Here is a 327,208-nt window from a genome sequence, read left to right on the forward strand (position 1 = left end):
CATATTAAAATGAAAAATATCATTCTTGTAATTTTGATTGCAAACATTTTATCGGCTTGTGTATTAGCACCAAAGCTCAAACAGCCCAATGATAGGAACCGTGTGCCTATTAATAAAACAATCCCTGCCGAAATTAAGCGAGGAGACAGATGAAAACAAAACAAGTAAAACCAGTGAAAGCCGAACAACTTAGCAGTTATTATGAAGAAAGCCGTGGCTTAGAACGTGATCTTATTAATGAATTTATAAGATCGCGCAGAACGGCATGGCGTGTAGCGAGTACTGTTGGTCTTTTTGGCTTATTCGGTATGATATGTGGAGTCGTTGGGTTTTCTCAACCAGCTCCAACTCCCTTAGTATTGCGCGTTGATAACACGACGGGTGCAGTTGATGTTATCTCAGTCATGCGTGAACACAAAGAAAGCTATGGTGAAGTTGTAGATAGATATTGGCTAAACCAATATGTGCTTAACCGCGAAAATTACGACTACGATACGATTCAACTGAACTATGACACAACAGCACTTTTAAGTGCGGCATCTGTTCAACAAGAATATTATAAAATCTATGATGGAGAAAATGCACGGGACAAAGTGCTTTCCAATAAAGCACGTATCACAGTCAAAGTACGATCAATCCAGCTTAATGGACTCGGTCAAGCAACTGTACGTTTTACGACTCAGCAACTTGACAGCAGCGGTGCTACTACCGGACCAAAACAGCACCAGATTGCAACAATTGGTTACACCTATGTCAGTGCACCCATGAAATCATCTGATCGATTGCTTAACCCCCTTGGTTTTCAAATAACAAGTTACCGTTCTGACCCAGAAATACTGTTAAATGATTAAGGAATTGATTGTTATGAAAAAACTTGCGTTCGTTGTTCTATTGTCTTCGTTTTCTTCTCTTTATACGGTACCTGTGCAGGCGCTCAAAAGTCCATCAAATTCACAATATGATCACCGCATTCGCTATATAACATATAACGAAGCCGATGTGGTTCAAATTGAAACAGTTCTTGGTGTGGCAACACATATTATTCTTGAAGAAGGTGAACAGTATATCACTCATGCCTTTGGCGATTCAGAAGCCTATGCCTTTGCTCATAAAGGGCGGCATATTTTTATTAAACCAAAAGCAGAACTTGCCAATACCAATCTCATCGTTGTAACTGACAAACGGAGTTACAAATTCCGACTACAGTTTCGAAATGACCGTGCAGGATCAACATATGAATTAGCTTTCCATTATCCCGATTCAAATGATGAAAAGTCAGAAGAAAACAACCGACGCCTTGCGATTGAACGTGGTTTTCACCAAAGCGTCAAAGGCTATAATCTCAGTTATACTATGAGCGGTCATCAAGATATTGCTCCGATAAATGCTTGGGACAATGGGCGTATTACTTACTTCAAATTTCCCGCTAACATGGATATGCCATCGATTTATGTCGTAGATGCTGAAGGCAATGAAAGCTTAATACCACGCACCGTTATCGGCAGTTCTAATGATATTATCGCCGTTCATAAGGTCAATCCTAAATGGCTCATACGACTTGGTAAACGCGCTCTAGCTGTTTTTAATGAAGCCTATGACCCCAATGGCGTACCAAACACAACAGGGACAGTATCTTCGGTGGTTTATCGTATCAATAAAGGAGGAAAATGATGTTTGATAATAAGGAAGGAGAGGGAAAAGGTACAAAACTGGATAACGTCGAGCAAAAACATATTGAAGGTACTTATGGAGGGTCGGAACTAGGTTCTGAACGTCGTCCGACAATTCCAGGTACCCGTGCATTGTTAGTGGTAGGACTTATTGTCATAGTAACGATACCGATTGCCTTGACTTGGAAAGCTTTTAAAATGCGTAATACCGTGGAAGTTGAGGAAGAAAAACCACAACAAATAGTACAGCAAATTATACCAAACTATGTCCCTCGGATTATAGAAGAGCCGAAGATTGTAGAAGAAGCAGAAAAATCAGCACAAATAGAAGATTCAAACCTGGATATTCCACCGGCTTTGAGTAAGCTTCTTCAAACAGCCATTCCTCCACATATGCTCCAAGATTCTGAAGAATTAGCACGCAAACGTATGCTCAGTTCTAGCCTTAACAGCGGTGGTAGCGAAGGATCTACAGATACAAATAATAAAGCATCGAATAATGATAGAGGTAGTGGCGTATTATTTGATAACCTTCAGCCCGTACGTTTAGGTCAATCACATGCGGTGCAACTTCGTAACCGTGACTTTTTGATTACGCAAGGAACACAAATAGATTGCACGTTAGAAACAAAGATCATTACATCACAACCCGGAATGACGACCTGTCATTTAACACGCGATATTTATTCCACAAGTGGTCGTGTTGTTTTGCTTGACCGTGGTTCTAAAGTCGTTGGTTTTTACCAAAGTGGCATACAACAAGGACAAACGCGTGTGTTTGTGCAATGGTTACGCATCGAAACGCCTTCTGGTGTTGTTGTCAATCTTGACTCACCCGGCACAGGTCCTCTGGGTGAAGCGGGTATTGGTGGCTGGGTTGATAGACACTTTTGGGAGAGATTTGGTGGTGCAATTATGGTAAGCATAATCGGTGATTTAGGAGAATGGGTAAAAGGAAATGTTAGTAAAATCAGCAAAAAAAATAAAGAAAACTCACAAAATAAAGGTGCTCAGGATCCTGAATCTATAGCAATCGATGTTCTTCAAAATTCCATCAATATCACACCAACACTTTACAAAAACCAAGGCGAACGAGTAAATATTTTTGTTGCTCGTGATCTGGATTTCAGCGATGTCTACAGTCTTGTCACACGTTAACCCAATACAGAAAGATCAAGCAGTTTTTCAGCTTCTACAACCGCTTGATTGTTTCTTAGAAGATCCCTCGATCACTGAATTATCGATTTGCCGCCCCTGTGAAGTATGGACGAAAAGCTTTAAGGGTTGGCAAGTACATAGCGTACCAGAGTTAACAACCACTTTTTTGCAAACGCTCATTACAGCTATTATCGTTTATAACGGTATGGCTCCCAAAAGTATTAATTATGTGCTATTGCCTGGTGGACAACGTGGTACAATTATACAAACGCCAGCTGTCGTTGATGGTGCTCTTTCCTTTGTAATTCGTAAACATTCTCTTATAGTTAAGACGTTAGAAGAACTCAAAGAAGAAGGTGCATTTGATGATTTCTCCGACGTAAGTTTTAACAAACCTTCGCAAAAAGAAGCAAATAACTTGTTATCGAAGCAGGACTTCACACGGTTGGAGCCATTTGAAGTTCAACTTTTGCAACATAAACGTGATGGAAAAATTCTTGACTTTTTACAAGAATGCGTCTTTCACAAACGCAACATTATTATTGCAGGTAAGACAGGATCTGGTAAAACAACATTTGCTCGCTCTTTAATTGAAAAGGTCCCTGTAGAGGAGCGTATTATCACAATTGAAGATGTTCATGAGCTTTTTCTACCCAATCATCCCAATCATGTACATATGATTTATGGTAATAATGTAGGCCGTGTTTCAGCTGAAGAATGCCTAGATGCGTGTATGCGTCAGTCGCCCGACCGAATTTTTCTCGCTGAATTGCGAGGTAATGAAGCATGGGAATATCTCAATTCACTCAACACTGGTCATCCCGGATCGATTACAACAACGCATGCCAACAGCGCTTTGCAGACATTTGAACGATGTGCCACCTTGATTAAAAGATCAGAAGTTGGCCGGCAACTCGAGTTAGAAATGATAAAAATCGTTCTCTATACAACAGTTGACGTAGTGTTGTTCTTTAGAGATAGAAAACTCTCTGAAGTCTTTTACGACCCGATTTTTGCTAAATCAAAAATTGCTTAAGGGGAGCTTCCTCTCTCGGTAATATGATGCAAACAAAAAATAGCCGTAACTAATTGTTACGGCTATTTTTTAACTTTCCCTATTTTCTTTGCTTCTCCAATGCATTTTCTACACTCTTCATGAATAAAAGAAGAAAAAAGTTAATAGACAACAACTTTATGAGAAAACCAAATTATACATAAGGCTCTCTCTATTTTCTTACCTTTGATCATTTTTTCCATTTATCTTTTGAAACGATATGTTTGATGCAAAAAGAAATAGCTATAAAATAAATATTTCAACAAAAGAAAAGAATAAATTTTGATTCACCTATCAATGAAAGCTTCGTAAAATGGGTACTTTCGATCATCACAAATAATTATCGTCATCAAGACCAAAACTTATCGTTTAAAATTCTAAGTGCTATTTTCAAGTGATTAATAAATATGTTTTTTAACCAAACAATCTCCAGATACGGAAAACCTCATACGAAATAAACTATCATTTCGATTTAGCATCTATAAACCACATTCTATTTGGTAATAAAAAGTATAGTGGCATATCAACGTCTTCTTCGGACGAAGAAAGATTCTTAACCTCCGACTGTTCGTAAACAACCAAATTTCTCTTAAGCAAGCTTTGCTAACCATATCACGTGTCTTATGTCCCCATCCTAAAGACGATATCCATAGATTACACAAGGTAAGCTCTACTCTGAATATTCCTGCTCTCTTCTCTGCGCCTCAAAAAACGAAAATTCCTAAAAGCACAGATCTAAAATCCCACTTCTTAAGATGCATCACATTGATTTATAAAGGGTGTTCATTATTTTGCATGTTGGATAAAAGATCTTAGTACCGTAGGATTCTCTCATTTCATGTCTCTTGCACATTACAAGCGAATAAAGCCGTGTAGAATGAAACTGTATAAAAAAGCACTAAAAATGCCTCTTATAAACCGTCCCAAATGCCAAAAACTGTCGCAACATTGGGAGTTGGAAAAGTGTCTAATGGCACCCAGCTTGCTCTTTTATGAAGTGTAAAGATGGAGATGCTCTATAAATTTTATATTATTCATCGGAACTTTACCATTATACCATCCACGAGCACTATCGCGAAATGAGCTTGGGAACCTTAAAGAAAGGTTTCTTTAAAACAAGCGTGTAAATTGACAAGCCAAGCGTATTTGGTTTGAGGCGTTCTGTTTTGCATAAGGGTTGTGATCTTTTTAAAGAACGAGAGAAACAAAAGCGTAAAGCAATGCGTAATCTCTATCATTTAAAAGACATTACTCTAGGCGCTTTTGAAAGTCATAAAACTGAACTAAAAATGACTGAAAAAAGGAAACTGGTTTGCACCTTTACAGCTTCATATTCCCCCTAAATTAGGAGACTGTGTACCGGTTTCAGAGATTACGCCAACAGAGAGATAAGTAATACTCTCAACTCCCATCTGATAGGTAAAAGCTACAACAGCAAAAGCTCTTTTAGAAAAACAACGCCATAAAGTCATTAATAAACCGGCAATGAATTGGAAAAATATTCCAGATTTTTATCAAACACTCTGCAAAGCAACAATAATGATACAACTGGCTTTGCGTCTGCTTATTCTTACAGGTACTCGTACCCATCTCTTGCATCAATTCGTGAAGATCAGATTGAAGAGGATATATGGACAATTCTTGGCTCGAGAATATGAAAGGTCTGCGTGATACTACAGGAGATTTCGCGTGCCCTTATGATCAGACGCATTAAAAATTTTAAAACAAGCACGCTTGTTTTTTCGCAATGATTTCTTTTTTCTGTAACCGGTCGTGCTCCTTATTAAAATGAATTTTCTATCACAATATATAAGAGAGATTAGGTTAAAAACCTGTCCACGTAGATTTCGCTCTAGTTTACGTAATTGGCTAACAGACTCCACCTACCACACCTTAAAGGACGAAGCCTCTTAACACGCAACTAACCTGCAAACAATCCACCCCTCGCCTAGCAGATTTCACCTTCTAACTACTTTAATTACCACATACTAAACACGATAGTGTTTTATGGCACAACAGAATAAATACCAAAAAAATGACTGATTATACCGTTAATTCTTGGAAACCTCTCTTTCATGTTAAGAAATATCTTTTATGCTGAAAAATAAAATAAAAAACACTTTTACTGCTTAAACAACTTTCTTAAGCATACATACAAGAAAAAATGAAATATAAATAAAACCTAAACCTAGAAATCTCTATTTTTATAGATAAAAACATATAAAATCAAAACCTACGAAACTCATCAAAATACAACATGTTTTCTTTGATGATTGAATTCATTCAACTCAAACAAACCTATAAAGATTCCTTATTCCACATTAGCAACACGTGTTCTTAAAATTCTTACTACCGTTTTCTAAATTTTTAGAAAAACCTGTAAATTTGCTATTTTTTTCAAACGTCTTATCTGCTCTTTAATGAATTTAAATCTATGACGTTACAATAGTTTTAAATTACTTCCCCCTTAACTGTATGATCTATCTCTACAATAGATAGGGATTTTACGTTCTCGATTTTTTGAAAACTATAAATTTTGTTTTTTAATGCGATTAACAATCCAATCTTTAAAATAAAAAATATGACCTTTAAATATATATAATGATATTATCAAAAATTCCTAATCCCTGAATATTAGCAATGTTTTCAATATTATAATAAACGTATCGTAAAATGACGAACTGTCATAATGATCACTCCTTTGTATTTCATATGAATAATTTACATGCGTTATAATATCTGTATCAGCATTTATTTTTTGTGCTATGTTTATACAGAGTTATCTTTTTTATAAAAAATGATTAATTGAATCTGTATTAAAGTGCAAATTCTGATACGAATTTAATAAAAATAAAAACACATGGCATATTGATTTTATTGTTTTTACATAGAACACTATTTAAAATATAGTTTACCCGAAAGACTAATGACTTTTTAAAGGCAATAATAACTGTGGTAACCGCCTCATAAAAGCCAATAAATTTTTAGAGATCAAACCTCAATAGGCGCAAAAAACACGTACAATTTTCTGTTTTTCTTTTTACTGTTCGTTAATCTGTCAATTTTCAAAGTAATATTCAACTATGAGTTTTCTGCTCAGCGATTGCAAGGATTGCTTCTACAAGGATTGCTCAATTTTTAGAGATTACTTCGCTTTTAGAATGATTATAGCTACTACGTCTTCATAAGCAGCCGACCCTCTTTTGGAGATTTAATTGCTAAAAGGAGATACAATTTTCTACCTTGCTCTTTATTTTCATCAATCAGTAAATTTTCAAATGCGGCGTTCAACCATGAGTTTTTTAATTTCAGCAATCGCTTTCGCTGGATTTAATCCCTTTGGACAAGTTTGCGCACAATTCATAATCGTATGGCAACGATAAAGGCGGAAAGGATCTTCTAAATTATCAAGACGTTCACCACACATCTCATCACGTGAATCCGCAATCCAGCGATAAGCTTGAAGCAAAACAGCGGGGCCCAAATAACGATCACCGTTCCACCAATAACTTGGACATGAAGTCTGACAACACGCACACAAAATACACTCATAAAGGCCATCGATTTTTTGGCGATCGGAGTGACTTTGTAACCATTCTTTCGCAGGTTCAGGAGAAACTGTTTGCAACCAAGGCTCAATGACTCGATGTTGCGCATAAAAGCGCTTCAAGTCAGGAACCAAATCTTTAACAACCGGCATGGAAGGCAAAGGATAGACTTTAATGGGGTGTTTTACATCATCCATCCCTTTGGTACAAGCCAATGTATTGATTCCATCAATATTCATCGCACATGAACCACAGATGCCTTCACGGCAAGATCGACGAAGTGTCAAAGTTGGATCAATATGGTTTTTAATAAACAAAAGCCCATCAAGAATCATTGGACCACAAGCAGAACGATCTACGTAATAAGTATCCAGACGAGGATTATTCTCATCATCTGGTGACCAACGGTAAACATGAAATTCTGTCAGCTCTGTCGCACCTTCAGGTTTAGGCCAAACCTTCCCCGGTTTGACTTGAGAGTTTTTGGGAAGCTTAATTTGTACCATAATTCGTGTCTCCCCTTAATAAACCCGTTTTTTAGGTGCAATGCGCTTTAAATCGATCCCACCATCAGCTTCAGATGTTAACGGGTCCACATGGACAGGTCGATATGATAACGTCACCTTACCCTCTTTTGACAAATGTGAAAGCGTATGTTTACGCCAGTTTTTATCATCACGCTCTGGATAATCTTCACGAGCATGAGCGCCACGGCTTTCTAAACGAGCTTGTGCAGAATGAACAGTCACAATTGCATTCGCCATGAGATTTTCAAGCTCTAATGTTTCAACCAAATCAGAATTCCATATCAGAGAACGATCTGTAACTTTGAGGTCAGACAATTCCCCCCAGATTTTATTCATCCGTTGACATCCTTGTTGCAAAGAATCTTCTGTACGGAATACTGCCGCATCTTCTTGCATTGTGCGTTGCATTTTTTCACGCAATAGAGCTGTTGGTATCGCCCCTTGTGCAAAACGTAAACGATCAAAACGCGCTATAATTTCGTCAACAGCTTCTTCATTGATGGGTGGAATTTCTGCATTCCGATCAATAACTTCGCCCGCGCGAATGGCAGCAGCACGACCAAACACCACAAGATCAATTAATGAATTTGACCCCAAGCGATTAGCCCCATGAACAGAAGCACATCCTGCTTCTCCTACCGCCATCAGCCCTGGTTGAATACGATCAGGCGAATCAGCCGTCGGATTGAGAACTTCTCCGTAGTAATTGGTAGGAATCCCACCCATATTATAATGAACCGTTGGCAAGATGGGGATAGGCTCTTTTGTTACATCTACACCTGCAAAAATCCGTGCTGATTCCGAAATTCCCGGTAAACGCTCGTGCAAGATTGCAGGATCAATATGGTTGAGAACCAAATGAATATGGTCCTTCTTAGGTCCAACGCCACGTCCTTCACGAATTTCAAGTGTGATACAACGCGAAACCAAGTCACGTGAAGCTAAATCCTTAAAGGAAGGTGCATAGCGCTCCATAAAGCGTTCACCTTCAGAATTGATTAAATAGCCTCCTTCACCACGAGCTCCTTCTGTAATTAAGCAGCCAGAACCGTAAATCCCTGTCGGATGGAATTGCACAAATTCCATATCCTGAAGTGGCAATCCAGCGCGTGCGACCATTCCACCACCATCACCCGTACAGGTATGCGCCGATGTCGCAGAAAAATAAGCCCGTCCATAACCACCGGTTGCAAGAACAACCATTTTGGCAGAAAAACGATGTATTGTACCATCATCGAGATCCCATGCCACAACCCCCGTACAAACCCCATCCGTCATGATAAGATCGAGTGCAAAATATTCAATAAAAAATTGCGCATTATGCTTTAAGCTTTGTCCATAAAGCGTATGCAAAATGGCATGGCCTGTACGGTCAGCTGCTGCACAAGTACGCTGAACAGGTGGACCTTCACCAAATTGTGTCGTATGTCCACCAAAAGGACGTTGATAAATTTTGCCTTCTTGCGTCCGCGAAAAAGGAACGCCATAATGTTCTAATTCGTAGACAGCAGCAGGTGCATTACGCACCAAATACTCCATTGCATCGGTATCACCCAACCAATCAGAACCTTTCACGGTATCATATAAATGCCACTGCCAATTGTCAGGTCCCATATTTGAAAGCGATGCAGCAATCCCCCCTTGTGCGGCAACCGTGTGTGAGCGAGTTGGAAAAACCTTCGTAATACAAGCTGTCTTTAATCCTTGTTCCGCCATACCAAGTGTTGCACGTAATCCTGCACCACCTGCCCCAACAACAACAACATCAAATTTATGATCTACAGTGCGATAAGGGGCGTTACCTGCTCTAGCGCCCAGAGATGATCCTGTACCCGCCATACTTGTTTAACCCCCTAATGCAATTTTCAAAAGAGAAAAAATAATGACACCACCTACGAGAAAACAAAATGAAATATTCAACGTCAAAAAGAATATCCGGAAACCTTCACGTGGAATATAATCTTCAATCACCACCTGCATACCAAGTTTCATATGATAAAGGACTGAAAAAGTCATTAATCCCATCAAAATAGCCACAACAGGATGTGCAAGCCGTGCACGCACAATACTATAATCCTTGCCTACAAGCGAAAGAATAAGAACAATAAAAAATATCAAAAGCGGCAGATTGACAAGCCCAGTCAAACGCTGTAGCCAAAAATGCTCTGTTCCTTCATGAGCACTCCCATGCCCCCGTACTTTTCCAAGTTCCGTTCGAAAATCTTTTTTCATATCTCTTTTCACCCCCAGCTAAACAACGCTATATCCAATAATCCAAATTACAAAAGTAACAATAAGAGAGATAAACACTGTCGCCCAAGCAGTAACTGTTGCCTTTTCTTTTGCCAAAAGGCAAGGCATCATATCCCAAACAATGTGGCGAATACCACCAACCATGTGATGAACCCCTGCCAAAGTATAAAGAAACAAGATACACAATCCAAACCAAGAACTATAAATCTCGTGAACCGTTCTGAATGTCTCCTCCCCACAAGCAATAGCAATTAACCAAACAGCAAGAAAGACCATTCCAACATAAAGTGCCATACCTGTAACGCGATGCGCAATGGACATAGCCATAGTAATTGTCCAACGATAAATACTTATATGAGGGGAACGAGGGCGCTCTTTTATCCTAGTTGTTTCTGTCATAAAATATCCTGACCTGGTTTTTACTTCAACCGCAATGAACGAGAAAGTCCGCATAAAACGACTAAATATATTATCTCGTTTTTACTTGTTTGGCATCTCAAGATACCAATATTACAGGTCGGTTGTCTCAAATAACGGATTAAAGGTCACGCATAAAAAAAACCGATTACTCCACGGATATAATCCGCAAAACTCGCCTTAATCTAATACAATTTTATCTTCACGTCAAAGGTCTAACATCTTTTCTCAAATATAAATAGGCATTTTTTCAGATTAAACTTATCTTTTTGAGTATCCACGATATATGCAATGATATCTAAATTCACCCGTTATTAAGAATAAAAAGAGGCAAAAATTGATAGATTAAACATTTTTATGTCCCCTCCAAGCCTTTTAAAAGACAAAACGAATCACAAAAGACACAAAAAGCGACTTTTATGCCGCTTTTGCATAAAGTTTAGCCTATATAATCTTTACTCAGCAACTTGCTTTTCAACATCTGTGCTTACAGCTGCTGCTTCTACTTTCTCAACAACCTTTTCAGCTTTTTTCCGATAATCTCTCTTTTCAGCGATACGCGCAGCTTTACCTCTCAAACCACGAAGATAATAGAGTTTTGCACGGCGCACTTTACCACGGCGCACCAGCTCAACACCTTCAATCAACGGAGAATAAACAGGAAACACCCGTTCCACCCCTTCACCATAAGAAATCTTGCGTACTGTAAAGGTCTCATTCAACCCACCGCCTGAACGCGCAATACAAACACCTTCGTAAGCCTGAACACGCGTCCGCGTACCTTCCGTCACACGCACCATGACACGGACTGTATCTCCTGGCTGAAAGGCTGGAAATTGGCGCTTTTCTTCAATTTTTGCACATTGTTCAGCTTCAAGTTGTGCGATAATATTCATTTCTTTTATCCTTCATGTTCTTTATCGAACAGTCAGAGCGCTCAACTCTTACCAAAAAAGCCTTTATTAAGAATAAGGAGCTCTTTAGGCTATGCCTTACACAGGAGCGAATACACCATTCCTTCATTTAATTTTGGAACTACAGAAAACCTTTTATAAAAAAACTCTCTAAAAAGAGAGCCATGCAATACACCACCTTATCATATGAATCAAGTTTTCTGATGATTTTTATCATAACGCGCATAAAGATCAGGACGACGTTGACGTGTTAACAATTCGGCTTGACTTTGACGCCAATCTGCGATCGCTTTGTGATGACCTGAGAGCAACACAGGCGGAATACCCCGCCCTTCGAAAAGGGAAGGACGTGTATATTGCGGATGTTCCAGCAAGCCATTTTCAAAACTTTCACTCTTCGCAGAAGCTGCATTCCCCATCACTCCAGGCAAAAGACGTATAATAGCATCTAAGATAACCAATGCAGCTGTTTCACCCCCTGAAAGAATATAATCACCTATAGAGACTTCTTCTAATTCTCGTGCTTCTATGACTCGCTCATCAACCCCTTCAAAACGTCCACAAACTAACGTTACACCCGTATCACGAGCCAAGCTATGCGCATAAGCTTGGTCAAAAGGGCGCCCACGTGGACTCATCAACAATCTTGGCGAATCCTGTGGACAAAAATCAAGAGCAGACGCCAATACATCCGCCCGCATTACCATACCAGCCCCCCCACCAGCAGGTGTATCATCAACGCTATGGTGTTTGTCCAAAGCAAAATCCCTAATCTGTACCGTCTCCAGTGACCAAATTCCGCGCTCCAAAGCTTGCCCTGCTAAAGAATACCCTAAAAAACCAGGAAACATTTCAGGATAAAGGGTTAAAACGCGCGCCTGAAACTTCATTTTATTTCTCATCCTTATTTTCTTAAACAGACTCTTAATAGCAAAAATAGCACAAACAAGACTTTTAACGCTATAGCGTTAATCTGAATCTCCTTGATCTGCATCATATTCAATACGATCCTTCTAAATACTTGCACTAAAAAAAGACTCTAAAAACTCAGAACTATCTCAAGATAAAGTGTTTACAATATCTACTCAAAAGTGCATTTTTAATATTTTCACACTCTCCACTTTTCATTGACGAAATTCATCGGTTATTTTTACCTTCATCTTTATTTTTAGATTCAAGCTATTTCCTTTTTATCATTGTCTCCCCCATCACTTAAACCAGCTGCCATGGGATCAACAACAAGAAAACCAGAATCCATACAAATTTCTGGTACCGCCACCTTACTAAAGGGAATAAGAACTCTTTTACCCGTATTCAAACGTATTTCAAGCAAATCACCAGCCCCGAAATTAAAGAAACCACACACTTCACCCACGACTTTTCCCCCAAAATCTTGAACACGCAAGCCTATTAAATCAACTTGATAAAACTCATCCTCATCCAGATCATCAATTAATTGATCACGCATCACATAAAGGCGAATACCTTTTAAAGACTCAGCAACATTACGATTTTCTACCCCTCTAAAACGTACAATCGCCTTATTTTTTTGTATACGAAGAGTTACAATTTCATAAGAACGCCCCATATCATCATAAAGAGTGCTGTAGGACTTGAAACGCTGTGGCTCAGCACTTAGAATTTTAACAAAAACATCTCCTTTTATACCATGAGGCATACCAATAATGGCAAGATAGACTTTATTTTTAAGCTTTTCTTTATTATACTTCATGCGAAAATATTATCTCTCAAAAATGAACCCTTCAATCTTATAGTTTTCTATTCAATCTTGTTGCCATATGAGACAATCTTCTAAAAGACCTTTCTTGGTAACAAAAAACAAATTAATAAAGGAGAAAGTCTTATGGCAAATATTATGCTATTTTACAAAGATATCACACCAATCAACAAAGTTTCCCATAAAAATCTAAAATTTGCTCCTCCAAGTGATATGTCTTTTGCCAAGGATACTCACTGGGTTCCTTTAGCAAGTACTGAATATTTTCAAGCAGCACTAGACTATCCCATTTTATTTATGTGCGCCGAAGATGAACAAAAAAAACGGCACTACACATCCGCGGCTCTTGTAGGTCTTTCTAATGACGAAAATGACTATATCGCTTCTGATAAAAGTTGGAAAACCAATACTTATGTCCCTGCTTTTGTCCGTCGCTATCCTTTTGTTCTAGCACAAATTAGCAATGAAAAAGAACTTTCTGTTTGCTTTGATCAACAGTCAGGTATGTTTAATGAAGTTGCAGGAACAGAACTTTTTAATTCCGACGGCTCTATTTCTCCTTTTATGGAAGAACGTATTCGTTTTCTTGAAAGTTTTAAAATCGCTATGGAGAAAACCTCTGAGTTTATTGATGCTCTTGTGGAAATGGATCTTCTAAGCCAGAAATCTATCAATGTGAAAAACGATAAAGGACTCTCAGCGCAATTGGAACATTTTTGGGTTGTTGATGAAGAAAAATTGAATAAATTATCAGCAAGCCAACTTGCCAAGCTTCATAAAAATGGCTTTTTAGGATTAATTTTTGCGCATTTGATGTCAACGCACAATCTCTTAAAAATACTCTCTCTCAAAGGTGAAAAGCAACTTATCAATCGTGAAGAGCAACCCCAAAACAAGAATGGTCATTCTAACGATGAAAAATCTAAAAAGAAAGAAACTCTCAACTAGATAATGCCTATCAAAAACGACAAGAGAAAAGATAAAAATATTCCTCTCATTCCAGCAGACCATGCAATTTTAAACGCAAGGAAAAATTGGTTAGAGTGTCTCGTCCAAGCACGTCGTATGTCAGCACAAACAGTGCAAGCCTATGAACGTGATACGCGGCAATTTTTGTCTTTTCTCTGTCAACACTTAAGCCATACACCAACCCTTACAGATCTTGCTCATTTACGCATCAGTGACTTGCGTGCTTATCTTGCTTATCGGCGTACAAACAATGTAAGTGCTCGCTCTTTAAGCCGCGGAGTGGCAGGCATACGTTCTTTTTTCAAGTACCTATCACGTGAAGGAATCGTCAATGTTCCCGCGGCTCAACTTATCCGAAGCCCCAAACACCCAAAATCACTCCCAAAACCTTTAGCGATCAAATCAGCACTTCACATAGTCAAACAAGAAAACCAGCTAGAAAATGAACCTTGGATTAGCGCTCGTAATGCGGCTGTCCTCATGCTTCTCTATGGCTGTGGAATGCGAATATCAGAAGCCTTAAGCCTCACACCAGAACAATTTTCTGATCCTGAAAAAACAAGTTTATTTATAACAGGAAAAGGCGGCAAAACACGCCTTGTTCCTCTCATCAAAATTGTTTACGAAGCTGTACAAAATTATCTCAAATGTTGCCCATATCCTTTAGTGGATAACCAACCCATATTTCGCGGGGCACGAGGCGGACCCCTACAGCCCGCCATTATTCAGAAAACTGTACGCAACTTACGAGCAAGCCTTGGTTTACCAGAAACTGCAACGCCTCACACACTGCGCCATTCTTTTGCCACCCATCTTTTATCACGGGGAGGAGATTTACGCACGATTCAAGAACTTCTTGGGCACGCTAGTCTTTCCACCACACAAATCTATACCCATGTCGATACAGACCATTTGTTAGAAATTTATCAAAAGGCCCATCCCCGTTCCTAAAAAACGTCTCATCAAAAAAATTAGAGTGTTTCAACCTCAAGTGCCAAGGCATGGACACAAGTAGCTAACTCTTTTTGTAAAACTTTATAAATCGCTCGATGTATTTCTACGCGTGTCATATTGGAAAAAGAAGAAGATAAAATTTTCACTCGAAAATGTGTTTCTCCTTTACCATCAAAAGCATGTTCATTGTGAGGATGCCCCTCATGAAGATGACTTTCGTTAATCACTTCAAGCTTTTGCGGATGAAAAGCATCCTGAAGCTTTCTCTTGATTATTGTTTCTATAAACATTTTTCATTCCTCAAACAAAATGAACGTGCAAAAATACACCTTTTTCATAATAAAATAAGTGTGAAAACAAATTTTTCAAAAGTCAATTCTTGTAAAATTAATCAATTTTGCATAAACCAAGAGTATGACAATAACATCTAAATTATTCGATTCAATTCGCATAAGCTCAAATAAAAAACAAAAAGCTGAGCCAGAAGCGCAGCAGTGTCAGTGGGAAGGTTGTGAAAAAACAGGGTCCCATAAAGCACCAGCAGGTCGAAATCACGAAGGACAATATTTATATTTTTGTATTGAACACGTACGCGCCTATAATAAAAATTTTAATTACTTCTCTGGTCTTAGCAATAAAGATATCGCAAAATTTCAAAAGGATGCTCTCACAGGACATCGTCCGACATGGCCTACAGATCTGAGCAATGGTACATCGAAAAAAACAGCCGCTAATTATGCAAAGATTCGCTCTGGAACAGCTGCCTATCAAAATCGCATGCGCGATCCCTTCACGCTTTTTACTGAGCGGCATTCAACCAATAATTTCTCACGAAAATTAAAGCCCTTAGAAGCAAAAGCTTTTGATACACTGGGACTACAGGCAAACGCTTCAGCAGAAGACATCAAAATGAAATATAAAGAGTTGGTAAAAAAGCACCATCCTGATTCCAATGGTGGTAATCGTGCTTCAGAAGAGCGCTTTCGTGATGTTTTACATGCTTATAATTTGCTAAAAAAATCTGGTTTGTGCTAAAAACATGTACTTATATGAGCCTATTTTCATTTAGACCATCATTATTTGCGCAAGATATTATTTTTTTGCAAAACATTATAGAATACGTAAAAATCTTCCTTCACATCTAAGGCTTTCATTATAGAGCATTGCATAAATGCTCTAACTCTTGTATCGTTTTCTAATGAATAAATAGCGTCCCTCCCTTCTAAAAACACAATGACAAATCTTACCGTTGAAAATTTGCCCGATATTACACTTTGTGCTCGCGATCTATTTCATATTGAAACAGATATGGAAATCCCTGCTTTTAGCAAAAAAAGTTCCCATGTTCCTGATATCGATCCTGATTATCTTTTTGATCAGCAAACAACTTTAGCGATTCTCGCAGGTTTTACCTTTAACCGTCGTGTAATGGTTTCTGGCTATCACGGTACAGGGAAATCAACGCATATTGAACAAATTGCCGCACGTCTCAACTGGCCTTGTCTTCGCATTAATCTCGATAGTCATGTAAGTCGTATCGATCTTGTAGGAAAAGACGCTATCGTTTTAAAAGATGGTTTACAAATCACTGAATTTAAAGAAGGCATTTTGCCATGGGCTTATCAAAATAATATTGCTCTTGTTTTCGACGAATATGACGCGGGGCGTCCCGATGTTATGTTTGTCATCCAACGCGTTCTTGAAACTTCTGGAAAACTAAGCTTACTTGATCAAAGCCGTGTCATCTCTCCACATCCAGCCTTTCGTCTTTTTGCAACAGCAAACACCATTGGTCTTGGTGATACAACCGGTCTCTATCATGGTACCCAACAGATCAATCAAGCTCAAATGGACCGCTGGTCTATTGTTACGATACTCAATTATTTACCCCATGATAAAGAGGTTGATATCATTTGTTCAAAGGTCAAATCTTTTCAAACGGCTGAGGGGAAAAAGACAATTTCACAAATGGTTTATGTTGCTGATATGGTACGCCAATCTTTTATCAATGGAGATCTTTCAACTGTCATGAGTCCACGTACCGTTATTACTTGGGCAGAAAATACAACAATTTTTCAAGATGTCGGCTTTGCCTTCCGATTAACCTTTCTCAATAAATGTGATGAACTCGAACGTGCCACTGTTGCAGAATTTTATCAACGCGCCTTTGGACAAGAGCTTCCCGAATCACTCATTCATGGTGTTTCGCCTTAAGGAATTTGTCACTCATGGCTACCAATATTGGCGACAACAAAAATCCGGTAAAGGACTCTTCCAACAACACTCTTAATGCTGAAGCTTTTAAAAAAGCACTTTCCACCTGTATGCGTGCAATTGCAGGCACAAACAACCTTGAAGTTTCCTTCAGTCATAACCGACCATCTTTAAGCGAAAGTTGTGCACGTTTACCAGAATTACCTCAATACGCAACGAATAAAGACATCACCATTACTCGCGGATTAGGTGATTCCATGGCTCTACGCAAAGCATGGCATGATAACCGTATTCACATGCAATTTGCTCCACTAGAATCAGAAGCACGTGCTGTCTTTGATGCCCTCGAACAAACACGTGTTGAAGCAATTGGCACTTTAGCCATGGAGGGACTTGCAAAAAATCTTGATATCATGCTCGCCGATAAATACAAAAGAGCCCATTATCATAAAATTAGCAACCAAAGTGAAGCCCCCATCCAAGAAGCGATTGCACTTTTATTACGTGAAAAAGTAACAAAGCGCACAGCTCCAAGAGAAGCAGGTCCTGTCTTAGAATTGTGGCGTCAAGAACTCGAACAAAAAGCAGCGGCAGAACTCAATGAGCTCCCACATCATATTTACAACCAACAAGCTTTTGCACAGATTGTTCGCCAAATGCTTGTTACACTCAAAATGACAGTGCAACAAGCTGAAGCTTCTAACAGTAAAAACAATAAAAAATTAAAAAACGAATGTGCACCTCAAGACCAAGCAGAAGAAGAGAGTAAAAACAAAAAACACGCTCAAAGTGAAGAACAAACCAGCACTGAACAAGAAAGTGATGTGCAAGACGACGGAAAAACACAAGCGACACAATCAAACAACAATGATCAAGCTGACGGCGAGCAAAAAAATGGACCTTGGCAAGAAAAGCCGAGCAGACCCAAACACCTTTTTTCCGATTCGGAACAAATGGAAAGACTTGGCAATTATAAAATCTTCACCCATCAATTTGATGAAATTTTGGAAGCAACAGATTTTTGTTCTGAAAACGAGTTAGATCACTTACGCCGTTATCTTGATAAGCAAATCAATCATCTTCAAAACATCGTTGGACGTTTAGCAAACCGTCTCCAGCGCCGCTTGATGGCGCAACAAAATCGCAACTGGAACTTTGACCTTGAAGAAGGATATCTTGATACAGCACGGCTTCCACGTCTAATTATTGACCCCATGCAACCCCTTTCTTTTAAAATGGAAAGCAACACCCAATTTCGGGACACGGTTGTTTCACTCCTCATTGATAATTCGGGCTCAATGCGCGGACGCCCCATTAGCGTTGCCGCAAGTTGTGCTGATATTTTGGCACAAACTCTTGAACGTTGTGGTGTCAAAGTTGAAATTTTAGGTTTTACCACTAAAACTTGGAAAGGAGGAAAATCGCGCGAACAATGGCTTACCCAAAACAAACTCCATAATCCTGGACGCCTTAATGATTTATGCCATATCATCTATAAAAGTGCTGATACCCCATGGCGTCGCGCACGACGCAATTTAGGTTTGATGATGCAAGAAGGATTATTAAAAGAAAATATCGACGGAGAAGCTTTAATTTGGGCTCATCAACGCCTTTTATCACGGCGTGAACAACGTCGCATCCTCATGGTCATTTCTGATGGTGCTCCTGTTGATGATTCGACACTATCGGTCAACGCCAGCAATTATCTAGAAAAACACTTACGCGCAGTGATTCAAGAAATTCAAACACATTCCCCCATCGAACTCATTGCCATTGGAATTGGTCATGATGTCACACGTTATTATCAGCGTGCTGTAACAATTATGAATGCTGAAGAACTTGCCGACGCCATAACAAAACAATTAGAAATACTTTTTAGTGATAAAATGCCTCATATTTATAAGAAATAAACCTGCCTTGAAACAGCCAACAATTACATTTTAAAAAGTTATCTCTATCATTAAACCATCGGAATTTGATGACTAACAACCTGAGAAGATAATCCCACAAATTGAATATCGAACTTTAAGGAAGCTTCTACTTTACTGGATGCATTATGAATCCTAAAAGAAATGCTCCAACCATCTTCAAAAATTATAATGAGTTTGTTTTTACTTTCTGGTTTTATTGCAACTGATAAAACTTTGCTTGGAATTTTCCATTTACGACCATATCCCAGAGTGCCATTCAAATTAAAAGACTGAATAATAACCCGTTTTTGTTTAGATCTTGTATCTATCATAATCTTATAAAAATCATAAGAACCTATAACATACTGAAACAATAGCTTCACAAATTTATCTTGATAATCTAAACAAAGCCTTTGAAGTTCTTTAGAAAAAGCTTCTAGGATTGGAAGATAAACTCTGCTGTCTTTATCCTCTATATCTCTAAAGAACGTCTTCTTATCTCTGAGCTCTGCTAAATAATCAAAAATAGGCCTAACTTCATTGAAATAAACGCTGCTACACGGGGTAACCTGTCTATTCTTTACCAAAATCTATTTTACCGGAAAGGTGAGGATGTTTGATAGCGCTATGATTATGTTTTGCAGAAATACCAATGTGATTTTCAGGAACTTTTAAAATAATATCACGGACATCTCCTTTGATCCCAACAAAATCTTCCTGAAGAACAATAGTTTTCGTGTTTCTAATATTTTTATCATGTAACTGTAAGAAAACAACTGCTTCAATAGAAGCAAGATTTAAAAGCTTTTTTCAGTATCATTAAATAAATTATAAAAAGACTCCGCTATTTGAAAGGACGAGTTAAACTCTATAGAAGCCTTTGTTGCTTTTTTAAAACCCATAGCAAAGCATATTCAAAGGCTTTTCCATTTTCTACCTGTTTCATGCAATTTCCTAAAGATCCTTACTCAAAATTACGAGTTCATTTGATTTTTTATTGTTTCCCATACCGTAAATCCATTCAGGATTAAGTATTATATGTCCTTTATAAGGTTCTCTAACTTCCAACACAATCATTATAAGATAAAACCCATCTGTGATGCTTTCTTAAAAGTTCAGCAAGAGATTGATGATCAAAAGAATTATGTTTATCGCCTTTTTGACCATAAAGTTTTTGATTAATAAGATATGGAGGATCACAATAAAGAAAATCGTTAAAGTGTTTAGGAATACTTTCTGTAAAATCTCTGTGTTCCACTGTGAAATTTTCAATCTTAAAATCTTTAAGCCGTTCAATAGAACGATACTTGAATCGAAGATGTCCTGGAGACATCCCGCCAGAAAGTGTTGTTCCTGAAAAAGAAGAGCGATTAAGAGTAAGAAAAAACGGCAGCAATTTCTAATTGATTTTTAATATTCCCAAAAGTTTTTTGGAGATTATAAAACATTACGGGAGTCATATCTTCATATTCTCTCACTTTTTCTGCAAGAGCTAAAGCATCTCTCTAAAGCATCTGCCAAAAAATAACAAGCGGCTTAAAAGCATCAGAAGCATAAACCTTTGTTCCTCTTTTTGCTAAGGTTAATTCAATTGAACCTCATCCTACAAAAGGAGAGCATAAAGTTTTTTGTTTCCTTATATAGTTATTAATAATCATAGGAACAGCACGACTTTTCCCTCCCAGATAACGAAGAGGTGATTTTACAATAGGCAACTCCCTAGTCTCTCTCTGTTTTTTCGAGGAAGTTAATACCAAATTATCCAATAAAGCCTTTGTATGATCTCTTTGATTTATCATTTTGTTCATATTATCAGCTCCAAGTATCACATTTTCTAACCTACAATTATCTAAAATAAATACTCGAAGCGTTTGCCAAATTCTACAGAGATCGCATTATAACGAATTGTAAATTCATTAACATATCTGCACAAACATTTGTTACTAAAATAATGATAAATAGCAGTATAGCCAAATTTTAAAACTGTCAAAAAGGACTTGATACCATTGGTATTTATTTTTCTATTTATATACTACCCAAATGTATATCGAAATGTTTTTTCCTATATAAGAACCAAGTTTCTTATAGCTCAAATAATCATAAGTAAGACATCAAAATTCTTAACAAGACATTTTTTGGCCTTTATAAGAGCTTTATTACCTGTTTTTAATACTGATAAGATGCTCTTATCTCATACTGAATCAGTCAAAAATATCTCCTTACACATCATAAGCATAGATGATGTATGGATAAATACAACTTGAGAAAAGAAGCAAAATCCCTTTTTTGAATCCACTCAAATTCTATTCTTAGAAGACATAACGCACAACCTTTTCTTCTTTAGCAAAACAAAAGGACAAAGATCATTATTTGTTACAAACAAAAGAAGAATCATCCTTTGAATGACTTTGATAAAGAGGAAGCTTTACAATATTAAGAATTGTTCCATAGGGAATCAACATAAACAGGCTCATAACAATTTTTACCGAAAAATCACCAAAAGCAAGCGAGAGCCAAACTGGCATGCCTACCCCTCCCAAAACAGTACTCTCCACCAGTGAACTATCAGCATAGCCTGTTATCTTATCAAGAACAGCAAAAGAGCTAGAAAAAGCAAGAGCAAAAAACAGTACTGTATCCAAAGCCGAACCAACCAACGCTGCTGCTAAAGGTGCTTTCCACCATGTTTTACGTCGCAAAGGAGTAAAAACAACAATATCAATGAGTTGCCCAAATAAAAATGCAAAACTAGAAGCAAGTGCAAGCCGTGGTGTCGCCAATATCCAAGAAACAAAGACACCCGCAAAAAAACCAGCGTAAACCACACGCCGCGCAGCAGATGGACCATAAAAACGATTGGTCAAATCATTGATCAGAAAAGCAAATGGATAGGTAAAAGCCCCATAAGTCAACAGCTCATTTAAATCAAACCAGTAGACAGGATATTGAACAAAAATATTAGAAGCAGTGACAGCAAGGCACATTGCTAAAATAGAAAAAACAATGTACCTCTTCTTTTGCTGTTCTCGTAAAGGACTGCTTGAGGGCATTTTTTTAACCTATGATACGGAACCAATAAAATTAAACGATCAACCTAAAAAAACTTAACTTCTAGAACAGAAAACCGGAATAAAAGCGTCAATAAACCAAAAAGAATGGCGCTAACAATTACGCTGCTTGTTCAGCCTTTTGCTCACCTTCTTGCTCAGCTTTTTTCTTAATGATTTGTCGTTTTAGCAAACGCGCACGTTGCGACAACTCTTTATCATCTGCTTTGACCAAAAAAGCATCAAGGCCACCACGATGCTCAACAGAACGCAATGCACTTGCTGAAATGCGCAAGCGATAACTTTGCTGTAACACTTCTGAAATCAATGTCACATTGCAAAGATTTGGTAAAAAACGACGCCGAGTCTTATTATTCGCATGGCTAACATTATTACCATACAGAACCGTCTTCCCTGTCAATTCACATGCACGAGACATAAACTTCACCCTTAAACTCTAAGAAACTTTCAAATCCCCACACCCAAAGGACACAATGAACGCAAAACACGCACAATGCAACCTTGAACGGGCATCATTAGGAAGTCTCTTTCTAATAGGGGGTCGACAACAAAAGGTCAAGTCTTTTATAAAACCTTTTTCATATCTTACTAGCTCATTCTTCATCTTTTTCCTCAACAAGGCGTGCAAATTCCACCAAAAAGCGTACAAAATGTTTTTTTTAAATACATACCATGTTAGAATGAAAACTTATTGTCCCGAAAGGAAGCATAAATCATGAGCAAAAAAGAGCCCCCCATGACAAAGCTTCAAGAAGATTCTTGCCGTTTTTCTTCTTTTTTGTTTGGGACTTTATGTATTTGTTTTTTTCTTCTCTTCAGTGCATTAGGTATATGGCAAGTACAACGGTTAAACTGGAAAACAAATCTCATCACCAGTGCCAATCAGCGCATTCATTTGCCCCCCATAAAAGCCCCCCCAAAAAATCAATGGTCAGATGTTACTTTTGAAAAAAACGAATATCAACCTGTTGTTACCACAGGAAAATTTTTAACAGATAAAAATATTTTAGTCACTGCTGCCGCTCAAAATACTACAGGCTATTGGGTTTTGACTCCTTTACAAACTGCTGATAATACACTGATCTTTATCAACCGTGGCTTTATCCCTATGGATGAACGTAACAATTTTCGAAACTCAGAGCAATCGCATACCAATGCCTCATCTCAGCGAAATTCTACCACGGACACAGAACAAACAACGATTATAGGTTTATTACGCATGAGTGAAAAAAATGGATTTTTCCCGCGTAAAAATAATCCTGATAAAAATTTATGGTATACACGCGATCTCCCCGCTATGGCACAAAAACTTGGCTTGTCCACTGTTGCCCCTTATTTCATTGATGCCAGCAAAACATCTCCACAAGCAAACCTTCCTGTCGTTGGTCTTACGATTGTACATTTTCGAAATAATCATCTCGTTTATGCAATCACGTGGTTTATTTTAGCTGCTGGTGTGTTAGGAGCTTTTCTTTTTCTGCTACGGCAAAAAAACTAAAAAAAGACCTCTTCCATCTCAAGTAACAAAAATTTTTAGAATCTTGGAAACTGATGAAGATAACAGAATCTACTAACTTGCGCCTTTGTTAAATAAAGATCATAGGCATACAATGGACTTTATACCATCCACAAAGGATTTACGCGATACTCTTCAAAAAACCATCATAAAACGAGGGCTTTAACAGGTTAATTCATTAAAAATTGTAATGCACAAAAATGTGAAGCAATGCATTATCTCCACTCTTAAAAAAATTCACTCTAAAACATTATCATAAACGCTTTTGAAAAACATACAGCCAAATTTAAAAATGATAGGAAAGATGAGCACTCATTGTTTGCCTTTATAATTTTATATTCTTGCTTCGTTAGGTTGTTTCCCATTTCAGAGATTACTCCAATTGATATACGCAATACTTTCGCCTTCATCTAGCATAAAAGCTAATATAGCAGAGAACATACGGATGCGTTTTTTGTTTCAAAACTGCTATGAAGATGAAATATTGAGTTATAAGCAACAAAAAAACATTTAATGTCTCAATGAGACTTTATACACCCACCACCACACCCCAAATGAGAGTATTTTTACAGGATAATAGAAAAAGGTGAGGCATCCCATATTCTAAAAAGACAGTTTATCCTTTCAGTGTATTTTGCTAAAGGCTTATGCTATAAATCTATAAGCGTGTTTTACTAGAATTTTAACTCTTTCATTTTTAAGGCTTCTGTTATGGGTGTTGTTGCCAAAAATTTTCCCATACCTGATCTTCATCGGGTTCGTCGTGTTCTCTTTTCTGTGTCTGATAAAACGGGTGTGGTTGCTTTTGCACAAGCCCTTCATGCTACTTACAATGTTGAATTGATTTCAACAGGGGGAACAGCCAAAACCCTCATAGCAGCTGGTTTACCCGTAAAAGATGTTGCTGAAGTTACCGGATTTCCTGAGATAATGGATGGGCGTGTAAAAACACTCCATCCTTTGATTCATGGTGCTTTGTTAGGGGTAAGAGAAGATCCTAGCCATAGGGAAGCTATGGAAAAGAACAGCATTCATGGAATTGATCTTTTGGTGGTGAATCTTTATCCGTTTGAAGAGACGATCTTATCGGGAGCCGATGGGCAAACGATTCTTGAAAATATTGATATTGGTGGACCTGCGATGATTCGCGCCGCGGCAAAAAATTATGCTTATACTGGTGTTGTAACAGCGATAAAAGATTATGATTCGATTCTAGCTGAATTAAAACAGCATAATGGATGTTTAAGCTTATCTATGCGTCATCAGCTAGCAATGCGCGCTTATGCACACACCGCCGCTTATGATACGGCAATAGCATCGTGGTTTGCACGGGATTTAAAAATTGAAATTCCATCGTGGCAGAGTTTTTCTGGTCATCTTGAGAGTGTTATGCGCTATGGGGAAAATCCACATCAACAGGCAGCATTTTATCGCAATAATGAAAAACGTTTTGGTATTGCAACAGCAAAACTTTTACAAGGCAAAGCGCTTTCTTATAACAATCTGAATGATACAGATGCAGCCTTTGAGCTTGTGGCAGAATTTGATCCGCAAAAAACCGCTGCTGTCGCTCTTATTAAACATGCCAATCCTTGTGGTGTTGCGGAAGGAGAAAATTTGAAAGAAGCTTATTTGAAAGCTCTTATGTGTGATAATGTATCGGCATTTGGTGGAATTGTTGCTTTAAATCAAACCCTTGATGAGGAATGTGCTGAAGAGATTGTTAAAATTTTCACAGAAGTGATTATTGCTCCTGATGCCACAATGGCGGCACGTGAAATTATTGCCAAGAAAAAAAATCTTCGTTTGCTCATTACAGGTGGAGTTCCTGATCCACGCTGTGGAGGACTTCTTGCGAAAACACTTGCAGGAGGCATTTTAGTGCAATCGCGTGATAACGTGGTGGTTGATGATCTTAAATTGCAAGTAGTGACAAAGCGGGCACCAACTCAAGATGAAATGCGTGATCTTCAGTTTGCTTTTCGTGTAGCAAAACACGTTAAATCAAATGCTATTGTATACGCGAAAAATAGCGCAACAGTTGGAATTGGAGCCGGACAAATGAGCCGCATCGATTCAGCAAAAATTGCTGCAAGTAAAGCAGCAGAAAGTGCGCAAAGAGCAGGCTTAACAGAAACTCTCACAAAAGGATCGGTTGTTGCATCAGATGCATTTTTTCCTTTTGCAGATGGTTTATTAGCAGCAGCTGAAGCAGGAGCAACAGCAGTTATTCAACCAGGAGGCTCCATGCGTGATGAAGAAGTTATCACGGCTGCTGATGCGCAGGGTTTAGCGATGGTTTTCACAGGAACACGACACTTCCGCCATTAATAATTTTGCTGATTCTCTCTATTATATGAGACAAATGTTTCAAGGAATTTTTCATAATCATCGTATGACTATTGATCACTATTGAAATGGAAGCAGTTATTCAATCCAAAGAATCTACTCGTGAAGACGTTTATCACCACAGAAAATGCACATAATTTAACCATTATTTAGGGATAAGATATTGTTGTTGTTAATACTTTAATGGCTTCCCTTTCACATGAGCAAAATGTTAAAGGGATATTATCTTGTATGTAGATGCATACCTGTTATGATATTATAACACAACTCTTTTTAGTAATATGCTCTATTCTTAAACCAAAGAGTGAAATGAAAAGTTTGAGTAGAGGATATGAATATTCTACGTTTTTATAGTAATTGGCGCCGTTATCGTCGAACCGTTAATGCATTAAGGTGTCTTTCAACATATGAACTCAGCGATCTTGGAATTTGTCGCGGTGATATTAATTTGATTGCACGACGTTATTCGCGTAAATCTTTATAAACGTTGTTTGAAGCATTTGAGAGAGTGCTTTGCTGTGAAAAAACGTGCATTTTGTGGCTTGTTATTATGACTTCATTTATAATAACAAAGAGCAGAAGGGTTGTTTTTCTCGGGCGTTGCTATGTGTTGTTTCTTGAATTCTCAGTGCTTCTATGATGTAAAACATTTGATTTATAATGATAATTTAGCGTTATTCATATTGAATTAGAACCCCGAATACCGTAAGATTCTCCCATTTAAAATCTATGTATGTTGAATACAAAAACCATTCGCTTGCACGTTACAAACGGGGGATCCTGTGTGGATAAAAACTATTAAGAAAAGGCTAAAAATGCCTCTTATGAATCATCTCTAGTGCCAAGAGCTGTTACAAAAATTGGGCACTAATAAATAGTGTGATGGTGCTAAATTGCTCCTTGCGTAAAGATGGGGTGCTTCATGGATTTACCGTTATACCCATCACAGACATCATCACGAAATAGGCTTGGAAGTATTAAGGGATTTTTCTTTAATATACGTCCGTGAATATGCAATAAATAGCGCTCTGTTTTTCGTGAGGGAGCGTAACCCTATTAATGCAACTCTCTCAGAGATAAATATTAATCCCAACAGCACACTTAAGAACTTATAGAAGATAAGCAACAGCTTTATTTTCTCTCCACATCTTTAAAGAATGAAGATCCTTAACCAGTACTCATCTGTCAACAATGGTCTATCAAAAACTCTTTTTTCGAGAGCCAATCCCTCTTAGCATCACCTCATGAGATTCTATGAGCAAACCTTGCCTAAAAACATCCAACCTATACTCTAATAAAATGCTTCATGTATAAAATTTATATGATCTTCAAATTTTGAGAATATTACCACAATAAACGATGATGTTTTGCGACACGAAGATAAAACGCAATATACTATGGGTTGGAATAATGTTCTGATTTTTTATCAAACGCTTTACGGATAAAACGCCAACGAACTTTTTCCTGAAATGCAGGACGAAAATATAAAACAATCTGTTGTGTCCGCTGTGGACCTGTTAATTCTGCAAAATCAATCGAATCTTCAAGACAAATATCTGCGTCAGGCGATACAAAATACCATACTTGTTCGCTCTTCACGTTCTCGTTCTTTACAGCTAAACACACACGTTTGCCATCATAGTTAACTTCAACTTGTGGATGAAGATGAAACCGAACAGCAACATGATCTTGTTCATTTTGCACACTCTTGTGTCTCTTTCCCCCTTTATTTGGCATAAAAAAGCGATCAAAACCTTCGATCATATCTCCATTTGTTGCCAAAATAAGACCACGCTCATGAATAAAATTAAAGGGTCGCACATAACCATTATGACTCGCAATAAAACCCGTCTTCTCTGAATCCTCTATACGGCGCACTTGAACATCCGTTGGTCCATCAAACAAAAATGGCGCGCCATTTTTCTTTTTCTGATAAAAAGCACCCACTGAACAATCATTAAGCGTAGCTGTTGAATGTGCTGCAGTAACACGCCCTAAATGTCGATAATCTTCCCGCCCATCAGGATTAACACCGGTATTGATAATAAAACGGTGCCCTTGTGAAGACATTTCAAAAGACAAACACCCCGAACAAGCCTGCTGTGCTACAAAGCGGGGTGGAAACTTTCCTGTATCTGCAAGCACTGTTGTTTGATTGGCTTTTAAGCGCTGAAATCCTGAATAACGGGCATAACTAAAAGGATGCCCTCCTGTTTCATCAAGCTCCAAAAGGGACGATAACCGTTCCGACACAAGGGGACCAACCCCATTAAAATGAGCCAACGTTTGATCCTCATGGATAAAGAATCGTAAAGCCGGCAACATACGCTCAACAGAATCAATCAAAATACGTGGTGCTGTTTCATTGCTACGCATAAAAAGATGCCGTAACGACAATAAATCCGATAACAAATTCAGCAAAATAACAGGACTACGAGAAATATGCCCACCATCAACTAGGATTTGACGGGAAAGCTCTTTTATAAGTGTGGTTTGTACCTTTTTTTTCACTGCCACAGAAACAGGCAAAGCAAGAGATGCGAACGTCAAAGCCGCTGCTGCTTGTAAACGTCGGTCATCATGCTCCATACTGCAAATTGTTACGCGCAAATAACGAAATTGCAAACCAAGCGCACGTAAAAAGCGTTTTTCAAACCGCTCACTTGCTCCTTCTAACAACATTTTCGAATGACAAATCCATGAAATCAAGCGCCGCGCCACAACAGGACCACTCCAAGCAAGCCCTTTTACCTTCTTGCCAGCATGGTCAAACCAATCTTCTAAAAGAGAGCGTGCATGTGCAGAAGCTAAATCACTTCCTGCTGCCTCCATATGGCGCAACCAATGAAAATCATGTAGAGCTGCTTCCCATTCTAGCGTTGGTGGAACCAATGCAAACGGCGAAACAGCACCAGAATGAACAATGTGACCAGCAAAAGCAAAACGACCATGATAAAATTCATGCGCCATCATAGGATCAGCCACATGCAAATCCATGGGATGCGCTAAAATTTTATGAGGACGAAACCCTGAAAACCGCCAACGAAACAATGGTCCAACCCATAAACGCCGCATAACATTCTGTATCGTATCGATACAGGCTGCCACTTTTACCTGAGGAGCTTTTACCGCAACCGCCAAAATTTCATCTCCATTTATGCTGATTCAAATACAATTTCGACCATTTTTGTAAATGAAGCGTTAATTAAGCAATTTTTCGTAAGCGCGCAGCGAAAAAACCATCCATTCCTAAAAATGCGGTTTTCTCAGCATCAAAATTTTTATGACAAAAATCCGCAGGCGTTGTACGTAACATCCCCCCACAAAGCAAATGTGCCAGTGCTCCCATTTCCTCTGGATAAATAGGTTCTAAAACAATGTCATTGCGTGTCGATAAAATTTTTTCAATAAGATCTTCACCTTCTTCTCTTGCCAATGAACAATTGGAAAAAACAATCCGTCCCCCCACCTTTACCAAAGAAATTGCTGCGACAAGCAAATCATGTTGCAACGCCGCTAACTTGACGATATCATCCCTCGATTTCGTCCATAAAATATCTGGATGACGACGGATCGTTCCAGTAGAAGAACAAGGAGCATCGAGAAGAACCGCATCAAAAAGCTGTGTGGGATGGAAATTTCTCACATCGCCCTGCCAAATGTGAACTGAAAAATGAAGCCGTTCCATATTTTCTTTTAAACGCTTTACGCGGTTAGCAGAAAGCTCAATTGCTGTCACCTGCGCTCCTTGCAAAGCCAATTGTGCTGTTTTTCCCCCAGGGCTTGCACAAAGGTCAGCAACTCGCTTACCCCGAAGTGTTCCTAGTAAACAAGCAGGCAACGCTGCAGCAAAATCTTGAACCCACCAAGTTCCTTCACTATAGCCTGGTAAATCAGAAACAGAACACTCCAGACGATTCAATCGAACAGAACCATTGGGCAACACCAAACCGCCAAGCCTTTCAGCCCATCCAACACTATCAGATTTCACTGTCAAATCAAAAGGGGGTTCTACACTTTGAATTGCTATAATCTGATGCGCCTTTTCTGTTCCATAAGCTGACATTAAAAGCTGTCCAAACCACGCTGGCACACCTTCAATGGAAGGAATTTGTTGGCGTAAAGACACCGCCTCACGTGCAATATTGCGTAAAAGAGCATTCACCACCCCTGAAAAACGGCGCATTCGAGGGTCAAGTTTCGTCACACGCACAGCTAAATCAATAGCCGCATGATCTGGAATATCAAGATAAAGAATTTGTGCAACACTGATATGCAAAAGATGCTGGAGTGAAAGTGCTTGTGAAGGCAAAGGACGCGCTAAAAGGCGTGAGAGAGCTGCCGTAATCTGCCCTCGATGACGCAATGAAGCTGTTAAAATAGCCCGACATAACAAACGATCTCGTTGTGAAAGCTTTAAATATTGTGGATGTCCGTGTTCATTATCCGTCAAACCAGACAGAGGCGTGTGCTTATCAACTACCGCCCCCAAAAGACGCACACACACCTGTCGAACAGCTAATCCTGGAACATTTTTTTCAGACACATGCCCCGCTTTTTTGTGTTTCAAAACACCACCTTTATATCACTGTTTCCTTAAAAACTCCCTCAGTAACTCTATGAACGAGATCTTTTTGAATTTTCATAACGAAGCCAAGAAGGACGTTTTGTAACACGCTGAAAAGAACTGTTTTCTTGCTCACCTAATGCATGAGCCCGACCACTATGAAAATCTCCATAGTTCATCCCGTTGCTTTTTTCATGTATAGTATCTTCTTTATTCCATCCCACACTTTTGGCAAGAGCCCCTTTCATCTCTTCTGCTTGCTGATAAAGAGCAGCAATACGGTTTGCAGTTGCTGGATGTGTAGAAAAAAGACTATCCGCTCCCTCACCGCTCAAAGGATTAATAATAAACAGATGCGCGGTTGCTGGATTATGCTCTGCTTCTTCATTATATACCCCACGTCCCCCATCAGCAATCTTACGCAATGCCGAAGCCAACCATAAAGGATTACCACATATTTCAGCCCCTCTCCGATCCGCAGCATATTCCCGCGTACGACTAATCGCCATTTGCACCAGCATTGCTGCAAAAGGTGCCACGAGCAGTGCAATAAATCCTCCAATTGCCCCAGCGCCATGAGAATCTTCTGAAGAGTTACGCGGTCCTCCCATAAAGAAAGCAAAATTACCAAGCATTGAAATTGCCCCTGCAATCGTTGCGGTTAGAGTCATTGTTAAGGTATCACGATGCTCAATGTGTGCGAGCTCATGCGCCATAACACCGGCAATTTCCTCTGAACTCAACCGCTCTAACAACCCAGTACTTGCAGCAACAGCAGCATTTTGCGGATTACGTCCCGTCGCAAAAGCATTTGGCTGTGCATTCTCAATAACATAAACCTTTGGTTGAGGAAGAGAAGCCCTTTGTGCTAAATCGCTTACAATCTTATAATAAACTGGTGCTGAATGCTGATCAACTTCACGCGCCCCGTACATGCGTAAAACGATTTTATCCGAATTCCAATAAGAAAAAAAGTTTAAACCACTTGCCATCAAAAGAGCAATGACCATGCCACCACCCCCTCCAACAAGATAACCAACTCCCATAAAGAGAGCAGTTAAAAAAGCCAAAAGCATGGCTGTACGCATTATATTCATTACTCAAAAAACTCCATGATAAAAGCCAATCAATATTATATGATGGTGTTTTCTTTCTGCTTCTTCAATGGAATAGGTGTAAAATGAATAAAAAAGATGAGAAAACAAGCAAAAAAAATGCAACTGTTGTTAAACAGCAATCTCTTTCTCCCGCAGCACAACGCGCCCTTAAAGAAGCTGAAGAAAGGCGAAAAAACGCAGCCAAAAAAGAACAACCTTTAGAAAACGGCGGACGCGGCGGCAAAGACCCTTCCCGCTATGGAGACTGGGAAATTAAAGGCCGCGCTATTGACTTTTAAAACCATTGATTTTTATAAAACCAGCGCTGTTTAAACAAGCAGCTTTTTAAAGAAAATCCGTTTTTGATAGACAAAAACGGATAATATTTATTTTTCTAAAGCTTTTAAAGACACGTTGATTAAACAATCATGCTTCTCATGCTGAAGCAGATTCTGCTTCAGCCGCTGCCGCTGCTTCTTCTGCCGCTTGCTTTGCTGCTGCTATACGTTCTTGTGCTTTTTTACCCGGTTCACCTTTATGTGGATTATTACGGGTTGGACGCTTTTTCAAGCCAGCTGCATCTAAAAACCGTAAAACGCGATCTGTTGGTTGAGCCCCTTGTCCAAGCCAATATTGGATACGTTCTTCATTAAGTTTTACCCTCGGTCCATCTTTAGGCAACATTGGATCCCATGCACCAACACGTTCAAGAAACCGCCCATCGCGCGGACTACGAACATCTGCAACGACGATATGATAGTAAGGACGTTTTTTTGAACCTCCACGGGACAAACGAATTTTCAATGCCATATTTTATCTCCTATTGTCAGCTCTGGCTTTCGTTTAAATTAACTTTTTTTGTTTTTTGCTCTTCAGCAATAACTTCATGATGACGCACAACTTCTTTAATAATAAATTTTAAAAATCTTTCAGCAAAATCAGGATCAAGATGACTATCTATAGCCAATTGCCGCAAACGCTCTACCTGATATTGCTCACGCAGAGGATCTACTTTAGGCAAATCATAACGCGCTTTTAAGCGCCCAACAGCTTTCGTACAACGAAAACGCTCTGCTAAGATATGAATCAAAGTTGCATCAAAATTATCAATAGATGCTCGTAAATGTGCCAATTCGTTTAATACTGTTTCCTGCATCATATTCCTTTCCCTCTTTACATCTTATTTTTTCTTAGGATGCTGAGGAAATTTTCCCCTATCAGCAATGTCATTGGAAAAACCAGGAAATGTAGGTCCACGCTTGGGAAGTCCGGGCAAGAGCTTCCCTCCATTACCATTTTCAATTTGCTTTTGAAGTGTTGAGAATTGCTTTAGATCCAATCCCGACAAATCAGGCATAGCTGGAGAATCCCCCCCCAAATTTCCCATACCACCAAAACCCATTTTGGAACCAAGTCCTCCCAACATTTTTCCCATAAAACCACTTTTTCCTTTACCACCCATAGCTTTCATCATATCAGCCATTTGGCGATACATTTTCAAAAGTTTATTAATATCAGCTGCCGTTGTACCAGATCCCTTAGCAATTCGTTGTTTGCGGCTATGTTTTAAAAGCTCTGGATTCGCCCGCTCTTGCGGTGTCATAGATGAAATAATGGCCAATTGACGATCAAACAAACGATCATCAAGCCCCGCGGCCGCAATCTGCTCTTTGACCTTCCCCATTCCTGGCAACATGCCCATAATACCGCCCATTCCACCCAGTTTTTTCATTTTCTGCAACTGTTCTGCAAGATCATTCAGATCAAATTTTCCGGCTTGCATTTTTTTTGCAAAAGCAGCAGCTTTCTCATGATCCATTGTTTCAGCAGCTTTTTCAACCAAAGAAACAATATCCCCCATTCCGAGAATACGATCAGCAATACGGCTGGGATGAAACTCTTCTAAAGCATCTATTTTTTCACCAGTTCCAATTGCTTTAATTGGTTTACCTGTAACCGCACGCATAGAAAGAGCAGCACCACCACGCCCATCACTATCCATACGTGTTAAAATAATCCCTGTAATCCCTACACGCTCATCAAAAGAACGAGCAAGATGAACGGCATCTTGCCCTGTCAAACTATCAGCCACCAACATAATTTCATGAGGAAGGGAACATGCTTTAATTTCAGCCAATTCGAGCATCAAAGCTTCATCAATATGATTACGTCCTGCTGTGTCAAGAAGAAGCACGTCATAACCACCCAATTTAGCAGCCTGCACGGCACGTGATGCAATATCAACGGGCAGCTGTCCCGCAATAATAGGCAAGCTTGCAAGTTTCGCCTGTTCTCCCAATTGGCGCAACTGCTCCTGTGCAGCGGGACGACGTGTATCTAATGACGCCATAAGAACTTTTTTATTGTGCTTATCAGTGAACCGTTTCGCAAGCTTTGCTGTTGTAGTTGTTTTTCCGGAACCTTGCAAACCAATCATCATGACAACAACTGGAGCTGGTGCATTTAAATCACTCAGAACGCTTTCATTTCCAAGAATATGAACCAATTCATCATGAACAATTTTAACCACCATCTGGCCTGGTTTAATTGATTTAACGATTTCGGCCCCAACGGCTTTTTCCCGAACCCTATCGGTAAAAGAGCGTACAACATCAAGAGCAACATCAGCTTCCAATAAAGCGCGACGAATTTCACGCAGCGCCTCTACAACATCCTGATCCGATAAAGCGCCACGTCCCGTCAAATGAGACAGGATAGAACCAAGTCGCTCTTGCAAGGATTCAAACATCATTTACCTCATTGTTGCATAACAAACAAACCAAAATAGCATCCGAGAACGCATCGCGCCGTCGGATGTTGACCTCTGAGATCTCTTTATACCCTTAAACTGGGGTCTCAGTCGGTGGCTCCAAGTTAATTTTGTCACTGAAAGCTTGCTCCTTCAAACAATAAAACCCCAGCTTTGTCAAGTTTTATCATAAAATGTCTTTTTATACGAAGAAATAAAAACAGCAAATACTATACTTCAAAACTTTCAACTTCAACACGCATAAAACAACCTGTTTCCTGTTCCATACTCCATAATTTCCCGCTAGAGATATCAAACCAAACCCCGTGCAATGTCAAAAAACCTTGATCTTTGCGAAGCTTTATCCACGGAAACGTCTCTAAATTTCTCAACGAATGGCGAATAGAAAGCTGCTCTAATGCCGTCTGTTTTTCTGGCCAAGACAGCGACTTATTATTCAAAACGATTTCTGCTGCTGGTGCTAAGAGACTTATCCATTGACCAATAAAATCATTTGATGATAAAGATTTACATGTCTCCTTAAGAGCAGTACGAATGCCTCCACAATGGGCATGACCAAAAACGACAATATGTTTCACCTCGAGCAATTGCACAGCATATTCAAGAGCTGCTGATGTTGCGTGATATTGATCATCAGGAGAAAAAGGAGGAACCACATTTGCCACGTTGCGCAAAGTGAAGATTTCCCCTGGCTTAGCATCAAAAATCATTTCTGGCACTGCACGCGAATCACAACAAGCAATGACCAAAACTTCAGGTTTCTGCCCTTCAATCGCCAATTGCTGATAATGTGCTATTTTATATAAAAAATGATTGTTTATAAAATTTTGGTAACCACTTAAAAGTCTTGCTGGTAAACGCGCCATTCTCTCTTTACTTCTGCTTCTTTTTTTACTTTACATTTTGTATATTTAAAAAAACAAACTATTAACATACAAAAATACTAAAAATGCCCTTTCTCTGACGCAAAATATTTCTTTAAAGTACAAACTATTACTAAAAAATAGCAAAAACAAACTCATTCTTTCCAAATAAAGAGCTGTTTTCTTCAGGAAGAAGGTGTTACAGTATACGAAAATATGATGGTCAGCTTTCAATAAAGAGAAGAGAAGACCCCTAAGAGCAAAAAGGGAGAGTGGATGTGTTGCAACCAAAAAAAACAGAAACAAAAAACACCCAAGATAAAATAGAACAAATCCTTTTTGCTCAAACCGATGAAGAAGATATTGTTTATTACGAAAATAAAGAACTTCAAAAAGCCGCAGCCGTCGCAGTAAAAGCTTTTAATCTCCATCAGACGGGAAAAAATACTATCTACTTTGAACAAAATTTGACCCGTAATAACAAGCCTATAACCGCTATCACGCTTGTCAATGATAACAAACCCTTCCTTCTCGATTCTATTTTAAATGTTTTCAATCAACACAAAAACCATATCTATTTGATTGCGCATCCTATTCTTGATTGTGCTTCTGGAAAACGCATCAGTCTGATGCAAATTCACATCGAGTCATTAAACAAACAGCAAATACAAAAACTTGAAAATGAACTCACCTTAGTTCTTGAACAGGTGAATGCTGCTGTACAAGACTGGAAGCCTATGCTTGAAGAAGTTAAAAAGCATATTCATGCCTACCAAATAAGTCTTCCCCCGCACTACAAACAAGAAGGCGAAAAAGCTATTGAATTTCTTCACTGGCTAATGGACGATAATTTCATTTTCCTTGGTATGCGCACCTACAACTTCATCAAAGACCAAAAACCCCTAAAATCCTTTACAGCGAGTAATATTGAACTTGGTATACTCACGGATGCTTCTATTCATATTGTTGACGATGAAAGTATGAAAGAACCTCCTCAAGAAGTTTTATCCTTCATGGAAAGCGATAATCTGTTTATCGTGACAAAAGCTAACAGCCGCTCCAAAATTCACCGTTCTGTCTGGCTCGATTATATTGGTCTTAAAATCTTTGATAAAAAAAACCAACTCTGTGGAGAATTACGCATTGTAGGGCTTTTTACCTCCTCAGCTTATACACGTTCTATTTTGCAAATTCCTTTCTTAAAAGAAAAAGCCCAAACTATTATTCAACGTCTTGGACACAATCACGCCGATTATTCAGGAAAAGCACTTATCAGTGCTTTAGAAACCTATCCAAGAGATGAAATGTTTCGCTCTGATGTTGATACATTGACAGAAAACACCAAACTTATTCTACAATTAGATGAGCGCCCACGTTTACGGGTTCTTGCCCACACTGATTCTTTTGGACGCTTTGTTTCTATCCTTGTCTACGTACCGCGTGACCAATATAGCAGCAGCCTGCGTGAAAAAGTTGGCGAACATTTTGTTGAGCTCTATAAAGGCGACTTTTTTGAATCTTATCCGCTATTTTTGGAAAGCACCCTTATACGTGTCTATTATATCATCCATCGCAAAGGAAACGAAACTGTTCCCCTTCACGAGCGCTCCACACTTGAACAACATGTACGTTCGATTGCACGAAGTTGGGAAGACAGCGTTCAAGCCATCGCTCTTGCTCAGAAAACAACAGAGCAACAAACACGTCTAGCCAGCGAATTCCCCAACAGCTATCGTGATTTATTTTCAGCTGAAGACGCTATTAACGATGCCGGACATATTTTAAATCTTCATGATGAGAAGCCCCTTTTCGTGAACTTTTATCACGCACAAAACAAAGAAAAACGTACCATTTCTCTTCGGCTTTTTCACCGCCATGAAGCTCTTGCCCTTTCCAAACGTGTACCACTCCTTGAAAATATGGGATTTCGCGTTATTGCTGAACAAACCCTTGAATTACCAGATGGCTATGGGCACTCTGTGTATCTTCATGATATGCAGCTAGAAAGCACTTTCCAACTCTGTATCGATTTTGAAAAAAACGGTCAAAAACACGCCGAAACCTTTGAGGCCATTTGGGCACAAAATGCTGATAATGACGCTTTTAACGCGCTCACCCAAACAGCTGAACTTGATTGGTATGAAATTGTTATTTTGCGCCATTATGGGCGCTATCTCCAGCAAGCTGGTATTCCTTATTCGCAAGATCGCGTTGCCCAAACTTTAAATGCTTATCCTGACATTACCCAAGATCTTTATACTTTATTTCATTTAAAATTTCACCAAAGCCATACAGAAAAAGAACGGGAAAAAAGCCAACAGGTTATTCAAAAGCGTATTGGAGAAAAATTACGGAAAGTATCTGGTTTAGATGATGATCTCATCTTACGCCGTTATTGCAACCTTATCGATGCGAGTTTACGAACAAATGCCTTTACGCCTCTTGACGATGGAAGTCCACGGCGTATTTTAGCCACCAAATTAAATCCGCGCCAAATTGAGGGTTTGCCTGAACCACGCCCTTACCGAGAAATTTTTGTTTATGGACCGGAAGTTGAAGGGGTGCATTTGCGTTTTGGACCTATCGCTCGTGGCGGAATCCGTTGGTCTGACCGTGCATTAGATTATCGCACCGAAGTCCTCAGCTTAGTCAAAGCCCAACAAGTTAAAAATGCGGTTATCGTTCCTGCAGGTGCAAAAGGTGGTTTCTATCCCCATCGGCTTCCCCAAACAAATGACCGTGCTCTCATCGTAGAAGCAGCACGACAAGCTTATACAGACTTTATCACAGCTTTGCTCTCCATTACAGACAATCTGATTAACGGCAAAATAAGTTCTCCCCCCAATGTCATCTGTCATGATGACCCTGACCCCTATTTTGTTGTCGCAGCAGACAAAGGAACAGCAACTTTTTCTGATACCGCCAACGCCATCAGCCAAGCAAATCACTTTTGGCTCGATGATGCTTTTGCCTCTGGAGGCTCAGCAGGTTACGACCACAAAGCCATTGGTATTACAGCCAAAGGTGCATGGGAAGCTGTCAAAAGACATTTTAGAGAAACATTTGATCAGGATATTCAAACAACGTCCTTCACCTGTGTCGGTGTTGGAGACATGTCTGGCGATGTCTTTGGTAATGGGATGCTGCTTTCCAAACAAACAAAATTGATTGCCGCTTTTGATCACCGCGATATCTTTATTGATCCAGATCCAAGCATAGACGAAAGCTATGCAGAGCGTATGCGCCTTTTTAAACTTCCTCGCTCCAGCTGGCAAGATTACGATCAAAGCAAATTATCAAAGGGCGGTGGCATCTTCTCACGAAAAGAAAAAACCATTACTCTCTCACCTGAAGCAGCACAAGCCATTGGTTTTGAAAAACAAACAGGAACACCCTTTGAAATTATTTCTGCTCTTCTCAAAGCCCCTGTTGATCTTTTATGGTTCGGCGGCATTGGTACTTATATCCGCGCAGCAACAGAAAATGATGCCCAAGTAGGTGATCGTGCAAATGATGCGATACGCATTACCGGAGAGCAAGTGCGTGCAAAAATTATTGGCGAAGGGGCTAATCTTGGTGTTACACAACGTGGACGGATTGAATATGTCTTAAATGGTGGTCGATGCAATACGGATGCCATTGATAATTCTGCTGGTGTGAATTGTTCTGATATTGAGGTCAATCTCAAAATTGTTCTTGCATCAGCACTACGCGCCAAAACATTAACCCGCGAAGAACGCAATAAGCTCTTGAAAAAAATGACACCTCAAGTCGAGCAACTCGTCTTGCGCAACAATTATCTACAACCCCTTGCTCTTTCTTTGGCGGAAAATCAAAGCACTACTGATTTGCCCTATCAAATACGCTTTATGCACGATTTAGAACAAAAAAAGCTTCTAGATCGTAGAGTTGAAATACTCCCTGATGAGCAAATTTTACGACAAAGAACAACCCAAGGCAAAGGTCTTCTCCGTCCAGAACTCGCTGTTATTTTTGCGTATGCTAAATTAACCTTAAAAGAAGAAATTGCTAATAGCCCCATTGTTGATAATCACTATTTCAATACAACCTTGCTGAACTATTTTCCAACACAAATTCAAGAAAATTTTAAGAAGGAAGTCATTAACCATCAATTGCGTCGTAATATTATAGCAACGCTGATTGCCAACGATATCGTAAATCGTGGAGGCCCCACTTTTGTTAATAGACTACACGATGCAACAGAACAAAAAGCTGAAAATATTATTCGCGTTTTCATTGCCATTCGCGATGGTTTTGAAATTCCTCAATTGTCTGAGCAAATTGATAAGCTTGATAATAAAATACCCGGTCTTGTCCAAAACAAATTCTACGCAGCAATGACCCCAATGCTCTTTGAAACAACCAATTGGGGTTTACACAACATAGATCTCTCACGTCCATTAGAAGAAATTGTAAAAACAATAAAGCAAGCCCGTAGCGTTATTGAACAAGAGCTTATGCATTCTCACGACAACGATATTAAGCAAAAAATTGAAGAAAAAGCATTACACTACAGCGAAGAGGGAGCACCAAAAGCATTAGCGAAACAATTAGCTCTCTTAGAAGCAGCTTCAACAATCTGTGATATTTCTTTAATTGCAAAAAAAAGCAACAGTGATCTTATTAAAACCGCAGAGATCTATTTTTCACTTGCGCAAATCATTCGTATAAACCGCATTAACGAAGCAAGTCGTATAATTCCTGTAGTAGATTATTATGATAGTATGGCTTTAAGCCAAGCAAAAGAAAATGTTTCTGAAAGCTTACGGCAAATCGTTATGAAAATCCTCAAAAATTATGGAAAGAAAAAAGATCCTTTTGACACTTGGAAAAAAACAGAAGAAGATCATATTCACAAAATTACAAACCACATTAGTGCCCTTATTGAAAATGATCTCAATATTTCTCGTTTTACTTTTGCAGCAGGATTGATTTCTCAACTACAAAATACCGGCTTTCAAACCTAAAGCAAATACAAAACGACCCACTCAATCTCCCGTTCTATCCATCCATGACTAATCAGTAAGGAAAGAACGGAAGCGCTATCCCGCATTTTTAGACAAAGCACTTAAAATAAAAAATAAATTCAAATTTTACTGTCAAACATCCTTCAACATAAAAATATAATATATTGATTTACAATCATAATTTTATTATTTTTATGTTGAAGGAGAAGCTGATATTCTAAGTTTGTCTCATTTCAAATCTGTTTATATTCAATCAACTAAACGCATTTCCCCTTGCATATTGCAAATGGGAAAACCGTATAGATAAAAAATATTAAAGAAAGAACTAAATGCCCCTCATAAACCACCTCAAATGCCAAAAGCTGTATAAACATTAGGAGTGGGAAAATATAAATATGATGGTGCCCCCCTTAGCTTCTTACTCCATAAATGAAAAGATGGACGTCCATTTTCCCCTTTACAACTTCATATTCTCATCCAACTAGGCTGTTTTACCTATTTCAAAGGTCACCCTAAACAGACATATGCAATATACTCAAATTCCATACATAAAGAAAAAAGGTTCCTAACACGGCACCACACTACCTGTATAAAAAGGCAATTCAGCATACTTTAAAATGCCACTTTTTCCACACAAACACTGTTGCTATATGTAAGTTTGACATAAGATTTTGTACTAAGTGAAAAGAGGTGGAATTAGTTAGGAGTAAGTGGTAATTCTTTATTTTTACAGCTATTTTTTTACCATTAAATACGCATTTTGTTAAAATAGATTTTGACACTCTAAAATTGCAAAAAAGTGTGAAAATCAGAAAAAATCGAAATTTGGTGGTAAAAATGAAAAAAGGCTTGGGTATAAAACCTAAAGTGGAGCGAGACGACCAAGTTTTAAAAAACCTAATTTTACCCACCCATTGTTAATGAGCAAGGGGAGAACGGGAGCGCCATCGGCATTTTTAGGCAGTGCACCCAAAATAAAAAATAACGCTTGAAGATTATTGTCCTGCGCGGGAAATAAGCGCTGCAAAGTGTTAAGAAGCTTCATGGGCTGAATATGGACAAGTTCGAATTCTGCTGTCAAATATCCTTCTTCATCAAAAGAAAAAGGTCCACTAATACGTAACCCACCGCCTGTATGAAAAGTCAATTCACCTTGCTTTAAAAGCCCACTTTTTCCATACAGTCGCTGTTGCCAATTTTTTCCTTCATCTTCAGACAAAAAAGAGATGTCATTTAAAATCACTTTCAAGTTACCATCAATTTTTGGGACATCAACAAAAGAAGATGTAAAAACCAGAGAAACATCAAAACCGTCAAAAGTTATATTTCCCAATAAATCATTATTTTCATGTTTCAGATCAAAGCGCAAAAATTCTGCCGTTATTTTTTGAGGCGTATCTTTTGTCTCTAACGGCTGAGTAATCATGTCATGCGTATTTTGCAAAGATGCCTGATCTTCTACATTTTCCTGTGTCGTTTTTTTATCTGTTGTTTGTGCTCCTAATGCTTCTTGAGGTTTTTTATCTTCAAGGGAAGAGGAAAGTGGTGAAATTTCAAGCCCTTCAGCTATAAACTTCAATGTTTTACCCGTTTTCCAATAAGGTTCTGTTTCAATAACCAAATTGCGCCAACGCGATACTATAGAAGTTTGTCCGGAAAAAACAATGGATGCAGGAGAATGAACATTAAACTCGACCAAATGAGGTGCATAAATTGGTGCACCAGCCGTCAAGCGCCCCGTCGATAAAGAAACCCCATGTAAAGGCCAAGAAAATTGAAAATTGTCGCAAACAACACCGATACGTAAAGGATAACCATCCTTGCGCACATTCTCACATACCGCCGCCATATTATAGGAAGACGCTTTTGCAAATATATCAGAAACTTGCTCTTCTATTTTACGTGAAAAAAAAACCAGAGTGCGCTATAAATAAATATCAGAGCAAGACAAACGAGCCCACAAATTAAATAGCTCAAAGAAAATCTCTTTTGTGATGACGGTATTTGAAAGGATTTAGACAACATTAAAACTTTCTTTATCTCTTAACTTCCTCCCCACCCTAAAAAGGACAAAGATTCTTAACCACAGTCAGTTTATAAACAATCCAACTTCTTAATCGACCGGATTTTATCTACTGATCACTTCAAGGAGTTCCTATACATCGTTCTAAAGTACAGTATCTCATAAGTCCACCCACCAAGATCTTTTTAAGAAAATCCGTTACACTTTCTAACAAAAAATACCTCATGTGTAAAGTTTTACATGAGTTTTCTATCTCTACCTTAAACGATACTGTTTTACAGCACAACAAGAACGATAATGAATAGTGTTTCTAACACTCACACAAATGCGGGCGGTACACAAAAAATCTGTCGTAATGCACCTTCAAACCATTGGCTTAAAGCTTGATCATAAATTAAACGACCTTTCAAATGTGCACAAGCAAGTTGAGCACCTTTTTCAGTCAATTTATGTGCCGAACGCACGACCAAACGCCGCATCATAGCACGTGTAAACTCAGCATGAAATTGCAAACCCCATGCATTGTTTCCATAACGAAAAGCTTGTGTAGGATATGTATGCCCTGTTGCCAAAAGCATTGCCTCTTTCGGTAAATCATAAATACCTTCCTCATGGAAATGGTAGACCATTTCTGGCCAATTCATCAATTCCTTCCCTTGAGGGGTTGCTTCTAGTGGATACCAGCCGACTTCAACAGTCCCATCACTTCTTGTACCAACGCGCCCCCCTAGATTTCGCGCTAACATTTGTGCTCCAAGACAAATACCCAAAAAAGGCTTATTTTCCTTTAGTGATAACGAAATCCAATCAATTTCCTCACCAATATAGGCTTCGCTGTCATTCACACTCATCGGTCCCCCTAAAATAACAACACCGGCATAATGCTCTAATGTATCAGGGAGTTTTTGTCCAAAAATAGGACGATAAATATCAAGAACAAAACCATTTTGTTGTAAAAATTTTCCTAAACGACCAGTATAGGTAGACCGCCGATGAATAACAACAGCAATCCTTGGTTTGTTATTTTTTTGTTTTTTATCAAGACATCTCTGATTTAAAAACATTTTTTAACCAATCACCTCTGCAACTAAGCAAAACTTCATTTTTAAAGCATAAGAGAATAATTTTATTGGACAAGACTAATGATGTTTTTTCTTCTAGGTTAATTATTTCTTCTGAGAAAACACTCATATATCACATTGGCGCAATTTAAAATAAACGAAATTTTTTCCTCGATAAAGATGTTTCTTCTTCTGTTTTCACCCCTGGATCATCAACATTTAAGTGAGTTTGACTGAACATTTTTACATCTTGTTCTTTTATATCTTGTTTCTCCACCTGCACATTATGCAAAAGAGAATCGTCTATGGGTGTTAATTTTTCAAGCTTCTTATCTTCAACACCATCACTTTTTCCCATAACATACTCTTTGCCTTGCTTTTTCGGCACAATATTGTCCGCCTCTAATGTGAGAGAAGGCATACAGGGAGGCGCCTTCCATTCAAAACCGCCCAAACGTCCACTGATTGGAGAAACCGCTAACCAAGAAGAAAAAATGGACCCATCACACATCCATACTGGATCACGTTCAGCACGAAGTGCTAAAGAAAGCCATTGACGCACAGCACCTTGATTGTTTCCCTGTGCCTCTTCAATATCTGCCAACAATAAATAAACACTTTCCCGTGGATGACATTGTAATGCTTTTTTTGCCTGCTCTCTCGCTAATGCTGTTTCACCAGCATCTAAAGCTGCTTTAGCAATAAGGAAAGCCGATTCAAATGCATCTTTATTATAAGAAGCAAGTGTCCTAGCCCTTTTCAATCGCCCAATAGCTCCTTCTTCTCTTTCGAGATAAAGCGCCGCCAAATCAGGATGAGGATCCTTTTGCCAAGCCGCTATAATCATTTTATCCGCTTTACGCGTTTCATTTAACTTATAAAGAATATCAGCAGCAATAACTATTATTGGAACAAAATCAGGTGCCAATTTATGGGCTTTCAAAATGGCTTCACGTGCGTGTACAGGATGTGTATCAAACAAAGAAAGTGCCTGCCCACTTAATAGTAAAACCTGTATATGCTGCCGCTCTGGAGTCGCGCGAACAGAACGCGGAAGAGCTTTTTGCGCTCTTTCAAAAATAGTAAGTGCCTTATCCCATTTACCCTCAGTACTTAACCGATCAAGCACCGCCTGATGCGCCCATAAAAGTGCTGGCGATAAAGTCAGCGCCTCTTCGGCATATTGTTGCGCTGCCTCATAAGCTTTACTCTTCATCGCTTCACGAAACAAACCATAAAGTCCAACCAATTTTGTCGAATCTTCCTTTCTCATCCCCTCATAAAGACCGATGGCGCGAACAGAGTTATTTTGTAAAGACAAGGTTTGCGCTTGTAAGAGTTTTACCAATGGCTCTTGTTTTCCTGCAAGATATTTAGCAACCTGTGCTTCCATTTTTTGCGCAACCATACTATCACCAGCAAAAGTTGCAAGAATCCCCTTTGAAAGAGCTTCATAACCGCGCTTTTGATTGCGTTTATACAAATAATTGGAAAGAGCACTCGGTAAGGAAAAAAAGAAAGACAATAACCACCATAAAAGCACCAGCGTTACAAAAAGCAAAATAAGCACACTTAACACTGTAAGCAATGAAGCAGAAAATCTGAAATGCAAAAATGTAAGAACAAAAATACCATTGTGATTAGCAACCCACGCGAAAGCTAAACCGAGGATACAAACAACAAAAATATAAATAAAAACACGTATCATCTTGGGCCTATTTACATCTTTGTTGCCTTAAAAGATCCTTGTTGCACAGACAATAACAATTGCTGCAACAACTGTTGAATAGCAATATGTCTTTCAAGCTGCTTAACAAAATCCATTGAAACATCTTTTGCACTTTGAGGCAATGATTGCCATTCGCTCAAAGCCTTTTCGTAATCACCAGCTTGAATGGCAACTTCCATGCGTGCCGCAATAGCCCCCAGCGTCGTCCCTTCAACATTGCCAATCGGTCGCGAAACAATGAGCCCTTTTATCCACGCTAAAATTCGGTCAAAAAAACCAGCATCTGACGCAACAATATTTTGCGTACCAACAATTGCATCGGCAACATGAGAAAAATCAACAGAAAGTTGTGCTGAACTTGGAAGACCCACAGTAGCTGTTTTTTGCAACACATCAAGTCTATCAATCGAAGGCGATAATTGCTGTAACAGCTTTAATTCATTATTATAAGATCCACCACGCTCTATAGCATTTTTTAATGAACTAATTGCAGTAAAGAGCGCGGTATCTATTTCTTTTTTCTCACTATTTTTAACAGCAGTTTCTTCCTGTATAGCTTCTAACTGTTGTTTTAACGCAGCAAGATCATTTGCATTGCTCTGCCCAACAGACAAAGCCGTCTCTATCTCTTTCGACTCTCTAACAAAAGTTTGTACAGTTTCTTCAAGAGCTTTTACTTTTTCCTCTAAAATCGCAAAAGCTTTTTTGATTTCTTCTTTCGATAATTCATCGTTTTTCGTTGTTTTAAACTGTTGTGATGAAAAAGAAGAAAACTCTGTTTTTAACGCATCGATTTCTTGAAACACCCGTCTCAATTGTTCCTTTGTGTCTTCACCTTGACTTTTTGCGGCTTCAGCAATCTGCAAAGCTTTTTCCCCTCCAGCAGAATTTTCCACAAAAGAAGAAGGAAAAAAACCAGCCCATTGAAGCCCCATAAAAATTCCCAAAGCAATGAATCCCCCCAAAATCCCAGAAAAGGACAAGAAAAGCCAAGTTGTACGAGAGCTACTTTTATCCTGACCTTGCATATTCTGTTTTTCTCGCGCATGAGACTCTACAGAATTGTGGATTTTTTCCTCTGAATCATGGGGAACAGCTTCATGTTCAATAACTGGTTTCTTACGGCGCGTACCAGCATAATGTGTTTTAACTTTTGGTTTTGAAGAATCGACCATCTCTGTCACTTTTTGTGCACACTTTTTTTAATGATAAAATAATAAAATGAAAAAAGTTTTAAAAATGAAGCTTTTCTCAAATATCTTCGTTTGTTTTACATTCTTTTTATAAAGAGTATAACTTTATAGAGATTTTCCAAATCTCATTTTTTTCAATAATATTTACAATTATAGACTTTAATAGACAAGTTTTAAAAAACACATTTGCATTTTATACTCAAAAATACAGCTTTATTTTTTAATCAACAATATCATGAAATTCAAAGAAAATGCCAAAACACATATTTTTTCATAGAAAAATCAATTCTGAGAGAAATACTTTGCATCTTTTTCTGTTCATGGTACGCACGCAGGAAAGAAGCTTCAATATAAGGTTTTGTTTAAAATGCGTCTGCTGGGAATAGAAACAAGTTGTGATGAAACGGCAGCGGCTGTCATTGAATATAACAATGAATCAAACAGCCGAATTCTTTCCAATGTTGTTTGGAGCCAAATTGATCACCATGCACCTTACGGCGGTGTTGTTCCTGAAATTGCTGCTCGTGCCCATGTTGAAGTTCTTGATCATTTAATTCTGCAAGCACTAACAGAAGCAAACACAAAATTAAAAGATATTGATGGCATTGCAGCCACCAGTGGACCAGGCTTGATAGGAGGATTGTTGGTAGGCGTTATGAGCGCAAAAGCACTCTCTCTTGCCACTGGCAAACCATTTATTGCGGTAAATCACTTAGAGGGACATGCTTTAACAGCTGTGTTAACGCACAACGTCAGCTTTCCTTATTTATTACTTTTAGTTTCAGGGGGTCATACACAAACAATCATTGTTCATGGAGTAGGTAACTACCAACGTTTAGGAACCACCATTGATGATGCATTAGGAGAAGCCTTTGATAAAACTGCAAAACTTTTAGGTCTTCCTTATCCTGGTGGACCAGCACTTGAAAAAGCAGCTTTATTTGGTGATAAAAATCGCATCCCCCTTCCACGCCCTTTAAAAGGTGAAAAACGGTTAGATTTTTCTTTTTCAGGACTCAAAACTGCTGTTCGACAAGCCGCAACAGCCATAGCTCCTCTTACAGAAAATGATATTGCTGACATTGCCGCAAGTTTTCAAGCCGCCGTGACCGATACAGTACATGATCGTATTCACCTAGCCCTACAACACTTTACCCACCAATATCCTCTCTCTCATAATCAAGGAAAGCGTTCTCCTGCTTTGGTTGTCGCAGGCGGTGTTGCCGCAAACCAAGCCATTCGTTCTACGTTGCAAGAACTTGCCCATCAACATGGTTTTGAATTTATAGCCCCTCCTCTTTCCTTGTGTACCGATAATGCTGCAATGATTGCTTTTGCCGGTGCACAAAAACTCGCACGAGGAGAAACAAGCTCTCTTGACATTGCACCCCGTTCACGCTGGCCATTAGATGAAAAAGCCACGCCCTTGATCGGGATGGGACGCCGTGGAACAAAAGCATAATAAAACTGACGCCCCCCACACACATCTTAAAGAACGAAGATTTCTACTCAATCCGGTCTGTAGATAGTCCGAATTCCCTATCGAGCGGATTCCACCTGCTTCCCACTCACACAATTCACTTAACCCAAAGCTCGACACGCAAACCTAAATATGCACCACACATTCTAAAAAATTTCATGTTTCAAAAAACTGCCTTATATCATTACACTTCAAGTGACGGTATTTTATGGCATAATAAGATCTATTCTATCCCACGAAGTATAGATATGAAAGCCATTCTTTGACCTCATCATCTTTGATCATCTATTTGTTTCATTGCCGTTGTAATCTTGAAGCTTTTTAGAATCAATTTTCTTAATTTTCTCCAAAAAACTCTTATAGTGACCGCATTTCAAACCATAGCTGAAAAGATAAGCAAAAAGCAAAATACCTTTATACAACATGAAATATCAATGAATCGCGTTTCTCTGCTACACGTTATTTTGAAACAAGAAAAAACAGATAATGCCCGTTCTTTACCCCATTTTAAAAATCATCGTTGATGGTGTTACAAAGATGCTTATAAAAATGCACATGATGAATGCATAACAGTCTATGAAAAAGGAGAACTCATGGCTTATTGGCTTTTTAAATCTGAACCCCATAAATGGTCATGGGAGATGCAAAAGAAAAAAGGAGCTGATGGCGAACAATGGGATGGTGTACGCAATTATCAAGCCCGTAATAATATGCGCGCCATGAAATATGGCGATAAAGGTTTTTTTTATCACTCAAATAAAGGTTTAGAAATTGTAGGCATTGTAGAAATATGTGCTGAAGCACACCCTGATTCTACAAGCTCTGATCCACGCTGGGAATGTGTGGATATCCGCGCACTTTGTGACATGCCAACACCTGTTTCATTAAAACAAATTAAAGCCAATCCCAAGCTAGCAAATATGGTACTGGTTAATGCCAGCCGCTTATCAGTGCAACCCGTGACAGAAGATGAATGGAAAGAAGTTTGTTTGATGGGCAACCTTAAGATGGAAATGCTTTTATCTTAAAACAATAATTTTTATTCATTAGCTCATATAAAAAGATGCTTCATAGCATTGCATAAAAAACCTCTTTATGATGCATCTTTTCGGCATTGCTAAAGACAAAGCTTACTCAACGATTATAATAAGCAACACCACGAACATCACACACAGACCCCTTCGCACACAAATGCAACGAAAAAACAAAACTGAACGTGGATAAAAAACAATAAAAATAACCGTGAAATTCTCCTAAACAGTGCATATGTGTAAGGTGTTGCACAGTTATCTTCACGCTTAAAAAACGCATCATATTGAGTGTTCATTGTTTTACATGTTGGATGAGAGCCCCTCATACCGCAGGATTCTCTCATTCCCAACCTGTTTATATTAAATCAATCAAAAGCTATTTTCTTTCACATTACAAGCAGGAAAAGTCCCGTATGGATAAAAAACGTAAAAGAAAGGACTAAAAATTCCTCTTATGAAGAGTCTCAAGTGCCAAGGACTATCCGCAACACCCACGAGCTGGCAAAGTGTATGATAGTGCCGGCTTTATTTCTCCATAAGCGTAAAGATGATAACACTCAATAGCTAAAACACGTTCTAGAGCATAAACAAATGCTTCCAACCAATACGTAAAATACTCTGCAGACGGAAATACCTTCTTTTCGGCAAGCAACCATAGAAATTATAAAAGTTTATTTTTTAGAAACGCTCTTTTTTAATTTTCCTGTTTTAATTTTTCTTGCATGAAATCTCATTTTTCATGAAACTACTCTTTACCAATCAGTGCCTCAACATGCCTATAAGGAAAAACATGAACCACTATACTCTTTTAATTGTTGAAGACGATAATCTACGCCCCATTTTAGTAGAACAATTGCAAATGCATCAAGAGTTTGAAATTTTCCAAGCAAAAACAGCAGAAGAGGGAATGAAAATAATCCAAGAAGAAAATATTGATCTCGCTATTTTGGGACTTGAACTTCCTGATCTTGATGGTTTCAAAGCCGTGAAAAAATTACGCATCCAAGGATTTCGTGCCCCCATTATCATGATAACAAATCATGATACAGACTGCGATAATATTTTAGATCTTGAAACAGGCGCCAATGATTATGTGACAAAACCCTTTCGCTTTGCGGTGTTATTAGCGAGAATTCGAGCACAGTTGCGCCAATATGAACAAAATGAAGACGCAACCTTTCATATTGGCCCCTATACTTTTAAACTAAGACAAAAACTTCTTCTTGATCAATGCAACAATAAAATCTGTCTCACAGAAAAAGAAGCAGCAATTCTTAAATGTCTCTATTATGCTAATGATAAAATTGTCAGCCGTGAAACATTGTTAGAACAAGTTTGGGGTTATAATGAAAATATTGTTACCCATACTTTAGAAACCCATATCTATCGTTTGCGACAAAAAATCGAAAAAGATCCCTCCAATGCACAAATTCTCATGACAGATCAAAATGGTTATCGTTTAAATCTTTAATTCGAGATTTACTATTTCAAAAACAATTTTAATATCTTAAATGAAAACAAAAACGAGATGAAAAAACCTTCACATATAATGTGCAAAAATTGAAATAAGGGAAGCCTTCTATATTTGCGATTCTTATGCCAATGGCAAAATGATTAATTATCTTTATAAATTAAAATATTTCGCACTTGTGGTGATAAAGCAGGAATAAAAACACGTCGCGATTGACGACGCTGTACCAGCAAACCTTGATAAACACGTTTTTGTGCCTGACACATTAAGAGTCCACCAAAATAAGGCAAAAGATAGCGTGCAAATGGCTCATAAAAAAATGAGAACAACCGCGAAACATAACCCGTAGAGGGCATATAATGTACAATTTCTTGTATTGGCCCAGAAACAAAATTTGTTTTTTCGAACAAACGTGTAATTTGTTGCCGACTATAAGGCTCGCCATAACCAAAGGGCGTAGCAATACTGCGCGCCCAAAAGCCAGAGCGATTAGGTACAATAACGATCAAGTGGCCATTGGGTGCTAAAACACGCCATATTTCATTCAACGTTTCAAATGAATTTTCTGTATATTCTAATGCATGTACCAATAAAATACAATCAACTGACGCATCAGGAAGCGGCAAATCTTCTTCAAAAACAAGCGCTGTAGCAACTTGCTCAGCACAAGGCCAAGGCGAAGCACCCTGGGAAGCTGGCATAAAAGCAAAACATTGTTGGGCACGTTCACGCAATGTAGAAAGATAAGGAAGTGCATAACCCAACCCCATAATCCGTTTATCCGTGAGATTAGGCCACCATAAATTCAATTGGTCACACAGCGTCTTTTGCACACGCAGCCCAAGTGCAGAAGCATAAAAATCTTTCAGCGTAACGATATCCAATTCAACATACCATGTAGAAACAAATTCCAAACATTACAGATTTTCATATACCCAAATTATATGGACTTCTGCTCTTTTTCCGCAATAGCGAATATTTCAATATTTCATATTTTAAACTTAAATGATTAAAAAATCAGTACAGCAGGATGATTATTGCGTTACAAGCGCTTTAATCATTTTCTTGGAGATGAACCCCATAGAGGTTCTTCATACACTGTTTCTGACATCAATTAAGAAAAAAGCCAACACTGGTTAATTAAAATGAAGCAATCTTTCAAGATAGTTTTTTTCTTCTTCTGGAATATGCTCTTTACCAAGACGTTTGCGAATTTCATCCAAAATCTGCCGCGTACGCATTTGATCACTTTTTTGTGGTAGTGCCTCACCTTCTTGTCCTTCATCTGTTTTTGAAGAAAGTGGACGTCCTAACGGATCTTTAGGACCAGAATCAGCATTTTGATCATTTCCCGTTTCTTTGAGTGTCTCGCGCATTTTTTTCAAAACATTTTGTGCACCTTGCCTCAAAGATTCCAAAGCGTCAGACTGATTTTGTATAGATACCTGATGATTTCCATTATCAAGAGCATTTTCCGCAGAATTCATTTTTTCTTCTGCCCTTTTCAATGCGCCTCCTGTTTCAAATCCTTGTTCTGATAATTCTTTTTCTAATGTTGATAATTCAGACTGCAATTCAGCTTGACGTTTTTTTAAAGATTTTTTCTGTGTTTCCGGCACATTTTCTCCGCGTTTTTGTTCCATCTCTAACTGATGTGTTTCATTGAGAATTTCTTGCTGACGACGCATTAAATCTCCAAGCTGGTCCATCTTTTCTTTCATTTGTGCAGATTGGCTTTTTTCTCCCTCATTTTGATTGCCTTTTTGCACATGCAAATGATCAAGCGTCTGTTCAACTTCCGCCAAGAGTTGTTCAGCTGCTAAAGAAGAGCCCGTTTTAGCCATTTCCTCAATTAAATTTAGCTTTTCTTGTAGTGTAGCTTCAGAAAGATTGGTGCTTTTTGAGCTTTTAGAATTTTTAGAAACTTGAGTATCTGGTGCTTTTTCAGCCAAAGCACGAATATACTCATCCATAGCTTGACGTAAATCTGCCATAAGGCGTTCAATTTCTGCCGCTGAAGCACCGTAACGCAATGCATCACGTAAAGCAGCTTGTGCTTGTTTTAAATTTTTTTGCACGGATTCAAGCTGATTGTCTTCAATACCCAAAGCAATTTGCCATAAATAATCCACCACACCACGCAAATCCTCTTCTGTTTGTGCTAAAGAAAGTCTTGTCCACGCACTTTGTAGAACAAGAAAATGCATTACATTTTGCACCCCCCTTTCTGGACGCACAAGCAAAGCAGAAAGCATATCCAATACACGCTCTCTCGCAGAAGCATCAAGCGCTAATAAACGACGCGTTTCACTCACCGCACGCGCGACAGGATTTGAAAAAACGTGTTGCGGTAATGTCATAACAAAAGTTTTGCTACGCCCTTTCTGCCCCGCACCATCTTCTGCCACCAAAGTAATTTTGACTTGCGAACCCGCCCATGGATGCGCTGATATATCTTGCACCATCCGCATTTTCCCCTTTCCACCACGCGGAAGAAGAAGCTCTATTTCCGGAGCATTATAAAGAGAAGAAGCACTTTTATTCTGAGGAAGAAAAGGCTCTATTTCAACAAAAGCCTTTGTCACACCATAATCATCATCCACCACATATCGTAACTCTAACGATCCCGTTAAAATCCGCCCTGGTTTTTCCAGCCAATGAATTGTCGGAAGCGTGTCCTTGATCATCTGCAAATGCCACTGCTGTTTTTTACGACGTGATGATACAAATAAATTCATTGAATGATTTAAATGTGTTTCAAAATGAGCGATTGGATCATTCAAAGCTGTTTGTTCCGTTTTCTCTGAAAACGAAATTTCCCTCCCATCTTCTACAGACTTTGCTTTTACTGTAACGCCAGCCCCATTGACAACACGCACAACAACATTACTCCCTTCAGGGATTTCTAGTTGTGTTTTCTCATCTTTTGTCAAATAAATCGGTGCCACACCGGTATAAGCAGGTGGTGTTACCCAAGCATCAATCCGCATGAATTTTTCATCAACAACAGGACGAAAATCAAAGGCATCAGCCAAACGCCCCCCTTGTGAACCAAAAGAAAAACTAAAAGCGCAAACAAAAAGAAGAACACACAAAGCCCTCAAAGCCAAAGGATCATAATCCGCACTATTAAGAGAGATAAATCCAGTTTTTAAATGGTATAATTGTTTTGCCATTCGGCGTTGATGTTCACGCCAAATAACAGCACTAAAATCTTCATCATTTTCAGAACATAAACGATCTGTCTGAATATTCAAAGGCTGATGTCTAAGGTCATTGACGCGTTCAAGACGGCAATTCACTTCCCGTATTGTGGGAAACCGAAAACGAACAAGAAAAAATAAACTCGCTCCAGCACAAACAAGTATAACCCCAAGTAAGAGCAAATGTGACCAATAGCCCAAAATGCCAAAAAGTCCCAACCAGCTAAACGAACAAAAGAGACTAACAACGAGGAAAAATGGCAACAACCGTACCCACATCCGTTCAAATGAAAGGATTCCCCACATCAAAATGCGCACACACAAAAGCTTCATTGCAAAGCCTTTGATGTTTTTATTTTTCATAAACAAGCATTTATCCCCTTTTATCGTGGTGCATTAAGATCATAAACCCCATACAAGACAATTTCTAGAAAATAAATTGTTTCATCAAAGTTTAGTAAAAATAAGACCAAAAACACTTAAGAATTCTCAACCCAATCAGGAATATGATCACATCCCATCAATTGAGCATAATCAAGACGTGGACGAATAACCGCATAACACGTATCTTGAACGAGAACTTCTGGGACCAAAAGTCGGCTATTATAAGTACTCGCCATCACAGCACCATAAGCTCCAGCTTGCGTAATTGCTAAAAGATCACCGGGTGCCAAAATCGGCAAGTAACGATCTAATGCTAAATAATCGCCAGTCTCACAAACAGAACCAACAATATCTGCACGAATAAGGGGAGCGTCTTTTGCTGCTTTTTTCACAAGGACGACATTTTGCCAAGCATCATAAAGCGTTGGACGCATCAGATCATTCATCGCCGCATCTACAATAACAAAATTCCGCCCTTGTCCCCTTTTTAAATAGAGAACAGATGTCATCAGTACACCAGCTTGACCCACAATGCTCCGCCCCGGCTCCACAACAATATTAATCCCTAAAGGAGCAATATATTTCTTTACCAGCGCAGCATAATCAAAAGGAGAAGGTACAGTATGTTGTTCACAACCATAGGCAATACCAAGCCCACCACCGATATCTATATGCGTTATTGCATAGCCATCGCTCCACAATTGACGCACACAATCTGCAATAAGAAGGAATGCCTCTTCAAATGGCTTTAAGTCACAAATCTGACTGCCAATATGCATATCAATACCGCAAACCTGCAATCCAGGTAAAGAGTCCGCTTTTTTATAAGCCTCTCTTGCCAACAACAATGGAATACCAAATTTATTTTCAGATTTTCCTGTTGTAATTTTCTTATGGGTCTTCGCATCAACATCTGGATTAATGCGCAATGAAACACGTGCTATCTTTGAAAGCGCAACAGCACGTTGAGATAACTGTTCAAGTTCCGGCTCTGATTCAACGTTAAAACAATAAATATCCTGAGCAAGAGCAAAATCTATCTCTCTCATGGTTTTACCAACACCAGAATAAACAATACGATGTGCCGGAATACCAACAGCAAGGGCGCGCCGTAATTCCCCTTCTGAAACCACATCAGCTCCCGCTCCATTGTTCGCTAAAAGCCGTAAAACTGCTTGATTAGAATTGGCTTTAACCGCATAAGCAAGCAGACTAGGCATCCCTTGAAATGCCTTTTTATAGTCTTTAAAACGTGTAACCAATGCATTGGCGGAATAACAATAAAAAGGAGTCCCCACCTCCTGCGCAAGAACAGCAAGTGAACAACCCTCAGCATGAAGCATACCTTGATGGTAAGAGAAAAAATCCACACTTTCCTCCTACTTTATCAAACGATCAAGAATAAAAGGTTTATCACCTTCACTTTGAATAACAGATGTTCCTTGCACAGACTTTTCCACACTTGTAAGAGGCATTTCCAATGACCCTTTACGCCCACACCCAGCGACACAAACGCCTCCTAAAAGGACAATCATTAACCCCTTTAATATAATTTTCATCTGTCCTCTTTCCTCATCTCGATCTCTTTTTTACCTTTAAAATACAATCACTCAAGCGCTCACAAGACGCTTTTTCCAATACGTAATTTGCCGAAGAACCTCTGAAGGTGCTGTTCCCCCAAAGCTTTTGCGACTTTCAACAGATTTTTCAACGGTCAAAACATCAAAAAGTGTCGCATTGATATTAGGACAAATTGCTTGAAGTTCATCCAATGATAAATCCTGAAGGCGACACTGTTTTTTTTCTGCTAATGCCACAGCACGCCCTGTAATATGATGTGCTTCGCGAAAAGGAATCCCTGATTCGCGTACAAGCCAATCAGCAAAATCGGTTGCAGTTGCATAGCCAGAATCAGCGGCTTGTTTCATAGCTTCTTTATTAACTTTCAAATCAGCAATCATCCCTGTCATTGCTGCTAGTGATAATTCCAAACTCAAAGCCCCATCAAAGACATATTCCTTATCTTCTTGCATATCCTTCGAATAAGCAAGGGGTAACCCTTTCATCACCGTTAACAGCCCCATTAATGCGCCATTCAACCGTCCTACTTTAGCCCGCACAAGTTCGGCAGCATCAGGATTTCGCTTTTGCGGCATAATAGACGAACCAGTTGAAAAAGCATCTGATAAACGAATAAAATAAAACTGTTCACTTGACCAAAGAATTATTTCTTCTGCTAAACGTGAAAGATGTGTTGCACAAAGAGCGCCAGCGCTTAAAAATTCCAATGCAAAATCACGATCTGAAACACTATCAATCGAATTGCGTGTTGGTTCTCGAAAGCCTAGCGCTTTTGCTGTCATAAAACGGTCAATTGGAAAGCCTGTCCCTGCTAAAGCAGCCGCCCCTAAAGGCGATTCATTCATTCGCTCAAGAGCATCACGCATCCGCGATAAATCTCGACCAAACATTTCAACATAAGCCATCATATAATGGCCAAATGTTACCGGTTGTGCTGATTGTAAATGCGTAAAGCCTGGCATAAAGGTATCAACATGTTGTTCTGCTCGAATAAGCAATTGCTCTATCAATCCTTTTAAAGCTTGTGCTATCTTTTGCGTTGCTTCACGCACCCACAAGCGAAAATCAACAGCAACTTGATCATTGCGTGAACGCGCCGTATGCAAATGCCCTGCTACAGGACCAATCAATTCGTTCAGCCGCGCTTCAATATTCATATGAATATCTTCAAGCTTTCGTGAAAAAACAAATTTACCGTCTTCAATTTCTTGGCGAATAAGTTTCAAACCATGAACAATTTTTTTATAATCTGATTGTGAAATGATTTTCGTTTGCGCTAACATAGCCGCATGAGAAAGGGAACCTTCAATATCTTGTCGATAAAGTTTTTGATCAAAATCAATTGAGGCATTAATTTCTTCCATAATTGCAGAAGGACCTGCCGCAAACCGACCACCCCACATTTGGTTCTTTAACATCTCATCTGTCATATTCTGAAAACACCCATACAAAGGACAAAATTATGATTTCTCAAATTTTCATCAGCGAAAAAAACAATAAAAAAAGGCAATTCTCCCTTGCATTCTTTATCATTGCATTGAGTTTATACGCAACCACAAACTACGATAACAAAAGAGAGTCTTTCCTTTTCAATTTCATTTCAGCAGCAAAAGCACAAAAAATAAACATTGATAAAACACGAGAAGAAAAAATGATGGCAATCCGAAAAGCAGCAAAAGGCTTTTTTAGCCACATACGATTTGCTGATACGCCCTCAGATATGAAGAAACTCTCTTTCAAGGATATTCAAGGAAAAGAGCACACACTCAGCGAATTTATTGGAAAACCGATGCTGATCAATCTATGGGCTATTTGGTGTGCACCTTGCCGCACAGAAATGCCCGAACTTGCGCAATTAAAACATGAATTAGGCGGAGAAACCTTTGATGTCATAGCTATTAATATCGATAAAACTACTTCTCCTGAAAAAATTCAGCAATTTTTACAGAATATTCATGCGGATAATTTGCTTTACTATCGCGATGAAACAATGGATATTTTCAACAATGTTAGAAAACAGGGGCTTGCTTTAGGACTCCCCATTACATTTCTCATCGATAAAGAGGGATATCTCATTGCTTCCTTCAATGGTGCAGCTCCATGGGCCAATGACGATGCCAAAGCACTTATAAAAGCTGTTATAAAAGAAGCCCTATAACCTAATAACCGCGTCTTTTTAAACGTTGTATAACGAGATCCAGTGCTGATAAAAAAGCAGAACGGTCTTTACGACAAAAAGGACGGAGACCACCCGTTATACTGCCCTGTCCCCGCAAATCTTCCATCAAATTGCGCATCGCCAAAGCCTGACCAATTGAATTTACATCAAAAATACGCCCCGTTGGCGAAAGACAAAAACCCCCAGCTTGCACAACCCGTGCTGCTAAAGGAATATCACTGGTAATAACAATACTTGCCTCATGCACATGTTCTACGATCCAATCATCAGCACCATTGAATTCACCAGCAACGACCACTCTTTCAATGAGTGCTTCATCCGGAAGGGACAAAAAACGATTTGCCACAACAAATGTCTTAAGCTGATAACGATTCATCACACGATAAACTTCATCTTTTACAGGACAAGCATCCGCATCAATCAACAAAGTGATAGCAGGTTTTATTGGGATATTCATACCTTGGCTTTCACGCAATAGTTAGGTTCTTTCATTCATCTGAATGTTGCAAATGCTTGCGATAAAACATTATCGCCGCGTTTATTTCTCCTCCCAAAATAAAAATTGCACTCAATATGTAAAGAAAAATAATAGCAACCATAATAGATGCTAACCCTGCATAGGTAGAAATATAATCAAACATTGTTAAATATTGAGCAAAAGCAATTGAAGCCATAAACCATACAAACATTGTCAGTACAATTCCTGGTAAAATATCTATAAACTTCCGCCGCTCTGCTGGTAGCCATTTATGAACAATCAAAAGGCTTACCAAGAGAACAACCGCTGCGATTATGTAACGCCATAGACGAATGATACCGATATATTCTGTAATGAAAAAAGAATGATTTTGCATAATCTTGATCAGCAGAGGTGTTAAAATCAACAAAACGCTGATCACAATAAGACCAACAGCTCCAAGAATCACAAAAAACAAACTTTGAAAACGACAAAACAACAAGCTACGCCGATCAACAACACGATAAGCTCTATTTAAAGCTGTACGTAACGCCTCTATCCCATTAGAGGCAAAATAAGCCGCTCCAATGACAGAAACTGTCAACACTCCTCCCCGCTGTATGGTTAAAACATTGATAATTTCCTGAGATAAAGGCTCTGCAATGACATCTGGTAATAACTGCACAAGTGCTTTGATTTTTTGCGGTGTATATGTAAAAGCACCAAGAAAACTGGCAAGAGAAGTTCCAAAAATAAAAAAAGGGAAAAATGCTAAAAGCCCAGAGAGCGCGACATGGCTTGCAAAAGCACTCCCATTATCACGCCAATAATGGCTTACTGCGTCAACAAGGATACGATAGCTATACCAAAAGATATTTCTTAACAAATCTCAATACTTTCTGGTAAAACTCTTCCTCTGTCTATTTCAAGCTTTATAAAAATCATCAAAACCCTGCAAACAAACATTTCCCAATGTTGCAATATAAAGGGCAATAATCAATACGGTCAAGCCTGACTTTATACTAAAACAAAAACAACAACCCACTATATGAAATTCTACAACGACTTCATTTTTTTGTCTCTTCTATAGATCCGTAACCTCTTCTGTACATCATATGCCCTATAGATAGTTAAGCACGATAATCTTGCGCACATAAAACCTTTTGAAGTCACGGTTATCTGTATCGAAGCAATCGCCACTCTTTTTTATTGCAATCTATGACTGAATAGAGAGAAAACTTCTTATCGATTTCTAGAAAAAACCAATGAAATTCAACAAAAAACCCTTGCTTTTACTCACCCTTTTTTAGAAACACTCTGACGTCCAAAATCAGGAGCATCAATTTCTTGTCCAGCATCAATAATATTGCGACGTACAGCACGCGTACGTGTAAAAAAGTTAAACAATGTCTCACCATCTCCTAAACGAATTGCCTGCTCTAAAAAAGCAAGCCCCTCACTAAAACGGCTCAACATTTCTAAAATAGCATCCTTATTATGCAAACAAATATCGCGCCACATAACGGGATCAGAAGATGCCAAACGCGTAAAATCACGAAAACCGGAAGCAGAATAAGCAATCACTTCTGAATTTGTCACCTTTTCTAAATCACTCGCTGTCCCAACAGTATTATAAGCAATCAAATGCGGCAAATGCGAAACAATAGCCAAAACAAGATCATGATGTTTAGGTTCCATCTTTTCGACACGCGCACCACAAGCTTCCCAAAACGCTGTCAATTGTGCGACAGCAGCAGCATCACTCTCAGCAAAAGGCGTTAAAATACACCAACGATTCATAAATAAATCAGCGAAACCAGCATCCGGTCCTGAATATTCCGTTCCAGCAATAGGATGCCCTGGAATAAAATGAACCGTTTTGGGCAATAAAGGCGCCATTTCCGCAATAACCAACGCTTTCGTAGAACCAACATCACTCACAATCGCTCCAGGTTTTAAATGATCATGAATATTTTTTGCCACCTCTGCACTCGCCCCAACAGGAACAGAAACAATAACCAAATCCGCTCCTTCAACAGCTTTTGCATTATCTGTCGTATAAAAGTCCCCAAGCTCCAATTCACGCGCTCTTTTCAGGGTTTCTGAACGACGCGTTGCAATAGAAATCTGAGCCGCAAGATTTTTCTTTTTAATCACCCTTGCTAAAGAAGATCCAATCAGACCGATCCCAATGAGCGCTATTTTTTCAAATTGAATATGGGGCATCTTTCACCTTCAAAGATTCTTTGCAAATGGCAATAAAGACAATTGTAAAATCATAATTTTCCTGTCTGTTTGTTCAAGAATTATGCGTAAAACATTAAAAAACGACAACTAGAGAATAAAGAATAACGCAGTTTACCAATCATCACCTGCGCAAGCTGACAACAGATCATTTTACCTAGAAAACACATAAAAAATAAATGACGAGAAATCTAACATCACGCTCTAAAACTCCCACTTAATTACTGATCAAAGCACATCACTGAAACAAAAATTAAATGCACTCTCAATTAAGATAACAACGACTCTACATAAAATCTCATCAGTTTACTTTATCTTACTAATTTACTCACAAAAAACGCATCAAAAGCGTAAGCAGACACCAACTCTTTCCCAATTATCCCAATACGTTCATTAATTTGTACATCAGACCTATATAAGAATGTATTACGCCTCCACCTACAACATCAACACAAGTTTTATGAATATTGAAAACACCGTAAAATAACGCATACAAAAAATACCATTAAAAACATTTTCCTCTCCCAATTCCTGATACCGTAAATCAAACAAATACGAGAAAAACACGCTCTCTCAATAAAGAAAAAGTTTGATAACAAAAACACCAAACATCCCTTTAATGGAGCCATACCCCTCACGTAAAACAAAGCGCCCTAAACAGGATAGGTTTGGATTACAAATTCATGCGTTTGTTTTAAAAAGACATCTCTCTCCCCAGCCTATCTCACGACAGTGTTTGTAAATTGTTATAACTATAAATCCATTAAGCACGACCATCTTTACACTTAATAAAACACTATCATTATATTTGCCTACCCCCCAATGTTGCGAAAATCCTTGGAATTTGAGAGCATTCATTGCTAAGATAATCATCTCTGTCTCAAACATAAAAGTCTCCCCATAGGTACTGTTGTTTTCATCATAATCTATTTTGACTTTCTCCTCATCCCACGAAGATTCTTAATTCATACCGATCTGCAAACAATTCATTTTCTTATCTAAAAGATTCCACTGGTTCACTATTTTAAGTGATTCTATTAATCTATAATATATTGATTTATAAATATAATAATTGTTTTTCAATTTGAATCATAACTTCAAATACGGTAAAATTCTTCCATCACAAATCCTCTTATCAATTAAAATCTCTTGTCTGCACGTCACAAGAAGGCATGTGAGAAAAAAATGATGAAAAACGCTCTCTAATGCCAAAAACTGTAGCAAATTAGAGACTAGGCAAATATATGATAGTGCTCTGGCTTGCACTTTTATTAAGCGTAAAGATAGAGATGCTCTATGGATTTTATATTCTTCACGGAGAACTTTACCGTTATACCATTCACAAACGCCGTCGCGAAATAGATATGACGCGCATTGAAAAATATTTCTAAGAAAGCGTATGAATTTACCATACAAGTGTCTTCTGTTGTTTGAGATGCTCTGTTTTGCATGAGGGGTGTTACCCCAATTAAGGCGCTATGAACCAGCCTAATATTCACCACATACTCACACAAAAACACCGAATGCGTAAAATTTTACCTGAGCTCTATATCACGAACCAACAGTGTTTTACGGCACAACAAGATAATAAAACGGTGTAAAAACTGCCTTTCGAAGATAAATAATTTTTCTGAAGAAAAATTTCTATAAAACTTTCAAGCTCTTCAAAACTACAACTAACCTCTACTTGTTAACACAAAAGTTTTAATTGCTGAAAATACCTCTGTGGCGTACTAAAAATAAAAAATCATCATATTTTTAAACTGTTAAGCTGCCATCTGGCGTCGTGCAATAATTGTGAGCCCTAACAAAACTTGACGAATGATAGCTTCACCCAAAAGTGGATTTTTACGACTGTCTAAAACAGCACCCTGAATTCTTTCCATTGCGTAGGAAATCTGTTCTAACTTCCAATATTTTAAAGCTTGTTCAACTGTCTTTTTCCGTTGAAAAAAAATGGGAGGCCGTGCTTGAGAAACCACCGTAAAAGGCGATTTTCCTTCAACCTCTACCTGATAACGCAATAGCTGTAATTGCTGAAAATGCCTTTGTGCTGTACTCAAAATAAAAAAAAGCGCCCCATGCAATGCTGCATGTCGATTAAAATGCACTTCAAAGCCTGATATATCACCTAATAAAAGAGCATCTATGACTTCATCTTGAGAAAGAGCACTGACATCGCTTACAACAGCTTTCACATCTTCAAGAGTAATATGAACATTTGCAGCATAAAGACAAAGCTTTTCTAATTCACCTCGTGATACAAGGCGATCCGCCCCTAAACTTTCATGCAACCATCTACGTGCATCCAAAGAAAGAGTCTTTTTAAACTGCTCTAAAACCTCATCAATCAAACCGTCAAGAGAACGCATATCATCCGCAAAACAGGGCAAAGCCATTGCTTTTGATGACGTTTCAACAGCATTGCGCAACCCTGTTCCTTTTTTTAAGTCCCCTGATTCAATGAGAATAAAACAGGCTTCTGGTGGCTTCTCAATTAAAATTTTCAAGGCAGCAAGAAAACCTTTTTGGTTAGCAGCATTAGAGATCCATATCAAACGATCTCCCCCAAAAAGCGATAACGTACGCGCTTCATTTTCCAAACGTGCAGGATCTTTATCAATTTCAGCAGCATCCAAACGAACTGTCGAAAATGGATCTTCTATTGCTACCTGTGTAAGTTTTGCAAAACATTGTGCACGCTCACAAATAAGACCACGATCTGGCCCATAAATGAGAACAATAGGAAAAGCACGTGAAAAACGCGTTAAAAACTGATCAACTTCATGTGCTTTTTTCTGAGCCACATTATTAATCCATTAACAGTTCATCATCATCAAGAACTTCCCCGCGAACTTTCTGAAACATGCCAATTAAATCATTGACATCCAAGCCCTTACGCTCTTCATGACAGACATCCAAAATCACTTTTCCACCATGCAACATCAAGGTGCGATCGCCATAATCAAGAGCCTGACGCATAGAATGAGTCACCATGATAGTCGTTAGTTTTTTCTCTTCAACGATTTTTTCAGTCAACCGCATCACAAAATCAGCCATTCCAGGATCAAGCGCTGAGGTATGTTCATCAAGCAATAAAACATCCGCATGGGCTAATGTTGCCATCACAAGGCAAACAGCTTGGCGTTGCCCACCTGATAAACTGTCCATAGGATTATGAATATATGCTTCAAGACCAATGCCTAATTGAGCAATTTTTTCTCGAAAAAATTGCCGTTTCTCATGGTTTAAAGCCGAACGCAAACCACGACGACTTCCTCGAAGAGCAGCAAGAGCCAAATTTTCTTCAATTGTTAAAGAACCGCAACTGCCTATCAAAGAATCTTGAAAAACACAAGCAACCTTTCCAGCGCGTTCACTGACTGATTGTCTAGAAACATTTTGCCCATTGATAACCACTTTCCCTGTTGAGGGAAGCGTTGCACCTGCTAAAACACTGAGCAAGGTTGATTTACCAGCGCCATTTGAACCGATAACCGTAACAAAACTACCCTGATCAATTTTAAGGTTAATATCAATCAAAGCCTGTTTTTCCAAAGGTGTTTGCGGTTTAAATGTAACCCCAACATGAGAAAACTCAATCACGTTTACGCCTCCTCCAATAGCGTGGCACAATAAGGGTTAAAATAACCAACAGTGAAGTAATCAACTGAAGATCTGTCGACGTATCAATACCAATTCCATTTGCCTCAAATGCAAATTGCACCGCCACACGATAAAGCACAGACCCCACAATACAGCTGATTATAATCCAAAAAATATTACGCGTACGAAACAAAGTTTCACCGATAATCACAGCTGCCAATCCAAAAACAATTGTTCCAATTCCACCGGTAATATCCGTTGCAATTGCAGTTTGAATATAAAGAGAACCACCAAGTGCAACACAGGCATTTGAAAGCCCCATACCAAAATAAATTAGCGCCGACGTATGAACCCCTTGAGCTGTAGCCATCCGTGGATTAGCTCCCATTGCACGCATAGCAAGACCTATTTCACTTTCCAAAAAACGCCAAATCAAAAACGCTACAACTAGCAATACAGTACCAATGAAAAGAGGACGCACAAAAATATCAGACAAACCAAACAGATTATAAAAGGGCGTTAACGCCGTATCAGCAAGCGCTAAATTAATATTAGATCCTCCCATAATTCCCATAATACGAAGATTAACCGTATAGAGCGCTGACATTGTTAAAATGGAAGCCAAAAGATTCAAAATACCAAAACGCAAATTCAACATAGCTGTTAATAAACCAGCTACCATGCCTGCACAAAAAGCACATGCCATAGCTGTCCATGCATTAAAACCTAAAAGAATCAAGACGCCACAGACACAAGACCCAAGAAGAAATGAGCCATCAACTGTTAAATCAGGAAAGTCCAAAACGCGAAAAGAGAGATAAACCCCTATAGCCACAAACGCATAAATAAGACCCAATTCCACAGCGCCAGAAAACGCAAATATATTCATGTAAAGACAATCCCCATGAAAACTTAACGTATTTTATTGTATCAACATCCTATCAAAGTTATTGAATCACTTTTGTCGCACGATCAATAACTGCCTGCGGAATAACAATCCCCGCTTTTTCTGCTGCTTTCATATCAATTCGAATGTCATTACTAGCCGCCTGCACAACATCAATATCACCAGGCTTTTCACCCTTTAGAATACGCACAACCAATTTCCCAGCTTCAACCCCTACATCATAGAAATTTACGCCCTGCGTCATAAAAGGACCGCGTCCAATAGAATTAGAATCGACAGTAAATACAGGAACATTTGCTTCCTGTGTAACTTTTGCTGCTCCTTCTAAAACAGAAAGAACCGTATTATCAGCGGGAATAAAAATAACATCCACTTTACCAATTAAAGCCCGCGTTGCCGCCTGAACATCAGAAGGTTTTGGTGCCGATGAAGGAATGACTTCAATTCCAACTTTTTTTGCCACATTCTTTAACACCTTAAGTGTTGAAACAGAATTTGCTTCAGAAGCATTATAAAGATAACCGAGTTTTTTCAAATCTGGTTTTACTTCTTGTAAAAGTTTAACACTTTCTGCAACATCTATACGATCAGAACTTCCCGTCATATTACCGCCAGGTTTGGTAAGCGAAGAAACGATTTTAGCTCCAATAGGATCAGAAATCGCAGCAAAGACGATAGGAATTGTTTTTGTCGCCGCAAGCATTGTTTGTGCTGAAGGCGTGGTAATCGCTACAATAACATCAGGTTTATCACCAACAAATTTACGTGCAATTTGCGTTGCTGTTGAAATATTGCCTTGCGCTGATAAAAAGGTAAGTTGAAAATTTTCACCTTGCTTATAGCCATTTTCTGCAAGAACATCTTCCACACCTTTACGAACGGTATCCGCAGCAGGATGGACCATAATCTGTGTAATTGCAACTTTAACTTGGTCATCCGCTTTTGCAACACTGTTCATCATAAAAACAGCTGCAATGATAATCCCTAATATTTTTATTCTCTTCAACATTATACTCCACCCCTCTCTATGCAAAATTAAAAAAGGAATAATCTATTACTGAAGAATCTTCTAAAATCAATCTTTATTTCAATTTATTAAAACATGTACAAAATAAATCAAACTAAAATGATATTTTTTTGTTGCAATTCGTAGAAGCCTACGCCATACAGGCAAGACATATATCGAATCGGTCAGCGGGTGTAGCTCAGGGGTAGAGCACAACCTTGCCAAGGTTGGGGTCGTGGGTTCGAATCCCATCGCCCGCTCCATTGAATTTTGTATTTATTCGCTCTTGCGTGTGTAGCTTGCCAGCGGGTTTTGTATATTTTGCCACTAGGTTTTGTGCCAATTTATTTTTTCTCAAAGAGTTTTAAGATTCGTAATTTCTTGTGAAGCATCTATTGGATTGGGGCTTAGATCATAAGATAACAATTTTTAACTTAGACGGATTTTTTCTGGAAGGTTACCGTTGTCTATTAGGTCGTTAAATCCGTGTAAAATAAGCTTGAAAAGCGAGATGGACAATTCCCATTGGTTCATGACGTTATTTGGCAACAATAACTTTATTTCTTGCAATCCCGAGAATAGTTTTTTCAGTATTCGCGGCAGATCTTTTACGACCTTGGCAGGTTATAGAGGCGTATTTAAAAGAATTTGGGATTACTTTTGAGCTAACGGATTTTCTTACAGCCCCAATATTAAAAGATTAATTAGAAATGATGAGCCATGACAAGAAAAACAAATGTTAAACAAATCAAAAATTGACTTATCATTAGAGAATAATTTTTGCTCAAAGGTACGTTTTTTTACCAAAATCATGCCCTAAAATGAAGGTTGTTGATTTTCCAAATGGAGTATCTTCTGTTAATTCAACATTTGCTTCAGACACATTCAATATTGTCTCTGCTAAAAGTTTACAAGAAATTATACCTACAAACCAAGCAAAATCCATAATCCATTCCTTTAATGCACAAAAACTACCTTTAGCTTGGTGGGTTGGACCTCATTCGTCTCATTATAAAGTTGATGAAGTTCTCTTATCTATTGGTTTAGAGCATGTTGAAACAGAGGTAGGAATGGCAGCTTTAGCACAAAATATAGACTCACATGTTACTTCTACGCCAGATAATTTCAAAATCAAGGAAGTTGAATCACTTCAAGATTTTAGAGATTACGGAAATGTTACGGCATCAATCTTCGAGCCTTTTGATGAAGAAGCGGTTATATTTTATGAAACAATAGGCCGTTGTTATAAAAAAGGTCCCGATGTAGAGATGTTCGTTGGTTACATAAATAATAATCCTGTAGCAATATGTTTTTGTATTAAAGCAGATGGAGTTGGTGGAGTGTATGATATTGTCACCAATCCAGATTTTCAGAAAAGAGGTGTTGGGACATTCATGACAAAAATTGCTATTGAGCATTTAAAAAGAAAGAAATGTCATGTTATTGGTATGCAAGCATCTCACGAGGGAATTGGCATTTATAAAAAATTGGGTTTTATAAACTTTGGTGAATTTAAAGTTTATTCCAATAAACACATGATCATTGAGCGATGAATTCTTTTCATCGATAAGCGAACTTATTATTTTCAGCAAAACTCAAATACAGAAAACCAATCTATACAACCAAGAAAGTTTAGCCAATCTCCTTTAATACTGATAGTGAAAAGCTAAAAAAGTTATTACAAATATAATTGTTTCAAATGACTCACTCAAATTTTCTTACTTTTATAATTTTCAGGATCATTGTCTTAAAAAAGATATCTATCACAGATCTAAGTTGAACAAGTGAAAATTTTATTTGATATGATTGATAATTTACTGTCTGTTACTGATAATTATAAAAAACTCGAAAAAGCAAATATTTAAAACTACAGTTATATCATAGTTTATTAGATGGTTAGTCTGTTAGTCAATTAATAGAAAAAATCTTCGCTTTATACAATAACCAAAGGAGCTTCAAAACCCTTTTAAAGGTCCTTTATGTATATTGTTTCTTTTTTTAGATTACAGTTGATGATGAGAAATCTCTTTAAAATAAACATGTTAATTAATAATATAAGTGCACTCTACTTGAAGCATACTATTTTATATGAGGAACAAAACTTCAATCAACGTAAAATAAGGTGTTGAACAGTCATAGTGCACAATAAAATCAAATCATTTTAAATACTTAATGGTGAAATCCATTAAATGACAGAATAAAAATTCAAGTTTGAAAAGATTAAACCACACGCTACAAGTCTATTGAAACTCCGATTGTGCGATCGACTACCTTCTCGCTAAAACTTAATCACTATAAATATAAAAACCTTAAAGCCGCTCTAAATCCATAAAAGTTTCTAGATCTGCTGTATTAAATGTTGAAACTCCTCACGGCTGCTCATCTGAAACGCCAACAATTCCATAAAGCAGTTCCATAAAAAGAGGATAATGACGTTGTAATATCCGAAAAAATTCACCACATCACCTGAAAGATCATTGATAATTCCATCAGGACGTATCAATTGCCATTTAGAAAACCCTACCCATGCCGACAAAAAATTCTGTAAATATTAGATATATTCAATAATTTTTATAACGACTTCGGCTCATCCTGTTTTGCCACCAATGTAAGAAACAGCAAATATGGCGGGATCATCCAGCTTTAATATCGCCTTGTAAAAGGTCTTTCCCTCTACTCTTTTTGCTATCAAATCCTGATTTTACAATTCCTTGCTCTCTTTTTATACTCAAAATTGCCTCTGAAACAGGATAGATTAATCGTAAAAAATATATAAAAGAAATAGATTATAACATTTTTTTCTCATTCTTCTTAATACAAAATAACTGTTAATCTACAATGCGCTAACACTTATCAGTCATAAGTCCAAAACAGCATATAATGACGAAACAAATTCATAGAGTGAAGATTTTTCACAATCAATTATTGTATTAATCTTTCCATAATGCATAAAAATGATGAAGCGGCCCTCGCCCTTTCCCTACTTTTAAAGCATTTGAGGCAGTTAAAGCGCCATGCAAATAATCTTTTGCTTGTTTAACAGCGCAATCCAAAGGTTGGGTAGGTAACAGAGCTGCAATGGCGGCAGAAATGGTACACCCTGTCCCATGATCATGAGTGGTTGAAAGACGAGAAGCCTCAAGTATAACAAGGTTTTCACAATCACAATAAAGATCTGGACTAGAATAATCGTAATTTTCTGTACTATTCTTGGTAAGCGTATTCAAATGTCCCCCTTTTAACAAAACTGCATGACACCCTAGCGCCAAGAGTCGTGGAGCATATTGATACATAGTCTCTAAAGACCATTGCACTTCACCTCCCAATAACAGTGCAGCTTCAGGCAAATTTGGCGTGATCAAAGTTGACATCGGCACAAGAACATCACGCATAATTTCAATTGCATCAGACTTTAAAAGAACATCACCACTTTTTGCAACCATAACCGGATCAAAAACAATAAAACGTGCTTTATGATAAGCAAGACGTTCTGCAATAACCTGTGCAATCTGAGCATTTGCAACCATACCAATTTTAACGGCATCAACATGGATATCCTCAAAAACAGAATCAATTTGATCTGCAACAAAAGAAGCATCTAATGCCTGAAAAGAACGCACACCCTGAGTATTTTGTGCAACAACAGCTGTAACCACACTCATACCATAAGTTTTCATAGCTGAAAAAACCTTCAAATCCGCCTGCATTCCAGCGCCACCAGAAGGATCTGTTCCCGCAATAGATAAAATCCGTGGAATAAAAAGTTTATCTTTTTGTAATTCCATCAACCTCTTTCCTTCTGTTTTTAAATATCGGAAAATGAGTTACCGAAAAAATAGATGCTTGAAAAAACATAAAGAAGATGTTTTCTCATGTGAATTATATTATATACGAAGTCTTCTTATAGATATAAAATGGAAAATGTAGTGCTTACCCTTCGTTCTATTCTTTTTACGTTCGCTTTTTATACAACAACTTTCATACAAATGATCCTTTACGCTCCCGTTTATTTTTTAATGCCCCGCAAAAAGGCATGGATTGTCCCTAAAACATGGGCGCGCGTTACACTCTTTTTGCAAAAATACATCGCAGGTACAAGTTATGAGATTGAAGGTTTAGAAAATCTTCCCAAAGGAGCTTATATCATTGCTCCAAAGCATCAATCGGCTTGGGAAACTTTCAGTCTTGTTCCCTATTTAGATGATCCTACTCTCATTTTAAAACGTGAATTGATGTGGATTCCATTGTTTGGCTGGTATATGGCAAAAACACAAATTATCCCCATTAACCGTACAACGCCCATCAAAGCCTTAAAAATGGTTATACAAAAAGCAAAAGAGAAAGTAAAACAAGGGCGCCAAATCTTGATTTTTCCCGAAGGAACACGCCGACAACCCGGTCAAGAACCAGATTATAAGTCAGGAATTGTCGCGCTCTATAATGAATTAGGGCTTCAAGTTGTGCCTATTGCACACAATGCGGGTTTATACTGGCCACGCAATAATTTTCGCCGCTATCCCGGAACAATTCGTGTCCGTATTCTTCCCCCGATAGAAGCTGGTTTAAGCAAACGTGATTTTCTAGATCAACTTGTCCAAAAAACTGAAAAAGCGTGTGATGAACTGCTTCTCTTAGCAGCTCAAGATCCTACCCCTCCTCCTATGCCACCATACGCTGTTCAGAAACTTCAAAAACTAAATCATTCATCATGAAACAATGTATTGATTGATCAGAATAACGCATCACTTTGTATATTGAGCGGCGTATATGGAACAAAAATATAAGAAAGATACTTCAAACTTTCTAATTCAAAATTATAAAACACATGTACATTATAAGAAATGACCAATGTATGAATTTTTTTTGAGAAAGAATTCTTCCTCTCTTTAAAATCGTTTAAATAACATACATAATATTGATTTATAAGGATATTTTATCGTTATTCAACTTGAATGAGACCTCGAAATACCGTAAGATTCTCTCATTTCAAATCTATTCCATATTGAATCAATTAGAATCATTTGCTTGCACATTACAAGCAGGGATATCTGTGTGAATAAAACGATACAAGAAAAGATTAAATGCTTTTTACGACCCCTCTCAAGTGCCAAGGGCTGTCCTAACAGGAGGACAAGAAAAATGTATGATTATGCCGATTCGTTCCTTCCTAAGAAACATCAATCCCCCAAGAACCTGAAATCTTGTACAATCTTCATTATTTAAAAAGTATTTCTTAAGATACTGTAAGTCATCAAACCAAATTCAAGGGGAAAATAAAAATGAGTATTGGTTTTTATCTCCGAGACACAACGGATACAGCAATTAACCATCTTTCCTTCCTAACCTAGACTTAAAAGCTTTGTGTGCTACATTAAAACAATTCTAAATAACGAATAAGAAGGAACTCGATTTAAATTAATGCAACGTCTCTTCTATAATTTATTTTTTTCTGTGATTTTGAGTTTATTCAGCGCTGTTGCTCTAGCGCAGCCTTTTATTTCTGTTGATGTTACAACGGGGCATATCTTAAAACATAATCAAGCTTTTGAGCGTTGGTACCCTGCTTCCTTGACAAAATTAATGACCGCTTATGTTATTTTTCGTGCCATGAGCCGAGGGGAAATTTCACCAGACAAACATATCACCATCAGCGAATACGCCGCAAAAGCTCCCTCATATCGTTCAGGCTATAAAGCTGGTTCTGTACTCACACTTGATACAGCCTTAAGTATCACCATGGTTAAATCTACCAATGATTTAGCCATTGCCATGAGTGAAGCTGTTGCAGGTTCACAGAAAAATTTTGTACGTAAAATGAATAGAGAAGCTAAACGTTTAGGCATGTTTGGAACGCATTTTGCGAACGCAAGTGGTTTACCAGACCCTCAAAACTACTCCACGGCACGCGACATTGCTCTTTTAGCCGTTCAAATACGTCGAGAATTTCCACAATATGCTCATTATTTTTCTATTCCAGCCATTGATTTTGGTAACAATCGAAAAGTCCAGCATAACTCAAACAACCTCATTGGCCGTTTTTATGGAATAGACGGTATGAAAACAGGCTTTATTTGTGCCTCGGGTTTTAATCTTGTTGCCTCAGCCACACGCAATAAACGTACAATTATTACTGTCATTCTAGGTGCTAACAACATAACGGAAAGAGAAGAAAAAGCTGCACAACTTCTTGAAACAGGATTTTTGCACCAAGGAAGACCCCAATTAACACTAGCAACATTAAAACCTTATGGGAGAAATATAACACAAGCCAACAATATGAGACAACAAACATGCACACCTGAAGCCATAAAAATGCATGCAAATTCATATGATGATCAAGGAAATATTATTCTCACCTCACCTTTTATCACTGCTCCACCTCCTTTTTCTCATCCTTTACCAGTACACCTCATTCGTACGCCAAAAACACCTAAAATAACAGTAAAGCCACTAAGAAAGCCCTATAGTTCATATAAAAGACGCGCAAACCATTCTATAAAAAAGCCATAAATCATAATCTACGATTAATTATAATACTTTGATTTATAATGATAATTAATTATTTTGTATCTTATGTTAGAACCACAAATGTTGTAAGATTCTCTCATTTCAAATCTGTATTTGTTGAATCAATAAAAACCAGTCTCTTGCACGTCACGAGGTAGATGAACATGTAGATAAAATAATTAAAACAAGGAATAAAAATTCCTCCTATAAATTCTTTCAAGAACCAAGAATTATCATAACATTGACGCTAAAAAAGTGTATGATATACCCTGCATACACCTACCTTTATAAGCGTAAAGATAGTGGTACAATGGATTTCATAGGGTGTTAACCATTATATCCCTCACGGACACCATTATAAATTGGTTAGACGTACGGAAATATGTTTTTTTAAAACAAAACCACGGTTGATGATTAACATGAAAATAAAGCGCATCCCTCTCACGCTTATTACTGGTTTTTTAGGCTCTGGCAAAACAACTTTGCTCAACCGTATGCTACAAGACCCTATTTTAACAGAATGTGCTGTTATCATCAATGAATTCGGCGAAATCAGTATTGATCACCTTCTAGTTGAAAAAACGACAGAAGGAATTATTGAGCTTGCCAATGGTTGCTTATGCTGCAATTTACGCAGTGATCTCATCGATACATTAATTGATTTAATAAATCGCGTTCAAACAGGACAGATCAAACAACTCAATCATATTATCATTGAAACCACAGGGATGGCTGATCCCGCCCCTATTTTACAAATACTTTTAAGCCACCCGTTATTTATTCAAACATTATCCATAAATGCTGTTCTTGCAACATTTGATACATTAAGCACACTTTCCATATGTGAGCGCTACCCTGAAATATATAAACAATTAATATTTTCTGATAAAATTATTCTCACCAAAACAGATCTTAGAGACCCACAAACGCTTTCAGATACGCTCCTTAACACACTTAAAACGATTAATCCTACAGCACAAATCATTGACGCCCATTCTGAAGATTTTTGTTCAAATCTGTTAATAAATAACACATTATGGGATGAAAAAGTAGAAAATACAAAACTTAAACAAAATCTTACGACTACCCCACATGATCATCCCCCCCATAAAACCATTCGTACCTTTTCACTCAACTGTGAGGGTCCTGTTGATTACGCCACAATTGAAGCTTTTTTAGATCTCCTACAAGAGCGTTATGGTACAAAACTATTACGTATTAAAGCAATTATCGCACTGCATGATGACCCTTATCGCCCACTTGTATTACATGGCGTACAAACATTTTTTCATCCTCCCATAAGATTGCCAGCATGGCCAAAAGGAATAAAACAAACACGTTTTGTCATCATTGCCGATGGTGTTGAAAAAGAAGCAATACAAAAGCTCCTCAATGCTTTCTTTAATAAACCAGCAATAGATACTGCAGACAAAACAGCTCTCTTAGAAAATCCTCTGATCATTCCAGGAATAAAATTTTAATTTTTTCTCACCCTCAATGATATAACATTAAATTCATTGGCACCACCATCTTTATGCTTTTAAAGGAGCAAACTGATAGCCTCATACTCTTGCCAGTTAAAAATGTTTTAGAAAACTTGGCACTTTAGAGTACTCATGAAAACTATCTGTGCTCTTTTCTTTAAGAGTTTTATTCACATGCTAATCCAATTTTATGGTGTGCAAAAAATGGTTTCGATTGATTCATTATAAACAGATTTTAAGATAAAAGGATCTTATGATATTGAGTCCCTCAATTCAAACTAAAAATAATAAACTGTCATTGTAAATCAAATTGTTATGATAAAAATTTTAATATCCATAAATCTGTAATCGGATTGTTTTCTCTCTAAATGCACTTCATCTGCGAACCACTTCATGCGATTCATTTCACAGACCGATTGGACAAATTCTTGGTTCTAAAATATTCTGCTCAACTCTATATTTACTCCAGCTAAGTGAAATCAAAATCCCTGTTAAGAAAAAAACAAAATCAGACAGAGGCAATATCGCATTTTAAAATGTGTGAATGTATCTTATATAATAGCACGACAAGATAATATTTTACAGCATGAAAGAATAAAACTCTTTGAAAGAAATAAAAAGAGAAGTACATTTTATATTAACTTACTCTTCACTAAAAATGAAGATTGACCGATGTGCAAACAATCCAACTTCTTTGAGAAAATTCCTCTTGGCTTCCCACTTCATCTGATTTACTTACATAAGACTCTATGAAAAAACTCTAGGCTTTAAAAGACTGACTACTCACTTAAACACCTTATGCGTAAAGTTTTTGCATATCCTGTATCGCCATTTATAAGTGATAGTGTCTACTACGGTCCATCAGGATACAATAACACTCACTGCAATAGAGAAACTGAAGTTTTATCAATATCGCGATTAAAAACGTAACGTTTTCCATAAACTTCAACAGTTGGAGGCTGACGATTTTTTTCAAAAAAATCATAACCTTTCTTAAGCATAACCCAGAATTGATAATGAGGATCATTGCTATGACGTAACATATTATCCTCGGTCATGCGGAAAGGAAAGGCCTGCAACTGAAACTCTCTTTGTCCTCCTTTAAAAGCATCCCGTGCAAACGCATAAATTTGAGCCATGTTCTTATCACTCATAGAATAACAACCTGCGGAAAAGCAAGAACCGTGCACCATAAGATTGCTTCCTGTACGACCATTTTCCTGATCATAAAGGTTAGGAAATCCTATATTAAAAGAAAGATAATATTTTGAATAAGGATTCATTTGGTTTGCGCTAATAGTATAAAAACCCTCTGGTGTCTGAAGATCCCCTTCTTTATATTTAGGTCCAAGCTTACCAGACCATTTGCAAATGCCATAGCGAGCAACCAAGATAAAAAGCCCTGAACGAGATTGCTTCCAAACTTCAGCAAGATTTTCTTCCTTGAAAAATCGCATTACAATTGGTGCATAAGGATCAATATCGTACAAAGCCATTCTGTTCTGGATTTCTTGTGGCAACGGCTGCTCAACTTTGGCACGAATAGAAGCTGGCAATCTTCCCCCACATGCCGCCAATATTCCCATTACAAACAACACACACACAGCGAGGAATCTGCTAAATGTCATCGAATAAAACTCCAATCCAACACCCCTCACAAAAAATAACCTATGTTAGAGATCGACCAATTTGAAGGTATTTTTCCCTTCGCTCTTGTTTAAGAACTTCACCATCTTTTCCAGCCATAACTTTTAAAGCCTCTGAAATAACATCACCCGTTGCATCAATGACAATCTCTTTGCCACGATGCGCTCCCCCTAAAGGTTCCGAAATAATGCCATCAATAATCTTTAAGCGATATAAATCTTGAGCGGTAATACGCATATTCATTGCAGCATCTTTTGCACGAGCTGGATCACGCCATAAAATAGAAGCTGCTCCTTCTGGTGAAATAACAGAGTAAATTGCGTGCTCCAACATATAAACTTTGTTGGCAGCCGCGATTGCTATCGCCCCTCCAGAACCGCCTTCTCCAATAACAACGGAAACCACAGGAACTTTCAAACGCAAAGTTGCAGCTGTTGATTGAGCAATTGCTTCCGCTTGCCCACGTTCTTCAGCACTCACACCAGGATAAGCACCTGCTGTATCAATAAAAGTGAGAAGTGGCAAACCAAAGCGGTCAGCCATTTCCATAATACGTACAGCTTTACGATAGCCTTCTGGACGTGCAGAACCAAAATTATAACGCAAACGTGTTTGCGTATCGTGACCTTTCTCTTGACCGATATAAGCAACTGCTTCTCCCCTAAAGCGTGCAAACCCAGCTTGAATAGCCTCATCTTCAGCAAACTTGCGATCTCCTGCCAAAGGTGTAACATCACTCAATAAGCGTTTAGAATAGTCCATAAAATGGGGACGATCAGGATGACGAGCGACTTGTGTTTTTTGCCACGGCGATAATTTTTTATAAATATCGCGCAACGCTGTTTGGGAACGCGTTTCAAGACGAGCAATCTCGTCACTCATATCAAGACTGCCTTTTTCCTGAGAAATTTTTTTTAATTCAAGAATTTTCCCATCAAGATCAGCAACTGGTTTTTCAAAATCAAGATAATTATACATTTGTACCAACTCATTCAGTGTCACTTATACACTTATAATTTGCTTTATAAAGTCTTTTTCAAAAACATCACCTTTTCTTTAACGAGCCTTTTGCTCATCGGCAAGTGGATGATGCTCATTAACTAAACGATAAAGTCCCTCTTCCAACACATGGGTATAAATCTGAGTGGTAGCAATATCAGAGTGACCTAACAAATGTTGAACGGCACGCAAATCAGCACCATTTTGCAAAAGATGGCTAGCAAAAGCATGGCGCAACACATGGGGAGAAAAGTGTTTACTTTCAATTCCTGCCCTTGTGGCGAGATTTTTCAACTCCCGTGCAACAACTTGACGCGCAATATACCCTGTTTCTGAATGCGCTGGAAAAAGATAAGAACTTGCGGCATCCTTTCCCTGATCACGCAAATTTAACCACTGCAAAAGAACTTGATATGCTTTTTTTGATAACAGCACCATTCGTTCTTTTTTGCCTTTACCACGAACCAAAATGCTGTATGCTTTCCCCCGAACAGCCTGCACAGGCAGACTCACCAATTCACTAATGCGTAATCCTGTTGCATAAAGCATTTCACTCAATAGCTGAAGACGCAATGCACGCAGATAATCCTTAGATCCATAATGAGCTTGATTAACTTCTAACTGTGCTAAATCAAGCAATTTTATCACTGCATCTTCACTCATGATTTTTGGCAAAGGACGCCCTTGGCGAGGCGCGTCAATATCATGAGAGGGATCATCTGCTCTCAACCCTTCAGCATAAAGGAATTGATAAAACTGACGCAAAGTCGATAAACGGCGCGCTTGCGACGATGCCGCAAAACCAAAAGTATGCATAAGCGATAAAAGAGTAATTAAATCTTCTTTTTTTGCTGAAAAAAGCGAAACAGAGTGTGAAGACAATTCGTCTTGTGCCCACTGCAAATCATGCTGATAAGCCGCAAGCGTATGAGGTGAAGCCCCCCTCTCCGCGCTCATCATCTCAAGAAAATGATCTATCACAGCACCACTTTTCATTTCATTGATTCGCTTCCGTAGAAAGATTCCATGAATCCAAGGGGACATCAATGTACATATCCACAGTTACTGGTTCAACCCAAACCACAAGAGCACCCATTATAATGAAAAGAACAGAAAGCAAAATGAAAAGAATCATCAAAAATCTGGTCAATGTTGGCATAAGATAATAACCTACCAAAAATATTCTATCTCGTATTATGCCTCACAAAGATTAACAGGAATTGACTTTAAGATGGATAAATGCCGAAATAAAGTTATGAAAAGCAATCGACCAAAACGCGTCCCCATAACACAAATAAAGAATCAGCTCTTATCGTCCCTTGATAAAAGAGTACTTGTCCTTGTTGGTCTTATGGGGGCAGGAAAATCAGTGATCGGAAAACGCGTCGCCACCATGCTCCGTTTACCCTTTTATGATTCTGACCAAGAAATTGAAAAAGCTGCGCAAATGACAATCACTGAACTCTTTGAAATTTATGGTGAATCAGAATTTCGTGCTCTTGAACAGCGTGTTATTCTAAACCTCATAAAAAAAAGTCCCCTTGTTTTAGCAACAGGTGGTGGTGCCTACATAAATGAAAATATCCGAAAAGCCATTCACCAAAATGGTATATCCATATGGCTAAAAGTCGATCTTGATATCCTCATGAAACGTGTCTCAAAACACCCAGCACGCCCCCTGCTTCAAACAGCCAACCCTAAAGAAACCATGCAAAAGCTCATGGAACAGCGTTATCCTATCTATGCAAAGGCAAACTTAACAATTAACAGTCATAAAGAAAGCCGTCATACCGTAGCACAAAATGTTATACGATCTGTACAGCACTACCTATACACAGAAATTAACAATAGGGACAACCAGCATGCAAACAAAGACCGTCACTGTTAAACTGGACAAACACTGTTACGATATCATCATTGGTCCGAATCTGATTGCACAAGCTGCTTCACAGATTAAACATGCTCTTAACAAAAAAGATCCTCATCCAACGCGCTTGGCACTTGTTACAGATACAAATGTTGCTTCTCTTCATTTGGAAATATTACAAGCAGAGTTAATAAAAAATAAAATTCATACTGTCCCTATTATTGTAGAAGCAGGAGAACAATCAAAATCATTTTCAACCCTGCAAATTGTCATCGGTCAAATTCTTGCTGCGCGTTTAGAAAGAGGCGATTGTGTTATTGCTTTTGGTGGTGGTGTCATTGGCGATCTAGCAGGATTTGCGGCAAGTATAATCCGCCGTGGTATGAACTTTATTCAAATGCCCACAACGCTTCTTGCACAAATTGATTCCTCCGTTGGTGGAAAAACTGGAATCAATAGCCAATATGGTAAAAATCTTATTGGTACTTTTTATCAACCGCAATGCGTTATTGCTGACACATGTCTTCTTGATACCCTACCACCGCGCGAATTTCGTGCTGGTTACGCAGAAATGGTTAAATATGGACTCATTAACCAGCCTGATTTTTTTGAGTGGCTTGAAAAAAATGGGAAAGAAATTTTTTCCAATGGCCCAATACGAACAGAAGCTATTGTCCGCTCATGCCAATTTAAAGCTGCCATTGTAGCACGTGACGAACACGAAGCAGGAGAGCGCGCGCTCTTAAATCTCGGCCATACATTTGGACACATGCTTGAAACAGCAACCGCCTATGACTCAGACCGCTTAATCCATGGCGAAGCTGTAGCAATTGGAATGATTCTAGCGCATCAATTCTCTGCTCAACTAAATTTGATAAGTCCCACACTTACACAACGTATTGAAGCACACTTCAAATCTATAGGGTTGCCTACACAATTAAAGGATATCCCAGGGAAGTTACCAGATTCTGACACTTTAATGACTCTCATTGCCCAAGATAAAAAAGTTTCGCAAAACAATTTGACCTTCATCTTAACACGCGGACTTGGTCAATCATTTATTGCAAAAAATGTCTCTCCGGAAGCAGTTTTGACTTTTCTGGAACAAAAATTAGCAGAAATTCGTTAATTCATATTGAATATAATTGATTCGTTTTTATACTTCTATTAAAGGAATAAGTATGATGATGTCTGCGTAGCTCAGTAGGATAGAGCACAGGATTCCTAAAGAAATTGGGCGCTTTAAGGAGAAATCCTCAAAGTGGATCTGCTCAAATTCGGGGAAAGCTTCATGGGAGACTATATGCCAATCCCGAGCCAAGTCTCTCCTCAAATGAGAGAAAGGTGTAGAGACTGAACGGGCAGCACCTAAAGAGCTAAAAGCTTCAAGGTGAAGAGACAGTCCAGACCACAAACAGCCATGAAAAGCTGGCGGTGAAAATCGAAGTGGTATGAATCCTGGGGTCGCAGGTTCGAATCCTGCCGTAGACACCATTGTATCAATCAAATTATTCTTTGTGAACAATATAGGAATATAGGGAAGCATCATGAAAAAAACTTTACATTTTTTAGGATTTTTCACCGCTTTAAGTTTATCAATCTTCAGCTCAAACAATAGCTTAGCTGGTTCTTTTATCATTGAGGTACCAGACAACCCAGAGCCAAAAACAGAGACCATTACCTATCAGTGTGATACTGGAACAGGTAAAGAACGCGTTGAAGCGGTCTATCTCAATGCTGATAATATTTCGTTGGTTGATTTCAAATGGAAAGGAGAGCGCGTCGTTGCTGCAAATGTAGTCGCAGACACAGGGGAAAAATACGAAGGAAGCTGGTATATTTGGTGGAAAAAGAACAACGAAGTCACACTTTACGATCATCTTCGTGATCCAGAAAGAAAAACCCCCATCCACTGTAAAGATGAATCAACATTGTTGTTCTAAATAACGAAGGAATCATTATGAAAAAAACTCTTTTTAATTTACGGTTTCTAGCCGTTTTAAGTCTATCGCTTTTTAGCTCAACGAGTGCCTTTGCCGGCTCTTTAGTCATTGAGGTACCAGACGATTCAGAACCAAAAAAAGAAACCGCTGTCTATCAATGCAGCAATGAAACAAAAAAAGAACGTGTTGAAGCAACCTACTACACTACCAATGATATTGCATTAGTTGATCTCAAATGGAATGGAAAGCGCATCATCGCTTCCAATGTCGTTTCTGCTTCTGGAGCAAAATATGTAGGGGGTGAATATGTTTGGTGGACAAAAGGAAACGAGGCCTCATTCTACAATACCCTTACTGAAGACCACGCAACGTCCCTCACGTGTGTAGAAGAAAAAAGCACAGAATAAAGAAGCTTCTTGTATTTCAAGAACCGCGCTGGCTCTCATCGCTTGATGTTCCTTCTGACGTGGGTAACTTTTCCTCCGTCTGGTCTAATAAAAGAGCCAGCGGTTTTTCTGACTGTTCTTCTGAATGATGTCGATAAGCTGCTGTATGTGAGAGCAACATAGAAGCTACCGGTGCTGTTAAAAATAAAAAAAACATCAGCAACACTTCATGAAAAACAAAATAATGGTCCACAAATATTGAATAGAGAAATGAAGAAATAAGAATGCTACCAACACCCCAACTCGTACACACTGAAAGCATATGCAAACGCTCATAAAAACTGGAAAAGCGCACCAAACCTATCGTTGCGATCAGTGTCAATCCAGACCCTAATATTAAGAAAACCGTGATAGCAATAGCCACCACAAGCGATACGTCATCTTTCATTCAATAACCTCCCCCCGCATAAGAAACTTCGCTAAAGCGATGCTTGAAACAGACCCCAACAACCCAATAATGAGGGCAGCAACAAAATAAATGGTTGTTCCTGAACGGATATCGAATGTAAGAAACAAAAGAACAGTGGTTATATAAAGAGCATCCAAACCAACAATTCTATCCTGTGCCCGTGGACCACGAATCAACCGAAACAATGCGAAGACCACCGCCAAACTTAAAAAAAACTGTGAAAAGAAAAGCCCCCAATAAAGGATCACCATACTCATAAGAAAATCTCCAAAAGTAATTGCTCATACCGTTGTTTTATCAATCGTTGATAATTATATCCTTTTTTTAAATTTAAGACATGGAGCAAAAGCTCACCCTTTTTACTATTATAGGCAACCCAAGCCGTTCCAGGAGTTGCCGAAAGGATGCACGCTAAAATAGCCAAAGCAGTGCGATTATGAAGCAGAAGAGGCACTACAATAAAGCCAGATCGCTGTTTTCGAGACCTTTTTGTTAAAACAAACCAAGCCACCGAGATATTTGAGGATATAGAATCTATCAAGACTCGAAAAATAAGACGAAAAACCGCACTCCAGTTTTTAATAGCAACCTTCTCCGGCTCAAGAAGCCGTATCATCCAACCACAAAACAAAGCGGTTATAATACCTAAAAACAATTGCCCTAAACTAAAACCATTTAAAATAAGCCACATAAGGACAATGACACCACTGAAAAAAGGAGAAGGACAAAAACGATTCATTTATTCATCTCCCTCTTTTCGAGAGAAAAATCCGTTAAAACGCTCCCAATATAATTCTGAGGTTCATACAAAGTCTTAGCAGTTTCAGACATATAATGACTAACAGGACCGGCTACAATTGTTATAAGAAAACACAAGGCAAGAAGAACAGCAATAGGCGCAAATTCTATCACCTGCACACGGGGAACGCGACCTTCAAGAGAAACCCAAAAAGTTCGAATCCCCGTTCGTGTCAGTGCAATCAAAGCTGCAAAACCTGAGAGGGTGACAAAAACCACAAAAAGCCAATCATGATAAACCGGAAGAGAGGCAAAAAAATCCTCTCTACTATGGTTTAAAACTGCCATGAACATCATAAGTTTAGCAACAAAACCAGAAAAAGGTGGCAATCCAATAATCAAAATGGCACAGATACCAAAACAAGCCCCAAGAATTGCCAAGGTTACAGGGAGATATGTGCCAACTTCATCTTCTTCCTCCTCTTCATCATCACCATAAACCTCCATTGTGACAGCCAGAACATTAGCAGCCACATCTTGACAGCGTTCAACCAACTCTACCAAAAGAAAAAAAGCTCCCAGTGCTAAAGTTGAAGAAACAATATAAAAAAGTGCACCTGCTGTCAGTGCTGCATTGCCAATCCCTATTGCTGCCAACAATGTACCAGAAGAGACAAGGACACTATAAGCTGCCAAACGCACCAAAACTTGGCTCGCCAATACCCCAATAAAACCAAAAATCAAAGTGGCAAGCCCACCATAAAACAAAACCGTATGACCAAAATGGTTAAAATATTCACTTTCAGGACCAAACCACAGCAGCGTTAAACGTAAAATAATATAAATACCCACCTTGCTCAAAAGTGCAAAAGAAGCTCCAACGGGCGCTACTGCCGCGCTGTAAGTTGGCACCAACCAAAAATTAAGCGGCCACATACCAGCCTTAAGCAAAAAAGCAATACCTAGAAGTGCAACACCTATTTCGAACAAAACAATATCTGTAGAAGATATATATTTTATTTTAACAGCCAAATCGGCCATATTAAGAGTACCAGCGACTCCATAAATAAGTGCTGTACCAACTAAAAAAAGTAATGAAGCAACAAGATTAACCACAACATAATGCAACCCTGCACGCACGCGTGTCTGACCAGAACCATGCAAAGCAAGCCCATAGGAAGCCGTTAACATAACTTCAAAAAATACAAATAAATTAAATAAATCACCGGTCAAAAAAGCGCCGTTTATTCCAACCATGAAAAATTGCATCAATGACTGAAAATGAGAACCCGCTTTGTACCAATGAGCCCGCGCAAAAACCAGTACGCTAGTCACCAATAAGCTTGAAAGTAAAAGCATCATGGCGCTTAAACGATCAAGGACCAAAACAATTCCGAAGGGAGAGAGCCAATTGCCAAGCCGATAAACATCGCAAGCCGGCGCTATTTCAAGAGTACGTATAATCAGTAAAACAGCAATAACGACCGACAATCCCGCCGAAAAAAGACTAATCAATGATTTAAATTTCGAACGCCGTTCATCATAAAAAAGAAGAAGTGCTCCAGTGATTAACGGCAAAAGAATAGGCAAAATAAGGAGATGGTGCACCCCTACTTCCATCACTGCACCTCACGTCCATCAACGTGATCTGAACCCGTTAAACCGCGTGAAACCAAGAGAATAACTAAAAATAAAGCTGTCGTTGCAAAACCAATCACAATCGCAGTTAAAACCAAGGCTTGAGGAAGAGGATCGACATAATTAGCTGGATTAATAACAGTAGTAGGATCAACAATTGGAGCGGCATTACTACGCGGTCTACTCATTGAAAACATAAAAAGATTGACACCATAGGAAATCAAAGACAAACCAAGAATGACTTGAAAAGTGCGTGGACGTAAAATAAGCCAAATTCCTGATCCAACAAGAATACCAATACCTAAAGAAAGAACAATTTCCATTAATTTTCCTTCTCTTTCAAAACAGGTTTCTTACCGATTCGGTAACTCCGAATTGACTGGTGTGCAAGTGCAATTAAAATGAGAACAGTTGCTCCTAACACAAGAGAAAGCACACCAAAATCAAACAAAAAAGCAGATGCCATGGGAACTTTTCCAATTAACGGAAAATGAATATATCGAAAAAAGGATGTTAAAAAAGGATATCCAAAAAACCAAGAGCCCATCCCCGTTACGACTGACAACAATAAACCAAAGCCCATCCAACGCAAAGGTAAAACTCTCAAATGCGTTTCCACCCACCGAATATCGCGTGCAAGATATTGTAAAATAAATCCTATTGCCAAAGTAACACCACCGACAAATCCACCTCCTGGCAGATCATGCCCTCGCATAAATAAATAAATAGCAAAAGCGATAATAATCGGAAAGAGCCAACCCATAATAACAGCAGGAACAGCTAAATAATTCAACACTGTATCTCCCACATTTCGATTAGGCTGTGCCATATCAAAGGCTTTCTGGACACGTTGCTGAAAAGGTGCATCAATACTTTCAGGGGCAGGACGAAACCGCCGTAAAAGGGCAAAAACAGTGAGTGATACAACACCCAAAACGACAATTTCTCCCATAGTATCAAAACCACGGAAATCAACCAACAACACATTCACAACATTGCGACCACCAGCATCAGAGTAAGCCTTGGTGAGAAAAAAATCAGAAATCGTCGTACCTTGAGGACGTGTCATCACTGCAAAAGAGAGCCATGCTACACCAGCACCTCCCACAAGGGCTATGATAAAATCACGGATACGACGCAAGCGCACGAAAAAACGAACAGGCGTTGGTGTAGGATTATGCAAACGTTTAGGCAACCACCGTAAACCAAGCAATAATAAGACGACTGTAACAACCTCAACAACTAATTGTGTTATTGCTAAATCAGGAGCAGAAAGCCATAAAAAGGTTGCACAAGTCATCAAACCAGCTCCCCCCAACAACATGAGTGATGCAAGACGATGAAACTTCGCTTGCCAAGCAACTAAAAGCGCACATAATCCGCCGACTAACCAAAGAGCGAGAAAAGGAATATCAACTGGAAAAAGCGGTAACGCCCCCGCTGAAATGAAACCATCGCACCAAAGTAAAAGACCAACAAATGCAAAACACACCCAAAAAATCCAGTGCAACTGTATCTGCAAACGGCGTGTTGATAAAATAGATTCCACCGCACGTGCCCATTTCCAAGAAATAATCACGAGAATGCGTTCAAAAATACGCGGTCCATTTAAGTGACGAAAAAAAGGTGCTCCATCATCACAGGATAAAAAATAACGGTGCCCGACAGCGTAGAGCAATCCGCCTCCTAATAACGCAACAAAACTCATCACTAATGGAGTATTGAACCCATGCCAAACAGCTAAACTATAAGGGATTGTCATTGATCCTAAAACAGACACAACCGCGTTATCTAAAATAGGTCCTATTGTTAAATTAGGAAAAATACCAACTGCTAAACAAATAAACACCAAAAGCTCCATTGGTAAACGCATGAAATGCGGTGGTTCATGGGGAGTTTTGGGTAAATTGACAGGTTTTGGTCCCAAAAAAACGCCATGAATAAAGCGTATAGAATAGGTTACACTAAACAGACTAGCCAGCGTTGCTACATAAGGTGCAATCCAATCGAGCCATGATTCCATATGCGTTTCAACAGCTTCAGCAAAAAACATCTCTTTCGATAAAAAACCATTCAACAAAGGAACTCCAGCCATCGCTGCGCTTGCAACTAAAGCGAGAGTTGCTGTAATAGGCATAGAGCGATAAAGCCCTGACAATTTACGCATATCACGTGTTCCCGTCTCGTGATCAATAATACCAGCAGCCATAAATAAAGAAGCTTTAAAAGTAGCATGATTAGCCATATGGAAGATCGCTGCAACACAAGCAAGTGGACTACCAAGGCTTAAAAGCGTGGTAATCAATCCAAGATGACTAATAGTTGAGTAAGCAAGCAGCCCTTTCAAGTCTTGCTGAAACATGGAAAAATAGGCACCAAGCAGCAATGTAGAGAGTCCTGAAAAGCCAACCAGCCAAAACCAAGATTCTGTCCCAGAAAGCACAGGCCATAAACGAACAAGCAAAAACAATCCCGCTTTTACCATGGTTGCTGAATGCAAATAAGCCGATACAGGGGTTGGAGCAGCCATCGCATTGGGCAGCCAAAAATGAAAGGGAAACTGCGCACTTTTTGTTAATCCCCCCAATAAAATACAAATAAGGACAGGACTATAAAGAGAACTTGACCGGATCATATCTCCAGACTGCAGCACTTTATCCAAATCAAAACTGCCAACAATATACCCAATCAATAAAACCCCAATAAAAAGTGCAAAACCGCCAAAACCTGTGATCGTTAGAGCCATACGCGCACCCTCACGCGCACTTGCATTATGATACCAATAGCCGATCAACAAAAAAGAAAAAATGCTGGTGAGTTCCCAAAAAATAACCAAAAAGACGAGATTACCTGATAAGACTATTCCCGTCATTGATCCCATAAAGGCCAAAAAAAAGGAAAAAAATCGCGGTACAGAATCTGCTGGATCCATGTAATAACGTGAATAAATGACAACAAGCAACCCAATTCCTGTAATGAGCAAGCAAAAAAGCCACGACAAACCATCTATACGGAGAATCAAATCGCTCCCCCATTCTGGAAGCCAAGAAATATCTAAACGCACTACGTGGTTTCCGCGAACTTCCGGATAAAGCATTATTGTAAAAATAAGACAGAAAAGTGCAACAATCCCAGCAAACCATGCTTCATTATTTTTTGCTGTCGAGCGAAAAAAGCCAATGATAGCACTTCCACCAAAGGGAAGCAAAACGAGCAATATCAACATTGCTTCCCGTGTTGTCATTCTTTCAACTCCATCCTGTCCTTAATATTTTGTCATCGACAAAACAAAAACTTATATCCTCACCCCCCATTCCACACTTAATGATAATAAGATTTAATAAAACTTAAAAGTATTTAAATTTTTCAAAAAAAACGCTTTCATGAAAATGCTGCGCACCACGCAAGTTTTCTCTTTATTGTAAGAACAATAACGCCCACGACAAGAAGCAATTAAAAATTTATTTAATAATTTCTATCCTTTAAAAAAGCGTGATAAACACTGTTTACGCCCCCCATGAAAAGGCTGAAAACTATTATCATTTTTATTATAAGAGCGATAACGCGCACGGCAAGATTCAATATGTTGTTTAAGCATCCATGGCTCTTTTTTTTCTAATTTTTCCGAAGAAGACGTTAAAAACACTTTTTTAGCATCTGGTACAGCTTTTAATGATGCGCTTTTTGTGCTTAAGTGCGGTGACGTAACAAATGCCACTTCAGGATACCACCAATTATCACTATATTTACGATAACCACGCCGATAATGACGATAACCTTTAAAACCATTAAGTTCTCTACGCCCCGTAAAAATCAAAGGCACCGAACTATCTTGGACAGAAGTCTGAGTAACCAGTTTGGCTTTAGCATCACTCCTATTTTGCCCCCAATTAACAAGAGTAGTTGTTATAATGAAAAAACTGCTAACCAATACAAAAGCTAAAGCATAATATAATTTTTTTTTCATACTCATAACGCAAAACTCAAAATAATAAACAACAGTAATTACAGAAAGCCTTTCTCTTTCTAGACAGAAACAGATTCTTTTCTTAAGACTCTTTTTTCTTGAGACATTCTGTTACTCTTTGTACTAAACGTTGATCTTGGTAATAAGATCCTTCAAAGAAGAATGAATAAATGATGATAAAAACCCCCTACTACCTTATAGACAAATCGAAACTCATCAAAAACATGCAAACAATTTCTCGTTTACGGGAAATGTCTGGAGCTAAAATTTTACTTGCTTTGAAATGTTTTGCCACATGGAGTGTTTTTGATTTAATGTCTGAGTTCATGGATGGAACCACATCATCATCCCTTTATGAGCTGCGTTTAGGAAGAGAAAAATTTGGCAAAGAAACACATGCTTATTCGGTTGCTTGGGCCGATCATGAAATTGATGAAGCCTGTAGCTATGCAGACAAAATTATCTTTAACTCAATCCAACAACTTCAACGTTTTTCTAAAGCTAGCAAAACCATCCAACGGGGTTTGAGGTTAAATCCAGGAATCAGCGCATCCAATTTTGATCTTGCCAATCCCTCCCGCCCTTTTAGCCGCTTAGGCGAAACCAATCAAAGCGCTATAAAAGAAGTTCTACCCCTCATAAATGGCCTAATGATCCACAACAATTGCGAAAATGCTGATTTTAATCTTTTTAACCAAATGCTGAATCACATGGAAGAAAAATTTGCAGAACTTTTCGCTGCGGTTGACTGGATAAGCCTTGGTGGCGGAATCCATTTTACAGCTGAAAATTATCCTTTAGAATCTTTCGCAAAACGTTTAAAACAATTTTCTAAAACCCATGGTGTTACTCTTTTTCTAGAACCAGGAGAAGCTGCTATCACCAAAAGCACCACATTAGAAGTCAGTGTTCTTGACACATTGTATAATGAAAAGAATCTTGCCATCGTTGACAGCTCAATTGAAGCACATATGCTTGATCTTCTCATTTATCGTGAAAATGCCAAATTAGAACCCAATCAAGGACCACACGAAATTATGATTTGTGGAAAATCTTGTCTTGCCGGCGATATTTTTGGAACATTTCAATTTCAAAAACCTCTTAAAATAGGCGATCGGCTGTCTTTTCAGGATGCAGCAGGTTATACAATGGTCAAGAAAAACTGGTTTAATGGCGTTACAATGCCTGCTATTGTTCTCAAAGAGTGCGATGGTACACTAACACTTCAACGCCAATTCAGCTATAACGACTATCAGGAAAGTCTTTCATAAAGATCAACCATAAAAACGTCATACAACAGTATTAAAAAGGAGATGAACCTACAATGAAAAAAAATGTTCTCATTATTGGTGCTGGAGGTGTTGCACAAGTTGTTGCACACAAATGTGCTCAAAACAACGATATTCTTGGTGAAATTCATATTGCTTCACGAACACTCAAAAAATGTGAAGCCATCATTGCTTCTATTAAAGAAAAAAACACTATGAAAGAACAGGGTGTTCTCAAAAGCCATTCGCTCAATGCCATGAATGTAGAAGAAGCTATAAAGCTCATCCAAAAGACCAAATGCGAAATTGTCATTAATGTTGGTTCTGCCTTTCTTAATATGTCTGTTCTTTCAGCTTGTATTGAAACCAAATGCGCTTATATCGATACAGCGATCCATGAAGACCCCTTGAAAATTTGTGAAACACCTCCTTGGTATGGCAATTATGAATGGCCTCGGCGTCAAGAATGTGAAAAAGCTGGTATAACCGCTATTTTAGGAGCAGGTTTTGACCCAGGTGTAGTGAATGCTTATGCAGCATTAGCGCGCGATGATTATTTTGATAAAATCACAGATATTGATATTATTGATATTAATGCCGGAAATCATGGGCGTTGGTTTGCTACAAATTTTGATCCAGAAATTAACTTCCGTGAATTTACAGGACAAGTATGGTCATGGCAAAATAAAAAATGGACTTCCAATAAAATGTTTGAAATCAGCCATGAATGGGATCTCCCCGTTGTTGGAAAACAAAAAGCCTATATGACAGGACATGATGAAATTCATTCATTATCGAAAAATCTCGATGTGGAGAATGTCCGTTTCTGGATGGGATTTGGTGAACGTTATATCACTGTTTTTACGGTTCTAAAAAACCTCGGACTCTTATCCGAACAACCGATTAAAACGGCGGAAGGTCAAGAAGTCGTGCCCTTGAAAGTCGTGAAAGCCGTCTTACCCGACCCTTCCTCTCTCGCCCCAGACTACACAGGAAAAACCTGTATCGGAGATCTTATTAAAGGCGAAAAAGATGGACACCTGCGAGAAATTTTTATCTATAATATAGCCGATCATAAACAAGCTTTTCATGAAACTGGAGCACAAGGCATTTCCTATACCGCTGGCGTACCAGCTGCTGCTACAGCCCTTCTCATTGCTACAGGCGAATGGGATGTTAAGACTATGGTCAATGTAGAGGAATTACCACCCCGCCCTTTCCTTAAATATCTTGATCGTATGGGGCTTCCCACTTTTATAAGAGAACAACAAGAGGATAAAAAATTAGAATTTTAAATTTATACCTATAGAAAGCATATGCTTGATTTTTTAAGTTATCAGAAAACTGCCCAATGAAAACAAACTTAATATTCTCATGTAATTATGGTTTTCAAAAAAATTTTAGCTATTCGTTATATTTTGGCAACATTACGATTTCTTAACAACCTTAAAGAAGAGATATATCATCTTTTTAAGACATAGCAAGCAATGATCAAGAAAAACAGAGAAGCAAAAACTAATTTAATCACACTGTATAACTTGTCATTATCATCAAAAAGATAGTGTCATAAACAAAAGATATAAAAATACCGCTCTTTTAAAAGAGCGGTATTTTGTAGAATATTCACCCCCTCCCCTCTTCATCTTAAATGACAAATATCCTTAACCCACACCAATCATTAAACAATTCAATTTCTTTGAGCGAATTCCTCTTGGCTTCTCTCTTCATATGATTCATTATCATATATAACACATTGATTTATAACAACAAATATCATTTTCAACTTGATTCATAACGCTGAATATTATAAGATTCTCTTATCACAAACTCTCTCACATTGAATCAATTAATATCTTTTTCCTGCACATCACAAACAGAGCGAGCGTGTGAGTAAAAATGATAAAAGAAAAGAATAAAAATCTCTCTTATAAAAATTCTCAAATAATAAAGAGCTTTAGCAATATTGAGAACTGAAAAAGTGCATTATAATGTCAGCGTGTACTTTTACTAAACATAAAGATGATGATGCACAAATAGGTCTTATAACAATTTGAATGAATTTTATATATTTCAAGAGGAACTTTACAGCTATACCATTCATGAGCACCATCGCGAAGTAAGTTTGCACATTTTGAGAGATGTGTTCTTAAAACAAAGCACGCAAATAGGCTCATAACCCTATCCTAAATATTTTATAACAGTATAAAAACCACCCCATATGTAAAACTTTACATAAACCAAACACCACCGCTCTAAACGATAGTGCACAACAAGATAATCAATAAAAACTACACAACTGAATTTTAAAACAATAATTATCGAAAAGCATACAACAAACGGAATATTTCAATACAATTGGTTGTATTCCTTTTTAAAGTTTTAAAATGTTGTTGTATGCTTCACAAATATTTTCTGCCTCCTATGACCTTTAAAATGTACTTTTTAAAAGCTTTTTAAATATGAAGTGGTTTAGCAAATGTTGCCAAAGCTGCCTCACGCACGGCTTCTGATAAGGTAGGATGTGCGTGGCAACAACGCCCCAGATCTTCTGATGAACCACCAAATTCCATTAAAACTGCAATTTCATGGATCATTTCACCAGCACCAAATCCAAGAATATGCCCCCCTAATACCCGATCTGTTTTTTTATCAGAAAGGATTTTAACGAACCCATCACTCTTTTGCATTGCACGAGCACGACCATTAGCCATAAAAGGAAATTTGCCAACATTATATTCAATACCAGCAGTTTTTAGCTCTTCTTCTGTCCTTCCTACACTAGCAATTTCCGGCTGTGTATAAACAACACTAGGAATAACATCAAAATTAACATGCCCTTTTTGACCTGCCAAAATTTCTGCCACAGCAACGCCTTCTTCCTCTGCTTTATGCGCTAACATTGGCCCTTTTACGACATCACCAATCGCATAAATTCCTGGAACATTCGTCTGCCAATGGGCATCAATTGCAATAAATCCGCGTTCATCTAACTGAACACCAGCCTCCCCTAAGCCAAGCCCCTCGGTATACGGAGAACGTCCAGTAGCAATAAGCACAACATCAGCCTCTAAAGTTTCAGCTGCACCACCTTTGACGGCTTCAAAAGTCACCTGAGCAGTTGAGCCAGATTGTGTAACAGCTGTCACCTTTGTTCCCGTCTTATATTCTATCCCCTGTTTTTCCATTAATTTCTGAAATTGCCGTGAAACTTCACCATCCATTGAGCCCAAAATTTTATTAAGATACTCAATAATGGTAACTTTAGCACCTAAACGGCTCCAAACTGATCCAAGTTCTGAACCAATAACACCAGCACCCACTACAATCATATGCTCTGGTACTTTTTCAAGTGAAAGGGCTCCCGTAGAAGAAACAATAGTCTTTTCATCAATTTCAACATTCACGCCTGGAATGCCTGAACTCTCTGAGCCCGTAGCAATAATAATATTTTTTGTTTCAATTGTTTGTTTATTACCATCTCTGGCAACAACTTCCACATGACCCGCACTCAAAATTTTAGCTGTTCCAAAAAAAGTATCAACTTTATTTTTTTTCATCAAAAAAGAAACGCCACTTGTATTGGCTGTCACCACAGCTTTCTTATGAACCATCATTTGTTCAAGATTAAGCTTAGATTTACCAATAGAAATACCAAGCGTTTCAAAACCATGCTGGGTTTCAGAAAACACTTCTGAAGCATGCAACAACGCTTTAGAAGGAATACAACCAACGTTGAGACATGTTCCTCCTAATGTTGTACGCTTTTCAATAATCGCTACTTTAAGTCCTAGTTGTGCAGCCTTTATTGCTGCTACATAACCACCTGGACCCGCTCCGATCACAGCCACATCATAAGACATCCGTTTCTCCTTTCATCCTGAAAACTGTATTTTACAAATCAAGAACAAGGCGTTCCGGATCTTCTAAGCTTTCCTTAACACGCACAAGGAAAGTTACAGCTTCTTGCCCATCCACAATACGGTGATCATAAGAAAGCGCTAAATACATCATGGGGCGGATCACAACTTGGCCCTCAACAACCATTGCTCGCTCTTTAATCGCATGCATTCCCAAAATACCAGATTGTGGTGCATTCAAAATCGGTGTTGACATCAACGATCCATACACACCACCATTGGTAATGGTAAAAGTTCCCCCTTGCATATCAGAAACGGCTAATTTTCCATCACGCGCAAGACGCCCCAAACGACCAATCTCTTTTTCAATCTCTGCCAATGACATTTGATCTGCATCTCGCACTACTGGAACAACAAGCCCTTTATCCGTTCCAACAGCAATTCCAACATTGACATAGTTTTTGTAAACAATATCTGTCCCATCAATCTCGGCATTAACAGCAGGAAGTTCTTTTAATGCATGACAAACAGCTTTGGTAAAAAAGCCCATAAAACCAAGTTTAACACCATGTTTCTTTTCAAAAAGGTCCTTATAACGCTTGCGCAAATCCATCACCGCTGACATATCAACCTCATTAAATGTGGTTAACATTGCTGCTACATTTTGTGCATCTTTAAGACGGCGAGCAATTGTTTGACGCAATTTCGTCATACGAACCCGCTCTTCACGTGTTTCTTGGACAGGAGCTGCCGAAGAACTCGTCGCAGAAGAAGAGGGTGTAGAGGCATTTGTACTTTGTTTTAATCCACCAAGAACATCTTCTTTAAGAATTTGTCCACGTTTTCCAGAACCTGAAATATCGCTTTTTGCAACATTATTTTCAGCCATCAATTTTGCTGCTGAAGGAGAAGGAGGCATTGTACTGCTCGAAGCAGGCTTCTCTGATTCAGATGAAGCCGCTGGAACAAGTGTAGCAGAAGGTGAAGATGATTGGGAGACACCAGCTTCTCCAGCTTCCACCACTCCTAAAAGAGCATTTACTTCAACCGTATCGCCTTCTTTTGCAATGATTTCAGATAATTTTCCCGCAACAGGAGAAGGAACTTCAACGGTCACCTTATCAGTTTCTAATTCAACCAAAGGCTCATCCATAGCGACAGCTTCGCCAAGTTTTTTAAACCATTTGCCAATCGTTGCTTCGGTAACCGATTCGCCCAAAGTAGGAACACGAATTTCAGTAGTCATAATATTTTTCCATACATCAGAGTAGTAATAAATTAAGAACCTAACGCGTCTTTAAGAAACGCAGCCAGTTGTTCAAGGTGTTTCACCATTAACCCAGAGGCCGGTGACGCACTCGCAGGACGTCCTGCATAACGAGCACGTGAATATTGCGCATTAATATGCGTCAAAACCCATTCCAAATAAGGCTCAATAAATGACCAAGCCCCCATGTTTTTTGGTTCTTCTTGGCACCAAAAAACTTCCGCCTGCAAAAAGCGCGACAACACATTCACCAAAACTTTAGCAGGGAAAGGATAAAGTTGTTCAACACGAAGGAGGTAAACATCATCAATACCCTTTTTTTCACGTTCTTCATAAAGGTCGTAATAAACCTTACCAGTACAAAGAACGACACGGCGAATTTTATTATCTTTCTGCAACTTAATGACAGAATCTTTGAGACATTCTGCATCATCAAGCAACACACGACAGAAACTTGTTTCTGGCCCCATTTCATTGAGAAGAGAAACAGCGCGCTTATGACGTAAAAGTGATTTCGGTGTCATCAAAATCAATGGCTTACGGAAGTCACGCTTAATTTGTCGACGCAAAATATGAAAATAATTTGCAGGGGTTGTACAATTAGCAACCTGCATATTATCTTCCGCACAAAGTTGAAGAAACCGTTCTAAACGTGCAGAAGAATGCTCCGGCCCTTGCCCTTCAAAACCATGAGGCAATAAACACACAAGACCAGACATACGAAGCCACTTACGCTCTGCGGATGAAATAAATTGATCAAAAATGACCTGTGCACCATTAGAGAAATCACCAAATTGTGCTTCCCAAAGTGTTAATCCTCGTGGTTCAGCAAGAGAATATCCATATTCAAAACCAAGAACAGCTTCTTCAGAAAGCATAGAATTAACAACTTCATAAAGCGCTTGCCCCTTTTGTAAATGATTCAAAGGAATATAACGCGCCTCATTTTCTTGGTCATAAAGAACTGAATGACGTTGTGAAAAAGTTCCCCGTTCAACATCCTCACCGGAAAGACGAACCGGTGCTCCTTCCAAACAAAGAGAACCAAAAGCTAGAGCTTCAGCGGTTGCCCAGTCAACACCCTCACCGGTTTCAAAAATTTTAGCACGATTATTTAAAAAACGTTGAATGGTTTTGTGAACGTGAAAATCTGCCGGAATTTCGACAATTTTCTGACCAATTTCCTTTAAAATTTTTAATTCAACACCGGTTGTTCTAGAATGTTGTTCATCAGAACTACTAAAAGCTTTGAGTCCCGTCCAGCTTCCATCAAGCCAATCAGCTTTATTAGGCTTATAAGAAGCACTTGCTTCAAATTCACCTTCAAGCTTATCGCGCCATATTTTTTTTTGTTGCTCAATCTCTTCTAAAGAAATCACCCCTTCTGCTACCAATTGGTCACTATAAAGTTGAAGTGTTGTTTTATGATTACGAATTGCTTTATACATAAGCGGTTGCGTAAAGGAAGGCTCATCACCTTCATTATGCCCATAACGGCGATAACAAAACATATCAATAACCACCGGTTTATGGAAAATTTGGCGAAACTCTGTTGCTATTTTGGCAACAAAAACAACTGCCTCAGGATCATCACCATTCACATGGAAAATTGGTGCATCAATCATTTTTGCAACATCTGATGGATAAGGCGAAGAACGTAAAAAACGTGGAGATGTTGTAAAACCAATCTGATTATTGATAATAACATGAAGTGAGCCTGCAACACGATAACCTTTAAGACCTGAAAGACCAAAAGTTTCTTGGATAACGCCTTGTCCCGCAAAAGCAGCATCACCATGAATAAGCAATGGCATCACTTTTGAACGCTCACTTAATGAGAGTAAATCAGTATGTGCAAGTCCCATAAGTTGATCTTGTTTAGCACGTGCTTTTCCCATAACAACCGGATCAACAATCTCAAGATGAGATGGATTGGCCAACAGCGATAAATGAACTTTTTTACCATCAAATTCAAGATCAGCTGAAGTTCCCAAATGATATTTGACATCACCGGATCCCTCCACATCATCAGGCTTATAAGATCCCCCTTTGAATTCATGAAAGATAGCCCTATGCGGCTTGGCAAGAACTTGTGAAAGAACATTTAAACGACCACGATGTGCCATTCCTAAAATAACTTCCTGCACCCCTAAAGCACTACCACATTTGATAATCTGTTCAAGAGCGGGAATCAGCGCCTCACCACCATCGAGTCCAAAACGCTTTGTACCTTTATATTTAGTGTCTAAAAACTGTTCGAATCCTTCTGCCTGAATAAGCTTTTTCAGGATAGCTTTCTTGTCTTGTTGTGTGAAAGAAATTTTTTCATCTCGCCCTTCAATGCGTTCTTGAAGCCATGCTTTCTGAACCGGATCAGAAACATGCATATATTCCACACCGATTGTTGAACAATATGTACGGTTGAGAATTTCAAGCATTTGTGGAATAGTTGCATATTCCAACCCTAAAACATTATCAATAAAAATGGGACGCTCGTAATCAGCTGGAGTAAAACCATAAGCTTCTGGAGAAAGTTCCTTATAATCTTCTTGTTTTTCGGCCAATTGAAGAGGGTCAAGCCGCGCACGAAGATGCCCCCGTGCTCGAAACGCACGAATCATCATAATTGCATGAACGGAATCACGTGTTGCACGAATAATATCTTGCTCACTGGAAGTTTTTCCCTTTTGTGCAGCACCTGTTATTGCTTTTTCCTTTAATTTATCACCAAGATATTTTTCAAGAGAAGACCAATCACCATCAAGAGCAGAAACCAATTCTCCATTTGCCTTTACTGGCCAATGATCACTTTGCCATGTTGCCCCTTCAGCATTTCTGAGAACATCTTCTTTATTATCATGAAGTCCTTCAAAAAAAGCACGCCACTGTGAATCAACACTGGTAGGATCTTTTTCATATTGAGCATAAAGTTGATCTATATAATCCGCATTGCCACCATAAAGAAATGATGTCTGTGCAAAAAGGCTATTTATTTCGTCCTGCCTTGCCATATACCTCTCCGGAACATCTATTCCGTCTCCTTATATCTCTTTTCGACCTTTAAATGCTTACAAAACAAGCAATGATTCAAACATTCAAAAAAGTTTTACCTTTTTATACTCAAGTTTTTTCACCTGAATCTAAGAACTTTTTCTTATTCAGGTGAAATTTTCTTTTAGCCCTTCAAAACTGACATCAAAGTCTTACCTATCTGTGATGGTGAAGGAGACACTCGAATCCCTGCTGATTCCATTGCCGCAATTTTATCTTCTGCTCCACCTTTACCACCAGAAATAACAGCACCAGCATGTCCCATTGTACGTCCTGGAGGAGCTGTACGGCCAGCAATAAAGCCAACAACTGGTTTTTTACGACCTTTTTTTGCTTCATCTTGCAGAAACTGTGCTGCTTCTTCTTCAGCAGAACCACCAATCTCCCCAATCATAACAATAGACTGAGTTTCATCATCCGCTAAAAACATTTCCAACACATCAATAAATTCAGTGCCCTTAACAGGGTCGCCACCAATCCCTATCGCAGTTGTTTGCCCGAGACCTTCCTGACTCGTTTGAAAAACGGCTTCATAAGTTAAAGTTCCCGACCTCGAAACAACCCCAACAGAACCTTTTCTAAAAATAGAACCAGGCATAATACCAATTTTACATTCATTTGGTGTAAGAATACCAGGACAATTAGGACCAATAAGACGAGACTTTGAGTTTTCTAATCGCGCCTTCACTTTAACCATATCCATAACGGGAATACCTTCCGTAATACAGATAATTAAACGAACTTCAGCTTCAATAGCCTCTATAATAGCTGCCGCAGCCCCTGCAGGAGGAACATAAATAACAGAAGCATCCGCGCCTGTTTTTTCCTTTGCTTCTGCAACATTAGCAAAGATAGGAAGAGTTTCGCCTTTTGAACCTTCCCATGTTTCTCCACCCTTTTTAGGATTAACACCCCCAACCATTTGCGTACCATGATAAGCAAGCGCCTGTTCTGTATGAAATGTTCCTGTTTTTCCTGTAAGCCCTTGAACTAGAACTTTTGTCTCTTTATTCACAAGAATCGACATAGCTTAAGCTCCCTTCACGGCTGCAACAATTTTTTGGGCAGCATCATCTAAATCATCAGCAGGAATAACATTCAAACCACTTTCATTAATAATTGCTTTACCCTGCTCAACATTAGTGCCTTCAAGACGAACAACTAAGGGAACCTTTAAACCAACCTCACGAACAGCAGCAACCACACCTTCAGCAATGACATCACAACGCATAATACCACCAAAAATGTTAACCAAAATGCCCTTAACATTTGGATCGGCCGTAATAATTTTAAAAGCAGCTGTCACCTTTTCTTTTGACGCTCCACCACCAACGTCAAGAAAATTTGCAGGCTCAGCTCCATAGAGTTTGATAATATCCATTGTTGCCATAGCAAGACCCGCACCATTAACCATGCAACCAATCGTACCCTCAAGAGCAACATAAGCAAGATCATGCTTTGATGCTTCAATTTCTTTTGGATCCTCTTCTGAAAGATCGCGTAATTCTAAAATATCTGGATGACGAAACAGAGCATTATTATCAAAAGAAACTTTTGCATCAAGAACACGTAAACGACCATCTTTCATCACAATAAGCGGATTGATTTCTAAAAGGCTCATATCTTTTTTACAAAATGCCTTATAGAGAATCGGAAAAAGCTTTTCACCATCTTCTCGCGCACTACTTTGTAGTTTCAATGCATCACAAAGTCTTGCACAATCAACCGAAGTAACACCCTCTACAGCATCAATGGGAAGCGTGAATATTTTTTCTGGTGTCTCTTCAGCAACCGTTTCAATATCCATTCCACCTTCTGTTGAAACAACAAAAGCAATTCGACCAACGCTACGATCAACCAAAAGTGAAAGATAAAGCTCCCTTTCAATATCAGCACCATCCTCAATGTAAAGACGATTGACCTGCTTACCCTCTGGACCCGTTTGTTTGGTTACCAAAGTTTTACCAAGCATTTCTTGAACATTTGCAACAACTTCTTCAACAGATTTTGCAAGCCGAACACCACCCTTTGCATCAGGACCAAGTTCTTTAAACTTACCCTTACCACGACCACCAGCGTGTATCTGACTTTTAACCACATAGAGAGGTCCGGGCAATTTTTCCGCCCATTTTTCAGCTTGCTCAACAGAATAAACAGCAACACCATTTGCAATTGGTGCTCCATATTCATGAAGCAGACGTTTGGCCTGATACTCATGGATATTCATGCATTTGTCCTTTTCTTTTATGGATCATTATTAATCCTAAAGTTTTAATATTCTAAATACTTAGTTTTAATGAATTAAATCTTGTTCAATTTACTTGAGACTAGGCACAAGAGCAATACAAGCTTCACAAAGCTTTTTAACTGCATTTACTGAATGATCAAAAGCACCTCTTTCTTCTTTATCAAGATCAATTTCAATGACTCGTTCAACACCACCTGCACCAATTACAACAGGAACACCAACGTAGGTATCATTAACCCCATATTCTCCTGAAAGATAAGCTGCAACAGGCACAACACGCTTAGTGTCCTTTAAATAGGCCTCAGCCATAGAAACAGCAGAAGCTGCTGGTGCATAATAAGCAGAACCTGTTTTTAACAAACCAACAATTTCTGCACCGCCATCACGGGTACGCTGGATAATTTGATCAATTCTTTCCTGTGTTGTCCAGCCCATCTTTATAAGATCAGGCAAAGAAATACCACCAACTGTTGAATAACGCACGAGAGGAACCATTGTATCACCGTGCCCCCCTAAAACAAACGCTGTCACATCTTTAATAGAGACCTTAAATTCCTCAGATAAGAAATGACGAAAACGCGCTGAATCAAGAACACCAGCCATACCAACCACTTTATGTGTAGGGAGACCTGAAAATTTCTGCAATGCCCACACCATTGCATCAAGGGGATTGGTAATACAAATAACAAATGCTGAAGAAGCGTATTTTTTAATTCCAGCTCCAACTTGTTCCATAACCTTTAAATTAATGCCCAAAAGTTCATCACGGCTCATACCAGGTTTTCGCGCAACGCCTGCTGTTACAATAACAACATCAGCACCTTCAATTGCTTCATAAGCATTAGCACCTTTTAGACTGATATCAAAACCATCAACGGGAGAAGATTCGGCGATATCTAGAGCCTTACCTTGTGGCACACCTTCTGCAATATCAAATAAGACCACATCAGCAAGCTCTTTAAGCCCAATAATATGTGCTAAAGTACCACCAATCATACCTGAACCAATGAGAGCTATTTTTTTCCGTGCCATTTTATTTTTTCCTAACTTTTAGATAATTCAGCGCACACCCATCAGCGTCCCTATACTGAATATTTTTGACTTCAACCATATTCAAACAATATCATAAAAAGGAGTAAAGAAATGAAATTTACAAATTTTTCTCCTTACAGAAACAACAACCCTCCGCTGAAACAACTATTAGAAAATTATCACGATGTATCGATAAAGTGAATTTTAAAAAAATACAACAGAATTATTACATTTCTTTAATTTCAAAGAGTTATTGTTTTTACAGTTTACGTAAAGGTAAAAGTATAATCAATGCTTCTTCTTCAAAAGAAAATGTTCTTCCCAAAGTTTTAAATAATCGTGGCTTTGCATTTCAAAAAGACGTGACTGTGTTCTTTGAAATTCAAATGTTTCCGTAATCTGCGCATGCCCTTTATACAAATCTCCCACCTCTGCCGCAGCCGACATAAATAACCGTATGTGGCGCTCATAAAGAATATCAATAAGCAAAATAAACCGTTTTGTTTCATTGCGACATGTATCATCCATGACCGGTACATTATCAATAAAAATCGTATGATAATTCTCCCCTAATACCAAATACTCAGCCGCTGCCAAAGGCTTTGCACATAAATCTCCATAATCAAAGCGTGCACATCCTGCACCAACCCGCGGAATAGGAATAAGGCGCCCTTTTATAGAAAGCTCATCAGATATCTCCTTATGTCCTTGCAATACAAGTGCCCATGCTTGATCCATGCATTCATCTGCTTTTTTCCCTAAAGGTGCTACATACACAGGCTGTAGATTTGATTTTTCAAGACGATAATCTGTTTTTGCATCAAGATTAACAACACGAACATATGCTTTCAAAACTTGAATAAAAGGCAAAAAGAGTTCACGATTTAAACCGTTATAATAAAGGTTATCCGGCGCCACATTTGAAGTCGCAATAAAGAAAATTCCTTTATCAAACAAAGCAGAAATAAGCCGCCCCAATACCATAGCATCAGCAATATCTGTTACACTAAACTCATCAAAACAAAGTACCTTTGCTTCTCGTGCAAGATCTTCAGCAACAGCTAAAATAGGATTATCTTGTTTAAACTTTTCACCCCCAGATGCTTGACGATAAAAATTAATACGCTCATGCACATCAGTCATAAAATCATTAAAATGAGCACGCTTTTTATGACCTTTAGGCAAACAAGAAAAGAACAAATCCATCAGCATGGTTTTGCCCCGTCCTACTTCACCAAAAACATACAACCCCTGAAAAGAACCTTTTTCATCCCCTTGTTTTACAACACAAGAGATATTTTGTTTTTTCCTCTTAAATATTCTATTAAAGAAAGAGCAAAATATCCAAGTCCAAGGACGAGAGATGTTTTGTTCCGCAATTTTTTTTAATAAATGGTCAAAATATTCTGTTATAGCTAATTGAGCGGGATCAAAACAAACCTCCCCTTTAGAGACAAGCTCTTTATAACGTGTTGAAACGAGAATCATCCAAATAACCTTTTTCAAACCGTTCTCAATGAAAAATACAAATACTTTTCACGAATCTGCCCGTCTAGCTTAGTTTTTCATAAACGATCAAAAATGATTTAACGACTTAAAACAACGGGATGATCATCAAGTGTACGTCCCTCAAAACGATCAACATTTGAAGAGTAGAGAGCAAGGATAACACGTCCAGAGTTATTATAAAAATATAATCTTTTTCCTTTAACAGCCCACGATCTCACTTGGGAAGCAATTCCTGGACAGTGTAAAGGACCAGCGCGGTACCCTTGTCCAAACTTTGTTTGCGGCGTTGCGATCCGACAAACTTTACCCCCCATAGAAAGATTCCATACACCAGCAACACTTGCAGGAAATAAATCAGTAGCATTACTTGGCAATTCGAGACTAGCCATTCGTCCATCACTCTGAGAATCTCCTTTTTCATACATCGAAGCGTTTGCTGCCTCAGATATCGACGAAGAAGTAGATGACAGATCAGACACTTCCAATGTTGTCATTTGTTGAGATGGATAAAAAACTTCTAATGCGTTACTACCGTCATTACTGTCAAACCGTGTTGTTGAACATCCCCCTAAAAGCATTACAGTTGATAGTGCAACGAAAAACGAAATTTTTGAAAACGACATATCTGTACTCTCTCCCACGACAATAAATAAGTTCACAAAAAAAATTAAGTGAATATTTGTTATAGTTACAAAGATAAATTAACAAATTAAAAAAAACAGGTTAAAATCACTTATTTTTAAACGAAATAATTTATGTACCCAATTTTATCTTTATTAAAGACTAGAAATTTATAAGATTTTCAGTCATATATTTCTTTATAAGTAATCATTAGAAATAGAGAAGTTTCATGAAAACGCCATTTAGCAAAATGGACGGTCTTGGAAATCAAATTATTGTTATTGATATGCGTGAAAGCACTCATGCTCTTACACTACAAGCAATCCTTGCTTTGTCAGCAGATCCCGAAATGCATTTTGATCAAATCATGGCTATCCACACACCAACCCAGAAAAAAGCCGACTTCCGCATAGAAATATGGAATGCCGACGGATCAATGGCTAAAGCTTGTGGCAATGGTACCCGCTGTGTCGTTGCATGGCTTAAAGATCACAATTTTGGTGAAAAATTTCGTTTAGAAACTCCCACTGGAATTATTGAAGGGACATATCAAACCGATAATCTCATTTCTGTTGATATGGGATGCCCAAATTTCAATGCAAAAGAGATGCCTGTTTCACGTGAAATAGTTGATACCAATCACGTAGAAATTACGGCTGGTCCCCTAAAAGATGCTTGTCTCATATCCATTGGCAATCTCCATGCTATCTTTTTTGTTGAAAATGATATTCAACATATTCCATTAGAAAAATATGGGCCAAAACTTGAACATGATCCCCTATTTCCCGAACAGTGCAATATTTCCATTGCTTGCATAACGTCAAAGAAAAGTCTAAATTTACGGACATGGGAGCGAGGAGCAGGATTAACACAAGCATGTGGAAGTGCTGCCTGTGCAAGTGCAGTGGCTGCTTATCGTCGTGGTCTTACACAACGCCATATTGATGTAAACTTACCAAAGGGAACACTTAATATTTTTTACCGAGAAGACGATCACGTTATTATGACAGGACCAATAAAATATCAATTTAGTGGTTTTTTAAGCCCTTTAACAGGGCGCTACAAAAAGGATCACTCCTGATGGCAATAGAAATTGTAACTTTTGGTTGTCGGCTTAATAGCTACGAATCGGAAATCATTCGCAAAGAAAGTACTTCTTCAGGGCTAGATCAGCTTAAAGATGGTGCTATTATCTTTAATACCTGTGCTGTCACTACCGAAGCCGTACGACAAGCAAAACAAGCTATCCGCAAAGCACGACGTGAAAATCCTCATGCACGTATCATTGTAACAGGGTGTGCAGCCCAAACAGAAGCACAAAATTTTGCCTCAATGACAGAAGTGGATCTCGTTTTAGGAAACGAAGATAAACTTCACGCCCATTCTTATCGTCAACTTCCTGATTTTGGTATTAACCATTCCGAAAAGGTGCGTGTCAATGATATTATGGAAGTACAAAAAATTGCTCCACATATGGTCAGTGCAATGCAAGAGCGCACCCGCGCTTTTGTACAGGTACAAAATGGATGTGATCATCGCTGTACATTTTGCATTATTCCTTATGGACGAGGACCATCTCGCTCTGTTCCCATGGGTGCTGTCATAGAACAAATTAAAAAGCTGATAGGTGAGGGTATCCAAGAAGTGGTCCTTACAGGTGTTGACCTTACAAGTTATGGCCACGATCTTCCTGGAAAAGCTACTCTAGGAAAATTAACTTCAGCAATTTTGCATCATGTTCCTGACTTAGCGCGATTACGCCTCTCATCTATTGACTCTATTGAAGCAGACGAAGAACTCATCAATCTTTTAGCTTATGAAACAAGGATCATGCCCCATTTGCATTTATCTTTGCAAGCAGGTGATAATATGATTTTAAAACGGATGAAACGGCGACACTTACGCGAACATGCCATTCAATTTTGCCAAGAATTGCGTGCCAAACGTCCTACAGTGGTTTATGGTGCCGACTTAATTGCTGGTTTTCCTACAGAAACAGAAGAGATGTTTCAAAACAGTCTTGTTTTAATCAAAGATTGTAATTTAACCCATCTCCATGTCTTCCCCTTTAGTCCAAGAGAAGGAACACCTGCCGCACGTATGCCACAAATCAACCGTAAAATAGTTAAGATGCGTGCTGAAAAATTACGTAAAGCAGGTGAAGAGGCTTACCAAAAGCATCTTGCTCATTTGCAAAACAGTCTACAAACAGTTCTCATTGAAAAAGATGAAATCGGACGAACAGAAGATTATACTCTTGTACAAGTTAAAGGTGCAAAAGCAGGAACAATTGTTCAAGCCCTTATCGTCGATCATGATGGCGATAAATTGATTGCTGTCCTTCCAAAATTAAACGCTGCTTGAGCAGGAAAATTCTTATGACGAAATCTTTTATTAAAAAAATATTCTCTTTTAACAAATCTCAAGAGCAGGAAATGAAACAACAGATTTCTATTCCTGATAAAAGCGATATAATGGAAGAAAATAAAGACAAAAATGAAAGGACAAAAAATAACCAAATCTCTATAGACACAGAAAAAGAAGAGCAAACAAAAAATCGAGAGTTAACACTTACAAAATATGATAAAAAATCTCCATTTCTAGAATCCCATTCTGATAAAATTCCTCTTTCTGGTAAAATTATTGTCACAGACAACATCCGTGAAAAAAAGAATGAAGAAATTTTATCTGAACCTTCTGTTGAACAAAAAAAGATAGCGTGGTTTGGGCGCCTTAAAAAAAGTCTATCTCTTTCTTCACAACGCCTAAGCGGATCAATTGGCGACCTCTTTGTTAAAAGAAAACTTGATGAAGATACATTGCAAGAGCTCGAAGATATCCTTATCCAAGCTGATCTTGGAGTAGAAACGGCGACACGCATCACAAATACTTTAGCTTCCAGTCGTTACGGAAAAGATCTTTCCCCAGACGATATTCATACTATTGTAGCTGATGAGGTCAAAAAAGTTCTGGAACCTGTTGCAATTCCATTAGAGCTTGATCTCAGCTATAAACCTCATGTTATTTTGCTGGTAGGTGTAAATGGAACTGGAAAAACGACAACAATCGGAAAACTTGCAGCAAAATTAACAGCAGGGGGATTAAAAGTTATGCTTGCAGCTGGTGATACTTTCCGAGCCGCAGCTATTGAGCAATTGCATATTTGGGGTAAACGTACTGATTCTCCTGTTATTTCGACAAAATTGGGTGCAGATGCCGCCAGCTTAGCCTTTGATGCTTATGAAAAAGCAAAAAAAGCAAACAGCGATGTATTAATTATTGATACAGCAGGGCGTTTACAAAATAAATCTGAATTGATGGATGAGTTGGCAAAAATTATTCGTGTTTTAAAAAAACACACCCCCCAAGCACCCCATACAATCCTTCAAACGCTTGATGCAACTACCGGACAGAATGCACTCAACCAAGTGGAAATTTTCCGTGATATTGCTGGTGTTAATGGTTTAGTCATGACAAAGCTAGATGGAACCGCACGAGGAGGAATTCTTGTCGCTATAGCAGCAAAATATAAATTACCCGTTTATTTTATCGGTATAGGAGAAAATATTGAAGACCTTCAACCTTTTTCTGCTTCTGACTTTGCCGAAACTATCGCAGGAAAACATACATGAAACAGCCTTTATCTAACTCTAATTCACGCAATAATTCTGAAAAAAATATGAATAACAATAAGACCCCCCCTCTCTCACCAACCATAAAGTTTCTCTTAGAAATGGGTCCGTTGGTTGCCTTCTTTTTTGCCAATTATAAGGGAGAATGGTTAATAAAAAACATTGGATTTTTTCAAAATTTTAGTAAACCTATTTTCCCTGCAACAGCTATTTTTATGATAGCGATTATTATTTCTCTAAGCTTATCATGGATCCTTGCAAGACAAATTCCTATTATGCCTCTTCTTTCAGGAATCTTTGTTCTAGTCTTTGGATTTTTAACTCTTTGGCTTCACAACGATACTTTCATCAAAATGAAACCAACAATTATTAATAGCTTATTTGCGCTCATCCTTTTTGGTGGTATGTGTTTTAAAAAACCACTTTTACGTTATGCTCTTGATTCTACATTAAAACTTGATGATTTAGGCTGGCAAAAACTTACCTATCGTTGGGCATTCTTTTTCGTTTTTCTTGCCCTTTTGAATGAAATTATTTGGCGTAATTTTAGCGACAATTTTTGGACAAGTTTTAAAGTATTTGGCGTCATGCCCCTAACAGTCCTCTTTATGCTTACCCAAATGCCTATCATTATGAAACATTCAAAAGGACTTTTCACAGAAGAGGACAAATCTGATTCTTAAAAAAATTCACCACTATATATTATTCTATAGATTCATCACCAAACACTGTTCAGGAGAAAAACATGTTGATTGAACAGTTTATTTGTCGAAAAGATAACTTTGGTGTACTCATTCATGATGAAAAAAGTGGCTACACAGCTGCAATTGATGCTCCTGAAGGTGAAGCGATTCATGACGCCTTAAAACGCCGTAACTGGACACTTCAGACTATTTTTGTAACTCATCATCATCACGACCATGTAGAAGCATTGGAAGAATTAAAACAAGTATACAACGCTATGGTTATCGGACCAGAAGCAGAAAAAGAAAAGATTCACCATCTTGATCAAACACTTCAACCTGATGAAAAACTTCTCTTTGGTTCTCACCCACTTTTGGCTCTTTCAACACCTGGTCACACTTCGGGCGCATTATCTTATTATTTTCCTGAAGAAGGTTTACTCTTTGCTGGAGATACACTTTTCTCACTCGGTTGTGGACGCCTTTTCGAAGGAACACCTGCTCAAATGCTGAACTCTTTAAAAAAGCTTCGTCAACTTCCCGATAAGACACTTCTTTATTGCGGTCATGAATATACCAAAAACAATGCTCTTTTTGCGTTAACACTTGATCCACATAATCAGAAACTTCGTCAAAGAGTAGAAGAAGTTTTTTTGCTACATGCAAAAAATACTATGACTTTACCAGTAACCTTAGGGCAAGAAAAAGCTACCAATCCCTTTCTCCGCTGGGATGACAGTACACTGCGAAGAAGCCTTGCAATGGAAGAAGAAACAGATGAAAACGTCTTTGCTGAAATTCGAAGAAGAAAGGATAATTTTTAACCATGTTTAAGCTCGTGTTACATTTTTTTTCCTTTTTCTTTTTGTAATACATACTCAACTAACAATGGCAAAGGAAATAGACAATCAATTTAATTTCCAGCATTTCATTGAAAATTACACCCTAACTGAAGACTTTCTTTTAAAAATGGAACAAATTGGAAAGGAATATGAAAATTTACTGCCAGAGTTAAAAACATCTAATACCCCATATAACAGTAGTATTAAAGAATTTACCGCTTATATTTTTGATCAACCAAAATTAATGAGTATTTTAAAAAACAATAACATCACACCTAAAGATTTTGCTGTTGGTTGCAATATGTTTGAAGGAATATTGATGGCGCTTAGCTGGGGTTTTGAATTTGATGAAAAAAAACTGTGTTTTTAAGCAATTTGGAATTTGGTAAAAAACATATGTATAGAATATTGGCTGTTGAAAGCAAAATTTGTAACCCAACAAAGAAAAAGGAAACAGCCAATAAATTCAATTTCCCGCATGTCATCGCAAATTACATCTTAACGGAAGATTTGCTTTTTAAAATGGAACAAATTAATAAAGAAGAGTGTGAAAACTCACCACCAGAATCAAAAGTATCCAATACTGAAAAAGCATCTGATATTGAAATTGAACACGATGACAGTATTGAAAGATTAGTAGCTTCTATTTCTAATCAACCAAAATTAATGAATATTTTAAGAAAAAATAATATCACACCTAAAGATTTTGTTATAGGTCGCCTCGCCATTCAAGCAACATTAACAATGCTGTTATTTCCTCTTGAAGTTCTCAAAAAAGATGAGATTTCTTTTGATAAAAAAAATGCTGTAGTTTCAGATAATTTGGAATTTGGTAAAAAATATATGTATAGAATGCTTGTTGCTTTAAGAGGGCGTTGTAAATAGAATTCATGCTACTTTGAACAAATGATTAACTTCGCAAACGGAAAAGTCTTCACTGAAATTTGGAAAAGAAAGGATAAATTTTGATCATGTTTAAATTGGCATTGTGTTTGTTTTTTCTTTTCTCTTTTTTAACATATATTCAAATAACAATGGCAAAGGGAACAAACAATCTATTTGTTCTCTCCCTAGCAGCCATCCAAATATCACTGTAAATTATCCTTTAACAGAATATTTCCTCTTAAAAATAGAATAACTAAAACAAAGAAATTGAGGATTTACCTCCAGAGCCAGAGGTATCCAATACCGGAAATGATAACAGCATTAAAAGACTCATTGCTTCTATTTTTTCTAGATCAAAACTAACAGATCTTTTAAGAAAACATAATCTCTCACCTAAAGATTACATTATTGATCTCATGACTCTTCAAGCAACTTTGCTGCAATAATAGCCTTTGAAGATAAAGAAATCCTCTTCAATGAAAAAATACTATATCTTCAGATGATTTAAATTTCGATCAAAAATATATCGATAGAATTCGTACTATTTTAGACAATTAACTAGTTTTGCAAACGCCGGCAAATATCATCTAATTGTTCTAGTGAAGAATAGCGTATTTTTAAATCACCACCTTTTTTGCCATGCCGAATAGTCACTTTCATTCCGATAACATCTGCAAGTAATTTTTCTAAAGATTTTGTTTCTGTATCTTTCTCAACAGCAGTTCGTTTTTTGACTTTTGGATTTGCTTGTTCATACGCAAGTATTTCCGTTTGGCGCACAGAAAGCCCTTCTCGAATAATTTTTTCGGCTAAATCCTGTGGATTCTCAACAGTGATAAGACAGCGTGCATGACCAGCGGAAAGTTGTCCATCGGTTAAGAATTGTTGTACTTTTGGTGGAAGTTTTAACAAACGAAGCGTATTAGCAACATGACTGCGACTTTTTCCAATAACTTGCGCTAAATCTGCCTGCGTATATCCATGCTCATTCAGCAAAATTTCATATCCCATTGCTTCTTCGATAGGATTAAGATCGGCACGTTGAACATTTTCAATAATTGCCAATTCCAAAGCCGTTTTATCATCTACATCGCGAACAATAACAGGTAATTTATTTAAATTAGCTCGCTGTGCAGCACGCCAACGCCGTTCGCCAGCAATTAATTCAAAACGATGAGGATGATCACGTGATGGTCTTACAATAACAGGTTGAACAACACCGTGCTGGCGAATTGATTGTGCTAAATTATCAAGTTCTGAATCGGTAAAATGGCGTCGCGGATTATGTGGATTGCACGAAATAGATTCAAGCGGAACAAATCGTTCAGAAACAGGAGAAGCTGTATCGGACTCTGTAAATTTGTCAGTATTTGATGAACGTGTAAGATCGCTGTTTAAACTGATATCCCCAATTAATGCCGCTAATCCACGACCCAGCCTTTTTTTTGATTGATCATCATTCATAATTTTGCTCTTTAAATTTTTAGTTGATTTTTTTAAGCAGCAGCACGCGCTTGTTTTTCACGTTGAATCATTTCTGATGCTAGACGCAAATAAGCTTGGCTCCCAGCACATTTGAGATCATAAAGCAATACAGGTTTTCCAAAAGAGGGCGCTTCTGATACTCTTACATTTCGTGGAATAACAGTACGATAAACCTTATCTCCCATAAAAGAACGTACATCTTCAACAACTTGATTTGAAAGATTATTACGTCCATCATACATTGTTAGAACGATACCTTGGATTTCTAAAGATGGATTAAGTACGGATCGCACTTGTTTTACTGTTTCAAGTAATTGACTTAAACCTTCAAGTGCTAAAAATTCACACTGCATAGGCACTAAAACAGAATCCGCAGCCCCCATAGCATTAAGTGTTAAAAGATTAAGGGAGGGAGGACAATCAATTAAAATATAATTGAATTTTTTTTCCATTTCCGGATCATCATAGAAAGCTTTACGTAAGCGTTGTATGCGATCTTGTGATGAAGAAATTTCCATTTCCACACCTAAAAGATCAAGTGTAGAGGGAACTATATAAAGATTAGGTACTGCTGTTTTTAAAGCCGCTTGTGTAATTGAAACTCCCGAAACTAAAACATCATAAGAAGATAAAGGACGGTTATTACGATCAATCCCTAAACCTGTACTAGCATTACCTTGTGGATCAACATCCATAATAAGGACATTTTCACCAATAGCCGCTAAAGCTGTTGCAAGATTAATTGCTGTGGTTGTTTTTCCGACTCCACCCTTTTGGTTTGCAATAGCGATAATTCGTGTTTCGCTCATTTTGCTCTACCCTCTATATGATCGAATATGAGAAATTTCTAAAATAACAGAATTTTCATCAACTTTACTTTTATGTTTTAACAGATCAAAGTGCCAATTGGCAGAGGCATTTTTTATTTCTGTAGCGTAATCCCGACCTTTTTGCAAAAGAGCGATTGTTTTTTCTGTTAATAAAGGAAAAATAAGTTGTAAAAGACTATTGAGCGGCGCTAATCCCCGTGCCGTTATAATATCAGATACGGGAATTTTTTGATATACATCTTCAATTCTAGCGTGATAAACCGTTGCTGGAAGATTAAGTTGAGCAATAACTGTTCGCAAAAAAGAAACTTTTTTCCCATTACTTTCAACAAGATTAATATGTCCTACTTTTTTTTCTTTCAAAAAGATAGCAATCACAATTGCAGGAAAACCTCCTCCTGATCCTAAATCACACCAATGTAAAGAATGAGCATACAAAGGAAAAATTTGTGCTGAATCTAGAATATGCCGTGTCCATAGATCTGGTATCGTTGTAGCAGATATCAAATTAATATGCGCATTCCATTGAAGTATTAAAGACTCAAACTGAATTAAATTTTCCATCGTTTCACGTGAAACAGAAGGAACAATATTTAATAATTGTTGATATTTTTTTTCTGTAGAAAAATCCATTAAGCTGTTTTAGCCTTTTCACGTCGTTGACGTTGAATATATGTAATAATAAGCGATAACGCGGCGGGTGTCATGCCATCAATTTTTTGTGCATCAGCAATTGAACGCGGCGACACTTCTTGAATTTTTGATTTAAGTTCATTTGAAAGACCTGAAATTGCCTGAATATCAAGAGAAGAAGGAATTTCTAAACGCTCATCTCTCTGAAGAGAAGCAATATCTTGTGCTTGTTTATCTAAATAAACCGCATATTGTGCTTCAATTTCTAAAGATTCTGCTGTTTTAGAATCAATTGTTTGTAATTGTGGACAAAAATCTGAAAGACGCTCTAAAGTCATATGAGGATAAGCAAGAAAATCATAAGCCGAACGACGAATTCCATCATGATTAACGTGTAATCCATGAGCAGAAGCTTCATTGGGTGTTAAAAAAAGATTTTGACATATTGATCGTGCTTGATCAAGCCGTTGTTGTTTTTTCTGATAACATTCCCAACGTATTTTACTCACAATACCCCATTTTTGTGCCAAAGGTGTTAGACGCATATCAGCATTATCAGATCGTAAAGATAAACGAAATTCAGCACGTGATGTAAACATCCTATAAGGTTCACAAACACCACGTGAAACCAAATCATCAACCATAACACCAATATAAGCGGTAGAACGACTTATAAGTATTTCATCTAATTTACCTACTTTACGTGCCGCATTTAATCCAGCTAAAAGTCCTTGTGCTGCTGCTTCCTCATATCCTGTTGTACCATTAATTTGGCCTGCTAAGAACAAACCCGGTAAAGAACGTAATTCTAAGCTTCTCGTTAATTGTTGTGGATTAACAAAATCATATTCAATAGCATAACCAGGTTGCAAAACTATAGCATTTTCCAACCCTTCAATGGTTTTTAATAGAGAAATTTGTACATCTTCAGGAAGAGAAGTAGAAAGACCATTTGGATAAACAGTATCATCATTTAATCCTTCTGGTTCTAGAAAGATCTGATGTCCATCACGTTCTCCAAATTTCACAATTTTATCTTCAACAGAAGGACAATAACGTGGTCCTAACCCTTCAATATTTCCAGAATATAAAGCAGAACGATAAATATTCTCGCGAATAATTTGATGTGTTTTCTCATTTGTACGTGTTATTGCACATTCAATTTGTGGTTGTTCAATTTTCTCTGTTAAAAGAGAAAAGGGAATGGGATTTTCATCTGCTTGTTGTTTTGGAAGATGATCCCAAGCAATTGTTTTTTTACTCAAACGAGCAGGGGTTCCTGTTTTTAATCGACCAAGTTTTATATGATAATTTTTTAAACGTTTAGCAAGTTGCACACTTGACTGATCTCCCATACGTCCAGCAGCCCATGTTTTATCACCAATATGAATAAAGCCATTTAAAAATGTTCCTGTTGTTAAAACAACAGCACCAGATAAAATTGTTCCTTGTTTTTTTAAAATAACACCTGATACACAATTATCTTTAACAACCAGATCAATAACTTCATCCTCAATAAGAGTAAGATTTTCTTGTTCTTTTAATAATTTTTGAATTGCTTTTTTATAAAGTTGTCGATCCGCCTGTGTCCGTGGTCCTCTTACTGCCGGTCCTTTACGTCTATTAAGTAGTCTAAACTGAATTCCAGCAGCATCTGCTGCTCTTCCCATGAGACCATCTAACGCATCTATTTCACGAACTAAATGCCCTTTTCCAAGTCCACCAATAGCAGGATTACACGACATTGTTCCCAGTGCTGATATTTTATGTGTAACAAGCGCTGTTTTGGCTCCTACACGCGCTGAAGCTGAAGCCGCTTCACAGCCAGCATGACCACCACCAACAATAACAACATCATATGATTGCATTTTATTCATTCCGTAGAAAATATTCTAAGGTTTCACGTGAAACAGAATATAAATTACATAATCTTTATAATCTGTCTATGAAATAATCAATGTTTCACGTGAATCATTATTTACCAACACAAAACTCTGAAAAAATAATATCAAGCAAATCTTCAACATCAATATCTCCTGTAATTTTTCCAAGAAAATCACTTGCACAACGGAGATGTTCTGCACGTAAACTGAGATCAAGAGAATGATAATTAAGAGAATATTCAATCTCTTTAACAGCCTCCTTTAATAATTGAAGTTGTCTTTTACGCGCCGGAACAATATTTCCAATTTCAGAAGCACGATGATGACAAAATGATTCAAGTTCTTTGATAAAATAATCAAAATTTAAACCAGTTAATGCGGAAAATTGTATAGACCAATGCTGATCATTTTTTTCATAAAGATCAAGCTTATTGCCAACACACCATATTTCAGCCGATGTTTCTGGTAAATCAACTTGCTCAGGATTTCCTATATCATAAACCAAAATAACTAAATCAGCTTCCCTAACATGCTGTTTAGCAACTTCTATTCCCATTTGTTCTATTTTATTTTCTGTTTTTCTAAAACCAGCAGTATCCGTTAAAAAAATAGGTAAACCACCAAGAATAATTCTCATTTCTAAAGCATCACGGGTTGTTCCTGCTTCTTCCGTTACAATAGCAACAGATCTTCCTGAAAGACGATTCATAATGCTTGATTTTCCAGAATTTGGAGCACCAGCAATAACAATTTTTAATCCATCACGTAAAATACTAGCACGCTCTCCTTCAGTAATATATTCACGAATAGAAATACAAAGATCCTCAACATCTTTCCAAACTTTATCAGATATTGCGTTAGGAATATCTGCTTCATCAACAAAATCAAGTTCTGCCTCAATAAAAGCACGCGCCTTCATAAGCTTATGACGCCAATCACGATAAAGTGTCGTTAAATGTCCACTTGTACCCATAACAGCTAAACGCCGTTGGCTTTCCGTTTCTGCTTCTATTAAATCAGCAAGACCTTCTGCTTGAACAAGATCTAATTTTCCTTCCATAAAAGCACGACGTGAAAATTCACCTGCTTCTGCAATACGGCATCCAGAAAATGTCGACAATTCATCGAGAAAACGACTAACAACGGCTTTTCCTCCATGTAAATGGAATTCTGCACAATCTTCCCCCGTAAAACTATGAGGAGCGGGAAAAAAAACAGTTAAACCAGAATCTAAAAAGCTCCCATCACGAGCAGTAAGATTTCCATAATGCATAAAACGTGCTTTAGGTAAACGACCACAAAGCGTTTTAACTATATCCACAACATGAGGACCAGAAAGCCGAATGACTGCAACCCCTGAAGGTAACAATCCACTCGAAACAGCAAAGATTGTATCCACAGGTTTTATCCTAATAAAAACTTTAATGACTCTACGTATTCATTGAATCAAAAAATTCACTATTGTTTTTTGTTTGCTTTAATTTATCAATCAAAAATTCAATTGCATCTGTTACATTCATAGATGCTAAAATACGACGAAGAACAAAAATTTTGTGCAAATCTTGTCGTTCTACCAGAAGTTCTTCCTTACGCGTTCCTGACTTTAAAATATCCATAGCAGGGAAAATACGCTTATCAGCAACTTTTCGATCAAGAACAATTTCAGAATTACCTGTTCCTTTAAATTCTTCAAAAATAACCTCATCCATACGACTTCCTGTATCAATCAAAGCCGTTGCAATAATGGTTAAAGATCCACCTTCTTCAATATTACGTGCTGCACCAAAAAAACGTTTTGGACGCTGGAGAGCATTTGCATCCACACCACCTGTTAAAACTTTACCCGAAGAAGGAACAACTGTATTATATGCACGCCCAAGACGTGTAATAGAATCAAGAAGAATAACAACATCGCGTCCATATTCAACGAGGCGTTTGGCTTTTTCAATGACCATTTCTGCTACTTGTACGTGACGTATTGCAGGTTCATCAAAAGTAGAAGAAACCACTTCTCCTTTTACTGAACGCTGCATATCTGTAACTTCTTCTGGTCGTTCATCAATTAAAAGAACAATGAGATAACATTCAGGATGATTAGTGGTAATGGAATGAGCAATATTTTGAAGTAAAACTGTTTTTCCTGTCCGAGGAGGAGCAACAATTAACCCTCTTTGTCCTTTTCCCAATGGAGATATCAAATCAATCACGCGTGATGACATATCTTTCTCTGTAGGATCTTGTATTTCCATTTGGAAACGCTCATTTGAATAAAGAGGAGTAAGATTATCAAAGTGAATTTTATAACGAATCTTTTCAGGTTTTTCGAAATTAATTGTATTAATTTTAAGGAGAGCAAAATAACGTTCTCCCTCTTTTGGACTGCGTATAGGGCCTTCAATGGTATCGCCTGTTTTTAAAGAAAATGACTGTATTTGTGCTGGTGAAAGATAAATATCATCAGGACCAGGAAGATAATTAGCGTCAGCAGATCTCAAAAAACCAAAACCGTCTTGTAAAACTTCAACAACACCCTCTCCTATAATTTCTACATCTTGTAGAGCAAGTTTTTTCAAGATAGCAAACATTAATTCTTGTTTGCGCATAAGAGAGGCATTTTCAACTTCTAATGTTTCAGCAAAAGAAACAAGTTCAACGGGATTTTTGCTTTTAAGTTCTTGTAGTTTCATTTTTTGCATGAAATATGCTCTTTGTAATTAAGGAGAAGATTATCTTAAATAATTTACGGAAATTTATGAATGAAATATTCTTAAGAAGAGAAATATTTTACACTCAATTTTTTTAATCTGCAAGTACCATTTATATGAAATTTATCCCTATAATATTAAGTAATTATATGAAAAACTTGAAAAAATATAAAACACAAATAGTATTAAATTTAATTTATAACAAAAATATGAGTTAGAGTTATAGCATTAATTAAATGCTATTCAAAAGTATTTTTTACAGAAATTTATATTAATAAATTTATATTAAAGAAAGGATTCTTCTTATTTATAACTGTGTTTAGTGTGGATTATTATTTATCCTCAATTTTATCCACAAAAGGAACTAAAAAAAAGAATAAAAATAACACTATCTTAAAGATATTATCCCCTCTTTTTTTATAAGAGGTATAAAATTATCACGAGCATTTAATTTGTGCATAAAAACGAAGAATTTTTCCTAAATTTTAGTTTTATAAGAAACGGTAAAGGTATATACACATATCTTAACAAGGAGTTAAAATTTCTGTGACAAAAGAAAAAAAATTCTTTCATTTACACATGCTTTCTGATGCAACGGGAGAAACATTAATCTCTGTGGGAAGAGCTGTAGCATCGCAGTATACAATGAGTCAGGCAACAGAGCATATCTATCCTATGATTCGTAATAAAATACAGTTACAAAAAGCTCTTGATGAAATACAACAAGAGCCAGGTATTGTTCTTTACACAATGATCGATGAAGAATTTAAACTTCTCCTTCAAAAAAAGTGTAAAAAAGTAAAAGTTCCTTGTATTGATATATTGCATCCTGTTTTAAATGCTTTTCAGTCTTACCTTGGAATGCCAACACATTTACGTGCAAGCGCACAACATGATCTTAATGCAGATTATTTTCGCCGTATTGAGGCACTGGATTTTACAATAGAGCATGATGATGGACAGTCTTCCAATAGCTTATCCGAAGCAGATGTGATCCTTGTGGGAATTTCAAGAACCTCTAAAACGCCAACAAGTATCTATTTAGCAAATCGCGGAATAAAAACGGCTAATGTTCCTCTTATTCCTAATATTGATTTGCCAGAATCCCTTTTAGAGGCAAAAAATTCTTTAATTATTGGTTTAATTGCTTCAGCTGAAAGAATCTCACATATTCGCCAAAATCGAGATTTGGGAGAAGGTTTTGCTCTTGATAGTTATACAAATCGTATCAACATAGCTGAAGAATTAATCTATGCAAAACGCATTTGCGAACGTTTTGGTTGGCCTATTATTGATGTCACAAGACGCTCTATTGAAGAAACTGCTGCTGCAATATTTGAACTTTTATCACGATTTCGTGAAGGAAAATGAGAGAAAATTCTCATGAACGCAGATACGTTAATATTAGCATCTCTTAGTTTTTATCGTGCAAAATTATTAAAAAAAGCAGGTTTAAATTTTTTCATTGAAGGAGCTTCTTTTGATGAAAGAGAAGTAGAAAAAAAAGCAAAAGAAAAAACACCTAAAGAACTCAGCTGTTTTCTTGCGGGTGCAAAAGCAAAAAATGTTTCAGATCGTTTTCCTGATGCTTTCGTTATTGGTTGTGATCAAGTGCTTGATTTGGAAGGTAAAGTTTTTCACAAAGCAACAAATATTAAGGAAGCACATCAACGTTTATGTGAGTTATCAGGAAAAACCCATTCTCTTCATAGTGCGGTAGCTTTATTTAAAAATGGTCAAAAAATTTGGGTTGAAGCTTTTAGTGCACATATGTCCGTCCGTTTGCTCTCGTCAGAATTTATTGAACATTATTTAGCACGCGTAGGAAAAGATGTTCTAAACAGCGTGGGAGTATATCAAATTGAAGGGGAAGGGATTCATCTCTTTGAAAAAATTGAAGGAGATTTTTTTACCATTGTTGGTTTACCTTTGCTGCCTCTACTCATAAAACTGCGTCATTTAGGAATTATTGATGGTTGACTTAACAATAAAAAAAATAAATTATCCGCGTGCTTTTGTTGTTGGTTCTCCAATTCATCATTCAAAATCACCTAAAATTCACAATTTTTGGCTTAAACAATATGGTTTACAAGGAGAATATCTTGCACAAGAAGTAACATCTGAAGAATTCAGTCATTTTATTGCGTCTTTACAAAAAATAGGCTTTTGTGGAGGAAATGTTACTTTGCCTTATAAACAGGAAGCTTTTCGTTTAGCAGATTATAAAGATGAGAGAGCAATAATGATTGGTGCTGTTAATACACTTTGGTATGAAGGAAATAAGCTTTGTGCCACGAATAGCGATGCCTATGGTTTTAGCGCTAATCTTGATGATTTTGCATCTGATTGGGGAGGGGAAACAGCTCTTGTTTTTGGAGCAGGTGGTGCCGCACGCGCTATCATATATGCCTTAAAAAAACGCGGATTTGAACAGATTTATTTGGTTAACCGTACAAAACAACGCGCCGATAATTTAGCTCAGCATTTTGGAAAAAACATTAAAGTTTACGATTGGCATAAAATTCATGAAATACTCCATCAAGCTGATTTGATTGTTAATACAACCTCTATTGGCATAAAAAATCCAGAAGAAAAAAGTGATTCTTTTTTTTGCGATTTTCATAAAGCAAAAAAAACGGCGTTAGTAACAGATATTATTTATACACCATTGATAACTCCTTTTTTACAACAGGCAAAAGCTTGTGATCTCAAGACGGTTGATGGGCTTGGGATGCTTCTACATCAGGCTGTTATAGGGTTTGAACAGTGGTTTGGAATAAGACCACAGGTAACAAAAGCGTTACGGACAGCCATTTTAGAGGATATGAGTGAAAAAAGAGAATGAAGATCATAGGATTAACAGGATCAATTGCTATGGGAAAATCAACAGTTGCTGATTTTTTCAAGCAGGCGGGTATTTCTGTTTTTAGTGCTGATGAAGCAGTACAACAGCTTTATAAAAGTGAGCCAGCTTTGTCATTCATAGAGCGTATTTTTCCAGGTGTTGTTGAAAACGGTGAAGTTAACCGTTTGAAACTTTCTGAAATTTTGATTGATGATAAGGAAAAATTACAAACATTAGAAAAAATAATTCATCCTTTGGTGCAAGAAAAAGAAAGGGAATTTATTAATATAGCGCGTGAACAGGGGAAAAAATTAGTTATTCTTGATATTCCACTTCTATTTGAAAAAAATGGTGAAAGTCGTGTGGATAGCGTTATTGTTGTTTCTGCCCCACCAGAAATACAAAAAGAACGTGTAATGATTCGCAAAGGTATGAATGAGAAAAAATTTGCCTTTATCAATGCTCAACAAATGCCGGATGAAAAAAAACGAGAACGTGCTGATTTTATTATTTATACAGGGAAAGATTTAGAGAATACACGTCAACAGGTTTTTGATGTGATAAAAAAACTAAAGAATTGAAGTCATGCGGGAAATTATTTTTGATACAGAAACAACAGGTTTAGATAAAGAAAAAGATCGCGTAATCGAAATTGGTTGTGTAGAAATGGTTGATCGTTATCTTACGGGGCGCCAATTTCATGTTTATTTAAACCCTGAAGGCGTTATTATTCCTGATGAAGTTGTAGCAATTCACGGATTAACCAATGAACGCCTAAAAAACGAGAAAAGTTTTAGTGATATTGTTGATGAATTTTTGGAATTTATTAAAGGCGCGACAATGATTGCGCATAATGCGAGTTTTGATATTGGTTTTATTAATGCAGAATTAAAACGCGTCAACAAACCGCTCATCAGTGTTGATAATATTCTTGATACACTGGCTATGGCACGGCGTAAATTCCCTATGGGGCCTAATTCTCTTGATATTTTATGCAAACGTTTTGGAATTGATAACAGCCATCGTGTTCTTCATGGTGCTTTGCTTGATGCAGAGATCCTAGCCGATGTTTATATTGAACTGATCGGTGGAAAACAAGGTGTATTGGGTTTTGGTAATAGAAGGGGTGTTGATGAACATATCCAGAATGATAAAGATACATCTTATGCAGTTAAAATTCGCCCACAGGCTTTACCTTCAAGATTGAGTACGCAAGAAAAAAGGTTTCATGCCGATTTTATCAACACGATGGGTGAAAAAGCTCTGTGGAATAACTTCAAAATTCATGAATAACATCATCTTTTCTCTAAAAAAGTCACCATTTAAATTAAAGAATATGGATGTCAAAAAAAACGGTCGTTGTGGGGAGGGGAACACCACAACGACCCTGTCGCTACATCGTACCTCAGCTATCATAGGAGGAGCAAAATGAAAGCTATTAATCCTGTAACAGCAAAGAAAAGCTCTAGGTACTTAATATAAAGTGCAACGACTTCATGTCTTATGAAAAGAAAAAATGGCTTTTTAGAGGCAAAGTGAAAAAAATAAAATAAAAGTGAAAAAAATATATAAGGGTAATTTGCGTTTTTAGCTAAAATGGAGAAATAAAATTGTCATGAAAGCAACAGATCATCTTTTTTTGGTTGACGGATCAGGCTATGTTTTTCGTGCTTATTATGCTTTGCCGCCTTTAAAACGTAAAAAGGATGGACTTCCTGTAGGAGCAGTAGCTGGTTTTTGCAATATGTTATGGAAATTACTTTGTGATGCTCGTAATACAGCGACTGGTATTGTTCCAACACATTTTGCTGTTATTTTTGATTATTCATCTGATACTTTTCGGAAACAAATTTATCCTGAATATAAAGCGAATCGCGCTGAACCTCCTGAAGATCTAATTCCTCAATTCGCGCTAATACGTCAAGCAACGAAGGCTTTTAATTTGCCTTGTATTGAAAAGGAAGGCTTTGAAGCGGATGATTTGATTGCTACCTATGCAAAATTGGCAACAAAGGTTGGGGCAAAAACAACCATTATTTCTTCTGATAAGGATCTTATGCAACTCGTAAATACGCATGTATCTTTATATGATGGAATGAAAGACAAGCATATAGGTATCTCAGAAGTTGTAGAAAAATGGGGTGTTGCACCTGAAAAAATGATTGATTTACAAGCATTAATTGGAGATTCAACGGATAATGTACCGGGTATTCCAGGCATTGGTCCCAAAACTGCAGCTCAGTTGTTAGATCAGTTTGATTCTCTTGATCTTTTATTGCAAAACGTAACAGAAATTAAACAAACAAAACGACGTGAAAACATTCAAGCTTATAGAGAACAAGTTAAAATTTCTCGTGAACTTGTTAGGCTTAAAACAGATGTTCCTATAGATAATGATTTAGATGATTTTATTTTGGAGCCACAAGATGGTCCACGTTTAATTGCTTTTTTGAAAGCGATGGAATTTTCAACATTAACGCGTCGCGTGGCAGAGGCAACGTCATGCGATGCGGCTGTTATTGATGCACTTGATATAGATGTTGAATGGGAAAAACTGAACCACGGGCATGACTCTGATATCAAGAATACTGAGCGCGCATCTCTTCATAATTTTTCTGAAAATTCTCCACAAGTTTTTGCACAAAAACGTAAAGATCAAGCGCTGACTCAAAAAATTACAAGAGATGCTTATACAACAATTCTTGATGAGGAAATTTTAAAAGATTGGTTGTCACAAGCACAAGAGCAGGGTTTCTTCGCTTTTAATACTGAAACAACATCTCTTGATCCGATGCAAGCAAAGCTTGTTGGTTTTTCACTCGCATTACAGCCAGAAAAAGCAGCTTATATACCTCTTGAACATTTTTATGAAGGAGAAGAGGACCTTTTGAGGGGCGGGCGCATTGCCTCGCAGATTGAGACCCGAAAAGCTTTAGCACTTTTAAAACCGATATTAGAAGATTCATCGGTGTTAAAAATTGGTCAGAATATAAAATATGATTGGTTGGTGATGAAGCAATACGACATTATTATAAGCTCTTTTGATGATACCATGCTTTTATCATATGCTTTTGATGCTGGAACATTAACTCATAATATGGATGATTTGTCTGAACGTTGGCTTGAGCATAAACCAATTTCCTATAAAGATTTAACGCATAACGGAAAAAAAATTACTTCTTTTGCACAAGTAGATTTAAAACAAGCAACCCTTTATGCGGCGGAACGTGCTGATATAACGCTACGCCTTTGGCAAGTATTAAAACCTCAACTTGTTTCTCGTGGAATGACAAAAATTTATGAACGTCTTGATCGACCCCTTGTAGAAGTTCTTGCAAGAATGGAAGAACGTGGGATTCTTATTGATCGGCAGATTTTATTGCGTCTTTCAGGAGAATTGGCACAAGCTGCTTTGATTCTAGAAGAGGAAATTTACAAACAAGCTGATGAAAAGTTTAATCTTGCTTCGCCAAAGCAATTAGGGGATATCCTTTTTGGAAAAATGGGATTACCTGGAGGTGCTAAAACTAAGGGTGGACAATGGTCAACTTCTGCACAGACCTTAGAAGAGTTGGCTGCTGAAGGTCATGTTTTACCGCGTAAAATTATTGAGTGGCGTCAACTTGCAAAGCTAAAATCTACCTATACAGATGCCTTGCCTTCTTATATTTTTTCAAAAACAGGGCGAGTTCACACGAATTATTCTTTGGCAATAACATCAACAGGGCGGTTATCATCATCAGAGCCAAATTTGCAAAATATTCCAGTGCGGACTGCTGAAGGACGTAAAATTCGAACAGCTTTTATTGCTCCAAAAGGACATGTGTTACTTTCTGCTGATTATAGTCAGATTGAATTGCGTATTCTTGCACATATTGCGGATATAAAAGCATTAAAAGAAGCTTTTGCTAAAGGGCATGATATTCACGCTATAACGGCATCACAAATGTTTGGTGTTGCGATAGAAGGAATGCATTCAGATATACGACGGCGTGCAAAAGCGATTAATTTTGGTATTATTTATGGTATTTCAGCTTTTGGATTAGCCAATCAATTGGGAATTTCACGCCAAGAAGCGGGTCGTTATATTCAACTGTATTTTGAAAGATTTCCAGGAATTAAAAATTATATGGAGAAGACCAAAATCTTTGCACGTGAAAATGGTTACGTAGAAACAATTTTTGGACGTCGTATCCATTATCCAGAAATAAAAGCAAAGAATGTAAAAATTCGTTCTCTTAATGAGCGAGCAGCTATCAATGCTCCAATTCAAGGTTCCGCGGCTGATATTATTCGCCGCGCTATGATACAGATGGAAAATGCTTTAAAAGAAGAAAAACTATCAGCAAAAATGTTGCTGCAAGTGCATGATGAACTGATTTTTGAAGTACCAGAAGAAGAGAGTAAAAAAACCATGGCTGTTGTTAAAAATGTTATGGAAAATGCTACAATGCCGATTTTATCTTTATCTGTACCGCTTGAAGTAAAAGTCATGACGGCTCAAAATTGGGATGAGGCACATTAATTTTTTTATTTATTTTTAAGAATGTTGATTGCGTTGGAAAGATTAAGATAGGCTTTGATAGGCAAATGATCTGAAGCAATGCGTGCAAGCGGTGAATGATGATTTTCAATACTTGTTACCAATTGGTGGGGAAAAGAAAAAACTCTATCAAGGGCTAAAAAAGGAAAGCGAGATGGAAAACTTGGTACAACTTCAAAAGTGCTATCAAAATAGGGAGAAAAATGATTTAAAGATGAGCCTTTTCCCATCCGCCATTCATTAAAATCTCCTATGAGGAGTGTAGGCATAAGGGAGCGTTTTTGGAAAATTTCAAGGAGCATTTTTGTTTGTTGTTTACGAGAGTAACGTAATAAGCCAAAATGAGCCGCAATAATACGAATAGGGCCTGCTGCCATTTCCAACTCTACAATTACAGCCCCACGTGGTTCAATACTAGGCAGAGTGACTTGTAAAGTATCACGTACATATCCCTTTCGCAAAAAAAGAGCATTCCCATGCCAACCGTGTCCATGAGGTGACATAGTATTAAGAGGTACAGGAATCAAACCGGTTTCAGCTTTTAATAGCTGAAGATTAATCAAACCGACGCGTTCTCCAAAACGTCTATCTGCTTCTTGAAGAGCAAGGATATCAACTTGTAATTCAGTAATAACACGGACAATTCTTGTAGGATTAAAAATTTTATCAACACCTACACATTTATGCACATTATAGGAAGCAACAGTCAGATCATAATTACTATTTTGATTGATGATGTTTGATTGATGATGAGAGCGGCTGTGAATTGCATTTAAAAGGGAGCTATGGAGTTTTTGTTGGATAAAACCGGTAAACCAAGGGAATTTTTGCTTATAAGGTATTTTTGTCATTTTGCGAAAAGAATAGTCCCTAAGAGGCAAAGGGTAAAGACTTACACTAAAAACAAAAGAACCTTGTCTCTTTTAGAAACAAGGTTTTTTAATTAAGTTATGATTTCTGCAATCAATCACGGTTTGAGCCAAGAAATTGTAGCAAGAAGACAAACATATTGATGAAATCAAGATAAAGATTCAACGCGCCCATAATAACTTTACGTCCTCTGGTGTCGCTTTCATCTCCTTCATAATACATCAACTTAATGCTTTGGGTATCGTAGGCTGTTAAACCAGCAAAGATCAACACGCCAATCACAGAGATAGCAAATTGCAAAGCGCTTGATCCAAGAAAAATGTTCACAATCATGGAAAGAAACAAGCCGATCAATCCGATGAATAGGAATGAACCGATTGCCGTGAGATCACGCTTTGTCGTATAACCATAAAGTGAAAGAGCTCCAAAAGCTGCAGCGGAAATGACAAAGGTTTGCACAACACTTTCTGTCGTATAGCGCAAAACGATTGAAGACAGTGAAAGACCAACCAGAGCAGCATAACCAAAAAAGAGGCTACGAGCAGCATTTGTGCTCAATGTATTAATTTTAAAACTGAGGAATAAAACTGCTATGAGTGGTGCAAACATAACAATGTAAGAGAATGGCGATGTATAAAATGTTACTCCAAATGATGTTAAATAAACACTGCTATTGATTTGAGCTGCTGCTTGGCTCATATCTGTTGTCGTTGCTAATGATACAATTACATAAGCGGCAGCAGCTGTAATAAGCAAACCAATGGCCATTGTATTGTAGACACCCAACATATAATCGCGCAATCCCTGATCAATTGATGCATCGGCGTGAGAAGTAGGCGCCGAACGTAAATTTTTAAAATTAGCCATAATATAAAATCCTTTAGCATATGTCCCGTCAGGTATAGGGCTTTAAAAGTGTCTCTGTCATTACACAGATAAGCTTGGCATAAGCCTTAATTGGGCAAATACAAAAACCCTTAAGAATCACTGACAGAATTCCAGCATATTTGCTCTTATTATGGAGATTTATTTAAAAATTACAAGAGATTTATATGAAGAAGGAACCTTACAAATTGGTAAGGAAACGGTTCATTTTAATAAAAAATATTTCCATTTTTTGCCATATTTTTACAAGATAAAAAGACTACACCCAAAAAATTTTTATTATTCACAGAAACTATGTAATACAATCCTTTATAAAATATCCACTATTTTTGCATTTGTAAGAAGAGCGGCAAGTATCTATAATACTATTTTTCAACCTTCAATATTGCACCTGTTTTGCACGGTTAGAAGAGCTATTGAATTGGATTTATATAACATATTGATATATAGTGATAAACTGTCTTTTTGTATGCTAAATGATATTTCAAATAAAAGAGATTTAGGCTATTAAGGGCTTTTATCCAATATAAAAAGCGATGATTTATATTTATAATCAATAGGTTGCTTTAACAATACACCATTGAAAATAGTTGAAAAAATGTTTTTTATTAAACAATATATAAAATAAAAAAGGAGAGTTTTTTAACGAAGCACTTAAGAAAGGCTCTGTAAAAAACAATATCTGTAAAAACTAAAAAACATATGAAAAGCAAATGTTCTAAGCAAATAATAGAACTTTAAATGCTGTAAAATATTTTCTCTCTGAATTTGATAGAGGACATATGGATAAAAAATATTGATTTCTATTTGAGTTCATTTCTTTTGCATTGACCAAGTGTAGAAGTGTAAAGTTGAAAAATAAGATTTTATAATTTTATGAAAAGAAACACGAAAAACAATTAGCTGCAAGAATTATCCAAGAAAAATCAATTTATAATCAGGCTTATGATGGTCAATAAGCTCTGTTTTCTAAGACAATGAGCATATCAATGAGAAGATGTACTGTTAGAATGACGTTTTTCTTTCATCCAAGTGCGCAATTCTTCAATAAGAATGGCAATAACACCGAGAGTTATAAAACTATCTGCAAGGTTGAAAATAGCAAAATAAAAAATATCATCAATATGAAAGAGTATATAATCAGTGACATGATGAAAGCGAATACGATCAACGAGATTGCCAATTGCTCCCCCAATAATAAGAATAAGGCCAAAGCGCATTAAAGACTTATTATGTTCAGTATTTTTCCATAGCCATAGAAGGAAGATAATCACAATGATTGTGATGGCGATGATTCCCCAGTGAGAAAAGGAAGAAAAAAACGAAAATGCAATGCCAGAATTACGCACATGATAAAGGGAAAGAAAAGGTATAAGCGAAATTTCTGTTCCTAAAGGCATATTGTGCATAACCCAGTATTTGACAGCTTGATCAAGTACTACTGTAAAAGCCAAGCCCAAGAGAAGAAAAGGGAGTGATTTACGCATCATATTTTTCCTCACATGGTTCCAGTATTAAATAGGGGCGACGGATTTCATAAAGCATAACAGCTGTTGCTACAGCTAGATTAAGCGAGTCTGCACGTCCGCTTTGTGGAATACGCGCAAGTTTATCACACCGATTTGTAAGAAGATCTGATAATCCCTGTTTTTCATTTCCCATTAAAAGGATAATAGGGCCATTTTTGAAATCAAGTGTGCGATAATCCAGAGATCCTTTGAGATGTGTTCCAACGATCATACCTTTAAAGTGAGCAGACCAGTTTAAAAAGGCGCTTTCATCAAGACGATAAAGTGGTACAGAGAAAATAGATCCCATGGTTGCACGGACCGTTTCAGGCGAGAAAGGGTCTGTTGTTTCGCCAATTAAAATAACACCTTTAGCACCTACAGCATCAGCAGTTCGAATAATGGTACCAAGATTTCCAGGGTCACGTACACGATCTAGCGCGATGTAAACATCTTTAATCTGTCCTTTTATCATTTCAAGAGAGTGCCATTTTTGCTTGAAAATACCAATAACTGTTTGTGGATTATCACGTCGTGTAAGTGATTCCATAACCTTTTGTGAGGCTTTAATAACAAAACCACCGTTGGCTACAGCACGTGCGGCAGTATTTTCGATAGCAGCATTACCGATTTTACTTTTAGAAAAAATAAGCGTCTGTATTGTCCAGCCGAGATTGAGAGCATCAATGACCAATTTCAATCCTTCTGCCATGAAAAGACCTTCTCTATTACGGTTTTTCTTTTGGCTAAGTGCTTTAAGGTCTTTTATGATGGGGTTGCTAAGAGAGGTAATTTCTTTCACTCTACCAGTTTTGGGTCTACACATATTCAAGCAATCCAACGGCTAAAAAGAGAAGTAGAAAGAGCACGTCCTGCAACTTCTTCACGCAAAATGAGTTCTCCTGATTCGACCGTACCACCAAGATTTACAAATGCATCACGCATTAAAGCATGAAGTGCAAAAAAGGAAGCACGAATAGAATAAGCTGTAAGGACAACAGAGAGCGGTTTATCAGAGAGAAGTTTACGACAATTTGAGATCATAGCGGGTAAATGATCAAACAGTTGCCAAATTTCACCATGGGGTCCACGCCCATAAGCAGGGGGATCAAGAAGAATCATATCATAGCTTTTCTTACGACGCAGTTCACGCTCGACAAATTTCATAGCATCATCGCAAATCCAGCGAATAGAATGATCTGGTAATCCTGCTTTTTCTTGATTAGCTTTTGCCCACGCAATGGCTTTTTTAGAAGCATCAACATGGGTAACATTCGCACCCGCTCGTGCCCCAATCAAAGAGGCAATACCTGTATAGCCAAAAAGATTCAACAATTTTATAGGACGTTCGGCTTTAACAATTTGCTCTTCCATAGAGCGCCAATGAGCATCTTGTTCAGGAAAAACCCCCACATGACGAAAGGAAGTAAAACGGCCTAGAAAAAACAATCCATTCCAAGAAAGAGTCCATGTTTCATCAAGTGGCTTTTTAGGAAAATGCCAACGACCAACCCCTTCTTCATCACGGTTTCCTGTGAAAATAGCATCAACATCAGCCCATTGTTTTCGTGGTAAAGCGGGTTTCCATAGTGCTTGACCTTCTGGTCGAATAATGCGGTAAGCTCCATAACGTTCTAATTTTTGTCCATGACCAGAATCAATGAGAGCATAGTTTTCACTTACACCTGTTTCTAAAATAAGGGGCAACTTTTCCTGCGGATATCTATTGTTATGGGAGGAGGATTGAAAGCATTGTGCGGGCATGTTTTGTATCACGGTATATGAGGTATGAAAATATATTATAAAGCTCTTAAGTGTTTCGTAAAAGTGCAAAAGAGCTAAAGCCAATTAAAATATGTATAAAAAAAAAGAAAAGAGCACTTTTAAATCTGTACTGAATATAAAATACAGAGAGAAAAGATTTTATTAAAATACCATTACACCAGATTTGTGATAGACGTTTTCAATTTCTCGATCTCTGCTTTACTTTTTTTGAGAGCTTTTTTGTATTTGTGATAGGAAAACCAACTGATCAGATTTCCTAATAAAATACCAAAACCAAAGAAAATAAAGAGCCATATAAAAAGGGGAGCATGATAAGTAAAACTTTCAGAATCTGCTCTAAAAGGATCAAGGGTTAACGGAACCATCTGACGATTAGCCACGATAAAAATAATCAAGAACGCTGTGAGAATCACACCGATACTTGTTAGAAGAATACGTTTAATTATCATAAGTTTCTCACTGATTAAGACGGTCGCGTAAATCCTTGCCAGTTTTAAAAAAAGGAATCCACTTTTCTTCAACAGAAACGGCTTCACCTGTTCGTGGATTACGTCCATTACGGGCTGAACGGCTTTTTACAGAAAAAGCTCCAAATCCACGAAGTTCAACGCGATTGCCATTTGCAAGTGCTGTTGAAATTTCCTCAAAAATAGCGTTTACAATATTCTCTACATCCCGTTGAAAAAGATGCGGGTTATGACGAGCGATAATTTGCACAAGCTCTGATTTTACCACAATAGCCTCACTTTCACACAAAAATTTTTTTGTAATTGTGCACTTCATGCATATTACAATATATAAACGGATAAAAGCAAAATAAAACCAAGAAAAAACAAATTGCAAGAAACAAAATTTGAAAATACCTTCTATAAAGGTTATACAGATTAAAAATGCGGAGTATTTAAGAGATTAGGAGAGTATGTCCGTACACAATAATTATGAAGCCTTTTCAACGCAATCATCTTTTGGAGATGTTTTTAAAAAAGCATCCCTTCATTCGCGTCGCATTAGCATATTAAAAATTTTTTTACCTCTCTTAGCGTTGATTTCAGCGCTGGTTTTTTGCTGGTTTACGTTTTTCTTGGTTCCCGTTACTTCTGATTCTATGCCTTTGAATAATGAAGAAAGTGGCGTGGTGAATTTGACAATGCTCAATCCAAAGTTAGAAGGGTATACGCGTGCTCATGAACCTTATTGGCTTAAAGCAGAAAAGGCATTTCAAGACCATACACACTCTGGAATGATTGGGTTGCAAAACATTACAGCTAAAGCATTTATGGGCCAACAAAAACAGGTTTTTCTCGCAGCACAAGGGGGGGGTTACGATAACATTAATGGTTTTTTACAGTTGGACAAGCCATTCACCATTACGACGAATGATGGGATGATGGCACAATTTATGTCAGCGAGTATTAACTTATCCGAGGGACAGTTAAAAACAGATCAGCGTGTTAATATTCAGCAAGCCGGTTTGCATCTTGCCGCAAATGCCTTACAAATTCGAGAAAAAGGAAAAAACATGTATTTCCATGGTGGTGTGCATTTAGTGCTTCAAAAGCAATGACGTAATATCAATACGAATCTTCAAAGGATATTTATAAAGAGAAGTATGTGTATATACAAACAGAAGAATTGAAATAATGAAATCGTACAAAAGATGGATAGGTGTGACCTTGGCTTTTAGCATGGGAATGTTAGGAGGAGCAGTTTTAGGATATGCCGAAGTGGCTCATTTTGGAATAAGTTTATCAAGCGACAAAGAACCGGTAGAACTTCATGCAGATTCTTTGGAAATACGTGATAAAGAAGGGATAGCGCTTTTTAAAGGTGATGTTTCAGTGGTGCAAGGTGAACGTCTTTTAAGAACGGCAAAATTAGTTGTTTACTACGATAAAGCATATAAAGAAATTGATAAAAACAAGGAAGATACAAAGGCATCATCTGTTTCTTTATTTGGTTCGTCGGGTATACAAAAAATGGAAGCTTTAGGAAAAGTTTATATAAAAATTGCTACGCAAATTGCTACGGGTGATAAAGGCGTTTTTGATGGAAAGTCAAAAATGATGAGTTTGACAGGGAGTCATGTTGTGTTAACTGACGGTGACAATGTGGCCACGGGGTGCAAACTAACGGCAAATATGGAAAGCGGAAAGGCTTTTTTAGAAGGTTGTGAGACGCCTAAGAAAAAAGGTCGTGTTTCTATTATTTTAAAACAAAATCAAAAGAATGGCCATTAAGATTTCATGTTTGGAATCAAAAGAAAAAAACAGACCGATAAATATAATCTTGAAAGTGAAGCTTCAAAAAATCCCTTAAAAGGGACCTTGATTGCCAGTAACTTGATTAAAGTTTATCGAGGAAGACGAACTGTTAATGGTGTTTCTTTTGGCATTCGTACGGGAGAAGCCGTTGGCATTTTAGGGCCCAATGGGGCAGGTAAAACAACTTGTTTTTATATGGTTACGGGGCTCATAAAATCTGATGGAGGATCCATTAAAATTGATGGATTTGATATTACGCATCTTCCGATGTATCGACGTGCGCGTTTAGGTATTGGATATCTTCCACAGGAGGCTTCTATTTTTCGTGGTCTTTCAGTAGAAAATAACATTAAAGCTGTTTTAGAGGTCGTTGAAAAAGATCGCCTTAAACAACGTGAAGAGTTAGATAGCCTTTTACATGAATTTAAAATTGATCATTTACGTAAAATGTCTGCACTTTCGTTATCTGGAGGTGAACGTCGGCGACTTGAAATTGCGCGCGCTTTAGCTTCTCGTCCCCATTTTATGTTACTTGATGAACCATTTGCAGGAATTGATCCTATCGCTATTTTCGATATTCAACAACTTATTCGTCATTTAACTAGGCGTGGCATTGGTGTTCTAATAACGGATCATAATGTGCGTGAGACATTAGGGCTTGTCGATCGCGCTTATATTATTCATACAGGGCGGGTGTTAGTTCACGGTTGTCCTAATGATATTATCAACAACGTTGATGTACGCAGAATTTATTTGGGAAATCAGTTTTCTCTTTGATTTTACAGCTTTCACGAGTTTCCATTTAAGTTTAACCAAACATTATTACTGAAAATCTCCTTATTTATGCCAAAACTTCTTTTATGACTATAACCTTAATATTGTTATTGAGTGGTGAAAAAGGCTTCATCATTAAAGGGTTAGTTTGTTGTTTTATAAGTTTAGCTTGCTCATGATTGTATCATAGAAAAGATATCACTAGATTAACTTGATAATGAGTGATAAACGAAGCTCTCAATAAATGCGTGCGTTATTGAAAGGTAAGAGATATTTATCATATTTTTCTCTGTCGAATCAAATAATATATCGATGATGCTGTTTTAGGTATTTTGATGGGAGCACCGGTTATATATTGCGGTTATTCAATAGGAGTTATCGTATTTTATTGTTTTATATGGCCTATTTGAAAATAGGAGCTCGGCTAAAGATATCAGGATAAATCTATAAACCTTTCAAAATAATCATTAAATCTCTAAAAACCTTTATATTCTTGTTATAAGGCGATGTTCAAGCTATACAGTAATTTTCAAAGTAAAGGTCCATTTTGCTCAGTATGCTTTTCATCTTAATTTAAGGGCTCATTTTTAAAGAAAGAAAAACTCTGATGGCGAATTATACATCAACTCTTATGACAAGTTTAATAAATTTATGAATAATGACCTTTTCTAGAGTCGTAAGGAAATTAACTTTATGAACAACTTCATTTCTTTGGTTTCTCATGCCGTTAATGATGATCCGAATACTATTTATTGTTGTGTTAGAAGTGATATGAGATGTATTGAGCCATCACCCATTATAAATTGAAAAGTAAAAACACATGCGATGTTGCGAAAAGTGAAAGAACATTAAGTATCTATACCGTTTATAGGTTTATTGATGAGCATTTTAGCGTGTAAGAGGAAAATTAAAGTATGAATTTGAGTGAGTTAATAGCACCGGAAGCGATCATTCCGGCTCTTAAGGCTAATTCGAAAAAACAGGTTCTGCAAATTTTAGCCGAAAAAGCTTCCAAGCTAACAGGTCTTAGTGAGCATGTGATTTTTGATGTTGTTTTACAACGCGAGAAGCTTGGTTCAACGGGTTTGGGTGGAGGTATTGCGATTCCTCATGGAAAATTACCTGATATTAATCGGATCATTGGTATATTTGCACGTCTTGAAAGTCCTGTTGATTTTGAAGCTCTTGATGACGAACCTATAGATCTCGTTTTTCTCCTTTTAGCACCTGAAAATGCTGGTGCAGATCACTTAAAAGCTTTATCACAGATCGCACGTGTTTTGCGCCACACTGATGTTGTGCAAAAATTGCGCAATACGCATAATGCTAATGCGCTTTATGCTTTACTGATTCAAACTTCAGAATCAAATGCAGCTTAGAAGATATTATGAGTGTATAAGTTGCAAGGTATACACCACGGAACGTAGAAAATAATATAATTTTTATCTTAAAAGACTGATAACAAAAGGTTATGTCATGCAATTTTGAGAAATCGTTTCTAAGCGAACCTTCTTTTTAAAGAGCAAGTAACAAAAACGAAGTACTTTTTTTCTTGCTCTTGTATATTAAAGCATCTAATCATTATGCTTCGTGGGTTCATTTATCCTGTTGTACTGTAAAAAGCCATCATTTGAGGTGTGGAGAGATAAGGCATGTAAGTCTTCTTAATACATTAAATGCTTTTAGAATGTGTGGTAAATATTCTTAAGCAGGACTTGTTTGTAGAGCTTTTGGTTAGGTAAATCACATAAGTGGGAAGACAAGAGGAGACCGCTCGACAAGAATCCAAACTTTTTCAGTCCAGATTGGATTAAGAATCTTTGTCCTTTGAAAGCGGGAAAGAAATCAACAGAAAAATTTATTTGTGCATCGAATTTTTTCGTAAATTGAGTTTGAGTGTTTAGGGATAATATTTTAATGCTCAAGAAGAAATAAGAGTGTATCCTCAGTATAGCAAGATATTGATTTATAAATATAATTCACTATTTTGCATGTTGTAAATGGAATTAGCGTGTGGATAAAAACTGTACAAGAAAGGGTAAAAATGCTTCCTATGAATCGTCTCAAGTATCGAGGGTTGTAGCAAAACATTGGGAGCTGGAAAATAGTGTTATGGTGCCGGTTTGCTTCTTCACAAGTGGGGAGGTCAACTATTTTATAGATATGATTTAGATGTCAGCTGTTTTATAGAGCCCATGCTAAAAAACAATTTTGTACGGTAAAAATGAAAGTTATAGCTTTAGGTTGGGTGAAACAGCTTTGTGCATGGGAAGATTTATTCAGATCCACTTTAATTGATTAAAATGTTGTTAAAAAACGATAAGGTTAAAATTGCTGTAGAAAAAGATTTTATATTTTTGTTGATAAATTACTTAGAAATAAGAGAAGGAAACTTTTCAAAAGAATTCTTAGGAAGTTTTTTATAACAGAAAGGAAAATGTCGTCTAACATATTAAAATAATATGATTAAGCTATTATAAGCTACTAAAATCATTTTAGAAATTAATAATTGGAGATAAAATATATAGGGAAATAAGATCAAAAGAAACAAAGTGGTATGTGATTATTGAGATAGAATCTGAATTCTTTATGTTTTATTATTAATATCTTGATAATATTTTATTATTTTTACAAGATATTTTGAAGATTGAGAAAAAGTGTTATCGGGACGATATTGAATACGAAGTATGAATGCACTATAATGGGTGAAAGATGGAGTATTTTGTGAACATAAATGTATTGAATGCATAAAGTCGAGAAGTGATATCCGTAAGGCGATTAAGCTTTTTTGCGGGGAGTATGGGGTATATTTTCATCTCGTTTTGAAGTTCTATAGCTTAAAGAAATCGTTTTTTATACAAAAACGAAATGAGTAGCATAAAATGAAGATGTTATTTTTTAATGTGGTTATTGAATAAGAAGTTTATGTTTTGGTAACGATTAAAAGGTCACAATGGAACGTGGAAATCTATTCTGGTTAGTGTGAAAATATTTCGCTTATTGAAGGAATTAAGACAATAACACATGGATATCGAGGAGTTTTTGTTGAATTTTTCCAATGAAGAGAATCTTGTTAGAGACTAAAGAAGTGAGCTAAATGAAGATGTTTGAAAAGACTGTTATTGCTGCATCTGTAATGGTTTTTGTTACAGCGGGCGTGGCATATGCACAAACGCCAAGCCGTTTAAATCAATTTGAAGCGTGGGGAGCCTATTCTTATAAATCGCCCAAAAATACGATTTGCTATGTGTTATCGGTACCTTTGAAGGCTCTTCCAACGACAGTTAATCATGGTGATAACTTTTTCTTGGTTACCAAGCGTTCTCATTCACCTATTTCGTTTGAACCGCAGTTTATGGCTGGTTATACCCTTCAAGAAGGGTCGAGAGTGACAGTGACCATTGGAGGTAAGGACTTTGATTTTTTCACGAAAGATTCCTCAGCTTGGTTGGCTTCATCAGAGCTAGAAAAGCAGCTTGTTTCTGCTATGCGTGCAGGAAGCAATATGACAGTGAAAGCGATATCAAAACGAGGAACGCATACCACTTATACTTATTCCTTAAAAGGGGTCACTGCTGCATTAAATGCAGCTCAAAAGTGCCATTAAGGTTTCGATAATTTCTAGAATAGTGATGTGAATTGGAAAGCAATGGCCATTTCCTATGACCTTAGACCAGTTGGTTCATGTTTTGCGCGAGAAACAGATAATGTGGTCGTGAAGGAGAGTTCTAAGCTCTCTTTAATTGGTTTGTCACAAGATGAGATGGTGCAAGCTTTAAAGACGGTTGGTGTACCAGAGCATCAAACGCGTATGCGTGTGCGTCAGCTTTGGCATTGGCTTTATGTGCGTGGTGTTTCAAATTTTGATGAGATGCTGAATATTTCTAAAGCAATGCAAGAAACACTTAAGTGTCATTTCTCCATTGCGCGCCCAGAAATTGTTGGAGAACAAATATCAAAAGATGGTACGCGTAAATGGCTCTTACGTTTTTCTGCACGTGGAGCTGGAAGGCCTGTTGAAATTGAAACGGTTTATATCCCTGAAGAAGGACGTGGTACTTTATGTCTTTCATCGCAAGTAGGGTGTACGTTAACTTGCTCTTTTTGCCATACGGGAACGCAGATGCTTGTTCGCAATCTGACTGCGGAAGAAATTTTGGCACAATTATTGGTTGCACGTGATTGTTTGGGTGATTTTCCTGATAAAAATACCCCTGATGGGGCAATAGTTCCCATTGAAGGTCGCAAAATTACCAATATTGTTATGATGGGGATGGGAGAACCTCTTTATAATTTTGAAGCTGTTAAAAAAGCTTTATTGATTGCTTCTGATGGCGACGGGCTTTCTTTATCAAAACGTCGGATTACGCTTTCAACCAGTGGGGTTGTTCCTGGAATTATCCGAACCGGAGAAGAAATTGGTGTTATGTTGGCGATTTCACTCCATGCAGTACACGATACATTAAGGGATATGCTTGTTCCCATTAATAAAAAATATCCGCTTGCTTTACTAATGGAGGCTTGCCGTAATTATCCTGGTCTTTCCAATGCGAAACGAATCACTTTTGAATATGTTATGCTGAAAGATATCAATGATAGTTTAGATGATGCTAAGCGATTGATTAAGTTATTGAAAGGGATTCCTGCTAAGATCAATTTAATCCCTTTTAATCCGTGGCCAGGGAGCAATTATCAGTGTTCTGATTGGGAGCAAATCGAGCGTTTTGCTGATGTCGTTAATCAAGCGGGCTATGCTTCTCCTATTCGGATACCGCGTGGACGCGATATTTTAGCGGCATGTGGACAACTTAAATCAGCTTCAGAGCGTTTACGGAAATCTGAACGTTTGCGACTTGAAAATGCCATTGGTCATTAGTTAATGCAACTTTCTGCGATATTAAAGCCTATGCTTTTTTTTCAGTAAATCAGCATATAATAGCATGTGTGAGACAGAGATTAAGATGGATAAGTGTTAGACGAACAGTTTCAGCTTTTATATGCTCAATGGGGAGAAATATTGTATATAGCAGTCTGTTTGCGTAATTTCTAAAATAAGGAGGAAACCTCATTTAGAGGCAATATGAAGTCTTAAGGGTCTTAACTAATTTCCATATTATTATCGTACATTTTAATTCTATTTTATGACTTTTAAAAGCATCTACGGTAATATCTTTTAAAAAGTGGAGATTGTGTATTGCCTCACTCTTTTGTTTATTACGTTCTTTAAAAAGATTTCGCTTCACACACGAAAACTCCCGATTCGCTTATAACGTACAAGGGAAAGATATTGTTTGATTCAAAATAAACAGGTTTGAAATGAGAGAATCCTACAATATTTTGGTTCTCATTTAAATTAAAAACGATAAATTACATTTATAAATCAATTTTTGTAACTATAAGGAGATGGAGGGCAAAGATAGTAAAAGTACCAGCAATAAGCCAGTCGAGAAAGCGAATATAAAGAGGTTTTTTCTTGAGAATTTTGGTAAGTTTATGCGCTGTAAAAACGATAGAAATTGTAATGGGAAAAGAAATAGGGATATAAGAGAGTCCTAAAAAGAGTAGCTTTTGTGTTGCCATAGGATCATCCGCATTGATAAATTGTGGTAAGAATGTCGCGTTAAAGAGTATAACTTTAGGATTTAAAAGATTGATTCCAATACCAGCAAGATAGTTACGTTTAGCGCTTTGAGATTTAGAAGATGTCTGTTCGAAGGAAAAAGTTGGATTTCTCCGTAACGCTTGAAAAGAAAACCATAAAAGATAAAAGGCGCCAGCAATTTTTAGAAGAATAAAAGTGTGTGGCGCAGCAAAAATAAGCGCTGATAAGCCAAGTGCTACAGCGGTAACCTGAATGGCAAACCCTGTTGCACTACCCAAGGCGCACATAATTCCAGCTTTTTTGCTTTGTGTAATGGTTCGTCCTACAGAAAGCATCATATCAGGTCCTGGAATAAGTGCTAAAATCAACGATGCTAAAGCAAATTGTACAACAATAGACCACTCCGGTAGAAATGACACGTAAATCTCCTTTTATTTTTAAGCAGTATTCATTATTTACACTCTAAAGCGTTTTTATTTACGTTTTTTGCGTCTTTTTAATGTTGCTTAAAGAGAATTTATTTTTATATTTGTTGCATTGTTTTGATTTCTAGGTAGAGATAAAAGAGCAGCTCATATAGAATTTTGAAATGAAGAAGTGGCAAAATATTAGAAAAGTTGTTTTGGCTTATTCAGGGGGATTGGATACGTCAATTATTCTCAAATGGTTGCAAAGTACGCTAGGCGTTGAAGTTGTAACTTTTACAGCGGATTTGGGGCAGGGGGAAGAGCTAGAATTTGCTCGTCGTAAAGCTGAAATGTTAGGTGTTAAAGAAATCTATATTGAAGATTTGCGCGAAGAATTTGTGCGTGATTTTGTTTTTCCGATGTTTCGAGCCAATACCGTTTATGAGGGAACTTATCTTTTAGGAACATCAATTGCACGCCCACTTATTTCAAAACGCCTTATTGAAATTGCTAAGGAAACAGGAGCAGATGCAATTGCTCATGGGGCAACGGGCAAAGGCAATGATCAGGTACGCTTTGAGCTTTCCGCTTATGCTCTTAACCCTGATATAAAGATTATTGCTCCATGGCGTGATTGGGATTTTAAGAGTCGGACAGATCTGTTTGAATTTGCTCGTATACATCAAATTCCTGTAGAAAAGGATAAGCAAGGCGAAGCACCTTTTTCAGTGGATGCAAATTTATTGCATTCTTCATCAGAAGGAAAGATTTTAGAAGATCCAGCACTTCCTGCTCCTGAATATGTCCATATGCGTACTCTTTCGGTGGAAGATGCTCCAGATCAAGCAACCAGAATCACTCTTGGCTTTAAAAAAGGTGATGCTGTTTCAATCAATGGAAAAAATTTATCTCCTGCAACTTTACTTGCAGAATTAAATCATTATGGGCGCGATAATGGTATTGGTCGGTTAGATTTGGTAGAAAATCGCTTTGTGGGTATGAAATCGCGGGGTATTTATGAAACACCAGGGGGGACCATTCTTTTAACGGCTCACAGAGCTATAGAATCTTTAACGCTAGATCGTGGTGCAGCTCATTTGAAAGATGAATTGATGCCACGTTATGCAGAACTCATTTATTATGGATTTTGGTTTTCGCCGGAACGTAAGATGCTGCAGGCAGCTATTGATTTATCTCAAGAACATGTTGAAGGTGAAGTCACGTTAAAACTCTATAAAGGAAACGTGATTGTTGAAGGGCGCCAAAGTAAAAAATCACTTTATTCGAGTGAGTTGGTAACTTTCGAGGATGATCAAGGTACTTATGATCAAAGAGATGCAACTGGTTTTATTAAATTAAATGCTTTACGTTTGCGTACATTAGCAATGCGTCATCAAGGTGACAAAAAAAGAAATAGAAAATTACAGTGACAAGTGTAAAGTAGGGGAAGTACTTTTGTATGGAATGCCTAACTTAAGCATTTTTATCTGTTGGTTTTTGCAGTCCTTTCATTCAATGTTAGAGGCTTCGCTTTTGTACTAAATCAGTATAATAAGCAAAATTCATGATAATAATAGCAATGAAGGCTTTGATAATCAAAACAAGTCAATTTTGCTTTATAATATTGAATGTTTTTGATTTTTATCAGAACAAAATATGTTTATAGCGAGGGCGATTTTTGTATTGTGACTTAAGAGTATAAAGAAATTTTCATCTTTTTGCTTGCTATTATTGACGAATAAATTCAAGAACCATACACCCTATTTTGAAAGAGTGTAATTTTTAGGACAAATAATGATGCGTGATCAGTGTGATACCCTTAACCTTGCGCCTGAATTAAAAGATGCGGCTTTTCAATCGAGAACTTGGCCATTTGAAGAAGCACGTAAGATTATCAAACGGTATGAAAAGACGGGTTATCCAGACAGTGTGATATTTGAAACAGGTTATGGACCTTCTGGTTTACCGCATATTGGTACTTTTGGGGAAGTTGCACGTACAACCATGGTGCGTCATGCATTTCATATTCTTACGGAGAATAAAGTAAAAACAAAATTGCTTTGTTTTTCTGATGATATGGATGGTTTGCGCAAGGTTCCTGAGAATGTGCCTGATCGCGAGAGGATGGAACATTATCTTGGTCAACCGTTGAGCCGTGTACCCGACCCTTTTGGAGATGACTATCCTTCTTTTGGGGCAGCAAATAATGCGCGGCTACGGGCTTTCCTTGATCGTTTTGGTTTTGATTATGAATTTGCAAGTGCTACGGATTATTACCATTCTGGTCGTTTTGATGAAACACTTTTGAAAATCCTTGCCTGTTATGACAAGGTTATGGCAATTATTTTACCAACATTGGGTGCAGAGCGGCAAGCGACCTATTCGCTCTTTTTACCAATTTCTCCCTTTTCTGGAAAAGTATTACAGGTACCGATGATTGCACGTAATGTTGAAAAAGGTACAGTTACTTATATTGAGCCAGAAACAGGAGAAACCATAGAAACAGAGGTTACGGGGGGCAAGGTTAAGTGTCAGTGGAAGGTGGATTGGGCAATGCGTTGGACAGCACTTGGCATTGATTATGAAATGGCAGGAAAAGACCTTATCGATTCCACAAATCTTTCTTCTAAAATTTGTAAAGTATTAGGTGGGAAGTCCCCAGAAGGATTCAACTATGAGCTCTTTTTAGATGAGAAAGGGCAGAAAATTTCCAAATCCAAGGGAAATGGCTTAACCATTGATGAATGGCTTACTTATGCCCCAACAGAGAGTTTAGGGCTTTATATGTTTTCAAAGCCTAAAACAGCAAAAAGGCTTTATTTTGATGTCATTCCTAAAGCGGTTGATGAATATTATGCGCATCTTTCAGCCTATGGTCGCCAAGAATGGAAAGAGCGGCTGAATAATCCTGTATGGCATATTCATAATGGTTGCCCTCCGCAAGTTGATTTGCCTGTTTCCTTTGCGATGCTCCTAAATTTGGTAAGTGCTTCAAATGCGGAGAATGCAGAAGTTCTTTGGGGTTTTATTTCTCGTTACGCTAAAGGAGCAAATGCACAAACTTATCCAGAACTTGATCAATTGGTGAAGTTTGCCATTAAATATTTTGATGTTTTTGTTAAACCAAACAAAAAATTCCGGCTCCCTGATGATAGCGAACGAGCAACCTTAGCACAAATTGATGAAAAATTAGCTAATTTACCTGAAACTGTTGATGGCAACATGCTACAAAATATGCTTCTTGATGTTGCACGGTTAACGGAACGCTATCAAGATCATAGCAAAAAAAGCCCTGAAGGTGGGCCTGGTGTTTCCAATGTTTTTTTTCAAATGTTGTATGAAGTCCTTCTGGGACAAGAGCGAGGTCCACGATGGGGATCATTTATAGCGCTTTATGGGATTAATGAAATGCGTGCACTGATTGCTGAAGCGCTTGCACGTCCTGTGGAGGAATAATGGAAAAGAGAGTGCAGGAAGTAAAGCGACGCCGTACATTTGCAATTATTGCTCACCCAGATGCTGGGAAAACAACATTGACAGAAAAGCTTTTATTGTTTGGTGGTGCTATTCAACTTGCAGGAGAAGTAAAAGCCAAAAAAGATCGTATTCAAACCCGTTCTGATTGGATGAATATTGAGCGTGATCGTGGTATTTCCGTTGTAACTTCGGTGATGACGTTTGAATATGAAAATCATATTTTTAATCTCCTAGATACTCCAGGACATGAGGACTTTGCGGACGATACCTATCGCACACTCACAGCTGTTGATAGTGCTGTCATGGTTTTGGATGCGGCACGGGGAATTGAGCCTAGAACATTAAAATTGTTTGAAGTGTGTCGGATGCGGGATATTCCTATTGTTACGTTTATCAATAAAATGGATCGTGAGGCACGTGATCCTATAGAGCTTTTAGATGAAATTGAAGAAAAGCTTGCTCTTGATACTGCACCTATAACATGGCCAATTGGTACGGGTAAAGATTTTGTTGGTACCTATGACCTTTATCATAATCGTTTTCGTCAAAAAGATGATGAGATAACACAGCAGATAGTTTCAAATCCCAGAGAGGTTGTCCATTTACTTCCTGAATATCAACATTCAACTTTTATTGAAGGGGTAGAACTCGCTCAAAGTGTTTGCAAGAATTTTGATCTTCAAGCTTTCCGTGAAGGTCATATGACTCCGGTTTATTTTGGTTCAGCTTTGCGAAATTTTGGTGTTCGTGATTTGATCAATGCGCTTATTGATTTTGGTCAAAGTCCTCGTGACCAAAGTGCAGATCAGCGCAATGTCATAGCCATGGAACCTAAAATGACGGGATTTGTTTTTAAAATTCAAGCAAATATGGATCCTAATCATCGTGATCGTATTGCATTTTTTCGGGTATGTTCGGGAACACTTGAACGTGGTATGAAGACAAAGTTGGTTCGAACAGGAAAACCAATGACACTTTCGGCTCCACAATTTTTCTTTGCGCGTTCACGCCAAATTGCTGATCAAGCCTATGCCGGTGATATCGTAGGGATTCCTAATCATGGAACATTGCGTATTGGCGATACTTTGACTGAAGGAGAAGATATCCTCTTTAAGGGAGTACCAAATTTTGCACCAGAGATTTTGCGTCGTGTTTGTTTGGGCGATCCAATGAAAGCAAAAAAGCTCAAAGAAGCTTTGCAACAAATGGCTGAAGAAGGGGTTGTACAATTGTTTATTCCTGATGATGGGTCGCCTTCTCTCATTGGTGTTATTGGTGCTTTGCAAATTGATGTTTTAAAAGAACGATTAAAAATAGAATATTCTTTGCCAGTGAATTTTGAGTCTGCGCGTTTTAATTTATGTCGTTGGATTTCAGCGCAGAGCAAAGATGAGTTGCAAAAGTTTCTCAGCAATCACCGCTCTGCTATTGCGTATGATTTAGAAGGTGATCCAGTCTTTTTAGCGGAGAATCATTTTTCATTGAATTATGAGGCAGAAAGAGCTCCTAAAATAAAATTTTCTGCTTTTAAAGATTACCAAGTACGCTCTTAAAATAAAGAAAAATATTTTCTACAATAATTTGATTTATAATGATAATTTATCATTTTTTATATTGGGTTAAAAATCTGAATATTATAAGTTTCTTATATTGAAACAATCAAAATCGTTTGTTTGCATGTCATAAGTAGGATTGATGTGTGCGTAAAACACTGGAAGCAAGAAATACAAAGCCTCTTGTAAATCTTCTCCATAGCCAAGAGCTTTCAAAATATTGGGTGAGGGTAAAAAAGTGATGATGGTGGTTTGTAGCGTTATGATGTAACGATGGTGGTGTGTGGTGTATCTTATCCCATTCACGGAAGTTTAAGTTATACTATTCATTTATATTATTTACGGGACGACATTACGAGGTAAGCTCAAGTACAATGAAAGATGTCTCTTTAAAAACAAACATATAAAATTGCAACATAATGATATTTTTGGGCATTCTATTTTGCATAAGGGATGTAATCCTAGCAAAATAGAGGCTTGCACGATAAACTTTTGCAAAACTCTCTCCATCAAAGTAATCTATTTTCGCTGTGAAGGGTGGAAATATTATTTTTTTCCCAAGCTTTTTATGGGAAAATATTATTTATGAAACTGATTTTTTAAATCTAAAATAAAAAATCTGCTGCATAAATATAGCTTTTCAGTTTTTCCTTGTATAAATATTGTATACAGTCAAAATAATACAAATAATCAATAAGCTGAAATTTGTTATCCCAAAGATGAGATCATATGACCTATAAACCGCGTGTCTTTTCTATTTCTCCGGGAACTGCTTTTTTGCCTCACTTTGTTGATGCACTACTCTCTGGTAGCCTTATTGATAATTTCGCTTCCAGTGGAGATATTCAAACTGCCCTTGCCGATAGCCTTATTTATGTTCCGACACGTCGTGCTGCTCGCGCTTTGCGTTTAGCCTTTGTTGAAAGAAGTGATACACAATCAACATTCTTGCCAACCATTCGTGCTCTAGGAGATGTAGATGAAGACAGTTTCCTTTTTGTTGAAAATCATACCAGCACTCTCGATCCGCCTATTGGAGAAAGCGAACGTCTTTTACTTTTAGCACGCCTTATTCGTCCATGGCGTGAAAATTTACCTGCGCATCTGCGTGCCATGTTTGGCACAGAAGATGTGCTTATTCCGGCTCATAGTGCTGATGCGATTTGGCTTGCGCAAGATTTAGCACACTTGATGGACGAAATTGAAACAGAAGGAGCAGACTGGTCAAAACTTAAAAATATTGCACCTGATATGGTCGCTGAATGGTGGCAAATAACGCTCGATTTCTTGACTATTGTTACGCAAAATTGGCCAAAAATCTTGACAGAAAGACAACGAAGTAATCCCGCTGAATGGCGTAATCAAGCACTCACAATGCACGCAGAGACTTTACGACGTATGCCGCCTGATAAACCGGTCATTGCAGCTGGTGTGTCAGGTTCTATGCCCGCAGTTTCTCATCTTTTAAAGGTTATAGCTTCTCTGCCAAAAGGGGCTGTTGTTCTTCCTGGCCTTGATCTTCATATGGATGAAGAACAATGGAATGCACTATGCACAAGCCATAAAGAAAAAACAGCTTGTGATTTTTTTGATCCTGCAGAAAATGTTTTTAGCCATCCTCAATATCATTTAAAAAAACTTCTAACTCTCATGGAGTGTCAACGTCATCATGTTTGCGAAATTGGCCAACAAAGTATAACAAAGAAAAGACGAATGGCTCTTTTATCAGAAGCACTCCGACCAGCTTCTACAACAGATAAATGGATACAAATTGTCCGTGATGATTATGAAAATCTTTGTGCAGATTGGTCATTTATTGAAGCTATAAATGAACGTGAAGAAGCTCTCGCTATAGCTGTTACCTTACGCAAAGCTATTGAAGAACCCCAAAAAACTGCGGCCCTTATTACAAATGACCGTAATTTAGCACGCCGTGTTGCTGTGGAATTACAGAGATTTGGAATTGAAGCAAATGATTCAAGCGGAATACCACTTGCACAAACATTGCCTGTAACTCTCTTACGGCTTATTTTAGAAAATGTGTTGCAACCCGATGATCCCATTGCTTTTCTTTCTCTTCTTAAACATCCTCTGACAACACTCCAACAAAACCGTCATCGTTTACGCGAAATGGCAGAAAATTTTGAACTTTTTATTCTTCGAGGGAATACAGGGCGCATCAATCTTTGCGAATGTGATCAATTTCTTGAAAAATGGATTGAAACGCACTTTCATAATAGTTCTGAAATCAACGCTCTTGATCAGCAGAAATGTGAAGAAGCACGTTTCCTTTGTCATCTTTTGAGGAAAGCTGTTGAACCTTTAACATCTCTTATGAAAAAAGAGAAAGAATGCACCATCAACGAAGCTGCGATAGCAACTGTTGAGGTTTTTGAAAATTTTGGTCGCAATGAGGATAATTCTCTTGCACATCTTTATCAACACGAAGCAGGACAAGCCTTATCAAATTTTTTGCGTGAATTGGTCAGTGATCAATCGGGATTAACATTTCATCTTTGCGAATGGCCCGCTATGTTTTCTGCCATAATAGCAACCCGTTCCGTCACACCTTCGCCTGGAGGACATCCACGTTTATTCATCTGGGGTACCTTGGAATCACGTTTGCAAACAGTTGATACAGTGGTCATCGGCGGTCTTAATGAAGGGTCATGGCCGATATCAACCCGAAATGATGCTTTTTTATCGCGACCGATGAAAATGATGTTAACTCTGGAGCCACCAGAGCAGCGTATTGGTCTTTCCGCGCATGATTTTCAATGGGCTATGGGAATGAATAAAGTCGTGATGAGCCGAGCACTACGAGTTGATCATGTTCCTTCTCTCCCTTCACGCTGGCTACAACGCTTAGAAACTGTCGTAGGACAACAAGTTTGGAAACAAATCCGTGCACGAGGTGAAAAGATACGCCATTGGGCAAAGATGCTTGACAATACGGACATGTCTGCTTGTGCAACACGCCCTTGCCCTGTACCACCCATTGCAGTGCGTCCACGTCATTTTTCCATCACCGAAATAACAACGTTACGCCATGACCCTTATGCCATTTACGCTAAAAAAATTTTGCGACTCAAACCACTTAAAGCACTCGTCTATGACCCTTGTGCTGCTGAACGTGGAATGCTTTATCACGCTATTCTTGCTGCTTTTTGCACAAAAGTAAAAAATCTAAAGGTTGACAATGCATTAAATGTACTCCTCACTCTTGGACGTAAAGAATTTGATAAGTTTAATTTACCTGCTGATGTTGAAACAATCTGGTGGAATACATTTGAAAATCTTGCTCCCTTTATTCTGCAATGGGAACAAAGTCTAGAACCCCGAATACGACATTCGGAAGTGGAATCGCAAAAAATACCCATAGGTACAACAGGTGTAATTCTTTCAGGACGTGCTGATCGTATTGATATATTGCCAAACAAAACGGTTGAAATACTTGATTTTAAAACGAGTACACCCCCTTCATCAAAACAAGTTCGTGATTTATTATTTCCACAATTAGCATTGGAAACCGCTCTATTAATGAGAGGAGCTTTTACAGATTTTCAAGATTTTACTCCCTCAAATTTATTTTATATCCCTCTTAATGGAAAAGGTAAGATTACTCCTCAATCAATTCTTTCAGAAAAAGCGGAAAAAGATCACCAAAATGTTATTAATCTTGGTGAAAGGGTGTGGGAACATCTTATCGCATTAATGGAGTATTATCAAAATCCACAACAAGGCTATCTTTCACACGCAGTCCCTATGTTAAAACAATATGAAAGTGACTATGATCATCTGGCACGTTTATGGGAATGGTCAAATGGATTTCATAAAGGAGATCAATCATGACTCTTTTTTCTATTCCTGAAGCAGCCATTGATGCACAAGCAACAGCAACACATCCAAAAACACATGTATGGGTTTCTGCAAATGCAGGATCTGGAAAAACCCATGTTCTAACCGAACGCGTTATTCGTTTGCTTTTAAACGGTACTCCTCCAGCACGTATTTTATGCCTTACTTACACGAGAGCCGCCGCCGCTGTTATGCAATCGCGGATTTTTCGCACACTCTCCAGCTGGAATGAACTCGATGATGCGCAGCTTAAAGAAATCTTATCGAAGCTTGAAAACAAACCTATCAGTGCAACAAAAATAACCTATGCGCGCCAACTCTTTGCTCGTGCTTTAGAAACACCTGGTGGTTTGAAAATACAGACTATTCACGCATTTTGCGAATCTCTCTTGCATCAATTTATGCTAGAAGCCAATATTGCTGGACATTTCGAACTCATAGATGATGTCAACCGCAAGAAATTACTACAAGAAGCCCGCTGCCAACTTTTAAAGCATCATGATGTACAACCCGCTCTAAAACAGCTGCTTAAGGTTATCAGTGAACATACTTTTAACCAATTGCTGTATGAAGCAGCTGAAAAGCAACATAAACTGTCTGATTTTTTGTCTTCTCTTCTGTCTGAAAATGGAGAAGAAAAATTGCGGGCGCTGTTTAATTTAGCACCTGATGATACAAATCAGCAATTACTAGAAAAAATTCAACAGACTGCTCGTCTTCCTCTTTATGCTTTTACCCATTGCCAAACCCATGGGAATAAAAACACCAAGAGTATCATTGAAAAACTTCCCCAATTAGAAACCGCTTGTGATGAAGAAACTATCATTGATATTGTTTCAAATATTTATTTTACAACAGAAGGTAAACCTCGTAATTTTGCACTTATATCGTCTAAAAAATCAGATGAAATTTGGCCTTTTATTCAACAATTGATTAAAGATAAACAAAGCAAGCTTTCTGTTCTTTTAGAGAAATATCAGTGCGTAAAAGTCTGTGCACTCAATATGGCGGCTTTTCAGCTTTGTGCCCTTTATCTCAAAATTTATGCAAATTTAAAAAAAGCCAATGGTTTTTTAAACTTTGATGATCTCATTGAGCGCACACTCCATTTGTTGCAACGTGAAGGTGCAAGCCAATGGGTGCACTATAAACTTGATAAGGGTCTTGATCATATTTTGCTTGATGAAGCACAAGATACGAACCCTGATCAATGGAAAATTATTCAACTTTTAGCGCAAGAATTTTTTACAGGTCATAGTCAACGTGACAATATACGTACTCTTTTTGCTGTTGGAGATGAAAAACAGTCTATTTATTCCTTTCAGGGCGCTGCACCAGAAAATTTTGCTGCAAATGGCAAAATTATTCAAAAAAAAGCACAACAAGCAAAGCAGAAATTTGAAAAAATACAATTGAATTACTCGTTTCGCTCCACAGCCGATGTTCTTAAAAGTGTGGATCTTGTCTTTGAAACACCAGAGAATTATAAAGGGCTTTCAGCAGAAAATACAAAAACCATACACGAAGCTATCCGTACTCACAGTCCAGGTGAAGTTATTTTATGGGATGCCATTTCTAAAGAAAAAGACGAATTTCCTGATGATTGGCATGTAACTGTTGATCATTTAGATACACCAGCAATACGTTTGGCAGAAAAAGTTGCTGAAACTATTGCAGGCTGGTTACACAAAGGAGAAATGCTTCCAGCAAAAGGGCGGTTATTGCGTGCTAGTGATATTATGGTTTTGGTTCGTAAGCGTGATCAATTTGCCCTAGCGCTTTCTCGTGCCCTTAAACAACGCAATATACCTGTCGCTGGTGCAGATCGTTTACAGCTTATAAAACATATGAGTGTGCGTGATTTAATGGCACTCGGACGTTTTGTTTTGCAACCACAAGACGATTTGTCTCTTGCTTGTGTTTTAAAAAGTCCACTCTTTGCGCTTAGCGAAGAGGAACTTTATCAACTTGCCGCTCACCGTACAGGCTCTCTTTGGAAAAGCCTTTGTGAACAGGCATCGTCGCATATTCCTTTTAAAGATACTTTTGAAAGCTTGAGTCAGTATCGTACTTTAGTGGATAAAATACCAGTCTTCGAATTCTATAGTCATATCTTAAATAATGATAAGGGACGACAAAAAATTTTAGCGCGCTTAGGCTTGGAAGCCAATGATGTGCTTGATGCTTTTATGGACTACACACTCGCGATTCAAAAAACGGGGTTACCAGGGTTACAAGCTTTTTTGGAAACATTAAGTGTCAGTGAACCAGAAATTAAACGTGAGTTTGACCAAAACCATGAAGAAATTCGCATCATGACTGTTCATGCTGCAAAAGGACTGGAAGCTGCCGTTGTATTTCTGGTTGATCCTGGTAGTGCAATCTGGCATCCCCAGCATTCACCTCACTTGCTTGAAGTTCCCTTGAACAATGCACATTTGAGTGACCAACAAGCTTTTATCTGGCGCCCTAATGCAGAATTTGATACAATGCCCTCTAAACAAGCAATTTTGCGTTTAAAAGAGCGTGCAGAAGAAGAATATAGGCGCCTTCTTTATGTAGGAATGACGCGTGCTGAAGATCGATTGTTTGTTTGCGGGTATAGCGGTGAACGCAATAATCCTCATACGTGGCTACAATTGGTAAAGAAAGCTCTCGAACCGCATGCGGTAGCTATAAAAGGTCCTGCGGAAGATATTGCAGCTTGGCGTTATTGTATTACACCTCCTTCTTCTGCTTCTATAAACCCAAAAGTCCCTTGCGCTGAATGCCAAACCTTACCACCTTTGCCTGCTTTTTTCTCCCATAAAGTACCAGAAGAGCCAGTGCTACCAAAACCGTTAAAACCGTCAGTGGCGAGCCTTTCCATTGAAGCGGATACAGAGCTGTCCTCAAGTCCAAAACAGCTTACCACCTCTCCTGTTTTAGGAGCAACAAATACTAACAGAGCTTTTTCCATTGAATATGGTAATATCGTTCACCGATTGTTACAATATTTACCCGATTATCCCCCACAAAAACGTCGAGATTATGCTCGAAACTATCTCAATATCAAAGCCTCTCATTGGCATGAGAGCCAAAGAGAAGATGCTCTTCGCCATATTTGGAAAATATTAGATCACGTTTACCTCAAGCCCCTTTTCTCTGAGCATTCACGTGCTGAGGTTTCCTTAATGGGTATTGTAAAAATTCGTGGAAAAGAACAAGCAATTTCTGGTCAAATTGACCGTCTCTACATCACGCAAAACAGCATTATCTTTGCTGATTTTAAAACAGGAACCCCGCCAGAAAATGAAGCTGCTATTGCTTCCCATCACTGGTTGCAAATGGCTCTTTACCGAAAATTATTACAAGCTATTCATCCTGATAAAGATATCCAAGCTCTGCTTATCTACAGTAAAGAAGCCAAAATTTTTAAGCTTTCTCCAGAAAAACTCGAGGCATTTCTTGGTGAAGTTGCCTTATAAGTTATTCCTTTCCTTCAAAGTATCCTTACGTTTTTTTACTTTCATAAAATCGCCCAAACAAACACAATGTACAATCTCTGGTGTAAAAAAGTCCTTTAATAATTTATCTTTGCAATAACTTGATATGAATTGTTATCATACCAATTTATAAAAAGTGAATATAAAGGATAAATCAATGACGTGTATAAAAGTTGATAAGGACAATTTCGAAAGTGAAGTTCTAACCTCTTCCACCCCTGTTGTGGTTGATTTTTGGGCAGAATGGTGTGGCCCTTGCAAAATGATTGCTCCAATTTTGGATGAAATTTCAATGGAAATGCAAAATCAAGTTAAAATTGCTAAGGTAAACATTGATGAAAATCCGGAACTGGCTACCCAATACGGAGTACGTTCTATCCCTACATTATTAATGTTTAAAAATGGAAATATTTCATCGAATATGGTTGGAGCTACCTCTAAAGGACGCCTTTCTGAATGGATAAAAGATGGGCTTAGTTAATTCCACATATAATCACTATAAAGGAGAGAAGCTTTGTCTCTCCTTTTGATTTTTTTTAATATTCTTTTTTGCATTATATTATAATAAAAAGATAATAAAATCAAAATGTTAAATGAATTTAAGAATTCATACTTTTATGCATGATTCAATTGACTATTTTTTATAAAAAATTGCCCTGTATGAAGAATATAGGCAATTCTTTCCTTATATGCGCGTCAAAAATATTGGGTGAATGATAATTTCATAGAGGTATTTTCTTCTTGGATAAGACTATTGAGATAGATAGTGCTTTCAACACATAAAAAGGCAATATCAATCTAGAAATAAGGAGATTTTAAGAAAAAACTTTGCAAATTACTTTTCTGAAGTTCACAATTTTTAAGCAGAAAGAAGTAAGCAATTCACTACAGATTATATAATGCTCTTCTAAAGGGTTACCACTTCAATTTAAAATTCTCTTGTACTATTCTCTAGAATCAAAAGATTTTTTTGGAGCCTTTACCAAAAATATGAAAGGCAAAAAACATTCTCTAAAATAAATTGATAAATTCCTATAAATTAACGGATGTCCTTTGCAATTTATGTCATTGTTATATAAAAGAGTCAGTATTTCGTCTCATCTTCATGGTTGATCCGCCATGAGGGACTTCTTTATGTTGTTCATCATTTCAAATTTTGGTACGTATTAGAGGTATTATCAATTAAAAAATGATGAGGTCCATGCTCATGTCGATGTTTTTTTAAAATGTACGAATTGCAAAAGACTGTTGCAAACGTTCAATGGAATGTTGTGCTGATCTGAGTGTTACATGACGCCCATGTTCTTTATAGTGTAAGGTGAGTGCAAAAGTGGCAAGCTCTAAAAGAGCTGTATTTCTTTCTGGCCATTCAACAAGCAAAATATTTTTCTCACGAGCTTCATGAAGCCCTAATTCATCAATTTCTTCTGCCATAGAAAGGCGGTAAAGATCAGCATGAATAATTTCAAACTGTGGAAGTTGATAGCTTTGCACAAGAGTAAAAGTAGGGCTTGGAACATCCATAGTGTTATCATTCGCAAGTGTTTGGATGATTGTACGTGCAATAGTTGATTTTCCAGTTCCAAGATCTCCTTGCAACGTTACAAGATCCCCCGGCTTTAAAGAAAGGGTTAAATGTTGTGCAAAAAGCTTTGTTGCCTCTTCATTTTCAAGAAAAAAACTAAAATTCATTAAGAGTTCCATGAAATGGATGAAAAATTTTTGTTATAATAAAGATTGAAATTAAAAAATCTTATCTCCTTTGGGAAGTGGGAAAAAACATTTAACTGTTGTTCCTTTTCCAGAACCGGTAAGAATCTCAACATGTCCACCGTGTAGTTCAACGAAACTCTTCACAAGGGAAAGGCCAAGACCCGCTCCTGCACGCCCGCCATGGTGTGAATGAGAAGAAAAACGTTTAAAAATACGATCAAGGACGTCTTTTGGAATATCAGAGCCTTCATTGTGAACGCTAAAGACAATATTATCATCTTGTTCATCGACGCAAAATTCAATAGTGCTCGCTTCCGTTGCAAAATTAATAGCATTACTCAGCACATTCACAAAAATTTGATGCAAGCGTTTTTCGTCAGCAGAAATGGAATTTAAGGAAGGAGAAATTTGTTGTAAAAGCGTAATATGGCGTCCATTAAGGCGATCTTCTATACGTGTTACTGCTTGTATCATAGCATCTGCAATATTAACCGATTTTATGTCCAACTCCATAATGCCTGCATCAAGGGTAGCAAGATCAAGAATATCGTTAACAATATTTAAAAGAGTTCCTGATTCTGAATGAATATGCCCAAGATATTCTTGTTGACGTTTATTGATAGAGCCGAAAATTTGATCACGTAAAATATCCGAAAATCCAATAATATTGGTGAGAGGTGTACGCAATTCATAGGAAACATGTTGAACAAATTCATTACGCAAACGATCAGCACTTTCTAATGCTTCATTTCTTTCTTGAAGAGCACGCGCAACATGGACAGTGTCCGTAACATTCACAAAAGTAAGCATCGTTTGTCCATCGGGAAGAGGGACCAGAGTATAGTCAATAATCATATCATTTTTAAGATCTATACGACCTGAATATGTTTCACGTTTTTCAGCAAAACCGGTAATGAATTTGGTAAATTGATCCCATTCTTGTCCTAAGGTTAAGGCTGAACAATGGCTTTGTAACTGTGTAATATGGGTCCCTTCTACCAGTAAATTATAGGGAAGCGACCACAATTTCGACAGGGCAGGATTCGATAAACGAAGGCGCCCATCAGTACCAAAAACAACCACGCCTTCGGAAAGTTTATCAAGTGTTTCACCTTGTATTTTAATAAGTGTATTATAACGGCGTTCAAGATCAATTTTTTCTGTAAGGTTTTCGTAAAGCCAAGTAACACCTCCTTGTGGATGAGGGTTCGAGATAACACGCACCGTACGCCCATCTGGAAGATTCCAAATTTGTTGGTTCGATTCTGTTTGTCGATAGGCTTTAAAAAGTTCTTCTTTCCACGCGCGCCAATCGGGGTGTTCAGCAATGAGCCCTTTTTCACGTAAACGTTCAAGAAATAATGTATGGCTTGGTTCACTTTCTAAAAAGGAAGTCTCCAACGGCCATAAAATTTTAAAAGCATGATTACAGAATTTTAATTTTTGGTTTGTATCAAAAATAGCTACAGCTGTTGAAATTTGGTCAAGTGTTTCACAATGGCTTTGAAGAACATAACTTAATTCATGAGCAAGATTTTCATATGCGCTGTCATCACGCGCAAAAGCTGCCATCCCTTCGGCTGTTGTAATACGTGTGAGATGAAAACGATGTCGTTCTCCATCAATAACTGTGTGAACATGTTCTTGAAAAATTGTTTCTGTTTCATCTGTTTTACGTTGTGTATTTTCATTGAAAAGATCCCCCACTTCATCACTGTCTTCACGAAAGTCTGTCATTTCTCTAAAGGCGCGATTTATAAAACAAACTTTTCCTTCACAATCTTTTATCCATACGGGCTCTTGAATAAGATCAAGAAGATTACGCTGCATTCTCAGTTCAGTAAGAAGGCGGGCGATATCTTTCTGTAAACGAGCATTTTCACTCTGTTGTTTTGAGATATCTTGAAAACGAGCAATAGCGACTGTTCCTGCGATAACTCCTGTAACTTGCAGCAGTACATTGTTTGTGGTGGTGATAGAAATATCAAAAGGGTGACATTTACAACGTAGTTGAGTCAATGCATAATCAAGTTCTCGCAGAGAATTTTCTTCAACCCAGAGCTCAAAACGCTGAAAATCTTTCTGATCGATTCCTATTTTTTGCAATGCAGAAAGGGCACCAACGACACGGGGTAAGGTTGTTGGATTTTCCCAAATAAGAAGGAATTGCTCGGTTTCTTCCAGAAGCCATTCATAATATTTAAGTTTTTCAGAAAAATTTGCCTGAATTATCTTCAAAGGCTTCTGTGCAGTTTTTTTTGCACGCATAATAACAGCTAGGCACGTGAGAAGTGAAGCACAAGAAATTCCTCCACACAGCGCTAAAAGCAGCCATGGACCATCTAGTAAAGTGAAGAAAAATGGTAGATAACCTTCCAGTGGCTGAGCAACAGCGCATGTTGGAGAAAAAAAGAAAAAAAGGCAAAATATATACGCATAGATTCGAATCATTTTTTGAGCTTTTTCTTTGGGGTTATAGTCACCAAAGCTGCGCACGACATCTTTCCCTTTTTTAACCCAAGGAAATGTTTAGTAACGGTAATGGTTTGGTTTATAAGGTCCTTGTGGTGTGACTCCAATATAAGCGGCTTGTTCTTCTGATAAAACACTTAATTTTATTCCTAACCGGTCAAGATGTAGACGTGCAACTTTTTCATCAAGATGTTTAGGCAAAACAGTGACTTCATTTGTATAGTGTTCTGCACGGGTAAAAAGTTCAATTTGCGCTAAAACTTGATTAGTAAAAGAGGCTGACATGACAAAAGAGGGATGCCCAGTCGCATTCCCGAGGTTTAACAAACGCCCTTCAGAGAGCAAAATGATGCGTTTTCCATCGGGAAAGGTGATCATATCAACTTGTGGTTTAATATTTGTCCATGGCAAATTTCTAAGGGCTGCGACTTGGATTTCGTTATCAAAATGACCAATATTTCCAAGAATACACATATCCTTTACTTGTCGCATATGGTCTAAACGAACAACATCTTTATTGCCTGTTGTCGTGATGATAATATCAGCACTGGAAGCAGCATCATCCAAATTAACAACTTCATAGCCATCCATAGCTGCTTGAAGAGCGCAAATAGGATCAATTTCTGTTACTTTAACACGAGCCCCAGCACCAGAAAGAGATGCTGCTGAACCTTTTCCTACGTCACCATAACCACAGACAATGGCAGTTTTACCAGCGATCATCACGTCTGTTCCACGTCGAATACCATCGACCAATGATTCTTTACATCCATATTTATTATCAAACTTTGATTTAGTGACGCTATCATTGACATTAATAGCAGGAAAAGGCAGAAGCCCTTCTTTTTGTAACTGATAAAGACGGTTTACACCTGTTGTGGTTTCTTCGCTTACACCTTTAATTGTTGCACGCTGTCGTGTAAAAAATCCTGGCGTTGCATCCATACGCTTTTGTATTTGTTTGAAAAAAAATTCTTCTTCTTCTGTTTTGGGATGCGATAGGATATCTTTATTTTGTTCTGCACGACTTCCCATTAAAATATAGTTTGTGGCGTCAGCTCCATCATCTAAAATAAGATTGGAAGGATTACCATCTGGCCATTGGAAAATTGCATCTATATAAGTCCAATATTCTTCCAATGTTTCACCCTTAACGGCGAATACAGGAATACCAGTTGCGGCGATAGCTGCTGCTGCATGGTCTTGCGTAGAAAAAATATTACTAGAGCTCCACCGTATATCGGCGCCAATAGCTTTTAATGTTTCAATTAAAACAGCTGTTTGAATTGTCATGTGCAATGAGCCAGAAATACGCGCTCCGCGCAAAGGTTGATTAGAGGAAAACTCCTTACGACAAGCCATCAAACCAGGCATCTCAGTTTCAGCAATATCAAGTTCTTTACGACCATAAGCGGCAAGTGCAATATCTTTGACAACAAAATCTTGAGCTGCCATTCTTTATCCCTTTAAAATAAGTTTTTCCAAGACGGTAGGAGAAATTAAAAAAAAATGCAAGACAAGAAGAGGACTTCTTTATGTGAAAAAGCTCTTTTAAAATCTTCATAAATTTGTGCAACAAATATGCATTTATGAATCTGAGTGATGATGTTACTGACAGAATAAGAGATCTCCATGATAAGTCTTATTATATAAACAAAACTCTATCCTTTTCACGTAACGTTAAAGCTTTTAAAAATCTCCAGAGAGAATACCTTTTAAATAATAAAAATTGTGCATTGCTTCATAGTTTTTATATCGATTTTTTATGGGATAATATCGAAAGTAGTATACGAGTATTCTACTCGCTTATGCGGTTGTTGAAAAAGGAAGTATTACCTTACTTTAATCTCATTATTAAGCTTTCTACCAAAATAATATAATGCAAAGCCATAGGTTATCATATTTATGAATAGGCAATTCAGAATCGGTTCTTTAGGATTCCAATGTTGCATCTGTTCTTGGATAAAGACAGTTTATAGGGAGTGCTTTTCTCCTGTTTTCAACGATTTTTATCAAAATACTATAGATATACGATTAAACATTTTTTGTGATACTGAATAGAGCATTAAAAATGCAAAGACATTACTCTATTGAGCACTCTGATTTTAAAACCGCTAACAACGAGCTATAAATTATAAATCAAATAATTAACTCATTTCTGGAAAAATTTATTCTAGACGAGTAAGTTTTTGGAAAATTGACCATGTGGACGAAATCGCCAAAGATAACTTGGCAAGAATGCAGCCATTGCTCTGGGGGTAATTCCCACACCTTCTAGAGTATATCCATTCTCTATAGCCTCTTTAGAAACAATGTTATCCATTTGCAAAAAACGTATTTGATTGGCTGTTACGAGTGTTGGTACAAAAGGAAATTTACCGATAGTTCCCAAAATTCCTCCAATCAATAGGCCAGCAGAAAGAGGCATGGATAGGATTGTTTTTTTACGGTGAATAATTTTGAGTATATTTTCAAGAGTATTTTGGAAAGTGATAATCTGGGGACCACCAAGATCATAATTTTTTCCCCAAGCAACCTGTTCATCTAAAGCGCGCGCGATAAACTCAGCAACGTCACCAACATACACGGGTTGCAATTTGCTTTGCCCACCCCCAAAAAGAGGCATAATTGGTAAAAAACGTGACAAATCTGCTAAGGTGTTAAAGAAACAATCCTCTGGTCCAAAGATAACGGATGGACGGATAATAATTGCTTGAGGATGCTTGTTATGAATGATTTGTTCACCCATAAACTTAACACGTGCATAAAGACATGAAGCATTCTCGTTAGCCACAAGTGCTGACATATAGATGAGTGGAATAGCAGCTTGTGCTGTTAATTCAGCAACATTGTAAGCACCATCAATTTGTGTGTTTTTAAAATTCGATTGATTTGCTTGTTTTAAGCTACCAGGTAAAAACACTGCCGCATCAGCTCCAAGCAACGCGCGTGCAACAGAGGCACGATGCTTGATATCCGTTTTAAGCATTTGGGTTTGTCCTACTTCTCCTATTTGGAGCATGTAATAAGCTTTTTGTGGATAACGAACAGCGATACGAACGCGATATCCCCGCTTAGTCAAAGTTTCAACGACATGTCGTCCTACAAAACCAGATCCGCCAAAAACAGTAATAAGTTTAGGATGTTGATAAAGTGCACAATCAAGTTGCATGATTAAAAAGTCTATCTTTCAAAGCTTTAAAATAATCAATTTCTAGCATGGAGGTGTTTTATTGTCACGTAAAATATCGCCCGCAAGATAAAGGGAACCACTAATAAGGACAATTGCCTCTTTATATTCGGCTCTAATCTTATGCAAAGCATCTTGTAGATGTGCTTGTGGAGTAGCAAAGATTCCTGCTTTTTGCGCTGATTCAGCTAATTTTATTGGAGAGATACTGGCATTATTGTTAATCAGCGGTATCGTATATATTTTATCGACAAGGTTCGCTAAGGAACGAAAATAACCGACAGCATCTTTGGTATTGAGCATGCCAGCAATCATAATAATGGGACGATCTGTTTTTTTTCTCCATTGTGTAAGTTCTGCCGCAATAACTTTTCCAGCAGCAGGATTGTGACCACCGTCTAACCATAAATCAATATTAGGAGACAGTTGATCAACCAAATGTCCTTGGATAAGATGTTGCATCCGTGCGGGCCAATAAATATTTTTCAAAGCGTCATTTATGGTTTGTTCTGAAAGTTGAAAACCTGCTTGACAAACTGCTTCAAGAGATGCGCCAGCATTGGCAACTTGGTGGTCTCCAATAAGGTTAGGAAGTGAAAGATCCATGAGACCTTGATTGTTTTGAAAAACCATACGTCCATGTTCTTTATAACTTTGATAATCTTGATCAAATAGAGAATAAGGTGCTTTATTTTTATCGGCAAGGGGTATTAAAGTAGCAAGAGTTTCTTCATAATTTTGCTTCCCGATGACTACTGGAACATTTGGTTTGATAATTCCCCCCTTTTGAAAAGCGATTTGAGCAATTGTGTTTCCAAGAAAGTTCTCATGATCATAATCAATGGGCATAATAAGCGATACAGCTGGTTTGTTAATGACATTGGTAGCATCAAAACGCCCTCCCAACCCAACTTCTAAAATGACAACATCAGCTGGATGTGTACTAAACAGCATAAAGGCAGCGGCTGTAAAAATTTCAAAAATAGTAATCGGCTCTTGACGATTTACTTTTATAATTTCACGGATTGTCTCAGCCAATTGGTTTTCTGTAACAAGTTGACCACCTCCTTTTTGACCTAACCGGCAGCGTTCATTCCAGTTGACGAGATGAGGTGAGCTATAGACATGAACGCAGTATCCTGCACTTTCTAAAAGAGCACGGCAAATCGCTGAGGCAGATCCTTTGCCATTTGTTCCAGCGATGTGAATAATAGGGGCAAGTTTTAAATGTGGATTACCAAGACGCTCTAAAAGGTGAATAATACGCTCTAAAGAAAGATCAAATTTTTTCGGATAATTTTTTAGTAAATCATCCACCACCCTTTGTATCTGGTTTTGTTGCATAAATTTAAGCTGCTTTTGTTGTAGAAAGCGATGTTTGAGAGTCTGTTGGGGATGGATCGGAAGGGTCAAAAACAGCAGGGCGTTTCATCATCAAACGTAAAAGACGCGCAATTGTTGTTTTCATTTCTAAACGTGATACAACCATATCAATCATACCATGTTCGAGCAGATATTCACTACTTTGAAAACCTTCTGGTAGGGTTTCGCGTATAGTTTGTTGAATCACACGTGGACCAGCAAAACCAATCATAGCGCCAGGTTCAGCAATGTGAATATCACCAAGCATGGCGTAAGAAGCAGTAACACCACCGGTGGTTGGATTAGTCAGCACAACAATATAGGGAAGTTTTGCTTCTTTCAACATTTCAATCGCTACGGTTGTACGAGGCATTTGCATCAACGAGAGTGTTCCTTCTTGCATGCGTGCGCCACCAGAAGCAGAAAAAAGAACTAACGGGCGCCTTTCGGCAATGGCAGTATCAAAAGCTTTAATAATAGCTTCTCCTGAAGCCATACCGAGTGATCCACCCATAAAGGCGAAATCTTGAACGGTCGCAATGATTGGTAAGCCTTCAATCGTACCACGTGCACTTAAAATATTATCATCAACACCAAGTTTAGAACGATAATCTTTTAACCGGTCAATATAGCGTTTTTCGTCACGAAATTTTAAAGGATCTGTTACAACTTTTGGATTTTCAAGAGCTGTATAAACACCATCATCAAAAAAATGCATGAGACGATTTTTAGCGCTGATACGCATATGATGGCCAGAATTGGGAGCTACAAATTGATTAGCTTCCAGATCTTTATGGAAGATCATTTCACCACTGGTAGGATCTTTAATCCATAGATTTTCTGGAATTTCACGGCGCCCCAATATAGAGTTAATTTTAGGACGAACATAATTTGTAATCCAGTTCATCTTTATAACCTTCCTTTAAATATTACACATCTTTCGCATGATTTGAAAGAATATGAACCTAAGCAGTCACATTTGCTTTACCGGTGGAACAAAGGAGTCTATTTAATACTTTTATCTGTGTACGTATAGCTTGTTTTTTAATTTTTATTTTTTTACTTTGGTATTAAAATTCACTCTTTGCGATGGTTAACAAACCCCTTATTTTTTAATAAAAATGAAAATCCAATTAATCATTCGTATCAACAGTTTTTAAGAAAAGAAACCTTATAATATAAGGCTTTAACAAGGCTAAAATAATCCATTTAAGATAATGTACATGATAACACCATATTAGCGAAACGTTATCATCAGAGCAAGATTTTTTTCAAAAGGTTTCTTTAAAGCGCGCGCTTTTCACAATTAAAATTGAATACCCTCAAAAATGCTATTATATTACTCATTCATGTGCTTGTTTTACAAAGACATTTTTCAATAATCACCAAAACTCTCTTAATGACTGTCCTCAGAAGAGTATATACTCTCCGTAAATGGTATAAAATACATTATGCTCTTCATTTTTACTGAAATAGAAGGTACAAATCGATACCATCATACTCTTTTCCAGTTTTAATGTGACGATAATGTTTGCATTGAGAGGATTCATAAAAGATATTTCACGCCTTTTTGAAAGTACCTTTATCTACACACCACCTCCGTTTATGACATATTAACAAACGATTTCAATTAATCCAATATGAATAGGATTAAAATGAGAAAGCCTCATGATATTTAGGTTTTTCACTCATGTTGTGAAACAATAAATTATCGTTATAAATCAATATATTACTTTAATAAAAGATAAAGCATAAAATTTTATATTATGCTTTTTTGGCTGGCAAGTTTTATTAGCCTTAAAGTCAAGTAACATTATTTTTGTGTAATGCGTGCCATGGTCTTTTGGGAAAGCATTTTGTGTAAATATGTCATAAAGGCGGCTGCAAAAAGCGGTGTTGTTAAATTAAGAATTGGAATCGAAACAAAAAGCGCTATTAATAATCCTGCACCAAAAACCGTTGTGTAATGAGTATGTAAAAAAGCACGTGCATCTTGCTCTGTTCGAAAACGATAAGCAGCAAACAAGAAATATTCATGACCAAGCAAATAACCATTAATAACGTAAAAAGCGATTAAATTAATACCTGGTATGAAGAATAAAATAAAAGCAATTCCATTACCAAGAAGGCTTAAAATAACAAATTTAAAGGAAATGATAAGAGAACGCTGAAACGGCAAAGCTTGTCCAATAGGCTCGTTTGGGTAATCCTCTTTTTCAATGATTTCAGCAACAGAGTCAATGAAAAAACCACCAATCATAGCTGCGATTGGTGCAATCAAAAAAGCCAACAAAAGAGCCAAACCAAGATTAAAAATGATAAGCATGCTAAAACCAATCCATCCCGCCCAACTAGGGAGTTCAGGAAAAAACTGAGCAATCCAAGGCCAAAAGTAAGACATAAAAAGTTGGTGCACACATAACCATAAAATGGCGAGAATGAAAAAAGTAATCCCCAATGCTTTCAGTATCATAATACTATATTGCGAGGTCAGAAGACGTTGTAAAGCACGATAGGCAGCAGTAAAAATCATAAATTAATAAACTAAGGAAAGAAGCAAAAAAAACAAGAAATATATTTAAAGAATGTACGGTGTAGTTTTTTCTTTTTTGAATTACAAGATTTCTTTTCAAGAACATTATAAAAAACGGCTAAGGCTTCTTTGTTTAAAATAAAGTTTGAATAGATAGAAATTTTGATTTTTAAAAATCAAGAAGAATTTAAAAAGCAGCTGTTGTAGAAGAAATTTTTAATATTTTTGTACAGAGTGTAGGTTATTGCGTTTATATGATATATGTGAAAAATTAAGGAATAAGAACTATTTGGGAGGAAAGTTGTTGACTTCTATTTATTCAGTAGAGTTGTCTAATTTCGTTTATCTACGTGCTTAATTGTTTTGCACAATTCCTAATGCTCTGTACTTTTATACTATTTGGCGGCATGCTTTTGCCTCTCGCTTTTATTCAAAACATATTGAGTTCAATGGAATAGGAGTAACGTAGTAGCTTGTAGATATTCTGATTTGGGCAACAGAATGATTAATATGATAGAAGTGGAAAAAATAAGCTTAGGCGATTGACTGTCCATATCCCATGGAAGGGTAATTTCTTGAGAAGAAGCAAAGAGTGGGAGACACCACTGATGATTAAAAATGATGAGATTTTGAATTTTAAAAGCTATAAGTGCAATGAAGTAAGAATTCATTGAAGCACTTTTCATACAAGTGGTGCACTGTATCAAATAATTTTTAGATAATAACACCACTAATTTATGAAGAGAATTGATCATTTTCAACTTGAATAAGAATCCAAAATATAGAAATATTCTTTAATTTCAAAGCCTTTATTCAACATCAAAAAATTATTTACTTGCACATTATAGGCGAGACCAGTGTATGGATACAAAGCTTTCGATAAAGGACTAAAAATGCTTCTCATGAAACATCACAATGTGAGGATATCATGGATCAAATCCTAGTCTTTGTGGTCTTGGTATGCTGGAGAGAGGACACACACATTTAATTTTAAAGACTGATCACTGAGGAAAATAATAAAGGCGTCAGTTTCATAAACTTATAGACAGTGGTGCAATGAATTTTGTTTACATTCTTTATGAGCATCAGTGTGAGATATGCTTCAAATTGCATTGAGATGTTATAATACATTGATTTATACATTATTTTTCATAGTGAATAAGAGCCCCAAGTAAAGTTGTCATATTTTCTTATTAGCTGCTCTCATCATGAAACAATCAAAAGCATTTATTTGCACATCATAAATAGGACTAATATGGGGATAAAAACATTGAAGAAAGAAAATGCTTTTATAAACTCTATCCAGTGCAAGAGCTTTCTCAAAATTGATGGTAGGCAAAGTAAATAATAGCTTGTTTTTTATAAGCTGGGGAAACAGAGGTGCAATAGATCCTACTTTTTATGATGGCTATGGGTGAAATAGAATTTTTTAAAGAAACATTTCCCAACGCTCGTCACACCCATTTCCCAACAGTGCTTGTGAATGGTATAAGGGTAAAGCTCTCGTGAATAATATAAAACTTATAGGGCACCACTATCTTTACACTTAATAAAAGAGCACTGCGGGCACCATCATTCTCTCAGTATTGCTCGACAGCTCTGTTCTTGAGACGGTCCATTATAAGCGTTTTTAGTTCTTTCTTAAACGTTTTGTATTCATACGGCTATCCTTCTTTGCAACGTGCAAGAAAATGGTTTTTATTGATTCAACATGAGAGAGAGTTGAAATGAGAGAATCTTACGATATTCAGGATTCTAATTTAATATGAACAACGCTAGATGATCATTATAACTCAAAATATTGTATACTAATCGAGATAGATAGACACCTATTGTTAGTTCTATTTTATAAGGTGTTTTAATATGAATGCATTTGAAGAGTTATTATTTGAAATGGGGTATATTTTCCTCATGAGGAGTAGGTGTCTGGGGGGCAAAAAATGATACAATCATGTTTGCTAATTTTTGCGCTACGTGTTGTTTACTCATATGGGGCCATTGTTCAACTTTTTCCTTACTCACGAGATAAACTTGATTTGTATCAGCACCCATGACACTTGTGCCATCTAGTTGAAGAGAAATATCATTAGCAAGAATGAAATCAGCTCCTTTTTCAACACATTTTTTTTGCGCATTGGCAATAATATCACATGTTTCAGCAGCAAAACCAATGACCAATGAGGGGCGATTTGGAGCGTGTCCAATCATTGCTAAAATGTCAGGATTTTCGACCATATGAAGGGATGGTGGTATTTTATGAGCATTCTTTTTAATTTTGTGTAAAGACTGCGTTTGACTGCGCCAATCACAAACAGCGGCGACAAAAATGGCACCATCAGCAGGCAATGCGGTTTGAACGGCTTGTAACATCTGTTGTGCTGTTTCAACATGAATGGTTTTTACTTCTTGTGGGTCTGCAAGATTAACAGGTCCACAAATAAGTGTTACTTTTGCACCCAAATGCGCAAGAGCAGTTGCGATGGCATGACCTTGTTTACCTGAAGACCGATTAGCAAGATAACGCACTGGATCAATTGGTTCATGGGTAGGGCCAGAGGTAACGATGAAATGGCGGTCAGAGAGAGGTTTTTCATGCACATTCAAAAGAGCCTCTATGGTAGCGACAATCGTTAAAGGTTCGCTCATGCGCCCATATCCTATCTCGTCACGTTCAGCCATATTTCCGATTTCTGGTCCAATGATATGAACGCCATCTGCGCGCAGTTGTGCAACATTGCGAATAGTGGCTGGATGCGCCCACATGGACGGATTCATAGCGGGTGCAATTAAGAGTGGACAGCGTGCCGCTAAAAGGATGCAATCAGCCAGATCATCTCCTATGCCATTGGCTATTTTTGCAATGCGATTGGCTGTAGCAGGGGCTAAAATAATAAGGTCAGCATTACGTGCTAATCGGATATGTCCAATATCGTGTTCTTCTTCGCGTGAAAATAAATCAGTATATACAGTACCACTGCTTAAAGCTTCAGCAGCTAAAGGCGTAATAAATTTTTGCGCTGCTTTTGTCATCACAACTTTTAAGTGTGCTCCACGTTCTTGTAAACGGCGAATCAAATCAAGTGCTTTATAGGATGCAATACTTCCCCCAATAATAAGAAGGAGAGATTTTGATTTCAATGATTGCACTTCAACAGCACTAGTATGAGAGAGTTGTGTGGTGAGAGGAGTGGGATTGCTTAAAAGGCGTCGGACTTCTTCTTCCATAGAAATACCATTTTGCGCGGCACGTATGCGCAAAGCTTCTTTGGTTTCAGGAGACAGGTTACGAATAGTAATACTGGCCATAAAATACCTCCAAGAAATAAAATGATTGCAATGATTTCATCGTTGATATTTTTAGCATATTAAGGAAATTAGAAAAGATGAAAAAAGTAAAAAGTGAGACAAACGCAACAAAGCGCAATGATGAAAAGACTATAACGACCATAACGGTTTCTACGACTTTGTTCGACAGCAAGTTGTTTGATGGTGGCAGGAGAAAGATTAAAACCTGTTTTTCTCATTTGATCGAAATCTTCTTCTATCCGTTGGAAATTTTGAACCAATTGTGGTGTTTTGCGTGCCAGCGAAAGGAGAGCTTGCGCTCCTTCACTAAAGTCTTTTGCAACGCCTACAGGTCCCAAATTTTTACTAATCCATTCTTTGACAACAGGTTCAGAAGCTTTCCACATATTAAAAGTGGGGTCTAATGTGCGGGCAACACCTTCCACGACAACCATCGTTTTTTGCAGCAATAAAAGTTCAGGTCGCGTTTGCATGTCAAATAATTCAGTGACTTCAAACAATAAAGTGAGCAATTTAGCCATGGAAATACTTTGTGCTGATTGTCCATGTATTGGTTCGCCAATAGCGCGGTTGGCTTGCGCAAAGCTTTCAATGTTATGGTGTGAAGGAACATAACCGGCTTCAAAATGGGCGCGTGCAACCCGATGATAATCACGGGTAATAAAGCCATAAAGGATTTCAGCAAGGAAATGCTTTTCTTTTTTGCCAAGCCTTCCTGTAATGCCTAGATCAACAGCAACAATACATCCTTTTGCATCTACAAATAAATTACCAGGATGCATATCAGCGTGAAAAAAACCATCACGCAATGTATGACGAAGAAAAGATTGAATAAGCGTAATGGCAAGCGCCTGCAAATCAAATCCTGCTTCTTTGAGTTTGGAAATTTCGGATATTCTGATACCATCAATCCATTCCATTGTAAGAACATTACGTCCTGTCCGTTCCCAGTCAATACGTGGAACCCGAAAGCCTGTATCATGTTGAATATTTTCAGCCATTTCAGATATAGCTGCTGCTTCTAAACGTAAATCCATTTCAATGCGTGTTGTTTGTGCTAAAGTATCTACCACACGAACAGGACGAAGCCTTCGAGAGGCAGGGATATAGCGCTCTTGTAAGTGAGCAATGAGATAGAATCCCCTAAGATCTTTAGAAAAACGTGCTCTGATATTAGGACGAATAACTTTTACAGCACATTTTTTCGTATGACCAGTTTCATCACTGTATTCAGCTGGATGAACTTGAGCAATAGAAGCTGCAGCAATGGGGGGATAAAAATTTATGAATAAATCATCGATAGAGCGACCAAGAGAACTTTCAATTTGAGCAACAGCAGTAGTGCAAGAAAATGTTTGGACACGATCTTGTAGTTGTGACAAATCTTCCGCAATATCCCGCCCAACAATATCAGGTCTTGTGGCAAGAAATTGACCAAGTTTTATGTAAGAGGGTCCAAGCTTATTAATGGCATACGAAATATTTTCAGATCGCTGTTTTTTTTTCGTTTTGCGTCGTGCTAATGCACTCGCTATACGATGACATAGCGCTGGAAATCCTTGAAGATCATCATGAGGAAGAGCACTTAAAACACCTTCACGTGCTAAAACCCATCCTGCATGCATCAATTGAAGGTAAGGGGAAATTTGCACCATTTTTAAATTTTCCAACCTGAATGCAGCGCTGCAATCGCACCGGTGAGATTGCGGTACGATACCCGCGAAAATCCTGCATGCTTGATCATATGGGCAAAATCATCTTGCTTAGGAAATTTGCGGATAGATTCAACCAAATAACGATAAGCATCACCATCATTTGCAATAAATTGACCAAGCTTAGGGATAGCATGGAAAGACCAAAGATCATAAATTTTATCCAGCAGAGGCGTCTCGACATTTGAAAATTCTAAACATAAAAAACGTCCACCGGGCTTTAAAACACGAAAAGCTTCTCTAAGAGCTTGATCAATATGAGGAACATTGCGAATTCCAAAAGCAATAGTGTAAGCGTCAAAGCTTTGATCTTCAAAAGGTAGATTTTCTGCATTGGCTTCAACAAAATCAATCAGAGGGGCAAGACCATTTTTTTGTGCGCGTTTTTTGCCAATGTTGAGCATTGAGCCGTTAATATCAAGCACTGTAGCATGGGCTTTTTGGCGTGAAGCATTGAGAATACGAAAAGCAATATCACCTGTACCGCCAGCGACATCAAGAACTTTCCAATGAGAAAGTGCTGGTGGGGAAAGCCAAGCAATCATGGAATTTTTCCACACACGGTGTAACCCTAATGATAAGATATCATTCATCTTGTCATAATTTTCAGCAACAGAATGAAACACACCATCCACCATGGATTGTTTTTGTGTTTCATCTACTCTTGTAAAACCAAAAGAGTGCTCCATGCCACCCTTGGCTCCTACACGTTCTGTTTCAACTGCCATGTGTATGACCTTCCTTATTTTTCTTTTATCGTAAATGAAATAAAGAGGGAATGTTCAAATACGAAAAAACAACGTATAAAACTGCGACATTTACACAGCTAAAAACAGAAGAGTACCTTTAGATATCAAGATTGGCAACGCTTAAGGCATTGTCTTGAATAAAAATACGTCTAGGTTCAACTTCATCACCCATGAGACGAGAAAAGAGTGAATCTGCATCGGTTGCATCATGAATTTTTACTTGTAAAAGAGAACGTGCATTAGGATCAAGCGTTGTTTCCCAAAGCTGTTCAGCATTCATTTCCCCAAGACCTTTATAACGTTGAAGAGTAATACCTTTTTTACCATTTGTAAAAATGCTCTCTAAGAGGCTCATAGGACCAAAAATACGCTCTGTTTTATCTTTGCGACGTAAAAGAACAGGAGGATGATATATGTCGATAAAATTTTGGGAAATGCGATCAATTTGGCGTGCGTCAGTTGAATTTATAAGTCCCACATCAAGCGTAACAACATCTTTAACACCACGCAAAATACGCTCAAAACATAAGTTTCCATCTGCTGTATATTGTCCACTCCAACCTTGTTCCATATCATCAGCAATCAGATTAAGGCGGTGTGCTATAGTATCTGCTATTTTTTGCGCTTTTTCTTGTGTTGCAAAGACTTCAAGATTAAAAGCGCCAACGATTGCTGCTTGTTCAACGATATTACGGTCATAACGGGTATGAAGACCATCTAAAAGTTGACGTAATATACGAGCATCTTTAGCGAGTTGATACAAATCAGCCCCTGCACGAACTTCTCCCGTTGAAAGCTCAAGCGTTGTTTCTTCTAATCCAGTATCGATCAAGAATTCTTCAAATGCTGCTTCATTTTTAATATATTGGGAAGATTTTCCACGCGATACTTTATAAAGAGGAGGCTGAGCAATATAAAGATGCCCACGTTCAATCAACTCGGGCATTTGTCTAAAAAAGAAAGTGAGCAGCAGAGTACGAATATGGGCTCCATCAACGTCCGCATCTGTCATGATAATAATCTTATGATAACGTAATTTATCCGGTGAAAATTCATCTTTACCGATAGACGTTCCAAGAGCTGTAATAAGTGTTCCAATCATATCAGATGAGAGCATGCGGTCGAAACGTGCTCGTTCAACATTGAGAATTTTACCACGAAGGGGTAAAATTGCTTGATTTTGACGTGAGCGCCCACTTTTTGCTGAACCGCCAGCCGAATCCCCCTCGACAATAAAGATTTCTGATTTTGCAGGATCACGTTCTTGGCAATCGGCAAGTTTTCCTGGTAAAGAAGTGATATCAAGCGCCCCTTTTCGTCTTGTGAGTTCACGTGCTTTGCGTGCTGCTTCACGTGCTGTTGCAGCTTCTACCACTTTACTAATGAGAAGTTTTGCTTCATGAGGATGTTCTTCCAGCCATACTGAAAGACCTTCATTGACCAAATTTTCAACAATAGGACGCACTTCAGAAGAGACTAACTTATCCTTTGTTTGTGAAGAAAACTTTGGATCAGGAACTTTCACAGAAAGAATAGCTGTTAATCCTTCACGGCAGTCATCACCGGTTAAGTTTACTTTTTCTTTTTTAGCAATACCTGAAGATTCAGCATAGCCATTAATTTGGCGCGTAAGGGCACTTCTAAAACCTATCAAATGAGTTCCACCGTCACGCTGAGGAATATTATTGGTAAAACACAGGACCTTCTCATGATAGGAATCATTCCACCATAGGGCAACATCAACGCTCATACCATCTTTTTCACTTGCAATGTAAATAGGATTATCAAGCAGAGCTTTTTTTGATTGATCAATATATTTGACAAACTCCGTTAATCCACCTTCATAATGTAATTCAATTGATTTAGTATCAGCATGACGCTCGTCAACAAGGAGAATATAAACGCCAGAATTTAGAAAGGCTAATTCCCGTAAACGGCGCTCCAAAGTTTCAAAATCAAACTCAACCATAGTAAAAGTTTCAGAACTTGGTAAAAATCTGATTTCTGTTCCACTTTCTCTATCGCAATCGCCAATAACTTTTAATGGAGCATCAGCCACTCCGTGGGTAAATGATATTTCATGAATTTTACCATTCCGTCTGATTTGCAATTTAAGCCAAACGGATAATGCATTCACAACAGAGACGCCAACACCGTGTAATCCACCTGAAACTTTATAAGAGTTTTGATCAAACTTTCCGCCGGCATGAAGCTGTGTCATAATAACTTCAGCTGCAGAAACACCTTCTGTTGGATGGATATCTGTCGGAATTCCACGTCCATTATCACGAACAGAACAAGAACCATCAGCATGGAGTGTAACGTTTACAAGAGTAGCATGACCGGCTAAAGCTTCATCGATAGCATTGTCTACAACTTCATAGACCATATGGTGTAAACCCGATCCATCATCAGTATCACCGATATACATACCAGGACGTTTGCGTACAGCATCAAGGCCTTTGAGGACTTTGATAGAAGAAGCGCCATAATCATCACTTTGTGCCGCTGAGGTTATTTCATCACTCATAAGTTAGTCCATTCCTGTGTTCAATTTACAATATTCTATCTGCTTTTTTAAAGCTTAATGTTCTGATCAGTTATTTATGGAATAACCACATTAAACATTTACCGTATATCAGAACTAGATTCAATATCTGTCGATATATAATGAAGAGAATGATGAAATGAGATTGTACTGTTATGTCGTAAAACTCCGTCATTTAGGGCGGTGATATGGTGATATAAGGAAAGTAAGCACTACCTTGATACATTAAGTATTTTTAAAGTGTGTGGTGAATATTCGGAGCAGGGTTTATTTGTATAACCTTTAGTTAAGTAAATTGCATGAGTGGATAGCCCCAAGGAATTAGTCGAGAGAAGCAAGACTGTCTAGACGTCAACGCTAGTAGGAATCCTTTTCCTTTGAGGTGTGGGAATGAGGTCAACTAAGCTTTACAATAATGATGCTATTTATTTTGTTTATTTTTGCATATGCGTAATGTTTCAAAATTAGTTATACATTTTTGTGTTAGACTAACAAAGGTCTTACTTGTTTTATCCATAAATCAATTTTCAATTCTAATGCTGCCGTATATTTAAAACAAAGGTTACGAGCTCTCTAAGCAGCTCAAATTTTTATATATTAGATTGAGGCGAAAATATTGGGTATATTGGTTTGTGGCATCTTTAAAATGTGGAAAATATAAAGGCGTAAATGTAAAAACACGTTTCCACTATCGTTCTTTTATTCAGTTTTACAACTTTTAAAAACGTCTACGGCGATGTTTTTAAAGAATGGGGGTGATGACGCATTGTCTTACGCTTTTGTTTTTCTCATTCCTGTAATGGAGGTTACGTCCCTTATTTAAAACAAAGCCCCATTGCGCTGTTATTCACGCGCTTTTTTAAGAAACATCTCTCAATGTTCCTAAACTCATTTTACAACGATGTTTAAATAGTATAACGCACAATACCCTGTGAATACTACAAGATTCATGTCCCCTATCTTGCCCATATTGACAATAAGGTGCAAACCAGCGGCATCATTTTATTTTCCAGCTCTTAAATGTTGACACAACCTTAATGTTGAGAAACCCCTCGGCATTTGAAGGGTATTTTTACTCTTTTCTTTAATAGTGTCTATATACTCCCTCTGGTTGTGATACGCAAGAAAATGGTTTTGATATTTTGATAAAATGGAGTGTGCCACTAAAGTATGTACAGCTTATTTCTTATATTTAAAAAATCAAATCGCCTTTCTCTAAAATTACATTTTTATATATTCATTTGGGAAAATTAACACCAAAAGCTTAGGCATTTTCAATGGTTTTTAAAAATAGCAAGAATTTTATTTATTAAACGCCAGATATTTTGGTGAAGAGCGTTAGATAATAATCGAGAAGAGTTGCATCTTAGCTTTAAAAATGGGGGAGAGATTTTGAAAATAAAAAAATCTATATATATAAAACATCTTCAATTGCGTTTATGGTATTTTTTATTCAATAATCCATACAATATTTTTATTCGTATTATTTTTATTCGTATTTTATTTGTAGCAGGGGGGGGGCTATTTTCCTCTTACGCAGAAGCTGAAAGGTTGCCTTCTTTTTTTGATTCGCATGAACATTTGGTACAACCTGATACGACGGATATTCTTCGTTTGCGTTTTGTAACAACTTTTGATTTTCCTCCTTTTAATTTCCTTGATCAAACGGGGCATCTTGCAGGTTATAATATCGATTTATTGCGCGCTATTTGCTCAAAATTAAAATTAGAGAAGCTTTGTGAAGTAGAAGTAATTCCTTGGAAAGAGCTTGTAGAATATGTTAAAAATGGTGGTGCAGAAGTCATTATTGCGGGTTTAAAAGAAACAAGTAAAACCCAGCAAGATCTTGTTTTTACAAAGTCATATTTGCGCTTTCCAGCGCGATTTGTTGCTTCTCGACTTTTAGATCTCGATGAGCCAATAAGCGATCAATTGGTACATTTAACCAGTGGTGTTTTGTCTAAAAGTATTCACGAAAAGCTCTTTCATCATTATTTTCCTAAAGCAAAATGGCAAGAATTTAAAAAGAGAGAAGAGCTCTATAAAGCATTACAAGAGCGTAAAATTGACCTTATTTTTGATGATGGATTTGCTTTATCGTTATGGTTCAAAAAACAAAAATCTGTTGATTGCTGCCATTTTGTTGGGGGGGCATATATGGCGCCACAGTTATTGGGACAAGGAATGCAGCTTGCTGTTGCAAAAAAGAATGAAAAATTGGTTGATATACTCAATTATGCGCTGAAATCTCTAGAAGAGGATGGTAAACTTACAGAACTTTATTTGCGTTATTTTCCAATAAGTTTTTATTGATGAATAGTTTTTTAGTTAAGGGCTGTTAATCTTTCTGCGCCTAGTCGATAGGAAATAGCTTCTGCGAGATGATAGCGTGAAAGATTATCTGATCCGTCAAGATCAGCAATTGTGCGTGCAACTTTGAGAATGCGATGATAAGCGCGTGCAGAGAGGTGCATTTTTTCACTCACATCTCGTAAGAGTATGGTCGCACTTTTATCAGGAATGGCAATCTGTTCTATAATTTTGGCAGGGCAATCGCCATTGGTGCGAATATGATCAAACCCCATTGTTGCAAAACGTTTAGCTTGAATGGTACGGCATCGTGCGACGCGTTTGGCAACATCGCAGCTTTTTTCTGATTGTTCTGGTTGCATAAGGTCCATAGCTGTCAAAGCAGGGACATCAATCCGTAAATCAATTCGGTCAAGCAGAGGACCAGAAATACGGGACTGATAATCGATTTGGCAGCGTATTCCTTTAGCGCAAACATGGTCTTTTTCGCCTGCCATACCACAACGGCAAGGATTCATTGCGGCAATGAGTTGGAAGCGAGCAGGATAGCTAATATGGTGATTAGCGCGGGCGATAACCGATTCCCCACTTTCTAAGGGTTGACGAAGAGAATCAAGAACCTGCGGAGAAAATTCAGGCAATTCATCAAGGAATAACACACCATTATGGGCAAGAGAGACCTCTCCCGGTCGTCCTTTAAGTCCCCCACCAATCATTGCGGCCATGGAAGCAGAATGATGTGGGGAACGAAAGGGGCAATGAAGTGAAATGGTATTATGAACCGTTTCTCCTGTAATAGAAGCAATCAGAGAGACATCTAAAAGCTCACGGCTATCAAGAGGTGGCAAAATGGAAGGTAAGCGTTGCGCTAACATAGATTTCCCAGCACCAGGAGGTCCTACAAACAAAAGGTTATGGCGTCCAGCAGCACAAACTTCTAAGGCACGTTTGGCTGTTTTCTGTCCTTTGATTTCGCAAAGATCTGGGAGTTCAGTTTCGATAGTATATTGGCGTGGTTGTGGACGTTTTTGAATTTGGGTTCCTTTGAAATGGTTGACTATAGTGAGCAGAGTCTCTGGGGCAAGAATATTTATTTCTGCATTTGCCCAAGCAGCTTCAGGTCCACATTGGAAGGGACAAATCAGTCCTTTATCGAGTGATAAAGCTGTCATGGCAGCTGGTAAAACACCATTAACAGCGGTAAGTGAACCATCCAGTGATAATTCTCCCAAAATGATATAGTCTTGTGCTACTTCAGGAGGGAGGATTCCCATAGCAAGCATTAAGCCTACAGCGATTGGCAAATCATAATGCGAGCCCTCTTTAGGCAAATCAGCTGGTGCAAGATTAATCGTAATCCGTTTAGTAGGCATAGAAAGTCCACAAGCGTGGAGGGCTGCTTGCACACGTTCACGGCTTTCTGCAACTGCCTTATCAGCTAATCCAACAATAGCCATTCCTATTTTACCAGACGAAATCATAACCTGTACATCGACAGGGACTGCTTCTAGACCGCGAAAAGCAACAGTTGTAACACGTGCGATCATTTATTTATTTTCCCCTTTAGACTTTGTAGAGACAATCATATCTATGCATAAAAATCAAGAAGCATCTCTATGGTTTTTTTTATAGAGAGATCTATATACATAGGCAGTTTTTTAGCGTCCTCATGGAAAGTCATTTGTACAAATTTAACCATGATAGTATGGGACGCAATAAAACATTTATAATAAGCTAAATAAATATGTTAAGGAAAAAGAATGAGGCTGTTCGTGTTATACAACAGTGCAAAATTTTATGAAAATATAAGGGGAGGGTGACGTTATGTATCGCAGAGTGTTATTTGATGTGATAAAACGTGTAAAATGTGCAAAGTAATTACATTTACCTTTCTTATTTTTATATTATTTAAAGTATAGTAGATGCAAAGTGTATTATAAGGTATCTGATTTTATGGTATACCAGGCAAGAATTTTGTTAAAATCAGGGACTGTGCGCTGTGTATTTATAGGCTTGTGTTTCGCTTTTGCTTTTCCACAGCCACTTGCTGCATTTGATTTTTTCGGCATACCTTTTTTTGGTCAAAAGAAAACAAATTCTCCTTCAAATTATGCCAAAAGTACAGAGAGATTTTATAAAGTTGATGTTGTTGCACCGCCAGGCGCGCCATTAGAAGGTATAAAAATAGTTAAATCTGTTTCTTCTCTTGTTGCTGATAAAGAGAAAGCATCCGCCAGTTCTTCTGGTTTGCTAGCCAAGGCGCGCTCAGATTATCGAGCAATTCTTTCTGCTCTTTATGCTGATGGGCGCTACGGTGGTGTTATTAGTATTAAAATTAATGGCTTAGAAGTCGCTGATTTAAGTCCGGTAACTCAACTTCCAGCACAATCCAATATTGCTATTACAATTAATGCCGGTCCACAATATGTTTTTAGTATTGCAGATATTGATAAAGTAGCTCCGTTTGAAAAACGTAAAGCGCATAAAATGCCCACAATTGAAGAATTGGGCTATAAAGTTGGGGCTATTGCTAAATCTGAAACCATTTTGAAAGCAGAAAAATGGGCGATAGAAGGATGGCGTCAACAAGGTTATGCTAAAGCTAAAATTATGAAAAGTGAGGTCGTGGCTGATCATGCTGCGTTGCGTGTTGAAGGACGGATTGTTGTTGATCTTGGACAAAAGGCTCATTATGGTCCTTTAAGTGTGCGTAATATAAGTAATAAACCACGTGTAGATTCAGCTTATATCGCATGGATGACCGGATTGAAGCAAGGTCAGAAGTACGATTCCGATGCGTTAGCGAAGGCAAATGAACGTCTTGCGCGCCTTGGTGTTTTTCGCGCTATCAATATACGTGAGGCTGATACCATTAATCCAGATGGCAGTTTACCGCTTTCACTTGTTGTACAAGAACGTAAACCGCGCCGTTTTGGTATAGGCGGTAGCTATTCAACATTAGATGGTGCTGGTTTTGAAGCTTATTGGATGCATAACAATCTTTTTGGTCATGCAGAGGTTCTTAAAATTGAAACAAAGATAGGCGGTGTTGGTAGCAATAAAAAGCAATCGTATAATTTTAAAAATTTTGATTATCTTTTCGGTGGCACGTTTATAAAGCCTGGTGTACTTACGCCAGATACAGATCTCAGGTCAGAATTAAAAATACAACAAGATGTTCTAGAAAATTATACGACAAAAGCCATCAAAGGAAGATTAGGGATTACGCATATTTTCAATGGTAATCTATCGGGACAGGCTGCTGTAGAAGTTTCAAATGGTTATTCACGTGATATTTATTTTGGGAGCCGTAATTTTACAACAATAGGTTTTCCTAGCGGTTTGATTTACGATAGTCGTAATAATAAGCTTAATGCAACAAAAGGTTTATATGGTGAAGTTTTCATTGAGCCTTTTTATGAGATGCGTTTTAGCAACTTTGTTGCAAAAGTAACAGCAGAAGGTCGTTCTTACTGGGCGTTGGATGAAGGGAATCGTTTTGTTTTTGCTACGCGGGCAAAGCTTGGTACAATTCTTGGGAATGATACAGCACAAATCCCCGCGAATACGCTTTTTTTTGCTGGTGGTGGGGGCTCTGTTCGTGGTTATGCTTACCGTAATATTGGTATCAAAACAGAAAATGATGCGGTTGTTGGTGGACGGGCAGTTGTTGAGGGATCGGCAGAATTGCGTGTTTCTTTAAATGACAAAATAGGGTTTGTCGGTTTTCTTGATGGAGGTTTAGTAGGGGAAAAGGCGAATTTTGATTTTTCTCAAAAAATTAAATGGGGAGCCGGTATAGGAGGTCGTTATATGACGGGTCTTGGTCCTTTACGCGTTGATTTAGCCTTTCCTTTAAAGAGAGAGAAGGGTGATCCTCGCATTGGTTTTTATGTGGGTATAGGGCAAGCATTTTAATGAAAAAAGGTGTACATTTATCAGCTTTCTTCTTTGTATTTTTGTTTTTTGGGGTGGGTGGTTTTGTTTTTGCGCAAAGAGGAGATACTCTTCCCTCTAGCGAAATGAAAACAGATGATCGCTCATGGTTTGTTTCTTTAATTGAACGAAAGCTTTCAGCGCCCAATCGTCAAGTTCGTTTACACAATATGCAAGGGACACTGTCTTCTCAAACATCAATTGATGCTATTACGGTCAGTGATAAAAAAGGGGTTTGGCTTAAAATTACCAATGCTAAAATGAATTGGAATCGTCTAGCGTTGCTGAGAGGGCGGATGGATATTAACCAGCTTTCGGCAGAACAGGTTACATTTTTACGCAAACCGCAAGGCAATTCTTCTTTTGTTTCTTCCCTTGAGACGGGTAAGTTCTCTTTACCAAAATTGCCGCTTGCTCTTTCTATCAATACGCTTACAGCTCAACATGTGATATTTGAACAGAATCTTTTTGGTTTTTCTGCTGATATGTCCCTAAAAGGCAATTTCACTTTAGCTAGTGGTAATTTTGATGTCGATATAGCGGCGCATCGTTTAGATGCACCGGGTTCTTTTTCTGTTCTCACCAAGATATCTGATAGTAATCGTACAGCTCAAATTGATATTTCTGCTAACGAACCACAAAATGGTATTTTGGCGAATATTTTTAACATTGAACAACGTCCAACACTAAATCTCGTCGTGAAAGGTGATGGTACTTTTGATGATTTGGTTATCAAACTTTCTTTAGAGTCTGATCATCATTCTATTTTAGATGGTAATGTTATTTTTGCAAGTGTTCCAGAAGGACACAGTTTTTCTACAAAACTAAAGGGAACACTGAGCCCTTTAATACCTTCTCAATATCGTAGCCTCTTCGAATCTGATATAACATTAAAAGCAAAGGCAAGAAGAACAAAAGAAGGTGTGACACACCTTGATCAGATGGTTATTCAGAGCAAAGCAATGAATGTTATAGCCAATGCTGAAATAACTGCTGATGGATTTTTGCGGCGGCTTTTTGTTGATGGCAAAATGGCTCTTGATAACGAACAGGAGTCTGTTCATTTACCTGTATCAGAAGTGCCAAAACCTGCCAATACTCTTGCTCTGAACATTGACTATGGTCGCGAAGGGAAACAATCTTGGAATGGGCGGTTGGTTGTAGGTAATTTAAGCAATAAAAATATTTATATTCGCGATGCAATTTTTGATATGGGAGGAGTAAGCGAAAATCTTGATAATTCAGCTTCTCGTCATGTTGGTGTTCAGGTTAAAGGGACGCTTCAAGGGGTTAAAAAGATTAAGGGAGCGTTAGTAGAAAATTTAAGCCAAGCGGTTCATGTGCATTTAGATACGGATATTGTTTCGAATAAACCAATTTTGATTCATGATTTGAGTGTTACGGCTCAGGGTTTTTCTTCTTGGTTAAAAGGGACAATGGAGGGTTTTGTTTTTAAAGGCGACCTCGGTTTAAAAGCTCAGACATTAACTCCTTTGGAAGCGTTCAGTAAACAATCACTTTCTGGTAGTGCAGATATTAAAGCCAAAGGAACAATCAATTTATTGAGTGGCATTTTTGATCTCCAATTATCAGGAATGGCTGACGATATGAAAATAGGCGTGCAGTCTTTTGATCGTTTATTCAAAGGAAACATCACTCTTTCAGGTGGTGCTACTCGAAATACGAAGGGTTTCATTTTTCGTCATTTTAATTTGAAAAATCAATATACAAACATAAAGGCTAATGGTTATTTTTCAGATGAAAGCGCTAAAATGGATCTATCTGCTGAAATATCTGATTTGTCCAAATTAGATCCAAAGATAAGCGGTGCGCTTACAATTGAAAGTACGGCGAGAGGGCGCAATAGCCATATAAAACTAAATACACGTGCCCATATTGCTGAAGCATTAATCGTAGGGAAGAAACTTCAAAATACAACATTTAACATAGATGCACTTGTAGATAATACAGCACCAGTTACTGCTTTAACGGGGGTGATAAAAGGTGAAGGGATTTTTGCTAAGAAACCTTTGCATTTATCGGCCTCTTTTAAAGATTCTCATAAAATTCGAAAACTTGAAAATATCGATATTAGAGGGGGAAGTGCAAAAATAACGGGTGCTCTTTCTCAACAACTTGGCGGTTTTTTGAAAGGAGCGCTGCATATTGATGCCGATGATATTTCCGTACTGTCAACGTTATTTTTGCAGGATGGTAGTGGAGAAGTAAAAGGAGATTTTATTTTTGATGAACAAAATGGCAGACAAAAAACCAATGTGAAGGCGCATATTAACCATTTGAATTTTTCCAAGAATAAAATAAAAAAATTGGCAATAGATGCTGATATATTCGATCCTTTTGGCATGACACAGTTTGAAGGAGTTATCAATGCAGAACATATTCAAACACCTTTGATAATGGTCAATCGTTTAAATGCTCACGCTGATAGAAATAATGGACAAACGGTTTTTACTGTCCAAGCGATGTTGCATGATACTCTCAATGCACAGCTTTCTGGTCGTTTAATGGTTGAGGAACTTCCAGAAAGTATAAAACGAGAAGTGCAAATTGAAACTGTGGATCTAAAACAACACACTTTTCATGCAAAATTGCTGAAACCATCCATAATTGCTTTTGATAAAGATGGAATGGCAATCAATGAATTAGGAATTGCAATAAATGGAGGCAACATCATCTTAGCAGGGAATATTCAAGATACCCTGAATTTGCAACTTACAATGAATGCGCTTCCTGCTACTTTAGTTAATCTGTGGAAAGCCGATCTTGGAGCAGCAGGGAGTGTAACAGGGCAGGTTATGATTCGTGGTCATTTAACAAAACCTGATATAACTTACGATATAAAAGGTGAGGGACTGACAACCGTTGCTTTTCAAGATAAAAAAATTATGCCTTTTTCTTTTTCTGCTACGGGGAAAACCTTAGATCAAAATCTTACTTTGAATGCAAATTTAACAGGAGAAGGAGTACAAGCACAAGCTCAGGGGCGTGTATCTCTAGAGAAAAATAAGCTTGATCTTCATATTAATTTGCAAAATTTATCTGCACATTTGGCAAATGGTTTTATTGCAGGACAAGCGCTTGATGGGACAATGATAGGCAAAGTTGATATTGATGGAACAATGAAGGATCCATCTGCTCATTTTGAGCTTTCTAGTCAAAATTTAACCGCTATGACGCATAAAGGACCGATGTCAATCAATATAAATGCTCGTGGTTCTTATAAAAAATCGACTTTTCATATTGAAAATATGATAGCTACAGGAGATAAAGGATTAGATCTTTCCATCCATGGGCCTGTATCTCTTAATGGTTCAGAGGCAAAATTAAACGTTAAAGGGATAATGCCTCTTGATTTTGTTAATCTCTTATTAGCTAAGCGTGGTGCACATATAACGGGTACAGCAAGAATTGATACAACTCTTAATGGGGCGTTATCAAAGCCACAATTGATAGGAAATATTTCTATAGGCGACGGTAGCTTTTTTGATTCACAAACAAATGTAGGGTTGAATAATATAACGCTTGAAGGCAAATTGAACGGTGATCATATCCTTATAGAGAAAGCTTCAGCTTCTTCGTTTGAGGGGGGGAGAATTTCTGCTTCAGGTCGTATCTCTAATGATCTAGAGACAGATTTGATATTTCATCTTGATAATGCCAATTATAATGATGGTTCTATGATTCTGGCAACATTATCAGGTGAGATGACAATGACAGGTCATTTTTTAAATGATCTTGTTCTTGGTGGTGATATCATCGTTGAAAAAGCTGAAGTTTTTGTTCCTGATCATTTTAAAAGTGCTAAGTTTCTTGATATCAGAAATAAGAATTTAACTAAATCGATTCAAACAACACTTGAACGTGCTGATGTTAAGAACACGAACAAAAGCAAAAGCCGGATTGTTACACAAGAATCTTCATCTGTTGTGCTATCAAATATGCGTATTACAGCACGCAATCAATTTTTTGTACGCGGAAAAGGGTTAGATGCTGAACTGGGAGGACTCATTAATCTAGCAGGTCCATTGAATGATGTGCATCCAGTTGGTGAATTTAGAATGATTCGTGGACGTTTTGATATTCTTTCGCAACGTCTTAATTTTGATCAAGGACAAGCGAGTTTTAGCGGTAATCTTAATCCTACGGTTTATTTTGTAACCAACAATAACAGTGGTGATATTCAAGTCACTGTAACTGTAAGTGGGACGATTGATAATCTTGATATTAATTTTTCTTCACAACCGAACTTGCCTCAGGATGAGATTTTGGCGCGTTTGATTTTTAATCGCTCTCTTAATGAATTATCACCATTTCAGATTGCTCAACTTGCAGCAGCAGCGGCTGATCTTGCAGGTGCTGCTAATACATCTTTGTTGAATACTTTACGAACTAAAATTGGGCTTGATGATCTTGATGTTATCGTTAATGAGAAAGGTAATACAGGCTTACGTATTGGACGCTACATACACAATAATATTTATTTGGGCTTTGAAGCAGGGTCCGATGGAACGACGAAAGGGACAATTAATTTAGATATTTCGCGTCATCTCAAAGCTAAAGGTGCCATAGGAAATGAACAAAATTCTAGTATTGGTCTCTTTTATGAAAGAGATTATTAAAGATTGAATTTAAAAAACAAATTCTTCGTTTTTTGTCTCTCATTTCTAAATCTGAGGAAGAAAACATAGGCTAAAAGTCCTATAAAAAAAGAAGCTTTTTGTTGAGGCGTGAAGAAATATATCTGAAATATTCGATTTTTGTTTATTGTGTTTTTGAATGAGATCACTTTTCTTATAATGAATAGCCCCCCCAAACAGAACACTCCAAAATATAACACTATTGTGTTGCAAATTCATGTGCTTGTTTTAAAGAAACATTTCTCAGTGTGCGCTTGAGCCTATTTCATAAGATTGCTTGTGAAAAGATTGCTTGTGAAAAGATTGCTTGTGAAAAGATTGCTTGTGAAAAGATTGCTTGTGAAAAGATTGCTTGTGAAATGATATAAAGTAGCTCTTATGAATGGTATAAAATCCATACTACCATTGTTAATAAAGGTATAAGTATTTATTAAAGATATAAGCCGGCATTATCATTCTAGTTTCCAGCTTCTCATGTTGCTAACAATCTTTTCACTTGAAAATGTAGAGGTATTTTTATTGCTTATCTTAAGAGTTTTTATGCATACCCAATGTCTCTTATGACGTACAACAAGTGCTTTTGATTGATTCATCATAAATATAAAGAAAATTTTCAATAAGCAAATTACATCATATCTTTTATTTAAGATGTAAAGTAATAAATTATGATTATAAATCAAAGTATTAAAATGCAGGTCAAAAGATATTTTTTGTAAAAATATTTATCAGAGTTATATGTCGTATTTTTCTATTTAGGCGGTTAAAAGAAAGAGGAATGTCATTTTACTTTTCATCTGTTTTTTTTGCATATTGAAATCATAGCTTTATATAAGCACTAACGTTGTGCATTTATAAACTCTTCAAGAAGTTAAGGTATTGGAGGAATATCACTTTAGTTTCTAGATATAGAAAAAACAGCAAAGCTTGCTTTAAAGAAAGCTACAACAGTAAAAAAGTTTTATAATAAATCTTCTCTTATTTTTTCAATGTTTTTCTTTTATGCTGAATGTATCTATAATTTGCAGCATAATTTATAATTGTCAGCCTATCCTATTGTACCATAAAAGACCGACATTTGAGGTACGGTAATATAAGGCATGTAAGCTTTTTTGACAAAGTATTTTGAAAGCACGTGGTGAATATTTAGGGTAAGCCTTGTATAAGTGAATCACATAAGTTGTTATCAAGTGGAACGAACTCAATAAAAATCTGGATTGTTTACAGATCCGATTGGGTAGAATCTTTGTCCTTTAAGATGTGTGGAGAAAAAATTGTCAGTGCAGGGATAAACACGGATAAAGGTTGTATTAATCCAGATTCATCATCGTAATCCGCGGCAATTTTTTCAAACCTTGATGCTCTCTCTTTTAGGATTCGCAACATTTATGAATGTTTCAACACTTATTTGAGGAAGGGAAGGGGTTTTTGAAGTTTCATTGTTAAAGTCAATTGCATTCAACAAAATAGCGAGTAAAGGTTTCATCTAAATCCAAGAAGTTTATTTTCAATAAACCATAAATTCTTTACCAATTCTTGATTGAAGTAATACTTTTTTTGGTAACAAGCCTTTTTTATAAATGGAGCATTACCTTCTATCCATTTTTATTTCAAATCTTACTTAAGGATCTAGAAATTAGGAGGTATGTTTTTGAACTGGATATTATGAAGTTTTTTATAAAACCCATGTTCTTTTTCTAGCAATTCTTTCTGAGTACCTTGTTCAATCAGTTGTCCATTTTGTATGACCACAATTTTATGAGCACGAGCAATCGTTGAAAGGCGATGAGCAATAATGATCGTTGTGCGTCCTTTGGTAAGGTGTTGAATGGCTTCATTAATTTGTGCTTCGGTGTGTGAATCAAGCGCACTCGTTGCTTCATCAAGAATCAGAATTTCGCTATCGTGAATCATTGCTCTAGCGATAGCGAGTCGTTGTTTTTGCCCCCCTGAAAGGTTACAGCCATTATCACCTATCTGTGTATCATAACCATTTGGCAAACTCATAATAAAGTCATGAGCATTTGCTGCTTTTGCTGCTTCGATAATTTCGTCATCACTAGCCCCTTCTTTTCCAAGCCCGATATTATATTTAACAGTTCCTTGAAAGAGAAAAGTATCCTGTCCTACATAGGCCATCAGGTTTCTCAGAGAGCGAAATGTTGTGTAGCGAATATCTTGATCATTAATCAATATGCGTCCTTTTGTGGGGTCATAGAGGCGCATAATAAGGTTGATAAGGGTTGACTTTCCCGAACCGGATGGTCCCACCAATGCTGTCATTTTTCCGGCTTCTATTTCTAGGTTGATATCTTTCAATATCATTTTGTTATTAGTGTATGCAAAAGAAACATGTTCGAAACGAATAGTTCCCTGCGTTTTACTCAGATCTTTAGCTTCTTTATGTTCTATAACTGTAAGGGGACAATCGAGTATTTCAAACATCGTACGGATATTGACCAAGCCAGATTCAATTTTGACACGTACATTTGCTAGCCTTTTTGCGGGTTCATACGCTAAAAGTAAAGCAACAATAAAGGACATAAATTCACCTTGAACACCTGCGCGTTGGGTTGCAAGATAACCGGAAAAACAAATAATACCTGCAATGGCAACACCCGTGAGTGTTTCCATAATTGGACTGGTAATAGCTTCGAGTGTTGCAATATTGTTTGTTTGTTTTTCAACATCACAAATGGCTTTGTCCATTCGTTTTTTCATGACTTCTTCTAGTGAAAAGGCCTTTATGATTCGAATACCAACAGCCGTTTCCTGTACGATTTTGATAATTTCACCAAGTGAAAGGAGCTCTTTTTCCATCAGGCGGCGAACGCGTTTTAAAGCCATTCGAACGCCTAAAAAAGCTAGTGGTCCTACGATTAAAGTAATGGAGATTAACACAAAGTTTTGAATGAACATGACAAGCAACAGACCACTAACGGAAAGCAAATCACGTACAAAAGTTGTGATAATAGTATCAATTATATTACGTACAGCTGTCGCATTATGAGTTACACGAACAAGAAGATCAGATGAAGTGTTATTATGATAAAAAGAGACTCCTTGTTCCATAAGTCGTGCAAAAATTTTACGCTGTTGTTCAGCAATGATACTATTGCCTGCTTTGTTTAGAAAGTAAGTTTGGGAAAAAGTTGCAACTCCTTTGAGAATAAAGATAAAAGCAATGAAGCTAGAAATCAAAACAATTATAGGAAAATTTTGTGCATCAATAATCTGATTAACAACATCACGCATAATCCATGCACTGGTTGCTGTGGTACAAGAAATGATGATCATTGAGAAAATAGCCGCACTGTACCAACGCATATGTTTACGAAAATTTTCTCGCAAAAGGCGGATAATAAGATGTTTATCAAAAGAGGAAATTTGTTTTTTAGCCATGAAGTGCTTCCATATTCTCTCATTATTTTATGCAAGATTGAAACATTCTTAATTAAAAAGCCCCTTAATCTTTTTTACAAAAATAGCCTTTTCTTTCAAGGTTCATCACATCAATTTCACGACGGCGAGAGTGAAAAATGTAGTGCAAAGTTTCTGTAAAAGGTATAATGAAAATTCGTTGTTCATCATTATTTTTAATTTTCAATAAAAGGTAACGGCGAGTTTCACCATTGTATTTACCAATTTCCATATTGTGATAGCCTTTGGCACTTGAAATAGCTCACAAAAAACATTTCTGCTTTTTTAATAATTTTTATGTATCATCTCCGTTTGTGATGTGTAAGCAAACAGTTTTGCCGCATTGCATGATAAGAGAGCTTGAAATAAGAAGACCTTACGATGTTTGAGCTTTCTCATTTAATATGCAAAATAACGAATTCTTCTTATAAATCGATAAGGATTTATACACATTTATAAAACCTTAAAAGCACCACAAAAACTCTATGTGGTGCTTCTAAATAATGCCATACGCTTATTTTGATGAGTTGCATGCAAATATTATTCTAATGCAAAACTATTTAGGTGCTATCACCATCATCATTTGCCGGCCTTCAAGCTTTGGCTCCAATTCAATTTTGGCAATTTCACTTGTATCTTCTTTCACACGCTGAAGAAGCTTTAATCCAAGATCTTGGTGAGCCATCTCACGACCACGAAAACGCAAAGTAATCTTTACTTTATCACCATGATCAATAAAGCGATGAACAGCCTTGAGTTTGACTCCATAATCATGGACATCAACATTTGGGCGCATCTTAATCTCTTTGATTTCGATGACTTTTTGCTTCTTACGTGTTTCAGCAGCTTTTTTTTGGGTTTGATATTTTAATTTGCCCAAATCGATGATTTTACATACGGGTGGCTCCGCATTTGGTACAATCTCAACCAAATCAAGCCCCGCATCTGCAGCCATAGCAAGAGCTTCTTGTATCGCAACAACCCCCTGATGTTGTCCCTCATCATTGATAAGCTGAACATGAGGTACTCGGATATCCTGATTTGAACGTGGTCCGTCTTTTTGGGTAGGTGTCATTTTAAACGGTTTACGAATGGTTTATGCTCCTTAATTTTGATTCAACTACAGTTAATTTAATATACAATTATGCACCTAAAAACAACTATAATTCGTGTCTTTTTCATTATTTGATTTATTACTTTTTGGAATGATTTAGATTATAAAAGTTTTTCTCTTAATTTAAAGGAATTGTTTTATGGAGGATAAAGAATCATGGATCAAAATATTCCTTGTCAGTTTTTTTCGTTTGAGAACACCGCACTTGCAGTACGTTATCGCAAAGGCAGCCATTCTCCAGGTTTAGTTTGGCTTCATGGCTATCTGTCCGATATGTCAGGGGATAAGGCGATGTTGGTTGATAGTTTTGCTCAGAAGAATGATTTGTCCTGCTTACGTTTTGATTACTCTGGACATGGAGAATCTGAAGGTGATTTTTTTCAAGGAACAATTTCACGCTGGGTTAAAGAAAGTTTAGCGGTTTTTGAAAATTATTGTGAGGGGCCACAAATTTTGATTGGCACCTCTATGGGCGGGTGGATTGCGCTAAAGCTTGCTATGATGCTAGCACAGAAAAATAAGAAGCTTGCTGGCATGATATTGATTGCTCCAGCACCTGATTTTACACAAACATTGGTGGAACCAAAATTAGGCCCAGAAGAATGGAAGATTTTGGAGGAAAAAGGCTATATTGAACGACCTGCAGTTGATGATACAGAGCCAATGCCCTTTACAAAAACATTGATTGAAGATGGACGCGAAAATTGTGTTATGAAAGGATGCATTGATGTTGGGTGTCCAGTCCATATTCTACAAGGGATGGAAGATGAAGATATTCCCTATCAGCATACATTGACTTTACTTGATCATTTACCTCTCCATGATGTAACATTGACACTTTTTCGTGATGCAGATCATCGCTTTTCTCGTCCGCAAGATTTAGATTGTCTTGAGACAATATTGAGATCCTTTATTAATCAGATTAATGCAAAATAAGGGGTACATTTATTGATAAAGATAAAAATATATGAGCATTTCTAAACAGCATTTTATTTTTTCTGATCGCTCTGTACCTGTACGGGTGCGGGAAAATAAGTGCGCGCGCCGTCTTACCTTACGTATTGATGCGAGCGGACGGAGGATTTGTGTAACAACACCACCAGCGATAAGTCTCTGTACGATTCAAAGTTTTATTGAAAAGCATCGGTCTTGGATTGAGGCACGTCTTGCTCGTGTACAAATCTCTCATGAAAATGCTTATCTCAAAGAGGGGGCAACGATTCCTTTATTGGGCGTTTGCCATTCCATAAAGCATAGAGAAGGACGTGGGGTGACGGAAATTATTGCAGGAGATGCAGAACAAGAACCTCAAATTATCGTTTATGGTCAATTAGAATATTTGCCAAGGCGTGTTGCTGACGTTTTGAAAAAACAAGCAGCACGTATTATAACACCTTTGGTGGCACATTATGCCCATAAAGTAGAGCGTAAAGTCAAATCAATTTGTTATAAAGATACGAGAAGTCGTTGGGGGTCTTGTTCAATAGATAAGCGTCTTTCTTTTTCTTGGCGCCTTGTTATGGCACCAAAAGAAGTTGTGGAATATGTTGTTGCTCATGAGGTTGCTCATCTTGTTGAAATGAATCACGGTCCAAGATTTTGGGCTCTTTGTGAAGAACTATGTCCTGATAGTAAAACGTATCGTGCTTGGTTGAAGGAAAATGCTCATAGATTGCACGCAATTAATTTTGATTCATATAATTTAAAGGCGTAAAAAGCTTTCCAATGAAGGCAATATTTAACGGAACTTTTTGTCGAGTGTTTTGTTGTGTGTGTACTTGCTCATGCATAATGAGGAAGCCATTGAAGCTCTCAGCACGATTGTTCTCCCCTGCTTGGTTTGCTGAGTGTCTTCAATGTTTTTGCTTTATCTTTTTTGTAATTCAGCGTAATAACCTTAAGTTCCGATAACTTATAAAAAAATGGGAAGGGGAGCTTATGCCTGTTCTTACAGATCCACTTCAGCTATTACAAAGACTTATCCGTTGTCCTTCTGTTACACCTCATGAAGCAGGGGCTTTATCAACTTTGGAACAATTTTTGAAAAAAATGGGATTTCATGTTGAGCGCCCTATTTTTACGGATAAAAATACAGATAATGTTGAAAATCTTTATGCAAAAATGGGAAATGAAGGACCCCATCTTATGTTTGCAGGTCATACAGATGTCGTACCACCAGGCGCATTGGATGAATGGACCTATTCACCTTTTGAAGCTGTCATAGATCAGGGAAAATTATATGGGCGGGGTGCTGTTGATATGAAGGGCGGAATCGCTTGTTTTATTGCGGCGTTGGCTCGAGTTCTAGAAAAACAGTCTATTAAAGGAACAATAAGCCTTTTGATCACTGGTGACGAAGAAGGTCCTGCACTTAATGGTACGGTAAAACTTCTGAAATGGGCAGAGCAAAAAGGGGAAAAATGGACTGCAGCTCTTGTCGGAGAACCAACAAGCGTAAAAACTGTTGGGGATGTCATCAAAATTGGTCGCCGCGGATCGATTTCTGGTATCATTACCGTGAGAGGTCGCCAAGGTCATGTTGCTTTTCCTGAGCGGGCAGCCAATCCATTGCCTTTAGTAAATAAGCTTATTCAAGCATTGACACTAAAAGCCTTAGATCAAGGTACAGAAAATTTTCAACCCAGTAATTTAGAGCTAACAACCATCGATACGGGGAATCCCGCGGTGAACGTTATTCCAGCGCAAACAACAATCCGTTTTAATATACGCTACAATGATCTTTGGACAAAAGAAACGCTTATGACAGAAATTGAAAAACGCCTTGCTTTGGTGCAGCCAAAAAATAAGAATGATCAATTACCCTACTATCAGCTTGGATGGATTCCAAGTTTGGGAGATGTTTTTTTGACCAAAAATGATAAACTCGTTAAAACTTTATCCAATGCTATTGAAGGTGTGACAGGGAATATACCAGAATGTTCAACTTCGGGGGGGACTTCGGATGCGCGGTTTATTAAAGATTATTGCCCAGTGGTTGAATTTGGCTTACCAGGGCAAACGATGCATATGGTAGATGAGTGTGTAGCCCTTGATGCAGTGGAAACGCTTACTACTATTTATGAGCGTTTTATTGTTGATTTTTTTGCATGAAGAAATGATTGCTGGTTCAAAAATACCTTTATCTTGTTGTGCCATAAGATATTGCCATTTGAGGTGTGGTAATATGAGACACGTAAGACTTAATATATTAAGTGGGTTTAGAATAAGTGATGAATATTCTTAAGTTGTGATTCTTGCCTGTAGAGTCTTTAGTTAAGTGAATTACATAATTGGAAAGCCAAGTGGGACCTGCTTTAAGAAGCAGAACTGTTTACAGTCCATATTGGATTAAAAATATTCGTTCTTTAAAGTGTAGAAAGGAAGTCAATACGCAATCATATATGGAAAACAGTGAATATTTATATCATAATTGTGTGATGACAGGTTGAAGCCATAAAGACACACAAAAACATGTTGCTATTGTAAAAAATTCGTACAGCATAAATGCGCTCATTCACAGCTCATGCCTTAATATGGTTTCTGCACTCTCATAAAAGGCACTTCTTGTTTCAATTAGCCTCTCTTAGAGTAAAGCCCATAGAGATGCGCTTTAAGTTTGTTTTATTTCATATATTTTCCCCTTCTTTTTTGTCCCCAAAAACTTCCATTGCAAAATCATTACGAGATAGAAGGTGAGCTTATTTAATCAGCTTTAATATTGGTTATGATAAAGATACACAGAAATTCTTTTGTAGCAGCACGTTGACCTCTTTAGACAAGGATTTTCCTAGTGTTATTCTCAATTTTTTAATAAAATAACCTTAAAGGACGCGTACAGACACTCATAAGCATGTACGCAAGTAAGATCATATGGGATTACTATCATTTCGCTCGCTAACAAAGCAATCTCGATTCATATCTGGTATATTTGCCATTTAAGTGCATTGTTTGTTTAATAAAGTTCATGATTTTCCTGTGACCTATAAATCAATACCAATCATACAGCCGCGTATCTCAAATAAATATTGGTTCAGTATTTTTTGCGACAACAGCTTTTATATGCCAGAATAGGATAAAAGTATTGTGTATATCTATTCTTTGTAATCTCTGAAACAGACATACAACCACAACCTCATTGAGGGAAAACATAAAGGTATAAAGGTGAAAATCAACGTGCTTTTTTACTCTCCTTTTTTATTCGGTTTTACGATTTTCAAAAGTATCTAGAGTAATATCTTTTTAAATAATCAGAGCTTAATGCATGGTTTCATGCTTATTTCTCTGGTCCTTTAAATGGTGCCACGATTTCATAAAAAACAATACATTATCGTATTATGCATTCACATACTTGTTTTAAAGAAATTTTCTCAATATTTGTCACATTCGTGCAACTACGGTGCTTATGAATAGTGTAATATAAAATTTTCCGTGAAATGTATAAAGTCTACAGTGCCTCACCATCTTTACGTTTATGAAAAAGAAAGTTAGACCACCATACACTTTCTAGCTCAAAATATTGCGATAGCTTTTAGTACTTAAGGGTGTTCATAAGAGTCCTTTTTACTTCTTTTTTATAGCTTTTATCCATACGCTTCTCTACTTTTAAGGTGTAAGCAAATGGTGGTAACTAATTTACTATAAATAGTTTTGAAATGAGAGAATCTCACGATATTCTAATCTCGCCTTTGCTAGGAAAAATGATAATTATGATTAAAATAAGTATGTTGTTATAAAAACTTTAGTTTGCGAGTTGGCTGATGATGTGATCAAGAACAATACGTCCTTTGGTTGTCGCTTTTAAGCGTTGGTTATCCACCATTTCTATCAATTCTTGGTGTTGTAAATCGATCAGTTTTTCCATTGGGATGCGTTTAGGGCTTAAGGTTTCATAGCGTATAAGTTCTAAGCCTTCGCAAAGGCGTAATCCCATAAGGAGCATTTCATTTGCCTGTTGTTCAGTGGTTAAATGTTCCGTTTCAATACAGCCATGTCCTGTTGTTTCTACCAAATTAAGCCACTGTTCGGGATGCTTTTCATTTATTGTGACATAACGTTCGCGGTTTTCAAGATGTGATGACAATGTTTTTGAACAGGCAGAGGAATGATTCGGTGCGTGCTCAATGAAACGTCCATGTGCTCCTGGACCAAAGCCTGCATATTGGTGATAGCGCCAATAAAGAAGATTGTGTGCTGATTCAGCACCGAGCATTGCATGGTTTGAGATTTCATAGGCAGGAAGTCCATGCAGTGCCGTTATTTCTTGGGTAAGATGATACAGATCTGCTGCTAACTCTGATGGGGGAAGGATAAGTCTTCCTGCATCATGAAGCCGTTTAAAGGCAGTTCCTTCTTCGATCGTCAATTGATAAAGAGAAAGATGGTCCGCTGCCAAATCAATTGCTTGTACAAGTTCAGATTTCCATTGTTCAAGGGTTTGTTCGGGGCGGGCATAAATGAGATCAAAGGATAAACGTGGAAAAATTTGCCGTGCTAAAGCAATGGCACAAAGAGCTTGTTCCACATTATGGAGTCGGCCAAGTTTGCGCAATGCTTTATCATTGAGCGCTTGTATCCCTAGAGATAAGCGATTAACACCTGCTGCACGGTATCCACGAAAGCGTTCTACCTCCACACTGGATGGATTAGCTTCTAATGTAATTTCAACTTTATCATCGACTACCCATTTTTTTGCAAGTGCTTGCAATAGGGCATCGACAGTTCGCGGCTCCATAAGAGAAGGAGTTCCCCCACCAATAAAAATACTTGTAATATGGCGTGGGCCTATTTTGTGGTATTGCGTTTCTATTTCGCGCTTAAAGGCGGTGACAAAACGTGGTTGATCAACACCATGGATGCGAACATGCGAATTAAAGTCACAATAAGGACATTTAGCTGCACAAAAGGGCCAATGAATGTAAATGCCAAAAGGTTCATTCATGAGAATGCTAAAAGGTTTTCTGCCAAAAGTTTGAAAGCACGTGCGCGATGTGAAAGAGGGGGAATATCATTACATTTCCAGTTGTGTTTTTGCTCTGTTGACATTTCTCCAAAGGTATTTTCATATCCATCTGGTAAAAAAATAGGATCAAAACCAAAGCCTTTGTCGCCCCGTGGAGGCCAAAAGAATGTTCCTTCAACGCATCCGCGGAAGTAATCTGCATGAGCATCAGGCCATGCAATGCAAATGACGGATATAAAACGGCATTTTCGTTGGCTTTTTTCTCGCGCTCCGACTTTTTGGAGTTCATTTTCTATTTTTTTCATAGCTTTTGGAAAATTACGTGTGCCATCGGCTTGAATTGCCCAATCAGCGGTATAAACGCCTGGCGCACCCTCCAATGCATCTACCTCTAAGCCTGAATCATCAGAAAGGGCAGGAAGTCCTGTCTTTTTTGCTGCTGAAAAAGCCTTAATATAAGCATTTTCTTCAAATGTTTTTCCCGTTTCTTTTGGTTCTGGCAAGCCCAGTTCTTTTGCCGATTGTATTATTAAACCGAAAGGCGTAATTAAAGTAGTGATTTCATGCAATTTGCCGGTGTTATGTGTAGCAATGACAAGTTTTTTATCTGCTATGCTTCTCATATAGATTTCTCCAAAAATGAAAGGGGAACTATTTTTGTGCTAAAAACCAGCTTAAATACTCATATACACACATTCTGCTTAATTTTACATGATATGATTATTTTACACGTTTTATGATATTTTATTCCAATAAAATTTTTTATCTTGTATAAAGATAACCTTGCAAAGATATGAAGGACATGTCTTTTTTATAATAGCATTTTTATGGTAAATTTCCAATTTCCGGCTTGCTCTAAAGGGTGAAATTTTTTATTTACAGCGGTTTTTAAACAATCCAGATTCTCTTGGAAAGTCTCTACAGTAGACCACTTTATAGATCAACTCTTAATCTTAAATATTTTTCACACACTCTAACAAAAAATACCTCCTGCGTAATTTATCAATCATCATTCTGAAAGGTAGCATTTTACGGCTCAATAGGATAATATGCTTTTATACTACTTTAGACTATTTGACCAAACCTTGGCAAAACTTATATAAGAGATGAGGATTTTAAAAGTAGTGAAACAATTGTGATGAAGCACAAAACTATTGATAATGAACTAAAATATCTTGATGAACGTTCACGTGATATTTTTCGCCATATTGTTGAAGCTTATCTTAATGATGGTGAACCTGTAGGGTCACGCAATCTTTCACGGCTTTTACGACAGACATTATCGCCTGCGACGATTCGCAATGTGATGAGTGATCTTGAACATCTCGGTTTGATTTATGCACCACATGTTTCTGCGGGACGAATGCCGACACAATCAGGTTTACGCTTTTTTGTGGATGCATTTATGGAAGCAGGTGATTTGCCAAACGAAGAGCGAGAAAATATTGAAATGCAAGTCAAAGAGGCTGGTCATGCACAATCGGTTGAACATTTTCTTGTTCAAGCAAGCCGAGTTCTTTCAGATCTTTCACGTGGGGCAGGGCTTGTTTTAGCAACAAAACAAGAAGGAACATTGAAACATATTGAATTTGTGCGCCTTGATAGGGAGCACGCTCTTGCCGTTTTGGTGACTCAACAAGGTGAAGTTGAAAATCGTATTGTTCATTTGCCAGAGGGGGTTACCCATGCACAACTGACGGAGGCAACGAATTTTCTCAATGCTCATATTCAGGGGCGAACATTGAGTGAAGCTAAAGAGGAAATTGCACGTTTATGCTCAGAAACACGGGCTGCACTTGATGATTTATCGCATCATCTTGTTGAAACGGGATTAGCTCTTTGGGGAGGAGAAGGTGCTGATCATAAAATACACCTCATTGTTCGCGGGCGTAGCAATTTACTTGAAGATGTGAAAGCAGAAGAAGATTTAGAACGATTACGCCATTTGTTTGATGATCTTGAAACGCGTGAGAGTATGGCACAGCTTCTCGATTTAACGGATGAAGGTTCTGGGGTTCGAATTTTTATTGGTTCAGAAAATAAGTTATTTTCACTTTCTGGTTCTTCTTTAGTTGTAGCACCTTATCGTGATTCACAACAAAGAGTCATTGGTGCTTTAGGCGTTATTGGTCCTACACGGCTTAATTATGCAAGGATTGTGCCCATGGTTGATTATACAGCTCAACTTGTGTCACAGTTATTGCGTTAAAACGATGCAGGTAAGTATTTGTACTATAGAAGCTCATTGTATTATATACATCGATACCCCTTGATTTTTGTCTGTAGAATTTCGATATCGAGAATAACGAATCTTATGAAGGAATAAAATTTTTATGTCTGATGAAAAAAACAAATTTACTGACGCTTCATTTGAAAATTGTGATTTAAAAAATCCAGCTGATCGTAATACACTTAAACAGGCAGCCGATGAATTTTTAAAAACACATAAAACAGAGGAACACGAAGACGTTGAAAAAGAAAGCAATGAGGTTAGTGATCTTTTAGCGTCTTTGCAGGATGAAAATAAAGAACTGAAAGATCAGCTTTTACGTCTTGTTGCAGATATGGAAAATCTTCGACGCCGTACTATGCGAGATGTGGCGGATGCAAAGGCTTATTCCATTGCTAATTTTGCACGGGATATGTTATCGGTTTCTGACAATCTCAATCGTGCTTTGGAAGCTATTCCAGAAGGGGCGCGGGAAAGTGATGCTGGTTTGAAATCATTGGCAGAAGGCGTTGAAATGACTGAACGTGCCATGATGGCAGCATTAGAACGTCATGGGGTGCAAAAAATCCATCCAGAGGGGCAAAAATTTGATCCTCATTTTCATCAAGCGATGTTTGAAATTCCTAATGCCGATGTTCCAGATAATACTGTTCAACAAGTTGTTCAGGCAGGCTATATTATCGGGGAAAGGGTGTTACGTCCAGCTATAGTGGGTGTAGCCAAAGGAGGAGCAAAAGAAGCTTCTGTTGAAACTGATTCTGCTTAAAACACATCAATAATAAATCTCCAACATAAAATGCAGTATTCCCTGCAATTACACATATATGAGGTCTTTTCTCAAAGAGTTTTTAAAGGGTGTTATAAACACCCTTTTATCTTTGAAGTGCCCAACTTCCTTTTATAAGATACACGGCCTCGCTTGAGGGAGATGACGATGAAAATAAAACAAAGTGATCGACCTCAAAAGGAGGAAATGAAAAATTCCTTCGAAAGAACAGATAAGGAACAAGGTCTTCAGGTTTAGTATCAAGCAGTCGCGCAATAGTAATATGTGGAGTAAATTCTCTTTCATCAGGTGTTAGACCTAAATGGCTACGGATAGATTGCATCTTTTCGTGTAGAAGATTGAGAGCTTTACAAGGTTTAATGCGAATAACAAGAGAGGGGGCAGTATTTTCTGAACCAAAAATATCAAAACCATCTATTTGTAGCATAAAAGGAGAGAGCTTTATTGTATCAAAGGCGTGCATAAGTGCATCTGCGGTAGCACTTTCAACTTCACCGAAAAAAGATAAGGTGACGTGAAAATTTTGCGGGTTGATCCATTGCGCTTTTGGTAAGCCATTTTGCAACGATACAAGTTGTTGTGTTGTTTGTTGAGGAATCTGAAGGGCACTAAATAGACGACCCATAATATTATCTCCTTATAATGAAAGAGGCTATCCAAAGCGCAATATAGATAATAAGGGCGAGGCATGTACCATAGAAAATAAGGCAATAGTATTGAAAAAGAATGTCTAAAAAATGCTTACTATAATTATGAGCGTACAAAGCTTATTCGTTTTAAAAAATGGTTATGATATCGATAAGAATTGCGTTTTCATGAGCTGTATCACAATGATGTGCAATGGAAGATTCCTTGTGTATTATAAAGACTACAAATTTAGCAGAAAATAAGAAAAGTTGATAGATTTTTGATGTGCTAAATTATTTTGACATCTATCTTTAGCTTAAAATAAAGCATATTCTAATACAAGGTGAAGAGTTCTCTTTTTCTGTAAAGATTTAATTATACGATTAAGTCGGGTAATAGCCGTAATACGCAAAACTATTCAAATTGATCAAATAATGTTAGGAAAGGAAGGAAAAACTCCAGTATAATAAAATTACTATAAACTTTTACATTTATGATAATTATGCTAATCTATAATGGATATGAATATTGGTATAAAAGCGGGAAGAGAAATTAAAATTCAAAATAATGATGGACAATTCCTATTTCCTAAGAATCATCATCCTTATTTATGGTGAGAAAGCGCTAGTTTTCCTCTCCAAAGTTGTTATTGATAAGCTTTTCAAGAGCATTAAGAGCATCTGTTGCTTCTGGTCCTGAAACACGAATGGTGAGGTTGCAACCGGATGAAGCCGCTAGCATCATAAGTCCCATAATTGATGATCCACCAACGATTTTTCCATCCTTTTCAACTTCAACAGTAACATTAAAATTGTCAACAGTTTGTACAAATTTTGCAGAAGCACGTGCATGCAAGCCACGTTTATTACAGATATTGAAATGACGACTTATACATGGGAGGGTATCTTTGGAAAACATTGGTATTTTATTATCCGCTATAAAATCATACTTGGTACATTAATATATTTACGCCCTGCTTCTTGTGCTATTCTTAACGCGTCTGATAATGAAATATCAGGACATTTGCGAATAGAAATCAGTTTAATAAGCATGGGCAAATTAACACCCGCAATCATTTCAACGCGTCCTTTTTCAATAGCAGGAACAGCTATATTCGATGGTGTTCCACCGAACACATCTGTTAATATGATTACGCCATGATCCGTATCTGTATCGGTTACTGCGGCTATAACATCACCTCGGCGCTGATCTATATCGTCATCGGGATAAACGCATATTGTTGCGAACTTTTCTTGTACTCCAACAACATGTTCCACGGCATGTAAAAATTCGACAGCCAGCTCACCGTGCGTTACAAGCACGAGTCCAATCATTTACGCAAACTCCTGTTAACTAATAAGATCCGACCATATTGGTGGGAAACACATTTTACAAGGCTTTGTCTTGCTGCCAAGAAAAATTTGCAAAAAAAAGGCAAAAATAGTGATTTTTTTATCTTTAGAAAAAAATTAGACAGATTTTTGCCATATTTTTCTAAACAAAAATGCTTCAATAGCTTGACAAATGGCTGTACAATCGGCTTCACGAAGAGAGGGAAGTTTTAAAAGAGGAATGTGCAAATTTTCAAATTGAAAAGTTTTATTTGTGGAAAAACGTTCATATTCCGGACCGAGAAAAATAACACAATCGATAGTTGTGTGCTTTTCGAATTCTATCATATAAAGACCAACGCCACGAATCTCGATACCGCCCTCTAAATTATCAGGAGTGTATCCGTGAAGCTTTCCATTTTCCGCACGCAACATTGTATAATCATCACTAATAAGCTTCGCTTCACGTTTTGACCACTCAGCACGGTCGAGCAAAGAAAGGGTAAGGGTTGATTTTCCTGATCCCGATGGACCTATAATTAACAGCCCCTTGCCGCCTAATTGAAGGCAATTTGCGTGGAGTATTTCACATTTTGTTTTCATGTCTTTTACTTTGGATAAAAGATTTATTTAGCGAGGGGAAGCATAATAATAAAACGTGCACCAGTTTTACACTTTCCAAGTGTAGGATCAATAATATTTTCGGCTGTAATTGTCCCATTATGAGCCTCGATGATTTGCCGACTAATAGAAAGGCCAAGTCCAGAGTTTTGTCCAAAAGCATCTTCGTTTGGTCGATCTGTATAAAAACGCTCAAAAATGCGTTCAATATTTTCTGAACGAATACCTGGGCCATTATCTTCAATGGTTAAAATAAGGGTTGAAGCATGACTTTTCATAGTAATGCAAATTTTGCCACGATTCCGAGGAATAAAAGAACGTGCATTTTCAAGAAGGTTTGAAATCACTTGCCCTAAACGGAGTTCATGTCCCAATACAAGATAGGATTTTCCATGAGGACGTGGGACAATATTAAGGCTTATGTCAATGGTTTGCGTATTACGATACACTTCCTGAACAGCATGAACAAGACTTTCCAAAAGCGGTGTCATATCAACAATCTCTGCGGTTTCTCGTGCAAGCTCTGCATCGAGCCGCGATGCATCAGAAATATCTGTAATCAACCGATCAAGACGGCGCACATCATGTTGAATAATTTCAAGCAATTTCTCTTGTGCTTCTTCATTTTTAGCCAGAGGGAGCGTTTCAACAGCACTGCGTAGGGAGGTGAGAGGATTTTTTAATTCGTGGCTTACATCAGCAGCAAAGCGTTCAATGGCTTCAATACGCATATAAAGGGCATTAGTCATATCACGAATAGAAGTTGAAAGGTGACCAATTTCATCTTCACGCATTGAAAAATCAGGAATTTCTACACGCTGATTATTGCCATTACGCACTCGATTAGCCGAGGCAGATAATTTACTTAATGGATGGGCAATCGTATGGGCCAAAAAGAGAGAAAGAACCAAAAGTACGCTGCCTACAACGGCAAAAACTTTAAAGATAACCAGTCTTTCACCTTTTACAATGTTATCAATATCAGAACCAGTGGTTGAAAGAAGAAGAGCTCCAACCACTGCGCGATAGCGTTGCACAGGAACGGCAACAGAAACAATTAATTGACCTTGTCTGTTGCGTCTTTTAGCTGTAGCAAGAGATCCGTTTAATGCGCGGTACACTTCTGGATAAGCAGCAATACCACTGGTTTTTGTTTGTTCTCTGTCAAGAGCAATACCTTTGCCATAAAATGTGCTTGAATACCATGAAGTAAGGCGATCCCACATGCTTTGTTCTGTTTTAAGTGGGGGTAAATCATAACTAAAAACTTCTCCACTAGAATAAAGAACGCGCGAATCAAGAAGGAGAGTAGCATCACGATCATAGATACGTGCTCTTGTCGTTTTAGGTGTGATGAGACGCCGTAAAAGAGGGGCAACTTGCTCAGGGTTAATAGGGAAATCCCAAGAATCGGTTGATTGAGGGGCGGGTGTAACGCTTTCACCAGTTTGTAACTCTAAGAGTTTTTGGGGATCAATGAGGATAGAATTTGTATCTACTGTTGCAGAAGCAGCAATAGCCCCAGCAATAATTTTTCCTTGGGTACATAAACTTTTAATTTTTGCTTCAATTAAACCATCGCGAAATTGGTTAAGGTATAAAATGCCTGTAACTAAAATGGCAAGGGCAGCAATGTTTAATATAACAATGCGACGTGTGAGGCTGGAAAAAAGCAATTGTCTAAAGAGACGTTGTGTTCGGAGATGCAAACGGGCAAACATAAGAAATGGCGTTGAGGATGTACCATTAACGGTTGTTTTTTGTAAAGTTTCCAGTTGAGAATTGTCTGTCATCGATTTGATTGCCGTTCAAATTTTTGCGACAAAGTAGTTTTATACCTCGTGGAAACGATAACCTACACCATAAAGTGTTTCAATCATTGCAAAATCATCATCCACTTGTTTAAACTTTTTACGCAGACGTTTAATGTGACTATCAATGGTGCGATCATCTACGTAGACTTGATCACTATAGGCAGCATCCATTAAAGCATCACGACTTTTTACAACTCCTGGTCTTTGTGCTAAGGTTTGCAGAATCAAAAACTCCGTAACGGTTAAAATAACAGGTTTATCTTTCCATGTACAGGTGTGGCGTTCTTGATCCATCACAAGATCTCCACGTTTGAGAGAAGAGGTGGAAGAAGTTCCTGTAGAAAGTGGTTGGTTACGTGCATTAGAACGGCGCAAAATGGCTTTCACGCGTTCAATGAGAAGACGTTGGGAGAAAGGTTTAGTAATAAAATCATCAGCTCCCATTTTGAGACCAAATAATTCATCAATTTCATCATCTTTAGAGGTAAGAAAAATAACTGGAAGATCAGATTTTTGACGTAAACGACGCAAGAGTTCCATCCCATCCATTCGGGGCATTTTAATATCAAAAATAGCTAAGTGTGGAGGGTGAAGTGTGAGACCCTTGAGTGCAGATGCTCCATCTGTATAGCTTTCAACTCGATAGCCTTCTGTCTCAAGCGCAAAAGATAAAGACGTCAAAATATTGCGATCATCATCAACAAGTACAATCGTTTGTGTGATTGTTGGTGTATCTTTCATGGTTTCTTAGACCTTTCTATTGCTGTGGTAGCAAATTACCCACACTTATTTATATGGGAGTTCATATTTTTTTTGCAAAACAAATATGATACAAATTGTAGCAAAGTAAAAAACCTTTTGTCATTACTGTAAAATCTTGTTTTGCTTTCATAATTTATAATGTTTCTACGTCTATTAAGATCCCTTCGTTTGAGAGAAAATTTTCATAAAGGCTTTTTTTATCAAGGTTTATTACCAAGTTGATTATTGTATTTGTCCCATAATTGAACAGGTATAGTTTTGATTGTTGAAGTTTAGAAAATATGCCTATGTGTTTTAAGAGCAAAGAAAAGAATGTGGCAATATATGCACAAAAATTTGTTTCTGCTACACGAAAGGAGGTTGTAATGGGATTTTTTAATTTTATTAAAACTGTAGGGGAAAAGTTAGGTATTGGGGACCATGAACCAAAAGAAAAAGATTTTAAGACAGCATTTGATCATTTTCAACTCGGTACAGAAAAAGTAAATATTCAAGTTGAAGACGGTAAAGCTATTTTAAGTGGTGAAGTTCCAGACAGGGAAACACTTGAAAAAGCATTGCTGGTTGTTGGCAATTCACAAGGTATCTCTTCTGTAGATGTTGATCAATTAAAGGTTATAGATACAACGCCCAGAAAACCTTCTCGCTTTTATGAGGTTAAATCTGGTGATAATCTTTGGAAAATTGCTGAAGAGGTTTATGGAAAAGGGCAAGGTAATAAAAACACGTTTATTTTTGAAGCCAATAAGCCAATGCTAAAATCTCCCGATAAAATTTATCCTGGACAAGTTTTACGTATTCCTGAAATTGACCATAGTTAATTCATCAAAGGGGAGAATTTTTTACTGATGGCATTAAACAAAAAATAAAGAAGCGTACAAAAATTTCACGCTTCTTCATTTTAAGAGTGTGTATTATAAAAAAGGAGCTTAGTGGCTAGGAGAGGATTTAGAAGGTGATGGTGCTTTCATAGCGTTTACAGAGAAATCAACATCAATCGTTCCTGCTTTCTCAAATGTCAATTTTGCGCTAATTTTATCACCTAACTTGAATGGTTGTGAAAGCCCCATAAACATAATATGATCACCGCCAGGCTTAAGCGTGATTTCGCCATTTCCCGGAATTTCAATGCCATTGTGCATTTTTTCCATTTTCATAATATCATTAACGACAGCCATGGAGTGTATCTCTGTTTTTTTTACTCCGTTTGTGGAAATAGAAACCAAACGGTCTGGGGTATTACTGTGATTAATAATGTAGAGATAACCGCTACCAACTCTTATACCTCTAAGTGTTTCGCGTGTCCAAGGATTGAGAATTTCTATGTCGCCAAGTTGATATTGCTGAGCACCTGCAGGCAGGGTTATACCAGCAAAGAGAAGAGCACACACGATATTTATGATAACCTTTTTGTATGGATATTGTGTATTTATTATATTCTTAAAGATAAGATTTGTTATTTTCTTAATAATAGATGTCATCATTGATTTACCCTCCTTCATAAGATTCACACTTTGAATAACTTTTCATTTTAGCAGAGCTTTTATTTAAAATAAAAGAAAGAAATGCTAAAATGAAATTGATTTGAATATGAGAATAAAAATCATAGAATTCTTTGATTTTAAAGGAAGACAATAAGGTTTACAATGACAACACACCTCTTAACGCTTCCGTGTTCATCTCATAATAGTGTTTGTAAATGGTATAAAATCTATGATGCACTACTATTTTACTTAATAAATATATAACACAGAGCAATCATCAACTACTTTACCAATTTTTAATATTACGACAGCTCTTGGTATTTTAAAGCATTTATACAGAGGCATTTTTATATATTTTCAAGTTCAAAATTATACAGTTAAGAAAAAACGCTTTAGGTGAGTTTAAAACACATCTTTCAAATAGCAGTAAACAATGAGACCGTTAAAAGGAGAATTTTTGAAAGGAGATCGATAGATAATACCTCTACTGATATGAGCATTAGATATGATGACTATTTTAGTCCAAGGAAAATTTATAATATTCGTGATATAAATTATTCGCCTTTTAAAAAGCTTTTACGTGAGTATCATTTTATTAATGATGAGAAGATCAAGAGCGAGAGTGCAATCACTCTTTTGTTTTTTTAATTTTTATAGAAAGATATATTTATTGAGAATTGCAAGAAAAATATATTATGATCTCAAGTTTCTCATAAATATGGTATTTATGGGTCATTAAAGCGCCTATTTTAAAATAAATTTTTTATTTTGGAGATGTTTCTCTCATTATTCTCTTGTAGCAATAAAAGCCTGTTCTTATATACGAGGCAGCAAGGCTTATTGCGACTTGCAATTTTTTATTATTTTATGTTGCTTGAAGCAATGTATGGGCTTTGAGTGTTATGAGGAGCTGTCTTAAAAAGATGCTTTATGAAGGTTGAGGTAGCTTGCTGAATGGAGATTATAATATGGCAAAAGTAATTGGTATTGATTTGGGGACAACGAACTCTTGTGTGGCTGTTATGGATGGCAAAAACGCAAAGGTTATCGAGAACTCAGAAGGAGCACGAACAACACCTTCCGTTGTTGCCTTTACTGATGGGGGAGAGCGGCTTGTTGGACAGCCTGCTAAACGGCAGGCGGTAACAAATCCCGAAGGGACGGTTTTTGCAGTTAAACGTTTGATAGGGCGTCGTTTTGATGATCCTATGGTTGAAAAAGATAAAGCACTTGTGCCTTATAAAATTGTTAAAGGTGACAATGGTGATGCATGGGTTGAAGAAGCGGGTAAGAAATATTCTCCATCGCAAATTTCAGCTATGATTTTGCAAAAGATGAAGGAAACAGCAGAATCTTATCTGGGTGAAAAAGTTGAACAAGCGGTTATTACTGTTCCTGCTTATTTTAATGATGCGCAACGTCAAGCGACTAAAGATGCGGGTAAAATTGCTGGACTTGAAGTTTTACGGATTATTAATGAGCCCACTGCTGCTGCTTTAGCTTATGGTTTGGACAAAAAAGACGGAAAAACAATTGCTGTTTACGACCTTGGTGGTGGTACATTTGATATTTCAGTACTTGAAATTGGAGATGGCGTTTTTGAAGTTAAATCAACCAATGGAGATACGTTTTTAGGGGGTGAAGACTTTGATATGCGCTTGGTCGGTTATTTTGCCGATGAGTTTAAGAAAGAGCAAGGAATTGATCTGAAAAATGATAAATTAGCTTTACAGCGCTTAAAAGAAGCGGCAGAAAAAGCAAAAATTGAGCTTTCTTCGTCACAGCAAACAGAAATCAATTTACCATTTATCACGGCAGATCAATCAGGTCCCAAGCACTTAACAATGAAATTGACTCGGGCAAAATTTGAATCTCTGGTTGACGATTTAGTGCAGCGCACCATCGAGCCTTGTAAAGCTGCGTTAAAAGATGCTGGATTAAAGGCCGGTGAGATTGACGAAGTTGTTTTAGTGGGTGGTATGACACGTATGCCCAAGATTCAGCAAGTCGTGCAAAGCTTCTTTGGTAAGGATCCACACAAAGGCGTTAATCCTGATGAAGTTGTTGCAATGGGTGCTGCCATTCAAGGGGGTGTATTGCAAGGCGATGTCAAAGACGTTTTGCTTCTAGATGTAACACCTTTATCCTTGGGGATCGAAACCTTGGGTGGTGTTTTCACACGTCTCATTGAGCGTAATACCACTATCCCAACAAAAAAATCTCAAGTTTTTTCAACAGCTGATGATAACCAGAGTGCTGTGACCATTCGTGTTTTCCAAGGTGAACGGGAAATGGCGAGCGATAATAAGTTATTGGCTCAATTTGATCTTGTTGGTATTCCTCCAGCACCACGTGGTATACCTCAAATTGAAGTTACTTTTGATATTGATGCGAATGGTATTGTTAATGTTTCGGCCAAAGATAAGGGAACTGGTAAAGAGCATCAAATTCGTATTCAGGCATCAGGTGGTTTAAGTGATGCTGATATTGAAAAAATGGTACAGGATGCGGAAGAGCATGCAGCTGAGGATAAAAAACGCCGTGAAGGTGTTGAAGCTAGAAATCAAGCGGAAGCTCTTATTCATTCAACTGAAAAGTCACTCAGTGAATATGGCGATAAAGTATCAGCTGAAGAAAAAGGACAGATTGAAACAGCAATATCTGATTTGAAATCTGCGCTTGAAGGCAGTGATACTGAAGAAGTAACAACAAAGATGCAAAAATTAGCTGAAGTCAGTATGAAGCTTGGACAGGCTATGTATGAAGCCTCACAAGCAGCGGGCGCTGACACTGAAACAGATGCAAAGAATGATGATGTTGTTGATGCTGATTTTGAAGAAGTTAATGATAAGAAGAAATAGTGTCAGCATGTGTGTTGATTAATTTATAAACCCGGCCTTTGAAATATAAGGCTGGGCTTTATTATTTGAGTGAGTTGCAACTTTGTTGCTAAAAATATAAATTAAAAGCAATCTTATCCATAAGATGGATGACAGAGAAATTATCAGGAATACATGATGAAGGTTGACTATTATGAAATTCTTGGCGTGACTCGTGAATGTGATGATAAAAAGTTGAAATCTGCTTTTCGTAAGTTGGCAATGCAATATCATCCTGATCGCAACGCCGGGGATAAAGAGGCAGAGCGAAAATTCAAAGAAATTGGCGAAGCCTACGAAGTCCTCAAAGATCCCCAAAAGCGTGCTGCTTATGATCGATTTGGTCATGCGGCTTTTGAAAATAGCGGTAGTCAAGGAGGAGCAAATCCCTTTGGAGGTTTTGCTGCTGGTGGTGGATTTGCTGATATTTTTGAAGATTTTTTTGGCGAAATTATGGGAGGTGCGCACCGTAAGCGTGGTGATGGTCGCGAACGTGGTGCAGATCTGAGTTATAATATGGAAATAACCTTAGAAGAGGTATTTTCAGGAAAAACTGCAGAAATTACTATTCCCAGTTCCGTTACGTGCGATGTTTGTGAAGGATCAGGAGCGAGAAAGGGTTCTAAGCCGCAAGTTTGTGGAACATGTCATGGATCTGGTCGTGTGCGTGCTGCACAAGGTTTCTTTTCTATTGAGCGAACATGTCCTTCATGTCATGGACGTGGTGAAACTATTACGGATCCATGCCCAAAATGTCAGGGGACACGACGCATAGAGAAAAAACGTTCATTGAGCGTGAATGTTCCAGCTGGTATTGAAGATGGAACGCGTATTCGCCTTTCTGGTGAGGGTGATGCTGGTATTCGTGGTGGCCCCAATGGTGATCTTTATATTTTCCTTTCCGTTAAACCGCATGAGTTTTTTCAGCGAGAAGGAGCAGATCTTCACTGTCGCGTTCCTATTTCAATGGTAACAGCTGCTTTAGGAGGAGAGTTTGAAGTTTCCGATCTTGATGGTGTTAAAGCACGTGTTAAGATCCCAGAAGGGACACAAAATGGACGTCAATTCCGCCTTAAGGGTAAGGGTATGCCCATGTTGCGTCGGCAGCAAGCAAGGGGTGACCTTTACATCCATATCACGATTGAGACACCACAAAAATTAACGCAAGAACAACGTGAACTATTGCAAAAATTTGAAAAACTTTCAAATCATGAGAATTCACCGCAATCACATGGCTTTTTTTCACGTATGAAGGAATTTTTTGAAAATATTTCTGGTTAAATATGTGAATGTTCTCAGAATAGATTAGAAAAAACTTTTGGAAGGTTATTTTAATTAAGCTTTCTATAGTCTTATTCATCTGTGAAAAGCATTTTTTTCTTGAAAAGAAAAGAGAGAAACGATTAATTTAGGGTAAGTAAGTGCCTGCCGCTGATAGTTTTTTACATTTCACGAGTTTTATGGATAAGTCTTATTTTTGAGTATCTATGATATTTTAAAAAGGGCTTATCCATACAAGAAGAACGCAATTGAGTGACTAATTTCCAGTGTCATGATAACTGCCTTTATGCATTCAGCATTTTTTGTATTTATTGTTTTACTCAAAATGTCTTTTTAAAAGCCCTATACTAAAACTGTCAAATAGGTAGTAGCCTATCAAGAAGTAGCTAAATAAGCTGTTAGACAATCCATCTTTTTCAAATAAAATATCAATTCCTCATAACCAATTTTATTTTTGGCATTTTTGATAGTCTTAAAAATTGCTTGGATAAGGTTACAGAGCTAAGTCAATCTACTTCTTATCTTGGTGATCTGTTAATTTTATTATTATTTTATTATTATAAGAAAATTTTGTTTTTATCTTACAAAATCAATGGTTGTATATATTCTTATTCATTGTTAAGTATCCATAAGCATAAACTAACGAGTCGAATGTACGGCATAGCTTTAAAATTTTTTCAGAACTTTGCTTTTCAATTTTATACATAAAATCATAAAATAATAACGTTTTGTACGCCTGTTTTGTTTAATTTTTCGCTGTCAGTTTTTTGAGGAAGTTGTTTTCTTGTTTCATTTCGTTATTACTTTTCCTAAATTCCACTAAGAGATGGTAAAAAGTGATGAGGAGGCTCTATTAATGGATGATGCTAAAAACGGTGCTGTAGATGTTTTAGAAAAACAAGCAGCATTTCTATCGTCTGCTTTACCATATATGCAAAAATACGAAAATGAAACGGTTGTGGTAAAATATGGCGGTCATGCTATGGGTGATCCTGCCTTGGGGCGAGCATTTGCGCGTGATATTGCTCTATTAAAGCAATCGGGGATTAACCCTGTTGTTGTTCATGGTGGAGGACCTCAAATTGCTGAAATTTTGATGAAAATGGGGATTGAATCACGATTTGAAAACGGTTTACGGGTAACCGACGAGCGGATCGTTGAAGTCGTTGAAATGGTTTTGGCCGGTTCCATAAACAAAGAAATTGTCGCTCTCATCAATGCAGAGGGTGAATGGGCAATAGGATTATGTGGTAAGGACGGCAATATGGTTTTTGCCGAAAAGGCTTATAAAACTGTCATTGATCCTGATTCGAATATTGAACGTGTTTTAGATTTGGGATTTGTTGGTGAGCCTATTGAAGTTGATCGCACATTGCTGGATCTTTTAGCATGTTCTGAAATGATACCAGTTCTTGCTCCTGTGGCTCCAGGACGCGATGGAAAAACCTATAATATTAATGCTGATATTTTTGCTGGGGCTATTGCTGGTGCATTAGAGGCTAAACGCCTTTTATTTCTCACTGATGTTCCTGGTGTTTTGGATAAACAGGGCCAACTTTTAAAAGAATTGACAGTTTCTGAAGCAGAGAAACTTATCAAAAATGGGACAATTTCAGGAGGCATGATTCCAAAAGTAGAGACTTGTATAAAAGCCCTTCAAAATGGTGTGGAAGGTGTTGTCATTTTAAATGGTAAAACTCCTCATTCTGTTTTACTAGAACTGTTTACCGAACAGGGAGTTGGAACGCTTATTGTTTCATAAATTGTGCGGAAAATTGGAGGAGAAAGCCTTTCATGACAAATATAAAACAGCTTAAATATCCTTTATTAAGTAAGCCAGAATTAGCAATATTTGCTGCAACAATATTGTGGGGTATTACATTTTTAGTCATTCATATTGCGGTACGCTATAGTGGTCCCCTGTTTTTTGTTGGATTTCGTTTTATTGTTGCATCTCTTATATGTGGAGCAATTTTTTGGCGCTCTATAAAAGGTATAACGGTTTATGAAGTTTTCGCTGGGATGGCGATTGGTTTAGCCATGTTTTTAGGTTATGCTTTTCAAGCAGCTGGACTTCAAACGATTATTAGTAGTCAGTCGGCTTTTATTACAGCGCTTTATGTACCGATGGTTCCAATCTTGCAATGGATTGTTTTTAAAAAACCTCCCCGTTTTGCTTGTTGGGTTGGTATTGTTTTCGCTTTTATTGGGCTTGTTCTTGTTTCAGGACAAAAGCCGGGGAATTTTGATTTTTCAAAAGGCGAAATTTTGACTTTGTTAGGCGCTTTAGCGATTGCTGGAGAAGTCATACTCATCGGAATTTTTGCCAATAAGGTTGATAGTCGGCGTGTGACCATTATTCAGTTATTTTTTAGTGGTTTTTTTTCATTTTCTTGTATGCCTTTGATGGGTGAAAGCATTCCTGAATTTTCGTGGGTATGGTTTAGTATTGGCATCGGATTGGCATTAATGAGTGCCATCATTCAATTGGCTATGAATTGGGCACAAAAGTCTATTTCTCCTACACGTGCAACACTCATTTACGCAGGTGAACCGGTATGGGCTGGTATTGTTGGGCGTTTGGCTGGAGAGCATTTATCCCCGTTAGCATTATTAGGTGGCTTGCTTATTCTGATTGGGATCATTGTGGCTGAATTACAACCTTCACAATGGCGTAAAAAAAATAAAGCAATTGAAAAAATTGATTAGCTATGCACCTTTGCTATTATGATTTTATTACATGAGATTTTTGCTTGCAAAGTTTTCATTTTTGAGGCTTTTTTAAAATATGAAGATAAGGAGGCTTTATAAGCTATTCCAGCTTTTGTATAGCAAATTGGAGTAATAATATTTATCTGTTTGCTTAACCTCTGAAACGGGAAGCCAACCTTCATTGAGTCAAAGCATGAAGTGGTAAAGACAAAAAACAACACTCATCTTTACTGTTATTGTTAAATTTAGCTTTACAATTTTCAAAAACATCCATGGTAATTTTTTTGAATAATAAAAATTACGCACCGTTGCACGTTATTCCTTTTGTTATTTCATGGGATCACGCTTTTCACGTAAAATAGAACGCCTAAAGCAGCTTCCCATAATGTTGTATATTAACGCGTTTTTTAAAAAGACAATTTTCTTAATATACATCATATTCATTGACGGTCCGCGTGAAGTATAGAAAAACCACAGAGCATCATCGTTTTACTTAAATAAAAGGCACTAGCATTTTCTTTGTCAGTTCTCAATATTACGACAGCCTTTGGCATTTAAAAGAGAGAGGCATGTTTACTCATTTCTTAAACGTTTTTATCCATATACTAGCCCTGTTTTATAATGGGGAAGCAAAAAATTTGATTGATTCATTATGAAAAGATTTAAAATGAGAAAGGCTCGCGATATTCAGAGTTTTAATTTAAATTGAAAAACAATAAACGATGATTATAAATTAATGCATTATCCAATGAATCGAAGAGGATTGGTGTTTTTTATCTTTAATGGACGGAGGAAGGAGTTGTATAAAAAGTACATAAAAAGATCACTCAATAGAGCATATTTCTAAAGTTTTAAAAATTGAGAAGAAACTCCCTCGATATTCATGTTATTTTATATAAGATTGCTAAAAAAGCAGGTTATTGCGTATAAATAAAAAAGCACTTCCTGCGAATTTTATTGCAAGCTTAAGTGATATACACGCCCATCATATAAATATTATAACATATTGATTTATAATTAATATAGAATTATTCACATTGAATTAGAATCCTGAATACCGTAAAACTTTCTCACTTCAAATCGTTTTCATATTAAATCAATCCAAATCTACTTGCTTACACGTTACAAGAAGGTGGTCCATGTGGGTAAAAACTGTACAAGAAAGGCATATCTCTTATAAACTCTTTCAAGTGTAAAGGATTGTTGCAACATTGGAGGTTGGCAAAATGTGTGATGGTGCCGGTTTATCCAGCATATGAGTCATAAAATAAGATGTGAAAATATCATTTTAGTACCGTTGGATTTAATTTAGCAAATAAAAGCCTCATTTTTTAGGTTATGAAAAGTTGTGTTTTGAGAAGCTTTTTAGGTTTATATTCTTTTGATAGAAGCCGGAGCATAATTGGTCTTTGCGTTTTGTATTATTCTTTGCTAAATCGCCTTATATGACAATAGATCGTAATTATATTCGTAATTTTTCCATCGTGGCGCATATTGATCACGGCAAATCCACTTTAGCTGATCGTTTGATTCAAATAACAGGTGGACTTGATACACGTGAGATGAAAGAACAAGTACTCGATTCCATGGATATTGAGCGTGAACGTGGAATTACTATTAAAGCACAAACGGTACGTTTACACTATAAGGCAAAGAATGGTGAAACCTATATTTTAAATCTTATGGATACACCTGGTCATGTGGATTTTGCTTATGAGGTTTCGCGTTCATTGGCAGCTTGTGAAGGTTCTCTGTTGGTGGTGGATGCAAGCCAAGGTGTAGAGGCGCAGACGTTAGCAAATGTTTATCAAGCCATTGATAATTCCCATGAGTTGGTTGTTGTACTCAATAAAGTTGATCTTCCAGCAGCAGAACCTGAGCGTGTTAAAGAACAAATTGAAGATGTGATAGGCATTGATACATCTCAAGCAGTAGAAATATCAGCAAAAACAGGTTTGGGTGTTCCTGATGTTTTGGAGGCAATTGTTACACAATTACCACCTCCACATACAGGCGATGTTGCAAATCCCTTGAAAGCAATGTTGGTTGATAGCTGGTATGATGCATATCTTGGTGTCATTGTTTTGGTACGAGTGATAGATGGTATTTTAAAAAAAGGCCAAACCATTCGTATGATGGGTACGGGAGCAAAATATCCAGTTGAGCGCGTTGGGGTGTTTACACCTAAAATGGTACAAGTTGATGAGTTAGGACCAGGCGAGATTGGTTTTATCACTGCCTCTATCAAAGAAGTAGCAGATACACGGGTTGGGGATACGATTACTGAAGAGCGCCGTCCTTGTGAAAATGCTTTGCCTGGTTTTAAGCCGGCGCAACCAGTTGTATTTTGTGGTCTTTTTCCAATTGATGCTGCCGATTTTGATGATTTACGTGCAGCCATGGGCAAATTACGCTTAAATGATGCGAGTTTTTCTTTTGAAATGGAAACATCCGCGGCTTTGGGATTTGGTTTTCGCTGTGGCTTTTTGGGACTTCTTCATCTTGAAATTATTCAAGAGCGATTAGAGCGTGAGTTTAATTTGGATTTAATCGCGACTGCACCTTCGGTTGTTTATCGCATGAATATGAATGATGGTTCTGTTAAAGAGTTGCACAATCCAGCGGATATGCCTGATGTGGTTAAAATTTCTTCAATCGAAGAACCATGGATTCGGGCGACAATCATGACTCCTGATAATTATCTTGGGTCAATTTTAGAGCTATGCCAAGAGCGGCGGGGGATACAAGCTGGTTTGTCCTATGTTGGAACCCGTGCTATGGTAACGTACGATTTACCACTGAATGAAGTTGTTTTTGATTTTTATGATCGGCTAAAATCAATCTCAAAGGGTTATGCTTCTTTTGATTATCAGATGGCAGATTATGCAGAAGGGGATTTAGTTAAAATGTCTATTTTGGTAAATGGAGAGTCTATAGATGCATTGTCTATGCTTGTGCACCGCACGATTGCAGAAAAGCGCGGGCGTTCCATGTGTGAAAAGCTGAAAGATCTTATTCCCCAGCATATGTTTCAGATTCCAGTTCAAGCGGCTATTGGTGGTAAAGTTATAGCGCGCGAAACAATTCGTGCTTTGCGTAAAGATGTAACAGCGAAATGTTACGGGGGTGATGTCACGCGTAAGCGCAAACTTTTGGAAAAGCAAAAAGAAGGCAAAAAGCGGATGCGTCAATTTGGAAAAGTAGAAATTCCACAATCGGCATTTATTCAAGCACTCAAAATGAACAAATAATGAAAAAAGGAGTATTTCTCTTATTGATTGCGCTTTTGCTTTTATTGATTGATTCAGGTGCTTAAAGAACACTTTTAAATAGAATTGCGCTGTGCTTCATGTTTTTGTGTATTGCGTAATGATGTCATGCTTCTCACGTAAAACAGAATGCTTTAAACGAAATACATTTATGTTGCATATTGGTGTGCTTGTTTTAGTGAATCATCACTCAATGCATCAAATTCCATTTCACAATGGAGGCTGTGAAAAATATAAAGTAACATACACTGTGAATGATATAAAATCCATTTGGCATCACCGTCTTTACGCGTCATAAAGGTGCAAAGCGCATCTATCATACTCTTTTTTAGCTCAAAATATTATGACAGTCCTTATCATTTGAGAGAATTTTCATTAAAAATATTTTTACTCTTTTCTTAAAGTGTCTCTTGCCCACACACCAACTGCGTTTGTAACACGCAAGGAAATGATAGTGATTAGATTCACTATGAAAGGATTTGAAATGAGAGAATTTTTGTATTCGAGGTTATTATTCAAGTAAAAAAACGATGAAATATTATTGTGAATTAATCTTGTGTCTAAGAACGTAAAAGATCATTAATGGATGTTTTTTCTCGTGTTTTTTGATCAACGCGTTTTACAATAACAGCACAATAAAGGCTTGGTCCTGCTTCACCATTTGGTAAAGGTTTTCCAGGGAAACAACCTGGCACAACCACTGAATAGGCTGGTACTTCACCGATAAAAATTTCACCTGTTGTACGATCAATAATCTTTGTAGATTTTCCAATAAAGACTCCCATTCCCAAAACAGCACCTTCACGGATAATACAGCCTTCAACAATTTCAGAGCGAGCACCGATAAAGCAGTGATCTTCAATGATTGTTGGGTTTGCTTGCAGTGGTTCCAAAACACCTCCAATACCAACACCGCCAGAAAGATGGACATGTTTACCAATTTGTGCACAAGAACCAACGGTGGTCCATGTATCAACCATTGTACCCTCATCGACAAAAGCACCAAGATTAACAAAGGATGGCATCAATATAACGTTGGGTGCAATGTAAGCAGAATGACGTACAATGGCTCCAGGAACGGAACGGAAAGCAGCACTTTTAAAATCGGTCTCTTGCCAACCAGAGAATTTTGAAGGAACTTTATCCCACCAATGTGTTCCATTGATTCCACCAGTAATAATTTGCATAGGATTAAGCCGAAAAGAGAGCAAAACCGCTTTTTTCAACCATTGATGAACATGCCATTGTCCATTTTTTTGTCGTTCTGCAACACGGATTTCACCGTTATCAAGAAGGTTCAATGTATGTTCGACACTCTCACGGATTTCGCCTTTTGTGGTAGTATCGATAGAATCGCGATCGTCAAAAGCTTGTTGAATAATCATTTCAAGTTGTGTGAGATGGGGCATGACGAGAGTTCCGTTAAACAAGTTGAAAGCTTCAAGGTTTATTCTCTATGAACTACGCGAAGAAATGTGTTCAGTCAATAAAACGATGAGGAAGTAGGACAGGTGCATGAAAAAAGGCTGTAAAGAAAAAAGAAAAGGAGAACAAGAAAATTGGACACCACTTCTCCATACGAAGGATGCTCTACAACAAATACATAAAATCTCTAATTCAGCACAAATGCGTTCGTCTACTTATCGTTTAGCCTATATCGATCAAGATTTTATGATGCGTCCAGAGTTGCGCTCACAACGTATTGGTCTTGAATTTTTAAAGCCGGAAATAACCCTTAAAGAATATGATATTCAATCAACAGTTGTTTTGTTTGGTGGTGCGCGTATTCCTGAATCTGGGCAAGCGGCGTGGGCTGCAAAAAATGAAATACAAAAGAAAAATTTGCGTGCTATGTCACATTATTACGATGAAGCGAGAGAATTTGCGCGTTTGTGCTCATTTTATTCTGCTACGACAGAATATCGTGAATTTGTGGTTGTTACGGGGGGCGGACCAGGAATTATGGAGGCGGGAAATCGTGGTGCTTGTGATGTTGGTGCCCCAACGATTGGTTTGAATATTATTTTACCACATGAGCAGGAACCTAATTCGTATGTGTCGCCGCATTTGTGTTTCAATTTTCATTATTTGGGGATGCGCAAAATGCATTTTTTAGTACGAGCGAAAGCATTAGCTATCTTCCCTGGAGGATTTGGGACTCTGGATGAATTGTTTGAGACGTTAACTTTAGTACAGACGGGGCGTATGAAACAGGTACCAATTTTATTGTTTGGCAAAGAATTTTGGAGCAATACTATCAATTTTGAGTATCTATCTGAACAAGGTACAATTTCTCCTACTGATGTTAATTTTGTGAAATTTGTCAATACAGCAGCAGAAGCTTTTGAAGAAATTCGTTCTTTTTATAAACTGCCTTAATGACTTTTAAGACGTTCACTCTTGAAGGATAATTAATACTCTACTTTGGTTAAATAAAGTCCTGAAGGAGGAGCAACAACACCACAATGTTTACGATCTTTAGCATGAAGAGCTGCTTCGAGATCTTGAGCTGTCCAACGTCCAATACCCACTTCCATGAGGCTTCCTGCGAATGAACGGATTTGATGATGAAGAAAAGAACGGGCTTGCGCATAAAGGAAAATTTCTTCACCTTCTCTTTGAATATCGAGGCGGTCAAGGGTGCGAATAGGGCTTTTTGCTTGGCAATGTGCGGAACGGAAAGTGGTAAAATCATGTTTTCCTACAAGCTTTTGAGCAGCTTCATGCATGGCTTCAGCATTAAGAGGCTTTGGCAACCACCACACGCGTTTGGCATTTAAGGCTGGTGGAGAGCGACGATTAAGAATTTTAAAAAGATAATGGCGTTTTACAGCGGAAAATCGTGCATCAAAGTCATCAGGGACATTTTGTACGTTTAAGATTGAAATCGCTTCTCCCTGTTTACGTAAAAGAGCATTGAGCGCATCACGTACAGTATGGGGATGCCAGTTTTTTATGAAATCAACATGCGCAACTTGTCCCGTAGCGTGTACGCCCGCATCGGTTCTTCCTGCTGTTGTTATGGTCAATTGTTGTCCACTAAAGGAAAAGAGTACCTTTTCAAGAGCTCCTTGTACAGTGTGAAGTTTTACTTGACGCTGCCAACCAGCATAATTTGAACCATCATATTCAAGAGTGAGTTTAAAACGTGGCATCTTAAAAAACAGCAGAAATATAAGCACCTCGTAAAAAGGTTGCGCTATCAAGGACTTTACCACCCGATCTTTGGAGAGAGGTTATTTCTATCCGCCCTTGTCCACAATGGACAATCAAAGAATCTGGTTCGATCCGTCCAATTTCAAGAGAAGGACCTGTTGTTAAGCGACTATCAAGAATTTTTACACGTTCTTCTCGTCCCCCAATATTCATATTGCACCAGCAACCAGGAGAAGGAGAGAGCGCGCGAATATGCCTCTGAATAAATTCTGCAGGTTTTGTCCAATCAATGCGGGTCTCTTCCTTTTTGATTTTGGCAGCATAGGTGATGCCTTCCTCTGATTGTGGGGTTAGTTTAAGTTGGTCTTTTTCAAGAGTTGATAGGGTTTCTATCATAAGTTCTGCGCCAATATGTGAAAGTTTGTTTGAAAGCTCAGCAGTGGTGGTGTTATCAGTAATGGGGATGGAGCGAGAAAGAGCGATAGGTCCCGTATCAAGTCCTTCATCCATTTTCATGATCATGATACCTGTTTCTTTATCGCCAGCCATAATTGCACGCTGAATAGGTGCAGCACCACGCCAGCGTGGTAAGAGTGAAGCGTGGGCATTAAAACAACCAAAACGGGGTGTTTCAAGAATAGCTTTGGGTAAAAGGAGTCCATAGGCAACAACAACAGCAACATCAACAGAAAGTGCTGCAAATTGCTCCTGTTGTTCGATTGTTTTGAGTGTTTGTGGCGTAAAGATGGGAATAGATTTCTCTTTTGCTACATTGTGAACAGGTGAGGGGATTAATTTAAGTCCTCGACGTCCTGCTGGGCGAGGGGGTTGACTATAAACAGCAACAACATCATGACCTGCATCCAATAAAGCACGTAAAATAGGAACAGAAAAATCTGGTGTCCCCATAAAACTTAATCGTAAAGCCATTACAAAACTGCTTCCTGCATGTTTTTTTCTTTTGCGCGTTTTTTAAATTTTCGTATCACCATATCGCGTTTGATCTTTGAAATGTAATCAATAAAAAGGCGCCCATTTAAATGATCAATTTCATGCTGCAAGCAAGTTGCCAAGAGATCGTCTGCTTCAATTTCTGTTTGTTTTCCTTCACGGTTCTGGTAGCGAACACAAAGGCGTTTAGGACGTTCAACCTCTGCAAAATAGTCAGGAATAGAAAGACAACCTTCTTTATAAATATTACGCTCATCTGAAAGCCATAAAATTTCAGGGTTGATAATAACAAATGGTTTTTTCTGCTCATCTTCAGAATTTCCAGAGACATCTATAACCAACATACGTAGCGGTATACCAATTTGAATAGCAGCAAGACCAACGCCCTTAGCACTATACATGGTTTCCAACATATCATCCGCAAGTTTTTGAAGAGCTGAATCGACCTGATCAACGGGCTTGGACACTTCCCGTAAAATCGGATCAGGTAAAGTAACTAAAGATCTCATTGGCATAAGTAGAGATTAATCAATGGTTTGTTATTGGTCAATATTGAATAACGGATTCTTGCGTTTTTTTACAATAAGAGCGTTATATTACAATTTATGTTTGATTCGTTTTTTTCCATACTCGCTGGAGAGTTTTTTTCTAAACTAATGCTTTTGCTTTTATTTATACTTGTTTGTTGGGCATTTTTTATGTCGATACATTCTCATCGAAAAAAAGCATTTTTGGAAAATGAAATTGCTGAACGCGCACGTGAGGCACAAATGCAGATGGCTACCTTGCTGAAAACACAAGCTGAAATGCAAGGGAGAATGCAAACGATGGCGGAAATTTTTGGTCAACGGCAGGCTGAATTGAATAAATCACTCAGTGAGCAACTCAATGGGATGACAACAAGCTTAGGCCAAACACTTCAGGTACAGACCAAATCCACTTATGAAAATTTGAATCGTTTGCAAGAGCGTTTAGCAGTTATTGATGCGGCACAAAATAATATTCAATCGCTTACGGGACAAGTTGTTCAGTTGCAGTCCATTTTAAGCAATAAGCAGACACGTGGTACTTTCGGTCAGGGGCGGATGGAAGCAATTATTGCCGATGCCTTACCAACAAATGCTTATGTTTTTCAGGCTGTTCTTTCCAATGGAAAACGCCCAGATTGTCTCATTCATATGCCCAATAAAGCCCCTTCTCTTGTTGTTGATGCTAAATTCCCTCTGGAGGCTTGGAATGCTATGCGTAAGGCAGAATCAGCGCAAGAGCGTCAAGAGGCAGAACGCCAATTTCGTACCGATATGGAAGTCCATATTCGTGATATTGCACAAAAATATTTGATTCCTGGAGAAACCCATGACACTGCTTTCCTTTTTGTGCCATCTGAATCGATTTTTGCAACAATTTATGAGGACTTTGAGGCATTGGTACAAAAATCCAATAGAGCTCATGTGATTATTGTTTCACCATCTTTGTTGATGCTCTCTGTCCAAGTGGTACAAACCATTATGAAAGATGCACGGATGCGTGAACAAGCGCACTTAATTCAATCAGAAGTAGCAAAATTGATGGAAGATTTTGGACGAATGGATATACGTGTTCGTGCGTTACAGAAGCACTTTCACAAAGCAGGTGAAGATATAGAGGGAATTTTGATATCGTCTTCCAAAATTATGAAACGGGCAAATCGCATTGAAACTGTCGAATTAAAAGAGAATCATTCTGAACCAACAAAAATGACAACATTGGCTCAGTCGCAAACATTGCGTTTTGCTGACGAGGAATAAAGCAAAGCAAGCTTCTTAAATATCACAAGTCAGATCATGTTCTTTATTGATTGGTAATATTTTTTTAGTATCTCTATCTTGTTTTATTTCTTAAACGAGAGGAATAGGAATATGCGACACCTTTTGTTTTTAGGGGCACTGGTGTTTCTGCTAGATGGGTGTGCAACAACCACTCCCATACACACGAACAATGCGTGTGCTATTTTAGCACAAAAAAATGGTTTTTTTGACAATTGGGGTAAGGCTTCTAAACGTGCAGAAATGCGCTATGGGATTCCTATGTCTATTATTCTTGCAACCATTAATATGGAATCGAGTTTTCGTCACAATGCACGTCCTCCACGTAAAAAACTACTTGGTTTTATTCCATGGAAGCGTCAATCGACAGCCTATGGTTATTCTCAAGCGCTTGACAGTACATGGGCAATGTATCTTCGCTCTACGGGCAGATCTTTTGCATGGCGTACGAATTTTGCAGATTCTGCTGATTTTATTGCTTGGTACCATCGCCAAAGTGTTCAACGCAATGGGGTGAGATTTGATGATGCATATAGCCTTTATTTAAATTATCATATGGGACATGGTGCTTATGCGCGTAGTGGCGGGCATGTCTCTGCGGCACTTTCACAGGCAGCACAGCGCATGGCAAGGATATCGAGGCTCTATGAACAGCAATTAAAGAGATGTGGATGGCGTTAGGGAAGATTTTTGAAAATCTCAATTAGAGAATTGTTTTGGTAAAATTATTTGAGAGCCAAATTTCTTATGGCGTGATAAGGCTGTATCGTTTTTCTGATTGTTAAATGAAATAAATTGTTATTTTTTAGAATAAACCAAAGAGACAGAAAGCTTTTGCAATGCACAATATTTTGAGAGCACTCTCAATATTTTTACCTCTGTTGTTTAAAAAATTTACAATGAAAACTATCTTCTATTTGGTTCTGACATTTCTCACAGGGCTAAGTACCAGAGATTATTGAATAAAAATTTTAAAATTTAATATTATTTTTTATTTTCATTATGCGTATTGCTGACTGATTATTACATGAATATTTTCTTTGTTAGCGTATAAAAGAGCAATCAAAAGAAATGCAATTCGAGCATCATATTAAAGTAAGAATCTCGAATGGCGTAGGGTTTTATCATTTCAGATCTCTTGAGGTTGAATCAATAAAAACCATTGGCTTGCACATAACAAGCGCAATTGGCATGTGGATAAAAACTGTGAAAGAAAAGACTAAAAATGTTTCTTATGAACATTCTCAAATGTAAGAATTATTGGCAACATTGGGAATTAGCACATATAATGATGGCGCACGTCGCTTTCACACCTCAACCTTTTTTGTGACGTGCAAGGAAACAAAATTAATTGATTCAATATGTTATTTGAGCGTTAATACACCTTAGTATTGAGTAGGTAGATGCTACTCAAAGTAGGCAATTTTTTAATTGGCAGGACATTTGATCAAGCTAAAAATACTCGAAAAAAGTTCTGATTCGCAATAATTGAGAAGAATATTTTAATATTTTATTCCCTCATCTTTGTTTAGGTACTTCGTACCTTTTAAAAAGATATCGATAACCAACATATTATGATTTTGTGGAAATATTGTGATAAAGGTAATTCAAATTTTGTCCTTTAAAACAAGGCGTAAGTTAAACAGCTCTTTTTCTGTTTCTGTGCAAAGCATAAAAAATTATCTACTTTCACGGTTACGACAGTAAAATTTTATAATCCAACAAATGATTAAAAACGTGTTATAATACCGCTAAAATGCAAGCAACAGGCGCTATTGGAATGATGATTAAATAGCGCATAAACCTTTTAAATTGATGCACACATTCTCTATTATAATTGATTCCCTTGATAGAATAGCTGGTCCTTTTGGTGGAGCTAAGCGGGATCGAACCGCTGACCTCTTGCATGCCATGCAAGCGCTCTCCCAGCTGAGCTATAGCCCCTATAAAAACAATTTTTCCCAAAAGGAAAGTATACAGTTTCAGCTTTTCTAGAACGATCAAAATTGAAGATCAAGAAGAATTTACATTCAATGGAAAAGATGTCCTCTTTTATTTCTCTTAAGCATCGTCATCATTAGAAACACCGCCTCCGAGAATATCAGTAACGTCATCATCTTCATCGTCATCATCATGAGATAAAAATGTATCATCGTCATCACCAAGATCTACATCACTATCTTCTAAATCAGGAAGATCGTCATCTTTAGAATCCTCATCATCCTCTTCAAGAAGCATAAAAGCAGATTTTTCAAGTGCTGTATCAAGCTCTTCAGTATCAACGTCTTCTTCATTGTTTGCCTCAGCTGCTGCAACTTCAAAGTAAGAACGCGGATAAGAAATTCCTGTATAGGGCGACACAATAGGATCGCGATTTAGATCGTAAAATTTTTTTCCCGTTTCTGGATCAACACGTTTAGTTCCAAGTTCTTTTTTTGCCATAAACCGTGCCTCTTTGATTAACTATTATTCCATTAAAAGATAAATTCTATGGTGCTTAATCGAAAAATAATGCCTTTGTCAAAGATAAATACACCGTTTCACAGTGATTTTTTCATGACGTCTTTTAAAGCATGTGCTAAAGGATGCACAATTTCATAAAAGTTAGATAGAATTAAATAGAATTTCCATGCAAAAAGCAATCCCTATAACCACCTATAAATCGAGTAGTCTCTCTGGAAAAATTAAAATACCAGGAGATAAATCAATCTCTCATCGCTCTCTTATATTGGGAGGATTAGCAAGTGGTGAGACACATATTCATGGATTACTTGAAAGCGCTGATGTACTCAATACAGCTGCTGCTATGCAAGCTATGGGTGCCTGTATTATTAAAAAAGATGGCTTATGGACCATACGAGGAACAGGGAATGGTTGCCTTTTAGCTGCACAAAAACCTTTAGACTTTGGAAACGCTGGAACAGGTGCTCGTTTGGTTATGGGAATGGTTGGTCCATATCATATGAAAACAACCTTTATTGGTGATGCTTCTCTCTCTAAACGTCCAATGGGACGTATCCTTGATCCACTGCGTCTCATGGGGGTTGAAATTGAAGCAACGCACGACGATCACCTTCCTTTAACGCTTTATGGTCCGAAAATGGCTAATCCGATTCGTTACCGTGTTCCAATAGCTTCCTCCCAAATTAAATCAGCAGTCCTGCTTGCTGGACTCAATACCGCCGGCATTACAACTGTTATTGAACCAGTTCTGACACGAGACCATACGGAAAAAATGTTAAAAGCATTCGGTGCACAACTTGAAATAGAAAAAGATAATGAAGGTGCGCGTTTGATTCATCTTAACGGTCAACCCCATCTTACTGGACAAACGATTCATATTCCGGGTGATCCTTCTTCTGCTGCTTTTCTAATTATCGCAGCCCTTCTTGTAGAAGACTCTGATATCACCATTGAAAATGTTTTGATAAATAACTCTCGAATAGGACTTATCGAAACATTGAGGGAAATGGGTGCTCAAATTGAATTTTTGAACCGACGTCAAACAGGTGGAGAGGATGTTGCTGATCTACGGATAAAATCATCGGTTCTTAGAGGTGTTACGGTGCCCAAAGAACGTGCTCCATCAATGATTGATGAATATCCTGCTTTGGCAGTAGCAGCAGCCTTTGCAGAAGGCAAAACAGTGATGTTAGGAATTGAAGAATTGCGTGTAAAAGAATCAGATCGACTGTCTGCTGTTGCTCAAGGACTCGAAATTAATTGCGTAGACTGTGAAGAAGGTCAAGATTTTCTTATTGTTTATGGGAAAGGTTCTGCCAAAGGTTTGGGTGGTGGACATGTCTCCACACATCTTGATCATCGAATTGCTATGTGTTTTCTCATTTTTGGGCTTATATCAGAAAAACCTGTTACCATTGATGATAAACGAATGATCGCTACGAGCTTTCCAGAATTTATTCCTTTTATAAAACAACTTGGGGGGAAAATTGCTTGAAGCCTTTTGTTATTGCCATTGATGGACCTGCAGCCTCAGGCAAAGGAACCTTAGCACGCAAAATTGCTGCACATTATCGTCTTCGCCATCTCGATACGGGTCTTACTTATCGTAGTGTTGCTCATACGCTTTTACAACAAAATTTAGCTCTTAATGATGAAAAAAATGCTATTATTTATGCTAAAGAACTTGATTTTAATACCTTAAATCCTGCCCTTCTTTCTTCTCATGAACTTGGTGAAGCGGCTTCAAAAATAGCGATTAACCCTGCTGTACGCAAAATTCTTGTCGAAAAACAACGCAACTTTGCTAAAGTTTTGCCTGGCTGTGTGCTTGATGGACGTGATATCGGAACTATTGTTTGTCCTGATGCCGATATCAAGTTTTATGTTTTAGCCAATGTTCAAACGCGCGCCAAACGTCGCTACCAGGAGATTTTAAAAAAGGGGGTTCAAGCAAATTATCATGAAATCCTAGCTCAACTTGAACAGCGCGACAGTCGCGATATAACCCGTAAACAAAGTCCACTAAAACCAGCAAAAAACGCCCACTTGCTTGATACGTCAGAATTGAGTATAGAAGCAACATTTGAAATTGCATGTAGTTTTATTGATCCAATCATAAAAATGCATATAATTGGATAAATTCGTTAAGGTGACTTCCAGCCTCGCGCTAACTTTTTTTCCTTTATTCAAGGAAAAAGGCAGGGAGTTGCTTATGTTAACACTAACCTAGCGCTCATACCTTATAACACAAGGTATATATTAGGAGTTCTTATGTCACAATACAATCCCACAACAGCGGATTTTGAAGCCCTTTTAACAGAATCTTTTCAAACCAATGATCTTAATGAAGGATCTGTTGTTAAAGGTCGTGTTATTGCAATCGAAAAAGACATGGCCATTATTGATGCTGGTCTTAAAGTTGAAGGACGTATTCCTCTCAAAGAATTTGGAGCTAAAGCAAAAGACGGTTCTTTGCAAGTTGGCGATGAAGTTGAGGTTTACATTGAACGCATTGAAAATGCGATGGGCGAAGCTGTTTTATCCCGTGAAAAAGCACGGCGCGAAGAAAGTTGGGTCCGTTTGGAGGAAAAATTCAATGCTGGTGCACGCGTTGATGGAGTGATCTTTAGCCAAGTAAAAGGTGGTTTTACAGTCGATCTTGATGGTGCTGTTGCTTTCTTGCCGCGCAGCCAAGTTGATATTCGTCCCATTCGTGATGTTTCACCTCTCATGCATAATTCTCAGTCCTTTGAAATCTTGAAGATGGACCGTCGTCGTGGCAATATTGTGGTCTCACGTCGTACTGTTTTAGAAGAAAGTCGCGCCGAGCAACGTTCAGAAATTGTACAAAATCTTGAAGAAAACCAAATCGTTGAAGGTGTGGTGAAAAATATCACAGATTATGGTGCCTTTGTTGATCTTGGTGGGATTGATGGTCTCTTGCACGTTACAGATATGGCATGGCGGCGTGTTAACCACCCATCTGAAGTCCTCACAATTGGTCAAACGATTAAAGTCCAGATTATTCGTATCAATCAGGATACACACCGTATTTCTCTTGGAATGAAACAGCTTGAAAGTGATCCTTGGGAAAGCATTAGTGTTCGGTATCCGATTGGTAAAAAAATTACGGGTGCTGTCACCAACATTACTGATTACGGTGGTTTTGTTGAAATTGAGCCAGGAATCGAAGGGCTGATCCATGTTTCTGAAATGAGCTGGACGAAGAAAAATGTTCATCCTGGGAAAATTCTGTCTACATCACAAGAAGTAGAAGTGGTTGTTCTTGAGATTGATCCTTCTAAACGGCGTATTTCTCTTGGCTTAAAGCAAACATTTGAAAATCCATGGGAAGCTTTTGCCAATAAATTTCCTGTCAATTCGCAAATTGAAGGAGAGGTTAAAAATAAAACAGAATTTGGTCTGTTTATTGGGCTTGAAGGCGATGTTGACGGTATGGTTCATTTGTCTGATCTTGATTGGAACCGTCCTGGTGAACAAGTCATTGATACTTACAATAAAGGCGATATCGTTAAAGCTGTGGTCCTTGATGTTGACATTGAAAAAGAGCGCATTTCTCTTGGAATTAAGCAGCTTTCCAGCGATAAAGTTGGAGAAGCAGCTGCTTCTGGCGAATTGCGAAAAGGTGCTGTTGTAACATGCGAAGTGATTGCTGTTAACGACAATGACATTGGTGTGAAATTGATTGACCACAACCTTGAGACAACCATTCGGCGTGCTGATCTCGCGCGTGATCGTGATGAGCAACGTCCTGAGCGTTTCGCAATTGGGCAAAAGGTTGATGCTCGCATCACAGCATTTGATAAAAAAACACGTAAAATTTCGGTATCGATTAAAGCTTTAGAAATTGCAGAGGAAAAAGAAGCTGTTGCACAATATGGTTCTACAGACTCGGGCGCTTCTCTTGGTGATATTCTTGGTGCTGCTTTAAAAAAACAAGAACAAGATTAATCATCAATCATTAAAGTTGACGGTGTTATTAAGGTCACTCATTTTAGGGTGACCTTTTTATTTTCTAAAAAAATTGTCTGCTTATTTTCTAATTATTGCGTAAAAAATTATAACTGCTTGCAACTAAAAATAAAAAGTTTGTTTTTTTGTCTATCAACGGTTCACTATTCAGATAAAATGCTTACAATTTAAATAAAAAACGATGTAATTGAATAACAATGGGACATTATGACGTGCATAATACCTTTCATAAAGTGCTTTTTTCTCAAAAAGAGAAAAAAAAACATTTTATTAATACGGATTTTCCTCTTCGTGCAATTTATAAGGTACGGGAAGATCTTTATAAATTAGGGCATGATATAGCTTCTGGTAAAGAAATTTTACTCCCTGAATATGAAGGAGTAGAAGATTTTCGCAAGAGATTGAATGAAAATGCGAAACTTATTCTTAATGCCTTTCATACCAGTGATTTTGCAGCCCGAAATGATGAGACTATCGCACCGTCTGCTCAATGGCTCATTGATAATCATTACACCATTGATAAAACTATACAAAAGCTACGTCGTAATCTACCTAAGTCCTTCATAAAGCAACTTCCTCTTTCTACACACAAAGCGGGAATACCACGAATTTTTGCTTTAACTTGGCTTTATATTGCGCATACTGATAGCAGCTTTTCACAAGAAACACTCACTGCTATGACCAATGGATTTCAAGAAGTTTGTGCGCTCACAATTGGTGAATTGTGGGCTCTTCCTTCTGTTATGCAAATGCTGCTCATTGAAAATGTCCGTCGTCTTTCAGTACGTATCGAAAAAGCGCGACATATGCGCCATCTTGCTAGTCAAGTGGCTGATAAAATTTCTCTTGTAAAAAATAAAACAAATCTACACTCTCTCTTTACGCAGTATAAACCATTTACTGTTGATCCAACGTTTTCAGCACATTTATTCTATCGCCTACGCAGTGCATCTGTCGATTCAACCGTAGCATTAACTTGGCTTGAAAAGCAATTGAAAAGCCAAGGCAGTAGCTTAGAAATTGCAACAGCTGATGAACATACCCGACAAGCAGCAGATGGTGTGACCATGGGAAATATTATCCGTGCTCTTAAAGCTATAGATGATGTTGATTGGACAGCATGGTTTGAAACAGTGAGTTGTGTCGATTCTATTTTGCGTAAAAATAGTGATTTTTCTGAAATTGATTCTCACTCACGCAATATTTATCGACAAGTCATTGAAAAAGTTGCACGCTTTTCGCCTCTTAGTGAGCTGGAAATTGCACATAAAGTTGTAGAAATGGCAAATTCCACTTCTAAAGATATGCCTCATCATTCTTGTGTGGGGTGGTACCTTGTTGATGATGGTCGTGGCATATTTGAAAAGGTTTGTGGATATATCCCGCCCTTTCTCATAAAATGGACACGAGCTTCCTGTTGCTCAAAATTGAGAGTCATCGCTATTCCTGTCTCTTTTCTGACGCTCGCTCTTTTGCTTGTAATTTACGCCCTTTTACAAATATCTGGCATGACATCATGGATGTCTTTTTGCTTTACTGTATTAGCGCTTTTTCCTGCTATCGATGCTGCTTTTGCTTTATTTAACACTGTTGTTTCATGGTTTGTCCCATCAAGACAACTCATTGGCTATGAATATAAAGAAGGTATTCCAAAACATGCACGGACAATGGTTGTTGTACCTACTTTGATGACATCACGCGATGATATTGATGAACAAGTGCGCAATCTTGAAGTGCACTATCTTTCCAATCCTAAAGGTGCCATTCATTTTGCGCTCATTACAGATTGGGTGGATGCTCCATTGAGAGAAACGCAAGATGATCTTGATTTATTGCACTATGCGCAAAAGAGTATTGATAAACTCAATAGTCGTTATCATCGTGATGAACTTCCTCTTTTTTTCCTTTTACATCGCCGACGCCTTTATAATACAAGCGAAAAATGTTGGATGGGATGGGAACGAAAGCGAGGAAAACTTCATGAACTCAATCGGCTCTTAAGAGGCGATAAAAACACAAGCTTTTATCCTCCCAAGCCACACCTTCCTATGGATTGCCGTTTTGTTATGACGCTGGATTGTGATACACGTCTTACTCCAGAGAGCGTCGCGAAACTTGTTGGAAAGCTTAACCATCCACTCAATCATCCCATTTTTGATCCGCAAAGTGGAAAGGTTGTAAAAGGCTATAGCGTTTTACAACCACGCATTATTCCTTCTCTTACAACAGGAAAAAAAACATCAATTCTCCAACGGGTTTTTTCTATCAACCGTGGCATTGATCCTTATGTTTTTGCCGTTTCTGATACTTATCAAGATCTTTTAGGAGAAGGTACCTTTATCGGTAAAGGTCTTTATAATATTGATGCATTTGAACAAGCGCTTGATGGCAAAATTAAAGAAAATACTATTCTTAGTCATGATCTCTTAGAAGGAGGTTATGCTCGTACTGCTCTGGTAAGTAGCATAGAAGTCATTGAAGACTATCCAACCGCTTATAATATTGATGTTATGCGTTATCATCGCTGGATTCGCGGTGATTGGCAGCTTTTGCCTTATCTTTTTTTCCACCGTCAAATAAGTTCCGTGACGCGTTGGAAAATGCAGGATAATTTACGTCGTTCTCTTACTCCACTTATGTGGTTAATCGCAGCATTTGCAGGATGGACTTTTTTGTCTTTCAAGAGTGCAATCGTCTGGCAAATATTCTTGTTGTTTAGCTCCTTCATTTCTTCCATTCTATGTGTATTAAAAACGCTTGTCTCGTCCAATATAGATCATTCTTTGCGTGGACATTTTCAATTAATTTGGAACAAAACTGCTCTTACAAGCGCTGATATATTTCTTAAAACAACGTTTCTTGCTCATTCGGCGTATTTTATGACCGATGCGATTATTCGTACACTCTATCGTATGACGATTTCAAAACAGCATCTTCTTGAATGGAAAACTTCTGCCGCAACAAAATCAATGCCCAATAGTTTGCGCTTCTATGTTTTTATAATGGCACCAGCATCGCTTATTGGTGTCCTTACTGTAGCACTTTCTCTTTTTTCTGATAGTTTTGCAAGCTTGATTGCTTTTCCTTTTGGGATAGCATGGTTTTTTTCACCCTTCATTGCTTGGATTGTGAGTCAACCTTCAACCTTTCAAGATAGTCTTGATCTTTCTTCAAAAGATGAAAAAAAACTTCGCTCTATTGCACGGCGTACATGGCTTTATTATACAACCTTTGTCAATGCACAAAACAACTATTTGCCTCCCGATAATTTTCAAGAAGATCCTGAACCTCTTGTTGCTCAACGTACATCTCCTACGAATATTGGCGTTTATCTCCTTTCTATTATTGCTGCACGTGATTTTGGCTGGATTGGTTTTGAAGAGACCATTACCCGTATTGAATGTACATTACGCTCTCTTACAAAAATGGAAAAGTTCCGTGGTCATCTCTATAATTGGTATGAAACGGATACACTCAGGCCTCTTTTACCTACTTATGTATCAACCGTTGATTCAGGAAATCTTGCCGGTCATTTGATAACACTCTCTTCTGCCTTAAGTGAATGGGCTGAAAAACTGCCTCTTTTTTTTCAAAGTGATCGAGAAGGCTTATCGGATGTTCTTGCTATTCTTGAAGAAACTGTCAAAGAAATTCCAGATCATCAACCCAATTTACGCTCGTTACGTCAAAAAATCGAAGAAAACATCATTCGTTTTCATGACTCTGTCTTCACTTTTGTAAAACAAGAAAATACGATTCCTTCTCACATCATAGACCTTTCACATGCAGCCCACGATATTGTGCACTTAGTCAGTGAACTTGACCACAAAATTCAAACGATAGAATCTGCTCGTGCGCTTTCTTGGGCTAAATGCCTTATCGATACCTGTAACGCTTATCATCATGATGCGACTGCTCATTGTGATACTGAAAAATTACGTAAAAAACTAAACAGGTTGGCTATAGTAGCACGGCAAATAGCCTTTGATATGAAATTTGACTTTTTAGAACAGCCTAAACGGCATCTCTTATCCATTGGATATCGTGTTCAAGAAAACAAACTCGATGAAAATTGTTATGATCTACTTGCTTCAGAAGCACGTCTTGCAAGTTTTTTTGCTATCGCAAAAGGAGACATAAAACTTAAACATTGGTTTCGTCTTGGTCGACTCCTCGTACCCATAGGCTGGAAAGGTGCGCTCCTATCATGGTCTGGATCGATGTTCGAATATCTTATGCCATCTCTCGTAATGCATGAACCTTTAGGATCTCTCCTAGATCAAACAAATCGATTGATTATTCATTGTCAAATACAATATGCTCATAAACGGGAATTGCCATGGGGTATTTCAGAGGCCGCATTTAACGCTCGCGATCATTTAATGAATTACCAATACGCTCATTTTGGTGTTCCAAACCTCGGACTCCAACGTGGTCTTTCACGCAATGCTGTCATTGCTCCCTATGCCAGCCTTCTAGCGGCACAATATGCTCCTGCTTGCGCTGTCGCTAATTTAAAACGACTCCGTGATCTTGGAGCTTTAGGAACATATGGTTATTATGACTCTGTCGATTTTACCCCTTCACGCGTGAAAACAGGGGAAAAATACGCTGTTGTACGCAATTATTATGCGCACCATCATGGCATGTCTATCCTTGCTCTTAACAATGTTATTTTTCAAGGGCGAATGCGTGACCGTTTTCACCGTGATCCCATTATTGAAGCAACGCAATTGCTATTACAGGAAAGAGCGCCTCATCTCATTCCTATTATTCATACCAAAGCTGTTAATCGTATGCGCAATAAGTCTCAAGCATTTGACGCCGCCCCTTTGCGCATTATTACAAACCCGTTGCTCAAACCACGAGAAACGTTACTTTTGTCTAATGGCTTTTATTTTACCATGTTAACAGCGAATGGTTCTGGTTACAGTCGGTGGCACGATTATGCGATTACGCGCTTTATTCTTGATGCAACAGAAGATCAACAAGGTACTTTATTCTTCTTACGCGATACGCATAGTGGTCGGTGGTGGTCTGTTACTGGTGAGCCAACACGTGTTATTGAAGAAGAAGCTGTCAGCATTTTTACAGATGAAAAGGCTGAATATACAAAAATGGTTGATGGTATAAAATCAACGCTTGAATGTCTTATTACATCTGAAGGATGTGGCGAAGGTAGACGTATTCAACTGATGAATAGGACAAATAAAGAGCGCCTCATTGAAGTGACTTCTTATGGTGAATTGGCGCTTGCCACAATGGATACAGACCAAGCTCATCCTGTTTTTTCCCGTATGTTTATAGAGACCGAAATTGCTGAGGAAGGTAAAACAATTTTTGCCAAAAGGCGCAAACGCTCGCCTAGTGATCCTGAAATCTATGTTGCCCATTTTGTTTCTAGTACAACAGATATTCTCCAAGAGACAGAAGCTGAAACAGATCGCTCTCTGTTTATTGGTCGGGGGCGATCCATTCATCGGCCCGCTGCATTTGACCGAAATGCTCGTTTCAGTAACAGTCAAGGTTGTGTTCTTGATCCTGTTATGTCATTGCGATGCCGTATAAAAATTTCAGCCCATGAAAAAGCAGAACTTATTTTTTGGACTTTTGCTGCTCATACAAAAGAAGCGCTAAATAATCATATTAAACATTATCGACAACCTGATATGTTTCAAAAAGAACTTTCAATGGCATGGACGCGCTCACAAGTCGCACTGTATCAGAGCGGAACCCAGCTTAAAGAGGCTATTGTCTATCAAAAATATGCAACACCGCTTATCTACCTTGATCGAACATGGCGTCTTCCTTCTGAAATATTAGCAAAAACGCTAGGAAAACAGTCTGATCTTTGGCCCATGTCTATCTCAGGAGACAATCCACTCTGTCTTCTTAGGTTAAATAACGAGGGAAATATCTCTGTACTGCGCGAGCTCCTTAAAGCACATGAATATTGGCGTATGCGCGGACTCATTGTTGATTTGGTCATTCTTAATGAACAAACATTTTCCTACATACAAAATACACAACGCGCTCTTGAGTGGGTCTGTGAATCTTATTATCACCACACGCAAAAAGCAGATGAACGCCAACATATTTTCATGCTTCGACGCGATCAAATGAGTGAACAGAGTTTTAAAACGCTTCTTGCATCAGCGCGCATCATTCTTGATGCCCAAAATGGCTCTTTATCTGAACAGCTTAAACGACTTGATGAGAGTGATTTTGATCTTACAGTTCATAAAAATTATCATGAATTGCATGATCAATTAGATTCTCCAAAGTATAACGAAGGAAGGCAAGTTACAACACAAACTGAACAAAATTTTTTTGCTTCCATTGGTCTTATTAGCCAACAAAAACCCTCCTCTTTTCCCATAAATGGAGAAGATCTAAAATATTGGAATGGTTACGGTGGTTTTAACCAGTATAACCATTATGTAATACGTCTTCATGGACGTACAACTACACCGCACCCGTGGATTAACGTCATCGCTAACCACAAATTTGGTTTTCATGTCTCTGCTGAAGGTGCAATTTTTACTTGGGTTAATAATAGCCGCGATTATAAATTAACTCCTTGGGCAAATGATCCAACATCTAACCGGCCAGGAGAAGCACTTTATCTGGTTGATCGCCAGTCTTTAAAACGTTTTTCACCCGTTTCTGCTGTAGAATGTGATGAAAATATTGTCTATGAGGCTTGTCATGGTTTTGGATTTTCAACTTTTAAATCGACACATTCAGAAATTGCATTAGAACTGACTCATACACTTGATCCGGAAAAACCTATTCGCTTTTCACGTCTTACCCTCACGAATGAAGGGAAAAAACCACGCAGTTTACGCCTTTATAATTATGTTGAATGGGTTTTGGGAAATACCCGTACAAAATATGCCCCCTTCATTATTTCCTCTTATGAGGACAAAAGGGGTGTACATTTTATTCAAAATCCTTATCACATTGAAAAATCTCAACAAGTCACATTCTTATCGGCATCTGAAATGCCAACCAGCACCACAACCAATCGTGCTGAATTTATTGGTGCAACGGGAACCGTAACGCATCCAACTGCGATCCGTAAAGCTGGTGCTCTTTCGAATATCATTGAAGCAGGATGTGATCCTTGTTCAGCATTCGCCTATGATATTGATCTTCAACCAGGGCAAACAAAAGAAATCATCTTCTATCTTGGCAGTGCTGAAAATAGGCAAGAAGCTGAAAAATTACTCAATCAAGTACATGCAAGTGATTTTGAAATTCTGCTCACAAAACAAAAACAGCAATGGAGTGATTTTGTTTCTCCTTTCCAAGTCAAAACACCTGACGCTTCTTTTAATCTTATGGTCAACCATTGGCTTCCTTATCAAATCTACGCATGCCGCATCATGGCACGCGCAGGCTTTTACCAAGCGAGTGGTGCATTTGGTTTTCGTGACCAGTTACAAGATAGCCTGTCTTTGTTATTGCTGGAACCACAATTAGCACGTGAACAATTATTAAATGCAGCAGCGCACCAATTTCTTGAAGGGGATGTGCAACATTGGTGGTTGCCTGACACAAATGCTGGTGTTCGTACATACATTTCTGATGATATCGTTTGGCTTGCATATGCAACAGTTCTTTATGTCACTACCACTGGCGATGATGCCTTTCTTGATACACTCATTCCTTTTATTGAAGGCGATGTTCTCAAAAGTGGGCAACAGGATGCTTATTTTCAACCCACCCAATCCTCAAAGGTTGCAACAGTTTATGAACATTGTGTTTTAGCTTTAGACCTTGCCATTAAACGTTGTGGACCCCATGGTATCCCTCTTATTTTAGGTGGGGATTGGAATGATGGCATGAATTTGGTAGGTGTGGAAGGAAAAGGCGAAAGCATTTGGTTAGGATGGTTTCTTGGGTACACATTAAAAGCATTTATTCCTTTGGCCAAAAAACGTGGTGATAACAGCCATATGCAAATATGGAGTACATACCTTGAACGCTTAACAAAATCCCTAGAGGAAAACGGTTGGGATGGTGCTTGGTATCGACGTGGTTATTTTGATGATGGAACACCTCTTGGTTCTAAAATTAATGATGAATGCCAAATTGATACCATTGCTCAATCTTGGGCTGTCATTTCTCAAATGGCGTCGCCTGAACATCAAAAGCAAGCAATGACATCAATGTTGGAACATCTCTATGATAAAAAAGGCGGACTCATTCGCCTTTTTTGGCCACCTTTTGATAAAAGCACACTTGAGCCCGGTTATATAAAAGGTTATCCTCCAGGAATCCGAGAAAATGGTGGTCAATACACGCATGGTGCCATTTGGAGTATTTTAGCATTGGCTGAAATGGAACAAAACGATAAAGCTTACGCTTTATTTTCTATGATTAACCCGATTACCCATGGACAAGATCCTGAAACTTATCGTGTTGAACCTTATGTGATGGCCGCAGATATTTATTCTGTTGAACCACGATGTGGTCAAGGCGGTTGGACATGGTATACAGGCTCAGCCGGTTGGTTTTATCGCGCTGCAACACAAGCTATTCTTGGAATACAGCGTCAGGGAGATCTGTTGTTTTTACAGCCACATTTACCCTCTATTTGGCCAAAATATGAAGCAACAATGAAGTTTTATGATGCCGTTTATACCATTAAAGTAAAATGGGGACCTAAAAATATGCTCCATGTTAATGGCAAAAAATATACCGAAGTTCATGCGGGGATAAAGTTACACAAAACAGGTCAGCATGAAATTATACGTATTGTTAAATCTTAGAGATGAAAGATGAAAAAGAGAGCAGACTTTTTTATTCTTGCCCAAAACTGTAGAGTTGTTATATTGCACCGCCTATATTGTCCGTGTTGGTGCATAATATTTTAGATTTTATGAAACTGAAAGAAAAAGGTTATGAATCATCCGGATATTGCTAGACGTGTTTACAATCATACTTGGAAACTTGATCCCATTATTCGTTCACTTCTCGATACGGATTTTTATAAGCTTCTTATGGTACAGATGATTTGGGGGTTGTATCCTAATGTTAATGTTACTTTTTCCCTCATAAATCGCTCTAAAACAATACGTCTTGCCGATGATATTGATGAGAGTGAATTACGTGCTCAACTTGATCATGCTCTTAGTTTGCGCTTTACAAAAAAAGAAATGATCTGGCTTGCTGGTAATACATTTTATGGACGCAAACAAATTTTTGAACCGGATTTTCTTCAGTGGCTTGAGAATTTTCAACTCCCAGAATATGAACTAACCCGCAAAGATGGCCAATATATGCTTCATTTTTATGGTTCGTGGGCTCATAGCTCTATGTGGGAAATTCCAGCCCTTGCTATTATCAGTGAATTACGTTCACGTGCAGCTCTCAAAAAACTAGATCGTTTTGCTCTTGATGTACTTTATGCGCGTGCTAAAGCAAAAATGTGGAGTAAAGTTGAACGTCTCAAAAAATTGCCTGATATTAAAATATCTGACTTTGGGACAAGGCGTCGCCATTCTTTTTTATGGCAGCGCTGGTGTGTGGAAGCATTAAAAGAAGGCATTGGTAATTCTTTTACTGGAACTTCTAATGTTCTTCTTGCCATGGATACGGATTTAGAAGCTCTTGGAACCAATGCACACGAATTGCCCATGGTTATTGCGGCTCTCAGCAACAACGATGATGAATTACGCAGAGCTCCATATCAAGTCTTGCAAGATTGGAACCGTTATTATGGTGGAAATCTTCTCATTGTTTTACCTGATACCTTTGGTACAGAAGCATTTTTACGCAATGCACCAGATTGGGTCGCTGATTGGACAGGTTTCAGACCCGATAGTGCGCCCCCTATTGAAGGTGGCGAACGTATTATTCAATGGTGGAAAGAAAAAGGAAAAGACCCACGCGAAAAACTTTTAATTTTTTCTGATGCTCTTGATGTCAATACAATTGAAAAAACCTATCATCATTTCCATGGCAGAGTGCGCATGAGTTTTGGATGGGGCACGGATCTTACCAATGACTTTACAGGCTGTGCACCTCAGGAAATCGAAACTCTTGATGCTCTTTCCCTTGTTTGTAAGGTGACCTATGCCAATGGTCGACCAGCCGTAAAGCTTTCAGATAATCCTGAAAAAACGATCGGTGATTCAAAAGAAGTACAACGTTATCTCAATTTTTTTGGTAATAAAAAGCGAATTGCTAGACCTATAAAGACGTAGTTTCCGGTTCTTTAAACGAGTATATTGACTCATCATATTGTTTATAAGATTGATTTTTGTCCTGCCCTAAGGATGAGGGTTCTTAACCTTTGCTGGTCTGTAAATAGTTCGGTTGTTTTTTGAGCAGATTCTACTTGGCCTACCACGCATACGCTTCACTTACATAAGGATTCGACAGATCAGACTTAAAAATATTCACTACGCATTAAAAAAATACTTAACTTGCTAGGGAAGTTTAGCCAAGGAGGCTTCCTTATATCATTGTCATAAATAACGGTGTTATACGGCACAACAAGATACTGTTGTTTTGCATGTTGAAAGAGCGTGCGTGAATATCATAAATTTTTTTCATTTCAACCCTTTTAAATCAAGCACACTCATCTCCTTACATGTATGAAGGTTTTCAAGTTTTAAGGGTTATTGTTGTAGCTCGACAGTAGGTTTGTACTAAGTGGGAAGAGATAGGATTAAGTAGGAATACGTGGTAATTTGTTGTTTTTATGTACAATTTTGACCATTAAATGCGCTTTTCCATAGTAAAAATGAGAAAAGGCTTTGCCCTCCTTTGAGAACATCTTTAAAACTCTTTGAAAAAAAATAAATTGGTACAAAATCTAGTGTAAAAATATACAAAACCCGATGAAAAGCTACAGTTGTAACATTAGGAATTGCTAAGGCAACATTGGAGGATGACAAATAGCACGGTGACTATCGGTGTGCATTTTGTAAGGCAAGGATGATGATGTTTGCTTTGTATTATATCCTCATTAAGAGATATGAAAATAAACGAAACGTCTTTTTAGAAAGAAATGGCTATCATATCAATGACTTTTCAATGATGTATATGTAGAGATTCATACAAACATGCCTTATAAAAATAATGACTCTTTTCCATGAATGTGGTTTATCCAAGTGAGAACATTTTGAGTGTGCGTAAACAGTCTTCTTTGTTCATAAAAATCATTTCACAAACATATTATTAATTAATTGCTTTCAAAAAGCTTGCTATTTCATATGCATTTTGGATATGGAGAGCTTATATTCAAAACTTAAAAGTCCTCATAGTTTTTACAAATAAGTCGAAGCTAAAAAGAATATCTCATAAAGCCTTTTCTATCATTATGAAGATGGACGTGTTACAATATAAATGGCAATCAGCAGTAATATAACCGCAACAAGTAAGGAAATCCATAAAGGAGGGTGTACCATTACGAAAAAGGATAAAAATCCTCCTGTCATACTCATTATTGCAAAAACTTTAATGAATGGAGAGATTGCTTTTTTTTCTTCCCATCGCTTAATAGGGGGACCAAAAATACGATGATTATTCAACCATTGATGAAAACGTGGAGAAGAACGCGTAAAACACCATGAGGCAACTAACAAAAAAGGCACAGTTGGCATAATAGGTAATACTACACCGATAATACCTAATATAACCATTGTCCACCCTGCTATATAATAGCAGATACGCAAAGGGTGAGATATCTTCAAATCTTTTTTCATTTTCTTGTATTTTTTTCCTCTACGCAAAACCCTCTACAAAAACATTATATCTGTTTTTTTCTGTTTACATGTCTGAGTGCACAATTACTTTCTACCCCTTCATGCGTAAGCGTCTTTGCTGTTATAAGTTCCTTGAAAATACCAAATAGCTCACGCAATATGATAATCATTTTAACTGATTTCAAGAAAAGAGAAGAGATTTTAGAAAATCAAAAAAAATAAAAAGGCTGCAGAATAAATCAATGCAGCCTCTTAATTAAGAATGCAGCGTTGGGGGGAGAAAATGTACCGCATTCACTTGCTAGACATTAGGAGGAAAAATAACCTAGCACCTCGAACTCTAATTAAAATAGAAATGAGAAACAATATATAAAAATGCATGGCTGATATGCATGAATTTTAACACTTTTAAGTTTCTTGAACTGTGTTTTGACGAAAAAAAATCATCATGAAAATAGCCATAAAAATCAACGTCAAGATCAACACAATTGTGGAAGCAGAATCAGAGCCGATAAATAAGCTGAGATAAATCCCTAAAAAACCAGAAAAAGCTGCAACAAGTATCGCGATCATTAACATAAAAGAAAACCGCTTTGTAACAAGATAGGCAATTGCTCCTGGTGCTATCAGTAAAGAAATAACGAGCACGATACCTACAGCTTTCAAAGCCGCAACAATTGTAAGAGAAATCATCGTTAGAAGGGTATAGTGAAGTAGAGATATTGGTAACCCCATTGCATGTCCTTGAACTGTATCAAAAATATACAACATAAAGTCGCGCCATTTTGCTGCTAAAATGAAAGTGACAACAGCAGAAATGATCGCCGTTTGTGTTATATCAAGCCAGTTAACACCTAAAAGATTACCAAATAGAATATGATTCAAATCTAAGCTACTATAAATAGACGTGGCTAAAACAAGCCCCAAACCAAACATCGAAGAAAAGACCACACCCATCACCGTGTCCTGTTTGATACGGCTATTGCTTCCTAAAAAACCCGTTAATAGTGCACACACCATTCCTGCAACAAAAGCACCGCAAGTAATCAGAGTCATTGTAATATTCTCTGGACGCATATGTTGAAACCAAGCAAATGGCAAAGAAGTCAAAAATGCGATTACCCATGGTGTTGTCATATAACCAACAACAATACCTGGAAAAACTGCATGAGAAATGGCATCGCCTAACAGCGCCCATCCTTTCAAAATAAGAAAACAGGAAAGCATCGCCATGGGAATAGAAAGAATCATGACAATAAGCATACCCTTAAGCATAAAAGAAAACTGAAACGGAAGTAGTAATTGATCAATCATGATAATATTACACCCTTTTTTGCCGCATTTATGCGTAAGCGCGCAGCAATATACCCATGTTTAGGAGCAAAAATAAAAGCCAAAACAAATAAAGATGCTTGAAAAAGCACAACAACCCCCCCCGTTTGTGCATTTAAAAAATAACTCACATAAACACCCAAGACACTTGTGAATGTTCCAATTACAACTGCAATAACCAAGATATTCACGAAACGATCACTTAAAAGATAGGCTGTTGCCCCAGGTGTCACAACAAGACAAATGACTAAGAACGCTCCAACGGTTTGCATAGCAGCAACAGTACAAGCGGCAAGTAATGTGAAAAAGAGAATCTTTAAAAACTTTACATTTAATCCAATGGCATGCGCATGTGTTTCATCAAATAACGAAACAAGAAGATCCTTCCATTTCAAAAGCAATATAAGCAACGAAAAAAAGCCGATAAAAGCCAATTGTAGAATATCTGATGAACTAACGGCTAAAATATTTCCCAAAACAATCGTATCAATATTAACAGCCATTGGTTTTAACGATTTGAGAAACAACCCAAAGGCAAAAAAGGAGGAAAAAATGAGCCCAATAATGGTATCTTCTTTAAGCTTTGTCCGGTGGTTAAAAAAGAGCATTGCTGCTGCTGCAAGACCACCAGAAAAAAAAGCGCCGAGTGAAAAAGGTAACCCTAAAAGGTAAGCTCCTGCTACACCAGGAACAATCGAATGGGAAAGAGCATCACCAATCAATGACCAACCTTTTAACATCAAAAAAGCCGAAAGAAAGGCACAAACACACCCAACTAACCCAGAAACCCACATTGCATTCACCATATATTGATAGCTCAGTGGCTCAAGCAACCAAGAAATCATGCAACGTGCTCCACTCTTTCAATATCTTCACAAACTGCAGACTGCTTTCTTCCCATGAAACCATCATTTTTTTTTGTGCTAGGAAGATCAAAAATATGGTGGTGCAAAGATCCTCCAAAAGTTTTTTCTAGATTTTCTTTTGTAAAGATTTTTTCTGTTAACCCAGAAGCTAAAACGGTTCCTTTTATTAAAACTGTATGATCACAAAATTCGCGAACAGAACCCAAATTGTGAGTTGAAACCAAGATCACTGCTCCTTCTTTACGAAGATCTTGTAACAAAGCAATGATTTTATCTTCTGTTGTAACGTCAACCCCTGTAAACGGCTCATCTAATAAAATAGCTTTTGCTTTCTGTGCAAGAGCGCGCGCTAGGAAAACACGCTTTTTCTGTCCACCAGAAAGTTCTCCAATCTGGCGCTTGGCAAAAGCCAACATATCAACGCGCTCTAAGGCAATACGAACGGCTTCATAATCTTGTGTACGGGCATAGCGAAAGAAATTCATATGACCGTACCGCCCCATCAATACAACATCTTCGACCAAGACAGGAAAATTCCAATCAACATCTTCACTTTGAGGAACATAAGCAATAAGGTTTTTTTTCAAAGCTATATCAACGGGCAAATCAAACATGCGAATTTTTCCCTTTGAGGGGCGTACAAACCCCATAATCGCTTTAAATAACGTTGACTTACCGGATCCATTAACACCAACTAATGCCGTAATAGAACCCTTTGGACTTTCAAAATTCACTTCGCGTAAAGCCGTATGTCCATTACGATAAGTTACCGTTACTCCTTGGGCAAATATTCCAGATTCCGTCATTGGCTTTTTACTCCCTCTAATAAAGCATTGCTAATACGCCCACTCGTGACACGTAATAAATCAATATAAGTGGGTACCTCACCATTTTTCTCACTTAAAGAATCAACATAAAGAACTCCACCGTATTTAGCCCCTGTTTCTTTAGCAACCTGCTTAGCAGGCGCAGGGGAAATAGTGCTTTCAGAAAAAACTGCATGAATATTGTATTTGCGAACCATATCAATAACATGCTTGACCTGCTGTGGTGTTCCTTGCTGGTCAGCATTGATGGGCCATAAATAAAGCTCTTTTAGATTAAAATCACGCGCCAAATAGCTAAATGCCCCCTCACTGGTCACAAGCCAACGCTTATCTTGCGGTACGGCTTCTAATTCAGCCTTAATTGGATCAATCGTTGCACGAATTTTCTGTTTATAAATTTCAGCATTCTCTTTATAAATAGCAGCATGTTCAGGATCATATTTTACAAAAGCATCGCGAATATTATCAACGTAAATCAAAGCAGAGGTTGGTGACATCCACGCATGAGGATTGGGTTTACCGCTAAAGGGGCCCTCACCAATTTTAATGGGTACAATACCTTTTGAAACAACAACACTTGGAACATCCTTGATATTTTGAAAAAACTTTTCAAACCAAAGCTCTAACTCTAATCCATTCCACAATACAAGGTTAGCTCCCTGAGCACGCATAAGATCGCGAGGGGTGGGTTGATATTCATGAATTTCCGCACCTGGTTTTGTAATGGATTCAACATCAGCAGCATCACCTGCTACATTGCGTGCCATATCAGCAATGATAGTGAATGTCGTAACAGCTTTAAATTTACCAGCACACAAAGCAAAATTGGGTGTAAAAAAAATAACACTTCCTAAAACTATGCTGAAAAACGTTCTTACGTTCATTGATTCTCTCTTTCCTTTATATGCCTTCTTTTTATTGCAAATAATTTGCATTATCATTTAGCAATAGCAGTTATCTTTTACATTTGCAATGAAGGATTAAGAGAAAAAATAACTTTTCAAGATGTTTAAAAACAGCTTTTTTCATATTGAAAAAATTGATGATTTAAGCAGCTTGTTTTGGTAAGGAGATCCGCTTTCAAGAAGCTCTATAGCTCTTGAATGCCAAACAAAAAGGGAGCACTTAAAAATGCTCCCACTTCATGTAAAATATCTCATAAAAAATGAGAATACTCAGTAGCGCAAATATGCACCTGTCATTTTGGTAACATTATCCACGATCTTTAAGGCAAGCTTTTCTAAATCTTCATCTGTTAGAGTCCGTTCTATGGGCTGAATAGTTACTTCAATTGCAACAGATTTTTTATCTTCGCCAAAGCTTAAATCTTCAAAAATATCAAAAATCTGCACTGAATGAATAAGTTTTTTATCGGCTCCACTTGCCGCACGAATAATAAGAGAAGAGGCAACAGTTTTATCCGCTATAAAGGCAAAATCACGCCGCACCATTTGAAAAGGTGAGAGTTTCAAAGGAAGACGGCTTTTGGTCGTTTTTTTCTTTGATTCTGGAATTCTGTCTAGAAAAATTTCAAAACCGCATAAAGGGCCACTAACATCTAACTTTTCTAATGTAGCAGGATGAAAAACACCAAAAAAACCAAGAATAATCTTTGATCCAAGTTTTATGACACCTGAACGACCAGGATGATACCAATCGGGCGCTCCTACTTCAATCTGCACTTTCCCAACATCCATATCGCATGCTTCTAAAATAGCTAAAGCATCTGCTTTGGCATCAAAAACATCAACGACGGTTGCATTTCCATTCCAAAAACGACCAGCCCCTTTAAATTGCTCTGTTCCGCGACGAATCCCACTAACAACACGGTGTTGTTTATCAGGGGTATCGCCTTCATAAATATTGGAAACTTCAAACAAAGCAAGATCTGGAAAACCACGATCAGCATTTCTCTGTGCCGCCATAATCAAACCAGGTAAAAGGGAAGGACGCATCATTGACATATCAGCAGCAATAGGATTAACCAATTTAAGCTCTTCTTGACCTCCTCCAAAAGCAAGAGCTTGATTTTCAGAAATAAAAGACCATGTTACCGCTTCTTTCATACCACGTTGCACTAAAGCCAAACGTGTAGCACGTGAACGAATTTGTGCGCATGTTAAAGTTTGATCTTTTCCTTCTGCGAAGTTTTCCAAAGGAATAGGTTTAATTTTATCTAGCCCATAAATCCTCATGACTTCTTCCACCAAATCGGCTTTCCCCATAATATCAGGGCGCCATGATGGTACTTTTACTGTAACGACATCTCCTTTTCCTTCAACGAAAAATCCAAGTTTTGTTAAAATAGAGATGACTTTTTCAGGTTCTATTTCCAAATTTGTTAAACGTTTAATTTCAGAAAAAGGAAAAGCGATCTGTTTGATTTCTTGTTGCTGATAGCCAACGATCCTCTTCTTAGATACTTCACCACCACAAAGACGTAAGACCAATTCTGTTGCAATCTCAAGCCCTGTTTCTATAAAAGCCGGATCAACACCTCGTTCAAATCGATAACGTGCATCACTGATAAGACCTAATGCTCTTCCTGTTTGTGCAATGCTTTGCGCATCCCAAAGCGCTGATTCAATAATAACGCGACGTGTTGTCTCATCACAACTCGTTCTTTCACCGCCCATGATACCGGCAATCGAAACAATCCCCTCTTCATCTGAAATGGCACAATTCTTAGCGCCCAAATGATAGATTTTTCCGTTCAGTGCTTGAAGCTGTTCTCCCTCACGAGCACAACGTACACACAAATTACCTTTAATTTTATCCGCATCAAAAACATGGAGTGGACGACCAAGGTCAAAACTTATGTAATTGGTCATATCAACAAGCGCATTAATCGGTCTCAAACCAATTGCATTCAAACGCTGTTGCATCCACTGAGGTGATGCACCATTTTGAACATTGCGCACTTCACGCCAAGCAAAACCTAAACATAATGATGAATCTTGCGAAAAATCTAATGAAACATCGAGAGGTGTTTCAAAGGAAGGCTCAAATTTTGACAAGGATAATTCTTTTAATTTTCCCATTCCAGCGGCAGCAAGATCACGGGCAATACCACGAACACCTGTACAATCAGAGCGATTGGGGGTCAAACCAATATCAATGATCGGATCATCTAAACCAGCATAAGTTGCAAATGAATCTCCAATAGGTGCATCTTCTGGAAGTTCGATAATCCCGTCATGTTCATTTGATAATTCAAGCTCCGCTTGCGAACACATCATCCCAAAACTTTCAACACCGCGGATTTTTCCTACAGATAATGTCGCATCGAGTCCTGAAATATAAGTGCCTGGTAGTGCCAGAACACCAACAAGACCTGCACGCGCATTTGGTGCTCCACAGACAACTTGAACAGGTGTAGAAGTCCCTGTATCGACGGACAGAATCTGGAGTTTATCTGCATCAGGATGCTTTATTGCTGTTAAAACTTTTGCAATCACAAAACCTTTTAAAGAAGACCGATCATCAACGTAATCAACCTCAAGACCTATAGCTGTTAGTTTCTCACAAATTTCATCCAAAGATGCACTTGTCTCTAAGTGATCTTTTAACCACGACAATGTAAATTTCATTTTAAAACCTCACATGAAAGCGATGACTAAGATCACATATTTCTATTAGGAAAAAAAGCAGGCATATCAAAGCAACGAAAGCCATAATGGTCTAACCAACGCAGATCAGCATCAAAAAAAGCTCGTAAATCAGGCATACCGTATTTCAACATGGCAATACGGTCAATGCCCATTCCCCATGCAAAGCCTTGATATTCATCGGGATCTAAACCAACATTTTTCAACACATGAGGATGCACCATTCCGCATCCTAAAATTTCCAACCAATCCTGTCCTTCTCCGAATTTTACTTCTGAACCAGAGCGATCACATTGAATATCCACTTCCATAGATGGTTCGGTAAAAGGGAAAAAAGAAGGACGAAAACGCATTTTTACAGAGGGAACTTCAAAAAATGCTTTACAAAAGGTTTCATGTAGCCACATCATATGGGCAATGGTGGAGGTTTTATCAATGACAAGACCTTCTACCTGATGGAACATGGGCGAATGCGTCGCATCCGAATCCATGCGGTAAGTTTTTCCAGGAATAATGATCCGTATCGGTGCTTTTTGTTTTTCTAGTGTGCGAATTTGTACGGGTGATGTATGGGTCCGCAACAACTTTCGTTCTCCCATTTTATTGACATCAAAAAAGAAGGTATCATGCATTTCGCGTGCGGGATGCCCTTCAGGAAAATTCAATGCCGTAAAATTGTAATAATCTGTTTCAATATCAGGTCCCTCTGCAAGAGAAAAACCCAACTTCGTATAAATGGCAATAATTTCCTCAATAACCTGTGAAATAGGATGAATGCGTCCCCGTTCTATAGGTGAAGAGCGAACAGGCAAGGTAACATCAACCGTTTCACGAGAAAGACGGGTATCCAGTGCCTGTCTTTTCAGAATATCACGCTTTTGCGCCCATAATTCTAAAATACGATTTTTTAATCCATTAAGAACTGGTCCAACTTTATGGCGCTCGCTAGCATCCATCTTCCCTAATGCTTTTAATTTTTCAGAGATGCTACCTTTTTTACCCAATGCTGCAATACGCACTGCTTCAAGTGCCTGTTCATCACCCGCTGCCTCTAAGGCTAAACAAATTTCTTGTTCCAGACGCTCAATATCGTTCATATTTTTGCCTATTTTTTAATAAAAAAAACCCGCACTCGCAACAGCCAGCACGGGACCTCGAATAAATAAATGCTTTAAGAGAACACGACTGGCTTACTTGACAGCGCCTTCAAAAGCATTAGGTGTCGTATCTTTTAAATATTCCAAAGCCTTTTTTGCCGAAGCTACTAAAGCAGAAAATGCTTCTGCTTCGTGGATTGCTATGTCTGAAAGAACCTTACGATCAACCTCAATACCGGCTTTTGATAAGCCATCAATAAAACGTCCATAAGTTAAACCTTCTGCGCGAACAGCTGCATTAATTCTCTGAATCCACAAAGAACGGAAAGTACGTTTCCTATTTTTGCGATCACGATAAGCGTATTGCTTTGAACGATCAACTGCTGCTTTAGCTGCACGAATGGTATTTTTACGACGACCGTAAAAACCTTCAGCCTGTTTAAGAACTTTTTTGTGCTTAGCGTGTGCTGTCACACCTCTTTTCACACGTGCCATATTATAATCTCCTCAAAATCAAAAGCGTAAGGTTTAAACACCATTCGGCAAATAATGCTGAATGACTTTTTTAGCATCTTGTTCACACAAAACCATTGTTCCACGTGCATCGCGAATAAATTTATTCGAACGCTTAATCATACCGTGGCGCTTACCGGCAGCTGCTACTTTAATTTTGCCTGACGCAGTGATTTTAAACCGCTTTTTAGCGGATGATTTGGTCTTCATCTTGGGCATTTTGCTACTCCGTACATTAATTTATTCAATCAAACATTTTATTCACTCAAGCGGACCAACGCTTGAACAAGCATTTAAACAGCCACGGCATGCCCTGCCGGGCAGTTCTAATAGTGTTTCCATAAGCCACTATACACAAAATAGCAAGACCGTATTACAAAAAAATCGGAGCTCCATTGCCTTGAAGCTCAACTAAAGGTGCCGGAATAGCATTTGTTTTGATAGCTGCTTTACATAGATCAGCAATAATGCATTGCCTACATTGTGCTTTACGTGCTTGGCAAACATAGCGTCCATGTAAAATCAGCCAATGATGCGCATGACGAAGATAATGGATTGGTATAATCTTTAATAATTTTTTCTCAACAATCTCTGGTGTTTTGCCAGGCGCTAAACCAAGACGATTGCTTAAGCGAAAAATATGTGTATCTACTGCCAATGTAGGCTGACCAAAAGCAACATTCAAAACAACATTAGCCGTTTTGCGCCCCACTCCAGGAAGGGACATAAGTGCTTCACGCGTATCAGGTACTTGACCGCCATAACAATCAATTAAACAGTTACAAAGTGCATAAACATTGCGTGCTTTTGCTCGCCAAAGACCAATTGAACGGATATGATGTGCTATTTCTTCTTCTCCTAATGCAACCATTTTTTCCGGTTGATCAGCAAGGCGAAATAATTCTTTTGTCGCTTTATTAACGCTTACATCTGTCGCTTGAGCCGAAAGCACAACGGCAACCAAAAGCGTAAAAATATTTGTATAGATAAGATCACTCTTAGGCGCTGGGCGTTGCACAGAAAAACGGCGAAATATTTCTGCAATTTCATTTTCATTATATAATATACCAGATAAATTTCGCACTTTTGACAATTTTATGGTACCTTGAGGCATTGAACTCTCTTAAATCTTCTCTCTTGAAGTTATCATTCACGCTCGCCATATGAGAGGAATGCAGCGAACACTTTTATAGAGTTTGGTCAAGTAAAGCCGTTTTAAAGAGGATACTCATGAATGACACATGTGACGCCTTTCTCCAATCCCTTTCTTTTAGGGTTTGAAACCGTAGAAAAAATATTGCAACGTATCGGTAAAGCTGATGAGGCTTACCCAGCCTATAACATTGAACGTTTGCATAAAAATGATGATGCAAATCATATCCGGATAACTTTGGCTGTTGCTGGATTTAAGATTAACCATCTTAATGTTTTGCTCGATGATAATCAATTGGTTATTCATGGTAAACAAACGGACAACCAAAATCATCAATATTTATATCGCGGTATAGCTGCGCGACAATTCCAGCGAACCTTTGTTCTCGCGGAAGGGATGCATGTTACAAATGCAGAGTTGAAAAATGGTCTTTTATCAATTAATCTGTATCAACCAAAATTAAAAAAAGAAATAAAACAGATTCCAATTAAAGTCAGTAGTGGTGAGTCATAAAAGTTAAGGCGTAAAGGAACAGTGAAATGGGAGAACATAAACAAAACTTGTCGTTTCAGAACACATCCTACTCTGATGCGGGACAGATTGCCTATTTAAAAAAAGTTTGTACAGATGATCTGGCTAAAAACTTTCCAGATCTTCCACCAATGACCCCAGGAATTACGATATGGGCTCTCTTTGGTGAAACAGGTTATCCTATCATTTTATCCGATGAGCGTTCTATCGCCCTTGCTGGAGCCAATGAGCATGAACTACAAATTGTAACTCTGCACTAGATTACCTTACGAGAAAACGCTGTACTCTTTATAAATTCTATCTGTTTTTTCGTAAAGGGTGTAATGTGAGTTATAATGAGATAAGTATAGGTTTATATTCATAATTAATTTTTACAACTGGAATGAGAGTCCCGAATATCATAAGGTTCTCTCATTTGAAATCCTCTTGTATTAAAACAATTAAAGTCACTTGCTTGTATGTCACACGCAGGGAGAGCCGTGTGGATAAAAACACTTGAAGAAAGGAATAAAAATATCTCTTGTGAATTGTCTTAATTAGCAAGGATGTTGGCAATATTGGGGATGAGAAAAATGTATGATGGTGTCAGTTTGCTTCTTCATAAGTGTGAAGATGTCCCCTATAGATTTATATTATTCACGGGAACTTTTATACCATTCATAGGCGCTATCGTGAAATAGGCTCGAGTGTGCATTGAAAGATGTTTCTTTAAAATGAGTACATGAAGGCTATACAAGTGTATTTTGTTTGGGGTTTTCTGTTCTTCGTGAGGAGAGTAACTCCATTGAAGAGTATAAAAACAAAAGCATGATATAATGCGTCATCGTTATTTAAAAGATATTGCTATGAATGCTTTTGAAAGATGTAAAGCTGAATTGTAAGGAGATGATAGATTTTTACCATGATGCCTTTATATTCTTTCCAAATTAGGCTGTCTTCTTGTTCCAGAAATTACGCAAACAGATAGATGCAATATACTTACCAAATCTGGCATACAAAAATCTGGTACAGTTCGTGCCACACTGAAGCGTTTTGATATTTGTCTCAAACGTGGAATTGCACAGGGATTAGATGTTGATTAACAGGTAATAAAAAAACAAAGGCTTTATGAAAAAGGCCTTATGAAAAAGTTTATGCAGAGCTTTTAATTTTGTGCTTCAAATGCCTCAGTACAAGGTATTTTTCTCTTTTGAATATTAAAGCTCTTGTTTTTATAATGAAGTTACAGCACAACAAGCAAAATGGAATTATTTGAGGGGAAAAAAATAATGCCTTCTTACCGTTCAAGAATATCGACCCACGGGCGTAATATGGCAGGAGCCCGCGGACTTTGGCGTGCAACAGGGATGAAAGATACTGATTTTGGTAAACCCATTATTGCGATTGCGAATTCTTTTACACAATTTGTACCAGGGCATGTCCATTTAAAAGATCTTGGGCAATTAGTCGCACAACAGATAGCGGTTGCCGGTGGTGTTGCGAAAGAATTTAATACCATTGCTGTAGATGATGGAATTGCGATGGGGCACGATGGAATGCTCTATTCTTTGCCCTCACGTGAAATCATTGCTGATTCTGTAGAGTACATGGTTAATGCACATTGTGCGGATGCACTTGTCTGTATTTCTAATTGTGACAAAATTACGCCTGGTATGTTAATGGCTGCTTTACGGTTGAATATTCCGACAATCTTTGTTTCAGGCGGTCCTATGGAAGCAGGTAAGATTAAATGGAAGGATCAAGATCTAAGGGTTGATTTGGTCGATGCCATGGTTGCAGCAGCTTCAGAACAGAATTCAGAAGAAGAAGTTACTGAAATGGAGCGTGCTGCTTGTCCTACATGTGGTTCTTGTTCAGGAATGTTTACAGCCAACTCCATGAATTGCTTAACGGAAGCATTGGGGCTTTCGCTTCCCGGAAATGGATCAATGTTAGCAACACATGCAGATCGACGGATGCTTTTTGAAGAAGCTGGAAAACAGATTGTTGCATTGGTTAAACGTTATTATGAAAAAGATGATGAAACAGTCTTGCCGCGCTCTATTGCTTCACGCAAGGCTTTTGAAAATGCAATGACCGTTGATATTGCTATGGGGGGATCAACCAATACAGTACTGCATCTTTTAGCCGCGGCGCAAGAAGGTGAGGTGGATTTTACCATGACGGATATTGATCATCTTTCACGTCGTGTTCCTGTTTTATGTAAGGTTGCTCCTGCTGTTGCGAATGTACATATGGAAGATGTTCATCGCGCTGGTGGTATTATGGGGCTTTTAGGCGAACTGGATGCGGCGGGACTCATTGATACGTCAACTTATACGGTTCATGCAAAAACAATGAAAGAAGCTCTTTACCGTTGGGATGTGAAACAAACTAATGAACCAACAGTCCGTACATTTTATCGTGCTGCTCCTGGTGGTATTCCAACACAGACAGCTTTTAGCCAATCTTGTCGCTATGAGACCCTTGATCTTGATCGTGAAAAAGGTGTGATTCGCGATAGGGAACATGCATATTCACAAGATGGAGGATTGGCAGTTCTTTATGGAAATCTTGCAAAAGATGGCTGTATTGTAAAAACAGCAGGCGTTGATCAATCAATTTTAACTTTTAAAGGTCCGGCAAGAATTTTTGAAAGCCAAGATTCAGCTGTGTCAGCTATATTAACTGATAAGATTAAAATAGGTGAAATTGTTTTAATCCGTTATGAAGGTCCACGTGGTGGACCTGGAATGCAAGAAATGCTTTATCCAACAAGTTATCTCAAATCTAAAGGATTGGGCAAGGTTTGTGCACTTGTTACGGATGGACGTTTTTCAGGGGGAAGTTCAGGGCTCTCGATAGGACATATTTCACCAGAAGCTGCTGAAGGAGGAGAAATTGCGTTGGTGGAGGAGGGGGATATCATAGAAATTGATATTCCAAATCGTAGAATTCATATGTTGGTGGATGACGTTGAGATGAAGCAGCGCCGTGCTAAGATGGAAGCAAAAGGAAAAGGTGCTTGGCAACCGATTGAGAAGCGTCAGCGTAAAGTTTCAAAGGCTCTCAAAGCCTATGCAGCGATGACCACATCTGCTGCAAAGGGTGCAGTACGTAATATTTGATGAGATGAATGACGCGTCTTATAAAAGAGAGATAGTATTCTGATTTTTTGCATCTTTTACACGATATTCTAAGCTAATTATTTTATGAGTTTATGAACTTATCAGAATATTTCGAGCCATGATAAGTATGATTAAAAAGCTATCAATACAACTAAAAGCTGCTGCGGATTGCTTATTTCAGCAGCTATGTAAGACAGATAAAGATAGATATGGTATGATTACGCTTCATATCATATTTCAATTTTATACGAAATTACGATTTCCTGTTCTTATATTTATGAAAGATATTTATTGTACTGGTGGCATTATCTTTTTGTACCGTAAAAACACTGTCATTTAGGGCTGTGATATACGGCATCTTCCTTAATATATTAAGTGTTTTTTAAGTGTGTGGTGAATATTCTTAGACTTATTTATCAAGCTTTGGGTTTAAGTGAATTACATGAAGGAAGTCAAGGTAAATCCCTTAGAATCTAGACTGTTTGCAGACTTGATGTGAATGAAAATCTTTATCCTTTGAGGTGTGGGAAGGAGTTCAAAGGATGTTTAGGAAAATAAAATGCTGCTGTGATATATCTGATTATATGGTTCATATGAAAACAGTAAAAGAGCTTTTTATAACTTAAAATGTGAAGAAAATACGAGACCCATCATCCATGAATTTATTATGCAAAATGGGGTGGCATCCCAACACCGACAGCTTTAAACTAAAACTGTTGCTATGATAACAATAATATTGATTGTGAAAAAGCATAATTCATTAAATATTGCGTATTTGCAAGGTGGAGGAGATTTCATGACAATCTTCACAAAAAACGACTATCTTGTAAAAATAGTCGATATTGACTAATTTTTTGTCTACGGGCCAATATTGATCTAAGGAAATATGGAATATAATGCATAGGATTTTGCCTCTATATGCATTACACTTATCAAAATATATTGTGTAGAAAAGCGATGGGAATACGGTAAACAACAGTTTGTGCTGTGGCATATCAAAAAGTGATACTTTATCTCCTCTTAAGAAAGCTTTTTAATAAAAAATAACATCCGTTTTCTATAAGAGGTTATTCTTTTCAAGCTGTTTGAGGTGGTAAATTGCTTCTAAAGCTTGTTTAGGAGAGAGTTCATCGGGATGGATATTTTTTAAAGCTTCGTGAAGTACACAATGTTTGTTTCTTGCTTCATTGACGGGAGATGTTGCTTTAAGAGAAAAGAGTGGTAAATCATCAATGAGTTTATGCCCTTTTCCAGCCATTTCACCTTGTTCTAATTGATGGAGTACATCTGTTGCTCGTGTAATAACGGCTGGGGGAAGTCCAGCAAGCTTTGCGACTTGTACACCATAGGAACGGTCAGCAGCTCCTGGTGTGACCTCATGAAGAAAAACTACATCACCATCCCAATTTTTGACTTTCATGGTTACATTATGCAGTCTGTCAAGTTTTTCGGTAAGTGCAGTCATTTCATGAAAATGGGTAGCGAGAATAGCACGACAATGGTTAACTTCATGGAGATATTCAACAGCAGCCCAAGCAATAGAAAGTCCATCAAAGGTTGATGTCCCACGTCCTATTTCATCAAGAATAATAAGGGAATGGTGGCTAGCATGATTGAGAATTGTTGCTGTTTCAACCATTTCCATCATAAAGGTTGAGCGCCCCCGTGCAAGATCATCGGAAGCCCCAACACGACTAAATAGGCGGTCAACAACACCAATATGTGCTGAAGTCGCTGGAACGAAGGACCCCATTTGCGCCATAATAGCAATAAGAGCATTTTGCCGCAAAAAAGTTGATTTTCCTCCCATATTAGGCCCTGTCAACAGCCAGATTGCTGCATATTGCTGATTTTCTTGCACAGAGAGATCACAATTATTGGCAATAAAAGGTTCTGCTGCTTGTTTGCGGAGTGCTTGCTCGACGACAGGATGGCGTCCTGCTGTGATATGGAAGGTAAGTGAAAGATCAATTTTAGGTCGGCAATAGCCTTGTTCTTCAGCAAGATATGCTAAGGCGACAGAGACATCTAAAATAGCAAGTGCTTCAGAGGCTTTACGAATAAAATCAACTTGTTCGGTAATTTCCTGAACGAGAATATCAAAAATCTCTAGTTCAAGTGTCAATGCGTGATTGGCAGCATGGGCAATACGGCTTTCAAGGTCAACAAGCTCTGTTGTCGTAAAACGCATAGCGTTTGCCATTGTTTGCCGATGAATAAAACGTGCTTTAGCTTGTGGATTATTTGTAAGAGCAGATGCTTGTATACTGGTTACTTCAATGAAATAACCTAGAATATTATTATGCTTTATTTTAAGCGTTTTAATATCTGTTTCTTGGGCATATTGCGCTTGAAGTTCAGCAATGACACGGCGCGATTCATCACGTAAAGCACGCATTTCATCGAGCTCTTTATGATAATTTGAACGAATAAAACCACCATCACGTTTAAGGAGTGGGAGATCATCAGCTAATGCTTGTTCTAAATGAAAGTATAACGCTGTGGGTAAGTTTGAGAACACCTGTTGTACATCACTTATTTCTTGAGGCAGAAGCTCATTATTAAGAAGTTGATGCAATTCACGAATGATTTCAAAGCCGCGCTGGATTGTCGCCATATCACGGGGACCTCCTCGTCCAAGAGCCAAACGTGAAACGGCGCGGGGCATATCTGGTCCCCCTTTTAAAATAAGCTTTATCGCTTCTGCAAGAGAAGGATTACGTAGAAAAAAATCGATAGAATCCAAACGTGTATCAATAGCCGAAGGAGTGGTGAGGGGAGCAATAAGGCGATCGATGAGAAGGCGTGATCCTCCTCCTGTTACAGTGCGATCAATAGCTTTTAATAAACTTCCATCCCGTTGACCTGATGTCGTACGAATAAGTTCAAGGCTTAATCTGGTTGCGGCATCAATAAAAAGAGTCGCACTTTCATTTTGGCGCTCAGGCTGCATGAGGGGAGGACGATGCGTGATTTGTGTTTTTTCGATATAACGAATAGCAGCTACAATTGCAGAGAGTTCGGAACGTGAATAATCGGCAACGCCTTCAAGAGTTGAGAGTTTAAAATAATTGCAAATATCGCGTTCAGCGGTCAGTGCATCAAAGAGACAAGCAGGTTGAGGTGAAACGATACGATCAAGAACATTAAAAAGTGATTTGTGAGATTTATCATGAAAGAATGAATCAGCAACAATGATTTCTTGTGGATCCACACGCATAATATCTGCCAAAAGTTTTTCTTGGCGGCTTTCTGTTACACGAAATATGCCTGTTGAGATATCAATCCAAGAAAGAGCAAATTCCTCTCCATCGCTTGTTTTTATACGGGAAAGTGTCATCAAATAATTTGCGCGTGTTGGATCAAGGAGTTTTTCTTCTGTTATCGTTCCAGGTGTTACAAGGCGAACAACATCACGCCGAACAACAGATTTTGAGCCACGTTTTTTTGCTTCAGCAGGATCTTCTATTTGTTCACAAACAGCAACTCGGTAACCACAAGCAATCAGTTTTTGTAAATAATCATCAGCAGCATGAACGGGAACACCGCACATAGGAATATCTTGTCCTAAATGTTTTCCGCGTGCTGTGAGTGTGATTCCTAAAGCCTGAGCAGCTTCAATCGCATCATTAAAAAATAATTCATAAAAATCCCCCATTCGGTAAAAGAGAAGGGAATCATGATGTACGGCTTTGATTTCTATGTACTGCTCCATCATAGGTGTCAGACGTTCTTGAGAGGAAGCAGATGAGGAGGCAGGCTGTGGAATTAAATTATTTTTATGGTTGTCTTTTTTATCCATTTGTACGAGGCCTGTTTCCTTTAAGTGAAGTTTTTACTCTTTTTTGTTTACTTCAATATCTATTTATCTCTAAATTGCAACGCATCATCAGATTTGCTAAGGCAAGAATAGCGAGTTCTAATACATGAATCAAATTTAATAATTATACGCATTATCAAGCAAAATTTACACTGTTTTTGGAGAAAATAAAGTGAGATGAAAAAGAGCGAGCAGGATCAGAAAATGTCTCAAACTGTTTACAGTGCGAGCGAAAGAGAAGCTCTAGATTTTCATAGTCGTGGTCGACCAGGAAAGCTTGAGATTGTTGCAACAAAGTCTATGGCAACACAGCATGATTTAGCACTTGCTTATTCACCAGGTGTTGCAGTTCCAGTTAAGGCAATTGCTCAAAATCCAGCGCTAGCTTATGATTATACAGCAAAAGGCAATCTTGTTGCTGTTATTTCAAATGGTACAGCTATTTTAGGGTTAGGCAACTTAGGAGCTCTTGCCTCTAAGCCGGTCATGGAAGGCAAAGCAGTGCTGTTTAAGCGTTTTGCGGATATTGATTCCATTGATTTAGAAATTGATATAAACGATACAGAAAGTTTTATCAATTTGGTGCGTCATTTAGAACCTTCTTTTGGTGGAATTAATCTTGAAGACATTAAGGCGCCAGAGTGCTTTATGATTGAAAGCCGCCTACGCGAGGTGATGAATATACCTGTTTTTCACGACGATCAACATGGTACAGCAATTATTGTTGCTGCTGGTGTTCTCAATGCTTTGACTTTAACAGGGCGCAATATGCAAAATACGCGGTTAGTCTGTAATGGTGCTGGTTCTGCAGGAATTGCTTGTATTGAACTGATTAAAGCGATGGGCTTTCGTGCCGAAAATATCATATTATGTGATACAAAGGGTGTGGTCTATGAAGGTCGCAAAGAGGGAATGAATCAGTGGAAATCTGCGCATGCTATTCAAACAGATAAACGTACGCTTATAGAAGCAATGGAAGGTGCAGATATATTTTTTGGGGTTTCTGCTAAAGGTGCTCTTACTCCTGAAATGGTAAGATCTATGGCACCACAGCCGATCATTTTTGCTATGGCTAATCCCGATCCAGAAATTACGCCGGAAGAGGTTATGCAAGTGCGTCATGATGCCATTGTCGCAACAGGGCGTTCCGATTATCCAAATCAGATTAATAATGTTCTCTGCTTTCCTTATATATTTCGTGGTGCACTTGATGTGCGTGCAAGAGTTATTAATGAAGAAATGAAGATTGCTGCGGCAAAGGCTCTTGCCAATTTAGCGCATGAAGAAGTGCCTGACAGCGTTGCAGAAGCTTATTGTGGAAAGCGATTAAAATTTGGTCCTAATTATATCATCCCTGTTCCTTTTGATCCGCGTTTATTGACGGTTGTTTCAATAGCGGTAGCAAAAGCAGCAATGGAAAGCGGTGTTGCGCAAAAGAACATAGATGATTTAGAGGCCTATGAGCGCGATTTGAATGCGAGACGTGATCCTACTTCCTCGATGATGCGTGGGGTTTATAACCATGTTCGTCAAGCGCCAAAACAAATTGTCTTTGCAGAAGGTGAAGAAGAGCAAATTATGCGGGCAGCCGTTTCCTATGTTCATCAAAAATTAGGACAAGCGATTTTGGTTGGTCGTGAAGAGCAAGTAAGAGAAACAGCTGTTATCGCTGGAATTGATCTGGAGCGTGAAGGTATTTCTATTATGAATGCTAAGCTTTCTTGCCGTACAGATGATTATGCGAATTATCTTTATAAAAAGATGCAGCGTCAAGGTTGGCTGTTGCGTGATTGTCATCGTCGTATCAATAATGATCGCAATTATTTTGCTGCGTGTATGGTGGCACTAGGAGATGCTGATGCAATGGTTACAGGGGTGACACGCAATTATGAAACAGCGCTGATCGATATACGTCGTGCAATTGATGAAAAACCAAAAGAACGATTGATTGGTATCTCAATGGCTATTTGCCGAGGACGAACTGTGTTTATTACGGATACAGCTGTTTATGAAAATCCTAATGCTGAAGAACTTGCGGATATAGCGGAACAAACCGCTTCGTTTGTACGTGGATTTGGATATCAACCACGGGTAGCATTTTTAGCATTTTCTACGTTTGGTTATATGAAAGGGCAAATCACACAGCAAATTCAGGATGCGATTAATATTTTGCATGAACGCAAGGTTGATTTTGAGTTTGATGGAGAAATAAGTGCTGATGTAGCACTCAATTCCAAATTGATGCAGCAATATCCATTTATGGGATTAACAGAGCCCGCTAACATTTTGGTTATGCCTGGATATCACGCGTCTTCCATTGCAAGCAAAATGTTACAAGAACTTGGTGGAGCAACCATCATTGGTCCTATTTTAATTGGATTGGAAAAATCTGTCCAAATTGTACCGTTTAGTGGAAACGATACAGATGTGGTCAATATTGCAATGCTCGCGGCTTATCATGCCGCAAAAGCCGTCTAAAGGAAAAAAGCCCCTAATATACCAATAATATATCAAGGGGCTTTATGATAGCAAAAGAATAAATTTTTTAAGAGGGCTGTATTTGATTGTCTTTTTGTTCTTCGGCGAGACGCTTTTGGAAGAGGGCTGCAAAATCAATAGGATCAATCCATAAAGGTGGAAAACCACCATTTTGAGTAGCATCAGATATAATTTGGCGAGCAAATGGAAATAAAAGACGGGGACATTCAATAAAGACCAATGGCATAACATGTTCTTGTGGAATGTTTTCAAGGTGGAAAACACCACCGTAAATCAGTTCTACATGAAATAAGATTTCAGTATTATCATTGGCTTTGACGGAGAGAGACAAAACGACATCATAATTGTCATCACCAATTGGGTTAGCATTGACGTTAATATTGATATCAATTTGTGGTGATTTTTCACGTGTACGCAATGAACGAGGAGCACCTGGGTTTTCGAATGATAAATCTTTTAAATACTGAGTTAATACAGCAAAAACCGGCTCTCCACCACTGTTATTCATTTCATCTTCGGCCATACGACGAACCTCTCTCATTATAATATGTATATTTATTTTAGATCTAAAGACAAAATTGGTTATCACGCCTTGCAAAAGGTTGCAAGAAATGCGCTCTTTATCTTGAATATTTTTTTAGTTTGTTACAGATTTTTTAGGCATTTCAATGGTTATCATCATTTTTGCGCCATGGAGATTCTGTCGTATCATGAATTGTGTAATCTTCTGCGTTAAGATCAATTATTTTTTCAGAGTCATTTTTTCTTTTAGTATTGGGATTTATTTTGTTTTTTAATGATGTAAAGAAATGCCAAACAACAGAGCGAATTGGTTTAATAAGAAGTAATATTCCCAAGAGATCACTTACAAAGCCAGGAAGAATAAGTAAAATTGCACTAAACATGATGAAAGCATCATTAATAATATTATTCTCTAATGTGCGTCCTTGGATAAGTTCAGTTTGTATGTTTCTTAAAAGGCTAAACCCTTGAACTCGCAATAAAACAACCCCAACTATGGTTGTGAGAATAACCAAACTCAAAGTTGCCAAAATACCAATTTTTTGACCAACAAAGATAAAACCAGCGATCTCGATTAAAAGAATGCAAAGAAAGATAACAACAAAAAAACGAGGACTTATAGAATAAAGTTTTATCACATGCAAATTTCCTTCTGGATGAGGTGGGGAGAAATTCTTAAGAGCACTCCATTTAATATAAAATCTATAAAAATATTTGAATGGTAGGATTCCTTATTTTACATATTTATTGATAAATGGTATTGACTGCAATGTTTATTAGAGATTTAAGCTTTGGAGATTGACAGCGCCCATGGAATTTGACGTTATACTTGTCATAGCTCTTGTTGTTATGGTTGTTATTTTTGTGCAACTCCGTAATGTATTAGGGAAACGAATTGGGTTTGAAAAGCCCCCCTTTGATCCTTATTCGCGTCGTTCTAAAAAACAGGTTGAAGCAGAAACGGCTGATAATATTGTTTCGTTCCCTCATCAGAAAAATTCACAAAAAGACGACTTTAGTGAAATTGATAAAATTTCACCGGAGGGGAGTATTTTGAATAAAAATTTGCGGGAATTGCATAAAATTGATCCTCAATTTTCTCCTCAATTTTTTATAAAAGGTGCACAAATTGCTTATGAAATGATTGTAACAGCTTTTGCCAAAGGTGATCGCAATCAACTTAAAAGCTTGCTTTGTCAGGATGTTTTTGAGAGCTTTTGTACGGCTATTGAGCAACGAGAAAAAAATAAAGAGAGAATAGAGTTCACTTTTGTTGGAATTAATAAGATCGAATTTGTTGCGGCGGCAATACAAGAAAAGGATGAACTTTTAACGATACGTATTGTCAGTGAGATGATTTCTGTTACTTATAATGAACAGGGTGAGCGTATAGACGGTGATCCTGATGCTATTGTAGAAATCAGGGATATTTGGACTTTCGTTCGCAATAGTTTATCGTCAGATCCAAACTGGAAGCTTTTTGCTACAGAAAATGAAAATTAAAATACTTTTTGTTTTTCTTCCATAAGTATTCAATGATTTATGAGAAATTAAAATGTCCTCAAGTAAATGGAGACAAAAAAGAGATTTATTGGCTTCACAGGATCGCCTTTTATGGGAGATGGTTTGTCGTACGATAACACCGCTTCACGGTAAGATGCTCTCTTCTGCTTCAGAAACTATTGCAAATATTAATGATAAAAAACAGCCTGTAACTCAAATCTCCTCATTGTCTCAGGAAAATCAACAATCCTCGACATTTATTAAAAAAGAAAAGAGGGCAGTTACACAAGTACAAAAGATTCATTTCTTTGATCATGTTGCACATCGTAAAATTTCCCAAGGTCGTTATCCTCTTGAGGCGCGCCTTGATCTCCACGGTTATATGCAGGAAGAAGCTTATTTTTTCTTAAAAAATTTTCTACAATCCTCTCAGCAGAGAGGATTGCGTTATGTCCTTGTGATTACAGGAAAAGGACGATCTGTTGGGAGCGATGGAGCTTTGTATAGATTTGTTCCGTATTGGTTATCAACACCAGCTTTTCGATATTATGTCCATGCGTTTGAGCAAGCAGCGCGTCAGCATGGCGGAGAAGGTGCACTTTATGTTTGGTTGCGCCGTTTCGTGTCGGGAAAAGGAAAGTGATGTTATTGTGGTCGTTCTAGGTTTAATATTTATTTATACGTAATAATTTATAGTTTTCGTATATTTCGTAAGAGCCTTGAATACAATATCCCCTTATTTATAATTTTTTATAAATAATTATAAATATATCATTTTACATTCTACGTATTGCTTCACGCTTTTATTTATCGCATTCTTTGATGGGGCACATCCCTTACGCAAAACAGAATGACATTGGATTGCATATATGCACAGGCTTGTTTTAAAGAAACATTTCTCAACGCATCCAAGCCTATTTTGCGACGGCATCCGTGAAGGGTATAACGATAAATCCATTAAGACTCTTATCTTTATGCTTAATAAAAGAGCAAGCTGGCATCATCTCACACTTTGCTAGCTCCCAATGTTGCAACAACTCTTGAAGCCCTTGGCACTTGAAAGCATTTGTAGAAGGCATGCTTTTCTTTAAGTGTTTTTACTCTCCCCAGTTCTCATCTCATTCGTGACGCCCAAACGAAAGATTTTGATTGATTCAATATAAGAGGGCTTGAAATGAAAGAGATATTGATGGATCTCATTTAGGTTGCAACGCGATAAATTGTTTTTATAAACCACAGCATTACTCTATTAAATACACGAAGAATAAAAACATGAGAAATTGTCTTATTCAAAAGATATTGCTATGGATAGTGTTAAAAGTAGTACAACTAAATTAAAGAGGATCTTGGAAATAAACAGGAATATAACTTTACAACACATAATTGTGCAGTAGCACAAAAGATACAATTTCGTTGAATAGTTTCATGAAGAAATTTTTTCACTCATTAAAAGCTCTATTAAATTTCTTTCTCATAATAATTCGATAATTAAAATTTCATAACGAAGCGCAGAAGGTGTAGAATATGAGATTCAATCGAGGATATTACACTCTTATCCGACGTCTTTCAGATATTGGTTGAAATGCTAACTTAGCATGAAAGGCACAATAGGGGCTATTTTCATCAGAATCTGCACCACAAAAATGAAAATCTGCTGATAATGGATCGCCAACCGGCCATCTACATGTATTTTCACTCAATTGTAAAAGATTAAGTTGACGTGATATAGGCACAACTACATTGGATTTTGTGGATATATCAACTTCTTTTATATCTTCCGCTACAAATTCTGTCTTTAAAGCTGTTTCTTCAATACTTACAGATGATGTGTTCATTGGCGATACCGTGGATGTGTTGCGACGCACACGTGGAGATGATGGGCTGCTTCCCACGGGGGGTTTTTGCGTACGCGCGCTTCCTTGTGCTGTCTTACCGCGTCCTGGTAACTTTAATCGGTGTACTTTGCCGATGACTGCGTTTCTGCTGACCCCACCTAATTGAGCAGCAATTTGACTTGCACTTAACCCTTCACTCCAAAGCTTTTTAAGAAGCTCAACGCGTTCACATGTCCAACCCATACCAGCACTCCATTCCGATTACGTCACTAAGATGCTCTCCCCTTTGCATCTTCAAATGTTTTAATAATATTTTCACTACGCTGAATGAAAGAATTTTACACTCTAAGCGAGCATAAGAAAATCATCCAACCTGTGGACTTACAAACTAAAACACATCATCTTGCTTATTATATTATAAATTACAATATGCACTCACTCTATGACAAGAGTCTTTACCTCTTGAAGAGTTTATTTAGAATGTTTTCCCCAACTTGCAAATCAATCATAGGTTAAACTTTCACTTTTGTTTAAGGCTTTTTCCCAAAATGCTTATTTATAGAACCTTCATTGACTTTTTTTCAATTGGTGTAATGATCTATTCCATAGGTGTAATCATTAATCGTAATGAAATGTTGAAAGCACCGTAACAAAATGTACCATGTTGTTTTATTTGTAGTGTTGCTTTGTATATATATTGAAAAGGTTAAAATATAAAGGAAATTATGATGGATGCCGTCTCTATACAACCACTTTATGAATGCTTCGCACGACGAGATTTGCATTTTGAACAGGGGCATGGTGTATGGCTTATTTCCGATAAGGGAGAACATTATCTTGATTTCACATCTGGCATTGCTGTTAATGCATTAGGGTATTCACATCCAAAATTGGTTGATACGCTCAAAATGCAAGCTGAAAAACTTTGGCATGTTTCTAATATTTTTCAATCCCCTGAACAAGCAGCTCTTGCCACGCGGCTTTGTGCAAATAGTTTTGCGGATAAGGTTTTTTTCTGCAATTCAGGCACTGAAGCATTGGAGTGCGCATTCAAAACGGCACGTCATTATTACTATGCTGCTGGTCATTCAGAACGCATTGAAATAATTACTTTTGAAGGGGCATTTCATGGACGTACACTTGCAGCACTTGCTGCGACTGGGCATGAAAAATATCTTGAAGGCTTTGGACCTAAAGCTGGTGGATTTATTCAAGTACCTTTTTGTGATGAAATCGCTTTGCGTAACGCTATTAATAAAAATACCGCCGCTATTCTTATTGAACCTATTCAAGGAGAAGGAGGAATACGAACGGTTTCTCATGAATATTTAAGATTTTTGCGCAAAATATGCGATGATAATGGTCTGTTATTGATTTTGGATGAAGTCCAAACGGGTATAGGACGAACAGGGAAGCTTTTTGCTTATGAATGGAGTGATGTCTCGCCTGATATTCTTACCCTCGCAAAAGGATTAGGAGGAGGATTTCCATTAGGTGCTTGCCTTGCAACGGATAAAGTTGCAAAAAGCATGACACTTGGGACCCATGGTTCAACCTTTGGAGGAAATCTTCTTGGAATGGCTGTAGGAAATAGTGTTCTTGATATTTTGTTAGAGCCAAATTTTCTCAACCATGTTCAGCGTATGGGAAATAAACTAAGAAGTGGACTTTTGCACATTCTCAATATCTATCCTGATATTATCTGCGCAGTTCAGGGGATGGGCCTAATGGTGGGTATTCAGTGTGTTGTGTCTTCTAATCTTGTCGTTAATGCTTTAGAAAATGAATATCTCTTAAGTGTTGCTGCCAACAACAATGTTGTGCGCTTATTGCCTCCTCTTATCATTAGGGAAGAAGAAATAGATGAAAGTTTGCATCGTATTGAAAAAGCAATAGCGTATCTTTCGCAAGTAAACAAAGAAAGACAAATATTACACACATGACAAATGCTCTTCGTCATTTCACGGACTTATCCATTTTAACGCCAGCAATAGCACGCGCACTGATCGATTATGCAAAAATCCTTAAAGCATCTTTTAAAGCAGGGAAAGGTTCAAAACCTTTTATAGGTAAAACACTTGCGATGATTTTTGAAAAACCATCCACACGAACCCGTATTTCATTCGATATCAGTATGCGCCAGCTTGGGGGAGATACAATCATGCTCACGGGGTCAGAGATGCAGCTTGGTCATAGTGAAACTATAGCTGACACGGCTCGTGTTTTATCCCGTTTTGTGGATATCGTGATATTACGAACAACAAAACATCAACGTATGCTCGAATTGGCACAATATGCACAAATTCCTGTCATTAATGCCCTTACAGATGATACACATCCTTGCCAAATTTTAGCAGATATATTAACCTATGAAGAGCATCGGGGGCCAATTGCTGGCAAAATATTCGCGTGGATGGGGGATGGTAATAATGTGCTCCATTCCTTAATTGAGGCCGCAGCTCTTTTTGATTTTCATTTGCGTATTGCTACTCCAAAGGGCAGTGAACCACAAGAAAAATTTATACATTGGGCACGTGAACGAGGAGCGCACCTTACACTAACTCATAGTCCCCAAAAAGCAGCTCAAGATGCTGATTGTATTATGACCGATACATGGGTCTCCATGGGACAAGAATTTCGTGCTCGCAGTCATTCTATTTTTCAGCCTTATCAAGTCAATGAAGCTCTCATGAAATTAGCAAAATCTGATGCTCTTTTTATGCATTGTCTTCCTGCTCATCGTGGTGAAGAAGTGGTTGATTCTATTATTGATGGACCGCACTCCGTTGTTTTCGATGAGGCTGAAAATCGTCTTCATGCTCAAAAGGCAATTCTTTCTTGGTGTTTACAAGATGCGTTTTTCTCTCCACAATAGCTCCTCTACAACAAATTATATAAAAAAGGCAAAGCTATGAGTAAACAAGCTAAAGATGAAGCCTCTCTCAATAACAACTTCTTGCATGAAGATGATACTGTTATTCCCTTTCAAGTCGAAGAACTTGATATTCGTGGACGTGCCGTACAACTTGGAGAAACTTTAAATTCTATTCTTAACAGACATCAATACCCTGAACCGGTTTCCTATCTTCTAGCAGAAGCTTTACTTTTAACTGTTTTGCTTGGAACTTCTCTAAAGCTTACGGGAAAATTTATTTTACAAACTCATTCAGATGGACCGGTTAATATGTTGGTATGCGATTTTTCGCCTCCTTCCAGTTTACGTGGATATGCTCGTTTTGATAAAGAACAGCTTAAACAAGCCATGGACAATAATCAAATCTCTTCAGAAACCCTTTTAGGGAAAGGCACTTTAGCCTTCACAATTGATCAAGGTCCCCATATGCAGCCCTATCAAGGGATAGTTGCATTAGATGGATCAAATTTACAAGAAACTTCTCGTATTTATTTTGATCAATCAGAACAAATTCCTACCGATATCCGTTTGGCTGTTGCTATATTAATTAATCGTGACCAACAAGGAAAAACGCAGAAAAGCTGGCGAGCTGGAGGTATTTTGATCCAACTTTTACCCCAAGAATTGTCTCATCATAAAATAGATACCCCTCATCAAACGCGAGAAAAAACGAAAACCCATAGCCAATTGGATAACCAATGGCAGGAAGCTAAAATACTCATGGCAACGATTGAAAGTTCAGAATTAACAGATCCCCAAGTTGGTAGTAAACAGCTCTTGTTCCGTCTTTTTCATGAACAAGGTGTTAGAGTTTTTAATCCTTTTTCTCTTGTCGATCAATGTTCTTGTTCACACGAAAAAATTAAAGGAATCCTAGAAGGATTTTCGATTGATGAACGCAATAAAATGGTTAAAAATAAATATATTTCAGTCACATGTGAATTTTGCTCAAAAACGTATTGTTTTACACCACAAGAATTTTAGAAGAAAAAACATAATCAAATATTTTTCATAAAAAAATGATGATTGCAACAAAAGCCTATTTTATTTGCGTCATAAAAGTTTACCTATAAGCTCATATGAACTTCTAGAATATTTCTTGTCTTAGAGTTTTTTAATGTATACGAGTGATCTTTCTGTTGAAATCAGTAATCACGTCACCGAGTGCTTAAAAAAGAGTTCTGTGTAAAATATATTTTCTCCTCTCGAAAAAGCTTATTTCTTACAATGAATTCTTTTATAATATTCATTGATAGATTGATCATGTACTTATAACTTATCTTCTCTGTTAAATGAGATTTTTTGATTGTAGTCATATTTTCTTACTCGAATTTATCTTATTAAAAGTCAAAAAAGCTTATTAGTTGTAATCATAAGATAAATTATCGAAAGAATAAGAATGTATAGACTCAATATGGGCTTTATGGAGTCTATTACGAACAGATAGTGTAATGGGAATAAATATACCAATAACGCTGCGAAGGAATGGATTTGTTATTTTATAAAGATGAAAATAGTGGTGAAGTCCCCTCATAACAATGTGCATTTCAGATAAAAAAGCGGAGACAGAATACTATATGATTTTGAAAATAATAGTTGGTTGCTTTCACTAATCTAACGATGTTTCTATAGCAATATTGTTTTGTCCAAATAATCAAAAATAAAGTTCCAAAACAGATAGTTAATCGCTAAAAAAATGAAAACTACTTAAATTTTTGTTATATTTGGGAGGTTTGCTCTACAGATATTTCTTTGCACATGTTTTTGAATCAACAATGGTAATGCTCTTGTCAAATTTTCCTAAGAAGAATGAGGATCCGTATAAATAAAGTAGCATACATAGCATGATAAAACGTTATGTTTTTACAAACCTGCATTATTGTATTTTTCAACTTAAAATATTGCCAATTATTTTCACGTTTAGACAATTCATAAGGGGTATTTTTAGTCTTTATCTTAAATGTTTTTTTGATTCAACATATAGAAATTTTAAAAAACACTCATAGTATACGGTATTTTCAGTTAATAGATAGAAATGGTAAATTACTATTTATAAATCAATATTTTGATATTTTATTTTTCTTCTGTCATGATCGCTTGTTTAATTTTTGGTAGAATTTTTTTTTGATAAATTTGCCATGTTAAGGGACCAACATGTTTGGCAATGATGATGCTCTCTTTATTCAAGAGAAAGGTTTCTGGGGGTCCATATATTCCCCAATCAATAGCTGTATATCCTGAAACATCAAAGCCAATAAATTTAAAAGGATTACCAAAACTGTTTAAAAAGCGCAGGGCGTTTGTTTTGTTATCTTTATAATTAATACCAATCAGATCAAAACGTCTATCTTGTGCAATTTTCATAAGAATAGGATGCTCTTCGCGACAGGGCAAACACCAAGAGCCCCAAAAATTGACCAACGTGACACGTCCCTTAAACTGTTTTGAATTGAGATAACTTTCTTTATCAAGAAGAGGAAGATGAATATTGGGAGCAGGTTTTTCAGCTAATGCGTTTGGGAGAAGAGAAGAATCTTGAAGGTTTTTTTTATCCATAAAGTTGAAAAAAAGCACCACGAGAAGAAGAAAAAGCACAAATGGTCCCAAAAAAACAAGCAGAACAGGCAAAGATATATTTTTTCTAAGTTTTGGAGGGATGTTTTTCATTATACTTTTCTTTTTGTGACAACTCTTTTTTGTTTAGCTGTTGGAGAATTTTTTTTTGGTATAGCGCTTTGCAAAGAATATATCCAATAAGACATAAGAGGGATATTGCAGAAAGCACATAGCTTAAAATAACAATTTGCTCGTGTTTAAGGGTGCTAAGGAAAAAATCAATTTTCTGAGATAGATTTCCTAAAAGTCCGCCCTGGGTGCCGTTTAGGTCGAGCATGATGAAGAGTCCTGTTGTTGTGCACGACGGGATTTTTTAATCTGAAGTATTCGGATATAATAACTATTGATTTCATTTCGCATAGCCATCAAATAGAGTGCAATAAACATAAAGATAAAACAAAATAGCATTGTTATAAGGGGCCATAACATAGCATTGTCGATTGTTGATCCTCCAGCACGTAACAATGATGCTGGTTGATGCAATGTATTCCACCAATTAACGGAAAATTTAATAACAGGAATATTAACAAATCCAACAAGTGTAAGAATTGCAGTAGCGCGAGCGGCTTTTACTTGGTTGTCAAAAGCACGTCCAAGCAGGATAATGGAAAGATAGATAAAAAGCAGAATTAAAACTGATGTTAACCGTGCATCCCAGACCCACCATGTTCCCCATGTAGGTCGCCCCCAAAGTGCTCCTGTCATGAGAGCCAATGCGGTAAAAATCGCTCCAATAGGCGCTCCACATTTAAGTGCCACATCAGCAAGATGATATTTCCAAATCAGATTTCCTAATGCTGCTGCACTCATAGTTACATAACAGAATGTAGACAACCACGCAAAGGGTACATGAAGGTACATAATCTTAACAGTAATGCCTTGTTGATAGTCATCAGGGGAATACATCACCAGAATAAGTCCTAAAATAAGGAAACACAATGTTATGCCGGCCAACCAAGGTAAGACGATACTGCTTATTTTCATGAAAAGGGTGAAACTTGCAGGGAGTGACCTGATTTTATATGGACGAGATAGTTCATTCATGAAATTCATAATAGGCAGAGTTTTTCTATGCGGCAATCATCTTTTATTATTCTGATAAAAGTTTAAGCGTTATTGCAGCAACAAAAGAGCCAAAGAGACTCAAAATAAGTGAAAAAGCGCTGAGAAGAGCTAAGGACGTGAGAAAAGAAATATTTGGATTTATTGGGGCTGTAGCAGCCGAAACACCAAAAATCATAATTGGAATGATCCACGGCAAGATAATGATAAAAATAAGCAGAGTACTGTGCAACAATGAGGTTGCGAGTGCAGCGCCTATGGCGCCAATAAAAATAATGGCTGGTGTTCCGCATAAAAGGGTAAGTATTGTTGTAAAAGTTATTTTTGCATCTAAATGGAGCATGAGGGCTAAAATAGGTGTAGCAAAAATAAGAGGAAGCATTGTTCCTACCCAATGGGCAAGACATTTGGTAAAAACAATTAGTGTAAAACTTTGTCTTTTTCCTGAAAGGATAAATTGGTCGAGATTACCATCATCGCGATCGATTTGGAAAAGTTTGTTCAGATTGAGGAGTCCTGCAAGAAGGGCTCCAAACCACAATATACCAGGCCCTATTTGTGCAAGAATTTTGGGATTTGGTCCAATGGCAAAGGGGGTTATGACAACAACAGCGATAAAAAACAATAGTCCTGTTAGTGAAGAGGCTTGTGGCGCTAATAATAGTTTAAGGTCACGCCAGAACAGTGCTTTCATTTTATTCTCTCCTAGAGAGGTAAAAATTTTTCCAGAGCGATTTTATGGTTTTCTGGAATACCTAGGGAATTATGAGTTGCAGCGATAATCATACCACCTTGATTGAGATGACGCTGGAAAATACGAGCAAGGAGTTTTTGAGCATGGTTATCAAGTCCAGATATTGGTTCATCTAAAATCCAAAGAGGACGATAGGAGAGCAAAAGGCGAGCAATAGCTACGCGCCTTTGTTGTCCAGTTGACAGAGCTTTAAAGGGTAAATGTTCAAGGTTAGAAAGACCAATATCGGCAAGAACCTCATGCACAAAGCGTAAATGTTGACCGTAAAAATCTGCCCAAAATTGCAAATTGTCAATGACAGATAAGAGAGGTTTCATAGCATTTTGAGGACCAAGATAATGACACGCAGTTGCAACAGGGTATATTTGATTATGGTCTTTAAGTATTATATGACCTTCAGCAGCTTCAAGAAGACCGACAATGATTCGGAGTAATGTAGATTTTCCGATACCATTAGGACCGGTGATTGTCATCAGTTGCTGTGAAAATAAACAAAAAGAAAGACCTTTAAACAGAATTTCCTCGTTTCTGTAAGCGGCTAAATCTTTGCCTGATAACACCATGTGATTGCCTATTTTGTTTTTATTTTCATATTCTTTATTGCATTATAGAATAAAAAACACATTTTTTGTGCAATTGTACCTAGAATAGTTCTAGAAATAGTTCTATAAGAGATACCTTACATCAATATCTGGTGTAAAATGGTTTCTGGCGCTGATTTCCGCATTTGCCTACGAGAGGGTGGAGGGGGAAATGGATGGCGGAGGTGATTGCGTCTGCGCTCAAGCTGCGACCTTGACTCGTAGTTTGTGTTGTTCATTCCTGGAAATTGGGTGGTTATAGTATGAGGGTGGACAGTCATGACTCAAATTGATAGCTTTAATTGTCGCAAAGTATTAAATGTTGGTGGCAAAGAATATACTTATTATAGCTTGATCGAAGCGGAGAAGAATGGTCTTGAAGGTGTTTCTCGTTTACCGTTTTCGATGAAAGTTATTCTCGAAAATTTATTGCGATTTGAAGATGGTCGCACAGTTAAAAAAGAGGATATCCTCAATGTTGCTAAGTGGTTAAACGACAAAGGGAGCGCTGGGGCAGAAATTGCTTACCGTCCTGCACGTGTTCTTATGCAGGATTTTACAGGTGTTCCAGCAGTTGTTGATCTTTCTGCAATGCGTGATGCTATGGTTAAACTTGGCGGTAACGCTGAAAAAATCAATCCTCTCATTCCCGTTGATCTCATCATTGATCACTCAGTTATTGTTGATGCTTTTGGCAATTCCATGGCTTTTAAGGAAAACGTTGAGCATGAATATGAACGCAATGGTGAACGCTATCGTTTCCTTAAATGGGGGCAGCAAGCCTTTCAAAATTTTCGCGTTGTTCCTCCAGGAACAGGGATTTGTCATCAGGTTAACCTAGAATATTTAGCACAATGTGTATGGATGAAGAATGAAGAGGGGTGTGAGACGATTTATCCTGACACCTGTGTGGGAACTGATTCGCATACAACTATGGTTAATGGTTTAGGGGTTTTAGGTTGGGGTGTTGGTGGTATTGAAGCAGAAGCAGCAATGTTAGGCCAACCTGTTTCTATGTTGTTACCTGAAGTGATTGGTTTTCGTCTAACAGGTAAACTTAAAGAAGGTGTAACAGCCACCGATCTCGTATTGACGGTGACTCAAATGCTACGCCGGAAGGGTGTTGTCGGTAAATTTGTTGAGTTTTTTGGTCCTGGTTTGGAGCAGATGACGCTTGCTGATCGGGCAACGATTGGAAATATGGCACCTGAATATGGAGCAACGTGTGGTTTTTTCCCAATTGATAAGGAGACAGTGCGTTATCTCAATATGACAGGGCGTGATGAAAATCGGATTGCCTTAGTAGAAGCTTACACCAAAGCACAAGGGATGTGGCATGACGAAATGGTGGCTCATCCCATTTTTAGTGATACAATTGAATTGGATATGGGAACTGTTGTTCCTTCTATGGCTGGTCCTAAACGTCCTGAAGGACGTATTGCATTGGAAAACGTTGGGCAGGGTTTTGAGAAGGCATTGGTCGAAGACTATAAGAAGACTTCTGAACAAAATAAGCGTTATCGGGTCGAGGGTGAAGAATATACGCTTGGTCACGGTGATGTGGTGATCGCTGCGATTACGTCGTGTACGAATACATCGAATCCAAGTGTTCTTATTGCAGCGGGTCTTTTGGCAAGAAATGCAGTGGCAAAAGGTCTCAAGAGCAAACCATGGGTAAAAACTTCTCTTGCACCAGGTTCACAAGTCGTTGAAGCTTACCTTCAAAATTCGGGTCTGCAAAAAGATTTAGATGCATTAGGATTTAACTTAGTAGGATTTGGGTGCACAACATGTATTGGGAATTCTGGTCCTTTGCATCCAGCTATTTCCAAAACGATTAATGACAATGGTATAATTGCATCTGCAGTTCTTTCGGGAAATCGTAATTTTGAAGGGCGTGTTTCCCCTGATGTGCAAGCGAATTATTTAGCTTCACCACCGTTAGTTGTTGCACATGCGCTCATCGGGACGGTGTGTAAAGATTTAACCAAGGAACCTCTTGGTGAAGATTCAAATGGCCAACCCATTTATTTGAGAGATATTTGGCCAACCTCTCAAGAAATACAGGAATTCATCGAAAAAAATGTCACGCGTAAGGTTTTTGCTGAAAAGTATGCAGATGTTTTTAAGGGAGATGAAAATTGGCAAAAAGTTCAGATTCCTACGGGTTCTACCTATTCTTGGGATGAGCAATCCACTTATGTACGCAATCCACCTTATTTCGATGATATGCAGAAAACACCTGATATCTTACCAGATATTAAAGATGCACGGATTTTGGGTTTATTTGGTGATAAAATCACGACGGATCATATTTCTCCTGCTGGTTCTATTAAAGCAGCTTCTCCTGCCGGAAAATATTTAATGGATCATGGTGTTAAAGTGGCTGATTTTAATCAGTATGGAACGCGTCGTGGGAATCATGAAGTTATGGTGCGTGGGACCTTTGCCAATATTCGCATTCGTAATTTCATGTTGGGGGAAAATGGTCGGGAAGGAGGTTATACGGTTCATTATCCGTCAGCGGTAGAACAGGCCATTTACGATGCAGCAATGGCGTATAAACAAGAAGGTACTCCACTTGTTGTTTTTGCTGGTATTGAATATGGCAATGGATCATCGCGCGATTGGGCAGCCAAAGGTACCAATCTTCTTGGTATAAAAGCAGTGATTGTACAGTCTTTTGAAAGGATTCATCGCTCTAATCTTGTTGGTATGGGCATTGTTCCCTTTGTCTTTGAGGAGGGTGTAAGTTGGAAATCTTTAGGCTTAAAGGGAGATGAAAAGGTGACAATTGAAGGAATTCATAACTTGAAACCTCGTCAAAAGACAGTAGCGAAAATTACTTTTTCTGATGGTACGATAAAAACCGCTCCGTTATTATGCCGTATCGATACTGAAGATGAGCTAGATTATTTGCATCATGGGGGAATTTTGCAATATGTCTTGCGTAAGTTAGCTGTTTAAATTCTTTTGTTTGTTAAGGAATATCTATTATTAAGCTATAAAGTTGCGGATCAAAGAGTTTGGCTTCGTTTTTTTATGACTATCTTTGAAAATCTAATTGACGTTAGCTTTGGGATTGCGCTATAAGCCACACAGTTATAGGCAGCTTTATAGTTTTGCTTGGGTTGAATTTATTTATATTGGTAGAGTTGTCATTTAGACTCATTTTACCAAGGTGTTGAAAGAGAGATTATATTTATGGCGAATACACCTTCTGCTCGAAAAGCGGTGCGCAAGGTTGCAACGCGCACACAGGTTAATAAGGCCCGCCGTTCGCGCGTTCGTACCTTTATACGTAAGTTTGATGATGCTTTAGCGGGTGGCGATAAGGCATCTGCAGAGATTGCATTTAAGAATTTTGAGCCTGAAATTATGCGTGCGGTTTCTAAAGGGGTTTTTCATAAAAATGCTGCTGCGAGGAAGGTATCGCGTTTAGCTAAACGTTTGAAGGCTCTCAGCGTTTAAGCTTTTTCTCCTTTATTGAGAATCAAGCCAGTATCCATGAGGATGCTGGCTTTTTGTTTATTATTTCAAAAAGTTTCTATTGAAAATAAGAATCGATAATGATTCTCCTCTTGAAAAAGGAGAGAAAGTTTATAGGGGGAGTATGGTTATCCACAAGCTTTGTGGATTTTTACAGAGTCTTTTTTGTCAAGCATTTTATTTTTTTTTTTTAATCTGAGGAGATTCTTTAATTATTGGTAAATTTAGAGAAAAAAAATGAATTGAATCAATATTTTTTTCATTCCTCATTGATACAAGCATTTTTTTCGGGTTTTTTGATTTTATTTTGACCTCTTGCATTTTACCTCTGCTGTTTTGTATGGTTCTTATGAAGACTAAAAAGCATGAAGGGGTCACACCAGCACATTGTTCTATATTTTGTTGAGTACAAGATGTTTTGACTTAGGCTTTTCGAAGCTTTTGTACTGGAAAGGTTTTCTGACGATTTTTTAGTTTTCTGAATAGATATGTTTACCATTTTAGAAGGGTGGGTCATATCATGAGTGCAAGTAAATCTTATTGGTCATCTTTGTTAGTGGGGTTGTGATGAGGCTATCCTAGGGGAGGGTGAGTAATCTTATTTGGGGTAGGGCGTTTTGCCTTCGCTAGATTTATTTTAGCTGTTTGGCAGGACAAAATTTTATTTTTATCAGGATGGAAGATGGTGGATAAATTGAACTCTAAAGCTAGTTCCTTTAAAAGGGTTTCGGTGAATATCCTGTCAGCAGAGAACATAATAAAGAATAGGATGACGGAGAGTGATGAGGATGTTCGTAGAAATGCTTCTATAGGGCATTCTATTGTTTCAGAGGAGGAAAGTGCGGCGGCTTTTATACGTGTTATGGCGCAATTAAAGGTGCAGGTTGGTGTTGAGGCTTATACCAGTTGGTTTGGACGTGTGAAGCTTGCTGAATATAGCCATACTCTTGTAAAGCTTTCTGTTCCTACTGCTTTTTTACGTTCATGGATTAATAATCACTATGGTTCTCTTTTGACTCATTTATGGAAACAAGAGAATTCAGCAATTCTTCGTGTTGAAGTTATTGTTCGTGGTATGGAACGCGTTTCAAGAGACGTCGTTTGTAAAAGAAGTGTTCCTTCTGTTGTGCTAGAGGAGCAGGCGACTTCATCTTTTGTTGAAAGTTGTGCAGAGCATTCAGTTAAGAGTTCTCAAACGGGAGTTTTTGGATCTCCGCTTGATTCGCGCTATACTTTTGAAAGTTTTGTTGAGGGGGCTTCTAATCGTGTTGCTTTAGCAGCTGCGCGTTCAATTGCGGAGGGGCATAAAAGTGCTTTGCGTTTTAATCCTCTTTTTATTCACGCATCTGTTGGTTTAGGAAAAACACATTTGCTTCAGGCGATTGCTGCTTCTGCATTGAAGCGTTTAACGTCTGCGCGCGTTATTTATTTAACTGCTGAATATTTTATGTGGCGTTTTGCAACAGCTATTCGTGATAATGATGCTCTTTCTTTTAAAGAACAGCTTCGTGATATCGACCTTTTGATTATTGATGATATGCAGTTTTTGCAGGGTAAGTCGATACAACATGAGTTTTGCCATTTGCTTAATATGTTGCTTGATAGTGCAAAACAAGTTGTTGTCGCTGCAGATCGTCCGCCAGCAGAATTAGAATCGCTTGATCTTCGCGTTCGTTCTCGTCTTCAGGGAGGGGTAGCTCTTGAAATTGAAGCACCAGATTATGAAATGCGTTTGCAAATGTTGCGCCAGCGGTTGAAGGTGGCACAACAAGATGATGGCATGGTATCAATTTCTGATGATATCTTGGAATATATTGCGAAAACGGTTTTAGGGTCGGGGCGTGATATTGAAGGTGCATTTAATCAGCTCTTGTTTCGTCAATCTTTTGAGTCTGATTTATCTTTAGAGCGGATTGATGAGTTATTAGGTCACTTGACACGTCCTGGTGAACCTAAGCGCATTCGGATTGAAGAAATTCAGCGTACGGTAGCACGTCATTATAATGTTTCTAAACAGGACTTGTTATCTAATCGTCGAACACGTACGGTTGTGAAGCCACGGCAAGTTGCAATGTATTTAGCAAAAGTATTAACTCCTCGCTCGTTGCCAGAAATTGGGCGTCGTTTTGGTGGGCGTGATCATACAACAGTTTTACACGCTGTGCGTAAAATTGAAGATTTGGTTTGTGGTGATCAGACCTTGGCTAAGGAACTTGAATTGCTTAAGCGGTTGATTGGAGAACAGGCTGTATAGTGTTTATTGTTTCTTTCTTTGGAGAAACTTTAAAGAATTTAATGAAAAGATTTATTTTTTCTTGTGCAGGAGTGACTTGCCATTTTAAGAGAGGTTTAATAAAGTCTAGCAGGCGATTCTTTGAAGAGGATCTATTTTTAATGCTAAGGAATTCTTATAGTTTTTAGTAAATCATACGGGGCTTTTATGCGTATTACAGTTGATCGCAGTCAATTTCTCAAGTCTCTTGGTCGGGTTCACCGTGTGGTAGAGCGCCGTAATACTGTTCCTATTTTATCGAATATGCTGATTGATGCAGAAAATGGTTCTGTGCAGTTAAAAGCAACAGACCTTGATTTAGAGGTTACGGAATCTTTTGCAGTTAATGTTAAACAAGCTGGAGCAACAACTGTTCCAGCACATTTGCTCTATGATATCATTCGAAAACTTCCTGATAGCAATGAAGTTGTATTATCCGTCGATGAGAATCAGGCAGGTACAATGTCCGTTGTTTCGGGTTGTGCACATTTTCAGCTTCAATGTCTTCCGAAGGCAGATTTTCCAGAGTCGCTTCCTGGGCAGTTTGGTTATCGTTTTTCTCTATCGGCATCAAGCTTAAAACATTTACTTGATTGTACGCAGTTTGCTATTTCTACTGAAGAAACCCGTTATTATCTTAATGGTATTTATTTACATGTTATTAATGACGGTGTTTTGAAATTGCGTTTGGTTGCAACTGATGGTCATCGTTTGGCACAAGTTGAGATGGAAGCTCCTTCAGGAGTTGAGGGAATGCCCGGTGTTATTGTCCCCCGTAAAGCTGTAGGAGAATTGCAAAAACTTCTTTCAGAAGAAAATGATAGCGATGTATGTATAGAGCTTTCAGAGACAAAGATTCGTTTTTCTGTAGGTTCTGTGATTTTTACATCAAAATTAATTGATGGAACATTTCCGGATTATCAACGTGTTATCCCTCTTGGAAATGATAAAGAATTAATTGTTAATAGGCAGGACTTTTCTTCTGCAGTTGATCGTGTTTCAACGATTTCAAGTGATCGGGGGCGTGCAGTTAAATTAACGATTGAGCACGGACAGTTAAGGCTTGTTGTTAATAGCCCAGATTCGGGCAGTGCAGAAGATCAATTATCAGTAACTTATGCATCTGAACCGCTTGAGATAGGATTTAATTCACGTTATCTTTTGGATATTGCTGGGCAGCTTTCAAGTGACGAGATGGTTTTTATGTTGGCTGAGGCTGGAGCACCAGCTCTGATTCGTGATAATGATGATGTGGATGTGCTCTATGTACTGATGCCTATTCGCGTTTAGGGGCAATTGTTTTGCAATGCATGGCCAGTCATGTGCACAAAGTGGCAGTGAGGCAGCTGAAGCTTTTACGTTATCGCAATTATCCTTTTTTCAATATTCATTTTTCTGGTCAGCATGTGGTTTTTACCGGCCATAACGGTGCTGGTAAGACGAATCTTTTGGAGGCGTTATCTTTTCTTTCTCCTGGTCGTGGTTTGCGGCGTGCTGCTTATTCTGACGTTAGCTTTGTAGATGGTGGCGGTGGAGGATTTGTTGTATTTGCGCGTCTTGAATGCGCTCTTTATGGTGAAGTAAAGATTGGTACAGCTTTGGAGGTTAGCGATAACAGTCGAAAAGTCCATATTAATGGTGTAAATGAGTCGGGTGATTGCCTAACAGATTATTGTCATATTAGTGTCCTAACACCATCCATGGATGGTCTTTTTACAGGTCCTTCGCTTGAGCGCCGTAGTTTTTTGGATCGTATGGTTTTGGCGATTGATCCCTTGCATAGGCGCCGTATAGCCGATTATGATAGAGCTATGCGCGCACGTAATCGTTTGTTTTTAGATGGAAATGAAGATTATGCTTGGTTTGATGCTTTAGAAAAGCAGATGGCAGAACTGGCGACAGCTATTTCTGCGGCGCGTGTTGATGTTATTCGTCTTTTAAATGATATGTTTACACAAATGCCATCACAGATACCTTTTCCACGAGCTTTTTTGCAAATTGATGGTTTTTTGGAAACAGCTCTTAGTGAAATATCAGCAATTGAAGTTGAAGAGCAATTTTGTGATCGATTGCGGCATAATCGCGCAATGGACCGTGCTGCTGGGCGGACGTTAGAAGGACCACATCGCGCAGATTTGCAGGTTTTTTATGCTGATAAAAATATGGTAGCCGCATCGTGTTCAACAGGTGAACAAAAAGCGCTGCTGACAGGTTTAGTTTTGTGTCATGCACGTCTAACAGGTATGATGTCGGAAAAAGCTCCTATTCTTCTTCTTGATGAAATGGCTGCTCATCTTGATTCGCATCGACGTGCTGCTTTATTTGATATTCTTGATGATTTAGCTGTACAAACATTTATGACAGGAACAGATCGTCTTTTATTTGATGACTTAAAAGGACGCGCAGAATTCTTTGAGATTAAGGATGGGGCTTTATTGTCGTAAAAACATGCTAAATATTTTTTTTAATAAGTGATAGGTCTAAAAGAAAAGGCATGCTATGTCTGAGATGATAACGATTTTAAATGGTCCTAATTTAAATTTTCTAGGTCAACGTGAGCCAGAAATTTATGGAACTGAGACTCTGGAAGATATTGAAAAAAGATGCAGAGAATGGGCAAAAAAAAATGATATCATAATAAATTTTTATCAAAGTAACTGTGAAGGGCAGTTGGTAGCTTGGATACAAGAAGCAATAGAGGCAAGTTCTGGATTGATCATTAACCCAGCGGCTTACAGTCATACATCTGTTGCACTTCTTGATGCCCTAAAAATGTTTTCAGGGCCGAAAGTAGAAGTTCATTTATCTCATATTTACCAGCGTGAAGCTTTTCGTCACCACTCTTATACATCTGCAGGTGTAGACGCTATCATAACTGGGTGTGGAGGTGATGGATATTGGTTTGCACTTGAATATATTGCAAAACAATTAAGCAAAACAATTAAATTGTGATAGGTAAAGAATAAGCGTTTGATAAGAGTAATATAGGCATTGAATTCACTTGATAATTATTTTCAAATCTGTACAATATGAGGTATATATATTTTATGACAATTTTTGGTGCATATGACGGGGGTAAATAGAGATGAAAAGCTTTGTTCGACAATTAGAAATGCTTGTGATTTTAGGGGGAGCACTGCTTTTATCTGGTTGTAAAATTGATGTTATACAGCCATCAGGTTATGTTGCACGTCAACAGCTCATTTTGATAGTTGTTTGTGTGGTGGTGATGCTTTGTGTTGTCATCCCAGTTATGGTGAGTGTGGTATTTTTAGCTATAAAATATCGCGCATCGAATATGAAAGCGGACTATTCTCCTGATTGGGCGCATTCAAATAAAATTGAAGCGTTGATGTGGGGTATTCCAATTGTAATTGTAATGGTTTTAGGTTCATTAACAGCTTATTATACTTATAAGCTGGAACCTACAAATCCTCTCCCAGTGGAAGTTGTAGGTGAAGGAAAGCCATTACAGATTGATGCCGTTTCTCTTGATTGGAAATGGCTTTTTATTTATCCTGAATATGGTGTTGCATCGATTAATGAGATTTATGCGCCTGAAGGACGTCAGGTTTTATTGCAATTGACGTCAGAGAATTCTGTCAATGCTTTTTGGGTCCCCAAACTGGGTACAGTTCTTTACGCTATGCCGCAGATGAATGCTAAGTTGCATTTGGTCGCTGAAGAGCAAGGAGTATTCAAAGGAACCTCAGCAAATTACAGTGGTGATGGTTTTTCGAGTATGCGGTTTAAGTGGCATTCTGTGTCTTTGCAGGACTTTGAGGATTGGATTGTAAAAGCTCGGGCTAATGGTCGAGTACTTGATCGTGCATCTTATCGTCAACTTTCTATTGCGCCTCGTATGGGTGATATTGCTGCGAAGAAAAAAGATGCTGAAGTTCGTTATTTTGCACCTGTTGAGAAGCGCCTTTACTATCGTGTTGTTAATCGATGTGTCGATGAAAATACGGTATGTAATGAGGATTTAATGAAACGTGCTGCTGCTCAGACTCTATGGGGTGCACTATGTTCAGTATTTGATCCTGATGTTATTTAAAGGGTCAGTAAAGAAAGAGCCCTTTTAACATAAGGTTTCTTTTAAACTTGAATTTCATTTGAAATGGGTTGAGAAATGTTTGGAAGACTTACAGATCCTACGGCAGGTGCTTTTCATGCACTTGCACATGAGCCGATCGTTTTATACACGTGTATTGCGATTGTTGTGGTTGGTTTAATTGCTGTTGTTGCTCTAACAGCACTTGGGTGGTGGGGGATTCTATGGCGAAATTGGATTACAACTGTTGACCATAAACGCATAGGCATTATGTACATAGTTCTTGGAATTATTATGCTTGTTCGCGGTTTTGCGGACGCACTCATGATGCGAACACATCAAGCTTTAGCTCTTGGGAGTGAAAGTGCAGGTTATTTGCCCCCTGACCATTTTGATCAAATTTTTTCGGCGCATGGCACTATCATGATTTTTTTCATGGCTACGCCTATTTTATTTGGCCTTTTTAATTATCTTATACCGCTTCAAATTGGTGCGCGTGATGTTGCTTTTCCCTTTGCAAATAATCTAGGTTTTTGGATTACGGCTGCAGGGGCAATATTGATTAACATATCCCTAGGTGTTGGGAATTTTGGTCGTGGTGGCTGGTTGATGTATCCACCTTTTACAGAATTGCAAACGAGTCCGGATACAGGGGTAGACTATTATTTATGGTCACTTCAACTTTCTGGTATAGCGACAACAATGGGGGCGGTCAATTTTGTTGCGACTTTGATTAAGATGCGTGCTCCTGGGATGACGATGATGAGAATGCCTGTTTTTTGTTGGAGCGCTTTTGTTAGCAATGTCCTTATTTTAGTTATTTACCCTGTCTTAACTGTAGCATTTGCACTCTTGGCATGCGATCGTTATTTGGGCATGAATTTCTTTTCCAATGTTGGTGGCGGAAATCCGATGGTATGGATTAACTATGTTTGGGTTTTTGGTCATCCTGAGGTTTATGTTTTGGTTGTTCCTGCTTTTGGAATTGTTTCTGAGGTTGTATCAACTTTTTCTTCAAAACGCCTCTTTGGTTATACTTCGATGATATGGGCCATGTTGGTTATTTTGATTCTTTCGCTTCTTGTTTGGGGACATCATTTCTTCACAATGGGTGGCGGTGAAGCTGTGAATACTTTCTTTGGTATTGCGACAATGATTATTGCCGTTCCAACAGGTGTAAAAGTCTTTAATTGGCTGCTAACTATGTATAAGGGGCGGATTCGCTTTGAGCCTCCAATGCTTTGGTGCATGGGAATGATCTTTACATTTGTTGGTGGTGGATTAACTGGTGTTTTGTTATCTATTGTGCCAGCTGATTGGCAGTTTCATAATTCGTTGTTTTTGGTAGCGCATTTCCATCATACAATTATTGGGGGTGTCGTTTTTGCGTACTTAGCGGGGATTGCATTTTGGTTTCCAAAAGTTTTTGGTTATAAACCAAATCGGGCATTGGGTATTGCATCTTTCTGGTGTTGGTTCATTGGTTTTTACCTTGCCTTTTTCCCAGTCTATGCACTTGGTTTAATGGGTGGGACACGTCGTCTCCAGCATTATATGGAACCTAGTTGGCAACCGATGTTTATGATTGCTGCATTGGGCGCTTTTATTATTTTGCTTGGTATCCTTTGTTTTGTGCTGCAAGTTGTTTTGGCGATTTGGTACGGTATCAAACATAAGGGACGTTTACCTGTAACATTAAATGATTCTTGGGGTGATGCACGGACTCTTGAATGGTCTATCTCTTCACCGCCTCCTTCTTACAATTTTGCAATAGTTCCGAAAATACAGTCTGATGACGCTTATTGGAATATGAAGAAAAGTGGTTATCAACGTCCTACCAGTGGATTTACAAAAATTCATATGCCGTCCAATACATCGGCTGGAATTATTGCGGGATTCTTCTCGTTAGTTGTTGGTTTTGCGCTTGTCTGGCATATTTGGTGGCTTGTTGCGGTCGGCTTGATTGGTTTTATTGCAACGCTTGTGTGTCATTCATTAACAGGTGACCATCATGGTTATTATATTCCGGCTGAAGAAGTACAAAAAACTGAAGATGCCTTTACAGCTGTTCTTAAAGAACAAGGAGTGACAGTATGAGTGCAGTAACAATAAATAATGTGAGTGCTGTGGATGAACATCACCACGATAATAGTTCGGTAATGACGTTTGGTTTTTGGGTCTATATTCTTTCAGATTTGATCCTGTTTTCGACACTTTTTTCAAGTTTTGCTGTTTTTTCTGCTTCTTATGGTGGTGGTAAGGCGGGCAATGAGTTTATTGATTTAAAATTTGTTTTGGTTGAGACTGCTTTCTTGTTGTTTTCATCCGTCACTTATGGTTTTACAATGGTACAAGCACATAAAAATAACATCAGTGGTGTGCGTTTATGGATGACTATTACCTTTGTATTTGGCTGTTGCTTCATTGGTATGGAACTTTACGAATTTCATGAACTTTTGGGTGAGGTCTTTTATTACGATCCAAATGCTTATGCTGGTATTGATTCTGCAACAGGTTTACAGCTTTTTGGTCGGGAGATTCTCTCTGCTTATTGGTCAGCATTTTTTGCTTTGGTTGGCACCCATGGACTTCACGTAAGTGTTGGTCTTCTTTGGATGGTTGTGATGTTTTTTCATCTTCGTCGTAATGGCTTGGATCAGAACAATAAGACACGTTTAGCATGCCTTTCCATTTTTTGGCATTTACTTGATATTGTATGGGTTGGTGTTTTCACCATGGTTTATCTATTAGGAGCGTTGTGATGAGCATGCAAAATGAAACACATGGTCCCAGTACTGGTTCATATTTAGTCGGTTTTATTCTGGCTGTATTTTTCACTTTGGGTTCTTTTGTTCCTGTGATGTATGGAATGATGGAAAGTTGGGCAGTTAGTACAAAGGTTGCGTATCTTATTGGGATGGCGATTATTCAGATTATAGTACAAATTGTTTTCTTTTTGCACTTGAATTCTGGTCCAGATGCCAAGTGGAATTTAAGCGCGTTGTGGTTTGCTGCTATTTGCGTTTTTGTTATTATTGGGGGAACTTGGTGGGCTATTTCTCATTTGAATTATAATATGATGGGTGGCTCAGGACGTGTTATTGAACCGGAAATATCAAGTAGAGATGATTCTTCAGTATCTGAGCAGTTATCAAACAAAGATATATCCGTAAGAAAACAGCCAGAAAAGATACAGGGCTCAGAAATGCCCATGGGGCAGGGGCTAAGTACGCAAACTCCTGTAGATCAAGTTCCTGGTTCAGAAATGCCCATGGAGCAGGGGCTAAGTACGCAAACTCCTGTAGATCAAGTTCCTGGTTCAGAAATGCCCATGGGGCAGGGGCTAAGTACGCAAACTCCTGTAGATCAAGTTCCTAGTTCAGAAATGCCCATGGGGCAGGGGCTAAGTACGCAAACTCCTGTAGATCAAGTTCCTAGTTCAGAAATGCCTATGGAGCAGGGGTTAAGTACGCAGTCTCCTGTGGAGTAATTGTTAGAAATACCTGTGGAGCTGATGCGGCGTGTATCAGCTCTTACAAAAAATTCGTAGGATATTAAAGAGGGGTTAAGTGCAAGATATCAGTGGAATGAGTATCATGATTTTGAATGTACTTTTATTTTAAAAGAGAAAGTCCATGGAGTATTGAGTCAAGCTTTAATTTTTGAGACAAATAGCTATTTGTAGAATATACAAAAAGTGATGTCTATGCAATTTACTACAAAGAAAGAGAATGTGAGAAACAAGTTTTTATGCTGTGTGAGATAAGAGCTACGAAGCGGTAACGTTTTTATAATTTACAGAATTTATATTAAAGATAGCATTAAAGTTATTTGTGATAATAATATGCACTTGAAATCAAAAGTTTAGAGAATAATCAGAAAACTTAATGAAAACCGCTGCAATGACAATTATTGGTGCTGGTTCTTTTGGTACTGCATTAGCGATTGCTCTTGCCCGTAATGGTCATAATGTTTTACTTTGGGGATATAATCCTCAACATATCAAAGAATTACAGGAACAACGTTGTAATCAAGTATATTTACCCGATATTCAATTTCCTGAAAATTTATTACTTGAAGCTTCGCTTGAAACTGCAATAGCAGCAAGTCACAATATATTAATCGCTGTTCCAAGCCATGTATTTCATCAAGTTTTGTATAATATTCAGCCTTATTTAGATCAGCATTCACGCGTTATTTGGGCAACAAAAGGTTTAGAACATGGTACCGGACGTTTCTTACAAGAGGTTGCTCGTGAGATTTTAGGTGAAAAAATTCCTTTAGCAGTTTTTTCTGGACCAACTTTTGCTCAAGAACTAGCTATTGGTTGGCCTACTGCAATGACGATAGCAGCTTCTGATGTTGAGTTTGGTAAAGAATTACAGCAATTTTTTCATTGTGACAAAAGTTTTAGAGTTTATAAAAGTTCAGACATGATTGGTGTTCAATTAGGGGGAGCAGTCAAAAATGTTATTGCTATTGGTGCAGGAATATCAGACGGTATGGGGTTTGGGGCAAATGCACGAATAGCTCTCATCACACGAGGACTAGCTGAAATCAGTCGTTTAGGGGGGGCTATGGGTGCTGAGCTTTCCACATTTATGGGAATGACAGGCTTAGGTGATCTGGTTTTGACATGTACTGATAATCAGTCGCGTAATCGTCGTTTTGGAATACTTCTTGGTAAAGGAATAGATATAAAAGAAGCGGAAAAACAAATTGGTCAGGTTGTGGAAGGGTACTTAAATACCAAGGAAGTACATACGTTGGCGCAACGTATTGGGGTAGAAATGCCCATTGTAGAACAAATTTATCAAATTCTCTATTGTGGTAAAAACATAACTGAAGCGGCGCACACATTACTAAGCCGTACTCTCAAGGATGAAATACAATGATATCCTGTTTTTTAATAATTCCAATCGTAAAAAAATAGAAACATGCTATGAAGACATATAAAATAGATTGTATTGATGGTTGTATAAGACAGTCATATTCTAGCAAATTATAGATTCATATCATTCGATTATTTATGAAACATGGCTGAAATATAAAAGTTTTGGCTTTTGTCTAAGAGCTATCTCTTTGAAAATAAATTATCGTTTCCACTTACACATGTTTATGTAATGTAATGAACAAGATATTTTGATTTTCTCTTAAATTCATCTCACAATGATATTTGCAAACAGAATAATATAAGACTCATTAGGTGGAAGCATTTTTTTTATGTAACGTATAAGCTAAAAATATCATTGCTATTATCCAATTTTCAATATTATTTGCTGCGTGTAACAGCGTTTATATCTCGATAGAGGCAGGGATATTGTGTGTTTCTGTTTGTGTAATTCGTTAAAACAAGAAGACAATCTAATTTGGGAAGAAGATGAAATTTTAAAGATAAAAACCAGTTCCCATCTCTACCATCATTTTTAAATTCAGTTTTACGCTATCTAAAGCATATCTTTTAAATAATGGAGATTACCTCATACCTTGATGTGTCAGGTAAAATAGAACGCCCAAAACAAAACACTATTGCTGTTGTATATTCACGCGCTTGTTTTAAAGAGACCTCTCTTAAAACTCCCAAGCTCAATTCGCGACGGTGACCGTGAATAGTGTAACGATAAAGCCATTGTGCACATCCTCATCTTTACGTTTATGAAGGAGGAAGCCGAGCATCATCACACATCCTACCAGCCCCCAATGTTGAGACAGCTCTTGGCACTTGAGGCTGTTCAGTAGAGATGTTTACGCCTTTATTTTCTCACATGACAATTCTTTTTTTATATGCAAGAAATGACTTTTGGAATTATAAATTTGAAAATCTAAAATTGAAAAAATGTTATTGTACTTGTTTGTGGCTGTCATTTAAACTGAAAAAATAATGTGATTATAAAGATAAAAAATTTATTTATATGAATAATTCATTTTATTTTTGTATTGAATTAATTAAAAACATGTGTTTGCTTGTCACAAGCGGGTTAGTATGTGGATAAAAATTATTAAAAATACTTCTAATGAATCATCTCAAGTATCAAGGGGTGTTTCAACATTAGAACATGGCAAGTAAAATGATAGTGTCGATTTGTCATTTGTATAAACATTAAAATGGTGGAGAAAAAAGGATTTATGTACTTCACGGGGATTTTATCTGTTCTACAGATACCATTGTGAAATGGAATTGCGTGTATTGAGGGATATCTTTTAAAAAAATGCATGAAGGAGCAACAGCCGTAGTGTTTTTGAGCGTTCTGTTTTACCTGATATATCAGAGAAATGCTTTCATTAAAGAACGAGAAAAATAAAGGTGTGAGGTAAAGCGTAATCTCCATTATTAAAAAAATATTGATGTGGATGCTTTTAAAACTGTAAAGCCTCATTAAAGAATAATAGTAAGATTAATGATTGATTTCTTTACGCCTTCATATTCTTCCTAAATTAGATTGTCTTTGCGTTTCAAGAATAAATAAAACGGTAGGCAATATTTTTTTCAATCTGGTATACAAAAGCTGAAGCTAAGGATTTTAATAATCCTCTAATCTCTGTTTCAAACTGCGATGGCATGAGGGCTGAGGATTGATTTGTAAGCAACAGCAAAAGGGTATGCTTTAGTAAGGTAAATAACGTCATAAAATACAAAATTTTTCAACCATGGATTGAAAAAATATTCGGATTTTTATAAAATACTTCGCAAAACAAGGCATCTTGTTTTGTATTATACTTATTCTTATAAAGACCTGCACACGTGCCTTACGTCATATTTTCTAAGTGCGATAATTTTTATTCTTCTTGAGTATCGTCACTTTTTTTCAGTTCTTCAAGTATTGGCATAGACATGATGTTATAGCCTGAATCAACATAATGGATTTCACCTGTAACACCTGATGATAAGTCAGAGAGTAGATAAAGAGCAGATTTTCCAATTTCATGAATATTTACGGTACGACGTAATGGGGCATTACGGCGTTGATGTGAAAATATTGCACGTGCAGCTGCAATGCCATTACCTGCTAAAGTTCTAACAGGACCAGCGGAAATCGCATTGACACGGATATTTTGAGGACCAAAGTCTGCTGCTAAATAACGTACCATAGCTTCTAAAGCTGCTTTAGCAACACCCATGATGTTATAATTAGGCACAACTTGCTGTGAAGCACCATAGGTAAGAGTTAAAAGTGTTCCTCCATTGGGCATAAGCTTACCCGCGCGTTGGGCAATTTCAGTAAAGGAATACGCTGAAATAACCATCGTGCGTTGAAAGTTTTCACGTGTTGTAACATCAACGTAACGCCCTTTTAGCTGAGTTTTATCTGAAAAACCAATGGCATGGACAATAAAATCAATTGTTTTCCATTCTTTTTCAAGTTGCCCAAAGACGTAGTCAATATTTTCAATATTTTCAACATCGCACTCTAGCACTAATTTGCAGCCAAGTTTATCTGCTAGAGGTTGAACACGTTTTCCAAAAGCATTTCCTTGATAAGTTAATGCTAATTCAGCTCCTGCTTGTGCGAGCTGACAGGCAATGCCCCAAGCAATTGAATGGTCATTTGCAATTCCCATAATAAGGCCACGTTTGCCCTCCATCAAACCTTTCATATTATTCTCCGTAAGACCGTACTTTTTTCAATTACTAAGAACTTTTGTTTATTCATAGCGTTGGAAAACAAGCGTTGCATTGGTACCGCCAAAGCCAAAAGTATTTGACAATACGGTATTAAGTTGTTGATGATCGCGTCGTTTACGAACAATTGGCATATCGGCAAAAGCTGGATCAAGTTCTTCAATATGAGCACTTTCACAAATAAAATTATGCTTCATCATTAACAGTGTGTAGATTGCTTCCTGAACACCAGCTGCACCCAAGGAATGACCAGTCAGAGATTTTGTGGCGGAAATTGGTGGGCATTGATCACCTGCTCCGAAGATACGGCGGATCGCTTCTATTTCAGGGGGATCACCAACAGGTGTTGCTGTTGCATGGGGATTGATATAATCAATCTTATTTTTGACGGTCGCAAGTGCCATGCGCATGCACCGCTCTGCTCCCTCACCTGATGGAGAGACCATATCGTGTCCATCGGATGTAGCGCCATAACCAACAATTTCTCCATAGATTTTTGCACCACGTGCTTTAGCGACTTCTAGTTCTTCAAGAACCAAAACGCCAGCGCCACCAGCAATAACAAATCCATCACGATTAGTGTCATAAGCACGCGAAGCTTTTTCTGGTACATCATTATATTTGCTGGACATAGCACCCATAGCGTCGAATAAAACAGATAATGTCCAATCCAGATCTTCACAACCACCAGCAAAAATGCGATCTTGTTTTCCATATTGTATTGTTTCATAAGCATTGCCGATACAATGATTGGATGTAGCACACGCGGAAGAGATTGAATAGTTTACGCCTTTAATTTTAAAAAAAGTTGCAAGTGTTGCGGATGCCGTAGAACTCATCACTTTAGGCACAACAAAAGGACCGATGCGTTTTGGACCTTTTTGGCGTGTAATATCAGCAGCCTCAACGATTGACTGAGTTGAAGCACCTCCAGAACCCATAATAATACCCGTGTGTTCATTCGATACTTCATGCGGTTCTAGACCCGCATCAGCAATTGCCTGATCCATAGCGATGTGATTCCATGCTGTTCCACGCCCATGAAAACGTAGAGCACGTCGATCTACGAGTTCTTCTATATTAATATCGGGTTTGCCGTAAACTCTGCTACGAAAGCCTAATTCGGCATATTGAGGCGCGTAAGAAATTCCGGATTTTGCTTCACGTAAACTGGTTAAAACAGCTTCAGGTCCATTTCCAATCGCGGAGACAATTCCCATTCCGGTTACAACAACTCGACGCATTCATACCTCCTCGTTCCATACAGAATAGTGAAAAGTTCTTTCTGACGGAAATAACGTTCAATCTTCTTTGAATAAAGCAACGCGTAAATCATTCGCCTTATAAATAGTCTCTCCATCTGCTTTTAGCCACCCATCAGCTATTCCTAAGACTAAATTTCCACGTCGAATACGCTTAAAATCTATTTCATATTCAAGAATTTTGGTTTGTGGAGTTACCATTCCTGATAACTTTACTTCACCTGTTGATATCGCTCTTCCTTTTCCTGGTTCGCCTAGCCAACCAAGAAAAAAGCCTGTTAATTGCCACATACCGTCTAGTCCGAGACATCCCGGCATGACGGGATCGCCTATAAAGTGACAATTAAAGAACCACAGGTCTGGTGTAATGTCAAATTCGGCGCGAACCATTCCTTTATCGTATTTACCATCAGTTTCACTAATTTGAGTGATTCGATGAATCATCAACATTGGCGGTGCTGGCAATTGCGCATTACCTCTACCAAACATTTCGCCGCGAGCGCAGCTTAGAAGCTCTTCATAAGTGTAGCGAGACTTTTGTTCAGCCATTGTTACTCCATTTATTTGCATATATCTTTATTTCTGCGCTTTTCCCAACCTACTTTTAGAGCAAATTTCAAAGAGAGGGAAATGATTTTATATCATTTTTAATGACAAAAGCCCTTTTTTATGTATTCTACACAGGTAATTATTTAAAAATGGAATACAAGATTACACCATACTATTCCCATTTTTTTGTATTTTGATCTTATTTAGCAGGAATATATTTGGGTTTGTAATATGTCAGTAAGTGCAGACGATTTAGATATGAATGAAGAACAACAGTTCACAAAAGAGTGTGGAAAATTCACAAAAGAGTGTGGAAAAATTGTGCAATATTATTCCATTTCTATGTTAGAAAAACATTTGCGTCAAAATGGTCTGCGTCCAACACGTCAGCGGTTGGAGCTTGCACATATGATTTTTTCTCAAGGAAATCGTCATATTACTGCTGAAGAGCTCTATGAGGAAGCGGGGAGGGCAGGTGTACCTGTATCTTTAGCAACGGTTTATAATACGCTTCATCAATTTACGGAAGCGGGATTGTTACGGATTATTGCCGTAGAAGGCTCAAAAACTTGGTTTGATACCAATACTTCTGATCACTACCATTTTTATATAGAAGGCGAAAATCGTATTCTTGATATTCCTTACAATTTGGAAGAAGCTCCCATTATTAGAAATTTGCCTAAGCCACCAGAAGGTATGGAAGTTTCACATGTTGATTTGATCGTACGATTGAAACCCAAAAATCAATCTTGTGATAGGCAGTGAGGATATTCAATGAGGAATAAAAGTTAAACTTGATAAGTTTGAGTATTCACCAACCTTTTACTTTTTCATCAGGATAGATTCCCCATAACTGGGGTTGCTGAAGCCATCCGCGCGTATTATTAATGTTTAGTTCGCACCATTGTCCATCACATTGGCGGATATTACCAATGACATTAGGTTCTACTTCCGCCACAAGTTCTGCGTTGTCGGTGGGGTTTTTTCGTAGCATCAGCCTTTTTGTTTTATCTTTTTGCCATGGAATAGTTATAGCAGTTCGCTTTCCCGATAAAAGCGATTGATACACCCACCCCTCATCGCCTTCTGCATCACGAATTTTGCGCCATTGATCATATTCTTGAATGATTTCAATAGGCAAGCCCTTCTTTTTGTAGGTAAAAATGATAGAATAGTTGCTTCCTGGTCCGACGCGTACATTAACGCTGGTGGGTTTAATCGAAGCAAATCGCGGAAGTGGTAAACCGCTGGGCCCTAAATTTTGATTAAATGTTTGTGCGTGCAACAAATGAGGTGAACCCAATACAATGACTGTTGCTATTAAGATACATGATGCGAGTATTGAAACGCGAAACCAACGAGAATTTTGCACACTGAACTCCTTTATTTCGTCATATATTGGAAATTAAAATCTGAAAGATAAGACTAGAAACTGATAAAAATTATGACATATCGCTCGTTAAAGAGATCTAAACAATGAAAAAATTGTTACGAGAATAGCAAAATAAGGAAAACAAAAGTTTGTATTTTTTAGTGCTTATCTTGTTTATGAGGGGATAAATATAAATAAACACTGGACTTTTATGTAGATGTACGCGTGATAAAACAGTAAAGTATACTAGGAGCATAGCATTTTTTGTACAGGAAATTAGGGCTAAAGTATTGCATCTCTTTTCTGAGTTTGTTTCTCGAAGTAAAAGTACATGTATGCATATTATGAACAAAGAGCTGTTCAGTAAAGGGGTTATCATGTGGCTTGAAAAGAAGTTTTGAATGGACAAAATAATACGATGAATAAAACATTTAAGCTTAAAAATATGAGCAAAATTATGGAGTAGATTGATATATGAAGGGCTGATTTTAACAGGACAGTTTTTCGTGATAATCCATTTTATAAAATTTGCTATACTATAATCTTATGTCATGATAATGCTTATTCGTATGGCAGATAAGCTGGATCCATCATACCATTTACCAGCTCTCAATGTTATGCAGTTCTTATTATTTATGGCGTTCATAAGAAGCATTTTTATTTTTTTCTTAAATAGCTTTTATTCTATTTGCATACTAACCCTGCTTATGATGTACAAGAAAATAATCTTGATTTATTCAATATAAGAAGGTGTTGAGAAACTTCACGTTATTCAGAATTATTACTTAATATGAAAAACGATTACTTATAACGATAAATCAATGCGTTAAAAACTTTAACTCGTTATTTAAATTGTAAAAATATTTCCATCAAAAATGGTAATAAAAGGTACATTCATTCATCCATATTAAAATACAGTGTTTTCTCTGTTTATTGTCAATTTTCTTTTTCTCTAACTCAGTATAGAAGAAAGTTGAATGAAATAGAGGAGCTTATTCAATACACTTATGGGGGGCATTACATAAGTGATGAATAGAAGAAATTTATCAAGAAAAAAGAATCTGTAGTGCTGTGGTTGAAATTCGTCATCGTTTAGAGAGACAGAGTCAAGAGATATAAAAAGTTATGGAATTATATCGTTTTGTTACATAACTGAAGGGAAAGAGGATTATGCATTTGATATCATATTTTTACACACAATCGCATATTGCGATAGTTATTTTTGTTTTGCAATCTGATCTAGGATGTTCGAAAGATGTAGAATATTTAATGACAAAAAAAGAAAATCATCATGAAATTTGTACATAAAGAAACAGTTATTTAAGAGATATCCGGAAGGAGAAAAATTATAGCGAAAAGTGATAATAAAACACCTTACACTCAATTCACATAAGAATAAGTCGCTTAAATATCTAAAGCGTAGTTTGTTATCTGTTTTTTGAAATATAAGAGTGAAAAAAACACCCCTATGACAGAAACCTTATTATTTTCAGATAACTAACATATTAGATAACATTGTACACAAAAAACCATACAGAAGCAATTTATTGCAATCGCCTATGAAGATAAAATTTTCTGGAAGCTTATTATCTACTACTTATGCAATTACATAAAGTATATTACTTTACCGCAACAGTTCGTCCGTTACTAACAAAACCTTCTCTTTGCGCACGCTTACGAGCAAGCTTACGTGTACGACGAATAGCCTCAGCTTTTTCACGAGCACGCTTCTCAGATGGCTTCTCATAATAACTACGCATTTTCATTTCACGGAAGATGCCTTCACGCTGCATCTTTTTTTTCAACGCACGGAGCGCTTGGTCAACATTATTATCACGAACGAGTACTTGCACTATCTATCCTGCTTTTTTCAGTGTCATAAATGATAGGAAAAACCTACATCCTTTTAAAGGCATATCCAAAAGGACAAGCACCTATATCACATAAATAAGACATTTGTCTATATCGCTTTTTAAAATTCTATTCTTTTTGCAATAAAACGCTTTTTATAATGAATGATAGAATTTACGGTTATAAATTTATGAAAGTCCTTGTATTTGATCATTTTCGTCAAGATGAATTTTTTCAGCCGTGGGATAATGGGGTAGTCCCGGCATGGTCATAACATCTCCACAAATGACAACAATAAAGCCGGCTCCTGCGGAGAGACGAACTTCACGTACGGGAATTTCAAAATCAACAGGAGCACCATATTGCTTGGGATCAGAAGAAAAAGAATAAGGTGTTTTTGCCATACAAATAGGGTAGGCACCAAAACCTTCTTTTTCCCAAGATTCAAGTTGTTTGAGAATAGGGGCTGGGATGATGGCGCCACGCCCACCGTATAGCTTTGTTATAATACAATTAATTTTTTGAACGAGTGGAATATTATCTTGATATAAAACTTTAAAATGAGAATGGTTTTCTTCAATCAAGGTAACGAGTTCTTGTGCAAGTTCTATAGCGCCTTTTCCACCTTGTTCCCAATGCTTACAGATAATAGCTTTGTGTCCAGTTGTTGCAACTATTTTTTGTAATGTTTTTATCTCAGCATCGCTATCGCTGTCAAAATGATTGATAGCCACAACACAAGGAATACCGTAGTGTTCCATATTCTTTATATGTCGTAAAAGATTGGCTGTTCCTTTTTCTAAAGCGGTGATATTTTCTTCTGTCAGGTTATCTTTATCTACACCACCATTCATTTTTAATGCACGAATAGTTGCGACGATTACTGTAGCATTTGGTACAATACCTGCTTGCCTACATTTGATATTGAAGAACTTTTCTGCTCCAAGATCTGCTCCAAACCCTGCTTCTGTGACAACATAATCAGCAAGTTTTAAAGCAGTTTTTGTTGCTATAACTGAATTGCAACCATGAGCAATGTTGGCAAAAGGTCCTCCATGAACGAGAACAGGGTTATTTTCAATTGTCTGTACGAGATTGGGTTGTATAGCATCTTTGAGAAGAACTGCCATTGCACCTTCTGCATTGAGATCAGAAACGGTGATGGGCGTTTTATCATAACGATAAGCAACAATAATTTTTTTGAGTCTTTGTGTAAGGTTTTCTAAATTTTCAGAGAGACAAAGAAGTGCCATAATTTCTGACGCAACAGTAATATCAAAACCTGTTTGGCGTGGAAAACCATTTGTTATGCCCCCCAATGAAATAACAATATCGCGCAATGCACGGTCATTCATATCAAGAACGCGTTTCCAAACAATGCGACGTGGATCAATGTTTAGAGTATTTCCCCAATAAAGATGATTATCTATCATTGCGGCAAGAAGATTATGAGCAGCTGTAATAGCATGAAAATCACCGGTAAAATGTAAATTAAGGTCATCCATTGGAACGACTTGCGCATAACCACCACCAGCAGCACCACCTTTTACACCAAAACAGGGACCTAAAGACGGTTCTCTCAAGGTAGCTATTGTTTTTTTACCAATAAGATTAAGAGCATCACTTAGTCCAACTGTTGTTGTTGTTTTGCCTTCTCCGGCAGGTGTGGGATTGATAGCTGTGACGAGGATAAGTTTACCATCTGGATTTTTATCAAGCGATTTTATGTATTCAGAAGAAATTTTAGCTTTATCATGGCCATAGGGAATGAGATTTTCATGTGAGATACCAATTTTTTTTGCAATTTCAATAATATGCTGCTTTTTAGCAGTGCGAGCAATTTCAATATCTGTTTTAGGCATGGAAAAATTCTTTAAACTTAGCTTTTATTAATGTTCGAGATCTGTACCCCATGGATTAATTAGAAGAATTCATAGAGAACAGAAAGTGTTAGGATATCATAGAAGTCGATGATATGCTATACAAGAGATAATGCTAAAGAAGCACGAGAAGAGTTTCATTGTTTTTTAGGAAAAAGAGTTTCTTTGCTTTTAAGCAGTAAAAATATGTTTAATTCAATTAAAAATATCTCGAAAAGAAGCTTTGGTTTGCAACAAAATGCTAATGATATTAATGGATACCATAAGTGTTTTATGGCGGCACATCTGAAGTCCCTATTAAGATGGGATTGCTAGGAATAAAATATCCAGAAACATCTAGTTATGGAAAAATTAGAAATAAGCACGCAAAAAATTATCTAACTGATTAAAGAGTATAATCCGGAAGAGACTAAAAACAAGCGCATAGATCGAAAAAAGAAAACAACACACGCTGCTTATGCAATCGTTATGATTATTAGCTAATAAAAGCACCTTGGAGCTGAATTGAAGGACTCATAATATCTTATTCTAGCAAAATGGCTAAAGAAACGACTCACAACAGAATGAAGTAACAAAATACAAAAAACAAAGATAGGCAAAAATAAATCACAAAATAAAGAATTTAAAGAGCCTGAATTTATAAGAAGATATTATTGATAAATGGCGCACCCGAAGAGATTCGAACTCCTGACCCCCAGATTCGTAGTCTGGTGCTCTATCCAGCTGAGCTACGGGTGCATACATTTCAGTTTTTTACATTATCTACGACAAAGGGTTCCTAATCGTTTCATTAAAGAAATGCAAGTGAAACTTGGATAGTAATAAAAAAAACTCTCTTTTTTATGAGATATTTTAAAAAAGGATATAATATATTATGGTTTCAGTTGGTTTTGATATAATCATTTTTTGTTGTGACTGTACAAAGCAATATGAACGATAGTTAACTTGACGTTTTAATCTATGAAAGATAGTCAAGCAAAGATGAGATGTGTTTTTTGCGGTGGGGGGTAAGATATACACACCCGCTGTTTGGTTTTTGTGTAAAACACCGATATTACTGTTGAAAACTATTTCAGATGAACATGACACAGCAAGGGTGGATGTATGGCGTTATTAAAAAAGAGCTTTCCGTTGGTGTTTTTAATCGTCGTTTTAACGGTTACTTATTGGGCTGGAAAAAAGAGTGCAGAACAACCCATTTCTATGGTGGATAAAACAAGAGTATCGTATAAAGCTTCAAAGGAAAAAATGGGAAGACCACCGGCGAATGTTGTCGTTGATCTTGTAAAAGTTCAAGATTTTTATGAACAACTTAACGTTCTTGGGAGTGGAAAAGCTCTTGCAGAAGTCGATCTTACCCCTTTATCCTCAGGTGTTATTGATAAGCTTTTTGTATCAGCTGGTACAAAAGTACAAGTCGATGATGTGATTGCAAAGCTTGATTCTAAAAAAGAGGAAATAGCGGCTGCAAAAGCAAAAGTACAACGTGATAATAATGCATTAACGCTTTCGCGCATTCTTAAATTACGCGCCAGCAATACAGCAACGGAAGTTCAAGAAATTACAGCACGTTTAGAGTTGGATAACGCAAATTTAGTGTTGCGTAATGCTGAATTAGATCTCGATCGGCGAACAATTCGTGCACCGATTCCTGGAGTTGTTGGTATTTTGCCCGTTGATGTGGGGAATAACGTGACCCTTAATACTGTAATAGGCCGTATTGAGAATAGAGAACGTATTTTGGTCGATATATGGGCCCCTGAACGATATGTGTCGCGCATCCATAAAGGAGATGAGGTAACGGCAACATTAACTGCGCAGCCAGATAAATCTTTTGTTGGTCATATTTATGCGATTGATAATATTGTTGATCCAGAAAGTCGCACGCTTCATGCTCAGGTTGAAATCAATAATGAAAAAGATACGCTCATGTCTGGTATGTCCTTTTCTGTTGTATTGCAATTTCATGGTGGTTCTTTTCCTGTCGTTAATCCTCTTGCGGTTCAATGGAATAGTAAAGGGTCATTCGTTTGGCGTGTGAGAGAAGGAAAAGTAGAGTCTATTCCCGTATCAATTATTCAGCATAAAGCGGATCAGGTTTTCGTGAAAGCTCCTCTAGAAAATGGTGATCAAGTTGTCATTCAAGGGGTGCAAATGCTTTATCCAGGAAGTAAAGTAACTATTGATGATCCAAAGTCCCACCAACAGCAATTATCAGCGGTTTATGGAACGGATATACAATGAGCCAAGAATTGAGCACAAAACAGCCTATGTCAAAGGTGGAGCAAGGTGGTCTCATTGCCTTATTTATTCGCAGACCGGTTTTTACTTTTGTTTTAAATGCTATGATCATCATTGCAGGATTTGCAGCATGGTTGAATGTTGATGTAAGAGAATTACCCGATGTTGATACTCCAGTAACAACGATTGTGACGATGTTTTCTGGTGCGTCAGCAGAAACCATTGATCGTGAAGTAACAAAAGTTATAGAAGATGCTGTTTCTCGTGTTTCAGGTGTTAAGACAATTTCTTCAACATCTTCTTTTGGACGCTCTCGTGTGCAGATTAATTTTAATGTCGGTGTTGATTTGAATGTAGCGGCATCTGATATTCGTGATGCTCTGTCTCGTATTGCTTATTCTTTACCAAAAAATGCAGATACCCCTCTGATCATTAAAGCAGATTCGAATGCTGCTGCCATGATGTATTTGGTTGTGACGTCACCAACAATGAGTATTGATGATTTAACAACGATTGTAAATGATCAGATTGTTGATGCAATTTCTGCTGTTGATGGTGTTGGTGATGTACAGGTTGATAGTGCTCGCACAAAGATTTTTCAGATTGATATAGATCAAGCAAAACTTGCAAGTTATGGATTAACTGTAGCAGATATTTCACGTGTTCTTGCTGATATGACAACGGATGTGCCAGTAGGATCATTACGCAATTCTAAGCAAACTTTAGTTGTCCGTGCCACTGCACGTCTAACAACACCAGAATCTTTTGAACAAGTTGTTTTAAAGCCTCATGTGCATCTTGGCGATGTTGCGCATGTTACTTTATCGCCGGATATAGAAACGGTTATTCTTCGTATCAATGGAAAGACAGGTATTGGATTAGGTATCGTGCGGAAAGCACAATCCAACACGCTTAATATTTCTCAAGGTGTAAGAGCCGTTGTTGATAATCTCAAAAGTATTGTTCCTTCTTCTGTACATATAGACGTTATTAATGACGATGCAATTTTTATTAAAAGTGCCCTTCATGAGGTTGAGGTTGCGTTGGTCATTGCTATTTTGAGCGTTATTTTAGTCATTTTTCTTTTTCTCAGAGACATTCGTGTAACACTGATACCTGCTTTATCTCTTCCTGTTGCCTTAATTGGTACCATTGCAGCTATTTATCTTGTGGGATTTTCATTAAATATTCTCACATTTTTAGGACTTGTTTTAGCAACAGGGCTTGTTGTGGATGATGCCATTGTTGTTCTGGAAAATATTGTTCGATGGCGCAATATGGGGTTAGGTTCCAGAGCTGCAGCGGTGTTAGGAACACGTGAAGTTTTTTTTGCTGTTGTCGCAACAACATTGACTTTAGTGGCTGTATTTGTTCCTATTTCCTTTCTTCCTGGGCAAGTTGGAGCGCTTTTTAGAGAATTTGGTTTTGTTTTGGCAATTTCTATTTTGCTTTCTTCAATTGTTGCCTTAACGCTTTGTCCCATGTTGGCTTCACGTTTTCTCAAAGAACATATTGAGGAGAAAGAAGAAAAGTCCCATCATTTTACTTTTTTATATAAATTAGGTACTTTTCTTCATAAGGCATATACTTACAGTTTGCATCAGTGTTTAGAAAAGCCTTGGTCTGTTGTTTTTGCTTCACTTATTTTTGCGGGTCTTTGTGTCGGAGGCTATATGAAGCTGAAACAGGAATTAACTCCAGCAGAAGACAGAGCTCTTATCTTTTTGGTTATTAATGGACCACAAGGTATTTCAACACAATATTTGAACGAACAGGTAGAGCAAATTGAAGCAAGTCTACAGCCATTACGTGATGCAGGGGAGATTGCTAACAGTTACTCTATTGCGGGTATTGGTGGTTCACCCAATACTGCTTTTTTGGTTTTATTGCTTTCATCTTGGGATGAACGTTCACGTAGTCAGCAAGAAATTGTGAAGGATGTTAATGCAAAGGTTAGACAGTTTCCCGCAGTTTTTGTGTTTGCTGCGGAGGGAAATTCTCTAGGTGTGAGAGGAACTGGGCAAGGATTACAATTTGCAATTCTTGGCAACGATTATGCAACACTACAACCCATTGCTGATAAGCTGGTGAGTGCTTTACAAGATGATCCGCGTTTTATTCGACCACGTCTTACTGTTGATGCAACACAACCACAATTTTTTATTGAAATCAATCGAAAAAAAGCCTCCGATTTAGGGATTGATATCACCAATTTGGGCGATACATTACAAGCAATGTTGGATGGTAAAAAGATTGGTTCCATTAACGTGGATGATCATTCTTACGATGTTAAATTGATATCGCGTAAAAATTCTATGAAGAGTCCCAGTGATTTAGAAAATATTTTCTTAAAGACTAAAGACAATCGATATGTTCCTTTATCGGTTATTGCGCATTTACATGAAAAAGCTATCGCTCCCCAATTAAAACGGGAAAAACGCATGAGCGCTGTTATTTTAAGCGCAAATCTTGCTCCAGGTATCGCTTTAGGGGAAGCTTATCAAACTGTACAGAAAATTGCTTCTCCTTTGTTATCAAAAGGAATCTACGTGGTTCCCTTAGGAGAAGCTGAAACGCTTAATGAAACATCTTCCAATTTTATGATTGTTTTTGGCATTGCTTTTTTGATTATTTTATTGATTTTGGCTGCCCAGTTTGAAAGCTTTATTTCAGGATTCATTATCATGGCTACGGTCCCATTAGGGATTGGTTGTGCTGTAATTGCTATGCTATTAAGTGGTGTGAGTCTTAATATTTACAGCCAAATTGGACTAATTTTGTTAATTGGCGTTATGGCAAAAAATGGTATTCTCATTGTTGAATTTGCAGATCAATTACGAGATCAGGGAAGAAGCGTGCGTGAAGCCGTAGAAGAAGCAGCAAATATTCGACTTCGTCCAGTTTGTATGACAATGATTTGTGCCATTTTAGGAGGTATTCCTTTGGTTTTAGCCAAAGGTGCTGGCGCAGAAGCTCGTATAGCTTTAGGTTGGGTTATCGTTGGTGGCTTAGGTTTAGCAACTATTTTTACGCTTTATGTCACACCGGTTGTTTATCTTTTTTTGGGGCGTTTTATAAGACCAAAAGCAGAAGAAGATTTACGCTTAACAAAAGAACTCAATCAAGTTAAATGATGTATCTGATAGAAAAGGTTTGAAAGTTTATTCCTGTAAAAATATCATTTTCGGATCTTATCCTTTTATTTTGTATATTCCTTCATTTTTATGTGAGCAGTGAAAATAGCGAGCAATAAAGGAGACGCTTTCTGCTTTGTTATGGTTTGGGCATAGATTTCATTATCAATAACCGTATAGGATAAGCTTATGGGAGATAGCTTTTCGATTCGAAATGAAAAGGCTTTTGAAGCCACATTAAAAGCTTTAAGAAACCATGCCGCAAAGGATGGGGTCTATGATATTCGTCGACATTTTGTAGAAGATGAACAGCGTTTTTCCCATTTTTCCCTCAGACTTGATGATCTTCTTTTTGATTTTTCAAAATGTGGTGTGACATTTAAAACATTGCAACTTCTAGATGATTTAGCTGTCGCAGCAGATGTGTTAGGCCGGCGTGATGCAATGTTTTCTGGTAAGGCGATTAATACAACTGAAAAACGCTCAGTTCTTCATATTGCGTTACGTTTACCTGCTGATGAAATTTTCATGTTGGATGGTCATAATCTTATTCGCGATATTCAAGACGTCCTTGAAGATATGGAAAGATTTTCTGAAAAGGTACGTGATGGCAGTTATAAGGGAAACAGCGGCGAGAGAATAAGTGATATTGTCAATATTGGTATTGGTGGTTCTGATCTTGGTCCTGAAATGGTCACATATGCTTTAAAACCTTATCATGATGGTCCACAGTGTCATTTTGTTTCTAATGCTGACAGTGCCCATATTTCTGATACTCTCTCTATTTTGAATCCAGCAACAACGCTGTTTGTCATTGCTTCTAAAACTTTTACAACGGCTGAAACAATGGTAAATGCTCAAGTTGCACGTCAGTGGATCTGTTCACATTTAGGAGAAGAAGCCGTTGGTACGCATTTTGTTGCTGTTTCAAGTGCGCTTGATAAAGTGGCAGAATTTGGCATAGATTCCACAAGAGTTTTTAAATTTTGGAATTGGGTTGGAGGGCGTTATTCAATTTGGTCAGCCATTGGACTTGTTGTTATGTTTGCAATAGGTGGTGAAAATTTTCGCCAATTTCTCAACGGTGCATTGCAAATGGACCAACATTTTAAAACTATGCCTTTGCATAAAAATATACCTATTCGTTTTGCTCTTTTAGGATTCTGGCATCGTGTTATTTGTGGTTATTCATCACGTTCTATCATTCCTTATGCACAGCGTTTAATACATTTTCCAGCTTATTTACAACAGCTTGATATGGAATCAAATGGTAAGCAAGTCTCGCTGGATGGAAAACCATTAAGTTTTTCAAGTGGTCCGATTGTTTGGGGGGATTCAGGAACAAATAGTCAACATGCTTTTTTTCAGCTTCTGCATCAAGGAACAGATATTATTCCTGTAGAATTTATTTTATTTATAAAAGGGCATGAGCAAAATTTACATTCTATGTATGAGATGTTGCTAGCAAACGGTTTAGCACAATCAAAAGCATTGATGAAGGGGCGTAGTATTGAAGATGCTCGGCATATCTTGATAAAAAATGGAGTTGATGAGGGTGAAGCAGATCATTTAGCACTTCATAGAAGTTTTAAAGGAAACCGTCCCAGCATTACGTTGGTTCAAGATTTATTAACACCTTTTTCACTCGGTCGTCTTATTGCGCTTTATGAACATCGTATTTTTGTTGAAGGGATTTTAATGAATATTAATTCATTTGATCAATGGGGGGTTGAACTTGGTAAAGAATTAGCAAATGAGTTACTACCAATTCTTCGTGGAGAAAGTCAAGCGGATAATCGCGATAGTTCAACATTAGGGTTGCTAGCACATATTCAAGAAAGACGTGCAAAATAAATATAATTTGACAGCAGATTTTGTACTAACTAAGCAAAAGTAGAATGAGAGAGAAATATGAGATAATTCTTTGATTTTACTATGCATTCTCTTATTATCTGAACTATATTTATGTAACAGAAAACCAAAAAGTGAAAAAATTGTAAAAATGAGAATTTATGCAAAAATGATAAAGACCTTTGAAAAGTCTTGAAGATCTTTTGAAAAATGGATTGATACAAAACCTGCTGACAAACTACACTAGGTAAAAATATACAGAATCCACCGGCAAGCTACGATTAAAGACATTTTAATAATATCGCTTTATAAACTTTGGCGGAGAGAGAGGGATTTGAACCCCCGATAGAGTTGCCCCTATGCCGCATTTCGAGTGCGGTGCTTTCAACCACTCAGCCATCTCTCCATAATAAAGTGAAACAAAAATCGGCACTATTTGAGTGTATAAGGGGTAGATAACCTTCAATTGTTTTTGGTACAACCTTTTTTTCTTTTTTATGGGACTTTATTGACAGAGAATAGAAATTCCTTCATATATACGGAACATGAGCGTGGGGAAATCTGCGCATATTTGTGTTGAAGAAGGTTTTATCCTTCTTTAAAATCTATTACGACTGATAAAAAGCAGCCTATTTTCCCTTATTTCAAGGCAGAAATTAAATAAGAGCTGGAGTGAACGGAAGGATAAAAAATGTTCGCAGTCATTAAAACTGGTGGTAAGCAATACCGCATTGTTGCTAATCAAGTGGTGAAAGTTGAAAAAGTTAGTGGAAATGCGGGTGATGTTGTTGAATTCAATGACATATTGATGGTTGGGCAAGAAGGTAATGCGGTTATTGGTACCCCTGTCGTTGCTGATGCATTGGTGACAGCTGAGATTGTAGAACAGGCACGTGGGCGCAAGGTTATCGCATTTAAGAAGCGCCGTCGTCAAAATTCTAAACGCACGCGTGGTCATCGTCAAGAATTTACGAAGCTTCGTGTTTTAGAAATTTTAATGGGTGGTTCAAAAACTAAAAAAGCAGCTGCAAAGCCGATAAAAGAAGAGGCAACTGCACCAAAAGAAACAAAAGATACTGCTTCTGTTGAGAAGACGGCTAAAAAAACAGCTGAAAAAAAGACTGCGTCACAGAAGAAAGCGTCTGTAGCATCAAAGAGTAAGAAAGATTAAAGGAGAGCGTCTATGGCACATAAAAAAGCTGGTGGTTCCTCGCGTAATGGTCGCGATTCAGAATCGAAACGTCTAGGCGTTAAAAAATTTGGTGGTGAGACCGTTATTGCTGGAAATATTATTATTCGTCAGCGTGGTACACGTTGGCATCCTGGCAACAATGTCGGCATTGGAAAAGACCATACGCTTTTTGCATTATCAAATGGAAAGGTTTCTTTTCAACGCAAAGCGGGTGATCGTTCCTATGTTTCAGTCATTCCTATGGTGGAGGCAGCAGAGTAATCTGTAACACTCTCTAGCAATCAACGGGATTCCATTGAATTGTAGTTGTGGTTTTATAAGTATTAAAAGGGAAAGATAGAATTTCATCTTTCCCTTTTTGTTTTGGTACTATAATAAATGTAGAAGATGTACGAAAAAGGTGGAATTGGGGAAATGACTTTTCTCAATGAGGGGAGGAACTTGTGCGGTGTTATGTTAGTATTTAGTACTGAACGTATTGATATTATGATAGAATTTGTTGATAAATTTCTGTATAATGATAGTAAGGAGAGACTTTCTTTTTATGCATGAAGAAGTGTTTAGTAATTTCTTTATAAGAGAAGCAGTTTGTTTTCAGGAAATTATGAGAAATTTAATGAAAGCATTATTTATGTAATCATTTTGATAAAGATGGATCTTTTTATTGGCATTGTAGTATTGATGAGTTGTCATACTGTTTTTAGGTGGTGGTGTGGATAGGTGGGGCTATTCATTTAAAAGGATATAGGGATAAAAAATCCATAAGATGGCAGTCAAAACTACTTTGAAAGTGATGTGCATTAAGGAGTTTTCGGTAAATCGAGAGTGAAATTATATTTTTAAGGAGGACGCTGTTTAAAGATATAAAAACAACCAATGTGCAATCAGCGCTCTTCAAGAATATTTTTTCTGATTTCACTATTATTGTATTGTACATTTTTGAAAATAAACAAGCATAAAAGCTGGGGTTAAGGCAATAACTGCTTTTCATTTTTTACTTTATTTATCTTATTTGTAGCGTTTTTCTTGATTTTAGTAGTTGATGATGGTGCTTGGGTGATGCTCGTACTTTGCAAATATGCGACAGAGAATATTGTGTGTTTGCGATATTGATTGAAGTAAAGGAGTATCTTAAAATACATAGATGTTATATATCAATAAGTTAGCATCATAGGATGAGCTGCACGGAATTTTAAAGATGATAAGTTGCATGGAGCAATTTATAATTATGTAATGAATTTATAAAGAGGGATAATAGGTTAAATAAACTTTGAGGAATCAGTTAAAATATTAACTGAAGTTACAGATGATTGGGAAGGATGCTTTCTTTTAGGGAGAATAATGAAAAGTTATGTTGAATAACTTGGGATAATGAGAGCGTTTTTAAAACATAGTTTTTTAGGTGATTGGTGCTGTAAAAATCGGGGTTTTGTCTTTGTAAAGTAAAAGAGTAAGAGGCAGACTTGCTTATGATGCTTTTAAGCACCTCGCTAGATGATGATATCCAATTGTATTATCGGTTATATTGAGGTATTTAAGCACCTCACTTAGCTACATTTCGTAAAATATAAAGAGAGCTGTGGTGGTATTTATAGCTTGTATTTTGGGAAATGCAGCTTTGAAAAGGAATTTATCAGAGATATTGGTGTTCAAATGTGAGGCAATTTGAATTCATGATAAGATGTGAGAAAGCAGAAGCAATGAATGTAGATTTTATCGAGAGTGAAATCTTGTCTATAAGATCTGTACAACTTGCAGCTGCTTTTGATCATAAAAATGATGCAATTTATGCTGCTGCTGAATTGCTTGTGCAGGTTGGTGCGGTTGATAAGTGTTATCTGGCAAGCATGCTCGCATGTGAAGAAACAACCAATACTTGGCTTGGAAACGGTATAGCCATTCCCCATGGTATGGCTGAAAATCGTGATTTAATTATCAAGGACGCTGTTGCTGTTATACAGGTTCCTGCTGGTGTTGAGTGGCAGGATGGCAAGAAAGCACATTTGGTTATTGCTATTGCAGCGTGTCCAGATCGCTATAGAGAAATTTGTAAAAAATTGACGTCTCTTTTATTTGATAAAAAACAGCTTGAAGTACTTGCAACAACTATGGACAAACAGCAAATTGTTACAACTTTGTTTGATCAAGATATGAAGATAGAAAAAACTTTTATTGGTGACCTTTCGGTGTGTCAGGAATGGACTTTAGATTATCCAAGTGGTCTTCATGCACGACCAGCTTCTCTTTGGGTTGATTTTGCGAAAAAGGCTCAAAATTCTATCAGAGTTCGTCATGGTCAATATGCCGTTGAAATGAAAAATTTGGTTGGTTTATTGCAATTAGGAGCAAAAAACGGTGATGTTCTGATTTTTTCTACAGATGCTGCAGAAGGAGCACAACTTCTCAATGATGCCATTGCTATTGCAAAAAAAGTGAGTATTAGTGAAAAATGCCTGATGAGAGCAATGGAATCTCAAACAAAGGCTTTTCATGGTTGGTGTCCACGCTCTATGCAAAAAGGCATTTCTGGTGTTGGAGCAAGTTCAGGATTAGCATTTGGTAAGATTTTTGTTTTAAGGCAAAATGATATTTCCATAATAGACCAGCCAATTGATTTTGCAGCTGGTGCGGCATGTCTTGAAAATGCTCTTACAAAAACAAAACATAAAATGGCATCTGTGATTTCTGATATTACAGTGCGTATGGGAGCAGATTCTGCTGCGATTTTTTCTGCGCAAATGGTTTTGCTTGAAGATGAAAATTTAATAGCTCAAGCTTGTCGTTTTATAGCAGAAGGTCATGGTGTCGCTTGGTCTTGGGATAGAGCGGTTCGTCAATTTTCAGATATGTTTTTTAAGGTAGATAATCCTTTGTTAGCAGCACGTGCTGTTAATTTAGTTGATGTTGGTCGACGTGTTTTAGGTGAAATCAATCCATCCTATAGATCGTTCTTTTTAAATGATATTCCACATGGTGTAATTCTAGTTACAAATGACCTTTCTCCTTCTGATGTAGCACAACTTGATTGTACAAAGGTAAAAGGATTAGCAACAGCATGGGGAGGTCCATTATCTCATACAGCTATTTTGGCGCGTACTCTTGGTATTCCAATGGTTGTTGCTGCAGGTGGTGATATTTTAGCGATTCAGTCTGATATTCAGGCTATTATTGATGGCGATAACGGGTTTATTTACCTTGATCCTACGCTTGAAGACGTTGAAGATGCTCAAAGGCATATTGATACTATTGTGCAAAAACGTGTCAGTGAAATAAGTGCGTGTAGATTACCAGCGCAAACAACAGATGGTCAAAGAATTCGTATCATGGCTAATGTCAACTACGCAAATCAGGTTCCTGTTGCGCTTGATTTGGGGGCTGAAGGTGTTGGACTCATGCGCACGGAATTTTTGTTTTTAGAGAATCCTCATATTCCGGATGAAGAGCTACAATTTAATATATATCGGGAGATGATTACAGCTGTAGGAGATAAGCCATTAATTATTCGTGCACTCGATATTGGTGGGGATAAACAGGTTACGCATTTACATTTATCTAAAGAGGACAATCCTTTTTTAGGTGTTCGAGGGACGCGGCTTTTGTTACGTCGACGTGATCTTTTGGTGCCTCAATTACGTGCTTTGTATCGAGCAGCAAAAGAAGGCGGAGATCTATGGATTGTGTTTCCGATGGTAATGTCTGTTTCAGAGATTGTTACTATAAAAAAGATTGCAGAAGAAATCCGCAATGATATTGATGCACCAAAATTAAAACTTGGTATTATGATCGAAGTTCCAGCCGCCGCCATTATGGCAGATGTGTTGAGCGCCCATGTTGATTTTTTCTCAATTGGAACCAATGACCTAACACAGTATACAATGGCTGTTGATCGGCAAAACCCGTACCTTGTGTCTGAAGCTGATAGCCTTGATCCAGCAGTTTTACGTATGATTTATCAGACTATTCAGGGAGCTTCACAACATAAGTGTTGGGTTAGCGTATGTGGTGGTATGGCTGGAGATCCTTTTGGTTCAATGATTTTGACTGGGTTGGGAATTAATGAGCTTTCTATGATATCTTGCGATATTTCTCCAGTAAAGGCGTGTTTGCAGACTCATAGTTTTGAAGATATGAAAATTTTAGCACAAAAAGCATTACAATGTGAAACTGCACGAGCTGTACGTGCTCTAAGCAAGGATATAAGGTGATAAAGAACATTAAGGGGAACGAGCTAACTCATTTTGCAGAGTAATCAGATCGTTAGTGCTGTAAAACATTATTCTTTTATACGTTACAGGGAGGAGTAGCGTGTGAAAAACACTTTAAGAAAGAATAAATGCCTTTTATACATTCTCTCAAATAGCAAGGGATGTTGCAACATTAGGGGATAAATAGCGTAATGGTACTTGGCTTGTACTTTTTATTTAAGGAAAGATGATGCTATTCAATAGATTTTATACCATTCATAGACACCGTATGAGATAGATGTGACAATCTTTTTATTCCCATTATTGTATTATACAAACCTATCCACGGAAAAAGTTTTTTCTTAAAAAGAAAGGATGTGCTTGTTATTCAACAGATATAAGCTCTTACTTTAATAAATGAATTTGTTTTTTTGAACTTTGAATGTATAATTTAGGCTTGCACGTTATTTCTTTCTGGGTATAGTGCGAGACTTCTGGAGAGGTGGCCGAGTGGTTGAAGGCGCACGCCTGGAACGCGTGTATATGGGAAACCATATCGAGGGTTCGAATCCCTCTCTCTCCGCCATTAATTTAAAACGAATTTTCATATGCTTGATATGACATAGCTTAAAAAGCTCAGGATTTTTTTACTGTTTGCAATTGACCAGTTTGCGCTGATCTGTATCTGTCATTATGTATACCTAGAAATTGCAGTTGAATTTCCATGAATTTTATAACTTCTAAGTTACTCTCCTCTCGATCTTTAGATAACCTGATCTAGCATAAACGATCTCTTCAAATATCATTAAGGGATTTTTGCCATTATCACTAACTTCTGATAGAGTTTCAGAATTAATGGTGATCATAGTGCTATTTGCAATTCCGATTAACGGGCTAAATGCGTTTTATCCACATGAGAGGTAACGAACACCTCAGCTTTTCTCACGCAATGTGCTCATTTAAAATTAATGTCATGAATATTTGTACAAAATTTTTATCTATACGATAATCAAAAAAGGCTGACGTAATATAATAATTGAAGATCATTCATGCGGTGCTTTCTTTTATTTCTAAGCTTTGTATGTAAATAGATAGTCCGTGTAAAATAAATAAAGGGGCGCAAAAACCTATAAATATACACAGGACGTATAATGTAGAAAATAAAAAAAATTTCCGGCATATAAAAGCACAATAGAGAATAAAGCTGTTATGATGCGCACACTGGCATCGCCTGCCAAAATCACCTCGGCTAAATTTTCACTAGGTGTGATAGCTTGTCCAATTGTTATTCCCGATACCCTAAAATAAAATTGCCCAATACCTAATAAAAAGCCCATAATATAAAGGGAATATTGAGTAAAATTTAAATATAAAACAAAAGAGATTGCGATCACTGCAAAAGCCGGTGTTCCCCATACAAAAAAACGAATTAAAGATGGAAATTTTCGTAAATAATAGGATGAGATAAGACCATTGACTACAAAACCCAGTGCTGACAAAGCAAAAATAGTATTTTGAATAGCTGTAAATTTTGTATTATCTGATGTTATAGATGCAAGAACAAGTGGCAATAGAACAATAGGCCCCGTATAGAGAAAATTATTCAAAATACGATTAATCGTTAAAAAACGCAACGCAGAAACCCGCCAAAGGCACCTAAAACCAACTCCATAAGCTTTTTGAGATGGCTTTTTTAATAGCTCTTTTACTCTGTTTATTTGTTGTATAGATTTTATACGAAACCATAGGCTGGCATTCAAAAGATAAATAAACACAATAAAGGCTATGGCTATTTTGTGCCCCAAATGCGCAATTATAAAATATATAAGCAATGGGGATATAATAACAAAAAACTGACAGCAACTAGTATAAAATGCAAAAATTCCAGCTTTTTGTTTGGGAGCTGGAACCAGCTGATTCAAGGCACTGTTGTTATTTGGATTATCAGCCCCCATCAAGAGAGCAAGTAAAAAAAATACAAATAAAATAAGTACCGGATTGTTCATAAATAATAAGAACGATAATAAACAAGCGCAAATAATTTGACTATAAAACCCAATTATAAAGCCTTGATAGCGCACCAACACATTTCCCAAACATAAGCCTGCAATTCCAATTGCGATTAAATTAACAACATTTAAAGTAGCAGATGCTTTTCCAGTTGTATCTTGGAATTGTAACAAAGAAAGGCCAATAGATAATACACCACTAGCACAAAAACTCGTCAAACAACCAATCAAAATCATAAGAAAAACAGAATTACGCAATAGCTTTCTCACTCTTAAACAGAGACTCGAGCCATTTTATGATTTTCTCCATTGTCAAATATGGTTCGGTACTAAATTCCAGTTTTTCATAAAATTTTAGTTCAAATGCGTTGTAGGTACTTATTTTTTGCGAGTCATCTGTCAGCATGAATTCTATACTTGATAACGTTGCGCCCATAGATTGAGACAAATAATAGGAAATTACTTTCCAATACATATGGGCAAGTTCTCTTGCCAAATAATTTTCCAAGACATATTTCAAGTGACAACCATCTAAAATATATTTCGAACAATGGTGCAAAGGATAACAAATACAAATAGCATCTGTTTCATGTGCGGGACAAGAAGAAATATTAATATTTTTATCATTTCATAATATTATAAAACTTTCAGTGAGCAGATCTTCTAAATTTAGTCTAGTCACAACAAGATTGGGTGCTAATTTTTGGGTAACATGAGACCAAGCCAATCTTACTACTAAAGTTCCCAAAACCTTTAAGTCAGATTCTGGATAAGCTTTTTTTTAATTTCCCGCCCATATGGTTCTATGACATATAATAATCGGCTCATCTCGTCTGAATGAACAGGATGTAATTCTAAACCAATATTATCACAAAGTTTTGAACTCTTGAATTGCCCGTATCCTAATCTGGTATTCTTAAATCATTATAGCAGCTAAAGAGTTTTTAAGTATTCCAGCTTTTATTAAACTTTGTAATAATGTATTGGAATCTCCCCTTCACGGACTTCGACAATTATTGTATCACCACTATAAGAACAAAAAAATTATCTTTGAATTTGCTTACTTTTAGAAAGAAAAATGAGCAACACTCTTCCTTAACTAAAAGAAACATGCTCTCTACTTTTTTCTTTATGATGATCAAAAAACTATACTGTTACAATTCGATCATCAATTATTAGGATAAATATTCTGCGTTTAGCCTAATAAACTGTTATGATCAATGTTTCTCTCTGTTCTAAAAATCAGTGCTTTTCCTCTTAGAGATACTCGTAATTGCTGTACAATCTTTCCAAAAAGGCACTCCTTCAACATTGCTATTAACACGATCATTCGGAGAAGTTTTATACATACACATGGCTTATACGGAATGCTATGTATTTTTTTAACTTATTCAACTAACCAACATCTTTTGATGGGCAAAATAAATCACGAAATTTGTGTGCTGTCACAATTCGAAAAACAATCATATATCTCCCTCTAATGATAGACGATGTCATTAGAAGAAAGCCTTAATGATATCGGTAGAATAAATTAACCAGAAAAAATTGCAGCGCTGATAGAACCAATTTTATTTCATATCTTGCAACTATATCTAAATTTCAATCATTTTTGTTAAAGATTCTTATGCAACTTTTTCTACGTTCAGCATTTTTTTTCCACTTGTTTGCAACAAAAGATTAATAGCTAAATTCACCTGTGTCATAATAGCTCTTCTTTTGGTAAAATAGGACATCTTCAATCTCGATATATAAATATTTTAATTCTTTAATATATTCTCTTCACATGCTTTAGATTAACAACACACCAAAACCCAAAATAAAAAATATTTATTTTACTTAAGTTATTGAATATTATTTAAAAAGTATGGAAATAGAGTGATGCAAGAGTTAAGAAATTATTTAAAAGTTCAAATCCACCTACATTAGAGCCATCACGTATGGTAATAGCAGTTGTCATTAGGTATACTAAGTATGCTTGATAACTTTTCTGCTTCATGCCTGTAGGGAGTTCCAGATAGAGATAATACCAGAATCCATCCGCGAATGCTCGACAATAAAGCTGTAAACAAAATTATTTCCTTGTTGTTTAATCCATTAAGCTTGATCAATTTTTAATATTTGTCTATATTTTCAATTAGTTACGCTGATGAATCTATGTTTTCTTTCCAATTATTGTATTTTATAAGAAATTGCTACGAATGATCCTCTCCAAAGCTGATAATTCATCATCACTGTGTCCCCAAATTGCTATAATAGCTGGGCAGGTATTTAAATCGACGGTTAGGGGGAGGGGCTCGTTTTCTTTAAAAAGGAGCTTAAAATGAACCACATTTTCCCAAGAATGAAGCTTTTGCTGCCATAAGTTAACATCTTTTATAATATGACCGTCGATCTTGTTGATAAGAAAGATAATACGCCCCTTTTTCTTAAAGTGGCTTGGTTTTTGCGAAAACACTCTTGCAATAAGATTAACGGAGCTTTCAAGTAAATCATCTTCATAGCAATGTGCGAACAAGGTGGGTGCAATTCCCCCGTGGAGGCGGGCTCCTACTTCGATCATCACTGGACCACGAGCTGTTTGCATGATTTCCATATGCGCGGGTCCATATTCAATCCCCAGCGCGCGAATGCATTGTTTTGCATAAGAGATAAGAGGGGCATAAGAAGGATCTTGAGCATCAAGCACATCAAGCGATTCATAAACAAAAGCACTTCCATTATGAATACCTTTTTTATATCGTGATAAACTACATATTTTTATAGCCTCTCCCTTTACGACGGCGTCGACGATGTATTCCTCTCCCTCCAATCTTTCTTGGAGCAAATAAGCCTCGTTAGGTGCGCCAAAAATATTTTTTTGCGTCCAGTCGATTCGAGAGGACCATGCCGCCACTTCCTCACGGCTGGAGAAAAACAAAATGCCATCACTCCCAGCAGAATCATTTGGCTTTACCACATAGCCGCTATGACTTTCAAAATCATCGATAGCACAATCGCCTTTTGTAAGAATCTTCGACCGAATGTAAGATAAACCATTTTCACAAAGGCGCCTTTGCATTACTGCCTTTTTTCGTCGCCAATCGGTGGTTGAGGGATTATTCCCAGGGCAATTATAATAAGCCGCCAATTGATCTGCACAATAAATACCCCCTTCGGCGCCTGCCACCACGGCCTCTATCGCACCGATAGGAAAGCGTGTCTTGATCTCATCTACATTATGAAGTTTCGCTTCTGCCATACCCTCTCCCTGATAAGAAAGCATATAGTGTGAAAAAGGAGCTTGTTGAGAGACAACACCATAACAAGTATAGCCTAATTTTTGCAAAGCAGGGCCATAGAGGGCACCCGTGGAGAAAGGGTCGACAATAAGAATGGATTTGCTCATGCTGTGGCCTGCCGCGATAAAAAGAAAAGGATATAAATAAAGATTATCATTCCTATAAGGGGTAGAAGATAAACAGCTGCTTGAGGGCCCATAAGGGCAGAGCTTGTAAGAAGACCAAGGATAACATAACCTGCCGATTGGGAGAGAGTATAAAGCATGCCGCTATAGCTTCCCACCAGCTCTGCTTGAGCTTCTGTTTTAGTCGCTTCAATCGTATGTTTTCGGGCATTAATTCGCATGGTATTCATTGAAAAGCCAATAAAAAAGCAAAAGACCACAGCCAAATAGGGCGATTGTGTGGTGCTAAAAATAAGATCAGCCACGCTCAACATAAGGGCTGGGAGAATAAATTCAAAGCGAGGGATTTTGATAAAAGCAGCCAAAAAAGCGCCCAAGCCCGCGACCGCACTGCAAAGCCCATAATATTCAGAGCCAAAATTTTTCACACTTTGAAAAAGAATGGTTGCCAGCGTATTATAAGCGCAAATATGAAAGCCAATAAGTCCTATGCAGACGCATAAAAGTTTAAGCTCTTGGGAGAGTCCATTCGCTTGCGGTGTAGGTACGGGCTTCTTATCGGTTGCAAGTGCTGTGGTATCGGTAGCTTTATATTCATCGCAAAAGATGATATATCCGGCTATAAGGCTTATAATGATGTCAAACACACAAAGTGCCACAATCAAACCATTATAGCCAATTTCAGCCGCTGCTCCTTGAGGGCTGGTCGCTTCTAAGAGATAACCACTCAGTGCTGCTCCCAAAAAAGCGCCAATTTGCACAACTGTTTGCATAATGCGGGAAGCCTTTTGGGCGCTAATATAACCACCAAGTGCGAGTTTAGTATTATAAGTCTCGAGAGTGCTTAAGGTAATCAAAGAGAGATAGCCGATAGAGATAGAGACAGCGATAAAACCAAAGGGGGAATCGGCATAATGGAAAAGTGCAATCAATAAAAGAAGGCTATAGATAATGATCCGCCTTTTGTATAAATCGACCAACCTCAGGGAGGCTTTAATGCGCACAAGTCCGCTTTTTTTTAAAAGGTAAGGCGTAAGGGTGCCCAAAGCCATGGTTATGCCTAGGAAAATCGATGAGGATGTTATGCGATAAGCATTCCAAAGATTACTTAAGAATAGAACCATATCAGAAAGATATAGCAAGACAACAAGCCCATAAAACCGAAACATCAGTTGTTTGGGCACATCATCCCCCCATTTCGAAATCTCTTAAAAACACGCAGTATTATAAATCAGCACACATGTTTACAAGGGATGAGCGTATATACGTATTACTGGGCATGTCAAGTTTTTTCAGTAGGAAAAATTGAACGCTGATGTTTATGCTAGTGATAGCTTATTTTCAGGAGAATGAGTAGGATGGAGGCTGGTATTTTTACTGCGTCTCTTGGCAGGTGGCTTGCCAATAAAGAACTATGTCCTAGAGATATATTTCGCGCTTTCAAGTTGATTTTGTTTATACTCAAGGTTGAGGTTTTGTTATTGACGGTTGTTAGATGTTGTTGTGACAATAAACTTCGTTATCTATCAGAAACATTTATGGCATTAGCGCTAAGGTGTGCGGTTGTATTAAAGCCTTTATATGGTAGTCTTTTTCATAGAGAAGGTATTATTGGTTCAGTTTTAGGAGGCTTTGTCACGGCCGATTTGGGCGTCGTCGTTGTTTGAAGTCTTATTATAATATTCTTAGTTTCAGTTTATGAATATACCGAAAAATATAGTGAAACATTTGATTCAAACGCTTTTGCAAGGCATATTTCAATATCTCAGCGATGTTTTCTGAGAATTGCTCTGCTGCTTTTTGACGGAATCGGATATCGAATGCTTATAGCGTGGGCAGTGGTTTGAGAAAATATAGAGTTGATTTCGTTAGATTCCTGTGTAGCGCAATCTAGTATCAGCCCTTAGGGGCAATAATATACTTAGATCGAACTCATTTCTATACGCTTACACGACGTTATAGGAGTAATCCTCAGAAACTCTACTAGAATTCGTTAAAAAATGGCAGGTTATGTAGCGTGAACAAAAAATATATTTTTCAAAAATACTTAATCTCATTTTCAGTTGTCTAAAATATAATCTTATCTTAAAAATAAGTCTATATACCGCCATTTATCATAAAGTTAATAAGTTATACAAATGCGGGAGTATTGTGTTTTTCTGTTTAGAGACGAGTAAAAAAACATCTTATTAAACATTAAGAGATTTTAGACATAAAACAATTTAACTTATGGAGAGTATATAGACAAAATGTATCTTGATAAAAAAGTTTATAATTCCATGTGGTCTCCAAAGAAATTTTCCGGTTCTTTTATTGTCTTATGCGGGTTTGATGGGAGTGGAAAGACAACACAAACAAAAGAAATTGCTCACCATTATTCAACAGAAAAACATATAATACAAACTTTTCAACCCAGTTATTGGTATAGAAATAATCCAGAAATTAGAGATTACTTAGATAATGGAAAAGCAATTGATCCGTTGCTTTTAGCACTCTTATCAGCGACAGATAGACGCAAACATACGCTTGAAATTATTGAACCTTCCTTAATGTTATCGCAAAATTTATTAATTAGCGATCGATATGTTTATTCTAGTCTTGCTTATTTTTATGCTCGAGAGCTTTCTGTTGAAAGTGTAGTTAAATTAAATCAATCTATTCCAAGACCTCATATTACATTTTATCTTCATTTACCGCCCACTACTATACTGGAGCGGTTGCAGAAAAGGGATGGTTTAAACTTAAAATACGAAGAACAACTCTCTTTTATTGAAAAAGTTTATGAAGTATACGAAGTTTTATCAGAAATAGATGAGCGGTTTATAACAATTGATGGAACTGCTTCTGTTTCTTTAATTCATCATCAAATACGACGTCATATAGATGAAGTTTGTTTTTGATTATGAATAAAATCATTTATTAATCAATTTATCCACGATAAATCCTTCTTATGTATTCGTATTCTAAATCTGAAACTTTAGAGATATGATTGCAATAATTTAACTGCTCAGGAAAAATATCACGTTATATATTTTAATTGGAAAATTAACTGTAATGGGCTTGTTTTAAAAGATTTAGAGAAGGGGAGTAGAAAAGTTATCAATATTTATCGTGAGAATAATAGTATGTTTATTCTTTTAGAGACGAAGTGTGGTGATAGAATAACGACATGGAGGGATGTACTCGAGCATATTTTAGTGCATAAATGTTTTGTTTTCATAGAAGAATTAATCATACAACAGCACAAAGATTTTAAAAGCTTCAAAAAAGGAATTTTGCTTTCTTAAATTTAATGATCTAAAATGAAAACCGTAGGAATGCATGTTTTTAAACAGGATGTATCATGCATATCGACGGGTATTTATTTTAGAGGATAATTTATGTTCACTTCAAATTTGAAGGAACGCATTGCTTTATTTGAAAATAGAACTTTTCTCTATTTTACTTTGAGTGGCTTATTTGCTACATTTGGAAATGGACTAAATTATATTGCATTGTCGTGGCTTGCTTACAATCAGACGAGTTCAATCCGTGGTGTAGCGTTGATGATGCTTTTTCTTTGGACGCCTAGCATTATTTTTGCCCCTATTTTGGGCATATTGGCGGATAAATATAATCGTAAAACGCAAATTATTATTTCAAATCTTGTGAGAGGTTTGGTAATCGTTGGCTGGGTAATGCTATGGCATTTTGGTATAGAAATTGAATTGATGGTCTTATCTGCTCTTTTGGGTATTTTTATCTCTTTTTATATGCCATCAGCTATTTCTTTAATTCAAAGTATTGTGCTGAAGGAACAGCTCATCAATGCAAATGCGACTATCGATATGATTTATGAACTTGGCACTATCGCAGGTATGGGCTTAAGTGGATTGATACTGTCCTATGCAGGAACAAAAGGAACTCTTCTAATAGGTGGTATATTCTTTATTATTGCTGGTTTATTTAATTTTGCAATGAAGGTACCTAAAAACCGAAAATCTAAAAATCAAAACCAGCAAAATTGGTGGGAAAGTTATACAGCAGCACTTCATTATTTTAAACAGAATCCGGCTCTTTTTGTACCTTATGTAAGCCAGATGATTATTATGACTCTTTTGATGACCATTCCTGTTATTCTCGTTCCTTATATACAAGAGGTTTTGCATGCGGATAGCAGGACCTTTGCAATATTTGAGGTGCTTTATTCTATGGGCGTATTGACAGGTGCGGTTTTTTCACCACTTCTTTGTAAAGTTTTATCCATAAGGAAAACATTAGCCATTTTATTAGCTTTTATGGCTATTGGTCTCGCTATTCTCTCTGTTAATAAACACAATTTTGTTGTTTTTCCTGTTTACTTTATGATTGGATTTGGACTTTCGAGTTGGGCTCTTTCGATTTCTTTATCACAACTCTCTTGTGATCCTGAATACCAAGGAAGATTGCAGGCAAGTTTTAATGGTATCTCTGGATGCTTGATCCTCGCAGTCTATCTCATTATGGCACGCGATAACAGTAGCATATCACCTCAATCGATATATTTTTTTCAAAGCATTTTTGCACTTGTTGGAGTATTCATAGTGCTGTTTTATAAACATGAAAAACAATAAATTACATTTATAAGTGTGGTAATACACGCTATTTTATAAACATTTACGCTACAGCATATTTCATATTTTGCTTTTACAGGGAAGTGAGAAAATGTAAAAATTGGTGCTTAATGAATAAAGCATAAATTGATGTATGCTAGAGAATACTCTCTATTTTTTGATAACGACCCACAAGAATTGCTGCGTTTCTTTAATTCATCTCACTGTTGTTAAGAAGACGAAAACGCAACATTTTAAATCTTCTTGAAAGTTTTTTTTGTTTAAGCGCAGTAGAAAGTAAAGCGATAAGGTAATATCGTATCATACAGGGAGAGTGTTGCATTATTTTTGTTTTTCAAAATCCATATGAAAAATTGTATCAATTTCATCTTCATTGGAATGGGTATTTCTACGACGATGTAAGGTTTGCACAATCTCTTTTTTTAAAACAGCATCTGTTTCACTTAAACGGTGAATGCTGAGTTCCAATTCAAGAGATAACGCCAAATCCACGCACAATTTAAGCTCTTCTCCAATGTCGAAACCGTGTTGATAGTCGTCATAAAGACCAACCAATGTATCAGATAATTCTTTATCGCATAAAGAGGTCATGCTTAATTCCTCCGCGTTGCGGTTTTCCATACAGCTTTTTTAAGTATCACTCCACTATTATCACTTAGAATTGCCATGTATACGAACCTCATGGTTTTGTCAATTTTCTGCAAAATACGCGCTTTTAAATCAATGTCTATTAAAGACTGTATTACTTCAAGATTTTGAAGCGCCCAATTGTAAATATGGATGGTAATGTGTTTACTATAGAACTTATAGCATTTAAAATACATTGCTAAAAGGCTTTTAATATGCATAGAGGAGGAGCATTCTGACGATAAACCAAACACCCTGAAATCTCTATTGCCAATTACAGCTAACTTAGCACCATTAATATATAAAATAAGCAAATATGGTTTGTAAACGTCTGACTTTTTAATAACGAGTGATGATCTCATTTTTTGTAGAATACCAATTATTTTACCTGTTTTATATTGATTTTTAGACATTGATAAACTTTTTACCTTATGTTGTAATGTAAAAACTTTGGGAAGTGTATTTATAGATTCTTGCAAAGAGGTTTAAGCAGGTTTACTAGGCTGTTGAGTGAGAGAACCTGTGTTGGGCTTTTTGCTTCTGAAAGAATATGACTGTGACTTTTGAGAAAGCAGTTGGCAAGAATTTGCTTGGCGTGCAAACTGATGGAGTTGGCAGTGGCGCATTTAGCTTTTTCATTGGGCTGTGTCCAAATATTTTTGACTCTGGAAAATAGCCTCTGATAGGCTTGAGTGTTTCCAAGGTTATATTACAGTGGCGCAGTTCAGTAAAATACCACGGCGATTGCATTTTTTGTGTGATTGTCATAATTTTCGCTCCTGCTTAGACGGATGCTGTAACATCCATTTTTGTGGGGTTATGTATGTAGATCTTTGCCTAACATAAGGGGCAGTAACAAGAGGTATAAATCAATATAATTATTTAGTCAACAATTATATTGATTTTGGAGTATTTTTTTGGCTCGTCCGGAAGCAAAACCTAAAACTGAGTTGGCAAAACGTTTTCGTGAAGTGCGTCACGCTCTTGGTTTTACAGAGCGTAAGCAGTTTGCGGAACATCTTGGTATCACTGCTGGCTCTATAGGAACTTATGAAACTGGTATAAGTGAGCCTACAGCCTCTGCGCTCTCCAAATATCAAGAAATTTGTGGGGTTTCATTAGATTGGCTTGTAACGGGCAATGGCGAGATGTTTTCAGATATGGCAAAGGCGAAAGCAGCTGGTTTTAAACCACAAGCGATTCCTGCTGGGCTGATGAAAAAGCTTGGACATTTGGTTTATACGACCTATCATGATGCAAAAATAGATCTTTCTCCTGAAGATGTTGCGGAATTAGCAGCAGAGCTTTATGGAAAATTGCAAGAGCTTATTCAAAACCTCAATGATATGGAAGAAGTCGAAGCCACTTTGCCACTTTTAAAATTGCATTTAAAGCGTAAAATCGAAACTGAAAAGCACATCTAGAAACGTCATAAGATACGAATGAACAGCCTTTTTAAAAAATAAAACTTTTTTGATTTTTTACGGTATAAACAGGTTTTAAATAAGAAAATCTCACGATTTTTTTGGTCTCTTATTCAACATGAAATAATGATAAATTACCGTTATAAATTAATGTATTGCTCTAATAAAGATAAAACTGCTTATAAAAAGAATTACAGTTAGTAATACAAAAAAATTATACAACAGTGAAAATACAATGACGATGTTTTGTTCCTATAAAAGGGTTACAGACATATAAGAGAGAAGAAGGAAAGACTATTTATAGGCGCGCTTTTGTCTTTTTATGAAGATGATGAGATGAGCACGTTGAAACTTTTTACAGAGCGTACATCATTATATTAAGAAAGATTTCTTTTAAAGATATGTATCATATATTGAAACAGCTTACCTCGCAGAAAAGAGTGAGGTTATTATGATAATCGTCATCCATTACATTATGCTATAAGTTAAAAAAATCATAAATTTGTGCTTATAAGAACAGCTAATTTATTGAGAAGTATTTTGACAAATTTATAAAAAATTATTTTTATACTCTTGCCATTCTACTGAGGCGCTTTATCTAAAAAACAGAATTGCTCTTTAGTGAAACTATTTTTGTTAAGAGATAAATCGCAGTGTTTTTGAATGGAGATTACGTTGTATTTTCAAAGTCTTGTGTTTTGATTTATTTTTTAGCTTGAATCCCTCTAGGTAAAAGGGTTGGGGACTTTTCTAGATCAATATCTTTTCAGAGATTTTAGGGTGATTCTGTGATGAAAATCACTGTCGCGGGGGGTGGCTTTTATCTTTAATTTATTCGTTTTTGGGGGGCGCAAACAGGGTTTTGCCGTGAGGTTTTTGCGCGTTGTAATGATATTGGACTCTGTTGGAGGAGGTTCTTATGAAAAAATTATATTCAACATCAAACTTGGTTAAAGCTGTTTCGTTGGGAACAGTAATGACCGCACTGTTATCAAGTGTTTCGCCTATTTTGGCTGCGAATCTCGCGATAACAGGCGCAAAAACTATGAGTACGAATGCTCCTGAGGTGATATATCCACATGGCAGTCATGGCAGTGTTGTTTTAGCTGGTGATGATAATTTCTGTGGTGCGGATAATGTTGTTGGACGTGGGGGTAAACAACAGCAGACAATAAAGGATACTTCTCGTATAACTGCAGTAGAGCAATATGAGAGATTTGTTGGTGAGAAAGTTTTTAATAATCGTAGTCCTTATGGCACGACCACTCAACAGGTTATTTGGACTGGTGATGGAATTACGTCCAATAATGGTGCTTATATGGGGACACCGACTTTTGGTATCAGTAATGCTACGCCTGAGGCTTATGGTGTTTATTCTTTTGCAACTGGTTGTGGATCTGCTGCGACGGGGAATTATTCAACTGTTTTTGGTGCGGGCGCGACAGCAAAGGCTGGGGGGGCGCAAGCTTTTGGTGTTTCTGCGCTTGCAAGTGGTATAGCAAGTGTTGCTATGGGTGTTGATTCAGAGGCATCGGGGAAATCTGCAGTTGCTGTTGGGGGACTTGCAACTGCATTAGGTAAAAATAGTGTTGCTATGGGGACAAGGGTAAGGGCAGAAAATAATTATGCGATTGCTATAGGTTCAGAGGCTGAAGCTCAAGCTTCAGGTGCTATTGCAATAGGGAGCAGGCGCTCTGACAGAACTGAATCAGTTGATCCTAACAGAAAAGTAATAGCGAAGGCTCAAAATGCGATTGCTATAGGTACGCAGGCTTATGCTGAAACGGAGGATTCGGTTGCAATTGGTGTAAATTCGCAAGTACTTTCTAAGGATGGTGTTGCTGTGGGTGGAGGATCTATCTCTGATAGAGACAAGGGGGTTGCTGGTTATGACCCTATCTCGAATGGTAACTCGACAAAAACCGATATAGCATGGAAGAGCACCACAGGCGCGTTCAGTGTTGGTGAAGTTGGTGGCAGGGGTAACGGTACGCTAACGCGACAAATTACAGGGGTGGCAGCGGGGAGTGCAGATACTGATGCCGTCAACGTTGCTCAGTTGAAAGCTATGAGAGATGTCATGGCAGGAGCAGGAGGAGGCTGGAAACTTTCTGTTAACGATGGAAGTCCTACAGATGTTAATCCAGGCAGTACAGTCGATTTTTCAGTGCAAAGTACAGAAGTAGGAAAAGACAATTTAAAGATTCAAAAGGCAAGTGGAGATAATAAGCAAAAAGTCCAATTTGTTTTGAGTGATACTCTTAAATTGGCTAGTGTCACTACAGGACAAAGTTCTATGAGTGACGATGGCTTTATGATCGATAAGGGACCAACTATAACTATAGACGGTATTGATGCTGGCAAGAAACAGATTACGGGAGTAGCAGACGCGACTGAAGATGACCAAGCAGTGACTTATAGACAGCTGAAAGATATAGAAAAGGCAACCAAAACGAGCTGGCAGCTTTCTGTTAATGGTGGAAATGCTACAGCTATTGGACCAAATGGCACAGTAAATTTCCAAGCAGCTGGCAATGAAAACAAAAAGAATATTAAGATTGAAAAAGACGAAAATCACAATGTCACATTTGATCTAGCTGATGATATTCAGGTAATGACTGTCACAGCAGGAGAAAGCGTTATGAGTGCTGCTGGCTTTATGTTTACTGATGGTACTGGGCCGAGCATAACTGTTAATGGCATTCATGCTGGTGATAAAACGATTAAAAGAGTAGCGGCAGGGAAAGAAGATACCGATGCAGTGAATTATAAACAGTTGCAAGATGTAAAAACACTTGCAGAAAACGGTTGGAAACTTTCTGTTGATAGTAAAAATGCTACAGACGTTAAAGCTGGGAGTACAGTAGATATTGTTGCGGCTGCGAGTGGGGATGGAAGCAAAAATATAAACATTGAAAAAGCCAATAATAAAGTCACTTTTTCTTTGAATGATAATCTTAAATTGACGAGTGTCACTACAGGCAGAAGCATTATGAGTGATAATGGCTTTATGTTTACTGATGGTAATGGGCCGAGCATAACTGTTAATGGTATTAGTGCTGGTGATAAAACGATTAAAGAAGTAGCGGCAGGGAAAGAAGATACCGATGCTGTAAATTATAAGCAGTTAAAAGACTTTACAGCAGGGATGGCAACAGGCTGGAAGCTTTCTGTCAATGGTGAGGAAGCTACAGATGTTAAAGCTGGTAGTACAGTAAATTTTGTTGCTGCTGCAGATAAGGATAACCACAATAATATCAAAGTTGTAAGAGGCAATGATAATGGCGACGTCAATAAAGTCACCTTTGATTTGGCTGATGATATTAAAGTAACGAGTGTTACAACGGGGAACACTCTTATGAATGAATCAGGATTTGGGTTTGTTAATGATCTGGGGCCAAAAATAACTTTGGGTGGCATTGATCTTAGAGATAAAAAGCTTAAAGGATTGGCAAATGGGGTTGCAGATGATGAAGGAGTAAATGTTTCTCAGTTGAACGAAGTAAAAGATCAAATAACAAATCAAATAACAGAAAACACTCTTGTTAAATGGCATGAAGTTGGACAGCATAAGTATATCTCTATTGGTGACGAAAAAGGTGGTATCGAAATCGATATTACAAACAATGAAAACAGAGAGCGAATTATTCTCGGCGTTGCATCTGGAAAAATCAGCCACGACTCAACAGAAGCAATAAATGGTTCACAGCTTTTAAGTATTACAGAGACTATAGCGGATTTTTTTGGTGGTGAGGATACAGATATACTTAACGGTATTAAACCAGATTATATTATTCAAGAGAAAACGGCTAATAATGTTTTTGATGCTTTCAAGAATGTTAATAGTTCTATCACGGATATTTATAATCAGATTAACAATGTAACAGGCAATAGTCTTGTTAAATGGGATGAGAACGAAAAGCTTATTACCATTGGTAAAGAAAAAGGCGGTACGAAAATTAATATCACAGGTACTGATGGAGTGCGGACCATTGCGGGTGTAAAAAATGGAAAGATTTCAGAAGATTCAACAGAAGCGATAAATGGTAGCCAGATTAATAAGATATCTGGAGATATTGCAAAATTCTTTGGTGGTAATGCCTCATTCGAGAATGGAGTCTTTAGAAAACCGAGATATAATTTAACTACTATTAATGAAAATGGTCAGGTAAAACAGCAGGAACACAATGATGTTGGATCGGCTTTGTCAGGGCTTGATACAAATATCAGGAATGTTAATCATCATTTAGCCCTTGCAATGAAGGACGTTGCTTCTTATTTCGGTGGTGGCGCGGGATATGGTGAAGATGGTAATTGGTACTCTCCTACTTTCAATGTTATCCAATTCAAGAATGATGGAACTTCCTCTAAGCAGCCTTACTCAAATGTTGCTGATGCTTTTGAAGGCGTGAATAATTCTTTCACGAATATTCATAATCAGATTTTGGATATAAAACAAAATAGTTTAGTTCAGCAAGAAGAAGAGTCTGGACCTATCACCATTGGTTCTCAAACAGGCGGTACGAAAATTGATATCACAGGTACTGATGGAGAACGGATCATTACGGGTGTTTCAGAGGGGGAGGTTACTGAAGACTCCACTGATGCAATCAATGGTTCTCAGCTTTATTCAATGGGTAGTCAGATTGCTAATTATTTTGGCGGTGGAGCTAGCTATGAGGATGGAAAGTGGGGAAAGCCTACTTTCAAAATTTCTCAGCGTAATGAGGATGGCACTATTGTTGAGAAAAAGCATCATAATGTTGCTGATGCTTTTGAAGGTGTCGATAATTCTATCACAGATATTTATAATCAGATTAATAATGTGACAGAAAATAGCCTTGTGAAGCAAGAAGGAGAGAATGGTCTTATTACCGTTGGTAAGGCAACAGGTGGTACTAAAATCAGCATTGCAAATAAGAAAAATGAGGAGCGGACACTTTCTGGTGTGAAAAATGCGACACTTTCGATAATCTCGACTGAAGCAGTAAATGGTTCACAGCTCTTTACGACTAATCAGAATGTTAGCGCTGTAACAGATGATCTGAAAAAAGTTGCTGTAAATACATCAAAATATTTTGGTGGCAGTACAGATGTACTTGCCGGTATAGAACCAACCTTCATTATTCAGGATAAAACATATCATAATGTTACAGATGCGTTTACTGATGTGAATATTTCTATTACGAATCTTGATAATAAGATTATTGAAATGAAAGAAAATAATCTTGTTAAGCAAGACGGAGGTGTGTCAGGCGTTATTACCATTGGTGCGAAAACAGCTGGTACTGAGATCAATATTGCAGGCGTTGGCGGTTTGGGACGCACTATTTCTGGTGTAAAAGCAGCAGAAAAGGGTGATGAAGCTGTTAACAAAGACCAACTTGATAAAAGCATAGGAAAGATTTCTAAAGATGCTTTGTTGTGGGATGATGCAGAACAGGCATTTGTTGCACGTCATGAAAAAGATGGACAGAAAACAAACAGCAAGCTTAAGTATCTTTTGGATGGTGAGATTGCTAAAGGTTCAATGGATGCTATTACGGGTAACCAGCTTTATCTCATGAGCAGTCAACTTGCTAATTATTTCGGTGGTGGTGCTAAATATGAGAATGGCAAATGGACAGCACCTAGTTTTGTGATTTCTCAAGTCAATGCGGATGGCAAAATTGTTGAGAATAAGTATAATAATGTTGCTGAGGCTTTTGGTGGTATTAATAACGGGATGTCAAATATTAATAACCGTATTGATGATGTCATCAACAAGGTCGATTCAGATGCTTTAAAGTGGAATGATAAAGAAAAAGCCTATGATGCTGGTCGCGATGGTAAGCCGAGTAAGATTATCAATGTAGCTGATGGTAAAATTGAAAAAGGTTCGAAAGATGCGGTTAATGGTGGACAACTTTGGGAAACCAATGAACGTGTCACGGGTGTTGAAAAAGATGTTAAGCATCTTACCAATAGAGTCGACAATATTTCCACTACGGTTACGGATATTGGTAAAACGGTTTTCAATATTGAAAACAAAGTTGATAATATTGATAATAAAGTTAACGATATTGCTGAGGATGCTGTTCGTTATGACAGAGATGAAAACGGCAAAAAAACCAATAAAATCACATTAGCGGGTGGTGATCCTAGTGAACCTGTTATGATTGATAATGTAGCTGATGGTAAAATTGAAAAAGGGTCGAAAGAAGCTGTAAATGGTGGTCAGCTCCATGACTATACCCAAGAACAGATGAAGATTATTCTTGATGAATCCAAGCACTACACAGATCAACGGATAAATAATATCAGGATTGATGCGATTGATGATGCTGTTGATCGGGCTAAGCAATATACAGATATGAAGTTTGATGTTTTAAACTATAGTATTGAGAGTGTGAAAAAAGAGGCAAGACAAGCAGCTGCGATTGGTTTAGCAGTTTCTAACTTACGCTACAATGATACACCTGGAAAATTAAGCGTTGGATTTGGTACTGGTTTATGGCGTAGCCAATCTGCATTTGCCTTTGGTGCAGGTTACACCTCAGAAAATGGAAAGTACCGTTCTAACATATCCGCAACAACTTCTGGAGGTCACTGGGGTGTAGGTGCGGGATTCAATATGACGTTGAACTGATAATAAACAAAATACATAAAAAACTTCTTTTCACCCCTGTCTCATGAGGCAGGGGTGAATTGTTTTTACATATGTAAAAAATATATAAATTGATAAGCGCTATAATGATAAATACAGGTTTAAAAAACAGAAAAACCGTACATTTTCAATAAAGTAAACTTCTTATTTCAAAATAAGATAATGAGTTTTTTCATAAATTATAATTGATTATTTTCTGCTTTAATTTTTTAATCTGAAAAATCTGTAGCACTCTACAGATAGAAAAAACCTTTCACTCTTTAGAAATCTATTAAAAACTTTATAATAAGAAAAGAGCGTATATTCAAATGTATTTCAACTTTACTGGAAGAAGTTATAAAAACAATATACTAAACTGACTCTACCCCTTGCAAAAAACAACCAATAAGTTTAAAGCTTAAAAAAGCTAATCACCACTTTAAAAAAATTTACTTTCTTAGGAAATGTAAAAGAGCCAAACACGTTAACCATAAAACCGAAAAACACAACTTAACTATCTTTTCAGTCAGGTACTAAACTCTTGAACATGTTTAGAAAAGCCAATTTTAAAGAACTTTATAGCGTTTAAATGTGTCTTTTTTATGTTTATAGTTATTTTTTCATTGGGGAGCTCATTATGAAAAAATTATATACAAAATTAGCAGGGAGCGATTTAAAATTTTCTCGTTTTCCTTTTATTAAAGTTCTTTCGTTGGCTACAGCGGCTACATTTTTATCGAATGTTGTACCTGTTTTTTCAGCAAATCCTGATTTTAGAAACACATTTCTCGAAGGTGTTAACAGTGTTGGTGTCTCTTATCCGCAAAGCATTATCTCTGTTGCTGGTTTGAATGCTTCTCCTGTTTCAAAAGACAATTATTTAACAGCACTCAATAAAGCCGGATTAGAAAAGATTAATACTTCTGATGACTATGCAAATTTTTTAACCAAAACCCTTTCTGGTGTGAGCTATTATAGTCCTGTCGTGAATGTTTTGACAGCGGATAGCAAAAATGTATTGGTAAGAACCCTAGATACGGGGGGGCAAGATAAAAAGTTTCTCGTTAGTCCACGATCATTTGTGCTTGATAGCTCTTTAGACCAACAGCTTGCACAGGATGATGAGAATACAGATATTATTAATGTGTCTAATATCTTACGGAGTGGTTCAACAGAGGGAATGCAACGTGATGTATCGGGAAATAATGTTATTTGGGGTAATGATATTACTTCGGAAACCACGAACAGTGTTGTTATTGGTTATAAAGCGAAGGCGGTCTTCGCTGAAGAAGATAAAAAGCTAGCGGCATCTGTTATCATAGGTGCTAACTCGGAGATCCGTGGCGGTGGGAACGTTTCCATTGGGGCAGACACAAAGATATTAAAGAGTGACTCGGTTGCCGTTGGTCGTTATGCAACAGTAGAGGATGGGGGAGGTACAGCTCTAGGCTTTAAGGCGAATGTGAAAGGTGAATATGGTATTGCTATAGGGAATATGGCTCACGCTTTGGGAAAAAGCAGTGTCGCAATAGGTGGTGAATATAATGAGAAGAGCGAACATGGAGATGATGATTATACAACTGCGAAGGACGATTATTCAACAGCTGTAGGAGCCATTTCTAAAGCCCTGGGGTATGGTTCTACTGCTCTTGGTCATCGTGCATATGCACTTAATAAGCACGCCATTTCTATAGGCTTCTATTCGAAAGCAGAGGGAGATGGAGCTATTGCTATAGGTGTCGATTCTGTAGTTTCGGTAGATGATGGTGTTGCTATAGGAAGAGATTCTGTAGCCAATAGGGCTGCTGGTGAGTTTGGTTATACTTCTGTGTTGCAGGGTCCTGCAACAAACACAGAGGCGCAATGGAAAAGTACGCGGGGCGCAGTGAGTGTTGGTGATTATAGTAAGGGTATAACCAGACAAATTACAGGCGTAGCAGCTGGTTCTGAACCTGCAGATGCAGTGAATGTTAGGCAGTTAAGAGACTTAGAAGATGTTGTAAGAAAAAACGGTTGGAAACTGTCAGTTGGAGATAAGAATGCTACAACTGTTCTTATGGATAGCGTAGTAGATTTTTCTGCTGGAAGTACAAATCTTCAGATTACAAAAGGCGAAAAAGACAATAAACTAAAATTTGATCTGGCTCAAGATGTTACATTAACGAGCTTAAAGGCAGGTACAAATACCTTCGATGCCACGGGCTTAGTAATTACTGATGGTCCGAAAATAATCACTGCTGGTATTGATGCTGGAAATAAAAGGATAACGGGTGTTGCACCTGGTGATCTTAGTGCAGATTCAAAAGACGCGGTAAATGGTAGTCAGTTGAATGTTGTAGCTACCCACATAGCTGGATATTTAGGCGGTGGTGTTAAATTTACGAATGGCCAATGGGATGATCCAAAGTTCAAAATTAAAACTTTTAATTCTGAGACGAATGAGATTGAAGAAGAAAGTTTTCCGAATGTAGCAAAAGCCTTTGAGGGTGTGGGTAAGTCTTATGTAAATCTTCACAATGAGATTAAAAATGAGATTAAAAAAGCTACCGATGATAGTGTCTTTAAATGGAATGCCGAATCGAAGAGCATTAAAATTGCCGCCGCTGAGGGGAAAGGTGGGCAAGGAAGTATTGCTATAGGTAATCTTTCAAATGCAAATGCCGAAAATAGTATTGCATTAGGTAGTTTTGCAGCGGCATCTGCTGAAAATAGTATGGCATTAGGTGGACTTTCAAATGCATTTGGTGCAAATAGTATGGCATTAGGTTCAAATGCACAAGTACAAGCTGCTGTTCCTGGTGGTGTTGCTGTGGGTTATCAATCTGTTTCTCGTAACCCAGCGTCCACTGTTGGCTATGATCCTTCCATAGGTAGCAAGTCAACAGATGATGGTGTGATATGGAAGAGCACTCAAGGAGCTTTTAGTATTGGTGATACTCCGAATAAGATAACACGACAGCTTACAGGTGTGGCAGCGGGTTATGCAGATACTGATGCCGTCAACATTGCGCAGCTAAAAGCACTAAGAGCGTACGCAGGTAAAGGTTGGAAACTTTCTGTTGATGATAAAAATACCAAAGCCGTTAGCATAGATGATACAGTAGATTTTTCAACTGGAAGTAAAAATTTTAAGATTACAAAAGGCGATAAGGACAATAAGCTAAAATTTGATCTGGCTCAAGATGTTGCATTAACGAGCGTAAAGGCAGGCACAAATACCCTAGACGCAACAGGTCTAGTAATTACTGGAGGTCCGAAAATAACAACGGGTGGTATTGATGCTGGTAGTAAGAAGATAACAGGTATTCAAAGTGGCGCACTCACAGCAGAATCAACCGAAGCTGTCAATGGTTCACAACTTTTGGCAACAAATACTGAAATTGCTAATGTAAGAGACAGTATTCTTGTTAAGCAAGTAGCAAAGAAGACTTTAGCGCGTAGTCTCCGTGATGGAGGAACGGGTCTTATCACTGTTGGTATGGAAACTGGTGGTAGCGAAATCAGTATTTTGAACAAAAGTAATGAAGGGCGGAAACTTTCCGGTCTACTTGGCGGGGCAATCAGTGGAACTTCAACAGACGCAGTAAATGGCTCACAGCTTCATACATTGGGCACAGGGGGTGCTTCGTATTTCGGTGGTGGTGCTGTCTATGCGGATGGGAAATGGACCGCTCCTACATTCAAGGTAAAAACAATCAAGGAAGATGGCAGCCCTGAAGATAAGGATTATCCTGATGTAGCATCTGCTTTTGCTGGAGTTGGTAGTTCTATCACGAATGTTCAGAATAAATTGACTGAACAGGTTAATAATGTGATTAACAAAGTAGAAAGCGAAAGCTTTGTTCAGCAAGACAAAACAACGCATCGTCTCACTATTGGAGCTGCAGTAGAAGGCAGTGAAATCAATATTGCCAATAAGGCTGGTGCGGATCGGACTCTTTCTGGTGTAAAGGACGCGACGAAAAACAATGAAGCCGTTAACAAAGGACAGCTTGATAAAGGCTTGAAAGATCTTTCGAACAGTCTTCAGTCTGATGAATCAGCAGTTGTTCATTACGATAAAGATTCAGATGGTAAAACTAATTATAGTAGTGTGACTTTAGGAAAAGCTAAAGATAAGATAGCTGTAGGTCTCCATAATGTTGCTGATGGTAAGATTTCCAAGGATTCACATGATGCAATCACGGGTGGTCAGATTAATACCATAGCTTCGGATTTATCAAAAATTTTAGGTGGAGATGTATCCTTTGATGGAAAAAACTTTAAAGGGACAACTTATAATTTATCGAATATTGATGAAAAAGGTGAAGTAACAGATAAACCGCATACCGATATTGGTTCTGCCTTTAAAGGACTTGATGATAATATCAAGAATGTGAATGCTCGCATTAAGGAAGTCTCAGAAGGAGTTGCACAAGATTCTTTATCTTGGAGCGATGGTGACAAAGCTTTTGTAGCTCTGCATGGGGAAGGGGATGACAGAAAAGCCAGTAAAATCACATCACTTGCTATAGGAGATATTACGAAAGAATCGACGGATGCAGTAAATGGTTCTCAACTTTATTCATTGGGCGATAAGGTTGCAAAATATTTTTCTAATGACGCTGAATATAAGGATGGGGAATTGAATGTTCCTGATTTTAAGCTCAAAACTATCAATGATGATGGCACTGAAGCTGAATCAAGCTATAAAAATGTATCAGATGCATTTTCAGGTGTGGGTAAACTTTTCACAAAGATTCAAAATGTGATCAGCGATGTAATCAGTAATCTTCTTGTTACGAAAAATGAAGATGTTATCAACATTGGTAAAGGAGTAGAAGGAAATGAAGTCAATATCGCAAACAAGAGTGGTAAGGATCGAACCCTTTCTGGTGTGAAGGCGGCAGAAAAAGACAATGAAGCGGTTAACAAGGGACAGCTTGATAAAGGTTTGAAGGATCTTTCTGATACCCTTCTGTCTGATAGTTCTTCTGTTGTTCTTTACGATAAAACAACAGATGATCAAATTGATTATACAAATGTAACTTTTGGTAAAGGGAAGGATGCTAAACCTGTTGCGCTGCATAATGTAGCCGCAGGATCGATTGCGGAAAACTCAACGGATGTTATCAATGGAGGACAGGTTTACATCCTTTCAACGGATGTAGCAAAATTCTTGGGTGGAGATGCTGAATTTAAGGATGGTGCTTTTAAAGGGCCAACTTATAATTTATCTAGTATTGATAAAGATGGTGAAGTAACAGATAAACCGCATACCGATGTTGGTTCTGCCTTTAAAGGACTTGATGAGAATATCAAGAATGTTAACGATCGTATTAAGGAGGTCTCAGAAGGAGTTGCACAAGATTCTTTATCTTGGAGCGATGGTGACAAAGCTTTTGTAGCTCTGCATGGGGAAGGGGATGACAGAAAAGCCAGCAAAATCACATCACTTGCGGCTGGTTCTATAGCATCAGGCTCGAGTGATGCGATTAATGGAGGTCAGATTTATACTCTACAACAGAGCTTTGCCTCATATTTTGGTGGAGGAGCTGGTTATGA

General features: G+C 37.7%; 243 protein-coding genes, 5 tRNA genes and 1 pseudogene. 112 read left to right on the plus strand and 137 right to left on the minus strand.

The genetic code is table 11. The features are described from left to right. Positions 1-9 precede the first annotated feature (9 nt). The 6 genes and pseudogenes from ACFIKD_RS00005 (at position 10) to ACFIKD_RS09810 (ending at position 5,796) form a co-directional block, all read left to right on the plus strand. Complete coding sequence (locus ACFIKD_RS00005; RefSeq protein ID WP_375647001.1) at positions 10-153, plus strand: TrwH protein; 144 nt, start codon at positions 10-12, stop codon at positions 151-153. Continuing rightward, positions 150-851, plus strand: coding sequence for a virB8 family protein (locus ACFIKD_RS00010; RefSeq protein ID WP_375635290.1), 702 nt, complete (start codon positions 150-152; stop codon positions 849-851). Before ACFIKD_RS00005 ends, ACFIKD_RS00010 begins: the two co-directional genes overlap by 4 nt. A gap of 13 nt (positions 852-864) precedes the next feature. After that, entirely contained in the window at positions 865-1,671 is an 807-nt protein-coding gene (gene virB9, locus ACFIKD_RS00015; RefSeq protein ID WP_375635291.1) for a P-type conjugative transfer protein VirB9, read from the plus strand. After that, a complete protein-coding gene (virB10, locus tag ACFIKD_RS00020) occupies positions 1,671-2,828 on the plus strand; it encodes a type IV secretion system protein VirB10 (RefSeq protein WP_375644411.1) in 1,158 nt (385 codons plus the stop codon). Before virB9 ends, virB10 begins: the two co-directional genes overlap by 1 nt. Continuing rightward, entirely contained in the window at positions 2,803-3,864 is a 1,062-nt protein-coding gene (gene virB11 / locus ACFIKD_RS00025; RefSeq protein ID WP_375635292.1) for a P-type DNA transfer ATPase VirB11, read from the plus strand. Before virB10 ends, virB11 begins: the two co-directional genes overlap by 26 nt. 945 nt (positions 3,865-4,809) lie before the next feature. Then, positions 4,810-5,796, plus strand: a pseudogene (locus ACFIKD_RS09810) (integrase). A gap of 1,360 nt (positions 5,797-7,156) precedes the next feature. Here ACFIKD_RS09810 and ACFIKD_RS00035 read toward each other — a convergent pair. The 7 genes from ACFIKD_RS00035 to rimM form a co-directional block, all read right to left on the minus strand. Further along, positions 7,157-7,936 carry a succinate dehydrogenase iron-sulfur subunit gene (locus ACFIKD_RS00035; RefSeq protein ID WP_375644314.1) on the minus strand — a complete coding sequence of 260 codons (780 nt, stop codon included), beginning with the start codon at positions 7,934-7,936 and terminating at the stop codon, positions 7,157-7,159. A 15-nt stretch (positions 7,937-7,951) separates the two neighbouring features. Further along, positions 7,952-9,796: a succinate dehydrogenase flavoprotein subunit gene (gene sdhA, locus ACFIKD_RS00040; protein ID WP_375635294.1), complete on the minus strand. Its 1,845-nt coding sequence runs from the start codon at positions 9,794-9,796 to the stop codon at positions 7,952-7,954. 6 nt (positions 9,797-9,802) lie between these two features. Continuing rightward, positions 9,803-10,189, minus strand: a complete 387-nt coding sequence (sdhD, locus tag ACFIKD_RS00045; protein ID WP_375646889.1) for a succinate dehydrogenase, hydrophobic membrane anchor protein — start codon at positions 10,187-10,189, stop codon at positions 9,803-9,805. A gap of 18 nt (positions 10,190-10,207) precedes the next feature. Then, positions 10,208-10,609 (minus strand): succinate dehydrogenase, cytochrome b556 subunit, encoded by a 402-nt coding sequence (sdhC, locus tag ACFIKD_RS00050; protein WP_015857037.1) that lies wholly within the window; start codon positions 10,607-10,609, stop codon positions 10,208-10,210. Between the two features lie 473 nt (positions 10,610-11,082). Then, the gene (rplS, locus tag ACFIKD_RS00055) at positions 11,083-11,523 is read right to left on the minus strand and encodes a 50S ribosomal protein L19 (protein ID WP_375635295.1); all 441 of its coding nucleotides are present in this window, start codon (positions 11,521-11,523) and stop codon (positions 11,083-11,085) included. Between the two features lie 209 nt (positions 11,524-11,732). Beyond that, a complete protein-coding gene (gene trmD / locus ACFIKD_RS00060; RefSeq protein ID WP_375647002.1) occupies positions 11,733-12,431 on the minus strand; it encodes a tRNA (guanosine(37)-N1)-methyltransferase TrmD in 699 nt (232 codons plus the stop codon). A gap of 284 nt (positions 12,432-12,715) precedes the next feature. Continuing rightward, positions 12,716-13,273: a ribosome maturation factor RimM gene (rimM, locus tag ACFIKD_RS00065; RefSeq protein ID WP_375646891.1), complete on the minus strand. Its 558-nt coding sequence runs from the start codon at positions 13,271-13,273 to the stop codon at positions 12,716-12,718. 132 nt (positions 13,274-13,405) lie between these two features. Between rimM and ACFIKD_RS00070 the strand changes: the two genes are divergently transcribed. Together ACFIKD_RS00070 and ACFIKD_RS00075 are read left to right on the plus strand one after the other, a co-directional pair. Then, entirely contained in the window at positions 13,406-14,227 is an 822-nt protein-coding gene (locus tag ACFIKD_RS00070; protein WP_015857041.1) for a SapC family protein, read from the plus strand. 3 nt (positions 14,228-14,230) lie between these two features. After that, positions 14,231-15,199, plus strand: coding sequence for a tyrosine recombinase XerC (locus ACFIKD_RS00075; protein ID WP_375646892.1), 969 nt, complete (start codon positions 14,231-14,233; stop codon positions 15,197-15,199). 20 nt (positions 15,200-15,219) lie between these two features. On the opposite strand, the gene ACFIKD_RS00080 is transcribed toward ACFIKD_RS00075, so the two are convergent. Continuing rightward, on the minus strand, positions 15,220-15,492 hold the full coding sequence (locus ACFIKD_RS00080) for a BolA family protein (protein ID WP_375635298.1): 273 nt from the start codon (positions 15,490-15,492) through the stop codon (positions 15,220-15,222). 124 nt (positions 15,493-15,616) lie between these two features. Here ACFIKD_RS00080 and ACFIKD_RS00085 point away from each other — a divergent pair, with 124 nt between their 5' ends. From ACFIKD_RS00085 to cobT, 3 genes are all read left to right on the plus strand, one after another. Beyond that, positions 15,617-16,237 carry a J domain-containing protein gene (locus tag ACFIKD_RS00085; protein ID WP_375635299.1) on the plus strand — a complete coding sequence of 207 codons (621 nt, stop codon included), beginning with the start codon at positions 15,617-15,619 and terminating at the stop codon, positions 16,235-16,237. Between the two features lie 198 nt (positions 16,238-16,435). Next, positions 16,436-17,416 (plus strand): cobaltochelatase subunit CobS, encoded by a 981-nt coding sequence (gene cobS, locus ACFIKD_RS00090; protein ID WP_375646893.1) that lies wholly within the window; start codon positions 16,436-16,438, stop codon positions 17,414-17,416. A 14-nt stretch (positions 17,417-17,430) separates the two neighbouring features. Then, a complete protein-coding gene (gene cobT, locus ACFIKD_RS00095) occupies positions 17,431-19,326 on the plus strand; it encodes a cobaltochelatase subunit CobT (RefSeq protein ID WP_375644316.1) in 1,896 nt (631 codons plus the stop codon). Between the two features lie 50 nt (positions 19,327-19,376). Here the strand turns inward: cobT and ACFIKD_RS00100 are convergent, their stop codons facing one another. The 6 genes from ACFIKD_RS00100 to rpmB form a co-directional block, all read right to left on the minus strand. Beyond that, positions 19,377-19,913, minus strand: a complete 537-nt coding sequence (locus tag ACFIKD_RS00100; RefSeq protein ID WP_375644317.1) for a HaeIII family restriction endonuclease — start codon at positions 19,911-19,913, stop codon at positions 19,377-19,379. Next, entirely contained in the window at positions 19,900-20,112 is a 213-nt protein-coding gene (locus tag ACFIKD_RS00105; RefSeq protein ID WP_375635461.1) for a HaeIII family restriction endonuclease, read from the minus strand. Before ACFIKD_RS00105 ends, ACFIKD_RS00100 begins: the two co-directional genes overlap by 14 nt. A gap of 271 nt (positions 20,113-20,383) precedes the next feature. Further along, positions 20,384-20,722 (minus strand): DNA adenine methylase, encoded by a 339-nt coding sequence (locus tag ACFIKD_RS00110; protein ID WP_375644318.1) that lies wholly within the window; start codon positions 20,720-20,722, stop codon positions 20,384-20,386. Between the two features lie 453 nt (positions 20,723-21,175). Beyond that, positions 21,176-21,355: a transposase gene (locus ACFIKD_RS00115; protein WP_375644412.1), complete on the minus strand. Its 180-nt coding sequence runs from the start codon at positions 21,353-21,355 to the stop codon at positions 21,176-21,178. 337 nt (positions 21,356-21,692) lie between these two features. Continuing rightward, complete coding sequence (locus tag ACFIKD_RS00120; RefSeq protein WP_375644319.1) at positions 21,693-22,376, minus strand: VUT family protein; 684 nt, start codon at positions 22,374-22,376, stop codon at positions 21,693-21,695. 118 nt (positions 22,377-22,494) lie between these two features. Then, positions 22,495-22,812: a 50S ribosomal protein L28 gene (rpmB, locus tag ACFIKD_RS00125; RefSeq protein ID WP_015857048.1), complete on the minus strand. Its 318-nt coding sequence runs from the start codon at positions 22,810-22,812 to the stop codon at positions 22,495-22,497. A 297-nt stretch (positions 22,813-23,109) separates the two neighbouring features. Between rpmB and ACFIKD_RS00130 the strand changes: the two genes are divergently transcribed. The 3 genes from ACFIKD_RS00130 (at position 23,110) to ACFIKD_RS00140 (ending at position 26,743) form a co-directional block, all read left to right on the plus strand. Further along, the gene (locus tag ACFIKD_RS00130) at positions 23,110-23,892 is read left to right on the plus strand and encodes an SURF1 family protein (RefSeq protein ID WP_375635306.1); all 783 of its coding nucleotides are present in this window, start codon (positions 23,110-23,112) and stop codon (positions 23,890-23,892) included. A 729-nt stretch (positions 23,893-24,621) separates the two neighbouring features. Then, the gene (gene purH / locus ACFIKD_RS00135) at positions 24,622-26,241 is read left to right on the plus strand and encodes a bifunctional phosphoribosylaminoimidazolecarboxamide formyltransferase/IMP cyclohydrolase (RefSeq protein ID WP_375646894.1); all 1,620 of its coding nucleotides are present in this window, start codon (positions 24,622-24,624) and stop codon (positions 26,239-26,241) included. Between the two features lie 349 nt (positions 26,242-26,590). Further along, positions 26,591-26,743 carry a DUF1127 domain-containing protein gene (locus ACFIKD_RS00140; RefSeq protein WP_375635308.1) on the plus strand — a complete coding sequence of 51 codons (153 nt, stop codon included), beginning with the start codon at positions 26,591-26,593 and terminating at the stop codon, positions 26,741-26,743. Between the two features lie 911 nt (positions 26,744-27,654). Here ACFIKD_RS00140 and ACFIKD_RS00145 read toward each other — a convergent pair. From ACFIKD_RS00145 to htpX, 3 genes are all read right to left on the minus strand, one after another. Then, positions 27,655-29,400 (minus strand): heparinase II/III family protein, encoded by a 1,746-nt coding sequence (locus tag ACFIKD_RS00145; RefSeq protein WP_375646895.1) that lies wholly within the window; start codon positions 29,398-29,400, stop codon positions 27,655-27,657. Positions 29,401-29,464: 64 nt separating this feature from the next. Continuing rightward, the gene (locus ACFIKD_RS00150; protein WP_375646897.1) at positions 29,465-30,829 is read right to left on the minus strand and encodes an RsmB/NOP family class I SAM-dependent RNA methyltransferase; all 1,365 of its coding nucleotides are present in this window, start codon (positions 30,827-30,829) and stop codon (positions 29,465-29,467) included. Between the two features lie 47 nt (positions 30,830-30,876). Beyond that, positions 30,877-31,923, minus strand: coding sequence for a zinc metalloprotease HtpX (htpX, locus tag ACFIKD_RS00155; protein WP_375644323.1), 1,047 nt, complete (start codon positions 31,921-31,923; stop codon positions 30,877-30,879). Between the two features lie 83 nt (positions 31,924-32,006). Between htpX and ACFIKD_RS00160 the strand changes: the two genes are divergently transcribed. Then, positions 32,007-32,222 (plus strand): DUF1674 domain-containing protein, encoded by a 216-nt coding sequence (locus ACFIKD_RS00160; RefSeq protein WP_375644324.1) that lies wholly within the window; start codon positions 32,007-32,009, stop codon positions 32,220-32,222. A gap of 136 nt (positions 32,223-32,358) precedes the next feature. On the opposite strand, the gene rpsP is transcribed toward ACFIKD_RS00160, so the two are convergent. The 4 genes from rpsP to ACFIKD_RS00180 all read right to left on the minus strand — a co-directional run bounded on the left by rpsP (position 32,359) and on the right by ACFIKD_RS00180 (position 35,559). After that, on the minus strand, positions 32,359-32,733 hold the full coding sequence (gene rpsP / locus ACFIKD_RS00165) for a 30S ribosomal protein S16 (protein ID WP_273787601.1): 375 nt from the start codon (positions 32,731-32,733) through the stop codon (positions 32,359-32,361). A 16-nt stretch (positions 32,734-32,749) separates the two neighbouring features. After that, positions 32,750-33,079 (minus strand): chorismate mutase, encoded by a 330-nt coding sequence (locus ACFIKD_RS00170; RefSeq protein WP_273787741.1) that lies wholly within the window; start codon positions 33,077-33,079, stop codon positions 32,750-32,752. Between the two features lie 24 nt (positions 33,080-33,103). Beyond that, positions 33,104-34,672, minus strand: coding sequence for a signal recognition particle protein (ffh, locus tag ACFIKD_RS00175; RefSeq protein WP_375647003.1), 1,569 nt, complete (start codon positions 34,670-34,672; stop codon positions 33,104-33,106). Between the two features lie 230 nt (positions 34,673-34,902). Continuing rightward, a complete protein-coding gene (locus ACFIKD_RS00180; RefSeq protein ID WP_208439374.1) occupies positions 34,903-35,559 on the minus strand; it encodes a carbonic anhydrase in 657 nt (218 codons plus the stop codon). 275 nt (positions 35,560-35,834) lie between these two features. On the opposite strand from ACFIKD_RS00180, the gene ACFIKD_RS00185 reads away from it, so the two are divergent. Continuing rightward, complete coding sequence (locus tag ACFIKD_RS00185) at positions 35,835-40,544, plus strand: NAD-glutamate dehydrogenase (protein WP_375646898.1); 4,710 nt, start codon at positions 35,835-35,837, stop codon at positions 40,542-40,544. 862 nt (positions 40,545-41,406) lie between these two features. Here the strand turns inward: ACFIKD_RS00185 and ACFIKD_RS00190 are convergent. The 4 genes from ACFIKD_RS00190 to ACFIKD_RS00205 all read right to left on the minus strand — a co-directional run bounded on the left by ACFIKD_RS00190 (position 41,407) and on the right by ACFIKD_RS00205 (position 46,532). After that, the gene (locus tag ACFIKD_RS00190; protein ID WP_375635464.1) at positions 41,407-42,462 is read right to left on the minus strand and encodes a DUF2125 domain-containing protein; all 1,056 of its coding nucleotides are present in this window, start codon (positions 42,460-42,462) and stop codon (positions 41,407-41,409) included. Positions 42,463-42,884: 422 nt separating this feature from the next. Continuing rightward, positions 42,885-43,631 (minus strand): glutamine amidotransferase, encoded by a 747-nt coding sequence (locus ACFIKD_RS00195; RefSeq protein ID WP_375646899.1) that lies wholly within the window; start codon positions 43,629-43,631, stop codon positions 42,885-42,887. A gap of 145 nt (positions 43,632-43,776) precedes the next feature. Continuing rightward, positions 43,777-45,336, minus strand: coding sequence for a heme biosynthesis protein HemY (locus ACFIKD_RS00200; RefSeq protein WP_375646901.1), 1,560 nt, complete (start codon positions 45,334-45,336; stop codon positions 43,777-43,779). Between the two features lie 11 nt (positions 45,337-45,347). Next, a complete protein-coding gene (locus tag ACFIKD_RS00205; RefSeq protein ID WP_375646902.1) occupies positions 45,348-46,532 on the minus strand; it encodes a mitofilin family membrane protein in 1,185 nt (394 codons plus the stop codon). Positions 46,533-46,917: 385 nt separating this feature from the next. Between ACFIKD_RS00205 and tsaD the strand changes: the two genes are divergently transcribed. From tsaD to ACFIKD_RS00220, 3 genes are all read left to right on the plus strand, one after another. Then, positions 46,918-48,012: a tRNA (adenosine(37)-N6)-threonylcarbamoyltransferase complex transferase subunit TsaD gene (tsaD, locus tag ACFIKD_RS00210; RefSeq protein ID WP_375646903.1), complete on the plus strand. Its 1,095-nt coding sequence runs from the start codon at positions 46,918-46,920 to the stop codon at positions 48,010-48,012. Positions 48,013-48,623: 611 nt separating this feature from the next. After that, positions 48,624-49,058 carry an EVE domain-containing protein gene (locus ACFIKD_RS00215; RefSeq protein ID WP_375635314.1) on the plus strand — a complete coding sequence of 145 codons (435 nt, stop codon included), beginning with the start codon at positions 48,624-48,626 and terminating at the stop codon, positions 49,056-49,058. Positions 49,059-49,851: 793 nt separating this feature from the next. Then, complete coding sequence (locus tag ACFIKD_RS00220) at positions 49,852-50,532, plus strand: response regulator transcription factor (protein WP_375644326.1); 681 nt, start codon at positions 49,852-49,854, stop codon at positions 50,530-50,532. Between the two features lie 143 nt (positions 50,533-50,675). On the opposite strand, the gene ACFIKD_RS00225 is transcribed toward ACFIKD_RS00220, so the two are convergent. The 5 genes from ACFIKD_RS00225 to argH form a co-directional block, all read right to left on the minus strand. Then, on the minus strand, positions 50,676-51,446 hold the full coding sequence (locus ACFIKD_RS00225) for a class I SAM-dependent methyltransferase (protein WP_375646904.1): 771 nt from the start codon (positions 51,444-51,446) through the stop codon (positions 50,676-50,678). A gap of 222 nt (positions 51,447-51,668) precedes the next feature. Then, entirely contained in the window at positions 51,669-54,098 is a 2,430-nt protein-coding gene (locus ACFIKD_RS00230) for a TIGR02302 family protein (protein ID WP_375646906.1), read from the minus strand. Positions 54,099-54,214: 116 nt separating this feature from the next. Then, positions 54,215-55,489: a diaminopimelate decarboxylase gene (gene lysA / locus ACFIKD_RS00235; RefSeq protein WP_375635318.1), complete on the minus strand. Its 1,275-nt coding sequence runs from the start codon at positions 55,487-55,489 to the stop codon at positions 54,215-54,217. Positions 55,490-55,498: 9 nt separating this feature from the next. Further along, positions 55,499-55,678, minus strand: a complete 180-nt coding sequence (locus ACFIKD_RS00240; protein WP_375646907.1) for an LPS translocon maturation chaperone LptM — start codon at positions 55,676-55,678, stop codon at positions 55,499-55,501. A gap of 51 nt (positions 55,679-55,729) precedes the next feature. Then, complete coding sequence (gene argH / locus ACFIKD_RS00245; protein ID WP_375646908.1) at positions 55,730-57,130, minus strand: argininosuccinate lyase; 1,401 nt, start codon at positions 57,128-57,130, stop codon at positions 55,730-55,732. Positions 57,131-57,162: 32 nt separating this feature from the next. Between argH and ACFIKD_RS00250 the strand changes: the two genes are divergently transcribed. Further along, complete coding sequence (locus ACFIKD_RS00250; protein WP_375646910.1) at positions 57,163-57,858, plus strand: TlpA disulfide reductase family protein; 696 nt, start codon at positions 57,163-57,165, stop codon at positions 57,856-57,858. Between the two features lies 1 nt (position 57,859). On the opposite strand, the gene ACFIKD_RS00255 is transcribed toward ACFIKD_RS00250, so the two are convergent. The 8 genes from ACFIKD_RS00255 to ACFIKD_RS00290 all read right to left on the minus strand — a co-directional run bounded on the left by ACFIKD_RS00255 (position 57,860) and on the right by ACFIKD_RS00290 (position 66,102). After that, the gene (locus tag ACFIKD_RS00255) at positions 57,860-58,336 is read right to left on the minus strand and encodes a YaiI/YqxD family protein (protein ID WP_375635465.1); all 477 of its coding nucleotides are present in this window, start codon (positions 58,334-58,336) and stop codon (positions 57,860-57,862) included. 31 nt (positions 58,337-58,367) lie between these two features. Beyond that, positions 58,368-59,222: a YihY/virulence factor BrkB family protein gene (locus ACFIKD_RS00260; protein ID WP_375646911.1), complete on the minus strand. Its 855-nt coding sequence runs from the start codon at positions 59,220-59,222 to the stop codon at positions 58,368-58,370. 410 nt (positions 59,223-59,632) lie between these two features. Then, complete coding sequence (locus tag ACFIKD_RS00265) at positions 59,633-60,562, minus strand: prephenate/arogenate dehydrogenase family protein (protein ID WP_375635323.1); 930 nt, start codon at positions 60,560-60,562, stop codon at positions 59,633-59,635. A 699-nt stretch (positions 60,563-61,261) separates the two neighbouring features. Further along, positions 61,262-61,468 (minus strand): hypothetical protein, encoded by a 207-nt coding sequence (locus ACFIKD_RS00270; protein WP_375646912.1) that lies wholly within the window; start codon positions 61,466-61,468, stop codon positions 61,262-61,264. Between the two features lie 878 nt (positions 61,469-62,346). After that, positions 62,347-63,387 carry a DNA polymerase III subunit delta gene (gene holA / locus ACFIKD_RS00275; RefSeq protein WP_375635325.1) on the minus strand — a complete coding sequence of 347 codons (1,041 nt, stop codon included), beginning with the start codon at positions 63,385-63,387 and terminating at the stop codon, positions 62,347-62,349. Positions 63,388-63,391: 4 nt separating this feature from the next. Next, a complete protein-coding gene (locus tag ACFIKD_RS00280; protein ID WP_015857078.1) occupies positions 63,392-64,186 on the minus strand; it encodes an ABC transporter ATP-binding protein in 795 nt (264 codons plus the stop codon). Continuing rightward, positions 64,179-65,075 (minus strand): ABC transporter permease, encoded by an 897-nt coding sequence (locus tag ACFIKD_RS00285; RefSeq protein WP_375635326.1) that lies wholly within the window; start codon positions 65,073-65,075, stop codon positions 64,179-64,181. Before ACFIKD_RS00285 ends, ACFIKD_RS00280 begins: the two co-directional genes overlap by 8 nt. Positions 65,076-65,133: 58 nt before the next feature. Then, entirely contained in the window at positions 65,134-66,102 is a 969-nt protein-coding gene (locus ACFIKD_RS00290; RefSeq protein WP_375646913.1) for an ABC transporter substrate-binding protein, read from the minus strand. Positions 66,103-66,287: 185 nt separating this feature from the next. Between ACFIKD_RS00290 and ACFIKD_RS00295 the strand changes: the two genes are divergently transcribed. Both ACFIKD_RS00295 and ACFIKD_RS00300 read left to right on the plus strand, forming a co-directional pair. Beyond that, positions 66,288-66,362, plus strand: a tRNA-Gly gene (locus ACFIKD_RS00295). A 558-nt stretch (positions 66,363-66,920) separates the two neighbouring features. Continuing rightward, positions 66,921-67,652 carry a GNAT family N-acetyltransferase gene (locus ACFIKD_RS00300; protein ID WP_375646915.1) on the plus strand — a complete coding sequence of 244 codons (732 nt, stop codon included), beginning with the start codon at positions 66,921-66,923 and terminating at the stop codon, positions 67,650-67,652. 785 nt (positions 67,653-68,437) lie between these two features. Here the strand turns inward: ACFIKD_RS00300 and ACFIKD_RS00305 are convergent. Both ACFIKD_RS00305 and thiD read right to left on the minus strand, forming a co-directional pair. Beyond that, positions 68,438-68,635, minus strand: a complete 198-nt coding sequence (locus ACFIKD_RS00305; RefSeq protein ID WP_375644333.1) for a hypothetical protein — start codon at positions 68,633-68,635, stop codon at positions 68,438-68,440. 394 nt (positions 68,636-69,029) lie between these two features. Further along, positions 69,030-69,884 (minus strand): bifunctional hydroxymethylpyrimidine kinase/phosphomethylpyrimidine kinase, encoded by an 855-nt coding sequence (gene thiD, locus ACFIKD_RS00310; RefSeq protein ID WP_375635329.1) that lies wholly within the window; start codon positions 69,882-69,884, stop codon positions 69,030-69,032. Between the two features lie 129 nt (positions 69,885-70,013). Between thiD and ACFIKD_RS00315 the strand changes: the two genes are divergently transcribed. From ACFIKD_RS00315 to ACFIKD_RS00325, 3 genes are all read left to right on the plus strand, one after another. Continuing rightward, a complete protein-coding gene (locus ACFIKD_RS00315; RefSeq protein ID WP_375646916.1) occupies positions 70,014-70,811 on the plus strand; it encodes a lysophospholipid acyltransferase family protein in 798 nt (265 codons plus the stop codon). A gap of 706 nt (positions 70,812-71,517) precedes the next feature. After that, positions 71,518-72,609, plus strand: a complete 1,092-nt coding sequence (locus ACFIKD_RS00320) for a D-alanyl-D-alanine carboxypeptidase family protein (RefSeq protein ID WP_375646917.1) — start codon at positions 71,518-71,520, stop codon at positions 72,607-72,609. Positions 72,610-73,025: 416 nt separating this feature from the next. Beyond that, positions 73,026-74,087 (plus strand): CobW family GTP-binding protein, encoded by a 1,062-nt coding sequence (locus ACFIKD_RS00325; protein WP_375646919.1) that lies wholly within the window; start codon positions 73,026-73,028, stop codon positions 74,085-74,087. Positions 74,088-74,968: 881 nt separating this feature from the next. Here ACFIKD_RS00325 and ACFIKD_RS00330 read toward each other — a convergent pair. From ACFIKD_RS00330 to ACFIKD_RS00340, 3 genes are all read right to left on the minus strand, one after another. Continuing rightward, positions 74,969-75,718, minus strand: coding sequence for a L,D-transpeptidase family protein (locus ACFIKD_RS00330; RefSeq protein WP_375635332.1), 750 nt, complete (start codon positions 75,716-75,718; stop codon positions 74,969-74,971). A gap of 40 nt (positions 75,719-75,758) precedes the next feature. Beyond that, positions 75,759-76,715: an acetyl-CoA carboxylase carboxyltransferase subunit alpha gene (locus ACFIKD_RS00335; RefSeq protein ID WP_375646920.1), complete on the minus strand. Its 957-nt coding sequence runs from the start codon at positions 76,713-76,715 to the stop codon at positions 75,759-75,761. A 78-nt stretch (positions 76,716-76,793) separates the two neighbouring features. Then, positions 76,794-77,732: a site-specific tyrosine recombinase XerD gene (locus tag ACFIKD_RS00340; RefSeq protein ID WP_375635467.1), complete on the minus strand. Its 939-nt coding sequence runs from the start codon at positions 77,730-77,732 to the stop codon at positions 76,794-76,796. Positions 77,733-77,991: 259 nt separating this feature from the next. On the opposite strand from ACFIKD_RS00340, the gene ACFIKD_RS00345 reads away from it, so the two are divergent. The 4 genes from ACFIKD_RS00345 to ACFIKD_RS00360 all read left to right on the plus strand — a co-directional run bounded on the left by ACFIKD_RS00345 (position 77,992) and on the right by ACFIKD_RS00360 (position 80,953). Next, on the plus strand, positions 77,992-78,624 hold the full coding sequence (locus tag ACFIKD_RS00345) for a shikimate kinase (protein WP_375647004.1): 633 nt from the start codon (positions 77,992-77,994) through the stop codon (positions 78,622-78,624). Beyond that, positions 78,599-79,732, plus strand: coding sequence for a 3-dehydroquinate synthase (aroB, locus tag ACFIKD_RS00350; RefSeq protein ID WP_375644335.1), 1,134 nt, complete (start codon positions 78,599-78,601; stop codon positions 79,730-79,732). The genes ACFIKD_RS00345 and aroB overlap by 26 nt, the downstream gene beginning before the upstream one ends. A 418-nt stretch (positions 79,733-80,150) precedes the next feature. Continuing rightward, positions 80,151-80,546 (plus strand): MliC family protein, encoded by a 396-nt coding sequence (locus ACFIKD_RS00355; RefSeq protein WP_375635334.1) that lies wholly within the window; start codon positions 80,151-80,153, stop codon positions 80,544-80,546. Positions 80,547-80,563: 17 nt separating this feature from the next. Beyond that, positions 80,564-80,953 (plus strand): MliC family protein, encoded by a 390-nt coding sequence (locus ACFIKD_RS00360; protein ID WP_015857091.1) that lies wholly within the window; start codon positions 80,564-80,566, stop codon positions 80,951-80,953. Positions 80,954-80,969: 16 nt separating this feature from the next. On the opposite strand, the gene mnhG is transcribed toward ACFIKD_RS00360, so the two are convergent. From mnhG to ACFIKD_RS00395, 7 genes are all read right to left on the minus strand, one after another. Then, positions 80,970-81,380, minus strand: a complete 411-nt coding sequence (gene mnhG, locus ACFIKD_RS00365; RefSeq protein WP_375646921.1) for a monovalent cation/H(+) antiporter subunit G — start codon at positions 81,378-81,380, stop codon at positions 80,970-80,972. Next, positions 81,377-81,658: a K+/H+ antiporter subunit F gene (locus ACFIKD_RS00370; RefSeq protein ID WP_375635337.1), complete on the minus strand. Its 282-nt coding sequence runs from the start codon at positions 81,656-81,658 to the stop codon at positions 81,377-81,379. Before ACFIKD_RS00370 ends, mnhG begins: the two co-directional genes overlap by 4 nt. Further along, positions 81,655-82,140 (minus strand): Na+/H+ antiporter subunit E, encoded by a 486-nt coding sequence (locus ACFIKD_RS00375; RefSeq protein WP_375644337.1) that lies wholly within the window; start codon positions 82,138-82,140, stop codon positions 81,655-81,657. Before ACFIKD_RS00375 ends, ACFIKD_RS00370 begins: the two co-directional genes overlap by 4 nt. Beyond that, a complete protein-coding gene (locus ACFIKD_RS00380) occupies positions 82,137-83,759 on the minus strand; it encodes a monovalent cation/H+ antiporter subunit D (RefSeq protein ID WP_375644338.1) in 1,623 nt (540 codons plus the stop codon). The genes ACFIKD_RS00375 and ACFIKD_RS00380 overlap by 4 nt, the downstream gene beginning before the upstream one ends. Further along, on the minus strand, positions 83,759-84,100 hold the full coding sequence (locus ACFIKD_RS00385) for a Na+/H+ antiporter subunit C (RefSeq protein ID WP_015857096.1): 342 nt from the start codon (positions 84,098-84,100) through the stop codon (positions 83,759-83,761). Before ACFIKD_RS00385 ends, ACFIKD_RS00380 begins: the two co-directional genes overlap by 1 nt. Continuing rightward, complete coding sequence (locus tag ACFIKD_RS00390; protein WP_375646923.1) at positions 84,100-87,021, minus strand: monovalent cation/H+ antiporter subunit A; 2,922 nt, start codon at positions 87,019-87,021, stop codon at positions 84,100-84,102. The genes ACFIKD_RS00385 and ACFIKD_RS00390 overlap by 1 nt, the downstream gene beginning before the upstream one ends. A gap of 231 nt (positions 87,022-87,252) precedes the next feature. Next, a complete protein-coding gene (locus tag ACFIKD_RS00395) occupies positions 87,253-87,750 on the minus strand; it encodes a BA14K family protein (protein WP_375644339.1) in 498 nt (165 codons plus the stop codon). 167 nt (positions 87,751-87,917) lie between these two features. Between ACFIKD_RS00395 and ACFIKD_RS00400 the strand changes: the two genes are divergently transcribed. Continuing rightward, positions 87,918-89,015, plus strand: a complete 1,098-nt coding sequence (locus ACFIKD_RS00400) for a carboxynorspermidine decarboxylase (RefSeq protein ID WP_375647006.1) — start codon at positions 87,918-87,920, stop codon at positions 89,013-89,015. 53 nt (positions 89,016-89,068) lie between these two features. Further along, positions 89,069-90,307: a saccharopine dehydrogenase NADP-binding domain-containing protein gene (locus tag ACFIKD_RS00405; protein ID WP_375646924.1), complete on the plus strand. Its 1,239-nt coding sequence runs from the start codon at positions 89,069-89,071 to the stop codon at positions 90,305-90,307. Positions 90,308-91,465: 1,158 nt separating this feature from the next. On the opposite strand, the gene lpdA is transcribed toward ACFIKD_RS00405, so the two are convergent. The 8 genes from lpdA to ACFIKD_RS00445 form a co-directional block, all read right to left on the minus strand. Further along, the gene (gene lpdA, locus ACFIKD_RS00410; RefSeq protein WP_375646925.1) at positions 91,466-92,872 is read right to left on the minus strand and encodes a dihydrolipoyl dehydrogenase; all 1,407 of its coding nucleotides are present in this window, start codon (positions 92,870-92,872) and stop codon (positions 91,466-91,468) included. Positions 92,873-92,903: 31 nt separating this feature from the next. Beyond that, entirely contained in the window at positions 92,904-94,115 is a 1,212-nt protein-coding gene (gene odhB, locus ACFIKD_RS00415) for a 2-oxoglutarate dehydrogenase complex dihydrolipoyllysine-residue succinyltransferase (protein ID WP_375644341.1), read from the minus strand. Between the two features lie 32 nt (positions 94,116-94,147). Next, entirely contained in the window at positions 94,148-97,147 is a 3,000-nt protein-coding gene (locus ACFIKD_RS00420; RefSeq protein WP_375646926.1) for a 2-oxoglutarate dehydrogenase E1 component, read from the minus strand. A gap of 164 nt (positions 97,148-97,311) precedes the next feature. Continuing rightward, a complete protein-coding gene (sucD, locus tag ACFIKD_RS00425) occupies positions 97,312-98,214 on the minus strand; it encodes a succinate--CoA ligase subunit alpha (RefSeq protein WP_375625535.1) in 903 nt (300 codons plus the stop codon). A 3-nt stretch (positions 98,215-98,217) separates the two neighbouring features. Further along, positions 98,218-99,414, minus strand: coding sequence for an ADP-forming succinate--CoA ligase subunit beta (gene sucC, locus ACFIKD_RS00430; protein WP_375635346.1), 1,197 nt, complete (start codon positions 99,412-99,414; stop codon positions 98,218-98,220). 90 nt (positions 99,415-99,504) lie between these two features. Beyond that, positions 99,505-100,467, minus strand: coding sequence for a malate dehydrogenase (gene mdh / locus ACFIKD_RS00435; protein WP_375635347.1), 963 nt, complete (start codon positions 100,465-100,467; stop codon positions 99,505-99,507). 288 nt (positions 100,468-100,755) lie between these two features. Next, on the minus strand, positions 100,756-101,955 hold the full coding sequence (gene zapE, locus ACFIKD_RS00440; protein ID WP_375646928.1) for a cell division protein ZapE: 1,200 nt from the start codon (positions 101,953-101,955) through the stop codon (positions 100,756-100,758). 98 nt (positions 101,956-102,053) lie between these two features. After that, positions 102,054-102,599 (minus strand): AprI/Inh family metalloprotease inhibitor, encoded by a 546-nt coding sequence (locus tag ACFIKD_RS00445; protein ID WP_015857108.1) that lies wholly within the window; start codon positions 102,597-102,599, stop codon positions 102,054-102,056. Between the two features lie 227 nt (positions 102,600-102,826). On the opposite strand from ACFIKD_RS00445, the gene dapF reads away from it, so the two are divergent. From dapF to ACFIKD_RS00480, 7 genes are all read left to right on the plus strand, one after another. After that, the gene (gene dapF / locus ACFIKD_RS00450) at positions 102,827-103,678 is read left to right on the plus strand and encodes a diaminopimelate epimerase (protein ID WP_375646929.1); all 852 of its coding nucleotides are present in this window, start codon (positions 102,827-102,829) and stop codon (positions 103,676-103,678) included. Continuing rightward, positions 103,678-104,961 (plus strand): tRNA (N(6)-L-threonylcarbamoyladenosine(37)-C(2))-methylthiotransferase MtaB, encoded by a 1,284-nt coding sequence (gene mtaB / locus ACFIKD_RS00455; RefSeq protein WP_375646930.1) that lies wholly within the window; start codon positions 103,678-103,680, stop codon positions 104,959-104,961. The genes dapF and mtaB overlap by 1 nt, the downstream gene beginning before the upstream one ends. Positions 104,962-104,975: 14 nt before the next feature. Further along, positions 104,976-106,229, plus strand: a complete 1,254-nt coding sequence (gene ftsY / locus ACFIKD_RS00460) for a signal recognition particle-docking protein FtsY (protein ID WP_375646932.1) — start codon at positions 104,976-104,978, stop codon at positions 106,227-106,229. After that, positions 106,226-106,912, plus strand: coding sequence for a septation protein A (locus tag ACFIKD_RS00465; RefSeq protein ID WP_375635351.1), 687 nt, complete (start codon positions 106,226-106,228; stop codon positions 106,910-106,912). The genes ftsY and ACFIKD_RS00465 overlap by 4 nt, the downstream gene beginning before the upstream one ends. A 62-nt stretch (positions 106,913-106,974) precedes the next feature. Then, positions 106,975-107,736: a hydroxyacylglutathione hydrolase gene (gene gloB / locus ACFIKD_RS00470; protein ID WP_375644346.1), complete on the plus strand. Its 762-nt coding sequence runs from the start codon at positions 106,975-106,977 to the stop codon at positions 107,734-107,736. A gap of 64 nt (positions 107,737-107,800) precedes the next feature. Next, the gene (locus tag ACFIKD_RS00475) at positions 107,801-108,124 is read left to right on the plus strand and encodes a hypothetical protein (RefSeq protein ID WP_375646933.1); all 324 of its coding nucleotides are present in this window, start codon (positions 107,801-107,803) and stop codon (positions 108,122-108,124) included. 5 nt (positions 108,125-108,129) lie between these two features. Continuing rightward, positions 108,130-108,639, plus strand: coding sequence for a hypothetical protein (locus ACFIKD_RS00480; RefSeq protein WP_375646935.1), 510 nt, complete (start codon positions 108,130-108,132; stop codon positions 108,637-108,639). A 558-nt stretch (positions 108,640-109,197) separates the two neighbouring features. On the opposite strand, the gene ACFIKD_RS00485 is transcribed toward ACFIKD_RS00480, so the two are convergent. From ACFIKD_RS00485 to rho, 6 genes are all read right to left on the minus strand, one after another. Then, the gene (locus ACFIKD_RS00485) at positions 109,198-110,103 is read right to left on the minus strand and encodes a ParB/RepB/Spo0J family partition protein (protein ID WP_375635354.1); all 906 of its coding nucleotides are present in this window, start codon (positions 110,101-110,103) and stop codon (positions 109,198-109,200) included. 32 nt (positions 110,104-110,135) lie between these two features. Continuing rightward, positions 110,136-110,933 carry a ParA family protein gene (locus ACFIKD_RS00490; protein WP_375644349.1) on the minus strand — a complete coding sequence of 266 codons (798 nt, stop codon included), beginning with the start codon at positions 110,931-110,933 and terminating at the stop codon, positions 110,136-110,138. A gap of 6 nt (positions 110,934-110,939) precedes the next feature. Continuing rightward, a complete protein-coding gene (gene rsmG / locus ACFIKD_RS00495) occupies positions 110,940-111,587 on the minus strand; it encodes a 16S rRNA (guanine(527)-N(7))-methyltransferase RsmG (protein WP_375635355.1) in 648 nt (215 codons plus the stop codon). After that, the gene (gene mnmG / locus ACFIKD_RS00500) at positions 111,587-113,455 is read right to left on the minus strand and encodes a tRNA uridine-5-carboxymethylaminomethyl(34) synthesis enzyme MnmG (protein ID WP_375646936.1); all 1,869 of its coding nucleotides are present in this window, start codon (positions 113,453-113,455) and stop codon (positions 111,587-111,589) included. Before mnmG ends, rsmG begins: the two co-directional genes overlap by 1 nt. A gap of 106 nt (positions 113,456-113,561) precedes the next feature. Further along, positions 113,562-114,869: a tRNA uridine-5-carboxymethylaminomethyl(34) synthesis GTPase MnmE gene (mnmE, locus tag ACFIKD_RS00505; protein WP_375635357.1), complete on the minus strand. Its 1,308-nt coding sequence runs from the start codon at positions 114,867-114,869 to the stop codon at positions 113,562-113,564. A gap of 31 nt (positions 114,870-114,900) precedes the next feature. Further along, positions 114,901-116,166: a transcription termination factor Rho gene (rho, locus tag ACFIKD_RS00510; protein ID WP_015857121.1), complete on the minus strand. Its 1,266-nt coding sequence runs from the start codon at positions 116,164-116,166 to the stop codon at positions 114,901-114,903. A 555-nt stretch (positions 116,167-116,721) separates the two neighbouring features. On the opposite strand from rho, the gene ACFIKD_RS00515 reads away from it, so the two are divergent. The 6 genes from ACFIKD_RS00515 (at position 116,722) to polA (ending at position 123,545) form a co-directional block, all read left to right on the plus strand. After that, the gene (locus ACFIKD_RS00515; RefSeq protein ID WP_375644351.1) at positions 116,722-117,546 is read left to right on the plus strand and encodes a pyruvate, water dikinase regulatory protein; all 825 of its coding nucleotides are present in this window, start codon (positions 116,722-116,724) and stop codon (positions 117,544-117,546) included. Positions 117,547-117,558: 12 nt separating this feature from the next. Continuing rightward, positions 117,559-118,155: a Maf family nucleotide pyrophosphatase gene (locus ACFIKD_RS00520; RefSeq protein WP_273787544.1), complete on the plus strand. Its 597-nt coding sequence runs from the start codon at positions 117,559-117,561 to the stop codon at positions 118,153-118,155. Then, the gene (locus tag ACFIKD_RS00525) at positions 118,148-119,020 is read left to right on the plus strand and encodes a shikimate dehydrogenase (protein WP_375646938.1); all 873 of its coding nucleotides are present in this window, start codon (positions 118,148-118,150) and stop codon (positions 119,018-119,020) included. Before ACFIKD_RS00520 ends, ACFIKD_RS00525 begins: the two co-directional genes overlap by 8 nt. Continuing rightward, on the plus strand, positions 119,017-119,601 hold the full coding sequence (gene coaE, locus ACFIKD_RS00530) for a dephospho-CoA kinase (RefSeq protein WP_012754436.1): 585 nt from the start codon (positions 119,017-119,019) through the stop codon (positions 119,599-119,601). The genes ACFIKD_RS00525 and coaE overlap by 4 nt, the downstream gene beginning before the upstream one ends. A gap of 4 nt (positions 119,602-119,605) precedes the next feature. Next, the gene (dnaQ, locus tag ACFIKD_RS00535; RefSeq protein WP_375644354.1) at positions 119,606-120,313 is read left to right on the plus strand and encodes a DNA polymerase III subunit epsilon; all 708 of its coding nucleotides are present in this window, start codon (positions 119,606-119,608) and stop codon (positions 120,311-120,313) included. A 322-nt stretch (positions 120,314-120,635) separates the two neighbouring features. After that, positions 120,636-123,545: a DNA polymerase I gene (polA, locus tag ACFIKD_RS00540; protein ID WP_375646939.1), complete on the plus strand. Its 2,910-nt coding sequence runs from the start codon at positions 120,636-120,638 to the stop codon at positions 123,543-123,545. Between the two features lie 5 nt (positions 123,546-123,550). On the opposite strand, the gene ACFIKD_RS00545 is transcribed toward polA, so the two are convergent. The 7 genes from ACFIKD_RS00545 to ihfB form a co-directional block, all read right to left on the minus strand. Next, the gene (locus ACFIKD_RS00545; protein ID WP_208439356.1) at positions 123,551-124,414 is read right to left on the minus strand and encodes an endonuclease/exonuclease/phosphatase family protein; all 864 of its coding nucleotides are present in this window, start codon (positions 124,412-124,414) and stop codon (positions 123,551-123,553) included. 112 nt (positions 124,415-124,526) lie between these two features. Next, entirely contained in the window at positions 124,527-125,300 is a 774-nt protein-coding gene (locus ACFIKD_RS00550; RefSeq protein ID WP_012754440.1) for a Bax inhibitor-1/YccA family protein, read from the minus strand. A 1,004-nt stretch (positions 125,301-126,304) separates the two neighbouring features. Further along, the gene (lspA, locus tag ACFIKD_RS00555) at positions 126,305-126,808 is read right to left on the minus strand and encodes a signal peptidase II (RefSeq protein WP_375635362.1); all 504 of its coding nucleotides are present in this window, start codon (positions 126,806-126,808) and stop codon (positions 126,305-126,307) included. Next, positions 126,798-127,652 carry an RNA methyltransferase gene (locus ACFIKD_RS00560; protein ID WP_273787537.1) on the minus strand — a complete coding sequence of 285 codons (855 nt, stop codon included), beginning with the start codon at positions 127,650-127,652 and terminating at the stop codon, positions 126,798-126,800. The genes lspA and ACFIKD_RS00560 overlap by 11 nt, the downstream gene beginning before the upstream one ends. A 2-nt stretch (positions 127,653-127,654) precedes the next feature. Then, positions 127,655-128,590, minus strand: a complete 936-nt coding sequence (locus ACFIKD_RS00565) for a class I SAM-dependent methyltransferase (RefSeq protein ID WP_273787536.1) — start codon at positions 128,588-128,590, stop codon at positions 127,655-127,657. Between the two features lie 173 nt (positions 128,591-128,763). Beyond that, entirely contained in the window at positions 128,764-129,060 is a 297-nt protein-coding gene (locus ACFIKD_RS00570; RefSeq protein WP_375635364.1) for a lipopolysaccharide assembly protein LapA domain-containing protein, read from the minus strand. A gap of 7 nt (positions 129,061-129,067) precedes the next feature. Next, positions 129,068-129,346, minus strand: a complete 279-nt coding sequence (ihfB, locus tag ACFIKD_RS00575; protein ID WP_012754445.1) for an integration host factor subunit beta — start codon at positions 129,344-129,346, stop codon at positions 129,068-129,070. Between the two features lie 184 nt (positions 129,347-129,530). Here ihfB and lptC point away from each other — a divergent pair, with 184 nt between their 5' ends. The 6 genes from lptC to rlmN all read left to right on the plus strand — a co-directional run bounded on the left by lptC (position 129,531) and on the right by rlmN (position 136,522). After that, positions 129,531-130,175, plus strand: a complete 645-nt coding sequence (gene lptC, locus ACFIKD_RS00580; protein ID WP_375646940.1) for an LPS export ABC transporter periplasmic protein LptC — start codon at positions 129,531-129,533, stop codon at positions 130,173-130,175. 76 nt (positions 130,176-130,251) lie between these two features. Beyond that, the gene (locus tag ACFIKD_RS00585; protein ID WP_375635366.1) at positions 130,252-130,848 is read left to right on the plus strand and encodes an LptA/OstA family protein; all 597 of its coding nucleotides are present in this window, start codon (positions 130,252-130,254) and stop codon (positions 130,846-130,848) included. A gap of 6 nt (positions 130,849-130,854) precedes the next feature. Continuing rightward, positions 130,855-131,649 (plus strand): LPS export ABC transporter ATP-binding protein, encoded by a 795-nt coding sequence (gene lptB, locus ACFIKD_RS00590; RefSeq protein WP_375635367.1) that lies wholly within the window; start codon positions 130,855-130,857, stop codon positions 131,647-131,649. A gap of 911 nt (positions 131,650-132,560) precedes the next feature. Further along, a complete protein-coding gene (gene ptsN / locus ACFIKD_RS00595) occupies positions 132,561-133,025 on the plus strand; it encodes a PTS IIA-like nitrogen regulatory protein PtsN (protein WP_012754449.1) in 465 nt (154 codons plus the stop codon). A gap of 1,724 nt (positions 133,026-134,749) precedes the next feature. After that, positions 134,750-135,253: an invasion associated locus B family protein gene (locus ACFIKD_RS00600; protein ID WP_026500150.1), complete on the plus strand. Its 504-nt coding sequence runs from the start codon at positions 134,750-134,752 to the stop codon at positions 135,251-135,253. A gap of 42 nt (positions 135,254-135,295) precedes the next feature. Next, complete coding sequence (gene rlmN / locus ACFIKD_RS00605; RefSeq protein WP_375635471.1) at positions 135,296-136,522, plus strand: 23S rRNA (adenine(2503)-C(2))-methyltransferase RlmN; 1,227 nt, start codon at positions 135,296-135,298, stop codon at positions 136,520-136,522. A gap of 497 nt (positions 136,523-137,019) precedes the next feature. On the opposite strand, the gene ACFIKD_RS00610 is transcribed toward rlmN, so the two are convergent. Next, entirely contained in the window at positions 137,020-137,667 is a 648-nt protein-coding gene (locus tag ACFIKD_RS00610; protein WP_375635368.1) for a LysE family translocator, read from the minus strand. A 170-nt stretch (positions 137,668-137,837) separates the two neighbouring features. On the opposite strand from ACFIKD_RS00610, the gene ACFIKD_RS00615 reads away from it, so the two are divergent. From ACFIKD_RS00615 to trxA, 6 genes are all read left to right on the plus strand, one after another. Continuing rightward, positions 137,838-139,085, plus strand: a complete 1,248-nt coding sequence (locus ACFIKD_RS00615; RefSeq protein WP_375635369.1) for an argininosuccinate synthase — start codon at positions 137,838-137,840, stop codon at positions 139,083-139,085. A gap of 364 nt (positions 139,086-139,449) precedes the next feature. After that, on the plus strand, positions 139,450-141,111 hold the full coding sequence (locus ACFIKD_RS00620; RefSeq protein WP_375646942.1) for a lysine--tRNA ligase: 1,662 nt from the start codon (positions 139,450-139,452) through the stop codon (positions 141,109-141,111). Further along, positions 141,111-142,685 carry a peptide chain release factor 3 gene (locus ACFIKD_RS00625; protein WP_208438469.1) on the plus strand — a complete coding sequence of 525 codons (1,575 nt, stop codon included), beginning with the start codon at positions 141,111-141,113 and terminating at the stop codon, positions 142,683-142,685. The genes ACFIKD_RS00620 and ACFIKD_RS00625 overlap by 1 nt, the downstream gene beginning before the upstream one ends. A gap of 729 nt (positions 142,686-143,414) precedes the next feature. Further along, entirely contained in the window at positions 143,415-146,537 is a 3,123-nt protein-coding gene (gene addB, locus ACFIKD_RS00630) for a double-strand break repair protein AddB (protein WP_375646943.1), read from the plus strand. Then, a complete protein-coding gene (gene addA / locus ACFIKD_RS00635) occupies positions 146,534-150,010 on the plus strand; it encodes a double-strand break repair helicase AddA (RefSeq protein WP_375646944.1) in 3,477 nt (1,158 codons plus the stop codon). The genes addB and addA overlap by 4 nt, the downstream gene beginning before the upstream one ends. Before the next feature lie 175 nt (positions 150,011-150,185). After that, positions 150,186-150,509, plus strand: coding sequence for a thioredoxin (gene trxA, locus ACFIKD_RS00640; RefSeq protein WP_012754458.1), 324 nt, complete (start codon positions 150,186-150,188; stop codon positions 150,507-150,509). Positions 150,510-151,249: 740 nt separating this feature from the next. On the opposite strand, the gene tsaE is transcribed toward trxA, so the two are convergent. From tsaE to gyrB, 11 genes are all read right to left on the minus strand, one after another. Further along, positions 151,250-151,720, minus strand: a complete 471-nt coding sequence (tsaE, locus tag ACFIKD_RS00645; protein ID WP_375626156.1) for a tRNA (adenosine(37)-N6)-threonylcarbamoyltransferase complex ATPase subunit type 1 TsaE — start codon at positions 151,718-151,720, stop codon at positions 151,250-151,252. Between the two features lie 51 nt (positions 151,721-151,771). Further along, on the minus strand, positions 151,772-154,237 hold the full coding sequence (locus ACFIKD_RS00650; RefSeq protein WP_375646946.1) for a PAS-domain containing protein: 2,466 nt from the start codon (positions 154,235-154,237) through the stop codon (positions 151,772-151,774). 33 nt (positions 154,238-154,270) lie between these two features. Then, positions 154,271-155,668, minus strand: coding sequence for an adenosylhomocysteinase (gene ahcY / locus ACFIKD_RS00655; protein WP_375646947.1), 1,398 nt, complete (start codon positions 155,666-155,668; stop codon positions 154,271-154,273). A 718-nt stretch (positions 155,669-156,386) separates the two neighbouring features. Next, on the minus strand, positions 156,387-157,385 hold the full coding sequence (locus ACFIKD_RS00660; protein ID WP_375646948.1) for a complex I NDUFA9 subunit family protein: 999 nt from the start codon (positions 157,383-157,385) through the stop codon (positions 156,387-156,389). A 42-nt stretch (positions 157,386-157,427) separates the two neighbouring features. Continuing rightward, positions 157,428-158,747: a bifunctional folylpolyglutamate synthase/dihydrofolate synthase gene (locus tag ACFIKD_RS00665; protein ID WP_375635377.1), complete on the minus strand. Its 1,320-nt coding sequence runs from the start codon at positions 158,745-158,747 to the stop codon at positions 157,428-157,430. 4 nt (positions 158,748-158,751) lie between these two features. Continuing rightward, on the minus strand, positions 158,752-159,672 hold the full coding sequence (gene accD / locus ACFIKD_RS00670) for an acetyl-CoA carboxylase, carboxyltransferase subunit beta (RefSeq protein ID WP_375635378.1): 921 nt from the start codon (positions 159,670-159,672) through the stop codon (positions 158,752-158,754). A 906-nt stretch (positions 159,673-160,578) separates the two neighbouring features. Then, a complete protein-coding gene (locus ACFIKD_RS00675; protein WP_375635379.1) occupies positions 160,579-161,298 on the minus strand; it encodes a sulfate transporter family protein in 720 nt (239 codons plus the stop codon). A gap of 1,884 nt (positions 161,299-163,182) precedes the next feature. Next, positions 163,183-164,604 (minus strand): bifunctional phosphopantothenoylcysteine decarboxylase/phosphopantothenate--cysteine ligase CoaBC, encoded by a 1,422-nt coding sequence (gene coaBC / locus ACFIKD_RS00680; RefSeq protein ID WP_375635380.1) that lies wholly within the window; start codon positions 164,602-164,604, stop codon positions 163,183-163,185. A gap of 68 nt (positions 164,605-164,672) precedes the next feature. Continuing rightward, positions 164,673-166,259 (minus strand): 2-polyprenylphenol 6-hydroxylase, encoded by a 1,587-nt coding sequence (gene ubiB, locus ACFIKD_RS00685; protein ID WP_375646950.1) that lies wholly within the window; start codon positions 166,257-166,259, stop codon positions 164,673-164,675. Positions 166,260-166,261: 2 nt separating this feature from the next. Then, positions 166,262-167,044 (minus strand): bifunctional demethylmenaquinone methyltransferase/2-methoxy-6-polyprenyl-1,4-benzoquinol methylase UbiE, encoded by a 783-nt coding sequence (ubiE, locus tag ACFIKD_RS00690; RefSeq protein ID WP_375644367.1) that lies wholly within the window; start codon positions 167,042-167,044, stop codon positions 166,262-166,264. Between the two features lie 118 nt (positions 167,045-167,162). Beyond that, positions 167,163-169,595: a DNA topoisomerase (ATP-hydrolyzing) subunit B gene (gyrB, locus tag ACFIKD_RS00695; protein ID WP_375644368.1), complete on the minus strand. Its 2,433-nt coding sequence runs from the start codon at positions 169,593-169,595 to the stop codon at positions 167,163-167,165. A 1,410-nt stretch (positions 169,596-171,005) separates the two neighbouring features. On the opposite strand from gyrB, the gene ACFIKD_RS00700 reads away from it, so the two are divergent. Further along, the gene (locus tag ACFIKD_RS00700; RefSeq protein ID WP_375635384.1) at positions 171,006-171,926 is read left to right on the plus strand and encodes a transporter substrate-binding domain-containing protein; all 921 of its coding nucleotides are present in this window, start codon (positions 171,006-171,008) and stop codon (positions 171,924-171,926) included. A gap of 11 nt (positions 171,927-171,937) precedes the next feature. Here ACFIKD_RS00700 and ACFIKD_RS00705 read toward each other — a convergent pair whose 3' ends face one another. Beyond that, positions 171,938-173,470, minus strand: a complete 1,533-nt coding sequence (locus ACFIKD_RS00705; RefSeq protein ID WP_375635385.1) for a YifB family Mg chelatase-like AAA ATPase — start codon at positions 173,468-173,470, stop codon at positions 171,938-171,940. A gap of 406 nt (positions 173,471-173,876) precedes the next feature. On the opposite strand from ACFIKD_RS00705, the gene ACFIKD_RS00710 reads away from it, so the two are divergent. Together ACFIKD_RS00710 and ACFIKD_RS00715 are read left to right on the plus strand one after the other, a co-directional pair. Continuing rightward, positions 173,877-175,841 (plus strand): autotransporter assembly complex family protein, encoded by a 1,965-nt coding sequence (locus ACFIKD_RS00710; RefSeq protein ID WP_375635386.1) that lies wholly within the window; start codon positions 173,877-173,879, stop codon positions 175,839-175,841. Further along, positions 175,841-180,499, plus strand: a complete 4,659-nt coding sequence (locus ACFIKD_RS00715) for a translocation/assembly module TamB domain-containing protein (protein WP_375646951.1) — start codon at positions 175,841-175,843, stop codon at positions 180,497-180,499. The genes ACFIKD_RS00710 and ACFIKD_RS00715 overlap by 1 nt, the downstream gene beginning before the upstream one ends. Positions 180,500-180,782: 283 nt before the next feature. Here ACFIKD_RS00715 and ACFIKD_RS00720 read toward each other — a convergent pair whose 3' ends face one another. The 4 genes from ACFIKD_RS00720 to infC all read right to left on the minus strand — a co-directional run bounded on the left by ACFIKD_RS00720 (position 180,783) and on the right by infC (position 185,009). Then, on the minus strand, positions 180,783-180,881 hold the full coding sequence (locus ACFIKD_RS00720) for a pentapeptide repeat-containing protein (RefSeq protein ID WP_375647007.1): 99 nt from the start codon (positions 180,879-180,881) through the stop codon (positions 180,783-180,785). A gap of 1,262 nt (positions 180,882-182,143) precedes the next feature. Further along, the gene (locus ACFIKD_RS00725; protein WP_375646952.1) at positions 182,144-183,916 is read right to left on the minus strand and encodes an ABC transporter ATP-binding protein; all 1,773 of its coding nucleotides are present in this window, start codon (positions 183,914-183,916) and stop codon (positions 182,144-182,146) included. Between the two features lie 64 nt (positions 183,917-183,980). After that, a complete protein-coding gene (locus ACFIKD_RS00730) occupies positions 183,981-184,166 on the minus strand; it encodes a hypothetical protein (protein WP_375646954.1) in 186 nt (61 codons plus the stop codon). A gap of 324 nt (positions 184,167-184,490) precedes the next feature. Then, positions 184,491-185,009, minus strand: coding sequence for a translation initiation factor IF-3 (gene infC / locus ACFIKD_RS00735; RefSeq protein WP_026500140.1), 519 nt, complete (start codon positions 185,007-185,009; stop codon positions 184,491-184,493). Positions 185,010-185,204: 195 nt separating this feature from the next. Between infC and ACFIKD_RS00740 the strand changes: the two genes are divergently transcribed. The 3 genes from ACFIKD_RS00740 to dapE all read left to right on the plus strand — a co-directional run bounded on the left by ACFIKD_RS00740 (position 185,205) and on the right by dapE (position 188,159). Continuing rightward, on the plus strand, positions 185,205-185,984 hold the full coding sequence (locus tag ACFIKD_RS00740; RefSeq protein ID WP_375646955.1) for an alpha/beta hydrolase: 780 nt from the start codon (positions 185,205-185,207) through the stop codon (positions 185,982-185,984). A 31-nt stretch (positions 185,985-186,015) separates the two neighbouring features. Then, positions 186,016-186,762 carry a M48 family metallopeptidase gene (locus ACFIKD_RS00745; protein WP_375646957.1) on the plus strand — a complete coding sequence of 249 codons (747 nt, stop codon included), beginning with the start codon at positions 186,016-186,018 and terminating at the stop codon, positions 186,760-186,762. A 224-nt stretch (positions 186,763-186,986) separates the two neighbouring features. Beyond that, positions 186,987-188,159, plus strand: coding sequence for a succinyl-diaminopimelate desuccinylase (gene dapE, locus ACFIKD_RS00750; protein ID WP_375646958.1), 1,173 nt, complete (start codon positions 186,987-186,989; stop codon positions 188,157-188,159). A 1,627-nt stretch (positions 188,160-189,786) separates the two neighbouring features. On the opposite strand, the gene hemW is transcribed toward dapE, so the two are convergent. After that, positions 189,787-190,986 carry a radical SAM family heme chaperone HemW gene (gene hemW, locus ACFIKD_RS00755; RefSeq protein ID WP_375635393.1) on the minus strand — a complete coding sequence of 400 codons (1,200 nt, stop codon included), beginning with the start codon at positions 190,984-190,986 and terminating at the stop codon, positions 189,787-189,789. Beyond that, a complete protein-coding gene (gene rdgB, locus ACFIKD_RS00760) occupies positions 190,983-191,630 on the minus strand; it encodes an RdgB/HAM1 family non-canonical purine NTP pyrophosphatase (RefSeq protein WP_375644377.1) in 648 nt (215 codons plus the stop codon). Before rdgB ends, hemW begins: the two co-directional genes overlap by 4 nt. A 515-nt stretch (positions 191,631-192,145) precedes the next feature. Between rdgB and hrcA the strand changes: the two genes are divergently transcribed. Then, positions 192,146-193,216 (plus strand): heat-inducible transcriptional repressor HrcA, encoded by a 1,071-nt coding sequence (gene hrcA / locus ACFIKD_RS00765; RefSeq protein ID WP_375635395.1) that lies wholly within the window; start codon positions 192,146-192,148, stop codon positions 193,214-193,216. A gap of 124 nt (positions 193,217-193,340) precedes the next feature. Further along, positions 193,341-194,003: a nucleotide exchange factor GrpE gene (gene grpE, locus ACFIKD_RS00770; protein WP_375635396.1), complete on the plus strand. Its 663-nt coding sequence runs from the start codon at positions 193,341-193,343 to the stop codon at positions 194,001-194,003. A 106-nt stretch (positions 194,004-194,109) separates the two neighbouring features. Here the strand turns inward: grpE and thpR are convergent, their stop codons facing one another. From thpR to ACFIKD_RS00800, 6 genes are all read right to left on the minus strand, one after another. Continuing rightward, a complete protein-coding gene (gene thpR, locus ACFIKD_RS00775; protein ID WP_375644378.1) occupies positions 194,110-194,649 on the minus strand; it encodes an RNA 2',3'-cyclic phosphodiesterase in 540 nt (179 codons plus the stop codon). A 626-nt stretch (positions 194,650-195,275) separates the two neighbouring features. Then, on the minus strand, positions 195,276-195,569 hold the full coding sequence (locus ACFIKD_RS00780; RefSeq protein WP_012754483.1) for an HPr family phosphocarrier protein: 294 nt from the start codon (positions 195,567-195,569) through the stop codon (positions 195,276-195,278). Between the two features lie 17 nt (positions 195,570-195,586). Further along, positions 195,587-195,985: a PTS sugar transporter subunit IIA gene (locus ACFIKD_RS00785; protein WP_375635398.1), complete on the minus strand. Its 399-nt coding sequence runs from the start codon at positions 195,983-195,985 to the stop codon at positions 195,587-195,589. A gap of 135 nt (positions 195,986-196,120) precedes the next feature. Beyond that, positions 196,121-196,585, minus strand: coding sequence for an HPr kinase/phosphatase C-terminal domain-containing protein (locus ACFIKD_RS00790; protein WP_273722417.1), 465 nt, complete (start codon positions 196,583-196,585; stop codon positions 196,121-196,123). Between the two features lie 23 nt (positions 196,586-196,608). After that, on the minus strand, positions 196,609-198,396 hold the full coding sequence (locus tag ACFIKD_RS00795; RefSeq protein ID WP_375646960.1) for a stimulus-sensing domain-containing protein: 1,788 nt from the start codon (positions 198,394-198,396) through the stop codon (positions 196,609-196,611). A 39-nt stretch (positions 198,397-198,435) separates the two neighbouring features. Continuing rightward, complete coding sequence (locus ACFIKD_RS00800) at positions 198,436-199,158, minus strand: response regulator transcription factor (RefSeq protein WP_005774392.1); 723 nt, start codon at positions 199,156-199,158, stop codon at positions 198,436-198,438. Positions 199,159-199,544: 386 nt separating this feature from the next. Between ACFIKD_RS00800 and lysM the strand changes: the two genes are divergently transcribed. Next, positions 199,545-200,000, plus strand: coding sequence for a peptidoglycan-binding protein LysM (gene lysM, locus ACFIKD_RS00805; protein WP_012754487.1), 456 nt, complete (start codon positions 199,545-199,547; stop codon positions 199,998-200,000). Between the two features lie 108 nt (positions 200,001-200,108). On the opposite strand, the gene ACFIKD_RS00810 is transcribed toward lysM, so the two are convergent. After that, the gene (locus ACFIKD_RS00810) at positions 200,109-200,663 is read right to left on the minus strand and encodes a copper chaperone PCu(A)C (protein ID WP_375635401.1); all 555 of its coding nucleotides are present in this window, start codon (positions 200,661-200,663) and stop codon (positions 200,109-200,111) included. A 968-nt stretch (positions 200,664-201,631) separates the two neighbouring features. Here ACFIKD_RS00810 and dnaK point away from each other — a divergent pair. From dnaK to lepA, 5 genes are all read left to right on the plus strand, one after another. After that, positions 201,632-203,524, plus strand: a complete 1,893-nt coding sequence (gene dnaK, locus ACFIKD_RS00815) for a molecular chaperone DnaK (RefSeq protein ID WP_375635402.1) — start codon at positions 201,632-201,634, stop codon at positions 203,522-203,524. A 156-nt stretch (positions 203,525-203,680) separates the two neighbouring features. Continuing rightward, positions 203,681-204,823 (plus strand): molecular chaperone DnaJ, encoded by a 1,143-nt coding sequence (gene dnaJ / locus ACFIKD_RS00820; protein ID WP_012754490.1) that lies wholly within the window; start codon positions 203,681-203,683, stop codon positions 204,821-204,823. A gap of 856 nt (positions 204,824-205,679) precedes the next feature. Then, the gene (gene argB, locus ACFIKD_RS00825) at positions 205,680-206,585 is read left to right on the plus strand and encodes an acetylglutamate kinase (RefSeq protein WP_012754491.1); all 906 of its coding nucleotides are present in this window, start codon (positions 205,680-205,682) and stop codon (positions 206,583-206,585) included. 32 nt (positions 206,586-206,617) lie between these two features. Then, a complete protein-coding gene (locus ACFIKD_RS00830) occupies positions 206,618-207,532 on the plus strand; it encodes a DMT family transporter (RefSeq protein ID WP_375646961.1) in 915 nt (304 codons plus the stop codon). 1,448 nt (positions 207,533-208,980) lie between these two features. Further along, positions 208,981-210,786 carry a translation elongation factor 4 gene (lepA, locus tag ACFIKD_RS00835; protein ID WP_012754493.1) on the plus strand — a complete coding sequence of 602 codons (1,806 nt, stop codon included), beginning with the start codon at positions 208,981-208,983 and terminating at the stop codon, positions 210,784-210,786. A gap of 167 nt (positions 210,787-210,953) precedes the next feature. On the opposite strand, the gene ACFIKD_RS00840 is transcribed toward lepA, so the two are convergent. Both ACFIKD_RS00840 and dapD read right to left on the minus strand, forming a co-directional pair. Then, on the minus strand, positions 210,954-211,124 hold the full coding sequence (locus tag ACFIKD_RS00840) for a hypothetical protein (protein ID WP_375635403.1): 171 nt from the start codon (positions 211,122-211,124) through the stop codon (positions 210,954-210,956). 240 nt (positions 211,125-211,364) lie between these two features. Continuing rightward, positions 211,365-212,213, minus strand: a complete 849-nt coding sequence (dapD, locus tag ACFIKD_RS00845; protein ID WP_375635404.1) for a 2,3,4,5-tetrahydropyridine-2,6-dicarboxylate N-succinyltransferase — start codon at positions 212,211-212,213, stop codon at positions 211,365-211,367. Between the two features lie 106 nt (positions 212,214-212,319). Here dapD and ACFIKD_RS00850 point away from each other — a divergent pair, with 106 nt between their 5' ends. Then, the gene (locus ACFIKD_RS00850) at positions 212,320-213,183 is read left to right on the plus strand and encodes an LOG family protein (protein ID WP_375635405.1); all 864 of its coding nucleotides are present in this window, start codon (positions 212,320-212,322) and stop codon (positions 213,181-213,183) included. A 32-nt stretch (positions 213,184-213,215) separates the two neighbouring features. Here the strand turns inward: ACFIKD_RS00850 and truA are convergent, their stop codons facing one another. Genes truA through def form a run of 3 tightly spaced genes read right to left on the minus strand, consistent with a single transcriptional unit; the run spans position 213,216 to position 215,426 of the window. Further along, positions 213,216-213,959, minus strand: coding sequence for a tRNA pseudouridine(38-40) synthase TruA (gene truA / locus ACFIKD_RS00855; RefSeq protein WP_375635406.1), 744 nt, complete (start codon positions 213,957-213,959; stop codon positions 213,216-213,218). A 1-nt stretch (position 213,960) separates the two neighbouring features. Continuing rightward, positions 213,961-214,890, minus strand: a complete 930-nt coding sequence (gene fmt, locus ACFIKD_RS00860) for a methionyl-tRNA formyltransferase (protein ID WP_375635407.1) — start codon at positions 214,888-214,890, stop codon at positions 213,961-213,963. Further along, on the minus strand, positions 214,890-215,426 hold the full coding sequence (gene def / locus ACFIKD_RS00865; RefSeq protein WP_375635408.1) for a peptide deformylase: 537 nt from the start codon (positions 215,424-215,426) through the stop codon (positions 214,890-214,892). Before def ends, fmt begins: the two co-directional genes overlap by 1 nt. Before the next feature lie 90 nt (positions 215,427-215,516). Between def and ACFIKD_RS00870 the strand changes: the two genes are divergently transcribed. Next, positions 215,517-216,698, plus strand: a complete 1,182-nt coding sequence (locus ACFIKD_RS00870; protein ID WP_375646962.1) for a DNA recombination protein RmuC — start codon at positions 215,517-215,519, stop codon at positions 216,696-216,698. 111 nt (positions 216,699-216,809) lie between these two features. Next, on the plus strand, positions 216,810-217,397 hold the full coding sequence (locus ACFIKD_RS00875; RefSeq protein WP_375635410.1) for a hypothetical protein: 588 nt from the start codon (positions 216,810-216,812) through the stop codon (positions 217,395-217,397). 1,187 nt (positions 217,398-218,584) lie between these two features. Here the strand turns inward: ACFIKD_RS00875 and ACFIKD_RS00880 are convergent. Both ACFIKD_RS00880 and ACFIKD_RS00885 read right to left on the minus strand, forming a co-directional pair. Then, positions 218,585-218,660, minus strand: a tRNA-Ala gene (locus tag ACFIKD_RS00880). A gap of 117 nt (positions 218,661-218,777) precedes the next feature. Beyond that, the gene (locus ACFIKD_RS00885; protein WP_375635411.1) at positions 218,778-219,158 is read right to left on the minus strand and encodes a TIGR02300 family protein; all 381 of its coding nucleotides are present in this window, start codon (positions 219,156-219,158) and stop codon (positions 218,778-218,780) included. Between the two features lie 187 nt (positions 219,159-219,345). Between ACFIKD_RS00885 and aroA the strand changes: the two genes are divergently transcribed. The 5 genes from aroA (at position 219,346) to pncB (ending at position 233,386) form a co-directional block, all read left to right on the plus strand. After that, positions 219,346-220,674 carry a 3-phosphoshikimate 1-carboxyvinyltransferase gene (aroA, locus tag ACFIKD_RS00890; protein ID WP_375635412.1) on the plus strand — a complete coding sequence of 443 codons (1,329 nt, stop codon included), beginning with the start codon at positions 219,346-219,348 and terminating at the stop codon, positions 220,672-220,674. Continuing rightward, positions 220,671-221,318, plus strand: a complete 648-nt coding sequence (cmk, locus tag ACFIKD_RS00895) for a (d)CMP kinase (protein WP_375635413.1) — start codon at positions 220,671-220,673, stop codon at positions 221,316-221,318. The genes aroA and cmk overlap by 4 nt, the downstream gene beginning before the upstream one ends. Before the next feature lie 132 nt (positions 221,319-221,450). Continuing rightward, on the plus strand, positions 221,451-223,151 hold the full coding sequence (gene rpsA / locus ACFIKD_RS00900) for a 30S ribosomal protein S1 (protein WP_026500132.1): 1,701 nt from the start codon (positions 221,451-221,453) through the stop codon (positions 223,149-223,151). 233 nt (positions 223,152-223,384) lie between these two features. Next, the gene (locus ACFIKD_RS00905) at positions 223,385-231,949 is read left to right on the plus strand and encodes a GH36-type glycosyl hydrolase domain-containing protein (protein WP_375646964.1); all 8,565 of its coding nucleotides are present in this window, start codon (positions 223,385-223,387) and stop codon (positions 231,947-231,949) included. 132 nt (positions 231,950-232,081) lie between these two features. After that, complete coding sequence (gene pncB, locus ACFIKD_RS00910) at positions 232,082-233,386, plus strand: nicotinate phosphoribosyltransferase (protein ID WP_375632143.1); 1,305 nt, start codon at positions 232,082-232,084, stop codon at positions 233,384-233,386. 1,119 nt (positions 233,387-234,505) lie between these two features. Here pncB and ACFIKD_RS00915 read toward each other — a convergent pair. From ACFIKD_RS00915 to nth, 10 genes are all read right to left on the minus strand, one after another. Beyond that, a complete protein-coding gene (locus ACFIKD_RS00915; protein WP_012754508.1) occupies positions 234,506-234,892 on the minus strand; it encodes a YbaN family protein in 387 nt (128 codons plus the stop codon). Positions 234,893-235,300: 408 nt separating this feature from the next. Continuing rightward, positions 235,301-236,206, minus strand: coding sequence for a metal ABC transporter permease (locus ACFIKD_RS00920; RefSeq protein WP_375646965.1), 906 nt, complete (start codon positions 236,204-236,206; stop codon positions 235,301-235,303). After that, positions 236,203-237,069, minus strand: coding sequence for a metal ABC transporter permease (locus ACFIKD_RS00925; RefSeq protein WP_012754510.1), 867 nt, complete (start codon positions 237,067-237,069; stop codon positions 236,203-236,205). The genes ACFIKD_RS00920 and ACFIKD_RS00925 overlap by 4 nt, the downstream gene beginning before the upstream one ends. After that, positions 237,066-237,896 (minus strand): manganese/iron ABC transporter ATP-binding protein, encoded by an 831-nt coding sequence (locus tag ACFIKD_RS00930; RefSeq protein WP_375635416.1) that lies wholly within the window; start codon positions 237,894-237,896, stop codon positions 237,066-237,068. The genes ACFIKD_RS00925 and ACFIKD_RS00930 overlap by 4 nt, the downstream gene beginning before the upstream one ends. Continuing rightward, positions 237,893-238,801, minus strand: coding sequence for a metal ABC transporter substrate-binding protein (locus ACFIKD_RS00935; protein ID WP_375635417.1), 909 nt, complete (start codon positions 238,799-238,801; stop codon positions 237,893-237,895). Before ACFIKD_RS00935 ends, ACFIKD_RS00930 begins: the two co-directional genes overlap by 4 nt. Before the next feature lie 291 nt (positions 238,802-239,092). After that, a complete protein-coding gene (pheT, locus tag ACFIKD_RS00940) occupies positions 239,093-241,507 on the minus strand; it encodes a phenylalanine--tRNA ligase subunit beta (RefSeq protein WP_375646967.1) in 2,415 nt (804 codons plus the stop codon). Between the two features lie 32 nt (positions 241,508-241,539). After that, entirely contained in the window at positions 241,540-242,622 is a 1,083-nt protein-coding gene (pheS, locus tag ACFIKD_RS00945) for a phenylalanine--tRNA ligase subunit alpha (RefSeq protein ID WP_375646968.1), read from the minus strand. 93 nt (positions 242,623-242,715) lie between these two features. Beyond that, complete coding sequence (rplT, locus tag ACFIKD_RS00950; RefSeq protein WP_375635419.1) at positions 242,716-243,117, minus strand: 50S ribosomal protein L20; 402 nt, start codon at positions 243,115-243,117, stop codon at positions 242,716-242,718. Between the two features lie 33 nt (positions 243,118-243,150). Continuing rightward, positions 243,151-243,354, minus strand: a complete 204-nt coding sequence (rpmI, locus tag ACFIKD_RS00955; RefSeq protein WP_273722445.1) for a 50S ribosomal protein L35 — start codon at positions 243,352-243,354, stop codon at positions 243,151-243,153. Positions 243,355-243,508: 154 nt separating this feature from the next. Further along, a complete protein-coding gene (nth, locus tag ACFIKD_RS00960; protein WP_375635420.1) occupies positions 243,509-244,249 on the minus strand; it encodes an endonuclease III in 741 nt (246 codons plus the stop codon). Between the two features lie 120 nt (positions 244,250-244,369). On the opposite strand from nth, the gene ACFIKD_RS00965 reads away from it, so the two are divergent. The 3 genes from ACFIKD_RS00965 to ilvD all read left to right on the plus strand — a co-directional run bounded on the left by ACFIKD_RS00965 (position 244,370) and on the right by ilvD (position 247,926). Further along, on the plus strand, positions 244,370-244,801 hold the full coding sequence (locus ACFIKD_RS00965; protein ID WP_375646969.1) for an Hsp20 family protein: 432 nt from the start codon (positions 244,370-244,372) through the stop codon (positions 244,799-244,801). Positions 244,802-244,827: 26 nt separating this feature from the next. Next, positions 244,828-245,079: a DUF1150 domain-containing protein gene (locus tag ACFIKD_RS00970; protein ID WP_012754519.1), complete on the plus strand. Its 252-nt coding sequence runs from the start codon at positions 244,828-244,830 to the stop codon at positions 245,077-245,079. A 1,008-nt stretch (positions 245,080-246,087) separates the two neighbouring features. Next, on the plus strand, positions 246,088-247,926 hold the full coding sequence (gene ilvD, locus ACFIKD_RS00975; RefSeq protein ID WP_375646971.1) for a dihydroxy-acid dehydratase: 1,839 nt from the start codon (positions 246,088-246,090) through the stop codon (positions 247,924-247,926). A 1,057-nt stretch (positions 247,927-248,983) separates the two neighbouring features. Here the strand turns inward: ilvD and mutS are convergent. Beyond that, positions 248,984-251,728, minus strand: coding sequence for a DNA mismatch repair protein MutS (gene mutS / locus ACFIKD_RS00980; RefSeq protein ID WP_375646972.1), 2,745 nt, complete (start codon positions 251,726-251,728; stop codon positions 248,984-248,986). A gap of 195 nt (positions 251,729-251,923) precedes the next feature. Between mutS and ACFIKD_RS00985 the strand changes: the two genes are divergently transcribed. Then, positions 251,924-254,224 carry an NADP-dependent malic enzyme gene (locus ACFIKD_RS00985; RefSeq protein WP_375646973.1) on the plus strand — a complete coding sequence of 767 codons (2,301 nt, stop codon included), beginning with the start codon at positions 251,924-251,926 and terminating at the stop codon, positions 254,222-254,224. A 67-nt stretch (positions 254,225-254,291) separates the two neighbouring features. Here ACFIKD_RS00985 and secB read toward each other — a convergent pair whose 3' ends face one another. Both secB and ACFIKD_RS00995 read right to left on the minus strand, forming a co-directional pair. After that, complete coding sequence (gene secB, locus ACFIKD_RS00990) at positions 254,292-254,768, minus strand: protein-export chaperone SecB (protein ID WP_012754523.1); 477 nt, start codon at positions 254,766-254,768, stop codon at positions 254,292-254,294. A gap of 142 nt (positions 254,769-254,910) precedes the next feature. After that, positions 254,911-255,405: an FxsA family protein gene (locus ACFIKD_RS00995; RefSeq protein WP_375646974.1), complete on the minus strand. Its 495-nt coding sequence runs from the start codon at positions 255,403-255,405 to the stop codon at positions 254,911-254,913. 172 nt (positions 255,406-255,577) lie between these two features. Between ACFIKD_RS00995 and ACFIKD_RS01000 the strand changes: the two genes are divergently transcribed. After that, complete coding sequence (locus tag ACFIKD_RS01000; protein WP_012754525.1) at positions 255,578-256,270, plus strand: Tim44/TimA family putative adaptor protein; 693 nt, start codon at positions 255,578-255,580, stop codon at positions 256,268-256,270. A gap of 52 nt (positions 256,271-256,322) precedes the next feature. Then, positions 256,323-256,913, plus strand: coding sequence for a Smr/MutS family protein (locus ACFIKD_RS01005; protein WP_012754526.1), 591 nt, complete (start codon positions 256,323-256,325; stop codon positions 256,911-256,913). Between the two features lie 901 nt (positions 256,914-257,814). Here ACFIKD_RS01005 and ACFIKD_RS01010 read toward each other — a convergent pair. Then, positions 257,815-258,348, minus strand: coding sequence for a GcrA family cell cycle regulator (locus ACFIKD_RS01010; RefSeq protein WP_375646976.1), 534 nt, complete (start codon positions 258,346-258,348; stop codon positions 257,815-257,817). A 485-nt stretch (positions 258,349-258,833) separates the two neighbouring features. Here ACFIKD_RS01010 and ACFIKD_RS01015 point away from each other — a divergent pair, with 485 nt between their 5' ends. From ACFIKD_RS01015 to ACFIKD_RS01025, 3 genes are read left to right on the plus strand one after another with little or no spacing between them, the layout of a single operon-like run. Further along, the gene (locus ACFIKD_RS01015) at positions 258,834-260,048 is read left to right on the plus strand and encodes an aspartate aminotransferase family protein (RefSeq protein WP_012754528.1); all 1,215 of its coding nucleotides are present in this window, start codon (positions 258,834-258,836) and stop codon (positions 260,046-260,048) included. Continuing rightward, on the plus strand, positions 260,045-260,980 hold the full coding sequence (gene argF / locus ACFIKD_RS01020) for an ornithine carbamoyltransferase (RefSeq protein ID WP_375635426.1): 936 nt from the start codon (positions 260,045-260,047) through the stop codon (positions 260,978-260,980). Before ACFIKD_RS01015 ends, argF begins: the two co-directional genes overlap by 4 nt. Positions 260,981-261,016: 36 nt before the next feature. Next, positions 261,017-262,003, plus strand: coding sequence for an Hsp33 family molecular chaperone (locus ACFIKD_RS01025; RefSeq protein WP_375646977.1), 987 nt, complete (start codon positions 261,017-261,019; stop codon positions 262,001-262,003). A gap of 1,089 nt (positions 262,004-263,092) precedes the next feature. On the opposite strand, the gene ACFIKD_RS01030 is transcribed toward ACFIKD_RS01025, so the two are convergent. Genes ACFIKD_RS01030 through ccmA form a run of 5 tightly spaced genes read right to left on the minus strand, consistent with a single transcriptional unit; the run spans position 263,093 to position 266,014 of the window. Next, entirely contained in the window at positions 263,093-263,686 is a 594-nt protein-coding gene (locus ACFIKD_RS01030) for a DsbE family thiol:disulfide interchange protein (protein WP_375644389.1), read from the minus strand. Further along, complete coding sequence (locus ACFIKD_RS01035; protein ID WP_375644390.1) at positions 263,661-263,912, minus strand: hypothetical protein; 252 nt, start codon at positions 263,910-263,912, stop codon at positions 263,661-263,663. The genes ACFIKD_RS01030 and ACFIKD_RS01035 overlap by 26 nt, the downstream gene beginning before the upstream one ends. After that, the gene (locus ACFIKD_RS01040; RefSeq protein ID WP_375646978.1) at positions 263,900-264,679 is read right to left on the minus strand and encodes a heme ABC transporter permease; all 780 of its coding nucleotides are present in this window, start codon (positions 264,677-264,679) and stop codon (positions 263,900-263,902) included. Before ACFIKD_RS01040 ends, ACFIKD_RS01035 begins: the two co-directional genes overlap by 13 nt. A 46-nt stretch (positions 264,680-264,725) precedes the next feature. Next, entirely contained in the window at positions 264,726-265,391 is a 666-nt protein-coding gene (ccmB, locus tag ACFIKD_RS01045; RefSeq protein ID WP_375646979.1) for a heme exporter protein CcmB, read from the minus strand. Between the two features lie 11 nt (positions 265,392-265,402). Next, positions 265,403-266,014, minus strand: coding sequence for a heme ABC exporter ATP-binding protein CcmA (ccmA, locus tag ACFIKD_RS01050; RefSeq protein ID WP_375635432.1), 612 nt, complete (start codon positions 266,012-266,014; stop codon positions 265,403-265,405). 297 nt (positions 266,015-266,311) lie between these two features. Here ccmA and acnA point away from each other — a divergent pair, with 297 nt between their 5' ends. From acnA to gpsA, 11 genes are all read left to right on the plus strand, one after another. Then, positions 266,312-268,999, plus strand: a complete 2,688-nt coding sequence (acnA, locus tag ACFIKD_RS01055) for an aconitate hydratase AcnA (protein WP_375646981.1) — start codon at positions 266,312-266,314, stop codon at positions 268,997-268,999. A 237-nt stretch (positions 269,000-269,236) separates the two neighbouring features. Further along, entirely contained in the window at positions 269,237-269,503 is a 267-nt protein-coding gene (rpsT, locus tag ACFIKD_RS01060) for a 30S ribosomal protein S20 (RefSeq protein WP_375644393.1), read from the plus strand. 700 nt (positions 269,504-270,203) lie between these two features. Next, complete coding sequence (dnaA, locus tag ACFIKD_RS01065) at positions 270,204-271,775, plus strand: chromosomal replication initiator protein DnaA (RefSeq protein WP_375635435.1); 1,572 nt, start codon at positions 270,204-270,206, stop codon at positions 271,773-271,775. A 186-nt stretch (positions 271,776-271,961) separates the two neighbouring features. Continuing rightward, positions 271,962-273,083, plus strand: a complete 1,122-nt coding sequence (dnaN, locus tag ACFIKD_RS01070; RefSeq protein WP_375646982.1) for a DNA polymerase III subunit beta — start codon at positions 271,962-271,964, stop codon at positions 273,081-273,083. A gap of 20 nt (positions 273,084-273,103) precedes the next feature. Continuing rightward, complete coding sequence (gene recF, locus ACFIKD_RS01075; protein ID WP_375644395.1) at positions 273,104-274,237, plus strand: DNA replication/repair protein RecF; 1,134 nt, start codon at positions 273,104-273,106, stop codon at positions 274,235-274,237. 55 nt (positions 274,238-274,292) lie between these two features. After that, the gene (gene aroQ, locus ACFIKD_RS01080; RefSeq protein ID WP_026500128.1) at positions 274,293-274,745 is read left to right on the plus strand and encodes a type II 3-dehydroquinate dehydratase; all 453 of its coding nucleotides are present in this window, start codon (positions 274,293-274,295) and stop codon (positions 274,743-274,745) included. Between the two features lie 133 nt (positions 274,746-274,878). Continuing rightward, the gene (cyoA, locus tag ACFIKD_RS01085; RefSeq protein ID WP_273787465.1) at positions 274,879-275,850 is read left to right on the plus strand and encodes a ubiquinol oxidase subunit II; all 972 of its coding nucleotides are present in this window, start codon (positions 274,879-274,881) and stop codon (positions 275,848-275,850) included. Positions 275,851-275,925: 75 nt separating this feature from the next. Continuing rightward, the gene (cyoB, locus tag ACFIKD_RS01090; protein WP_375619283.1) at positions 275,926-277,944 is read left to right on the plus strand and encodes a cytochrome o ubiquinol oxidase subunit I; all 2,019 of its coding nucleotides are present in this window, start codon (positions 275,926-275,928) and stop codon (positions 277,942-277,944) included. Next, complete coding sequence (locus tag ACFIKD_RS01095; protein ID WP_375646983.1) at positions 277,941-278,609, plus strand: cytochrome (ubi)quinol oxidase subunit III; 669 nt, start codon at positions 277,941-277,943, stop codon at positions 278,607-278,609. The genes cyoB and ACFIKD_RS01095 overlap by 4 nt, the downstream gene beginning before the upstream one ends. Continuing rightward, the gene (gene cyoD, locus ACFIKD_RS01100; protein WP_375646985.1) at positions 278,609-279,337 is read left to right on the plus strand and encodes a cytochrome o ubiquinol oxidase subunit IV; all 729 of its coding nucleotides are present in this window, start codon (positions 278,609-278,611) and stop codon (positions 279,335-279,337) included. Before ACFIKD_RS01095 ends, cyoD begins: the two co-directional genes overlap by 1 nt. 397 nt (positions 279,338-279,734) lie before the next feature. After that, the gene (gpsA, locus tag ACFIKD_RS01105; protein ID WP_375635441.1) at positions 279,735-280,742 is read left to right on the plus strand and encodes an NAD(P)H-dependent glycerol-3-phosphate dehydrogenase; all 1,008 of its coding nucleotides are present in this window, start codon (positions 279,735-279,737) and stop codon (positions 280,740-280,742) included. A gap of 566 nt (positions 280,743-281,308) precedes the next feature. Here the strand turns inward: gpsA and ACFIKD_RS01110 are convergent. The 4 genes from ACFIKD_RS01110 to fabA all read right to left on the minus strand — a co-directional run bounded on the left by ACFIKD_RS01110 (position 281,309) and on the right by fabA (position 285,279). After that, the gene (locus ACFIKD_RS01110) at positions 281,309-281,458 is read right to left on the minus strand and encodes a hypothetical protein (RefSeq protein WP_375647008.1); all 150 of its coding nucleotides are present in this window, start codon (positions 281,456-281,458) and stop codon (positions 281,309-281,311) included. Between the two features lie 1,166 nt (positions 281,459-282,624). Then, positions 282,625-283,443: an enoyl-ACP reductase FabI gene (fabI, locus tag ACFIKD_RS01115; RefSeq protein ID WP_375635442.1), complete on the minus strand. Its 819-nt coding sequence runs from the start codon at positions 283,441-283,443 to the stop codon at positions 282,625-282,627. Positions 283,444-283,491: 48 nt separating this feature from the next. Next, positions 283,492-284,712, minus strand: coding sequence for a beta-ketoacyl-ACP synthase I (gene fabB / locus ACFIKD_RS01120; RefSeq protein WP_375644398.1), 1,221 nt, complete (start codon positions 284,710-284,712; stop codon positions 283,492-283,494). Positions 284,713-284,769: 57 nt separating this feature from the next. Then, positions 284,770-285,279: a 3-hydroxyacyl-[acyl-carrier-protein] dehydratase FabA gene (gene fabA / locus ACFIKD_RS01125; protein ID WP_012754549.1), complete on the minus strand. Its 510-nt coding sequence runs from the start codon at positions 285,277-285,279 to the stop codon at positions 284,770-284,772. Between the two features lie 231 nt (positions 285,280-285,510). Between fabA and irrA the strand changes: the two genes are divergently transcribed. Then, on the plus strand, positions 285,511-286,044 hold the full coding sequence (irrA, locus tag ACFIKD_RS01130; RefSeq protein WP_375646986.1) for an iron response transcriptional regulator IrrA: 534 nt from the start codon (positions 285,511-285,513) through the stop codon (positions 286,042-286,044). Between the two features lie 46 nt (positions 286,045-286,090). On the opposite strand, the gene ACFIKD_RS01135 is transcribed toward irrA, so the two are convergent. The 4 genes from ACFIKD_RS01135 to ACFIKD_RS01150 all read right to left on the minus strand — a co-directional run bounded on the left by ACFIKD_RS01135 (position 286,091) and on the right by ACFIKD_RS01150 (position 291,120). Beyond that, entirely contained in the window at positions 286,091-286,651 is a 561-nt protein-coding gene (locus tag ACFIKD_RS01135; RefSeq protein ID WP_026500127.1) for an SH3 domain-containing protein, read from the minus strand. A gap of 1,619 nt (positions 286,652-288,270) precedes the next feature. Then, complete coding sequence (rpsU, locus tag ACFIKD_RS01140; RefSeq protein WP_012754552.1) at positions 288,271-288,504, minus strand: 30S ribosomal protein S21; 234 nt, start codon at positions 288,502-288,504, stop codon at positions 288,271-288,273. Between the two features lie 186 nt (positions 288,505-288,690). Continuing rightward, on the minus strand, positions 288,691-290,364 hold the full coding sequence (locus ACFIKD_RS01145) for a formate--tetrahydrofolate ligase (protein WP_375646987.1): 1,674 nt from the start codon (positions 290,362-290,364) through the stop codon (positions 288,691-288,693). 679 nt (positions 290,365-291,043) lie between these two features. Further along, positions 291,044-291,120 (minus strand) — tRNA-Arg (locus ACFIKD_RS01150). Positions 291,121-291,486: 366 nt separating this feature from the next. On the opposite strand from ACFIKD_RS01150, the gene ACFIKD_RS01155 reads away from it, so the two are divergent. The 3 genes from ACFIKD_RS01155 to pgi all read left to right on the plus strand — a co-directional run bounded on the left by ACFIKD_RS01155 (position 291,487) and on the right by pgi (position 297,611). Next, positions 291,487-292,626 carry an efflux RND transporter periplasmic adaptor subunit gene (locus ACFIKD_RS01155; RefSeq protein WP_375646989.1) on the plus strand — a complete coding sequence of 380 codons (1,140 nt, stop codon included), beginning with the start codon at positions 291,487-291,489 and terminating at the stop codon, positions 292,624-292,626. Then, the gene (locus ACFIKD_RS01160; protein ID WP_375646991.1) at positions 292,623-295,757 is read left to right on the plus strand and encodes an efflux RND transporter permease subunit; all 3,135 of its coding nucleotides are present in this window, start codon (positions 292,623-292,625) and stop codon (positions 295,755-295,757) included. Before ACFIKD_RS01155 ends, ACFIKD_RS01160 begins: the two co-directional genes overlap by 4 nt. Before the next feature lie 189 nt (positions 295,758-295,946). Further along, positions 295,947-297,611 (plus strand): glucose-6-phosphate isomerase, encoded by a 1,665-nt coding sequence (gene pgi, locus ACFIKD_RS01165; protein ID WP_375644403.1) that lies wholly within the window; start codon positions 295,947-295,949, stop codon positions 297,609-297,611. A gap of 313 nt (positions 297,612-297,924) precedes the next feature. Here pgi and ACFIKD_RS01170 read toward each other — a convergent pair. Continuing rightward, a tRNA-Ser gene (locus tag ACFIKD_RS01170) sits at positions 297,925-298,014 on the minus strand. 285 nt (positions 298,015-298,299) lie between these two features. Here ACFIKD_RS01170 and rplU point away from each other — a divergent pair. From rplU to ACFIKD_RS01190, 4 genes are all read left to right on the plus strand, one after another. Then, a complete protein-coding gene (gene rplU, locus ACFIKD_RS01175) occupies positions 298,300-298,779 on the plus strand; it encodes a 50S ribosomal protein L21 (protein WP_375635449.1) in 480 nt (159 codons plus the stop codon). Positions 298,780-298,791: 12 nt separating this feature from the next. Continuing rightward, a complete protein-coding gene (gene rpmA / locus ACFIKD_RS01180) occupies positions 298,792-299,061 on the plus strand; it encodes a 50S ribosomal protein L27 (protein WP_273787451.1) in 270 nt (89 codons plus the stop codon). A 1,412-nt stretch (positions 299,062-300,473) separates the two neighbouring features. Further along, a complete protein-coding gene (gene ptsP / locus ACFIKD_RS01185; protein WP_375646992.1) occupies positions 300,474-303,005 on the plus strand; it encodes a phosphoenolpyruvate--protein phosphotransferase in 2,532 nt (843 codons plus the stop codon). A 475-nt stretch (positions 303,006-303,480) separates the two neighbouring features. Then, positions 303,481-303,570 (plus strand) — tRNA-Ser (locus tag ACFIKD_RS01190). Positions 303,571-304,111: 541 nt separating this feature from the next. On the opposite strand, the gene ACFIKD_RS01195 is transcribed toward ACFIKD_RS01190, so the two are convergent. The 3 genes from ACFIKD_RS01195 to ACFIKD_RS01205 form a co-directional block, all read right to left on the minus strand. Beyond that, positions 304,112-305,251 (minus strand): MFS transporter, encoded by a 1,140-nt coding sequence (locus ACFIKD_RS01195; RefSeq protein WP_375646993.1) that lies wholly within the window; start codon positions 305,249-305,251, stop codon positions 304,112-304,114. A gap of 1,921 nt (positions 305,252-307,172) precedes the next feature. After that, positions 307,173-308,378, minus strand: coding sequence for an ATP-grasp domain-containing protein (locus ACFIKD_RS01200; protein WP_375646994.1), 1,206 nt, complete (start codon positions 308,376-308,378; stop codon positions 307,173-307,175). Continuing rightward, positions 308,375-309,565 (minus strand): hypothetical protein, encoded by a 1,191-nt coding sequence (locus ACFIKD_RS01205; protein WP_375635473.1) that lies wholly within the window; start codon positions 309,563-309,565, stop codon positions 308,375-308,377. The genes ACFIKD_RS01200 and ACFIKD_RS01205 overlap by 4 nt, the downstream gene beginning before the upstream one ends. A 180-nt stretch (positions 309,566-309,745) precedes the next feature. Here ACFIKD_RS01205 and ACFIKD_RS01210 point away from each other — a divergent pair, with 180 nt between their 5' ends. The 3 genes from ACFIKD_RS01210 (at position 309,746) to ACFIKD_RS01220 (ending at position 312,988) form a co-directional block, all read left to right on the plus strand. After that, positions 309,746-310,063 (plus strand): hypothetical protein, encoded by a 318-nt coding sequence (locus ACFIKD_RS01210; RefSeq protein WP_375635453.1) that lies wholly within the window; start codon positions 309,746-309,748, stop codon positions 310,061-310,063. A 582-nt stretch (positions 310,064-310,645) separates the two neighbouring features. Next, the gene (gene tmk, locus ACFIKD_RS01215; protein ID WP_375646996.1) at positions 310,646-311,296 is read left to right on the plus strand and encodes a dTMP kinase; all 651 of its coding nucleotides are present in this window, start codon (positions 310,646-310,648) and stop codon (positions 311,294-311,296) included. Between the two features lie 480 nt (positions 311,297-311,776). Next, entirely contained in the window at positions 311,777-312,988 is a 1,212-nt protein-coding gene (locus ACFIKD_RS01220) for an MFS transporter (protein WP_375644409.1), read from the plus strand. A gap of 321 nt (positions 312,989-313,309) precedes the next feature. Here ACFIKD_RS01220 and ACFIKD_RS01225 read toward each other — a convergent pair whose 3' ends face one another. Together ACFIKD_RS01225 and ACFIKD_RS01230 are read right to left on the minus strand one after the other, a co-directional pair. Beyond that, entirely contained in the window at positions 313,310-313,579 is a 270-nt protein-coding gene (locus tag ACFIKD_RS01225) for a hypothetical protein (RefSeq protein ID WP_375635456.1), read from the minus strand. A gap of 2 nt (positions 313,580-313,581) precedes the next feature. Continuing rightward, positions 313,582-314,028: a hypothetical protein gene (locus ACFIKD_RS01230; RefSeq protein ID WP_375646997.1), complete on the minus strand. Its 447-nt coding sequence runs from the start codon at positions 314,026-314,028 to the stop codon at positions 313,582-313,584. Between the two features lie 504 nt (positions 314,029-314,532). On the opposite strand from ACFIKD_RS01230, the gene ACFIKD_RS01235 reads away from it, so the two are divergent. The 3 genes from ACFIKD_RS01235 to ACFIKD_RS01245 form a co-directional block, all read left to right on the plus strand. Next, a complete protein-coding gene (locus ACFIKD_RS01235; protein WP_375644410.1) occupies positions 314,533-315,039 on the plus strand; it encodes a helix-turn-helix domain-containing protein in 507 nt (168 codons plus the stop codon). A gap of 919 nt (positions 315,040-315,958) precedes the next feature. Continuing rightward, positions 315,959-321,667, plus strand: a complete 5,709-nt coding sequence (locus ACFIKD_RS01240) for a Vomp family autotransporter (RefSeq protein ID WP_375646998.1) — start codon at positions 315,959-315,961, stop codon at positions 321,665-321,667. Between the two features lie 634 nt (positions 321,668-322,301). Next, positions 322,302-327,208, plus strand: a 4,907-nt coding sequence (locus ACFIKD_RS01245) for a hypothetical protein (RefSeq protein ID WP_375646999.1), incomplete at its 3' end; no start/stop codon positions are given.

The sequence above is a fragment of the Bartonella sp. CR84HXZ genome (assembly GCF_042194535.1).
Taxonomy (GTDB): domain Bacteria; phylum Pseudomonadota; class Alphaproteobacteria; order Rhizobiales; family Rhizobiaceae; genus Bartonella; species Bartonella grahamii.

Excerpts from the sequence above, each read along its gene's own strand:
- ACFIKD_RS00005 (WP_375647001.1), top strand. The coding sequence starts at position 10 with ATGAAAAATATCATTCTTGTAATTTTGATTGCAAACATTTTATCGGCT.
- ACFIKD_RS00010 (WP_375635290.1), top strand. The coding sequence starts at position 150 with ATGAAAACAAAACAAGTAAAACCAGTGAAAGCCGAACAACTTAGCAGT.
- virB9 (WP_375635291.1), top strand. The coding sequence starts at position 865 with ATGAAAAAACTTGCGTTCGTTGTTCTATTGTCTTCGTTTTCTTCTCTT.
- virB10 (WP_375644411.1), top strand. The coding sequence starts at position 1,671 with ATGTTTGATAATAAGGAAGGAGAGGGAAAAGGTACAAAACTGGATAAC.
- virB11 (WP_375635292.1), top strand. The coding sequence starts at position 2,803 with ATGTCTACAGTCTTGTCACACGTTAACCCAATACAGAAAGATCAAGCA.
- ACFIKD_RS00035 (WP_375644314.1), bottom strand. The coding sequence starts at position 7,936 with ATGGTACAAATTAAGCTTCCCAAAAACTCTCAAGTCAAACCGGGGAAG.
- sdhA (WP_375635294.1), bottom strand. The coding sequence starts at position 9,796 with ATGGCGGGTACAGGATCATCTCTGGGCGCTAGAGCAGGTAACGCCCCT.
- sdhD (WP_375646889.1), bottom strand. The coding sequence starts at position 10,189 with ATGAAAAAAGATTTTCGAACGGAACTTGGAAAAGTACGGGGGCATGGG.
- sdhC (WP_015857037.1), bottom strand. The coding sequence starts at position 10,609 with ATGACAGAAACAACTAGGATAAAAGAGCGCCCTCGTTCCCCTCATATA.
- rplS (WP_375635295.1), bottom strand. The coding sequence starts at position 11,523 with ATGAATATTATCGCACAACTTGAAGCTGAACAATGTGCAAAAATTGAA.
- trmD (WP_375647002.1), bottom strand. The coding sequence starts at position 12,431 with ATGAAGTTTCAGGCGCGCGTTTTAACCCTTTATCCTGAAATGTTTCCT.
- rimM (WP_375646891.1), bottom strand. The coding sequence starts at position 13,273 with ATGAAGTATAATAAAGAAAAGCTTAAAAATAAAGTCTATCTTGCCATT.
- ACFIKD_RS00070 (WP_015857041.1), top strand. The coding sequence starts at position 13,406 with ATGGCAAATATTATGCTATTTTACAAAGATATCACACCAATCAACAAA.
- ACFIKD_RS00075 (WP_375646892.1), top strand. The coding sequence starts at position 14,231 with ATGCCTATCAAAAACGACAAGAGAAAAGATAAAAATATTCCTCTCATT.
- ACFIKD_RS00080 (WP_375635298.1), bottom strand. The coding sequence starts at position 15,492 with ATGTTTATAGAAACAATAATCAAGAGAAAGCTTCAGGATGCTTTTCAT.
- ACFIKD_RS00085 (WP_375635299.1), top strand. The coding sequence starts at position 15,617 with ATGACAATAACATCTAAATTATTCGATTCAATTCGCATAAGCTCAAAT.
- cobS (WP_375646893.1), top strand. The coding sequence starts at position 16,436 with ATGACAAATCTTACCGTTGAAAATTTGCCCGATATTACACTTTGTGCT.
- cobT (WP_375644316.1), top strand. The coding sequence starts at position 17,431 with ATGGCTACCAATATTGGCGACAACAAAAATCCGGTAAAGGACTCTTCC.
- ACFIKD_RS00120 (WP_375644319.1), bottom strand. The coding sequence starts at position 22,376 with ATGCCCTCAAGCAGTCCTTTACGAGAACAGCAAAAGAAGAGGTACATT.
- rpmB (WP_015857048.1), bottom strand. The coding sequence starts at position 22,812 with ATGTCTCGTGCATGTGAATTGACAGGGAAGACGGTTCTGTATGGTAAT.
- ACFIKD_RS00130 (WP_375635306.1), top strand. The coding sequence starts at position 23,110 with ATGAGCAAAAAAGAGCCCCCCATGACAAAGCTTCAAGAAGATTCTTGC.
- purH (WP_375646894.1), top strand. The coding sequence starts at position 24,622 with ATGGGTGTTGTTGCCAAAAATTTTCCCATACCTGATCTTCATCGGGTT.
- ACFIKD_RS00140 (WP_375635308.1), top strand. The coding sequence starts at position 26,591 with ATGAATATTCTACGTTTTTATAGTAATTGGCGCCGTTATCGTCGAACC.
- htpX (WP_375644323.1), bottom strand. The coding sequence starts at position 31,923 with ATGAATATAATGCGTACAGCCATGCTTTTGGCTTTTTTAACTGCTCTC.
- ACFIKD_RS00160 (WP_375644324.1), top strand. The coding sequence starts at position 32,007 with ATGAATAAAAAAGATGAGAAAACAAGCAAAAAAAATGCAACTGTTGTT.
- rpsP (WP_273787601.1), bottom strand. The coding sequence starts at position 32,733 with ATGGCATTGAAAATTCGTTTGTCCCGTGGAGGTTCAAAAAAACGTCCT.
- ACFIKD_RS00170 (WP_273787741.1), bottom strand. The coding sequence starts at position 33,079 with ATGCAGGAAACAGTATTAAACGAATTGGCACATTTACGAGCATCTATT.
- ffh (WP_375647003.1), bottom strand. The coding sequence starts at position 34,672 with ATGTTTGAATCCTTGCAAGAGCGACTTGGTTCTATCCTGTCTCATTTG.
- ACFIKD_RS00180 (WP_208439374.1), bottom strand. The coding sequence starts at position 35,559 with ATGGCGCGTTTACCAGCAAGACTTTTAAGTGGTTACCAAAATTTTATA.
- ACFIKD_RS00195 (WP_375646899.1), bottom strand. The coding sequence starts at position 43,631 with ATGTTTTTAAATCAGAGATGTCTTGATAAAAAACAAAAAAATAACAAA.
- ACFIKD_RS00200 (WP_375646901.1), bottom strand. The coding sequence starts at position 45,336 with ATGATACGTGTTTTTATTTATATTTTTGTTGTTTGTATCCTCGGTTTA.
- ACFIKD_RS00205 (WP_375646902.1), bottom strand. The coding sequence starts at position 46,532 with ATGGTCGATTCTTCAAAACCAAAAGTTAAAACACATTATGCTGGTACG.
- tsaD (WP_375646903.1), top strand. The coding sequence starts at position 46,918 with ATGCGTCTGCTGGGAATAGAAACAAGTTGTGATGAAACGGCAGCGGCT.
- ACFIKD_RS00215 (WP_375635314.1), top strand. The coding sequence starts at position 48,624 with ATGGCTTATTGGCTTTTTAAATCTGAACCCCATAAATGGTCATGGGAG.
- ACFIKD_RS00220 (WP_375644326.1), top strand. The coding sequence starts at position 49,852 with ATGAACCACTATACTCTTTTAATTGTTGAAGACGATAATCTACGCCCC.
- ACFIKD_RS00230 (WP_375646906.1), bottom strand. The coding sequence starts at position 54,098 with ATGAAAAATAAAAACATCAAAGGCTTTGCAATGAAGCTTTTGTGTGTG.
- ACFIKD_RS00240 (WP_375646907.1), bottom strand. The coding sequence starts at position 55,678 with ATGAAAATTATATTAAAGGGGTTAATGATTGTCCTTTTAGGAGGCGTT.
- argH (WP_375646908.1), bottom strand. The coding sequence starts at position 57,130 with ATGACAGATGAGATGTTAAAGAACCAAATGTGGGGTGGTCGGTTTGCG.
- ACFIKD_RS00250 (WP_375646910.1), top strand. The coding sequence starts at position 57,163 with ATGATTTCTCAAATTTTCATCAGCGAAAAAAACAATAAAAAAAGGCAA.
- ACFIKD_RS00255 (WP_375635465.1), bottom strand. The coding sequence starts at position 58,336 with ATGAATATCCCAATAAAACCTGCTATCACTTTGTTGATTGATGCGGAT.
- ACFIKD_RS00265 (WP_375635323.1), bottom strand. The coding sequence starts at position 60,562 with ATGCCCCATATTCAATTTGAAAAAATAGCGCTCATTGGGATCGGTCTG.
- ACFIKD_RS00270 (WP_375646912.1), bottom strand. The coding sequence starts at position 61,468 with ATGTTTGAGACAGAGATGATTATCTTAGCAATGAATGCTCTCAAATTC.
- ACFIKD_RS00285 (WP_375635326.1), bottom strand. The coding sequence starts at position 65,075 with ATGAATATATTTGCGTTTTCTGGCGCTGTGGAATTGGGTCTTATTTAT.
- ACFIKD_RS00290 (WP_375646913.1), bottom strand. The coding sequence starts at position 66,102 with ATGTTGAAGAGAATAAAAATATTAGGGATTATCATTGCAGCTGTTTTT.
- ACFIKD_RS00300 (WP_375646915.1), top strand. The coding sequence starts at position 66,921 with ATGAAGGTTGTTGATTTTCCAAATGGAGTATCTTCTGTTAATTCAACA.
- thiD (WP_375635329.1), bottom strand. The coding sequence starts at position 69,884 with ATGGAATTACAAAAAGATAAACTTTTTATTCCACGGATTTTATCTATT.
- ACFIKD_RS00315 (WP_375646916.1), top strand. The coding sequence starts at position 70,014 with ATGGAAAATGTAGTGCTTACCCTTCGTTCTATTCTTTTTACGTTCGCT.
- ACFIKD_RS00320 (WP_375646917.1), top strand. The coding sequence starts at position 71,518 with ATGCAACGTCTCTTCTATAATTTATTTTTTTCTGTGATTTTGAGTTTA.
- ACFIKD_RS00325 (WP_375646919.1), top strand. The coding sequence starts at position 73,026 with ATGAAAATAAAGCGCATCCCTCTCACGCTTATTACTGGTTTTTTAGGC.
- ACFIKD_RS00330 (WP_375635332.1), bottom strand. The coding sequence starts at position 75,718 with ATGACATTTAGCAGATTCCTCGCTGTGTGTGTGTTGTTTGTAATGGGA.
- ACFIKD_RS00335 (WP_375646920.1), bottom strand. The coding sequence starts at position 76,715 with ATGTATAATTATCTTGATTTTGAAAAACCAGTTGCTGATCTTGATGGG.
- ACFIKD_RS00340 (WP_375635467.1), bottom strand. The coding sequence starts at position 77,732 with ATGAAAAGTGGTGCTGTGATAGATCATTTTCTTGAGATGATGAGCGCG.
- ACFIKD_RS00345 (WP_375647004.1), top strand. The coding sequence starts at position 77,992 with ATGAAAAGCAATCGACCAAAACGCGTCCCCATAACACAAATAAAGAAT.
- aroB (WP_375644335.1), top strand. The coding sequence starts at position 78,599 with ATGCAAACAAAGACCGTCACTGTTAAACTGGACAAACACTGTTACGAT.
- ACFIKD_RS00355 (WP_375635334.1), top strand. The coding sequence starts at position 80,151 with ATGAAAAAAACTTTACATTTTTTAGGATTTTTCACCGCTTTAAGTTTA.
- ACFIKD_RS00360 (WP_015857091.1), top strand. The coding sequence starts at position 80,564 with ATGAAAAAAACTCTTTTTAATTTACGGTTTCTAGCCGTTTTAAGTCTA.
- mnhG (WP_375646921.1), bottom strand. The coding sequence starts at position 81,380 with ATGAAAGATGACGTATCGCTTGTGGTGGCTATTGCTATCACGGTTTTC.
- ACFIKD_RS00370 (WP_375635337.1), bottom strand. The coding sequence starts at position 81,658 with ATGAGTATGGTGATCCTTTATTGGGGGCTTTTCTTTTCACAGTTTTTT.
- ACFIKD_RS00375 (WP_375644337.1), bottom strand. The coding sequence starts at position 82,140 with ATGAATCGTTTTTGTCCTTCTCCTTTTTTCAGTGGTGTCATTGTCCTT.
- ACFIKD_RS00380 (WP_375644338.1), bottom strand. The coding sequence starts at position 83,759 with ATGGAAGTAGGGGTGCACCATCTCCTTATTTTGCCTATTCTTTTGCCG.
- ACFIKD_RS00385 (WP_015857096.1), bottom strand. The coding sequence starts at position 84,100 with ATGGAAATTGTTCTTTCTTTAGGTATTGGTATTCTTGTTGGATCAGGA.
- ACFIKD_RS00390 (WP_375646923.1), bottom strand. The coding sequence starts at position 87,021 with ATGACAACACGGGAAGCAATGTTGATATTGCTCGTTTTGCTTCCCTTT.
- ACFIKD_RS00395 (WP_375644339.1), bottom strand. The coding sequence starts at position 87,750 with ATGAGTATGAAAAAAAAATTATATTATGCTTTAGCTTTTGTATTGGTT.
- ACFIKD_RS00400 (WP_375647006.1), top strand. The coding sequence starts at position 87,918 with ATGATAAAAACCCCCTACTACCTTATAGACAAATCGAAACTCATCAAA.
- ACFIKD_RS00405 (WP_375646924.1), top strand. The coding sequence starts at position 89,069 with ATGAAAAAAAATGTTCTCATTATTGGTGCTGGAGGTGTTGCACAAGTT.
- lpdA (WP_375646925.1), bottom strand. The coding sequence starts at position 92,872 with ATGTCTTATGATGTGGCTGTGATCGGAGCGGGTCCAGGTGGTTATGTA.
- odhB (WP_375644341.1), bottom strand. The coding sequence starts at position 94,115 with ATGACTACTGAAATTCGTGTTCCTACTTTGGGCGAATCGGTTACCGAA.
- ACFIKD_RS00420 (WP_375646926.1), bottom strand. The coding sequence starts at position 97,147 with ATGGCAAGGCAGGACGAAATAAATAGCCTTTTTGCACAGACATCATTT.
- sucD (WP_375625535.1), bottom strand. The coding sequence starts at position 98,214 with ATGTCGATTCTTGTGAATAAAGAGACAAAAGTTCTAGTTCAAGGGCTT.
- sucC (WP_375635346.1), bottom strand. The coding sequence starts at position 99,414 with ATGAATATCCATGAGTATCAGGCCAAACGTCTGCTTCATGAATATGGA.
- mdh (WP_375635347.1), bottom strand. The coding sequence starts at position 100,467 with ATGGCACGGAAAAAAATAGCTCTCATTGGTTCAGGTATGATTGGTGGT.
- zapE (WP_375646928.1), bottom strand. The coding sequence starts at position 101,955 with ATGATTCTCGTTTCAACACGTTATAAAGAGCTTGTCTCTAAAGGGGAG.
- ACFIKD_RS00445 (WP_015857108.1), bottom strand. The coding sequence starts at position 102,599 with ATGTCGTTTTCAAAAATTTCGTTTTTCGTTGCACTATCAACTGTAATG.
- dapF (WP_375646929.1), top strand. The coding sequence starts at position 102,827 with ATGAAAACGCCATTTAGCAAAATGGACGGTCTTGGAAATCAAATTATT.
- mtaB (WP_375646930.1), top strand. The coding sequence starts at position 103,678 with ATGGCAATAGAAATTGTAACTTTTGGTTGTCGGCTTAATAGCTACGAA.
- ftsY (WP_375646932.1), top strand. The coding sequence starts at position 104,976 with ATGACGAAATCTTTTATTAAAAAAATATTCTCTTTTAACAAATCTCAA.
- ACFIKD_RS00465 (WP_375635351.1), top strand. The coding sequence starts at position 106,226 with ATGAAACAGCCTTTATCTAACTCTAATTCACGCAATAATTCTGAAAAA.
- gloB (WP_375644346.1), top strand. The coding sequence starts at position 106,975 with ATGTTGATTGAACAGTTTATTTGTCGAAAAGATAACTTTGGTGTACTC.
- ACFIKD_RS00475 (WP_375646933.1), top strand. The coding sequence starts at position 107,801 with ATGGCAAAGGAAATAGACAATCAATTTAATTTCCAGCATTTCATTGAA.
- ACFIKD_RS00485 (WP_375635354.1), bottom strand. The coding sequence starts at position 110,103 with ATGAATGATGATCAATCAAAAAAAAGGCTGGGTCGTGGATTAGCGGCA.
- ACFIKD_RS00490 (WP_375644349.1), bottom strand. The coding sequence starts at position 110,933 with ATGAGCGAAACACGAATTATCGCTATTGCAAACCAAAAGGGTGGAGTC.
- rsmG (WP_375635355.1), bottom strand. The coding sequence starts at position 111,587 with ATGGATTTTTCTACAGAAAAAAAATATCAACAATTATTAAATATTGTT.
- mnmG (WP_375646936.1), bottom strand. The coding sequence starts at position 113,455 with ATGCAATCATATGATGTTGTTATTGTTGGTGGTGGTCATGCTGGCTGT.
- rho (WP_015857121.1), bottom strand. The coding sequence starts at position 116,166 with ATGCAAAAAATGAAACTACAAGAACTTAAAAGCAAAAATCCCGTTGAA.
- ACFIKD_RS00520 (WP_273787544.1), top strand. The coding sequence starts at position 117,559 with ATGAACGCAGATACGTTAATATTAGCATCTCTTAGTTTTTATCGTGCA.
- ACFIKD_RS00525 (WP_375646938.1), top strand. The coding sequence starts at position 118,148 with ATGGTTGACTTAACAATAAAAAAAATAAATTATCCGCGTGCTTTTGTT.
- coaE (WP_012754436.1), top strand. The coding sequence starts at position 119,017 with ATGAAGATCATAGGATTAACAGGATCAATTGCTATGGGAAAATCAACA.
- dnaQ (WP_375644354.1), top strand. The coding sequence starts at position 119,606 with ATGCGGGAAATTATTTTTGATACAGAAACAACAGGTTTAGATAAAGAA.
- polA (WP_375646939.1), top strand. The coding sequence starts at position 120,636 with ATGAAAGCAACAGATCATCTTTTTTTGGTTGACGGATCAGGCTATGTT.
- ACFIKD_RS00545 (WP_208439356.1), bottom strand. The coding sequence starts at position 124,414 with ATGACAAAAATACCTTATAAGCAAAAATTCCCTTGGTTTACCGGTTTT.
- ACFIKD_RS00550 (WP_012754440.1), bottom strand. The coding sequence starts at position 125,300 with ATGGCTAATTTTAAAAATTTACGTTCGGCGCCTACTTCTCACGCCGAT.
- lspA (WP_375635362.1), bottom strand. The coding sequence starts at position 126,808 with ATGATGCGTAAATCACTCCCTTTTCTTCTCTTGGGCTTGGCTTTTACA.
- ACFIKD_RS00560 (WP_273787537.1), bottom strand. The coding sequence starts at position 127,652 with ATGTGTAGACCCAAAACTGGTAGAGTGAAAGAAATTACCTCTCTTAGC.
- ACFIKD_RS00565 (WP_273787536.1), bottom strand. The coding sequence starts at position 128,590 with ATGCCCGCACAATGCTTTCAATCCTCCTCCCATAACAATAGATATCCG.
- ACFIKD_RS00570 (WP_375635364.1), bottom strand. The coding sequence starts at position 129,060 with ATGATAATTAAACGTATTCTTCTAACAAGTATCGGTGTGATTCTCACA.
- lptC (WP_375646940.1), top strand. The coding sequence starts at position 129,531 with ATGTCCGTACACAATAATTATGAAGCCTTTTCAACGCAATCATCTTTT.
- ACFIKD_RS00585 (WP_375635366.1), top strand. The coding sequence starts at position 130,252 with ATGAAATCGTACAAAAGATGGATAGGTGTGACCTTGGCTTTTAGCATG.
- lptB (WP_375635367.1), top strand. The coding sequence starts at position 130,855 with ATGTTTGGAATCAAAAGAAAAAAACAGACCGATAAATATAATCTTGAA.
- ptsN (WP_012754449.1), top strand. The coding sequence starts at position 132,561 with ATGAATTTGAGTGAGTTAATAGCACCGGAAGCGATCATTCCGGCTCTT.
- ACFIKD_RS00600 (WP_026500150.1), top strand. The coding sequence starts at position 134,750 with ATGTTTGAAAAGACTGTTATTGCTGCATCTGTAATGGTTTTTGTTACA.
- rlmN (WP_375635471.1), top strand. The coding sequence starts at position 135,296 with ATGGCCATTTCCTATGACCTTAGACCAGTTGGTTCATGTTTTGCGCGA.
- ACFIKD_RS00615 (WP_375635369.1), top strand. The coding sequence starts at position 137,838 with ATGAAGAAGTGGCAAAATATTAGAAAAGTTGTTTTGGCTTATTCAGGG.
- ACFIKD_RS00620 (WP_375646942.1), top strand. The coding sequence starts at position 139,450 with ATGATGCGTGATCAGTGTGATACCCTTAACCTTGCGCCTGAATTAAAA.
- ACFIKD_RS00625 (WP_208438469.1), top strand. The coding sequence starts at position 141,111 with ATGGAAAAGAGAGTGCAGGAAGTAAAGCGACGCCGTACATTTGCAATT.
- addB (WP_375646943.1), top strand. The coding sequence starts at position 143,415 with ATGACCTATAAACCGCGTGTCTTTTCTATTTCTCCGGGAACTGCTTTT.
- addA (WP_375646944.1), top strand. The coding sequence starts at position 146,534 with ATGACTCTTTTTTCTATTCCTGAAGCAGCCATTGATGCACAAGCAACA.
- trxA (WP_012754458.1), top strand. The coding sequence starts at position 150,186 with ATGACGTGTATAAAAGTTGATAAGGACAATTTCGAAAGTGAAGTTCTA.
- tsaE (WP_375626156.1), bottom strand. The coding sequence starts at position 151,720 with ATGAATTTTAGTTTTTTTCTTGAAAATGAAGAGGCAACAAAGCTTTTT.
- ahcY (WP_375646947.1), bottom strand. The coding sequence starts at position 155,668 with ATGGCAGCTCAAGATTTTGTTGTCAAAGATATTGCACTTGCCGCTTAT.
- ACFIKD_RS00660 (WP_375646948.1), bottom strand. The coding sequence starts at position 157,385 with ATGCAACTTGATTGTGCACTTTATCAACATCCTAAACTTATTACTGTT.
- ACFIKD_RS00665 (WP_375635377.1), bottom strand. The coding sequence starts at position 158,747 with ATGCAACAAAACCAGATACAAAGGGTGGTGGATGATTTACTAAAAAAT.
- accD (WP_375635378.1), bottom strand. The coding sequence starts at position 159,672 with ATGAACTGGATTACAAATTATGTTCGTCCTAAAATTAACTCTATATTG.
- ACFIKD_RS00675 (WP_375635379.1), bottom strand. The coding sequence starts at position 161,298 with ATGATTTTTACTGCTGCCTATCGTGCTTTACAACGTCTTCTGACCTCG.
- coaBC (WP_375635380.1), bottom strand. The coding sequence starts at position 164,604 with ATGGCCAGTATTACTATTCGTAACCTGTCTCCTGAAACCAAAGAAGCT.
- ubiB (WP_375646950.1), bottom strand. The coding sequence starts at position 166,259 with ATGGTGCAAATTTCCCCTTACCTTCAATTGATGCATGCAGGATGGGTT.
- ubiE (WP_375644367.1), bottom strand. The coding sequence starts at position 167,044 with ATGGCAGTTGAAACAGAACGTGTAGGAGCCAAGGGTGGCATGGAGCAC.
- gyrB (WP_375644368.1), bottom strand. The coding sequence starts at position 169,595 with ATGAGTGATGAAATAACCTCAGCGGCACAAAGTGATGATTATGGCGCT.
- ACFIKD_RS00705 (WP_375635385.1), bottom strand. The coding sequence starts at position 173,470 with ATGATCGCACGTGTTACAACTGTTGCTTTTCGCGGTCTAGAAGCAGTC.
- ACFIKD_RS00710 (WP_375635386.1), top strand. The coding sequence starts at position 173,877 with ATGGTATACCAGGCAAGAATTTTGTTAAAATCAGGGACTGTGCGCTGT.
- ACFIKD_RS00715 (WP_375646951.1), top strand. The coding sequence starts at position 175,841 with ATGAAAAAAGGTGTACATTTATCAGCTTTCTTCTTTGTATTTTTGTTT.
- ACFIKD_RS00725 (WP_375646952.1), bottom strand. The coding sequence starts at position 183,916 with ATGGCTAAAAAACAAATTTCCTCTTTTGATAAACATCTTATTATCCGC.
- ACFIKD_RS00730 (WP_375646954.1), bottom strand. The coding sequence starts at position 184,166 with ATGGAAATTGGTAAATACAATGGTGAAACTCGCCGTTACCTTTTATTG.
- infC (WP_026500140.1), bottom strand. The coding sequence starts at position 185,009 with ATGACACCTACCCAAAAAGACGGACCACGTTCAAATCAGGATATCCGA.
- ACFIKD_RS00740 (WP_375646955.1), top strand. The coding sequence starts at position 185,205 with ATGGATCAAAATATTCCTTGTCAGTTTTTTTCGTTTGAGAACACCGCA.
- ACFIKD_RS00745 (WP_375646957.1), top strand. The coding sequence starts at position 186,016 with ATGAGCATTTCTAAACAGCATTTTATTTTTTCTGATCGCTCTGTACCT.
- dapE (WP_375646958.1), top strand. The coding sequence starts at position 186,987 with ATGCCTGTTCTTACAGATCCACTTCAGCTATTACAAAGACTTATCCGT.
- hemW (WP_375635393.1), bottom strand. The coding sequence starts at position 190,986 with ATGAATGAACCTTTTGGCATTTACATTCATTGGCCCTTTTGTGCAGCT.
- rdgB (WP_375644377.1), bottom strand. The coding sequence starts at position 191,630 with ATGAGAAGCATAGCAGATAAAAAACTTGTCATTGCTACACATAACACC.
- hrcA (WP_375635395.1), top strand. The coding sequence starts at position 192,146 with ATGAAGCACAAAACTATTGATAATGAACTAAAATATCTTGATGAACGT.
- grpE (WP_375635396.1), top strand. The coding sequence starts at position 193,341 with ATGTCTGATGAAAAAAACAAATTTACTGACGCTTCATTTGAAAATTGT.
- thpR (WP_375644378.1), bottom strand. The coding sequence starts at position 194,649 with ATGGGTCGTCTATTTAGTGCCCTTCAGATTCCTCAACAAACAACACAA.
- ACFIKD_RS00780 (WP_012754483.1), bottom strand. The coding sequence starts at position 195,569 with ATGTTTTCCAAAGATACCCTCCCATGTATAAGTCGTCATTTCAATATC.
- ACFIKD_RS00785 (WP_375635398.1), bottom strand. The coding sequence starts at position 195,985 with ATGATTGGACTCGTGCTTGTAACGCACGGTGAGCTGGCTGTCGAATTT.
- ACFIKD_RS00790 (WP_273722417.1), bottom strand. The coding sequence starts at position 196,585 with ATGAAAACAAAATGTGAAATACTCCACGCAAATTGCCTTCAATTAGGC.
- ACFIKD_RS00795 (WP_375646960.1), bottom strand. The coding sequence starts at position 198,396 with ATGACAGACAATTCTCAACTGGAAACTTTACAAAAAACAACCGTTAAT.
- ACFIKD_RS00800 (WP_005774392.1), bottom strand. The coding sequence starts at position 199,158 with ATGAAAGATACACCAACAATCACACAAACGATTGTACTTGTTGATGAT.
- lysM (WP_012754487.1), top strand. The coding sequence starts at position 199,545 with ATGGGATTTTTTAATTTTATTAAAACTGTAGGGGAAAAGTTAGGTATT.
- ACFIKD_RS00810 (WP_375635401.1), bottom strand. The coding sequence starts at position 200,663 with ATGATGACATCTATTATTAAGAAAATAACAAATCTTATCTTTAAGAAT.
- dnaK (WP_375635402.1), top strand. The coding sequence starts at position 201,632 with ATGGCAAAAGTAATTGGTATTGATTTGGGGACAACGAACTCTTGTGTG.
- dnaJ (WP_012754490.1), top strand. The coding sequence starts at position 203,681 with ATGAAGGTTGACTATTATGAAATTCTTGGCGTGACTCGTGAATGTGAT.
- argB (WP_012754491.1), top strand. The coding sequence starts at position 205,680 with ATGGATGATGCTAAAAACGGTGCTGTAGATGTTTTAGAAAAACAAGCA.
- ACFIKD_RS00830 (WP_375646961.1), top strand. The coding sequence starts at position 206,618 with ATGACAAATATAAAACAGCTTAAATATCCTTTATTAAGTAAGCCAGAA.
- lepA (WP_012754493.1), top strand. The coding sequence starts at position 208,981 with ATGACAATAGATCGTAATTATATTCGTAATTTTTCCATCGTGGCGCAT.
- ACFIKD_RS00840 (WP_375635403.1), bottom strand. The coding sequence starts at position 211,124 with ATGATAGATGCGCTTTGCACCTTTATGACGCGTAAAGACGGTGATGCC.
- dapD (WP_375635404.1), bottom strand. The coding sequence starts at position 212,213 with ATGCCCCATCTCACACAACTTGAAATGATTATTCAACAAGCTTTTGAC.
- ACFIKD_RS00850 (WP_375635405.1), top strand. The coding sequence starts at position 212,320 with ATGAAAAAAGGCTGTAAAGAAAAAAGAAAAGGAGAACAAGAAAATTGG.
- truA (WP_375635406.1), bottom strand. The coding sequence starts at position 213,959 with ATGCCACGTTTTAAACTCACTCTTGAATATGATGGTTCAAATTATGCT.
- fmt (WP_375635407.1), bottom strand. The coding sequence starts at position 214,890 with ATGGCTTTACGATTAAGTTTTATGGGGACACCAGATTTTTCTGTTCCT.
- def (WP_375635408.1), bottom strand. The coding sequence starts at position 215,426 with ATGCCAATGAGATCTTTAGTTACTTTACCTGATCCGATTTTACGGGAA.
- ACFIKD_RS00870 (WP_375646962.1), top strand. The coding sequence starts at position 215,517 with ATGTTTGATTCGTTTTTTTCCATACTCGCTGGAGAGTTTTTTTCTAAA.
- ACFIKD_RS00875 (WP_375635410.1), top strand. The coding sequence starts at position 216,810 with ATGCGACACCTTTTGTTTTTAGGGGCACTGGTGTTTCTGCTAGATGGG.
- ACFIKD_RS00885 (WP_375635411.1), bottom strand. The coding sequence starts at position 219,158 with ATGGCAAAAAAAGAACTTGGAACTAAACGTGTTGATCCAGAAACGGGA.
- aroA (WP_375635412.1), top strand. The coding sequence starts at position 219,346 with ATGCAAAAAGCAATCCCTATAACCACCTATAAATCGAGTAGTCTCTCT.
- rpsA (WP_026500132.1), top strand. The coding sequence starts at position 221,451 with ATGTCACAATACAATCCCACAACAGCGGATTTTGAAGCCCTTTTAACA.
- pncB (WP_375632143.1), top strand. The coding sequence starts at position 232,082 with ATGAATCATCCGGATATTGCTAGACGTGTTTACAATCATACTTGGAAA.
- ACFIKD_RS00915 (WP_012754508.1), bottom strand. The coding sequence starts at position 234,892 with ATGAAAAAAGATTTGAAGATATCTCACCCTTTGCGTATCTGCTATTAT.
- ACFIKD_RS00920 (WP_375646965.1), bottom strand. The coding sequence starts at position 236,206 with ATGATTGATCAATTACTACTTCCGTTTCAGTTTTCTTTTATGCTTAAG.
- ACFIKD_RS00925 (WP_012754510.1), bottom strand. The coding sequence starts at position 237,069 with ATGATTTCTTGGTTGCTTGAGCCACTGAGCTATCAATATATGGTGAAT.
- ACFIKD_RS00930 (WP_375635416.1), bottom strand. The coding sequence starts at position 237,896 with ATGACGGAATCTGGAATATTTGCCCAAGGAGTAACGGTAACTTATCGT.
- ACFIKD_RS00935 (WP_375635417.1), bottom strand. The coding sequence starts at position 238,801 with ATGAACGTAAGAACGTTTTTCAGCATAGTTTTAGGAAGTGTTATTTTT.
- pheT (WP_375646967.1), bottom strand. The coding sequence starts at position 241,507 with ATGAAATTTACATTGTCGTGGTTAAAAGATCACTTAGAGACAAGTGCA.
- pheS (WP_375646968.1), bottom strand. The coding sequence starts at position 242,622 with ATGAACGATATTGAGCGTCTGGAACAAGAAATTTGTTTAGCCTTAGAG.
- rplT (WP_375635419.1), bottom strand. The coding sequence starts at position 243,117 with ATGGCACGTGTGAAAAGAGGTGTGACAGCACACGCTAAGCACAAAAAA.
- rpmI (WP_273722445.1), bottom strand. The coding sequence starts at position 243,354 with ATGCCCAAGATGAAGACCAAATCATCCGCTAAAAAGCGGTTTAAAATC.
- nth (WP_375635420.1), bottom strand. The coding sequence starts at position 244,249 with ATGCCTCAAGGTACCATAAAATTGTCAAAAGTGCGAAATTTATCTGGT.
- ACFIKD_RS00965 (WP_375646969.1), top strand. The coding sequence starts at position 244,370 with ATGACACATGTGACGCCTTTCTCCAATCCCTTTCTTTTAGGGTTTGAA.
- ACFIKD_RS00970 (WP_012754519.1), top strand. The coding sequence starts at position 244,828 with ATGGGAGAACATAAACAAAACTTGTCGTTTCAGAACACATCCTACTCT.
- ilvD (WP_375646971.1), top strand. The coding sequence starts at position 246,088 with ATGCCTTCTTACCGTTCAAGAATATCGACCCACGGGCGTAATATGGCA.
- mutS (WP_375646972.1), bottom strand. The coding sequence starts at position 251,728 with ATGGATAAAAAAGACAACCATAAAAATAATTTAATTCCACAGCCTGCC.
- ACFIKD_RS00985 (WP_375646973.1), top strand. The coding sequence starts at position 251,924 with ATGAAAAAGAGCGAGCAGGATCAGAAAATGTCTCAAACTGTTTACAGT.
- secB (WP_012754523.1), bottom strand. The coding sequence starts at position 254,768 with ATGGCCGAAGATGAAATGAATAACAGTGGTGGAGAGCCGGTTTTTGCT.
- ACFIKD_RS01000 (WP_012754525.1), top strand. The coding sequence starts at position 255,578 with ATGGAATTTGACGTTATACTTGTCATAGCTCTTGTTGTTATGGTTGTT.
- ACFIKD_RS01005 (WP_012754526.1), top strand. The coding sequence starts at position 256,323 with ATGTCCTCAAGTAAATGGAGACAAAAAAGAGATTTATTGGCTTCACAG.
- ACFIKD_RS01010 (WP_375646976.1), bottom strand. The coding sequence starts at position 258,348 with ATGGGTTGGACATGTGAACGCGTTGAGCTTCTTAAAAAGCTTTGGAGT.
- ACFIKD_RS01015 (WP_012754528.1), top strand. The coding sequence starts at position 258,834 with ATGGATGCCGTCTCTATACAACCACTTTATGAATGCTTCGCACGACGA.
- argF (WP_375635426.1), top strand. The coding sequence starts at position 260,045 with ATGACAAATGCTCTTCGTCATTTCACGGACTTATCCATTTTAACGCCA.
- ACFIKD_RS01025 (WP_375646977.1), top strand. The coding sequence starts at position 261,017 with ATGAGTAAACAAGCTAAAGATGAAGCCTCTCTCAATAACAACTTCTTG.
- ACFIKD_RS01030 (WP_375644389.1), bottom strand. The coding sequence starts at position 263,686 with ATGAAAAACATCCCTCCAAAACTTAGAAAAAATATATCTTTGCCTGTT.
- ACFIKD_RS01035 (WP_375644390.1), bottom strand. The coding sequence starts at position 263,912 with ATGCTCGACCTAAACGGCACCCAGGGCGGACTTTTAGGAAATCTATCT.
- ACFIKD_RS01040 (WP_375646978.1), bottom strand. The coding sequence starts at position 264,679 with ATGAATGAACTATCTCGTCCATATAAAATCAGGTCACTCCCTGCAAGT.
- ccmB (WP_375646979.1), bottom strand. The coding sequence starts at position 265,391 with ATGAAAGCACTGTTCTGGCGTGACCTTAAACTATTATTAGCGCCACAA.
- ccmA (WP_375635432.1), bottom strand. The coding sequence starts at position 266,014 with ATGGTGTTATCAGGCAAAGATTTAGCCGCTTACAGAAACGAGGAAATT.
- acnA (WP_375646981.1), top strand. The coding sequence starts at position 266,312 with ATGACTCAAATTGATAGCTTTAATTGTCGCAAAGTATTAAATGTTGGT.
- rpsT (WP_375644393.1), top strand. The coding sequence starts at position 269,237 with ATGGCGAATACACCTTCTGCTCGAAAAGCGGTGCGCAAGGTTGCAACG.
- dnaA (WP_375635435.1), top strand. The coding sequence starts at position 270,204 with ATGGTGGATAAATTGAACTCTAAAGCTAGTTCCTTTAAAAGGGTTTCG.
- dnaN (WP_375646982.1), top strand. The coding sequence starts at position 271,962 with ATGCGTATTACAGTTGATCGCAGTCAATTTCTCAAGTCTCTTGGTCGG.
- recF (WP_375644395.1), top strand. The coding sequence starts at position 273,104 with ATGGCCAGTCATGTGCACAAAGTGGCAGTGAGGCAGCTGAAGCTTTTA.
- aroQ (WP_026500128.1), top strand. The coding sequence starts at position 274,293 with ATGTCTGAGATGATAACGATTTTAAATGGTCCTAATTTAAATTTTCTA.
- cyoA (WP_273787465.1), top strand. The coding sequence starts at position 274,879 with ATGAAAAGCTTTGTTCGACAATTAGAAATGCTTGTGATTTTAGGGGGA.
- cyoB (WP_375619283.1), top strand. The coding sequence starts at position 275,926 with ATGTTTGGAAGACTTACAGATCCTACGGCAGGTGCTTTTCATGCACTT.
- ACFIKD_RS01095 (WP_375646983.1), top strand. The coding sequence starts at position 277,941 with ATGAGTGCAGTAACAATAAATAATGTGAGTGCTGTGGATGAACATCAC.
- cyoD (WP_375646985.1), top strand. The coding sequence starts at position 278,609 with ATGAGCATGCAAAATGAAACACATGGTCCCAGTACTGGTTCATATTTA.
- gpsA (WP_375635441.1), top strand. The coding sequence starts at position 279,735 with ATGAAAACCGCTGCAATGACAATTATTGGTGCTGGTTCTTTTGGTACT.
- fabI (WP_375635442.1), bottom strand. The coding sequence starts at position 283,443 with ATGAAAGGTTTGATGGAGGGCAAACGTGGCCTTATTATGGGAATTGCA.
- fabB (WP_375644398.1), bottom strand. The coding sequence starts at position 284,712 with ATGCGTCGAGTTGTTGTAACCGGAATGGGAATTGTCTCCGCGATTGGA.
- fabA (WP_012754549.1), bottom strand. The coding sequence starts at position 285,279 with ATGGCTGAACAAAAGTCTCGCTACACTTATGAAGAGCTTCTAAGCTGC.
- irrA (WP_375646986.1), top strand. The coding sequence starts at position 285,511 with ATGTCAGTAAGTGCAGACGATTTAGATATGAATGAAGAACAACAGTTC.
- ACFIKD_RS01145 (WP_375646987.1), bottom strand. The coding sequence starts at position 290,364 with ATGCCTAAAACAGATATTGAAATTGCTCGCACTGCTAAAAAGCAGCAT.
- ACFIKD_RS01155 (WP_375646989.1), top strand. The coding sequence starts at position 291,487 with ATGGCGTTATTAAAAAAGAGCTTTCCGTTGGTGTTTTTAATCGTCGTT.
- ACFIKD_RS01160 (WP_375646991.1), top strand. The coding sequence starts at position 292,623 with ATGAGCCAAGAATTGAGCACAAAACAGCCTATGTCAAAGGTGGAGCAA.
- pgi (WP_375644403.1), top strand. The coding sequence starts at position 295,947 with ATGGGAGATAGCTTTTCGATTCGAAATGAAAAGGCTTTTGAAGCCACA.
- rplU (WP_375635449.1), top strand. The coding sequence starts at position 298,300 with ATGTTCGCAGTCATTAAAACTGGTGGTAAGCAATACCGCATTGTTGCT.
- rpmA (WP_273787451.1), top strand. The coding sequence starts at position 298,792 with ATGGCACATAAAAAAGCTGGTGGTTCCTCGCGTAATGGTCGCGATTCA.
- ptsP (WP_375646992.1), top strand. The coding sequence starts at position 300,474 with ATGATAAGATGTGAGAAAGCAGAAGCAATGAATGTAGATTTTATCGAG.
- ACFIKD_RS01200 (WP_375646994.1), bottom strand. The coding sequence starts at position 308,378 with ATGAGCAAATCCATTCTTATTGTCGACCCTTTCTCCACGGGTGCCCTC.
- ACFIKD_RS01205 (WP_375635473.1), bottom strand. The coding sequence starts at position 309,565 with ATGTTTCGGTTTTATGGGCTTGTTGTCTTGCTATATCTTTCTGATATG.
- ACFIKD_RS01210 (WP_375635453.1), top strand. The coding sequence starts at position 309,746 with ATGAGTAGGATGGAGGCTGGTATTTTTACTGCGTCTCTTGGCAGGTGG.
- tmk (WP_375646996.1), top strand. The coding sequence starts at position 310,646 with ATGTATCTTGATAAAAAAGTTTATAATTCCATGTGGTCTCCAAAGAAA.
- ACFIKD_RS01220 (WP_375644409.1), top strand. The coding sequence starts at position 311,777 with ATGTTCACTTCAAATTTGAAGGAACGCATTGCTTTATTTGAAAATAGA.
- ACFIKD_RS01225 (WP_375635456.1), bottom strand. The coding sequence starts at position 313,579 with ATGACCTCTTTATGCGATAAAGAATTATCTGATACATTGGTTGGTCTT.
- ACFIKD_RS01230 (WP_375646997.1), bottom strand. The coding sequence starts at position 314,028 with ATGTCTAAAAATCAATATAAAACAGGTAAAATAATTGGTATTCTACAA.
- ACFIKD_RS01240 (WP_375646998.1), top strand. The coding sequence starts at position 315,959 with ATGAAAAAATTATATTCAACATCAAACTTGGTTAAAGCTGTTTCGTTG.